The sequence below is a fragment of the Neisseria chenwenguii genome (assembly GCF_002216145.1).
In the GTDB taxonomy this organism is placed as follows: Bacteria; Pseudomonadota; Gammaproteobacteria; order Burkholderiales; family Neisseriaceae; genus Neisseria; species Neisseria chenwenguii.
In genome coordinates this window covers 1,640,147-2,101,519 of the sequence record NZ_CP022278.1, presented here as the reverse complement: position 1 = coordinate 2,101,519, position 461,373 = coordinate 1,640,147, and the positions used below count along the sequence as shown (strand labels likewise).

Annotated in this window: 425 protein-coding genes, 11 tRNA genes, 1 other RNA gene, 20 pseudogenes, 1 CRISPR repeat array and 1 riboswitch (1 of these 459 running past the window's edge); of the genes and pseudogenes, 225 read left to right on the top strand and 232 right to left on the bottom strand. The window is 54.2% G+C overall.

Translation table 11 applies throughout. The features are described 5' to 3' along the window. Positions 1–202: 202 nt before the first annotated feature. The 4 genes and pseudogenes from BG910_RS10240 to BG910_RS10225 form a co-directional block, all read right to left on the bottom strand. On the bottom strand, positions 203–1,177 hold the full coding sequence (locus BG910_RS10240; protein ID WP_089036745.1) for an NnrS family protein: 975 nt from the start codon (positions 1,175–1,177) through the stop codon (positions 203–205). Positions 1,178–1,190: 13 nt separating this feature from the next. Beyond that, positions 1,191–1,862 (bottom strand): annotated as a pseudogene (locus BG910_RS10235) (ATP-binding cassette domain-containing protein). Then, a pseudogene (locus tag BG910_RS10230) lies at positions 1,862–2,658 on the bottom strand (ABC transporter permease). Before BG910_RS10230 ends, BG910_RS10235 begins: the two co-directional pseudogenes overlap by 1 nt. Positions 2,659–2,867: 209 nt before the next feature. After that, positions 2,868–3,820 (bottom strand): annotated as a pseudogene (locus tag BG910_RS10225) (ABC transporter substrate-binding protein). Here BG910_RS10225 and BG910_RS10220 point away from each other — a divergent pair. After that, positions 3,781–4,206 (top strand): peroxiredoxin family protein, encoded by a 426-nt coding sequence (locus BG910_RS10220; protein WP_089036744.1) that lies wholly within the window; start codon positions 3,781–3,783, stop codon positions 4,204–4,206. The pseudogene BG910_RS10225 and the gene BG910_RS10220 overlap by 40 nt on opposite strands. Positions 4,207–4,435: 229 nt before the next feature. Continuing rightward, positions 4,436–5,506, top strand: a complete 1,071-nt coding sequence (gene bioB / locus BG910_RS10215; protein ID WP_089037236.1) for a biotin synthase BioB — start codon at positions 4,436–4,438, stop codon at positions 5,504–5,506. A gap of 9 nt (positions 5,507–5,515) precedes the next feature. Here bioB and BG910_RS13210 read toward each other — a convergent pair. The 3 genes and pseudogenes from BG910_RS13210 to BG910_RS12910 form a co-directional block, all read right to left on the bottom strand. After that, positions 5,516–5,575: pseudogene (locus tag BG910_RS13210) on the bottom strand (twin-arginine translocation signal domain-containing protein); the annotation flags it as partial. Positions 5,576–5,778: 203 nt separating this feature from the next. Then, positions 5,779–6,219 carry a class I SAM-dependent methyltransferase gene (locus tag BG910_RS10205; protein WP_232462201.1) on the bottom strand — a complete coding sequence of 147 codons (441 nt, stop codon included), beginning with the start codon at positions 6,217–6,219 and terminating at the stop codon, positions 5,779–5,781. A 403-nt stretch (positions 6,220–6,622) separates the two neighbouring features. After that, positions 6,623–6,931 (bottom strand): hypothetical protein, encoded by a 309-nt coding sequence (locus BG910_RS12910; RefSeq protein WP_089036742.1) that lies wholly within the window; start codon positions 6,929–6,931, stop codon positions 6,623–6,625. A 409-nt stretch (positions 6,932–7,340) separates the two neighbouring features. Here BG910_RS12910 and BG910_RS10195 point away from each other — a divergent pair, with 409 nt between their 5' ends. From BG910_RS10195 to BG910_RS10185, 3 genes are read left to right on the top strand one after another with little or no spacing between them, the layout of a single operon-like run. Further along, on the top strand, positions 7,341–7,694 hold the full coding sequence (locus BG910_RS10195; protein WP_089036741.1) for a hypothetical protein: 354 nt from the start codon (positions 7,341–7,343) through the stop codon (positions 7,692–7,694). Positions 7,695–7,710: 16 nt separating this feature from the next. Beyond that, positions 7,711–8,256 (top strand): sigma-70 family RNA polymerase sigma factor, encoded by a 546-nt coding sequence (locus BG910_RS10190; RefSeq protein ID WP_232462200.1) that lies wholly within the window; start codon positions 7,711–7,713, stop codon positions 8,254–8,256. Then, the gene (locus BG910_RS10185) at positions 8,253–8,471 is read left to right on the top strand and encodes a zf-HC2 domain-containing protein (RefSeq protein WP_089036739.1); all 219 of its coding nucleotides are present in this window, start codon (positions 8,253–8,255) and stop codon (positions 8,469–8,471) included. Before BG910_RS10190 ends, BG910_RS10185 begins: the two co-directional genes overlap by 4 nt. A gap of 223 nt (positions 8,472–8,694) precedes the next feature. Here BG910_RS10185 and BG910_RS10180 read toward each other — a convergent pair whose 3' ends face one another. The 3 genes from BG910_RS10180 to BG910_RS10170 form a co-directional block, all read right to left on the bottom strand. After that, positions 8,695–8,934 (bottom strand): glutaredoxin family protein, encoded by a 240-nt coding sequence (locus tag BG910_RS10180; protein ID WP_089036738.1) that lies wholly within the window; start codon positions 8,932–8,934, stop codon positions 8,695–8,697. A 74-nt stretch (positions 8,935–9,008) separates the two neighbouring features. After that, complete coding sequence (locus BG910_RS10175; protein ID WP_089036737.1) at positions 9,009–9,941, bottom strand: AEC family transporter; 933 nt, start codon at positions 9,939–9,941, stop codon at positions 9,009–9,011. A gap of 232 nt (positions 9,942–10,173) precedes the next feature. Beyond that, positions 10,174–10,677 (bottom strand): DUF1841 family protein, encoded by a 504-nt coding sequence (locus tag BG910_RS10170; RefSeq protein WP_089036736.1) that lies wholly within the window; start codon positions 10,675–10,677, stop codon positions 10,174–10,176. A 194-nt stretch (positions 10,678–10,871) separates the two neighbouring features. Here BG910_RS10170 and ssrA point away from each other — a divergent pair. Continuing rightward, positions 10,872–11,233, top strand: a transfer-messenger RNA (tmRNA) gene (gene ssrA, locus BG910_RS10165). 59 nt (positions 11,234–11,292) lie between these two features. On the opposite strand, the gene clpA is transcribed toward ssrA, so the two are convergent. Both clpA and clpS read right to left on the bottom strand, forming a co-directional pair. After that, complete coding sequence (gene clpA, locus BG910_RS10160) at positions 11,293–13,554, bottom strand: ATP-dependent Clp protease ATP-binding subunit ClpA (RefSeq protein ID WP_089036735.1); 2,262 nt, start codon at positions 13,552–13,554, stop codon at positions 11,293–11,295. Beyond that, positions 13,555–13,869: an ATP-dependent Clp protease adapter ClpS gene (gene clpS / locus BG910_RS10155; RefSeq protein WP_089036734.1), complete on the bottom strand. Its 315-nt coding sequence runs from the start codon at positions 13,867–13,869 to the stop codon at positions 13,555–13,557. It abuts the gene before it with no gap. 282 nt (positions 13,870–14,151) lie between these two features. Here clpS and BG910_RS10150 point away from each other — a divergent pair, with 282 nt between their 5' ends. The 6 genes from BG910_RS10150 to guaA all read left to right on the top strand — a co-directional run bounded on the left by BG910_RS10150 (position 14,152) and on the right by guaA (position 17,940). Continuing rightward, positions 14,152–14,355: a cold-shock protein gene (locus tag BG910_RS10150; RefSeq protein WP_089036733.1), complete on the top strand. Its 204-nt coding sequence runs from the start codon at positions 14,152–14,154 to the stop codon at positions 14,353–14,355. 102 nt (positions 14,356–14,457) lie between these two features. Beyond that, positions 14,458–14,679 (top strand): DUF1653 domain-containing protein, encoded by a 222-nt coding sequence (locus BG910_RS10145; RefSeq protein WP_089036732.1) that lies wholly within the window; start codon positions 14,458–14,460, stop codon positions 14,677–14,679. Positions 14,680–14,783: 104 nt separating this feature from the next. Then, the gene (gene smpB / locus BG910_RS10140) at positions 14,784–15,230 is read left to right on the top strand and encodes an SsrA-binding protein SmpB (RefSeq protein WP_089036731.1); all 447 of its coding nucleotides are present in this window, start codon (positions 14,784–14,786) and stop codon (positions 15,228–15,230) included. A gap of 74 nt (positions 15,231–15,304) precedes the next feature. Then, positions 15,305–15,733 carry a hypothetical protein gene (locus tag BG910_RS10135; protein ID WP_089036730.1) on the top strand — a complete coding sequence of 143 codons (429 nt, stop codon included), beginning with the start codon at positions 15,305–15,307 and terminating at the stop codon, positions 15,731–15,733. A 179-nt stretch (positions 15,734–15,912) separates the two neighbouring features. Next, on the top strand, positions 15,913–16,254 hold the full coding sequence (locus BG910_RS10130) for a hypothetical protein (protein WP_089036729.1): 342 nt from the start codon (positions 15,913–15,915) through the stop codon (positions 16,252–16,254). 120 nt (positions 16,255–16,374) lie between these two features. After that, positions 16,375–17,940, top strand: a complete 1,566-nt coding sequence (gene guaA, locus BG910_RS10125) for a glutamine-hydrolyzing GMP synthase (protein WP_089036728.1) — start codon at positions 16,375–16,377, stop codon at positions 17,938–17,940. A gap of 114 nt (positions 17,941–18,054) precedes the next feature. On the opposite strand, the gene BG910_RS13245 is transcribed toward guaA, so the two are convergent. Beyond that, positions 18,055–18,834: an SbmA/BacA-like family transporter gene (locus tag BG910_RS13245; RefSeq protein WP_232462199.1), complete on the bottom strand. Its 780-nt coding sequence runs from the start codon at positions 18,832–18,834 to the stop codon at positions 18,055–18,057. Positions 18,835–19,027: 193 nt separating this feature from the next. On the opposite strand from BG910_RS13245, the gene BG910_RS10115 reads away from it, so the two are divergent. Further along, a complete protein-coding gene (locus BG910_RS10115; RefSeq protein WP_089036726.1) occupies positions 19,028–19,771 on the top strand; it encodes a pseudouridine synthase in 744 nt (247 codons plus the stop codon). Positions 19,772–19,903: 132 nt separating this feature from the next. On the opposite strand, the gene BG910_RS10110 is transcribed toward BG910_RS10115, so the two are convergent. The 9 genes and pseudogenes from BG910_RS10110 to gshA all read right to left on the bottom strand — a co-directional run bounded on the left by BG910_RS10110 (position 19,904) and on the right by gshA (position 30,809). Then, a complete protein-coding gene (locus tag BG910_RS10110; RefSeq protein WP_089036725.1) occupies positions 19,904–20,416 on the bottom strand; it encodes a cytochrome b in 513 nt (170 codons plus the stop codon). Between the two features lie 133 nt (positions 20,417–20,549). Then, complete coding sequence (locus tag BG910_RS10105; protein WP_089036724.1) at positions 20,550–20,966, bottom strand: hypothetical protein; 417 nt, start codon at positions 20,964–20,966, stop codon at positions 20,550–20,552. Positions 20,967–21,263: 297 nt separating this feature from the next. Further along, a complete protein-coding gene (locus BG910_RS10100) occupies positions 21,264–21,812 on the bottom strand; it encodes a LysR substrate-binding domain-containing protein (protein ID WP_089036723.1) in 549 nt (182 codons plus the stop codon). Positions 21,813–22,068: 256 nt separating this feature from the next. Beyond that, positions 22,069–22,257: pseudogene (locus BG910_RS13085) on the bottom strand (type IIL restriction-modification enzyme MmeI); the annotation flags it as partial. Between the two features lie 252 nt (positions 22,258–22,509). Continuing rightward, positions 22,510–24,186 carry an energy-dependent translational throttle protein EttA gene (ettA, locus tag BG910_RS10085; RefSeq protein ID WP_089036721.1) on the bottom strand — a complete coding sequence of 559 codons (1,677 nt, stop codon included), beginning with the start codon at positions 24,184–24,186 and terminating at the stop codon, positions 22,510–22,512. Between the two features lie 163 nt (positions 24,187–24,349). Continuing rightward, on the bottom strand, positions 24,350–25,708 hold the full coding sequence (locus BG910_RS10080) for a PFL family protein (protein ID WP_089036720.1): 1,359 nt from the start codon (positions 25,706–25,708) through the stop codon (positions 24,350–24,352). A 16-nt stretch (positions 25,709–25,724) separates the two neighbouring features. Next, complete coding sequence (locus tag BG910_RS10075) at positions 25,725–26,000, bottom strand: ACT domain-containing protein (RefSeq protein ID WP_089036719.1); 276 nt, start codon at positions 25,998–26,000, stop codon at positions 25,725–25,727. Positions 26,001–26,375: 375 nt separating this feature from the next. Continuing rightward, positions 26,376–29,189 carry a DNA gyrase subunit A gene (gene gyrA / locus BG910_RS10070; RefSeq protein WP_089036718.1) on the bottom strand — a complete coding sequence of 938 codons (2,814 nt, stop codon included), beginning with the start codon at positions 29,187–29,189 and terminating at the stop codon, positions 26,376–26,378. Positions 29,190–29,456: 267 nt separating this feature from the next. Further along, entirely contained in the window at positions 29,457–30,809 is a 1,353-nt protein-coding gene (gshA, locus tag BG910_RS10065) for a glutamate--cysteine ligase (protein ID WP_089036717.1), read from the bottom strand. A 243-nt stretch (positions 30,810–31,052) separates the two neighbouring features. Here gshA and leuC point away from each other — a divergent pair, with 243 nt between their 5' ends. The 9 genes from leuC (at position 31,053) to BG910_RS10025 (ending at position 37,279) form a co-directional block, all read left to right on the top strand. Next, positions 31,053–32,459: a 3-isopropylmalate dehydratase large subunit gene (gene leuC / locus BG910_RS10060; RefSeq protein ID WP_089036716.1), complete on the top strand. Its 1,407-nt coding sequence runs from the start codon at positions 31,053–31,055 to the stop codon at positions 32,457–32,459. Between the two features lie 240 nt (positions 32,460–32,699). Further along, on the top strand, positions 32,700–32,921 hold the full coding sequence (locus tag BG910_RS10055; RefSeq protein WP_089036715.1) for a lipoprotein: 222 nt from the start codon (positions 32,700–32,702) through the stop codon (positions 32,919–32,921). Positions 32,922–33,240: 319 nt separating this feature from the next. After that, positions 33,241–33,447 carry a hypothetical protein gene (locus BG910_RS10050; RefSeq protein ID WP_089036714.1) on the top strand — a complete coding sequence of 69 codons (207 nt, stop codon included), beginning with the start codon at positions 33,241–33,243 and terminating at the stop codon, positions 33,445–33,447. Continuing rightward, entirely contained in the window at positions 33,404–33,568 is a 165-nt protein-coding gene (locus BG910_RS12420) for a hypothetical protein (RefSeq protein ID WP_157694072.1), read from the top strand. Before BG910_RS10050 ends, BG910_RS12420 begins: the two co-directional genes overlap by 44 nt. 104 nt (positions 33,569–33,672) lie before the next feature. Then, positions 33,673–33,810, top strand: coding sequence for a lipoprotein (locus BG910_RS10045; protein ID WP_089036713.1), 138 nt, complete (start codon positions 33,673–33,675; stop codon positions 33,808–33,810). 92 nt (positions 33,811–33,902) lie between these two features. Beyond that, positions 33,903–34,544: a 3-isopropylmalate dehydratase small subunit gene (leuD, locus tag BG910_RS10040; RefSeq protein WP_089036712.1), complete on the top strand. Its 642-nt coding sequence runs from the start codon at positions 33,903–33,905 to the stop codon at positions 34,542–34,544. A gap of 60 nt (positions 34,545–34,604) precedes the next feature. Next, complete coding sequence (locus BG910_RS10035; RefSeq protein ID WP_089036711.1) at positions 34,605–35,066, top strand: YhcH/YjgK/YiaL family protein; 462 nt, start codon at positions 34,605–34,607, stop codon at positions 35,064–35,066. 83 nt (positions 35,067–35,149) lie between these two features. Beyond that, positions 35,150–36,220 carry a 3-isopropylmalate dehydrogenase gene (gene leuB / locus BG910_RS10030; RefSeq protein ID WP_089036710.1) on the top strand — a complete coding sequence of 357 codons (1,071 nt, stop codon included), beginning with the start codon at positions 35,150–35,152 and terminating at the stop codon, positions 36,218–36,220. A 99-nt stretch (positions 36,221–36,319) separates the two neighbouring features. After that, the gene (locus BG910_RS10025; protein ID WP_089036709.1) at positions 36,320–37,279 is read left to right on the top strand and encodes a TraB/GumN family protein; all 960 of its coding nucleotides are present in this window, start codon (positions 36,320–36,322) and stop codon (positions 37,277–37,279) included. Between the two features lie 70 nt (positions 37,280–37,349). On the opposite strand, the gene BG910_RS10020 is transcribed toward BG910_RS10025, so the two are convergent. The 7 genes from BG910_RS10020 to recO form a co-directional block, all read right to left on the bottom strand. Beyond that, positions 37,350–38,489, bottom strand: coding sequence for a THUMP domain-containing class I SAM-dependent RNA methyltransferase (locus BG910_RS10020; protein ID WP_089036708.1), 1,140 nt, complete (start codon positions 38,487–38,489; stop codon positions 37,350–37,352). 565 nt (positions 38,490–39,054) lie between these two features. Then, positions 39,055–39,180, bottom strand: a complete 126-nt coding sequence (locus tag BG910_RS13045) for a hypothetical protein (protein WP_267897786.1) — start codon at positions 39,178–39,180, stop codon at positions 39,055–39,057. A gap of 24 nt (positions 39,181–39,204) precedes the next feature. Further along, the gene (locus tag BG910_RS10015; RefSeq protein WP_089036707.1) at positions 39,205–39,630 is read right to left on the bottom strand and encodes a hypothetical protein; all 426 of its coding nucleotides are present in this window, start codon (positions 39,628–39,630) and stop codon (positions 39,205–39,207) included. 3 nt (positions 39,631–39,633) lie between these two features. Beyond that, positions 39,634–40,437: an NUDIX domain-containing protein gene (locus tag BG910_RS10010; protein ID WP_089036706.1), complete on the bottom strand. Its 804-nt coding sequence runs from the start codon at positions 40,435–40,437 to the stop codon at positions 39,634–39,636. A 296-nt stretch (positions 40,438–40,733) separates the two neighbouring features. Further along, the gene (gene acpS, locus BG910_RS10005) at positions 40,734–41,111 is read right to left on the bottom strand and encodes a holo-ACP synthase (protein ID WP_089036705.1); all 378 of its coding nucleotides are present in this window, start codon (positions 41,109–41,111) and stop codon (positions 40,734–40,736) included. Positions 41,112–41,474: 363 nt separating this feature from the next. Then, on the bottom strand, positions 41,475–42,203 hold the full coding sequence (pdxJ, locus tag BG910_RS10000) for a pyridoxine 5'-phosphate synthase (protein WP_089036704.1): 729 nt from the start codon (positions 42,201–42,203) through the stop codon (positions 41,475–41,477). A gap of 44 nt (positions 42,204–42,247) precedes the next feature. Beyond that, a complete protein-coding gene (gene recO / locus BG910_RS09995) occupies positions 42,248–42,988 on the bottom strand; it encodes a DNA repair protein RecO (RefSeq protein WP_089036703.1) in 741 nt (246 codons plus the stop codon). Positions 42,989–43,159: 171 nt separating this feature from the next. Here recO and grxD point away from each other — a divergent pair, with 171 nt between their 5' ends. Both grxD and BG910_RS09985 read left to right on the top strand, forming a co-directional pair. Further along, positions 43,160–43,468, top strand: coding sequence for a Grx4 family monothiol glutaredoxin (gene grxD / locus BG910_RS09990; RefSeq protein ID WP_089036702.1), 309 nt, complete (start codon positions 43,160–43,162; stop codon positions 43,466–43,468). Between the two features lie 138 nt (positions 43,469–43,606). Then, positions 43,607–45,514: an ATP-binding cassette domain-containing protein gene (locus BG910_RS09985; protein ID WP_089036701.1), complete on the top strand. Its 1,908-nt coding sequence runs from the start codon at positions 43,607–43,609 to the stop codon at positions 45,512–45,514. 73 nt (positions 45,515–45,587) lie between these two features. On the opposite strand, the gene BG910_RS12905 is transcribed toward BG910_RS09985, so the two are convergent. From BG910_RS12905 to dndC, 8 genes and pseudogenes are all read right to left on the bottom strand, one after another. Further along, a complete protein-coding gene (locus tag BG910_RS12905; RefSeq protein ID WP_123805177.1) occupies positions 45,588–45,833 on the bottom strand; it encodes a hypothetical protein in 246 nt (81 codons plus the stop codon). A 27-nt stretch (positions 45,834–45,860) separates the two neighbouring features. After that, positions 45,861–46,700, bottom strand: coding sequence for an FtsK/SpoIIIE domain-containing protein (locus BG910_RS12900; protein WP_123805176.1), 840 nt, complete (start codon positions 46,698–46,700; stop codon positions 45,861–45,863). Beyond that, entirely contained in the window at positions 46,697–46,963 is a 267-nt protein-coding gene (locus BG910_RS12895) for a hypothetical protein (protein WP_232462198.1), read from the bottom strand. The genes BG910_RS12900 and BG910_RS12895 overlap by 4 nt, the downstream gene beginning before the upstream one ends. Next, entirely contained in the window at positions 46,960–47,175 is a 216-nt protein-coding gene (locus BG910_RS12890) for a hypothetical protein (RefSeq protein WP_199720995.1), read from the bottom strand. Before BG910_RS12890 ends, BG910_RS12895 begins: the two co-directional genes overlap by 4 nt. 29 nt (positions 47,176–47,204) lie before the next feature. Continuing rightward, the gene (locus tag BG910_RS12885; protein ID WP_232462197.1) at positions 47,205–47,987 is read right to left on the bottom strand and encodes a hypothetical protein; all 783 of its coding nucleotides are present in this window, start codon (positions 47,985–47,987) and stop codon (positions 47,205–47,207) included. 64 nt (positions 47,988–48,051) lie between these two features. Further along, positions 48,052–49,257 carry an AAA family ATPase gene (locus BG910_RS12880; RefSeq protein WP_232462196.1) on the bottom strand — a complete coding sequence of 402 codons (1,206 nt, stop codon included), beginning with the start codon at positions 49,255–49,257 and terminating at the stop codon, positions 48,052–48,054. A 2-nt stretch (positions 49,258–49,259) separates the two neighbouring features. Continuing rightward, a complete protein-coding gene (locus BG910_RS09970; RefSeq protein ID WP_089036700.1) occupies positions 49,260–49,496 on the bottom strand; it encodes a DNA modification system-associated small protein in 237 nt (78 codons plus the stop codon). After that, positions 49,409–50,559: pseudogene (dndC, locus tag BG910_RS09965) on the bottom strand (DNA phosphorothioation system sulfurtransferase DndC). The gene BG910_RS09970 and the pseudogene dndC overlap by 88 nt, the downstream one beginning before the upstream one ends. A 41-nt stretch (positions 50,560–50,600) precedes the next feature. Here dndC and BG910_RS09960 point away from each other — a divergent pair. Then, a pseudogene (locus BG910_RS09960) lies at positions 50,601–50,783 on the top strand (helix-turn-helix domain-containing protein); the annotation flags it as partial. A 254-nt stretch (positions 50,784–51,037) separates the two neighbouring features. On the opposite strand, the gene bfr (BG910_RS09955) reads toward BG910_RS09960, so the two are convergent. Next, the gene (gene bfr / locus BG910_RS09955) at positions 51,038–51,511 is read right to left on the bottom strand and encodes a bacterioferritin (protein WP_089036698.1); all 474 of its coding nucleotides are present in this window, start codon (positions 51,509–51,511) and stop codon (positions 51,038–51,040) included. 21 nt (positions 51,512–51,532) lie between these two features. After that, entirely contained in the window at positions 51,533–51,997 is a 465-nt protein-coding gene (gene bfr / locus BG910_RS09950) for a bacterioferritin (RefSeq protein ID WP_089036697.1), read from the bottom strand. Positions 51,998–52,393: 396 nt separating this feature from the next. Between bfr (BG910_RS09950) and typA the strand changes: the two genes are divergently transcribed. From typA to BG910_RS13190, 3 genes and pseudogenes are all read left to right on the top strand, one after another. After that, a complete protein-coding gene (gene typA / locus BG910_RS09945) occupies positions 52,394–54,205 on the top strand; it encodes a translational GTPase TypA (RefSeq protein WP_089036696.1) in 1,812 nt (603 codons plus the stop codon). Between the two features lie 316 nt (positions 54,206–54,521). After that, a pseudogene (locus tag BG910_RS13195) lies at positions 54,522–55,661 on the top strand (glycosyl hydrolase family 28-related protein); the annotation flags it as partial. A 318-nt stretch (positions 55,662–55,979) separates the two neighbouring features. Further along, positions 55,980–56,948 (top strand): calcium-binding protein, encoded by a 969-nt coding sequence (locus tag BG910_RS13190; protein ID WP_408633802.1) that lies wholly within the window; start codon positions 55,980–55,982, stop codon positions 56,946–56,948. A 151-nt stretch (positions 56,949–57,099) separates the two neighbouring features. On the opposite strand, the gene BG910_RS12415 is transcribed toward BG910_RS13190, so the two are convergent. The 3 genes from BG910_RS12415 to BG910_RS09935 form a co-directional block, all read right to left on the bottom strand. Beyond that, complete coding sequence (locus BG910_RS12415) at positions 57,100–57,249, bottom strand: bacteriocin (RefSeq protein ID WP_123806084.1); 150 nt, start codon at positions 57,247–57,249, stop codon at positions 57,100–57,102. A gap of 71 nt (positions 57,250–57,320) precedes the next feature. After that, the gene (locus tag BG910_RS12410) at positions 57,321–57,470 is read right to left on the bottom strand and encodes a hypothetical protein (RefSeq protein WP_157694071.1); all 150 of its coding nucleotides are present in this window, start codon (positions 57,468–57,470) and stop codon (positions 57,321–57,323) included. A gap of 266 nt (positions 57,471–57,736) precedes the next feature. Then, entirely contained in the window at positions 57,737–59,047 is a 1,311-nt protein-coding gene (locus tag BG910_RS09935) for a DUF2130 domain-containing protein (protein ID WP_089036695.1), read from the bottom strand. 183 nt (positions 59,048–59,230) lie between these two features. Between BG910_RS09935 and BG910_RS13040 the strand changes: the two genes are divergently transcribed. Both BG910_RS13040 and BG910_RS13035 read left to right on the top strand, forming a co-directional pair. After that, complete coding sequence (locus tag BG910_RS13040; protein WP_198344792.1) at positions 59,231–59,506, top strand: hydroxyisourate hydrolase; 276 nt, start codon at positions 59,231–59,233, stop codon at positions 59,504–59,506. Between the two features lie 43 nt (positions 59,507–59,549). Further along, positions 59,550–59,642 carry a hydroxyisourate hydrolase gene (locus BG910_RS13035; protein WP_269766454.1) on the top strand — a complete coding sequence of 31 codons (93 nt, stop codon included), beginning with the start codon at positions 59,550–59,552 and terminating at the stop codon, positions 59,640–59,642. Positions 59,643–59,852: 210 nt separating this feature from the next. Here the strand turns inward: BG910_RS13035 and BG910_RS09925 are convergent, their stop codons facing one another. From BG910_RS09925 to BG910_RS09910, 4 genes are all read right to left on the bottom strand, one after another. After that, positions 59,853–60,656, bottom strand: a complete 804-nt coding sequence (locus BG910_RS09925; RefSeq protein WP_089036694.1) for a DUF4198 domain-containing protein — start codon at positions 60,654–60,656, stop codon at positions 59,853–59,855. A gap of 196 nt (positions 60,657–60,852) precedes the next feature. Beyond that, positions 60,853–61,797 carry a bile acid:sodium symporter family protein gene (locus BG910_RS09920; protein ID WP_089036693.1) on the bottom strand — a complete coding sequence of 315 codons (945 nt, stop codon included), beginning with the start codon at positions 61,795–61,797 and terminating at the stop codon, positions 60,853–60,855. 169 nt (positions 61,798–61,966) lie between these two features. Next, positions 61,967–62,854 (bottom strand): NAD(P)H-hydrate dehydratase, encoded by an 888-nt coding sequence (locus BG910_RS09915; protein WP_089036692.1) that lies wholly within the window; start codon positions 62,852–62,854, stop codon positions 61,967–61,969. A 357-nt stretch (positions 62,855–63,211) separates the two neighbouring features. Beyond that, a complete protein-coding gene (locus BG910_RS09910) occupies positions 63,212–63,721 on the bottom strand; it encodes an HPP family protein (RefSeq protein ID WP_089036691.1) in 510 nt (169 codons plus the stop codon). 168 nt (positions 63,722–63,889) lie between these two features. On the opposite strand from BG910_RS09910, the gene BG910_RS09905 reads away from it, so the two are divergent. Continuing rightward, positions 63,890–64,444, top strand: a complete 555-nt coding sequence (locus BG910_RS09905) for a TetR/AcrR family transcriptional regulator (protein WP_089036690.1) — start codon at positions 63,890–63,892, stop codon at positions 64,442–64,444. Between the two features lie 103 nt (positions 64,445–64,547). On the opposite strand, the gene acnB is transcribed toward BG910_RS09905, so the two are convergent. Both acnB and clpX read right to left on the bottom strand, forming a co-directional pair. Continuing rightward, on the bottom strand, positions 64,548–67,133 hold the full coding sequence (gene acnB, locus BG910_RS09900) for a bifunctional aconitate hydratase 2/2-methylisocitrate dehydratase (protein WP_089036689.1): 2,586 nt from the start codon (positions 67,131–67,133) through the stop codon (positions 64,548–64,550). Positions 67,134–67,387: 254 nt separating this feature from the next. Continuing rightward, on the bottom strand, positions 67,388–68,653 hold the full coding sequence (clpX, locus tag BG910_RS09895) for an ATP-dependent Clp protease ATP-binding subunit ClpX (protein WP_089036688.1): 1,266 nt from the start codon (positions 68,651–68,653) through the stop codon (positions 67,388–67,390). 282 nt (positions 68,654–68,935) lie between these two features. Between clpX and BG910_RS09890 the strand changes: the two genes are divergently transcribed. From BG910_RS09890 to BG910_RS09850, 9 genes are all read left to right on the top strand, one after another. Beyond that, positions 68,936–69,883, top strand: a complete 948-nt coding sequence (locus BG910_RS09890) for a serine hydrolase (RefSeq protein ID WP_089036687.1) — start codon at positions 68,936–68,938, stop codon at positions 69,881–69,883. 147 nt (positions 69,884–70,030) lie between these two features. Next, complete coding sequence (locus BG910_RS09885) at positions 70,031–70,801, top strand: M48 family metallopeptidase (protein ID WP_089036686.1); 771 nt, start codon at positions 70,031–70,033, stop codon at positions 70,799–70,801. A gap of 349 nt (positions 70,802–71,150) precedes the next feature. Next, complete coding sequence (locus BG910_RS09880) at positions 71,151–71,591, top strand: hypothetical protein (RefSeq protein ID WP_089036685.1); 441 nt, start codon at positions 71,151–71,153, stop codon at positions 71,589–71,591. Positions 71,592–71,700: 109 nt separating this feature from the next. Further along, the gene (gudD, locus tag BG910_RS09875) at positions 71,701–73,029 is read left to right on the top strand and encodes a glucarate dehydratase (protein WP_089036684.1); all 1,329 of its coding nucleotides are present in this window, start codon (positions 71,701–71,703) and stop codon (positions 73,027–73,029) included. A gap of 268 nt (positions 73,030–73,297) precedes the next feature. Then, positions 73,298–74,686 (top strand): GntP family permease, encoded by a 1,389-nt coding sequence (locus BG910_RS09870; protein ID WP_089036683.1) that lies wholly within the window; start codon positions 73,298–73,300, stop codon positions 74,684–74,686. A 200-nt stretch (positions 74,687–74,886) separates the two neighbouring features. Next, positions 74,887–76,548 (top strand): DNA repair protein RecN, encoded by a 1,662-nt coding sequence (recN, locus tag BG910_RS09865; RefSeq protein ID WP_089036682.1) that lies wholly within the window; start codon positions 74,887–74,889, stop codon positions 76,546–76,548. A gap of 86 nt (positions 76,549–76,634) precedes the next feature. Continuing rightward, positions 76,635–77,591 (top strand): glutathione synthase, encoded by a 957-nt coding sequence (gene gshB, locus BG910_RS09860; RefSeq protein ID WP_089036681.1) that lies wholly within the window; start codon positions 76,635–76,637, stop codon positions 77,589–77,591. Positions 77,592–78,036: 445 nt separating this feature from the next. Further along, complete coding sequence (locus BG910_RS09855; protein ID WP_089036680.1) at positions 78,037–78,435, top strand: diacylglycerol kinase; 399 nt, start codon at positions 78,037–78,039, stop codon at positions 78,433–78,435. 304 nt (positions 78,436–78,739) lie between these two features. Next, positions 78,740–79,213 carry a copper chaperone PCu(A)C gene (locus BG910_RS09850; RefSeq protein ID WP_089036679.1) on the top strand — a complete coding sequence of 158 codons (474 nt, stop codon included), beginning with the start codon at positions 78,740–78,742 and terminating at the stop codon, positions 79,211–79,213. 337 nt (positions 79,214–79,550) lie between these two features. Here the strand turns inward: BG910_RS09850 and BG910_RS09845 are convergent, their stop codons facing one another. The 3 genes from BG910_RS09845 to BG910_RS09835 all read right to left on the bottom strand — a co-directional run bounded on the left by BG910_RS09845 (position 79,551) and on the right by BG910_RS09835 (position 87,858). After that, positions 79,551–81,107 carry a TerC family protein gene (locus BG910_RS09845; RefSeq protein ID WP_089036678.1) on the bottom strand — a complete coding sequence of 519 codons (1,557 nt, stop codon included), beginning with the start codon at positions 81,105–81,107 and terminating at the stop codon, positions 79,551–79,553. Positions 81,108–81,529: 422 nt separating this feature from the next. Beyond that, positions 81,530–86,938, bottom strand: coding sequence for an Ig-like domain-containing protein (locus BG910_RS12405; RefSeq protein ID WP_157694070.1), 5,409 nt, complete (start codon positions 86,936–86,938; stop codon positions 81,530–81,532). A 23-nt stretch (positions 86,939–86,961) separates the two neighbouring features. Further along, positions 86,962–87,858 carry an OmpA family protein gene (locus tag BG910_RS09835; protein WP_089036677.1) on the bottom strand — a complete coding sequence of 299 codons (897 nt, stop codon included), beginning with the start codon at positions 87,856–87,858 and terminating at the stop codon, positions 86,962–86,964. A gap of 480 nt (positions 87,859–88,338) precedes the next feature. Between BG910_RS09835 and smc the strand changes: the two genes are divergently transcribed. After that, the gene (gene smc / locus BG910_RS09830) at positions 88,339–91,830 is read left to right on the top strand and encodes a chromosome segregation protein SMC (RefSeq protein WP_089036676.1); all 3,492 of its coding nucleotides are present in this window, start codon (positions 88,339–88,341) and stop codon (positions 91,828–91,830) included. 71 nt (positions 91,831–91,901) lie between these two features. Here smc and BG910_RS09825 read toward each other — a convergent pair whose 3' ends face one another. From BG910_RS09825 to metK, 6 genes are all read right to left on the bottom strand, one after another. After that, on the bottom strand, positions 91,902–92,726 hold the full coding sequence (locus BG910_RS09825; RefSeq protein WP_089036675.1) for an undecaprenyl-diphosphate phosphatase: 825 nt from the start codon (positions 92,724–92,726) through the stop codon (positions 91,902–91,904). Positions 92,727–93,112: 386 nt separating this feature from the next. Further along, positions 93,113–93,742 (bottom strand): thiol:disulfide interchange protein DsbA/DsbL, encoded by a 630-nt coding sequence (locus BG910_RS09820; RefSeq protein ID WP_089036674.1) that lies wholly within the window; start codon positions 93,740–93,742, stop codon positions 93,113–93,115. Between the two features lie 12 nt (positions 93,743–93,754). Then, the gene (locus BG910_RS09815; RefSeq protein WP_089036673.1) at positions 93,755–94,810 is read right to left on the bottom strand and encodes an SPOR domain-containing protein; all 1,056 of its coding nucleotides are present in this window, start codon (positions 94,808–94,810) and stop codon (positions 93,755–93,757) included. A gap of 179 nt (positions 94,811–94,989) precedes the next feature. Beyond that, complete coding sequence (locus tag BG910_RS09810) at positions 94,990–96,486, bottom strand: YifB family Mg chelatase-like AAA ATPase (RefSeq protein WP_089036672.1); 1,497 nt, start codon at positions 96,484–96,486, stop codon at positions 94,990–94,992. Between the two features lie 18 nt (positions 96,487–96,504). Next, entirely contained in the window at positions 96,505–96,825 is a 321-nt protein-coding gene (locus BG910_RS09805; protein ID WP_089036671.1) for an accessory factor UbiK family protein, read from the bottom strand. Positions 96,826–96,927: 102 nt separating this feature from the next. Beyond that, entirely contained in the window at positions 96,928–98,097 is a 1,170-nt protein-coding gene (metK, locus tag BG910_RS09800) for a methionine adenosyltransferase (protein WP_089036670.1), read from the bottom strand. Between the two features lie 478 nt (positions 98,098–98,575). On the opposite strand from metK, the gene BG910_RS09795 reads away from it, so the two are divergent. Continuing rightward, positions 98,576–99,451 (top strand): lysophospholipid acyltransferase family protein, encoded by an 876-nt coding sequence (locus BG910_RS09795; protein WP_089036669.1) that lies wholly within the window; start codon positions 98,576–98,578, stop codon positions 99,449–99,451. 63 nt (positions 99,452–99,514) lie between these two features. Here the strand turns inward: BG910_RS09795 and cysE are convergent, their stop codons facing one another. Further along, the gene (gene cysE, locus BG910_RS09790) at positions 99,515–100,333 is read right to left on the bottom strand and encodes a serine O-acetyltransferase (RefSeq protein WP_089036668.1); all 819 of its coding nucleotides are present in this window, start codon (positions 100,331–100,333) and stop codon (positions 99,515–99,517) included. Positions 100,334–100,515: 182 nt separating this feature from the next. Between cysE and grpE the strand changes: the two genes are divergently transcribed. Together grpE and dnaK are read left to right on the top strand one after the other, a co-directional pair. Continuing rightward, the gene (gene grpE / locus BG910_RS09785) at positions 100,516–101,091 is read left to right on the top strand and encodes a nucleotide exchange factor GrpE (RefSeq protein ID WP_089036667.1); all 576 of its coding nucleotides are present in this window, start codon (positions 100,516–100,518) and stop codon (positions 101,089–101,091) included. 427 nt (positions 101,092–101,518) lie between these two features. Then, complete coding sequence (gene dnaK, locus BG910_RS09780) at positions 101,519–103,447, top strand: molecular chaperone DnaK (protein WP_089036666.1); 1,929 nt, start codon at positions 101,519–101,521, stop codon at positions 103,445–103,447. A gap of 511 nt (positions 103,448–103,958) precedes the next feature. On the opposite strand, the gene BG910_RS09775 is transcribed toward dnaK, so the two are convergent. Then, complete coding sequence (locus BG910_RS09775; protein WP_089036665.1) at positions 103,959–105,374, bottom strand: DEAD/DEAH box helicase; 1,416 nt, start codon at positions 105,372–105,374, stop codon at positions 103,959–103,961. A 264-nt stretch (positions 105,375–105,638) separates the two neighbouring features. Next, positions 105,639–106,412, bottom strand: a complete 774-nt coding sequence (locus BG910_RS09770) for a FadR/GntR family transcriptional regulator (RefSeq protein WP_089036664.1) — start codon at positions 106,410–106,412, stop codon at positions 105,639–105,641. Positions 106,413–106,748: 336 nt separating this feature from the next. Here BG910_RS09770 and BG910_RS09765 point away from each other — a divergent pair, with 336 nt between their 5' ends. Continuing rightward, complete coding sequence (locus tag BG910_RS09765; protein WP_089036663.1) at positions 106,749–107,084, top strand: hypothetical protein; 336 nt, start codon at positions 106,749–106,751, stop codon at positions 107,082–107,084. Positions 107,085–107,183: 99 nt separating this feature from the next. Here BG910_RS09765 and grxB read toward each other — a convergent pair whose 3' ends face one another. After that, a complete protein-coding gene (gene grxB / locus BG910_RS09760) occupies positions 107,184–107,834 on the bottom strand; it encodes a glutaredoxin 2 (protein WP_089036662.1) in 651 nt (216 codons plus the stop codon). A gap of 180 nt (positions 107,835–108,014) precedes the next feature. On the opposite strand from grxB, the gene BG910_RS09755 reads away from it, so the two are divergent. Further along, a complete protein-coding gene (locus BG910_RS09755; RefSeq protein WP_089036661.1) occupies positions 108,015–110,228 on the top strand; it encodes a RelA/SpoT family protein in 2,214 nt (737 codons plus the stop codon). Between the two features lie 78 nt (positions 110,229–110,306). Here BG910_RS09755 and BG910_RS09750 read toward each other — a convergent pair whose 3' ends face one another. Further along, positions 110,307–110,750, bottom strand: a complete 444-nt coding sequence (locus BG910_RS09750; RefSeq protein WP_089037234.1) for a GatB/YqeY domain-containing protein — start codon at positions 110,748–110,750, stop codon at positions 110,307–110,309. A 260-nt stretch (positions 110,751–111,010) separates the two neighbouring features. Between BG910_RS09750 and BG910_RS12400 the strand changes: the two genes are divergently transcribed. After that, a complete protein-coding gene (locus tag BG910_RS12400) occupies positions 111,011–111,154 on the top strand; it encodes a hypothetical protein (RefSeq protein ID WP_157694069.1) in 144 nt (47 codons plus the stop codon). A gap of 17 nt (positions 111,155–111,171) precedes the next feature. On the opposite strand, the gene rpsU is transcribed toward BG910_RS12400, so the two are convergent. The 4 genes from rpsU to gmk form a co-directional block, all read right to left on the bottom strand. Next, positions 111,172–111,384, bottom strand: coding sequence for a 30S ribosomal protein S21 (rpsU, locus tag BG910_RS09745; protein ID WP_003680926.1), 213 nt, complete (start codon positions 111,382–111,384; stop codon positions 111,172–111,174). Between the two features lie 320 nt (positions 111,385–111,704). Beyond that, a complete protein-coding gene (locus BG910_RS09740) occupies positions 111,705–113,870 on the bottom strand; it encodes a RelA/SpoT family protein (RefSeq protein ID WP_089036660.1) in 2,166 nt (721 codons plus the stop codon). Positions 113,871–113,898: 28 nt separating this feature from the next. Next, on the bottom strand, positions 113,899–114,105 hold the full coding sequence (gene rpoZ / locus BG910_RS09735) for a DNA-directed RNA polymerase subunit omega (protein ID WP_089036659.1): 207 nt from the start codon (positions 114,103–114,105) through the stop codon (positions 113,899–113,901). A gap of 51 nt (positions 114,106–114,156) precedes the next feature. Further along, complete coding sequence (gmk, locus tag BG910_RS09730) at positions 114,157–114,774, bottom strand: guanylate kinase (protein WP_089036658.1); 618 nt, start codon at positions 114,772–114,774, stop codon at positions 114,157–114,159. A 220-nt stretch (positions 114,775–114,994) separates the two neighbouring features. Between gmk and BG910_RS09725 the strand changes: the two genes are divergently transcribed. Next, positions 114,995–115,555 carry an adenine phosphoribosyltransferase gene (locus BG910_RS09725; RefSeq protein WP_089036657.1) on the top strand — a complete coding sequence of 187 codons (561 nt, stop codon included), beginning with the start codon at positions 114,995–114,997 and terminating at the stop codon, positions 115,553–115,555. 81 nt (positions 115,556–115,636) lie between these two features. Here the strand turns inward: BG910_RS09725 and BG910_RS09720 are convergent, their stop codons facing one another. Then, positions 115,637–116,332, bottom strand: a complete 696-nt coding sequence (locus BG910_RS09720) for a DEAD/DEAH box helicase (protein ID WP_089036656.1) — start codon at positions 116,330–116,332, stop codon at positions 115,637–115,639. A gap of 169 nt (positions 116,333–116,501) precedes the next feature. On the opposite strand from BG910_RS09720, the gene BG910_RS09715 reads away from it, so the two are divergent. Next, on the top strand, positions 116,502–117,350 hold the full coding sequence (locus BG910_RS09715; protein ID WP_089036655.1) for a chloride channel protein: 849 nt from the start codon (positions 116,502–116,504) through the stop codon (positions 117,348–117,350). Positions 117,351–117,409: 59 nt separating this feature from the next. Next, on the top strand, positions 117,410–117,949 hold the full coding sequence (locus BG910_RS09710) for a nitroreductase family protein (protein ID WP_157694067.1): 540 nt from the start codon (positions 117,410–117,412) through the stop codon (positions 117,947–117,949). Between the two features lie 608 nt (positions 117,950–118,557). Here BG910_RS09710 and BG910_RS09705 read toward each other — a convergent pair. After that, entirely contained in the window at positions 118,558–119,079 is a 522-nt protein-coding gene (locus BG910_RS09705; protein ID WP_089036653.1) for a ClbS/DfsB family four-helix bundle protein, read from the bottom strand. 182 nt (positions 119,080–119,261) lie between these two features. Here BG910_RS09705 and BG910_RS09700 point away from each other — a divergent pair. Beyond that, a pseudogene (locus tag BG910_RS09700) lies at positions 119,262–119,528 on the top strand (helix-turn-helix domain-containing protein); the annotation flags it as partial. Between the two features lie 301 nt (positions 119,529–119,829). On the opposite strand, the gene BG910_RS12610 reads toward BG910_RS09700, so the two are convergent. From BG910_RS12610 to BG910_RS12600, 5 genes are all read right to left on the bottom strand, one after another. Continuing rightward, the gene (locus BG910_RS12610; protein ID WP_198344790.1) at positions 119,830–120,078 is read right to left on the bottom strand and encodes a hypothetical protein; all 249 of its coding nucleotides are present in this window, start codon (positions 120,076–120,078) and stop codon (positions 119,830–119,832) included. A 137-nt stretch (positions 120,079–120,215) separates the two neighbouring features. Beyond that, positions 120,216–120,617, bottom strand: coding sequence for an SRPBCC family protein (locus BG910_RS09690; RefSeq protein ID WP_089036652.1), 402 nt, complete (start codon positions 120,615–120,617; stop codon positions 120,216–120,218). Between the two features lie 157 nt (positions 120,618–120,774). Continuing rightward, on the bottom strand, positions 120,775–121,215 hold the full coding sequence (locus BG910_RS09685) for a CPBP family intramembrane glutamic endopeptidase (RefSeq protein WP_123805622.1): 441 nt from the start codon (positions 121,213–121,215) through the stop codon (positions 120,775–120,777). A gap of 270 nt (positions 121,216–121,485) precedes the next feature. Next, positions 121,486–121,962: an SDR family oxidoreductase gene (locus BG910_RS12605; RefSeq protein WP_198344788.1), complete on the bottom strand. Its 477-nt coding sequence runs from the start codon at positions 121,960–121,962 to the stop codon at positions 121,486–121,488. A gap of 129 nt (positions 121,963–122,091) precedes the next feature. Then, positions 122,092–122,295, bottom strand: coding sequence for a hypothetical protein (locus tag BG910_RS12600; RefSeq protein ID WP_198344787.1), 204 nt, complete (start codon positions 122,293–122,295; stop codon positions 122,092–122,094). A 651-nt stretch (positions 122,296–122,946) separates the two neighbouring features. Here BG910_RS12600 and BG910_RS09675 point away from each other — a divergent pair. Then, positions 122,947–124,374 carry an acyl-CoA dehydrogenase family protein gene (locus BG910_RS09675; RefSeq protein ID WP_408633771.1) on the top strand — a complete coding sequence of 476 codons (1,428 nt, stop codon included), beginning with the start codon at positions 122,947–122,949 and terminating at the stop codon, positions 124,372–124,374. A gap of 64 nt (positions 124,375–124,438) precedes the next feature. On the opposite strand, the gene BG910_RS09670 is transcribed toward BG910_RS09675, so the two are convergent. Continuing rightward, entirely contained in the window at positions 124,439–124,702 is a 264-nt protein-coding gene (locus BG910_RS09670; protein WP_232462194.1) for an NF038104 family lipoprotein, read from the bottom strand. A gap of 14 nt (positions 124,703–124,716) precedes the next feature. After that, positions 124,717–125,052, bottom strand: a complete 336-nt coding sequence (locus BG910_RS09665) for a general secretion pathway protein GspG (RefSeq protein WP_089036650.1) — start codon at positions 125,050–125,052, stop codon at positions 124,717–124,719. 304 nt (positions 125,053–125,356) lie between these two features. On the opposite strand from BG910_RS09665, the gene aroA reads away from it, so the two are divergent. The 3 genes from aroA (at position 125,357) to BG910_RS09650 (ending at position 128,051) form a co-directional block, all read left to right on the top strand. Next, complete coding sequence (gene aroA, locus BG910_RS09660; protein ID WP_089036649.1) at positions 125,357–126,655, top strand: 3-phosphoshikimate 1-carboxyvinyltransferase; 1,299 nt, start codon at positions 125,357–125,359, stop codon at positions 126,653–126,655. Positions 126,656–126,770: 115 nt separating this feature from the next. Continuing rightward, complete coding sequence (locus tag BG910_RS09655) at positions 126,771–127,334, top strand: YceI family protein (RefSeq protein WP_089036648.1); 564 nt, start codon at positions 126,771–126,773, stop codon at positions 127,332–127,334. 150 nt (positions 127,335–127,484) lie between these two features. Then, the gene (locus BG910_RS09650; RefSeq protein ID WP_089036647.1) at positions 127,485–128,051 is read left to right on the top strand and encodes a peptidylprolyl isomerase; all 567 of its coding nucleotides are present in this window, start codon (positions 127,485–127,487) and stop codon (positions 128,049–128,051) included. Between the two features lie 247 nt (positions 128,052–128,298). On the opposite strand, the gene pnp is transcribed toward BG910_RS09650, so the two are convergent. From pnp to BG910_RS09620, 6 genes are all read right to left on the bottom strand, one after another. Beyond that, complete coding sequence (gene pnp, locus BG910_RS09645) at positions 128,299–130,404, bottom strand: polyribonucleotide nucleotidyltransferase (RefSeq protein ID WP_089036646.1); 2,106 nt, start codon at positions 130,402–130,404, stop codon at positions 128,299–128,301. A gap of 259 nt (positions 130,405–130,663) precedes the next feature. Further along, a complete protein-coding gene (locus BG910_RS09640) occupies positions 130,664–131,524 on the bottom strand; it encodes a phosphoribosylaminoimidazolesuccinocarboxamide synthase (RefSeq protein ID WP_089036645.1) in 861 nt (286 codons plus the stop codon). Positions 131,525–131,653: 129 nt separating this feature from the next. Next, positions 131,654–132,958 carry a calcium-binding protein gene (locus tag BG910_RS09635; protein ID WP_089036644.1) on the bottom strand — a complete coding sequence of 435 codons (1,305 nt, stop codon included), beginning with the start codon at positions 132,956–132,958 and terminating at the stop codon, positions 131,654–131,656. 634 nt (positions 132,959–133,592) lie between these two features. Further along, positions 133,593–134,105 (bottom strand): TPM domain-containing protein, encoded by a 513-nt coding sequence (locus BG910_RS09630; RefSeq protein WP_089036643.1) that lies wholly within the window; start codon positions 134,103–134,105, stop codon positions 133,593–133,595. Further along, entirely contained in the window at positions 134,105–135,046 is a 942-nt protein-coding gene (locus BG910_RS09625) for a TPM domain-containing protein (RefSeq protein WP_232462193.1), read from the bottom strand. The genes BG910_RS09630 and BG910_RS09625 overlap by 1 nt, the downstream gene beginning before the upstream one ends. A gap of 309 nt (positions 135,047–135,355) precedes the next feature. Further along, on the bottom strand, positions 135,356–135,946 hold the full coding sequence (locus tag BG910_RS09620; RefSeq protein ID WP_089036642.1) for a LemA family protein: 591 nt from the start codon (positions 135,944–135,946) through the stop codon (positions 135,356–135,358). 223 nt (positions 135,947–136,169) lie between these two features. On the opposite strand from BG910_RS09620, the gene rfbD reads away from it, so the two are divergent. The 3 genes from rfbD (at position 136,170) to BG910_RS09605 (ending at position 139,046) form a co-directional block, all read left to right on the top strand. Then, a complete protein-coding gene (gene rfbD, locus BG910_RS09615) occupies positions 136,170–137,033 on the top strand; it encodes a dTDP-4-dehydrorhamnose reductase (RefSeq protein WP_089036641.1) in 864 nt (287 codons plus the stop codon). An 18-nt stretch (positions 137,034–137,051) separates the two neighbouring features. Then, positions 137,052–137,639: a GNAT family N-acetyltransferase gene (locus BG910_RS09610; protein WP_198344786.1), complete on the top strand. Its 588-nt coding sequence runs from the start codon at positions 137,052–137,054 to the stop codon at positions 137,637–137,639. Between the two features lie 147 nt (positions 137,640–137,786). Next, a complete protein-coding gene (locus tag BG910_RS09605; RefSeq protein WP_089037229.1) occupies positions 137,787–139,046 on the top strand; it encodes a glutamate-5-semialdehyde dehydrogenase in 1,260 nt (419 codons plus the stop codon). Positions 139,047–139,517: 471 nt separating this feature from the next. Here the strand turns inward: BG910_RS09605 and BG910_RS09600 are convergent, their stop codons facing one another. The 7 genes and pseudogenes from BG910_RS09600 to istA all read right to left on the bottom strand — a co-directional run bounded on the left by BG910_RS09600 (position 139,518) and on the right by istA (position 146,503). Continuing rightward, entirely contained in the window at positions 139,518–141,059 is a 1,542-nt protein-coding gene (locus tag BG910_RS09600; protein ID WP_089036640.1) for an L-lactate MFS transporter, read from the bottom strand. Positions 141,060–141,234: 175 nt separating this feature from the next. After that, positions 141,235–141,997 (bottom strand): annotated as a pseudogene (locus BG910_RS09595) (DNA adenine methylase). Between the two features lie 54 nt (positions 141,998–142,051). Further along, positions 142,052–142,897: a DNA cytosine methyltransferase gene (locus BG910_RS09590; protein ID WP_089036639.1), complete on the bottom strand. Its 846-nt coding sequence runs from the start codon at positions 142,895–142,897 to the stop codon at positions 142,052–142,054. Next, positions 142,866–143,063 (bottom strand): Com family DNA-binding transcriptional regulator, encoded by a 198-nt coding sequence (locus BG910_RS09585; protein ID WP_089036638.1) that lies wholly within the window; start codon positions 143,061–143,063, stop codon positions 142,866–142,868. Before BG910_RS09585 ends, BG910_RS09590 begins: the two co-directional genes overlap by 32 nt. Positions 143,064–143,237: 174 nt before the next feature. Further along, positions 143,238–144,176, bottom strand: coding sequence for an SGNH/GDSL hydrolase family protein (locus BG910_RS09580; RefSeq protein WP_089036637.1), 939 nt, complete (start codon positions 144,174–144,176; stop codon positions 143,238–143,240). A 79-nt stretch (positions 144,177–144,255) separates the two neighbouring features. Further along, entirely contained in the window at positions 144,256–144,984 is a 729-nt protein-coding gene (istB, locus tag BG910_RS09575; RefSeq protein WP_332457770.1) for an IS21-like element helper ATPase IstB, read from the bottom strand. Further along, positions 144,971–146,503 (bottom strand): IS21 family transposase, encoded by a 1,533-nt coding sequence (gene istA, locus BG910_RS09570; RefSeq protein WP_089035300.1) that lies wholly within the window; start codon positions 146,501–146,503, stop codon positions 144,971–144,973. Before istA ends, istB begins: the two co-directional genes overlap by 14 nt. A 64-nt stretch (positions 146,504–146,567) precedes the next feature. On the opposite strand from istA, the gene BG910_RS09565 reads away from it, so the two are divergent. Further along, positions 146,568–146,729 carry a DUF3486 family protein gene (locus BG910_RS09565; RefSeq protein ID WP_232462192.1) on the top strand — a complete coding sequence of 54 codons (162 nt, stop codon included), beginning with the start codon at positions 146,568–146,570 and terminating at the stop codon, positions 146,727–146,729. 89 nt (positions 146,730–146,818) lie between these two features. Then, complete coding sequence (locus BG910_RS09560; RefSeq protein WP_089037228.1) at positions 146,819–148,306, top strand: hypothetical protein; 1,488 nt, start codon at positions 146,819–146,821, stop codon at positions 148,304–148,306. Here the strand turns inward: BG910_RS09560 and BG910_RS09555 are convergent. After that, entirely contained in the window at positions 148,289–148,501 is a 213-nt protein-coding gene (locus BG910_RS09555) for a hypothetical protein (protein WP_089036636.1), read from the bottom strand. The two genes, BG910_RS09560 and BG910_RS09555, sit on opposite strands and share 18 nt — an antisense overlap. A gap of 87 nt (positions 148,502–148,588) precedes the next feature. Here BG910_RS09555 and BG910_RS09550 point away from each other — a divergent pair, with 87 nt between their 5' ends. From BG910_RS09550 to nadE, 4 genes are all read left to right on the top strand, one after another. Then, positions 148,589–150,094, top strand: coding sequence for a DUF935 domain-containing protein (locus BG910_RS09550; protein ID WP_089036635.1), 1,506 nt, complete (start codon positions 148,589–148,591; stop codon positions 150,092–150,094). Further along, positions 150,091–150,996 (top strand): phage head morphogenesis protein, encoded by a 906-nt coding sequence (locus BG910_RS09545; protein ID WP_089036634.1) that lies wholly within the window; start codon positions 150,091–150,093, stop codon positions 150,994–150,996. The genes BG910_RS09550 and BG910_RS09545 overlap by 4 nt, the downstream gene beginning before the upstream one ends. A 186-nt stretch (positions 150,997–151,182) precedes the next feature. Then, positions 151,183–151,623 carry a phage virion morphogenesis protein gene (locus BG910_RS09535; protein ID WP_089036632.1) on the top strand — a complete coding sequence of 147 codons (441 nt, stop codon included), beginning with the start codon at positions 151,183–151,185 and terminating at the stop codon, positions 151,621–151,623. Positions 151,624–152,154: 531 nt separating this feature from the next. Beyond that, a complete protein-coding gene (nadE, locus tag BG910_RS09525; RefSeq protein ID WP_089037227.1) occupies positions 152,155–152,943 on the top strand; it encodes an NAD(+) synthase in 789 nt (262 codons plus the stop codon). A 65-nt stretch (positions 152,944–153,008) separates the two neighbouring features. Here the strand turns inward: nadE and BG910_RS09520 are convergent, their stop codons facing one another. Next, positions 153,009–154,397, bottom strand: coding sequence for a uracil-xanthine permease family protein (locus BG910_RS09520; RefSeq protein ID WP_089036630.1), 1,389 nt, complete (start codon positions 154,395–154,397; stop codon positions 153,009–153,011). A 227-nt stretch (positions 154,398–154,624) separates the two neighbouring features. On the opposite strand from BG910_RS09520, the gene BG910_RS09515 reads away from it, so the two are divergent. From BG910_RS09515 to cas2, 10 genes are all read left to right on the top strand, one after another. Next, the gene (locus BG910_RS09515; protein ID WP_089036629.1) at positions 154,625–156,913 is read left to right on the top strand and encodes a CRISPR-associated helicase/endonuclease Cas3; all 2,289 of its coding nucleotides are present in this window, start codon (positions 154,625–154,627) and stop codon (positions 156,911–156,913) included. Between the two features lie 83 nt (positions 156,914–156,996). Continuing rightward, on the top strand, positions 156,997–157,176 hold the full coding sequence (locus tag BG910_RS09510) for a hypothetical protein (RefSeq protein ID WP_089036628.1): 180 nt from the start codon (positions 156,997–156,999) through the stop codon (positions 157,174–157,176). 224 nt (positions 157,177–157,400) lie between these two features. Beyond that, on the top strand, positions 157,401–158,078 hold the full coding sequence (gene cas5c, locus BG910_RS09505) for a type I-C CRISPR-associated protein Cas5c (RefSeq protein WP_089036627.1): 678 nt from the start codon (positions 157,401–157,403) through the stop codon (positions 158,076–158,078). Next, entirely contained in the window at positions 158,075–159,919 is a 1,845-nt protein-coding gene (cas8c, locus tag BG910_RS09500; RefSeq protein WP_089036626.1) for a type I-C CRISPR-associated protein Cas8c/Csd1, read from the top strand. Before cas5c ends, cas8c begins: the two co-directional genes overlap by 4 nt. Positions 159,920–159,929: 10 nt before the next feature. Continuing rightward, on the top strand, positions 159,930–160,793 hold the full coding sequence (gene cas7c / locus BG910_RS09495) for a type I-C CRISPR-associated protein Cas7/Csd2 (protein ID WP_089036625.1): 864 nt from the start codon (positions 159,930–159,932) through the stop codon (positions 160,791–160,793). Between the two features lie 325 nt (positions 160,794–161,118). Then, positions 161,119–161,745 carry a CRISPR-associated protein Cas4 gene (cas4, locus tag BG910_RS09485; protein WP_089036623.1) on the top strand — a complete coding sequence of 209 codons (627 nt, stop codon included), beginning with the start codon at positions 161,119–161,121 and terminating at the stop codon, positions 161,743–161,745. After that, complete coding sequence (locus BG910_RS09480; RefSeq protein WP_198344785.1) at positions 161,699–163,132, top strand: ATP-dependent nuclease; 1,434 nt, start codon at positions 161,699–161,701, stop codon at positions 163,130–163,132. Before cas4 ends, BG910_RS09480 begins: the two co-directional genes overlap by 47 nt. Continuing rightward, a complete protein-coding gene (locus BG910_RS12595) occupies positions 163,129–163,356 on the top strand; it encodes a hypothetical protein (RefSeq protein WP_198344784.1) in 228 nt (75 codons plus the stop codon). Before BG910_RS09480 ends, BG910_RS12595 begins: the two co-directional genes overlap by 4 nt. A 121-nt stretch (positions 163,357–163,477) precedes the next feature. After that, positions 163,478–164,491: a type I-C CRISPR-associated endonuclease Cas1c gene (gene cas1c / locus BG910_RS09475; RefSeq protein WP_089036622.1), complete on the top strand. Its 1,014-nt coding sequence runs from the start codon at positions 163,478–163,480 to the stop codon at positions 164,489–164,491. A 104-nt stretch (positions 164,492–164,595) separates the two neighbouring features. Next, complete coding sequence (gene cas2 / locus BG910_RS09470) at positions 164,596–164,889, top strand: CRISPR-associated endonuclease Cas2 (protein ID WP_089036621.1); 294 nt, start codon at positions 164,596–164,598, stop codon at positions 164,887–164,889. Positions 164,890–165,077: 188 nt separating this feature from the next. Further along, positions 165,078–167,509: direct repeats of the CRISPR family, unit length 33 nt; unit sequence CAGCCACCCTCGCGGGTGGCTGTGTATTGAAAC. Between the two features lie 193 nt (positions 167,510–167,702). Here the strand turns inward: cas2 and metW are convergent. Further along, positions 167,703–168,284, bottom strand: coding sequence for a methionine biosynthesis protein MetW (gene metW, locus BG910_RS09465; protein ID WP_089036620.1), 582 nt, complete (start codon positions 168,282–168,284; stop codon positions 167,703–167,705). Then, positions 168,281–169,420: a homoserine O-succinyltransferase MetX gene (gene metX / locus BG910_RS09460; protein ID WP_089036619.1), complete on the bottom strand. Its 1,140-nt coding sequence runs from the start codon at positions 169,418–169,420 to the stop codon at positions 168,281–168,283. Before metX ends, metW begins: the two co-directional genes overlap by 4 nt. Positions 169,421–169,634: 214 nt before the next feature. On the opposite strand from metX, the gene BG910_RS09455 reads away from it, so the two are divergent. Then, positions 169,635–169,835, top strand: a complete 201-nt coding sequence (locus BG910_RS09455) for a protein MIGRI (RefSeq protein WP_089037226.1) — start codon at positions 169,635–169,637, stop codon at positions 169,833–169,835. A gap of 47 nt (positions 169,836–169,882) precedes the next feature. On the opposite strand, the gene ilvA is transcribed toward BG910_RS09455, so the two are convergent. Beyond that, the gene (ilvA, locus tag BG910_RS09450) at positions 169,883–171,409 is read right to left on the bottom strand and encodes a threonine ammonia-lyase, biosynthetic (RefSeq protein WP_089036618.1); all 1,527 of its coding nucleotides are present in this window, start codon (positions 171,407–171,409) and stop codon (positions 169,883–169,885) included. A 243-nt stretch (positions 171,410–171,652) separates the two neighbouring features. Between ilvA and BG910_RS09445 the strand changes: the two genes are divergently transcribed. Next, positions 171,653–172,894, top strand: coding sequence for a D-alanyl-D-alanine carboxypeptidase family protein (locus BG910_RS09445; protein ID WP_089037225.1), 1,242 nt, complete (start codon positions 171,653–171,655; stop codon positions 172,892–172,894). 593 nt (positions 172,895–173,487) lie between these two features. Here the strand turns inward: BG910_RS09445 and BG910_RS09440 are convergent. The 3 genes from BG910_RS09440 to BG910_RS09430 all read right to left on the bottom strand — a co-directional run bounded on the left by BG910_RS09440 (position 173,488) and on the right by BG910_RS09430 (position 175,916). Then, on the bottom strand, positions 173,488–174,402 hold the full coding sequence (locus tag BG910_RS09440) for a MetQ/NlpA family ABC transporter substrate-binding protein (protein WP_089036617.1): 915 nt from the start codon (positions 174,400–174,402) through the stop codon (positions 173,488–173,490). Positions 174,403–174,490: 88 nt separating this feature from the next. Further along, complete coding sequence (locus tag BG910_RS09435) at positions 174,491–175,177, bottom strand: methionine ABC transporter permease (RefSeq protein WP_089036616.1); 687 nt, start codon at positions 175,175–175,177, stop codon at positions 174,491–174,493. Between the two features lies 1 nt (position 175,178). Beyond that, on the bottom strand, positions 175,179–175,916 hold the full coding sequence (locus tag BG910_RS09430; RefSeq protein WP_089036615.1) for a methionine ABC transporter ATP-binding protein: 738 nt from the start codon (positions 175,914–175,916) through the stop codon (positions 175,179–175,181). 553 nt (positions 175,917–176,469) lie between these two features. On the opposite strand from BG910_RS09430, the gene BG910_RS09425 reads away from it, so the two are divergent. Next, the gene (locus BG910_RS09425) at positions 176,470–176,670 is read left to right on the top strand and encodes a hypothetical protein (protein ID WP_089036614.1); all 201 of its coding nucleotides are present in this window, start codon (positions 176,470–176,472) and stop codon (positions 176,668–176,670) included. 73 nt (positions 176,671–176,743) lie between these two features. On the opposite strand, the gene trhP is transcribed toward BG910_RS09425, so the two are convergent. Continuing rightward, positions 176,744–178,099, bottom strand: a complete 1,356-nt coding sequence (gene trhP / locus BG910_RS09420) for a prephenate-dependent tRNA uridine(34) hydroxylase TrhP (protein ID WP_089036613.1) — start codon at positions 178,097–178,099, stop codon at positions 176,744–176,746. A 316-nt stretch (positions 178,100–178,415) separates the two neighbouring features. Here trhP and BG910_RS09415 point away from each other — a divergent pair, with 316 nt between their 5' ends. After that, positions 178,416–179,150 carry an amino acid ABC transporter permease gene (locus BG910_RS09415; RefSeq protein WP_089036612.1) on the top strand — a complete coding sequence of 245 codons (735 nt, stop codon included), beginning with the start codon at positions 178,416–178,418 and terminating at the stop codon, positions 179,148–179,150. 195 nt (positions 179,151–179,345) lie between these two features. Then, positions 179,346–180,110 carry a sulfite exporter TauE/SafE family protein gene (locus BG910_RS09410; RefSeq protein ID WP_089037224.1) on the top strand — a complete coding sequence of 255 codons (765 nt, stop codon included), beginning with the start codon at positions 179,346–179,348 and terminating at the stop codon, positions 180,108–180,110. A gap of 351 nt (positions 180,111–180,461) precedes the next feature. Here BG910_RS09410 and BG910_RS09405 read toward each other — a convergent pair whose 3' ends face one another. Beyond that, positions 180,462–180,890 carry a hypothetical protein gene (locus tag BG910_RS09405; RefSeq protein ID WP_123805666.1) on the bottom strand — a complete coding sequence of 143 codons (429 nt, stop codon included), beginning with the start codon at positions 180,888–180,890 and terminating at the stop codon, positions 180,462–180,464. A gap of 62 nt (positions 180,891–180,952) precedes the next feature. Further along, the gene (locus BG910_RS09400; protein WP_089036610.1) at positions 180,953–181,516 is read right to left on the bottom strand and encodes a biotin transporter BioY; all 564 of its coding nucleotides are present in this window, start codon (positions 181,514–181,516) and stop codon (positions 180,953–180,955) included. Between the two features lie 167 nt (positions 181,517–181,683). Between BG910_RS09400 and BG910_RS09395 the strand changes: the two are divergent. Next, positions 181,684–182,137 (top strand): annotated as a pseudogene (locus BG910_RS09395) (RpiB/LacA/LacB family sugar-phosphate isomerase). Positions 182,138–182,244: 107 nt separating this feature from the next. Here BG910_RS09395 and BG910_RS09390 read toward each other — a convergent pair. Together BG910_RS09390 and BG910_RS09385 are read right to left on the bottom strand one after the other, a co-directional pair. Beyond that, positions 182,245–182,790 (bottom strand): TIGR00645 family protein, encoded by a 546-nt coding sequence (locus BG910_RS09390; protein WP_089036609.1) that lies wholly within the window; start codon positions 182,788–182,790, stop codon positions 182,245–182,247. A 97-nt stretch (positions 182,791–182,887) separates the two neighbouring features. After that, on the bottom strand, positions 182,888–184,486 hold the full coding sequence (locus BG910_RS09385; protein ID WP_089036608.1) for a peptide chain release factor 3: 1,599 nt from the start codon (positions 184,484–184,486) through the stop codon (positions 182,888–182,890). A gap of 668 nt (positions 184,487–185,154) precedes the next feature. Between BG910_RS09385 and rnhA the strand changes: the two genes are divergently transcribed. Together rnhA and BG910_RS13030 are read left to right on the top strand one after the other, a co-directional pair. Then, positions 185,155–185,592: a ribonuclease HI gene (gene rnhA, locus BG910_RS09380; RefSeq protein ID WP_089036607.1), complete on the top strand. Its 438-nt coding sequence runs from the start codon at positions 185,155–185,157 to the stop codon at positions 185,590–185,592. Between the two features lie 245 nt (positions 185,593–185,837). After that, positions 185,838–185,963: a hypothetical protein gene (locus BG910_RS13030; protein ID WP_267897795.1), complete on the top strand. Its 126-nt coding sequence runs from the start codon at positions 185,838–185,840 to the stop codon at positions 185,961–185,963. 56 nt (positions 185,964–186,019) lie between these two features. On the opposite strand, the gene BG910_RS09375 is transcribed toward BG910_RS13030, so the two are convergent. Then, positions 186,020–188,275 (bottom strand): nitric-oxide reductase large subunit, encoded by a 2,256-nt coding sequence (locus BG910_RS09375; protein ID WP_089036606.1) that lies wholly within the window; start codon positions 188,273–188,275, stop codon positions 186,020–186,022. A gap of 371 nt (positions 188,276–188,646) precedes the next feature. Here BG910_RS09375 and nirK point away from each other — a divergent pair, with 371 nt between their 5' ends. The 3 genes from nirK to BG910_RS09360 all read left to right on the top strand — a co-directional run bounded on the left by nirK (position 188,647) and on the right by BG910_RS09360 (position 191,532). Beyond that, positions 188,647–189,852: a copper-containing nitrite reductase gene (gene nirK, locus BG910_RS09370; protein ID WP_089036605.1), complete on the top strand. Its 1,206-nt coding sequence runs from the start codon at positions 188,647–188,649 to the stop codon at positions 189,850–189,852. A gap of 333 nt (positions 189,853–190,185) precedes the next feature. Continuing rightward, positions 190,186–190,686: a c-type cytochrome gene (locus BG910_RS09365; protein WP_089036604.1), complete on the top strand. Its 501-nt coding sequence runs from the start codon at positions 190,186–190,188 to the stop codon at positions 190,684–190,686. Positions 190,687–190,767: 81 nt separating this feature from the next. Further along, a complete protein-coding gene (locus tag BG910_RS09360) occupies positions 190,768–191,532 on the top strand; it encodes a formylglycine-generating enzyme family protein (protein ID WP_089036603.1) in 765 nt (254 codons plus the stop codon). Between the two features lie 359 nt (positions 191,533–191,891). On the opposite strand, the gene BG910_RS09350 is transcribed toward BG910_RS09360, so the two are convergent. The 4 genes from BG910_RS09350 to BG910_RS09340 form a co-directional block, all read right to left on the bottom strand. After that, a complete protein-coding gene (locus BG910_RS09350; RefSeq protein WP_089036601.1) occupies positions 191,892–192,773 on the bottom strand; it encodes a carbohydrate kinase family protein in 882 nt (293 codons plus the stop codon). A 1-nt stretch (position 192,774) separates the two neighbouring features. Continuing rightward, complete coding sequence (locus tag BG910_RS09345) at positions 192,775–194,097, bottom strand: sugar porter family MFS transporter (RefSeq protein WP_089036600.1); 1,323 nt, start codon at positions 194,095–194,097, stop codon at positions 192,775–192,777. 35 nt (positions 194,098–194,132) lie between these two features. After that, the gene (locus BG910_RS12395; protein WP_157694066.1) at positions 194,133–194,525 is read right to left on the bottom strand and encodes a hypothetical protein; all 393 of its coding nucleotides are present in this window, start codon (positions 194,523–194,525) and stop codon (positions 194,133–194,135) included. 161 nt (positions 194,526–194,686) lie between these two features. Beyond that, positions 194,687–195,973, bottom strand: a complete 1,287-nt coding sequence (locus BG910_RS09340) for an MFS transporter (RefSeq protein ID WP_089036599.1) — start codon at positions 195,971–195,973, stop codon at positions 194,687–194,689. 484 nt (positions 195,974–196,457) lie between these two features. On the opposite strand from BG910_RS09340, the gene BG910_RS09335 reads away from it, so the two are divergent. Next, positions 196,458–198,539 (top strand): TonB-dependent siderophore receptor, encoded by a 2,082-nt coding sequence (locus BG910_RS09335; RefSeq protein ID WP_089036598.1) that lies wholly within the window; start codon positions 196,458–196,460, stop codon positions 198,537–198,539. 141 nt (positions 198,540–198,680) lie between these two features. Here the strand turns inward: BG910_RS09335 and BG910_RS09330 are convergent, their stop codons facing one another. The 5 genes from BG910_RS09330 to BG910_RS09310 all read right to left on the bottom strand — a co-directional run bounded on the left by BG910_RS09330 (position 198,681) and on the right by BG910_RS09310 (position 203,774). Next, entirely contained in the window at positions 198,681–199,925 is a 1,245-nt protein-coding gene (locus BG910_RS09330; RefSeq protein WP_089036597.1) for a multifunctional CCA addition/repair protein, read from the bottom strand. 81 nt (positions 199,926–200,006) lie between these two features. Beyond that, positions 200,007–201,329 (bottom strand): anaerobic C4-dicarboxylate transporter, encoded by a 1,323-nt coding sequence (locus BG910_RS09325; protein ID WP_089036596.1) that lies wholly within the window; start codon positions 201,327–201,329, stop codon positions 200,007–200,009. A 270-nt stretch (positions 201,330–201,599) separates the two neighbouring features. Continuing rightward, a complete protein-coding gene (locus tag BG910_RS09320) occupies positions 201,600–202,475 on the bottom strand; it encodes a DMT family transporter (protein WP_089036595.1) in 876 nt (291 codons plus the stop codon). 324 nt (positions 202,476–202,799) lie between these two features. Next, positions 202,800–203,219 (bottom strand): DUF4870 family protein, encoded by a 420-nt coding sequence (locus tag BG910_RS09315; RefSeq protein ID WP_232462191.1) that lies wholly within the window; start codon positions 203,217–203,219, stop codon positions 202,800–202,802. A gap of 69 nt (positions 203,220–203,288) precedes the next feature. Continuing rightward, entirely contained in the window at positions 203,289–203,774 is a 486-nt protein-coding gene (locus BG910_RS09310) for an aminoacyl-tRNA deacylase (RefSeq protein ID WP_089036594.1), read from the bottom strand. Between the two features lie 118 nt (positions 203,775–203,892). Here BG910_RS09310 and BG910_RS09305 point away from each other — a divergent pair, with 118 nt between their 5' ends. Then, on the top strand, positions 203,893–204,249 hold the full coding sequence (locus BG910_RS09305) for a RidA family protein (RefSeq protein ID WP_089036593.1): 357 nt from the start codon (positions 203,893–203,895) through the stop codon (positions 204,247–204,249). Positions 204,250–204,307: 58 nt separating this feature from the next. Here the strand turns inward: BG910_RS09305 and BG910_RS09300 are convergent. The 3 genes and pseudogenes from BG910_RS09300 to efeU form a co-directional block, all read right to left on the bottom strand. After that, positions 204,308–205,444, bottom strand: a pseudogene (locus BG910_RS09300) (Dyp-type peroxidase). 222 nt (positions 205,445–205,666) lie between these two features. Next, a complete protein-coding gene (gene efeO, locus BG910_RS09295) occupies positions 205,667–206,833 on the bottom strand; it encodes an iron uptake system protein EfeO (RefSeq protein WP_089036592.1) in 1,167 nt (388 codons plus the stop codon). Between the two features lie 14 nt (positions 206,834–206,847). After that, positions 206,848–207,701, bottom strand: a pseudogene (gene efeU, locus BG910_RS09290) (iron uptake transporter permease EfeU). A 206-nt stretch (positions 207,702–207,907) separates the two neighbouring features. On the opposite strand from efeU, the gene ygfZ reads away from it, so the two are divergent. Next, positions 207,908–208,768, top strand: coding sequence for a CAF17-like 4Fe-4S cluster assembly/insertion protein YgfZ (gene ygfZ, locus BG910_RS09285; RefSeq protein ID WP_089036591.1), 861 nt, complete (start codon positions 207,908–207,910; stop codon positions 208,766–208,768). Between the two features lie 119 nt (positions 208,769–208,887). On the opposite strand, the gene BG910_RS09280 is transcribed toward ygfZ, so the two are convergent. From BG910_RS09280 to ppsA, 3 genes are all read right to left on the bottom strand, one after another. Next, positions 208,888–210,345 (bottom strand): TrkH family potassium uptake protein, encoded by a 1,458-nt coding sequence (locus BG910_RS09280; RefSeq protein WP_089036590.1) that lies wholly within the window; start codon positions 210,343–210,345, stop codon positions 208,888–208,890. 742 nt (positions 210,346–211,087) lie between these two features. Further along, positions 211,088–211,825, bottom strand: a complete 738-nt coding sequence (locus tag BG910_RS09275; RefSeq protein WP_089037222.1) for a toxin-antitoxin system YwqK family antitoxin — start codon at positions 211,823–211,825, stop codon at positions 211,088–211,090. Between the two features lie 296 nt (positions 211,826–212,121). Next, positions 212,122–214,509: a phosphoenolpyruvate synthase gene (gene ppsA, locus BG910_RS09270; protein WP_089036589.1), complete on the bottom strand. Its 2,388-nt coding sequence runs from the start codon at positions 214,507–214,509 to the stop codon at positions 212,122–212,124. A 417-nt stretch (positions 214,510–214,926) separates the two neighbouring features. Here ppsA and ppsR point away from each other — a divergent pair, with 417 nt between their 5' ends. Next, complete coding sequence (gene ppsR / locus BG910_RS09265; protein ID WP_089037221.1) at positions 214,927–215,748, top strand: posphoenolpyruvate synthetase regulatory kinase/phosphorylase PpsR; 822 nt, start codon at positions 214,927–214,929, stop codon at positions 215,746–215,748. A gap of 204 nt (positions 215,749–215,952) precedes the next feature. On the opposite strand, the gene BG910_RS09260 is transcribed toward ppsR, so the two are convergent. Both BG910_RS09260 and BG910_RS09255 read right to left on the bottom strand, forming a co-directional pair. Continuing rightward, positions 215,953–216,465 (bottom strand): LysR substrate-binding domain-containing protein, encoded by a 513-nt coding sequence (locus tag BG910_RS09260; protein ID WP_157694064.1) that lies wholly within the window; start codon positions 216,463–216,465, stop codon positions 215,953–215,955. 264 nt (positions 216,466–216,729) lie between these two features. Beyond that, positions 216,730–217,278: an NAD(P)H-dependent oxidoreductase gene (locus tag BG910_RS09255; RefSeq protein ID WP_089036587.1), complete on the bottom strand. Its 549-nt coding sequence runs from the start codon at positions 217,276–217,278 to the stop codon at positions 216,730–216,732. An 85-nt stretch (positions 217,279–217,363) separates the two neighbouring features. Between BG910_RS09255 and BG910_RS09250 the strand changes: the two genes are divergently transcribed. Beyond that, the gene (locus BG910_RS09250) at positions 217,364–217,741 is read left to right on the top strand and encodes a winged helix-turn-helix transcriptional regulator (RefSeq protein ID WP_089036586.1); all 378 of its coding nucleotides are present in this window, start codon (positions 217,364–217,366) and stop codon (positions 217,739–217,741) included. Between the two features lie 46 nt (positions 217,742–217,787). Beyond that, positions 217,788–218,093 (top strand): NAD(P)H-dependent oxidoreductase, encoded by a 306-nt coding sequence (locus BG910_RS13080; RefSeq protein WP_198344782.1) that lies wholly within the window; start codon positions 217,788–217,790, stop codon positions 218,091–218,093. A gap of 333 nt (positions 218,094–218,426) precedes the next feature. On the opposite strand, the gene BG910_RS09240 is transcribed toward BG910_RS13080, so the two are convergent. The 16 genes from BG910_RS09240 to lpxH all read right to left on the bottom strand — a co-directional run bounded on the left by BG910_RS09240 (position 218,427) and on the right by lpxH (position 236,758). Beyond that, complete coding sequence (locus BG910_RS09240) at positions 218,427–219,446, bottom strand: FAD:protein FMN transferase (RefSeq protein WP_089036585.1); 1,020 nt, start codon at positions 219,444–219,446, stop codon at positions 218,427–218,429. 496 nt (positions 219,447–219,942) lie between these two features. Then, on the bottom strand, positions 219,943–220,572 hold the full coding sequence (locus BG910_RS09235) for a glutathione S-transferase family protein (RefSeq protein ID WP_089036584.1): 630 nt from the start codon (positions 220,570–220,572) through the stop codon (positions 219,943–219,945). A gap of 113 nt (positions 220,573–220,685) precedes the next feature. Continuing rightward, on the bottom strand, positions 220,686–221,306 hold the full coding sequence (locus tag BG910_RS09230) for a helix-turn-helix transcriptional regulator (protein ID WP_198344781.1): 621 nt from the start codon (positions 221,304–221,306) through the stop codon (positions 220,686–220,688). A gap of 249 nt (positions 221,307–221,555) precedes the next feature. Continuing rightward, entirely contained in the window at positions 221,556–221,771 is a 216-nt protein-coding gene (locus BG910_RS09225) for a hypothetical protein (protein ID WP_089036582.1), read from the bottom strand. A gap of 406 nt (positions 221,772–222,177) precedes the next feature. Next, positions 222,178–222,675 carry a nitrous oxide reductase accessory protein NosL gene (locus tag BG910_RS09220; protein WP_089036581.1) on the bottom strand — a complete coding sequence of 166 codons (498 nt, stop codon included), beginning with the start codon at positions 222,673–222,675 and terminating at the stop codon, positions 222,178–222,180. After that, complete coding sequence (locus BG910_RS09215; RefSeq protein WP_089036580.1) at positions 222,672–223,502, bottom strand: ABC transporter permease; 831 nt, start codon at positions 223,500–223,502, stop codon at positions 222,672–222,674. The genes BG910_RS09220 and BG910_RS09215 overlap by 4 nt, the downstream gene beginning before the upstream one ends. 198 nt (positions 223,503–223,700) lie before the next feature. Then, the gene (locus BG910_RS09210) at positions 223,701–224,630 is read right to left on the bottom strand and encodes an ABC transporter ATP-binding protein (protein WP_089036579.1); all 930 of its coding nucleotides are present in this window, start codon (positions 224,628–224,630) and stop codon (positions 223,701–223,703) included. A 300-nt stretch (positions 224,631–224,930) separates the two neighbouring features. Further along, positions 224,931–226,283, bottom strand: coding sequence for a nitrous oxide reductase family maturation protein NosD (locus BG910_RS09205; RefSeq protein WP_089037220.1), 1,353 nt, complete (start codon positions 226,281–226,283; stop codon positions 224,931–224,933). A gap of 151 nt (positions 226,284–226,434) precedes the next feature. Beyond that, a complete protein-coding gene (gene nosZ, locus BG910_RS09200; protein ID WP_089036578.1) occupies positions 226,435–228,405 on the bottom strand; it encodes a TAT-dependent nitrous-oxide reductase in 1,971 nt (656 codons plus the stop codon). Positions 228,406–228,485: 80 nt separating this feature from the next. Then, a complete protein-coding gene (locus BG910_RS09195; RefSeq protein ID WP_089037219.1) occupies positions 228,486–230,753 on the bottom strand; it encodes a NosR/NirI family protein in 2,268 nt (755 codons plus the stop codon). Positions 230,754–231,222: 469 nt separating this feature from the next. Next, complete coding sequence (ilvC, locus tag BG910_RS09190; protein ID WP_089037218.1) at positions 231,223–232,236, bottom strand: ketol-acid reductoisomerase; 1,014 nt, start codon at positions 232,234–232,236, stop codon at positions 231,223–231,225. Between the two features lie 105 nt (positions 232,237–232,341). Continuing rightward, on the bottom strand, positions 232,342–232,641 hold the full coding sequence (locus tag BG910_RS09185) for a putative quinol monooxygenase (RefSeq protein WP_089036577.1): 300 nt from the start codon (positions 232,639–232,641) through the stop codon (positions 232,342–232,344). 74 nt (positions 232,642–232,715) lie between these two features. Further along, a complete protein-coding gene (gene ilvN, locus BG910_RS09180) occupies positions 232,716–233,207 on the bottom strand; it encodes an acetolactate synthase small subunit (RefSeq protein WP_089036576.1) in 492 nt (163 codons plus the stop codon). After that, complete coding sequence (ilvB, locus tag BG910_RS09175) at positions 233,204–234,982, bottom strand: biosynthetic-type acetolactate synthase large subunit (RefSeq protein ID WP_089036575.1); 1,779 nt, start codon at positions 234,980–234,982, stop codon at positions 233,204–233,206. Before ilvB ends, ilvN begins: the two co-directional genes overlap by 4 nt. A gap of 377 nt (positions 234,983–235,359) precedes the next feature. Further along, a complete protein-coding gene (locus BG910_RS09170) occupies positions 235,360–235,875 on the bottom strand; it encodes a DUF2059 domain-containing protein (protein ID WP_089036574.1) in 516 nt (171 codons plus the stop codon). A gap of 178 nt (positions 235,876–236,053) precedes the next feature. Next, the gene (gene lpxH / locus BG910_RS09165; RefSeq protein WP_089036573.1) at positions 236,054–236,758 is read right to left on the bottom strand and encodes a UDP-2,3-diacylglucosamine diphosphatase; all 705 of its coding nucleotides are present in this window, start codon (positions 236,756–236,758) and stop codon (positions 236,054–236,056) included. A 135-nt stretch (positions 236,759–236,893) separates the two neighbouring features. On the opposite strand from lpxH, the gene BG910_RS09160 reads away from it, so the two are divergent. Beyond that, the gene (locus tag BG910_RS09160; RefSeq protein WP_089036572.1) at positions 236,894–237,181 is read left to right on the top strand and encodes a DUF1330 domain-containing protein; all 288 of its coding nucleotides are present in this window, start codon (positions 236,894–236,896) and stop codon (positions 237,179–237,181) included. A 100-nt stretch (positions 237,182–237,281) separates the two neighbouring features. Here the strand turns inward: BG910_RS09160 and aspS are convergent, their stop codons facing one another. The 4 genes from aspS to rpsT all read right to left on the bottom strand — a co-directional run bounded on the left by aspS (position 237,282) and on the right by rpsT (position 241,617). Beyond that, complete coding sequence (gene aspS / locus BG910_RS09155; protein ID WP_089036571.1) at positions 237,282–239,087, bottom strand: aspartate--tRNA ligase; 1,806 nt, start codon at positions 239,085–239,087, stop codon at positions 237,282–237,284. Between the two features lie 106 nt (positions 239,088–239,193). Then, positions 239,194–239,880: a DUF502 domain-containing protein gene (locus BG910_RS09150; RefSeq protein WP_089036570.1), complete on the bottom strand. Its 687-nt coding sequence runs from the start codon at positions 239,878–239,880 to the stop codon at positions 239,194–239,196. Between the two features lie 129 nt (positions 239,881–240,009). Continuing rightward, positions 240,010–241,137, bottom strand: a complete 1,128-nt coding sequence (locus BG910_RS09145) for a phospholipase A (RefSeq protein WP_089036569.1) — start codon at positions 241,135–241,137, stop codon at positions 240,010–240,012. Positions 241,138–241,353: 216 nt separating this feature from the next. Next, positions 241,354–241,617, bottom strand: a complete 264-nt coding sequence (gene rpsT, locus BG910_RS09140; protein WP_089036568.1) for a 30S ribosomal protein S20 — start codon at positions 241,615–241,617, stop codon at positions 241,354–241,356. 243 nt (positions 241,618–241,860) lie between these two features. Here rpsT and BG910_RS09135 point away from each other — a divergent pair, with 243 nt between their 5' ends. After that, on the top strand, positions 241,861–243,000 hold the full coding sequence (locus tag BG910_RS09135; protein WP_089036567.1) for an extracellular solute-binding protein: 1,140 nt from the start codon (positions 241,861–241,863) through the stop codon (positions 242,998–243,000). Positions 243,001–243,143: 143 nt separating this feature from the next. On the opposite strand, the gene BG910_RS09130 is transcribed toward BG910_RS09135, so the two are convergent. The 3 genes from BG910_RS09130 to gcvH form a co-directional block, all read right to left on the bottom strand. After that, positions 243,144–243,701 carry a DNA-3-methyladenine glycosylase I gene (locus tag BG910_RS09130; protein WP_089036566.1) on the bottom strand — a complete coding sequence of 186 codons (558 nt, stop codon included), beginning with the start codon at positions 243,699–243,701 and terminating at the stop codon, positions 243,144–243,146. A gap of 3 nt (positions 243,702–243,704) precedes the next feature. Further along, positions 243,705–244,406: an aspartate/glutamate racemase family protein gene (locus BG910_RS09125; protein ID WP_089036565.1), complete on the bottom strand. Its 702-nt coding sequence runs from the start codon at positions 244,404–244,406 to the stop codon at positions 243,705–243,707. A 185-nt stretch (positions 244,407–244,591) separates the two neighbouring features. Then, on the bottom strand, positions 244,592–244,978 hold the full coding sequence (gene gcvH / locus BG910_RS09120; protein WP_408633801.1) for a glycine cleavage system protein GcvH: 387 nt from the start codon (positions 244,976–244,978) through the stop codon (positions 244,592–244,594). A gap of 266 nt (positions 244,979–245,244) precedes the next feature. Next, positions 245,245–245,342: riboswitch (glycine riboswitch) on the bottom strand. A gap of 238 nt (positions 245,343–245,580) precedes the next feature. Between gcvH and BG910_RS09115 the strand changes: the two genes are divergently transcribed. After that, positions 245,581–246,063 carry an Lrp/AsnC family transcriptional regulator gene (locus BG910_RS09115; protein ID WP_089036564.1) on the top strand — a complete coding sequence of 161 codons (483 nt, stop codon included), beginning with the start codon at positions 245,581–245,583 and terminating at the stop codon, positions 246,061–246,063. A 101-nt stretch (positions 246,064–246,164) separates the two neighbouring features. On the opposite strand, the gene BG910_RS09110 is transcribed toward BG910_RS09115, so the two are convergent. Beyond that, positions 246,165–248,276, bottom strand: a complete 2,112-nt coding sequence (locus BG910_RS09110; RefSeq protein ID WP_089036563.1) for an AsmA family protein — start codon at positions 248,274–248,276, stop codon at positions 246,165–246,167. 173 nt (positions 248,277–248,449) lie between these two features. On the opposite strand from BG910_RS09110, the gene BG910_RS09105 reads away from it, so the two are divergent. Continuing rightward, positions 248,450–249,328, top strand: coding sequence for a chorismate mutase (locus BG910_RS09105; protein ID WP_089036562.1), 879 nt, complete (start codon positions 248,450–248,452; stop codon positions 249,326–249,328). A 127-nt stretch (positions 249,329–249,455) separates the two neighbouring features. On the opposite strand, the gene BG910_RS09100 is transcribed toward BG910_RS09105, so the two are convergent. Then, positions 249,456–250,313 (bottom strand): c-type cytochrome, encoded by an 858-nt coding sequence (locus tag BG910_RS09100; protein WP_089036561.1) that lies wholly within the window; start codon positions 250,311–250,313, stop codon positions 249,456–249,458. Between the two features lie 287 nt (positions 250,314–250,600). Between BG910_RS09100 and BG910_RS09095 the strand changes: the two genes are divergently transcribed. Then, a tRNA-Arg gene (locus tag BG910_RS09095) sits at positions 250,601–250,676 on the top strand. 165 nt (positions 250,677–250,841) lie between these two features. Here BG910_RS09095 and BG910_RS09090 read toward each other — a convergent pair. After that, the gene (locus tag BG910_RS09090; RefSeq protein ID WP_089036560.1) at positions 250,842–252,047 is read right to left on the bottom strand and encodes an amino acid aminotransferase; all 1,206 of its coding nucleotides are present in this window, start codon (positions 252,045–252,047) and stop codon (positions 250,842–250,844) included. A gap of 160 nt (positions 252,048–252,207) precedes the next feature. On the opposite strand from BG910_RS09090, the gene folP reads away from it, so the two are divergent. After that, positions 252,208–253,047: a dihydropteroate synthase gene (gene folP / locus BG910_RS09085; RefSeq protein WP_089037216.1), complete on the top strand. Its 840-nt coding sequence runs from the start codon at positions 252,208–252,210 to the stop codon at positions 253,045–253,047. A 79-nt stretch (positions 253,048–253,126) separates the two neighbouring features. Here the strand turns inward: folP and BG910_RS09080 are convergent, their stop codons facing one another. Then, positions 253,127–253,966 carry a calcium-binding protein gene (locus BG910_RS09080; protein ID WP_157694063.1) on the bottom strand — a complete coding sequence of 280 codons (840 nt, stop codon included), beginning with the start codon at positions 253,964–253,966 and terminating at the stop codon, positions 253,127–253,129. Between the two features lie 4 nt (positions 253,967–253,970). Then, positions 253,971–254,936 (bottom strand): hypothetical protein, encoded by a 966-nt coding sequence (locus tag BG910_RS09075; RefSeq protein WP_089036558.1) that lies wholly within the window; start codon positions 254,934–254,936, stop codon positions 253,971–253,973. Positions 254,937–255,074: 138 nt separating this feature from the next. On the opposite strand from BG910_RS09075, the gene glmM reads away from it, so the two are divergent. The 7 genes from glmM (at position 255,075) to pta (ending at position 263,745) form a co-directional block, all read left to right on the top strand. Beyond that, positions 255,075–256,415 carry a phosphoglucosamine mutase gene (glmM, locus tag BG910_RS09070; protein WP_089036557.1) on the top strand — a complete coding sequence of 447 codons (1,341 nt, stop codon included), beginning with the start codon at positions 255,075–255,077 and terminating at the stop codon, positions 256,413–256,415. A 331-nt stretch (positions 256,416–256,746) separates the two neighbouring features. Continuing rightward, positions 256,747–257,430 carry a DedA family protein gene (locus tag BG910_RS09065; RefSeq protein WP_089036556.1) on the top strand — a complete coding sequence of 228 codons (684 nt, stop codon included), beginning with the start codon at positions 256,747–256,749 and terminating at the stop codon, positions 257,428–257,430. A gap of 245 nt (positions 257,431–257,675) precedes the next feature. Further along, positions 257,676–258,659: an asparaginase gene (locus BG910_RS09060; RefSeq protein WP_089036555.1), complete on the top strand. Its 984-nt coding sequence runs from the start codon at positions 257,676–257,678 to the stop codon at positions 258,657–258,659. 200 nt (positions 258,660–258,859) lie between these two features. Next, positions 258,860–259,648 carry a TatD family hydrolase gene (locus BG910_RS09055; RefSeq protein WP_089036554.1) on the top strand — a complete coding sequence of 263 codons (789 nt, stop codon included), beginning with the start codon at positions 258,860–258,862 and terminating at the stop codon, positions 259,646–259,648. A gap of 19 nt (positions 259,649–259,667) precedes the next feature. Then, the gene (locus BG910_RS12390) at positions 259,668–259,847 is read left to right on the top strand and encodes a hypothetical protein (RefSeq protein ID WP_123805539.1); all 180 of its coding nucleotides are present in this window, start codon (positions 259,668–259,670) and stop codon (positions 259,845–259,847) included. Positions 259,848–259,967: 120 nt separating this feature from the next. Beyond that, positions 259,968–261,044, top strand: coding sequence for a peptide chain release factor 1 (gene prfA, locus BG910_RS09050; protein WP_089036553.1), 1,077 nt, complete (start codon positions 259,968–259,970; stop codon positions 261,042–261,044). 1,198 nt (positions 261,045–262,242) lie between these two features. Further along, positions 262,243–263,745: a phosphate acetyltransferase gene (pta, locus tag BG910_RS09045; protein WP_089036552.1), complete on the top strand. Its 1,503-nt coding sequence runs from the start codon at positions 262,243–262,245 to the stop codon at positions 263,743–263,745. Positions 263,746–263,815: 70 nt separating this feature from the next. On the opposite strand, the gene trmA is transcribed toward pta, so the two are convergent. Further along, positions 263,816–264,901 (bottom strand): tRNA (uridine(54)-C5)-methyltransferase TrmA, encoded by a 1,086-nt coding sequence (gene trmA, locus BG910_RS09040; protein ID WP_089036551.1) that lies wholly within the window; start codon positions 264,899–264,901, stop codon positions 263,816–263,818. A 274-nt stretch (positions 264,902–265,175) separates the two neighbouring features. Here trmA and BG910_RS09035 point away from each other — a divergent pair, with 274 nt between their 5' ends. The 4 genes from BG910_RS09035 (at position 265,176) to BG910_RS09020 (ending at position 266,887) form a co-directional block, all read left to right on the top strand. Continuing rightward, positions 265,176–265,418 carry a type II toxin-antitoxin system Phd/YefM family antitoxin gene (locus tag BG910_RS09035; protein WP_089036550.1) on the top strand — a complete coding sequence of 81 codons (243 nt, stop codon included), beginning with the start codon at positions 265,176–265,178 and terminating at the stop codon, positions 265,416–265,418. Then, on the top strand, positions 265,418–265,804 hold the full coding sequence (locus BG910_RS09030; RefSeq protein ID WP_089036549.1) for a type II toxin-antitoxin system VapC family toxin: 387 nt from the start codon (positions 265,418–265,420) through the stop codon (positions 265,802–265,804). Before BG910_RS09035 ends, BG910_RS09030 begins: the two co-directional genes overlap by 1 nt. Continuing rightward, positions 265,805–265,969, top strand: a complete 165-nt coding sequence (locus BG910_RS12865; RefSeq protein WP_232462189.1) for a hypothetical protein — start codon at positions 265,805–265,807, stop codon at positions 265,967–265,969. A gap of 207 nt (positions 265,970–266,176) precedes the next feature. Beyond that, a complete protein-coding gene (locus BG910_RS09020) occupies positions 266,177–266,887 on the top strand; it encodes a zeta toxin family protein (RefSeq protein WP_232462188.1) in 711 nt (236 codons plus the stop codon). A gap of 112 nt (positions 266,888–266,999) precedes the next feature. Here BG910_RS09020 and BG910_RS09015 read toward each other — a convergent pair. The 12 genes from BG910_RS09015 to ccoG form a co-directional block, all read right to left on the bottom strand. Further along, positions 267,000–267,089: transfer RNA gene (locus tag BG910_RS09015), tRNA-Leu, on the bottom strand. Positions 267,090–267,122: 33 nt separating this feature from the next. Then, positions 267,123–267,200 (bottom strand) — tRNA-Cys (locus BG910_RS12385). An 11-nt stretch (positions 267,201–267,211) separates the two neighbouring features. Continuing rightward, positions 267,212–267,285 (bottom strand) — tRNA-Cys (locus BG910_RS09010). A gap of 39 nt (positions 267,286–267,324) precedes the next feature. Continuing rightward, a tRNA-Gly gene (locus BG910_RS09005) sits at positions 267,325–267,400 on the bottom strand. 22 nt (positions 267,401–267,422) lie between these two features. Next, positions 267,423–267,498: transfer RNA gene (locus BG910_RS09000), tRNA-Gly, on the bottom strand. A 25-nt stretch (positions 267,499–267,523) separates the two neighbouring features. Then, positions 267,524–267,599 (bottom strand) — tRNA-Gly (locus BG910_RS08995). A gap of 25 nt (positions 267,600–267,624) precedes the next feature. Then, positions 267,625–267,700 (bottom strand) — tRNA-Gly (locus tag BG910_RS08990). A 101-nt stretch (positions 267,701–267,801) separates the two neighbouring features. Further along, entirely contained in the window at positions 267,802–268,365 is a 564-nt protein-coding gene (gene pgsA, locus BG910_RS08985) for a CDP-diacylglycerol--glycerol-3-phosphate 3-phosphatidyltransferase (protein WP_089036548.1), read from the bottom strand. A gap of 105 nt (positions 268,366–268,470) precedes the next feature. Further along, positions 268,471–269,031: a type IV secretion protein Rhs gene (locus BG910_RS08980; RefSeq protein ID WP_089036547.1), complete on the bottom strand. Its 561-nt coding sequence runs from the start codon at positions 269,029–269,031 to the stop codon at positions 268,471–268,473. After that, the gene (locus BG910_RS08975; RefSeq protein WP_089036546.1) at positions 269,024–269,566 is read right to left on the bottom strand and encodes a DUF2062 domain-containing protein; all 543 of its coding nucleotides are present in this window, start codon (positions 269,564–269,566) and stop codon (positions 269,024–269,026) included. The genes BG910_RS08980 and BG910_RS08975 overlap by 8 nt, the downstream gene beginning before the upstream one ends. 91 nt (positions 269,567–269,657) lie before the next feature. Continuing rightward, a complete protein-coding gene (locus BG910_RS08970; protein WP_232462271.1) occupies positions 269,658–270,155 on the bottom strand; it encodes a FixH family protein in 498 nt (165 codons plus the stop codon). A gap of 61 nt (positions 270,156–270,216) precedes the next feature. Continuing rightward, positions 270,217–271,692, bottom strand: a complete 1,476-nt coding sequence (gene ccoG, locus BG910_RS08965) for a cytochrome c oxidase accessory protein CcoG (RefSeq protein WP_089036544.1) — start codon at positions 271,690–271,692, stop codon at positions 270,217–270,219. Positions 271,693–272,104: 412 nt separating this feature from the next. Between ccoG and tkt the strand changes: the two genes are divergently transcribed. Together tkt and BG910_RS08945 are read left to right on the top strand one after the other, a co-directional pair. After that, complete coding sequence (gene tkt, locus BG910_RS08955) at positions 272,105–274,081, top strand: transketolase (RefSeq protein WP_089036542.1); 1,977 nt, start codon at positions 272,105–272,107, stop codon at positions 274,079–274,081. Between the two features lie 687 nt (positions 274,082–274,768). Beyond that, positions 274,769–276,088: a DUF445 domain-containing protein gene (locus tag BG910_RS08945; protein WP_089036540.1), complete on the top strand. Its 1,320-nt coding sequence runs from the start codon at positions 274,769–274,771 to the stop codon at positions 276,086–276,088. Positions 276,089–276,207: 119 nt separating this feature from the next. On the opposite strand, the gene BG910_RS08940 is transcribed toward BG910_RS08945, so the two are convergent. Beyond that, positions 276,208–277,404 (bottom strand): acetate kinase, encoded by a 1,197-nt coding sequence (locus BG910_RS08940; RefSeq protein ID WP_089037215.1) that lies wholly within the window; start codon positions 277,402–277,404, stop codon positions 276,208–276,210. A 248-nt stretch (positions 277,405–277,652) separates the two neighbouring features. Here BG910_RS08940 and BG910_RS08935 point away from each other — a divergent pair, with 248 nt between their 5' ends. Genes BG910_RS08935 through BG910_RS08925 form a run of 3 tightly spaced genes read left to right on the top strand, consistent with a single transcriptional unit; the run spans position 277,653 to position 279,459 of the window. Beyond that, a complete protein-coding gene (locus BG910_RS08935; RefSeq protein WP_089037214.1) occupies positions 277,653–277,952 on the top strand; it encodes an HLGFF motif protein in 300 nt (99 codons plus the stop codon). Then, positions 277,952–278,143 (top strand): cbb3-type cytochrome oxidase assembly protein CcoS, encoded by a 192-nt coding sequence (gene ccoS / locus BG910_RS08930; protein ID WP_089036539.1) that lies wholly within the window; start codon positions 277,952–277,954, stop codon positions 278,141–278,143. The genes BG910_RS08935 and ccoS overlap by 1 nt, the downstream gene beginning before the upstream one ends. Continuing rightward, a complete protein-coding gene (locus BG910_RS08925) occupies positions 278,140–279,459 on the top strand; it encodes an MFS transporter (RefSeq protein ID WP_089036538.1) in 1,320 nt (439 codons plus the stop codon). Before ccoS ends, BG910_RS08925 begins: the two co-directional genes overlap by 4 nt. Positions 279,460–279,868: 409 nt before the next feature. On the opposite strand, the gene trxA is transcribed toward BG910_RS08925, so the two are convergent. Next, complete coding sequence (gene trxA / locus BG910_RS08920; protein WP_089036537.1) at positions 279,869–280,201, bottom strand: thioredoxin TrxA; 333 nt, start codon at positions 280,199–280,201, stop codon at positions 279,869–279,871. Between the two features lie 61 nt (positions 280,202–280,262). Then, positions 280,263–281,804 carry an ABC transporter ATP-binding protein gene (locus BG910_RS08915; protein WP_089036536.1) on the bottom strand — a complete coding sequence of 514 codons (1,542 nt, stop codon included), beginning with the start codon at positions 281,802–281,804 and terminating at the stop codon, positions 280,263–280,265. Positions 281,805–281,887: 83 nt separating this feature from the next. On the opposite strand from BG910_RS08915, the gene BG910_RS13240 reads away from it, so the two are divergent. Beyond that, positions 281,888–282,235, top strand: coding sequence for a hypothetical protein (locus BG910_RS13240; protein WP_232462187.1), 348 nt, complete (start codon positions 281,888–281,890; stop codon positions 282,233–282,235). 108 nt (positions 282,236–282,343) lie between these two features. Here BG910_RS13240 and BG910_RS08905 read toward each other — a convergent pair whose 3' ends face one another. From BG910_RS08905 to BG910_RS08895, 3 genes are all read right to left on the bottom strand, one after another. Next, positions 282,344–283,366, bottom strand: a complete 1,023-nt coding sequence (locus tag BG910_RS08905) for an ABC transporter permease (protein ID WP_089036535.1) — start codon at positions 283,364–283,366, stop codon at positions 282,344–282,346. Positions 283,367–283,555: 189 nt separating this feature from the next. Then, positions 283,556–284,596: an ABC transporter permease subunit gene (locus tag BG910_RS08900; protein ID WP_089036534.1), complete on the bottom strand. Its 1,041-nt coding sequence runs from the start codon at positions 284,594–284,596 to the stop codon at positions 283,556–283,558. Between the two features lie 117 nt (positions 284,597–284,713). After that, positions 284,714–284,989: a hypothetical protein gene (locus tag BG910_RS08895; protein WP_089036533.1), complete on the bottom strand. Its 276-nt coding sequence runs from the start codon at positions 284,987–284,989 to the stop codon at positions 284,714–284,716. A gap of 298 nt (positions 284,990–285,287) precedes the next feature. Here BG910_RS08895 and BG910_RS08890 point away from each other — a divergent pair, with 298 nt between their 5' ends. The 3 genes from BG910_RS08890 to BG910_RS08880 all read left to right on the top strand — a co-directional run bounded on the left by BG910_RS08890 (position 285,288) and on the right by BG910_RS08880 (position 287,418). Beyond that, on the top strand, positions 285,288–285,974 hold the full coding sequence (locus BG910_RS08890; RefSeq protein ID WP_089036532.1) for a S24 family peptidase: 687 nt from the start codon (positions 285,288–285,290) through the stop codon (positions 285,972–285,974). Between the two features lie 95 nt (positions 285,975–286,069). Beyond that, positions 286,070–286,408, top strand: coding sequence for an iron-sulfur cluster insertion protein ErpA (gene erpA / locus BG910_RS08885; RefSeq protein WP_089036531.1), 339 nt, complete (start codon positions 286,070–286,072; stop codon positions 286,406–286,408). Between the two features lie 326 nt (positions 286,409–286,734). Next, positions 286,735–287,418: a hypothetical protein gene (locus BG910_RS08880; RefSeq protein WP_089036530.1), complete on the top strand. Its 684-nt coding sequence runs from the start codon at positions 286,735–286,737 to the stop codon at positions 287,416–287,418. Positions 287,419–287,652: 234 nt separating this feature from the next. On the opposite strand, the gene BG910_RS08875 is transcribed toward BG910_RS08880, so the two are convergent. After that, positions 287,653–288,582 (bottom strand): CobW family GTP-binding protein, encoded by a 930-nt coding sequence (locus tag BG910_RS08875; protein ID WP_089036529.1) that lies wholly within the window; start codon positions 288,580–288,582, stop codon positions 287,653–287,655. Further along, positions 288,570–289,040: a Fur family transcriptional regulator gene (locus BG910_RS08870; protein ID WP_089037213.1), complete on the bottom strand. Its 471-nt coding sequence runs from the start codon at positions 289,038–289,040 to the stop codon at positions 288,570–288,572. Before BG910_RS08870 ends, BG910_RS08875 begins: the two co-directional genes overlap by 13 nt. A gap of 144 nt (positions 289,041–289,184) precedes the next feature. Between BG910_RS08870 and BG910_RS08865 the strand changes: the two genes are divergently transcribed. After that, positions 289,185–289,436 carry a type II toxin-antitoxin system Phd/YefM family antitoxin gene (locus BG910_RS08865; RefSeq protein WP_089036528.1) on the top strand — a complete coding sequence of 84 codons (252 nt, stop codon included), beginning with the start codon at positions 289,185–289,187 and terminating at the stop codon, positions 289,434–289,436. 15 nt (positions 289,437–289,451) lie between these two features. Beyond that, positions 289,452–289,700 carry a Txe/YoeB family addiction module toxin gene (locus BG910_RS08860; RefSeq protein ID WP_232462185.1) on the top strand — a complete coding sequence of 83 codons (249 nt, stop codon included), beginning with the start codon at positions 289,452–289,454 and terminating at the stop codon, positions 289,698–289,700. A gap of 47 nt (positions 289,701–289,747) precedes the next feature. Here the strand turns inward: BG910_RS08860 and BG910_RS08855 are convergent, their stop codons facing one another. Further along, complete coding sequence (locus BG910_RS08855; protein WP_089036527.1) at positions 289,748–290,578, bottom strand: SDR family oxidoreductase; 831 nt, start codon at positions 290,576–290,578, stop codon at positions 289,748–289,750. A 120-nt stretch (positions 290,579–290,698) separates the two neighbouring features. Between BG910_RS08855 and BG910_RS08850 the strand changes: the two genes are divergently transcribed. Further along, the gene (locus BG910_RS08850) at positions 290,699–291,145 is read left to right on the top strand and encodes a c-type cytochrome (RefSeq protein WP_089036526.1); all 447 of its coding nucleotides are present in this window, start codon (positions 290,699–290,701) and stop codon (positions 291,143–291,145) included. A gap of 85 nt (positions 291,146–291,230) precedes the next feature. Here the strand turns inward: BG910_RS08850 and BG910_RS08845 are convergent, their stop codons facing one another. The 5 genes from BG910_RS08845 to mltG all read right to left on the bottom strand — a co-directional run bounded on the left by BG910_RS08845 (position 291,231) and on the right by mltG (position 298,206). Further along, entirely contained in the window at positions 291,231–292,511 is a 1,281-nt protein-coding gene (locus BG910_RS08845; RefSeq protein ID WP_089036525.1) for a malic enzyme-like NAD(P)-binding protein, read from the bottom strand. 314 nt (positions 292,512–292,825) lie between these two features. Continuing rightward, positions 292,826–295,441, bottom strand: a complete 2,616-nt coding sequence (gene adhE / locus BG910_RS08835) for a bifunctional acetaldehyde-CoA/alcohol dehydrogenase (RefSeq protein WP_089036523.1) — start codon at positions 295,439–295,441, stop codon at positions 292,826–292,828. A 478-nt stretch (positions 295,442–295,919) separates the two neighbouring features. Next, positions 295,920–296,543, bottom strand: a complete 624-nt coding sequence (gene tmk / locus BG910_RS08830) for a dTMP kinase (RefSeq protein ID WP_089036522.1) — start codon at positions 296,541–296,543, stop codon at positions 295,920–295,922. A gap of 351 nt (positions 296,544–296,894) precedes the next feature. Next, a complete protein-coding gene (locus BG910_RS12380; protein WP_157694062.1) occupies positions 296,895–297,077 on the bottom strand; it encodes a hypothetical protein in 183 nt (60 codons plus the stop codon). Positions 297,078–297,210: 133 nt separating this feature from the next. Next, a complete protein-coding gene (mltG, locus tag BG910_RS08825) occupies positions 297,211–298,206 on the bottom strand; it encodes an endolytic transglycosylase MltG (protein ID WP_089036521.1) in 996 nt (331 codons plus the stop codon). A 113-nt stretch (positions 298,207–298,319) separates the two neighbouring features. Here mltG and ampD point away from each other — a divergent pair, with 113 nt between their 5' ends. The 20 genes from ampD to BG910_RS08725 all read left to right on the top strand — a co-directional run bounded on the left by ampD (position 298,320) and on the right by BG910_RS08725 (position 322,255). Continuing rightward, positions 298,320–298,886 carry a 1,6-anhydro-N-acetylmuramyl-L-alanine amidase AmpD gene (gene ampD / locus BG910_RS08820; protein WP_089036520.1) on the top strand — a complete coding sequence of 189 codons (567 nt, stop codon included), beginning with the start codon at positions 298,320–298,322 and terminating at the stop codon, positions 298,884–298,886. Positions 298,887–299,274: 388 nt separating this feature from the next. Next, on the top strand, positions 299,275–300,534 hold the full coding sequence (locus tag BG910_RS08815) for a cell division protein ZipA C-terminal FtsZ-binding domain-containing protein (RefSeq protein WP_089036519.1): 1,260 nt from the start codon (positions 299,275–299,277) through the stop codon (positions 300,532–300,534). Between the two features lie 143 nt (positions 300,535–300,677). Then, positions 300,678–303,182, top strand: a complete 2,505-nt coding sequence (gene ligA / locus BG910_RS08810; RefSeq protein ID WP_089037212.1) for an NAD-dependent DNA ligase LigA — start codon at positions 300,678–300,680, stop codon at positions 303,180–303,182. A gap of 75 nt (positions 303,183–303,257) precedes the next feature. After that, positions 303,258–303,464: a type II toxin-antitoxin system VapB family antitoxin gene (locus BG910_RS08805; protein WP_089036518.1), complete on the top strand. Its 207-nt coding sequence runs from the start codon at positions 303,258–303,260 to the stop codon at positions 303,462–303,464. Further along, on the top strand, positions 303,451–303,858 hold the full coding sequence (gene vapC / locus BG910_RS08800; protein ID WP_089036517.1) for a type II toxin-antitoxin system VapC family toxin: 408 nt from the start codon (positions 303,451–303,453) through the stop codon (positions 303,856–303,858). The genes BG910_RS08805 and vapC overlap by 14 nt, the downstream gene beginning before the upstream one ends. 10 nt (positions 303,859–303,868) lie before the next feature. Then, positions 303,869–304,735, top strand: a complete 867-nt coding sequence (gene galU / locus BG910_RS08795) for a UTP--glucose-1-phosphate uridylyltransferase GalU (RefSeq protein WP_089036516.1) — start codon at positions 303,869–303,871, stop codon at positions 304,733–304,735. A gap of 210 nt (positions 304,736–304,945) precedes the next feature. Continuing rightward, positions 304,946–305,021 (top strand) — tRNA-Ile (locus tag BG910_RS08790). Between the two features lie 289 nt (positions 305,022–305,310). Further along, positions 305,311–306,654 carry a sodium-dependent transporter gene (locus tag BG910_RS08785; RefSeq protein WP_089036515.1) on the top strand — a complete coding sequence of 448 codons (1,344 nt, stop codon included), beginning with the start codon at positions 305,311–305,313 and terminating at the stop codon, positions 306,652–306,654. 403 nt (positions 306,655–307,057) lie between these two features. Next, positions 307,058–307,696 carry a cysteine hydrolase family protein gene (locus BG910_RS08780; RefSeq protein ID WP_089036514.1) on the top strand — a complete coding sequence of 213 codons (639 nt, stop codon included), beginning with the start codon at positions 307,058–307,060 and terminating at the stop codon, positions 307,694–307,696. A 311-nt stretch (positions 307,697–308,007) separates the two neighbouring features. Then, the gene (gene pgaA / locus BG910_RS08775) at positions 308,008–310,413 is read left to right on the top strand and encodes a poly-beta-1,6 N-acetyl-D-glucosamine export porin PgaA (protein WP_089036513.1); all 2,406 of its coding nucleotides are present in this window, start codon (positions 308,008–308,010) and stop codon (positions 310,411–310,413) included. A gap of 72 nt (positions 310,414–310,485) precedes the next feature. Beyond that, positions 310,486–312,360: a poly-beta-1,6-N-acetyl-D-glucosamine N-deacetylase PgaB gene (gene pgaB, locus BG910_RS08770; protein ID WP_089036512.1), complete on the top strand. Its 1,875-nt coding sequence runs from the start codon at positions 310,486–310,488 to the stop codon at positions 312,358–312,360. 243 nt (positions 312,361–312,603) lie between these two features. Then, positions 312,604–313,824 (top strand): poly-beta-1,6-N-acetyl-D-glucosamine synthase, encoded by a 1,221-nt coding sequence (gene pgaC / locus BG910_RS08765; protein WP_089036511.1) that lies wholly within the window; start codon positions 312,604–312,606, stop codon positions 313,822–313,824. Between the two features lie 25 nt (positions 313,825–313,849). Further along, positions 313,850–314,164: a hypothetical protein gene (locus tag BG910_RS08760; protein ID WP_089036510.1), complete on the top strand. Its 315-nt coding sequence runs from the start codon at positions 313,850–313,852 to the stop codon at positions 314,162–314,164. Between the two features lie 194 nt (positions 314,165–314,358). Then, complete coding sequence (gene dnaG, locus BG910_RS08755) at positions 314,359–316,140, top strand: DNA primase (RefSeq protein WP_089036509.1); 1,782 nt, start codon at positions 314,359–314,361, stop codon at positions 316,138–316,140. 305 nt (positions 316,141–316,445) lie between these two features. Then, the gene (gene rpoD, locus BG910_RS08750) at positions 316,446–318,401 is read left to right on the top strand and encodes an RNA polymerase sigma factor RpoD (protein ID WP_089036508.1); all 1,956 of its coding nucleotides are present in this window, start codon (positions 316,446–316,448) and stop codon (positions 318,399–318,401) included. A gap of 132 nt (positions 318,402–318,533) precedes the next feature. Then, on the top strand, positions 318,534–319,070 hold the full coding sequence (gene ruvC, locus BG910_RS08745; RefSeq protein WP_089036507.1) for a crossover junction endodeoxyribonuclease RuvC: 537 nt from the start codon (positions 318,534–318,536) through the stop codon (positions 319,068–319,070). Positions 319,071–319,255: 185 nt separating this feature from the next. Then, entirely contained in the window at positions 319,256–319,498 is a 243-nt protein-coding gene (locus tag BG910_RS08740) for a hypothetical protein (protein ID WP_089036506.1), read from the top strand. A 31-nt stretch (positions 319,499–319,529) separates the two neighbouring features. After that, a complete protein-coding gene (locus BG910_RS08735; RefSeq protein WP_089036505.1) occupies positions 319,530–319,853 on the top strand; it encodes an NGK_0946 family protein in 324 nt (107 codons plus the stop codon). Positions 319,854–320,354: 501 nt separating this feature from the next. Then, a complete protein-coding gene (ubiD, locus tag BG910_RS08730) occupies positions 320,355–321,833 on the top strand; it encodes a 4-hydroxy-3-polyprenylbenzoate decarboxylase (protein WP_089036504.1) in 1,479 nt (492 codons plus the stop codon). Between the two features lie 119 nt (positions 321,834–321,952). Beyond that, positions 321,953–322,255: a hypothetical protein gene (locus BG910_RS08725; RefSeq protein WP_089036503.1), complete on the top strand. Its 303-nt coding sequence runs from the start codon at positions 321,953–321,955 to the stop codon at positions 322,253–322,255. A gap of 48 nt (positions 322,256–322,303) precedes the next feature. On the opposite strand, the gene BG910_RS08720 is transcribed toward BG910_RS08725, so the two are convergent. Both BG910_RS08720 and glnA read right to left on the bottom strand, forming a co-directional pair. After that, positions 322,304–322,891, bottom strand: coding sequence for a phosphatase domain-containing putative toxin (locus BG910_RS08720; RefSeq protein ID WP_089036502.1), 588 nt, complete (start codon positions 322,889–322,891; stop codon positions 322,304–322,306). A 115-nt stretch (positions 322,892–323,006) separates the two neighbouring features. After that, positions 323,007–324,425 (bottom strand): type I glutamate--ammonia ligase, encoded by a 1,419-nt coding sequence (gene glnA / locus BG910_RS08715; protein ID WP_089036501.1) that lies wholly within the window; start codon positions 324,423–324,425, stop codon positions 323,007–323,009. A 275-nt stretch (positions 324,426–324,700) separates the two neighbouring features. On the opposite strand from glnA, the gene aroE reads away from it, so the two are divergent. Then, complete coding sequence (aroE, locus tag BG910_RS08710) at positions 324,701–325,516, top strand: shikimate dehydrogenase (protein ID WP_089036500.1); 816 nt, start codon at positions 324,701–324,703, stop codon at positions 325,514–325,516. Further along, positions 325,516–326,214, top strand: coding sequence for a monofunctional biosynthetic peptidoglycan transglycosylase (gene mtgA / locus BG910_RS08705; protein WP_089036499.1), 699 nt, complete (start codon positions 325,516–325,518; stop codon positions 326,212–326,214). Before aroE ends, mtgA begins: the two co-directional genes overlap by 1 nt. Before the next feature lie 72 nt (positions 326,215–326,286). Here the strand turns inward: mtgA and BG910_RS08700 are convergent, their stop codons facing one another. The 3 genes from BG910_RS08700 to BG910_RS08690 form a co-directional block, all read right to left on the bottom strand. Further along, complete coding sequence (locus BG910_RS08700) at positions 326,287–326,961, bottom strand: thiamine diphosphokinase (protein ID WP_198344779.1); 675 nt, start codon at positions 326,959–326,961, stop codon at positions 326,287–326,289. Further along, positions 326,931–327,518, bottom strand: a complete 588-nt coding sequence (gene pnuC / locus BG910_RS08695; RefSeq protein WP_089037210.1) for a nicotinamide riboside transporter PnuC — start codon at positions 327,516–327,518, stop codon at positions 326,931–326,933. The genes BG910_RS08700 and pnuC overlap by 31 nt, the downstream gene beginning before the upstream one ends. Before the next feature lie 183 nt (positions 327,519–327,701). Then, positions 327,702–328,073 (bottom strand): hypothetical protein, encoded by a 372-nt coding sequence (locus BG910_RS08690; RefSeq protein WP_089036498.1) that lies wholly within the window; start codon positions 328,071–328,073, stop codon positions 327,702–327,704. 288 nt (positions 328,074–328,361) lie between these two features. Here BG910_RS08690 and tsaD point away from each other — a divergent pair, with 288 nt between their 5' ends. Then, positions 328,362–329,423 carry a tRNA (adenosine(37)-N6)-threonylcarbamoyltransferase complex transferase subunit TsaD gene (gene tsaD / locus BG910_RS08685; protein ID WP_089037209.1) on the top strand — a complete coding sequence of 354 codons (1,062 nt, stop codon included), beginning with the start codon at positions 328,362–328,364 and terminating at the stop codon, positions 329,421–329,423. 303 nt (positions 329,424–329,726) lie between these two features. On the opposite strand, the gene BG910_RS08680 is transcribed toward tsaD, so the two are convergent. Further along, a complete protein-coding gene (locus BG910_RS08680) occupies positions 329,727–330,542 on the bottom strand; it encodes a DsbC family protein (protein WP_089036497.1) in 816 nt (271 codons plus the stop codon). Positions 330,543–330,683: 141 nt separating this feature from the next. On the opposite strand from BG910_RS08680, the gene BG910_RS08675 reads away from it, so the two are divergent. Then, positions 330,684–332,855 (top strand): primosomal protein N', encoded by a 2,172-nt coding sequence (locus BG910_RS08675; RefSeq protein WP_089036496.1) that lies wholly within the window; start codon positions 330,684–330,686, stop codon positions 332,853–332,855. 43 nt (positions 332,856–332,898) lie between these two features. Here BG910_RS08675 and BG910_RS08670 read toward each other — a convergent pair whose 3' ends face one another. Continuing rightward, positions 332,899–333,465 (bottom strand): NADPH-dependent FMN reductase, encoded by a 567-nt coding sequence (locus BG910_RS08670; protein WP_089036495.1) that lies wholly within the window; start codon positions 333,463–333,465, stop codon positions 332,899–332,901. A 134-nt stretch (positions 333,466–333,599) separates the two neighbouring features. On the opposite strand from BG910_RS08670, the gene BG910_RS08665 reads away from it, so the two are divergent. From BG910_RS08665 to BG910_RS08655, 3 genes are all read left to right on the top strand, one after another. Next, positions 333,600–335,027: an MFS transporter gene (locus tag BG910_RS08665; RefSeq protein ID WP_089036494.1), complete on the top strand. Its 1,428-nt coding sequence runs from the start codon at positions 333,600–333,602 to the stop codon at positions 335,025–335,027. Positions 335,028–335,274: 247 nt separating this feature from the next. Beyond that, positions 335,275–337,107 carry a lytic transglycosylase domain-containing protein gene (locus BG910_RS08660; RefSeq protein WP_089036493.1) on the top strand — a complete coding sequence of 611 codons (1,833 nt, stop codon included), beginning with the start codon at positions 335,275–335,277 and terminating at the stop codon, positions 337,105–337,107. 133 nt (positions 337,108–337,240) lie between these two features. After that, positions 337,241–337,927, top strand: coding sequence for an NADPH-dependent oxidoreductase (locus BG910_RS08655; RefSeq protein ID WP_089036492.1), 687 nt, complete (start codon positions 337,241–337,243; stop codon positions 337,925–337,927). A 144-nt stretch (positions 337,928–338,071) separates the two neighbouring features. On the opposite strand, the gene BG910_RS08650 is transcribed toward BG910_RS08655, so the two are convergent. Then, complete coding sequence (locus BG910_RS08650) at positions 338,072–338,875, bottom strand: carbon-nitrogen hydrolase family protein (RefSeq protein WP_089036491.1); 804 nt, start codon at positions 338,873–338,875, stop codon at positions 338,072–338,074. A gap of 143 nt (positions 338,876–339,018) precedes the next feature. On the opposite strand from BG910_RS08650, the gene BG910_RS08645 reads away from it, so the two are divergent. From BG910_RS08645 to BG910_RS08525, 26 genes are all read left to right on the top strand, one after another. Next, on the top strand, positions 339,019–339,351 hold the full coding sequence (locus tag BG910_RS08645) for a porin (protein ID WP_232462184.1): 333 nt from the start codon (positions 339,019–339,021) through the stop codon (positions 339,349–339,351). 227 nt (positions 339,352–339,578) lie between these two features. Further along, positions 339,579–340,040 (top strand): D-aminoacyl-tRNA deacylase, encoded by a 462-nt coding sequence (dtd, locus tag BG910_RS08640; protein ID WP_089036490.1) that lies wholly within the window; start codon positions 339,579–339,581, stop codon positions 340,038–340,040. Positions 340,041–340,354: 314 nt separating this feature from the next. Beyond that, a complete protein-coding gene (locus BG910_RS08635; RefSeq protein WP_089036489.1) occupies positions 340,355–341,698 on the top strand; it encodes a Na(+)-translocating NADH-quinone reductase subunit A in 1,344 nt (447 codons plus the stop codon). A gap of 2 nt (positions 341,699–341,700) precedes the next feature. Next, positions 341,701–342,933: an NADH:ubiquinone reductase (Na(+)-transporting) subunit B gene (locus tag BG910_RS08630; protein ID WP_089036488.1), complete on the top strand. Its 1,233-nt coding sequence runs from the start codon at positions 341,701–341,703 to the stop codon at positions 342,931–342,933. Next, entirely contained in the window at positions 342,926–343,696 is a 771-nt protein-coding gene (locus tag BG910_RS08625; RefSeq protein WP_089036487.1) for a Na(+)-translocating NADH-quinone reductase subunit C, read from the top strand. Before BG910_RS08630 ends, BG910_RS08625 begins: the two co-directional genes overlap by 8 nt. After that, positions 343,696–344,322, top strand: a complete 627-nt coding sequence (locus BG910_RS08620) for an NADH:ubiquinone reductase (Na(+)-transporting) subunit D (RefSeq protein ID WP_089036486.1) — start codon at positions 343,696–343,698, stop codon at positions 344,320–344,322. Before BG910_RS08625 ends, BG910_RS08620 begins: the two co-directional genes overlap by 1 nt. Positions 344,323–344,325: 3 nt before the next feature. Continuing rightward, positions 344,326–344,919, top strand: a complete 594-nt coding sequence (nqrE, locus tag BG910_RS08615; RefSeq protein ID WP_089036485.1) for an NADH:ubiquinone reductase (Na(+)-transporting) subunit E — start codon at positions 344,326–344,328, stop codon at positions 344,917–344,919. A 10-nt stretch (positions 344,920–344,929) separates the two neighbouring features. Then, positions 344,930–346,153 carry an NADH:ubiquinone reductase (Na(+)-transporting) subunit F gene (nqrF, locus tag BG910_RS08610; protein ID WP_089036484.1) on the top strand — a complete coding sequence of 408 codons (1,224 nt, stop codon included), beginning with the start codon at positions 344,930–344,932 and terminating at the stop codon, positions 346,151–346,153. Positions 346,154–346,350: 197 nt separating this feature from the next. Then, positions 346,351–347,397, top strand: a complete 1,047-nt coding sequence (locus BG910_RS08605; RefSeq protein ID WP_089037208.1) for an FAD:protein FMN transferase — start codon at positions 346,351–346,353, stop codon at positions 347,395–347,397. 11 nt (positions 347,398–347,408) lie between these two features. Next, positions 347,409–347,624 carry a (Na+)-NQR maturation NqrM gene (gene nqrM, locus BG910_RS08600; RefSeq protein ID WP_089036483.1) on the top strand — a complete coding sequence of 72 codons (216 nt, stop codon included), beginning with the start codon at positions 347,409–347,411 and terminating at the stop codon, positions 347,622–347,624. Positions 347,625–347,671: 47 nt separating this feature from the next. Beyond that, a complete protein-coding gene (locus BG910_RS08595; RefSeq protein WP_089036482.1) occupies positions 347,672–348,472 on the top strand; it encodes a Cof-type HAD-IIB family hydrolase in 801 nt (266 codons plus the stop codon). A 341-nt stretch (positions 348,473–348,813) separates the two neighbouring features. After that, positions 348,814–348,987 (top strand): hypothetical protein, encoded by a 174-nt coding sequence (locus BG910_RS12375; protein ID WP_157694061.1) that lies wholly within the window; start codon positions 348,814–348,816, stop codon positions 348,985–348,987. A 194-nt stretch (positions 348,988–349,181) separates the two neighbouring features. Next, the gene (locus BG910_RS08590) at positions 349,182–352,853 is read left to right on the top strand and encodes a nitrate reductase subunit alpha (RefSeq protein WP_089036481.1); all 3,672 of its coding nucleotides are present in this window, start codon (positions 349,182–349,184) and stop codon (positions 352,851–352,853) included. Positions 352,854–352,993: 140 nt separating this feature from the next. Next, the gene (gene narH / locus BG910_RS08585) at positions 352,994–354,553 is read left to right on the top strand and encodes a nitrate reductase subunit beta (protein WP_089036480.1); all 1,560 of its coding nucleotides are present in this window, start codon (positions 352,994–352,996) and stop codon (positions 354,551–354,553) included. Beyond that, positions 354,553–355,218, top strand: a complete 666-nt coding sequence (gene narJ, locus BG910_RS08580) for a nitrate reductase molybdenum cofactor assembly chaperone (RefSeq protein ID WP_089036479.1) — start codon at positions 354,553–354,555, stop codon at positions 355,216–355,218. The genes narH and narJ overlap by 1 nt, the downstream gene beginning before the upstream one ends. A 2-nt stretch (positions 355,219–355,220) precedes the next feature. Continuing rightward, positions 355,221–355,904: a respiratory nitrate reductase subunit gamma gene (narI, locus tag BG910_RS08575; RefSeq protein ID WP_198344778.1), complete on the top strand. Its 684-nt coding sequence runs from the start codon at positions 355,221–355,223 to the stop codon at positions 355,902–355,904. Between the two features lie 269 nt (positions 355,905–356,173). Next, positions 356,174–357,397, top strand: a complete 1,224-nt coding sequence (locus BG910_RS08570) for an MFS transporter (protein ID WP_089036477.1) — start codon at positions 356,174–356,176, stop codon at positions 357,395–357,397. Positions 357,398–357,700: 303 nt separating this feature from the next. After that, positions 357,701–359,083 carry a NarK family nitrate/nitrite MFS transporter gene (locus BG910_RS08565; protein WP_089036476.1) on the top strand — a complete coding sequence of 461 codons (1,383 nt, stop codon included), beginning with the start codon at positions 357,701–357,703 and terminating at the stop codon, positions 359,081–359,083. A gap of 456 nt (positions 359,084–359,539) precedes the next feature. After that, positions 359,540–361,444 carry a type IV pili methyl-accepting chemotaxis transducer N-terminal domain-containing protein gene (locus tag BG910_RS08560; protein ID WP_089036475.1) on the top strand — a complete coding sequence of 635 codons (1,905 nt, stop codon included), beginning with the start codon at positions 359,540–359,542 and terminating at the stop codon, positions 361,442–361,444. Next, a complete protein-coding gene (locus BG910_RS08555; RefSeq protein WP_089036474.1) occupies positions 361,441–362,091 on the top strand; it encodes a response regulator in 651 nt (216 codons plus the stop codon). The genes BG910_RS08560 and BG910_RS08555 overlap by 4 nt, the downstream gene beginning before the upstream one ends. 104 nt (positions 362,092–362,195) lie before the next feature. Then, positions 362,196–362,825 carry an endonuclease III gene (gene nth / locus BG910_RS08550; RefSeq protein WP_089037207.1) on the top strand — a complete coding sequence of 210 codons (630 nt, stop codon included), beginning with the start codon at positions 362,196–362,198 and terminating at the stop codon, positions 362,823–362,825. A 625-nt stretch (positions 362,826–363,450) separates the two neighbouring features. Beyond that, complete coding sequence (locus BG910_RS08545; RefSeq protein WP_089036473.1) at positions 363,451–364,950, top strand: DegQ family serine endoprotease; 1,500 nt, start codon at positions 363,451–363,453, stop codon at positions 364,948–364,950. A gap of 306 nt (positions 364,951–365,256) precedes the next feature. Further along, positions 365,257–366,774 (top strand): Na+/H+ antiporter NhaC family protein, encoded by a 1,518-nt coding sequence (locus BG910_RS08540; RefSeq protein ID WP_089036472.1) that lies wholly within the window; start codon positions 365,257–365,259, stop codon positions 366,772–366,774. A 52-nt stretch (positions 366,775–366,826) separates the two neighbouring features. Further along, on the top strand, positions 366,827–366,991 hold the full coding sequence (locus BG910_RS12370; RefSeq protein WP_157694060.1) for a hypothetical protein: 165 nt from the start codon (positions 366,827–366,829) through the stop codon (positions 366,989–366,991). A gap of 89 nt (positions 366,992–367,080) precedes the next feature. Continuing rightward, positions 367,081–368,166, top strand: coding sequence for a beta-N-acetylhexosaminidase (nagZ, locus tag BG910_RS08535; RefSeq protein ID WP_089036471.1), 1,086 nt, complete (start codon positions 367,081–367,083; stop codon positions 368,164–368,166). Between the two features lie 294 nt (positions 368,167–368,460). Then, a complete protein-coding gene (locus BG910_RS08525) occupies positions 368,461–370,476 on the top strand; it encodes a BCCT family transporter (protein WP_089036469.1) in 2,016 nt (671 codons plus the stop codon). A gap of 51 nt (positions 370,477–370,527) precedes the next feature. Here BG910_RS08525 and deoC read toward each other — a convergent pair whose 3' ends face one another. The 4 genes from deoC to BG910_RS08505 form a co-directional block, all read right to left on the bottom strand. Further along, complete coding sequence (gene deoC / locus BG910_RS08520; protein ID WP_089036468.1) at positions 370,528–371,190, bottom strand: deoxyribose-phosphate aldolase; 663 nt, start codon at positions 371,188–371,190, stop codon at positions 370,528–370,530. Between the two features lie 14 nt (positions 371,191–371,204). Next, entirely contained in the window at positions 371,205–371,780 is a 576-nt protein-coding gene (locus BG910_RS08515; RefSeq protein ID WP_089036467.1) for a DUF4126 domain-containing protein, read from the bottom strand. 263 nt (positions 371,781–372,043) lie between these two features. Continuing rightward, complete coding sequence (locus BG910_RS08510; protein ID WP_089036466.1) at positions 372,044–373,009, bottom strand: PhoH family protein; 966 nt, start codon at positions 373,007–373,009, stop codon at positions 372,044–372,046. Positions 373,010–373,292: 283 nt separating this feature from the next. Next, positions 373,293–373,853 carry a tetratricopeptide repeat protein gene (locus BG910_RS08505; RefSeq protein ID WP_089036465.1) on the bottom strand — a complete coding sequence of 187 codons (561 nt, stop codon included), beginning with the start codon at positions 373,851–373,853 and terminating at the stop codon, positions 373,293–373,295. Positions 373,854–374,002: 149 nt separating this feature from the next. Between BG910_RS08505 and hisC the strand changes: the two genes are divergently transcribed. The 4 genes from hisC (at position 374,003) to BG910_RS08485 (ending at position 378,069) form a co-directional block, all read left to right on the top strand. Then, positions 374,003–375,085: a histidinol-phosphate transaminase gene (gene hisC, locus BG910_RS08500; protein WP_089036464.1), complete on the top strand. Its 1,083-nt coding sequence runs from the start codon at positions 374,003–374,005 to the stop codon at positions 375,083–375,085. 27 nt (positions 375,086–375,112) lie between these two features. Further along, positions 375,113–376,042 carry an imidazoleglycerol-phosphate dehydratase HisB gene (gene hisB / locus BG910_RS08495; RefSeq protein WP_089037206.1) on the top strand — a complete coding sequence of 310 codons (930 nt, stop codon included), beginning with the start codon at positions 375,113–375,115 and terminating at the stop codon, positions 376,040–376,042. Between the two features lie 149 nt (positions 376,043–376,191). Continuing rightward, on the top strand, positions 376,192–377,295 hold the full coding sequence (gene aroC / locus BG910_RS08490) for a chorismate synthase (RefSeq protein ID WP_089036463.1): 1,104 nt from the start codon (positions 376,192–376,194) through the stop codon (positions 377,293–377,295). Between the two features lie 297 nt (positions 377,296–377,592). Then, the gene (locus BG910_RS08485; RefSeq protein ID WP_089036462.1) at positions 377,593–378,069 is read left to right on the top strand and encodes a ProQ/FINO family protein; all 477 of its coding nucleotides are present in this window, start codon (positions 377,593–377,595) and stop codon (positions 378,067–378,069) included. Between the two features lie 411 nt (positions 378,070–378,480). Here BG910_RS08485 and murI read toward each other — a convergent pair whose 3' ends face one another. After that, positions 378,481–379,290, bottom strand: a complete 810-nt coding sequence (gene murI, locus BG910_RS08480; RefSeq protein ID WP_089036461.1) for a glutamate racemase — start codon at positions 379,288–379,290, stop codon at positions 378,481–378,483. A gap of 250 nt (positions 379,291–379,540) precedes the next feature. On the opposite strand from murI, the gene tsaE reads away from it, so the two are divergent. Further along, a complete protein-coding gene (gene tsaE / locus BG910_RS08475; protein WP_089036460.1) occupies positions 379,541–380,011 on the top strand; it encodes a tRNA (adenosine(37)-N6)-threonylcarbamoyltransferase complex ATPase subunit type 1 TsaE in 471 nt (156 codons plus the stop codon). Further along, entirely contained in the window at positions 379,999–381,291 is a 1,293-nt protein-coding gene (locus BG910_RS08470; protein ID WP_089036459.1) for an N-acetylmuramoyl-L-alanine amidase, read from the top strand. The genes tsaE and BG910_RS08470 overlap by 13 nt, the downstream gene beginning before the upstream one ends. Positions 381,292–381,416: 125 nt before the next feature. Here BG910_RS08470 and BG910_RS08465 read toward each other — a convergent pair whose 3' ends face one another. Both BG910_RS08465 and BG910_RS08460 read right to left on the bottom strand, forming a co-directional pair. Continuing rightward, on the bottom strand, positions 381,417–381,620 hold the full coding sequence (locus BG910_RS08465; protein WP_408633800.1) for a CstA-like transporter-associated (seleno)protein: 204 nt from the start codon (positions 381,618–381,620) through the stop codon (positions 381,417–381,419). Beyond that, positions 381,613–383,691: a carbon starvation CstA family protein gene (locus BG910_RS08460; RefSeq protein ID WP_089036457.1), complete on the bottom strand. Its 2,079-nt coding sequence runs from the start codon at positions 383,689–383,691 to the stop codon at positions 381,613–381,615. The genes BG910_RS08465 and BG910_RS08460 overlap by 8 nt, the downstream gene beginning before the upstream one ends. Before the next feature lie 415 nt (positions 383,692–384,106). On the opposite strand from BG910_RS08460, the gene dusA reads away from it, so the two are divergent. Further along, positions 384,107–385,108 (top strand): tRNA dihydrouridine(20/20a) synthase DusA, encoded by a 1,002-nt coding sequence (gene dusA, locus BG910_RS08455; protein WP_089036456.1) that lies wholly within the window; start codon positions 384,107–384,109, stop codon positions 385,106–385,108. Between the two features lie 338 nt (positions 385,109–385,446). Here the strand turns inward: dusA and BG910_RS08450 are convergent, their stop codons facing one another. From BG910_RS08450 to BG910_RS08430, 5 genes are all read right to left on the bottom strand, one after another. Continuing rightward, entirely contained in the window at positions 385,447–385,878 is a 432-nt protein-coding gene (locus tag BG910_RS08450) for a cupin domain-containing protein (protein WP_232462269.1), read from the bottom strand. Between the two features lie 334 nt (positions 385,879–386,212). Then, positions 386,213–387,085, bottom strand: a complete 873-nt coding sequence (locus BG910_RS08445) for a YicC/YloC family endoribonuclease (RefSeq protein WP_325048910.1) — start codon at positions 387,083–387,085, stop codon at positions 386,213–386,215. Between the two features lie 325 nt (positions 387,086–387,410). Continuing rightward, the gene (gene serB / locus BG910_RS08440; protein ID WP_089036454.1) at positions 387,411–388,247 is read right to left on the bottom strand and encodes a phosphoserine phosphatase SerB; all 837 of its coding nucleotides are present in this window, start codon (positions 388,245–388,247) and stop codon (positions 387,411–387,413) included. A 129-nt stretch (positions 388,248–388,376) separates the two neighbouring features. Then, positions 388,377–389,642: a family 20 glycosylhydrolase gene (locus BG910_RS08435; RefSeq protein ID WP_198344777.1), complete on the bottom strand. Its 1,266-nt coding sequence runs from the start codon at positions 389,640–389,642 to the stop codon at positions 388,377–388,379. A 150-nt stretch (positions 389,643–389,792) separates the two neighbouring features. Continuing rightward, positions 389,793–389,877: transfer RNA gene (locus BG910_RS08430), tRNA-Leu, on the bottom strand. A gap of 231 nt (positions 389,878–390,108) precedes the next feature. On the opposite strand from BG910_RS08430, the gene BG910_RS08425 reads away from it, so the two are divergent. From BG910_RS08425 to BG910_RS12855, 29 genes and pseudogenes are all read left to right on the top strand, one after another. Continuing rightward, on the top strand, positions 390,109–390,771 hold the full coding sequence (locus BG910_RS08425; protein ID WP_232462183.1) for an SCO family protein: 663 nt from the start codon (positions 390,109–390,111) through the stop codon (positions 390,769–390,771). A gap of 70 nt (positions 390,772–390,841) precedes the next feature. Beyond that, positions 390,842–391,501, top strand: a complete 660-nt coding sequence (hisG, locus tag BG910_RS08420) for an ATP phosphoribosyltransferase (protein WP_089036453.1) — start codon at positions 390,842–390,844, stop codon at positions 391,499–391,501. Positions 391,502–391,600: 99 nt separating this feature from the next. After that, positions 391,601–392,881: an NYN domain-containing protein gene (locus BG910_RS08415; protein ID WP_089036452.1), complete on the top strand. Its 1,281-nt coding sequence runs from the start codon at positions 391,601–391,603 to the stop codon at positions 392,879–392,881. Positions 392,882–392,950: 69 nt separating this feature from the next. Next, complete coding sequence (gene nfsA / locus BG910_RS08410; RefSeq protein ID WP_089036451.1) at positions 392,951–393,673, top strand: oxygen-insensitive NADPH nitroreductase; 723 nt, start codon at positions 392,951–392,953, stop codon at positions 393,671–393,673. A 74-nt stretch (positions 393,674–393,747) separates the two neighbouring features. After that, positions 393,748–395,040 carry a histidinol dehydrogenase gene (hisD, locus tag BG910_RS08405; RefSeq protein ID WP_089037202.1) on the top strand — a complete coding sequence of 431 codons (1,293 nt, stop codon included), beginning with the start codon at positions 393,748–393,750 and terminating at the stop codon, positions 395,038–395,040. Positions 395,041–395,334: 294 nt separating this feature from the next. Further along, positions 395,335–395,625, top strand: coding sequence for a hypothetical protein (locus BG910_RS08400; RefSeq protein ID WP_089036450.1), 291 nt, complete (start codon positions 395,335–395,337; stop codon positions 395,623–395,625). Between the two features lie 223 nt (positions 395,626–395,848). After that, entirely contained in the window at positions 395,849–396,493 is a 645-nt protein-coding gene (gene hisH / locus BG910_RS08390; protein ID WP_089036448.1) for an imidazole glycerol phosphate synthase subunit HisH, read from the top strand. A gap of 402 nt (positions 396,494–396,895) precedes the next feature. After that, on the top strand, positions 396,896–397,633 hold the full coding sequence (hisA, locus tag BG910_RS08385; protein WP_089036447.1) for a 1-(5-phosphoribosyl)-5-[(5-phosphoribosylamino)methylideneamino]imidazole-4-carboxamide isomerase: 738 nt from the start codon (positions 396,896–396,898) through the stop codon (positions 397,631–397,633). 47 nt (positions 397,634–397,680) lie between these two features. Next, positions 397,681–398,004, top strand: a complete 324-nt coding sequence (locus tag BG910_RS08380) for a hypothetical protein (RefSeq protein ID WP_089036446.1) — start codon at positions 397,681–397,683, stop codon at positions 398,002–398,004. An 18-nt stretch (positions 398,005–398,022) separates the two neighbouring features. After that, positions 398,023–398,346, top strand: a complete 324-nt coding sequence (locus tag BG910_RS08375) for a hypothetical protein (protein WP_089036445.1) — start codon at positions 398,023–398,025, stop codon at positions 398,344–398,346. Positions 398,347–398,386: 40 nt separating this feature from the next. After that, positions 398,387–399,154 (top strand): imidazole glycerol phosphate synthase subunit HisF, encoded by a 768-nt coding sequence (gene hisF / locus BG910_RS08370; RefSeq protein ID WP_089036444.1) that lies wholly within the window; start codon positions 398,387–398,389, stop codon positions 399,152–399,154. Between the two features lie 311 nt (positions 399,155–399,465). Further along, a complete protein-coding gene (gene hisI, locus BG910_RS08365) occupies positions 399,466–399,867 on the top strand; it encodes a phosphoribosyl-AMP cyclohydrolase (protein WP_089036443.1) in 402 nt (133 codons plus the stop codon). A gap of 83 nt (positions 399,868–399,950) precedes the next feature. Next, a complete protein-coding gene (locus BG910_RS08360) occupies positions 399,951–400,274 on the top strand; it encodes a phosphoribosyl-ATP diphosphatase (RefSeq protein ID WP_089037201.1) in 324 nt (107 codons plus the stop codon). Between the two features lie 273 nt (positions 400,275–400,547). Then, positions 400,548–400,871, top strand: a complete 324-nt coding sequence (locus BG910_RS08355) for a histidine triad nucleotide-binding protein (protein WP_089036442.1) — start codon at positions 400,548–400,550, stop codon at positions 400,869–400,871. A gap of 38 nt (positions 400,872–400,909) precedes the next feature. Continuing rightward, positions 400,910–401,110: a Sec-independent protein translocase subunit TatA gene (gene tatA / locus BG910_RS08350; protein ID WP_089036441.1), complete on the top strand. Its 201-nt coding sequence runs from the start codon at positions 400,910–400,912 to the stop codon at positions 401,108–401,110. A 3-nt stretch (positions 401,111–401,113) separates the two neighbouring features. Then, on the top strand, positions 401,114–401,761 hold the full coding sequence (tatB, locus tag BG910_RS08345; protein ID WP_089036440.1) for a Sec-independent protein translocase protein TatB: 648 nt from the start codon (positions 401,114–401,116) through the stop codon (positions 401,759–401,761). 7 nt (positions 401,762–401,768) lie between these two features. Next, complete coding sequence (tatC, locus tag BG910_RS08340; protein ID WP_089036439.1) at positions 401,769–402,545, top strand: twin-arginine translocase subunit TatC; 777 nt, start codon at positions 401,769–401,771, stop codon at positions 402,543–402,545. A gap of 297 nt (positions 402,546–402,842) precedes the next feature. Further along, positions 402,843–403,202 carry a DUF2069 domain-containing protein gene (locus tag BG910_RS08335; RefSeq protein WP_089036438.1) on the top strand — a complete coding sequence of 120 codons (360 nt, stop codon included), beginning with the start codon at positions 402,843–402,845 and terminating at the stop codon, positions 403,200–403,202. Next, complete coding sequence (locus tag BG910_RS08330; RefSeq protein WP_089037200.1) at positions 403,202–405,058, top strand: PglL family O-oligosaccharyltransferase; 1,857 nt, start codon at positions 403,202–403,204, stop codon at positions 405,056–405,058. The genes BG910_RS08335 and BG910_RS08330 overlap by 1 nt, the downstream gene beginning before the upstream one ends. A 157-nt stretch (positions 405,059–405,215) precedes the next feature. After that, on the top strand, positions 405,216–405,893 hold the full coding sequence (locus BG910_RS08325; protein WP_089036437.1) for a response regulator transcription factor: 678 nt from the start codon (positions 405,216–405,218) through the stop codon (positions 405,891–405,893). Positions 405,894–405,908: 15 nt separating this feature from the next. Then, positions 405,909–407,291: a sensor histidine kinase gene (locus BG910_RS08320; RefSeq protein WP_089036436.1), complete on the top strand. Its 1,383-nt coding sequence runs from the start codon at positions 405,909–405,911 to the stop codon at positions 407,289–407,291. A gap of 673 nt (positions 407,292–407,964) precedes the next feature. After that, complete coding sequence (locus BG910_RS08315; protein ID WP_089036435.1) at positions 407,965–410,376, top strand: bifunctional acetate--CoA ligase family protein/GNAT family N-acetyltransferase; 2,412 nt, start codon at positions 407,965–407,967, stop codon at positions 410,374–410,376. 76 nt (positions 410,377–410,452) lie between these two features. Then, positions 410,453–410,701 (top strand): 30S ribosomal protein S16, encoded by a 249-nt coding sequence (gene rpsP, locus BG910_RS08310; RefSeq protein WP_089036434.1) that lies wholly within the window; start codon positions 410,453–410,455, stop codon positions 410,699–410,701. Between the two features lie 3 nt (positions 410,702–410,704). Continuing rightward, positions 410,705–411,214 carry a ribosome maturation factor RimM gene (gene rimM / locus BG910_RS08305; RefSeq protein ID WP_089036433.1) on the top strand — a complete coding sequence of 170 codons (510 nt, stop codon included), beginning with the start codon at positions 410,705–410,707 and terminating at the stop codon, positions 411,212–411,214. Beyond that, a complete protein-coding gene (gene trmD, locus BG910_RS08300; protein ID WP_089036432.1) occupies positions 411,214–411,963 on the top strand; it encodes a tRNA (guanosine(37)-N1)-methyltransferase TrmD in 750 nt (249 codons plus the stop codon). Before rimM ends, trmD begins: the two co-directional genes overlap by 1 nt. Before the next feature lie 13 nt (positions 411,964–411,976). Beyond that, positions 411,977–412,342, top strand: coding sequence for a 50S ribosomal protein L19 (rplS, locus tag BG910_RS08295; RefSeq protein WP_089036431.1), 366 nt, complete (start codon positions 411,977–411,979; stop codon positions 412,340–412,342). 418 nt (positions 412,343–412,760) lie between these two features. Further along, complete coding sequence (locus tag BG910_RS12365) at positions 412,761–413,096, top strand: hypothetical protein (protein WP_123806132.1); 336 nt, start codon at positions 412,761–412,763, stop codon at positions 413,094–413,096. Positions 413,097–413,106: 10 nt separating this feature from the next. Further along, positions 413,107–413,757: a hypothetical protein gene (locus tag BG910_RS13025; RefSeq protein ID WP_089036430.1), complete on the top strand. Its 651-nt coding sequence runs from the start codon at positions 413,107–413,109 to the stop codon at positions 413,755–413,757. Further along, a pseudogene (locus BG910_RS12855) lies at positions 413,758–414,186 on the top strand (hypothetical protein); the annotation flags it as partial. A gap of 2 nt (positions 414,187–414,188) precedes the next feature. Here the strand turns inward: BG910_RS12855 and BG910_RS13235 are convergent. Next, positions 414,189–414,854, bottom strand: a pseudogene (locus tag BG910_RS13235) (hypothetical protein); the annotation flags it as partial. Positions 414,855–415,017: 163 nt separating this feature from the next. Here BG910_RS13235 and BG910_RS12360 point away from each other — a divergent pair. Further along, positions 415,018–415,227, top strand: a complete 210-nt coding sequence (locus BG910_RS12360; protein WP_157694059.1) for a hypothetical protein — start codon at positions 415,018–415,020, stop codon at positions 415,225–415,227. A 481-nt stretch (positions 415,228–415,708) separates the two neighbouring features. On the opposite strand, the pseudogene BG910_RS13020 reads toward BG910_RS12360, so the two are convergent. Beyond that, a pseudogene (locus tag BG910_RS13020) lies at positions 415,709–416,614 on the bottom strand (hypothetical protein); the annotation flags it as partial. Positions 416,615–417,191: 577 nt separating this feature from the next. Here BG910_RS13020 and BG910_RS12580 point away from each other — a divergent pair. Further along, positions 417,192–417,365, top strand: coding sequence for a hypothetical protein (locus BG910_RS12580; RefSeq protein WP_198344775.1), 174 nt, complete (start codon positions 417,192–417,194; stop codon positions 417,363–417,365). Between the two features lie 42 nt (positions 417,366–417,407). On the opposite strand, the gene BG910_RS08270 is transcribed toward BG910_RS12580, so the two are convergent. Further along, positions 417,408–417,704, bottom strand: a complete 297-nt coding sequence (locus BG910_RS08270) for a hypothetical protein (RefSeq protein ID WP_089036426.1) — start codon at positions 417,702–417,704, stop codon at positions 417,408–417,410. Between the two features lie 396 nt (positions 417,705–418,100). Next, positions 418,101–418,595: pseudogene (locus BG910_RS08265) on the bottom strand (hypothetical protein); the annotation flags it as partial. Here BG910_RS08265 and BG910_RS13015 point away from each other — a divergent pair. The 5 genes and pseudogenes from BG910_RS13015 (at position 418,585) to BG910_RS08250 (ending at position 425,298) form a co-directional block, all read left to right on the top strand. Then, positions 418,585–418,707, top strand: coding sequence for a hypothetical protein (locus BG910_RS13015; protein ID WP_269766453.1), 123 nt, complete (start codon positions 418,585–418,587; stop codon positions 418,705–418,707). The pseudogene BG910_RS08265 and the gene BG910_RS13015 sit on opposite strands and share 11 nt — an antisense overlap. 572 nt (positions 418,708–419,279) lie before the next feature. Next, a complete protein-coding gene (locus BG910_RS12350) occupies positions 419,280–419,714 on the top strand; it encodes a DUF6973 domain-containing protein (RefSeq protein WP_157694055.1) in 435 nt (144 codons plus the stop codon). A 21-nt stretch (positions 419,715–419,735) separates the two neighbouring features. Beyond that, a pseudogene (locus tag BG910_RS12840) lies at positions 419,736–420,425 on the top strand (hypothetical protein); the annotation flags it as partial. A gap of 228 nt (positions 420,426–420,653) precedes the next feature. Next, entirely contained in the window at positions 420,654–421,172 is a 519-nt protein-coding gene (locus BG910_RS08255) for a hypothetical protein (protein WP_089036423.1), read from the top strand. A 550-nt stretch (positions 421,173–421,722) separates the two neighbouring features. Continuing rightward, complete coding sequence (locus BG910_RS08250; protein WP_232462182.1) at positions 421,723–425,298, top strand: calcium-binding protein; 3,576 nt, start codon at positions 421,723–421,725, stop codon at positions 425,296–425,298. A gap of 269 nt (positions 425,299–425,567) precedes the next feature. Here BG910_RS08250 and BG910_RS08245 read toward each other — a convergent pair whose 3' ends face one another. The 13 genes from BG910_RS08245 to BG910_RS08195 all read right to left on the bottom strand — a co-directional run bounded on the left by BG910_RS08245 (position 425,568) and on the right by BG910_RS08195 (position 435,410). Beyond that, on the bottom strand, positions 425,568–425,888 hold the full coding sequence (locus BG910_RS08245) for a hypothetical protein (RefSeq protein WP_089036421.1): 321 nt from the start codon (positions 425,886–425,888) through the stop codon (positions 425,568–425,570). Next, positions 425,872–426,174, bottom strand: coding sequence for an integration host factor subunit alpha (locus BG910_RS08240; RefSeq protein ID WP_089036420.1), 303 nt, complete (start codon positions 426,172–426,174; stop codon positions 425,872–425,874). Before BG910_RS08240 ends, BG910_RS08245 begins: the two co-directional genes overlap by 17 nt. Positions 426,175–426,303: 129 nt before the next feature. Continuing rightward, complete coding sequence (gene pheT, locus BG910_RS08235) at positions 426,304–428,667, bottom strand: phenylalanine--tRNA ligase subunit beta (RefSeq protein ID WP_089036419.1); 2,364 nt, start codon at positions 428,665–428,667, stop codon at positions 426,304–426,306. Positions 428,668–428,670: 3 nt separating this feature from the next. After that, positions 428,671–429,009 (bottom strand): hypothetical protein, encoded by a 339-nt coding sequence (locus BG910_RS12575; protein ID WP_198344774.1) that lies wholly within the window; start codon positions 429,007–429,009, stop codon positions 428,671–428,673. Then, positions 429,009–429,665 (bottom strand): hypothetical protein, encoded by a 657-nt coding sequence (locus tag BG910_RS08230; RefSeq protein WP_198344773.1) that lies wholly within the window; start codon positions 429,663–429,665, stop codon positions 429,009–429,011. The genes BG910_RS12575 and BG910_RS08230 overlap by 1 nt, the downstream gene beginning before the upstream one ends. 19 nt (positions 429,666–429,684) lie before the next feature. After that, positions 429,685–430,008: a PDDEXK nuclease domain-containing protein gene (locus BG910_RS13010; RefSeq protein ID WP_199720975.1), complete on the bottom strand. Its 324-nt coding sequence runs from the start codon at positions 430,006–430,008 to the stop codon at positions 429,685–429,687. Next, positions 429,969–430,580 carry a PDDEXK nuclease domain-containing protein gene (locus BG910_RS08225; protein ID WP_269766463.1) on the bottom strand — a complete coding sequence of 204 codons (612 nt, stop codon included), beginning with the start codon at positions 430,578–430,580 and terminating at the stop codon, positions 429,969–429,971. The genes BG910_RS13010 and BG910_RS08225 overlap by 40 nt, the downstream gene beginning before the upstream one ends. 223 nt (positions 430,581–430,803) lie before the next feature. Then, positions 430,804–431,793 (bottom strand): phenylalanine--tRNA ligase subunit alpha, encoded by a 990-nt coding sequence (gene pheS, locus BG910_RS08220; protein WP_089036418.1) that lies wholly within the window; start codon positions 431,791–431,793, stop codon positions 430,804–430,806. 261 nt (positions 431,794–432,054) lie between these two features. Further along, positions 432,055–432,414 carry a 50S ribosomal protein L20 gene (gene rplT / locus BG910_RS08215; RefSeq protein ID WP_089036417.1) on the bottom strand — a complete coding sequence of 120 codons (360 nt, stop codon included), beginning with the start codon at positions 432,412–432,414 and terminating at the stop codon, positions 432,055–432,057. Between the two features lie 12 nt (positions 432,415–432,426). Next, a complete protein-coding gene (gene rpmI / locus BG910_RS08210) occupies positions 432,427–432,624 on the bottom strand; it encodes a 50S ribosomal protein L35 (RefSeq protein ID WP_089037199.1) in 198 nt (65 codons plus the stop codon). A gap of 147 nt (positions 432,625–432,771) precedes the next feature. Further along, a complete protein-coding gene (infC, locus tag BG910_RS08205; protein ID WP_089036416.1) occupies positions 432,772–433,293 on the bottom strand; it encodes a translation initiation factor IF-3 in 522 nt (173 codons plus the stop codon). Positions 433,294–433,311: 18 nt separating this feature from the next. Then, positions 433,312–435,225, bottom strand: coding sequence for a threonine--tRNA ligase (thrS, locus tag BG910_RS08200; protein WP_089036415.1), 1,914 nt, complete (start codon positions 435,223–435,225; stop codon positions 433,312–433,314). A 108-nt stretch (positions 435,226–435,333) separates the two neighbouring features. Then, positions 435,334–435,410: transfer RNA gene (locus tag BG910_RS08195), tRNA-Val, on the bottom strand. 196 nt (positions 435,411–435,606) lie between these two features. On the opposite strand from BG910_RS08195, the gene tgt reads away from it, so the two are divergent. Beyond that, positions 435,607–436,722, top strand: coding sequence for a tRNA guanosine(34) transglycosylase Tgt (tgt, locus tag BG910_RS08190; protein ID WP_089036414.1), 1,116 nt, complete (start codon positions 435,607–435,609; stop codon positions 436,720–436,722). Between the two features lie 105 nt (positions 436,723–436,827). Here the strand turns inward: tgt and BG910_RS08185 are convergent, their stop codons facing one another. Next, entirely contained in the window at positions 436,828–439,434 is a 2,607-nt protein-coding gene (locus BG910_RS08185) for a restriction endonuclease (RefSeq protein WP_089036413.1), read from the bottom strand. A gap of 26 nt (positions 439,435–439,460) precedes the next feature. Then, on the bottom strand, positions 439,461–441,014 hold the full coding sequence (locus tag BG910_RS08180; protein ID WP_325048917.1) for a site-specific DNA-methyltransferase: 1,554 nt from the start codon (positions 441,012–441,014) through the stop codon (positions 439,461–439,463). Between BG910_RS08180 and BG910_RS13075 the strand changes: the two genes are divergently transcribed. Further along, positions 440,916–441,350 carry a transporter gene (locus BG910_RS13075; protein ID WP_325048916.1) on the top strand — a complete coding sequence of 145 codons (435 nt, stop codon included), beginning with the start codon at positions 440,916–440,918 and terminating at the stop codon, positions 441,348–441,350. The genes BG910_RS08180 and BG910_RS13075 overlap by 99 nt on opposite strands. 279 nt (positions 441,351–441,629) lie before the next feature. Further along, positions 441,630–442,640, top strand: coding sequence for a ferrochelatase (gene hemH / locus BG910_RS08175; RefSeq protein WP_089036411.1), 1,011 nt, complete (start codon positions 441,630–441,632; stop codon positions 442,638–442,640). A gap of 188 nt (positions 442,641–442,828) precedes the next feature. On the opposite strand, the gene BG910_RS08170 is transcribed toward hemH, so the two are convergent. The 5 genes from BG910_RS08170 to BG910_RS12335 form a co-directional block, all read right to left on the bottom strand. Further along, entirely contained in the window at positions 442,829–443,644 is an 816-nt protein-coding gene (locus BG910_RS08170) for a glycosyltransferase family 2 protein (RefSeq protein WP_089036410.1), read from the bottom strand. 269 nt (positions 443,645–443,913) lie between these two features. Beyond that, entirely contained in the window at positions 443,914–445,302 is a 1,389-nt protein-coding gene (nhaC, locus tag BG910_RS08165; protein WP_089036409.1) for a Na+/H+ antiporter NhaC, read from the bottom strand. Between the two features lie 182 nt (positions 445,303–445,484). Then, on the bottom strand, positions 445,485–446,654 hold the full coding sequence (gene lapB, locus BG910_RS08160; RefSeq protein WP_089036408.1) for a lipopolysaccharide assembly protein LapB: 1,170 nt from the start codon (positions 446,652–446,654) through the stop codon (positions 445,485–445,487). Positions 446,655–446,675: 21 nt separating this feature from the next. Further along, complete coding sequence (locus BG910_RS08155) at positions 446,676–446,996, bottom strand: LapA family protein (RefSeq protein ID WP_089036407.1); 321 nt, start codon at positions 446,994–446,996, stop codon at positions 446,676–446,678. A gap of 25 nt (positions 446,997–447,021) precedes the next feature. Beyond that, positions 447,022–447,375 (bottom strand): hypothetical protein, encoded by a 354-nt coding sequence (locus BG910_RS12335; RefSeq protein WP_157694054.1) that lies wholly within the window; start codon positions 447,373–447,375, stop codon positions 447,022–447,024. Positions 447,376–447,451: 76 nt separating this feature from the next. Between BG910_RS12335 and ilvE the strand changes: the two genes are divergently transcribed. From ilvE to BG910_RS08135, 3 genes are all read left to right on the top strand, one after another. Beyond that, positions 447,452–448,450, top strand: coding sequence for a branched-chain-amino-acid transaminase (gene ilvE, locus BG910_RS08145; RefSeq protein ID WP_089036405.1), 999 nt, complete (start codon positions 447,452–447,454; stop codon positions 448,448–448,450). A gap of 125 nt (positions 448,451–448,575) precedes the next feature. Next, positions 448,576–448,767: a zinc-finger domain-containing protein gene (locus BG910_RS08140; protein ID WP_089036404.1), complete on the top strand. Its 192-nt coding sequence runs from the start codon at positions 448,576–448,578 to the stop codon at positions 448,765–448,767. 10 nt (positions 448,768–448,777) lie between these two features. Continuing rightward, complete coding sequence (locus BG910_RS08135) at positions 448,778–449,125, top strand: hypothetical protein (protein ID WP_089036403.1); 348 nt, start codon at positions 448,778–448,780, stop codon at positions 449,123–449,125. Positions 449,126–449,480: 355 nt separating this feature from the next. On the opposite strand, the gene BG910_RS08130 is transcribed toward BG910_RS08135, so the two are convergent. Continuing rightward, a complete protein-coding gene (locus BG910_RS08130; RefSeq protein ID WP_089036402.1) occupies positions 449,481–451,382 on the bottom strand; it encodes a glycosyl hydrolase family 28-related protein in 1,902 nt (633 codons plus the stop codon). Positions 451,383–451,643: 261 nt separating this feature from the next. On the opposite strand from BG910_RS08130, the gene BG910_RS08125 reads away from it, so the two are divergent. Beyond that, on the top strand, positions 451,644–452,135 hold the full coding sequence (locus tag BG910_RS08125; RefSeq protein WP_089036401.1) for a DMP19 family protein: 492 nt from the start codon (positions 451,644–451,646) through the stop codon (positions 452,133–452,135). A gap of 201 nt (positions 452,136–452,336) precedes the next feature. Here the strand turns inward: BG910_RS08125 and BG910_RS13180 are convergent, their stop codons facing one another. From BG910_RS13180 to cyaY, 9 genes and pseudogenes are all read right to left on the bottom strand, one after another. Beyond that, positions 452,337–452,504, bottom strand: a complete 168-nt coding sequence (locus tag BG910_RS13180; protein ID WP_408633797.1) for a hypothetical protein — start codon at positions 452,502–452,504, stop codon at positions 452,337–452,339. Positions 452,505–452,634: 130 nt separating this feature from the next. Next, a complete protein-coding gene (gene apaG / locus BG910_RS08115; protein WP_089036399.1) occupies positions 452,635–453,003 on the bottom strand; it encodes a Co2+/Mg2+ efflux protein ApaG in 369 nt (122 codons plus the stop codon). 121 nt (positions 453,004–453,124) lie between these two features. After that, positions 453,125–453,613 carry a phosphatidylglycerophosphatase A family protein gene (locus tag BG910_RS08110; protein ID WP_089036398.1) on the bottom strand — a complete coding sequence of 163 codons (489 nt, stop codon included), beginning with the start codon at positions 453,611–453,613 and terminating at the stop codon, positions 453,125–453,127. After that, positions 453,606–454,037 (bottom strand): annotated as a pseudogene (locus tag BG910_RS08105) (thiamine-phosphate kinase); the annotation flags it as partial. The pseudogene BG910_RS08105 and the gene BG910_RS08110, both read right to left, overlap by 8 nt. Positions 454,038–454,091: 54 nt before the next feature. Continuing rightward, entirely contained in the window at positions 454,092–454,655 is a 564-nt protein-coding gene (locus BG910_RS08100; RefSeq protein WP_089036396.1) for a flavin reductase family protein, read from the bottom strand. Between the two features lie 190 nt (positions 454,656–454,845). Continuing rightward, positions 454,846–455,037, bottom strand: a complete 192-nt coding sequence (locus tag BG910_RS12825) for an elongation factor 4 family protein (RefSeq protein WP_232462267.1) — start codon at positions 455,035–455,037, stop codon at positions 454,846–454,848. Between the two features lie 45 nt (positions 455,038–455,082). Next, positions 455,083–455,557 (bottom strand): annotated as a pseudogene (locus BG910_RS12820) (AIR synthase related protein); the annotation flags it as partial. Between the two features lie 99 nt (positions 455,558–455,656). Next, the gene (gene luxS, locus BG910_RS08090) at positions 455,657–456,163 is read right to left on the bottom strand and encodes an S-ribosylhomocysteine lyase (protein ID WP_089036395.1); all 507 of its coding nucleotides are present in this window, start codon (positions 456,161–456,163) and stop codon (positions 455,657–455,659) included. Between the two features lie 54 nt (positions 456,164–456,217). After that, positions 456,218–456,541 (bottom strand): iron donor protein CyaY, encoded by a 324-nt coding sequence (gene cyaY / locus BG910_RS08085; RefSeq protein ID WP_089036394.1) that lies wholly within the window; start codon positions 456,539–456,541, stop codon positions 456,218–456,220. A 69-nt stretch (positions 456,542–456,610) separates the two neighbouring features. Here cyaY and lptM point away from each other — a divergent pair, with 69 nt between their 5' ends. Together lptM and lysA are read left to right on the top strand one after the other, a co-directional pair. Next, the gene (gene lptM, locus BG910_RS08080; protein WP_089036393.1) at positions 456,611–456,781 is read left to right on the top strand and encodes an LPS translocon maturation chaperone LptM; all 171 of its coding nucleotides are present in this window, start codon (positions 456,611–456,613) and stop codon (positions 456,779–456,781) included. Between the two features lie 4 nt (positions 456,782–456,785). Then, on the top strand, positions 456,786–458,006 hold the full coding sequence (gene lysA, locus BG910_RS08075; RefSeq protein ID WP_089036392.1) for a diaminopimelate decarboxylase: 1,221 nt from the start codon (positions 456,786–456,788) through the stop codon (positions 458,004–458,006). Between the two features lie 100 nt (positions 458,007–458,106). On the opposite strand, the gene BG910_RS08070 is transcribed toward lysA, so the two are convergent. The 4 genes from BG910_RS08070 to BG910_RS08055 all read right to left on the bottom strand — a co-directional run. Further along, entirely contained in the window at positions 458,107–459,318 is a 1,212-nt protein-coding gene (locus tag BG910_RS08070) for an NADH:flavin oxidoreductase/NADH oxidase family protein (protein ID WP_089036391.1), read from the bottom strand. Between the two features lie 99 nt (positions 459,319–459,417). Then, positions 459,418–459,753, bottom strand: a complete 336-nt coding sequence (locus BG910_RS08065; RefSeq protein WP_232462178.1) for an ArsR/SmtB family transcription factor — start codon at positions 459,751–459,753, stop codon at positions 459,418–459,420. 277 nt (positions 459,754–460,030) lie between these two features. Further along, a complete protein-coding gene (locus BG910_RS08060) occupies positions 460,031–460,249 on the bottom strand; it encodes a SlyX family protein (protein WP_089036390.1) in 219 nt (72 codons plus the stop codon). Continuing rightward, positions 460,249–461,373 carry the 3' portion of a Na+/H+ antiporter family protein gene (locus BG910_RS08055; protein ID WP_089036389.1) on the bottom strand. The gene runs 246 nt beyond the window's last position, so the window shows 1,125 of its 1,371 coding nt (coding positions 247–1,371); the start codon falls outside the window, past its right edge — the gene reads right to left on this strand; the stop codon is at positions 460,249–460,251. Before BG910_RS08055 ends, BG910_RS08060 begins: the two co-directional genes overlap by 1 nt.

Here is a 461,373-nt window from a genome sequence, read left to right as displayed (position 1 = left end):
AGATTTGGCGTTGCGTTGGTTGTAACATATTGTCCACCCGGGCCATTCGTTTTTAACGACTTATCAAAATTAAGTCATGTAGGAATTTCTTAGCTGTATTCACAGCAAGTGGTTAGAATGAACTTCCCGGCAAGCAGCCCGTAGTACGGTTAGCCGCCCCAAGCGGCGTAACCGTACGGACGCTTTTTTCAGACGGCATCTTTCACTCCGGATCATCCGTAAATGCATGTGCGTTAAAAATCGGTATAAACGCAAACAAATACAACACAAAAACCGTTGCCAGCAATAAAGCCGGAATGGCGGTCAACAACCACCCAGGAGCGTATTTCACCCACACCGTCCGCGTTAATGCGCTCAAAAACAGGCAGGGCACGGCAATGCGGCAGAGCCGTGGGTAGTTGAGTTTGGTAAAGCCGCTGTGCCACAGGCCTGCGGTCAGCCACACCATCATCACGCCGCCGAATATTGCACCGAGGGTAATCAGGTGCGGCGGTGTGCCGACGGCTTGACCTGTCAATTTGGCGAACCCGATCCGCAGATAGCCTGCCGCGCCGAGAAGTTGCAGCCAGTAGCAAGTGCGGACGTAGTGTTTGCGCAGAAGTTCATGATGGTGCAGCTCGCGCAGTTTCGCCAGTAAAACCAAGCCGACGGCCAGAGCGGCAAATGCGGCGGTCTGCAGCGGCAGCCAGAGTTCGGCGGCGGCGTAGAGCAGCAGAAAGGTGATGGCGATGTTTTTATAAACCATATTCGGGATGAACACCGGATCTTTCAGACGGCATTCTTTCAAGGCTTCGTTACCCAAGAAAATGCTGACGCGGAACGAAACGAACATCACCGCCGCCATATTCAGATGCACCTGCGCCCTGAGCAGGTTCAAGTCATTAGTGTACGCATATGCCGTCTGAAAAACGGTGAACGCGGCGAGCAGCATCAGCAGCGCACCCAATAGAAAAGCGGTGTTTTTCAGGCTGCCTTGATAACCCGTCCACTCCAGCATCGCCGCCATCAGAAATCCGCCGTAAGCGGCAGGCAGCATGAATTCGAGAAAAATCTGCCGGTGCAGGATAATAGCGTTTGGGCTGGCGAAAAAACTCAAAGCCGCCACCGCCGCCAGCAGCGCGGACGCGGTGAAAAACGGGCGCATCGGGTGGGTAAAAAAGGGCTGCCGTTTATTCATAATAATGAATCCCTTAGAATTCTTCCGCCACCACCCGCTCTTCAAACGCCGAATCGTGCGCCGAGAGTTTTTCAGACAGGCATAGCGTGCTCTGCACCGTCATGCCTTTGGGCGAAAGCAGCATGATTTCATGGCTGAGCCTTGCCGCCTCGAAGCGGTCGTGCGTAACCAGCATACACGCAAGCCCCTCGTTTTCGATTTTTTCCGTCAGCATCGCCGCCAGAATATCGAGCAAATCGCGGTCGAGTCCGACAAAGGGTTCGTCAAGCAAAGCCAAATCACAGCCGCACAACAGCAGCCGCAGAAACGCTACCCGTTTTGCCATGCCACCGGAGAGCTCGGGCGGATATTTGTGCAAATCGCCCTCACCCAACCCTACTTTCGCCACCAGAGCGGTTGCCACGCTTCAATCTGGTTTATCCATAAAAATCAAAATATTGTCTATCACCATCAGATTTTCCGGCAGGCGGTTTTCCTGAAACAGAAAACCCGTTTTGCGAAAACCGTTTCTGATTCTGCCCGATTTCGGCGTTTCCAAACCCGCAACCAAGCGCAACACCGTCGTCTTGCCGCAACCGCTCGGGCCGAACAGCGTTTTCACCTCGCCATCGCGCAAACCCATGCTGAAATCGCGCACAATCGGGTCGCGCAGAATTTCAAAACGGATGTGTTCCAACTCCAGCATCATCGTCTCCACGGCATCAGCAAAATTTCCAAAGGCTTGGTAACCAGATATTCAAACAGCGACACAAACGCAATCACCAGCACCACATAAGCCATCACGGTGGACGTTTCCAGCATCGCCCGCGCATCCGCAACCCGCACCCCCTCGCCCTCGCTCGCCCCCAAAAGCTCCGCCATCCATAATCACCACCTTCACGCCCATCTCCACCGCCACGCCGATGCTGGAAACCACATAACCCGTCAGGTGCGGCACATACAGATAGCGGATTTTTTCAGACGGCCTAATTTATACGCGTCAAACAACTCCTCATTCTGTTTGCTCACGCTCATCATCCCCATCGCCGCACTGGCAAAAGTTAACGGCGCAACCAAAATAATCACCGTAAACAACACGCTCGGATTGCCGAAGCCGAACCAAAACAGTGCCATCACCACCCAAATAATCGGCGGCATCGCCAGCAAAACCGTAACCAAGGGCTTGAGCAGAGCCATCGCCGTTTTAAAACTGCCCGCCACCAGCCCCGCCGCCAAACCCGCTACCAGCGCAATCGAAATCCCCACCACCGCCCGCCACAGCGACACGCCGATTTCGTTCGCCCGAAACTGCCCGAGCAACTCCCATGCCTGTCTGAAAACCGCCGACGGCGCGGGCAGCATAAATTCGCCGAACACCACGCTGCCTCACGCCCACAGCGCAACCAACATCGCCGCCACGCCCAAGCTGGCAAAGCCACTCCAAGATAATCTAAAATATAAACTGCGGGTTGGAGCTTGCGGATTTTGTCGGTTTTAATCATGGTTTGCTTGTTTATGTTTTATGCCGTCTGACATATTCCGGTGCGCACGGCGCACCCTGTAGGTACGGTTAGCGCGGCTTTTTTGCGCGTAACCCGTACGCAGCCCCGCACAAGATGCCGTCTGAAAAAAGCGTCCGTACGGTTACGCCGCTTGAGGCAGCTAACCGTACGGACGCTTTTTTCAGACGGCATCTTTTATTCCCCAAAATTCAAACCAAAAAGAAGCCTTCGTCGGGCAGTTTGCCGCCCAATAATTTCGGGTTGAACTGCATCAGGATTTCATAAATTCATCAGCTCCGCTTTTACTTCACTTCCCTTTTCCACGGTCAAATTCGCGTACGGCAGGCTTTGCACGATGGCAGGCTCAGGGGCCGGCAGGTAGTTTTTGCCGATTTTCGCCGCACTTTGCGGATTGGCGCGAATCCATGCCAGCGCGTTTTTCAAGTCTTGGTGGAAGATTTCAAACTTGGCTTTGTTGGCGTTGAAAAAAATCCACGTTCGTGATAATGCCTGCCTGCGGAATCATCGGTTTGGTTTGAAAGGCTTGGGCGAACATTTTGGTCATGTCGAAACCGCGCACCACGTTCACGCCCATGGTTTTGCCGCGCAGGATGGTTGCGCTACCCATCGGTTTGGGCACGATGATGGCATCAAAATCTTTGCCCAAAAACAATCCGACAGCTTCGGCGGAAGTGGTGGCGTAAGACACGGAAATTTTACGGATGTCGATGCCGAGCTTTTTCAGCATCGCTTGAAACACGATATCCGGCATATCGTTTTTAAACGGAATCAGCACTTTTTTGCCGACCAAATCGCGCGGATGGGCGATGGCTTTGTTTTTGCTCAAAAGCTACACGATGCCGTTGGTGAGGATGTTGACCATGCCGACTTTCTGCCCTTGGTTGCGCAGGTTTACGCCGACGTTGTTCGGGCTCATCATTATTTTAAACTGTCCGCTCGCCACACCTGCGCGGATCTGGTCGGGCGAACGCCAGATTTTTAGCGATACATTATCTTGTTTCGCCAATTTACCTTGCAACGCTGCAACAGCAATGGTCATGCTCGGCAGTGCCGGCGCGCCGTAAATGGTAAACGCTTGTTTGTTTGCGGCAACTAATATTGATGCCGAAACAGCAGGCCGCGCCTGCGTTTTCTCTGGCAGATTTGAACGGCAAAACCGTCAGCAACCAAAACCTGCAGGGCAAAGTGACGTTTATCAATTTCTGGTTTCCGTCGTGCCCCGGCTGCGTGAGCGAAATGCCCAAAGTGATTAAGATGGCCAACGATTATCAGGGCAAGGATTTCCAGGTGCTCGGCATCGCGCAGCCGATTGATCCGCCCGAAAGCGTGCGCGAATATGTCCGCCAATACGGGCTGCCGTTTACCGTGATGTACGACACCGGCGGCGTTGCAGGCAAGGCGTTTGAAACCAAGGTTTACCCGACTTCCGTGCTGATCAATAAAAAAGGCGAAGTGCTGAAAACATTTGTCGGCGAACCGGACTTTACCGCGCTGTACCGCGAGATTGATTCGGAATTGGAAAAATAACCGCGCAGGCAAAACCGCCGACATTTCCGCCCTGCCCGCCGCTTGAGTCGAAACCCTGACGCCGTATCATGCCGCCGCTCCATAAAAGGCCGTCTGAAAATTTTCAGACGGCCTTTACCGTATTGTTTTACAATCAAAACCCCAAACGTCGCCTGCTTTCACTGCGACTGCCCGCGGCGCGTCGGCAACATTGTGCTGCCGCAAACTGCAACGAAACAAGGAACCCGCCATGACCATATCCCCCGTCGCCCTGCGCCGAAAAACCGAGCGCAAGCCGCACCAAACCGCCCAATACTGGCGCAGGTGCCAAGTGGAAGAACTGTTCGAAATGCCGTTTCTCGACCTCGTTTACCGAGCCGCCGAAGTCCACCGCGAACACTTCACCCCCCGCGAAATCCAGCTCTCCACCCTGCTGTCCATCAAAACCGGCGGCTGCCCCGAAGACTGCGAATACTGCCCCCAATCCGCCCACTACGACACCGGCCTGGAAAAAGAACGCATGATGGACGTGGCGGAAATCCTCGAAAAAGCCAAAATCGCCCAAGCGCGCGGCGCGAGCCGTTTCTGCATGGGCGCGGCGTGGCGCGGGCCGAAGCCGGAAGACGTGGAAACCGTGTCCGAAATCATCAAAGCCGTCAAAGGCTTGGGGCTGGAAACCTGCGGCACCTTCGGCATGCTCGAAGACGGCATGGCCGAAGATTTGAAAGAAGCGGGGCTGGATTATTACAACCACAACCTCGACACCGACCCCGAACGCTACAACGACATCATCCATACACGGCAGCACGAAGACCGCATGGACACACTCGGCAAAGTGCGCGGCGCAGGCTTGAAAGTCTGCTGCGGCGGCATCGTCGGCATGAACGAAACCCGTCCCGAACGCGCGGGCTTAATCGCCAGCCTCGCCAACCTCGACCCGCAGCCCGAAAGCGTGCCCATCAACCAGTTGGTGAAAGTGGAAGGCACGCCGCTGGCCGATGCCGAAGATTTGGACTGGACGGAATTCGTGCGCACCATCGCCGTTGCCCGCATCACCATGCCCAAAAGCTTTGTGCGCCTGTCCGCAGGCCGCAGCAACATGCCCGAAGCCATGCAGGCCATGTGTTTTCTGGCGGGAGCAAATTCGATTTTCTACGGCGACAAACTGCTCACCACCGAAAACCCCGAAGAAGACGGCGACCGGGTGCTGATGGAAAAACTGGATTTATACCCGCTGCAATACCGCAGCACCCCGAACGCGAAACAGGCAGACAGGCCGTCTGAAAACGCCGTGCAGGGCGGTTGCGGCGACGGAAGCTAAGGATGGCGATGCACCTGCCGCTATCAGCGCGGCTGCTGTTTTTAAGAAATCTCGTCTTTGCATATCCATATCGGTTCTCCTTTTGATTGGGGTTTTGTTTGGAATGTATTGGGCTGCCGTCTGAAAAATATCCTACGTAGGTTGGGTTGAAAACCCAACAAAGCCGAAGATGCCTGTCCAAAATGTTGGGTCTCGACCCAACCTACGGCTACGGCTGGAAGTTTCAGACGGCATGGATGTTGTTTTAAGACAGACATTCAGGCTGCCTTTTATCAAATTTCCCCAAACAGCAAATGCACGGTTTCGCGTTTAACCAAAGCCCCGCTTTTGCTGACCGCCCAATCGTTTCGTCGATTTTCCCAAACCAAATCAAACACATGCGCGGCAAGGGCGATGACTTTGGTGGCGTTGTAGTGGGCAAAGCCGAATCGGGCAAACGGCAACTTTTGCATAAAAGCGCGTTCGCAAAAGCTCACGCACAGCCTGCCGCCGTCTTGCAATACGCGGGCAAGTTCGGCAAACAACGCGGCGGGGTCTTGCCAGAAATACAGGACATTGACGCTGAACGTGGCGTGAAACTGCTTGTCGGCAAAAGGCAGCCTGAACCCGTCATACAGTGCATATTCGGCAAGTTTCGCGTCAATAAAGGCTTGGTTGAACGCGGCGGCGGCTTGGTACATGGCGGGAGAAATTTCCGCGCCCGTGTCATACAAACCGTCCGCCTGCGACAACACATAGCCCAGCAGTCCGCCGTCGCCGAAACCCAGCTCCAGCAGCCGCTCGCCGGACTGCGGGTTCAGTGTGTTCAGGCTGTCTGAAATTTAGGCGAGATTGCGTAGATTCATATTTTGTCCGACGGCTGCCGCCGCTTCGCCGTGCGGACAGCGAAGCTGGGCGGCGGTTTGTTCAGGAGTAAGTCTCATGGGAATAACTCCTGCGGCAAAGGATTAGCGTTTTCAGACTGCCTAAACCCTGTTTTCGTTTCCATAGTGAAGAAAAATAAGAAAGATACAGGGCGGCAAGCCGCAGACAGTACAGATAGTACGGCAAGGCGCGGCCAACGCGATAGATTTCTTGTTTTTCTTTACTATATGCTATTGAAGCCTGATGAGCAGGCTAAGCAGCAGGTACGGTTAGTACGGTTTTTTGCGCGTAACCGTACGCAAACCTCCATGCGGCGTCATCTGAAGAAACGTTCGTACGGTTACGCCGCTTGAGGCGGCTAACCGTACCTACGGCTTCTGCGCAGGTTGGGTCGAACTGGTTCTCCGGAAAATAACCCTGCGCGATATTCGGGGTAATCGGTTTGGGCGGGGAGAAGATTTTAATTGGCCGGATGCCGTCGGGATCGGCAAGTTCTTCCGCCATGGCGGAAGTTGCAATGAAAACGGCTGATACAGCCAAAGCTAAAGAATAATGTTTCATTCTAAATCTCTTTGATAACAGTTTTATTTAAGAATAATAATAGTTTTTATTTAAAAATAGAATTAAAAAGAATTTATGTAAAGCATGCAGAAAAAACAAATGCCGTATGTCATCCTGATGCTCCGTCACTTTTTCTGCATAAAAATAAAAATGCTGCCGACCATCGGATTTCCGTCCGTTTGGAATAATGGATTGAGTATTCCAGGCTGCAATCAGGCAGTTTTTAAGGCCTTGTAAAATTAAAAACCGTCCAAAGTATATTAAATAATTTTAAAAAACAAAATATTAAAAATTTATCGCCCGCTTATTGACAGAACTGTCATTCTGCGCCGTCAAACAAACCGTAGGGGTTCACCCAAACGCCTACGGTTTGTTTACTCCCACTTAACTTAACCTAAAGGAAAGTCTCATGAAAAAGTCTGCGATGATACTTGCTACTGCGTTTACTTTGGCCGTGGGCAGTAGTTTTGCCGCCGATATGACAAATGATAAAATTTCCCACTCCGGTATGGCCCAACATTCGATGAGTATGGATAAAACCGGCAGCATGAAACACAGAATCAAACCATTGAAAAAAAATATGACAAAAACGAAGTACTCTATGAAAAAAAGAGGTAAAATGAAGATGATGAAAAAAAACGGTAAAAATGCGTTCGATGCAGCGCATGTAACATTAAAAAAACAGGAGGCAGTAAAACAAACTGCCTCCTGTTTCGGAGTTTACTATGCAGACAGACGCCTTGTGGCATCCGGAAAATATTGATCCTTTAAGAAAAAAAATGCAGCGTTTCGCCTTTTTGCAACTACGCAACGAAGAATGGGCGGAAGACGCCGTTCAAGAAACACTCGCCGCCGCATACAGCAAAAACCAACAGTTTCAAGGCGAATCGCAATGGCAGACTTGGGTTTGGGCAATTTTAAAAAATAAAGTACTCGACATCCTGCGCCGTCGGCAGACCGAAATGAAATGGTTTGCTTCCAGTGATGACGAACAATTCCTTGATGCTGTTCATGATGATAATTTTGACGAATCGGGACATTGGAAAAATCAGCCGCAGCAGTGGCAGATGCCGCATGAGGCTGCCGAACAAAACGACTTTATGCGCATCTTAGACTTCTGTCTCAGACACCTGCCCGAAAATACCGCCCGCGTCTTCATGCTGCGCGAAATTTCCGGTTTGGACGTCAGCGAAATCTGTGCCCAAACCGGCATCAGCAGCGACAACTGCTACACCATCCTCAGCCGCGCCCGCAACGGCCTGCGCCGCTGTCTGCAAAGCAACTGGTTTGACGACGACCGGGGAAAACAGGAGGACAAAACGTGAAACCCATCAAATGCAAAGACGCGGCCAAACTGCTCCAACACGCCCGCGACCGCCGTCTGGATTTCAGCGAACGCGTCCAACTCAAGCTCCATCTAGCCGTCTGCATCCACTGCCGCCGCTATCAAAAGCAACTCGATATTTTAGACAGCGCCATGGCGCGCTATCGGGAAAGTTTGGAAATGCCGTCTGAAAAGTTTTCGAAACAGGATGAATAAACCGTTTGAAACCTTTGAAAAAATGAAAAAACGGCCCAAATGCCGTCTGAAACATTTCCTCTCTTAACCGACGCCATTCCCGCGCAGGCGGGAATCCACGGTTCAAGACAGGCAATATCTTGTTTTAACACAGTTTCAAAAAATCAAACGTGGATTCCCGCCTGCGCGGGAATGGCGCCCGTGAAAATTCGACTGCGCGTAACCGGTTTTCAGACGGCCTCTCTTACTTCTTACCCCGCAAATACGCCCGCAGTTTTTCCTCATCCAAAAACCAGTGGCAGATTTCTGTGTCCCCGTCGAGCAACACGGGTACCAGCTCATTGTATTTCGCTTCCAAATCCGCATCGGCATCCACATCGACCACGTCCACCTCAAAGCCGAACTCGGCCTGAAACGGGTGCAACTGCTCGCGCATTTTGTGGCAGAGGCTGCAATATTCGCGGGACATCAGCGTCAGTTTCATGGTTTGAACATCCTTTCTTTTTTATTATCAGGCCGTCTGGTGCTTCGACTTCGCTCAGCGACCGAATTGTTTTTTTACACAGGCTGCCATACATACAATACCAGCGAAATCGGAATCAGCGACAACAGCGTCACCAGCAGCATCGTGCCCGACGTTTCCTTGGCGAAGCCGTGCATACTGCCGAACAGCGGATACAGGCTCGGAATCGGTGCGGCGGCAAACAGCATCCCTGCAAACAGCGTTTCCTTGTCCGCACCCAAAGCGTTCATCAATACAAACATCAACAGCGGAAACAGCATCAACTTGCCAGCCGCCACCAGCAGCATATCCGCTGGTTTGCAGTCGCGCAGGCTGATGCCGCAGAGGCTTGCGCCGATCATAAACAGCGCCAGCGTCATCGACGACGAAGCGAGCATACCCGAAATCCGTTCGGCGAATACGGGCAGCGGCAGCAGACCGAAGGAAAACACCAGCCCGACGGGCATCGCCTGGATAATCGGGTTGGTCAGCAACGTTTTGCCCGCCTGCCGCAACACCTGCCCCCAGCTCCGATGCTGCCCCTGGCTCAAATCCAGCAGGATAAACAGCGGCAGGCAGATGAGCAGGTTTTCCGTCATCACGTTCATCGCGTAATACCCGCCCGCCGACGAACCGAGCGCCATCAAAAGCAGCGGATAGCCGACGAAACCCGAGTTCGACATCCCGAATCCCAGCCCGTTTAGCGCCGCAAGCGTCGGATGAAGGCCGCGCAGGCGGCTGTTCTGCCAGCCGGCGACAAACGACAAAACCGACGCGCCGGAATAGGCGAAAAAATATTCCGGCTTGAACGTCTGCGCAAACGGCTTGGTCGCCAGCGCGTTAAACACCAGCATGGGCATTCCGATGCGCAAAACGAATTTCCCGATGCCCTCGAGCTGCCCGGCCATCAGCAGACTTCTGCGCATGGCGGCATAGCCGACGACAATCATCAGGAAAACGGGGGCGATGATGTTGAAAATGGCAGTCATGGTGTTTTGAAAAAAATAAAGATTTTGAGGCCGTCTGAAATTCAACCCTCGGCCGACACATTCCCTCTCCCGTGGGAGAGGGTTAGGGAGAGGGCTGTTCAAACGCCTTCCTATTGCTCGAGGCCGTCTGAAAAGTAGGTTGGGGAGCAGAAAAATACCGACATTAAATTTTGTCCTTCGGACAAACGGTGGACAGGCATACCCACCCTATGCCTCAAATGCCGTCTGAACCCTACCCGCGCCAACTGATTTTGTCCGACAAACCCACTTCATGCGGATTGATCCGCGCGTTGTCTTCCTGCCCCAGCCCGACCAGTTTGCGCAACCGTGTCATATAGGCGTTCACATCCAAACCGCGCCCGTAGCGCTGCGCCTCCCACAGCGTTTCCGCCAGCGCGTCCATCATGTCATGCTCGGCGCGCACCCAGTCGTCGTTATACCGCGCGCACAAAGCCGCATGAATCGCGCGTATGCCCGGCGGCTGGTCGATGGCGGCCTGTTCCTGCAAAGAAAGGTGTAGCGAAAGATGCAGAAACGGGTTTTCCTCGCCGTCTTCGGGCAGCCATTCCTTATCCAGCCAGTTTTCAACATCCTCAAGATAACGCCCGTATTCAGGGTGCGCCTCGACAATCCGCAGCGCTTTGAGCTGCAAAGCGTCTAACTGAAGCGGGTTAAACCGCTGTTGCCAGACATGGGCAAAAAAACGGCGCACATCGTGGGTGTTGACATCATACATAAGGGATTTCCTGTTTCAGGCCGTCTGAAAAATATCGTGAATTTACCGAACGCCCCAAAGTTTAAACCTTTTTGCGACAAGCGAAAAACCTTTTTCAGACGGCCTCTTGCGCGTTGGCAAAGCGGGGAAACCTGCGTATAATCCGTTTTTCCTAAGCAGGCCTCATGCAGTAATCAAGCCGGTCTGCGAAATCTGGGGGCGATCTTGGTTTCGACGGGGGTTGCGAAGCAGATGCGGGCATACCGGGGTCTCAGATTCCCGTAAAACACTGAACCAAAATAGTCGCAAACGACGAAACTTACGCACTGGCCGCTTAAGGCCTGCCGTTGCAGCAGTCGGTCAATGGGCTGTGTAGCGCAAGCTACCGCAACGTCATCTTACATTGACTGGTTTCCTGTCGGGTTACTTGGCAGGGAATAAGATTTAAGGTAACTGGTTTCCAAACAGCCTGTCTGTCGGCGGCGCGGAAATAAGATTTCAAATAGGCAAGACTAAGTATGTAGAACGCTTTGTAGAGGACTTTCGGACGGGGGTTCAATTCCCCCCGCCTCCACCAGTCAAACAAAGGCCGTCTGAAAATTTTCAGACGGCCTTTTCATTTTCACGCTTTCGGCTTCATGCTTCCACAGCCTCGTTTTCAAATTCCAACACCGCTTCATCGCGTTTTTTATCGTAACCGATGCGGACTTTTCCACCGTCCGCCAGTCTGCCGAACAGCAGTTCGTCGGCCAGAACTTTGCGGATTTTTTCCTGAATCAGGCGGTTCATCGGGCGGGCGCCCATTTGCGGGTCGAAACCTTTTTCGGCCAGATATTTGCGCAGGGAGGGAGTAAATTCGGCTTCGACTTTGCGGTCGAGAAGCTGTTTTTCGAGCTGAAGCAGGAATTTGTCCACCACTTTGGCAATCACAGTTTCGTCCAGCGGGGCAAACGGGATGACGGCGTCCAAGCGGTTGCGGAACTCGGGCGTGAAGAGTTTGTTGACCGCCTGCATTTCGTCGCCGCGCTCGTGTTTGTTGGTGAAGCCCATGGTCGGACGGCTGAGGCTTTCGGCGCCGGCATTGGTGGTCATAATCAGCACAACGTTGCGGAAATCCGCGCTTTTGCCGTTGTTATCAGTCAGCTTGCCTGCATCCATAACTTGCAGCAAGACGTTGAAAATGTCGGGGTGGGCTTTTTCGATTTCATCGAGCAGCAACACGCAATGCGGGTGTTTGTTGGCCGCTTCGGTCAACAGGCCGCCCTGTTCGAAGCCGACGTAGCCCGGCGGCGCGCCGATCAGGCGGGAAACGGCGTGGCGTTCCATATATTCCGACATATCAAAGCGTTGCAGCGTCACGCCGAGGGAAAAGGCGAGCTGGCGGGCAACTTCGGTTTTACCCACGCCGGTGGGGCCGGAAAATAAGAAGCTGCCGATGGGCTTGTCGGGCAGCCCCAGCCCCGAACGCGACATTTTGACGGCGGCAACCAGCGCGTCGATGGCGGCGTCCTGCCCGTACACCATGTTTTTCAAATCGCGGGCAAGGAACTGCAAAACCTGTTTGTCGTCATGGGAAACGGTTTTTTCGGGAATGCGGGCGACTTTGGCGACCACGGCTTCAATCTGCGCCTTGCCGATGACTTTTTTCTGTTTGGATTTGGGCAGAATCCGCTGCGCAGCGCCTGCTTCGTCAACAATATCAATGGCTTTATCGGGCAGGAAACGCTCGTTGATGTAGCGGGCGGACAGCTCGGCGGCGGCCTCCAGCGCACCGTTGGTGTAGCGGACTTGATGGAAATCTTCAAACACCGGTTTCAAGCCGCGCAGGATTTGCACGGTTTCGTCCACCGTCGGCTCGGTTACGTCTATTTTTTGGAAACGGCGGCTCAAGGCGTGGTCTTTGCTGAAAATGGTGCGGAACTCATCGTAAGTAGTCGCACCGATGCAGCGCAGCTCGCCTTTGGCCAACGCAGGTTTGAGCAGGTTGGACGCATCCATCGTACCGCCCGTGGTGCTGCCCGCACCGATAATGGTGTGGATTTCATCGACAAACAATACCGCCTGCGGCACTTCTTCCAGCCGTTTTAAGACGGCCTTTACCCGCGCTTCAAAATCGCCGCGGTATTTCGTACCCGCCAGCAGCGCGCCCATATCGAGCGCATAGACTTCTGCGCCGGCGAGCGTTTCGGGCACTTCGCCGTTGACAATCTGATGCGCCAAACCCTCGGCCAGCGCGGTTTTTCCCACTCCCGCCTCGCCAACCAGCAGCGGATTGTTTTTGCGGCGGCGGCAGAGAATCTGCACCAGCCGTTCCATTTCCTGTTTGCGCCCGATCAGAGGGTCGATGCGCCCTGCTTTGACTTCGTCATTGAGGTTGACGGTATAGCTTTCCAGCGCGTCTTTCTTGCCGTCTGAAACTTCCCCGTCTTCGCCCATGCCGTCTGAACGCCCCAAACGCTCGGCCTCTTCGCCGTGCGCGATGCGGCGCAATACTTCAAAACGCGTTACCGATTGCAGTTTGAGGAAATACACCGCATGGCTGTCGGCCTCGCTCATGATGGAAACCAGAATATCCAGCGGTTCGACCGAAGTTTTGCCCGCCGATTGGGCGTGTACCATCGCACGCTGAATCACGCGCTGGAAGCCCAGCGTCGGCTGCGTTTCGGTGCTGTCGAGCAGGGATTCGGGAATTTCGGGCGTATTTTCCGCCACGCTGTCGGCAAGCTGTGATTCGAGCAGCGCCAAATCCGCGCCGCACTGTTTCAACACCACGGGCACATCGTCGTCCCGCTCCAGCAACACCAGCAAAAGATGTTCGATGCCGATAAATTCATAACGTCTGCCGCGCGCTTCTGCGTAAAGCTGCTGCAAAATCCGTTCCAATTCAGGTGAAATCATTTAAACCTCCTCGACAATACATTGCAGCGGATGGCCTTCCGCCTTCGCCCGCTGCATGACCTGCCGCTGTTTCGTTTCGGCAATATCGCGCGTGTAAGTGCCGCACAAACCCTTGCCTTCGTGGTGTACCAACAGCATTACCGCCACCGCCTGTTCCTCGGCCAGCATAAATACTTCGGTCAGAATTTCGACCACAAACTCCATCGTCGTGTAGTCGTCGTTGAGCAGAAACACGCCGTAACGCTTAGGCGGGCGGACATCCTGCCAGTCGTGAAGAAGCGTGTCGGCATCGTGCCGTGTATCGGGTGTGGTCATGGTTATATGCGGCTCCAAAACAAATTTTCAAACAGACAGACCATATGCATCATTTTGCATAAATTTTATCGGCAGTTTTGTTATATTTCGTATCATCTTAATAAAATTTCTGCATTTTTGAAAACATTACTTGACGTAACGGCTTAACAAATGTAAAAAGACACCAAGCGAATCCGGCACGACGAACAAGCATAACGGTTTTGGGAGAAACTTGAAACTTTTGCGTTTTCAATACTGCCTCTTTGCTGTTTCATTAATTTTTCGTATAGGAAGTATCACACAATGGCAACCGGTACCGTAAAATGGTTTAACGACGCTAAAGGTTTTGGTTTTATCACTCCCGATGAAGGCGGCGAAGACTTGTTCGCACATTTCTCGGCCATCAACATGGAAGGTTTCAAAACCCTGAAAGAAGGCCAACGCGTTTCTTTCGACGTAACCACCGGCCCCAAAGGCAAACAAGCCGCTAATATCCAAGCAGCTTAATAAAAAAGGATGCGGCGCAAGCCGTGAAGCGTGGCGGGATTTCCCGCCATTTTTTATTGCCGTCTGAAAAACAGCCCCTGCCGTCTGAAACCCCCGCCAGCAATGAACACACCCATTCGCCCCGGCATCTACCGCCATTACAAAGGCAGCCTCTACGAAGTCTGCGGTACCGCCCGCCACAGCGAAACCGAAGAAGAAATGGTCGTTTACCGCGCCCTTTACGGTAACTACGGCCTATGGGTACGCCCCACCGCCATGTTCGCCGAAACCGTCGAAACCGGCGGGCAAACCCAAGCCCGTTTCGCGCTCGTCAAAGCATTTTGATTTTCAGACGGCCTTTTACGTTTTCCTGCCCCGACGTTATCGGGTAAACTGTGCGCCATACGCAGCAATGCCGTCTGAAACTTCCCAAGCCCGAGAGCAATATCATGAGCATCACCAACAACAAAAAAGCCTTTCACGACTACTTCATCGAAGACCAAATCGAAGCCGGCCTTGTCTTGGAAGGCTGGGAGGTCAAAGCCGTACGCGCCGGTCGCGTGCAACTTAAAGAGAGCTATATCCACTGGAAAAAAGACGCGTTTTATCTGGTCGGCTGCCACATCACCGCACTGCCCACCGCGTCCACCCATGTCAAACCCGACCCTGTGCGCGCCCGCAAGCTGCTGCTTAACCAAGCGGAAATCAACAAAATGATCGGCAAAACCGAACGCGCCGGCTACACCATCGTTCCGCTCAACCTACACTACAACCGCGGCCGCATCAAAATGGACATCGGCATGGCCAAAGGCAAAAAGCAGCATGACAAGCGCCAAAGTCTCAAAGAAGCCGACTGGAAACGCGAGAAACAGCGTTTGATGAAATCGGTGCGCTGAAGATTCAGACGGCAGCGGCAGGCCGAGTGCTGCCGCTGTTTCTTCCTTCATCCAAACCACACAAGGTGAACCATATGAAACTTTCCACTCTGCTCATCATCGGCAGCGCAGCTTTATTGTCGGCCTGCCAAAGCAGCCAGCCCTCTTTGTCGGATAAGGGCGCGCAAGAATTGGGCAACATCCGCCACCTCTGCATCCTAACCCGCACCAAAGACCCCAACCCCGGTTTGAATGAAAAAATCGCCCACGCCTTGCAGCAGCACGGCATCAGCAGCGAAACCGTCGAAGTACCCGCCAACCGACAGCGCCTGTATGAACCCGAATGCCGCTACAACCTCCGCTACAACAGCCAAGGCCGCGGCGACAAGCTCAACTACATCTCCCTCCTGATCCGCACGCCGGAATACCCCGTTGCCAGCCTGCGCGCCCATCCGAATTTCAAAACGGCAGACCAGCAGGCTGAAGTCGATCAGATTGTCAGCCGTCTGTTGAATAAAAAATAATCCGGAAAGTTTCAGACGGCCTCGGCTGTTTTTAAGGCCGTCTGCATTTCCGATTGCACCATCTTCCACGCATATCCCGTTTTTTCGTAAAAACACGCAAGAATCATACCCCCCTACTTTTCAGACGGCCTGATTAACCCAATAATCAGGCCGTCTGAATTTTGTAACGGAGCAAACCCATGCCCCACGCCTCCCTTGCCCTGCCTTTATTTCTGATTGTTTTCGGTGCCATCTGGTTTCTGAAAGCCACCGGCATCCTTCCAGCCACCGCTACGCTGGTTTCCATCAGCCTGATGATTGCCGGCATCGCGGTTTTGGTGATGGACGGCGTGAACAAGCAATCCGTCGTTTCCGGCCCGATGCTGGTTTACGTCGGCGGCGCGATTTATCTCTACAACAACTATCTGCTCGGCTTTTCGCCGCTGCTGGCGCTGGGCATGATGGTGCTCGGCGTGTTGCTGCTGCTCTCGCGCAGCAGCGTAGTACCGTATAAAAAAACGGGTTTTCCCGAAGAGAAATAACGCCCTGCCGCCCGTTCAGGCCGTCTGAAAAATGGTACAATAGCGCCGTTTTTTCAGACGGCCTTTTCCATTGTTTCCGGCCAGAAGGCTGCCCCGTCATCCAACCCGAAACCGACCATCATGACCCAAGACAAAATCCTCATCCTCGACTTCGGCTCCCAAGTTACCCAGCTCATCGCCCGCCGCGTGCGCGAGGTGCATGTTTACTGCGAACTGCACCCCTACGACATGCCGCTGGCCGACATCAAAGCCTTCAACCCCAAAGGCATCATCCTCTCCGGCGGCCCCAATTCCGTGTACGACTCCGAATACCAGGCCGATACGGGATTGTTCGACTTGGGCGTGCCCGTGCTCGGCATCTGCTACGGCATGCAGTTTATGGCGCACCATCTCGGCGGCGAAGTGCAGGCGGGCAACCAGCGCGAATTCGGTTACGCGCAGGTCCAAACCATCGACTGCAAACTCACGCGCGGCCTTTCGGACGGCCAGCCGAACACGCTTGACGTTTGGATGAGCCACGGCGACAAAGTGAGCAGGCTACCTGAAGGCTTCGTCGTCATCGGCGACACCCCGTCCTGCCCGATTGCCATGATGGAACACGCCGAAAAACAGTTTTACGGCATCCAGTTCCACCCCGAAGTCACCCACACCAAACAAGGCCGCGCCCTGCTGAACCGCTTCGTGCTCGACATCTGCGGCGCAAAACCCAGCTGGACCATGCCCAACTACATCGACGAAGCCGTCGCCAAAATCCGCGAACAGGTCGGTAGCGACGAAGTCATCCTCGGGCTTTCAGGCGGCGTGGACAGCTCCGTGGCCGCCGCGCTCATCCACCGCGCCATCGGCGACCAGCTCACCTGCGTCTTCGTCGACCACGGCCTGTTGCGCCTGAATGAAGGCAAAATGGTGATGGACATGTTCGCCCGCAACCTCGGCGTGCGCGTCATCCATGTCGATGCCACCGAACAATTCATGGGCAAACTCGCCGGCGAAACCGACCCCGAGAAAAAACGCAAGATCATCGGTGCCGAATTCGTCGAAGTCTTTGACGCCGAAGCCAAAAAACGCGTCAACGCCAAATGGCTCGCGCAAGGCACGATTTACCCCGACGTCATCGAAAGCGCGGGCGCAAAAACCAAAAAAGCCCACGCCATCAAATCGCATCATAATGTCGGAGGCCTGCCTGAAAACATGAACCTGCAACTGCTCGAGCCGCTGCGCGACCTGTTCAAAGACGAAGTGCGCGAACTCGGCGTCGCCCTCGGCCTGCCGCGCGAAATGGTCTACCGCCACCCCTTCCCCGGCCCCGGCCTCGGCGTGCGCATCCTCGGCGAAGTCAAAAAAGAATACGCCGACCTCCTGCGCCAGGCCGACGACATCTTCATCCAAGAACTGCGCAACACCGCCGACAACAACGGCACATCATGGTACGACCTCACCAGCCAAGCCTTCGCCGTGTTCCTGCCCGTCAAATCCGTCGGCGTCATGGGCGACGGCCGCACCTACGACTACGTCGTCGCCCTGCGTGCAGTCATCACCAGCGACTTCATGACCGCGCATTGGGCCGAACTCCCGTATTCCCTGCTCGGCCGCGTATCCAACCGCATCATCAACGAAGTCAAAGGCATCAACCGTGTCGTGTACGACGTCAGCGGCAAACCGCCCGCCACGATTGAGTGGGAATAATATCTTATGGTATTCATGCGTCTGTATTAATTAAAAATATCACCAAAAGCCCTGTTTTTACAGGGCTTTGTTGTATCTATTGGTCTCTATTGGTATTTATCAATTAAAAAATATTTAGGGTATTCGAGTGGCTCGAACGGGTGAAACGTTTGAATCTTGGTTTGTCCGGTACATCGACCAGGCGGATTTTGCCGACAGTACGCGGACTTTGCGGCAGGAAATTTTCAGACGGTACATCGGCAAAGATTTCGGCCGCAGGCGGTTGTCTGAAATATCCGAGCAGGAAATACGCGCCGTCTGCGAAAGAATCAAGGAAAAGGGCGCGCCGTCGCAGGCAATCCATACCAGATAGCCGGTAATGGTGATGTCGTGCCCCATGATGTTGAAGGTATGCGTACCCGACAGTTCCCACAAAATCGCGATAAACGAATACAGCTGCACCAAATTGGTCAGCAGTGAAATAAACAGCTCGATGGTGCGCGAGACAAAAATATTCACGTCTTCGGCGATACGCTGGTCGGGGTTGTCCGTGGTCTGCTTCAGCGCGATGCGGTAAAACGCCCGCTTCTGAAGCCAGTCGCCCAGCAGCCGCTCGGTCAGGTGCGAACGCCAACGGATAATCAACAGCTTGCGCAACCAGCTGCGGTACACCGCCGCCACCACGAAAATGGCGACATATACCAAATATTCCTGAATCAACACATACAGCTTATCCGCCTGAAACGCCTCCAGCGTATCGTAAAACGACTTGCTCCATTCGTTGATCCGCACATTGATCTCGACCACGCCGAAGCCCAGCGCCACCAATACCGTCAAAACCAGCCAAGACAGCATATTGTCTTTGCGCCACCAGTAATCTTTAAGAAACCATTTGAATTGCTTGAGAATCGTCAATATGTTATTGCTCTAATCTGAAAACCCGGAAATGAGAATGATATTTGGAAAGAATTATATACTTTTCATTCAGAGAGCCGGCAACAATTCCGTTTTCCACATTATTTTTTTCAGACGGCCAAAATCAGGCGGCAACAGGCCGTCTGAAAGCAGAAATGCTATAATTCCGGCATTCTTTTTCAAGCAGACCACCATGCAGCCAAACAACCAAGAACCGCAACGCCTCTCCAAACGCATGGCGCAACTCGGCCTCTGCTCGCGCCGTGAAGCCGACAGCTACATCGAAAAAGGCTGGGTCAGAGTCAACGGCCAAACCGCCATCCTAGGCCAGAAAGTCAGCGAAAACGACCGCATCGACCTCGACAAACAGGCGCACGAATCGCAGGCCGCGCGCGTAACCATCCTGCTCAACAAGCCCGTCGGCTACGTCAGCGCGCAGGCCGAAAAAGGCTACAAATCCGCCGCCGAACTCATCACGCCGGAAAACCGCTGGGAAGGCGACGACAGCCGCATCACGTTCAGCGAAAAACACAAATTCGGTCTCGCCCCTGCCGGCCGCTTGGACATCGATTCGGTCGGCCTGCTGGTGCTGACCCAAGACGGGCGCACCGCCAAACAGCTGATCGGCGAAAACAGCGGTTGCGAAAAAGAATACCTCGTGCGCGTGCGCGGCAGGCTCGATGACAAAGGCCTCGCCCTGCTCAACCACGGCTTAAGCCTCGACGGCGAAAAGCTGCGACCCGCCAAAGTGGAATGGCAAAACGAAGACCAACTGCGTTTTGTGTTGAAACAGGGCAAAAAACGCCAAATCCGCCGCATGTGCGAACTCATCGGCCTGCGTGTCGTCGGCCTCAAACGCATCCGCATGGGGCGGGTCAAACTGGGCAGACTGCCGCCCGGCAAATGGCGCTATCTGCGCACGGACGAGCGGTTTTGAGCTTAAAAGAAGCGTTTTAAATGTTTCAAATGCAAAAAGGCCGTCTGAAAACTTTGAACTGAGCCTCAGTCACTAAAGTGTTTATGCTGAGCAAAGTCGAAGTTTTCAGACGGCCTTTATCGTTGGCAACGCTTAACGCGGGCCGGCCATACGGTTGAGGATTTTTTCGCCTTTGAGCTGATGGACAACCGCCATCAAGATATGCCCGGCAACCAGCGCAAATAATGCCCAGCCGAGCAAGCCGTGCCAATGGTTGCCCAGCTCGCTCATCCATTGGATTTTTTCAGGCGCAGCAGGGAAAACAGTAACACCACCGATTTCCAACGGCCCGCGGCCGCCGCCGTATTGGCGGATCAGGCCGATAAAGGGAACGGCAATCATCAGCGCATACAAAGCGGCATGGCCGAGTTTGACAATCAGGCTGCCATGCGGGCGGCGGGCAGCGTTTTTCAGCGCCCACAGCAAACGCAATACCACTAAAACCGCCAAGAAAAAGCCGGTTGCTTTGTGATACGGCATCAGTGAAAAATATTCGTCGTCAACGGTAAAAAGATACGCGCTGACCGACATAAAGGCAAACATGGCCGCCATCAGCCAGTGAAACAGACGGCTGACAGTACCGTAGGATTGTGGATTATCCTGCATGATGTGTTCCTTGACAGATTGTTTTCGTGGGCTGCGTATTATAATCCAGAGCGCTGAAAAAATGGCAAAGGCCGTCTGAAAATTTTCTTTTTCAGACGGCCTTTTGCACGCTTAAACTGTTTATTCTGCTTCATCAAGCAGCTACTGTTTTCGCTTTGACCGCTGCTTTTCTGAATTTCACGATCAATGCAACTGCGATAACAGTTTGAACGGCCAGCAGCATAAAACCAAAACCCGTGTCGGCAACCGACTCATCAAAATTCGGCGGTATCAAACGGCTGAAAGGCGCACGGTCGTGCAAAGCCGAATAGCCTGCTGCTGTCAGCCAAACAGACAATGAAGCCAAAAACAGCGTTACACCCAGCGCAAATCCTCTGCGGCTTCTCATGCAAAGCAGCCCCAAACCAATAAACACCAGCGCCACCAACGCCGGCGCGCCATACAGAAAATGACGGCTTTCAGGCATAAAATCCAGAAAAGCCACCGTATCTGCCACGCTGACCGCCCAGCCGCCGATAATCAAAAAACAAACGCCTAGAAATGTGCGCATTTTATTCTCCAAAAACTGCCGCCGCCAAAAGCAACAGGGCGCAAAAAAACACGATACGGCACCGCGCCGCCCGCCCGAAACAAACGGTATATTATGCCAAAACCGCAAGACTTCTTCAATTACACCGGCCGTTTCCGCAGCCTTTTTACAATCGGTGAGCGGAATAAAGCCGTCTGAAAGTTTTCAATTTCGGCGGTTTCGTGCCAAGAAATCGGGAATGTTTGGCAGGAACGGGAAATGCCTGTCTGATGCTTCGACTCCGCTCAGCAGCCAGTTTTCAGACAGGCATTGTGTTTTTCAGACGGCATGAGGCGGCATTTGGGCCGTCTGAAACGGTGCTGCCTGCTCCAACATCCATTCTCGAAATGCACGGATTTTTTTCGACGCTGCCGAGTTCGGACGGTAAACGAGATAGTAAGTCAGCGCGCTGAGACATCCGGTTTCGGGAAACAGCCTGACCAGCCGCCCTGCACGCAGGTCGTCTTCGGCCATCACGCTGCGGGCAGTTGCGAACCAATCGTTCCAGCCGAGAAATCCGCTTTCAGACGGCATAGAGATGTCGTGAATCAGCGGCAGATTGAGCAGGTCGGCAGGACTGCTGACGGAGTGGGTGTTCAAAAAATGTGGCGAGCAGACGGGAAAGAGGGTTTCGTCCAGCCATTTTTCGGCAGTCAGCCCCGGCCAGCCGCCTTTGCCGTAGCGGATGCCGATGCGTTCTGCGGGAAGGTTGAGACTTTGTGCGCTGGTGTTGAGCAGCACGTCGAGGTCGGGATGACGGTTGTGAAAATCTTCCAGACGCGGCAGCAACCATTTGGCGGCAAAGGCAGGGCTGGCAGTAAGGTTCAATATGGCTGTATCGACGGTTTTTTTTCAGAGATTCCAAACCTGCGGCCAGACGATCGAAACCGCTTTGAATGTCGGGCAGCGCACGCAGGGCGTTTTCAGACGGCACCAAACGCGCCCGTCCGCCTGTCTGCCGTACAAACAGCAGTTCGCCGATATATTCTTCCAAACTTTTCACCAGCTGCCCGACGGCGACTGCGGTGGCCGGGCTTGCTTTCAGCGCCGAGAGCACGGAGGCGGTTTCTCCCTCGCCGGCGACGGCTAGGTGGATGTTTTTGGTTTGCAGCACGCCGCCTATATCGGATTTGTTGGTCTCCCCCGAACGCAGGCGTTTGATGGTGGTGGCTTTGTTGCCGAAGGCTTCGAGAAAGGCATAGGGAAATTCTGCGTGGTCGAAAGGCTGGGCAAAAAGCTTGGAGACGGCGGCTTCGATTTCGATGGCGTTCATGGGCGGGAATGTTGGTTTTATTTTAAAGGGGTTGGCTTATGCGGCGGTGTGAAAGGCTGTTACCGCGCGGTGTAACAGCCTTTGTTTTTTCAGACGGCCTATCTGGTTTAGGCCGTCTGAAAAGCGGTCTGTGAAAAACGGGACGGGCTGAAATGGCCCGTCGTTTTCAGACGGCCTTTATCGGTTGTCAGGCTGCCTGAAAAGCGGGTTTGCTTTTTCAGACGGCCTGCTTTGTGCTGCTCAATCAGCAAATCAACGCGTTACCGGCTTGTATTTAATCCGTTTCGGTTTCGCGCCTTCTTCGCCGAGGCGGCGTTTTTTGTCGGCTTCGTATTCTTGGTAGTTGCCGTCGAAGAACACCCATTTACTGTCGCCTTCTGCGGCAAGAATGTGGGTGGCGATGCGGTCGAGGAACCAGCGGTCGTGCGAGATGACCATCACGCTGCCGGCGAATTCGAGCAGGGCGTCTTCGAGGGCGCGCAGGGTTTCGACGTCGAGGTCGTTGGACGGTTCGTCGAGCAGCAGCACGTTGCCGCCGGAAAGCAGGGTTTTGGCCAGGTGCAGGCGGCCGCGTTCGCCGCCGGAGAGGTTGCCGGCGATTTTGCTTTGGTCGCTGCCTTTGAAATTGAAGCGGCCGAGGTAGGCGCGGGCGGGGATTTCGAACTGGCCGACCTGCAAAATGTCGCGGCCTTCGGCGATGTTGTCGAACACGGTTTTGTCGTTTTGCAGGCCGTCGCGGCTTTGGTCGATGAGCGACATTTTGACGGTTTGGCCGATTTTCACTTCGCCGCTGTCGGGCTGCTCTTTGCCGGCAATCATTTTGAAGAGCGTCGATTTACCCGCGCCGTTGGGGCCGATGATGCCGACAATCGCGCCTGCGGGTACTTTGAAGCTCAAATCGTCAATCAGCACTTTGTCGCCGAACGATTTGGAAACGTTCACGAATTCAATCACTTCGTTACCCAAACGCTCGGCCACGGGGATGAAGATTTCCTGCGTTTCGTTGCGTTTTTGGTATTCGTAGTTGCTCATTTCTTCGAAACGCGCCAAACGCGCTTTGGATTTGGCTTGGCGGCCTTTGGCGTTTTGGCGCACCCATTCCAGCTCCTGTTTCATGGCTTTGATGCGGACGGCTTCGGATTTGGCTTCATTGGCCAAACGCTGCTCTTTCTGTTCCAGCCATGAAGAATAGTTGCCTTTCCACGGGATGCCGTGGCCGCGGTCGAGTTCCAAAATCCATTCGGCGGCGTTGTCGAGGAAATAGCGGTCGTGCGTTACGGCGACGACGGTGCCGGGGAAGCGCACGAGGAATTGCTCCAGCCATTCCACGCTTTCCGCGTCCAAATGGTTGGTCGGCTCGTCCAAGAGCAGCATATCGGGCTTGCTCAACAGGAGTTTGCACAAGGCCACTCGGCGTTTTTCGCCGCCCGAGAGCACGCCGATTTTGGTGTCCCAATCGGGCAGGCGCAGCGCGTCGGCGGCGATTTCCAATTCGTGTTCGGCACCGCCGCCAGTGGACGAACCGGCCGCGATGATGGCTTCCAAACGGCCTTGTTCTTCGGCCAGCGCGTCGAAATCGGCATCGGGATTGGCGTATTCGGCATACACTTCTTCCAAGCGTTTCTGCGCGGCGGCCACTTCGCCCAAACCGCTTTCCACTTCTTCGCGCACGGTTTTTTCGGGGTCGAGCTGCGGCTCCTGCGGCAGGTAGCCGATTTTGATGCCGCTCATCGGCACGGCTTCGCCTTCGAATTCCTTGTCCACGCCCGCCATAATGCGCAGCACGGTGGACTTGCCCGCGCCGTTCAGGCCGAGCAGGCCGATTTTCGCGCCGGGGAAGAACGACAGGGAAATGTCTTTGATGATGGTTTTCTGCGGCGGCACGGTTTTGCTCACGCGCAGCATGGAATAGACGTATTGTTGGCTCATTTCTTCACTCTCAAAACAGTTCTCAAACGAGCTGATTCTAACTGAAAACTGGGTTTGGGACAGCTTGAATTTTGTGCACAGGCAAACACAAAAGGCCGTCTGAAAACACCGGCTGCGCCCGGCAACCGGATTTTCAGACGGCCTGTATCTCGTTTCAAAACAATCAGTTTTTCATCGACTGCACCGGCGCGGGGATGCGCCCGCCGCGTTTGACGAAAACTTCGCAGCTGCCTGCTTTCACCGGCATAATCGGTGCGTAGCCCAAGAGGCCGCCGAATTCGACGCTTTCACCCACGCCTTTGCCGGTTACCGGAATGATGCGCACAGCGGTGGTTTTGCTGTTGATCATGCCGATGGCGGCTTCGTCGGCGATGATGCCCGAAACGGTGGCGGCGGAAGTGTCGCCCGGCACGGCAATCATGTCCAAACCGACGGAGCAGACGGCAGTCATGGCCTCGAGTTTATCCAACGTGAGGATGCCCGATTCGGCGGCGGCAATCATACCTTCGTCTTCGGAAACGGGGATAAACGCACCGCTTAAGCCGCCGACGGCAGAAGAAGCCATCATGCCGCCCTTTTTCACGGCGTCGTTCAACAGCGCCAGCGCGGCGGTGGTGCCGTGCGTGCCGCAGACGCTCAAGCCCATGGATTCGAGGATGCGGGCGACGGAATCGCCGACGGCGGGCGTAGGCGCGAGCGAAAGGTCGAGAATACCGAACGGAATGCCGAGCATTTTCGCCGCTTCGTGGCCGATTAACTCGCCGACGCGGGTAATTTTAAACGCGGTTTTCTTTACAACTTCGGCGATTTGCGTCAAATCGTCGCTTTCCGCACAGTTTTGCAGCGCAGCCTGAACCACCCCCGGGCCGGAAACACCAACGTTGATGACGGCATCGGCCTCACCCGAGCCGTGAAACGCACCCGCCATAAAGGGATTGTCTTCCACGGCGTTGCAGAAGACGACAATTTTCGCGCAACCGAAGCCCTCGGGCGTGATTTCTGCCGTTTTCTTGATGGTCCCGCCCGCGAGCCGTACCGCGTCCATATTAATGCCCGCGCGCGTGCTGCCGATGTTGATGGAACTGCACACGATGTCGGTAGTTTTCATTGCCTCGGGAATCGAGCGGATCAGGATTTCGTCGGCAGGCGACATGCCTTTCTGCACCAGCGCGGAAAAGCCGCCGATAAACGACACGCCGATGGCTTTTGCGGCTTTGTCCAAAGTCTGCGCCACGCTCACATACGAATCCGCACCCGTGGCCGCTGCAATCTGCGCAATCGGAGTCACCGAAATGCGCTGGTTGACAATCGGTACACCGTATTTGGCGGAAAGGTGTTTCGCCGTTGCCACCAAGTCTTTGCCTACGGTGGTGATTTTATTGAAAATATTGCGGTTTAACTCGTCAATATCGCGGCTGATGCAGTCGTGCAGATCAATGCCGATGGTAATGGTGCGCACGTCAAAATTCTGGTCGGACACCATTTTGACGGTTTCTAAAATCTCGTTGGATTGAATGCTCATTTTTCAGACAGCCTCATCAAATACGGTGCATGGCACGGAAAATTTCTTCATTTTGCAGACGGATGTCGAGCGCGAGTTTCTTGCCCTCTTCAGCCAGCAGATCCAAAACCTCCTGCCGCGACTTCGGACATTTCGACGTATCGACCAAAATGATCATGGTAAAAAAATCATCCATCAACTGCTGGCTGATGTTGACGATATTGATCTGATTTTCCGCCAGAATTTTTGAAACATCATAAACAATGCCGACACGGTCTTTGCCGATGACGGTAACGACTGAATTGCTGCTCATTGCGAAATCCTTATCGAGGTTGGTTTTTAGAATCAGGCGGTTGGGAAGAGAAAACTTCAGGCCGTCTGAAAAATATAGTGAATTAAAATAAAAAATCTACTTCGTTGGCTGCGGCCGGGCTCAAAAAGGACGATTCGCTAAGGCGCTGAAGCGCCAAGTTCATCTGTCCCGTACTGCCCGTACTGTCTGCGCCTTGCCACCTTGTATCTTTCTTATTTTATTTCACTATAATCACGCGGGGAATTATAGCATTTTCAGACGGCCTCAAGGCTGATTGTTGACAATTCAGGTGTAATAAAAGGCCGCCTGAAAAAGCCTGCACACGCAGTAAAACTTTTTCAGACGGCCTTTTATCGGGAAATCAGAAATACAGCCTTACGCCTCTGTATCGCCCGCTTCCGGATTTTCAGGCAGCACGGCATCGGCGGCTGATTCAGCACCGGTTTCTGCGTTTTCCACAATTTCCGCGCCTTCTGCCGTCCCATCCTCTTCCTGCTCGGCGACGCGCTCGAGGCCGACGAGGGTTTCGCCTTCGTCGAGGTTGATCAGGCGCACGCCGGCGGCGGCGCGGCCGGTTTCGCGGATTTGTTCGACTTTGGTACGGATGAGTACGCCGCCGCTGGTGATCAGCATCACGTCATCGCTGTCGGACACGAGGGTGGCGGCGACCAAATCGCCGTTGCGCTCGCCGGTGTTGATGGCGATATTACCTTGTCCGCCTTTGTTTTTTCGGCTGTAATCGGCAATCGGGGTACGCTTGCCGTAGCCGTTGGCGGTAGCGGTGAGCACTTGCAGTTTGCCCTGTTCGCACTCGGGCGCGAAGGTGATCAGGCTGACGATGCGGCCGTCGGCGGGCAGCCTCATACCGCGCAGGCCGCCGCTGCCGCGTCCGCTCGGGCGCACGCCGTGTTTGCCGCTGATGACGGCAGCTTCGCTGCTGTCGTCTTCGTTTTCAGACAGACCGTCTGAAAGTTCTTCGTCGTTTTCGGTTTCGGCGTCTTCGGCTTCGTCGCTGCCGGATTTTTCCCAGTATTCGTTGAAGCGGATGGCTTTGCCGAGGTTGGAAAACAGCATGATGTCGTCTGCGCCTCCGGTTTGTGCCACGCCGACGAGGGCATCTCCTTCTTTGAGGGCGATGGCTTTGATGCCTTGTGCGCGCACGTTTTTAAAGGCGGAAAGTTGGACTTTTTTCACCATGCCCTGTGCGGTGGCGAAGAAGACGTATTGGTCTTCGGGGAACTCGCGCACGGCGAGAATGGCGCTGACTTTTTCGCCTTCGTCGAGCTGGATGACGTTGTTAATCGGGCGTCCGCGCGAGTTGCGGCCGCCTTCGGGCAGTTTGTACACCTTGATCCAATGGCACTTGCCGAAGTTGGTGAAGCACATGAGATAGTCATGCGTGTTGGCGACGAACAGGGTTTCGATGAAGTCTTCGTCTTTGGTGGCGGCGGCCTGTTTGCCGCGGCCGCCGCGCCGCTGGGCTTGGTAGTCGGTGGTAGGCTGGATTTTGATGTAGCCGCCGTGAGTAAGCGTTACCACCATTTCGCGCGGGGGAATCAGGTCTTCGTCGGCAATGTCGCCGCCGAAGGGGTTGATTTCGCTGCGACGCTCGTCGCCGAAGTTGGTTTTGATTTCTTCCAATTCTTCGCGGATGATGGCGGTGATGCGCTCGGGTTTGGCGAGAATGTCCAAGAAATCGATAATCTGCGCCATGATGGTTTTGTAGTCGTTGACGATGGTGTCTTGGTCGAGACCGGTCAGATTGCGCAGGCTCATGCGCAGGATGGCGTCGGCTTGCAGCTCGCTGAGGAAATAGCCGCCGTTTTGCAGCCCCAATCCTTCAGACAGCCCTTCGGGGCGCGCCATCTGCATGTCCAAATCGGTGCGCGAGAGCATTTCGCCCACCAATCCGGACTGCCACGGGCGGGCGAGCAGTTTTTCTTTGGCTTCGGGCGCGTCGGCGGATTCTTTGATAAGCTGAATCATTTCGTCGATGTTCGACAGGGCGACGGCTTTGCCTTCGGCGATATGGCCTTCGTGGCGCGCTTTTTTCAGGCGGAACAGGGTGCGGCGGGTAACGACTTCTCGGCGGTGGCGCAGGAATTCGGCGAGAATCTGTTTGAGGTTCAGCAGGCGCGGCTGGCCGTCGACCAGCGCAACCATGTTGATGCCGAAGCTGTCTTGCAGCTGGGTGAGCTTATAGAGTTGGTTTAAAACGACTTCGGCGTTTTCATTGCGTTTCAGCTCGATGACAACGCGCATACCCGATTTGTCGGATTCGTCGCGCAGATCGGAAATGCCTTCCAACACTTTGTCGCGCACGAGTTCGCCGATTTTTTCGACCAGCTTGGCTTTGTTTACCTGATAGGGGATTTCGTCGATGATGATGGCTTCGCGTTCGCCGTTTTTGCCGATGGGCTCAATGTGGGTTTTACCGCGCATGACAACGCGGCCACGGCCGGTTTTGTAGCCCTCGCGCACGCCGCCGAGGCCGTAGATGGTGGCGCCGGTGGGGAAATCGGGGGCTTGGATGGTGTTGATCAGCGCGTCGATGCCGGTTTCGGGGTCGTCTAAAAGTTGCAGGCAGGCATTGACGGTGTCGGTCAGGTTGTGCGGCGGGATGTTGGTGGCCATGCCCACGGCGATGCCGGACGAACCGTTAATCAGCAGCGCGGGAAAACGCGTGGGCAGCACCAGCGGCTCGTGTTCGCTGCCGTCGTAGTTGGGGCCGAAATTGACCGTTTCTTCTTCGATGTCGGCCAGCATTTCGTGGGCGATTTTCGCCATGCGGATTTCGGTGTAACGCATCGCCGCCGCGCCGTCGCCGTCCACCGAGCCGAAGTTGCCCTGGCCGTCGACCAGCATATAGCGCAGCGAAAAATCCTGCGCCATGCGCACGATGGTGTCGTAAACGGCACTGTCGCCGTGCGGGTGGTATTTACCGATGACGTCGCCGACGATACGGGCGGATTTTTTATACGCCGAATTCCAGTTGTTTTTCAGCTCGTGCATGGCATAGAGCACGCGGCGGTGCACAGGCTTCAGGCCGTCGCGCACATCGGGCAGCGCGCGGCCGACAATCACGCTCATGGCGTAATCGAGGTAGCTTTTGCGCATTTCGTCTTCGAGGCTGACGGGCAAGGTTTCAAGCGCGAATTTGTGGTCGTTGCGGACTGTTGCGTCGGTCATAATATTCTGAATTTCCGGTGGCAAAAATAAGCGTGTATTTTAGCATAAGACTGCCCTTGCGGGCTATTTCGCCGACGGGTGGTCGGGATACGGGAAGGCCGTCTGAAAACGGTCGGTGTCGGGGAGACTTCAGACGGCCTGAGACTTTGCCCCCACCTGCCGTCTAAACCAAATGCCGTCTGAAAACCCGGTTGCTGAGCAACGTTGGAGCATTCAGACGGCATTCAAGCCGATTTCAGCGAACTGATTTTTCTTTTTCAGACGGCCTCAAGCTGCGGTTTGTTCCAATTCCAGCGATGCCGCCAACAGCGACAGCCGCGCCATCACGCCGTAAACGTAGAGGCGGTTGTGTTGGTTGTCGATGTCGCAGTCTTGGTCGGAACGCGGCATACCCAGCGAATCCCATTGCTCGAACACGCGTTTGCAAGCTTCAGGGGATTCGGGCGCGTCGTCGCCGTTGCCGGTCGGAATGCTGTTGGACAGCGGCACAAACACCATGCCGCCGGCGTTGAGGTTTTCATCCGCACCGCGTCCTTCGTGAACGCGGTAAAAGCCGCCGATGACAAAACGGTCCATCATATAAACCACAGGTTCGGACACCGCGCCGCCCAGCGTTTCGTAGGTATAAATCCCTTCCTGAACAATGACTTCGCTGACTTCCAAGCCTTCTTTGACTTTCGCCATTTTGTTGCGGTTTTTGCGGTTCAAACCGCGCACTTCATCGGCGGATTTCACGCTCATCACGCCCATACCGTAAGTGCCCGCATCGGCTTTGACAATCACAAACGGCTTATCGGTGATGCCTTTTTCGTCATATTTGGCCTGAATTTTCGCCAGCATCCGCTCCACCGCTTCAGCCAAAGCCTCCTCGCCCTCGCGTTCTTGAAAATCCAAGCCGCCGATTTTTTCAAAATAGGGATTAATCTGCCACTCGTCGATGCCGATTAATTCGGCGAACTCAGAGGCAACTTGGTCGTAAGCTGTGAAATGCGCGGTTTTGCGGCGGGTTGTCCAACCGCCGTGTAGCGGGGGAAGTACAGTTTGTTCCACGCCTTTCAAAATCTCGGGCACACCCGCCGACAAGTCGTTGTTTAACAACACGACACACGGCGAAAAGCCGTCAGCCAAATGCACGCGATCGCGGGTGCGCAACAGCGGCTCAAGAAGGATTTTATCCCCCAGCGCCGTTTCCAATTCGGTCGGCCCGGTAATTTCGGGGTTCAGGCTGCCCAAGCGCACTTCATAACCCGCCGAACGCAGAATCCCGCTCAAAGCAAACACGTTTTGCAGGTAAAACGTGTTGCGGGTATGGTTTTCCGGCACAATCAACACCGATTTTGCCGATTCGCAGGCGCGCTGGACGGCATCCTGCGCTGCGACCGCCGCCAGCGGGATGAAATTGGGGTTCAGATTGTTGAAGCCGCCGGGGAACAGATTCATATCGATGGAAGCCATTTTGTAACCCGCGTTGCGGATGTCGACCGAGCCGTAAAACGGCGGGCGGTGCGTCTTCCATTGCTCGCGGAACCATGCTTCGATTTTCGCGTAGTTGCCCAAAATAACTTTTTCAAATTCCCGAATCTCTCCGGCATGCTCCGGCGCGATTACTGCCAATTTCATCGTATTGTCCTTTCAGAAAACGAATGGCGGCATGATAGTGCTTTTCTCTATATTCCGACAAGTAGCCGTTTGGCTTACAAACGGCATCAGGCCGTCTGAAATTCTACAAAATGTCTAATTTTTATCATTTCAAACAGCATATATTGTCAACAATCAAAAAATTGGACAAATCTTGTTGCATTCTCCAACCAATCGGACTAATATCCGACCGTTAACCGCTATTTTATAAATCTGAAAAACATCATGAACCCGCAAACCCTCTACGACAAACTCTGGAACAGCCACATCGTCCGCGAAGAAGAAGACGGCACGGTTCTGCTCTACATCGACCGCCATCTGGTACACGAAGTGACCAGCCCGCAAGCCTTTGAAGGCTTAAAAATGGCCGGCCGCAAACTTTGGCGCATCGACAGCGTCGTCTCCACTGCCGACCACAACACCCCCACCGACAACTGGGATAAAGGCATCCAAGATCCGATTTCCAAGCTGCAGGTCGATACTTTGGACAAAAACATCAAAGAATTCGGCGCGCTGGCCTATTTTCCGTTTATGGACAAAGGCCAAGGCATCGTTCATGTCATGGGTCCCGAACAGGGCGCGACGCTGCCCGGCATGACCGTGGTCTGCGGCGATTCGCATACCTCCACCCACGGCGCGTTCGGCGCGTTGGCGCACGGAATCGGTACGTCCGAAGTCGAACACACCATGGCGACCCAATGCATTACCGCCAAAAAGTCCAAATCCATGCTGATTGCAGTGGAAGGCCGTCTGAAAAAAGGCGTAACCGCCAAAGATGTGGCTTTATATATTATCGGCCAAATCGGTACGGCGGGCGGTACGGGCTATGCCATCGAATTCGGCGGCGAAGCCATCCGCAGCCTGTCGATGGAAGGCCGAATGACCCTGTGCAACATGGCCATTGAAGCCGGCGCACGTTCGGGCATCGTTGCGGTTGACCAAACCACGATCAACTATGTGAAGGACAAACCGCTCGCACCCAAAGGCGAAAACTGGGACAAAGCCGTAGCCTACTGGCGCACGCTGGTTTCCGACGAAGGCGCGCAGTTCGACAAGGTTTACTGCTTCAAAGCCGAAGACATCGAGCCGCAGGTAACTTGGGGGACGTCGCCCGAAATGGTCTTGGGTGTGGACGGCAAAGTGCCGAACCCTGCCGACGAAACCGACCCCGTCAAACGCAGCGGTATGGAAAGAGCCTTGGAATACATGGGTTTGCAGGCCGGTACGCCTTTGAACGAAATCCCCGTGGACGTGGTATTCATCGGCTCGTGCACCAACAGCCGCATCGAGGACTTGCGCGAAGCCGCCGCCGTCGCCAAAGGCCGTCTGAAAGCCGCCAACGTCAACCGCGTGCTGGTCGTACCCGGCTCGGGCTTGGTGAAAGAACAAGCCGAGCGCGAAGGCTTGGACAAAATCTTCACCGAAGCAGGCTTCGAATGGCGCGAACCCGGCTGCTCCATGTGCCTTGCCATGAACGCCGACCGCCTCGCCCCGCAGGAGCGCTGCGCGTCCACGTCCAACCGCAACTTCGAAGGCCGTCAGGGCAACGGCGGGCGCACCCATCTGGTCAGCCCCGCAATGGCCGCCGCCGCCGCCGTGGCCGGACACTTTACCGACGTGCGCAGTTTGTAAATAAAACCATGCCGTCTGAATGTTTCGACTACGCTCGGCACAAGTACTTCGACGTTGCCCGGCAACCGGATTTTCAGACGGCCTTTGCAGCAAGTCTGCATGACAAAACAGAAGCGGGAACCAACCCAAGCGGATAATGGTCTGATAGTGCTGCGGCCGTATCAGCGGCTGGCAGATGCCGTACCGCAGCAGTTTCAAATTCAACTGCGTCCCCGTTTAACCTTAATAAGGAATCCGACCATGAAAAAAATCATTATCCCTGCCCTGCTCGCCTTGGCTCTGGCTGCCTGCGCCAACACTTGGCACGGTGCAAAAGAAGATGCCGGTTATCATGCCGAACGTGCCGAATCGGGCATTGAACACGGCCTCGACAAAGCTGCAGAAGCCGTCAAACGCGGCGGCAATGCTGTTGGCCGCAGCATTACCAATGCCGGAGAACGACTGCAAAACGCCACCGAGTAAGCAGTTTGTGCTGTTACAAGCCGTCTGAAACCGAATCCGGTTCGTTGGCTGCGGCTGAGCTCGAAGAGGACGATTCACTAAGGCGCTGAGCGCCAAGTTCATCTGTCCCGTACTACCCGTACTGTCTTCGCCTTGCCGCCTTGTATCTTTTTTTATTTTATTTCACTATAAAACAAAACCATAAATACCATGCCGTCTGAATGATTCGACTACGCTCAGCAACCGGATTTTCAGACGGCATGATGCAACGCGGAACAAAATCCGCGCAAACGAACCCAATGCTTGTGATTACCCCGTTTTGTTTTAAGGAATACAAATCATGAAACACATCCTCATCACCGTTGCCACCGCCCTCATCCTGACCGCCTGCAGCGACACCATGGACGGCCTCAGAATGGACACCGACCGTAACACCGACCGCGCCGGCGAGCGCATCGAACACGGTTTGGACAAAGCCGGAGACGGCATCAAACGCAAAGGCCATGAAATCGGCGACCGCATCGACAGCATCCGCAACCGCCTGTAAAAACGCCGCAGAACGCGCAGAAACCGGCGTTTCAGACAGGCACGTTTACCCAAGCGTGCAGTTTGTAAGCAAACCCATGCCGTCTGAAAACCTTTCAAACGGCACGGCCTACCGTCCGTAGCGCAATATTTGTCATTTCCGCCAACTCTGACTATCATTAAGCCATACGGTTGCAGCAGGGATTGCCCCGCCGCAGCCGTACCATCAACGAAAGGAGCTTAAAACATGAAAAAATTCGCATTGATCGCTTTGACCGCCATGACCCTGCTTTCCGCCTGCAACACCATTTCAGGCATGGGCAGAGACGTCAGCGCCGCCGCCGACGCCATGAGCAACAAAGCCGAAAGTGCAAAATCCTATTAATTCCAAAGCCGCAAACACCCCCGTTTTTTAACCCGTTTTAAAAAACGGGGGTACGGCAAAACCCTCCTTTCCAACAGCATCAGGCCGGAACCATGAAAGCCTTTACCCAACTCACCGCGCTCGTCGCCCCGCTCGACCGCGCCAACGTCGATACCGACGCCATCATCCCCAAACAGTTTCTCAAATCCATCAAACGCTCCGGTTTCGGCCCCAACGCCTTCGACGAATGGCGCTACCTCGACCACGGCGAACCCGGCATGGACAACAGCAAACGTCCGCTCAATCCCGATTTTTCACTCAACCGGCCCCGCTACCAGGGCGCGCAAATCCTGCTTACGCGCAAAAACTTCGGCTGCGGCTCCTCCCGCGAACACGCCCCGTGGGCGCTCGACGACTACGGCTTCCGCGCCGTCATCGCCCCCTCGTTTGCCGACATCTTCTTCAACAACTGCTACAAAAACGGCCTGCTGCCCATTGTTCTGACCGAAGAACAGGTTGACAAACTCTTCAAAGAAGTCGAAGCCAGCGAAGGCTATCAGCTTTCCATCGACCTTGAAAAACAGAGCCTCACCACCCCGAGCGGCGAAGTGTTCAAATTCGACATCACCGAACACCGCAAACACTGCCTGCTCAACGGCCTCGACGAAATCGGCCTCACCCTGCAACATGCCGACGACATTAAAGCCTTCGAAGCGCAACGCCGCCAAAGCCAGCCGTGGCTGTTTAATGCATAAAACCGCAGGCCGTCTGAAAACCCTCCGAACATTTTCAGACGGCCTTTTTCATCGCCCGCCATGATTACCGACACCATCGCCAACGCCGGCCGCTACGCCCTCCTGCATCCCGATTTCGCCGATGCCGTCCGCCTGCTGCAAACGCTGGATTTCGCCGCCCTGCCCGACGGCCGAATCGAAACCGGCAACCCCAACATCCGCCTCTTCATCGGCCGCGAACCCATGCGCGCCCGCGAAGCCGCCAAGCCCGAAGCGCATCTGAAACACATCGATATCCAAGTGCCCCTCAGCGGCGCGGAAGCCTACGGCTGGGCAGACAGAAGCCACTTGGAAAACGGCTTGGGCTACGATGAAAAACGCGACATCGAATTTTTCGACTGCGGCTGCGAAACCTGGTTCGAATTACATCCCGGCGAATTCGCCCTGTTTTTCCCCGACGACGCCCATGCTCCGTTGGTCGGCAGCGCAGCAACCATACGCAAAGCCGTGTTTAAAATCCGCGCAGCAGGACACCGCCTTTGAATATTTTCAGGCGGCATTACTATCGTTCAGGCCGTCTGAAAAAACGTTTCACCCAACCTTTCCAACTGCAAAGGAAACCCAAAATGACCAAACAAATCGCCATCTTACGCGGCGACGGCATCGGCCCCGAAATCGTTGCCCAAGCCGTACGCGTGCTCGACAAACTGATTTCAGACGGCCTCGACGCTGCCTACGAATATGCGCCTTTGGGCGGCGAAGCCTATGATGCCTACGGTTCGCCCTATCCCGAATTCACCCAAAACCTCTGCCGCAAAGCCGATGCCGTTTTGCTCGGCGCGGTCGGTTCGCCGCAATACGACAAGCTCGACCGCCCTCTGCGCCCCGAACGCGGCCTGTTGGCGATTCGTAAGGATTTGAACCTGTTCGCCAATCTGCGCCCCGCCATTTTGTATAAAGAATTGGCCAACGCCTCCACGCTCAAGCCCGAAGTCGTTGCTGGTTTGGATATTCTGATTGTTCGCGAGCTGACGGGCGACATCTACTTCGGCGAACCGCGCGGCATCCGCACGCTGGAAAACGGCGAGCGCGAAGGCTTCAACACCATGAAATACAGCGAAAGCGAAATCCGCCGCATCGCCCATGTTGCCTTCCAAGCCGCGCAGAAACGCAGCAAAAAAGTCTGCTCGGTCGGCAAGGCCAATGTTTTGGAGACCACCGAGCTGTGGCGCGAAATTTTCGACGAAGTGGGCAAACAGTATCCCGACGTCGAATTGAGCCATATGTATGTGGACAACGCCGCCATGCAGCTCGTGCGCGCGCCCAAGCAGTTTGACGTCATCGCCACCGGCAACATCTTCGGCGACATCCTCTCCGACCAAGCATCGATGTTGACGGGTTCCATCGGCATGCTGCCCTCCGCCTCGCTTGATGAAAACAACAAAGGCCTCTACGAACCCTCCCACGGCTCCGCACCCGACATCGCCGGACAAAACAAAGCCAACCCGCTGGCCACCATCCTCTCCCTCGCCATGCTGGTGCGTTACAGCCTGAACGACGAAGCCCGTGCGCGCCAAATCGAAAACGCCGTGCAGAAAGTATTGGAGCAGGGCCTGCGCACCGCCGATATTTACGAAGAAGGCACGAAACCGGTGTCCTGTTCCGAAATGGGCGATGCCGTATTGGCGGCTTTGTAAACCCGTTTAGCCGATAAAGACAGGCCGTCTGAACATTTCCGCAGCCGATTGCGGAAATTCAGACGGCCTACCCATACCTACACACCTCAAAGGACACCAATGAAACAACTCCTCACCGCCCTAATCGCCGCCTCAAGCCTGCTTATGGCCGCCTGCTCCGCCCCTGCCGGACAGCCCTCCCCCAAAGAAGCCGACACCGCTTTATGGAAAGCCGTCAAAAAAGGGGCGCCCGACGCCTATCTTTTGGGCACCATCCACATCAACCGAAACGGCAGCATCCTGCCGTCTGAAGTCAGCGACGCGCTGAAGCAGTCGAAACAGCTCGTCTTGGAAACCGATCTGAGAAAAGCGCAAAACCCCGCCGATCCCGAAGTTCAGCAGATGGCGATGATGATGTACGACACGCAAAACCGGATCCCGCTTTCCAAAAGCCTGGGCAGCAAACGCTACCAAGCCGTCGCCGCCGTCCTGAAGCAGAAAAACATCCCCGTGCCCGTCGCCGAAACCGATGCTCTGCGCCCGTGGGCGTTTAACATGCTGATTGAAACCACCTACCTGCCCGACGGATACAGCGTTGAAGCCGGCACCGAAATGCTGCTCCTGCAAAACAAAGCCGCCGACGCCGCCGTCGTTCCGCTGGAAACCCTGCCCGAATCCATCAACTACTTCACTCTGCTGCCGAACGACGTCGTCTTGCGCAGCACCGATTCCTTCATCGCCCACCACGACGGCATCCAAAAAGACCAGCTTGAAATGTTTACCAACTACCAACAAGGCCGCATCCGCAAGCTCACGGCAAACGCTTTAAACAAAGAAAAAGCCATGCGTTTCACCGCCGAACAAGACCGCGAAACCGTCTGGAAATGGTACACCGGCACCCTGCTTGAAGCGCGCAACCGCAAATGGCAGCACAAGCTGGAAAAAATCCTCCCGCAAGCCCCCACGCTGGCCGCCGTCGGCACCCTCCACCTCTTCGGCGAAACCGGCATGATAGAAAGCCTGCGCCGCATGGGTTATACCGTGACCCCCGTGATGATGAAGCCGCAAAATGAGAAATAAGGAATGCCGTCTGAAAAATAAAAAGGCCGTCTGAACATTTTCAGACGGCCTTTTTATTTTTCAGACGGCCTCAGCGGTTCGAACCCGCCACCATATCGATCAGAAACAGCCGGCAGTCCAAATTACCGTTGAACAGCGGAATTTTGCGTTTCGGCGCCAGCCGCATCAGTTTCGGCATCTCGCGGTCGCCGGTAAACATGCCCGATTTCCAGCCGGCGTAATGCTGTTTGAGCCAGCTTCCGAGTTGCGGATAGAGCGCCTGAAGCGCCTGCACTTCCGCCAGCCGCACGCCGTAGGGCGGGTTGGAAATCATGATGCCGCCGCTGCCGTTCGGGCGCGCGTCCTGTGCGTCGCACACCCGCCATTCGATGAAATCCGCCACTTCCGCCGCTTCGGCATTGGCCTCCGCCGCACGTATCATGCAGCGGTCATTGTCGCTGCCCGCAAGCGGCGCGGTGGAGCGGCGGATTTGCGCTTTGGCCGCTTCGCGGATTTTGACCCACAGCGCTTTATCAAAGTTTTTCAATTTTTCAAAACCGAAACGGCGCAACAGCCCCGGCGCGCGGTTTGCCGCAATCTGCGCGGCTTCGATCACAATCGTGCCGCTGCCGCAAAACGGATCCTGAAACGGCTGCGAACCGTCATACCCCGCCAAAAGCAGCAGCCCTGCCGCCAGATTTTCGCGCAGCGGCGCCTCACCCGTATCCTGGCGGTAGCCGCGTTTGAACAGCGCCTCGCCCGAAGTGTCGATAAAAATCTGCACCTCGCGCCCGCCGAGAAACGCGTGGACGCGCACGTCGGGGCGGTTTTTATCCACATTCGGGCGTTTGTCGAAACGCTCGCGAAACGCATCACACAGCGCATCTTTGATTTTCAAACCGACAAAATCCAGACTTTTCACCTGCGCGCGTTTGCCCTCGACCTTGACCTTAAACGTCTGCTCGGGCGCAAACCATTCCGGCCAGCGGATGTTTTTCGCCAGCCTGTAAATATCCGCCTCGTTGCGGTAGCCGCCCTTCGTCAGCCGCAGCAAAACGCGGCTTGCCGTGCGCGAATGCAGGTTGATTCGGTAAACCCGCGCCATATCGGCCTTACACGCCACGCCGCCGTCGGACGCGGCAATATCGGCACAACCGAGCGCGGCCAGCTCGTCGGAAAGCGGCGCTTCCAAACCGCGCGGGCAGGTAATAAAAAGTGAATAAACAGACATTTAAGTTTCCTTTCAGGGTCGTGCCGTACGGCGTTCCGCGCGGGATTTTTTGGGTTTGTGAAATGGTTTTCAGACGGCTTGAGACCTTGCAAAAATCAGAAAAGCCGTCTGAAAAGTATCGGCGTCATTTCTATATGTGAGGTGTATTTTCTTCGCTTCATCAGCTAACGGTCAAACATTCGGATAATGGCAATTCCGGCCGCCAGGCTTATCCCAACCTGCCAATAAAACATATCTCTACCGGGAAACGAATATTTCAAACCCATTATGATGACAAGAAATGAAAATACTCAAAAAAAAGCAGAAGGTTTCTTTTCATCTCTTACAATTAAATTCCATTTCACACAATACACATAATCTGCATACACCGGCTAAAGCAAATATAGTTGATTAAAATCGCAATGATACGGCGTTGCCAACGCCCTTATGTACTATCCGTACACCGCGGGCGTTGCCGCCTTGTCTCATTTATTTTAATCAACTATACAACACCGCAGCCGCCGTTTTTCAGACGGCCTTTCAGTTTTGCAGAAACAATGACAGGCCGTCTGGACGCCAGCTCCGGTCAATGTTCGCAGCGCTGCGTATCGGCCTGATACGAACCGCCCGAATCCAAACATTCGTCTTTTTTGTCGCAGGCGGTCAGGCCGGCGCAGAAGAGGCAGATAAAAAGAAATTTGAGCGTTTTCATTGTCTATCCCATTGTTTAAACTGATTAATCCGCCGTAAAGGCCGTCTGAAAAACCACGCCGCCGATGCGGATGTCGGCCAGATAGTCGCGGCGCTGTTCGGTGCAGACGGGCAGGCGGATTTGGCGGGCGGTCCAGACGCCGCCGCCTTCGTCGGCCAAGCCGTAGCGGTTGAAACCCATGTCCATGTTTTTCATGGAAAAACTGACGCTGACTTCTTTTACGCCGGCGGGGACGTTGCGCAATTCGATGTCAAACGGCGCGTTGGTCGGGATTTTTCTGTCGGCTTTGGCGTAAACGCCGTCGGGCAGCATGCAGCCCTGCCGCAGGTCGCAGACGGCCTGTTGCGCAGCGGGTTGACTGTTTTGCCACCAGAAAAACAGCGCGAATTTCACGGCGGCAAATATCAGCAGCAAAACGGCGGCAATTAATAGGGTTCGGTTTTTGTTCATTTTTCAGACCGCCTCGGTTTCATCTTCAATTACTACGGCTTGCGCGCCCGCTTCCAGCCACGCGCGGCGGTGTTTGGCGGCGAGTTCGGTCGTGGCGGAAACCACTAACGGTATGGAAACGCCCGCAGCCAACGCCTGCGCGGCCCCGTCCGCTGCCGCCTCACTTTCCACGCGCCAGACGCCGACGTCGGCATCCTGAATCCGCTGCCATTGCGCGGCGTTTTCCACGATTACCCAAACGCTTTGCGCATCGGGCATTTTGCCGAGCCGCCGCAGTCCGGGTTCGCTAATCAACACATTTCGATGCAGCGGTTCGGCCGATTCATACGGTGCGACAAAATATGCGCCCGCACCGTTTTCGCCGTGCAAACCCGTTTTCAGACGGCCTGTCAGCGCGCGCGGAACCGACAGCGCTTCGAGCAGCGCGCTGTTGGCGGGCAGCATCGGCGACACGGTAAAATCCCCCGCCTTCTGCCACGCCCATTTCTGCCCTTCTTTGGCCTGAATTTCGCCCGACCAGTCGTCGGCTTCCACGCGCAGAAAACGCAGATGCACGCGGGCGTGTTCGTAAGAATGGATTTTCGTCAGCCACGGCGTCGCACGGCGGATTTCCAGTCCCAACTCCTCCGCCAGCTCGCGCTTGAGTGCGTCAAACTCTGTCTCCCCCGCCTCGACCTTGCCGCCGGCAAACTCCCAATACCCCGCATAAGGCTTGCCCTCGGGGCGGGAACTGAGCAGAAATTCGCCGTCGCGGTTTAACACGATGGCGGCAACGACGCGGATCAGAGTGCGGGTATCTTGGGTCATGAGGGCCTTTCGGTTTTTTAGAAGAGTGTTTTTTCAGACGGCCTTTGCGGGTTTCCGCTACCGTAGGTAAGGTTGGCCGCCCCAAGCGGCGTAACCGTACGCCACACACGATTTGGAAACATCTGCCGTCGATCGATGCCGTCTGAAAAAAAAACGGGGCAGGAAGTTTATGGTTCAGACAGTTCGGTTGGCGTACGTTTGTACGGTTACGCCGCTTGGGGCGGCCAACCTTACCTACGGTAGTTTCATACCGTTCCATGCCGTCTGAAAAACAGTTTTCCAAATTTCAGACGGCCTCACTTTTCCGCCACAGCAAACGCCAAAACCGTGTCGCCCTCGTCGCTCATACTCAGGCTGACGTGGCGGATGCCCTGTTCGTCCAGCCAGTTTTGCAGCGCGGGGGCGTAGTAAAACTCGGGACGACCCAAAGCATCGTGACCGATGCCGATGTTGCGGAACACCACCGCACCGCGGATGCCCGTGCCGACGGCTTTGGCGAAGGCTTCTTTGGCGGCGAAACGTTTGGCAAGGTAGTTGGTCGGCTTGCCCGCCTGCGGAAATTCGCGCAGCTCTTCGGGACTGAGGATACGCTCGGCAAAGGCGGTGCCGTATTTTCTGTTCATGCGCACGATGCGTTTGAGCGAAACGAGGTCGGTGCCGATTCCGTAAATCATGGGAGTTCTCCTTTGCTTGCGTGCAGGCGGTTGAGGCCGTCTGAAAAAATATTGCTGCTGCAAAACCAATCAACGGTAGGTACGGTTTTAGCCGCCCAAAGGCAGCGTAACCGTACATCGCGCCGTTTGTCTTAAATAATACCGCCGATGCCGTCTGAAAAACGGGTCGGAAGGTTTGCACACTCAGACACTGCGGCTTGCGTGGGTTCGTACGGTTACGCCGCCTTTGGGGCGGCTAACCGTACCTACGGCAGTTGCTGCACAAAAATGACGTCCGTAAAAGTTTCAGCGCGATAAATACGGTTGCGGAAAACTTCCGTTTCAGACGACCTTCCCAATCCCTCAAATCATGCCGTCTGAAACTCAAGGCAGCAGCCTTGCGCGGAACATGGCTTCTTTCATCTGCCGCACGGCTTCGGGCAAGCCCAAAAATACCGATTGGGCAATCAGCGAATGGCCGATGTTCAGCTCGCGGATGGCGAGGATTTGGGCGATGGGGGTGACGTTGTGGATGGTCAGGCCGTGCCCCGCGTTGACGACCAGCCCCAAATCGGTGGCGAAATGGGCGCCGTTTTCTATGCGCTGAAGTTGCCGGCGCTGCGCCTCAGGCGTTGCCGCATCGGCGTAGGCACCGGTGTGCAGCTCGATAACGGGCGCGCCGACATCGTGTGCGGCTTTGATTTGCGCTTCGTCGGCATCGATAAACAGAGAAACGCGGATGCCGGCGTCGGTCAGGATTTTGGTGAACTGCGCGGTTTTTTCCTGTTGCACCAATACGTCGAGGCCGCCTTCGGTAGTCACTTCCTGCCGTTTTTCAGGCACGATGCACACGTCTTCGGGCATGACTTTGAGCGCGTTTTCGAGCATTTCTTCGGTGAGCGCCATTTCCAGATTCAGCCGCGTGCGAATGGCATTTTTCACCGCAAACACGTCGGCGTCTTTGATGTGGCGGCGGTCTTCGCGCAGGTGCAGGGTAATCAGGTCGGCACCGTGGGTTTCGGCGGTCAGCGCAGCTTCGACGGGGCTGGGATAGGCCGTGCCGCGCGCATTGCGCAGGGTGGCGACATGGTCGATGTTGACACCTAAAAGCATGGGAAATCCTTTCGGGGTTTGGTTTTTGAGGCGTGAACGTTTTTTCAGACGGCCGTCTGAAACGCCTGAAGCTGTTGCAAAACCTGCCGTGATTTGATGCCCCCGGGCAGGCGGAAATCGAGCAGCAGGCGGGTGGCTTTGAGCGCGTCCTGCAAGGCGGCGGGGCTGTCGAAACAGCCTTCGCGCAGGCCGACGAGCGCGGCGCCGCCGACGGCAACGCCCGCATTTTGCTGCGTCAGCCCCTGCGCCTGCGCAAGCGGCAGCGGCGGCTCTTCGGGGCTGAGCCAGTAGGTTTGCGCGGTTTCGACGGGCGCGCCGTGGGCGTCGTGCTGCAAATCGGGCGCGTAGCCGAGTTGGGTGAGCAGCGTCCATTCAAAACGGCGCAGCGCGGCGATGTGGTTGGATTCGGTGCACACCGTCCGCATGGTTTCGGCAAAACAGCTATACAGTTCGGGCAGCGGGTCTTCGCGCGCGGTCAGTTTGAGCAGCAGCTCGTTGGCGTACAGCCCGCCGAAAAGCGCGCGCCCCTGCGGTTGCGGCCAACCGCCCAGCCACTCGGCGCGGTGCAGGGTTTTGAGTTCCTGCGAGCCGTACCACGACGCGCTCATGGGCACAAACGGCACCAACACGCCGCGCAACTCGCTCTGCCGCTTGCGCGCACTCCGCGCCAGCAGTGCCACGCGCCCGTAACGGCGGCTGAACACCTCCAGCCTGAGGCTGCTCTCGCGCCACGGCGTCGCGGCGAGAAGGAAAACGGGTTGGTGGTTGATACGGTGTGCGGTCATGGTCGGATTCGGTGCGGCGATGCAGGAATTATAACGGTTTACGCCGGGATTGGGGCGCCCCCGCCGTCTGAAATTGTTTTTCAGACGGCGGGGTAAACAATCATTTTAAATTTCTGTAACTTGCGTATAATAGCGGGAGATTTTTACCAAACCGAATTGCAAGGAACATCCATGAGCATCCAAGACCAAATCAAAGAAGTCGTTACTACCCACCGCGTTGTTTTGTTTATGAAAGGCACCAAACAATTCCCGCAGTGCGGCTTCTCTTCCCGCGCCGTTCAAATCCTGAACGCCGCCGGCTGCACCGATTACGTTACCGTCAATGTTTTGGAAAACGACGAAGTGCGTCAGGGCATTAAAGAATACAGCGACTGGCCGACCATTCCGCAGCTTTACGTCAACGGCGAATTTGTCGGCGGCTCCGACATCCTGATGGAAATGTACGAAGCGGGCGAACTGCAAGACCTGCTGAAAGCCTGATCCGCCGGACAAACGGCAAAGGCCGTCTGAATTTTCAGACGGCCTTTTTACAGCCTTTTCAGACGGCTCTCATACAATCCCCGCCGCAAAATCAGTTAAAATACGCCCTTTCCACATTCCGACTAAAATCCCAATCCCATGAACATCTTATCCGTTGAAAACGCTTCCTTTGCCGTCGGCCACGTTTCCCTGCTCGACAAAACCTCGTTCCAACTCGACAGCGGCGAAAAAATCGGCCTGATCGGGCGCAACGGCGCAGGCAAGTCGTCGTTTTTAAAAATTCTGGCAGGCGTGCAGAAGCTCGACGACGGGCAGATTATCATGCAAAACGGTTTGAAAACGGTTTATGTGCCGCAGGAATCGTTTTTCAAACCCGAAGCCACGGTGTTTGAAACCGTTGCCGAGGGATTGGGCGAAATGACCAAGCTACTCGCCCGCTACCACGCCGTCAGCCACCGTTTGGAAAACGGCAGCGACACGGCGCTTTTGAAAGAATTAAACGAACTGCAAAGCGCCATCGAAGCGCAAGACGGCTGGAAGCTGGATGCGGCGGTCAAACAAACCATAGGCGAACTCGGCCTGCCCGAAAACGAAACCATCGCCAATCTTTCAGGCGGCCAGAAAAAGCGCGTCGCGCTGGCGCAGGCTTGGGTGCAGAAACCCGATGTATTGCTCCTCGACGAGCCGACCAACCACCTCGATATCGACGCGATTATCTGGTTGGAAAGCCTGCTCAAAGCGTTTGACGGCAGCCTGGTCGTGATTACCCACGACCGCCGTTTCCTCGACAATGTCGCCGGCCGCATCGTCGAACTCGACCGCGGCATCCTGCGCTCCTACCCCGGCTCGTTCTCGAAATACAGCGAGAAAAAAGCGCAGGAACTGGCCGTCGAAGCGGAACACAACCGCCTGTTCGACAAATTCCACGCGCAGGAAGAAGCGTGGATACGCAAAGGCATCGAAGCGCGCCGCACCCGCAACGAAGGCCGAGTGCGCCGTTTGGAAGAATTGCGCCGCCAGCGCGCCGAGCGCCGCAACGTGCAGGGGCAGGTCAACTTCAAACTCGACGCGGGCGAAAAAAGCGGCAAAATCATTGCCGAACTGGAACACGCCTCGTTCCAATACGGCGACAAAACCATCATGGACAAATTCTCCGCCGTCATCCAGCGCGGCGACAAAATCGGCCTCATCGGCCCCAACGGCATCGGCAAAACCACATTTCTAAAACTCATTTTGGGCGAACTCCAGCCCACATTCGGCCGCATCCGCATCGGCAGCAAACAGGAAGTGGCCTATTTCGACCAATTCCGCAGTGCCTTAAACGAAAACGACACCGTGTTCTACACCTTAGGCCAGGGCAACGACTACGTCGAAATCGGCGGCAAAAAACGCCATGTGATGAGCTACTTGGAAGATTTCCTCTTCCACCCCGCCCGCGCGCAAAGCCCCGTTTCCTCCCTCTCCGGCGGCGAACGCAACCGCCTCCTGCTCGCCAAACTCTTCACGCGCCCCGCCAACATCCTCATCCTCGACGAACCGACCAACGACCTCGACATCGACACGCAGGAATTGCTCGAAGAACTCCTGCGCGACTATCAAGGCACCGTGTTCCTCGTTTCCCACGACCGAATGTTTCTCGACAACGTCATCACCCAAAGCATCGTCTTTGAAGGAAACGGCCGTCTGAAAGAATACATCGGCGGCTACGAAGACTACCTCGACGCCAAAAAACGCGAAGAGGCCGTACAGGCGCAAAACGCCCCGAAAATTCAGACGGCCCCAAGCGAAGAAAAAGCCAAGCCCAAAGCCAACCGTACCGTCAAACTCTCCTATAAAGAACAGCGCGAACTCGACGCCCTCCCCGACGAAATCGCCGCGCTCGAAGCCGAACAGTCCGACCTGAACACCCGACTCTCCAACCCCGAAATCTTCAAAGACTACGAAAAAGCCGGCGCCCTGCAAACGCGCGCGGAAGAAATCGAAACGCTGCTGCTGGAAAAATTGGAACGCTGGGAAATGCTGGAAGCGAAGCAGAACGGCGGGTAGGAAAAAGTTGATGCAAGGAGACAAGCCGTCTGAAAATGATGTTTTTCAGACGGCCTTGTGTATTTAACAGAAGTTAAACCAAATATCCGTGTAAGAACTGCGTTTCCCTGCCGTTCCAACGAACCAAATGATCGCCGCCTTTTTGCAGTTTTTCGGCTCCGGACTCACCGAGAATAATGTTGGAAGATTGATATTTGCCGACTTTAAATGCAATTTTGGTCGGCAGATTGTCTCTCAAGCGACCGCTTAAAGTTTTAGAATCAGGCCGTTGGGTAGCTAAAAGCAGGAAAATACCTGCTGCGCGGGCTTTTTGTGCCAAGCGGACAAGCGGCGTTTCTGCGTCTTTCTACTCATCCGGTAAATCAGCCAGTTCTTCCACCATGATGATGCGGTATTTCGGACGGATATGCTCGGGCAGTTCTGAAATTTTCTTGGCACCGTGTTCGGCCATCAGGCTGTAACGCGATTCCATTTCTTCAACCGACTTTTCCAATGCCGTAAGCATTTCTGACGTATCTGCAATAACGGCGCCGTTGTACAGGTGAGGATAGTGTTCAAACTCGCCCTGATAATCGACCTGTTTCGGGTCGAGAATCATCAATTCAAGATGGTCAGCGGAATTCAGACGGCACAGGCTATGCAACGCAGCACGGACAAAGACGGATTTCCCCGAACCTGATTCACCTGCAACAATCGCATGAGGCGCGTCAGCAAAGTCGGCAAACTGCGCTTCTCCGGTTTCACTGACACCGATAGAGACTGGCAATACAAAATTACCGCTATATGATTGCAAGGCCGTCTGAAATTCTGCTTTACCGTATTTTTTCCAAGTGTTTTCAGGGCGCAGGATTTTGACTTTCCGGCAATTCGGAACGCCGGTGTAGTTTTCCGAACGCAGGCTGTCGGCATTCATGCCAAGTTCGGAACAGATACGGTCGTGATGTTTTTCCAAATCAGCATAGGCATTAAATTGTACGCGGTAGTAATCGTAACACAGGCCGTGCTCGAGGAATTCGATTTCTTTGACACGAATGCCCGAATGCTCGAAGGCATCTTTCAGACGGCCTAGGTCTATTTCGGGTTGGGAAATTATTGTTTCCGAAACTTGGTTTGTACCCGCAGCTATGCCGTCTGAAACGCCGGCACAGCCTACGTTTTTAACTGCCAACTCGGTCAGTTCGTTCAAAAATGCCTGTCGTGCCTCCAAATCCGAATCAGGTTTGAAGTTTTGAAGTTTTTACAGCGTTCCCAACTGTCGGCCAATTTTACTGCGCCGGTATGCCAAAGCGATTGAATTAAAGTATATAAGTCGTCTTTGGTCACGGCTTTTCCCGGATTCAGGCGGAACAGGGTTTCGCTCAGCAATACCAGCCACAGCCGCGAATAATCCTGAAAACAGGTTTGGGAAGACGGAATTTCCGTTCCTTTTGCATCAGGAGCGGGAATCAATTGACCGGCAGACCCGACCAATCCTTTGGCAAAACAATAGCCGATGCAGAGTGTTGCCCGTCGAAGTTATTGTCCAGCGGCGGCAGCGCACCTGCATTGCTTAACTCGTTGCGGATATTCTTTGCCTCCGTGCTGGAAACAATCCGCTTCTCACCCATCAACGTATGGAAATAATCGGTATCCCAGCCGTTTGAGTTATCTATTTGATACATTATCTTTCCCCCCTATTCAAAATAAACATCTAAACATCGGCAGAAACACGCGAACGTGCACCTGCGCTATTTAATGATTGCGCTTCAACCAGACAAGTACGGCAGACATGCGGTTCCAAGCGCTTATACACTTCGGCGGTAATTTTCGTGTCCTGCGACAACAAAATAACCTGCTGCTCCAAACCACACCAATGTTTGAACAAACCTCCCCTGTGGCCTTCGTCCAAACGCGCCAGAGGGGTATCGATGATAAACGGGGCATGGTAGCGGATTACTTCCGCCGGCGCAGACACCAGCGACATAATCAGAATCTGCATCTGGCCTGCCGATAAATCCACGCGCGATTCATAACCGTCTTTCCCGAAAAGCCCCATGTGCCCGTCGGTTTCCACACGGATTCTATCGATACGGTCGTCGTGCGCAATGGCACGGTTGATACGGGTTGCCGCCTCACCGACTTTGTTGACTTTCTTTTTCAGCAATTCTTCCGTAAGCCGGACGATGACTTTATCTACTTCTCCCGCCCTGCGTGATTTCAACAGTTTCGGATTGCTGTCACTGATGGCATTCTGTAAATCTTCAACTTCTTTCTGCAAGCGTTGGTGTTCTTTTTCCTGTCGGATAACATTGCTTTTCAGATGGCCTGCGCGCTCTTTGTATTTTTCGGTTTCCTCATTGGCCGTTTTCAACTGTTCGACCAATTCGTCTTTATTGGTACCTTTCAACGCTTCAATTTCCGCAGAAATCCGTTTGTGCTCCGCTTCGTGTTTATCATTTTCAGCCAGCAATGTACCGGGCTGCTCTTGCGGCATTCCCTGCAATCTGCCGATTTCGTTTTGAATTTCAGCATGAGCATTAACCGACAGATAATTATGTTCAATTATGTTCGATTTTGTCGGCACATTCAGGCGGCAGCGGATAAAACAAATCCTCCCAACAGTCTTTTACCGCCTCTTTCATCAAAGGCTGGTTTAAAATCATATCGGCCGTTGTGCCCAATGCCTGTTTGACTTTGTCGCTGTCGACAAATGCATTCCAAAAATCATCCACTTTTTCGGCAATCTGATTTTTACCTGCCTCATGGTTCAGTCGGTTTTTCTCCTGTTCCAACTGATGTTGCAGGGCTTTTAAACTTTCTCGGGGTAAAAACGCCAAAGGCATGGCTTTAACGGCGGCTTTGACTTTATTTTCAAATTCCGCCATTTCCTTCTCCAGCTTTTCACGCTGGCGAAGCAAATCATCCGATGTACGAATATCGCTCCCACCACCAAGCTGCTGAATCAGGCGTTCGCGTTCCTCTGCTTTCTGCTGCCATTTTTCCTGCGCATCGACCAGTTCCTCTCTAAATACCTGCAAAGTTGCTTCAGCTGATTGCAGCTTTTTTTCTGCGATATTTAATTCATCAATAATCTTCTGCGTCGCATTCTCTGAGATGCATTTATTGCGGTAGTCTTTTAAACTTACCCGCAGTTTTTCCAATAAGGTCACGCCCAGCAAGCCCTTTAACGCCGCTTTGAGCCAAAAGCCCGTTCCGCTTTGCTGTGCCGTCTGAACGATTTTTTCGCCATCAAAAAAGAAAAAAGGCGCGTAATCGAAAGGCAGGGCAAACGCATTGATGTACTGGTTGATTTCTTCGCCTTTGACCGGTTCGTACAATCCGCTTTTCAGAATTTCCGCGCGAAGCGAATGACCTTTTTCTCCTGCTATCGGATTGCGCCGGCTGTCGAAATGCCATGTCCGCTTGATGCGTAATCCGTGTGCTGCACCGCGGTAATTCTGGCGGATTTCGATTTCCAAACCCATATCATATTGGCCGTATTTGAGTTCCGCTTCATGATGCCGCGCAGATTTTAAAAATTCGGGATAGTTGTTTTTCTGCGTATTCAACCCCGCACGCTGCAAATGGCTGATGGCATCTTTGTCGTACAAGCAGAGATATACAGCCTCGAGCAAAGTGGTTTTTCCATGGCCGTTTTGCGCACCGACCAAAACGATATTGCGTCCGTCTTCCGGCTGGGGAAAGCTGAATTCGGCATGGTCGTAAGACTTAAAATTCCGTAATTTGATTGAATGAATCCACATTTTTATTTCCAATATTGTTTGTTATCAAATACCTCATCAAAAACCTCCGTCATCCCGCGTCGGCTCATCTTTTCCTGTTGCCCGCGCTCCCATGCAACAAGTTCGGCTATGGCATCAACCGCCACACCGTGTTCGGCAGCAATTTCCTCCATCAATCTTTTAGCCTCCTGATCGTTCCACAGCAGCAAATCGCTGATACGTTTTTCCTTGTGTAAGTCTGAATAAGGTCTTGCGCCCAAATCTGTTTGATAAGTTCGATTTCTTCCTGAGAAATCAATTCGCTTCTATAGGCCGTCTGAACATCCAACAGCCTTTGTAAAATCATCTGCCGTGCCTCAACGGTAAACGGCCCCGGAATATGCTTGCCCTGTTTAATCGTTACCGTACCGTTTCGCCTCTCTACCTGCGGGCATATTGCGGATTTCCACCAGCCAGTCGCGGAATTCGATTAAAGGTTGGTATTCGGTTTTGCCGACATCGAAAACCCTGAAGACTTTTGTCTTTATTGACGACAGTACACGTCCAACAGCCGAAACGGTTGGAATTCGTACCGCAGCCGGGAGCTTCGTCCTGCGACAAAACAATCGGACACTCTCCGCCGGCCGCCTCACGGTAAAGCCTGATTAAACCGTCATGAGTACCGCCCCACGGCGGGTTGTTGGACGCGAGAAATTCCCATACTTCGTCAGTCGTCAAATCGACAATCGGCCGGTAAACAAAGGCATTGGCAAGGCTGCCGTGCGGTGTGAGGTTGGAATTTTCGATATTTTGATGGCTTTCAATACTGGCTTTTCGTGTGGAAGATTCATCTTTACGAACACCCAAAACGATGATTGCGGCGCCGTTTTCTGCGGCTTTTTGCAGGATAAACTGGCTGGTCGGCTGGATTTTCAGGCGGTCGGTACACCAGCGCATATTACGGTTGGGTGAGGGATAGCCCTTGCCAATCAGCAACGTCCAAAATGTTTCTCCCAATTTCGGCGTAATCACTTCGCCGCTGACGGGCAGCTTGTAGATTTCGGCAGCATTAAGAATTTTTTCCAGAGTGTTACGCATATGTTGCACAACCAGCGGGCTTTCGACCAACGTATCGTCGGAAACAAAATAAATCCGACGTTGGCGCAATGAGGGCGGAAGTTCGAGCAATGCCTCAAAAACCAAGTGTGCGACTAAAGTGCTGTCTTTGCCGCCTGAAAAGGTAACTATCCACGGATAGGCTTGTTCTTGGCTTAAATATTCGTCGATGACGGCACGGTAGATTGCGTCTGTCGGAATTTCTCTAAGTATCGGAATGGCGGTCATTTTTCTGTCAGTTTTCTTTATTTGCACCTAAAATCGGTGCAATGAGAAACCTGCGCCTTTCCGTCCACTCTGCCGAGCACAGCCTGCTTCGGCACCGCTTTATCCAGCGCAGACTGGAGTTGGGTTTGTCCCAGCGTGCGCTGGCAGAGCGTTTGGGCGTAGTGCATTCTTTTATCGGAAAAGTGGAAACAGGCGACCGCCGTTTGGATGTATTTGAGTTTTGGTAATATTGCGCGGCTTTAGAATGGAATCCGCTTGAGGTATTGCGGGAGGTTATGGAATCCTGCGAACGCCCGCATGATTTGGTTCCGCCACATTGATTAAGGCCGTCTGAAAACGATATGTTTCAGACGGCCTTGTGGTTGGAAAAATTATCGCGTTGCGTCCCCTCCCCCCCCCCAAAAAAAACGGCGTATCCTTACGGATACGCCGTTTTTAGTTTTGCAGAGAACTGCTGTATTTGGCAGTGGTTTGTGTTTTAGTCCTCTTGCGCCCCGGTTTGCAGGTAGTTTTGCAGACCGGTTTTTTCGATCAACTCCTGCTGGGTTTCGAGCCAGTCGATATGCTCTTCGTTGGTATCTTTCTGTTTTTCCAACAAATCGCGGCTGACATAATCCTGTTTTTCTTCGCACAGTTTGATGGCGGCTGCCAGCGCGCTGTGTTTTTCCTGCTCTTTGGTCAAATCGCAGGCAATGATTTCTTCAGCACGCTCGCCGATGAGGAGTTTGCCCAATTCTTGCAGGTTGGGCAGTCCTTCCAGCAAGAGGATGCGCTCAATCAGGGTATCGGCGGCTTTCATTTCGACGATGGACTGTTTGTAGAAATGTTCGCCGAGCTCTTCCAAGCCCCAGTTTTTCAGGATGCGGGCATGCAGGAAGTATTGGTTGATGGTGACTAACAGCAGGCCTAAGTTTTTATTAAGCTCGCGGATAACGTCGCGGTCGCCTTTCATGTTGTTTCCTTTCGGCCCGGATTACATTTGGCTTTGGTAGTAGTTGCCTTCGCCGACGAGTTCGATCAGGCGCAACTGCTGTTCGAGCCAGTGGGCGTGGTCTTCTTCGGTGTCTTTAAGCTGGTTGATCATCAAATCGCGGGTGACGTAGTCTTGCGCGTCTTCACACAATTTGATGCCTTTTTTCAGCGCGTCGCGAACATGGTATTCAGTGGCCAAGTCGGCTTTCAGGCAGGAAATGACGTCGGTGCCGATATTCAGCGCGGCGGGGGTCATTTTCGGTTTGCCGCCCAGCATCAGGATACGGCGGATGAAGTCTTCGGCATGTTGGGTTTCTTCTTCTATTTCGTGGTTCAGGCGCTCGAAAAGTTTGCTGTAACCCCATTCGGAATAAAGACGTGAATGAATGAAATATTGGTCGCGGGCAGCCAGTTCGCCGGCCAGTAATTCGTTCATGTAATCTAAAACTGCTTGATTGCCTTGCATGATATTTTCGCTTTCTTTGTCGTGTGATTTGATGCAGCCATTGTATTCAAGATATAAACTTCAGACAAATTTTCCTTTTAAAATACAAACAATTATCAAAAATATCCACTGTCATCCAGACCATCTGGAAAATCTAACTCGCTGTTTTGCCTGATTTTTTATTGCAATTGGAATTAGGAATTTCTTGCATTGATAATAAATATTTACTCAGTTTAACTATTGCATTTTTCAAACACTTGTTCCACCCTCATGAAATCAATTTATTAATGATTCAAATACCTGTTTAAAAAAAACCGCCTCGAAGGCCGTCTGAAAAACCGTTTTCCCGACAAACAGATACGCTGTATCGTGATACAATATCAAATTTTTGAAACTCCCCATTAAGGCATTCGAGCCATGAAACAAATCCGCAATATCGCGATTATCGCCCACGTCGACCACGGCAAAACCACGCTGGTTGACCAACTTCTTCGCCAATCCGGCACCTTCCGCGCCAACCAGCAGGTTGACGAGCGCGTGATGGACAGCAACGACCTCGAAAAAGAGCGCGGCATTACCATTCTCGCAAAAAACACCGCCATCGAATACGAAGGCTACCATATCAACATCGTCGACACCCCGGGACACGCCGACTTCGGCGGCGAGGTAGAGCGCGTGCTCGGCATGGTTGACTGCGTCGTCCTGCTGGTTGACGCCCAAGAAGGCCCGATGCCGCAAACCCGCTTCGTGACCAAAAAAGCGCTGGCGCTGGGTCTGAAGCCAATTGTCGTCATCAACAAAATCGACAAACCGTCTGCCCGCCCGAGCTGGGTCATCGACCAAACCTTTGAATTATTTGATAACTTAGGCGCAACCGACGAACAGCTCGACTTCCCGATTGTGTACGCTTCCGGCCTCGCCGGCTTTGCCAAACTCAACGAAGACGACACCGGCGAAGACATGCGCCCGCTGTTCGACACCATTTTGAAACACACACCCGCGCCGAGCGGTGATGCCGACGCCCCGCTGCAACTGCAAATTTCCCAACTCGACTACGACAACTACACCGGCCGCCTCGGCATCGGCCGCATTCTGAACGGACGTATCAAACCCGGCCAAGTCGTCGCCGTGATGAACCACGAAGAGCAAATCGCGCAAGGCCGCATCAACCAGCTTTTGGGTTTCAAAGGCTTGGAACGCATTCCGTTGGAAGAAGCCGAAGCCGGCGACATCGTAATTATTTCCGGTATTGAAGACATCGGCATCGGCGTCACCATTACCGAAAAAGACAACCCCAAAGGTCTGCCCATGCTGAGCGTGGACGAGCCGACGCTGACCATGGACTTCATGGTCAACACCAGCCCGCTTGCCGGCACCGAAGGTAAATTCGTTACCAGCCGCCAAATCCGCGACCGTTTGAACAAAGAACTGCTCACCAACGTCGCCCTGCGCGTCGAAGACACCGAAGATGCCGACGTATTCCGAGTTTCCGGCCGCGGCGAGCTGCACCTTACCATCCTGCTGGAAAACATGCGCCGCGAAGGTTTCGAGCTGGCAGTAGGCAAACCCCGCGTCGTGTACCGCGACATCGACGGCCAAAAATGCGAGCCGTATGAAAACCTTACCGTTGACGTTCCCGACGACAACCAGGGCGCCGTCATGGAAGAACTCGGCCGCCGCCGCGGCGAGCTGACCAACATGGAAAGCGACGGCAACGGCCGCACCCGCCTCGAATACCACATTCCCGCACGCGGCCTGATCGGCTTTCAAGGAGAATTCATGACCATGACACGCGGCACCGGACTGATGAGCCACGTCTTTGACGACTACGCCCCCGTCAAACCTGATATGCCCGGCCGCCACAACGGCGTACTCGTTTCCCAAGAGCAAGGCGAAGCTGTCGCCTACGCCCTATGGAATCTCGAAGACCGCGGCCGCATGTTCGTTTCCCCCAACGACAAAATCTACGAAGGCATGATTATCGGCATCCACAGCCGCGACAACGATTTGGTGGTCAACCCCTTAAAAGGCAAAAAGCTCACCAACATACGCGCCAGCGGCACCGACGAAGCCGTTCGTCTGACCACGCCGATTAAACTGACGCTGGAAAGCGCGGTTGAGTTTATCGACGACGACGAACTGGTGGAAATCACCCCGCAGTCCATCCGCCTGCGCAAACGCTACCTGAGCGAACTCGAACGCCGCCGCCATTTCAAAAAGCCCGAATAAAGCCGTCTGAAAAAAGAAAGCCGTCTGAAAAATATTTTTCAGACGGCATTAGTGTTTGGAAAATTACGTTTAGAAATTACAGGATTTCTTAAATTTATCGAACTTTTCGGCAGTTTCTTTGTCTCATTCAAACGTCTTGTTATATGACAATGATATCAAACAAGATAATATCAATACCAGTATATTTTTGGGAGCATAAAATGACCAATACAGCTACAGCACCGACCAATATGATTCTTCCGTCTTCGGTGCCGAAGTCCCTTATACCACATACGAAGCCGACAAAGGCACGCTAGCAGGCGGAGCCGCCGTTAAGAATACCGCGTCTTCCCCGTCGGCAGCAGTCGAAGCAAGCGGGCAGTCGTATGTTGATTTGCCGTCCAACGCGTCCGTTTCGTTTAAAGCGCAAGCCGATGCGGATGCCATGACCGTCCGTTATACCGTTCCGGACGGGGTAACCGGACAAGTCGATGTTAAAGTGAACGGCACATCCGTCGGCACCCTCGACCTGTCGTCCAAATCCAACTGGCAATACCTGCAAGGCGATCATATCTACGACGAAGCAGGAGACGGTCGCAGCGCACGTTTCCAATTCGACGAAGTCAATACACTGTTGAAAGATGCTTCCATTAAAAGCGGCGACGTTGTTACGCTGACCAACACTTCGGCCGACACCCCCGTCGGCATCGACTTTGTCGATTTGGAAAAAGCCCCCGATGCCGTCAAACAGCCTGAAAACAGCGTCAGCATCACGGATTTCGGTGCGGTTGCCAACGATAATACCGACGACTCGAACGCCCTGCTCTCTGCCATCGAATCAGCCAAAGCATCGGGCAAATCCGTTTACATTCCCGAAGGTCAGTTCGACTTTGACCAGCAGCTCCACATCTATGCACCCGAGGGCGTAACCATCGGCGGTGCAGGTCAATGGTACACCGACCTGCATTTCACAAGCAGTGCGCAAGGCGGCGGCGGTATCGTATTTGAACACGGCACGAACAATGTCGACTTCGGCAACGTTTCGATGGATTCCAATCTGACCTCCCGCTACAACGAAAGTGCCAACTACAAAGGTATTTCGGGAACATTGGGTTCCAACTCTTCCATCCACGACATCTCCATCGAACATTTTGAAGCCGGCGTATGGATTGGCGATTACGCGCAGGCTGCCGAAATGCAATACACCGACGGCTTGACCATCTCCAACGCGCGTATCCGCGACAATCTGGCAGACGGCGTGAACTTTGCGCAAGGCACGAGCAACTCGACCGTTATCAATTCAAATATCCGTGGTAACGGCGATGACGGCTTGGCCACTTGGTCCAGCATCAATTCCGGCAGTGAGTCCAAACTGGCTGAAAACAACCGTTTCCTGAACAATACGGTCGAACTGGGCTGGCGCGCAGCAGGCATAGGCATTTTCGGCGGCAGCGGCCATGAAGTTGCCAACAATCTGATTCGGGACAATACCTCTTGGTCGGGCATCCGGGTCAACACCGTATTTGCCGGGCACAATTTCGATTTGAACGACAAAGGCATCTCCATCCGCAACAACGCGCTGGTAAACAACGGAACCAACGCCGACCCTTACGGACGAGTCAAAGGCTCCATCGACCTTGAAGAAGTCAACGGAAAAATCCACAACGTATCGATTAAAGACAATGCTATCGTCAACAATCTGTCTTCGGAGGCCATTACCCAATTGCGGCCGATTTCGGACGGTTCCGGCACAAATACGGTTTCATTGGAAAACAATCCGGTCAGCAGTTCTGCCATGTTTGATTCGGTGATTGCCGAAAACATCGCCGCCGGCACGGAGGAAATCAGTTACGGCACGCATCAGGAAACCGTTTACATCCCCGGCCCCAACTACTATTACAACGGCGAAACCCTCGGTTACGAAACCGTTACCGTTACCGACATCACGGGAACCGCCGGAAACGATAAAATCGACGGTACGGATGGTGTTGATAAAATCAACGGCAAAGACGGCAACAACACCATCTACGCCAACGGCGGTAACGATACCGTTACCGTCAGCGGAAACGGCGGCAACTTCATCAGCGGCGGCGACGGCAGCGACAGTTTGGCAGGCGCAGGCGGCAACGACACCATCAACGGCGACGCCGGACACGACAGTCTGGAAAGCGGCGCGGGCGACGACCATCTCAACGGCGGCAGCGGCAATGACAACCTGCTGGGAGAAGACGGCAACGATACCTTGCTGGGCGAAGACGGCAACGACCGTCTGAGCGGCGGCAACGGCAACGACACCCTGTTCGGCGGCACAGGCACGGACAATCTGGCGGGCGGCACGGGCGACGACACTTACGTCTTCAGCCGCGGCGAAGGACACGACACCATCACAGACGATGCCGCCGGCAACAATGCCATCCAATTCGGCAGCGGCATCACAGTCGAAGACCTGAACGTCCAAGCCGCAACCGATGCCGCAGGCAATATCGACTGGACGATTACCGTCAACGGCAACGAAGGCGACATCATTACCGTCGACAATCAGTTCGCAAACGGCAACACCACCGACGGCGTGATTGATACCTTCCGCTTCGACAGCGGTTCGCTGGCTTTGCAACAGTTGATGGACACACTGTCCGAAACCGGCAATATCAACAGTCTGAGCAGCGTAAACGCCGATACTGACAGCGTAAGCTATACTGTACAAACCGCAACAGCCGCCAATGACGACAATACGGCCGCCGCGGCTGCCTTAGCCATCATTTAATCTGACTGCAAAACGATGCCGTCTGAAAAAACATTTCAGACGGCATATTACTTACAGTCGTACAAGTCGGTTTTTTAAACCGAAGTCATACCGATTTACGGTACCATAGGATCTCTAACAGATACAAGCATTCGGCCTACAGACTTGACTCTTACACAGATTTCCATCCATCACGAAGACCTGACCATGCATCACTGCCCGCATTGATAAGGCCAATGCCGATTCCTACAGGTCCTGCAAAACGCCACCATCCCTTGCCGCCACTTACACATTGTAATTCTGATTGAGTTAAAACTTTCATGATACACTCCTAAATAAAAATAAAATGTAGTATCTTCTTGGATATAACAACCCTATACAACTATCTGATTTTTAGGCATATGGATTGTAGCCTCTACTCCGCTTCACTTCCTGATAATTTATTCCTTGATGAACCACTCTGCCGATAGCATAAAAAATTTTATAGATGCCGCTGTCACCACCGGCAACATACTCTAATCCATACAATTTCAACTCTTTCATTTTTAACTCCTGAAAGTTCATTAAAAATAACAAGCTACCTAAAACTACACACCCCAGGTATTATTGAGACCTAAGCACATCCAAGATAGTTCATCAATTTAATTTTTTATCAAAAATATTAAATAATAAACAAATTATTTGATTAATTAACATAGTCATATTCATCTGGAAACAAACCCGCCCAAACCGGTTTTAATTCAAAAATAAGGCCGTCTGAAATCTATGCTGTTTTCAGACGGCCTTACTACAGTCAGTTTCCCCCTCCCCTACTCCGCTTCTTTCCCCAACGCTTCAAACGCGGCTTTCATGGTCGGGTTTTTGCGCACGAGTTTTTTCACGGTCAGATCGGCAGCTTTGTTGTTGGCCAGACGCAGGTTGTTTTCGGAGGAAAGCAGCGCGTCTTTGGTTTTTTGCAGGTGGGTAATGGTTTTGTCGATTTCTTCGATTGCCGTCTGAAACTTGCGGCTGGCTAGGTCGTAATTGCGCGCGAAGCCTTCTTTGAAGCTGTTGAGGTCTTCTTCAAAGTGGGTAATGTCGATATTCTGCGCGCGCATTTGGGCAATTTCCTGCTTGTATTTTAATGAGTTAAGTGCAGCGTTGCGGAGCAGGGAAATCAGCGGGATGAAAAACTGCGGACGTACGACATACATTTTCGGATAGGCGTAGGACACGTCCACGATGCCGATGTTATACAGCTCGCTGTCGGCTTCGAGCAGGGAGACGAGGACGGCGTATTCGCAGTTTTTTTCGCGGCGGTCTTTGTCCAACTCTTTGAAAAAGTGTTCGTTTTTCTTTTTGGTGGCGGTTTCGTCGTTTTCGTTTTTCATTTCAAACATGATGGAGACGATTTCGGTGCCGTTTTCGTCAAATTCGCGGTAGATGTAGTCGCCTTTGCTGCCGCTTGCGGCGTCGTTGTCTTTGCCGAACTGAGCCTGCGGGAAGGCGGTGGCGCGGATGCGGTTGAACTCGGTTTCGCAATGGGCTTCGAGGCTTTCGCCGACCATTTTGGTGGACTGGCGGGCTTTGAAGTCTTTATAAAAAGCGATGGCCTCGTCTTTTTGTTTGAGTTCGCTTTCGTATTTTTCGCGCAGGCTTTGCTGCTCGAGTTGGCTTTCTTTGTTTTGCAGCATCAGGCGGGCGTTGAGCTCGCCCAGCTCGCGGTCTTTGGCGGCGAGGGCTTTGGTGATTTCCAGCTCTTTTTCCATGTTTTTCGCGCTTTCCAGCGATTTGGCTTGGGCGCGTAATTCGGCAATCAGTTTTTCTTGTTCGGCGATTTTGGTTTTCAGACGGCCTTCGCTTTCGGCGGCGGCGAGGCGGCTGTCTTTTTCATGATTTTGGATTTGGTGGAGCAGGTCGGCAATTTCGCGGTTTTTGTCGGCAAGCGTCTGCTCGAAACTGCGGCGGGCTTCGGTTTCGGCCAGCTTCAAGTCGCTTTGGAACTGCGCTTGGTTTTGCGCAATCCGCTCGCGCAGTTCGGCTTGAAATTCCTGTGTGCGCACTTGGTTGAGAATATCGGCGTAACTCGCTTCGTTGACGGTAAAGGCGGTGTGGCAGTGGGGGCATTTGATTTCGTGCATGGCGGCGGTTATCGGTCGTGTTTGGGAATATGGGGATTTTAACAGAAAGGCGGGGCTGCCGAGCCGGTTTGAACATGCCGTCTGAACGGGTGTTTATCTGTTTAGCTTTGAATATGGAATAAATACACTATATAATATAAATGACAAGAGTTATCTCTCAACCGAAAAACAAGGAAACTGTTTATGAAATTGAAAACCCTGTTGTTTGTTTCGCTGGCCTGCATGATGCCGTCTGCTTTCGCCGCCGGCGAATACCAGCTCAGCACCCATATTTTGGACATTAACAAGGGCCGCCCCGCGCCCGGCGTCGGCGTTGCGCTTTATAAGCTGGACGGTAAAGGGCAGTGGCGGGAAATCGCAGAAAATAAAACGGATGCGCAGGGTCGGATTAAGAATTTTCTTCCGCTGAAATCCGGCGCGGACAACCGCGGCGTCTACAAGCTGAAATTCAAAACGTAAAGAATATTTTGCCAAAGAAAAGACGGATAATTTCTATCCGTTTGTGGAAGTATCGTTCGAACTGAAAGACGGCAGCCATTACCATGTGCCGATTACCCTGTCGCCTTTCGGTTATTCGACTTACCGCGGCAGCTGACGGGATGACTTATAGAACCATAGGTATTTGCACAACTCAAAGCAGGTTTTCTGAAACACGGCCTACCGGCCGTTTTGAGTTGTGTAAAACCCGCCCCTATAAACGGCCGCGTCGGATTTTGCAGCAGTCTCCTCTCCATGCCGTCTGAAAAAACCTGCCGCAGAGTGTATCTGCGGCAGGTTTTTCGGTTTCGGATAAGGTCTTGTGCTTTTAATGGTGCGTGTGCCCGATTTGGAAGGTCAGGGTTGAATAGCTGGCCTGTTTTTGGCAGGTTTTTTGGTCGGGATAATCGGCTTTGTGTTCCACGCTGGCTTTCCAGAAACCCTGACGCAGCGGGATGATGCTGACGCTGCCGTCGTCGCCCGTGGTGTCGGAGAAGGCTTGCGCTTCGACCTTGTGGGTTTTGCTGCGGTCGCTGGTGTCGAAACCGTCGAAGGTGGCGGTGAGCGTGACGTTGGGCAGGGGCTCGCCGTTGAGCAGTACCCTGACTTTAAACGGCGAACCGACGTGGATATTGGCGGGATTGTCGAGCGGTACGATTTCGAGACGGTGGCCGACGGGTTTGGTGATGACGGCCGTACCCGCGCTTTCGTGGCCGACGTTGACGATGTTTTTACCGTACATCGCCGATTCTTCGCAGTAGGTCGCATCAGTCATCTGCTTCATGTCGGCGCGTTTCCAGCCGGCGGCGTTTTTCGACCAGAAAGTCGGTTTGTATTCGGCGGTAACGAGGTAGCTGCCGTCTTTTACGGCGCTTTTGCTTTGAAACTGGTAATTCTGCCCGCCGCGCACGCGCACCAAATCCTGTCTGCCTTTTTCGGTAACGAGCTGCATGGGTTTGAAGAGGTCGAGGCGGTCTTTGGCAATCGGCTCGAGCTCGGGAAATTCGCCGTAGCCCAATTCGGCTTTCAAAACTTCGCCGCCGTGGGTGTGGGCGGTTTCGACCCAGACACGGTGGGCATGGGCGGCGGTGGAGAAGAGGAAGGCGGAGAGTAACAAAGCGGTTTTTTTCATGGGATTTTCCGTTCAGGTTGATGAATGTTTGTTATGGTATAACATTTTTTAAAAACTGAAAAGACGGATGCATGAAAGATTTGCTTATTGCTGAATTTTTCGTGTTGGGAAAATATCATGCCGCCTGAAAAAACCTTGCGCAAACGCAGTCGGCTTTTTCGGACGGCATGATGTTTTTTACGATACAAACAGCGGCTTAATGCCCTTCCTTCTCTGCTTTCGCTGCCCAGTAAGACGCCAGCAGCGAGCCGGAGATGTTGTGCCACACGCTGAACAGCGCGCTCGGAACGGCGACCACGGGCGCGGCGGCGAAATGCGCGGCGGCCAATGCGGCACCCAGCCCCGAGTTTTGCATACCCACTTCAATCGCCAGCGTTTTTTGTGCGTCATACGGCAGTTTGCAGAGTTTGGCGGCAAAAAAGCCGAGCAGGTAGCCGATGCCGTTGTGCAACACAACCACGCCGAAAATCAGCAGGCCGCTTTCGATGATTTTGCCTTTGCTCGCGCCGACCACCGCGCCGATAATCAGCACAATCGCCACTACCGAAACCATAGGCAGCAGACCGGCAGCTTTTTCGGTTTGGCTGCGGAAAAATTTGTGCGCAATCACGCCCAAAACAATCGGCAGCAACACCATTTTCAAAATCGACACAAATATCGCCGAAGCCTGAATATCCAGCATTTCGTGTGCCAAAAGCAGGAAAATCGCGGGCGTGAACACAGGCGCGAGCAGTGTGGTGACGGACGTTACCGCCACCGACAGCGCCACATTGCCGCGCGCAAGGTAAGTGATGACGTTAGAAGCCGTGCCGCCCGGGCAGCAGCCGACCAGAATTACGCCGATGGCGATTTCAGACGGCAGTTGCAGCGCGCGGGTCAGCGCGTAGGCGGTCAGCGGCATAATCGCAAACTGGGCAATGACGCCGACAACGACGGCTTTCGGATATTTGCCGATGATTTTGAAATCCGACGGACTAAGCGTCAGCCCCATGCCGAACATGATTACGCCCAAAAGAAGCGGAACGTGCGGCAACACCCATTTGAAGATATCGGGCGCGGCAAAGGCGGTGCCGGCGCACAACGCCGCCCACAGCGCAAACGTTTTGCCGATGAAATTGCTGATGCGGATAAGCTGGTTCATGGTGAAATTGTCAACAAAATGGAAAGGCGTAAGGATACACTTGTTTACAAAAGGGCAAAAGGCTGTCTGAAAGGTTAAAACCTTTGCTGAAAGCAACCAACTCCATAAATAACGGATTCATTTTTTTTCAGACGGCTTTGTTCATATTAGGCCGTCTGAAAAAAATATTTCAACCGCACAGCTTATTCCGCAGCCATCTGGCTGCGGGCGCGATTTCGCCTGCGAGCAGGCCGATTTCGCCTGTGCCCGAGTCGCGCAAAACGTCCGCCGCCGCGCCATGCAGCCACACGCCGGCTTTGGCGGCTTGAAATGCATCCACACCCTGCGCCAGCAGGCTGCCGATGACGCCGCTCAAAACGTCGCCGCTGCCCGCCGTCGCCAGCCCCGCGTTGCCGCTTTGGTTGGTGTAGGTGTCGCCGTTTGGCGCGGCAACCAGCGTGTGGCGGCCTTTCAACACCGCTACTGCGTTAAATTTCGCGCTTAGGGTCTGCACGGCTTCTATGCGGTTTTGCTGGACTTCAGCGGTAGAAACACCCAGCAGCCGCGCTGCTTCGGCTGGGTGTGGCGTGAGGATGAGCGCGCCGTGCTGCCGCGCGGTTTCGTGCAGATGGTTTTCAGACGGCCCGGATAACAGGGTCAGCGCATCGGCATCCAACAGCAGCGGCCGGCCTTGCGCGCGTTGCAAAACCTGCGGCAGCAGTGCTTCGGCGGCGCCGTCCAGCCCCATGCCGCAGCCGCATACCCACGCGCTGATATCGCCGCGTTCAAGCAGCATTTGCGCCGTCGCCAGCATGATTTCGGCGCGTTCGGGAATGACGGCAAACGGCAGTTGAAGCTGGTTAAACCCTGCCCAAACCTTGCCGCAGCCCTGATAAATTGCGGCCGTCGCCGCCAAAACAACCGCGCCGCTCATGCCCGCCGCGCCGCCGATAACGGCCAGCGTGCCGTAAGTGCCCTTATGGCTTTCGGGCGCGCGCGGTTTGAAAACGTCGGGAAACTGTGAGGCCGTCTGAAACAGGCGTTCAGGGTGGTTGAGGGTGTAAGAATCTGAATTCATGGCGTTTTCTGCTTTCGGTATATTTTCGATCGCTTAAGCAGAGTATAACGCAAAAGGCCGTCTGAAAACCCGTTGCAAAAGTAACGGAAGTTTTCAGACGGTTTGAGACCTTTGCAAAAAATGCTCGCCTGACTTCGACTGCGCTCAGCGCAAGCACTTTCACGGACATCATTCCCGCGCAGCAGGCGGGAATCCACGGTTAAATACAGGCAATATCTTGGTTTTAAAATGAGTTCTAGAAAATCAAACGTAGTTTCCCGCCTGCGCGGGAATGACGTCCGTTGAGGAATTAACCGTTTCAGACGGCCTTTAAGCGGATGTTTCTGATTTTTGCAACAGACTCGGCCTTTCTCCGCTTTACCAATACAGCGGATAACGCCGTTCTTTGCCGCCCCGGTTATTGTAAAACAGCGCAACGGCGACCAGAATCAGCGAGCCGAACAACGTGGGTGTAAAGAGGAAATCCCAGCCGACGCCGCCGAGCATTACAATCAGCGGATTCGAGCCGGCGGGCGGATGGGGAACGCGCAACAGCAGCATCAGCGCAACCGCCGTACCCACGCCGATTGCCATGCTCCACCAGTGTACGCCGAACAGCGCCATTACGATCAAGCCGGTCAGCGTGGCGGTGAAATGCCCGCCGACGACGTTGCGCGGTTGTGAAAACGGGCTGGCGGGATAGGCGAAAACCAGCAGGCAGCTTGCGCCGAACGAGCCTAAAACCAGCGGCAGGTTGGCAGCATCGCCCGTACCCGCGAAAGCAGCGGTGGCCAAAAATCCGCCGAACCACGCCAGCGCGATGTTTTTCGCGGGCAGGCGCGCGGGGCGCGGGTCGGCGGCGGTGCACCAAGCGTGAAGAAAGTTCATTTTGTTTTCCTTTAAAAATAAAAATAAGACCTTTGCGTAAGACCTTTGCGTAAGACCTTTGCGGAAATGAAAAACACCTGCCGCAAGGCCGTCTGAAATATACCGAACGGTATATCAAACTAAGTGTATACTGAACGGTATATTTAAGCAAGCATCAAAGGAAAACGGATGGACACCAAACAGCAAATCGTCGAACGATCATACCGCCTGTTTGCCCGCAGCGGCTTTCATGCCTGCGGCGTCGAATGGCTCGCCCAAAACGCGGGAACGACCAAACGCACGCTGTACAGCCACTTCGGCAGTAAAGACGGCCTGATTGCCGCCGCGCTCGACTACCGCCATCAGGATTTCATCGGGCAGCTTCAAGCCGCGCTCGAAGCCCGCCCGCCCGCCGAAACCGCCGCGGCCTATCTTGATTTTTTAAACGGCTGGATCCGTTCGCCCGAATTTGCCGGCTGCCTGTTTATCAATGCCTGCGCCGAATACGCCGCGTCCGCCGATGCACCGCACCGGCAGGCCGCCGCGCACAAACAGGCCGTGCGCACACTTTTACGCGAACGCTTTCAGACGGCCGGTTTCCCGCGCGCGGCGGAAATGGCGGAACTGCTCTACCTCGGAGGCGAGGGGCTGATTGTTTCTGCGCAGACGCAGGGTGTGGCCGATACCGAAACCCACAGCCGCCTACTGGCGCAGGCTGTTGCGACGCTGGCAGAGGCCGTCTGAAAAGTAAAGTTATGACCGGAAGACCGGCTCGCGGGTTTGAATAAAAAAGGCTGAATAAAAAAGGCCGTCTGAACATTCAGACGGCCTTTATTTCAGACGGCATTTACACATTTACGCCTTCGGCGACTTCGTTGTACTCGGGAATTTCGTTGAAATTCATGTAGCGGTAAATCTTGTTGCTGTTTTCGTCGATGATGCCGATGTTGGCTTTGTATTCCTCAACCGTCGGGATTTTGCCCAGTTTGGAGCAAATCGCGGCCAGCTCTGCCGAACCCAAGAACACGTTGGTGTTTTTGCCTAAGCGGTTCGGGAAGTTGCGGGTGGAGGTGGACATTACGGTTGCGCCTTCGCGTACCTGAGCCTGGTTACCCATGCACAGCGAGCAGCCGGGCATTTCCATGCGGGCACCGGCGCGGCCGAGTACGCCGTAGTGGCCTTCGTTGGTGAGCTCCTGTGCGTCCATTTTGGTCGGCGGAGCCATCCACAGGCGAACCGGGATGTCGCTCTTGCCTTCCAAGAGTTTGGAAGCGGCGCGGAAGTGGCCGATGTTGGTCATGCACGAACCGATGAATACTTCGTCGATGACGGTGCCGGATTTTTCAGACATGAAGCATACGTCGTCGGGGTCGTTCGGACAGGCGATAATCGGCTCTTTGATGTCGTCCATGTTGATTTCGATGACTGCGGCGTATTCGGCATCGGCGTCGGCTTTAAGCAGTTGTGGGTCGGCCAGCCATGCTTCCATGGCTTTGATGCGGCGTTCCAGCGTGCGCGTGTCTTTGTAGCCGTCGGCAATCATGTTTTTCATCAACACGATGTTGGACTTCATGTATTCGATAATCGGCTCTTTGTTCAGGTGTACGGTACAGCCTGCTGCGGAGCGTTCGGCAGACGCGTCGGACAATTCGAACGCTTGCTCGACTTTCAAGTCGGGCAGGCCTTCGATTTCCAGAATGCGGCCGGAGAAAATGTTTTTCTTGCCGGCTTTGGCAACGGTCAACAAGCCTTGCTTGATGGCGTACAACGGAATGGCGTTGACCAAATCGCGCAGGGTAACGCCCGGTTGCAGCTTGCCGCTGAAGCGCACCAAGACGCTTTCGGGCATGTCCAAAGGCATTACGCCCGTAGCGGCGGCAAAGGCCACCAAGCCGGAACCGGCAGGGAATGAAATGCCGAGCGGGAAACGGGTGTGCGAGTCGCCGCCGGTGCCGACGGTATCGGGCAGCAGCAGGCGGTTCAGCCAAGAGTGGATAACGCCGTCGCCGGGACGCAGGGAAACGCCGCCGCGCGTGGAGATGAACTCAGGCAATTCTTTGTGGGTTTTCACGTCCACGGGTTTCGGATAGGCGGCGGTATGGCAGAAAGACTGCATCACCAAATCGGCGGAGAAACCCAAGCAGGCCAAGTCTTTCAGCTCGTCGCGGGTCATCGGGCCGGTGGTGTCTTGAGAACCGACGGTGGTCATGCGCGGTTCGCAGTAAGTACCGGGGCGTACGCCTTGGCCTTCGGGCAGACCGCAGGCGCGACCGACCATTTTCTGAGCCAGCGAGAAGCCTGCTTTGCTTTCGGCAGGAGCTTGCGGCAGGCGGAATTTGTCGGAAGCGGGCAAACCCAAGGCTTCGCGGGCTTTGGCGGTCAGGCCGCGGCCGATAATCAGGTTGATACGGCCGCCTGCCTGCACTTCATCTAGCAGAACTTGCGATTTCAGCTCGAATTCGGCAACGGTTTCGCCGTTTTTCACGATTTTGCCTTCATACGGCAGAATGTCGACCACATCGCCCATTTGCAATGCGGAAACATCGACTTCAATCGGCAGCGCGCCGGAATCTTCTTGGGTGTTGAAGAAAATCGGTGCGATTTTGCCGCCCAAGCACACACCGCCGAAACGTTTGTTCGGCACAAAAGGAATGTCTTCTCCAGTGTGCCAAATTACGGAGTTGGTCGCGGATTTGCGCGAAGAACCCGTGCCGACCACATCGCCCACATAGGCAACGGGGTGGCCTTTGGCTTTCAGTTCTTCCAAGAGTTTGATGGGGCCGACTTCGCCCGGTTTGTCGGGATTGATGCCGTCGCGCAGGTTTTTCAGCATCGCCAGCGCGTGCAGCGGAATATCGGGGCGCGACCATGCGTCGGGCGCGGGAGAGAGGTCGTCGGTGTTGGTTTCGCCGTCGACTTTGAATACGGTTACGGTAATTTTTTCAGGAACGGCTTCGCGCGAAGTGAACCATTCGGCATTCGCCCAAGATTCCAAAACGGCTTTGGCGTGTTGGTTGCCTTTGTCGGCTTTTTCTTTCACGTCGTGGAAAGAATCGAACATCAGCAGGGTGTGTTTCAGGCCTTCGGCGGCGATAGGAGCGAGTTTTTCGTTGTCGAGAAGCTCAATCAGCGGATGGATGTTGTAACCGCCGAGCATGGTGCCGAGCAGTTCGGTTGCGTATTCGGGTGAGACAATCGGGCTTTTAACGCTGCCTTCAGCCACGGCAGCCAAGAAAGACGCTTTTACTTTGGCAGCATCATCCACACCCGCAGGAATGCGGTTGGCGAGCAGATCCAGCAAAAACTGCTCTTTGCCGGCGGGCGGATTTTTCAACAGTTCGGACAAATCGGCGGTTTGCTGCGCATTCAGCGGCAGGGCAGGAATGCCGAGCGCTTCGCGTTCTGCGGCGGCTTTGCGGTAGGCTTCTAACATCTCATTTGTTCCTTATCGTGTTTTTCTTCTGAAAAACTGCAAGCAGTTTGCAGACGGAAGATTGTAAACAATCTTGTCTGTAATCATAGACTAATTTTTACAAAATGTGAATCGTCATGTTGTCGGATGTAGTCAGAAAAAACGAATCATGCCAAAGGGCTGCAAAGTCGAAGGCCGCCTGAAATTTTCAGACGGCCTTCGGCAGTTACTTCTCAACTTGAAACGCTATTTTTGCTTTTGTCAGATATTTAGTTTTATTCCGTCGCGCTGTATTCGCTGCCGTCGGCAAGAAGCAGTTTCGGCGCTTCGTTTTTCTCGACCACGTTTTTGCCGATGACGACTTTTTTTACATCATGCAAATCAGGCAGGCAGTACATGGTTTCGAGCAGGCAGCGTTCGACAATCGAGCGCAGGCCGCGGGCGCCGGTTTTGCGTTCCATCGCCAGCTTGGCAATGCTGCGCAGCGCGTCTTGTTCAAATTCCAACTCGGTGTCTTCCATGCCGAAGAGTGTCTGATACTGCTTGACCAGCGCGTTTTTCGGCTCGGTCAGGATGTTGATGAGCGCGTCTTCGTCCAATTCCGCCAGCGTAGCGATTACGGGCAGACGGCCAATTAATTCAGGAATCAGGCCGAATTTGATCAGGTCTTCGGGTTCGACGATGTTGAAGAGCTCGGTGATTTTCGCGTCTTCGTCTTTGCTGTGCACCGCGGCACCGAAGCCGATGCCGCCTTTTTCAGTACGCTGGCGGATGACTTTTTCCAAGCCGGCAAATGCGCCGCCGCAGATGAAGAGGATGTTGGTGGTATCGACGTTGATAAATTCCTGATTCGGATGTTTGCGGCCGCCTTGCGGGGGAACGCTGGCAACCGTGCCTTCGATCAGTTTCAACAGCGCCTGCTGCACGCCTTCGCCCGATACGTCGCGGGTAATCGAGGGGTTGTCACTTTTGCGGGAAATTTTGTCGATTTCGTCGATGTAAACGATGCCGCGTTGGGCTTTTTCAACGTTAAAATCGCATTTACCCAAGAGTTTGGTGATGATTTGTTCGACGTCTTCGCCGACATAGCCGGCTTCGGTGAGCGTGGTGGCGTCGGCCATCACAAACGGCACGTTTAATTTGCGCGCCAGTGATTGCGCCAGCAGGGTCTTGCCCGAGCCGGTCGGGCCGATGAGCAGGATGTTGGATTTGGATAATTCGACGTTGCCACCCGCTTTGGGGTGGCGCAGGCGTTTGTAGTGGTTGTAAACGGCAACCGCCAGCGCTTTTTTGGCCTGCTCTTGGCCGATAACGTGGTCGTCAAGGTTGGCGACGATTTCGGCGGGCGTAGGCAGTTTGCCGCCCTCTTCGCTTTGAACGGCGGCAGTTTCGGCGGTTTCGCCGCTTTCGGTGCCGTGCAGCATGGTGCCGCAGGTTTCGACGCACTCGTTGCAGATAAAGGCGCTTTCGCCTTCAATCAGGTTTTTGACTTCGTTTTCGGATTTACCGCAGAAGGAGCAGAAGCGTTTTTCTTCAGACATGGAGATTTGTTCTTTAAAAATTTAATTTAAAATGAGATGGGCGGTGGAGCGGGGGAAAATACCCGCAGAGAAAGCTGAAAATTATAATAAGTATCTCGGGGTTTATCAAATTTCGCGGGTAATTGTTGCAATTTTAATTTATTTAGCATTATTATTGAGATAAATGTTGCAAACAATCGCAAAAATTCAAGATGTTGCTTTACAAGAAAAAAGAAAGCGCACAAAATTATAAAATTGTTTCCACTTGATTCAACACGCATTTTTTGATTTTGAGAGTTTGTTATGTCGATGACCAAGTTTTATAAAAAAATCAGTGCCGCCTGTCTGGGTGCGGCTCTGGCGATGGCGGCCATGCCCGTCGCAGCAGACGATATGGACGTTTTGGGCCAGTTTTTAGAACAAAATTATCCGACCCAGCAAGACCCGCTGGAAGCGCTTGCCATCAGCAAAGCGCAGCAGGTCGAAGCCCAAGCCGCCATTGCCGGCCCGCTACTGTCTTCGCAGTCTGCGCTGATTATGAACAATAAAACGGGCGAAGTGCTGTATCAGAAAAATGCCAATCGCGTGATGCCGATTGCCTCGATTTCCAAGCTGATGAGCGCGATGGTTACGCTTGATGCCAAGCTGAACATGAACGAAATGATCACAATCACCCCTGACGAAATCGACCGCCTGAAAGGCACCGGCAGCCGCCTGAGCGTCGGCTCTTCCATCAGCCGCCGCGAATTGCTGCACCTGAGTCTGATGAGCAGCGAAAATCGTGCCACTCATGCGCTTGCACGCACCTATCCGGGTGGTATGGGCGCGTTTGTCGCCGCAATGAACGCAAAAGCCCGCAGCCTCGGCATGAACAACAGCCGTTTCTACGAGCCGACCGGTTTGGATTCGCGCAACGTCTCGACTGCGCACGACTTGAGCCGCATGGTTGCCGCCGCCAGCAAATACCCGCAAATCCGTCAGAATTCGACTTCAAACTACGGCTCGGTCTATACCGCTTCAGGCCGCCGCCAAAGCTATAAAAACTCCAACGCACTGGTACGCGAAGGTGGCTGGAACATCGAATTGCAGAAAACCGGCTACATCCGCGAAGCCGGCCGCTCGATGGTGGTCAAAGCCAATGTTCAAAACCAACCGATTACCATCGTTCTGCTCAACTCGCCCTCTTCAACCACGCGCGTAAACGATGCGCGCCGGATTGAATCCTGGATGTCGCAGCAGCGCCGTTCTTAATCCTCATCCGCGCTCGGCGGTTGGAACCAAAAGGCCGTCTGAAATATTTCCTAAACTTGCGGAAAATGTTTCAGACGGCCTTTTGCCGTATATTTATTATATTGCAACAAATTCAGACTTTCTTAAAACCATCGGAAGGATTTAACAATGGGACATATCAATAAAAAACAGTATCTGTGGCTGGGGTTGGTATCTGCGCTGGCCGGCTGCACATCCGTTGCCGACATGGTCGGTTACGACACCGAAACCCTCAACCAAAACGCCGCAAAAAGCTACGCCCAAGTGCTCAATCAGGCGAAAAGCAAACATGCTTTGGACGTTTCTTCGCCGACCGCACAGCGCGTGTACCGCGTATTCAACCGTCTGCGTCCTTACGCCGACCGCGCCAACCAAACCGGCGTCAGGTTCAACTGGCAGATGAACGTCATCCGCAGTAACGAAATGAACGCCTGGGCCATGCCGGGCGGGAAAATGGCGGTTTACACCGGCATGGTCGAGCGCCTGAAGCTGACCGACGACGAAATCGCCGCCGTTATCGGTCATGAGATGACACACGCCCTGCAAGAACACAGCAAACAGGCCATCGGCGGACAGTTTCTGACCGGGCTGGGCAGCAGCCTGCTGGTAGGAGCGACGGGCGTGGACGGCGATCTGGTCGGGCTCGGTTCGGATCTCATCGCTACCAAACCGTTTTCCCGCCATCAGGAAAGCGAAGCCGACGCGGGCGGTGTTCGGCTGATGGCGCAGGCGGGCTACAATCCACAGGCCGCACTTACCGTTTGGGAAAAGATGAACCGCGCAGGCAATGGAACATCCATCGCCATCCTATCCACCCACCCTGCCAACGAAACCCGAATGAATGCCATCCGCAGAATACTGCCGGAAGTCATGCCTATATATGAACGGAACAAACGCTGACAAGACATAGGCCGTCTGAATACGGCAAACCGGAATCCGTCAGCCTGAATCTTCACAAAACCCTCCGTCCGCATTTTCAATTTTTCCTGTGGACAGCAGCAAAACAAGCCGTTTCAGACGGCCTGAAACTTTGCAAAAATCAAAAGGCCCAAGACCTTTGCGTAAAATAAACCAAACCCGCAAAGGTCAGGGCATCTCCCCCTACCCTTTCTCTTCTTCGTGCTTTCGCACAAAAATCTACCATAAATCCCCGTTGCTTTAAGAATTTCTGCTAATTCATTTGTTTATCCCTCTCCCTATAATGGCACTCATCCGTAATCATCAGTAGCTTCCATTTAGGAAATTGGCCATGAGCAGTAATACCGCTGTTCCGCCCGAGGGTGCAGAAATGAAGCGCACCAATGTGCGCTGGATGATTGTTGCTTTGCTCTTTTTCGTTACCAACGTCAACTATGGTGACCGCGCCACGCTGGCGATTGCGGGCAAACCGATGTCGGAAACGCTGGGCTTTGATGCCGGTGAATTGTGCTGGGAATCCGTGTTCATCTCCATGGGTACGGTCGGCATCCTCATTAGCCTTGCCTGGCTGAAAATGGTTCACGACCCGAAAGACCATCCGAAAGCCAATAAAGCGGAAGTGCGATATATTGAAGAAGGCGGTGGTTTGGTCAACATGGATCAGGCCAAAAAAGAAAGCGGTAAAAGTGACCACTATAAACAAGTAGTACGCAAGCACGCATTCGATACCGTATCACTCGGGAAGAAGCGTTCGTATGGTTACACTGCTTAAGGCGGGCTAACCGTACCTGCCTACACCGACAGATTTTCAGACGACCTAACCGCTATTTGAGGCCGTCTGAAAAACAGATTATCCGAAACATCTCAATCAGGAGAACAAAATGAATACCCCCGTTATTACCGAAATGCAGGTTATCCCCGTTGCAGGCCACGACAGCATGCTGCTGAACCTGAGCGGCGCGCACGCCCCTTATTTCACGCGCAACATCGTTATCCTGAAAGACAACAGCGGCAACACCGGCGTGGGCGAAGTGCCGGGCGGCGAAAAAATCCGTCAGACGTTGGAAGATGCCAAACCTTTGGTCATCGGCAAAACGCTCGGCGAATATAAAAACGTGATGACTGCGGTCCGCAATCAATTTGCCGACCGCGATGCGGGCGGACGCGGTTTGCAGACTTTCGACCTGCGCACCACCATCCACGTCGTAACCGCCATCGAAGCGGCCATGCTCGATTTGTTGGGCAAATTCCTGAACGTGACCGTGGCTTCGCTCTTGGGCGACGGCCAGCAGCGCGATGCGGTGGAAATGCTGGGCTATCTCTTCTTCATCGGCGACCGCAAAAAAACCGACCTGCCGTACCAAAATCAGGAAAACGATGCCTGCGACTGGTACCGCCTGCGTCACGAAGTGGCCATGACGCCTGATTCCGTGGTGCGTTTGGCCGAAGCCGCCTACGAAAAATACGGTTTCAACGATTTCAAACTCAAAGGCGGCGTGTTGGCCGGTTTTGAAGAAGCCGAGTCCATCAAGGCGTTGGCAAAACGATTCCCCGAAGCCCGTATTACGCTCGACCCCAACGGTGCTTGGTCGTTGGCCGAAGCCGTTGAAATCGGCAAGGAACTCAAAGGCGTATTGGCTTATGCCGAAGACCCGTGCGGTGCGGAGCAAGGCTATTCCGGCCGCGAAGTGATGGCCGAGTTCCGCCGTGCCACCGGCCTGCCGACCGCCACCAATATGATTGCGACCGACTGGCGTCAGATGGGGCACACCATCTCGCTGCAATCCGTCGACATTCCGCTGGCCGACCCGCATTTCTGGACGATGCAGGGTTCTGTTCGCGTTGCACAAATGTGTCACGAATGGGGTTTGACTTGGGGCTCGCACTCCAACAACCACTTCGATATTTCGCTGGCGATGTTCACCCATGTTGCCGCAGCCGCACCGGGCAACATTACCGCCATCGACACCCACTGGATTTGGCAGGAAGGCAACCAGCGGCTTACCAAAGAACCGCTGCAAATCAAAGGCGGCTTGGTGGAAGTGCCGAAAAAACCGGGTTTGGGCATTGAACTCGACATGGATCAAGTCCAAAAAGCCCACGAACTCTACAAAAACATGGGCTTGGGCGCACGCAACGACGCCATGGCGATGCAGTACCTGATTCCGGGTTGGGAATTCGACAACAAAAAACCGTGTCTGGTGCGTTAAAACAAACGTCTTGCTTACCTGACGTATCCGTTGATGCGCAGGCCGTCTGAAAGCGGTCTGCGCAAAACGGCAAAACGTTTTTTAATAGTGAAATCAAATAAGAAAGATATAAGGCGGCAAGGCGCAGACAGTACACATAGTACGGCAAGCCGCAGCCAACGAAGTAGATTTCTTATTTTAGTTCTCTATACAAAACTTTTTTCCATATCAAGCCGTCTGAAAATGTTAGGCAGTCAGTTTCAATAAAACCTTTTATAAGGAAACAAAAATGGAAGCAGCAGCAGTAAGCACAGGCCAAATGCTCATCGGCTTGGCCGTCGGTATCATTCTTTTGTTGGTGCTGGCAATGAAAACCCGCATCCACGTTTTCGTTGCGCTGATTATTTCGTCTTTGGTAACCGGCATGATCGGTGGTCTGCCCTTCGGTGACGTTATCAAATCGATTACCAGCGGTTTCGGCAGCACACTCGGCAGCACAGGTATCATCATCGGCCTCGGCGTCATGATGGGCGCCATTTTGGAAAAATCCGGCGCTGCCCAGCAAATGGCGTTCTCCATCATTAAAACCATCGGTAAAGCCAAGGAAGAATGGGCATTGGCACTAACCGGTTATGTCGTCGCCATTCCTGTTTTTGCCGATTCAGGGCTGGTGATTCTGACCCCGTTGGCCAAATCCCTCTCCCGCATGACGGGGAAAAGCGTCATCGGCCTCGGATTAGCCATGGCAACCGGCCTGCAACTGGCCCACGTTTTCATTCCACCCACTCCGGGTCCGCTGGCTGTTGCCGGGATTTTGGATGTCGATATGGGCATGATGATTCTTTGGGGTATGGTCATGACGCTGCCGGTATTGGTTGCCTCGACACTTTACTCAAAATGGTTGGGTAAAAAAATCTATCAAATCCCGACGGAAGACGGCACAGACTTCGAACGCAAAGAGTTCAAAGAGGAATACGTCAAATCTATTGAAAACGTAGAACGGATTTATCAAGAAATGAATCTGCCCGGTGCATTCCTCTCATTTGCCCCGATTGTCATTCCGCTGATTCTGATTCTGGGCAATACCGTCGTCAGCTTCCTCAAACTTGAAAACGGATTTGCCGCTTTCCTGAAAATGATCGGCCACCCCGTTATCGCCCTGATTGTCGGTCTGTTGATTGCCCTCTACGGCTTGGGTGTACGCCACTCAAAAGAAGAGCTGGATAAATCGATTGAAGAAGGTGTGAAATCTACCGGTATGATTCTGTTCATCACGGGTGCCGGCGGTGCATTAGGCTACGTTGTACGCGACGCGGGTATCGGTAACGCGCTGGGCGAAGCTGTTCTCACCATCGGTATGCCCGGCATCCTGATTCCGTTTGTTATCGCCGCACTCATGCGTATTTCACTCGGCAGCGCCACCGTCGCCCTGATTACCGCCGCCACCCTAACCGCGCCGCTCGTCCCGCAACTGGGGCTGAATCCTACCCTCGTGGCCATGTCCACCTGCGCCGGTGCCGTCTCTTTCAGCTATTTCAACGACAGCGGATTCTGGGTATTCAACGGTCTCTACGGCTTGAAAGAAGTCAAAGATCAGTTTATGGCCAAAACCATGGTTTCGTTTATCGGATCGTTCACCGCTTTAGCGCTGGTACTCATCTTCGACATCTTCATGTAAACCGATTCAAAAGGCCGTCTGAAACTTTCAGACGGCCTTTTCGTAACAAAACAAATCCATAAAATTCAATTAATTAAATCCACACTAAACAAAATCATCAGCAAACTACGAAAAATCTTATTCAAACTATAAAAAATCTTAGCTATAATCAGAAAAAGTTTAAAACCGTTTTTTCAGACGGCCTATATCAAGGATAAGCTATGCTGCTGGCGCTCTCCCTACGCGATTTTGTCATTGTCGAAAATTTAAACCTCGATTTCCAAAGCGGTTTTACCGTCCTCACCGGCGAAACCGGCGCGGGCAAATCCATCACGCTCGACGCCATCGGGCTTTTGCTGGGAGACAAAGCCGATTATAGTCAGGTGCGCAACGGCGCGAAAGAAGCGCAGTTGTCTGCCCTGTTTGACATTTCCGCGCTGCCCGCGCTGCAAAGCCAGTTACGCGAACAAGGACTGCTCGAAGACGGCAGCGAAGAATTGAGCATCCGCCGCATCATCGATGCCAAAGGCAAAAGCCGCAGCTACCTTAACAACCAAGCCGCCACACTCGCGCAACTTAAAGCCGTGGGCGAGCAGCTGATCGATATTCACGGCCAAAACGCCCACCACTCGCTCAACCAGGAATCCGCCCAGCGCAGCCTGCTCGACGCATTTGCCGGCGCAAGCGCGCAGGCCGAAACGGTCAAGCAGCATTACCAAAACTGGGTCAATGCCAAAAAAGCGCTCCAAGAAGCACAGGCGCAGTCGGAAACCGCCGCCATCGAGCGCGAGAGGCTGGAATGGCAGTTCAACGAATTAAGCCGGCTCGACCTGCAACAAGGCGAGTGGGAAAACCTCAATCAAAGCCACGACACGCTGGCGCACGCCGCCGAGCTGCTGCAAGCCGCCGAACAGGTCGGCAGCACCATAGACGGCGACAGCGGCCTGCAACGCCAAATCTACCAATGCCAAAAGCTCTTGGGCAATCTGCAATCCATCGAGCCGCGTTTTGCCGAAAGCCTGAATATGCTCGCCAGCATCGAAGCCGAACTGGGCGAAATCAGCGCCAATATGCGCGACGTTGCCGCCCGTTCCGACCTCAACCCCGCCGAATTGGCCGCACAGGAACAGCGCATGGGCGAATTGATGGGCATGGCGCGCAAATACCGCGTCGAACCTGAAGAGCTGCCGCAAAAACTCGCCGAAATCGACGCCAAACTGCAAAACCTCCAAGCCGCCACCGACTTGGCTGCGCTCGAACAAAACGTCGCCCAAAGCCATGCCGACTACCAAGAAGCCGCGCAAGTCCTGTCCGCATTACGCCACCGGGCCGCCGGCCGGCTCGGCGCAGAAACCACCGAACATATGCAGCATCTGGCCATGAAAGGCGCCAGTTTCACCATCGCGCTGCTGCCCTCATCACCGACTGCGCACGGCTTGGAACAAGTACAGTTCCAAGTCGCCGCCAACAAAGGCAGCCCCGAGCGCCCGCTCAACAAAGTCGCATCCGGCGGCGAACTCGCCCGCATCAGCCTGTCGCTGCAAGTCGTCGCCAGCCAGTACACCAACGTCCCCACGCTGATTTTCGACGAAGTCGATACCGGCATCGGCGGCGGCGTCGCCGAAACCGTCGGCAAAGCCCTGCGCAAACTCGGCAAAGCCCACCAAGTGCTCGCCGTCACCCACCTCCCCCAAGTCGCCGCCTGCGGCGAAAACCACTGGCAGGTCAGCAAACACAGCGAAGGCGAACAAACCGTCAGCGAAATCAAAGTATTGGACAACAACGGCCGCACCGAAGAAATCGCCCGGATGCTCGGCGGCGAAACCATTACCGACACTACCCGCAGCCACGCCGCCGAAATGCTCTCGCTGGCAGCGGAATAAGCCGAGGCCGTCTGAAACCCGTCCGCCACTTTTCAGACAGCCTTTATCAAGGGTATGATGGCAGGCGTTTACCATAAGGAAATCCGATGAAAATCCTGTTTATCGCCGACCCGCCGGCAAGTTTCAAAACCTATAAAGACACCACCTACGCCATGATGCACGAAGCGGCCAAACGCGGCTGGCAGCTTTTCCACACCTTAAGCAGCGAATTGTCCGTTCGCAACGGCTTGGTCGGCGCAAACGCCGCGCCGTTTGAATTTCTCGGTGCCAAAGACGACCACGATCACGACTGGTTTCGCGTGCAGGAAAAAATTCAGACGGCCTTAAAAGATTTCGATGCCGTAATTATGCGCACCGACCCGCCCTTCGATATGCAGTACCTCTACGCCACCCAACTTTTGACGCTGGCCGAAACGCAGGGCGCGAAAGTGTTCAACAGCGGGCAGTCCATGCGCGATTTCAACGAAAAGCTCGCCATCTTGAATTTCAGCGGATTTACCGCGCCGACTTTAGTAACCACCCGCGCCGCCAACGTACGCGCCTTTTTGCAGGAACACGGCGACATCATCGTCAAGCCGCTCGACGGCATGGGCGGCATGGGTATTTTCCGTCTGACCGAAACCGACCCCAATATCGGCAGCATTCTGGAAACCCTGATGCGGCTCGATACCCGCACCATCATGGCGCAACGCTACATTCCCGAAATCATTGACGGAGACAAACGCATCCTCGTCATCGGCGGCAAAGTCGTGCCGTTTGCGCTGGCGCGGATTCCGCAAAAAGGCGAAACCCGCGGCAACCTCGCCGCCGGCGGACGCGGTGTAGCGCAGGAGTTAAGCGAAACCGACCGCGAAATCGCCGAAACCCTCTCCCCCGAACTCAAACGCCGCGGCATCCTGCTGGCGGGTTTGGACGTCATCGGCCGCAACCTGACCGAAGTCAACGTCACCAGCCCGACCGGTTTCCAAGAAATCATGAAACAGAAAAACTTCGACGTCGCCGCCATGTTTGCCGACGCCGTAGCGGAATGGTCGGGAAATTGAGCGTTCGGACGGCAAGCCGGCTTACGGCGCCGAAGGCCGTCTGAAATTCCCGAAATATCCGCACAAACACGACGTTAGTAGGCCTCGGACTTTTCAGACGGCCGGAGACCTTTGCAACAATAAGAAACGCCAGCTTGTAGGGGTGGGTTTTACACCCGCCTGAAAATCTTTAATTTACTGAAAAGATTTAATATTTCAGAATTCTTAGCGTTCGGGCGGGTGTAAAACCCGCCCCTGCAAGCATTTCTCAATATTTTCAGCTTTTTTGCAAAGGTCTCAGCCTGAGACCTTTGCAAAAATCAAGATGGCCGTCTGAAACTTTTGCAGACGGCCTTTAGACGACCGTTTCTGATTATTACAAAAGCCCCAGGCCGTCTGAAAACCCGTTGCATCTTCAGACGGCCTGAACGATGATGCCGATACTTTCCCCACCCCAAATCCCATCATGAACCAAGATCAAAATTCCTACGCCGCCGAGAAAAAAGGCAAAACCGGCCTGACCCGCATTACCAACGCCTTCGGCTATTCCCAAGACGGCCTCAAAGCCGCCTACCGCTACGAAAGCGCGTTCCGTCAGTTGGTCTGGCTGCATGCCGTGTTGATTCCGCTGGCGCTGATTCTGGATTTCAGCACCACCACCGCCATGCTGCTCATTGCCGTATCGTTTGTTTCGCTGATTACCGAATTGTTCAACACCGCCATCGAAGCGGCGGTCGATCACACTTCCACCGAAAAACACGAGCTGGCCAAACGCGCCAAAGACGCAGGCTCGGCCGCACAGCTTTTGGCTTTGACCCTGCTGGGCATTTTGTGGCTGATGGCGCTTTTCGGCGATGCGGTTTGAACTTGTTCCACCCGCCTCAAACTGATTACTTATAATTAGATACTAATATCTAAAGTATTTAGCCTAAATCAAGTTTTCAGACGGTCTGCTCCTGTATAGTGACTTAAAATAAGAAGGATACAAGGCGGCAAGGCGCAGACAGTACGGGTAGTACGGCACAGATGAACTTGGCGCTTCGGCGCCATAGTGAATCGTCCTCTTTGAGCCCATCCGCAGCCAACGAAGTAGATTTCTTATTTTAATTCACTATAATAAGATAGTTGCCGTAGTTTTCCCCCACCCCTTGATAGAAAAGGAAACCACGATGAAAAAAATGATTACTGTGTTAGCTTTAGCAGGATTGTGCCAAGCCGCCGCGGCGGCTGGCGTTCAGGTTGAAAATCCGTGGGCACGCTCGACCGTTCAAGGCATGAACATGAGTGGTGCGTTTATGACCATTAAAAACGACGAAGCCCAAAAAGACTTCCTCATCGGCGGCAGTACGCCCGTTGCCGAACGTATTGAGGTTCACACCCACGTCAACGACAACGGCGTGATGCGGATGCGCCAAGCCAAAGACGGTGCGCCGCTGGAAGCCAAAGGCGTTACCGAGCTGAAACCGGGCAGCTATCATGTGATGTTTATGGGCTTGAAAAAACAGCTTAAGCCTGGTGATAAATTTCCTTTGACACTAAAATTCAAAAACGCCAAACCGCAGACTGTAGAAGTAGTCGTGAAAAATGCACCAAAATCTGATTCGCAACATCACGGAGCAGCTTCCGGCGTCCATCAACATTAATATATTCAGACGGCCTGATATTTCATAAATATCAGGCCGTCTGAAGTAGTTTTTTGCCATTACCTGTTTCACCTGCCCTCCTCGTATCAGTAGAAGCAGCAGGAAATGTTTTTAATTTTCTTTGGCCGGCCCTTACCGCTCTGTAGTCCGGAATGCCGTCTGAAAAATTCTATCCCCAAAATCCGACAGAATTTTTCAGTCGGCATTCCCTTTAGAGCAAAACTTTCCATAAATGCAGCTTTGCCCACCGTTCGGCTTAACTTTGCCAAAACAGCAAAATGCAGCAATATAGCCAGCTACTTTCTTTCCTTATTCCGTCATCAAAGAAACACGCACCCTACTCCTCCGGCAGCCTGCTGATTTTTACCCGCTCGATCCGCTGGCCTTCTTTTTCCATTACTTCAAAACGCCAGCCGTGGAAATTGACGGAATCGCCCACATCGGGCAGGCTTTGCAGTTCTTCCATAATCAAGCCGGCGACGGTGTGGAAGTCGGCGTCTTCGCTTTGCGTCGGTAGGCCGAGTTGGGGGGCGAGTTCGACGTATTCGAGCGCGCCGTCCACAGTCAGGCTTTCGTCGGCGTTTTCCTGAACGGCGGGTTCTTCCTCACGCTCAAATTCTTCGGGGAACTCACCGGCAATGGCTTCGAGCAGGTCTTTGACGGTCAGCATCCCCAAAACCGCGCCGAATTCGTCCACCACCAGCGCGTAGTCGGCGCTGTTTTTACGGAACAGCTCGAGCGCGTTGAGGGCGGTGGTGGAGTCGGGTAAAACCAGCGGCTGACGTAGGGTCGTCTGAATATTGGTTTCGCCGTTTTCCAAAAGCTGCGCGAGCAGATCTTTTTTGTTGATGTAGCCCAAAGGCTCGTCCACGCCGGCTTTTCCGACGACCAGCAGGCGGCTGTACGGCGTGTTTTTCAGTTGCGCAGTTTGCTCTTCTTTGCTTTGCGAAATGTCCAGCCGCTCGATGTCGCGGCGCGGAATCATGATGCCCGGAATCGGGCGTTCGGCCAGCGTCAAAACACTACGGATCATGGATTTTTCGTTTTCTTCAAAATGTGCATCGTCATCAGCCTCGCCGCCTGCTTTTTCCAACACGCTTTCGCGGATGCCCATCATACCGAGCACATTTTCCGCCGTGCGTTTGCGCCACGAGCTGCTGATGTAGTCGTTTTTGCGGCTGTTTTTCTGCGAAATCTGGTTGAACACCTCAATCAGAATCGAGAAACCGATAGCGGCGTAGAGATAGCCTTTCGGAATGTGGAAATGGAAGGCTTCGGCAATCAGGCTGAACCCGATCATCAGCAGGAAGCCCAAGCAGAGCATAACGACGGTCGGGTGTTTGTCGACAAACGCGGTCAGCGGTTTGCTGGCGGTAATCATCACGCTCATTGCCACGGCCACCGCCGCCATCGCAATCACGATGTGATCGACCATCGCCACCGCCGTAATCACGGAATCAATCGAAAACACCGCGTCCAAAATCAGAATCTGCACCACCACACCCCAAAACGGCGCGTGTTTTTTATGATTGTCAGTGACGGCGAAATGATTGTTGCCTTCCAAACGCTCGTGCAGCTCGGTGGTCGCTTTGTAGAGCAGGAAAATGCCGCCGGCGAACATAATCAAATCTTTGCCCGAAACGTCCAAACTGCCCCAGACAAACAACGGGCGGGTCAACGTCATAATGTGCGCCATAAAGCCGAGCATGACGATGCGGATCAATACCGCCAGCCCCAAACCGGTAATCCGCGCGCGGTCGCGCTGGGCAGGTTTGACTTTGTTTGCCAAAATGGCGACGAAAACGAGGTTGTCGATGCCCAAAACCACTTCGAGCACCAAAAGCGTTGCAAAGCCTATCCATGTATGCGGTTCGGCCAACCAACTGAAATCCATGATTTTTTATTCCTAAAAACGTGAAAAAGCAGCCTGACGGCAAGGGGCGGTCAGACTGCCTGATTCTCGGGCGCAAAAACTTAGATGCGGTATGTCGCTGCTCTGATCTGAGTCTTTCATAAAACGGGTTTGCGCTTCTGAAAAATAGTATGGTAAGTTTAACAGCTTGATCTGTTGATGGCAAAGTTTGGCCGTTCAGGTAGCCGGGAGTGTTGTCATGCCGTCTGAAATTTCAGCAACCACCCCACTCATACAGACTAAAGTTTGCGATCAACTTCTTAAACCTTTAATTACTTATTCAAATCATGGCTTTCTTAGCTTCACGGAAATAACGAAAGTGCTGAATTAGATTAGCTTCCCTACCAATCTAATTCAGTCCATAAAAAGCCCCGCATATCGCGGGGCTTGTTTCAAGCCGACAATCAGCCGATGGTTTCAACGTGGTTTTGCAATACACTGTCTAACGTTTCACCGACCGACAAGCCGTTGAAGGCAATGCTGTTTTGGTAAGTCTGACCGTCTTCGCCTTTGCCGGTAAAGCTCAGGGTATGGGTCTCGTCATTCCAAACCGCATTTTCCAACTGCTGCGGGCTGACCAAATCGGCAAAGACGACCTTATCGACACCTGCTTGGAAGTCAGTAATGACATCATTGCCGTTGTTGCTATTGGCAAGGAATACAAACTGATCCACACCTTCGCCGCCAGTCAGACTGTCATTACCTGCGCCGCCGAACATGATATCGTCGCCGTTACCGCCGGAGAGTGTATCAGCACCACCGTCGTTGCGGTTATCCAGCAGCTCCTGCCAGTTTTCACGCACGTAATCGACAACCTGCTGGTCACTGGCATCGGTACCGGCGTTGTCCGTCCACTTGATGTATTCGGTCAATGCTTTCGCGCCCATACCGTCATGCGTACCTTCTGTGTGTTGGATGCCGGTCAGGCCGTCTGTCCAAGACAAATGGTCGGTATTGATGCTGTCGCCGAAGATGATGTCGTTGCCGTTGCCGCCTTCGAGTGTATCGGAAGACACACTGTTAATAACACGTTCGGTCGTACCACTTTCCAGTGCAGCGCCCAGCTCTTGAGGATTAGACACCACTTGCGAATCTCCTGACTCACCGTGATAAACCACAGTAGCCGGATAGGTTTTTACCGACAAAGATTGATCAGTAATCGTCTGGCCGTCTGAAACCGTATTATCGAAGAAATTCAGCATATTTTTCTGAATGCCTTCGGAGAAGCCGATAGCATGAACAGCCGACAAATCAGACAGTTTGGCAAAGCTGGACAACGATTTGTTAACCGCACTTTGGTTCACATAACCCTGCCATTCCGAGCGGCCGCTGTCGCCGTAAGTGGTCGGCTGACCGTCTGTCAGGAAGTAGGTTACGTTGTGGTAACCGTTGCTGGATACGTCTTCAAACCAATCAACTGCATCGCGGAACACGTCGTCGTAGTTGGTCAAACCGGAAGCACGCAGGCCTAAAATCTTCGTAACAAGCTGATCGACATTGGATTCATTCAGGTCTTGAATATTCAATACTAATTTGGAAGTTGTATTGAATGTAAACAACGTGACATTCACTTCACCGTCGTGTCCGGCAAAGTCATGAACCAGTTTCAACAGTGATTTGCGCGCCATCTCGATATAGGCTTCGCCGCCTTTGGTACGGTACTGATTCATACTGTTGGAGGTATCCAACATCACGGCGATGTTGTAATTCTCGCCCGGTTTGATAATCAGCTCGTAACCGCTGGTATCGCCAATCAGTACATCATTGCCCGAACCACCTTTAATCACATCGGTATCGTTGCCGCCGATGGTCGATTTGTCTGCATCTTCGCCATTGATGGTAATGGTCAGGGTTGCGGAAGACTTATCACCGTCTGCATCGGTTACCGTGTAACTGAAGGTTTCTTTCAGCGATTCGCCGCTGTTCAAGGCTTTAACTGCTGCATTGTTTTGGTTGACGGTGTAAACGTACTGACCATTTGCATCCAAAGACAATGAACCGTATTGGCCTGTGGTGCTGCCGGCGGTAACTGTTACTAGTGTATCTGCATTCACATTGTCGTTTGCCAACACATTGCCGCTGACAGAAGCTGCGGATTCAGACAGGCTGTTTGTATCGTTAACGGCAACAGGTGCGGTATCGGTAATGGTGATATCCAAGCTGCCCATCACGGTATTGCCGGCTGCATCGCGTACCACAACCAAGAAGCTGTCTTTGACTGAATTATCGCCGGCACTGTGGTTTTCCGCTTTGCCGTTTTCAGTATAGCGGTAAGACACTTCGCCTTTGGCCGCATCGTAACCGGTAATCAGCAGAACACCTTTTGCCGTATTGATGCTGATCGGGTTGGAAGCGGTTACTGCAGTCACGTCTTTACCGGCCACTGTAATAGAAGCTACAGCGGTATCGGTTACACGGATCACGCCGTTTACCGTTGCTGACGATGCTTCTTCAACCGACTGGTCTTCGGCGCAAACTTCAGGAGCCGTGGTGTCCACAGAGCCGTCGTCTTTCGCTTCGGCCGCATTGCCGGCGGTGTCTTTTACCTGTGCCCGGACGCTGTAGCCGCCGTCGGCCAACGGGGTGGCCGGTTCGGCGCTGTAGGTGCCGTCACTTTCAACAGTCGCGGTCAGGGTTTGTACTTTGCCTGCGCTGTCGGTCACGGTCAGGGTGACGGCGGAACCGGCGGGCGCGTCGGTTTTGCCGCTGATCACCGGAGTATTGTCGGCGGTGTTGTCGGGTGCATCAACACTGATCACCGGGGCGTTGGTGTCGACGATGCCTTTGTCTTCGGCCTTGCCGGTGTTGCCGGCGGGGTCTTTGACTTCGGCTTCGACTTTCACTTCGCCTTCGGCCAGCGGGGCGGGTACGTCGACGCTGTAGCCTCCGTTGTCCCGAACGGTCGTCGTGACGGTCTGTACTTTGCCTTCACCATCGGTGACGGTCACGGTCACGATGCTGCCGGCCGGTGCGTCGGTTTTGCCGGTTACGGTCGGGGTGCTGTCGTTGCCGTTGTCCGGTACGTCAACGGTGATGGTCGGTGCGGTGGTGTCGATGATGTTGCCTTGGCCGTTGTTGTCGTCGCCTGCTTCGGCTTTGTTGCCGGCCCGGTCGGCGACGACGGCGGTGACGCTGTATCTGCCTTCGGGCAGTGCGGCGGGCACTTCGGCGCTGTAGGTGCCGTCTGAAAGGACGGCGGCGGTCACGCTTTGGGTCGCGCCGGTGCTGTCGGTCACGGTCAGGGTGACGATTTGGCCGGCTTCGACGTCTTGGACGGTTCCGGTAATCAGCGGGGTGCTGTCGTTGGTCAGGTCGGGGGCGTCGACGGTGATGGCGGCCGTGGTGTCCACAGAGCCGTCGTCTTTCGCTTCGGCCGCATTGCCGGCGGTGTCTTTTACCTGTGCCCGGACGCTGTAGCCGCCGTCGGCCAACGGGGTGGCCGGTTCGGCGCTGTAGGTGCCGTCACTTTCAACAGTCGCGGTCAGGGTTTGTACTTTGCCTGCGCTGTCGGTCACGGTCAGGGTGACGGCGGAACCGGCGGGCGCGTCGGTTTTGCCGCTGATCACCGGAGTATTGTCGGCGGTGTTGTCGGGTGCATCAACACTGATCACCGGGGCGTTGGTGTCGACGATGCCTTTGTCTTCGGCCTTGCCGGTGTTGCCGGCGGGGTCTTTGACTTCGGCTTCGACTTTCACTTCGCCTTCGGCCAGCGGGGCGGGTACGTCGACGCTGTAGCCTCCGTTGTCCCGAACGGTCGTCGTGACGGTCTGTACTTTGCCTTCACCATCGGTGACGGTCACGGTCACGATGCTGCCGGCCGGTGCGTCGGTTTTGCCGGTTACGGTCGGGGTGCTGTCGTTGCCGTTGTCCGGTACGTCAACGGTGATGGTCGGTGCGGTGGTGTCGATGATGTTGCCTTGGCCGTTGTTGTCGTCGCCTGCTTCGGCTTTGTTGCCGGCCCGGTCGGCGACGACGGCGGTGACGCTGTATCTGCCTTCGGGCAGTGCGGCGGGCACTTCGGCGCTGTAGGTGCCGTCTGAAAGGACGGCGGCGGTCACGCTTTGGGTCGCGCCGGTGCTGTCGGTCACGGTCAGGGTGACGATTTGGCCGGCTTCGACGTCTTGGACGGTTCCGGTAATCAGCGGGGTGCTGTCGTTGGTCAGGTCGGGGGCGTCGACGGTGATGGCGGCCGTGGTGTCCACAGAGCCGTCGTCTTTCGCTTCGGCCGCATTGCCGGCGGTGTCTTTTACCTGTGCCCGGACGCTGTAGCCGCCGTCGGCCAACGGGGTGGCCGGTTCGGCGCTGTAGGTGCCGTCACTTTCAACAGTCGCGGTCAGGGTTTGTACTTTGCCTGCGCTGTCGGTCACGGTCAGGGTGACGATTTGACCTTCTTCTGCGTCAGTCGTGCCTTTGATCGCAGGCGTGTTGTCGCGTGAAACAGCGTCCGGCGCATCAACCGTAATTACAGGCGCCTGCGCATCAACGACACCGTTGGCATCTTGTGCTTTAGCCGTATTGCCCGCTTTGTCTTGAACGCTTGCATCCACAGTATATTGGCCGTCTGAAAGCGTATTCGGCACATCAACGGAATATGAACCGTCAGCCCGAACGGCTGCGGTAACGGTTTGAACAACGCCTGCAGCATCAGTAACGGTCAAAGTAACAACCTGACCCACTTCGACATCTTGAACGGTGCCGGTAATGGTCGGGGTGTTGTCGTTGGTCAGATCGGGCGCATCAACAGTGATGGCCGCGATAATATCGATTTCGCCGGCATCGCTTGCAGTAGCTGTTTTGCCGTCTGAATCGGTCACTTTGGCTTCTACGGTATATTTGCCGTCAGCCAACGCATCAGGCACTTCAATTGCATAGATGCCGTCTTCGGTTACAGGAACGGTCACGGTATGAACCGCGCCTTGTGCATCGGTAATGACCAATGTAACAATGCTGCCGAGAGCATCGGAAGTGCCGGTAATCATCGGGGTTGCATCATTGCTCACCTCGTCCGGCGCATCTACGGTCAATGTGATAACGGCATCAATAACGCCGGAATCGTTGGCTTTAGCCGTATTGCCTGCCTTATCGGCAACATTTGCATCAACACGGTAAGGACCTTCGGGCAGATCATTGGGAACTTCTGCGCTGTAAGTGCCGTTTTCCTGAACGGTAGCAGTTAAGGTTTGAACGCTGCCCCCGCTGTCGGTCACGGTCAGTGTAACCACTTGGCCGGCTTCGACATCGCTTACCGTACCGGTAATGGACGGAGTCGCATCGGAAGAATCGTTCGGCGCATCAACCGTAATACCGGCTTTATCGTCTTTATCATCTTTATTGCCCAATGCGGCAGCTGCAGCGCCCAAAGGTAACGCACCCAGCAGCCATAAAGGATTAAACGCCCATGAGCTGGCAATGACTTCGCCACCCAGCGCCTGGCCAGCCATCACTTCTTCGGCAAGCATGGTCACTGCATCGGATGCCTCTGCACTTTCGGGAATATACGGATACAAACCGCCGTTTTCATGCTGACCGACCAGCAGACTACCTTTGGAAGCGCCCGTTTCATTGGAATAATAGCCTTCGATAATTAAATCCGGATGAGCGATATCCGAGCCTTCAAACGCCACTTCCAAGTTATCGCCGACGCGTTTGGTCATGATGTTTTCCGGACCAAACTGTGTCGCCTCATCAATAAACTGATAATTCACTTTAGACTGCGCGGGAATACGCAATGCTTCGCCCGAGGCCGTCTGAAATTTGACGGTCTCCAAAACTTTTTCTTTTCCATTAATGGTTAACGTAATGTTTTTAGACATTTTCAATACCTTTTTATCGTTCGTTATTTTTCACCGTGCAGAATGATTTCCACACGACGGTTGGGTTGGTCGCACTCTTGGCGTGCTTGGGCATTTTTCGGGAAGCGTTTACGGCAATTGGCTACCAGCAGTTGCTGCTCGCCGCGTCCTTGCGCAGAAATGACTTTCGGGTTCAAGCCGCTTTCAGACAGCGCCTGTTTGACCGTTGCCGCGCGCTCGCTTGACAAGCGGCTGTTGTAAGCCGGCGTACCCTCGGGGTCGGTATGGCCGATGACTTCGATGCCGGTAACGTGATCCGGATTTTGTTTGATGTCGGCAGAGATGGCGGCCACTTCCTGCTTGCCTTTTTCCAGCATATCGTTGTAGCCGGAGCGGTCGAATTTAAACAACGCAGAGGATTGAAGGCTGTATTTCTTCAGGATTTGCGCACATTTTTCCGGGCTGGTAACACGCGAAAGCGTATGATTTTGGCGCTTGATGCCTTTCATTTCCTCTTCAGCCTGCTCGGGCGAAACGTTTTGCAATGCCGGCCGACCGCGGCCGTTATCAACGATTTTGAAGAACGAAACGGCAGATTCAGGCAGGTCGTAGTAGTCGCCGGCGTGTTCTTTGTTGTAGTAAGCAGCGTCTTGGCGGGTAAAATCGGCATGGATTTTCTGGTTTTGCGCGCACACCAGCTCCTGACGGTAGGCATTCGGCTGCAGCGAACCGGAATATTGGCCGTTAACATAAATATTCACAGTCGGCCCTTGCACCGCATCGGCCTGACGGTAGAACACAATGGACGAGCGCCCTTCCGGCACGCCGGTGGTGTAACCCGATTCCGTCGTATTGACCCATGTTTCTTTTTTCTGTTGCGCGCAACCGACCAGCGCCACCAGCGGCAACAAACCCCATAACAAACTGCTTCGCTTCAGCATTTCATCGCTCCTGATAATCGTGATGCTTGATGTTTAAATAAAATATTTTTTCGGCTTGAGTAACCTGTTTTCCGATATTTCAAAGCCGCATTTCCAGCCGGTGCAAATGCGGCAGACTGCGTATGCGTTAATAATATATCCATTTGTACTTTTATATTCATAAATCATACCAGCGGTAATTAAATCAGATAATAGGTATATTTCATACTGTCAGATTCATGCAAAATACCCTGTATTTACACTAAAAAATTCATATAAGTATTTATTAAATAGCATATTTATTTTAAACAACACCCCTTCTAAAACCATTACAAGAGCATTTACCCTTATATCATTTATACAACAAAGATAATAATCAGATACGGAACAATGCAACGCTCAAACAAAAAAGCAGGCCGTTTTCAGACAAATCCTGAAACCCCTGCCCGCTTTCCGTTAAAATACGCATCTTTCGTTGAACAACCTGCTGTTTTATCCCCAATGCGCCTGACCCACATCAAACTTTCCGGTTTCAAATCCTTTACCGACCCGACCACCATTCATGTGCCCGGCCAGCTTGTGGCCGTTATCGGGCCGAACGGCTGCGGCAAATCCAACGTGATTGACGCCGTGCGCTGGGTCTTGGGCGAAGCCTCGGCCAAACAGCTTCGCGGCGAAAGTATGCAGGACGTGATTTTCAACGGCGCCGCGACCCGCCGCCCCGCCCCGCGCGCGACGGTTGAGCTGGTTTTCGACAACGCCGACCACAGCCTTCAAGGCGCATGGAGGCAGTATGCCGAAGTGAGCATCAAGCGCCAGCTTACCCGTCAGGGCGAATCCACTTATTTCATCAACAACCAAGTCGTCCGCCGCCGCGACATTACCGATTTGTTTTTGGGAACAGGCGTGGGCGCACGCGGTTATGCCGTGATCGAACAGGGCATGATTTCGCGGATTATTGAAGCGCGTCCCGAAGAGTTGCGCGCCTATATAGAAGAGGCGGCAGGCGTTTCCAAATATAAAGAACGCCGCAAAGAGACAGAAGGCCGTCTGAAAGATACACGCGAACATCTGCAACGGCTGGCCGATTTGCAGAGCGAGCTGGCGCGCCAGGTCGAAAAACTGGAAAAACAGGCCGAAACCGCCGAACGCTACCAAGCGCTGACCGCACAGCTTTCCCAGCAGCAGGATCTGCTCGATTTCGTGCAATGGCAGCAGGCTTTGCAGCAGGCCGACAAAGCCACCGCGCAACACCAAACCTTCCGGCGGCAGCAGGACGAAACCGCCGCGCAGATTCAAACGCTGGCCGACGAAGTTCACGCCCTTCAGACGGCCGAACAGGCGCAGCAGCAAGATGTGCACGAAATGAACAACCGGCGCGGCGTTTTGCGCGAACAGATTGCCCGTTTGGAAGAGCAGATGCGGCATATGCGCAACCTCAGCCAGCGTATCGAACGCGACCGCCAAGCCGCGCAGATTCAGCTTCAGCGCATCCATCAGGAACAGCAGCAGATTCGCGCACAGATGGAAGAAACCGACATTCAGATTGAGGAAAAACAGGTCGAGCTCGCCGATTTCGCCATGCAGGTTGCCGAACACGAAGAAACCCTGCCCGAACTAGAAGAAGCTCAGGCCGTGCTGAACGCCGCGTTCCAAACCCAGCAGGACGAAGCCGCCCGCATCAAACGCGAGCTGGCCTTAAAGCAGCAGCAGCTTGCGCATGCCAAACAAAGTCTCCGGCAGCACCAAGCCCGACAAGGCCGTCTGAAACAGGAAAACCAAGCCCTCAACCTGCCCGACGAACACGAAGCCGACGCCGCGCAAGAGCAGACCGCGCTGCTGCACACCCAACAGGAACACTACGAAGAACAAATCCTCGCCGCCGAAGCGCAGTGCGACAAACTGCGCCAAGATTTTCAGACGGCCTCAAACACATTCCAAAACCTCCAGCAGCAGCACATCACATTGGAAGCGCAACAGCAGGCGCTCGCACAGATTCTGGCGCAAAACCGCGAATCCTCCGATTTCTGGCAGGCCGCCGGCAGCGAAAACGCCCCGCAGCTCTGGCAGCACATCAGCGCGCCCGACGAATGGCGGCACGCGCTCGGCATCATTCTGGCCGAACGCCTGCACGCCCGTGCCGTTGACGACGGTTTCGCCCCGCCCTCCCCGCTGCCGCAAGGCCGCGCCGCGTGGCTGTCGCGAAACCTCAGCGGCGGCATTAAAAAATCCCTGCCCGTGCAGGCGCTGCTCAACCAAATCCAAGCCAAGCCGCCTTTTCAGACGGCCTTACACCATTGGCTCGACGGCGTGTTGTGCGCCCCCGATCTGGATTACGCCCTCGCCCGCCAAGCCGAATTAAGCGGCAGCCAAATCTGGCTCACGCCCGAAGGCCACCAAATCGATAAAGTCAGCGTCTTGCTCTACGCCCAACCCGTAGGCGAAAACCTGATGGCGCAAAAAGCCCGTTTGGACGAATTAAGCACCGAAACCGCCGCCGTTGCGCCCAAACTCGCCGCCGCCGCCCAAGCCCGCAGCCAAGCCCAAGCCGCGCTCGAAGCGGCCGAAGGCCATCTGCGCAACCTGACCCAGCAGCAGAAACAGCACGCACAGCAATACAACCAAGCCCAGCAACGCGCCGCCGAAATGCTGGCGCGCATCAACCAGGGCCAGCTCCGCCGCGAACACATCGCCCAAGAGCTGCTTCAGCTCGAAGAAGAACAAACCGTTTTAGAACAATCTTCAGACGGCCTCGAAGACGACATCGCTGCATTAAACGAAGCCGCCGCCGAACTCGAACACCAGCAGCAAAACACCGGCGGCAGCCGCCAAGCCCAGCAAGGCCGCCTGAAACAGGCGCAGCTCGCCCTCTTGGAAGCCAACCGCCAATACGGACTGGCCGAAGTCGCCGTTCACAAACTCCAGCAGCAAAAAGAAAACCAGCGCCTGCAACTCGAACGCCTCGAGCAGCAAACGCTGGAATGGCAGGAACGCCAGCAAGAGCTCGCCCTCTCCTACGAAACCGAAATGCAGGACGACGAACACCAAATCAAACTCGAAGCCCTGACCGAATCCGTCATGCAGCTCGACGAAAAGTCCGCCGGACTGCAAAGCGAACTTTCCGCCACCCAAACGCGCGGGCGAGAACAATACGCCGCCTGGCAGGCGCTGCAAACCAAGCTCCCCCAGCTTCAGGCCGCCACCCAAACCGCCCTGCTCCAGCAGCAGGAAGCCCTGATCAACGCCAAACGCTTCCACCAAAACCTCGCCGAACGCGAAGCCGACTTGGAAGCACTGGAAACCCTCGCCAAAGAAGCAGGCCGTCTGAACGTGTTGAACAACCAAATCGGCAGCCTCACCCAACAAATCGAAGCCTTAGGCCCCGTCAACCTCGCCGCACTGCAAGAGCTCGACGAAGCCCGCGAGCGCGACGGCTACTACCGCAGCCAGAGCGGCGACGTGCAGGCCGCCATTGACCTTTTGGAAGAAGCCATCGCCCAAATCGACGACAAAACCAAAGCCCGTTTCAAAGAAACCTTCGACGCCGTCAACGAAAAAGTACAAACCTTCTTCCCTACCCTGTTCGGCGGCGGCGAAGCCACTCTCAAAATGATCGGCGACGACCTGCTCACCGCCGGCGTTGCCATCATGGCGCGCCCGCCCGGCAAGAAAAACTCCACCATCCACCTGCTCTCCGGCGGCGAAAAAGCCCTCACCGCCATGAGCCTCGTATTTGCCCTGTTCAGCCTCAACCCCGCCCCGTTCTGCCTTTTAGACGAAGTGGATGCCCCGCTCGACGACGCCAACACCTCGCGTTTCTGCAACCTCGTCAAAGAAATGAGCGCTCAAACCCAGTTCCTCTACATTTCCCACAACCGCCTCACCATGGAAATGGCCGAACAGCTCGTCGGCGTGACCATGCAGGAAAAAGGCGTTTCCCGCATCGTTTCCGTAGATATCCAACAAGCCCTGCAAATGGCCGAACCGGCTTGAACGGCGTTGGGATAAGCGGGATAAAAAACAGGCCGTCTGAAATTTCAGACGGCCTGTTTTTTAAAAACCGGTTAAGCGTTCCAATTCACCCAACCCATTACCCAAGTCAACAGGATAAAACCGCCGAACACGATGCGGTAATAGGCAAACGGCACATAGTTTTTGCAGGCAACGAATTTCAGCAGCGCTTTGACCGCAAGCAGACCGGCGGCGAATGCGGCAACGAAGCCGACGGCAATCAGGCCGATGTCTTGGGCGGTGAAGAGTTTGTAGTGTTTCAAAACATCATAACCCGTTGCCGCAATCATCATCGGCACGGCGAGGAAGAAGGAAAATTCGGTGGCGACTTTACGCTCCAAACCCCAAATCATGCCGCCCATGATGGTGCTGCCCGAGCGCGAAGTGCCCGGCACCAGCGCGCAGATTTGGGCGCAGCCGACCACCAACGCATCAATCGGGCGCATATCGTCAACTTTGAGCACTTCCGGCGTTTTCGCGTCTTGGCGTTTTTCCACCCACAAAATAATCAGTCCACCCACTATCAGCATGGTGGCGACGGAAATCGGGTTGAACAGATAGTGTTTGATTTGTTTGCTGAACAGCAAACCGACCACGGCGGCGGGGACGAACGCGACGGCGAGGTTCAACACGAAGCGGTTGACCGTTTTATCGCGCCCGAGATTGGTGATGACATGGGTAAAACGCTGGCGGTATTCAAATATCACCGCCAACACGGCGCCGAGTTGGATGGCGATTTCAAATACTTTGCCGTTGCTGTGGAAATTCAAGAGATCGCCGAACACAATCAGATGGCCGGTACTGGAAATCGGCAGAAACTCGGTCAAACCTTCGATGATGCCCAAAATCAGGGCTTTAAACAAAATCAGGATGTCCATTTTTTCTTTCAGGATTTTTCGGAAAATTTTTCAGACAGCCTCTTCAGCCGTCGGGTTTTCTGGTTGAGACTTATGCAAAAATAAGAAACGCCCGCCTGAATGCCGTCTGAAACAGTTAATCATTCAACCGGCGTCATTCCCGCGCAGGCAGGAATCTACGGTTAAAAACAGGCAATATTTTGTTTCAACACAGTTGCAGAAAATCAAACGTGGATTCCCGCCTGCGCGGGAATGACGTCCGTGAAAATTCTAGTGCTGAGCGTAGTCGAAGCGTCAAACGGCTTTTTTGATTTTCGCAAAGGTCTCATGCCGTCTGAAAACGGCGTTGCCCACGTTTGAAAAAATACCGGCAGCCGCGACGGGCTGCCGTGTACCGGTTTGGTTTGTCAGCGTTTTTTCAAACCGCGCTCGCTGCGTACTTTTATGATTAATTCGTCCACAGTTTTCATGCCTTGCGCGTAGCCGTTGGGAAACTCAAGCTTATACTTCCCGCCGACGATTACCGTCGGTGTACTGCTGATACGGTAAGTCTCGGTCAGCGCCTGCATTTTTTTGGCTTCGGCCAGGCTGGCGGGATTGTCGTAGGCCGCCGTCAGCTTTTTGCCGTCGAAACCGCGTTGCGCAGCCGCCCATTGTTTGAACGTTGCACTGTCGGCAAGATTGATTTTCTGGCCGTACACCGCATTAAACAGCGCGCCGTTGGCCTGATGCACCATACCCGCGCTGTTTACCGCAGCAGCCACGCGCGCCAGACCCAGCATTTCAGGCTGCCACACCACATGCACGGGGCGCAGGTAGGTATCGGCGGCAAAAGTTTTGCTGTGCTTCAGCAAAACAGGATCGAGGTTGTTGCAATGGACGCAGAAATAGCCGAAAAACGACAACACTTCCACTTTACCCGCCTGCAACTGCGGAATCGGCTTGGAAAGAACGGTGTAATCCGTTCCTTCCGTCGCGGCCTGCGCGAAACCTGCAAATGTCAAAGCGAATGCAGCAACTGCGGTTTTCAGTTTCATTGTGCGTCTCCGTTATTGTGCCGAACGGGCAAAGCTGTTGACGCCGTTGTCTTTGAGCGTCTGCTGCGCGCGCTTGGCAGCATCCTGGCTCAGGCTGCCGCTTTGGACGCGGTAAACGCTCTTGCCGTTGACGCTGCCTTCGACCACGCGGGAAGCGACGCCCATCATGGCGAGCTTGGCGCGTTGCGCATCGGCGCTCTTGCGGTCGGCATAAGAACCCATCTGCAACACGACTTTTTTGCCCGAACCTTTGCCGTCTGAATCATCGCCGTAGGCGGTTTTTTCAGATTTTTTGGCATCGGCATTTTTGGCGGTTTCGGCTTTGGCGGCTTTTTTTGCTTCTTCGTCAGCCGCTTTGCGGGCGTTTTCGATGCTGCCGCTGTTCAGAATCTGCTCGGGCGTCGGTTTGGCGGACTTTTTCGCTTCTTCCGCTTTTTGCTTGGCGGCTTTTTTCTCAGCCAGCTTGCGCTCGGCGCGGGTTTTCTGTTTGTCGGTCAGCTCGGTTTTTTTGTCGCTGCCGGCTTTGGCGGACTGCTCGCGCCCGGCGCGTTTTTTCTGCAACTCGGCTTTTTTCTCGGCCAGTTTGCGGGCAGCTTCGGCTTTGGCCGCTTCCGCATCCACACCGGAAGCAGGCTCGGTGACAGTAGTCGTTGTCTCAACTTTGGGTTGGGACTGCTGATGTTGGTGCGGCTGGGCTTGCGGCTTCGGCGGGGTAACCACGATGCGCGGGGTTTCTTCCTGCGGTTTGGTTTCCGCTTTCGGCTGCTCTACAGGTTCGGTTTGGGCAGGTTTTTCTTCTACCGTTTTGGTTTCGGTTTGCGCCGGTTTTTCAGACGGCGTTACCGTGGTTTCAGCGGGAGCTGTTTCTGCTTTTTTCGGTTTTTCCTGCGGCTTCAACACTTCCGGCTCGCTCTGCTCTGCCGGCCGGTCTTTCACAATTTCTTCTTTAAATGCGCTTTGGTTGCCTTTGTTTAAGAAAAACAAAATACCGGCAATCGCCGCCGTTGCCAGCAGTAAGCCGGAAAGAAAGCCTGAAAGGCCTTTGCCATGTTGTGTCTGTTTATTCATATCGTACCTTTGTTTTTTCAGACGGCCTTCAAAATAAAAACCGCCAGCAATCGGGACGGCTATTTTATCAACATCTCTCGGACTTCGGCAAAAGCGCGCCCTCTTGTTTACATTCTTTTTACGCAAACTGAGGGAAGCGCAAAGGCCGTCTGAAACTGCCGAACACCGCGTCTGCCGCGCTATAAAGCCCTGCGGAAACCGACCGCACGCAAAACGTGCTGCCGCCCGACTTCCTCGTCGCCCGCCAAATCCGCCAGCGTGCGCGCCACGCGCATGATGCGGTGGAAACTGCGGGCGGAAAGGGACAGTTTTTCCAGCATTGCGCCGAGCGCTTCCTGCGCGTCTTTGCGGATGTTTGCCGCGTTGTCCAGCTCGGTCACGCTCAAAGCCGCATTCACTTTACCCTGCCGCGCGTATTGTTTCGCCCGCGCCGCCGTTACCCGTTTCAACACTTCCGCGCTGCTTTCGCCCGCTTCCTGCTGCATGAGTTCGGCGGCGGAAAGCGCGGGGACTTCAATCGTCAAATCAATACGGTCGAGCAGCGGGCCGGAAATTTTGCTGCGGTATCTGGCGATGCTTTCCTGCGTACAGCGGCAGGGCTTGCTCGGATGGCCGAGATAGCCGCACGGACAGGGATTCATCGCCGCCACCAGTTGGAACTTCGCCGGATAAACCGCCTGCCGCGCGGCGCGGGAAATGTGGATTTCGCCGTTTTCCAGCGGTTCGCGCAAAACTTCCAAAACTTTACGGTCAAACTCAGGCAGTTCGTCTAAAAACAAAACGCCGTGGTGCGCCAGCGAAATTTCGCCCGGACGCGGATCCGGGCCGCCGCCGACCATCGCCGCCGAGCTGGCGCCGTGGTGCGGGCTGCGGAACGGCCGCTGTCCGCTCAAATCCTGACTGTGGTTGGGCAGAAGCGAGCGCAGCGCCCAAACTTCGACCAATTCGTCTTCGGTCAGCGGCGGCAGAATGCCGGGCAGGCGCTGCGAAAGCATGGATTTGCCCGTACCCGGCGGACCCATCATCAAAAGGCTGTGTCCGCCCGCCGCCGCGATTTCCAGCGCCAAACGCGCGGTATGCTGGCCTTTGACGTCGCTCAAATCGGGCAGTCTGCCGTTTTCAGACGGCCTTGAAGCGATGTCGCACTCGGCCTGCGCCAGCGGCTCGACGGCGTTTAAATGCGCCGCCACTTCGCCCAAAGAATTTGCGCCGTAAACCGTGATGCCTTTCATCACCGCCGCCTGTTTGGCATTTTCAGACGGCAGGATAAACGCGTGCCCCGCCTGCATTCCCTGCCAGGCCATCGCCAACGCACCGCGCACGGGACGCAGCAGCCCCGACAGCGCCAGCTCGCCCGCAAATTCATACTGCGCAAGCTTTTCCGCCGAAACCTGCCCCGAAGCCGCCAAAATACCGACGGCAATCGGCAGGTCAAACCGTCCCGATTCTTTGGGCAGATCCGCCGGCGCGAGGTTGACGGTGATTTTCTTGGCCGGAAAATCAAAGCCGCTCTGAATAATCGCCGCGCGCACACGGTCGCGGCTTTCCTTCACTTCCGTATCCGGCAGGCCGACGATGTTAAAAGCAGGCAGGCCGTTGGCAAGATGGGCTTCCACCTCGACCAACGGCGCATTCATACCGCTCAAAGCGCGGCTGTAAACCAAAGCCAGCGACATTTTTCAGACGGCCTCAACTCAAATATTGTCGTCTTCAACCGCTTCAGCCGCTTTTTCGGCAGCCTCCTGCGTTTCGGCGGAAACTTCCTCTGCCGCCGCAGCCGTGTTCTGACCGGCTTCCAAACGCGCCAGACGCGATTCGAGTTCGATTAATTTGGTGCGGGTTTTCACCAAAACCTGCTGTTGGATGTCGAATTCCTCGCGCGTGACCAAATCCATTTTGTTAAACGCGCTGCCCAGCATGGCTTTGACGTTTTTTTCCACGTCTTTGGCAGGGCTGTTGGCGATGGTTTCGCTGATTTTCGCGCTGACTTCTTCAAAAAGCTGTTTACCGAACATTTTGCTGCTCCTTATGTATGTGAACGGGCTGATGCAGGCATTGTATAAGGAAACAGGCCGTCTGAAAAATCATTTTTCAGACGGCCTTCATCATTCAAACAATCACAAACCCACTGCGGCTTTCAGCGCCATTGCTTTATCTGTCCGCTCCCAGGTAAATTCCGGCTCTTCGCGGCCGAAGTGGCCGTAGGCGGCGGTTTTGCCGTAAATCGGGCGCAGAAGATCGAGCATTTGCACGATGCCTTTGGGGCGCAGGTCGAAATGTTCGCGCACGAGTCTGATCAGTTCGGCTTCGTTGAGTTTGCCCGTGCCGAAGGTGTCGATGGAAATCGAGGTCGGCTCGGCAATTCCGATGGCGTAGGAAATCTGGATTTGGCATTGCGCGGCCAAGCCTGCGGCGACGATGTTCTTCGCCACATAGCGGCCTGCGTAGGCAGCGGAACGGTCAACTTTGCTCGGGTCTTTGCCGGAAAACGCACCGCCGCCGTGCGGGGCTGCGCCGCCGTAAGTATCGACGATGATTTTGCGTCCGGTCAGGCCGCAATCGCCTTTGGGGCCGCCGATGACGAATTTGCCGGTCGGGTTGATCAGGTATTTGGTTTCGGCGGTCAGCATTTCAGACGGCAATACGGGCTTGATGATCTGCTCGATGACGGCTTCGCGCAGTTCGTCGTAGCCGATTGATTCGTCGTGTTGGGTCGATAAAACGACGGTGTCGATGCGTTTGACTTTACCGGTTTCGGCGTCGTAAACACAGGTCAGCTGGGCTTTGGCGTCGGGACGCAGCCACGGCAGGCGGCCGTCGCGGCGCAGTTCGCTCTGGCGCTGCATCAGGCGGTGGCTGTAATAGATGGCAAACGGCATCAGCGTGGGGGTTTCGTCGCAGGCGTAGCCGAACATCAGCCCCTGGTCGCCCGCGCCCTGGTCCAAATCCAAGCCTTCGCCTTCGTTGACGCCCTGCGCGATGTCGGGCGACTGCACGCCGTAGTTCAAAATGACTTTGCAGCTTTTCGCATCGAAGCCCAATTCGGGGTTGTTGTAGCCGATGCGGGCGATGGTGTCGCGGGCGACTTGTTCGTAATCGACTTTTGCGACGGTGGTAATTTCGCCCGCCAATACGCACAAATCGGTTGCGACCAGAGTTTCGGCGGCAACGCGCGCTTTGGGGTCTTGCGTGAAGATTGCATCTAAAATCGCATCGGAAATCTGGTCGGCCACTTTGTCGGGATGGCCTTCGGAAACGGATTCCGAAGTAAACAGGTATTCGCTCATTTTCTATACTTTCTTAATAAACAGGCTGTTATCGTTTTTCAGACGGCCTGTCAGACTGTTAACGGCAGAAACTATACGCTTTCCGCCCTATCGTGTCATCACAAATGAAAATTTTCTCATTTGCCGGAATTCGTTTTGCGCAGGCAAAAAAAATCCCGCATCAAGCGGGTTTGGTATTGCTTTCCGCGTTTGCCGAAAGCCACATCGGTTTTACAAACCGTCCACCTTACTTTTTCATTTGAAACAGCAGGTTGGCATGGAATCCCCAACTCTTAATGCGGGGCGGATGATAGCAGGTTCCGCCCGTTTCCGCAAGGCGCAAGGCCGTCTGAAAAGCGGCGGACACACGGTTTTCAGACGGCCTCTCTATCGCTTTTCCGAAAGCGTTTGGGCTTTGCCCGCGATTCCATTACAATCCCCGAAATCCAATCCGCAGCCGCCGTTTTTCAGACGGCCTGCCACAACATCAAATCAGATTATGCAAACCCTCCTCACCCTGCTGTTCAAACTCACCGCCGCCCTGCCCCTGCCGCTGCTGCACCGCATCGCCAAGTTTTGGGGCGGCCTCGCCTTTCACCTGCGCAAAGAAGACTACGCCCGCGTTTACGCCCACATGGCGCAGGCGGGACTGAATCCCGATGATGCCGCGGTAAAACAGGTGTTCCAAGAAACCGCCAAAGGCGCACTCGAGCTGGCGGTGGCGTTTTTCAGACGGCCCGAAGAAATTGAAACGCTGTTTACGGAAATCCGCGGCTGGGAACACGTTCAGACGGCCTTAAATCAGGGCAACGGCCTGCTGTTCATCACGCCGCATCTGGGCAGCTACGATCTGGCCGGCCGCTACATCAGCCAGCAGCTTCCGTTCCCGCTGACCGCGATGTACAAACCGCCGAAAATTAAAATGTTCGACGCCGTCATGCAGGCCGGACGCGTGCGCGGCAAGGGCAAAACCGCGCCAACCAACATTCAGGGCGTCAAGCAGATTATCAAAGCCCTGCGCTCAGGCGAAGCGACAATCATCTTGCCCGACCACGTTCCCTCGCCCGAAGAAGGCGGCGACGGCGTGTGGGCGGACTTTTTCGGCAAACCCGCCTACACCATGACGCTGGCGGGCAAACTCGCGCAGGTGAAAAACGTGACCGCGCTGTTTTTCTGCGGCGAACGCCTGCCCAAAGGCAAAGGATTCGTGCTCCACATCGAACCGCTGCAAGGCGGATTGAACGGCGACAAGGAACACGACGCGCGGCTCATCAACCAAAACGTCGAAAACTGGATACGCCGCTTTCCTTTTCAGTATCTGTTTATGTACAACCGTTACAAACACCCAAGAGGGGGCGCGCGAGCGGAGGGGTAACGGCAATTGTGATAAAGGCCGTCTGAAAATTTTCAGACGGCCTGTTTCTTTGAAATCCGACGTTCAAATCACAAAATCCCAACCCACTGCCTGAAGGCTCTGATCCATATCCGCCGACGGCGTTTTCAGTGAACGGCCGACCGGTTTGGCGGGCACGCCGACCACGGTAACCGACGGCGGCACATCGGCCACAACCACGCTGCCGGCGCCGATTTTGGCGTTTTCGCCGATGCGGATGTTGCCGAGCACGGAAGCATTCGCGCCGATCATCACGCCGTCGCCGACTTTCGGGTGGCGGTCGCCGCTTTCTTTGCCCGAACCGCCGAGCGTCACGCCGTGCAGAATCGAAATATTGTTGCCCAAAACGGCGGTTTCGCCCGCCACAAAACCCGTCGCATGGTCGAGCATCAGGCCGCGGCCGAATCGGGCGGCGGGATGGATGTCGGTACCGAACACTTCAGACATCCGGTTTTGCAGAAAATACGCCAGCGTTTTGCGGTCGTTTTGGTAGAGCCAATGATTGATGCGGTGCGCCTGAATGGCGTGGAAACCTTTGAAATACAGCAGCGGCAGCGAATATTCGTCGCAGGCGGGGTCACGTTCGTAAATGGCTTTGAGGTCGGCCTCGACGCATTTGCTGATGTGCGCATCGCTCGCCAGCGCCTGCTGGTAGATTTCAAACAGCGCACGCGCGTCCATAATCGTGCCGGAAAGTTTGCTGGAAAGGTGGTAGGCCAAAACGGAATCCAGCGTTTCGTGGCGCAAAACGGTTTGGTGCAAAAAACTCGCCAACATCGGCTCGGCAGCCACGGCGGTTTCGGTTTCTTCGCGTATGGTCTGCCACAAATCGAAATCGGGGCTGTTGAGATGGTCTTTTTTCATGATGAGGCCGTATGAAAAGAAGTCGGGGACGGCTTCATCTTACCGTTTATCCGGACGCGGGCATAGCGGAATAAATCATATGGTTATAGCGGAAACTTCTTTATGCCGTCTTGAAAACTTTTTCAGACGGCCCTATATGCCCGACATTAAACTTGAAACCCGTTTTTAAAAGGACGCCCGTCATGACCGAGCAAAACCAGCAAACCGCAGAAGAAGAAAAAAACGAAGCCGCCGAAGCGGTTGAAACCGTCGAAACCGAAGCCGCCGCGCCCGAAGCCGAAGCGGCGGAAAAGCCCTCTTACGAAGACTTGGAAGCGCGCATCGCCGACCTGGAGGCGCAGGTGAAGGAAGAGCAGCTGCGCGGTTTGGCCAACGAGCAAAACCTGCGCCGCCGCCATCAGGAAGAAATCGCCTCTACGCATAAATTTGCCGGCCAGAAATTCGCCGCCGAAATGCTGCCGGTGAAAGACTATCTGGAAATGGCGCTGCTCGACCAAAGCGGTAATTTCGACGCGTTGAAAATGGGCGTTCAGATGACGCTGACCGAACTGCAAAAGGCGTTTGACGCGACCAAAATCAAGGAAATCAACCCGCAGCCGGGCGACAAACTCGACCCGCACCAACATCAGGCCATGCAGGCGGTGGTGAAGGAGGATCAGGAGCCGAACACCATCGTCAGCGTGATGAAAAAAGGCTATGCACTGGAAGAGCGCGTGTTGCGCCCCGCGATGGTGGTAGTGGCGAAAAAAGAAGATTGAAGGCACCGCTTGGTGAAGTTCATCAAGCATAAAATTTTCAGACGGCCTCTGCCGGGCGCGAAAGCACTTCCGCCCCCAAGCAACGGAAATTGATATTTCATACAAGACAGCAAGCCGGAGACAGTACGGATAGTACGGCGAGGCGCCGCAACGCAGTAGGAAACATCAAGTTCCGCCGCTTTATTGGAAAATCATTCTGATAAAACTGATTCGCACCTCCTTTCAGGCCGTCTGAAAACCAATCTTCAGACAGCTTGTGGATAAGTAAATCAAGCACTTGAATTGAAAAACGAAAATATCGAAAAAATTTTTGTTCTCCACACTTGAAAAGCGGTTAAACCGCCTTATCTACAGGCCAACGGAACGACGTTCCAAACAGTTTGTTTATTATTAATGAAGCAGTTTTATTTTTTAGGAGCAAAACACAATGGCAAAAGTCATCGGTATCGACTTAGGTACAACCAACTCTTGCGTGGCCATCTCTGAAAACGGCCAAACCAAAGTAATCGAAAACGCCGAAGGCGCGCGCACCACGCCTTCCATCATCGCTTACCTCGACGGCGGCGAAATCCTCGTCGGCGCGCCGGCCAAACGTCAAGCCGTAACCAATGCGAAAAACACCGTTTACGCCGCCAAACGCCTGATCGGCCACAAATTCGAAGACAAAGAAGTCCAACGCGACATCGAAACCATGCCGTTTGAAATCATCAAATCGTCCAACGGCGACGCATGGGTGAAAGCGCAGGGCAAAGAGCTGTCTCCGCCGCAGATTTCCGCCGAAGTATTGCGCAAAATGAAAGAAGCCGCCGAAGCCTATTTGGGCGAAAAAGTAAGTGAAGCGGTAATTACCGTTCCAGCCTACTTCAACGACAGCCAGCGCCAAGCCACTAAAGACGCCGGCCGCATCGCGGGTCTAGAAGTCAAACGCATCATCAACGAGCCGACCGCCGCCGCTTTGGCGTTCGGTATGGACAAAGGCAGCAAAGGCGACCGCAAAATCGCGGTTTACGACTTGGGCGGCGGTACTTTCGATATTTCCATCATCGAAATCGCCGATGTCGACGGCGACAAACAGTTTGAAGTGTTGGCGACCAACGGCGACACCTTCTTAGGCGGCGAAGACTTCGACCAACGCATCATCGACTACATCATCGAAGAGTTCAAAAAAGACCAGGGTATCGACCTCAAAGGCGATTCAATGGCGATGCAGCGCGTGAAAGAAGCTGCTGAAAAAGCCAAAATCGAGCTTTCCAGCGGCCAGCAGACCGAAATCAACCTGCCGTTCATCACCATGGACGCCACCGGCCCGAAACATCTGATTATCAAGCTGACCCGCGCCAAATTCGAAAGCCTGGTCGAAGACTTGGTACAGCGTTCCATCGAGCCTTGCCGCACCGCGCTGAAAGACGCCGGCCTGAGCGCTTCCGACATCGACGACGTGATTTTGGTCGGCGGCCAAACCCGTATGCCGAAAGTACAAGACGCCGTTAAAGCCTTCTTCGGCAAAGAACCGCGCAAAGACGTCAATCCCGACGAAGCCGTAGCCGTCGGCGCCGCGATTCAGGGCGAAGTATTGGGCGGCGGCCGCAGCGACGTTCTGCTGCTCGACGTTACCCCGCTGTCTCTGGGTATCGAAACCATGGGCGGCGTGATGACCAAACTGATCCAGAAAAACACCACCATCCCGACCAAAGCGTCGCAGGTGTTCTCAACCGCCGAAGACAACCAGTCGGCCGTTACCATCCACGTTTTGCAGGGTGAACGTGAACGCGCCTCCGCCAACAAATCGCTGGGGCAGTTCAACCTCGGCGACATCGCACCCGCACCGCGCGGTATGCCGCAAATCGAAGTGACCTTCGATATTGACGCCAACGGCATCCTGCACGTTTCCGCCAAAGACAAAGGCACAGGCAAAGCCGCCAACATCACCATCCAAGGTTCTTCAGGCCTGAGCGAAGAAGAAATCGAACGCATGGTGAAAGATGCGGAAGCCAACGCCGAAGAAGACAAAAAACTGACCGAACTCGTCGCCTCGCGCAACCAAGCCGAAGCGCTGATCCACTCAGTTAAAAAATCGCTGGCCGACTACGGCGACAAACTCGAGGCAGCCGAGAAAGAAAAAATCGAAGCCGCGCTGAAAGAAGCCGAGGAAGCCGTCAAAGGCGAAGATAAAGCCGAAATCGACGCCAAAGCCGAAGCCTTGGGTACCGCCAGCCAAAAACTCGGCGAAATGGTTTACGCCCAAGTGCAAGCCGAAGCCCAGGCGGGCGAAGGCGCACAGGCCGACGCATCCGCCCAGAAAAACGACGATGTAGTCGATGCCGACTTTGAAGAAGTCAAAGACGACAAAAAATAAAGCCGTCTGAAAAACGGCTTGGAAACAGTAAAGCGCGAATCCGCAAGGGTTCGCGCTTTCTTTTTGGTTTACGGTTTTCAGACGGCCTGCGGATTTTGCAAAAACCAAAACAGTCATCTGAAACAGTTACGTCCAAAGTAAACCTCTCCTGCATTCTTAACTGAAACCCGGCAAAACCCAGCCTATCCATTCCGCCTGTTCACAAACCGGAAAAAAATTTAGTCTTCTTTCGCCATACCGCCACAGCGTTTAACCGCAGAAGGATTAGCATGACAACCGTACAGCGCACCAGCCAAACACCACGCTCACCATTAATCGGATCCGGTGACAAACAGGCCGTCTGAAACCCCTTTACCAAGCGTAACCGGAGCTTTCAGACGGCCTGAACATTTGGAAAAAAACGAAGTACCGGATTTCCCGATCCGGCGGCGCCAAAATCAAAAAGATGCCGTCTGAAACGCCGACTGCCGGGCGCAGCCGAAGGTTCAGACGGCATCTTTTTTCAGACGGCCTATAACCCGTAATTCGGCTGGAGCAGCGCGCAGATTTGGCGTTCGCGGCGGCTGCGGCGGCTTCGGCCGGCAATTTTTCCGCAGGCGGCACTGGGGTCGTTTTTGTCAGCCTGCGTTTTTTCGTTGCGTGGGGAAACGCGCCCGTAGCGGCTGTCGCGTTCGTTCCGTTCGCCGCGCGGTTCGCGACGGTTTTCGCTGCGTTCACGGCGGCTTGCGGATGCGCGGTTTTCAGACGGCATTTCGTTTTCTGCGCCGGTGTTGTCCCACCAAAACGGTTCGAAACCTTCGATACGCTCGACTTTCAAATCGTTGCCGGTTAATTCTTTAATGGCTTCAAACATTTTCTGTTCGGTTTTGTCCATCAGCGAAATCGCCACGCCGTCGGCGCCGGCGCGGCCGGTGCGGCCGATGCGGTGGACGTAGTCTTCGGGCTGGGTCGGCAGTTCGTAGTTGATGACGAACGGCAACTCGGCGATGTCCAACCCACGGGCGGCGACGTCGGTGGCGACCAAAACGCGCAGGCTGCCTTCTTTGAAGGCATTCAGCGTCTCGAGGCGGGTTTGCTGGGATTTGTCGCCGTGTATCGACTGGGCGGACAAGCCGCGACGGACGAGGTCGCGCGTAACCTGATCGACGCTTTGTTTGGTTTTGCAGAATACAATCACTTGGTTCATCTGCAAATCGACAATCAGACGCTCTAAAAGATTGCGTTTTTTCAGCGCGTCAACGGCAATGATGTGTTGCTCGACGTTGGCACTGGTGGTGTTTTGCGCGGCCACTTCCACGCGCTCGGGCGCGTTCATGAAATCCTGCGCCAGCTTGCGGATGGGCGGGGCGAAGGTAGCGGAAAACAGCAGGGTTTGGCGCTGTTTGGGCAGCATCTGCATGATGCGGCGGATGTCGTCGATGAAGCCCATGTCGAGCATGCGGTCGGCTTCGTCGAGAACGACAATTTCGACTTTGTTCAGATTAATGTTTTTCTGTTTGACATGGTCGAGCAGGCGGCCGACGGTGGCGACGACGATTTCGCAGCCGGCGCGCAGGTCGGCGGTTTGTTTGTCCATGTTCACACCGCCGAACAACACGGTATGGCGCAGCGGCAGGTTTTTGATGTAGGCGGCGGTGTTTTGGTCGATTTGGTCGGCCAATTCGCGCGTAGGCGTCAGCACCAGCATCCGCACGGGGTGCATCGCGGGCGAAGTGCTCGGTGTGGCATAGCGTTTAAGGCGCTCGAGGCCGGGCAGCATGAAGGCGGCGGTTTTGCCCGTGCCGGTTTGGGCGGCAGCCAAAAGGTCGTGGCCGGCCAAAGCCTTGGGAATGGCAGCGGCCTGAATCGGCGTGGGGGTTTCGTAGCCCTGTTCGGTCAGCGCGGCGACGATTTCACTGCCCAAACCGAGTGTGGAAAACGGATTCATATCAGGTCTCTTTCTTTTCAGACGGCCTTGCTGCGGGATAAGGCACAGGCCGTCTGAAACGGGTTTTTGAATTTTTGAACGGCCTGCACGCAGAAAATGCGGCAGACGGTGGAAATTTTTACGGAAAACGTGCGGCGATTATGCCACAAAACGCCCTGCCCTTACAGAGTGCGGGGAAGCGGTGAGGCCGTCTGAAATATCGGTTGCTGAGCGTACCGAAGCATCAGACGGCCTATTTTCCAAACCATCAGTCAAACAACCGCCCTACCAGTTTTTCACCTTATCCAAATCATTCTGCGCCAGCGTACCCGCGTGTTGGCGGCGGCTTTGGTATTCGCGGTCTTCGCGGATGCTTTCGAACACGAATTCCAAATGGCTTTGCGCGGCAGCGGAGGCCTGCGCAGCGTTGCCGGCTTCGATGGCTTCAAACAGCGCTCGGTGCTGCGCCATCAGGGTCGGGCGCGGGTTGCCGCTTTGTTTGTCGCGGATGATGCTGCTGCGGGTTTGGCGGTAGAGCATACGCAGCAGGCTGCCGGAAAGGTGGCTGAACAAGATGTTATGCGAGGCATCGGCAATGGCCTGATGGAAGCTGGCATCGGCTTCCATTTGGTATCCGGCATTGCCTTCGGCGCAGGCTTTTTCAAATTTTTCCAGCCAAAAACCGATGCGGCTGATGTCTTCTTCAGTGCGCCGTGCCGCCGCCAGGCCGGCCATGCAGCTTTCGATATGGCGGCTGAAATCGTAGACGTCGTGTTCCCAGTGGGAATGCCGGCCCAAAAGTTCCTGCCAGCTTTGCAGGAAATCCTGCCGCTGTTTCACGGAAACATAATATCCGTCACCCTGCCGTGCTTCCATAGTGCCGCGCGATACGAGTATGTTCAGCGCGGCGCGTACCGACGGGCGCGATACGCCGAATTCTTCCGCCAGCGTGCGCTCGGGCGGGATTTTCCGGCCTTCCGCGTATTCGCCGGCAGCGATTCGCTCTTCAATGATGCTTAGGATTTGGTCGCTGATTTTTTGCGTTTTGATTGGTTTCATGGTTTCCGCCTATTTTTATAAATTGGTATAACCAATTATTACATTGTAGCGAGCGCGTCTGCCGGCGGTCAATTTTTCTTTTTTTCAGACGGCCTCCGGTTTTTCCGCCATTAAAATGTCAATTTTTTTCTGTCCTTTTTCAGCATACAAACTTTTGAGTTTAAGAAAATTTTCTTTTTGTCATTAACATTTACAATAATTTCATTAGCGTATTATTACACCGACAAATGAAACTAATCGGCGCTTCAACACTCAATAGAGCCATGCAGAAGCTGAATTCTGTACCCGCCGTTGTTCACGGCAACCATCAATAAACCAATTTAGGAATATTACGACATGAAAAAAGTTCTGTTTGCAATCGCAGCCGCCGGTCTGATGCTGACCGCTTGTTCAAGCACCAAAAAAGCCGAAGAAGCCCAAGCACCTGCCGCTCCCCAACTGACTGTTGAGCAAGCTATGCAGCAATGCCAAACTTCTGCTCAAGATAAAGTTGCTTTCGAAGCATGTATGCGCGACAAAGGTTTCCAACCCGCTGCCCAAGCCCAACAGCCTGCCGTTGCTTCTGAGCCCGTAGCTGCTCCTGATGCTGCCGCTGCTGCTACCGAACAGCCGGTTAAAGCAAAAGCCAGCAAAGCTAAAAAAAGCAAAAAAAGCAAAAAAAGCAAAAAATAATCGGATTTTAAAATAAGCTGTTTCACTCCCAACGGCTTATTTGAATCTTGATAAAAAAGGCCGTCTGAAATTTCAGACGGCCTTTGAACATTTCCGGCTTCAAATTGCGCGGTCAAAATACAGATCCACGCCCGAAGCCTTACCCATGCGCGTAAGATACGCGGCGGTGTTTTTCGGAAACTCAATACCGCTGACGATGGTCAGATTGCGCAATACGGGAAACAGCAGAATATCTTCCATGCCCACTTCGCCGTTGATGCCGTCTGAAACGGGATCAACCAGCGGTTCGAGTTCCTTCAAATCCTGATTGATTTGCGCCAAAAGTGCGGGCGTATCGGCGAGGTTTCCGGCAAAGCTGCCGATGTTTTTCTCTTTTTTATCAACGAAATATTTCACCGCCGATGCGGTTGCAAACTCGGGCAGGCCGATTTTAACCGTACGCGGCTGAATCAGTTTGCCGCTGTATTTCCCGACCTTGTCGATCCAAGCCTGAATTTCGGAGCGCACGTTTTCTTTCAGACGGCCTTTGCCCGCCGATTCATCCACATAGCGCACAATATCCAGACTCTCGCCCATAAACGAGCCGTCGTCTTTTTCCAAAATCGGCACCTGTTTCGCGCCGATCATCCGAATCGGATTTTCCTCGTCGTCGTTCGCCAACACCACCTCTTCCACCGGCAGGCCGCGCAGACCGAAAATCATGCGTGCGCGTACGCAAAACGGGCAATGGTCGTAAGTATAGAGTTTCATAGTTGATATGCCTTTGAAAGTTGGAAACGTACCTACCTTAGCACTTCAGGCCGTCTAAAACAAGCCGGTGTGTGGTTTTCAGACGGCCTCGTCGGGATATACCTCAAACGGTTGTTATTCCCTGCCCCGCACTCTGCTAAAATGTCATCTATCCTTGCCACGCGAGTTCAGGAAAACATCATGGCCGCCCACCTCGACGAAACCAGCAGCATCGCCCCCGATTTAAGCCGTTACCGCGAATGGTTCGACCGCCGCACCGCCGCGCTGCCCGAAAAAGACGCCGCGCTGCTTCAGACGGCCTTAAAGCTGGCCGAACAGCATTATCCGCAAGAGATGCGTGTTTCGGGCGGCGAGCCGGTGTTAAGCCATCTGATGGGCGCGGCGCAGATGGTAGACGAAATGGATCTGCTGCCCGATGCCGTTGCCGCCACGATTTTAGCCGATATTTCAAGCTGTTGCGAAAACTGGCAGGAAATTGTTACCGAACAATGCAACGCGACTGTAACCGAACTCGTCAAGGGCATAGACGAAGTGCAGAAGCTGACCCACTTCGCCCGTGTTGACAGCCTCGCCACGCCCGAAGAGCGCGCGCAGCAGGCCGAAACCATGCGCAAAATGCTGCTGGCGATGGTGACAGACATCCGCGTCGTGTTGATCAAACTCGCGATGCGCACGCGTACCATGCAGTTTATCGGCTCTCAGCCCGACAACCCTGAAAAACGCACGCTCGCCAAAGAAACCCTCGACATTTTCGCCCCGCTCGCCAACCGTTTGGGCGTTTGGCAGCTCAAATGGCAGCTCGAAGATTTGGGCTTCCGCCACCATCAGCCTGAAAAATATAAAGAAATCGCCAACCTGCTCGACGAAAAACGCACCGAGCGCCTCGAATACATCGACCATTTCCTCGCCACTCTGCGCAGCGAGTTAAACAAGTTCAACATCCATTTCGAAGTTGCCGGCCGCCCGAAACACATCTATTCCATCTACAAAAAGATGGTCAAGAAAAAGCTGGATTTTCAAGGGCTTTACGACATCCGCGCCGTGCGCATCCTTGTCGATACCGTACCCGAGTGCTACACCACGCTGGGCATCGTCCACAGCCTGTGGCAGCCCGTGCCCGGCGAGTTCGACGACTACATCGCCAATCCCAAAGGCAACGGCTACAAAAGCCTGCACACCGTCATCGTCGGCCCCGAAGACAAAGGCGTCGAAGTGCAGATCCGCACTTTTGAAATGCACCGGTTCAACGAATTCGGCGTCGCCGCCCACTGGCGCTACAAAGAAGGCGGCAAAGGCGATTCCGCCTACGAACAGAAAATCGCCTGGCTGCGCCAACTGCTCGACTGGCGCGAAAATATGGCCGAAAGCGGCAAAGAAGACCTCGCCGCAGCCTTCAAAACCGAGCTCTTTAACGACACGATTTACGTTTTGACCCCGCACGGCAAAGTCCTGTCCCTGCCCGCAGGCGCAACGCCCATCGACTTCGCCTACGCACTGCACAGCAGCATCGGTGACCGCTGCCGCGGTGCCAAAGTCGAAGGTCAGATTGTGCCGCTCTCCACCCCGCTCGAAAACGGCCAGCGCGTCGAAATCATCACCGCCAAAGAAGGCCACCCTTCCGTCAACTGGCTCTACGAAGGCTGGGTCAAATCCGGCAAAGCCATCAGCAAAATCCGCGCCTACATCCGCCAGCAAAACGCCGATTCAGTGCGTGAAGAAGGCCGCGCCCAGCTCGACAAACAACTCCTCAAAATCAGCCCCAAACCCAATCTGCAAGACTTGGCGGAAAAACTCGGCTACAAAAAACTCGACGAACTTTACACCGCCATGGGGCAGGGCGAAATCTCCCCGCGCGCCATCCAAAAAGCCTGCGGCACACTCAATGAACCGCCCCCTGTTTCCGTTGACGAAACCACCATCGTCAAACAGTCGAAAATCAAGCGCGGCGGCAAAAACGGCGTCCTCATCGACGGCGAAGACGGCCTGATGACCACGCTTGCCAAATGCTGCAAACCCGCACCGCCCGACGACATCGTCGGTTTCGTTACCCGCGAACGCGGCATTTCCGTCCACCGCCGCAACTGCCCGTCGTTCCAGCACCTCGCCGAACTCTCACCCGACAAAGTGCTCAACGCCGAATGGGCGGCCGCCCAAGAAGGCCAGGTTTTCGCCGTCGATGTCGAAATCCGCGCCCAAGACCGCAGCGGCCTGTTGCGCGACGTCTCCGACGCCCTCGCCCGCCACAGACTCAACGTCACCGCCGTCCAAACCCAGTCGCGCGATCTCGAAGCCAGTATGCGCTTTACGCTGGAAGTCAAACAAGTCAATGACTTACCGCGCATCCTCACCAGTTTGGGCGACGTCAAAGGCGTATTGAGCGTCACGCGTTTGTAAACGGCGCATTGAGAACAAAAGGCCGTCTGAAAACGCCAAGATTTTCAGACGGCCACACGGCGGTGTACAAGCGGAAAATCAGCTCAAAGCCGCTTTCAGCGCCTTATTCACCTCGCCCATATCGGCTTTGCCCGCCAAACGGGTTTTCAGCAAGCCCATGACTTTGCCCATATCCGCCATTCCTGCCGCGCCGGTTTCGGCAACGGCGGCGGTTACGGCGGCTTGGATTTCTTCGGCCGACATCATTTGCGGCAGATAGCGCTGCAACACTTCGATTTCGGCGTTTTCTTTATCCGCCAAATCCTGACGGCCGGCGTTGGTGTAGATTTGGGCGGAATCTTTGCGCTGTTTGACCATTTTGGTCAGAATCGCGGTGACTTTGGCATCGTCGGCTTCGGCGCGTTCGTCAACTTCAAACTGTTTGACGGCGGCGTTAATCAGGCGGATGGTGGAAAGTGAAACCTGATCTTTGGCGCGCATGGCGGTTTTCATGTCTTCGGACAGACGGGTTTTGAGGGTCATTTTTTGCTCCTTTTGGGAATGGGAAGATGGAAATGTTTTTTCAGACGGCATGGTGTCTGGAATTTTTTCGGGATGTAGAAAGAGCAAGATTTTTGTAAAAATCAGAGACATCCGCCTAAAGGCCGTCTGAAACAGTTAATCCTTCAACAGACATCATTCCCGCGCAGGCGGGAATCCACGGTTAAATACAAACAATATCTTGTTTTAACACAGTTTCAGGAAATCAAACGTGGATTCCCGCCTGCGCGGGAATGATGTCCGTGAAAGTTCGGTTGCTGAATGCAGTCGCAGCACCTGTGCTGAGCGCAATCGAAGCATCAGACGGCATTTGTGATTTTTACAAAACCTCAGGCCGTCTGAAAAACAAAACACCGCAAAGCGCAGGCTTTACGGTGTTTTTCTAATTACAGCAAGCCTGCAATCAGTACATTTTCGGAGGCAGCTGTTGGCTGCGCAGGCGTTTTTGCAGGCGTTTGGCGGCTGCGGCTTTTTTGCGTTTGCGCTCGGTAGTCGGTTTTTCGTAGGCTTCGCGGGCGCGCAGCTCGGTCAGCAGACCGGTTTTTTCCACAGCGCGTTTGAAACGGCGCATGGCAACTTCGAAGGGTTCGTTTTCTTTTACACGGATTGCAGGCATTTTGTTTCCTTCAATATTTTTTAAATCGGTTAGATGCGGCGGTCTGTCTTCAGACGGCCTTGAGAATTGGTTTGGTATATCGCGGGTGTCTGAATCAGACCGGCGGGATACGCGCCGTGATGTAAACATCACCTCCTAACAGGTCGGCTTCAGCCGAAATGTACGCTTTTGCGCGGGGAAAACAATTGGCGGATTATCCGCCGAACGGCGGCATCTGTCAAGGTTTGGAAACGGTTTTAATGCCGTCTGAAAAGGTTGCTGAGCGTAGTCGAAGCACCAAACGGCCTTTACTGCGGGATACAAACAGTGCGGTTTTCCACCTAACTTCGCGTGACTTTTCTCACCTGCGGAATGGCGTGCAAATCGTGGATGATGCGGTTGACCTGCGCCAAATCGGCGGCTTTGACCAGAAAGCGGAATTCGACGAAGCCTTCGGTGCCTGCTTGGGCACGCGAGGGGGTTTCGACGGAAGCGATGTCGGCACCGGCGCTGCTGATGGCCTGCGCCATTTGGGCAAGCAGGCCATGGGTGTCTTCGGCCTGAATCTGCAAAACGAAGCGGTAGCTTTGGTTGTTTTGCGTCATCAGGTTGCCCCAATCGGCGTCGAGCTGCTGTTCGGGGTCGGTCTTGAACAGGGTCGGACAGGTATCGCGGTGGATAATCATGCCCTTGCCTTTGACGAGTACGGCGCGTATGGGATCGCCGGCGACGGGGTGGCAGCATTCGGCCATGTGCAGACGGCCGCTTTCCTGCCTGCCGACGTTGATCGGGCTGAGGCGCACTTCGCTGCCGAAGTGTTCACCCGCAAGCTCGGCGATGTGCATGGCGACGGATACGGGCAGGGTGTGCCCCATGCCGACGTTGTAGAGCACTTCTTCAAACGAGGTTTGTTTGTCGTTTAAATCGGCGAGGTATTTTTCTTTGAGGCCGTCTGAAAGCAAAACATCTTGCGGCAGCAGGCTGGAAAGGGCTTTTTGCAGCAGGTTTTCACCCAGCGTGACGGCATCACGGCGGTTCATGTTTTTGATGTAGTTGCGGATGGCGCTGCGGGCGCGGCCGGAAACGGCGAAGCTGAGCCATGCGGGATTGGGTTTGCCGTGTTCGGAGGTAATGATTTCGACCGAGTCGCCGGTTTTGAGCTTGGTGCGAAGCGGCATCATGGTGTTGTTGATGCGGGCGGCGACGGTTTTGTGGCCGATGTCGGTGTGGACGGCGTAGGCGAAGTCGATGGGGGTCGAACCCTTGGGCAGCGTGAGGATTTTGCCTTTGGGCGTAAGGATATAGACTTCGTTGGGGAACAAATCGACTTTGACGTGCTCGAGAAACTCGATGGCGTTGGCGCTGCTGGCCTGCAAGTCGAGGATGCTTTTGAGCCATTGGTTGGTGTGCAGCACGGCCTGATCGACGCTGCCACTGCCGGATTTGTAAATCCAATGTCCGGCCACGCCTCCTTCGGCGACAGCGTCCATTTCGCGCGTACGGATCTGCACTTCGATCGGCAGGCCGTAAGGGCCGACAAGCGTGGTGTGCAGGCTTTGGTAGCCGTTGCTTTTCGGAATGGCGATGTAATCTTTAAACCGCCCGGGCTTGGGCTGGTAGAGGCCGTGCAGCGCGCCGAGGGCGGCGTAGCAGGCGGGAATGCTGTTGACGATGACGCGGAAGCCGTAGATGTCCATCACGTCGGCAAAACGCAGTTTTTTCGCCAGCATTTTCTGATGGATGCTGTAGAGATTTTTCTCGCGGCCTTTGATTTTGGCTTCGATATTGGCACTGACGAGGCGCCGGCCGAACGCGCGCAAAACCTTACCGACCACGTCGCGGCGGTTTTTGCGGCTGTTTTCCATCGCCTTGCGCAGCGTTTCGTAGCGGTTGGGATGAAGGTTTTGAAACGACAAATCCTGCAATTCCTGATACGCGTTGTTCAAGCCGATGCGGTTGGCGATTTGTGCATAGATTTCAAGGGTTTCTTTGGCGATGCGGCGGCGTTTTTCGGGGCGCATCGAGCCGAGTGTGCGCATATTGTGGAGGCGGTCGGCCAGTTTGACCACAATCACGCGCACGTCTTTGGTCATGGCCAGAATCAGCTTGCGGAAGCTTTCCGCCTGATGTTCGGCCTGATCGTCGAATTTGAGTTTTTCCAGCTTGGAGAGGCCGTCCACCATTTCGGCAACAGTTTCGCCGAACTGCGCCGCCATTTCCAGCTTCGACACACCTGTGTCTTCCAATACGTCGTGCATCACGCCGGCGCACAACCCCTGTATGTCCATATGCCATACCGCCAGTTGCGCGGCAACGGCGAGCGGGTGGGTGATGTAGGGTTCGCCGCTTTTGCGCGTCTGCCCGTCGTGGGCATGAAACGCGAAAGCAACGGCTTTTTCAAGCTGTTCCTTTTCTTCGCCGCTGAGATATGAAGCAGTGCGGAACAAAACCGCGCGCGCTTCGGCGGTCAGCAGATCGTAAGGTACGGTGGCGGCGGGGGCGGACATTTTCAGACGGCCTCATCAGCAAGCGGCGTTATTTGCCGCGCTTGAGCAGTTCCGAACCGACTTGGCCTGCAGCGATTTCGCGCAGCGCGGTAACGGTCGGCTTGTCGTTGCGCACATCGTCAACCAGCGGCGCGTTGCCGTTTTCAAGCTGGCGCGCGCGGCGGGCGGCGATCAGGGTCAGGTCGAAATGGTTGGCGATTTTCGGAGTGCAGTCTTCGGTGGTAATACGGGCCATGTTTTGCTTTCTTTATAGAAAAATTTCGGAAAAGGTTATTGTCGCTGTTTTTTAAGAATTTTCCAACAGGCCGTCGAGAAACGCCTGCTGCGCCTGCCGTTTCAGACGGCCTGCTTTGATGATGTGGAGCAAATCGGCTTCGGCTCTGTCCAAATCGTCGTTGACGACGATAAAGTCGAAATGCGCCGCTTCGCCGATTTCGCGGCGGGCTTCGGCCAAACGGGTGGCAATAGCGTCCGCGCTGTCGGTACCCCGCCCTTTCAGACGGCCTGCAAGGATTTCCAGCGAGGGCGGCAGAATGAAAATGCTGCACGCCTCGGGCAAAACGTTCCGCACCTGTTCTGCCCCCTGAACGTCGATTTCCAGAATCACGTCAAAGCCTTCGTTGCTCAGGCTTTCCACGCCCGCAATGCTCGTGCCGTAATAATTGCCGAACACATTGGCGTGTTCTAAAAAAGCCTTTTTACTAATGAGCGATTCAAATTCTTCTTTGGGAACAAAATGATAGTGAACCCCATGCTCTTCACCCTCGCGCGGGGCGCGGGTGGTGTGGGAAATGGAAACGCGCAAATCGGCGTTGTTTTTCAAAAGCCGCGACACCAGCGTGGTTTTACCCGTGCCCGAAGCGGCGGAAATGATGAAAATATTGCCTTTTTTCTTGCTTTGCATGATGCGGCTTGCCTGTCGGAAATTTTAACCAATTATAACACAGCGAATCCGCTTTTTCTAAGTTCGGACGGCCTACTCACGCACGCCCAAAAGCGCAACAGCATGACGGCAAACCCTTTTTCAGACGGCCTCATGTCCCGCCCCGCGCAAGCGAATCTGTAAATTTGGGATAACTTTGTTACAATAAGGGCTTTGATTATCCGAATACGGGGAACACATCATGCTGATTCATCCTGAAGTGATGGACGTCAACGCACTCGCGGCCAAAATCCGCAAAATCGAAAACTGGCCGGAAAAAGGCATTCTTTTCCACGACATCACACCCGTTTTGCAGAGCGCCGAATACTTCCGACTGCTGATTGATTTGATGGTGTACCGCTACATGGGGCAGAAAATCGACACCGTCGCCGGCCTCGACGCACGCGGCTTCATCATCGGCGCCGCGCTGGCCTACCAGCTCAACGTCGGCTTCGTGCCCATCCGCAAAAAAGGCAAACTGCCGTTTGACACACTCTCGCAAAGCTACGCGCTCGAATACGGCGAAGCCGCCGTCGAAATCCACACCGACGCCGTCAAACCCGGCAGCCGCGTCCTGCTCGTTGACGACCTCGTCGCCACCGGCGGCACCATGCTCGCCGGCGTCGAACTGCTGCGCAAACTCGGCGCCGAAGTCGTCGAAGCCGCCGCCATCCTCGAATTTACCGACCTGCCCGGCGGCGCCAAAATCCGCGCAAGCGGCGTACCGCTGTTTAGCTTGTGCCAAAACGAAGGCTGTATGTAGGTTTTGAATATTTGAAACCGAGGCCGCCTGAAAACCATTTACCCGGTTTTCAGACGGCCTCAACCTTGTGCATGAATAATCTTAAACCGACTGTTCAGACAGCCTTTCCTTCCCCAACACCCGTTCCTTAAATTCTTCTCCGCTTATCATGCCCAATCTTTGCGCGGCCACTTTAAAAAACAGTTTCCGCCCCCAAAGTTCCCTATCGCCGATGACAAACACCCACTGCTTGGCGCGGGTCAAAGCAACGTTGAGCAGATTGGGTTTGCCCGCCGCCCAATCCGCCGCGCCTCCGGTTTTCCGATCGCAACCGAGCACCAGCCACACCGCCTTTTCTTCCTTGCCCTGAAACGTATGCACCGTACCGATATTGGCGTTGCACCATTTTTTCAGTTCACCTTTGCGGCTGAAACCGACCCGCCCGACAATTTGCTCTATCACCTTATTTTTAATCTGCTTAAACGGCGTAATGATATACAAATCGGGCAGGCTGTTTTCGCGTTTCACCATCAGATCCAGCATTTCGATCACCAAATCTGCCTGTTCCTGCACAAACTGGCGCGGTTTGGCTTCGCCCGCCACCTGCACCCAACTGCTCGGCCCTAAGTGGAAGGCCGCAGTTTCAGGCTGTCTTTTGGGCAATTCGGGGGAGGGATTGAAAAATATCATTTTGTTTTCGTAAGCGATGGCGTTGGCAATGCCGAACATCGGCTCGACGCAGCGGCGATGGACGCGCAGCGGGCTGCCGATCCACGTTTCCACGCTGCCCTGCAACACGTTTTTTCAGACGGTCCCAGACAACGGGCTGCATTCAAGGCCGTCTGAAACAGCGCTCCCCCAAGCACCCTGCCCTCCCCGCCGCTGTCATTATTTTTTCAGACGGCCTCTCCCCCAATCCCGCCAATCTGCCCTAAAACCCCACCTTTTCCAACCGCCCGTTCCACTCATGAAAACCCCGCGCCTGTTCCTTTCCCTGTCCGCCATCGGCATCATTGTCGGACTGGTCGGCATCTGCCTGTCGCAACTGCTGCATTTCGTCCAATACCACACGTTCGGCTGCGGGCTGGACGGAGGGGAAATTCCGTTCTGCATCGGCGTGGAACAGGCCCCGTTGTGGCGGCGGTTTGCCGTCGTGATGCTGTGCAGCGCGGTGGCCGGGTGCGGCTGGTTTGCGCTCAAACGTTACGGCAGGCCGCTGGTCGGGATTAAGGCTTTGCTCGCCAAACCGCTGGAGGGGCTGCCGTTCAAAGAAACAGTGTGCCATGCGCTGTTGCAGATTGTCACCGTGGGTTTGGGTTCGCCGCTGGGCAGGGAGGTGGCGCCGCGCGAGATGAGCGCCGCGTTTGCTTCGCTGTGGGTGCACCGTTTCGGGTTAGACGCCGACGAGGCCAAACTGCTGCTGGCCTGCGCGTCGGGCGCGGGTTTGGCGGCGGTGTACAACGTGCCGATGGCGGGCGTGCTGTTTACGCTGGAAGTGATGCTGTGCGCCTGGGACAAAAAATCGGTGGCGGCGGCGCTGCCGGCTTCGGTAACAGCCACGGCGGTGGCGCGCTACGGCTTGGGCGATGCGGTGCAATACCATCTGCCGCAGGCGTTTCTCAATACGCCGCTGCTGGTTTGGTCGGCGCTGGCGGGGCCGCCGGTCGGCGCGGTGGCGACGGTGTTTGTGCGCTCCACCAAACACCTGCCGTTTCTACCGCGCGACAACGCCCGCATCGGCAAGGCGGGCAACCAGCTCGGTTTTGCGGGTATGCTCGACGGCAGCGGCGGGCCGGCGCTGTTTGCCGCCAAATAGCTGGCCGTTCTGCTCGCGCTCGCGGCGCCTACGGCGGCCTGATTACGCCCTCGATGATAATGGGCAGTATGACCGCCGTTGCCGCCGCCGCGCTGAGGAACCGCTTCCTGCCCGCGCTCTCCGCCGAAGCCGCCGCCATAGCCATGCTGGCCAAACTGAGCAAGGGCGAGCTGAAGCCCGATTTCAGCTACGACCAGTCGCTGTTTACCGGCATTTACGAAGACCGCTACCGCGATGCCTACCGCTGCATCTACGAAGCCGCCGGCGTCGCGCGCGAAGACAAGGCCGCACGCCGGCGCCTGACCGAAGAAAACCTGACGTTTTACGGCGCACCGCACGCGGCCTTTATTTTCATACCCGATACGGGCGACAACGTCGATGTGGTGATGGACGCGGGAATGTTTATCCAAACCTTTATGCTCACCCTCGCAGACCGCGGCTTCGGCAGCGTACCGCAACTGATCTGCGCGTTTTTCCCCAATACCGTGCGCGAAATCTTGGGCATACCTGCCAACCACAAGCTGCTGCTCGACATTTCATTCGGCCACCCGGATGCAAATGCCAAATCAATACTGTCCGCACCCTGCGCGCGGATTTAGGCGAATTTGTGAAGTTCCACGATTGAATTTGGGAAGGTTTGCTTCATGCAGGCCGTCTGAAAAAACCAAATACCTGTCTGAAAACTATGCTTCAGACAGGTATTTGGTTTACTCAGGCAACCAACCGTTGCTTATGAATTATACCGGTATCCAGCGCCCAAGTAAATTGACATAGGCACTGCCAGTGCTACCACGGCCAATGCCTCTTCCGAAACTGCCTCTGAATTTTCAGCCATACGTCCGGAGGAGGATCCCGCAACCAACCACCGGCAACCTGCTTCAATTCTGAATAATTCAATTCTTTTTGACAATCAGACCGCAGTTATTATAGAAAATGAGCAATTTTCAGTTATCAGGTGAGTATGATAATCACTCAATTTATCCATATTTGAAAAATCAAGAATGCGATTAAGCCAATACTTCTAACATATACACACATCTTACACTTGTGGAATTAAGTTAAAAACATTTAAACAGCCTATGAAATCAATGTTCCTAGGCTGTTTTTTGCTTAAAACGCAGTTAAGTCTATTAGAATGGTAGCCCCTATTCAATCATCTTCTATACCACTTTTTCTACATCGTCATGCTTTCTAAATTTTTAGCGAATTACTTTAAGGCAAATTTTTTCCACTTACGAATTTTGGTTCTGAATGTCCCGAAAGGAGCTACAGTATTAATATGAATAAACTTATAAACTTCCCAGACCGCATTCTTGGTTGCCCCATCAGCCCATTTGCGCATATGAGGTTTGAATAAGACCTCTTCCCCCATTAAATCAATCATATTACATACAGCATACACATTGTCACTGAGTCGAGCTGTGAGTTCTTTAATTGTTAAACCAGCATAGGTGTCCGTAAAATACTGATAGAGCTCCCCAAGTTGATTCCACTTAAAGGTTTCAGTAGGTGTTTTAACCTCTAAACCACTCAATTCATCTGATTCCCATTTTAATATTAGAGTAGTCCATCCAACCTGATATGCTAGATTCTCCGCCGGTGTCCTATCAACTTCATCAATTCTTACATCCTTCAAATCTTCGGGAATTTCATCGAATTCAGCAATATACTTTTTATATGATTTTAATACTTCTTCCTTAAGTTCATCTTTATCTGCATATGTTCTCATTGTTTTCCCTCCCTTGATTCAATCAAATTCATTGTACCATAATTATTACTCTTTTTCTTAGAAAACATGGCTTTTACAAATAATTTAAAAGTTCTAAAATGAAGTTAGCCACTTAAAGTGCATGAAAAAACACCTCTATGTTATACTTGTAGTCGACGAAAACCCAAGAACAGAACATAGAGATGCAAGACTATTATACATCAAAAGGCAAGCACTTGACAATAGCGGACCGCCGTTTAATTGAACGTTGGAAACAAGAAGGCAAATCTAATCGTGAAATTGCTGCTCTCCTAGGCAAGGCTCCACAAACAATAAACAATGACATTAAGCATGGTCTGGTTCTCCAACAAGTGCGTCAGGGGAAGTTTGAGAAGATTTATCGGGCAGATAGGGCTCAGGACATCTATGAGACTAACCGAAAGAACTGCCGTAAACCTGTCAGTCTCACCAATGGAGGTTATCACATGAAACTTTTTCTAACATCCATAACTCGACTCCTTTTGTTTTGGATAGAGGATATAAACAAGCCCTAGATCATTCAGAATAATATCTATACTTTTGAGTAAATTTGTATCAATTTTATTTTTAAATAGTTTTGCATTGTCGATATATTCTTTAATAGCTAACTTTAAATCTAACTTTGTTGATGATTGTACAGTATTTCCACTAACTTCTAAAATATATAATGATAGGCAACCGATTAAATTATTATTTATTCTATTTGCCTTGTCTCGACGAGCTTTTGAACCCTTAACCCTTATAGATCAGAGTTCCCACAGTCACAACCCCAATCGTAATACTGCCAATCAACACCGCCACAGTTTCTAAATCCTTGCTGTCTTCAAGATTAATCAGATGAAATTTTCCCCATTCAACAATACCTGTATTTCCCGAATCTGGATTCCATACTACGTTTGCACCTTCTATACGAGCTTGACCTTTATTAATTAATTCTTGAGCATTGTCTGTTATCTCAAGAACCCCTTTATACTCAGTCATAAATTTACCTCACATTTCTATAGAAAATTTACAGCAACCTTTATTGATAAAGACCAGATTTTTAAACTTTTCCAAAACTCCTGAACCCCCGATTTATCACTAACCACCATCACATATCGCATTTTGCAGTTTTGTTTTTACTGTCTAACTTCCAGCGCTTTTTCTAAATCTCGGAAATACTGCTTTTGTTGCTTTCTTAAATAAAGCCAGACAAATGGTGACAGGAGAGCATTTTTAACAGTGACATTTTCTGTGAAATCCAGAACTGTTTGCCCATCATGATAATCAAACCGTCCTAGCCAAGTGCCTTGGAGATTTTTGTTTTCAAACTCAAGTTCCCAGAGCTTGTACAAATCGACTTTGGTCACCTTAAAACTTGTCTGAATACCATTTTGGGTGTATTCAATAAACTGGTTATCATCTATCTTTTCAAATTGACCAAGGTCACTTCTCCAGGTTTGATTTGATAAGTCTGTTACAAGTTTCCAGACCTTATCAACGGGATAGGAAAAACTTGCTTTCCTACTGGATTTTACCATAAGTTCGCTCCTATTTTAAAAATAACTCTGTCGCTTCAATTGTCCGTTGATAAGACCGATTGTTTTCATGTTCGTTCTCCGATTAGAGTGATTGGGCGTGAATAACGGTTCAGTATAAATTTCCTATTTTATAAGCTTTTGCCTGTAAACTTCCACTCTATAGTGTATCGTTCTGTTGTTTTTTTGTTACCAAAATCAAATAAATCGCAATCATGATGAGAGAAATAATGGTAACTGGGTAACTTGCTTCAAAACCGTATTTCCCACCGTTAAGGTAGGCTTTATCTAAATGAAAACTGGTTTTTAACAAAGTTGTTGGCAGATCAAACCCACTGACAGTAATTCCCAGAACCGGTCCTAAAATGAAATTCCAACCAGCATGAAATCCAGCCACAATCCAAAGATTATCATGATAATAAAACATGAAACTAAATACAATAGCGATTAAAAAGGTATTGAAAATACTCAATATTGAAGCATTGGGGTTGTTGAGGTGTCCAATTGCAAAAATAAGCGAATTACCTAAAATTCCCATCAGAACCCCAAATTTCATAGTAATCTGCTCTTGAATCAGGGCTCTCAGCAAAAATTCTTCCATAAAACTCTGAACAGTAAAGCCAAGCAAGAGCAGCAGAAAGATGAATGGCAAAAACTGATTATTGTAAGCAGTGTTTAAACCGTTCAAAATGCATAAGTTAAAACCACATAATATTCATAAGGCACTTCCATACCGAAAATACCTTAATTACGTTACCGTTTCACAAAAGCGTTCTTACGACGTATAGACCACAAAACCACGTTAAAGTTTCAATAGCACACCTGTAGGTTGGGCATTCATGCCCAACCTACAAACTTTTCAGACAGCCTGTCAAACCGCCTCATCCCACCAAAACTTCGCCGTCGCGCCGCCGTCGATGAGAAAATCGCTGCCGGTCACATACGCGCTGCACGGGGTGAGCGGGTATTCCGCCAAATCGGCGATTTCATCGGGCGTACCGCCGCGGCCGGCGGGGAGTTCGGACAGCATTTTGCGATAGAAATTCTTGCGTTCGCCGTTTAATTCGTCGTTTGCCAGCGGCGTGTGGATAATGCCCGCGCTGATGCAGTTCACCCGCGCGCCGCGCCTGCCCCAGCGCACGGCTTCGGCCTGCGCGCGCAGGGCGTTGCCGCGTTTGGTGAGCTGGTAGGCGCGCAGGCTGTCGGTGGTGGCCTTGATAAACGACAGCTCGGGCAGCGTTTCGGCGGGCGCGGTGGCCAGCGCTTTGATGTGTTCCAACGACAGCGGTTCCAAGCGGTACAACGATTGCGAGCCGTTCACCACCGCCTTCGGCGATGACTTCGCCAAACGCTTCCAGCAGCATGGAAGTGCCGTACAGATCAACCTTGAAAATCGTCTGCGGCGCGGCCTGCGAAGGAGAAACGCCGGCGGCGGCAATCAGGATTTTCACCGCGCCCAAGCCTTGCGCCTGCGCAATCACGCGTGCGACGTCTTCACGGCCGGAGACATCGCAACGGGCGGCGTGCGCGTCAAACCCACTTCACGCAAAACCCGCGCCTGAGCTTCGGAGTTTTCCAATTTCAAATCCGCCAGCAACAGCGCCCGGCCTGCGGACACGCAGCGGGCAATAGCAACGCCGATGGCGCCTGCGCCGATCAGGACGACGACTTCGCGTTTCATTTCTGACTCTTTTGTGTGGATGGTTGCGGGTGGGGAAATTATACGTATGCGAGGAGGGACTGGAAAAAACAGGCCGTCTGAAAGAAGCAGATGCCTGTCTGATGCTTCGACTACGCTCAACACAAGCAACCGTCTTTCAGACAGGCATTTTTAATCATGAAAGCAGCCTCGCAGGTCGGGCATTCATGCCCGATGCCAACCGTAGCAGGCGACATAAAAGCCGGGACGGCATGCCCGACCCGAAACGCTTGATGCCTGGCAATACTGCCCCTCCCCGTGGGGGAGGGCCGGGGAGAAGGCAAACCGCTTGCCACTGTCAGTCGCGTTTCCCAAATCCAACCGCACGCCCCTCCCTAACCCTCTCCCGCGGGAGAAGGGACGGTTGTTTGAACAACCAAATATTTCAGACGGCGTCTCGACCGTTTTGATTTTCAGACGGCCTTATAACTGCTTGAGGCCGTCTGAAAATATTGTGTTTTCACAAGCCGGTTTAGGTTTACACCTCTGAAATTCATCCCCAAATCCTACCTACAAATCACAGCGGAGACTTTCAGACGGCCTTTTTGAGAAAAATTGTCGTTAAAGCAATATTATGGTATAAACCTTAGGCATTTTGCTCTAAACTCTAAAATGAAAAACCGAGAGGCTTTGATGACCCACACCACATCCCCCGTGCAGCCGCAAAATATGGATACGGCTGCTTTTTTGCGCCATATTGAGGAATCGTTTGCCCGCATTTTTTCAGACGGCCTCTGCCTGATGGAATACCTGCCCGAAGACAAATGGCTGGCGCTGAAACAGGCCGGGCTGTTGCTGCCGTTTTTGGACGAACAGCACGGCGGGCGCAAAGCCGATCAGTTTGAAATTCAAGAAGTTTTGCGCATCGCCGGCCATTACGGCGTGCCCGTCACCCTGCGCACAGGCATCGAGGGCGCGCTGGTGTTGCAGCCTTTGCAGGAATTCGGCAATCCGGCGCAAATCGCGCAGGGTTTGGATTTGATTTTCAACGGCGAAGGCGGCGGTTTGGCCGTTACCGAGCCGGAAACTTCGGGTGCGGCGATTGCGCGGGAGATGCAGTCGTTTTACGAATACCGTGATGCAAACACCGTTTATGTAAATGCGGCAAAATATTGGCAGGGCAACTCGCAAAGCGATTTTCTGCTGGTCGCGGCCAAAGAGCGCAAAAACGGCAAATTATCCAAAGTCATCAACCTCTTGCTCGTACCGAAACAATACATCCGCTACGAAGCGCTGAAATCTGAAGGCCTGCGCGCCGTACGCTATGCCGTCAACCGCATCGACGCCGAAATGCCTGCCGCGCAAGTGATGAAACTTTCCGAAAGCGACACCGCCGGCTTGCGCGCGTTCCAAAACATCTTTATCCGCAGCCGCCTGCAACTGGTCGGCATGACGCACGGCATCATGGAATACATCGTTGAAAACGCGGAAAAATTCGTCCGCCGCGACATCAAATTCGTCGAATACGAACGCCGCGAAATCCTGCGCCGTTACGCCGTGTCGAAAATCTTATACGGCTTTACCTGCAAACACGTTTCCCCCGATGCACCCGTCGCCCACCAACTGATGGAAGCCAACATCATCAAAACGCTGGCTACCGAATTTACCTACGACGCCGCGCAGATGCTGCAAAAACTGCTCGGCGCCAAAGGTTTCGAGCGCGGCCATCCCGCCAGCAACATCGCCATCGACTTCCGTCCGTTTACCATTTTCGAGGGGCCGAACGACATGCTGTATGCGGAAATTTACGACCAGTTTACCCGCGCCACCGCCGCCGAAAAAGAAGCGGGCGTGAAACTCGACAAATCCCAAACCCTACTCATGCGTTTGCAGTCCGACAACCGCTTCGGCACCGTCTCCCTGCCCGAACGCGCCCTGCCCGACGACATCGCCGCCTTCCTCTCCCGACACACCCTCGGCGGCGCCTGTCCGCTGGAAAAAGTGTTTATCGGCAAAGTCGTCGCCAAACTGTTTGCGTTTGTACAGGCCGAGGCCGACGACGCCGCGGCGTTTCTGCTCAAAAGCATCCGCAAAGATATTTTGGACTGCGCATACTGCTGAATCCGGCGATTAAGAAAGGCCGTCTGAAATCCGCTTGGATTTTCAGACGGCCTGTTCACATCCTTCAATACGCTGCCGGCGTCTCATCCGAAACCGGTTCATACACCGCGTCCGGCTCGCGTTGCTGTTCTTTCTTGGCTTTTTTCTTTTTCTCTTTTTCGTCGTCGCCATCAGGAATCGCTGCACGCACCACCGCACCCGTTCCCTTGACCACGACTTTGCCCGCCGTTACCACCGTTGTCGCCGCCAAATCGGCGACGGCGCCGACCACGCAGCCGCTCAAGCTGAAACACAAAACGGCGGCGGATAATACGTTCAAACTTTTCATCGTCATTTCCAAACTTAATGCCCGCAGCCGCAAGCGTCGTCGTGATTGTGGCCGCAGCCTGCGGCGGCTTCCTGCCAGGCATCGTCATCGCCGTCGAATTCTTCCACTTCGTCAAATTCGCCGTTTTCCACCATCGCCGCCAACTCTTCCAAACTCTCCGCCCCCTCGACCCAGAAACAGGGAATATCGGGCGGCGTATCGGGCGCGAGCAGCGCGACGGTGCCGTCGTGCCACGCAATCCAATAGCCGTTGGCGGTTTCGACAAAAACCGCTTCGGGGTGAATACTTTCGTTTTCGGTATTGACCAGCATACGCTCGGCAATTTCGGCTTGGAACGGCAAGGTTTTCATGATTGTGTGCTTTCAAATTAAAACAGCCGCTATTGTAATAGGCCGTCTGAAAAATCGGAAACGGAAATTGCGCCGTTTTTTTCAGACGGCCAAAACTTTATCAAACTGCATCGGAGCCGTTTTGCCGTTTTCGCCGTATGCTTATCCGCTTTCGGCAATTTTCCTCTATTAAAACCCTTATATTTAAAACAAGACCGTATGAAAAAGGGTTTTTCTTACGATAAATTGCGCCACTTGGATTTTTCAGACGGCCTCTGAAATGCGTATAATGCGGTTCTCTTTCTTCTTTCCAAAAAGCCGAATCATGACCGAATCCGTCCGCCTTCCCGCCGCTTCCCTCAAGCCTTCCACTGTTGCCCTGCCCGGCTCCAAAAGCATCAGCAACCGCACGCTGCTTTTGGCCGCCTTGTCCGACAATGTCTGCGAAATCCGTTCGCTGCTCAAATCCGACGATACCGACCGTATGCTCGAGGCTTTGGACAAACTCGGCGTGAACATCGAATTTTTGGAAACAGGCCGTCTGAAAGTGCACGGCACGGGCGGCGCGTTTCCCAACCGCGAAGCCGATCTGTTTCTCGGCAATGCGGGTACGGCGTTCCGCCCGTTAACGGCAGCACTGGCCGTACTCGGCGGCGATTACCACCTGCACGGCGTACCGCGTATGCACGAGCGCCCCATCGGCGATTTGGTCGATGCGCTGCGCATTGCCGGTGCCGACATCGAATATTTGGGCAACGAAGGCTATCCGCCGCTGCGCATCAACGCGTTTACCGACAAAGGCGTGCGCACGATTCCGATTAAGGGCAATGTGTCGAGCCAGTTTCTGACCGCGCTTTTGATGGCGCTGCCGCTGACCGGCGAAGCATTTGAAATCCGCGTGGACGGCGAGCTGATTTCCAAGCCCTACATCGACATTACGCTGAAACTGATGGCACAGTTCGGTGTGAACGTCGGCAATGAAAACTACCGCGTGTTCAACATCCCCGCAGGTGCGCGTTATCATGCGCCGGAAGTGCTGCACGTCGAAGGCGATGCCTCCAGCGCGTCTTACTTCTTGGGCGCAGGTCTGATTTCCGGCGCGCCCATCCGCGTGACCGGCATCGGTTTGAACAGCATTCAGGGCGACGTGGCATTTGCGTGCGAATTGGAAAAAATCGGCGCAGATGTAGTTTGGGGCGAGAATTTCGTCGAAGTTTCCCGCCCTGCCGGCCGCGCCGTTTCGGCGTTTGATTTGGATGCCAACCACATTCCCGACGCGGCCATGACGCTCGCCATCGTCGCACTCGCCAGCGGCAAACCCTGTACGCTGCGCAACATCGGCTCGTGGCGCGTAAAAGAAACCGACCGCATCGCCGCGATGGCGGCCGAATTGCGCAAACTCGGCGCAGAAGTCGTGGAAGAACCCGAAGCCATCCACATCACCCCGCCCACCGGCCTCAATGCCGACGCGGTTATCGATACTTACGACGATCACCGCATGGCGATGTGTTTTTCGCTGGTTTCGCTGCTGGGCGTGCCCGTCATCATCAACGACCCGAAATGCACCTACAAAACTTTCCCGACGTATTTTGAAGTGTTTGCCTCGCTGACTGAGGCCGTCTGAAAAATCATCAACGCCGCGCAAAGCCAATGTTTACTGCGGGGAAAAGGAAAATCATGCGTTTTGTGTTAATATAACGAGCATCACTTTCCCAACCCCACATTAAAAAGGAAATCCAATGAAGAAACTCATGCTGACCGCCGTTTTCGCCTTTGCCGCCGCTTCCGCAGCAGCCGCAAGCTACGAAATCGACCCGACCCACACCAACGCGCGTTTCGCCATCGACCACTTCAACACTTCAACCAACGTCGGCGGCTTTTACGGTCTGACCGGTACCGTTGATTTCGACCAAGCCAAACGCAGCGGCAAAATCGACGTCAAAATCCCCGTTACTTCCCTGCAAACCGGTTCCGACCAGTTTACCCACCACCTGAAATCCGCCGATTTGTTCAACGCCGCTAAATTCCCGGAAATGCGCTTTGTTTCCACCAAATTCCATTTTGTCGGCAAAAAACTGACTTCCGTTGACGGCAACCTGACCCTGTTGGGCAAAACTGCGCCGGTCAAACTGAAAGCCGAAAAATTCAACTGCTACAACAGCCCGATAAAAAAAGTGGAAGTCTGCGGCGGCGACTTCACCACCACCATCGACCGCACCAAATGGGGCATGAACTACCTCGTGGACAGCGGTATGACCAAAAAAGTCAAACTCGACATCCAAATCGAAGCTGCGAAAAAGTAAGACCAAAAATGCAACAAAGGCCGTCTGAAAAACCCGTTTGCCGAGCGCAATCAAGGCTTTTCAGACGGCCTTTACATTTTCTTTGACGGCGTTCACACAAAAATCGGCATAATATGCGCGTCTGATTTCCCTCACACCATAGGAATAAAAATGAACGCTTTACTGAAAACCACCTTCCTCGGCCTCATCCTGAGTGCCGCCCTCACCGCCCAAGCGCAAACCCGCGCCGTTATCGACACCAATATGGGCAAAATCGAGCTCGCCCTCGATGAAAAAAGCGCGCCGAAAACCGTCGCCAACTTCGTCAGCTACGCCAACAAAGGTTTTTACGACAACACCGTTTTCCACCGCGTTATCGACAAATTCATGATTCAGGGCGGCGGCTTTACCGCCGATATGGCGCAAAAAGCCACCGGCAAACCCATCGCCAACGAAGCCGCCAACGGTCTGAAAAACACCGTCGGCACCATCGCCATGGCGCGTACCGGCAACCCGCACTCGGCAACCAGCCAGTTTTTCATCAATACCGCCGACAACGATTTCCTCAATTTCAAAAACGAAACGCCGCAGGGCTACGGCTATGCGGTATTCGGCAAAGTCACTTCCGGCATGGATGTCGTAAACAAAATCAGCAAAGTTCAGACGGCCACACACGGTTTCCACCAAAACGTGCCCGTTAAACCGGTTGTGATTCGTAAGGTGACAATTCTGCGCTGATTGGACTGTGCTATTAAACTGTTTTGCTATAGTGAATAAAATAAGAAAGATGCAAGGCGGCAAGCCGAAGACAGTACAGGCAGTACGGAACAGATGAACTTGGCGCTTCAGCGCCTTAGTGAATCGTTCTCTTTGAGCTCAGGCACAGCCAACGCTGTAGATATTTCTTATTGTAATTCACTATATAAACCATAAAAAAAGGCCGTCTGAAATTCAGACGGCCTTTTCTGTTTTACGCTGCTGCGGATTATTCGCCTTCAGGCGTGTCCAGCAGGGCTTTGATCGACAGGCGAACGCGGCCGCGGTCGTCAACTTCCAGAGCTTTAACCTTAACGGTTTGGCCGACTTTCAAATAGTCGTTAACGTCTTTCACGCGCTCATGGGCGATTTGGCTGATGTGTACCAAACCGTCTTTACCAGGCATTACGGAAACGATGGCGCCGACGTTGTTGTCCAAGATTTTCACCACAGTGCCTTCATAGACCTTGCCCACTTCCACTTCGGCGGTAATCTGCTCGATACGCGCTTTGGCGGCATCGCCCGCCTCTTGGGTTGTCGCGGCGATGGTGATGGTGCCGTCTTCGGCGATATTGATTTCCGTGCCGGTTTCGGAAGTGATGGCGCGGATAGTTTCGCCGCCTTTACCGATGACGTCACGGATCTTATCTTGGTTGATTTTCATGGTAAACAGGCGCGGTGCGTGTTGCGACAGCTCTTGCGGGCCGGCAACGGCAGCCTGCATCTGGGTCAGAATGTGCAGACGCGCTTCTTTGGCCTGATCAAGCGCGATGCGCATGATGTCTTTGGTGATACCTTGGATTTTGATGTCCATCTGCAAGGCGGTAACGCCTTCGGTGGTGCCTGCCACTTTGAAGTCCATGTCGCCCAAGTGGTCTTCGTCGCCCAAAATGTCGGTCAGGACGGCGAATTTGTTGTTGTCCAAAATCAGGCCCATTGCAATGCCGGCAACGTGCGCTTTCAGCGGCACACCCGCTGAAAGCAGGCTCAGACAGCCGCCGCAGACGGAAGCCATGGAAGAAGAGCCGTTGGATTCGGTAATTTCGGAAACCACACGCATGGTGTAGCTGAAATCTTCAGGTTTGGGCAAAACGGCCAACAGCGCGCGTTTGGCCAAGCGTCCGTGGCCGATTTCGCGGCGTTTCGGCGCACCCATGCGGCCGCATTCGCCGGTTGAGTACGGCGGGAAATTGTAGTGCAGCATAAAGCGGTCGGTATATTCGCCGCTCAAAGCGTCGATAATCTGCTCGTCGCGCGAAGTGCCCAAAGTGGCCACAGCCAATGCCTGGGTTTCGCCGCGGGTAAACAGCGCCGAACCGTGGGTGCGCGGCAGCACGCCGGTTTGGATGTTGATCGGGCGGACGGTGCGGGTATCGCGGCCGTCGATGCGCGGCTGGCCGTTCAAAATCTGACCGCGCACAACATCGGCTTCCAGATGTTTGAAAATGCCTTTGATTTCATTGGCCGTCAGCGTGTCGGTTTCTTCGGTAATCAACGCCTCTTTCACGGCCGCCCATGCTTCGTCGAGCTTGGCGGTACGCGCCTGTTTCTGACGGATTTTGAACGCTTCGGCGATGGTTTCACCGGCGATTTCGCGTACTTTGGCCACCAATTCTTCGTTGGATTCCGGCGCTTTCCAGTCCCAAACTTCGGGGTTTACTTCGTCGGCAAACTCGTTAATCGCCTGAATCGCCGCCTGCATTTCGTCATGACCAAACACCACCGCACCCAGCATGACATCTTCGGGCAGGATGTCGGCTTCGGATTCGACCATCAAAACCGCTTTGGCCGTACCCGCAACCACCAAGTCCAGTTTGGACTTCGCCAACTGCGCTTTGGTCGGGTTCAATACATACATACCGTTCACATAACCCACGCGCGCCGCGCCGATCGGGCCGGCAAAAGGCACACCGCTCAACACTAGCGCGGCGGACGCGCCCAGCATGGCGGGGATGTCGGAGTCAATCTCGGGATCAACGGAAACCACCATTGCCACAATTTGGATGTCGTGGTAGAAACCTTCGGGGAACAGCGGACGGATCGGACGGTCGATCAGGCGGCTGGTGAGGATCTCTTTCTCGCTCTGTTTGCCCTCGCGTTTGAAGAAACCGCCGGGGATTTTGCCTGCGGCGTAAGTGCGCTCCAGATAATCCACGGTCAGCGGGAAGAAGTCTTGTCCTTCTTTCACGTCTTTATTGGCGGTTACAGCGACCAAAACAACGGTGTCTCCCATAGATACTTTTACCGCCGCAGCGGCTTGACGGGCGATTTCGCCGGTTTCCAGCGTTACGGTCTGACCGCCGTATTGGAAGGTTTTAACGTGTTTGTTAAACATTTGGTTCCTTTCGCAAAACCGCACCGCTAAAACACTAACCATGCAGACTTTTTGCAAAATCCGCATGGCTAGGGTTTCAGACAGATGCGGCAGGTTGGTTGTTGGACAGTTTTTCAGACGGCCTCTTACCTCTTCTTGGCCGACATGTGATTATAGCGGGAAAATGCGGCAAAATCTATCCGCGCAGCAGGCTTCTTTATTAGCCGAAAGCCGTCTGAAAACCCTATTTTTCAGACGGCCTTTGATTGTTTGTTACAGCTTATTTCGTCAACAATTCCAATGCCTCGCAGTATTTTTTAACTGTTTTTTCAATCACATCCTGCGGCACTTTCGGTGCGGGCGGCTGTTTGTCCCAACCGCTTTGCTCCAACCAGTCGCGCACAAACTGTTTGTCGAACGACGGCGGATTGCTACCGATGCGGTATTGGTCTGCCGGCCAGAAACGGCTGGAATCGGGGGTCAAAACTTCGTCCATCAGCGTCAGTGTGCCGTTTTCATCGAGGCCGAACTCGAATTTGGTGTCGCAGATAATGATGCCGCGCGATTTGGCGTATTCGGCCGCTTCGGTGTAAAGCTGAATGGATTTGGCGCGCACTTCCGCCGCCAGCGCTTTGCCGATGATTTGTTCGCAGGCTTCAAAGCTGATGTTTTCGTCGTGGCCGCCGACTTCGGCTTTGGTTGACGGGGTAAAAATCACGTCGGGAAGCTGCTGCGCTTCTTTCATGTCCTCGGGCAGCTTGATGCCGCAAACGGCGCCTGTTTTCTGATAATCCTTCCAACCGCTGCCCGCAAGATAGCCGCGCACAATGGCCTCAACTTTTACCGGCGTGAGCTTTTTCGCCACGACGGCGCGTTTTTCCAAAGCGTGCGCTTCAGCTTTGGGCAACACGTCGTAAACCGTATTGCCGATAAAATGGTTGGGCATGATGTGTGCCAGTTTTTGAAACCAGAAATTGGAAATCTGCGTCAGAATTTCGCCTTTGCCCGGAATCGGGTCGTCCAAAATCACGTCAAACGCCGACAGGCGGTCGGAAGCGACCATCAGCATCCGTTTATCGTCAATTTCATACAGATCGCGCACTTTGCCCGAATAGATTTTTTTGAGGCTGATTGCTGACATGACAGATTTCTCTTTTGTAGGATTGGAAAGGCGTTATTTTAGCCGAATTCGTTAGGCCGCAAAAAGGCCGTCTGAAAAATTTTTCAAACGGCCTCTACGGTTTAAAAGCAATGCTTTAAATCCAAATCCTTAGCAAACGGCAACTTGTGCCTGATCTTGGATTTGATCCAGAGCCAGCGATGCGCCTATGCCTTTGACTTCGTAAGACGAGCCGTCGGCGAATTTGAAGCTTTCGATTTGGTTGTTGCTGCCGGCAAACCAGTCGCCGACCAAGATGCTGTCGCTGCTGTTGCAGAATGTGATGCTCAAATCGTCGCCCTCTTTGGTCAGAATCACATCGGATGCGCAGATGCCTTCGCCAAATACCAACGTATCGCAACCGCCGTTGTCTTCAATGATGTCGTAACCGTAGCCCTGTCCGAAGAAATAGGTATCGTCACCTGCGCCGCCGATTAATACGTCGTTGCCGATGCCGCCGTCGAGGTAGTCGTTACCGTCTTTACCGACCAGGCAGTCGTCGCCGGCCAAGCCGTAGAGCTTGTTATCGCCGCCGTTACCGTTGATGGTGTTGTTCAGGCTGTTACCGGTACCGTCCAAGTTGGAATAGCCCATCAAAATCAGGTCTTCGACGTTGTCGGTCAGGGTGTAGCTGATTTCGCTGAGGACGGTATCATGACCGGCATTCAGGTTGCCGAATTCGCGTACTTCGTCGCCTTTGTCGTCAACGTAATAAATGTCGTTTCCGTCGCCGCCCAGCATAATATCTGCGCCGGTACCGCCGTTGAGGTAGTCGTTGCCGTTACCGCCTTGCAGGTAGTCTTTACCGCCCTGCCCGTAGATGGTGTCGCCGTTATCATCGCCTTTGAGCGTATCGTTGCCCTCACCGCCGTAAATCACGTCAGCACCTGCACCGCCGTTGATGATGTCTTCGTTGGGCGTACCGTAGATGGTGTCTTTTTTGGCTGTACCGTCGGTACGGGATTTGCCGTCTTCACCGGGAACGGCATGGATGATGTTGCCGGGATTTTTATCTATGCCGCCGAAGCTGTTGTTCTGGTTGCCGTCGTCGATGCAGTCGTCACAACCGCCTTTATCGTCCGGTTTGAGCTCAGGTTTAGGTTCGGGTTTTGGATCGGGTTTAGGTTCCGGTTTTGGATTAGGTTGGGGTTCCGGCTTCGGTTCCGGTTTGGGGCACCATGGTTCGGGATTTGGTTTGGGTTTGGGACACCATGCGTCGTCTTTCGGCCATGGCTGGAATTTTGGTGGACAAGGAATGTATTTGGGGAAGCAGTCGCCCCAGCCGCCTTTTCCGTGCCCCCAGCCGTGTTTGCCGCCACCCCAGCCATGGCTGCCGTGGCCGTAACCGCCGCCGAAAGGCGGCTTGCAATAAGCAGCATAGCCGCCTGAAACAAAGCCTTTACTATAATATGTCATAATAATCACTCCCAGTATTGTTGTAGATAAAGGCCGGAATCGTCTGAGTCATCAAAGACTGTTGCCTACTGTTGCAGGCAACAAACCGACAGACGCTGAAACCAAACCGGCGCAACTATTCTATTGCCATTATTCTTTATGGTTACCCAATACGGCTAAACGGTATAAAATCAAGACAAGCGGAAGAAGGCTAACCTATATGACTATTTACTACCACCCTATCATGATATTTATAATTTTTCATGATATTTTTTAAATAAAACAATATATATCAACAAATTATAGAATATGGTCATTTTCTTTTACTCCCTTGCATAACAAATTTTGGTAATACGAACTGTGCAAATGAAAAAAAATTATCAAAATTTTAAATTAACCAAGAATTAACGATACATCCTGACAATTAACAAAATTTTAAAATTTTAATGCCAAAGACATATTAATATATCTAAAATGCGTAAGGATAAATATTCAAACAATGAAATATCATTATTTATACTGATTATCCGATTTCATTTCAAATTACCTATTTTTCCCTTTTTTACAACAAATTCCGTAAAAAAAGCCGTCTGAAAATTGAAAAGAAGAGGTTCTTTGTCAATTTTCAGACGGCCTTTTTTACGGACAACCTCCGTTAGGCCAATACGACCTCGTTTGCCAAATCGTCAGGATAATCTCTGCCGCCAACGCGCGGAAAGAGTGCACTCAACAGCGCATCCGCTTCTTCCAAACCCTGCTGCAAGCCCTCGGGGTAGCGACCGTTGCTGAACGCATCGCTGACGGTGCGGCAGATGTTCTGCCATTCTTCCTGCGGCACTTTACGACTGATGCCGCGGTCGGCGACGATCTCCACCGCGCGGTCGGCAAACGACACATAGACCAACACGCCGCAGTTGTGTTCCGTATCCCACACTCCCAGTTCGCCGAACCATTGCAACGCGCGCTGATGCGGTGTGATGCCCGCCAAAACGGCGGCGCTGTCAAAGCGCGCTTCCACTACAAAGCGAATCTGTCCTGCATGTTTGCGCTCTGATTCCGCGATTTTACGGCTGATGTTTTGCAGCGCGGCCGTCGGAAAAAACTGCTCCACCCGCCAGCGCGGGTATTGCCAATGTTTCCATAAGCGTTTGAATTTATTCTGTTCCATTACCAACTCCCTGATGCACCGCCGCCGCCGAAGCTGCCGCCTCCGCCACTGAATCCGCCGCCACTACTGTTCCAGCCGCCCGGACTTCCGCCGCCGAAACCGCCGTTGCCGCCGCCCGAGACAAACGCACCTAGACTAAAGAAGAATAAGGCCAGCATCGCGCCGATAAATCCGACAACCAGCGCGATGCCAAACGACCAACCGAACAGCAGCGCCGCCAGAAAGGTAAGTCCGCCCGTTATCCCACTCCCCGCAAAAAGCCCGAACAGCCTGACCAACAGACTGCCCGCAATCAGCGGTACAAACAGCAGCACAAGAAAACTGTCTCCGCCCGTATCCGTATTTTCGGTTTGTCGCGTTTCAGGCAGTTTCTCGCCCGCAATCAATTTTTCAATCTGAACCACTGCCGCCGCGATGCCCTCGTCGGTCTTGCCCTCGCGCAGCTTGGGCGCGAGTACGTCCTGCAAAATCCGTTTCGCGTACACATCGGGAATCGCGCCCTCCAAACCGCGTCCGACCGCCAGATGGGTTTTACGCTCGTCGCGCACCAAAAGCAGCAGCACGCCGTCGTTCACATCCTTGCGCCCGAGCTGCCACGCCTCCATCACTCTGGCCGAATACTCAAACGGCGTCTCCGACCCGATCGACGGCACGGTCAGCACGACAATCTGGCTGCCTTTGTCGCGGCTGTATTGCAGCAGGTGCGCGTTTAAAGTCTCGCGCTCCGTGCTGCTCATCATCTGCGCCGTATCCATCACCGGCGCCGTCAGCGACGGCACGGCGGTTTCGACGGCAAACAGCAGGCTGCTCATCAGCATCAGCAGCGCAAACGCGGTTTTACGCAAAATATCGGGCATGGTTTTTCCTTTGTTTTGGGTGCGGGGACGGTTTTTCAGACGGTATTTGAGATCGTTGATGCGTAGGGTGGGCAACCCCACCATTTTGATGCCGCCTGAAACTTCAACCTGCCGTCTGAAAATTTTGAATAAATGGTGGGTTTACACCCACCCTACGCATCTTCAGCATCGTCAGTGGCAGTAGATGCGGTTAGCGCGTTTTTTTGCGCGTAACCGCACGCAAGCACAATGGAACCGGTGTTCGTACGATTACGCCGCTTGTGACGGCTAATCGTACCTACGGCCTGTTTTTCAGACGGCCCCAAATGTTGAAGCATTGAAGTGTAGGGTGGGTGTGAACCCACCCTACACTTCATTTTCAGACAGCCTCTGACCTTTCAGGCCGTCTGAAAATCAAAACTCGACCTTAGGCGCGCCGGAAACAGCTTTTTCGTTTTCCACGCTGAAGTTCGCCCGCGGTTCCATACCGAAGATTTTGGCGGTAATGTTTTGCGGAAACTGGCGCAGCGTGGTGTTATAAGTCTGCACCGACTTAATATAGTTGTTGCGCGCCATTGTGATGCGGTTTTCCGTACCCTCGAGCTGCGCCTGCAAATCGCGGAAGTTTTGGTCGGCTTTGAGCTGCGGATAGTTTTCCGACACCACCAAAAGGCGCGACAGCGCGCCGCTCAATTCGCCCTGCGCCTGCTGGAACTGCTTGATTTTCTCAGGATTCGCCGCGTCTTCCGCAGTCAATTGCACGCTGCCGACTTTACTGCGCGCCGCGGTCACTTCGGTCAGCACCTTTTCTTCGTGTTTCGCATAACCTTTCACCGTATTGACCAAATTCGGAATCAAATCGGCACGCCGCTGATACTGGTTCAACACTTCCGACCAAGCCGCATTCGCCGCCTCGTCCTGCGCCTGCATGGTGTTGTAGCCGCAGCCGCTCAAGGCAAACATCGAAGTCATCACGGCCAATACGGCCAACCATTTTTTAAACATCGCTTACTCCGTTTATCAGATAAGTTTGGGAAATATTTTTTCAGACGGCCTACTTTGACTTAGTAGGCCGTCTGAAAAATCAGTTCCGAGTATAGTGTAAAAATTCCCGCCGGTAAGCAGAATCTGCCAAACAAAGCATTTTTCCGATAATCGGCGGGTGCGATTTGCTCTATAATGGTTTTTGATAAAACCATTTCACTTTTGCAAGACTAAGGAGAACCCCATGCGCATCTTACTGACCGGCTCGAAAGGCCAACTGGCACGCTGCTTCCGCGACCGCCTGCCCGATTCGTGGGAACTCATCGCCACCGATTCCGCCTCGCTCGACATTACCGACCAAGATGCCGTGCAAACGATGGTGCAAAACTTCCAGCCCGACGCCATCGTCAACACCGCCGCCTACACCGCCGTTGACAAAGCCGAGAGCGACGACAAAGCCGCTTTTGCCGTCAACGCCGCCGCCGTGCGCAATCTTGCCGCCGCCGCGGCTGCCGCCCAAGCGCGGTTTATCCATGTTTCCACCGATTATGTGTTTGACGGAAAAGGTAAAACGCCCTACCGCGAAAGCGACCCCGTCAACCCGCAAAGCGTGTACGGCAAATCCAAAGCCGCCGGCGAACTTTTGGCACTGGCCGAATACACCGAAACCGTCGTCATCCGCACCTCATGGCTGTTTAGCGAATACGGCAATAATTTCGTCAAAACCATGATGCGTCTGGCGGGCGAACGAGACACGCTTTCCGTCGTCGCCGACCAAACGGGCACACCCACCTACGCCGGCGACCTCGCCGACGCCGTCATCGCCGTCTTGCGCAGCCCCGAGCCCCTGCGCGGCATTTTCCACTACGCCGGCGGCGAATCCGCGACGTGGTGCGAATTTGCCCAAACCGTTTTTCAGACGGCCGCCAAACAGATCGACGGCTTCAAATCGCCCGAAGTCAAAGGCATCACCACCGCCGAATACCCCGCCCCCGCGCCGCGCCCGCAATACAGCATTTTAGACTGCCGCAAAATCGAATCCGTCGCCGGCGCGTGCCCGTCGGACTGGCGCAAAGCGCTGGCCGACATTATTACCAAACTGGATTAAGAAAGGCCGTCTGAAAACATGATACAGAAACCGATTGCCCCCGTTACCCTTCGTCTGAACGGCATCCGCCTCGAGCCGCTGACGGGCGCGCATGAAACGGGCTTGGGCGAAGCGGCGTCCGACGGTCAGCTTTGGGATACCTGCTACACCGCCATCCCCCGCCCCGAAGAAGCCGCCGACTATATCCGCCTCGCGCTGGAAACGCCCGACCGCACGGCATTTGCCGTTATCGACGAAGCAAGCGGCAAAGTCATCGGCAGCACCAGTTACTATAATGTTCTGCTGCCCGAGCGCCGCTTTGAAATCGGCTACACTTGGTACGGCCAAAGCCATTGGCGCACCGCCGTCAACACCACCTGCAAATATCTGCTGCTGTGCCATGCGTTTGATACGCTCGGTTTCCAAACCGCAGGCTGGTGCACCGATATTCTCAACAAGCGCTCGCAGCGCGCCATCGAGCGGCTGGGCGCGAAAAAAGACGGCGTTATCCGCGGCGACAGACTGCGCGGCGACGGCAGCGTCCGCGATTCGGTGGTGTACAGCATGATCCGCAGCGAATGGCCGCAGGCCAAAGCCGCACTGGAAAGCAAACTCGGCTTAGCTTAAACCGTCCGCCCCTTGTTTTTTCCGCCCGATACGCCACATAGCCATTACAGCCGCCCGATACGCCGCACCACAAAAGGCCGTCTGAAAACCCGTTTCCCATCGGGAAACCAACTTTCAGACGGCCTCAACCGCAAGGAAAACCCCGCCATGCAAAACATCCGCGATTACGTCCGCCAAACCGCAAGCGCCGCCAAAACCGCGTTTTACGCCGTTTCCACCGCTTCCGCCGCACAGAAAAACGCCGCCCTTCTGCGCACCGCCGAACTCATCAAACAACACGCCGCCGACATCCTCGCCGCCAATGCGCAGGATATGCAGCAGGCCGAGCAAAAAGGACTGGAACCCGCCCTGCTCGAGCGTTTGAAACTTACCGAAAACACCGTCGAAGCCATGTGCGAAGGCTTGCGCCAAATCGCCGCCCTGCCCGACCCCGTCGGCGAAATGGACGAATTCCGCATCCGCCCCAACGGCCTGCAAATCGGCAAAATGCGCGTGCCGCTCGGTGTCATCGGCATCATTTACGAATCGCGCCCCAACGTTACCGTTGACGCGGCGGCTCTGTGCCTGAAATCGGGCAATGCCTGCGTCTTGCGCGGCGGCAGCGAGGCGTTCCGCAGCAATATGGCCATTGCCAAACTCATCACCCAAGCCCTTCGGGAAAACGGTCTGCCCGCCGCCGCCGTGAGCCTGATTAAAAACACCGACCGCGAAAGCGTCGGCGCCATGCTGCAAAGCCCCGAACTCATCGACGTCATCATCCCGCGCGGCGGCAAATCGCTGGTTGCGCGCATCGCCGCCGAAGCGCGCGTTCCCGTGATCAAACATCTCGACGGCATCTGCCACGTTTACATCGATCAAGCCGCCGACACCGAAAAAGCCCTCAACATCGCCATCAACGCCAAGACCTCGCGCTACGGCACCTGCAACACCATGGAAACCCTGCTCGTTCACGAAAAACGCGCCGCCGAAATCCTGCCCCTGCTCGCCGCCAAATACGCCGAAAAAAGAGTCGAATTGCGCGGCTGTCCGCGTACTTTGGCCATTCTGCCCGATATTCAGACGGCCTCCGACGAAGATTGGGACACCGAATACCTCGCCCCGATTCTCGCCATCAAAATCGTGGACAACCTTACCGAAGCCGTTGCCCACATCAACACCCACGGCAGCCGCCACACCGATGCCATCGTGACCGAAAGCTACACCGACGCCCAAACCTTCCTGCGCGCCGTCGACAGCGCGAGCGTGATGGTGAACGCTTCCACCCGTTTCGCCGACGGCTTCGAATACGGCCTCGGCGCCGAAATCGGCATTTCCACCGACAAAATCCACGTCCGCGGCCCCGTCGGCCTCGAAGGCCTGACCTCGCAGAAATGGATTGTGTTGGGCAACGGGCAGGTGCGCGGGTAACGCCGTTCCGATAAAAACAGGCCGTCTGAAATTTTTTGGTGTCGCTACACCCAAATTTCAGACGTCTTTTTCATCCGAAATAATTCCTACCAAAACCATCACAATCGTTCCATTTCCACCACACATTACATAAGCGCCTGATAAATTTACACAACAACGCTTTTCAACACTGCGCAAACCCGTTACTATGCAAGGCATAACATCTCACAATAATTTGCGCAAACACGATTTAAAAAATAAATCCGCGCAACCTTGCAACACAAATAGAAAGGAAACTCGATATGCAACACCGCAGACGACTGGCTGTTTTCCAAGCCGCGAAACGTGCCGCATTCAACGGCAAACCTACCGCGCCGTCGGTTAAAACCGCGCACTGATCCTCAGGGCGTCGGAACGCTGTAAACGCCCTAACCTATACACAAAGGCCGTCTGAATTTCAGACGGCCTTTTTCCAATTTCACTTTTTTCACTTTACCCAAACAAATCCAGCGCTTTCACAAACACCATCACCATGCCGTAAACCAGCGGGATGCCGACCAGCGCCCAGCGCCACCACACGGAAAAGCCGCCGTGCGACACGCTTTCGCCGACCAGATAGGCATCGGAAACGGCGGTTTCCTCGTCGGGATTGCCGCTGTGGGCGGCGGTTTTTATGTCGGTTTCGTGATGTTTTTCGTGAACGGCTCTTACGCAGAGGTTGCACAGCAAGCCCAACACCAGCAGCGTGGCCATGATGTACATTGTGATGCTGTACGCCTCAGCGGCGGGAACGCCGCTGTCGATCTGGCTTTGGCGGATGTAGTTCACCAACACGGGGCCGGCGACGGCGGCGGTTGACCAGGCCAATAAGATTCGCCCGTGAATCGCGCCGACTTGGTAGGTGCCGAACAGGTCTTTCAGGTAGGCGGGAATCGCTGCGAAGCCGCCGCCGTACATCGACATAATCACGCAAAAGCCGATGATAAACAGCGCTTTATTGCCGCTTGCTCCAATCGGCGGCACGGCGAGATACAGTAGTGCGCCCAAAATGAAAAAGACGGTATAGGTATTTTTGCGGCCGATTTTGTCGGAAACGCTCGACCAGACAAAACGCCCGCCCATGTTGAACAAACTCAACAGACTGACAAAACCCGCCGCCGCACCCGCGCCGATGGCGGCCTGCGCGCCGACGGAAGTTTCGGAAAACAGCTCCTGAATCATCACCGAAGCCTGCCCCAATACGCCGATGCCGGCGGTTACGTTCAGGCACAACACCCAAAACAGCAGCCAAAACTGCGGCGTTTTCATTGCCTGATTGACATTGACGTGGCTGTTGCTGACCAGTTTGCTGGCGGATCTCGGCGCGACGTAACCCTCGGGTTTCCAGCCCTCGGCGGGGATGCGGATGGTAAACGCGCCGAACATCATCAGCGCAAAATACACTGCCGCCAACACCACAAACGTCTCCGCCACGCCCACCGAAGCCGCGCCGGCAAAGCGGTTCATCAGCGCCACCGACATCGGCGAAGCCAGCATCGCGCCGCCGCCGAAGCCCATAATCGCCAGCCCCGTCGCCATGCCCGGCTTGTCGGGAAACCATTTCATCAGCGTCGAAACCGGCCCGATATAGCCCAAACCCAGCCCGACGCCGCCAATCACGCCGTTGCCCAGATAAAGCAGCGCGAGGTTGTGGGTCGAGACGCCGAGTGCCGAAACCAGAAAGCCCAAGCTGAAACAGCAGGCCGCGACAAACATCGCTTTGCGCGGGCCGACGCGTTCCATCCAAGTACCGAACAGCGCCGCCGACGCACCCAACACCGCCAGCGCGATGCTGAAAATCCAGCCGACCGTCGTCAGCTTCCAGTCGTCCGCGGCGGATTCGGTAATGCCGATGATTTTGGTCAGGGGCGCGTTGAACACCGAATAGGCGTAAATCTGGCCGATGGAAAGGTGTACCGCCAAAGCGGCTGGCGGCACCAGCCAACGGTTGAAACCCGGCTTGGCAATCGTGGCCTCACGGTCTAAAAATTTCATGGATACCTCGTTGAAGTGTGTGGAATATCGGAAAGGGGTTTCAGACGGCATGATGAAGCCACGCGAGAAAAAGCGCGCTGGATTTTGAGAAAATAGAAAATATATTTTATTACACTCAATGAAAATCTGTTACAAAAAAGCAAGAGCAGTTTGGAATTGCCCTTGCTTTTTTTATCTACCAATTGCAGATGACCAGCTCCCCGCTGGTCTTTTGCGTTTTGTCGCGGGCAACCGAGTAAGCCAGTTCCAGTCGATGAATACGGAAGTCTTTGAACAGCTCCCGAATATCCGGGTGGTCGTTGATGGAAAGCATGACCTTACCTTTGCACTCGCTTGACCAGCAGTTCGTACTGCGCCCAATCAAAGGCTCTGTCGTAACCTGCCGTCTGCCAATACGGTGGGTCGGCATAAAAGAAGGTGTGCTCGCGGTCATAGCGTTTAAAGCATTTTTCCCACGGCTCGTTCTCGACAAACACGCCATTGAGCCGCTGCTGCGCGGATTTTAGGCGGTCGGCAATATCGGCGGCGGTAAAGCCGCGGCCGGTGGTGGCCGTGCCGAAGTGGTGGTCAACCGTTTTACCGCCGAAAGCGGTGTGTTGCAGGTAGAAGAAGCGTGCGGCACGTTGGATGTCGGTCATCACATCGGGCGGCGTGGATTGCAGACGGGCGAACACTTCGCGGCTGGTCAGCGCCCATTCGAACTGGCGCACGAACTCGTCGAAGTGGTGTTGCACCACGCGGTAAAGGTTGATGAGTTGGCCGTTGATGTCGTTGAGCACTTCGCATTTTGCCGGTTGCGGCCGCAGGAAAAACAGGGCCGCGCCGCCGGCGAAAAGCTCCACATAGCATTGGTGTTCGGGAAACATGGGCAGCAGGTGTTTGGCCAAGCGGCGTTTGCCGCCCATCCACGGTACGGGCGGTTGCGGTTTGGGTGTCATTTTGACTCCTTATATATAGAGTAAAAGGCACTTGCGGTGCTCGGTATCGGTTAATCAGAATGTACTGATGAGTTTTTCAGCAATCCATTGTGCGACTTTCGGACAGATGGCGTTTCCGGCAGCCCGAGCCTGAGTAGCGTCGGCCGCATCCAGTCCGCGCCGAAGCCCATAATCTTCAGATGCTCGCTGCCGCTCAACCATCTGATGCCGGCTGTCGGCGACAGCAACGATATTTCCGCCCGAGATGTCGATACTTGTCCCGTCGGCGAAACCTGCAAGCAGCGTAGGATGAGCGTCCGCCCACGGGCTGCCCGCTTCCGTCTGGCCAGATACGCGCTCCATTGGTCCGGCATCACCCAGCAGCCCAACCGGGGGCAGCTCTCGAAAACCTGCGACCACGAATATTCGGCGGCGTTTAGTGGGGACTCCGAAATAACGGCTGTCCAGCACCCGCCAAAATCCCACATACCCGCATTCGGCAAGCGTTTCAAGTACCGTTTGGAAGTCGCGGCCATCGTTTGAAAAGAGCAGTCCGGGGACATTTTCAAGCACCAGCCAGCGCGGTTGAAGGGTCTGCACGATGTGCATTGCGTCGAAGAACAGCCCCGTGCGTTTTCCGGCAAGGCCGCGTCGTTTACCCATTGCCGAAACGTCTTGGCAGGGGAAACCGCCGACGATAACGTCTGTTCGGGAGAGTGCGGGCAGGCAGGTACGCACGTCTTCGTGCTGTTCAGCATGGGGGAAGCGGTCGGCGAGAACGGCGCGGCAGACCGGGTCGATTTCAACCTGCCACGCGGTGCGGAATCCTGCGGCTTCGAAGCCGAGGTCGAATCCTCCGATGCCTGCGAACAGGCTGCCAACGGTGGGTTCAGGCCGTCTGAAAAAGGTTTGAGCATCCATTGTTTCCTTTCGGATTCGGATGCTCGGCGGCATTCTGGGTTGTTAAAGAACCAAACCGGTTGACTGTCTTGCAGCGTGGGCATTTGATTTCAAAGTCGCCTGTGCCGACGGCCAGCAGTTTGCAACAGTTGCTGCATTCGCAGCGGTTTTTGTAACGGTGTTTCATTTTTCGGGCATTCCTTATGCATTAGTGATAAAATACCGCTGCCTCGCGAGGTGGCGGCTTTGGCTAATGCAGACTATCCCTGCCAGGCCGGCGTATCGGTGTTGCTGCACCGGTGCGCCGCCGTCTTAATCTTTCTAAAGGCTGTCTGAAAACCGTTTTCAGACAGCCTTTTGTCTAAACGATGCCTGCCGATTTAATCATATCGACAATGTTCCTGACGGCTTTCCACGCCACCGCCGGAGCCATGTGTTTTCCGCCGTCTTTACTGACGGATTTCGGCATCACGCCTTTGGCAACGGCCGCCGTATCATCGGGCGTTTTGGAAATGCCCGTTTCGGCAAACGCTTCGTCAGATAATACAAACCGCTCCAAATCATAGACAAACCGCCCGTATTTCTTGCGTATCCACTCGTTCAGTTTGCGTATCTCCTCACGCTTGCCGTCGTCGTAATCGTAATTGCTCCACAACGTGCAGATGACAAACCGTCCGCGTTTAAAGCACTTCGTGATTTTTTCGATGATGGGGATAGTCTCTGCTGCCGTTTTGCCGTGATTGATGTCGTTTTTTCCTACGGCGATGATTTGGATACAGTTTTCGAAACCGCTCCACGACTCTACACGGCCAGCGTATGACTGGTCGGTAAATACCGGAGTAGTCTCACGCACGTTGTCGGTACTCGTCCAAATTGGATTAGACGGCACACCGACTATCGTCCCCTTGCGTCCGTTGGACAAAAAGTAAGCCTTGCCGTTGACTACATCTACCTGCGTCGCACCGGCCAATGCCACCTGTACGCTGACTTTGCCGCCGTGTTCCGGAATTTCACCGCCCGGGAAAGTGATTTCGGGCGTTAATCCGCCGTTAATCATCAGCGTATACTCTGCCACCTGTCCGCTCATACCGGTAGTGAAGGCTTCGTAGCCGTTTTGAGGTGCATAGATATTTAAGCCTTGCGCGTTTGCCAAGCCCGATTGCAGCGTGTTGCCCTGATACAGGTCGACGGCGGTTGAAGAGCCCGTTGTTACGATCATGGTGCGCGGAACTGCTGTCGACGCATTGATATTGCGGTAGCTGGCCGATTCCCACGGTAGCCAGCGGTTGTTTTGATACACCCTGAATCCCGTCCGACCGTAAAACGTGTCAATTCCATTCCAAAACTGAGCCACAGTTGTGGTCTAAAATTGAGCCACCCTATGAGCGGTGTTTCATCCGGTAAGAATCATTGCCCGTCTCAAAAATATCGCAGCAATAAGTCAGGCGGTCCAGTAAAGCACCCGTCATCTTTTCATCCATAAACAGCTTCACCCATTCGCTAAAAGCCAAATTGGTCGTCATGACAATACTCGTCCTTTCATGCAGTTGACTCATCAGATGAAACAGCAGCGCACCGCCTTTCTGACTAAACGGCAGATACCCCAACTCATCAAGAATCAACAAATCGTACCGACATTGCTGTTCGGTCAGTTTCAGACGGCCTTCGTCTTTGTCTGCTTCCAATTTGTTGACCAAGTCCAGTACATTCCAAAAACGTACCCTAAATCCTTGTGTCGCAGCTTCGATACCCAGTGCTGTGGCAATGTGTGTTTTACCCGTACCCGGTCCGCCTACCAACACCACATTACGCTTTTGTCTGATATAGCCCCCGCCCAACAGCAGTTCCAAGGCCGGACGGTGTATCAAACTCTGCTCAAAATCAAAGTCGGCCAAACTGCGGTGTTGCGGAAACCTTGCCTGGCTAATCCGGTTTTGGGTGCTTCTTGCTGTTTTGGCTATATGTTCGGCAGTCAACAACCGCTCCAGAATATCCAGCGTACCCCGTTTGCGACGGATGCCGTCCACTACGATTTCATCCCATTGCTCCGCCATCGCACCGAGTTTCAATTCTTTCAGCAATCCAACCAAACGTTCATGCTGCATGATGTTTCTCCTTCACCGTATCCGTTTGTTTGCCCGACAAACTCAGTAAGCGGTCATAACGGCTGCAATCAACTGACGGCGGGACGGTAAGTGGGATGTCCCTGATATGGAAACGGGGTGAAGGCGGTTCTTTCAGACGGTTGATGATGTTCAATACCGCCTCCGGTGTCGGCATACCTTCGTCCAATGCCAATTCCGCCGCCGTCAATGCCAAGTCAGCATCGTATTCGGCCATCAGGTTCAGCAGTTTGACCATCACCCTGTCTCCTTTGGGCTGTTTAAGCAAACAGGCTTTCAGTCGCTCTATGACGGGCGGCAGCACCCAGCCGATAAAAGCCCTGCCGTCTCTTAACGCGCCGGGTTTCTTTTGCAGATAGGGCAAAAAATGCCAAGGGTTATAGCTGATGCCGTCCTTCACAAAGCTGCGCGGATGTTCGGCAATGCAGTCGGTATCGCTACAAAAGCGGACGGTCTGTGCGCCGATATAAGCCCTAACCGTATTGCCCGCCCATTCGACCGGTACGCTGTAACGGTGACGTTCGACGGTAACCAAAGACTGGTTGCTGACTTTGAGTATCTCCAAACGTTCTGCCGGATAGGGACGGAAAGCGGCCAACGAATGCTTCTCCCTTTCCCATATGTCGGTAACCGGCTGCCTGTATTCGGGATGTTTGTGCTGCTGCATCAGCCGTAGGCATTGCTGCTGCAGGTAGTCGTTGAGAGAGGTGAAGGAATCAAAAGCCAAAGTCGGTTTGAACAATCTTTCACGTAGGTAGCGTATCTGCCTTTCGACCTGCCCTTTCTCCCAGCCGGAAGCCGGGGTACAGGCAACCGGTTCAATGAGAAAATGGGTCATCATCTGTAAAAACTGCGCGTTAAATTCCCTCTCCTTACCTTTGCCGATGCGGGTAACGGCGGTCTTCATATTGTCGTAGATACCGCGGGTAGGTACGCCGCCGAAGAAAGCGAATGCGCGGTTGTGCGCATCCATCAACATATCGGCTTTCTGATTGGGATAAGCACAAATGAAAAAAGCCCTGCTGTGGCATAAGCGGAAATGGGCGATATTCACCTTGACGGTCTGTCCGGCCAAACAAACGGTTTCGATACTCCAGTCAAACTGATAAGCATCACCCGGAGCAAAAGCCTGAGCCATAAAGACCGGAACTGGTTTGGGTTGGTGCTGTTGACGGAATTTGCGGATAAATGCGGCAACGGCGCTGTACTGTCCGGTATAACCGGCATCTTTGATGCGTTCGAAATGCCGGCGTGCGGAAAGGTGTTGCTGTTTGGGCAGTTTGGCTTCTTGGAGCAATTGTTGGGCTAATGCGTCAAGAAAAGGACCGAGCTTGGGGTAATGGGTTTGTTCTCTGCGGTAGACGGGGGGTTCTACGGTGGCGTGCTGCAGATATTTAGCGACTGTATTGCGGGAGAGTTTGAGTTGTTTGGCGATTTCACGTTGTGAGAGTTTCTGCCGGTGAAAAAGCCGGTGCACTTTTGCGATGGTTTCCATACATAACATCCAGGTTGGGCTCCGCTGTGTGATAAAGCGGAGCAGTTTATAACAAACGGAGAGTGGCTCACTTTTGGAGCACAACTCCCCATTTCCCTGGCTCAGTTTTGCACGATATTTAACAGCCAAAGTACAGGCCGCCGCCGAAGACGTGGCCAAACAGGCCAAGAAAGGCGGCTTGTCGGAAGAGTCGGTTGAGGCCATCCGCAAGCATATTTTAGGGATTGCATCATGAGGAGGCCGTCTGAAAACGAACGCAGCGAGTTTCTGCGAAGCAAAAACGAACAAACCGTCCCTTTATCAAATAAAGGGACGGCAAGCAGAATGCTTGGCGAAGACCGCACCCCTGCGGTCTTGCTGCCGTATCAGCAGGCATGGTGCGCCGACCAATCGCCCGTGAAGCTGTGCGAGAAATCGCGCCGTATCGGTCTTTCTTGGGGCGAAGCAGCGGATACCGCATTGCTGGCCGCGTCCGCCAAAGGCATGGACGCATGGTATATCGGCTACAACAAAGACATGGCCTTGGAATTTATCCGCGACTGCGCGGGCTGGGCGAAGCACTACCAACTGGCGGCGGGAGAAATCGAAGAAACCGAAGAAGTGTTTGTCGAAGGCGACGACCGCCAATCCGTGTTGGCCTTCGTTATCCGCTTCGCATCGGGCTTCCGCATTACCGCCTTATCCAGCCGCCCGAGTAACCTACGCGGTAAACAGGGCCGCGTGATTATCGACGAAGCCGCCTTCCACGAGCAGCTTGGGGAATTGCTCAAAGCAGCGATGGCCTTGCTGATGTGGGGCGGTCAGGTACACATCATTTCCACGCATGACGGTGTGGACAACCCATTTAACGAGTTGATTAACGACGTTCGCGCAGGGAAAAAGCCATATTCCATCCACCGCATCACTTTTGACGACGCGGTTGCAGATGGCCTATACCAACGTATCTGTCTACGTTTAGGCCGTGAGTGGTCACCCAATGGTGAAGTTACATGGTGCAAGGAAATCCGTGATTTTTACGGCGAAGATGCCAGCGAAGAGCTGGACTGTATTCCGAAAAACGGCGGCGGCAAATGGCTCAACCGCGCTTTGATTGAAAGCCGCATGACGCCATACGCGCCGGTTATCCGTTACGACCAAACCGACGGTTTCGGCCTGTTACCCGAACCGCGCCGCGCCCGTGAAGTGGCCGACTGGATTGAAGAAACTCTGCAGCCGCTGCTCGACGGTTTGGATAAAACCCTCGTTTCCTTTGTCGGCGAGGACTTCGCCCGAAGCGGCGACCGCACCGTGATCGTGCCGCTGTTGCAAAGCAAAGACCTGATTTTGAAACCGCCGTTTATCTTGGAACTCGGCAATATACCGTTTGCCCAGCAGGAACAGATTATGCAGCACTTGTTGGCCAATCTGCCCAACCTGCGCGGCGCGGCCTTGGACGCACGCGGTAACGGCCAATCGCTGGCCGAAGCCATGCGCGACGCATTCGGCGCGGAAGTGGTGGAAGCCGTGATGCTGTCGGAAAACTGGTACCGCAGCCACACCGCGCCGTTCAAGGCCGCGCTGGAAGACGGCACGCTCGACGGCTTGCCGCGCGACGAAGACATCCTTGCCGATTTGCGTGCCTTCGAGCTGGTTCGCGGCGTACCGCGTATCCCCGATACCCGAACCAAAGGCACGGACGGCAGAAAACGTCACGGCGACGCGGCTATTGCCTTGGTATTGGCGCATTACGCCAGCCGCGAACTGAATGCAGGGCCGGTGCGCGTGGCCAGCCGGAAAATCAAACGCCGCAGTCTTTTAACCCGCAATTTTTAAACCAAAAAAGGAAATCGAAATGAAAAAGGTATTGCCTGCTTTGCTTTTGGCTGCGATCACGACACCTGCTTTGGCAGCGGTTGTTGTTGCACGCCCTGTCATTACTCCTCCGATTGCAGTACGTCCGGCAGTAACGGCTCCGGTCACCGCAAAGCCCGTAATCGCACCCAAACCGATACAGAGGCAGCGTGCCATTGTTGTTCCCGCACCGATACCTGCTTCTTCTCAGGATAAATGCAGATTGATCAAGCCGTGTAAATAGGCCGTCTGAAAGAAACCATCATGGCAAAACCCCATTTCAAACTCAAACTGAACGGCAAGGGCGTAACCTTCAAACCCGAAGACCTGAGCAGCCATATCGCCGTATCACGCCAGTTTCTAGGCGGCTTCAACGGCTGGCTGCCCAATCCCGACCCGATTTTGCGCAAAGCGGGCAGGCAAATCTCCGTGTACCGTGAGCTACTGCACGACCCTTTGGTCGGCAGTCTGGTACGCCGCCGCAAAGCCGCCGTCGCGCGGCTGGATTGGCAGCTTACAGGCGACGACGTCCCGGAAAACGTCCGCCAATTCGTCGAAAACTGGCTGGCCGAAACCGATGTTTACCGTCTGATTAAAGACATTCTCAACGCGCCGCTATTCGGTTATCAACCCATCGAGCTGATTTGGCAGCAGGATACGCAGTGGCTGCCATCTGAAATTGTGGCCAAGCCGCAGGAATGGTTCGGGTTTGATGGACAAAACGAGTTGGTTTATACGCAAAACGGCCTCAAGCAAGAGCCGCTGCCGCCGTATAAATTCCTCTGTCCTACCCACGAAGCCGATTATCTCAACCCCTACGGTTTGGGCGATTTGGGCTTGGTGTTTTGGCTGGTTACCTTCAAGCGCGGCGGACTCAAATTCTGGGTGCAGTTCACTGAAAAATACGGTGCGCCGTGGCTTATCGGCAAGGAGCCGCGCAGCAATACCGCCGACGACACCGAAAAGCTGCTCGACGCGCTCGAAGCCTTGAGCGCAAACTCGGTTGGTACGATTCCCAACGATTCCAGCGTGGAAATCCACGAAGCCAGCGGTAAATCCTCATCGGTCGATGCCTACGACAAGCTCATCCGCTACTGCCGCAGCGAAATCAACATCGCGCTGCTCGGCCAAGACCAGACCACCGATAAAGACACCAACCACGCCAGCGCATCGGCGGGTTTGGAAGTGACCGACGACATCCGAGACAGCGACAGCCGTATCGTGGAAACTACGTTTAATCAACTGATTGCATGGGTGGTGGAACTGAATTTCGGCGATGTTCCTGCGCCCAAGTTCGAGTTGTTTGAAAATGAAGAAGCCGGCACCAAAGAACGTGCCGAACGGGATAAAACCTTGGCCGATTCGGGCCTGAAATTTACGCCGCAATACTGGAAACGCACCTACGGTTTGGAGGATGGCGATATTGTCGAACAGGCGGAAAGCCCGGTCATGCCGTCTGAAAACGAACGCAGTGAGTTTCCGCGCAGCAAAAAACCGTCGGCCGACTTTGCCGAGCATAACCACACCGATGCAGGCTTAATCATCGACACGCTCGCGCCCGATACAGGCCGTCTGAACGCACAAGGCCAAGCCTTAACCGCTGTTTTGGCCGCCGAAATTCAAAAGGGCGAAACCGAAGACAACATCCTTGACCGCCTGGCCGAAGCCTTTCCGAATACGGACGATGCCGACCTGCAGAACGAGCTGGCGCGGGTATTGTTTCTGGCCGAACTGGTCGGCCGCATCGAAGCGCGCGGAGAGCTGGCATGAATCCCGAAGACATCAAAGCCGTGTTCGGCATGCAGCCCGAAGCGGCGGTCGAATACCTGAAGCAAAAAGGCGTGGACGTGTCGTGGGATTGGCAGGATATGCTGGACGACGCGCACGCCACCGCGTTTACCGTGGCCAAAACCGCAGGCATGGACGTGGCCGAAGACATCTATAAAGCGGTAGTTCACGCGGCTGAAAACGGCGAGACCTTGGAAGAGTTCACCCGCCAGCTCACGCCCGTTTTGCAAGGAAAAGGCTGGTGGGGCAGACAAGAAGTTACCAATCCTGACACAGGCGGCATTCAGACGGCCACGCTCGGCACGCCGCACCGCCTGAAAACCATCTACCTCACCAACATGCAGTCTGCCTACATGGCAGGCCGCTATGCCGAGATGATGGACTCGGTAGACACACACCCGTATTGGCAATATGTGGCCATCAACGACAGCCGCACCCGCGACAGCCACCGCCTGCTGCACGGCCGTGTGTACCGTGCCGGCGACCCGGTTTGGGACACCCTGTATCCGCCGCTCGATTTCCGCTGCCGCTGCCGCGTGCGTCCATTATCGCGTGCAGCAGGCGAAGCCAAAGTGTTACCCAGCCCGATGCTGGAAACCCAAACCGTCGACATCGGCACCAACGAATACACAGGCGAAGAACGCTACGCCCAACGCACGGGCATCCGCATCGGCGGCAAATTCGTCGCCCCCAGCGCAGGCTTCAACGCCAACCAAGGCCAAGCCATGCTCTCGCGCATGGCTTCGGTGGCGGTGCAGAAAGCACAGGCCGTCCACCCCGACATCGCCCGTATCGCACTCAAAACCATGATGGGCAACGCCAAATTCAAAGCAGCATTGTCAGCGGCGGAACTGGCTTGGGTACTTAATTTACTTAAAGGATAAAAATGGTACATCTTGACTTATCGGATAAAGACCAAGCTTGTGAAATTAAAGTTGACCACACCGTCGGTTTAAACAGCGTCTTACTTATACATAGAGACATTACCATCAGAATAGATGGCCATCAGGCATTCATTCTGATGAAAAACCTAGCCGATTTATTTAATTGCGACGTAACGGAAAACGAATATGCTTGAAATCAGTTTAGATGCCGGCCAACTGGAACACGGCCTCAACCGGCTGCTCAAAAACGCCACCGACACCCGCCCCATGATGCGTGCCATCGCCACCGAAATGGTCAGCCTGACAGAAGACAACTTCGAAAGTGAAAGCTGGGGCGGCGAAAAGTGGAAACAAAGTAAACGCGCTGCCGATGGAGGCAAAACCCTGCAACTGACCGGCCAACTCGCCGCCAGTATCTCCACCAAAACCGGAAACGGCTTCGCCCAAATCGGCAGCAACAAAAAATACGCCGCAATCCACCACCTCGGCGGCCAAGCAGGACGCGGAAGAAAAGTCACCATCCCGGCCAGACCATACCTCCCCATCAACGGCAGCGGTCAGCTGCAAAACGGAGCCGAGAAAAAACTCATCGACATCGCCATCGAATCACTCAAAGCAGGTCTCTAAAAACAAAAAACGGGCAAAATCTGCCCGTCTATTTTTATTGCACCATATGCAACATTATTGCAAATTCTCTATCCCACAGCATCCGCCGACATCCACCTGAATCCCATTTATCTCACAGAGTCTATATATTTATCTCAAAGGGTTTCAGCATGAGATGCGGGGAAAACCCAAAAGGCCGTCTGAACTTTGCACGGACGTCATTTCCGCGCAGGCGGAATCTGCCGTTAAAAGCAGTTTTGATGACGCCGCTTGGAAGGATTTACCCGTTTCAGACGGCCTTTACATAAAACAGCCGTTCAGGCCGTCTGAAAACAAACCAGCCGAAATTGTCAACAATTTTACCCGACCCGCCCGCCCCTGAACAGCCAAACCCGGTGCAAAGCGCGTGAAAGTTTCGCTCCCGAGCATGAATATTTTTCAGACGGCCTGCCCCGAAATTGCCAAGGCCGTCTGAAAACGCTATATTGAAACGTCCGCATGAGCCGTCTGAAAACGGCGTTCCAACCTTCCAACTTTCAACAGGATTTCCCCATGCAAACCCGCGCCGTCGCCGCACACATTACCGACTGGTTGAAACGATACGCCCGAAACGCCCGCGCCAAAGGCTTTGTCGTCGGTGTCTCCGGCGGCATCGACTCCGCCGTCGTCTCCACCCTCGCCGCCCAAACCGGTCTGCCTGTTTTACTGCTCGAAATGCCTATCCGCCAAAAAGCCGACCAAGTCAGCCGCGCGCAGGCGCACATGGCCGATTTGCAGCGCCGTTTTGCCAACGTATCCGCACAACGCGTTGATTTAACGCCGACTTTCGACACCTTCGTACAAACCGTCGACACCGAAACCGAGTTCCCCAACCAACAGCTCGCACTCGCCAACGCCCGTTCGCGCCTGCGCATGGTGACGCTCTACTACTACGGCCAAATCCACGGCCTGCTGGTCACGGGCACAGGCAACAAAATCGAAGATTTCGGCGTCGGATTCTTTACCAAATACGGCGACGGCGGCGTGGACATCAGCCCGATTGCCGACCTGACAAAAACCCAAGTGTATGAATTGGCAAAAGAATTAGACATTATCCCCGAAATCCAAAGCGCTGTCCCCACCGACGGACTGTGGGATACCGAGCGCACCGACGAAGAACAGATGGGCGCGACCTACCCCGAGCTGGAATGGGCCATGAGCGTGTACGGACACCAAACGCCCGAAGACTTCAGCGGCCGCGAGCGCGAAGTTTTGGAAATCTACACCCGCTTACACAAAGCCATGCAGCATAAGGTGAACCCGATTCCGGTTTGCGAAATTCCGAAAGGGCTGCTGGGATAGAACAGCCGCCGCAACAAACATAAGGCCGTCTGAATCTTCAGACGGCCTTGCTGCATCATACGGGTTTAGTGTTCCAAATTATCCGTATCAACATAAACGGTTTCATCCGTTTTATCCTCAGGCAAAATCAAATTCAAAACCACCGCCGCAATCCCGCCGGCGGAAATCGAGTTTTGAAACAGCACCGGCAGGTTTTTAAACACCTCCGGTTCAAACGCCACGCCCAAACCTAAGCCGACCGAAGTCGCCGCAATCACGGCCTCGCGGCGGCGGATGCCGTTGCTGACCAAAATCCGCACGCCCGCAATCGTAATCAGGCCGAACATCAACACCATCGCGCCGCCGAGTACCGGCGACGGAATCGTGGTAAACGCCCGCCCGATCACGGGAAACAGCCCGAGCAGCACCAAAATCACGGCGATGTATTTGCCGACATGGCGCGACGCCACGCCCGTCATCTGAATCACGCCGTTGTTTTGCGCAAACGTGGTCAGCGGCAGCGAGCCCAGCGACGTTGCAATCACCGAAACCAAGCCGTCGGCCATCACGCCGCCTTTCAGACGGCCTGTGTATTCCCCGCCTTCAATCGGGCAGTCGGACACCATCGCCGTCGCCGTCAAATCGCCCACCGCCTCAAACACGCTCAAAAGATAAATCGCGCCCGCCACCAAAAACGCGTGCCAGTCAAACGCGAAGCCGTATTTAAACGGCACGGGTACGGTAATCACAGGCAGGTTTTGCAGCGCGGAAAAATCCACTTTGCCCATAAACAGCGCCACGACGTAGCCCGCAATCAGCCCCACCGCAATGCCGCTCATGCGCAGCAGCGGGTTTTTCATGCAGTTGAACAGCAAAACAATCACCAAAACCAGCGAAGCCAGCCCCAGATTTTCCACCGAACCGAACGTGCCGCCGCCTTTTGCCGCAAAACCGCCGCCGAAATCGGTAATCCCCACATGAATCAGGCTCAAACCGATCAGCATCACCACCACGCCGCTCACCGTCGGCGTAATCACTTTTTTCAGATATGGCAGCAGAAAAGCCGAAAAACAGATTAAAAACGCCCCGACAAACGACACGCCCAAGAGCGTCGAAATCATCGCGTTCTCATCCATCCCGCCCTCTTTCATGCCCGTGCCCAGCGCAATCATTACGGTCACAAACGAAAAATTCACCGACTGGATCGACAGCATACCCGAGCCGACCATGCCGAAACGGTTGACCTGAAGATACGTTCCGATGCCCGACGCCACCATCGCCATCGACACCAGATAAGCCGTCATCTCCACCGGCAGATTCAACGCCCCGCCCACAATCAGCGCCGGCGTAATCATCGGCACGAAAATCGCCAAAAGATGCGTCACCGCACTCAACAGCGCATTCATAAACGGCGGCTTGTCTTCCAAACCGTAAACCAAATCAGGCGAACCCGCCTGTTTGCCCATACCCGCCATAGCAAAACTCCTTAACTTTTGTTTACCCGAAAAAATTAGGGCGGATTGTAAACAATTTGCAGGGCGGCGGCAATTTTCAGACGGCCTTTGAGGGCTACGATTAATTGGGCAAAAGCTGCTTAAGAATGAAATAGATACTACCGGTATAGAGATGAAGGTAATTGTTTTACACTTTATTGCGGTATATTATTGGCTTTACATAAATAATCTAAAAAAGTAAGAATATTATGCAGGAACAATTCCAACCTTATTACGCCCATTCCGCCGAAAACCGACCCGAATCCGAGTGGCAGACCCTAAGCAGTCATCTAACTGCCGTCGGCCAAGCAGCAGCGGAATTTTCCGCTTTCTTCGGCGCACAGGAAATCGCCCGCTATACCGGCCTGCTACATGATTTGGGCAAGTACAGCGCCCGATTCCAGCAGCGCTTGCGCGGCGGGAAGCCGGTGAACCATTCCACCGCCGGAGCAAAAATTGCGGTGAAGACATGGGGTAACCTCGGCAACATGATGGCATTTTGCATTGCCGGACATCATGCGGGGCTGGCCGACGGAGCTGGTAGCGGTAACGGGCGCACGGTATTGAATGACCGCTTGAAAGAAGCATTCGGTGCGGATATTCCCGAGCTTGACCCGATATGGCAGGCGGAAATCGGCGGGCTGCCTGAAAAATTGGCAGCAACGCCCCCTGTATTACCGAAAATCAAAGAATTACAGGCGTTCAGCCGCGCGTTTTACACCCGTATGCTTTACTCCTGCCTGGTAGATGCCGATTTTCTCGATACCGAAAAATTCTATCTCGGCCTGGAAAACCAGACGCCGGCACGCGGCAGCTATCCTTCCCTGGAACAGCTTCAACAACGGTTTCAAGCGTTTCTCGACGCATTCAGACAAAAGACTGCCCAAAATCGAGTTGATACTCCCGAATTGCAACGCAATGCCGGACTCAACCGCCTGCGCAGCGAAATTCTCGACCATGCCGTCGCACAGGCCGGATTGCCGCCCGGACTGTTTACGCTCACGGTACCCACCGGCGGCGGCAAAACCTTTACCTCTATGGCGTTTGCACTCAAACACGCCCTGGCACACGATTTGCGCCGTGTGATTTATGTGATTCCGTTCACCAGCATCATCGAGCAAAACGCCGCCGAATTTCGCAAAGCCTTCGGCGATCTGGGCGAAGCGGCGGTTTTGGAACACCACAGCACCTTCAACGACGAAACCATCCAGGACCGCAACAGCCGGGACAAACTGCACCGCGCCTCGGAAAACTGGGATATGCCCATAGTCGTAACCACCGCCGTGCAGTTTTTTGAAAGCCTGTTTGCCGATCGCTCCTCACGCTGCCGCAAGCTGCACAACATCACCGGCAGCGTGATTATTCTCGACGAAGTGCAAATGCTGCCGCCCAAATTGCTGCAGCCCATTCTTGCCGCCATCGACGAACTGGCGCGCAATTACCGTTGCACCGTGGTGCTGTGCACCGCCACCCAGCCCGCCCTGCACAAAGTCCATTATTTTCAGGAAACCTTTGCCGGTTTGCGCGAACTCGCGCCCAATCCGCCCGAACTGTTCAAGCAATTGCAGCGCGCCACCGTTCGGCATATCGGCCTGCAAAACGATGATGCCTTGCAGGAAAAGCTCGCAGAACACCCGCAAATCCTTATCATCGTCAACAACCGCCGCCACGCCCGCAGCCTGTATGACCAGGTCAAAACGGTGCATTCAGACGGCCTTTTTCACCTGACCACCCTGATGTGCGCTGCCCACCGCCAAAATATTCTGGCGGAAATCAAAGGCCGTCTGAAAAACGGACAACCTTGCCGCGTCATCGCCACTTCCCTTATTGAGGCGGGTGTCGATGTCGATTTCCCCGTAGTGATGCGCGCTGAAAGCGGATTGGATTCGGTGGCGCAGGCAGCAGGACGCTGCAACCGCGAAGGCAAAAATCTGCCGGAAAACAGCCCGGTTTATGTTTTTCAGACGGCCGAAGAATGGAAAACTCCGCCCGAACTGGCCGTACAAGCCGCCGCCATGCGCAGCGTGTTCCGTAACGACGCCCACCGCGATTTGCTCTCGCCGCCTGCCATTACGCAGTATTTTAAAGAACTGTATTGCGCCAAAGGTACGGCGTTGGACGACAAGCAGATTCTGCATACCATTCACGCAAACGGGCCGAATTTCCCGTTCCAGACCGTTGCCGAAAAATTCCGCATGATTGAAAACCATATGCAGCCCGTTATTGTGCCGTTTGATGCCAAAGCCGAAGAGCTGATTGATGCGTTACGCCACGCCGACCACATCGGCGGCCTGCTGCGAAAATTGCAGCCCTATACCGTACAAATCCCCGAAAAAGCGTTGGATGCCTTATACGCCGCCGGGCGGATTGAAGCCTTGAATGAAGCCAAATTCGGCCGACAGTTTTGGTGTTTGATTGGGTTGGATTTGTATGATGAAACAGCGGGATTGAGTTGGGAGGATGCTGATTTTTTAAAAGCTGAAAGCATGATAATTTAAAATACCATACTTAAAAAATTTTGACTCCGTCGCGGATTTTCCATTAGAATGCTGGCATCAAAACTGCTTGTGGAAGAGTTGGTATGGACGAAGAGCACAATGGGGACAAGCATCAAGGATGGATGTTCCATGTAGAACAGAAGGAAGACGGGAGCTTTCAGGTGGCTTGGAAAGGTATGCGTTTTTGGAAAATTGTATTGGGAATGCTGGTTGGTGGAGCGGTAGTATTCTGGGAGAAATTACAGCCACTTATTCTCGGATAACATGGCGTATTAAGCAAAGTCACTAATTTTTTGTGGTTGCTTTTCCTGTCAGCCGTTTTCGAGCGGCTGTGTGTTGAAACTAAGTTTGGTATTTTAGTTAAGTAAGAAGGTTCGCCCTCTCTCGGGAGGGTGTGTGTTAGAGGAAACAGCTTCGATTCAGGTCAAATATTCATGATTGTTGATTGGGTGTTTGGCTTGAATTGGCTGCTTTTAGGAGAAGCACTATGGTTAATAGAGTAAGGCTTTATATCTGGGGCGACTACGCCTGCTTTACCCGTCCTGAGATGAAGGTGGAACGGGTGTCTTACGATGTCATCACGCCGTCTGCCGCGCGGGGGATTTTGGCGGCGGTGCATTGGAAACCGGCAATCCGCTGGGTAGTGGACAGAATTCATGTATTGCAGCCGATTCGTTTTGAATCTATCAGGCGTAATGAGTTGGGCGGCAAAATTTCGGCCGGCAAGGCCAGCGGAGCGATGAAGCGCAAGAGCGTGCAGGATTTATATACCGTGATTGAAGACGACCGCCAGCAACGCGCGGCTACGGTACTCAAGCAGGTGGCTTATGTGATTGAGGCGCACGTTGTGATGACCGATAAGGCGTGGGAAGGCGACAACATCACCAAGCATATCGAAATGTTTAAACGCCGTGCTTCCAAGGGGCAATGTTTTCAGCAGCCGTGCATGGGCGTGCGCGAATTTCCGGCGGATTTTGCATTTATAGGTGAGCACGATCCGTTACCGCCCTCATGCCTGCCTGAAAACGAGCGTGACCGCGATTTCGGCTGGATGTTGCACGATATTGATTTTGACCACGGCAATACGCCGCGTTTTTTCCGTGCCGAGATGAAAAACGGCGTGATTGAAGTGCCGCCGTTTTACGCCGAGGAGGTGAAAGCATGATTCTGCATTCGCTTGCCCGCTATTACACGCGCCTGTCGGCCGAGCAGGACAATGCGGGCAATCCCAAAGTACCGGCGTATGGTTTCAGCGAGGAAAAAATCGGTTATGTGGTGGTATTAAATTCAGACGGCCTTGTGGTCGATGTCGTACCGCATCTGACCGATGATAAAAAACCGCAACCGCGACTGATGGCGGTGCCTCGTCCTGAAAAGCGCACTTCGGGCGTTAAGTCTAACTTTTTGTGGGATAAAACCGCTTACGCTTTGGGCGTAGAAAGCAATAAAGACAAAGCGGCCGCCAAAACCGAACCGTTTGTACCATCTGAAAAAACCTTTTCAGCTTTTAAGACGCTGCATGAAGAAAAACTGAAGGACAGCGAAGATGCCGGATTACAGGCGCTGTACCGCTTTCTCCTGCACTGGCAGCCCGAAAAATTTGCCGAGCCGCCGTTTACCAGTGAAATGCTGGATGCCAACATCGTCTTCCGTTTGGACGGCAGGTGGAACTGCATCCATCAAAGCGAGGCGGCGCAAGCATTGTGGGCGCAAATGCTGCAAAGCGACGATGTCGAACAAGGCTTGTGTCTGATTAGCGGCGAACCCGCGCCGATTGCGCGGCTGCATCCCGCGATTAAAGGCGTATGGGGCGGGCAGAGTTCCGGCGGTTCGATTATTTCGTTTAACAAAGAGTCCTTTACCTCTTTCGGCAAAGAGCAGGGTGCCAACTCTCCCGTATCCGAACATGCCGCTTTTGCCTACACCACCGCGCTCAACTATCTGCTGCGCAGCGACAAGCACCGCCTGAACATCGGCGACGCCAGCACCGTATTTTGGGCGGAAGCCGCCGACAACGCCCAAGCCGAAGCGGCGGAAGATTTTTTCGCCACGATAATGACCGACATACCATGTCGTGCCAATCTACACACAATCAGCGAAGCGGCGGAAGATTTTTTCGCCACGATAATGACCCCGCCCGATGATGCACAGGAAAACCAGAAAATCTTCGACATCATCGAGCAAATCGCCAAAGGCCGTCCGTTGGCCGAAGCTGCCCCTGATTTGGCGGACGATACCCGTTTTTATATTTTGGGACTGGCGCCGAACGCCGCACGGATTTCCGTGCGCTTTTGGCTGGACACCACTTTCGGGCAGTTGGCAGCACATTTGGCGCAGCATTGGCAGGATTTACAGCTCGAACCGCGCCCGTGGAAGAATCCACCGTTGATTTGGCGTTTGCTGATTCAGACGGCCTCTTTGGGCAAAAGCGAAAACATTTCCCCCGTATTGGCCGGCGAAATGACCCGCGCCGTGATTGGCGGCACACCTTATCCGATGAGCCTGCTTTCGCAACTGATTGTCCGCATTCGCGCCGACGGCGATGCGAACGGGCTGCGCATTGCCATGATTAAAGCCGTTTTGCAGAGAAAATTCCGCAAGGGATTGATTAACGAAGGAGTTGATATGAGTTTGAACGTAGAAAGCCATAACCAGGCCTACTTGCTGGGCAGGCTGTTTGCCGTATTGGAGCGCATCCAGAATCAGGCCTTGGGCGATTTGAATGCCGGCATCGCCGACCGCTATTACGGCTCGGCATCGGCCGTGCCGTTTTCCGTATTCCCGCGCCTGTTGGCGGGTGCCAAGCACCATCTTTCGCGGCTGAGAAAAGACAAAGCGGGCATGGCGGTCAATCTGGACAAGGATTTGGGAAGCATCATTACCCTGCTGCCCGAAACCTTTCCGCGCCATTTAAGCCTCGATGAGCAAGGCCGCTTCGCCATCGGCTACTACCATCAGAAACAACACTATTTCGCCAAAAAATCCCCCGAAACTTCCGAAGAATAAGGAGCAGAAAATGTCTATCCAAAACCGTTACGAATTTGTCTATTTTTTCGACGTAACCAACGGCAACCCCAACGGCGACCCTGATGCCGGCAATATGCCGCGCCTTGATCCCGAAACCAGCAAAGGGCTGGTTACCGATGTCTGCCTGAAGCGCAAAATCCGCAATTTCATCGAAATATCCTGCCCGAACGAGCCGGGTTATGAAATCTACGTCAAAGAAAAAAGCGTGCTCAATCTGCAAAACAAACGCGCCTATGAAGCCTTGGGTATTGAATCCGAAGCCAAAAAACTGCCCAGAGACGAAGCCAAGGCACGCGACATCACCGCATGGATGTGCAAAAACTTCTTCGACATCCGCAGCTTCGGCGCCGTAATGACCACCGAAGTCAACAGCGGCCAGGTGCGCGGCCCCGTGCAACTCGCCTTTGCCCAATCCATCGATCCGATTGTGCCGCTGGAAATTTCCATTACCCGCATGGCCGTAACCAACGAAAAAGACCTGGAAAAAGAGCGCACGATGGGGCGCAAACACATCGTTCCCTACGGCCTTTACCGCGTACACGGCTTTATCTCCGCAAACCTTGCCGCCAAAACCGGCTTTTCCGACAACGACTTGGAAAAACTCTGGCAATCCCTGCAACTGATGTTCGAGCACGACCGCTCTGCCGCACGCGGTGAAATGGCCGCCCGCAAACTCATCGTCTTCAAGCACGACAGCGTCCTGGGCAGCCAGCCCGCGCATAAACTGTTCGAGCGCGTCAAAGTCGAACGCATCAGCAGCGAAAGCGGCACCCCAGCCCAGTCTTTCGCCGACTACCGAATCAGCGTCGATTCAGACGGCCTGGATGGTGTGGAAGTAATTGAAAAACTTTAAAAATTCAGAAACTTAATTTTCAGACAGGCATAGTGCAATGCCTGTCTGAAATTGCGTTCTGCCGGAAAAGCAGATGCCTGCCGCTCCCAATGTTTGGGTATGGCTGCATACGCAAACCTTTCTCTCTTATGGAGCAAACTGGGAGACGAGCTTTCCGGCCTGCTGAAATTTTTCAGGCCGTCTGAAAAAACATTGGAAACAGTCATATAGGCTGGGTTTGGCCCGGCCTGCGCAACGGTAAAAATTTCAGACGGCCTCTTCCCTTTTTTAAGGGTTTCGGCCTGTATGGATTTTTTCATAACCGCCAAACAAAGAAAAATAACCGATGGAAAACATTTCCCTTTCCGCCCTGCAACACTACGCCTTCTGCCCGCGCCAATGCGCGCTGATCCACAACGAACAGGCGTGGGCGGAGAATTTTCTCACCGCACAGGGCAGGGCGTTGCATGAGCGGGTGGATTCGGGCGAGCCGGAAACGCGCAAGGGCGTGCGCTTTGAACGCAGCGTGCATGTTGCGGCGGAAAAGCTGGGGCTGAGCGGCATACTCGATATGGTCGAACACGATATTCAGACCGGCCGTCTGAAACCCGTGGAATACAAACGCGGCAAGCCCAAGCCCGAGCCGTTCGACGAAATCCAGCTGTGCGCGCAGGCGATGTGTTTGGAGGAGATGACGGGGCAGAGCGTCAGCGAAGGCGCGCTGTGGTATATGCAGACCCGCCACCGCGTGCCTGTTGCGTTTTCAGACGGCCTCAGGGTGCAGACGCTGGACGTTATCCGCAAGGTACGCGAACTGCTGGACAGCGGTATCACACCGCCGCCCGAATACGGCAAACGCTGCAAAGCCTGTTCGCTGGTGGAGATTTGTCAGCCGCAGTTGCTGGAAAGGGATAGGTCGAAAGGGTATGTGGCGGGATTGTTCGGCTATTCTATTCTTTTTTGGGGAAATTAAGCACCAAGAATTAGATTTTTCACAAGGTGCACAAGAACTTTTTGTAGAAATAGAATTTACTGAACTTGATGAACAAGATAAAAAAACATTTGAGAAATATTTAACTCAGCAAGAAACAGTTAGAGTTAGAAAAACCGCTTATATCAGTGGTAGTTTTGAATATAAGGGCTGGATACAGATTTGCTCGGAAGACTATTTAAAAGAAGAAAATGCAGGAAGCTATACGAGACGAGAAACAGCAAACAGTTTACCTTTCCATCCGTATCTACCAGAGGTTAGATTAACAAAACAGCATATTATTGATGCCCAACAGAAATATATTAAAGAAAATTTTTCTAATCTCTCATTTAGTTATGAGTTGGAAACAACTAATTTTATGGGACTTAAATCTGTTGCTAAAGGAATTTTTGGGGATGTTTACTTCTTACCGGCGATTAAGAATGCTGCTGATGATTTCACTTCAAAAGATACTAGTATTTTTGGAAAGTTACTTAGTGAAGTTGTAGAAGCGATGTCGCTACACAATTCAGATTGGCAGGGAACAAAGCAGCAATTAACAAATTTATTTTCTAAATTCAGTAAATATATTAATGGTATAGAAAATACAGCCCGACCCGAGCAATTAGCTGACTTGGAAAAGGAACTTTCACAAGAACTGTCATCTTGGAATGCATATTTTGATATTGAATTGAATGCTCCTGATATTGATGCAATTTTAAAATCAAGTGCTTCTGTATGGATTAACGACGGAACACGAACTGATATTGCGCGTAAAGGGCATGGTTTACAACGAGCTGTAACTATTGCGCTTATTCAGTTAATTGCAAAACGCCAATTACAGGCGTTAAGTAATACTGAAACTACTAACAGGGCAGCATCTAAATCACGCTATTTTATTTTTGAAGAACCTGAATTGTATTTACATCCACAAGCTCAAAGGGCTTTATTTGATAGTTTTGTAAATTTATCTGAAACTGGTAATCAGGTTATGTTGTGTACGCATTCAAGCAATCTTATTAATATCGATAAATATAAATCTATTTATATCGTCAAAAAAGAAAATGAACAAACTGGTAGTAAGATAACTCAATGCGAAGAAGATTTATTTGACGGAAGCCAAAAAAATGAATGGAATTTATCTTACTGGATTAATCCTGATAGGGGAGAATTATTTTTTGCTGAAAAAGTAATTTTAGTAGAAGGACAGACTGATAAGGTTATTATTCCTGCTTTGGCAGATAAATTAAGCATTTTTAAATATAGCTATACTATTATTGACTGTGGTTCAAAGCAGAATATTCCTCTGTATATCAGATTATTAAATAAATTTAGTATTCCATACGTTGCTGTATATGATATAAAGATCATCAGGAAAATAAAACATTGAAACCACAGGCAATAGAAGCTGCCAATTCTGCCACAAAGGCAATTCTGGATGAAGTTATTGAAGAATTAGGTGTGGCAGTTGAATTAGTCAATGACATAGAAGAAGAACTTGGTTATGAAAGCGGCAAATCAGGAAAGCCATTTCAAGCATTACAACATATTAAATCTGATGATTTCCAATTATCAGATAGTTTTGCTAACAAGATTAGAGCAATCTATAAGTAGTACGTAGGTCGGGCATAAATGCCCGACCTACTGGCTAATCGGTGGGTTTACACCCACCCTACATCTAACATATTTTTCAGACGGCCTTTAAAGTGCGGTCAAAACCAAGGGGATTTTCCAAATGCGCAAACTTCAAAACACCCTCTACATCACCACCCAAGGCAGTTATCTGCATAAGGAGCGGGAGACGCTGGTGGTGGAGCAGGAGCGCAGGAAAGTGGCGCAGTTGCCGGTGCATTCCATCGGGCATATTTTCTGTTTCGGCAATGTGTTGGTGTCGCCGTTTTTGATGGGGTTTTGCGGGGAAAACGGGGTGAATCTGGCGTTTTTTACGGAAAACGGTCGGTTTTTGGGGCGTTTGCAAGGGCGGCAGGGCGGGAATGTGTTGCTGCGGCGGGCGCAGTACCGTGTGTCGGAGGGCAATCCTGTGCCGGTGGCGCGCAATATGATTGCGGCGAAGATTCAGGCGAGCAAGCGGGTGTTGCAGCGGCATATCCGCAATCACGGGGAGAATGCGGAGGTTCAGGCGGCGGCGGTTGCGCTGAATTTCGGTTTGCAGCAGTTGAAGCGGGCGGAGGGGCTGGATGTGATCCGCGGGATTGAGGGGGATGCGGCGGCGCGTTATTTCGGGGTGTTCGGGCATTTGATTGCGGAGCGGAGCGGTTTTGTGTTTGACGGGCGCAACCGCCGTCCGCCGCGCGACGGGGTGAATACGCTGCTGTCGTTTCTTTACAGTATTGTGGGTAAGGAAATCGGCGGTGCGCTGCAGGGGGTGGGGCTGGATCCGCAGGTGGGTTTTCTGCACGCAGACAGGCCGGGGCGCGACAGTTTGGCGCAGGATATGTTGGAGGAATTCCGCGCATGGTGGGTGGACAGGCTGGTGCTTTCGCTGATTAACCGCGGGCAGGTGAAGCCGCAGGATTTTGTGGCGGAGGCGGGCGGCGCGGTGAATATGAAGCCGGAGACGCGCAAGCTGCTGTTTCAGGCGTTGCAGGCGAGAAAGCAGGAGAAAATCGTGCATCCGTTTTTGCAGGAGGAGGTGCAGGTGGGGCTGCTGCCGCATGTGCAGGCGATGCTGCTGGCGCGGCATCTGCGCGGGGATTTGGCGGAATATCCGCCGTTTTTGATGCGTTGATTTTTTCAGACGGCCTTTCAGGCAGCCTTTGAGGCCGTCTGAAAACTGGTTATAAGCGTTTCAGACGGCCTGCAATGCCTGTCTGAAAAACAGGGGGAAACATTGTGCTGATGTTGATTACTTACGATATTTCGCTGGACGACCGCGAGGGCGCCACCCGCCTGCGCCGTGTGGCGAAAATCTGCCAAGATTATGGCGTGCGCGTGCAGTATTCGGTGTTTGAATGCGACATCGCGCCCGACCAATGGGTTGTTTTGAAAAGGAAATTACTCGATGCTTACGAGCCAAAAACCGACAGCCTGCGCTTTTATCACTTGGGCAGCAAATGGCGGCGCAAGGTGGAACACCACGGCGCAAAACCGGCGGTGGATATTTTCGGCGATACGCTGATTGTCTAGCGCCAACCTGTGGTGCGCATGAAAATGCGGGGAGGTTGGCGCGGGCGGATTGTTCTTTAACAATCAGGATATTAGACGGCGGGTGTGCACGAACGGGGGCTGTGTTATACTTGCCGCACGGCTTTTTTCGGAAGCTTGGCGAATCGGGGCTTTGTAAGTCTTGATTGGCTGTGCTTTCGGAAGATGCCCAGCCACCCTCGCGGGTGGCTGTGTATTGAAACCCACCACCCGCATCGTCAGTTTTTTACTGGACAGCAGCCACCCTCGCGGGTGGCTGTGTATTGAAACGTCTTCAAGTTCGACCAAATCCTGCGCACCAAACCAGCCACCCTCGCGGGTGGCTGTGTATTGAAACTTTCAATTTATTAATGTAGTTTTCCATTTTTTTACAGCCACCCTCGCGGGTGGCTGTGTATTGAAACAGGCATGATAATCACCATGTTTACAAGCTAACAACAGCCACCCTCGCGGGTGGCTGTGTATTGAAACGCTTGGTGTGGTGTTTCCGATTACAGTAAAGACCAGCCACCCTCGCGGGTGGCTGTGTATTGAAACACACCAACTGTTGCAGAAATTGAAGAAAACAACCAGCCACCCTCGCGGGTGGCTGTGTATTGAAACCCTATTGAGAACGGTGTTGAGGACAAGACCAAAGCAGCCACCCTCGCGGGTGGCTGTGTATTGAAACACTTTTCGGGTGTAATTTTTACCGCCACCCACGACAGCCACCCTCGCGGGTGGCTGTGTATTGAAACCAGCAAGTAGAGTATGACAAGAACTACGTCCCGACAGCCACCCTCGCGGGTGGCTGTGTATTGAAACTAAAGAAGGTCAGAAATTGTTGATTGAGGCGGCCAGCCACCCTCGCGGGTGGCTGTGTATTGAAACAGCAAAAACATTAATTGTATTAAAAACAGAAGCCCAGCCACCCTCGCGGGTGGCTGTGTATTGAAACGCCAATACCACTTTGTTTAAAAGCGCGACTATTCAGCCACCCTCGCGGGTGGCTGTGTATTGAAACACGTACTGGTGTCGCCACGCGTAATCAGATGAAACAGCCACCCTCGCGGGTGGCTGTGTATTGAAACCAAGCTCAAGGCGTTGTTTCTCCCAGTTTTGTCAGCCACCCTCGCGGGTGGCTGTGTATTGAAACGACGCGGTGGCACAAGCCTTAGCTGGTATCGCACAGCCACCCTCGCGGGTGGCTGTGTATTGAAACATGGCAGGATAAAGCGTTATCCGTTCCGTTATGCAGCCACCCTCGCGGGTGGCTGTGTATTGAAACACCAAGACCTTACGTTCCGTTTAGAAGTTGACGACCAGCCACCCTCGCGGGTGGCTGTGTATTGAAACTTCCATTTTTAAACCCTGTTTGAAAAGGGCTTAACAGCCACCCTCGCGGGTGGCTGTGTATTGAAACGATGGTCGCCGTTTGGATTTGAGGCAGCAGCTCTCAGCCACCCTCGCGGGTGGCTGTGTATTGAAACCGATATTGAGGAAAGTAGCGAACTGAGCCAGCCCAGCCACCCTCGCGGGTGGCTGTGTATTGAAACCGTGCCTCCGCCTCCGCCTTTGCCGCCTGCTTGGCAGCCACCCTCGCGGGTGGCTGTGTATTGAAACATTCTTACGGCAACATCATAGCCTGTCAGAAACCCAGCCACCCTCGCGGGTGGCTGTGTATTGAAACTACGTTTGGCACAACAAGGGTTGGTATGTCCAAAACAGCCACCCTCGCGGGTGGCTGTGTATTGAAACTTCTGCTCACCATGATATTGCATTGGGATTAACAGCCACCCTCGCGGGTGGCTGTGTATTGAAACAATACATCGCAGCTTATCGTGGCTGGACACTTGCAGCCACCCTCGCGGGTGGCTGTGTATTGAAACACTCTAAAGCATATGTTGAAGTGCGCGATTACACCAGCCACCCTCGCGGGTGGCTGTGTATTGAAACTTGCTCGTACAATAGACATCATTCAGCACCTTTCAGCCACCCTCGCGGGTGGCTGTGTATTGAAACAATACATCGCAGCTTATCGTGGCTGGACACTTGCAGCCACCCTCGCGGGTGGCTGTGTATTGAAACACTCTAAAGCATATGTTGAAGTGCGCGATTACACCAGCCACCCTCGCGGGTGGCTGTGTATTGAAACTTGCTCGTACAATAGACATCATTCAGCACCTTTCAGCCACCCTCGCGGGTGGCTGTGTATTGAAACAGGATAAGCAAACATTTGCACGGCACGTTTTGCTCCAGCCACCCTCGCGGGTGGCTGTGTATTGAAACATATCGAGCTTTAAGCAAATCAAAGAACGTCACACAGCCACCCTCGCGGGTGGCTGTGTATTGAAACCCTGATTGTCAATTTCCCCCCGCTTGAGAATATTCAGCCACCCTCGCGGGTGGCTGTGTATTGAAACTAAGTATCGAAGCGGGTCTTCTTCAATGCGCTTGCAGCCACCCTCGCGGGTGGCTGTGTATTGAAACGCTGAAGATAATCTGTTTAGCCCACTTCTCTTTCAGCCACCCTCGCGGGTGGCTGTGTATTGAAACCGCCGACCGCCTCTACTTTTCTCGGCAACGCGCTCAGCCACCCTCGCGGGTGGCTGTGTATTGAAACCATTGCAATTGCTGGTGGTCACTATCGTGGTGAGTCAGCCACCCTCGCGGGTGGGCTCTGTGTCAAAATTGAAAACCTATTTTCCCAACCCATAAACAACGAATACGAAAATTTTCTAACATTTTTTCCAATATTCAAGCAGACAACTTTTTTCAGACGGCCTTTGTCCACTTTAATTGATAAGAAAACCACCCTACCCCACACGGTAAAACGCCAGACTTCCGAGCAGGTTGGGCAGGTATTTCACCTGTTTGCTGCCGGCCATGACGGCACGTTCGTGGATGCGGATTTTGTTTTTGGCGCAGAGCAGATCGAAATCTTTCAGGGTACACCAATGGATGTTGGGGGTGTTGTACCAATGGTAGGGCATGCGCTCGGAAACGGGCATGTGGCCGCCGAAACCGATTTGCAGACGGTTTCGCCAGTAGCCGAAGTTGGGGAAGCTGACGATGGCCTGGGTGGCGACGCGCATCAGTCCTTTTAAAATCAGCTCGGTATTCTGCATGGCTTGGATGGTTTGGCTTAAGACGATGACGTCGAAGCTGTGATCGCCGAAGGCTTCGAGACCGCGTTCCAAATCGGCTTGGATGACGTTGACGCCGCGGCTCATGGCGGCGATGACGCTGTCGGTGTCGATTTCGATGCCGTAACCGCTGCATTTTTTGTGCGCCACTAAGGCGGCGAGCAGTTCGCCGTCGCCGCAGCCCAAGTCTAAAACGCGGCTGCCTTCGGGTATCCAGTCGTAAATCAACTGCAAATCGTCGCGCAGGTTCATGCTTCGTCCTCCTTCGCTATGTTGTCCATATAGGCTGCGACGGCGCGCATATAGGCTTCGTCTTCCATTAAAAATGCGTCGTGGCCGTGCAGCGATTTGACTTCGATGTATTGAACGGATTTTTGCGCGGCAACGAGCGCTTTGACCAATTCGTGCGAACGATCGGGAGCGAAGCGCCAGTCGGTGCTGAAGCTGGCGACGAAGAATCCGGCCTCGACGTGTTGCAGGGCACGGGTAAGGTTGCCGCCGAATGCGGCGGCGGGGTCGAAATAGTCCAGCGCTTTGGTCATGAGAAGGTAGGTGTTGGCATCGAAGCGTTCGGAAAATTTGTCGCCCTGATAGCGCAGATAGGATTCGACTTGAAACTCGACGCCGTAGCCGTATTGAAGGCCGTCCGGATGCAGGTCGCGGCCGAATTTTTTGCCCAAGCCGTCTTCGGCGAGATAGGTGATGTGCCCCATCATGCGGGCGATGCGCAGGCCGCGTTTGGGGATTTTGCCTTCGCGGGCGTAATGGCCGCCGCAGAAATCGGGGTCGGTCAGAATGGCCTGCCGCGCAACGTCGTTGAACGCGATGTTTTGGGTGGACAGCTTCGGCGCGGAAGCGATGACCAAGGCGTGGCGCACGCGTGCGGGGAAGTCTATCGTCCATTGCAGCGCCTGCATGCCGCCCAAGCTGCCGCCGACCACCGCCGCCCATTGCGAGATGCCGAAATAATCGGCCAACAGCGCCTGCGATTTTACCCAGTCTTTAACCGTCACCATCGGAAAATCGGCGCCGTAATCGCGGCCGTTGGCGGGGTTTTCCGACAAAGGGCCGGTACTGCCGTGGCAGCCTCCGAGATTGTTCAGCCCGACGACAAAAAAGCGTTCGGTATCAATCGGTTTGCCTTCGCCGACCATGCTGTCCCACCAGCCGGGATATTTGTCGTCTGCCGAATACCGTCCGGCCACATGATGATTGCCCGAGAGCGCGTGGCAGATTAAGACGCCATTGCTTTTGTCGGCATTGAGCGTGCCGTAGGTTTCCACCATCAAATCAAAACGCGGCAGCGTCTGGCCGTTTTCCAAAACCAGCGGGGTTTCAAACGGGATTTTCTGAGGCGTAACCAAGCCTGATGCAGCGTTTGCAGTCATGATATTCAGTTTCCAAATGGCGCGGCAAAGAGGGTATTATAACGGCTCGAATCCGCTTTGTGCACGAGCATACGCTTGCACTCAGGCGGGCTGTTTTTCAGACGGCCTCAAAGACGGCTGCGCGGCTTGAGGCCGTCTGAAAACTTCTGCCGACATGATTTTTTCAGACGGTATCCCGTTTCCCTTTCCGACAGCAACCATTCATTCAGACCCCATGATAGGCCGCATCCTCCGCATCTTCTTTCTCTTCGCCCTGATTGCGCTGATTGTCCGCCGCCTGTTCAGCCGCAAGCAGAAACGCGCCCTGCGCGAAATCGTGCGAATCAGCGCGTGGGTACTGCTCGGCGCGGCGGCGGCAACGCTGGTCTGGTACGGCGTGATGCTGTATTTCAAGCATATTCCGCAGGGGTATTGAACAAAAAGGCCGTCTGAACTTTCAGACGGCCTGTCTCTTTCCAATCTTTACGCCAAAAACAACTGATACGCTTCGTTGTGCGTTTCATCCTGATAAAGATAGCCGAGATTTTCCAAAAACGCGGCAAATGCGGCTTCGTCATGCGGGGGGACATCGATGCCGACCAGAACCCGACCGTAGTCGGCGCCGTGGTTGCGGTAGTGGAACAGCGTGATGTTCCAGTCGCCCTGCATTTGGTTGAGAAACAGCGCCAGCGCGCCCGGGCGTTCGGGAAATTCAAAGCTGACGAGGCGCTCGTGGACGACTTTTTCGGTACGCCCGCCGACCATGTAGCGGATGTGGATTTTGGAAATTTCGTCGTCGGTCAGATCTTGGTTGGGCAGGCCGGCGTTGTTGAGCTGTTCGACGATGACGGCGCGGTCGCGCGAGCCGGCGGTCTGCATGCCGACGAAAATGTGCGCGTTTTTATCGTCGCCGTAGCGGTAGTTGAACTCGGTAATGCTGCGGTTGCCGATGAGGTTGATGAATTTGCGGAAACTGCCGGGCTGCTCGGGAATGGTTACGGCGAAAATGCCCTCGTTACCCTCGCCCAATTCGCTGCGCTCGGAAACGTGGCGCAGGCGGTGGAAATTCATGTTGGCGCCGCTGGTGACGGCGACGAAGGTTTTGTTTTCCGCGCCGGTGCGGGCGATATAGGTTTTCAGGCCGGCCAGTGCGAGCGCGCCTGCGGGCTCCATGATGCTGCGGGTGTCGTCGAAAATGTCTTTGATTGCGCTGCAGACGGCATCGGTATCGACGGTAATGATGTCGTCGAGCAGGTCTTTACACAGGCGGAACGTCTCTTCGCCGACAACTTTCACCGCCGTGCCGTCTGAAAACAGGCCGACGTCTTTCAGATGCACGATGCTGCCCTGCTCGACCGACTGTTTCATGCAGCAGGAATCGTGGGTTTGCACGCCGATGATTTTGATGTCGGGGCGAACCTGTTTGATAAACGCCGCCACGCCCGCCGCCAGGCCGCCACCACCGATTTGGACGAACACGGCATCTATTTTATCCGGATGCTGGCGCACAATTTCCATGCCGACCGTGCCCTGCCCTGCGATTACGTCGGGGTCGTCAAACGGCGCGATGTAGGTCAGGCCGTCGCGCTTGACCAGTCCGACCGCGTGATCATAAGCATCGTTGTACGACATTCCTTCCAACACCACCTCCGCACCGCGGTTTTTCACCGCGTCGATTTTGATTTGCGGCGTGGTTTTCGGCATCACAATCACCGCGCGGCAGCCCAAACGCTGCGCCGACAAAGCCACGCCCTGTGCATGGTTGCCTGCGCTGGCGGCAATCACACCGCAGGCCAGCGCCTCTTTCGGCAGTTTCGCCATTTTGTTGTACGCACCGCGGATTTTGAAGGAAAATACCGGCTGCAAATCCTCGCGTTTGAGCAGGATGTTGTTTTTCAGACGGCCTGACAGCCCGCGCGCGCTTTCCAACGGCGTTTCCACGGCAACATCGTAAACAGAAGCGGTCAGAATGCGGATAAGGTAATCAGAATAAGAGGGGCGGAAGTTCATGATCGGTTAAGAAAAAATATTTAGAATAATCAACAATAAAGCTACAACAACACAGGTCTCGTCAACCCCTGTCGCGAAAAGGTAAAACCATACCCCCGAGGCCGTCTGAAAGCAAGAAAAATCTTAGCAAATCAAGCGCGGGTCGGTATAATGCACGATTTTCTAGACGCCGCCCGCGCGGCGGCACACATCTCCGACGGATTTCCGTTTCAGCCTCCCATCAAGAAAACACACGCCGAAATGATGAAAAAACCCCTAATCAGCCTCAGCCTGACCGCCCTCCTCGCCACCCAAGCCGCTGCCTCGCCCCAACCCGCAGCCAAGCCCGCTTCCGCGCCCAAAGCCGCAGAAGCCTCCGCGCCCGCACCGCAAGCCGCCTCCGTCGCCGGCAACACCATCAACAGCAGCATCACCCCGCCGGAAATCACCGCCGCCGCCTACATCGCCAAAGACGTTTACAGCAACCAAACGCTGGCCGCCCACAATGCCGACACCCAAATCGAACCCGCCTCGCTTACCAAAATGATGACCGCCTACCTCGCCTTCAAAGCGCTGGAAGCCGGCACCCTCAAACCCGACCAAATGCTGACCGTCTCCGAAGCCGGCCGCACCGTCGAAGGCTCGCGGATGTTCCTCAACCCCAAAGTTCCCGCCAGCGTCAGCGACCTGATTAAAGGCATGGTCGTCCAATCCGGCAACGACGCCGCCATCACCCTCGCCGAAGCCATGGGCGACGGCTCCGTCGACAACTTCGTCAAAAAAATGAACGAAGAAGCCCGCCGCCTCGGCATGGAAAAAACCCGGTTTAAAAACCCCACCGGCCTCACCGCCGAAGGGCACCTCTCCACCGTCAACGACCTCGCCATCCTGGCCGCCGCGCTGATCAACGACTACTCGAAATACTACCCCGTATTCTCGATTAAATCGTTTAAATACAACAACATCGAACAACCCAACCGCAACCTCCTGCTCTACCGCGACTCCAGCGTCGACGGCCTCAAAACCGGCCACACCGAAAGCGCCGGCTACAACCTCGCCGCCTCCAGCAAACGCAACGGCCGCCGCATCGTCACCGTCATCGTCGGCACCGAATCCACAGAAGCGCGCGCCACCGAAAGCAGCAAACTGCTCAACTGGGCGCTGCAAGCCTTCGACACCCCCAAGCTATACAGCGCCGACGAAGCCATCTCGCGCGTCAAAGTTTATAAAGGCAGCGCAGACGCTGTAAACGTCGGTTTCCTCGACAACACCTACATCACCATCCCGCACGACACCGGCAGCAGCATCAAACCTGTATTGGAAACCATGCAGCCCGTGCTCGCGCCGATCGAAAAAGGTCAGGTTTTGGGCAAACTCAAAATCATGAAAGGCAATGAAATGATTGCCGAAAAAGACGTCGTCGCCCTCGACACCGTCGGCGAAGCCAACTGGTTCAAGCGTACTTTAGACAGCATTGTGCTGTGGTTTAAAAACCTGATGGGCTGATATAGTGAATTAAAATTAAGAAATCTACTTCGTTGGCTGCGGCCGGGCTCAAAGAGGACGATTCACTAAGGTGCTGAAGCGCCAAGTTTATCTGTCCCGTACTCCCCGTACTGTCTGCGCCTTGTATCTTTCTTATTTTAATTCACTATAAAACCGCCGCCGCAGAATAGCAGAATATAAGGCCGTCTGAAAAACTTCCGTGACTTTTGCAACGGGTTTTCAGACGGCCTTTAAGCAAGCATTGTTCGATGATTGCAAAAGTCTCAAACCGAGATTGTTGCAACAATCAAAATTTCACGGACGTCACTCCCGTGCTGGCGGGAATCCACGGTTAAAAACAGGCAATGTTTTGTTTTAACACAATTTCAGAAAATCAAACGTGGATTCCCGCCTACGCGGGAATGACGCCGGTTGAGTGATGAGTCGTTTCAAACGGCATTCAGGCAGGCGTTTCTTATTTTTGGAACTTTTACAGAAATCCCAAAAGAGCATTTGAAGGCCGTCTGAAACCCAATTTACCGCACCAAACAAAAAGACCGGCCTTCCGACCGGTCTTTATATATTGATATATTGCAAACAGCTTTCCAAGCCGATTACTTCGCAGCGGAAGCTGCGGATGCCGCTGCGCTTGAAGCGGCTCCGGCTTTTGCGCCTGCGGCGGCGCTTTCACCCCATGCGGCCGGGTATTTGTAACCGGCGAAGCGTTTTTTGGCGTAGGCTTTGAATTCTTCCGAATTGTAGGCTTCTTCCACGTCTTTCAGCCATTTGCTGTCTTTATCGGCTGTTTTGACAGCCGCCCAGTTGACGTAGGCGAAGCTCGGCTCTTGGAACAGGGTTTCGGTCAGTTTCATGCCGCTGCTCATGGCGTAGTTGCCGTTGACGACGGCGAAGTCAACGTCGGCGCGGCTGCGTGGCAGTTGGGCTGCTTCGAGTTCGACGATGTTGATTTTCTTCACGTTTTCGGCGATGTCGTTTTTAGACGCGGTCAGCGGGTTGATGCCGTCTTTCAGTTTAACCCAGCCCAATTCGTTGAGCATCACCAAGGCGCGGGCGAAATTTGACGGGTCGTTGGGCGCGGAAACGCTGGCGCCGTCTTTAACGTCGGCCAACGCTTTCTGTTTGCCCGGATACAGACCCAGCGGAGCGGTCGGCACTTGGAAGGCTTCGGTAATGTCTAATTTGTGTTCTTTTTTGAAATCATCGAGATACGGTTTGTGTTGGAAGATATTGATGTCCAACTCACCCTCGGCCAGTGCCAGATTGGGGCGGACGTAATCGGTAAACTCAACCAGTTTCACTTTGTAGCCTTTTTTCTCCAAAGCGGGCTGGATCTGTTCTTTGACCATGTCGCCGAAATCGCCGACGGTGGTGCCGAAGACGATTTCTTTTTTATCGGCGGCGGCTTTATCCGCGCCCGAAGCGGCCGGTGCAGCGTTTTCTTGCTGGCCGCAGGCAGCCAGCGCTAAGGCCAGCGCGGCAGCTGAGAAGGTTTTCAATAAAGTCTGCATGAAATACTCCCTGTATTTGCTGTGTGGTAAAAAATATTTTCAGACGGCCTTTGATGCAGGGATGCAGGCCGTCTGAAAAGTGTGAAATTTAACGCTTATCGAGACGGCGCGCAATCAGGTTGCCGGTGGTCTGCATAATGATAACCAGCAAAACCAAAACGGCAATGATGAAAATGATGACTTCGGTCTGATAGCGGTAATAGCCGTAGCGGATGGCCAAATCGCCCAAACCGCCGCCGCCAATCATACCCGCCGCAGCGCTGTATGAAAGCAGGCCGATTGCCAAAACGGTCATGCTGGAAACCATGCCGGCGCGCGCTTCGTTGAGCAATACTTTGAAAATCACGGTAGCCGGCGTCGCGCCCATGCTGATAGCGGCTTCGATAATGCCGCGCGGCACTTCGCGCAGATTCTGTTCGACCAGACGGGCGAAATAAAACAGACCGGAAACGCTCAGCACCAGCGAGGCGGCAATCGGGCCGATGGTGCTGCCGATCAGTGCGCGCGTGACCGGAATCATGGCAATCATCAAAATCACAAACGGAAACGCCCGCATCAGGTTGACCAGATTGTCAAGCAGCAGGTTCAGCGGTTTGTTGTAATGAAGTTGACGGCTGGCGGTCACAAACAGACCGATGCCTAAAAGCGTGCCGAACACTACCGCAAACGCCGTGGAAAGGCCGACCATCACAAAAGTTTCCCAAAGCGCCTGAACAATCTCGCCTTTCATGGCACTGATGGTAGTGGCGGCTTGGGCGAAAGTCAAATCAGCCATTTCAGTCCTCCCGAGTCAGTTCGCGCCCGATTTCGGATTGCGCGCGGATTTGGTTGCCGCAAACATCCACCACTTCCACCAGCTTGCCGTGGTGCAGCAGCGCAGCGCGGTCGCACAGGCGGCGCAACACGCTCATCTCGTGGGTAACGATGACGATAGTGACATTAAAGCGTTTGTTAATATCTTCCAAACATTCCAACACGCTGCGCGTTGTCGCCGGGTCGAGTGCAGACGTCGGCTCGTCGGCCAGAATCACTTTAGGATTCGACGCCAACGCACGGGCGATACCGACGCGCTGTTTCTGCCCGCCCGAAAGCTGCGACGGATAATGCTGAGCACGCTCCTGCAAACCGACGATTTCCAAACATTCAACCACGCGCGCACGGATTTTTTCAGACGGCCAACCCGCAATTTCCAGCGGAAACGCCACATTGTCGGCCACGGTGCGGTTACTCAACAGATTAAACTGCTGGAACACCATCCCGATATTCTGCCGCGCCTTGCGCAGCGCGGAAGCCGAAAGCGCCGTCAGCTCTTCGCCGTCCACCGTTACCTTACCGGTATCCGGCTCTTCGAGCAGGTTGATCAGGCGCAGCAGCGTGGATTTTCCCGCGCCGGAATAACCCATCAGCCCGAAAATTTCGCCCGCCTTAATCTCGAGGCTCAAAGGCTCGACGGCGGTAAACCACGATTTTTCACGGGTTTGATAGCGTTTGGAAACATTATCCAAAGTAATCATGTTTTTTCCACATACAAAAAGACCCGAAGTGTGTAACACAACGGGCCAAAGAAAGAAAGGAATAAAAACAGCAGATGAGTAAAAACGCTTTAGCTGTTGTGCCCGCAAGCTGTGTCAAATCGGCATTGGCACTATTATTAATTTACAGGTAAATATTTGTCAAAATTATTTTTAAATTTTGACATTTTTTTGCTGTTTCTTAAGCAACAAACCGAATTTACAGTTTTTACCCGACTGCTTTCCTTTATATTTCAAACGAATAACTTTCCCAAACAGACCGTCTGAAAATCAGTATTTTTTCAGACGGTCTCAAGCCTACAAACGCGCCACACCGCTACTCTTGACATTTAAATAATCAAGCGCCCTGATGAAATCCGGGCGGGCAGCGCAATTCAGGGGAAACGCTGCAAAACTGACAAATTTCAGACGGCATTATCAATGTTGAAGAATTGCCTACGAATGGCCCAACTGATTAAAATGATTAAACTATTTTGAAAAATTCAAAATGCCGCCTGAAAATTATTGCTCGGTGGCATTACATAGGTAACACATCATGACCGACACGCTCAAACAAACCACCCAAATCATCCGCACGGTTAAAAACGAACGCACAGACGAAGAACGCCTGCAAGGCTGGCAGGAGACATGTCTGGCAAAAGGCTTAAGCGGCGAATTTGCGATTGCTTCCCAAATTGGCGAACAAGCCGTTACCGAAGAACAGATTAAAATGGTTTCGGAATTATTTGGCCGCTAGGGCTTCCTGACAAAACGGAATTTGTTTATTTTTGTCGGGTTAGCATGGGTCAGGCCGTCTGAAAACGGCAAAATCAAGGATTCATCACCCGTGCAATCAGCGCCTTATCCTTGCCCGCCATATTCGGGATTTTCACCTGAATGCCGTTGCCGGGCGCGACATCTACCGCGGCGCCTTTGCGCGTCATTTCGGAGAGTTTGACGGTTTCGTTGCCGCTGGGATGGATAATTTCCAGCGTATCGCCGACGGCAAAACGGTTTTTCACTTCTACGGTCGCCCAGCCTTCGGCGTCGATTTCGGTAACGTGGCCGACGTATTGGCTTTGTTTGGCGAGCGAGTGGCCGCTGAGGTAGTTTTGGTAGTCTTGGGTTTGGTGGCGTTCCAAGAAGCCAGAAGTGTAGCCGCGGTTGGCCAAGCCTTCGAGCTCGGAAAGCAGGCTGTAATCAAACGGGCGGCCTGCGACGGCGTCGTCAATCGCTTTACGGTAAGACTGGGCGACGCGGGCGACGTAATACAGCGATTTGGTGCGGCCTTCCACTTTCAGGCTGTCCACGCCGATTTCGGCGAGTTTTGAGACCACTTCGATGCCGCGCAGGTCTTTGGAATTCATGATGTAGGTGCCGTGCTCGTCTTCCATAATCGGCATCATTTCACCCGGACGGTTGCTCTCTTCGATCAAAAACACTTTGTTGGCGGCGGGATGGCGCTGCTGTCCGTTGATGCCTTCGAAGTTTTGGTTGGCTTCTTCCTGCGCTTTTTCAAAGTTGAAACCCTGCAATAATCTGGCATCGCCCATGTCGTCTTCAACGGCATCATGAACTTTGTAATCCCAGCGGCAAGAGTTGGTGCAGGTGCCCTGATTGGGGTCGCGGTGGTTGAAATAGCCCGAAAGCAGGCAGCGGCCGGAATAGGCGATGCACAATGCGCCGTGGATGAAGACTTCGAGTTCGATGTCGGGGCATTCTTGACGGATTTCGGCGATTTCTTCCATGGAAAGTTCGCGCGACAGAATGATGCGCTCGACGCCGACGTTCTGCCAGAATTTCACGCCCCAATAATTGGTGGTATTGGCTTGAACGGAAAGGTGAACCGGCATTTCCGGCCATTTTTCGCGCACAGTCATAATCAGCCCGGGATCGGCCATAATCAGCGCGTCGGGCTTCATCGCAATCAGCGGTTCCATATCGGAAACAAAGGTTTTCAACTTGGAATTGTGCGGCAGGGTATTGACGGTTAAAAAGAATTTTTTATTGCGCTCGTGCGCTTCTTTAATGCCTTGCGCCAACACGTCGAGCTTGGCAAATTCGTTGTTGCGCGCGCGCAGCGAATAGCGCGGGCTGCCGGCATACACTGCATCGGCGCCGTAATCGTAGGCGGCGCGCATGCGCTCGAGACCGCCGGCGGGGAGGAGGAGTTCGGGTGCTTTCATGGTTTTGCTTTGTCAAAAAAGTTTTCAGACGGCCTGAACATCAGAGATGAGGCCGTCTGAAAGAATATTCGGAATCGGGGCGGAATTATCCGCTTTTTCAGGCAGACGGTCAATTTCAGCCGCCGGATTTTCATTTGTTTCATCTTGTTTTTATTGGAAAAACTGCCAAGCCTAACTACTTTCCAGACGGCCTTTGAAAATACCTGCGGCGCGTTCCGCCTAAAAAAGCATTCAGCCTGTGTATTTTCTTGTAAAATGCCCCCTTTCTTTGACCGGATTTATCGGAGCCGCGCGCTCCGCCACAAGGTAAGCGGATATGGATTTTCGTTTTGACGTTCTTTATGAATACCGTTGGATGTTTTTCTACGGCGCGCTGACGACGCTGGGGCTGACCTTCGTCGCCACGCTGGGCGGCACGGTATTGGGGCTCTTCGGCGCACTGGCGCGGCTGATGCGCTTTGAAAAAGGCGGCGCCGCCATGCGCGCGCTGGCTTGGGTGTTCCGCCACCTTTCATTGCTGTATGTCACGCTGTTCCGCGGTACGCCTTTGTTTGTACAAATTTTCATTTGGTATTACGTTTGGGTGGTCGCGCTGATCCACCCCGTTGACGGCTTGATTGTCAGCGGCGATTTGGCGGTTGAGCTGCGCCGCGGCTACGGCGCACTGATCGCGGGTACCCTGGCCTTGATGGTGAACGCGGGCGCCTACATCACCGAAATCTTCCGCGCCGGCATCCAATCCATCGACAAAGGCCAAATCGAAGCCGCCCGCTCGCTCGGCCTGACTTATCCGCAGGCGATGCGTTATGTGATTCTGCCGCAGGCGCTGCGCCGTATGCTGCCGCCGCTGGCCAACGAATTTATCACGCTTTTGAAAGACAGCTCGCTGCTGTCCGCCATTGCTGTAGCCGAGCTGGCTTACGTGCAGAACACCATTTCCGGCCGCTATTCCATCTACGAAGAACCGCTCTACGCCGTTGCGCTGATTTATCTGGCGACGACCACCCTGCTCGGCTGGATGTTCCTGCGTTTGGAAAAACGCTATAGTTGATTAAAATAAAAATGAGGCAAGGCGGCAACGCCCGCACTGCACGAATAGTACATAAGGGCGTTGGCAACGCCGTATCATTGCAATTTTAATCAACTATACAACATGGCGCACCGCTGGCCGTTTAATCTTTACAGGCCGTCTGAATCGGTTGCTGAGCGCAGTCGAAGTACAGACGGCCTGTTTGCCAAAAAACTCATGGAAACCACACTCTATTTTCTTATCGTCATCTGCTTTCTCGCCGGCCTGATGGACGCGGCGGTCGGCGGCGGCGGGCTGTTGCAGATTCCCGGAATGTTCAACGTATTACCGCCCAACACGCCTGTGCCGACCGTGTTGGGTGTGGGCAAAGTCGCCTCGTTTTCGGGCACATTTACCGCAACGTGGCAATATGTGCGCAAAATCGCCGTGCCGTGGAAAATGCTGTTGCCCGCCGCGATTTTGGCGTTTGCCATGTCTTATCTGGGTGCAAAATCCGCGGCGTATTTTCCCGTGCAATACATGAAACCTGCCATGCTCGCCGTGATGGTGGCGATGTTTCTCTACACTTTTTTCAAAAAAGATTTGGGGCAGACCGCGCGTACCGCCGCGCTGACCCGCCGCGAGCTGTTTTGGGGCTTGTTTTTCGGCGCACTCATCGGCTTTTACGACGGCATTTTCGGGCCGGGAACAGGCAGCCTGCTGGCTTTTGTATTCGTGCGCTTTTACGGCTACGACTTCCTCGCCGCCAGCGCCTCGGCCAAAGTCATCAACACCACCACCAACCTCGCCGCCCTTACCTTTTTCATTCCCAACGGCCACGTCGTCTGGACATGGGCGCTGCCGCTGGCTGCGGCCAACCTCTGCGGCGGCATCATCGGCGCACGCCTCGCTATCCGCGGCGGCACAAAATTTCTACGCTACGGATTCATGGTCTTGCTCTGCCTGTTTATCGGAAAATTCGCCCGGGATTTGGTCGTCTGAAAAGTTTCAGGAACTTGCGGGGTGGGTGTAAACTCGTCGCTCATTCAGAATTTTCAGACAGACAAAAACCTGCAGAGTGGGTGTAAACCCTCCATTCAAAATTTTCAGGTCACCGTTTTCAGCTTCAGACGGCATCATAATGGTGGATTCACACCCACCCTACGGCAAAATCCGCCTCTCGGCTGAAAGTCGTCCATGCCGTCTGAAATGCCGAAACCTCGCAGGGTGGGTAAACCCACCATGATTCAAAATTTTCAGACGACCGTTTTCAGTTTCAGACGGCATCATAATGGTGGGTTCGCCCTCACCCTGTAAACCAAAAAAACGTGCCGAATCCGACACGTTTTTTTCTCAACGGTAAACATACCGTATCACTTCATTCTTGCGCGTTCCGACGATTTTGATGGTCAGCGTCACCGACGTGCCGTCTGAAAACAATTCGCCGAAGTAATCGTCGGGCATGCAGGCATACGGCTGTTCGGCCTCGATGCCCCCGCCGCATTCGCGGAAAGTGAAAATCCGTTCAAACACCTGATTGCGGTAGTGGAAAAACTCAAGGCCGTCTGAAAACAGCCGCCATTGTTTTTCATCGCGGCACACGCGCCCTGTATCGAGGCGGAAGCGGTCGCGGAACGTCAGCAGATTACCCGCGCGCACGACTTCGGTTTCGCCCTCACCCGTGCAGTTCCAATCCATTTTCGAACCGGAAAGGCTTTGCGAGGCAAAGGCCAGCGTTTGCACCGAAGCCAAACGCTCGAAGATTTTTTCCAACATATTCATTACATTAAAGACCGTCTGCACTTCGACTGCGCTCAGCAACCGATTCAGACGGCCTGTTTCAATCAAAACTTCTTAAAGAAGCGGTAAGTCGGCGCCAGCAGAAACGCGGCGGCAACGGCTTTCAGAATATCGCCGGCCACAAACGGATACAGGCCGTATGCTAAAACCTTACCCTCGGGCACAAACAGCGAAAGCTGCGCCAAGCCCAGCGCGTACATCGCCGCCGTACCGACCAAGCCCGCTGCCACGGTTTTCCAAACCGATTTCAGCGCGCCTTTGTCGCTCGCCCAACCCAACACAAACGCCATCGCAGCATAGCCGAACAGATAGCCGCCAGACGATCCCGTCAACACGGCAAAACCCGCTTTGCCGCCCGCAAACACCGGCAACCCCATCGCACCTTCAAGCAGATACAGCAACACCGCTGCCACGCCCGCTTTGCGCCCCAACGCAAAACCGATCAGCAGCACGCCCATAGACTGCAAGGTAATCGAAACAAACGGCAGCGGCACGGCAAACTGCGCCAACACCGCAATCAGATTCGCGCCCAGCACGGTTTTCAGCCAAAACGCAGTGTTTTGGTTGGCATCCGCCCAATGGCGGACTGCATTTACTTGGTTAATCATATGATTTCCTTAAAAAATAAAAAATACCCACGCACAATGAGCGGGAAAGCGTATTTTAAGGAAAACCATGCCAAAATCAAAGCATATGCCGTCTGAAAAAACGGCTTGAAAATCAAAAGTCAAAGGCGTAAAGTGAAAAAAACCTAAAAATTCAGCAAAGTAAGGTTATGCGTTTGATTATTGCCGCGCCGTCTAACGGCGAAATTCTGAAAGATGCGCTCAAAATCCGTTTGGAACAAGATTCCCGTGTCGAAAGCCTGACCGATTTATCCGACAACAACGCCGGCTATCCGCAGCTCTCCTTTGCCGCCGCACAGGCAGTTGCCGAAGGAGAAGCAGACCGCGCCATTTTGATTTGCGGCACCGGCGTAGGAACGGCGATTGCCGCTAACAAAGTCAGCGGTGCGCGCGCCGCGACGGCGCATGATTTGCTGTCGGTCAAAGGTTCGGTGGAAAATTACGATGCACAAATTCTGTGTATGGGGAAAAACGTGATCGCCGCGCCGGCCGGCGGCGTGGGCATTAGTGGATATTTGGCTGGATTTGCGTCATGACCGGTCAAGTGCTTATGCGCCGAAAGTGGAAGACATCAAGGCATTTGAACGCAATCATGCCGTCTGAAAAATAAACAGGTACTATGCAGCAAACAGGCCGTCTGAATTTTGGTTACTCAGTAATCAAAATTCAGACGGCCTTATTCAAAAACCAATCCGGACTTTCAGACGGCCTCAATGCACCTTGTGCGAGGTGCTGTACACGATTTTGTCCGTCCAAGCCATTGCCAGCGCGGAAACGAGGAAGCCCAAATGCAGCATGAGCTGCCAAAAAATAGTATGTTCGGCGACTTGATCGGCGTTGATAAAGGTTTGCAGCAGGTGGATGGATGAAATGCTGATAATCGCCATCGAAAGTTTCACTTTCAACACCGAAGCGTTGACGTGGCTCAGCCATTCGGGCTGGTCGGGGTGGTCGTCAACGCGCAGTTTGGAAACGAAAGTTTCATAACCGCCAATCAACACCATGACCAAAAGGTTGGCAATCATCACGACGTCAATCAGGCTGAGGACGGCGAGCATGATGGCATTTTCGTCCATCGCACCGAGATTGACGATAAGATTCCAAAGTGATTTCAAAAACTTATACGAATAAATCGCCTGCACGGCAATCAGGCCGAGGTAAATCGGCAGTTGCAGCCAGCGGCTGGCAAAAATCAGCCGGCTGAAAATGTTTTGGCGGACGGCCATTTCAGCGTTTGATGAAGTGTGTTTTTCCATAGTGGTTTGATTGTGTTGAAAAAATGGTTGGTAAAAGTTAAAGCAGGCCGTCTGAAAATACGAAAGCCGTAAAATTTTTCAGACGGCCTAACTTGATTTACGCGTTCAGATTCACAGCATGTTCGCGCGTTTCGTGGAACACGATGTCCAGCCAGCGTTCCTGCGTTAAATTCAGGTTCACGCGGTTGGGCGCGAGGTAGGCGAGGTTGCCGCCTGCGTCGATGGAAAGGTTGGCGGCGTTGGCTTTTTCAAACTCGGCCAGCTTTTTCTTGTCGTCGCACGACACCCAGCGCGCCGACCAGATGGACACGGTGTCGAAAACCGCTTCCACACCGTATTCGGCGGCCAGCCGCGAGGTTACGACTTCAAACTGCAACACGCCCACCGCGCCCAAAATCAAATCCGCGCCCGAATGCGGTTTGAACACCTGCACCGCGCCTTCCTCGCCGAGCTGCTGCAAGCCTTTTTGCAGCTGCTTGATTTTCAGCGGGTTTTTGATGCGCACGCTGCGGAACAGTTCGGGTGCAAAAAACGGAATGCCAGTAAACGCCAGCTGTTCGCCTTCGGAAAAACTGTCGCCGATTTGGATGTTGCCGTGGTTCGGGATGCCGATGATGTCGCCCGCGTAGGCTTCTTCCACCAGCTCGCGGTCGTGCGACATAAACGTGACCACGCTGCTGGCGGCGATGTCGCGGTTGATGCGCAGGTGTTTCATCTTCATGCCGCGCTCGAATTTGCCGGAACACACGCGCAGAAAAGCGATGCGGTCGCGGTGTTTCGGATCCATATTGGCCTGGATTTTGAACACGAAACCGGAAAATTTTTCTTCAGACGGCATCACTTCGCGCACGGTCGCGTCGCGGCCTTTCGGTGCGGGTGCCCAATCGATGAGCGAGTTTAAAATTTCCTGAATGCCGAAATTGTTAATCGCCGAACCGAAGAACACGGGCGTGAGTTCGCCCGCCAAAAACTCTTCCAAATCAAACTCGTTCGACGCAGCCTGCACCAATTCGATTTCGGCGCGCAGGTTTTCCATTTCCAGCGGAAACAGTTCGTCCAAACGCGGATTGTCTATGCCTTGGACAATCTCGAATTCATGCGGCAGCTTCTCGCCGCCCGCGTCGAATAAATACACTTCGTCGTTCAGAATGTGGTACACGCCCTTGAAGTTTTTGCCCATGCCGATCGGCCAAGTCACGGGCGCGCAACGGATTTTCAGGATGCTTTCCACTTCGTCGAGCAATTCCAGCGAATCGCGCACCTCACGGTCGTATTTGTTCATGAAGGTTACGATGGGCGTGTTGCGCAGGCGGCAGACGTTCAACAGCTTGATGGTCTGCGCCTCCACGCCTTTGGCCGCGTCGATGACCATCAGCGCGCTGTCCACGGCGGTAAGTACGCGGTAGGTGTCTTCCGAAAAGTCTTGGTGGCCGGGCGTGTCGAGCAGGTTGACGGTGTGGTCTTTGTAGTCGAACTGCATCACGGATGACGCCACGGAAATGCCGCGCTGCTTCTCGATTTCCATCCAGTCGGAAGTGGCGAATTTGCCCGTTTTCTTACCCTTGACCGTGCCCGCACTCTGAATCGCGCCCGAAAACAGCAGCAGCTTTTCGGTGAGCGTGGTTTTACCCGCGTCGGGGTGGGAAATGATGGCGAAGGTGCGTCGGCGGCGCACTTGGTCGAGGATTTCGGACATGGTTCGGTCTTTGTTTTAAAACAATAGTAGGCTTGGGGGAAACAGACAAGGCCGTCTGAAATACTTCGACTACGCTCAGTAACCGAGATGGTTCAGACGGCCTCCGATGAATTTTAAGCAGATGATTGTATAAAAAAACGCCTGTTTTTTCAATGCTTGGAACGCGACCTTACCCAATGCCTTTATCCGAAAATTTCAGGTAGCCTCCTACTGATTTCGTTCGAAACAAACTTTTACCAATATAAAAACAATAATTATCATTAGTAAAAATTCAACTGAAACTATCTCATGACAAAGCAGTAACTAAAAACAGCATACTATTTCATGGCAGTAATAAAATACTTCAATGCAATGGCAGCAATTGCCGCCTTAGCAGAAATGGGGTGGTTCAAATCAGGATGTTGCCAGCTTCGAAGTATAGCGGCAATTTGCACATTTGCCCTATTTGCATTAGGGGGACATCTCGCACAGATGACATATTTTCACAGAAACAAACTTGTTAACGAAGAAAAGAAATAACGGTGATTAAACTCACTCTAAATCCTTGTTATTATGAAGTATGCGGTTTTAACAACGACTGTGTATCCGCAAATAAAACCAGGCCGTCTGAAAAATCTTTCAGACGGCCTGTGTTATGATTCTCCCCACCCTCAATTTCGGAAACAGCTATGGAAAAAACCGTTTATCTCTATACCGACGGCGCCTGCAAAGGCAATCCCGGCGCGGGCGGCTGGGGCGTTTTGATGCGCTACGGCAGCCATGAAAAAACGCTGTTCGGCGGCGAAGCGCAAACCACCAACAACCGTATGGAACTGACGGCGGTCATCGAGGGGCTGAAATCACTCAAACGACGCTGCACGGTGGAAATCTGCACCGACTCGCAATATGTGAAAAACGGCATGGAAAGCTGGATTCACGACTGGAAGAAAAACGGCTGGAAAACGGCGTCGAAACAGCCGGTGAAAAACGACGATTTGTGGAAGGCGCTGGACGAACTGGTGCAGCAGCACGACGTGCGCTGGGCGTGGGTCAAAGGCCATGCGGGGCATCCTGAAAACGAAAAAGCGGATGAATTGTCCAATCGCGGCGCGGCGCAGTTTTTGTAGTTTTCGAGAGAAATGGAATACAGGCCGATACCTTTGCAAAATTCAAAAAGGCCGTCTGAAACTTTCACAAACGTCATTCCCGCGCAGGCGGGAATCCACGCTTGATTTTCTGAAACTGTGTTAAAACAAGATATTGCCTGTTTTTAACCGTGGATTCCCGCCTGCGCGGGAATGACGTCGCTTGAAGGATTAACCGTTTCAGACGGCCTGGACTCTTGAATCCGACATATCAAAGCAATTTCATCATGTCGGATACCGGATACAAGTATCCGACCTACCGCTTTTCAGACGGCCTGACAAATGAAATCCATTCAAACACTCAGTGTAAAGCCAATCAGCCGTCTGAAAAAGCAAACCTGTTCCGACAATAATAAAAAGGCCGTCTGACAATTCAGACGGCCTTTGTTCCGTTTAATCAGCTTTCAGCTTATTTGCTGCGGCTGAAGACGATTTTGGTTGCCTGCCATGCGACGCAGACGGCACCGCCGATGAAGATCAAGTCGGCTGCGGTGCGTACCCAGCGCAGGGTATCGAGGATTTCCATTTGCAGGAATTCTTCGCTGCGGGCGTACCACAAACCTTCGGTGATGCTGGCGTAGGCTTGGATGGCGCCGACAGGCAGCAGGCTGATGGCGATCATGCCGGCCAAGCCGCCGTTGAGCAGCCAGAAGCCCCAGGTCATCAGTTTGTCGTCAAATTCGACGTCGGGTTTCAGGTAGCGGGCAACCAGCAAAACGAAGCCCAGTGCCAAGAAACCGTACACACCGAACAGCGCTGCGTGGGCGTGTACTGCGGTGGTGTTCAGACCTTGGATGTAGAACAGGGAAACCGGCGGGTTGATCAGGAAGCCGAATACGCCGGCACCGATCATGTTCCAGAACGCCACGGCAACGAAGCACATCAGCGGCCAGCGCAGGCGTTTCGCCCACGGGGCAAGGTGCTGGTAAGACCAGTGTTCATAGGCTTCGCGGCCGAGCAGTACCAGCGGTACAACTTCCAGCGCGGAGAAGCAGGCGCCGATAGCCATAGAGGCTGAGGTCGAACCGGAGAAGTAGAGGTGGTGCAGCGTACCCGGGATGCCGCCGAGCATGAAGATGGCGGCGGCAGCCAGCGTAGAAGCGGTTGCGGTGCTGCGGCGTACAAAGCCCATGTTGTAGAAAATAAAGGCAAATGCGGCGGTGGCGAATACTTCGAAGAAGCCTTCTACCCACAGGTGAACCACCCACCAGCGCCAGTATTCCATGACGGCAATCGGGGATTTTTCGCCGTAGAACAAGCCCGGTGCGTAGAACGCACCCACACCGACCATGGAGGCTACGAAAATCGCCAGCAGGTTTTTGTCGGTGCCTTTTTCTTTAAAGGCGGAAACGGTACAGCGCAACATCAGGAACAGCCACAGCAGGAGGCCGACCATCAGCAGAAGCTGCCAGAAGCGGCCCAAATCGAGGTATTCGTAACCCTGATGGCCGAACCAGAAGTTGAATTCGGGCGGAATGACGTGGGTCAGCGCGAAGAAGTTGCCGGCGTATGAACCGCCCACCACGATAAACAGCGCGATGTAGAGGAAATTCACGCCTGCGCGTTGGAATTTCGGATCCTTGCCGCCGTTTACGATTGGTGCAAGGAACAGACCTGCGGTCAGGAAGCCTGTGGCGATCCAGAAAATCGCAGATTGGATGTGCCAAGTACGGGTCAGCGCATAGGGGAACCAGTCGGCCATTTCAAAGCCCAGCGCTTTGTCGATGCCGTAGAAACCCTGGCCTTCGACGGTGTAGTGCGCGGTCAGGCCGCCCAACAATACCTGTACGACAAACAGGGCAACGGTCAGGAAGACGTATTTGCCCAGCGCTTTTTGCGACGGGGTAAGCTGGACTTTAGACAGCGGATCTTCAGACGGCGTTTCGATTTCTTCGTGTTTGGTCAGGAACGAATAACCCCACATCAGCAAACCGATGCCCATCAAAAGCAACACAACGCTGGTAAACGACCACATATAGTTTTCGGTCGTCGGCACATTGTTGATCAAAGGCTCGTGCGGCCAGTTGTTGGTGTAAGTGAAAGTCTCGCCCGGACGGTTGGCGGAAGCCGACCATGAAGTCCAAAAGAAGAAGTTGAAGAGTTTCTGACGCGCCTCTGCGCTCGGCAATGTGTTGTTTTTCATTGCAAAATGAACGCGGGTTTGCAGATACGCCGGATCGTCGCCGTAAACGCCGGTGTAGTAAGGCGTGATGGCTTCGATGGCTTTGGCGCGGGTGTCGCTGATGACGACGCTGCCGTCTTCTTTAATACGGCTCTGTTCGCGGTATTCGTCGGCCAGACGGGTTTTCAAAACGGCCTGCTCTTCTTTGGAAATTTCAGCAAATTTTTTGCCGTAAACTTCTTGGGAAGTGATGTCCAACCATGCCACCAATTCGCGGTGCAGCCAGTCGGCCGTCCAGTCGGGGGCTTGGTAGGCGCCGTGGCCCAATACCGAGCCGACTTCCATACCGCCGGTCGTCTGCCATGCAGACTGCCCCGCCAGAATGTCGTCTTTGGTCATCAAAACTTTGCCTGAAGCCGTTACGACTTTCTCGGGATAAGGCGGTGCTTTTTTATACACCTCGCTGCCCATATAGCCGAGAATGGTAAAACAAACTGCAAGCACTGCAAAAAGCAGATACCAGAGCTTTTTGTACTGTCCCATTTTCAGAACTCCTTCTTTTTTGGTAAAAGTGGTCTTTTAATTTAATTCATAAAATATGAATGTTAAAGATTGTAGCATGAATTATACCGTAAAAGAATGCTTGCTCCCGTATGCTTTAAGTTAATTCCTTGTTATTAGTCAAATTTATTCGTAATTCTCTGAAACATTCCGACCAGATACCGGATTCTTGACGTCTAAATTTTAAAATTTAACCGGTTCGACCTATCAGAAACTAACCATTAAGTAGTATTTCTAAAGACAAATGTTCACATTTGATGAATTAATTGACTTAAGTCAAGATAAGTAAAAACGTCCGACTACATAATGCCTCCAAACTCAACCCCCTTTCCATTCAACTAAAGGAACATCAAATGAAACGCCAAACTTTAGCTGCAATCATTGCCTCCGTATTTGCTTTAGCTGCTTGCGGACAACAAGCTGCGGAAAAACCGGCTGACGCTTCGACGCCCGCCGCCTCGGAAGCCCCCGCTTCTGCTGCATCAGGCGAACAGGCTGCTTCTGACGTACCCTCCTCCGAGCTGCCCGTTATCGACGCAGTAACCACCCACGCGCCGGAAGTTCCTCCGCCGACAGACCGCACCACTCCGGCTAAAGTCCGCGTGAAAATGGAAACCGTCGAAAAAACTATGAAAATGGCCGACGGCGTTGACTACCACTACTGGACATTCAACGGCGACGTTCCGGGCCAGATGATCCGTGTACGCGAAGGCGATACCGTTGAGGTCGAATTCTCTAACAATCCGTCTTCAACCGTACCGCACAACGTGGACTTCCACGCCGCGACCGGCCAAGGCGGCGGTGCCGAAGCCTCGTTTACCGCACCGGGCCGCACTTCTACTTTCAGCTTCAAAGCGCTGCAATCCGGCCTCTACATCTACCACTGTGCCGTTGCGCCCGTAGGCATGCACATCGCCAACGGTATGTACGGTCTGATTTTGGTCGAGCCTAAAGAAGGTCTGCCGAAAGTGGATAAAGAGTTCTACATCGTACAAGGCGACTTCTACACCAAAGGCAAATACGGCGCACAAGGCCTGCAAGCCTTCGATATGGACAAAGCCGTTGCCGAAGCGCCTGAATACGTCGTATTCAACGGCCACGTAGGCTCAATCGCCGGCGACAACGCACTGAAAGCCAAAGCAGGCGAAACCGTCCGTATGTACGTTGGTAACGGCGGCCCGAACTTGGTATCGTCGTTCCACGTCATCGGCGAAATCTTCGACAAAGTTTATGTCGAAGGCGGTAAACTGATTAACGAAAACGTTCAAAGTACCGTGATTCCTGCCGGCGGCGCCGCCATCATCGAATTCAAAGTCGATATTCCGGGCAGCTACACCTTGGTTGACCACTCCATCTTCCGCGCGTTCAACAAAGGCGCATTGGGTCAACTGAAAGTAGAGGGCGAAGAAAACCCTGAAATCATGACCAAAAAACTGAGCGACACCGCTTACCAGCCTGCTCCTGCCGCCGCTTCCGGCGCAGCGTCCGCAGCAGCTTCAGGTGCGGCCGCATCAGTAGCCCCTGCCGCTCCGGCTTCAGGCGCATCGGCAGCGAAATAAGCTGTAACAGTGTAAAGCTGTAAAAAGCCACTGTCGTCTTTGGCTGATTCAAAGATAACAGTGGCTTTTCCCGCAAATATCCATTCAAAAAAGCAAAACAGCGCAGCGCAAATTCGGCCGGTTTGTTTTTTTGAGTCGGTATCCATAATAATTACAATGTATAGTGAAATAAAATAAGAAAGATACAAGGCGGCAAAGCACAGACAGTACGGGTAGTACGGCACAGATGAACTTGGCGCTTCAGCGCCTTAGTGAATCGTCCTCTTTGAGCCCGGCCGCAGCCAACGAAGTAGGTTTTTTATTTTATTTCACTATATTAATTAAGGAACACATATGAAACACCGATACTGCACCGCATGGGTCGTTTCAGCCCTCACCCTGACAGCCTGCGGTGACAGGCCGTCTGAAAAAGCCGCCTCCGCGCCCGCCGCCCCGCCGTCCGCCTCCGCTGTGCAAACGCCTGCAACCGCAAGTTCCGCCGCCGCTAATGTTTCAGACGGCCTCAGCAAACAAATCAAACTCGGCAAAGCCGTGTATGAAAAAAACTGCATCGCCTGCCATGGCGCAGAAGGCTTGGGCAGAGAAGGCATGTTCCCGCCGCTTGCCAAAGCCGACTACTTCGCCAAAGACCCGAAAAAAATCGTCCAAGCCGTGATCAACGGCGTGAACGGCCAAATTACCGTCAACGGCAAAACCTACAACGGCACCATGTTCTCCATCGCCCTCAACGACGAAGACACCGCCAACGCCGCCACCTACATCCTCAACAGCTTCGGCAACGCAGGCGGGCAAATCAGCGCCGCAGACGTTGCCGCCGAACGCGCGAAACAATAAAACAGATGCCGTCTGAAAACCGGTATGGATATTTTCAGACGGCCGCACACATCCGCAACCATTTCAATAAAGAGCAACGCCATGAACACCATCCGTATCCTGTTTCTCAGCACTCTGCTCGCCTGTGGCGGCGCAGCAGCGTCCGACATGGTTAAAATCGACGGCGGCACCTACCGCCCGCTTTACCTCAAAAAAGACACCCCGATGATTACCGTCGGCGCCTACAAAATCGACAAATACCCCGTAACCAACGCCGAATTTGCCGCCTTCCTCAACAAACACCCGCAATGGAAAAAAGGCAAAATCAGCAGCAAACAGGCCGAAGCCGCCTACCTCAAGCATTGGATTAAAAACGGCGGCGACAGCTACGCCCCCAAAGCCACCGACCTCAAACACCCCGTAACCAACGTCTCTTGGTTTGCCGCCAACGCCTACTGCACCGCACAAGGCAAACGCCTGCCCACCATAGACGAATGGGAATTTGCCGGCCAAGCCTCCGCCACCCAGAAAAACGGCGCACTCGAACCCGGCTACAACCGCACCATCCTCGATTGGTACGCCTACGGCCGCCAAAAAGGCCTGCAAAACGTCGGCCGAAGCCAGCCAAACTATTGGGGCATCTACGATATGCACGGTCTGATTTGGGAATGGACGGAAGACTTCAACAGCAGCCAGCTTACCGCCGCCTCATCGTCCGCCAACCAAATGTTTTGCAGCGGCGCCGCCGTCGGGTCCAGCGACCCGAGCAACTACGCCGCCTTCCTGCGCTACGGCATCCGTACCAGCCTGCAATCCAAATATGTGATGGATAACTTAGGCTTTCGCTGCGCCGCGCCGGTTAAATAAGTTTGTTTTCAGACGGCCTCAAACAGCCGAACGCAAAAGGCCGTTTGAAAACGGTTAATCCTAACGGCTTCATTTCCTCCTGAGCAGGAATAACGCCCGCGAAAATTCGGTTGCTGAGCATAGCCGAAACACTTGCACTGAGTGTAGCCGAAGTCAGACGGCCCTTTTGATTTTTGAAAAGCCTCGGATTAAACATTTCAGACGGCCTCAACGCCGACAAACATTTTCTACATCACCAAAGCAGCTTAGGCGATACCGAAAGGTATCGCCGTTTTTTTACTTGTTTGAAAACGGCCAAAACCGAAAAAGGCCGTCTGAATTGTTCAGACGGCCTCTGGGTTGAACCTGCCGAACCCCGCTTAAGCCGGATTCATAAAGGTTTCGATTTCCTGCAATGAAATTTCGGGCGTTGCGCCGTGGCGGGAGGCGACCAGCGCGCCGAGTGCGCAAGCGAATGTTACCGCTTCCTGCGGGTCGGCGTGGTTGAGCAGTTTGTAGGTCAGGCCGCCCAAAAAGCTGTCGCCCGAGCCGACGGTGTCGGCCACTTTGACGCGGAAACCGCTGTGGCGGTAAAACCGGTCGTCCGTATATAAAACCGCGCCGTGGCTGCCCAGCGTCACGCAGATGGTTTTCACGCCGGTGAGTTCGGCCAGATAGGCGACATTCTGTTCGACGGAATGGTAGGGCGAACCGTAAATTTCGGCCAACTCATAAAGCTCGTCGTCGTTAAGCTTCACGATGTCGGATTTTTTCATGGTCGCCAGCAGGCGGTCGGTGTCATAGTGCGGTTTGCGCAGGTTGACGTCGAAAATCTTGAATTTCGCCGCGTCAATCAGTTTGTCTAAAGTCGCGCGGGAGACTTCGTCGCGGGTGGCGAGGCTGCCGAAGATAAAGGCATCCGACTCGGCAACGCGCGCCAATGTTTTTTCCTCCACCCGGATTCTGTCCCACGCGCAGGGGTAAACAATTTCGTATGAAGCGCTGCCGCTTTTGTCCAAAGTGACTTTGACAAGGCTGGTCGGGCATTCGTCGCAGACTTGGAGCAAATCCGTATTGACGTTTTTGCTTTCAATCTGGCGCAACAGCTCTTTGCCGTCTTCATCGTTGCCGTAACGGCTGATGACGCTGCCGTCCACGCCCAATGATTTCAGGCGCACGACGACGTTTAACGGCGCACCGCCCAATACTTTGCCGCTCGGGAAATCGTCCCACAGCACTTCGCCGAAACTGGTTACTTTCATTTTAATCTTCCTTAATCAAAGATTTAGACAAATCTTCCAAAGACACCCCTTTGGTTTCGGGCATCATGGTCATCACAAACAGAAGCTGCAACACCATCATCGCGGTAAAGCAGACAAACACCCAACTTGCGCCGATGCTGTCAAACAAGAACGGAATCGCCGCAGGAATGGCCGCTGCCAATACCCAGTGGGTCGAACTGCCGAGCGACTGGCCTTGTGCGCGCAGATGGCTGGGGAAAATCTCAGAGATAAATACCCAAATGACCGTACCCTGGCCGATAGCGTGCGCCGCGATAAACAGGAAGAAGAACAGCGGAACCGCCATACCCTGCCATTGCTGGAAAAACGCCAGCGAAACCAAACCCAGCGAAATAATGTAACCGAACGAGCCGATATACATCAGCTGGCGGCGGCCGAGTTTGTCGATCAGAGAAAGGCCGACAAAGGTGAAAATCAGGTTGACGATACCGATACCCACGCTGCTCAGCAACGCAGCGCTTTTTTCCAAACCGGCGATTTCAAAAATACGCGGGGCGTAATAAAGAAACGCATTAATGCCTGAAAACTGGTTGAAAAACGCGATCAGAAAAGCCAACAGAATCGGCAGGCGGTATTTGCGCTGCCACAGACTTTCGGTTTTACCGTTTTCCTCCTTGGCGGATTTTTCCAACTCGGCCACATCCGCATTCGGATCGATCTGCAACAGAATATCACGCGCCTCGGCATAACGGCCTTTCATCGCCAGCCAGCGCGGCGACATCGGAATCGCCAAAACCATCAGCGTGTAAATTGCAGCGGGCACAACCTGAATACCCAGCATCCAACGCCAAGTATTCGCACCCAAATCCAAACTGGAGAATACGAAGTTCGACAGATAGGCAATCAAAATGCCGAATACGATGTTGAACTGGTACATCGCCACCAAACGGCCGCGTTTTTCAGCCGGCGCGATTTCCGAAACATAAGCCGGCGCCGCGATGGTTGACGCGCCCACACCCAAGCCGCCGATAAAGCGGAAGAAGGCGAATGTCCACGGATCATTGACCAGCGCCGAACCGAGCGCGCCGACCACATACAAAACACCGATGGCAATCAGCGTTTTCTTACGGCCGAATTTGTCGGTCGGCACACTGCCGAAGATCGCACCGATAACCGTACCCCACAAGGCAGAAGCCATCACCACCATGCCGTGGAATTTCGGCGTACTCTGCCACAATTCCTGCAAAGCCTGGTCGGCACCTGAAATCACCACCGTATCGAAGCCGAACAGAAAACCTGCCAGCGCCACGGTAATGGACCAATAAAGCAATTTGGATTGGTTCATAAAAACGTCCTCACTCAATCACGGGTTAGTCGGATTTACTGCAAAAACGGCTGAAAAGCCTTTTCAGAAGGCCTTACAGCAGAAACTTCCGTTTTCCGTAGTTTTGTGCGGACGCAGCTACCGCCGCGCATTCGCAATCTTATTATTCTGTCCGCGCCTTGTAATCTTATGCAAAAAAACAGGCTAAGGGCATTATGTTTTAAAACTACCTGACTGACAAGCTGCGCGGCGGGCGTTTGCGGGGAAACTTGATACACCGCAAGGAATCGCCTGTTCCGCCTGCGCAGGCGCATATTTTCTTTCAGACGGCCTGTTTGGTTTTTTGGTTTTTTTTGAAAGAAAAGTACATATTGCGGGCCGAGGCCGTCTGAAAAATAGTGCGGCATGTAAGGCGGTTGATATTGGGTAAGGTGGGTGCTTGCACCCATGCGGTTTTAGATTTTCATCAATTTTGTTTGGCCTAAAAGTCTTGGAACGCATGGGTGCAAGCACCCCTACAACTTTTTAAAAATCAGAAAGGCCGTCTGAAATCCGACTGCACCCGCAATCAAATTTCAGACGGCCTGTTCATCAATCAGCACGTTCCCAATTAATCCTCTTTCGCCTTCAGGAAAAACACCGCCACCGCCGCCAGCAGAATCACCGCCGCCGCGCCGGCATACAAATCGTTTTTCGCCCAACCCGCGTCCAGCAGCGCACCTGCGGCCAGCGGCGACACAATCGAGCCGACGCGGCCGACGCCGATGGTCACGCCCACGCCCGTGCTGCGGAAATCGGCGGCGTAGAGCGTCGGATTAATCGTGTACAGACCTGCGATACAGCCGTTCATCAGCGCGCCGAGCAATACGGCGAACACCAGCGACAAAGCCAATGTATTGGCGGAAAGGAAAGCAAACACCGCTGCCGCCGAGAGACCGGCAAACGCAATCAATACCGTGCGCGGCGTCCAGCGGCTGACGAGGAAGCCGAACACCAGCGAGCCGACCGCGCCGCCGATGGAAACCGCCATGCCGACCGTCTGGCTTTGCGCCTTCGCCATGCCCGCCTGCTCTAAGAGTGCGGGCGTCCACGAACTGACGAAATAATAAGCCGACATCACCGCGATAAACGCCACCCAAATCAGCAGCGTGGTTTTCAGATATTCGGGTTCAAACAGGCGCAACACGGAAACTTTGGCCTTTGCCGCCTGTTCGGGAAACGACCACGCGCCGTCCAAACCCATTTTCGCCACGATGCGGTCGAGCCGCGCTTTGGCACCGGCGGGGCGTTTGTTCAACAGAAAATCCACCGATTCGGGCAACAGCGCCACCAGCGCAACCACTGCTGCCAGTGTCAAACCCGCGCCGACCAGAAAAACCGAGCGCCAACCGTAACCGCCCTGCAAAACCACCGCCGACATCCCGCCCAGCATCGCGCCGATGCCGAAGCCCGAGGCGTAAACCGCAATCGCCAGCCCGCGCCATTTTTTGTTGGCATACTCGCTCACAATCACGTTGGTACACGGCAGAATCCCGCCCACACCCAAGCCCGTGACCACGCGCCAAAGCGCGATGCTTTCCAGCGAGTGCGCAAAATAAGTCATCAGCATTCCGAGCGCCGAGAGCAGCGTCGAAGCAATCAGCAGCGGACGGCGGCCGAATTTGTCCGCCAGCGGCGCCAGCAGCATCGAGCCCGCGGTCATGCCGAGCAAACCCGCGCTCATCAGCGAGCCGATATGCTTGCCCGTCAGCCCCAGTTCGGCCTGTATGCTTTTGGCGGTAAACGCCACCGCCAGCACGTCGAAGCCGTCCAACATATTCAAAACCACCGCCAAACCGACCACCATCCACTGATAGCCGCTCATCGGCGAAATTGCAATTTTCTGGCGAAAATCCATGTTTTTCCTTCTTGATTATCGCGTTCCGACGCATCTGGCCGTCTGAAAACGACCGACACGCGCTTAAAAGTATTCAGACGGCCTGCACTATAAAGACATCCGCCCATGCAATCAAATGCGAAATTTTCGGAATTGTATGAATCCGATTCATTCAGCAGGAATGTTTTGGGCGGGAAAACGGCCGAGGCCGTCTGAAAACCTGTACTACGTTTTAAAAACCCAATTTTCAGACGGACAAAACCTCAAACCACCAAAATAATCACTTTATTTACAACGCCCTATCCAAAAAACAAACTTTTCGAAAATTGAAGAACTTACCCAAACCGTTCCGTCCTACATTTGCCAACACAAACAAAAACCCATATCATTAACAGCCCTTTTCCCGTTAGACTTTTCCCGTTAGAAAAGAAAAAACACAATCAGACTAAAGCCGTCTGCCTTTAACGCTTTTTCAGACGGCCTCATTTCCGGATTTTAAAAAACCATGAATAAAACTTTCACCCGAAGCCTGATTGCCGCCGCAGTATTCAGCATCTACCCCCCCGCTTTCGCCGCCGACGCGCAAAACGCAGCCGCACCTGAAAGTGCCGAGTTGGCAACGGTCAATGTGGTCGGCTCGATCAACAAACTTCAGGGCGTGCCGTTCCGCCAGGCGAAATCCGCCGTCAACATCAACGCCGAAACCTTAAGCGAAGAAGGCGTGGAAAAAGCCGACGAACTCGGCCGCTATCAGGCCGGTTTTACCAGCCAGCCCTACGGCAGCGACACCAATACCAACTGGTTCCGCGTACGCGGCGCGGAAGCGAGCCAGTCGGTTGACGGCGCGCCTTCGATTGCCTACGGCTTTTTCACGCCGCAAACCGAAATGTTCGGCGTGGAAGCGGTGGAAGTGACCAAAGGCGCCGACGCGATTACCTACGGCGCGGCCAATTCGGGCGGCCTGATCAACTACGTCAGCAAGCGCCCGCATAAAAACCAAGTCAGCAAAGGCGAAATCAAAGCCCAAATCGGCACAAAATCCCAACGCGGCATCGCGGCGGATTACACAGGCCGTCTGAATGCCGACGACAGCCTGCGCTACCGCATCGTCGGTTCGTACCGCAACGGCAAAGGCGAATGGCACGGCACGGGTTCGGAAACCTATTATTTCGCGCCCTCGCTGGCTTGGGACATTTCCGACCGCACCAAACTCAACCTGCTCGCGAGCTACCAGAAAGACGTCGGCACGCCCAGCTCGAATTTCCTGCCCATCGAAGGATCACTGATTCCGTTTGAAGGCAAAACCATTTCCCGTTCGACCAATTTGGGCGATCCGACTGTTGACCGCGAGCGCAACAAGCAATACTCGCTGGGCTACGAATTCAGCCACGATTTCGGCAAAGGCGTATCGTTCAGTTCCAACTACCGCTACAACCATGTCGACAACCGCCACCTCGGCGTGTTTGCCAACTATTCCGCATTGGGCGCGGGCGGCATCGGCACGCGTGATGCGGTGTTCAACGACGGCACGGCGAAAAGCCACTCCTTCGACAACCGCCTGACGTGGAAAACCGAAACCGACGCGGTGAAAAACACCCTCATCGCGGGCATTGACTACCGCCGTCAAAACGTCAACGCGGTTTACGACAGCTGGGGCAACACCGTTACCCCGGGCAGCTTCAACGTCTTCGCGCCAAACTACGGCATCAGCGTCACTCCAAAAGGCACGCAGACTGCGCTGAAAGCCCGCCAGCTCGGTTTCTACCTGCAAGACAGCATGCGCATTTTCGACAAAGTGCAGCTTACCGGCGGCATCCGCCACGACCGTGCGGAAAACGAGGAATTGTCGAGCGCGCAGAAAGTGAAGAAAAACCATACTTCCTACTCTTCTTCGCTGATGTATCTCGCGCCCTACGGCATCAGCCCGTACATCGCCTACAACGAATCCTTCCGCCTGCCCAACGGTTTGAGCAACGGTCAGAAACTTTACGACCCGAACATCACCAAGCAGATCGAAGCCGGTGTGAAATACATGCCCTCATGGCTCGACGGCAAAATGTCGCTCGCGGCGTTTAAAGCCAAAGACGAAGGCGCCTTGGTATTCGACGGCACCAGCGGCACCACCGCCAGCAGCGCCGATCCCGTCAAACGCAAAGGCATCGAATTCCAAGCCGATGCCAACCTGACCGACAACATCAACGCCGCCGTCGCCTACACTTACCTGAGTTCCGTGACACAAGGCAGCAACGGCGACGTGCGCAACCCGCTCGCGCCGAAACACACTCTGTCCGCCCGTGCCGCCTACGCCTTCAACCAAGGCGCGTTAAACGGTTTGAAAGTCGGCGCAGGCGTGCGCTACATCGGCAAGAGCCAAAACGTTACCAGCGTCTGGGCACCCTATTCCGGCGCAAGCGTACCGTCGGCCACCGTGTTCGACCTCTTCGCCCGCTACGATTTCGCCCGCAACTGGACGGCGCAAGTCAATGTGGACAATCTGACCGACAAAAAATACGTCGCCGGCTGTAACTACTGGTGTTACTACGGACAAGGCCGCAGCGTTTTGGGCAGCGTCAGCTACAAATTCTAAACCGACGGATGCGCAGGCATCCTGACAGACAACACAGGCCGTCTGAAAATTTTTCAGACGGCCTGATTGTTTGCCAAGCAAACGGTGTTTACTCCTAAAAAATACGGCCAAGAAAACCTGTACCCCCCCCCCGCTCTGCCGCTATTTGCTCTGCCTGTTTTTGCAGGCCGTCTGAAGCGGCTCGATCTGCAAACGCCTTGCGCGGTCGATTTGGCCGGCGATCAGTTCGGGTTTGCCGATGCGGCGGCATTCGGCGGCGATGGCGGCGGCATCAATGCGGTTGGCGGCGTCGAGCAGAGAGAGCCAGTGGTCGCGTTGGGGGTAGGCGGCGTTTTCAAAATTCAGACGGCCGCGCACGTCGGCGATACAGACGTTTAAGGCCGTCTGAAAACGCTCGGGACGGCGGAAAGCGTCGGTTTGGCGGAACACTTTAATGATGGTGGCGGCTTTGAGCCGGAAAGCTTGATGGAAGATGATGTGCCAGCGGCAGACGAGTTCGGCGAGCTCGGCGCAATGTTTGGGCGCGCGCAGGCGGCTGTTGACGGCGCGGACGGGTTCGACGCCGTTGAGGTCGTGGCCGTGGTGGCGCGGCAGGATGTCGGGCGGGGTTTTGGCTTTGCCCAAGTCGTGTAAGAGCGCGGCGTAGCGTTCGGGCAGGCTCAAATCCATGTCGGCGGCGCATTGGAGCACCATCAGGGTGTGGATGCCGCAGTCGATTTCGGGGTGGTAATCCGCCCGTTGGGGAATGCCGAAGAGGGCGTCGATTTCGGGCAGCAGCACTTTGAGCGCGCCGCATTCGCGCAACACTTCCAGCATGCGGCGCGGTTGGCGTTCCATCAGCCCTTTGGCCAATTCCTGCCAAACGCGTTCGGCGACCAATGCGCCGGCTTCGCCGTTTTCGACCATATTTTTCATCAGCGTCATGGTTTCGGGGGCGATTTGGAAACCGTAGCGGGTGGCGAAACGGGCGGTGCGCAAAATGCGGACGGGGTCTTCGGCAAACGCGGGGGAAACGTGGCGCAGAATGCCGTTTTGCAGATCCTGCCGCCCACCGAAGGGGTCGATGATGAGGCCGTCCGAATCCTGAGCCATGGCGTTGATGGTCAGGTCGCGGCGGAGCAGATCCTGCTCGAGGGTAACGTCTTTATCGGCGTGAAACACGAATCCGGCGTAGCCTTTGGCGGTTTTGCGCTCGGTGCGGGCGAGGGCGTATTCTTCGTGGGTTTCGGGGTGGAGGAAAACGGGGAAATCTTTGCCGACGGGCTGAAATCCGCGCCGAATCATGCTTTCGGCGTTTTCGCCGACGACGACCCAGTCGCGGTCTTTGACGTCGAGGCCGAGCAGCGCGTCGCGGACGGCGCCGCCGACGAGGTAGGTTTGGAACATGGCGGGTCTTTCGTTTTTTTATTGTGGAAGGCCGTCTGAAAAATATCACGGCATTTTTTCAGACGGCCCGACAGCAAATCCCTACAGCATCACTTCGGCAAACAGCAACCCGAATCCCAAGCTGAATATCAGGCTCAGAAGCCCGGGTATCATGAAGCTGTGGTTGAAAATGTATTTGCCGATTTTGGTCGAACCCGTACTGTCGAAGTCGATGGCGGCAATGATCGGGCCGTAGTTGGGGATGAAGAAATAGCCGTTTACCGCCACAAACGTGCCGATGATAATCGGTGCGGGAATGCCCAGCGAGATGGCGATGGGGAACAGCGTGGCGACGGTTGCGCCCTGACTGTTGACCAATACCGACAAGACAAACAGCGCAAAGGCGAATGTCCACGGTGCGGTTTCGACCAGGTGCTTGACGGTTTCTTTCACTTCTTCCAAATGGCCGTGCATCAGCGTATCGCCGAGCCAGGCCACGCCGAAGACGGCAATGACGGCGCGCATGCCGGCGTGGAACACCGAGCCGCGCGTCATTGCATCACCGTTTGGTTTGCAGATCAGAATAATCAGCGCAGCGGCGGAAAGCATCACGATTTCAATCGTATGCGCCATACCCATCGGCTTGGGTTCGTCGCCGAATACGGGGCGCAGCTCGGGCAGCGCACCCATCAAGACCACCAAAAACGCCGCCGCCAGAAAAATACCGACCGACCATTTCGCCTGCGGTTTGACGTGTAAATCCACGTTTTCGGTTTTATCGACCGCATGCGCTTTGACGTATTCGGGATTTTTCAGCAATTCCTGATAATGCGGGTCGTCTTTCAGCTCTTTGCCCAATTTGTTCACAAACACGCAGGCCAAGCCGATGCCGAGAATGGTGGACGGCACGGTTACTTTCAACACGTCCGCCATCGTGATGTGCTGCGGCTCAAGATAGCTCACGGTCGCCACCACCGCCGCGGCAATCGGGCTGGCCACAATCGCAAACTGTGAGGCGATGACCGCCATCGTCAGCGGGCGTGACGGGCGGATGCCGTTGCGGCGGCTGACTTCGGCAATCACCGGCAGCACCGAATAAGCGACGTGCCCCGTACCTGCCAAAACGGTAAAGAGGTAAGTCACCATCGGCGCGATAAAGGTGATGTATTTCGGATTTTTATGCAAAACCCGCGTGGCGATTTTAATCATATAGTCCAAACCGCCCGACGCCTGCATGGCCGCCGCCGCCGACACCACCGCCATAATCATCAGCATCACGTCAATCGGCGGGCTGGTCGGTTCCAGCCCGAAGCCGAACGCCAAAACCGCCAAGCCGATACCGCCGAACACGCCCAAGCCGATACCGCCGGCCTGCGCCCCCATCAAAATACACAGCAGCACAATGGCAAACTGGATAAAAAACATGGCTGACATACAAAGTTCCCAAATAAAACGCCCGACACGGGCACAAAAAAATCGCGCAAACGCCGCAAGCTCTGCCGACTGAAGTTCCGCCTTATCCTATCCATGCCGTCTGAAAAACAGTCGGTCGATAAGACATAAACGGTTAGCAATTATACAGAAACTGGATTTTGCAGACCATTGCAAGCGTTGCCGTGTAAAAACAAAAAGGCCGTCTGAAAATCAAAATACGATTTTTCAGACGGCCTAAACAACTGTTTCCCAACAATTAAATTAAATCCCAAACAGCGCGCGGATATCCGCCCAATAAAACAGACAGGCCACCGCCGCCAGCGCAACGCTGATGCCCGCGGCGTTGATGCTGCTGATCTTTTCTTTAAACAGCCACGCGCCGACGAGCGTTCCCAACACAATCACGCCCATGTTCATGCCCGCAAACACCAGCGTCGGGTTGCTGCTCATCACGCGGTGCGCGCCGATATAGGTCGTGATGTTTAAAAAGTTCAAACCGCCGAGCAACACGCCGCCGACTACGCCCTCTTTCGTCCATTTCGTACCCTTGGCAAACAGATAGCCGAACATCAGAATCCCTGCCAAACAAAACGCCACCAACAGGTTGCCCGCAAACGCCGTACCGCTTTTGGCAAGCTGTTTGAACAGAATATCAATGACGCCGTAACCCGCCCAAACCCCCATCAGCAAACCCGCCTGCGCCATCATGCCGCCCGACTGTTTGCCGCCCTCTGATTTCCACAACAGGCAAAACAGCGCCACAAACGCCAGCACAATCCCGATCAGCCGCCCTTCCGTGAGCTTTTCGCCAAAGAGCGCAAACGATGCGGCAATCGGCAGAAACAGCGACAGCCGCTGCGCCGCATCGGATTTCACAATCCCCGCCGCATCCACCGCGCGTCCCATAACCACAAACACCGACGGCAGCAGCACGCCCAGAGCGGCAAACAGCCACCACGTCGGCAGAAACGCCCGTGGATTGCCCAAATCGGGTTTCAACACCAGCATCGTCAGCGCAACCGCCACGATGTAGTTCACCCCCACGGCCTGTCCGATGTCGATTTTCTGGCGGCGCGCGATTTTCAGCAAAACCGAGACCAAAACGCTGCACATAATGCTGGCTAAGAGATAGCTCATTCAGTTTCCTTAAAAGGGATTGGGAAATTTTGTAAAAATTTAAAGGCCGTCTGAAATCATCGCTGACGTCATTCCCGTACAGTCGGGAACCTACGGTTAGAAACAGACAATGTATTGTTTTAAAATAAGTTTCAGAAGGTCAAGCATGGATTCCCGCCTGCGCGGGAATGACGTCGGTTGAAACATTAACCGTTTCAGACGGCCTCTAATCAGTTGTTTTACATTTTTGTAAAAGTTTCAGATTACGAAACAAAATTTTCAGACGGCCTGCATCATAGCAAGGCCGTCTGAAAAAGGGAATGCGGAAAAACCAGCCAAACGGCCTTACAGCCAGCCGTTGGGATCGACCGCTTTGCCGTCGTTAAACTTGATAAACCCGGCCACCACGCGGTAGGTAAACCAAATATAACCCGCAAACAGCACAAGCAGGCCGATTAAGATAAAGCTGGTAATCCAGCCGACAACCAGAACGGCAAGGCCGTACCAAAACGTTTTAATCAGATAATCGATATGGCATTCATACGCCGTACCGCGCATATCGTCGCGTTTCACATAAGCCACAATCACACCGATCAGCGCGGAAACGCCGACAAGAATGGCCAGTGCGTAGAGACCGTAAATGACCATAATATAGGTGCGCAGATTGTCTTGCGGGGCGTTTTGCTGAATGGTTTGCGGAACATGGGGTTGGGCGTTTTGCTCTGCGTCTTGCGGCACGCTGTTTTGTTCGTTGATGTCGTCCATTGTTCAATCCTTTCTAAAAGTAATATAGAAGTCGTTGTAAAAACTGAAAAGGCCGTCTGAAAACCCCACTCAAGCATCCACCGCCACATTCACCGTCTGCGGATTCAGCGCTTTCAACGCCTCGGGGGAAACGGCGATGACGAAACCGCGTTTGCCGCCGTTGATATAAATCACCTTTTCCTGCCAGATACCCGCTTCCACATACACCGGCAGCGCGGTTTTGGTACCGAACGGCGACGTGCCGCCGACCTGATAGCCCGTCCATTTCCGCGCCTGTTCCGGGTCGGCAGGCTCGATGTGTTTCATACCCAATTCGCGCGCCAGATTGCGGGTGGAAATGTGTTTGTCGCCGTGCATCAAGACAATCAGCCCTTTTTTCTGCTCGTTTTGCAGCACGATGGTTTTGACGACCTGATGCTCGGGCAGGCCGAACTCGACGGCAATCTGTGCCGTACCGCCGTGGTCTCCGTAGGTGTAGAGCAGCGGTTCAAACTCAGTCTTCTGCGCCCGCAGCGCGCGGACGGCGGGGGTAACGGGATAACCGTATTTACTCATATCCTTTTATTTTCAGACGGCATCAGCCAAACAGAGGCCGTCTGAAAACATTCCTGTTCCGTCAAACAAACGCGCCTATGTTACCATACCTCGTTTTCAAAATCTGCAGGAGCCCGCCATGACCATCCGCTATTTCGGCCAAACCGACCGCTTTTCCGAAGCCGTAACCGCCAACGGTTTCGTTTTCCTCTCGGGCATGGTGCCCGAAAACGAAAGCGCCGGCGCCAAAGCGCAAACCGAAAACGTGTTGGCGCAAATCGACCGCTGGCTCGCCGAATGCGGCAGCGACAAAAGCCGCATCGTCGAAGCCACCGTCTTCCTCGCCGACATGGCCGACTACGCCGCCATGAACGAAGCGTGGGACGCTTGGGTCGCCCCCAGCCATGCGCCGGCAAGGCTGTGCGCCGAGGCTAAGCTGGCAAAACCGGAATGGCGGGTGGAAATCAAGGTTTCGGCGGCGCAGGCAGAAAAATGAAACGAAGGCCGTCTGAAAACAAAACTTTTCAGACGGCCTCTGTCAATATCGTGCGGCATCAGCCCGCGTCAAACAGCTGTTGGCCGAAAAAGCCGCCTTTTTCCACGCCGGGCAGGACGAAGAAATAGCCGCCGCCAAACGGGCGGATGTATTCTTCCAAAGGCTCGCCGTTCAACAGATTCTGCACAAACAGAAAACCGTCGGCTAGATTAGCCTGATACATCACCAAAATCAACCCCACATCAAGCTGCCCGTTTTTCGCCAAGCCCAAAGAATAGTTAAACGGGCGGCAGAAGAGCTGGTGTTTTTTCATAAATTCCGGGTCGCGCGGATTGCCCAGCCGTATATGGCTGTCTTTCGGAATGGTTTTGCCATCGGGGTCGGCGGCGTATTTCGGCGCTTCGCCTTCCTGCTGCTGCCCCAGCGGCGCGCCGCTGTATTTTTCGCGGCCGAAAATCGCGTTCTGCTCTTGCAGCGGCGTGCGGTCCCAGAATTCCACAAACTGACGGATGATGCGCACCGCCTGATAGCTGCCGTTGGCCGCCCAAGCCGGTTCGTCGCGGCTGTTTTCCGCCACGCCCGTCCACAACACCTGGTCGGCCACTTTGGGATCGTCCACCTTCGGATTGCCCGTGCCGTCGCGGTAGCCGAACAGATTGCGCGCAGCCAGTTGGAAAACTTTTCATTTCCTGCAAATGCTTGGGCTTTTTCGCCGCCAGGCCGAAACGGCTGTCGAACAGCGAAGCGCCCACGCCCAGCGTGATGGTCAGGCCGTCGGGCGGCACGTTTTTGCCCAGCAGGCCGCTGCCGGCGGGCGGCAATTTAGCATCTCCGTCTTGCAACTCGCCGCCGCGGGTGAGAAATTCGATGCGCGCGGTCAGCATACGGAACAAATCGATCAGGCGCACCGGCTCGGTGGCGGTTACGTCAAACGCCGCCATGATGCCGAACGGCTGGTGCGGCGTGGTAATGCCCCCGCTTGGTGGACGCCGTAGCAGTCATAGCGGGTTTGGCTGTGGACGGCGGAGGCGCAGTCGGGCACGGTGTTGCCGTCTGAAGTTCTACCGTCTGCTTTATCCTGCGGTTTGCACGCAGCCAGCGGCGCGACGGCAAAACCGATGCCGACGGCTGCGGCGTTTTTCAGCAGCGCACGGCGGGCGGGTTGCTCGGGCGCAGTTTTGTTTTGTGCGGACATGGCGTGTTCCTGTCGGAATTTAATTGGAAAAATGGAAGCCGTCTGAAAAACACGGTAAGCCGTTTCAGACGGCCTTTATTGCGGCGGGTGGGATGTTCGAATCAACCTTTGCATAACCTGCCTGAATGCCGTCTGAAATTTTTCAGACGGCATTTTTAATTCTCACGAAACTTCAGGCTGCCTGAAAACGGCGGAATACCGTATTCAGGCAGCCCGTCGGGCTTAGTTCAGACCCAGCGTGCCGCGAAGTTGCGCCAGATCTTCCGCCAGCGCATTGATGGGCGTTTGCAGGGTTTTGCGGTCGGCTTCGCTCAATTTGTCGTAAGACTGGAAGCCGTCGGCAGTCTTGTATTTCGCCAAAATGCCGTTCACCTGCTTGATGTTGGCATCGACTTTTTCCACCAGCGCCTTGTTTTTCTCTTCCAGCAGCGGGCGGAACAGATTCACGATTTTATCCGCGCCGTCGATGTTGGCCTGGAAATCGCTCAAGTCGGTGTGGCTGTAACGGTCTTCCTCGCCGCTGATTTTGGTGGCGGCCACTTCTTCAATCAGCACCGCCGCGCCGCCGACCACTTTGCTGGGCGGGAAGTTCAGCGCGTCGATTTCCGCTTTCAGTTTTTTCACGTCCGCATCCAGCTTGTCGGCGGTTTCAGCCGCACCTTTGGTGGTGTTTTCCGTCCACAGCAGGTATTCCAAACGGTGGAAGCCGGTAAAGGCGGGATCTTTCGGGCCGTTTTTCAGATCGTCTTCGCGCATGTCGATGGCGGGATCCAGCTCGTTAAACAGCTCGGCAATCGGCTCGATGCGTTCGTAGTGCGTGCGCGTGTCGGCAAACAGCGACTTGGCTTTGGCGGTGTCGCCCGCTTTCACGGCGGCGGTGAAGGCTTCGGTTTTTTTTACCAGCTCGGCCGCTTCGGCCTGAACGTATTTTTTGTATTCCGCCAGCGGCGCAGCCAGCTTGGCCATATCGGCGGTGTTGCCCGTGTCTTTGAAACCGCTGTCGGTTACCACCAGCTTGCCGCGTGGATTGTTCAGCAGGCCGCAGGTCATTGCGTATTCGCCCGGCAGCAGGGTCACGGTGAGTTTGTCGCTCAAACCCGGCGCGATGTTTTCGCGCTCGTCCACCACCATCACGCCGTTCAAAATTTCCCATTCCAACTTTTTGCCGGAACTGTTTTGGATGTTGAACGTGGTTTTACCGCTGGGTACTGTCAGTTCCATCGGTTCACAGGCTTTGTCGTTTACCGCCACATTCACGCTGCCGTCGGCCGCAACAGAGGAAGCCTTGCCCGCAGCGGATGCGGCGGTTTGCTCGGCAGCGGGCGGCTGGCAGGCGGCCAGCGCCAGCAGGGCAGAGAGGGAAAGCAGGGACAATCGGGTTTTACGCATAGCAGTCACACCTTTCAGGCAGTTTGGGAAGAAGAAGGCTCAGCAGGCTTGCTGCCGCGCAGAAACAGAAACAATACCGGCAGAAGATAAGCGAAATACAGCACGAAATCGCTCAACACCGGATGATGGGTGTAGCCGAAAAAACCGCCCAGCAACACGCCCAGCGGGCTGTCTTCATGCAGCACGCCCGACCAATCTAGCGGCATGGTCGACGACCAGTCCAGCGGGTTCACCTGCCATACATTCCACACGCCCGCCTCGTGCAGCGCACGGAACGCGCCGGCAAACAGCCCCGCCGCAATCACAATCAGCAGCACGCCGGTGGCACGGAAAAAGCGCGCCAGATTCAGGTGCACGCCGCCCTGATACACCAGCCAGCCCACCGCCAGCAGCAGCCCCAGCACCGCACCTGCCGGCATCGCCGCAGAAGGGCTTTGGGTAAACACCGCCAACAGAAAAACACGCTTTCCAGCCCCTCGCGCAATACCGCCAGAAACGCCATCAGTACCAAAGCCCAGCCCTGCCCGCTGCCGCGCCGCAAGGCTGCCTGAACCGACTGTTGCAGCTGCGCTTTCAGGCTGTGCGAAGCTTTCTGCATCCACAAAATCATATAAGTGAGCATCCCCACCGCCACCAAGCCGATGGCGCCCACCAAAAATTCCTGCTGCTTCTGCGGAATTTCGCCCGCAGTTTTGAAAAAGCCGATGCCCGCCGCCGTACACAACAGCGCCGCAAGCGCTACGCCCAGCCACACTTTCGGCATCAGCCGTCCGTAGCCGGACTGTTTCAGAAAACCGGCGACAATGCCGACAATCAGCGCAGCTTCGATGCCTTCGCGCAGGGTGATGAGCAGGGCGATAAGAAACATAGCGGAATCAATATAGATACAAATAACATCATTTTCCGCTAATAATTGCACAAATGCAAACTATTTCCATCCAAACCACGCGCGATACCCAAAATTTAGTTTGTAAGGCAAGTAAGGCCGTCTGAAAACAAAAACTTTTCAGACGGCCTTTATTTCCGCTTGCGCAACCCCAATTTAATTTAAAAACCGTTTTCCAGGATTCCGCCATGCAGACCCTTTTGCCTTTTTTCAGCGTCGTGCGCGTCAGCGGCGACGACCGCGCCGATTTTCTCCACAACCAGCTTTCCAACGACGTTAAAAACCTCGTCGAAAACCAAGCCTGTTACGCGACTTACAACACGCCCAAAGGCCGCGTCATCGCCAATATGCTGGTACTCAACCGCAGCGGCGACATTCTTTTAATCATGGCGGCGGATTTGGCCGAAGCCGTGGTCAAACGCCTGCGGATGTTCGTTTTGCGCGCCAAAGTCGTGTTTGAGCCTCTGCCCGGTTTCGGCGTGGCGGGCGAATTGGACGACAGCGCAGAAGCCGTTCCCGCCGCCGAGCCGCATTTATCGTTTGCCGCCGAAGTTTCAGACGGCATCCACACCATATTCCTACCGCACACAGGCCGTCTGAAAACCGGCGAAACCGCCGCCCTGCCCGACTTCGATCCCGCCGCCGAAAACGCTTGGAAACTGCACGAAATCCGCAGCGGCTATGCCTGGATTTCCGAAGCCACCAAAGAAACCGCCGTCGCGCAAATGCTCAACCAACACCTCATCGGCGGCGTGCATTTCCGCAAAGGCTGTTACCCCGGCCAAGAAATCATCGCCCGCGCCCAATACCGCGGCCAGGTCAAACGCGGCTTGGCGGTGTTGGCAGGCGGCTCGCTCGAAGCCGCGGGCATTGCCGTGCAAACCGGCGGCGAAGAGGCCGGCCAAATCATCAACACCGCGCTTACCGATACCGGCAGCCTGAGTTTGGCGGTAATTAAATTTTCCGCCGCAGAAGCGGCGCTGACCGATGCCGACGGCAACGCCTTGAAACAGGAGAAGCTGTTTTTTACGGTTGAGGCGGGGGAGTAAGCCGTATCTCAAGTGCCGCGTTCCGTTTCATCTTGAGTATTACGATAAAGGCCGTCTGAAAATTTTCAGACGGCCTGAAATTTATTATGCCGCCCAAGCGGTGCAACCTTCCGGCAAACCTATTTCCGCCAATACGCAGGGGTAAACAGAATCAGCACGGTAAAAATTTCCAAACGCCCGAGCAGCATCACGGCGGTGCAGAGCATTTTCTGAATGTCGGACAAACCCGCGTAATTGCCTGCGGGGCCGACGACGCCCAGACCCGGTCCGGCGTTGGTAATGCAGGCGACGACGGCGGAAAAGGCGGAAATGAAATCCAAGCCCGTCGCCATCAGCAGAAAGCTGAATACGACCACGGTCATGAAATAAACGAAGATAAACGCCATTACCGTCAGCGCGGTGCGCTCAGGGATGGTTCGGCTATTTACCTTGACGGTGCGCACGGCGCTGGGGTGGAGTAAAACGGTCATTTCGCGCAGGCTGAATTTAAACAACACCAGCGCGCGCACGTTTTTAATCCCGCCCCCCATCGAACCGGAGCTCGCCAAAACGTTCGACAAAAAAAACATCCAAAGCGACACAATCAGCGGCCATTGGGCAAAATCGGCATTGGCAAAGCCGCTGGCTAGACCGATGGAAACAAAATTGAAGCCGGTAAAACGAAACGCCTCGCCCAAAGTCGGGTAAAACCCCGTGTGCCAAAGATAAAGCGCCGCCGCCGCAATGCTGGCCAGCAAAACCAGCAGCAGCACGCGGCATTCCTCGTCCTTCCAATACACCTTGAGCGAACGCTGCCCGATCGCGGCAAAGTGGCCGGCAAAATTAATCGCGCCGAAAACGGTAAAAAACATCAGTGTCCACTCGATTTGCAGCGAATCAAAATGGGCGATACTGTCGTCGTGGGTCGAAAAACCACCCAATGCCACCGCCGACATTGCGTGGCACACGGCGTCAAACCAGTTCATGCCCGCCCAATGCAGCGCGAAAAACGCCGCCACCGTCGTCAGTGAATACGCCGCCCACAATTTTTTCGCCACTTGGGAAATGCGCGGCGCCATTTTGCTGTCTTTATCGATGCCCGGAATTTCCGCTTTGAAAAGCTGCGTTCCGCCCACGCCCAACATCGGCAAAACGGCCACCGCCAACACGATAATCCCCATACCGCCCAGCCAGTTGAGCATATGCCGCCAGAAATTGACCGACGGCGCAAGCGTATCCAACCCCGTAATCACCGTCGCCCCCGTCGTCGTCAGCCCCGAAATCGCCTCGAAATACGCATCGGTAAAACTGATTTGGGGCAGATGCAGATAAAGCGGCATCGCCGCCACCAGCGCAAACGCCAGCCACAGCATCAACACCAGCGTAAACCCGTCTCGCGCGCGCAATTCGCGGTTGAATTTCCAAGTCAGCAGCCAAATGGTGCACGAAGCAAAGGTCGTTACCAGCGCTGTGCGCGCAAATGCAGGAAACGCACCGTCGGCATAAAAAGCCGACATGGCCGTCGGCACTGCGAGCAGCATCGAAAACAGCAGCCCGAGCTTGGACAAAACGTGGATAATCGGTATGACTTTATACATGGCGGCGGTTGGTTTGGATTGTTTTTAAACGGGATTTTGGACGTTACGGATTTTCAGACGGCCCGGGGTTTGTAAAAGGCTAAAGGCCGTCTGAAAGCGCATTTTAGCAAATTCCTTTTCGGCTGACTTTGCTGTTTCGCGGGGGAATGGCGGGAGTTTCTGTAATAAAGTCAGTCGAACTCGAAAATGTGTGAATGTCATTCCCGCGCAGGCGGGAATCCAGAAGGCTAAATCCACACGACTGTTTGTTTTAAAAACATTCCTCAAATCAAATACCTGGATTCCTACCTGTGCGCACTGCCGTCAGGAATAAATTTCCTTGAAATATCAATCAGTTACAAAATTAATATTTCAGAAAAATAAAACTTAAAAAATATCAATAAGTTGTCTGAAATCAAATTCATAAAACCGGCTGATTTTCAACGCCAAATTTTGAAGTTCCTACAATCTGTCCCCTCTCCTGCGCCTTGCGCAGGGGAGGGAGCAGATTGCAGTAGCTCGACCATTTCAGATTTTGAGTCCGACTGCGGCTAAAAACGCCGGAAACATCAGCATTTCAAGTTTTCAGACGGCCTTGGTGTTATTTCGACAACCATGCGCCTGCGCGGGAATGACGAATCCAGCGTTTCAGACGGCATTTGGGGATTTTCACAAAACCCCAGGCCGTCTGAAAAACTGCCATACCCAAAAACAAGAGGCCGTCTGACAATTCAGACGGCCTCTTACCTACCGTAAAACCTGTTTAATCAATCACCGCACCCGATGCATCCCAATAAGTTTTCTTGATCAGTCGGTCGTTTTGATACACCGCTTCGGATTTCTTTCCGCCGTCGTCATACCAGCCCAACACCACGCCGTTGCGGCGGCCGTTGCTGAGGTCGAGTTCGGTCAGCAGCCTGCCGCTGTCGTCCCAACTGAGCATTTCGACGGGTTTGTCGTTGACCATAGTCATTTCCATTTTCGGGCTGCCGTCGGCATACCATTGTTTCCATAAGCCGTTGGCTTTGTTGTTTTTAAACTGGATTTCGCTTTCTTTGTTGCCGTTGCGGTAGTAGCGCGAGCCGGTGCCCTCGCTGGAGCCGTTGACATAGGGCATGACGGCGGATTTCCGGCCGTTGGGATACCAGTTGATCCATTCACCGTTGAGCTTGCCGTTGCGATAGCTGCCGACCATTTTTTTACGGCCGTTGAAATGCCAGAGCGTCAGCGTGCCGTTTTCCAATACGGGGACGAACACTTTGATTTGCGCAGAGGGAACGCGGTAGGGGTCGGAATATTTCTTCATCGAGGGGTAGTAGAAATCCTGCACTTCCGCGATGCCCGCGTTGATGGTGTACTGGCGCACATAAACCACCGCCGACATGGTGGCGGTAATTTTGCCCTGTTGGTTGAAATAAACGGAATGGATTTGCGCCAATGCCGGGGCGGCGATGCCGTATAAAACGGCGGCGGTCAAACCTGTTTTCCAAAGCCGGTTCATCATCTGCTTTCCGAATCAAAAAAGTCTGATTTGAAATTTATGCTTTATGTTCAAGATTATAGCGAAGTGTTTGCGCGGTTGTGGCGGGAATCGTCCGAACGGTAGTAACGGAGGACAAGCTGTCGGTTTCAACCGCTGCAACGGTCAGGCCGTCTGAAAATTCCGGTGCGCTTCAATCTGACTGTTTGTTTAAGACCTTCATGATGCTGGAAAGTTCACAACCTTAACGCCTGTTTTCATTAAAAAAACCGCCCTGCTTCATGCAAGGCGGTTTGTTATACCGTTTTCAGACGGCCTTATTTACCCAATTCGTCAGCCAGATAGAGCCAGGTTTCGATCACGGTATCGGGGTTGAGCGATACGCTTTCGATGCCCTCTTCCACCAGCCATTTGGCAAAATCAGGATGGTCAGACGGACCTTGTCCGCAGATGCCGACGTATTTGTTTTGCTTGCGGCAGGCGGAAATCGCCAGATGCAGCATCACTTTTACGGCGGGGTTGCGCTCGTCGAAAGTAGCGGCAATCGGGCCGCCGCTGTCGCGGTCAACACCCAATGTGAGCTGGGTCATATCGTTGGAACCGATGGAGAAACCGTCGAAATATTGCAGGAACTGCTCGGCCAAGAGCGCGTTGCTCGGCACTTCGCACATCATAATCAGGCGCAGGCCGTTTTTGCCGCGTTCCAAACCGTTTTCTTTCAAGGCTTTGATGACAGACTCGGCCTCGCTCAAGGTACGCACAAACGGAATCATGATTTCGACGTTGGTCAAACCCATTTCGTCGCGCACGCGTTTGAGCGCTTTGCATTCCAGTGCAAACGCATCGGCGAAGTCTTCCGATACATAACGCGCCGCGCCGCGGAAGCCCAGCATCGGGTTTTCTTCGTGCGGTTCGTAGAGGTTGCCGCCGACCAAATTGGCGTATTCGTTGGATTTGAAGTCAGACATCCGCACGATGGTTTTGCGCGGATAAACCGATGCAGCCAGCGTAGCCACGCCCTCGGCGATTTTATCGACGTAGAACTCGGTCGGCGATGCGTAGCCTGCGATACGGCGGTTGATTTCCGCTTTCAATTCATCACTCTGCTTGTCGAATTCCAGCAAGGCTTTCGGGTGGATGCCGATTTGGCGGTTGATGATGAATTCCATACGCGCCAAGCCGATGCCTTCGCTCGGCAGGCCGGAAAAGCTGAAGGCCAGCTCGGGGTTGCCGACGTTCATCATCACTTTGGTCGGCGCTTTGGGCATATTATCGAGCGCAACGTCGGTGACTTCGACATTGAGCAGACCTTCGTAAATCAGGCCGGTATCGCCTTCTGCGCAGGAAACGGTAACATTTTGGCCGTCTGAAAGGCATGAAGTCGCATCACCGCAGCCGACCACCGCCGGAATACCCAGTTCGCGAGCAATAATCGCCGCGTGGCAGGTGCGGCCGCCGCGGTTGGTGACGATGGCGGATGCGCGTTTCATTACCGGCTCCCAATCCGGGTCGGTCATATCGGTAACGAGCACATCGCCCGCTTCCACGCTTTCCATTTCGGAAGCGTGTTTGACCAGACGCACTTTGCCCTGACCGACTTTCTGACCGATGGCGCGGCCTTCGCACAATACTTTTTTCTCGCCGCTGATGGCATAACGGCGCAGGCTGCGGGTGCCGTCTTCTTGGGATTTTACCGTTTCAGGGCGCGCCTGAAGGATGTAGAGTCTGCCGTCCAAACCGTCGCGCCCCCATTCGATGTCCATCGGACGGCCGTAGTGTTCTTCGATAATCAGCGCGTATTTCGCCAACTCGGTCACTTCGTCGTCGCTGATAGAGAAGCGGTTGCGGTCGGCTTCGGGCACATCAATATTGGTCACGGATTTGCCCGCCTGCGCTTCGTCGGTGAAAATCATCTTGATTTGTTTCGAACCCATCGTTTTGCGCAAGATGGCGGGCTTGCCCTCTTTCAGGGTCGGTTTGAACACATAGAATTCGTCGGGATTGACCGCACCCTGAACGACGTTTTCGCCCAAGCCGTAAGACGAGGTAACGAACACCACTTGGTCGTAACCCGATTCGGTGTCGATGGTGAACATCACGCCGGACGCGCCGCTGTCGGAGCGTACCATACGCTGGACGCCCGCAGACAACGCCACCACGTCATGCGCAAAGCCCTTGTGGACGCGGTAGGAAATCGCGCGGTCGTTATACAGCGAAGCAAACACATGGTGCATCGCCTCTTTCACGTTTTCCAAACCGTGAATATTCAAGAAAGTTTCCTGCTGGCCGGCAAACGAAGCGTCGGGCAGATCCTCGGCAGTCGCGGAAGAGCGTACGGCAACGGAAATATTCTCGCTGCCCGCATCGGCGACCATTTTGTTCCAGGCCGCTTCAATGTCGGCGTTTAATTGGTCGGGGAACGGCGTGTCCAAAATCCATTGGCGGATTTCCTTGCCCACGCGCGCCAGCTCGGCCACGTCTTCCACATCCAATGCGGCCAGCGCTGCGGAAATACGCTCGTTCAGCCCCTCATGCGCCAAAAAGGCGCGGTAAGCTTCGGCGGTTGTCGCAAAGCCGCCCGGCACACGCACGCCTTTTTCGGTAAGTTGGCTAATCATTTCGCCCAAAGAGGCGTTTTTACCGCCCACGCGCTCCACATCGCTCATGCGCAGGTTTTCAAACCAGATAACGTAATCAGCAGCCATGTTTCTTCCTGTCCTGTCGTTCAGTGTATGTTAAAAAAGAAATAAAACCGTGCGGTTATTCTAAGCCATCAAAAGGTTTCCTGTCATGTATTTTATGCACGGCCCGCCTGCCCGTGCCGTCTGAAAAATTGCGGGTTTCAGCCGTGTAGCAAAATGAAACAAACTTGCCCAAATACTATTCAAAACACTTATACCTTTATAAAACATAGGGTTCAAAATAAATTAATGATTTTTCAGACGGCTAAACTGTTTTAATTTTTAGCATAAAATTTCAAAAAATTTAAAAATACTTCCGATAAAGCAATATTTTCAGACAACCGTTTTCCCTGTAATTATTTGTAATCTGTGTTTCCGCGCTTTATCGCCGCGTTTTCTCTTGTTATGATGCCGCATTCCGTCAACCCGAAAGAACCCCTCATGTCCACATCCCGCCACATCTTCTACATCTCCGACCGCACCGGTCTGACCGCCGAAAACATCGGTGAAGCCCTGCTCAACCAGTTCGGCCATCTGAAATTCAAACGCTTCACCCTCCCCTTTATCAATACGGTCGAAAAAGCCCGCACCGTCGTTGCCGAAGTCAACCGTTCCGCCGAGCAGGAAGGGCAACGCCCCATCGCCTTCGTCAGCGTCGTCGATGACGAAATCCGCAGCATCATCAAAGAAGCAAACGCCTTTCAAATCAACTTTTTCGACACCTTCCTCGATGTCTTGGCCAAAGAACTCAACGCCGAGGCCAAACAGGCCGAACAAGGCCACCACAGCATCGGCAACACCCAACGCTACGACGCGCGCATGGAAGCCGTCAACTTCTCGCTCAACCACGACGACGGCATCAGCGACAAAAACCTGCAAGAAGCCGACGTGATTCTGATGGGCGTTTCCCGCTCGGGGAAAACCCCGACCTGCCTGTATCTCGCGCTGCAATACGGCATCCGCGCCGCCAACTACCCGCTGATTCCCGACGACCTCGAATCCACCGACCTGCCGCGTATGCTCAAGCCCTATAAAGACAAAATCTTCGGCCTGACCATCCAACCCGAGCGCCTGCAAGCCATCCGCCAAGAGCGCCGCCCCAACTCGTCTTACGCCAAAATCGACACCTGCCGCAGCGAAATCGCCGACGCGCAGGCCATGTTCAAACGCCACGGCATTCCGTTTACCAATACCACCGACAAATCCGTCGAGGAGCTGGCCGTCTATATTTTGCAGGCGTGCAAACTGCAACGGCGGTTTTAAGCCTGTTTCAACAAACAATGCCTGTCTGAAAAACCGTTTTTCAGACAGGCATTTTTAAATTTCAGACGGCATAAAATATTTGGGGCCATCTGAACAAGCCGTTTTCAGACGGCATCGGCGGTTGCCGGTCGGATTCTCGAATCCGGCAGCCGCCCGAATCCCAAAACCGCCGCTATCCCGCCATCCCCGCTTTAATTTTCTCCGTCAAAAATTCCGCCGCCGCCCCGACTCTCGGCACCAGCAGGGCGCGGTGGGGTATTGGAGGACGAGGCAGGCGCTGCTTTTGTGGCGCTGTTTGGACAGAACGGTTTTCAGACGGCCTGTTTTAAGGTGGGCTTGGGCGAGGTAAAGCGGCAGTTCGGCGATGCCGCAGCCGGCGAGTACGGCTTCTAGCACGGCTTCGGGTTCGGAGAAGATGAGCGCGGGGGCGGCGGGCAGGCAGGTTCGGATGCCGCCGTCTTTGCTTCGGAAATGCCACGTCATGAGTTTGTCGGTGCCGAGGCGGCGCACGATGAGGCGGTGGGCGGCGAGGCCGTCTGAAAAACAAGGGGTGTCGTGTGCGGCGAGATATCCGGGCGAAGCGGCGAGGCAGAGAGGCATTTCGGCCAGCGCCCGCGAAACCATGGCGGAATCGGCTATGCGGCCGCCGCACACGGCAAAACCGCCGGCCAAATCACTCTGTTCGACTTCGCTTTGAGCGACGGGGAAATGGCACAACTCAAAGCGCTGGACATCGGCCGCAACCTGATTTTCGACTATCAGAATCCGGCCAATGTGGAAGCGTTTTTCGACCGTTGGCTGTGAAAACAGGCCGTCTGAAAAATAGAATACCTGTCTGAAAACAGGGTTTAAAAAAATGAAAGTCGGGTATCCGTGCCCGACTTTCATTGCCCTGTTTTGCAAAGCACCAATACCGACGGTTTCAGACGGCCTTTCCGGTTTTCAAAAAGTCCCGACTTACCGACCGCAAAATTGACCGCCCTACGCTTCCAGCGTTTTCAGCAGCGCTGCCAAACGCCCCGCTTCGCGCTCAGCTGTGGCGCGGACGCTTTCTGCGCCGAAACCTGCGGCGGCGGAAGTGCCGTGGAAATAAAACGGGTCGATGTAGTTCATTTGCGCGTAATACGCGGTCTGTTCGAGGTTTTTACAGAATTCGTACACGCGGAAATGGGCGCTGCCGGTGGCGCGGTAATCGGCCTCGGGCGCGCCGACGGTGAAGCTGGCGAGAAAGTTTTTACCTTTGAGTTTGTCGCCGGCCGAACCGTAGGCAAAACCGTAGGTAAACACTTGGTCGAAATAGTGTTTCAAAATCGCGGGCATGTTGTACCAAAAAAAAGGATATTGGAAAACAACGGTTTGATGGCGGAGCAAGGCCTGCCGTTCGGCTTCGGCATCGATGCGGAAATCGGGGTAAAGTTCGGCAAGCTGTCGGATTTCGGCGTTTAAGCCGCTGTTTGCCACGGTTTCGATCACGGCTTTATTGGCCACGGAGGCATTGAAATCGGGGTGGGCGCATACGATGAGTGTCATGGGAATTCCTCGGATTGTTGAAAAGATACTGGCGATTTTATAATCCATCTCATTATTTTTGAATAACTATCTGATCGGATAGCCCATGAAGACCGAATGCACTGCCGATTTCGTCCGCTTCCGCGGCAAGATTTACCCCTGCACCGTCAGCCTCGCGGCGGATTTGGCGGGCGGGAAATGGAAAGCGGCGATTCTCTACCACTTGCAGGACGGCGAAAAACGCTTTGCCGAACTGCGGCGGCATTTGGTGTCGGTAACGGAAATGACGCTGAACCGCCAGCTCAAAAGGCTGGAGCAGGACGGCCTCATCGAGCGCGAAGCTTTCGGCGATAAGCCACCGCTGAAAGTGGTGTACCGGCTGACTGCATTCGGCCGCACGTTTATGCCCGTTTTGCAGGCGCTAACCGAATGGGGCAACGCGCTGGCGCTGACGGAGGGGCGGTTTGAGGAAAAGGCCGTCTGAAAATCTTTGCGCTACGCCCATTTCCAACCATTCAAGGAACCGCAAAATGCCTAAAAACATCCTCATCGTCTCCGGCCATCCCGACCTGCAACACGGCCCGTTTGCCAACAAAGCCGTCATGGACACGCTGGAGGCGCAGCTTCCCGAGGCGGCGGGCAACTATCTCGACCGCGCCGCGCCCGATTTCAAGTTTGACGTGCCCGCCGAACAGGAGAAGCTCATGGTAGCGGACGTCATCGTTTTGCAGTTCCCCCTGTTTTGGTACGGTGTGCCCGCGCTGATGAAAAAATGGATTGAAGACGTGTTTGTGCACGGCTTTTCGCATAGCAGCACGGTCGATAAAGTCGCGTGAAAACAACTGCTTGTCTCATTCACCAGCGGTACCACCGCCAAACTCTACCGCGAAGGCGGCCTGCAAAACTACCCCATCGAAGCCTTCCTGCCGCCGCTGAAACAGTTCGCCAACCTGACGCGGATGCAGTGGGCGGGACATACGCGGCGATGCGGCGAAAGAGACGGCGATGCCGGAACAGTCGGCAGCGCACGCGCGGCGGGTGGTGGAGAAGGTAAAGGCGCTTGAGGCCGTCTGAAAAACAGCTTTCCAAACATGAAAACAGCCCTCAAAACAAAGGCCGTCTGAAAAGCATTTCCACTTTTCAGACGGCCTTGCCGTTTTACAAAACCCCTACCCAACCGTTTCCACTTTATTCTCCCCGTCCACCAACCAAACTTTCGCGTCCTCGCCCTCTGCCGCCGTGCGGATGTCGGTTTTCGGCATCACGGAAAACGCGGTGGAAAAGGCGTCGGCAACGGCGGCAGTGGCGGCCATGACGCTGATGCTGCGGTAGCGCGGCGTGGCGAGTCCGGTGCGCGGGTCGAAGAGGTGGGTAAATTTTCCCGCTTCGTCCATCGTCGTGCCGTAGCCGCCGGAGGTGGCAAACGCCTGATTTTGCAGGGGAACGGTCAGTAAAACTTGGCTTTCGTCCTGCGGATTTTTGATGCCGACCCGCCATGTTCCGACTTTGCCGTCGTCCAAACCGCGGATTTCGCCCATATCGGCCAGTGCGCGGCGGATGCCGTTTTTTCGCAGCAGTTCGACGATTTTATCGGTGATATAGCCCTGCGCGATGCCGTTGAGCGACAAGCCCATGCCTTTTTCGGCAAAGCTGACGGCGGCATCGTCGAAGCGCACTTTGTCGAAACCGACCAGCCGCAGGGCTTTTTTCATGTCGGCTTCAGACGGCAGGGTTTCGGCCTTGGGATGCCGTCTGAAATAGTCGGCATAGAGGTTCCAGAGCGGCTGGATGCTGGGGTCGAACGCGCCTTTGGTGGCGCGGTGGATTTTGCGCGACAGGCTCAACACGGCGAGCAGGTCGGCGGGCGGGCTGTTCAGACGGCCTTCGCGGTTGAGGCGGCTGATGGCGCTGTCGTCGCGGTAGAGGCTGAAGATTTTTTCCAGCCGCAACACTTCGATCAACGCCTTTTGCGCGAGCGTTTCGGTGAAACGGCGGTCGGGATGGTAAATCCGCAACTCCGCCCCCGAACCGAGCGCAATCCCGCGCCAGATAAAGGGTTCGCCGGCGGCGGCAGTTTTTTCAGACGGCACGGGCGCATCTTTTTTACGCGTCAGGGCAAACGGCACGGCGATGCCGGTAGCGGTCAAGGCGGAAACGGCGAGGAAGCGGCGGCGGGTCAGCGGATTCATGGTGTTTTAGATTTTTCAGACGGCCTATGTTCAGGAAAGGCCGTCTGAAATTTTTTGAGTGGTGGGAACCGCGGATTTTACCGCTTTGACGGCGGTGCGGGCAGAGGCCGGTTGAAAGATTGTTGGGTTTGGTTGAACAGGCATTGGCGCGCTTCAAGCATTTTTGCCCTCTCCCACGGGGAAAGGGGACAGGTTTGCGGAACGTTGAACTTTTCAGACGGCAGACGGCGTAGGTCGGATTATTTATATCCGACGTTTTCAGACGGCTTTTTACACTCTACAGAGGTTTTCTTTTGTCGGATACGGGTGTCCGACCTACGCCGTCCGGTGCCGTCTGAAAGATTGTTTAAGTTGGTTGAAACAGGCATTGGCGCGCTTCAGGCGTCTTAGCCCTCTCCCTAACCCTCTCTCACGTGGAGAGGATACAGGTTTATGGAACGCCGGACTTTTCAGACGGCCTGAAACTTTTGCAAAGCCACAAGCCGTCTGAAACGCCCTACCCTTTTACCGCTTCCTCGGCTTCCGCTTCCTGCGCACGGACGGATGCGGGGCGGGTGTAGTGGGTTTGCAGGTATTCCATAAAGACAGGTTCGGGCGCGACGGCCTGTACGGCCTGAATCAGCCAGCCGAGCAGGCCGGTGAAATAGAGGTCAAGGGCGGTGAAGCCGTCGCCGACGATGTAGCGTCGGTTTTGCAGATGCGTGCGTAGGAGGTTAAGGTAGCTGTCGAAATCGCCGTAGCCGATGGCTTTTTTGATTTTCCGTACCGTACCCGGGAAGACGCCGTCGGTGGTAAGGCCGCGCATTTTGTCCACGGCGGCATATTCGAGGTTGACGGCGTAGCAGAGCCAATGGTAATAATCGCCGCGCTCGGGGCTTTGCGGGGCGGGAATGAGGTTTTTCTCAGGGAACTGTTCGGCCAGATAGCTGACGATGGCGGCTGTTTCGGTCAGGACATGTCCGCCGTCTTTCAGCGTGGGGACTTTGCCCAGCGGGTTGACGGCAAGGAGTGCGGATTGGTTGCTGCCGACATCGACGGCCTGATAATCGGCGCCGCATTCTTCGAGCATCCAGCGGACGATGCCGGCGCGCGACGGGGTGGTAGTGTAGAGGATGAAACGGGACATTTTTTGCTTCTGAAAGTGGTGGAAACACGGTCATGATAGCAGCCCGGCGTGTCAGAAAACGGCAGCAGGGTTTTCAGACGGCCTGAAGTGTCAAATGCCGTCTGAAAATATTCCTAAACCTCGAATCCGCTCAAATCGACACAGGTCTGCACCTGCCAGCGTTGGAACAGCAAACGGCGGGGAACGGGGTAAACGGCGCCGCTTTCAAGGCGGGAAATGCGGTCGGTGCGGAAGTGGCGGAAATCTTGGCGCAGGGTGCACCATGCGGCGAGCAGGCGGGCGTTTTCAAAATAGCCGAGCGCAACGGGCACGACGACGCGTTCGGTCCCCATACCGTTGAGGTCGCAATAATGCAGGCTCAGGCTGCGGTTTTCGCGCATGGCTTGACGTACGGCGGCGAGGACGCGGGTTTCGGCTTCGCTGCCCGACGTCTGCGGACGCAGCGGATAAAGCGCCTGATGCTGCGCGGGGTCGGCAAGGCTGTCGGGCAGAACGGCATAAACCTTTGCCAGTGCGGACTTGGCGGCATCCGCCAGCATGCTGTCGCCCTGCTGCGCGGCGCAGCGGATGCCGAAGACCAGTGCTTCGAGTTCGGCTTCGGTCAGCATCAGCGGCGGCAGTTGGAAGCCGTCTTGGTGCAACACGAAACCGACGCCCGCTTCGCTGCGGATGTCCGCCCCCTGCGCGCGCAAAGTTTCGATGTCGCGGTAGAGCGTGCGCACGCTGATGCGCAAAAAAATCTGACCAATCTGCCGCCGTCCCAATGGCTGCCGATGATTAATGTGTATTATGAGGGTATCAAATCCAGCATGACGCCGCGCCGCCAATCGGTGCGCCCGTTGTCATCGGGCATGGTATCAGGTGGTCGCCATGAGCCGCAGGGATTGCAGGACGCTATCAGTATGGCGCTGGACGGATCGGATTAACGAAAGGAAACCGCCCGACCGTGCATTACACAAGTCGGGCGGTTTCCGTTTTTATTATTATTTTTTAGACTTTAGATAATTATCTAATGCCAAAATCAATTTTTCCGCGTTGTCCTTGCCGTCAATGAGTGCCAACTTATCTTTGATGGCCTGTATTTTTGCCGCGTCCTTGTTGCGTATCTCAAGGCGGTTGGCGGCGGTAAGTGTTTTTTGATATGCGGCTGCCGATTTTTTTCTTAGCGCGCGGCTGTGGTCGGTGTTTGCGTTACTCATTTTTAAGCTCCCGTGTCGGATAAATCAACTCGTCAATGACGTTATGCAATGCGTAAAATTTGGGTGTGTGCAGTCCCTGCAAATCCCCCAATGCCTCGACAATCAAATCATGATTGCCGCTCTCGACAGCGTCTTTTAGCCGCTATTCAGCACTTCAGACAATGCGTGTGCGGAAACGGGGCGGCGGTGCCGGCGCAGATGGTGCATGAGTTGGAGCAGGCGGGCGGTTTGGGTTATGGGAATTCTCGGGTTGGGTCTGTTGTTTTGGGAGGAAAGAAAGGCCGTCTGAAAGTTTAGGCCGTTTTAAGTGAACAGGCGCAGGCACGCTTCCGGCATTTTTGCCCCCTCCCAAACCCTCTCCCGCGGGGAGGGACAGGTTTGCGGAACGCCGGGCTTTTCAGACGGCCTATTTGAAGATATACGCTTCGGGCATTTGGTCGAAGCCGACGACTTTGCCGCCCTTCTCTTTGGCGAATTTTTCGGCCTGCGCTTTGTCGGCAAACGGCAGCGCGTCTTCGGCGCCCATGCCGCCGATGAAGCCGCTTTCGATGACGTAGTAGGCTTTTTTCGCGTCTATCCATGCGGTGTCGGCGTTGGGTTTGCTCCAGTCGGTGACTTTGCCCATGTCGGTAACGTAGATGACGTGGATGCCTTTGGGTTCTTCAGGCAGTTTGGTGTAGCCGAACATTTGTTTGACGGTGGAAAACCAGACGGGTTTGTCGGGCTTGCCGTTGAGGAACACTTGGGCTTTGGGGCCGTTGTGTTCGCTGAGGTTCATGGTGCAGTAGTGGCCGACGGCGGCGTCGGTAATCTGCTGCGGCGCGGGCGGCGGGACGGTGTTTTCTTTGCTGCCGCAGGCGGCCAAAAGCAGGGCGGCGCAGAGGGCAGGGAAAAGTTTGTTCATATTTGTCTCTTTTTGAAAATCCATGCGGCCAGAAGAAGCGGCACGACCACCCACAGGGCTTGGGCAGTAAGCAATACGGGAACGCTGAGGCTGATTTGTTCGCTCAAACCAGCCATACCTGCATACATAGCGGTATTTTCATAACCCGTCAAGTTGAGCAGGCGGTAGATGTCGGCGGGGTTGAACAGTAAAACGGTTTCGACGACGGGCGCGGTGATGTTTTGCTGTGCGTCGGCAACCAAAACGCCCAGCAGCGCCATGTCGAAAATGACGACGAAAAACAGCCACACGCCGATGGCGATGCCGGCGGCGGTGCCGCGTTCTTTGACTTTGGCGCTGATGAGGTAGCCCATGGCCAGAAAGGCCGCGCCCAATACGACGCTGGCGGCAATCAGCATGGCAAACGGCGCCCACGCGGAAACGTCGATGCCGTCGCCGGCGAGCTGAAGCGCGATGCCGGCAAAACCGTAACCTGCGGTGGTGGCCATGGTGAGGATAATCAGGTGGCCGATGAATTTGCCGGCGAGAATCTGCCAGCGGGCAATCGGGTAGCTGAGCAGCAGCGCCATCGTGCCGCGTTCGATTTCGCCGATAAGCGCGTCGTAGGCAAGCAGCATGGCGATGAGCGGTATCAGGAAAATCGACAGGCTGGAGAGGCTGACGACGGTAACGGTCAGCGGATCGACCTTAACCGAACCGGTGGGCGTGCTGCCTAAAAAGCCGAGCGACAATGCCAGCGCGGCAAGCAGGATGGAGGCGGCGAGTACCCAGCGGTTGCGCAGGCTGTCGCGCACTTCTTTTCCGGTGATAATCCAAATCGGGTTCATAGGGGGCTTTCTGGCGGAGTTTCTTAATTTTTTAATCGGTAGTTTTTTTCAGACGGCAATTTTGTGTGTGGGGGGGAGGCCGTCTGAAATGTCTGGGGCTTCGCGCACTCATCCCCTCTCCCGCGGGAGAGGGATGCTTGGGTTTGAACAAATACCTCAGCCGTATGGTGGGCGTTTTCAGACGGCCTCTCCCCTGCCCTATTTGTCTTCCCGCTTCAAAAACTCGGCATACATTTCGTCCAGCGTCGGCGTATGGATGTCGAGGTATTCGAGACCGCTGAGGCTGCCGAGTTCGGCGAGCAGGTTCATACGTTCTTCGGCTTTGCATTGGGCGCGGAAGTTGAGGCCGTCTGAAGTGTCCCAGCGGTCGGACAGGGCTCGTCCGTCGCGCAGGCGGGCTTTGACGGTGAGCGGCAGGCCGCTTTGGATGTGGAGTTCGCCCATGCTGCCGTCGGCGGCTTTGACACCGTTGCGCATGACGACGATGCGGTCGGTGTGGCCGTCGAGTTCGGCGAGGGCGTGGGTGCTGAGGAGGACGGTGGCGCCTTTGCCGTTGAGTTCGCGCACGACTTCGTAAAACATCTGCCGCGAAGCGGGGTCGAGGCCGGTGGTGGGTTCGTCAAACAGTAAGACTTTGGGTTCGCCCAACAGCGCCTGCGCGAGGGCGAGGCGTTGACGCATGCCTTTGGAGTAGGTACCGACGCGGCGGCCGGCGGCTTGGAGGATGCCGACGCGCTCGAGCAGCTCTTGGTTTTTGGTCAGCGGCTGTTTTTTGAGTTTGGCGTAAAAGGCAAGGGTTTCGAGGCCGGTAAGCGAGGGGTGCAGCGCGACGGTTTCAGGCAGGTAGCCGATTTGGCTGCGCACCGGCGCACCGGCTTTGCTGCCGGTTTGTTCGCCCAACAGCATGACTTCGCCTTCGCTCGGGGTAATCAGGCCGAGGATGAGTTTGATGAGTGTGGACTTGCCGGCGCCGTTGTGGCCGGCCAGCCCGACGCTCTCGCCGGCTTTGAGCACCAGATTGACTTGGTTAACGGCCTTTTGCGCGCCAAACCGTTTGGTTACGTTTTTCAGCTCGACATGGTTGCTCATGCGGGTTCCTTGTAGGGTTTTGGGGTTTTCAGACGGCATGGTTTGCGGGTTGGGCCGCCTGAAAAAAGAGGGTCGTTTGTAAAGCGGATATTTTTTTCAGACGGCATCATTGTGTTCAAAACAAACATTCAAGCCCTTCGCAAAATCCGCTTGAATGCCGTCTGAAACGGTTAATACCCCCGCCATCGTCATTCCCGCGCAGGCGGGAATCCACACTTAAAAACGGGCAATATGCTGTTTTAAAGAAATTTTCAGGGTATCAAGCGTGGATTCCCGCCTGCGCGGAAATGACGTCGGTGAAAATTCTGGCGCTGAGCGTAGCCGAAGCGTCAGACCGCCTTACATACTCATATCCTGCCGGTCTGCCCATTGCGATTTGTGTTTGGCGGCCTGTTTGATCAGGTCGTCTTTGATTTTTTGATATTCCGGCATGGTGGCGTTTTGGTAGGGTTGCATCAGCGGGCGGCTGTCGGCGACACCGCCGGGCAGGATGGCGGGAAACTGCGACTGCGCCCATTTGATGATGGCGACGGCGGGGCTGTTGAGCAGCAGGCGGGCGACGGGAGCGCGCCAGATGATTTGGTCGGTGATGCCGTTGGGTCGGTAGGCGTTGTCGCCGAAACCGTCGCCGTCTAAATCAAACGCGCTGTTGTCGCTCCAATAATTGCCACGCCCGCTTTCGCCCCAGTCGAAAAAGCGGGTGCCGACGAATTTGACCTGATTTTCGTTGTTGACGAAAGAGTTTTCCGACAAGACCGTGCCTTCGGGGGCGGCAGTGAAGTGGATGCCGATTTTGCAGTTTTCAAAATAGTTGCGCACGACTTGGTTGTTGTTGGCGTTGTAGAAAAAGGCGCATTTTCCGGCATCATAGATGACGTTGTCGGAAATTTCCGACTGGTTGACGTAGTTAAGCATGATGCCCTGGTCGTTGCTTTTGACGGCGATGTTGCCGTGCACTTTGATGCGGTCGGAAAACATCATGGCGAACCCGATGTTGTTGCCGACGGAAATGTTGTCAGAAACTTCGCTGTCGTTGGTGTACATATAATGCACGGCGAAGCGCACGTCGGTGAAGCGGTTGTTTTTATAGGTATTAAACGCGCTGGTGTTGGAAAAAATGCCGTCGCGGCCTTTGGAAATGTCGTTGTTGATGACTTTTGCGCCGGGGGCGTTCCAGACGGCAACGGCATCGCCGCGCTCGTTGATGCGCAGTTTGTGGTCGCCGACGATGGTGTTGTTTTGCACCAGCGCATCTTTGGCGCCGTGGATGTGCACGCCGACGGAGTTTTCAAAAATATTGCTGTTTTCGACTTTGGCGCACGGGGCGGTTTCGTCAAGGAAAATACCGGCGTCCATCTCGGGCAGACTGCGGCCGGACTGGCTGACGGTCAGATTGCGCAGGGTCACGTCGGGGGCGTGCACATCGATTGTGCGCCCCGTTTTGTCGCCCTGAATTTCGGCCGAACGGTCTTTCGGCCCTTCGATGGTCAGCGGTTTGTCGATGTAGAGCTTGGTTTTGTAAACGCCGGAAGCGAGCTTGAGCGTGTCGCCCGCGCGGGCGGTTTTGACGGCTTCGGCAAGATTTTCCTGCGGCGAAACCTGAATGACTGCGGCTGAGGCCGTCTGAAACGCGGCGGCGGCCAGCGCGGCAAAAGCGGCGTTTCGGAAAAGATAGGCAAACAGTGTCGGCATAAGGTTTTGATCGTTTTTTTCAGACGGCATGGATGTGCGGATCGGATTTACCGCAAAACAGTCTGCGGCTGTTTCTCTGCAAACCACTTTGCGATAAAGGCCGTCTGAAAAATTCAGACGGCCTGTCGTTCAGATGGTCAACAAGCCCTGTTTAGCGGGGTTTGACAATCATCTGGCCTGACATTTCCATGTGCAGCGCATGGCAGAACCATTGGCAGTAATACCAGTGAACGCCCGGAAGGTCGGCTTTGAAGGTTACGGAAGCGGTGGCCTGCGGGCCGATTTCCATGGCGATGCCGTAGCCTTCCAATGTCCAGCCGTGGGTCAAGTCTTCGATGGTTTCGTTATTGGTCACATAAACGGTAACCTCGTCGCCTTGATTCACTTCAAACTGCGGCACGCTGTATGCAGGCGCAACAGCGGTCATATAGACGCGGACTTTGTTGCCTTCGCGGATGACTTTGGCGGCTTTTTCCAGCTCCACGCCGTCTTTTTTCGCCTGTTCGACGGCATCCTGCCACATCCACGGGTCTTTGCGGTCCCAAACTTTTTTCGGGTTCACTTTAGACGCCGCAACTAGGCAGAGGTCATGCGGTTCGGCAAAGGTCGGATTGTCGTGAACCAAACGCATTTCATCGCCGGAAATGTCGATCAGTTGGTCGCACTCGGGTTTCAGCGGGCCGGCGTTCAAGAAGCGGTCTTTAGAGAATTTGTTCAAAGACACCAGCCATTTGCCGTCGGCTTCTTTGGTTTCGCCCATGGTAGTGTGGTTGTGGCCGGGCTGGTAGTGAACGTCGAGTTTTTGCTTAATCGGATCGATTTTCTCGCCTTTGTAGGCTTTAATCGCATCGTCGATGTTCCATTTCACCATCTGGCTGTCGATAAACAGCGTGGTGTAGGCGTTTCCGCGGCCGTCGAATGCGGTATGCAGCGGGCCGAGACCCAGTTGCGGTTCAGCAACAACAACATCGCGCTCTTTGATTTTGCCGGCAAACAAATCATCCAGTTTGCTCACATCCAAAACGGTCACGGTCGGCGACAGTTTACCGTTAAGCATGATGTATTTGCCGTCGGGAGAGGCGTTACAGCCGTGCGGTGATTTCGGTGTCGGAATGTAGCGGGTAAAGTCGGATTTGGCTTCGGCGCGGCCGTCTAACAATTTGACGCCGTTGACTTCTTTGGCTTTGCCGGCTTTTACGGCTTCTTCAATCGCTTTCAGATTGAAGACAACACACCAGTCTTGTTCGGCAGCAGACGCGCCGGCTACGGTCAATGCGCGCTCGGAGTTGTAACAGGTTGAAAACGAGTATTTGCCTTGGTAGTCGGCGTCGCCGTTGTCCAAGTTGCCATCCACCAAAACCTGCCATGCAATTTTCATGGTTTCTCCGTCGATGGCGGTATAGACGGAATACCAAGTTTTCGGATCATTCAGCGTACCGTAATCTTTTACAGGCACAATATGTTCGCCGTTGGCAAATACATAACCGGTTTTCGGATAACGTTGCGGACGCAGGCCGTGGATACCCGAAGCATTCGGAATCTGCACGATTTTGTCGGTTTTCATCACGTCCAAGCGCACACGGCAGACGCGGTTGTTGGCTTTGTCGTTGGCGTAGGCGTATCGTCCGTCGTAAGTGCCGTCTGTAAACGACAGGTGCGGGTGATGCAGGTCGCCGTTGGGCAGGCAGCGTTGGTTGGTGGCTTTCAGATAGGCAGTTGTTTCCGGCGTATTGTTCTCATTGAGGATTTTCAGGCTTTCGTTGGTGCGTCCCCAGCCTGTTGCGCTGTCCATATTGAATACGGGAATACGCATCAGTTCGCGCATAGACGGAACACCCAACAAACGCATTTCGCCGGATTGGCCGCCTGAAAGGAAACCGTAGTATTGGTCAAGCTCGCCCGGGCCGACTTCGGAAGTCTGTTCACCCGGTTTGGCTTCGGCTTTCGCTTTGGGCGCTTCGCCTGAAGCACCTGAAGCAGCGGCCGGTTTACCACCCTCGTTTTTCGAGCAGCCCGCCAAGCCTAACAGGCCGGCACCGGCAATGCCCGCACCCGATGCGGCGGCCGTACCCAGAAACGAACGGCGGCTCAGGCCGTTTTGTTCTAATTTTTCGTCTGACATAATAAAACTCCTTGGAGATGAATTTGGTATTGGTCTTTTCAGACGGCCTACCGTTTGGGATTGAAAACCAATGGATTGGATTACTTGTCTGCTTGGGCGGGTTTGACAAAATGCACAACCTGCTCCTGCGCCGCGGCTGTTTCGCCACCTCCGTCTTTCGCCGCTGCCTGACGGCGTTTTTTCTTCAAATCGGCCACAACCTGCGGACAACGGGTTTCGTGATGGTACATCACTTGGCAATGCAGACATTGGATACATTCGTTCGGATGGATGTCGCCTTCGTGCGCAATCGCCTGAACGGGGCATTCGTGGGTACAAATCTGGCAAGGATTGCCGCACATTTTATAACGGCGCAGCCAGTCGAAAATGCGGAAACGCCCCGGAATCGCAATCGCCGCGCCCAGCGGACAGAGATAGCGGCAGAAGAAGCGTTCGACAAACAGGCCGGCAACCAACAGCGCAACGGCAAAGGCGACAAACCACCATTCGCGGACAAATTTCAGAATAATCGCGGTTTTAAACGGCTCGACTTCGGCGAAATGTTCGGCCAAACCCAAGTCGTAGAGCGAAATTCCTAAAAGTCCGAAGAAAATCAGATATTTGACCGCTGACAAGCGGGTGTGCAGCATATGCGGCACGGTAATCTGTTTCACGCCCAGTTTTTTGGCGATGCTGTTGGTCAGTTCCTGCAACGCGCCAAACGGGCAGAGCCAGCCGCAGAATACGCCTCTGTTCCACAACAGCATGGTCGCCGCGGTAAACAGCCACAGGATAAACACCAGCGGATCCATCAGGAAAAATTCCCAGTGGAAATCGGTCAGGATGGCGGAAAACAGCGTCAGCGTATTCACCACCGAAAGTTGTGCCTGCGCGTAAAAGCCGATATAAAACAGCGTAAAGGTCAAAAATACGATGCGGAAGCGGTCGTACCATTTTTCATAGCGCACCACCCAGTCTTGAAACAGGAAAATCAGCAGCAGAATGGAAAGTGCAATGCCGACCACGATAATCTGGCCTTGTTTGGCCTTCCAAATCTGTTTCCAAAGCTGCGCCGATTCGCCGTCGCGGCTGGCGGCATCGGCAATGCCCGCGGTTTGGGCGGCTGCGCCTTTGGCCTCATCGGCAGCAGGCGCCGGCGCTTCGACAGGCTCGGTAATCGTGACCGGTTCGGCTTTCGGGTCGTCAACGTAATAGCCTTTGGGCAATTCGTAATCCAAATCGGCTGTAACAAACGCTTTGTCGCTGACGCTCAACACACGCTGAATCATTAATTGCACGCGCCAAGGTTCGGCTGCGTCAAATTCTACGCCGTTGGGAATAGTAAACCAAGAAACTTCTTTAAACGCAGGCGCGCCCTCTGCCGCCAGCGCCACCACGCGCTCGTGTTGCGTATCGGTAAAGCGGAACGTGGTTTCGCCCTGAATCATTTCGATACGGTCGAAAATCCCACCGCGCACATAACCCGAACCTTTCCACGAATAATGGCCTTCGCCGGCAATTAAGACGGCCTGCCGACCGGGTTGCAGACGGTTTTGCAGATTCTGCCAACCCGCTTCGCCCAGCAGGCTTTTACCGATAGAAGGCTGACTTACCAGCGCCACATACATATCGATAAAGGTTTCATCAGGCTCACCCGGCTCGGGATGGTCGGCCGAACCGGCTTTGCCGTTTTGTTTGAACAATTTGTTTACATCGGCAACCGTCATGTGCAGCTTGGCAACCGCTTTTTGCTCCAAGAGCGCGTTCCACGACTGAACATCCTGTTTTTCCAGGTTGACCGCACGGCGCGGACGGGTTTTCACTTCCGGCGCCGCTTGGGCTGCCGCACCTGACACTGCTTTGTCTCCCGCCGCCGAGGCTGCGCCGGCTGTGGCTTCAGCCGTGCCCAGTTTGTATTGATGGGCAACGGCTTTAACCGACCGCTGCATACTGTCGTTAATCACCATCAGCGTCACGGTTGCGCCGCTGATAATATCCGCCGGCGCAACGCCGGGTTTGGGCGGATCTTTCAGAAAATTCAAGCCCACATAGTTGGAAATAAATTTATCCACGCGCGATTGGGGGATACCGATCAACATAATCGGTTCGTTGTGCGCCACCAGTTTGGCGCCGGCAATTTTACCGTCGTTGGCCAGCGCCACCATTGTATCAATGGGTTTGCTCGAATAACCGCGCGTACTGACCACATCGGTCGTGATATAAACCAAACCGACCTGTTCCTGCCCTTTGAACACGCGGGCAACCATAGGCTTGCCCTCGGGCTTGCCATAGCGGTCTGCGCCCGGGAAAATTTCAGACGGCTTAACCTTTTGGAGAAATTCCGGCAAACGTTCTGCCGATGCGGGCAGACTGAATGTCAGTAAGAAAAGCGCTGTTGCCAAAACAGCGGCTATTCGCAAGAAAAATCCTTTTCCCGCGCCTTTTATTTCTGAAACGGACATGATGATTCCCGTTATACCGATACTCGAATATTCGTATTATATGAATCTACAAATGCCTGTAATTTGATGAAAGTCAAATTTACAAATCTTGAAAATCAACTTTATACGCTATAACTAGTTCCTTATAACTAAACACAACGCGTTAATCGCTATAAATATAAGCAACACGATTGCACAAAATTATCGGATCAATTCTACTCTGACAAGTTAAAGCATAATTTAAAACGAATATTTAGATAAAGAACTCCAAATACCTACCATCACTTTTTTCAGACGGCCTGAGACTGTTATTAAAAAACTAAAAGGCCGTCTGAAAACTCTGCTTGCGATGCGTTTAGAGTTTTCAGACGGCCTCTAGGATTTGCTTCGGCCTGATTTAGTTTTTGTCCAAGTCAACCAGTTTGTTTTTCGCAATCCACGGCATCATGCTGCGCAGCTGTGCGCCGACTTTTTCGATTTGGTGTTCGGCGTTCAGACGGCGGCGAGCGGTCATGCTCGGGTAGTTGGTGTTACCCTCTTGGATGAACATTTTCGCGTATTCGCCGGTTTGGATGCGTTTGAGCGCATTGCGCATGGCCTCGCGGGACTGGCTGTTGATGACTTCCACGCCGGTAACGTATTCGCCGTATTCCGCGTTGTTGGAAATCGAGTAATTCATGTTGGCGATACCGCCTTCGTAAATCAGGTCAACAATCAGCTTCATTTCGTGCAAGCACTCAAAGTACGCCATTTCGGGCGCGTAGCCTGCTTCGGTCAGTGTTTCAAAGCCGGTTTTGATCAGCTCGACCACGCCGCCGCACAATACGGCTTGTTCGCCGAACAGGTCGGTTTCGGTTTCTTCGCGGAAGTTGGTTTCGATTACGCCGCCTTTGGTACCGCCGTTGGCTGCGGCATAAGACAGGGCGATGTCGCGGGCTTTGCCGCTTTGGTCTTGGTAAACGGCGATGAGCGAGGGCACGCCGCCGCCTTTGAGGTATTCGCTGCGCACGGTGTGGCCGGGGCCTTTGGGCGCAACCATAATCACGTCAACGTCTTTAGACGGCACGATTTGGTTGTAGTGGATGTTGAAGCCGTGGGCAAACGCCAATACCGCACCTGCTTTCAGGTTGTCATGGATTTCGGCTTTGTAAACGGCAGGCATGGTTTCGTCGGGCAGCAGAATCATCACTACGTCGGCGGCTTTGGTCGCTTCGGCAACGGTTTTTACCACATGGCCGGCGGCTTCGGCTTTTTTCCAAGAACCGCCCTGACGCAGACCGATCACCACGTTTACGCCGGAATCTTTCAGGTTGGCGGCGTGTGCGTGGCCTTGCGAACCGTAACCGATAATGGCAACGGTTTTACCTTTGATCAGAGACAGGTCGGCGTCTTTATCGTAATAAACTTGCATTGTTTTTCCTTTGAAAATAAAAGATTGGTTGGAAGCTGAAAACCGCACCCGCGTATTTCAGGCCGTCTGAAAACGGTTTCCAAACAGCGGCGGGCGCAGCTTGAATCAGTCGGAGTTTTCCGAAACGTCGCGCATCACGATGATGTCGAGTACATCGGTTTTGCCCTCGATGGCGTCGACGAAAGCCTGAAAATGCGCACTGGCGTTGTGTTCGTCAACGGCGGCTTGGTCGCGCCAATTTTCAAAAAATACAAAACGGTTTTCGTTTTGCAGATCTTGGTGCAAATCGTAACGGATGTTGCCTGCTTCGCGGCGGCTGGCCGGAATCAGCGCTTGGAACACCTCTTGCAGCTCTTGGCGGCATTCGGGTTTGACGGTGATGACAGCAGTAATTTTAATACTCATTGCAAATCCTTCAGAGAGTTTTTCAGACGGCCTCAAGCGTGAAAACCCGTAAGGCCGTCTGAAAATGTTAAAAATCAAATCTTCAAAATCCGCTCGCCGCGTCCGATGCCCGCCGCACCGGTGCGCACGGTTTCGAGGATGACGGCTTTGCCGACGGTTTCGAGGAAGGAATCGAGTTTGTCGGAAGAACCTGTGATTTCAACGGTATAGCTCTTGTCGGTAACGTCCACGACATGACCACGGTAGATTTCGGTCAGGCGCAGGAACTCGTCGCGGTCTTTGCCTTGCGCGCGCAGTTTGACCAGCATCAGCTCGCGTTCGACAAAACGGCTTTCGTTCAAATCGACGACTTTCACAACCTCAACCAGCTTGTTGAGCTGCTTGGTAATCTGCTCGATAACGGTCGCATCGCCGTGGGTGACGATGGTCATGCGCGAAAGGGTTTTGTCTTCGGTCGCCGCAACCGCCAGCGAGTCGATGTTGTAGTCGCGCGCGGAAAACAGGCCGACCACGCGGCTCATCGCGCCCGATTCGTTTTCCATCAAAACGGATAAAATGTGTCTCATGGCACGCTCCTTGTGTCGTAATCACGGTCGTGAACGTCGTTGACGTCGCTGTCGGCTTTGGTCTCGCGCATATGCGCGGGCAGCACCATTTCGTCCAAGCCTTTGCCGTTGCCTACCATGGGGAACACGTTTTGTTTTTTGTCGGTAATAAAATCCAAAAATACCAGACGGTCTTTCTGATTGAGCGCCTCAAGCAGCGCACCTTCGACATCGGCGGGCTTGTCAACGCGGATACCGATATGGCCGTAAGCCTCGGCGAGTTTTACGAAATCGGGCAGCGAATCAAAATAGGTTTCCGACTCGCGGTTGCCATAGTAAAGCTCCTGCCATTGGCGGACCATACCCAGATAGCCGTTGTTGAGCGTTACCACGTTAATCGGGATATGGTACTGGAAACAGGTGGAAAGCTCTTGGATGTTCATCTGAATCGAACCTTCGCCCGTGATACAGAACACGTCCTGCTCCGGCGCGGCGAGTTTCGCGCCCATCGCATACGGCAGGCCGACGCCCATCGTGCCCAAGCCGCCGGAATTCAGCCATTGGCGCGGGCGTTCAAACGGATAATATTGCGCGGCAAACATTTGGTGTTGGCCGACATCGGAAGTGATAATCGCCGAATTGCCGGTTACTTCCGCCAGTTTCTGCACCACATACTGCGGCTTGATGATTTCGCTTTCGTTGTCAAACCACAAGCAGTTGCGACTGCGCCATTGCTCGATGCTGCGCCACCATTTGTCCAAATGCTCTCGCCCCGGCAGGGTTTCCTGCTTCTCGCAGATGCCGATCATCTCGGCCAACACGTTTTTCACGTCGCCGACAATCGGAACATCCACTTTCACGCGCTTGGCAATGCTGGACGGATCGATGTCGATGTGGATGATTTTTTTCGGTTTTTCCAAAAACTTCGACGGTACGGAAACCACGCGGTCGTCAAAACGCGCGCCCACAGCCAAAACCACATCCGCATTCTGCATCGCCAAATTGGCTTCGTAAGTGCCGTGCATACCGAGCATACCCAAAAACTGGCGGTCGCTCGAAGGATATGCGCCCAAACCCATCAGCGTGCCCACACAAGGCGCGCCGGTCAGGCGGACAAAATCAGTCAGCTGTTTGGCCGCATTGCCCAACACAATCCCGCCGCCGAAATACACGACCGGACGTTTGGCCGAAGCAAACATCTGCACCGCTTTCTTAATCTGCCCCACATGCCCCTGCGTCACCGGCTGGTAAGAGCGGATAAAGACGTCTTCCTGCGGATAGCTGAATTTCGCCATCGCCTGAGTCACGTCTTTCGGAACATCCACCACCACCGGACCGGGACGGCCGCTGGCAGCGATTTGGAAGGCTTTTTTAATGGTAACGGCCAGCTCGTTGATGTCGGTAACAAGGAAATTGTGTTTCACACACGGGCGGGAAATCCCCACCGTATCCACTTCCTGAAACGCATCCGTACCGATGGACGGTGTGCCCACCTGCCCCGTAATGACCACAATCGGAACCGAATCCGAATAAGCCGTGGCAATGCCCGTCAGCGCATTGGTCGCACCCGGCCCCGACGTAACAAGCGCCACGCCGACTTTGCCGCTGGTGCGCGCATAGGCATCGGCCGCATGAACGGCGGCCTGCTCGTGACGGGTCAGGATGTGCTTGAATTTATTGAGCTGGAAGATGGCGTCGTAGATTTCGAGAACCGCACCGCCCGGATAGCCGAAAACGTATTCCACGCCTTCCGCTTTGAGACTTTGTACAACGATTTGTGCACCGGATAACTGCATAACGACCTCTTTTATCCCGCGTCAAACCAAACAGACAGCCCGTCTCGCCACAGCACCTGTAATGCAAGCCCCTCGGGCAGCGGTTTAGGGTACGCGCTTCGGGGGGACACGGCGACAACCAAGCAGCCTGATTGATTCGAGGCTCAGAGTTTATCGGAGAAAGGAATTCCAACGATAACGCAAACGCTCCCATCAGGCAAGGCAAAACCTTGCATCTTTTAACATTGTTTACAATATTCTTTTTTTAGTTGTTGATTTTCAAAAAATAAATATCCGTAAAAATTACTTTTCCCCTCAATACCGGATTATTCATTATCCGCCCCGGACAAAACAGGCCGTCTGAAAAGTTTTCAGACGGCCTGTCGGACAAGAACTGGCTATTTTTTGTTTGGGCAAACGTCTTTGCCGCAGATAATGCGGTTGATTTCGCGGTTCATCGCCGGCTCTTTCTGCTGCCGGAAGGCTTGCATATTCTTCTGCATCATCGCCATCATCGGCTGCATGATGGCGTCCAAGTATTGCGGCATTTTCGCCATAATCGAGCGGCCGGTCGGCGATTCGTAAAACTTGGTCAGCGCATCGACTTCTTCCTGCGTGTACACTTTTTGGGTCGCGGCTATAGAAAGGTCGCGCAGCTCTTTACGTCCCTTTTTGTCGGTCATTGACTGAAGCGATTCCGTTAAATACCGTGTGACAACTTTGCGCACAGCGGTCTGTTTGTCGGCAGGAACGCCGGCCAGTTTGCTTTGTATTGCAGGCAAATCCATCATGGTTTCAGGCATTTTTTTGTTTGTATCGTCCATAAGTTTATCGAAACCCTGAACCTCAAACAGCCGCTCCACCGAGACCTTGCTTGCAGGTGCCGCCCATGCGCCGGGGATGGCAGCACACATCACGGCGGCTAAAATCCATTTGTTTTCATAAAGTTATTCCTTTCATTGATTGGCCGGGGCATGATAGCACGGGAACGGAGCACTGCTCCAATCAGGATGGGTAACGGTGTTTTTAAATATGTAAAGGCCGTCTGAAAATCCGGCTGCGCGCTGCAAGCGGATTTTCAGACGGCCTTCATCATTCCTCAAACCCGAATCCGTTTTCATCAAAGCGCAACACCGACGCCCTGTCCGCATGCCAATCGCCCAACACAATCCGTGTCAAACCGCCGTTTTCATGCACGGCCTGCCGGTGCGTATGGCCGTGAATCAGCAGCCTCACGCCGTATTGCGCCGCCGTTGCCGCCGTAAACTGCGGGTTCACATCCATAATTTCAGACGGCTTATACTGCTGGTCGCTCTTGCTCGCACGGCGGATTTTCCGCGCAATGTTCAACCGTAGCGAAAGCGGCAGCCGCAGAAACAACCCTTGCAGCCATTTGCAATGCACGATTTTGCGGAAACGCTGATAGCGCACATCATCTGTGCAAAGCGTATCGCCGTGACAAATCAAGGTTTTTTCGCCAAACAAATCAAGCAGATGATATTCCGGCAGCAGCTTCAGCCCCGCCCTTTCCGCAAAACGGCTGCCAATCAGAAAATCGCGGTTGCCGTGTACAAAAAAACATTCCACCCCCACATCAGCCGCCGCGCGTATGGCCGTCTGAACCGCATCAATCAGCTCCGACTGCTCGTCATCGCCCACCCAAAAATCAAACAAATCCCCCAAAATATAAACCGCCCGCGCCTGAAGCGCCCGTTCGCGCATAAAACGCAGAAACAGCGCCGTCAGCTCGGGGCGGGATTCGCTCAAATGTAAATCGGCAATGAAATAAACCGGCATGGGAAAGCCTTAAAAAAACAAGTCGCGCCATTATACCGTCAATCGCGTATAGGCAAGCGAAGGCCGTCTGAAAATTCAGACGGCCTTTTGTCATTACGATATAATGCCTGCAGTTTTCAAATCAAAAGGAATCCTATGTCCGCCTATGTTATTTTTCTACGCGACCAAATGCTCGACCAGTCCGAATATGACCGCTATTTACAACTGGCCGCACCATCCCTAACCAATTACAACGGCGAAATGCTGGTACTCAACGGTGCCATCCAAGCGCTTGAAGGCGCGCCTGCCGACGGCTCGGTCGTCATCAGATTTCCCGATATGGCCACCGCCCGCGCTTGGTACAACAGCCCCGAATACGCTCCCTACCGCGACATCCGCATTAACGCCACCATCGGCCGCGCGGTATTGGTTAACGGTTTGTAAAAGGAAAATCCGAAAACCGGCCATCCAAACCGGCTACCGTCAAAAAGGCCGTCTAAAAACCTGATTTTCGGTTTTTCAGACGGCCTTTGTTTCACAGCATTTACTCTTTGTTTTCAGTTGCCTTAGCACGCAGACGCAGGCTGAGTTCGCGCAGTTGTTTGTCGTCCACCGCGTTCGGCGCGTTGGTCAGCAGGCATTGGGCACGCTGGGTTTTCGGGAAAGCGATGACGTCGCGAATGGATTCCGCACCGGTCATCAGCGTTACCAAACGGTCGAGACCGAAGGCCAGGCCGCCGTGCGGAGGTGCGCCGAATTTGAGATTGTCGAGCAGGAAGCCGAATTTTTCCTGCTGCTCTTCGGGCGTGATTTTCAGCGCGGCGAACACTTTTTCCTGCACGTCGGCACGGTGGATACGGATGGAGCCGCCGCCGATTTCCCAGCCGTTGAGCACCATGTCGTAGGCGCGGGCAAGGCAGTTTTCGGGGTCGCTTTCCATCAGGTCTTCATGGCCGGGTTTGGGCGAGGTAAAGGGGTGGTGCATGGCGGCGTAGCGGTCGTTTTCTTCGTCGTATTCGAACATCGGGAAATCGACGACCCACAGCGGGCGCCATTCGTCAACGAAGTAGCCGTCGGCCGCGCCGTGCTCGTGGCCGATTTTGATGCGCAGGGCACCGATGGCTTCGTTCACGACTTTGGCTTTGTCTGCGCCGAAGAAGATGATGTCGCCGTTTTGTGCGCCGGTTTGCTCAATGATGGCTTTCAGACAGGCCTCAGACAGGAATTTGACGATGGGCGACTGCAGGCCGCTGTCTTCGCCGTTGGAAAGGTTGCTCACGTCGTTCACTTTGATATAAGCCAAGCCTTTGGCGCCGTAGATACCGACGAATTTGGTGTATTCGTCGATGTCTTTGCGCGACAGTTTGGCCCCGTTCGGTACGCGCAGGGCGACGACGCGGCCGCCTTTCATGTCGGCGGCGGCGCGGAAGACTTTGAATTCTTCCGTTTTCATCAAGTCGGTCAACTCAGTAAATTTCAGCGACACGCGCATATCGGGTTTGTCGGAACCATAGTAGAACATGGCTTCGGCAAACGGCATACGCGGGAAGTCGCCCAAATCCACGCCCAACGCGTCTTTGAACACTTTTTTGGCCATGCCTTCGGTGATGTCCATGATTTCGTCTTCGTTCAAAAACGAAGTTTCCAAGTCGATCTGGGTAAATTCGGGCTGGCGGTCGGCGCGCAAATCTTCGTCGCGGAAGCATTTGGTGATTTGGTAGTAGCGGTCGAAACCGGCCACCATCAGCAGTTGCTTAAACAACTGCGGCGACTGCGGCAGCGCGAAAAATTCGCCCGGATGCACGCGGCTGGGTACGAGGTAGTCGCGCGCGCCTTCGGGGGTGGAACGGGTCAGCATCGGCGTTTCGATGTCGATAAAGCCCTGCGCGTCGAGGTAGCGGCGCACGCCCATCGCCACTTGGTAGCGCAGTTTCAGATTGCGCTGCATCACAGGACGGCGCAGGTCGATGACGCGGTTTTGCAGGCGCACGTTTTCGCTGAGGTTTTCATCGTCGATTTGGAACGGCGGCGTTGCGGCGGTGTTCAATACTTCGATTTCTTTGGCCAGAATTTCGATTTTGCCGGAAATCATTTTGTCGTTGGTGGTGCCTTCGGGGCGGTTGCGCACGCGGCCGGTAATGCTCAAAACGTATTCGTTGCGGGCGGAATCGGCCGTCTGAAAAGCCTCGGGGGTATCGGGGTCGATAACGACTTGCACGATGCCTTCGCGGTCACGCAGGTCGATGAAAATCACCCCGCCGTGGTCGCGGCGGCGGTGCACCCAGCCTTTGACGGTAACGGTTTGGTCTAAGTATTGCTCGCTGATTAAGCCGCAGTAGTTGGTACGCATAAAATCACCTTTTGTGTTTGATTCACTATATATATTTTGTTAACGGTTGAGGCCGTCTGAATACTTCGGCTGCGCTTCAGCAACCGTTTTTCAGACGGCCTGAATGTCAATGGTCAGACGGCCTGCCCTCGGGCAGGGCTTTCGGGGCGTGTTCGTCGGGCATCACCATGCCCAGCGAAATCACATATTTCAAGGCTTCGTCCACGCTCATGTCCAGCTCGCGCACGTCGCTCTTCTTCACCATGATGTAGTAGCCGCCGGTGGGGTTGGGCGTGGTCGGGACGTAAACGGAAATGTATCCTTCGCTGCTGTTTTGAGCCAAGCCTTGCTGAACGGCGGGCGGAATGCTGCCGGAAACGAAGGCAATCGTCCAAATATCCGGCTGCGGAAACGGCACGAGTACGGGCGTTTTGAAGGAACGGCTGCTGTCGGAAAGCAGAGATTCGGATACTTTTTTCACGCTGGAATAAATGGATTTCACCACGGGAATCCGCCCCAAGAGGCCGTCCCAAGCCTGAATAATCCGCTTGCCCAATACGTTTGCGCCAAACAGGCCGGTCACAAACAATACCACTACCGCGACAATCACGCCCAAGCCGGGAATGTTGAAACCCAAAGAGTTTTTGGGCTGCCACTTGACGGGCAGCAAATTGATGAGCTGGTCGGAAGCCGACACGATGTAGGTAATCACCCAAATGGTAACGGCAATCGGCAGCCATACCAAAACGCCGGTAATCAGATATTTTTTCAATGCCTTAGCGAATTTTCCGCTCTCGGCCGGTTTTTCTGCCATCAGTATTCCTATGTAGGGTTTGTTTGCCGCAAACGCGCCATTATACGCGCGATTGCGCTGAACGGCAGCGGATATTTTCAGACGGCCTGCGGGGTAAAAACGGTTTGAGGCCGCCTGAAAAAAACAGCGTCAGATGCCGTCCCAATCGTTAAACATCAGACCGACGCCGATGCCGTTTTGCTTGTGGTTGTAGTCGATCAGGCTCTCGCCGTAGCCGTGGAAACCGCGCACGACGCCTTTGAGTTTGCCTTTAATCGGGAACGTATAAGCCGCCTCAACCGCGCCGCGCCCGGATTTGGGGTTGTAGCGCAACACGGAATAGACGTTTTGTTTGTCGTTCAAACGGTATTGGACTTTCAAATCGCCGTAACCGAGGTATTTTTTAATATCGGGATTGTCGTCTTCGTCGCCGCTTTGGTCAAACGCCCGCATCCATACACGCGGAATCAGAGTCAGCTTGCCCCATTCCATGCCTGCCATGGCGTAAGCACGGTTCCACGAACGCGATTCGGGGCAGCTCTGGCCGTTGGACTGATGCACGAACCCCGCGCCGACCATGCGCAGTTTGCCGCCGAACGGCAAATCGGCTTTCACGGGCTGGGTCAGGAAGATTTCGGGTTCGTAATCGGTATTGCGGAACGGCGCGGATTTGCGCCCCTGATTGTAAATCTGCCAATCGGATTTCTGCGTGTAGCCGAACCACAAATCGGCGCGGGTGTTAAACAGATCTTCCATCAGCTTGCTTTTAAACGACACCTGCATTTTGGCTTCGGCGCGTTTCTGCTCGCCGAATTTCTCCTGCGTCGTGATGCCGCGCGTCGGCGATTCGGGCGTGTAATTCGGGCTGCTGTTGTACCACACGGGCAAAAGATACATCGGATTGTGTTCGCGCACGGTCAAAAGGCCGCGGGCATCGTTCTGATCCAAATCGTACATCACGCTCAAGGGCGTATAAGCCTCTGCCGCGGCCTGCAATTCCGATTCCGAAACGGCCGGCTGCTCAAACACCACCGCCACTTCTTTTTTCTTGCGGCTGGCGTTGACCGTTTCCTTCAAGTCAACCGATTTGGGCGCAGCTTTTTCCGCCTGCGCAATCGGCTTTTGCGGCGGAAGCTGCGCCGAATGGATACGGTCGTAACAGGCCAGACGCAAGGCGTTGTCCTGAATCGCCGTACACTGCAAAGCATCCGCAGCCTGCACAGCCGGCAAAACGGCGGCCAAACCCGCACCCAACAGCAGATAATGTTTCAACATCATAAAGTTACCATTTCCAAATCACTTTTCAGACGGCCTTACATTATAAAGTCAAAGGCCGTCTGAAAAAAGAACGGCGCCCGTTTGGCGGAACAATCCGGCATCGGTTTGCCACATTTCAGACAAACCGATGCCCCCGCACACCGCATGGTTATCGGCATCGGGGGCACAGTCGGGATTACGGCAGCTCGGCTGTTTCGACCGAACCGCAGCAAAACATTAAGCCAGAGCTTTCACTTTGGCAGACAGACGGCTCTTATGGCGGGCTGCTTTATTTTTGTGGTAAACGCCTTTATCGGCGATGCGGTCGATGACTTTAACCGAATCTTTGTAAACTGCCTGAGCAGCGGCTTTGTCGCCGGCTTCCACGGCTTTCAATACTTTTTTCACTGCGGTGCGGAATGCAGTACGCAAGCTTGCGTTGTGGGCTCGTTGTTTAACCGACTGGCGGGCACGTTTGCGGGCTTGTGCGCTGTTTGCCATTGAATATCTCCTGAAAATAAACGGAATTTGTAAACGTGCAATTTTAAAGACTAATCCCTTTATGCGCAAGCATTTTATCCGCACCGTGCCAAACCGCCCGCACCGCGCCGTCTGCGCCGCATTTCCAATATCGCTTTGATTTTTATCAGACTTACATTACAATAGCCCCGCACCGCGCCGGGGTATTGATGGGGCGCAGGTGTTTTCATTTTCAAACAACCTTTCATCAGGAAACCAACCCGTATGAAAAAATCCGTATTAGCCGTTTTGGCCGCGCTGGCGCTTGCCGCCTGCGGCGGTGGCGACAAATCCGCACAACCTCAAGCAGCCGCCGACAACGCGCCTGCTGCCAATGCGCCCGCTACCGACGCCTTAAACATCTACAACTGGTCAAACTACGTTGACGAAAGCACCGTCGAAGACTTCAAAAAAACCAACAAATTAAAGCTGACCTACGATTTGTATGAAAACAACGAAACGCTCGAAGCCAAAATGCTGACCGGCAAATCCGGCTACGACCTCGTTGTACCCGGCATCGCCTTTCTGCCGCGCCAAATCGAAGCCGGCGCGTATCAGAAAATCAATAAAGACCTGATTCCGAACTATAAAAACATCGATCCCGAGCTTTTGAAAATGCTCGAAACCTCCGACCCGGGCAACCAATACGCCGTACCCTACTTCTCCGGCGTAAACACCTTGGCCATCACCGCCAAAGGCAGAGAAATCCTCGGCGGCAAACTGCCTGAAAACGGCTGGGATTTGCTGTTCAAACCCGAATACACCAGCAAGCTGAAATCCTGCGGCATCGCGCTGTGGGACACGCCGTCTGAAATGTTCCCGATTGTGCTGAACTACTTGGGCAAAGACCCTAAAGGCACCAATAAAGACGACATCAAAGCAGCAGCCGAAGTATTGAAAGCCGTGCGTCCTGACGTGAAACGCTTCAGTCCGTCTGTGATTGACGAGCTGGCACGCGGCGACATCTGTCTGGCGGCAGGTAACGGCGGCGATTTGAACTTGGCAAAAGCGCGTTCGGAAGAAGTGAAAAACAACGTCGGCATCGAAGTATTGACGCCGAAAGGCATGGGCTTCTGGATTGAATCCTGGCTGATTCCGGCCGACGCGAAAAACGTCGCCAACGCCCATAAATACATCAACTACACCCTCGACCCCGAAATCGCCGCGAAAAACGGTGCCGCCGTAACCTTCGCCCCCGCCAGCCTGCCGGCACGCGAAAAAATGGACAAAAAACTGGTCGAAACCCGTTCCATCTTCCCGACTGCGGAAGACATGAAAAACGGTTTTGTGATGCCGCAAATGAGCGCCGACGCCAAACGCCTGACCGTCAATCTGTGGCAGAAAATCAAAGTGGGTTCGAAATAATCGGAGCCGTTTGAAAATAAGCGTTTGAAAGCATGACAAAGGCCGTCTGAATTTTTTCAGACGGCCTTTTTGGCCGTTTATCGGAATAGGTTTTAGCAACCGGTTGAAAGGAGGTTACAAAATTCGAAGGGCCCATACAAGTTTCAGACGGCCTCAGCCCATTTCGGCTTCAGCGCCATCACTTCGGCAAACACGGAGCAATCCTCGCTGTGCGCACCCGGAAGATAGCCTGTGCTCATCAGAAATTCGCCGACGATTTCGCCGCCGACAAATTTGAAATGCTTTTTAAACAGCTTTACCCAGTCCGCCTTTTTGCGCGGGTGATGGGCGTCAAGCCAGTTTTCAAACGAACCATATTGCGCTTGGATTTCAAGGATTTGCCGCGCGTTGTAAATCGCAGCGTCGATTTTCAGGCGGTTGCGGATGATGCCCGCGTCGGCGAGCAGGCGTTCGCGGTCGGCGTCGTCAAACGCGGCGACTTTTGCGATGTCGAAACCGCAATAGGCCGCCTGAAACGCGGCCTCTTTCTTCAAAATCGTCAGCCAGCTCAAACCCGCCTGATTGATTTCCAGCACCAGCCGCCCGAAAAGCGCGTTGTCGTCGTGAATCGGAAAACCGTAGGCGCGGTCGTGGTAGGCTTTGTTGGGGTTGTCGGTGTCGTCGGGCAGCGCGGCACAAAAGGCGCAGTATGTGGAACTCATTTTTCAGACGGCCCCATCGTTCAGGGCAAAATCCACCGCCGCAAGCGCGTGGATTTCGGCACTGTCAAACACAGGCAGCGGGCAGTCCGCCGCATCGACCAGGAGGCCGATTTCGGTGCAGCCGAGAATCACGCCTTCCGCACCCTGTTTTTTCAAATCTTCAATTGTTTGATAATAATAGGTTTTTGACGCGGCGGAAATTTTGTTGAGGCAGAGCTCTTCAAAAATGATGCGGTGGATTTCGTTTTGTACGTTTTCAGACGGCACAGGCGTTTCCACGCCCGCCTCCGCCATGCGCGCCGTGTAAAAACCGTCGCTCATGGTAAATTTCGTACCCAACAGCCCGACCTTGCCGAAGCCGCGTTTCTTCACCGCATCAGCGGTGGCATCGACAATATGGATGAGCGGAACGCGTACCGCCGCTTCGATAAACGGCGCGACTTTGTGCATGGTATTGGTCGCCAAAACCAGAGCCTCCGCACCGATGCTTTCGAGCTTTTGCGCACTCTGTGCCAATGCCTTACCCGCCTCGTCCCACGCACCCTTTCGCTGCATGGCGGCGATGGTTTCAAAATCGACGCTGTGCATCACAATATCCGCGCTACGGTTGCCGCCCAATCGGCGGTTGGTTTCGCGGTTGATGGTTTGGTAATACAGCACGGTGCTTTCGGGGCTCATACCGCCGATGATACCGATGGTTTTCATGTTTTTCCTTTCTTTTTTCAGACGGCATTCGTATCCTGCTGTAAAGCAGGATGCCACCCTGTAAATGTCTGCGGCAACAGCAGTTCAAATATTTCCGCAAAACCCCTCTGACCAAAACAAAGGCCGTCTGAAAACCGCACACACACGTTTTCAGACGGCCTTTATCCGTATCGCTCCATACAGCCTCAGCCTATTTGAACGGCATATTGATCCGCAGTCAGAAAGCTGTCCAAAGCGGCTGGATCAGCCGGGAGGATTTTGAAAAACCAGCCCGCACCATAGGGATCGCTGTTGACGGTTTCGGGCGCGGTGGCCAAATCATCGTTGACAGCGGTAATCCGGCCGGCAACCGGCGTATGGATGTCGGAAGCGGATTTGACCGACTCGACCACGCCGGTCTGCGCGCCGGCGGCAAAATCTGTTCCCGCATCAGGCAGTTCGACAAAGACAATATCACCCAGCATTTCCTGGGCGTGATGGGTAATGCCGACGGTCAGCGTACCGTCTGCTTCGGCGCGCAGCCAGGTATGGGCCGGGGTGTAGCAGAGGGATTCGGGAACAGGATTCATGATGGAAATTCTTTCGGGAGGATATTTTTCAGACGGCATACCGGTATAAATAAAGCCGTCTGAAAAAGGCGGATTCGTTTGGTTTAGATGCGACGGGCTGCTTATTGCATTTGCACGACGCTGCGGCAGGAAACCCTATCTGTCCTTGAACCTGAGATTTTCGGCACACGGCGCGGCCTGCCAGCCGCATTTTCCGCATCCGCATGGTGGTGCGGCGCCTTCTCCCCTTCGGTGGATCTGTAAAAACAGACCGCTCTCCAGATTTTTTATTGCAGCGTGCAGTCCCTGATGCCTGAGCGATTTAAGGGCGTCTGCGCCTTCGGCGGCCGCACCGTAGCCGGATGCGGCACTCTCCTGCACACGTTAGGATTATGGCGGGAAACGCCGGTTTGGGCAAGATTGCCGTCGGTTTTAAAAAAACTATCGGGAATTCGCAGAGGATAGCACAATAAAATTATAGGAAATAAAACCTGTGCTTTAACACAGATTATGTTGGCAAATTAAAACTTACGGCACTATTGTATGTTAAGTTTAATCAAGATAAAATCGTTACCAGACCCTGAAACAAAACCGTTCCCATTCCAACCGAGGCAAGGAATCCCGACATGGCGCAACTTATCTTAGACAAAACCGACATCAAAATCCTGCAGGTTTTACAGGAAAACGGCCGACTGACCAACGTCGAACTGTCCGAACGCGTCGCTCTGTCGCCCTCGCCCTGTCTGCGCCGCCTCAAGCAGCTTGAAGACGACGGCATTATCCGCCAATATGCCGCCCTGCTCTCGCCCGCCAAAGTCGATTTGGATTTACAGGCGTTTATCCGCGTTTCCATCGACAAGGCAAAATCTGCCCGCGAGGCTTTTTCCGAATCCGTGCAAACCTGGCCGGAAGTATTAAGCTGCTTCGCACTGACTGGCGAAACCGACTACCTCTTGCACGCCTTTTTTACCGACATGGGCGCGTTTTCCCATTTTGTACTCGACACCCTGCTCTCCCACCCCGGCGTGCAAGACGCGCAATCGAGTTTCGTTTTGAAAGAAATCAAAAACACTACCGCTCTGCCGCTTACGCATCTGCAACCTGATTAAACAGTCTCAAACATATTTTCAGACAATCCGAGCGTTCTGAAAATATTCGAGGCCGTCTGAAAATCGTTTCAGACGGCCTGCAATCATAATAAATATACCGGCTAATCCGGCATCAATCGCTGCCATTGTTCGCGCAAGGTGTCTTCCAGCGCTTTGCGCCGCTCTTTGCGGGTGTTCAAACCGTCGGTCAGACGTTGGTAATCCAGCGTAACGGAGGGATTGGAAACCGCACCGCTTATTTTGAGCGGAACGGGCTTGGCTTTCGGATTGCGGGCATCGTAAATCATCAATTCCTCTTCCAAGGTCTGCTTGTTCAAATCCGTATAGCCTTGGCTGGTTACGCGCAGGCTCGGGGAAAGCAGTTCGGTGTTCAGATGGTAGCTGACGCCGTTTTCAATCAGGCTGTTGAGCGCGAAGCGTTGGAACGGCGTTTGCGCGGTTTGGCCGCTTTGGCTTTGCTTGCCGACATTGCCGCTTTGCAGGATGTTGTCGATGTCGATGCCGTGCCATGCGCCGTTGACGACGTTGATGCCCAGCGTGCCGGTCAGGGCTTCGGTCAGGCTTTTGCGGTCGCTGCCTTTGGTGGCGACGTCAATCACGGCATTGCCGCTGCCGCTGATGCTGCGGAAACCGAACAAATCTTCCAAAAGCGGCCGAATCTGCACGCCTTGCGCGTTTTGCTGCAAACGGTAGGAAACAGGCGTGGTATTGGTCATGCTGACACCGCCCTCGGTGTGCCCGCCGTACAGACCGGCTTTGAAATTGCTGAGCAGGATGTGTTGGCAGTTGGCGATCAGGCCGGTTTCCACGTTGTCCAGCTGCAAGCCGGGTGCTTGTATTTGATCGATTTTAAGCTGGGCGGCGATTTCCGGCATACCTTTGCTGGTCAGGAATTTGGGATAAATGCTGTCGGAACGCTGTTGGATGTCTTTCCAATAGGAATCGAGCGACAGGCGGCGCAAGCCGATGCCGGCTTCCAAACGCCCTGCTTTTCCGGCTTGGGCGGCGTATTTGATGTTGAACGCGGCAGGCTGGCGGTCGAACGAGCCGCTGAGTTTGGCCTGCCAGTTATTCCAATCTTGCATGACAAAACTGCCCGACAAGGCGCTGATAAAACGCGGCTGCGATGATTGCGCGATGGAATCTTGCAGGGAAGTAAACTGAAGGTTGTCCGCCTGAAGGCCGGTGCTCTGACGCCACACCAGCGGCCCTTGCGCGGTAAAGTGGGTCTGCATAGTGTCGCTTCGGTGGCTGGCTTTGATTTCCACGCCGTCGAGCGCGGCAATGGTGGTGTAGAGGCTGGCTTTATCGACAATCACTGAACCGTCCCACTGATTACCCTTTTCACCGGCAGTAAACGCGCTGCTGAGAGAATTAATGCTAACCGCGTTGTTACGCAACACCAAACGTGGAATCTGCGTGCTTAAGTGCAGATTTTGATAAGAACTATCCGTTTGCAAACTTAAGCCAACTGCTTGAATAATATTGGTTTTAGTTTGCCACTCAAGTGCGCTGTCGGCCATTATTTTGACGGTTTCGTCTTTCAGACGGCCTTCCGCTTCCAAATGTATGACGGGAATTTTCCAACTGCTGCCGACCGGATTGAGAAAACCCGCACCGTGCCATTTCAACGGACTGCCCTGATAATCGCTGACTCCGCTGATTTCAAATCTACGGCTGCCTTTTTCAGGCGCATCAATATGTAAACCAAATTGTTCTATCCGATATTCGTCCTGCAAAAGACGCAAACGCAGATGACTGTCTTCCACAATCACGCGGCGCGGCCGGGCAGCCGGGCTTTCTTTGCGCCACAAATCCTGTAAATTCCATTGACCATTGGCAGACTGCTCAAGCGAAGTATTCACACCGACCAACACCCATTTTTCAATCACGGGCTGCTGCCACAGGCTTTCCCAAGCCAAACCGATGCGGGTTTCCTTGACTTCGATGGCGGTTTGGCTGCTGCCGGGTTGGGAGACGGTCAGATTTTTCAGGGTAAAAGTCGGGCGCGGAAACCAGCTGCGTTTGATGTCTTGGTCGAAACGGATGGTGCGGCGGGTATCTTGGAGGGCAGAATCGGCGAAACGCTGGATGCGCTCGGCCGTGAAGAAGTGGTAAACCGAGGCATACAGGCCGGCCAGTACCAACAAAGATACCAGCGTACTGAAAAAGACGAATTTCAGCCAGAATTTACCTGATTGCAGACGGTTCATGACAAATGATGCTAAATAAACGGTTTCAAAGTATAACACAGGCCGTCTGAAAAACTGTTGCATTCTTTCACACAAAAATCCGCACGGAATAAATTTTACAACACCCGCCGAAAGGCCGTCTGAAAAGCAGAATGTGGTAACATCGGCAAACCATCTTCTTTAAGGAGTGCACGATGATCATCATCATGCAAAAACAGGCCGGCGAAGCGGCGGTAGCCCGCGTAACCGAATTCATCCGCAGCAAAGGCTTGCAGGAACACATTTCGCAAGGAGAAGAGCGCACCATCATCGGTGCCGTGGGCGACGAGCGCGTTTTCCTGCCCAACGAATTGGAAAATCTGCCCGAAGTCGAGCGCGTCGTACGCGTGTTGAACGCATGGAAAACCATCAGCCGAGAAACGCAGGCCGAAAGCAGCGTCATTCATGTGCGCGGCGTGGCGTTCGGAGGCGCAAAAATGCTGGATATTACGTCCAAACCTGAAAACGCCAAACACGCCGACGCCGTATTTCTCGACCCGTTTTACCTCTCCGCCCGCCCCTACGCCGAAGTCGATACCGGCAGCGAAAAACAGCAAATCCAAACCATGCAGGCCGAACTTGCCCGCCTGCACGAATCCGGCCGTCCCGCCCTCGTCCGCATCCGCGACGTGCGCCAGATTGAATCCGCGCTGGCTGCCGAAGCCGACATCCTCTACCTCGGCGGCGAACTGATGGCCAACCGCGTTCTGCAAGACGAAGTAGGCCGTCTGAACACCCCCGTCGTCTTGTGCAAAGACAAACACCACCGCGTTGACGACTGGCTGGCCGCCGCCGAACACATCGCCCGCCGCGGCAACCGTTTGGTTATCCTCGGCGAAGCCGGCACGCTCAGTTTCGAGCCGGAACACGTTTACCGCCTGGATGTCGATGCCGTCGTCAGGGTACACAAAGAAACCTACCTGCCCGTTATCACCAACATCACGCAGCTTTGGCACAACGATATGCCGCAGGAAATCCTCTACCGTCTGGCGGCTGCAGCCGGTGTAAACGGCGTAATCAGCAGTTTGGGTTAAACTTTTGATCTGAATTTTAGGTTCCTGGTTTCATGAATTTGAGGCCGTCTGAAAATTTCAGACGGCCTCCATCAATAAAAACGCACCGTGTACGGTGCGTTTTTCTATCTGTATCAACGGTTCCGACTTAGAATTTACCGCCGGACTGGTTAGCCATGTAATCCACAGCTGCTTTAACATCATCATCACTCAGGCTGATGTTGCCGCCTTTGGCCGGCATCGCGTTGAAGCCTTCCAGCGCGCTCTTATACAGTGCTTCTTTGCCTTTTTTGATGCGCGGCGCCCATTCTGCTTTATTGGTTACATGCGGAATACCGGGAATTGCGGAATTTGCGCCGTGGCAGGCTGCGCAGTTGGCTTCGAATACGGCTTTACCGTCTGCACCGCCGGCAGCAGGCGCAGCGGCTGCGGCGGAACCTGAAGCGGCGGCAGGTGCGTCACCGGAAGCTGCGTCTGATGCGGCAGCGGGAGCTGCACCCGAAGCGGCGGCAGGAACTGCGCCTGCGGTGTCAGGATCGGGAAAATTACCGCCGGCTTGGTTGGCCATATAGGTAATCACGCGCTTGAGCTCTTGGTCGGTCAGGTCAGCCGCACCGCCTTTCGCCGGCATTGCGTTAAAACCGTTCAAAGCGTGTTGGAACAAAGTGTCGAAACCTTGTGCGATACGCGGCGCCCAATCGCCGCTGTTACCCAGTTTTGGAGCATTCGGAACAATGCTGTCGGCAGCGTGACATTGGATACAGATTTTTTGGAAAATCGCCTCGCCTTTGCGTTCGCCGACGGGAATGCCGTCGCCCAGCGTCAGTTGGCCGCTCGGCTGGATACGGGTTTCGGTTGCGGTTGCGGTGGTTTGGTCGACGTCGGCACGCGAGCCGCTGCCGGCCAGTTTGATCAGGAAGAATACGACTGCGATCAGGATAACGATACCGCTCACAAGGGTAAACAGTGCCGAGCCTCGGGCTTTGAGATTGCTGGGTTGTTTCATTTGGTAGGCCTCGCCGTTAGGTTAGGTTGTGCTTGACTGGGTTATAGTTTGTTTGTTAATTACAGTTAACAATATTTTGCTGGATTATACTGAAATCGCCCGTGCTTTCCAATCGCTGCGGGCGCGATTACGTTAAAAAAACTGTAAAGCAGGCTGCCGATCCTGCCTAGCCTGCTGTTAATTAAAGGTTTTTTAAACGACATGAGATGTTGCCGCGTGTAGTCTGCGCCGTCTTTCGGGAAATACTTTGCCAACTCGGGCATTTTGCGCTAATCTTACGCCCCTATGCACCCATAGCTCAGTTGGAAGAGCGTCAGTTTCCGAAGCTGGAGGCCACAGGTTCGATCCCTGTTGGGTGCGCCAAATTTCAATTATCTAAGAGGCCGTCTGAAAAGAGAAGATTTTTCAGACGGCCTTTTGATTTACTTCAAACTATAGCGAAATAAAAATAAAATAAGAAAGATACAAGGCGGCAAGGCGCAGACAGTACAAGTAGTACGGCAAGCCGCAGCCAACGAAGTAGATTTTTTATTTTAATTCGCTATATTTCAAGATTTCGGCAAACGCATCCGCAACATACTCAATATTGGACGGATTCAGCCCTGCCACGCACATCCTGCCCGATTCCACCAAATAAACCGCGTATTCTTCGCGCAGGCGCACAACCTGCTCCGCTGTCAACCCTGTGTAGCTGAACATTCCGCGCTGTTTGACGAAATAGCTGAAATCGCGCCCCGGCAGCCGCGCCGACAACACGTCAAACAGCCGCTGCCGCATTTCACGGATACGGTCGCGCATCGCATAAACCTCGTTTTGCCACAAAGCCAGACGCTGCGGATCGTTCATCACCTCCGCCGCGATTTGCGCACCGTGTGCGGGCGGGCTGGAATAAATGCGGCGCACGGTAAATTTCAACTGGCCGAACACCAGCTCCGCCTCCTCCGCACTCGGGCAGACTACGCTCAAACCGCCCACGCGCTCGCCGTAGAGCGACAGATTTTTGGAAAACGAATTGCTTACAAACAGCGGCAACCCCATTTCCACCGCCTTGCGGATGGCGTAGGCATCGCTGTCCAAATCGCCTCCGAAACCCTGATACGCGATGTCCATAAACGGAATCAGGCCGCGTTTTGCGATAACTTCCAGAACTTCATCCCACTGCGCTTCGCTCAAATCCGCGCCCGTAGGATTGTGGCAGCACGGATGCAGAACCAACACGCTGTTGCGCGGCAGCGTTTCAAAAAACGCCTTCATTTCCGCAAATTTCACGCCTACCGACGCCGCATCGTAATAAGGATAAACGCCGACCTCAAAACCTGCGCCCTCGAAAATGCTGCGGTGGTTGTCCCAAGTCGGATCGCTCACATACACCTTCGCATCGGGAAACCAGCGATGGATAAAGTCCGCACCCACCTTCAACGCGCCCGAACCGCCCAGCGTCTGCACCGTCGCGATCCGCCCTTCCGCCAGCGCCGCGCTGTCCGCACCGAACAACAATTTCTGCACCGCGCTGCGGTAGGCCGCCAAGCCCTCCATCGGCAGATACGGACAAGGCCGCGCCGCCGCAAACTCCGCCTGCACCTGCGCCACCGATTCGAGTACCGGCATTTTGCCCGTTTCGTCAAAATAAATGCCGATGCCCAAATTCACCTTATGCGCACGGCTGTCGCGGTTGTACACTTCGACCAACCCCAAAATCGGGTCGCCCGGATAATATTCGATGTGGCGGTACATGGTTTGTCCTTCCCTAGAAACCGGTAAAAATCGAGCTTATTTTGGCACAAACGAAAATTGTTGACAATTTGAGATAAGGCCGTCTGAAAACCCCGCGCCGCGCCTTTTCAGACGGCCTTTGGGCTATAATCACGCCCAAACAACCATTCAAGGCATCACGATGAACACTTTCTGGCAGACCGGGCGTTTTCAGATTGATTTGAACGCGCCGAAAATCATGGGCATCGTCAACCTCACGCCCGATTCGTTTTCCGACGGCGGCACTTATTCCCGAAGCGTTCAGACGGCATTGAAACACGCAGAACGGCTGGCGGCGGAAGGCGCAGACATCCTCGACATCGGCGGAGAATCCACCCGCCCGGGCGCCGCCTTTGTCTCCCCTGAAGCCGAATGGGCAAGGCTTGCGCCTGTGTTGGCGGAACTGGCAGAATGGAACATCCCCCTCAGCGTTGACACCCGCCGCACCGCCGTCATGCAGCGCGCATTGGATGCAGGCGCAGACATCATCAACGATGTCGCCGCCCTGAGCGACAACGGTGCAACCGCCCTTCTGGCACGCTATCCGCAAGCCGGCATCTGCCTGATGCACATGCAGGGTCTGCCCGAAAACATGCAGGACAACCCCCGCTATGAAGACGTAGTCGGCGAAGTGGCGCGCTATCTGAACAGCCGCGTGCGCGCCTGCACGGAAGCCGGCATCGCCAAACAGCGGCTGACCCTCGATCCCGGCTTCGGCTTCGGCAAAACCCTGCAACACAACACCGCGCTGATGCAGAACCTGTCCGAACTCATGCACCAAACCGGTCTGCCGCTCTTAATCGGCGTTTCGCGCAAACGCATGATCGGCGAGCTGACCGGCGAAACAATGCCGTCTGAAAGAGTACACGGCAGCGTAGCGGCAGCGCTGGCTGCCGTAGCACGCGGCGCACAGATTGTCCGCGTACACGATGTCAAAGCCACGTCTGATGCGCTGAAAGTGTGGCAGGCGCTGGGCGTATAACAGCAAATATGCCCGAACCCGTTCCGAAACAAAAATGCCGTCTGAAACAAAACCTGCTTCAGACGGCATTCCTCCATCCTTAAATCATACTGACATTTGCAGACGAATCCACTTTCAACACCGCATCTTCAAAGACAAACTGCTTGTATTGATAGCTCTCTCCGCTGAAAAAACGCTGCACATCGACTTGGTCTTCAGAGCCGAACGCCTTCACCAGCAAACTGCTGCCGCTGCGGGTAAAAACAGCATCGGCAAAACCGGCACCTTCAAAACGGATGGCATCAACCTGCTCAGCATTGCCCGCATAATCGTAAACCGAATCTCTACCGTGGCCTTTTGCAAAAACATACACATCGCTGCCGTCACCGCCGACAAGGCAGTCGTCGCCCGCGCCGCCGATAAGCGTATCGCTGCCGCCGTAACCGTAAAGCGTATCGTCGCCTTCGCCGCCGTCAAGCGCATCGTTGCCGTTGCCGCCCTCCAAACGGTCGCTGCCTTCGCCGCCGTTTAAACGGTCATCACCGTTGCGTCCGTAAAGCGTGTCGTTGCCCGCAAAGCCCGAAAGCGTACTGCCGCCGTTTAACGCCCACATCACGTCGTTGCCGCCGGTACCTTTTTCCACTAGCGCCTTAACCGCATCCACATCCAGCTTGATGCCGTCTGAAAACTCGATGCTGTCGATTTGGTAGCCGCCCACCGCGTCTTTGTCGAAATAATGCTGCACCGTCAGGGTGTCGCTACCGTCTTTCGCAGCAAAAATCAGATTGTCGGAAGAACAGCGGACGGTGAAGTCTTTCTGCGTCATGTCTTCGAAGCGGATGACGTCGTGACGTCCTGCGGAAACATCGTAGTTGCTGATGCTGTCTTTGCCGAAGCCTTTGGCAAACACATAAATATCGCTGCCATTGTCTCCATTCAAAGAATCATCTCCGGTGCCGCCGATAGGTGTCACTGCCGCTGCTGCCGACCAGATAATCATTACCGCTGCCGCCGATTAATATATCGTTGCCGTCGCCGCCGTAAAGCAAGACGTTTTTGCTTGAATCCAGACCGACGACGCGCAAAACGTCGTCACCGCTGCTTCCGTTTGTCCGGCTTAATGTGGCAACTGCTTCTTCTCCCAGCAGGGCAAGCAGGTTTTCGGCTGCGCCTTGCTCTTTGGCAGTATAGACATATTGCTCAAACAGCGCAGACAAATCAGCCGAAGCAGCGCCGCCGTCTTTCCCATACGCCAAAAACTCCCCCAAATCCACAAACGCTTTTTCAGGATTTTTTGCATACACTTCGCTGAATTTCGCCAATACGCCGCTGTAATCCAACGCGAATTCGTTGCCTTCGAGCTTGAGGCCGATTTCGTTCAAATACGGCTGCAGACGGGTTTGGAACAGCAGGCTTTCATAGACGTTGCCGGCCAGCTTGTCATAGGTGGCGCGGGCGGTGTCGAGGAAACTCAGGATTTGGTTGGCGTTTTGGACGTAGATAACCGCCGAGCGTTCGCCCGAGAATGCGTCCAAAACGGCGATTTTCTGCAAAGATTCCTGAATTTTCAGCTTGTATTCTTCGGAGATTTCAACCGGCAGCAGCAGATTGCCCGCTTGTGACGGCGTCAGCGCCGTTCCTTCGTTTGCCGTCTTAATCATCGGCGGCAAAAACTGCACACCCGTGCCATAGGCGGGGTCGGTTTCCGCCCATTTGTTGATTAAGTTATTCAGCAATTCCTGCTGCCCGGCCTTGGTTTCCGCTGCGCTGTAGGCTTTCAACACCTTGGCCAATTCAGGCGACAGTGCGACGGCTTCGCGCAAATCACGCAGCCTGCCGATGCCTTGCAGATTCGCAGCCTGCAACTGCTCTTCGGTCAGGGTAACGGAATCGGCATAACAGTTGTGCAAATGGTCGGCAGCCGGTAATAAACCCGCCCGTTTGGCGGGGACTGCCGTCTGAATGGAATTTTGCCGTTTCCTAATACTTCATTTACATCTTATGTCTTATAATGCGTTTGATTTTACTTTTAATAACGGAGCAGCTTTATGGCAAAAAAATATTTCGGCACCGACGGTGTACGCGGCGAAGTCGGCCAGTTTCCGATTACCCCCGATTTCGTGTTGAAACTCGGCTATGCCGCCGGTCAGGTTTTGGTGCAGCATGACGACGGCCAGAAACCGACCGTAATTATCGGTAAAGACACGCGCATTTCCGGCTATATGCTCGAAGCCGCGCTGGTGGCTGGTTTTACCGCGGCGGGTGTAAACGTTATCCAAACCGGCCCGCTGCCGACGCCCGGCATCGCCTACCTGACCCGGGCGCTGCGTCTGAACGCGGGCGTGATGATTTCCGCCTCGCACAACGTCTATTCCGACAACGGCATTAAATTTTTCGCCGAAGGCGGCGTGAAGCTCTCCGACGAAATCGAGCTGGAAATCGAAGCCAAACTCGACGAAGCCATGCAGACCATGCCGTCCGACCGTCTCGGCCGCGCGCGCCGCATCAACGGCGCAGACGACCGCTACATCGAGTTCTGCAAATCTACCTTCCCCAACAATCTAGACCTGCGCGGCCTGAAGCTGGTGGTCGATACCGCCAACGGCGCGGGTTATCACGTCGCGCCCAAAGTGTTCCACGAACTCGGTGCACAAGTCGTTTCCATCGGCGACGGGCCGAACGGCTACAACATCAACGACAAATGCGGCGCGACCCACCCGAAAGCCTTGCAGGCTGCGGTATTGCAAAACGAAGCCGACTACGGCATCGCCCTCGACGGCGACGGCGACCGTCTGATGATGGTTGACCGCAACGGCAAAGTGTACGACGGCGACAGCCTGATTTACGTCATCGCCAAAGGCCGCGCGGTCGAAGGCGTCGCCATCGGAGGCGTGGTCGGCACGGTCATGACCAATATGGCGATGGAAATCGCGCTCAAAGAACAAGGCGTGGACTTCTGCCGCGCCAAAGTCGGCGACCGCTACGTTTTGGAACAACTCCACTCACGCGGCTGGCTCATCGGCGGTGAAGCCAGCGGCCATATCCTCTGCATGGACAAGCACAACACCGGCGACGGCATTATCTCCGCGCTGCAAGTGTTGGCCGCCCTGCAGATTCTCGGTCAGGACTTGGCCACCGTCTGCGCCGACTGGCAGCCGTTCCCGCAAACCATGATTAACGTGCGCATCCAAAAAGGCCAAAACTGGCAGGAAGCCTCGAAAGAAGTTTTGGCCGAAGTAGAAAAAGAGCTGGAAGGCAAAGGCCGCGTGGTTTTGCGCGCCTCCGGCACCGAACCCGTCGTGCGCGTGATGGTCGAAGCCCGTCAGGCCGATTGGGCGAAAAAAGGCGCGGAACGCATCTCCGCCGTAATTACCGGCGCGAAAAAATAATGTGGTAATGCAGAAAAAAGCAGGCGGAGAAGCCTGCTTTTTTCATCAGAAATACCACACCCCGCTCCGCAAACCGATGCCGTCTGAAAAACCGTCCCGCCCCGTCTGACCAAAACGAAATGAATTTCTCATATTCCGCCTTTTAAGGCTTTCAGACGGCCTTATCTGTTGGTAAAATAAGCCGCATTCGAACAAGCCTCAGACAAGCGTTTCAAACCGTTTGCCCCGGCTCTTGTTTTCACGCCGAGCCGCTCCATTTCCCCATAAATGCGGCCGTTTTTTCCGTTTTCAGACCGTCTGAAAACCTTCCTCCATCCCTACTGGAACGCCGATGTTAGCCATTCTGGAAGCCTTTTTCATCCAATACGGTTACGCCGCCGTATTTCTCGTCTTGCTCGCGTGCGGCTTCGGCATTCCTATCCCCGAGGACATTACCCTCGTCGCCGGCGGCGTGATTTCCGGCCTGAACTACACCAACGCCCACCTGATGGTACTCGTCGGCCTTGCCGGCGTTTTGGCCGGCGACGGTCTGATGTTTGCCGCCGGCCGGATTTGGGGGCACAAAATCCTCAAGTTCAAACCCATCGCCCGTGTGATGACGCCCAAACGCTACGCCCAAGTAGAAGAAAAATTTGAAAAATACGGCAACTGGGTACTCTTTGTCGCCCGCTTCCTGCCCGGCCTGCGCACCCCCATCTACATCACCGCCGGCATCAGCCGCAAAGTTTCCTACCTGCGCTTCGTGTTGATGGACGGACTCGCCGCGCTGGTTTCCGTACCCGTTTGGGTCTATCTCGGCTCGTTCGGCGCGGAAAACAAAGACTGGATGATGGAAAAAGTCCACAGCCTGCAATCCGGTATGCTCGGCCTCATCGGCATCGGCGCGCTGGTTTTGCTGTTTTTCTGGTGGAAAAAACGCCGCCGCGTCAGCTTCTTCCGTGCCAAACTCTCCGAACTGCGCCAAAAACGCAAAGCCGCCCGCACGGCGAAAAAAGCCGATGTGCAGTCGCAGTAAATCCGTTCAGGCCGTCTGAAAAGTTTTCAGACGGCCTCTGCGTTTTTTATCGTTGGTACAACGGTGAACTGTGTAGGCTGAAGATCTTTACAAAAATCAAAACGAACGCCCGAGCATTTCACCGACGTCAGGCTGAGCAAACCATGCAGGCTGGGCTTCAGCCCAGCCTGCATAAGCAGCCTACACAACCAATCTACAACCAATCTACACAACCGACCTGCATAATCCCCCCCAAAGGAAACCCCATGACCAAACGCATCTTCGTCCTCTACACCGGCGGCACCATCGGCATGAGCCGGAGCGAACACGGCCTGCGTCCCGATACCGCCCTCGTCGGCAAAGCCCTCGCCCCGTTTTCAGACAGCCTCTCCTTCGATTGGCACGTCTGCGACCCGCTCATCGACTCCTCCGCCGTCACCCTAGAAAACTGGCGCGACTGGCTCGCCATCCTCGCCGAAAAAATCCCGCAATACGACGGCACCCTCGTCCTGCACGGCACCGACACCATGGCCTACACCGCCAACATCCTCGCCCTCGCCCTGCAAGGATTAAACAAACCCCTCGTCATCACCGGATCGCAGCTTCCCTACGACGCGCCGGACAGCGACGCCCCGCCCAACCTCGCCGCCGCCGTCGCCGCCTTTTCACTGGAATTACAGGAAGTCGCCATCGTCTTCAACGGTAAAATTTTCCCCGCCGTCGGCAGCAGCAAAGTCAGCACCGAAACCGCCGCCGGCTTCGACAACCCCCACTTCGGCGCACTCGGCCGCTGGAACGAAACCGACGGCTGGCACGACATTCAGCCGCGTCCGTCCAAACTTTCAGACGGCCTGAACACCCTCGCGCTCAACCCGCAGGCCAAAGTCGTCTGCCACACCCTCACCCCCGGTTTTGCCGCACAACACATGTCAGACGGCCTCGCACACACCGCCGCCCAAGCCGCCGTTTTACAAAGCTACGGACACGGCAACGCGCCCAGCGACGAAAAATTTATCCAATCCGTTCAAACCTTTACCCAAAAAGGCGGCCTGATGCTCAACATCAGCCAAGTCCCGCAGGGCTGCGCCGCCGCCGTGTACGCACAAGGCAGCGCCCTGCGGCAGGCAGGCGTCATCAACGCCGGCAAATGCAACCTCGAAACCGCCACCGCCCTACTCACGCTGGCCGTATCCAACGGCTGGACGGCAGATGCGGTGCAGCAGAAACTGGCGGATTTGGGATTGGTTTGAGGGATAAAGTCGAAAGTTTCAGACGGCCTGAAACCGTTGCGAAAGCCAAAATAGCCGTCTGACACTTCGACTACGCTCAGCGCAAGCACTTCGGCTACGCTTAGTCCAAGTGCTTCGATGGTTGGTAAGCGTCGCCGCCCCCTGCACCCACCAATCGAGCTTTCACGGACGTTTTTTTATTTGTGCCAAGCCCTCAGCCCATGCTCCTCACCGACACCCATTGCCACCTCACCGCTCCCTCCCTGCGGGTGCGTTTGAGCGAAATTCTGCAAACCGCGCAACATCAGGGCGTGCGGCGGTTTGTCGTGCCGTCGGCGCAGCGGCAGGATTGGCAAAATGTGATGGATTTGGCACAAAGGCCGTCTGAAAAAAATGCGCCCGTTTTCCATGCCGCCGTCGGCATTCATCCGTGGTTTGCCGAGTCTGCCGACGATGCGGATTTTGCCGGACTTTCCCGCCTTTTGCGCGAACATCCGCAGCTTTTGGTCGGCGAAACCGGTTTGGATTTTTACGACAAAGCCCAAACCGCCGCGCAGCGCGCACGCCAAATCCGCTGCTTTGAAGCCCAACTCGCGCTCGCGCAGGTTTTCAGACGGCCTGTGATTATCCACTGCCTGAAAGCCGCTGCCGCGGTTGCAGCCTCGGTCAGACAGACCCGTTTCACGCAGGGCGGGATAGTTCATGCGTTTTCGGGCAGTTTGGAAGAGGCGGAAACCTTTATCAAACAAGGCTTTCTCATCGGCATCGGCTCGCTGCTGCTGCTCAACCCCGCCGCGAAAAAAGCCCGTGCGGCGGCGGCGGAACTGCCGTTGGACAAAATCGTTTTGGAAACCGACAGCCCGTTTATGCTGCGCGGCGAAACCAATACGCCCGCAAACGTGCGCAAAATCGCAGAAATCACCGCACAGCTTCGCGGCATCGCACCGGAAGACGTGGCGCGACAGACGGAAGCAAATGTCGATGCGCTGTTGGCAAGATTTTCCGAATAGGTGTTTTTCCAGACGGCCTTTGTCCCGCAGTACAAAACCCATGCTGTCTGAAAGCATTTCCAACTTTTCAGACGGCATTTTTACCGTTTCAAGACATTCGTACGGTTACACCGTATTGGAACGGCTAACCGTACCTACGGCGGTCAAGCCACCTGTACCGGACGAAGCTAAAACATTCAGCGCGGACAAGCACGGCTAACCACCCAAAATCCCAATCAGGCCGTCTGAAATTTTAAGTTTTCTTAAGTTATAATATGCCCCCTAAGACAAACCATTCAAAGGCCGTCTGAAATTCAGACGGCCTCAACTGTGGAAAAACATGAAACCTTCAATTCTCGAAAAACTCAGCCAACTCTCCGACCGCTTGGAAGAAGTGACCTATCTGCTCGGTCAGCCCGAAGCCGCCGACGATATGGACAACTACCGCAAGCTCACGCGCGAACACGCGGAGCTGACACCGGTGGTGGAAGTGTTCCAGAAATACCGTCAGGCGCAAAGCGATTTGGCCGATGCGCAGGAAATGCTGCAAGACCCTGAAATGAAAGAGTTTGCCGCCGAGGAAATCGAAACGGCCAATGCACTGATTGAAACGCTGGACACCGAACTGCAAAAGCTGCTGCTGCCCAAAGATGCCGACGACGACAAAAACATTTTCATCGAGGTGCGCGCTGGAACGGGCGGCGACGAAGCGGCGCTGTTTGCAGGAGATTTGCTGCGGATGTACAGCCGTTACGCCGAACGCAACCGTTGGCAGGTGGAAATCGTGTCGGCCAACGAAAGTGAACTCGGCGGCTATAAGGAAGTGATTGCGCGCATTGTCGGACTCGGCGTATACAGCCGTCTGAAATTCGAGTCGGGCGGCCATCGCGTGCAGCGCGTTCCGGCCACCGAAAGCCAGGGGCGTATCCATACATCGGCCTGTACCGTGGCGGTCATGCCCGAAGCCGACGAGTTGGAAGACATCGAGCTGAACCCGGCCGATTTGCGCATCGATACCTTCCGCGCATCGGGTGCGGGCGGCCAGCACATCAACAAAACCGATTCCGCCGTGCGCATTACCCACCTGCCGACCGGCATGGTGGTCGAGTGTCAGGACGGCCGCAGCCAACACGCCAACAAAGCGCAGGCAATGAAAGTTTTGGCCGCGCGTTTGAACGACGCGCAAAAACGCGAAGCGCAAGCCAAAGAAGCCGCCGAACGCAAATCGCTCATCGGCAGTGGCGAACGCAGCGAACGCATCCGCACCTATAACTATCCGCAAGGCCGCGTGACCGACCACCGCATCAACCTGACGCTGCACAAACTCGATTTCATCATGGACGGCGACTTGGAAGAACTCACCAACGCGCTGATTGCCGAGCATCAGGCCGAACTGTTGGCGGCGATGGGGGATTGAATCAAGAAATTAAAGGCCGTCTGAAAAATATTTTCAGACGGCCTTTAATTTAATTCCACTTATTAAATACTATTTAAATATTTATCTCATTTGGTAAATGGAATCTTTGATTGTTATGCAGCATACCTACCTAAAACAATCTAAATCTTAACACAATCTTTCAAAAGATAACATTTAAGACAGGAACCAAATTACTGCAGGCAGGTTTTAGCTGTAAACGTAGTCGCATGTAGTCAAGAATTTAAAAAATTATTACCGTCCGTATATAACATTATTTTTATATAAAATATCAGAATAAAATACAGATTAAATATAATCTAAAATTGAATTATCTAACTTAAAATATTTATAATATATTTTATATATAAAAATATATAAATTTTTTTCCGAATAGCATATATTAAAATTTAAATGTAATTAAATGTAGTAAATATATTAGGAGGCGCTTATGCTTATATTTAAATAATGACGGTACTGCAAAATAGATTTCTGATTTTTTGGTTTATTTCATTAGGAGAAACATCATGCAAGAACTGACCTTCAGCGAACTTGACGCGGTTTCGGGCGGCAAACGCTACGGTGTCCATCTGGGACCTTTGGGCTTTGTCGGTGTCGAATTCTGACCTTTATTTACTTCGGTAAAGTTGTTTCGAGCTATGATTCGGAAATCGATTGATTGAGGTAACCTTTACCGTTGCTCAATGACTGATTGAACATCCCGAATAAAGCAGTCCGACCAAACCGGCAAAAGGCCGTCTGAAAATCATTTTTCAGACGGCCTTTATGTAACATCAACCCTGTTTGTGAGAATTTTCCAAGCCGTTTACCAATTCGGCGGGATATATACAGCAAATAGGGCGTGCAGAAAAAGTTCATTCTAAACAGCAGGCGGATACATCTGATACAGCTTGCTTCCAGAGATTATGGTAACTGATGAAAATTAAGAAATTAATGACATAAGGCAAAAGGCCGTCTGAAAAGTTTCAAAACCTTAGTGGAACACCTTTTCAGACGGCCTTTAATCATGTATAAACCAATGAGTTCCTAGTCCGCCCGGTACGGCTCAAACAGGCCGTCTGAAAAACGCAAGCCGTTGCTTTGGCTGACTAAAATGCTAGGATAACCCCTACTCGGAGAAATGCTCTGAGAGGACGAAAACCGTTTTTCCCGAAAATTTCCACAAAAAGGATACCCCAAAATGGCAAATATCTTGATTGTTCCCGTTTCCACCGGTACCGACGCCCAAGCCGTTACCCGCGCCGTTGCCGCTGCGCTTGACGCACAGACTTTCCGTGCGCTGGACGACAACGGTGCCGCCGAAAAACTGCTCGCTCAAGGCAAAAGCGACGACTGGCTTGACGCCGTGGTCGGCGAAACCGCTGCGCTGAACGCAAAAAACCTGGTCGTCGAAGGCATCCGCCCCGACCCTGAAAAAATGTTCCTCGCCACCAAAAACGTCGAACTGGCGCTGTCGCTGGATGCCGCCGTCGTCTTCGCTGCCCATACCTGCGACAACGACATCGAATACATGGTGCAAAAACTCAACCTTGCCAAACAGTCTTACGTAACCGCGCCGGGCGTTTTGGCGGGCTTTATTTTGGACAACGCCGAAAGCGGCGTCGGCGAAGCCGTTGCCGAGAAAACCGGCCTGACCTTCTTCGGTTCAAGCAGCGCCTTGGGCAATTTGAGCGAACTGACCGACCGCGTGCGCAGCCGCCTCTCGCCGGCACAGTTCCGTTTCAACATGATTGAATCCGCCCGCAAGGCCGACAAACGCATCGTGTTGCCCGAAGGTGCCGAACCGCGTACCGTCCAGGCCGCCGCCATCTGTCACGAAAAAGGCATCGCCCGCTGCGTATTGCTTGCGCCGCGTGCCGAAGTCGAAGCGGTCGCCAAAGAACGCCACATCACCCTGCCCGACTCGCTGGAAATCATCGACCCCGCCACATTGGTCGAACAATACGTCGCGCCGATGTGCGAACTGCGCAAATCCAAAGGTCTGACGCCCGAGCAGGCGCGCGAACAGCTGCAAGACACCGTCGTACTCGGCACCATGATGATGGCGCAAAATGATGTGGACGGCTTGGTATCCGGTGCCGTCCACACCACCGCCAACACCATCCGCCCCGCGCTGCAACTGATTAAAACCGCCCCCGGCGCCAGCCTCGTTTCCAGCGTGTTCTTCATGCTGCTGCCCAACCAGGTCGTCGCTTTCGCCGACTGCGCAGTGAATCCCAACCCGACACCCGAGCAACTGGCCGACATCGCCATCCAAACCGCCGGTTCGGCCAAAGCCTTCGGTATTGATCCCAAAGTCGCTCTGATTTCCTACTCCACCGTCAACTCAGGCAGCGGCCCCGACGTTGACGCTGTAATCGAAGCGACCAAAATCGCGCAGGAAAAACGCCCCGATTTGCCCATCGACGGCCCGCTGCAATACGACGCGGCGACCGTGCCGAGCGTGGCAAAATCCAAAGCGCCAAACAGCAAAGTCGCCGGCCAGGCTACCGTGTTGGTGTTCCCTGATTTGAACACCGGCAACTGTACCTACAAAGCCGTACAGCGCAACGCCAACGTCTTGAGCGTCGGCCCCATGCTGCAAGGCCTGCGCAAACCGGTCAACGACCTCTCGCGCGGCGCGCTGGTTGACGACATCGTGTACACCATCGCCCTGACCGCCATTCAGGCATCGCAGATGTAAACGCGTTTCTGAAGAAAACAGAGGCCGTCTGAAAATATTCAGACGGCCTCATGTTTATGTGCGTTGCGCCTTACGCCCCCTTACGCTTCAGCAATACGCCGCTTTCGATATGACGGGTAAACGGAAACTGGTCAAACAGCGCGGCGCGGGTGATTTCGTGGGTTTCGGTCAGTTTGTCCAAATTGGCGCGCAGGGTTTCGGGGTTGCAGGAAATGTAAATCACGTTGTCGAATTGTGCTACCAGTTTCAGCGTTTCATCGTCCACGCCCGCTCGCGGGGGATCGACGAAAATGGTGGAAAAACGGTAATCCGCAAGCGCAATGCCCTGCTCTTGAAGACGGCGGAACGAACGGTTTTGCATGTAGGCTTCGGTAAACTCTTCAGCCGAAAGGCGGGCGATTTTGACGTTATGGCTTTGATTTGCTTCGATGTTCCATAAAGCAGCGTTAACAGAAGTTTTGGAAACTTCTGTTGCCAAGACTTTGTCGAATTGGGTCGCCAGCGGCAGTGTGAAATTGCCGTTGCCGCAATAAAGTTCGAGCAGATCGCCGCCCAAGCCTTCAGCCGCGCTGCATGCCCAAGCCAGCATTTTTTCGCACACTTTCGCATTGGGCTGGGTAAAGCTGCCTTCGATTTGGCGGTAGCGGAACGCTTTGCCGCCGACGTTCAGCGTTTCGGTGACGAAATCCTGCGCCAACACCAGCTTCTGCCCCCTGCTGCGGCCGATAATGCGGATACCCAGACTGCTTTGCAGCGCACGGGCAGCGGCTTCCCATTGTTCGTCCAGTTTTTTGTGGTAAATCATCGTTACCAGCATTTCGCCGCTGAGCGTCGCGAGAAATTCCACGGCATACCAGCGGTTTTTCAGCAGCGGAACGGGGCTGACGGCTTCAATCAGGCGCGGCATCAGGGCGTTGATGGAATCATGCGCGGCATCGAATTGGTCGCAACGCAGCAGACTTGCCCCGCTGGCTTTCTGTCCGCGCTCGAACATGGCGTAAAAAATCTCGTCGCCCTCATGCCATACGCGAAATTCCGCACGCATCCGGTAGTGTTTTTCCGGCGATTCGAAAACTCCGATCGTGGGAAAATCCAAATCTTGAAACAGGTTGTTCAGATAATCGGTTTTCTCGGTAAGCTGCTGGTAGGCGTTCATATTCGGCTCTTGGGATTTGGGTTGGTGCGTAGTTTGGATAAATAGATATGGAACAAAAAGGCCGGGACCTTTGCAAAAAAGCTGAAAATCTTGAGAAACGCTTGTAGGGGCAGGTTTCAGTAAAAAGCCCCACTGCAATGAGGCTTTGTTGCTACCTAGCCCCGCCGCAATTATACAATGAACTACGGGAAGGCCGTCTGAAACTTCAGACGGCCTTTTTTTGATTAAAACACCTAAATATGGTTTAATTAGCTAAATTTTTAAGGGGTAAACCATGATTCAGGCGAATATACACGATGCGAAAACCAATTTGAGCCACTTGGTCAAATGCGCAGCAGAGGGCGAGCAGGTCATCATTGCCAAACACGGCAAGCCTTATGTGCAGATTGTTCCGTTGGACAAACCGTCTAGAAAACCCGGCCGGCTGGCAGCTTTTTTTGCTGAAAACGCCGTTCCCGACCTGCATCAGTTTGATGCGGGCAACCGTGAAATCGAATCTGAATTTGAGGGTTGGTGATGAAACGGATATTGCTGGATACCCACGTTGTGATTTGGTGGCTTGCCGATGCCGGGAATTTGGGCGGTAAAGCCCGCAACTGTATCCAAAACCGGCAAAATCAGATTTATGTCAGCGCAGCGACGATGTGGGAGCTTTCTATCAAAATGGGAAAGGGTTTGCTGACACTGCCTGAAAATATTTTTGAAGTGGTTGAGGATGAGGGATTTATCCCGCTTCCGATTACATGGTTTCACGGCAGGCAGGCGGGGTTTTTACCGGAAATCCATAAGGATCCGTTTGACCGGATGCTGATTACCCAAGCGCAAGCCGAAGGGTTGGAGCTGATGACGGCGGATACGGTTATTCCCCAATACGGTATCCGCGTGATTGATGCCTCGAAATGAATGGAAAAAGAGTTGGGGCATCTTCAATTATTATGTATGAAAATAAGCCCATACATAACTAGGTCACAATTTGAACTGCTCAAGAAGGGATTGAATATGGCAACATTAATGGAAAAAGATGCACTTAATCGAACAGGTGCTTCTGTGCAGGCTTTGATTGCCTGAAAAACGCCTATCGGCGGTAAACATACCGCCGATCAAAACCGCATCGTAGAATTGTGCAGTTTTTTATATGATTCCGAACATGAAAATATTGATTTCAAGGCAGTAGCAGACGAATGCAATATGCTGTTCGATAAGTATAAAAATCTTCCGGCAGTAACGGCTGCTTGATATGGAAGCAAAAGAAGAGCAAGCGGCATTTGAAAGGATTTGGGTGAGCTGACGGCTGAAAAGCTACCTCGCCCTTCTTCTTCGCCCAAAGGATTCGTCTTGGGTGGGCAACCAAGGGTGGGAAAATCAAATTTGGTTATACGGCTTCGTGATGAGATGAAGAGAAATCTGCTGGTTATAAATGGCGACGAGTTCCGCCGTTATCATCCGGATTTTGAAGAAATTCAGAACCGCCACGGAAAAGATGCGCCGAAATACACCGCTGATTTTTCTGCCACGATGACGGGAATGGTTATTGAAAAGGCTTTGCATGAAGGTTACAACATTTCTGTGGAAGGCACTTTCCGAACCGCCGAAACCCCACTGAAAACATTGGATGACATACGCCGTCACGGTTATGAAACGACCGTTTGTATTCACCCCCCGTCTGAAGTAAGTTGGCAAAGTACACTTGAGCGTTATGATGCAATGCTGGCCGTCAACGAATTCCCCCGCCATACAGATAAAGCCCACCATGATTTGGTTACGAAGACGTTACCAATAAATGCAGACAAAGTTTATCTTTCGGGAAAAGCGGATTACTTCCTCGTATATTCCTGTGAAGGATTGCTCTTTGACAGCCGCATCCATCAAAGGTATCTCCCCAGTGAGACCATCGATGCGGAGCTGCATCGAAACACCCGAAAGCTCGCACAACTTGAAACAGACATTACCGCCAACAGCCACTTATTGAGTGGGAACCGGCAGTAAGCGATTTGACACAAATGACACAAATTAGGCACAGACAAAAAAAGACAGCCTTTACAGACTGTCGAGTGGAATGAAAGATGCTTAGAAAGCATCAATACTTACAATAAGTTATTGGTGCCCGGAGCCGGAATCGAACCGGCACGACCTGTTTAGGGTCGACGGATTTTAAGTCCGTTGTGTCTACCTGTTTCACCATCCGGGCGATAGTTCGGCCGTAGGCAAAACTATTCGAAATTGGAGGCGGGGGCGCGGATTTGAACCGGCCTGCATAAGGGTTGCACCCCTTACGGCATAAACACTCTGCCACCCCGCCGGAGGGGAATGTGGAGGCGAGAGTCGGAATCGAACCGGCGTAGACGGATTTGCAATCCGCTGCATAACCACTTTGCTATCTCGCCAAACTGGATCAAACCGTTTTCATACGGCCTGAATTGACTTGGAGCGGGAAACGAGTCTCGAACTCGCGACCTCAACCTTGGCAAGGTTGCGCTCTACCAACTGAGCTATTCCCGCGTGTTACGAATATATTTTGGAATGGAGCGGGAAACGAGTCTCGAACTCGCGACCTCAACCTTGGCAAGGTTGCGCTCTACCAACTGAGCTATTCCCGCATTTGAGATATATTCGATAAAAAACTGGAGCGGGAAACGAGTCTCGAACTCGCGACCTCAACCTTGGCAAGGTTGCGCTCTACCAACTGAGCTATTCCCGCATTTGAGATATATTCGATAAAAAACTGGAGCGGGAAACGAGTCTCGAACTCGCGACCTCAACCTTGGCAAGGTTGCGCTCTACCAACTGAGCTATTCCCGCCCGAATCGGATGTTTACTGCTTTGGGGGCAGTAAAGAAAGCAGCATTATTATGGATTTGAAGATGGCCGTCAAGCCTTTTTTGGCAGTTTGTTTTTTGGTTTCAGTTAAACTCTTTCCAAGCCATTTTGAGGTAGTAGAACATCGACCAGATGGTTAAAACCGATGCAATAAACATCAATATGTTACCGATAAACAGGAAATTAAAGCCGTGAAAATCTTCCAATCCGATTAAAAGCAGCATGATGGCGGCCATTTGGGCGGTGGTTTTGAATTTGCCGATGGTGGCGACGGCGACGCTGTTGCGTTTGCCCATTTGCGCCATCCATTCGCGCAGAGCAGAGATGGTAATTTCGCGGCCGATGATGATCATGGCGAAGATGTCGTAGGTGCGGTCTTGGCTGACCAAGAGCATGAGGGCGACGGCGACCATCAGTTTGTCGGCTACGGGATCGAGGAAGGCGCCGAAATCCGAGGTCTGTTTCCACAGGCGCGCTAAAAAGCCGTCGAACCAGTCGGTTACGGCGGCGGCGGCGAAGATGGTTGCGGCCGTCCAGTTGACGGTTTGCGGGTCTATCCAGCCGGTCGGCAGGTAAAACAGGGCAGTGAACACGGGAATGAGCAATACGCGCAGCCATGTCAGCAAAATCGGGATGTTCCAAGTCATTGGCGTCGGCCTTTTTTGGGTAGGGCTTTGGTTTTTCAGACGGCCTTTATTATAAGACGATTTATTTGTTTTGTTTACATTTCATTGCATTTCGAGCAATCGGTTTCAGCGTTTCGGCTGCTTTTGGAAATTCAGGCGGAAATATTTGGGCAGCAGCTTTTTTTGTTTGGGGTTATCCAGAAAATCTTTTAAGGCCGTCTGAAAAGCGGCGAGGTGCTTGGTGCGGACGCTGTTGGGCAGGCAGCTTGCGGCGTAATAATGGGAAACGAGGTCGGCCTGCTGTTCCATATTCAGACGGCCTAATTCGGTAATGTCGGCAAGCGGCGGATAGGCATAGGCTTTTTGGCGGTGATAACCGCCGCACAGGGCGAGGATAAAGCCGCCAAACCAAGCCTGAAAGCCGTTTTGAAACTGCCAGACGTGGGTCAGTTCGTGTATCAGCCACATTTGATAGCCGCCATCGGCCAGCATGAAATCGGGCGGACAATGCTGCTTGGGGAAATGGATGTGGCCGAACGGCGCGATGGCCATGCCCAAATCGGGCAGACAGGGAAAACCGCGGTAGATTTTGACTTTTTCGTAACAGATGCCGTCTGAAAAAATTTTCTTGGCGGCGGCGATTTCGTTGGCGGTCAGTCTGCGCCAGTGTTTATGCGGTTCAGCCACGCGCTTCCTTCCGTTTTTTCCAATGATAACGGGTGCGCATCCGCCAAATCAGCAATGCGGCGAAATAGCCGGCAACGGCCAATATCGTGCCCAGCAGCGGAACGCCGACCAGCAGCGGTTTGCCCGCGCCGAGCAGCCATGCGCCCAAATCGCTGAAAAACTGTGCGCTCGACCATTCGGGAAATTCCAGCTTGTCGGCTGCCTGAATCCCCAATACCAGCGAACCGAGTTTGTAGGCGGCGTAATAAAGCGGCATATAGGTCAGCGGGTTGGTGTAGAGTGTGGTGAACACGGCGACGGGCAAATTGGTGCGCAGAAAATAGGCGACAACCAGCGCGGTCAGCATCTGCGTGGGGCCGGGCATCAGGCCGCAAAACATGCCGACCGCCACGGACACGGCAGCCTGGCGGCGGTTGAGCGTCCAGAAATAAGGTTTGTCGAACAGCGGCGCAAACGGCTTGCTCCAGCGCGACGCGAAAATCTGCTCGCTGCCGGGCAGTTTGTGGCGCAGAGTGGTACGTTTGAATTTCTTCATAAAGTCAGGTGGTTGTTTAGTTCACTATAAGCTTTGCCCGATTCTAATTTCATCAAACGGCCGTCTGAAAGTTTTTCAGACGGCCTTTGCTTTATTTTGCCGAACTTGCCGCGCCGTTAAACAATTTATCCGGCGGCGTCAGGCTGACGGCGTTGCCTTGGCTGACCAGCCATTTGTTTTCCACGCGCCACACGCCCGTGCCGTCTTCCAGCCGCACATACCAATGGTTGGCATTGGGCAAGGGTTTGAATACGGCGTCGTATTCCGCTTTTGCCGCGCCTTCGGGCGATACGGCTTTGAGCGTGACGGTTTGGTCGTCGACCTTGCGCGCAGGGTGCATCAGCAAAAGCTTGAGCGGCTGTTTGCGGTCGAAATCGCCGCTGACGAACACTTTGGCGGCGTTCATATCCGGGCTGATCAAAACTTGCGCCTGAATGCGGCGTTTTGAGGCTTCTTCGTCGCGGTGGAGTTGGATGTCGATGTGTTTGCCGTCTTTATAGTAGTCGTCCGTGACCAAATCGGTCATGCTGAATTTGGCGACGAAAAACATTGACACGCTGGCAATCACAACGAAAATCGGCCCGGCCATCAAAAGCCACGGCCAAAACTGTTTGTACCACGGTTTTGCGTTGTTTCCGGTTTGCGGCACTTTATTCTCCAATAAACGTAGCATCTTCATTAATCACGTTTTTTTCCGCCTTGCCCGCTTGGCCGTATGAAAACGCAAACTCAATCGGGTGGCTGCCCTTGTCGGCGTACTCGGGGATGGTGGAAACTTGAACGGGGATGGTCACGGTTTCACGCGGCGCGATTTTCAGGCCGCCCTCGGGCAGCCCGGTCAGAGCGATTTCGTCGAAACCTTTCACCGATGCAGTCAGTACGATTTCGCTTTCGTTGTTGTTCACAATCCGCAGGTTGTAGGCGTTTTCCAGCCAGCCTTTGCTGTTTTCGCGCACCATCACGCCGCGGTCTTTCAGAATGTCGATTTCAACGGTTTTGCGGAAGGTCAGGCCGACCAAAAACGCGGTGACGATTACCGCCAATACCACGCCGTAACCCACAACACGCGGGCGCAGCAGGCGTTTTTTAATTGCACTTTCCTCGTATTCATGTTCCAACGCGCCCTCGGTGGTGTAGCGGATCAGCCCGCGCGGATAGTTCATTTTATCCATAATTTCGTCGCAGGCATCAATACAGGCCGCACAGCCGATACATTGGTATTGCAGGCCGTTGCGGATGTCGATGCCGACGGGGCAGACCTGTACGCACATCGTGCAGTTGATGCAGTCGCCAAGCCGGGTTTCGTCTTTGCCGGCGGTTTTTTTACGCGCACCGCGCGGTTCGCCGCGCTCGGCATCATAGGAAATAATCAGCGTGTCTTTGTCGAACATCGCGCTTTGGAAACGCGCATACGGGCACATATGCAGACAAACCTTTTCGCGCATGACGTGCGCCATCAGGAAAGTCATGAAGCCGTAAAACGCCGCCGCAAACACCGCGCCGCCGCCTGCGTTCATCGAAAACAGTGCGGGAACAAACTCGCGAATCGGTACAAACCAGCCGGCAAACGAAATGCCCGTCCACGCGCAGACGGCAAAAATCAGCAGCGCTTTGGTGGTTTTAATGCGGATTTTGGTGAAATTCCACGGCGATTTTTCCAGCTTCAAACGCTTGTTGCGGTCACCTTCGACGAAGTGGTCGATCCAGAGCATGATTTCAGTGTAAACCGTTTGCGGGCAGGCATAGCCGCACCACAAACGCCCTGCAACCGTCGTCCACCAAAACAGGCCGAAGGCGCAGATCATCAGCAGCAGCGCCAGATAAATCAAATCACCCATCCCCAGCGAGAGGCCGAAAATGTAGAAATGGCGCTCGGGAATGTCAAACAAAACCGCCTGCCGGCCGTTCCAGTTGAACCACGGCACAATGTAAAACACAAACTGCGTCGCCACAATCGCGGCGATGCGCAGTTTGGCAAACCGCCCTTCCGCCTTTTTCGGCTGGATGCGCTCGCCCTCGGGATGGATGGTGATCACACTGGATTTGGACGTAGAAGGCTTGGGCGGCGTGAGTTTGGCTGGTTTTTCTTGCGTTTCGGGTTTTTCGGGTTGGTTTTCGGCGGACATTGCGCGTTCCTTTAGAGGAATGGGTTTGTGCACTTTACTTTGATTTTTTATTTTTCAGACGGCCTTTTTAAGATAAGTGATTTTACCATCTGCCCCAAGTCGAATCAAAAACACAGCCGTATGAAATTATTGAACTTTTTACCTGAAAAATTTCAAAATCAGCCGTTTAAACCGACAAAATTCAACCACTTGCCACCGCCGTTTCTTCTAACCTTATAATCGGAAGCTATATGGCCGATAAAAATTAATAACAGCAACAAGCCCCAAACCGCTGCCCGCCGCATTTTCAGACGGCCTGATACCGTTTGAAAACCCCGCCGCCGCCTCCAAACCGCCGCCTTGAATCCCCGCACGAATCGGGCGATAATCGGCAGCGTTGTTCCCGTCAACTCCCGTCAAGAAAGGTTTCAAAATGTCCCAGCTGGCAAACGCTATCCGCTTCCTCTCCGCCGACGCCGTCCAAAAAGCCAACTCCGGCCACCCGGGCGCGCCGATGGGCATGGCCGAAATGGCCGAAGTGTTGTGGACGCAGTTTCTCAACCACAACCCCGCCAATCCGAAATTCTACAACCGCGACCGTTTCATCCTCTCCAACGGCCACGCTTCCATGCTGCTGTACAGCCTGCTGCACCTGACGGGTTACAACGTATCCATCGACGATTTGAAAAACTTCCGCCAGCTCCACAGCAGAACGCCCGGCCATCCCGAATACGGCTACACCGACGGAGTGGAAACCACCACCGGCCCACTGGGGCAGGGCATTGCCAACGCCGTAGGCATGGCGCTGGCCGAAAAACTTCTCGCCGCCGAGTTCAATAAAGACGGCCTGAACATCGTCGATCACCACACCTACGTTTTCCTCGGCGACGGCTGCCTGATGGAAGGCGTGTCCCACGAGGCCTGCTCGCTGGCGGGTACGCTGGGCTTGGGCAAACTGATCGTTTTATACGACGACAACAACATTTCCATCGACGGCAAAGTGGACGGCTGGTTTACCGAAAATATCCCGCAACGCTTTGAAAGCTACGGCTGGCACGTCGTGCCGAATGTCAACGGTCACGACACCGACGCGCTCAAAACCGCCATCGAAGCCGCCCGCGCCGAAACCGGCAAGCCTTCCATCATCTGCTGCAAAACCCTGATCGGCAAAGGCGCCGCCACCAAAGAAGGCAGCCACAAAACCCACGGCGCGCCGCTGGGTGCAGACGAAATCGAAGCTACGCGCAAACATTTGGGCTGGAATTACGGCGCGTTTGAAGTTCCGCAAGACATTTACGACGCTTGGAACGCCAAAGAAAAAGGCGCCAAACTCGAAGCTGCGTGGAATGAATTATTCGCGCAATACCAAGCCAAATTCCCCGTCGAAGCCGCAGAATTCGTGCGCCGCATGGATAAAAAACTGCCCGACAATTTCGACGCCTACGTTCAGACGGCCTTGAAAGAAGTGTGCGCCAAAGCCGAAACGCTCGCCACCCGCAAAGCCAGCCAGAACAGCATCGAAATCCTCGCCAAAGTTCTGCCCGAATTTGTCGGCGGTTCGGCCGATCTGACCCCGTCCAACCTCACCGACTGGTCGAATAGCCAATCCGTTACCCGCGTAAGCGGCGGCAACTACATCCACTACGGCGTGCGCGAATTCGGCATGGGCGCCGTCATGAACGGCCTCTCGCTGCACGGCGGCATACGCCCGTTTGGCGCAACCTTCCTGATGTTCAGCGAATACGAACGCAACGCCCTGCGCATGGCCGCATTGATGAAAACCAACCCCGTATTCGTGTTCACCCACGATTCCATCGGCCTTGGCGAAGACGGCCCAACCCACCAGCCCGTCGAGCAAACCGCCACCCTGCGCCTGATTCCCAACATGGACGTTTGGCGCCCCTGCGACACCGCCGAATCGCTGGTCGCATGGTCGGAAGCCGTCAAAGCCGCCGACCGCCCGTCCAGCCTGATTTTCAGCCGCCAAAACCTGAAATTCCAGGCCCGCAGCGACGAGCAGCTTGAAAACGTCAAACGCGGCGGCTACGTCATCAGTCCCGCCGACAACGCCCGCGCCGTCATCATCGCCACCGGTTCCGAAGTCGAACTGGCGCTGGAAGCCCAAAAAGTCCTCGCCGCCGAAGGCACCGCCGTCAGCGTCGTTTCCATGCCGTCCACCAACGTCTTCGACCGCCAAGACGCCGCCTACCGCGCCTCCGTCCTGCCCGCCGGCCTGCCCCGCGTCGCCGTCGAAGCCGGCGTTTCAGACGGCTGGTACAAATACGTCGGCTTAAACGGCAAAGTCGTCGGCATCGACCGCTTCGGCGAATCCGCTCCGGCGGAAGAATTGTTCAAACTCTACGGCTTTACCGTTGAAAACGTCGTCGCCGCGGTGAAATCGGTATTGTAAGTTTGACCGAACGCTCAGGCCGTCTGAAAACGATTGGTAGCGTTTTTCAGACGGCCTTTTAGCTTTATGGGACGCTGCTTCAGATGGTTTGGCAGTAATTTGGCCAAACTGATACAGAGGCCGTATGAAATCCGACAAAACCCACAGACACCCTGCCCAATCATGTGAACAGCCTGTGCATAACTTGCTTTACAGCTTGTTCCGCAACGATAAAAATCATCTGATTAATTTTTAGGCAGATTTAAGATTTAATCACAAGCCGTGTTTGCGGCTGTGTGGGCAGGCTGTGGATAAGCCGCTTAAAGGTTTGAACGGTAAGCGTAAACATTGATTGATTAAAAAACAGGCAGCATTTATCCATACCAAACAGGCCGTCTGAAAGCCAAACCGGCATTTTCAGACGGCCTCTGCCTGCCGCAACCTGTAGCTGAGCGAAGTCGAAACCCGTCTGCATGGCATCAGTGTCAAAACCCGCGCTTCAAAACCCGCGCTATAGTGAAATAAAATAAAAAATCTGCTTCGTTGGCTGCGGCCGGGCTCAAAGAGAACGATTCGCTAAGGCGCTGAAGCGCCAAGTTCATCTGTCCCGCACTACCCGTACTGTCTGCGCCTTCCCGCCTTGTATCTTTCTTATTTTATTTCACTATATAATTTTACCGTCCGCATTATCCCAATCCGAGGAACATCATGCACACGCTTTCTGCCGAAGTCCGCCTTGCCCAAGCGCGGGCGCGGCTGCAAAAGAGCCGCCGTTGGGCGACGGGGCTGCTGCTTCTGGCCTGTACCCTGTTTGTGGCGGCCACGCTTTATGCCGGCCGCTACCCTGCCCTCGCCTACCTGAAAGCCTTTTCCGAAGCGGCGATGGTGGGTGCGCTGGCCGACTGGTTTGCCGTGACCGCGCTGTTCAGACGGCCTTTGGGGCTGCCCATTCCGCACACGGCGATTCTGCCGCGCAATCAAGAGCGGATTGCCGACGAGCTGGGGTGGTTTATCGAAAACAATTTCATTCAGGACAAGCCGATTGCCGTGCGGATTTATCAGGCCGAACCGAGCAGCAAATTCCTCAACTGGCTGGGCTGCGACGCAGCGCGCACGCAATGGCTGCCGTGGCTGGCCAAGCAGATTCCGACGGTTTTGCAGACGGCCAAACCCGAACAGACCGCGCGTTTTGCCGCGATGTTGCTGTCGCAGCAGTACAGCGGCGAAAAAATCGGCCAAACACTTTCAGACGGCCTCAAGCTTCTGAAAGCGCAGGGGTTGCACCATACACTCTTCGACGGCCTGCTGCGCCGGCTCCGCCGCTGGCTGCAAAACCCCGACACGCGCGAACTGCTGGAACAGAACCTGCGCGAATGGGCGGCAAAAATCGAAAGCGACGCGCCCTCGACGTGGGAAAAATTCAAAAGCGCGCTCAAAACATCGCTGGTTGAGCGCGTCGATGACTGGGCAGCCGCCAAAGCGCTGGATTGGGCGGACGGCTATCTCGCCACCGCTACCGCCGATGCCGACAACGCCCTGCGCCGCCAGTTTGACGCGCAATACGACCTGCTCGCCGAACGCCTGCAAAACTCGTCTCAGTGGCACCGCCGCTTGGACGCCGCCAAAGCGCAGCTCGCCGAATCCCCCGCCCTGCGGCAGAAGCTGGCGGATTTTTGGACGGGCGTGCAAAGCTGGGCGGCGGCGGACGTGGAAAAATCCGATTCGCTCTGCGCCGCGCAACTGGAAAAACTGTTCGACCACATACTCGCGCAGGCGCGGGAATATCCGCAGTTTATGCGCCGTGCCGACGTGCGCCTGTCGCTTTTGGTACGCGATTTCGTGTTGCGCTACAAAGAAAAAGCTGCACATTTCGTGGCCGAAAAAGTAAAAAGCTGGGACAGCGCGCTGATGGTGGAAAAGCTGGAACTCAGTCTGGGCAAGGATTTGCAGTATATCCGCATCAACGGCACGCTGGTCGGCGGGCTGGTCGGACTGGTGATTTACACCGTATCGCAATGGCTGGCGTGAGCGCGGCGGGAATGGGAAAGGCCGTCTGACAATTTTTCAGACGGCCTTTCCCATTCCCGCAAAAAAGCCCTGTTCCAAAAAACAGGGCTTTTCCAATGCTTTAAAATATAACTGGCAGATTACAGGCCGCTCAGGCGGGCGGTATCGTGGGCAATCATCAACTCTTCGTTGGTCGGAATCACGACGGCGACGGCTTTGCTGTCGGCGGTGGTGATCACGCCGGCATTGCCGAAGCGGGCGGCCAGGTTGGCTTCGTGGTCTTCGGTCAGACCGAGGCAACCCAGATAGCCCAAGACTTTGCTGCGGATCAGTTCGGAGTTTTCTCCGATACCGCCGGTAAACACCAGCGCGTCGAGGCCGCCGGCGGCAACGGCCATGCTGCCGATGTATTTGGCAAGGCGGTACACGAATACGTCCAGCGCGAGTTGCGCCCCTTCGTGGCCTTTGGCGGCTTCTTCTTCAATGGTGCGGCAGTCGTTAGAAAGGCCGGAAAGACCGAGCAGGCCGGATTTTTTGTTCAGCATGTCGGTGATTTGGGCGATGGTCATGTTGGCGTTTTCAGCGAGGAAGGAGAATACGCTCGGGTCGATGTCGCCGCTGCGTGTGCCCATTACCAAGCCTTCCAGCGGGGTCAGACCCATGCTGGTATCGCGGCATTTGCCGTCGGCGACGGCGGCGATGGAAGCGCCGTTGCCCAAGTGGCAGATGACCATGCGCAGATCTTTTTTGTCTTTACCGAGGAAACGCGCGGTTTCATCGGCAACGAAACGGTAGCTGGTGCCGTGTGCACCGTAGCGGCGCAGGCCGTATTTGTGGTACAGCTCTTGCGGAACGGCGTAGGTGTAGGCGTGTTTCGGCATGGTTTGGTGGAACGCGGTGTCGAATACGACGACGTTCGGCAGATCTTTGAAAATGCTTTGTGCGGCGCGCAGACCGAGCAGGTGGGCCGGGTTGTGCAGCGGGGCGAGCGGGATACATTTTTCGATGCCGGCCATGACTTCGTCGTCCACCAAGATGGATTCGCTGTACAATTCGCCGCCGCTGACGATGCGGTGGCCGATGGCGCCGATTTTGCTGTCGAGGCCGTGGGCTTTCATTTCTTCCATCAGGGCTTCGACTGCGCCGGTGTGGTTGGGCTGGCTGCTCAAATCAACTTTGTGTTTTTCGCCGTTGAATTTAAAAGTAATAAACGCATCGGGCAGGTTGAGTTTTTCGGCCAGACAGCTCAGCAATACGTCGCCGCTGTCGTTGTCCAAAACGGCGCCTTTGAGCGAGGAGCTGCCGCAGTTTAATACTAAAATCAGTTTTTGAGTCATGGTGGGAATTCCTAAAGTTTTCAGACGGCCTTTACGGTCTGATTCGGGTTGATGAAAATAACTGTGCCATTCTACCAAAAATAAGATGTTAATGGCTGCTTTAATCTTTGATTTGCAGCATAAGAATGCTTTGCAGCGGCGCGGCAAACTGGTACATTAGGGCGTTTCCAACCTGCCGTCTGAAAAAGCGTAAAGCCGTGCGAAACGGCTTGGGATTGCAGTTTTCAGACGGCCTCAAATGTTCCGCCATGCACTACTTCAGCATCCACACCCAATCCGGCAGCCATCTCGGTTTTCTGATTATGCTGCCCGACGACGAATCCGAAACGCCGCCCGAGAGCGGGCGTTTTGTGGTCAAACTGCAAAACGGCGCCGCCTTTCCCGCGCTGGAAAATCTGCAAAACCCCGACGCGCCGCTGGTTTGGCGCATTAATAAAGAGCGCATCGAATTGTTTGACGGCGAAAGCAACGTCGCCACGCTGCGCAACGAATACCTGACCATTGGCGGGCAGACGCTGCTTCTGACCGATCTGACCGGGGCGATGTAATGGAAAGTATGTTTATCCTTGTGCCCATCAGCATTATTCTGGCCTTTATCATCGGCTGGTTTTTCTGGTGGTCGGGCAAAAACGGGCAGTTTGACGATTTGGAAGGGCCGGCGCACCGCATTCTGATGGACGACGACTCAACCGACAAACTTCTCGATAAAAATCAAAACGATAAAGACAAACCGCAATGAGCGTGAAAAAAGACAACCTCAATTTCGCCACCAGCCGCCGTTTCGCCCCGCTTTTCGGCACGCAGTTTTTCGGCGCGTTTAACGACAATGTGTTTAAAACCGCGCTGTTTGTGATGATCAGCTTTTACGGCTTGGGGCAGAACACGGTTTTGCCCGCCAGCCAGATGCTCAATTTGGGCGCGCTGCTGTTTATCCTGCCCTATTTCCTCTTTTCCGCACTCTCGGGGCAGTTGAGCAACAAATTCGACAAAGCCAAACTCGCCCGCGCCGTCAAAATCCTCGAAATCGCCGTGATGTCGCTGGCCGCGTTCGGTTTTTATATCCAATCCGCACCGCTTTTACTGTTCTGCCTCTTCTGCATGGGCGCGCAATCGACGCTGTTCGGCCCGCTGAAATACGCCGTTTTGCCCGACTACCTCAACGACAAAGAGCTGATTATGGGCAACAGCCTGATCGAATCGGGCACCTTCCTCGCCATCCTCTTCGGCCAGATTTTGGGCACAGCCGTAGCCGGCACGCCGCCGCACATCATCGGCATGCTGGTTGTTTCGGTTGCCGTATTGGGAACGGCAACCAGCTTTTTCATGCCGTCCGTTCCCGCCAAAGCGGCCTACACCGAAATCGAATACAACATCGCCAAAGGCACATCCGCCCTCCTGCGCGAAACCGCCGCCGACAAGCCCGTGTTTACCGCCATCATCGGCATTTCGTGGTTTTGGTTCATCAGCTCGGTTTACACCACCCAACTGCCGACGTTTACCCAAATCCACCTCGGCGGCAACGACGCCGTTTTCAACCTCATGCTCGCGCTGTTTTCCATCGGCATCGCCGCTGGCTCGGTATTGTGCGCCAAACTCAGCCACGAACGGCTGGTCTTGAGCCTCGTGACCGTCGGCACCGCCGGCCTCACCGCCTGCGGCCTTGCGCTGGTCTGGCTGACCCACGGCCAGCGTTTCGCCGAACTCAACGGTGTTTTATGGTTTCTCGCCCAAGCCAACGCCTACCCCGTGATGCTGGTGATGGTGCTCATCGGCTTTTTCGGCGGCTTTTTCTCCGTACCGCTCTACACCTGGCTTCAGACGGCCAGCAGCGAAACCTTCCGCGCCCACGCCGTCGCCGCCAACAACATCGTCAACGGCGTCTTCATGGTCTCCGCCGCCATTCTGAGCGCCCTCTTGCTGATGCTGTTCGACAGCATTACCCTGCTCTACCTGATCGTCGCCCTCGGCAACCTGCCGCTGATGTGGTATCTAGTGAAGCGCGAACCGCAGTTTCTGCACGGCTTGGCGGGGATGGTTGGGAAAAGGAACGGATAGGATTGAATTGAAGGCCGTCTGAAACGGTTAATCTCTCAACTGACGTCATTCCCGCGCAGGCGGGAATACACACTCGGCTTTCTGAAACTTATTTAAAACAAGATATTGCCTGTCTGTAACCGTGGATTCCCGCCTGCGCGGGAATGACGTCCGTGAAAGTGTCAGACGGCCGTTTTGATTCCGTAAAAGTCTCAGCAGCCGTGGGCCGGGATTGGTTGGTGAGCCTGTCGAACCGTCAGCCCGGTGAAGGTTCTGAAACGTCTGTTCAAACTGCCGGGCTAAAAGCCAAGCCTACGCCCCCCCCCGACTCCGCCGCCCGACAGCCACGGAAGCCTTTGCAAAAACCACAAATGCCATTTTAAAGGCCGTCTGAAAATTTTCAGACGGCCTTTCTTTAAAATCCTACCGCTTACGCAATCGAAGCGTTCACAAACGCGGTCAGCTGGCCTTTGGCCAATGCGCCGACTTTGGTGGCGACGTTTTCGCCGTTTTTAAACACCATCAGCGTCGGAATGCCGCGCACGCCGAATTGGGCGGGGGTTTGTTCGTTTTCGTCGATGTTGATTTTGACGACTTTCAGTTTGCCTTCAAACTCGGCGGCGATGTCGTCCAAAATCGGGGCGATCATTTTGCAGGGGCCGCACCACGGGGCCCAGAAGTCGAGTAATACGGGGACGTCGGATTTCAAAACGTCCGCTTCAAAAGCGGCATCGCTGGTGTGCACAATCAATTCGCTGCTCATTTCAAGTTCCTTAAAAAATAGGTTGTAACAGGATTCAGAATAGGGCTTGCGGGGGGAAATTTCAAGGGGCGGCGTATTGCAATAGCTTTTTTGTATAGTCTGCTTTGGGATTGGCAAACACTTCTTCCAAGCCGCCCGATTCGACCACCGCACCGTCTTTCAACACCATCACGCGGTGCGACAGCGCGCGGATGACGGCCAAATCGTGGCTGATGATGATGAGGCTCAAGCCGTATGACTGTTGCAAATCCGCAAGCAGCGCCAGAATCTGCTGCTGCCATTGCACATCCAGCGCGCTGGTCGGCTCGTCGAGCACGAGGATTTTCGGTTTCACAATCACTGCGCGCGCAATTGCCAGCCGCTGCCGCTGGCCGCCTGAAAACGCGTGCGGATAGCGGGCGAGCGAATCTTCGGGCAGGCCGACCCGCTGCAACACTTCCACTGCGCGCACGCGCATTTCCTCGCGGCTCAAGTGCGACTCGTGTACCAAAAGCCCTTCAGAAACGATGTCGAACACGGTCATGCGCGGATTGAATGCACCGAACGGGTCTTGAAACACCATCTGAATGTCGCGCCGCGCTTCGGGCGACCAGTCGCACCCGTTGATTTTCAGACGGCCTTCAGACGGCATCAGCCGCAGCAAAGCCTTAGCCAGCGTAGTTTTCCCGCTTCCGCTCTCGCCGATGACGCCCAGCGTTTCGCCCGCTTTCAAATCAAAATCCGTAGGCGCCAGCAGTGTTTTTTCGCGTTTGCGGAACCAGCCCGCGTTTTCGCTTACCGCCACACTGATGCCTTCCGCCGCCAACACCGTCGGCGGTTTTTCCGCCGGCGGACGCACATTCCGCACCGCACCCGCGTTCAAAAGCATTTTTGTGTAGTTGTGTTGCGGGTTGGCGAACACCGCCGCCGTTTCGCCCTGCTCGACCACCCTGCCCTGCTGCATCACGACCACATCGTCGGCAAAACGCCGCACCAGTTTCAAATCGTGGGTGATGTAAAGCAGCGTCATCTGCCGCTCGCGCTGAAGCCGCGCGAGCAAATCCAAAATCTGCGCCTGCACCGCCGCATCCAGCGCCGTCGTCGGCTCGTCGGCAATCAAAAGGCGTGGTTCAGCTGCCACCGCCATCGCAATCATCGCCCGCTGCCGCTGTCCGCCTGAAAGTTGAAACGGATACGCTCGCGCCTTTTCCTCGGGCGCGGCAATGCCCGTTTCCGCCAACAATTCCACCGCCCGCGCCCACGCGGCTTTTTTCGGCAGCCCCAAATGCAGCGACAAAACTTCCGCAATCTGCACCCCCACGCGCATCACGGGGTTCAGCGCCGTCATCGGCTCCTGAAACACCATGCCGATTTCGTACCCGCGCAATTTCCGCAAACCGCGTTCCGAAAGTTCGAGCAAATCCGTGCCGTCAAATTTCAGACGACCTGTAAACGACACCTGCGGATTCAGGCGCATAATGCCCTGCGCCAAAACCGTTTTCCCGCTGCCGCTCTCACCCACCAGCGCAGTCTTGCGCCCCAAGCGGATATTGAGGGAAATATCGTGCAGCACTTTTTTGGTCGGGAACGCGGCGGAAAGGTTTTGGATTTCGAGTAGGTTCATAGGGGCTTTCGGGGGTAGTACTTCCGGTGGCTGAGCGTAGTCGAAGCCGCGTTTGGGACATTTTCAGACAGCATAGAATTCCGGTGACTGGGAATCAAACGGGCTTCGGCTGCGCCCTGCCGTCTGAAAAATCAAGCCGGCTTAAGCTGTTTTCTGTCCGCAGCCAATTCGTGCAGTCTGTTGAAATCGCCTGCGATCAGGGCTTCCTTTTTCTTTCTGCTCCAGCCCCGAATCTGTTTCTCGCGTTCATACGCATCATCAATCCGCGCGAACATTTCGACAAATACCAGCCTGACGGGCTTGTGTTTGCGCGTGTGGTTGGTGCCCAGTCCGTTTTGATGCTGCCAAAAACGGAATTCGATATTTTTCGTGCTGTCTGTGTAATAGCTTCCATCCTCGCAAAATTAGGATGTAAACGTAACCTTGCATGATTTCCCCTTTTTGTAATGTGAAATATTTATGTTCTGACAACTTACGGTGGCTGAAAAAGCCAACAGGCTTCGACTGCGCTCAGCCACCGGAAATGTTTTCAGACGGCCTCAGTTCCGCACCCTTACATCAAACGCCTGCCTTGCCCCTTCGCCTATCATCACGAGCAGCAGCAGCATCAGCGTCAGCACGCCGACGGCGGAAAGGCCGATCCACCATGCGTCGAGGTTTTCTTTGCCCTGTGCCAAGAGTTCACCCAAGCTGGCTTGTGAGGCGGGAACGCCGAGGCCGAGGAAGTCGAGGCTGGTTAGGGCCAAGACAGCGCCGGAAATGCGGAAGGGTAAAAAGGTCAAGACGGGGGTGAGGCTGTTGGGCAGGATGTGCCGCCACATGATGCGGCCGTCTGAAACGCCCATGCTTTTGGCAGCGGCAACGTAATCGGCCTGGCGGTTTTTCAGGAACTCGGCGCGGACATAATCCGACAGCGACATCCAGCCGAACAGCGACAGCAATACCAGCAAAGCCAGCAGACCGGGATTGAAAAACGATGACAGAATAATCAGTAGGTAAAGTTCGGGCAGGCCACCCCAGATTTCGAGGAAACGCTGCATAATCAAGTCAACCCGTCCGCCGAAATAGCCTTGCACGGCGCCGGCGCTGACGCCGATGACGGTGGTTACGAAGGTCAGCGCGAGGGCAAACAGCAGGGAATCGCGAAAGCCGTATACCAGCCGCGCGAGGATGTCGCGGCCGCGGTCGTCTGTGCCGAGTATGTGGTTTTCAGACGGCATGGCGGGGTCGGGCCGGGTGTCGAATTCGTTGATGGTATTGGCGGCATAGGGGTTGGGCGGGTAAACAGCGGTGTTGCCCTTGGAGGTGATGTTGCGGCGGATCAGCGGGTCGTGGTAATCGGCGGGCGTGTCGAAATCGCCGCCGAACACGGTTTCGTGATGGTTTTGCACAATCGGGAAATAGTTTGCGCCCTGATAGCGCACCCACAGCGGTTTGTCGTTGCTCCACAACGGGGCAAGCAGGGCGAGGGCGAACAGAACCAGCAGGATGCGCAGCGACCACAATCCGCGCTTGTGCTGCTTGAAGGCTTGCCAGGTGGGATTTTGGAAGAATTTTGTCATTGTTTGTTTAGCGGCTGTCTGAAAATTATTGCGGAATCAGTTTTTGTAGGCTGGACTTCAGCCCAGCGAATCTCTAAAACATTTTGCTAAAACTGCTGGGCTTAGGCCCAGCTTACGTCCGAAGTCCAGCCTACGCTCGGAACCAAACCTACGCTCGAAACCCAGATGGATCTGTATTTTTCAGACAGTCTATTTCCCACCAAAATGAATCCGCGGGTCAACCCAAGAATACGAAATGTCCGACAGCAGTTTCGCCAGCAGCCCCATCAGGGTAAACACATACAGCGTGCCCATAACCACCGGATAATCGCGTTTCATCACCGCCTCATACGAAAGCAGCCCCAAGCCGTCGAGGGAAAACAGGGTTTCGATTAAAAGGCTGCCGGTAAAAAACGCGCCGATAAAGGCGGCGGGAAAGCCGGTAATCAGCGGAATCATGGCGTTGCGGAAAACATGTTTGGTCAGAATCTGCCGTTCGGGAAAACCTTTGGCGCGGGCGGTGTAAACGTATTGGCGGCGGATTTCTTCGAGGAATACGTTTTTCGTCAACACCGTCATTACCGCCAGATTGCCCGCCACCGAAGCCGTTACCGGCAAGGCCATGTGCCAGAGGTAATCCTTGATTTTTCCCGCCCACGAAAGCTGTCCAAAATCGTCGCCCGTCAGCCCGCCCTGCGGAAACCACGCGAAAAAGCTGCCGCCGCCGAACAACACCAGCAACACCAGCCCCAATACAAACGGCGGAACCGTATAACCCGCCAAAACCGCCATGCCGCTGACTACGTCGAAGCGGCTGCCGTCTTTCACGGCTTTGGCGATGCCCAGCGGAATACAGATGAAATAGGTCAGAAAAAACGTCCACAGCCCCAAGCTCATCGACACGGGCAGTTTTTCTTTAACCAGCTCGAACACGGTCTGATGGTGGAAAAAACTCGTGCCCAAATCAAAGCAGGCAAAACGCGCCACCATGTCGGCGAAACGTTCCAGCGGCGGTTTGTCGAAACCGTAAAGCACGTTCAACGCCGCCATATCCTCCGCGCTGATCCGGCCATTTTTCAGCATCCCGCTTTTCGCCGCCGTCTCGCCGCTCAAACCGCTCTGCGTGAGCTGCTGCACCATCTGCTCCACCGGCCCGCCGGGTACAAATTGGATGATGGCAAAAGTAACCGCCAAAATCCCCAAAAGCGTGGGAATCAGCAACAGCAGGCGGTGGAAGATATAGCGCCACATAAAATCAGATTTCCTTATCCGTATCCCAACCCAAGCCGTCTGAAAGGAAGGCGTTTTAAAAACTGCATCTGCATAATTTACAACACAGTCCCATTATTAACCGCCGTTATACCATACTCACTCCAAAACGACACCCTCAGTAAGCTCAGTTGAATTCAGGCTTCCATATTGCTGCTCCCAGTCGTGCGAAGACTCAACCATGTCACATTGCAGCCCCATTCTGCGCTGACGGGTATCCATGCTCCGCAAATCGGAACGGGACAACTGCTCACACTCCTGTGCCGAAAACCGCATATCTGCCGACTGAGCCTCAGAATAGCTGACAGGGAATGCAACCGAACCCAATGCCAGTGCAGCAACTGCCAAACAAGTATTTTTACGCAAACCGTTCATTTCTCGTTCCTTTCAGAAAAATCTTACTTTCACGTTATATCCACTCAAACTCTTTTTCCGGCAAACCTCCTCATAATAAATATAAATTATTGGTTTAACAGTATATTTTTAAAACATACGCCAATCCAAGAATTGACTTTTGAATCATCATACTAAGCAAAACTCAAAAAATCAAATACTTTTTCTTAGTTGAACTAATTTTTTTCTTACATTTTTCGCAAATATGATGTAGAATTCTGCATAATACTCAAAGTAGAAATATGAAAAATCATACTATCTCTTAAAATAAGGATTTGCTGTGGACACTTTCAAAGACAGACTGATTTACTTATGGAAAGGTGAAGCCAGACAGGCCAAAATTGCTGCTGACATTGATATGACTATTGCCGGCTTTAGTCGGATTTGGAACGACGGAGGTTTACCAAAATCAGAAACATTAAAAAAAATCAAACAATTAAAAGGATGCAGCATTGACTGGCTGCTAACAGGAGAAGGAGAACCCTTTCCGAGTGCCTCATCTTCTGTACACTCCGTTTGCGATACACTTGGCAATCCGGTTGATATTGACGACTTCGTCTTCGTTCCCCGTTACGATATTCAGGCCGCAGCCGGGCACGGACGGTTGGTCGCCGATGAAAAACCCGTTTTTGCAATGGCATTCCGCCGTTATTGGATTGAAAACTACGTTACCCGCGATACTAAAAATCTCTCAGTTATCTCCGTTAAAGGCGATTCGATGGAAGGCGTTCTGAATGACGGCGACTCGATTCTCGTCAATCATGGAGAAACCACGCCCCGCGACGGCCTGTATGTTTTACGCATCAATGAAAACCTGCTTGTTAAGCGTTTACAGCTGATGCCCGGCGGAATCGTAAACGTCATTTCGGCCAACGAAGCCTATCCGACCTTTGAAATTGATTTGAGAAACCTGACGGACGACGTGGCTGTAATCGGCCGTGTGGAATGGTTTGGCCGAAATATTTGATGCTTTCTATTGAATTTCCCGGATTCAACCAAATTTGCCTTGAGTGATACTTTGCGCGAGAATACGCATAACATTCATATTAAAGGAAACACATCATGTCAGACGATAGCCCTATTCTCTTCACCGACAGCTGCTGCACCAAAGTAGCCGATTTGATTGCCGAAGAAAACAATCCCGAGCTCAAACTGCGCGTTTTTGTAAACGGCGGTGGTTGTTCGGGTTTCCAATACGGTTTTACCTTTGACGAAATCAAAAACGACGATGATTTTGAAATCAATAAAAACGGCCTGACCTTCCTCGTTGATCCAATGAGCTACCAATACTTGGTCGGTGCAGAAATTGATTACACCGAAAGTCTGCAAGGTTCGCAATTTGTCATTCGCAACCCCAATGCAGAAACCACCTGCGGTTGCGGATCATCATTCTCTGTTTGAGGAGTTGTAAAACAGCGTAGGCCGTCGCCAGATTCAGACGGCCTATCTTTTATTCGCTTTGAAATTATCTCCACCTATCTTATAATAATAATACGAAATTATCACAATAGGCCGTCGACAGCCCGGATATTCTAACGTCATTTAAATATAATAAAACGGGTGTTTATCGTATAAAATGTCCTTTCATCCGTTTTCAGAGACAAACCGACTTAATCGCATTCAATATTCCATACGGCACAACATGTCGTCCACAACCGTTTGCATGTTAATTTCCAAACGGCTCTAATGACGATTAAGTATTCATACGATTCATTCATGGGAACAAAATGAAACAACCTGAAAAATTTTATGATGTATACGTCTCCTATCCACCCGGCGTTGATCGTGAGCGGGTCAATGCCTGCATCTACGATAATCTGCCTGAAAATGAAGCGACGGATTTAGTCAATTCGCTGGTAGAGCGCGCGCAAGTCATCATCGCCGAAAACTGTACGTTAGACGAACGTGAAAACGCCCATCAATATTTCAGTTATCTGGGATTGGACGTTATCATCCGCCATTCGATGGCACTGACCGAAGAAGAAAAACCGGATGACAAAGAAGCGCTGAGTGCCGCATCCAACAATCTGCACCAATGCCCCGTCTGCAACACCATTATCGAAAATCTTGACGATACTGAGTGTAAAGTCTGCCACTTCCATTTTGCCGGAACAAACGCACAAACGATCAACCGCAAGCGTATCGAATGGCAGGAAAAACTGGCGTTCGAACACAAACGCCAAGCCGAAATCGAGCACATGCTGCGACTAGAAAAAGAGCAGGAAGAAAAACGTCTGCGCAAACAAATTCGCGCAGAATTGGAAGAAAAACTGCAGGAAGAGCTGGGACACAACCCCAATATGCTGGCCATAAAAACCGCCAAACGGCAAAAGCTCATTATCGGAACATTGGTGGCTTTCGGAATGATTGCTTTAATCGCCATCGGCTATCTTGCAGCAAAATTCCTTTGAGGATCATCCCAAAAGGCCGTCTGAACATTCAGACGGCCTTTTCTTAATCGGGGGCACAGATCATTCATTGCGCAATTCGTAAAAATTGCCGTGATCTTGCAGCTCAAAAACACAGGCGGGATACAGACGGTTGCCGATGAGGTTGGTTTTATCGGTTTACAACACTGTCTGGCGGCAAAGTCCTTTGCCCTGTTCGATTAAGGCTTTGGCACGCGCCGCCGGTTTTCAGACGGCCTATTTCTCCAACGCCTCGTTCAAGCATTTTTCAATCAGATCCGCGTCAAACGATTTGGCGATGAGTTCAAAACGCGAATCGCGCCGCCATGAGACTTGGTTGGCGCCCCATTGGCCGTCCACCCAGTTGAGCCAGACCCATGTTCCCAATACTTGAAACACACCTTTGGCGCGCACCAAGCCTTCAGTCATTTTCGGCAGATCATTGAAAAATTTGGTTAATTTTTCACCGTCGAAATCACGGCCGGCGGGGAAGGTGAAACCTTCGGACTGAAAACCCATGGTGTTGTCCGGCAGGGCTTTGAGGCGGTAGCGGGATTTTTCGATAACGGGAATGTCGAGCCAGCGGATGTCGAGCTGCGCATTTTGCACTTCGACCACTTTGGCCTTCGGTGGAAAGAGTTTCGCCGCTTTGTCGTAGAATTCGTCCATCTGCTCAGGCGTGCACAAGTCGGTTTTGCTCGCCACCAAAACGTCGCAAACGCCGATTTGGTCTTTATACAGTGCCTGTTGGGCGTAATCAGGGCTGATAAACTGGCGCGGATCGACAACGGTAAACACGGTGGCGATTTCGAGCAGTTGGTCGAGCGGTTTGGCTTTGAGTTCGTCAATCACGCTGGCGGCGTGCGCCAAGCCGCTGGCTTCGATCATCAGGCGGTCGGGCTCGGCGTCGCGCAGCATTTTCTGCACGGTCTGCCCCATCTGCGCGCCGGCGGTGCAGCAGAGGCAGCCGCCGGCGATTTCGGCCACGGGAATGCCGTTGTCACTCAAAACAGCGCCGTCGATACCGATTTCGCCGAATTCGTTGACGACAATCACCCATTTTTCATTCGGGTCTTTCTGCGCCATCAGGCTTTTGAGCGCGGTGGTTTTGCCTGTTCCCAAAAAGCCGGCAACCAGGTGGACTTTGGTTTTCTTTACGGATGACATTTTTTACAAATTCCTGTTAAAACAACGTGTTCTTCTTTCAAAGTAAAGCCGCTGTCGGCAACGCCGGCGCGCAGCGCCGCCCATTCTCTGCTTAAAGTCTGTTCGTCAACTGCGCCGCATTCGGTGCAGACCAGAATAAACGCACTGTGGTGCGCTTCTGCTTCTTCGTCGTAGCAGTGGTCGCCGCATTCGTGCTGCGCGTGGCTGCACAAAACATAGCCGTTGACCGCAGCCACTTTGTGCAAAACGCCCTGCTCCGCCCAAAAATCAAGCGCGCGGTAGGCGGTAGGCGGGGCGACGGCACCGCTGCTCTGCTGCTGCATCAGCGATAAAACAGTATAGGCTTTGATGACGCCCGTTTGCTGCAAAATGATGTCTAAAACCTGCTCGCGCAGCGCAGTCACCTGCACCCCGTCGCGCGCGGCCTGCTCGAGGATTTTCTGTTTGAATGCGTTCATAACGGTTTTTTCAGACGGCATGGAAGATGAAGTACATTATAACGGGTAATGCAGATGCGGTCAGGCCGTCTGAAAAATACGGATCGTTTGACAATTTTGCGTTTAATTTGTACGTTATCAGGTACAAAATACTAGGAAAAAACCATGTTTGCCGTCCACGCTTCCGATTTCCGCAAAAATCTTGCCGCCATGCTCGACCGCGTGGCCGATAATGCCGAACCCGTGCTGATTACCCGCTCGGGCGGCGCGGCGGCAGTCTTACTCGACATCAACGAATACAATGCCTTAACCAAAACCGCCTACCTGCTCTCCAACCCCGTCAATGCTGCGCGTTTGGCCAAAGGTATTGCCGAAGTGGAAGTCGGCAATACCGCTGTCCGTGAGCTTGACAAATGATGCTGCACTTCACCGATGATGCGTGGGCAGACTATCTTTACTGGCAACCGGCAGCAAACCGACAAAGCCGTACTCAAACGGATCAATCTGCTGATTAAAGATATACAGCACAACCCGTTTGAAGGATTAGGCAAACCCGGGCCGCTGCGCCACAGCCTGTCGGGCTATTACAGCCGCCGCATCAACCACGAACACCGCATTGTTTACAAAGCCGACAACAGCGGGATTTATCTGATTGCGCTGCGCTTTCACTACACGGAATAAACCAAAGGCCGTCTGAATTTTCAGACGGCCTTTTCATGATTCAAATCCTATTTAAACCAGCTTTTAATCTTTTGAAACAGCGACATACTTTGTTTCTCAAAATCCGCCGTTTCCACCGGCGCAGGCGGCAGGGCTTCTTTGTGAACCGCCAGCGCGCTGAAGCTCTGCGCCACAGGCATGATTTCGATGCGGTTGACGTTCATATGCGCGGGGCGGCGGTACAGCCACAGCGCGGTTTCGGCCACGTCTTCGGGGCGGATGTATTCGACGTTTTCATACAGTTTCGCCGCGCGTTCGTCGTCGCCTTTGAAGCGCACGTTGGAAAATTCGGTTCCGCCGCACAAGCCCGGCTCGATATTGCTCACGCGCACGCCCGTTCCCACCAAATCGGCGCGCAGGTTGAGCGAAAACTGTTTCACAAAGGCTTTGGTCGCGCCGTAAACATTGCCGCCGGGATAGGGATAAGTGCCCGCAATCGAGCCCAAATTGATGATGTAGCCCTGTTTTCGCCCGACCATCTGAGGCAACACCTGACGGATCAGGAAAGTCAGGCCGATGATGTTGGTTTGGATCATGGTTTCCCAGTCGCCGAAATCCGCTTTGTCGGCGCTTTCCAAGCCCAGCGCCAAGCCTGCGTTGTTGATCAGGCAGTCGATTTCGGCGAAGTTTTCCGGCAGGCTTTCCAGCGCGTTTTTGATGGATTCGTTTTTGGAAACGTCCATTTCCAGCGGATAAAACCGTTCGCCGAACTCCGCCGCCAAAGCGTCCAGCTTCTCCTTGCGCCGGGCCGCGCCAATCACGCTGTAACCCGCATTAATAAACATTCGGCACATCGCCTCGCCAAATCCCGCCGATGCACCCGTAATCAAAACCGCCATAACGCGTTCCTTTCGTTTTCCATATAAATTCAGTATAATGATTTTTTCAGACGGCCGTCTGAAGACGCCGCAATCCCAACAGCAGCGGAACAATCATACCACTACAAGGACACACAAACCATGAAAACCTCCATCTTCCTCACGCTGGCCGCATTGGCGCTGACCGCCTGTAGCGGCGGCACGACTAAAGCTAAAGGCCCGATTTCCGAAGAACGATCCGCCGCGTTTAAATCCATGATGCCCGAGTTTTCCGAAATGGGCAAAATGGTCAAAGGCGAAACGGCCTACGAAGTGGAAAAATTCAAAAAAGCCGCGGCGGTGTTTGCCGAATCGAGCAAAGAGCCGTTCAAACATTTCCAGTCCGACCCGCAGGGCAACGGCGAAGCGCTGCCCGCCATCTGGCAGGATCAAGCCAAGTTTAAGGCGGAAGAAGACAAGTTCCGCCAAGCGGTCGAAAAACTCAATACCGCCGCGCAAGGCGGCAATCTGGAAGAAATAAAAGCGGCCTACGGCGAAGCCGGCGCAAGCTGCAAATCCTGCCACAAGTCTTACAGAATGCCGGATTAAGGTTTGATTTTTTTGGTTTTGATTCAGTAAAACAAAAGGCCGTCTGAAATTCAGACGGCCTTTGTTGTTTAACCAACTCAAAAAATCACAACTTCATTGCAGCCAGTTTCGCCGCGTATGCGTCCAAATCCGCAATCGGGCGGGGGGCGACGCCGCTTTCCATCGCGGCTTTGGCGGTGGCGGCGGCTACGCGCGGCAGCAGGCGCGGATCGAAGGCGGTCGGGATGAGGTAATCCGCGCCGAATGAGAATTTCTCGCCGTAAGCGGCAATGACTTCTTCCGGCACTTCTTCCATCGCCAAATCAGCCAGCGCGTACACGCAGGCGAGCTTCATTTCTTCGTTGATGGTGGTCGCACCGCAGTCGAGCGCGCCGCGGAAGATAAACGGGAAGCACAATACGTTGTTGACTTGATTGGGGAAATCCGAACGACCGGTACCGATAACCACGTCGCTGCGGGTTGCTTTTGCCAGCGGCGGCAGGATTTCGGGATTGGGGTTGGCCATGGCAAACACGATGGGTTTGGCGTTCATGGTGTTCAGCATTTCAGGCGTGAGCAGGTCGGCGCCGGACAGGCCTAGGAAGATGTCTTTGCCGCTGACGGCGTCGGCGAGATTGCGCTGGCCGTTGTCGTCGATGGCGAAAAACTGTTTGGACTCGTCCATGCGGTCTTTGTCTGCACGGGTTTTGTAAATCACGCCTTTGGAATCGCAAACGGTCACGTTTTCACGTTTCAGGCCGACGGCTAAAAGCTGGTTGAGACAGGCAATCGCGGCGGCGCCGGCGCCCGAGCAGACCAGCGTGGCTTCTTCGATTTTTCGGCCGGTAAAGCGCACCGCGTTTAAAACGGCGGCGGCGGTGATGATGGCAGTACCGTGCTGGTCGTCGTGGAACACGGGAATGTTGCAGCGTTTGCGCAGTTCGCGCTCGATGTAGAAACATTCGGGCGCTTTGATGTCTTCGAGGTTTATGCCGCCGAAAGTCGGCTCGAGCGCGGCGATGATGTCAACCAGTTTCTGCGGGTCTTTTTCGTTGATTTCGATGTCGAAAACGTCCACGCCGGCGAATTTTTTAAACAAAACGCCCTTGCCTTCCATCACGGGTTTGCCCGCCAATGCGCCGATGTCGCCCAAGCCCAAAACGGCGGTGCCATTGGAAATCACGGCAACCAGATTGCCTTTGGCGGTGTATTTGTAGGCATCCTGCGGGTTGGCATGGATTTCCATACACGGCGCGGCAACGCCCGGGGAATAGGCCAGCGCGAGGTCTTTTGAAGTGGTCAATGATTTGGTCGGGGTCACGGAAATTTTGCCCGGCACTGGGAATTCGTGGAAATCGAGGGCGGCTTGTTTCAATGAGTTTTCCATTGTGGATCCTATTGCATTGCAAAAATGACGCAGAGCGTAAAAGGCCGTCTGAAAACGGTCGGGATAGGCGGTTTGCCGGTTTCGGCAGCCAAACCGCTGCCGATGTTTAAAAACAAACAAAACGCTGAAATACACACACCAAGCGTTTGCCGGCGTGTTGTAAGCGGCTGTAATTCTAACACGCAAGCCGTTGGCGCGCATACTGTTAATTTCCATGCCGGACACAACAAAAAGGCCGTCTGATACTTCGACTGCGCTCAGTAACCGAATTTCAGACGGCCTCTGCCTTCAAAACAAGCCTTTATAAACAGCCTTTACTCGCCGTAGTAAGCCTTAGTCAGGATTTCCTCCATGTCTTCAACCATCGGCAGGCGCGGGTTGGCGGGCGAGCATTGGTCTTCGTAGGCGCGCAGGGCGACTTCGCGGCGGGCGTCCATATAGACTTTTTCGTCCAAGCCCTGTCCGCCGAACGACATTTTGATACCGACTTTACGGCCAAGTTCGGCCACCGCTTTGGCGAAGGATTCCACACCTTCGGCAGGCGTTGCGCAAGGCAGACCCAAAATGCGGGCGATGTCTTGGTATTTTTCGTCTGCGCGGTAGTAATTGTATTTCGGCCAAACGGAGAGTTTCTGCGGGCGCGTACCGTTATAGCGGATGACGTGCGGCAGCAGAATGGCGTTGGCACGGCCGTGCGGCGTGTGGAAACGGCCGCCGATGGTGTGCGCCAGCGAGTGGTTCAGACCCAAGAAAGCGTTGGAAAACGCCATGCCCGCGATGGTGGAGGCGTTGTGCATACGCTCGCGCGCCTCAGGGTCGGCTGCGCCGTTTTTGTAGGAACGTTCCAAAAATTCAAACACCAGCTTGATGGCCTGCAACGCGAGGCCGTCTGTAAAGTCGTTGGCCAACACGGAAACATACGCCTCGACCGCGTGGGTCAGCACGTCCATACCGGTATCGGCCGTAACCGAAGCGGGCACGGTCATGGTGAACTCGGGGTCGACAATTGCAATGGTCGGCGTGAGCGCATAGTCGGCAATCGGGTATTTTTTGTCGCCGTCCGAAATCACGGTAAACGGCGTTACCTCGGAGCCTGTGCCCGATGTAGTCGGAATGCCGATGAATTTGGCTTTCTGTCCCAACTCGGGAAAACGGACGGCGCGTTTGCGGATGTCCATGAATTTCTGCACCAAATCGCGGAAATCGACTTCAGGGCGTTCATAAAACAGCCACATCGCTTTGGCCGCATCCATCGGCGAACCACCGCCCAGCGCGATGATGGTGTCTGGCTGGAAGCTGCGCATCAGGTCGGCACCTTTCATCACGGTTTGGATGCTCGGATCGGGTTCGACATCGGTAAAAAGCTGGATGACGACTTTGTCTTTGCGCAGGTTGAGCTGTTCGGTTACGCGGTCGACAAAGCCCAAATCCACCATCGAACGGTCGGTCACGATAACGACTTTTTCACACTCTTTCATGTCTTGCAGATACTGAATCGAATTGCGCTCGAAATAGATTTTGGCGGGCACTTTAAACCACTGCATATTGTTTCTCCGACGGCCGACTTTTTTGATGTTCAACAGATTTACCGCGCTGACGTTGCCGCCCACGGAATTTTTACCGTATGAGCCGCAACCCAGCGTCAGCGACGGCAGGAACGCGTTGTAAACGTCGCCGATACCGCCGAAAGTCGAAGGCGAATTGTGAATCACGCGCAGCGCTTTGACGCGGCGGCCGAATTCTTTGGCCAACTCGTTGTCGGCGGTATGAATGGCGGCGGAGTGCCCCAAGCCGTCGAATTCCACCATCTGCTCCGACATTTTCAGACCGTCTTCAGTGGTTTCCGCTTTCAAAACCGCCAAAACGGGCGACAGTTTCTCGCGCGTCAACGGCTCGGCGCAGCCCACTTCGCTGCATTCCGCCGCCAGAATATTGGTGTTTTCCGGCACTTTAAACCCCGCCTGTTCGGCAATCCAAGCCGCCGGACGGCCCACAATCGCCGCGTTCAGCTTCGCACCGCTGCAACTTTTGCTGTGCGCTTTCACGCCGAAGGCAAATTCTTCCAACAGCGCCTTTTCTTTTTTGTTCACAAAATACACGCCGTAACTTTTCATTTCGCGAACTACGTCGTCGTAAATTTCCTTGTCGATAATCGCCGCTTGTTCGCTGGCACAGATCATGCCGTTGTCAAACGATTTCGACAGCACAATATCATTGACCGCCTGACGCACATTCGCCGTTTTTTCCACATAAGCCGGCACATTGCCCGCTCCCACGCCCAGCGCGGGTTTGCCGCAGGAATAAGCCGCCTCCACCATCGCATTGCCGCCCGTAGCCAAAATCGTCGCCACGCCCGGATGTTTCATCAGCGCATCGGTCGCTTCCATAGACGGCGTTTCAATCCACTGCACACAGTCTTCCGGCGCACCCGCCGCAACCGCCGCATCGCGCACGATTTTCGCCGCGTGAATCGAACATTGCTGCGCAGACGGGTGGAACGAAAACACAATCGGATTGCGGGTTTTCAGCGAAATCAGCGCCTTGAAAATCGCCGTCGAAGTCGGATTGGTGGTCGGCACAATTCCGCAAATCACGCCCACCGGATCGGCGATTTCGGTAATGCCCGTAACCGGATCTTCGCTAATCACGCCCACAGTTTTCAAATCGCGCAAACGGCGCACTACGTTTTCACAGGCAAACAGATTTTTCGTCGCTTTGTCTTCAAACACGCCGCGCCCCGTTTCCTCTACCGCGTGCATCGCCAGCACGCCATGCTGGTCGAGCGCGGCCACAGAGGCTTTGGCCACAATATGGTCTATTTGCGCCTGATCGAGCGCACGGAATTTCTCCAGCGCCACCAGAGCGCGTTCGACCAAACCGTTGACTTCGGCTTTGGCAGGACTCAAAGCAGTATCGGCAGATGCGTTCATACAAATGTCTCCTGAAAATGTAATTAAAAATAACAAAAAGAAAATTTAGTAACGCCAGTATAGTAGTTTTGTTACAAACTACCTTGACGTAAGTCAGGAAACCGCCTGTAACTTCAAGGATTTTCCAGCGGCACATACGTTTCTTAACCTAGCGCAAACCGCAGCAAAGGCCGTCTGAAAACCGAACGCCTTTCGTTTAGCAAGCCGCTGTGATGGTTTTAAAGCAAAAGCCGTCTGATGCTTCGGCTGCGCTCAGCAACCGGTTTTCAGACGGCCTCTGCTTAGTCCGGCTAATAGAGTGAAGCAAAATAAGAAAGATACAAGGCGGCAAGCCGAAGACAGTACAGGTAGTACGGGACAGATGAACTTGGCGCTTCGGCACCTTAGTGAATCGTTCTCTTTGAGCTCAGGCGCAGCCAACGCTGTAGATTTCTTATTTTAATCCACTATAATTTGATGGAATCCGATGCAAACCCTGCTACTCCCCCAACAACCGCGCCGACAAAACCGCTTCGATTTCCGCTTTTACCACCGCCTTGTCGCGGTTACTGTCGATCACCGCATAACGCGCGGGCGCGGCGGCGGCGCGTTGCAGGTAAACGGTACGCACGCGGGTGAAAAAGTCCGCCTCCTCCTGCTCGAAACGGTCTTTCTCGCGGCTCGCGCTAATCCGCGCCAAAGACACCTCCAGCGGCACGTCCAGCAGCAGGGTCAAATCGGGCTGAAACCCTTGCTGCACCCAGTTTTCCAGAATTTCGATGTCCGCCGTTTCCACCCCGCGCCCGCCGCCCTGATAGGCAAAAGTCGCATCGGTAAAACGGTCGGAAACGACGTTCACACCGTTTGCCAGATTGGGCAAAATCACGTCTTCCAAATGCTGGCGGCGCGCGGCAAACATCAGCAGCGTCTCCGCGCGCAAACCAGCGTGGGTGGCGGGATTGAGCAGAATCTCGCGCAACGCCTCGCCCAACGCCGTTCCGCCCGGCTCGCGGGTAAAGACAACGGGCAGAGCGCGAGCTTCAAACCATTCGCGGATAACGGCAAGATTGGTGGATTTTCCCGCGCCGTCGATGCCGTCAAGAGTGATGAATTTTGCTTTCATGGGGGGTTGTTTTTTTGGGTTGGGTTTGTTGGGAAAGGGGAATATTCAGACCGTCTGAAACCTCGGAAACCGTAGTGCGGTTAGCCGCCTCGAGCGGTGTAACCGTACGCCAAGCCGTTTGAAAATATCTGCCGATGCCGTCTGAAAAAACAGGCTGGTTGAGACCTTTACGAAAAAGCTGAGAATCTCGAGAAACGCTTGTAGGGGCGGGTTTCATATCCACCCGTAAATCTTCAGCCTACTGAAAAAGTTTAATATTTCAGACTTTTTGGCGTTCGGGCAGGTGTAAAGCCCGCCCCTACAGACAGGTGTTTCTTATTTTTGCAATGGTCTCAGGCTGTTTTGTGTAATTCATGTAGCACGATTTTCGCAGGCTTGTGCGGTTACGCCGCTTGGGGCGGCTCTAACCGCACCTACGACGACGGCTGAATCATCAGAATGGCAGATTGCACCGTAGGATGGGTTGGACAGCCCACCGTTTAGCCGCGGGTCAATCCAAACCGTCGGGTTTTCCCGAAGTTTTTCAGACGGCATCAAACCCTCCGACCAGGTGGCGGGCTGGCAAGCCAACCCTACATACACAACACGGATTTTACAAAACAACAGGCCGTCTGAATACCCGCTTATCCGTAGTCGGGGTATTCAGACGGCCTAAATTTCAGACGGCCTATTTTTTCAAAATATATTTCCGCACCGCTGCATTGTGTTCTTCCAAATTATGGCTGAACTGGCTCAAGCCCGTGCCGTCCATTTTCGAGACGAAATACAGGTATTTTTCGTTCGACGGATGGGCGGCGGCTTCCAGCGCGTGTTTGCCGGGCAGGGCGATCGGGGTCGGGGTCAGGCCGGCGCGGGTGTAGGTGTTGTAGGGCGTGTCGCGTTGAAGGTCGGCTTTGCGGATGCGGCCGTTGTAGGCTCTGCCCATGCCGTAAATTACGGTCGGGTCGGTTTGCAGGCGCATGCCGATGGCGAGGCGGTTGACGAACACGGCGGCTACGTCGTCGCGGTCGTCTTCGTGGGCGGTTTCTTTTTCAATCAGGCTCGCCATAATCAGCATTTCATACGGATTTTTATACGGCAGGCCGTCCTGTTTGTCCGACCATGTGCTGTCGAGCTGTTTTTTCATGTTTTGGTAGGCCATTTTGTAAATCTGAATGTCGCTGCTGTCGGCGTCGATTTCGTAGCTGTCGGGGAAAAACTGGCCTTCGGGGTTGGGATTGAGCGCATCGGGGGCGACGGTCTGCATCAGTTTTTCATCGCTCCAGCCTTTGGTGTCGTGGTTGATGTCTTCGGTTTGGTTGATCACGCGGCGCATATCGGCAAAACGCATGCCTTCGACGATTTGCACCGTAACTGAATCCGGCCGGCCGCCGCGGATTTTGTGCAGCAGATCCCATGCGGAAATTTTAGCGGGCAGGCGGTAAGTGCCGGCATGAAGCTGGTTGTGGACGCCCAAAACGTAAGCCGCCGCCATCAGCGCGTGGCGGTTGTAGATGATGCCGTCGTCGGCGAGCTTGCGGCTGACCGAAGCAATGCCCTGGTTTTTCTCGACTTTGATGCGGTAGGGCTTGCCGTTGTCTTTCGGCACAAACAATAAGGCCGCGACAACCGCAGCCAGCGCCGGCAGGAAAACCGCCGACCATTTCAACAATTTTTTCAACATGGTAGGATGGTGTGTAGTTTGAGTCGTGCAACAGTATAACCGAATGCCCGCCACCACCCGAAGTTTTCTACCAAACGTAACAAAACCCCGCCCGAAAGGAAGGCCGTCTGAAAATGGACACACAGCAAGAATGGGAAAACGGCTGGTGGCTGCACGCCCGCCGCGCGTTTTCGCCGAATTTTTCACCGCGCGAAGCGCATGAAAAAATCACGCTCGCCGTTATCCACAATATTTCCCTACCGCCGTTTGAATACGGCAGCGGCGCGGTCGAGCAGCTTTTTACCAACACGCTCGATGCCGCCGGCCATCCGTTTTTCAGCGTGATTCACGAATTGCGCGTTTCCAGCCATTTCTTCATCAGCCGCACGGGCGAAACCGTTCAGTTTGTTTCCTGCGACGATATGGCTTATCACGCGGGCGTTTCGTCGTTTCGCAAACGTGAAAAATGCAACGCTTTTTCAGTCGGCATCGAAATGGAAGGCTGCGACTTCGAGCCGTTTACCGATACGCAATACACCGCGCTCACCGCCCTTCTCGCCGCCCTTTCGGCGCAATACCCTATCGAAGCCGTGACCGGCCACCAAGACATCGCCCCCGGCCGCAAAACCGACCCCGGACATTTTTTCGACTGGCAGCGGCTGGAAGAAGCGGGGCTGCCTGTGGTGCGGGATGCGGGGTGAGGTTTTCAGACGGCCTGTTCCGCTTTGTGCCGACATTCCGGCCTGCGGCATTTATCTGCATTTTTAGGCCGTCTGAAAAAATCCAAATACCGGAATCGGCGCAAAATGTCCGTATCTGTATTTTCAGACGGCCTACAGCCTGTTTGCATTGCGCAACACAACCCCCGCCGTTTCACCGCCGAAACCGCCCGCAAACGCCGCAGAGGCCGTCTGAATATCCGTAAAATCAACGCTTCCGTCATTTCATCGGATTTTCCTGCCGTTTACCGCCGCCTGCTGTCAGCGTGCGCAATTTTCGTTATAATCCCGACTATCTTGCTCAATCCGAAACACAACGCAGGCTGCGCCCCGTTTTGTTTCTTTTTTTTCACACGCAGAGATTCAGATCATGATTTTTATCGTCCTCGGGCTGGCCGTCATTCTGGCCGTCGTCGCCTACAATATGTATCAGGAAAACCAATACCGCAAACAGGTGCGCGAGCAGTTCGGCCATGCCGACAAAGACGCGCTTTTAGCGAGTAAAACCAGCCATGTACGCGACAGCGGCAAGGGTATGTTTCTGAAAAAAGCCAAACCGCAGGACGAAGCCATGCGCAATCTGGAAGCGCAGGACGAAGTTTTCGCCGCCAAAGCCAAACTTGCCCAACCCGCCGCCGTGCAAACCGACGTCGAATTGGCGGTTGAAGACGATTTCGGCGACGAGCCGGTCGAGCACACCGTCGTCGGCCTCAACAACGAAATCACCACCCAAAGCGCAGAAAAACCCGCCGCCGCACCTGCCGTTACACCGACCGCAGCGCCGGCCGCCAGTCAGCCTTTGGTGAGCTTGGCCGAATTGGCACAAGTCGAATTGCCGTGGTTTGACCCGCGTTTCGACTACATGGCCTACATCGCCCTGAACGAAGCTCAGGAAATGCACGCCCTGCCGCGCCTTTCCAACCGCCACCGCTACCAGATTATCGGCTGCACGATGGACGACCGCTTCCAAGCCGCCGAACCGATTCCGGGCGTTTACTACCAAGGTTTCGTCGTCGGTCTGCAAGCCGTCAGCCGCAACGGTTTGGCTTCCGGCGAAGATTTGGAATACTTCAACGCCCAAGTTGACACGTTCGCCCAACTGATCGGCGGCAAAGTGCGCCACACCGATTTGGACGCGTTTACCGAAGTCGCCCAAGCCCTAGACGAATTCTGCGTACGCGTTGACCAAACCATCGCCATCCACCTCGTTTCCCGTTCCAACGTCAGCGGCACCGAGCTGCACTCCGCCGTAGAAAGCGTCGGCTTCCAACTGGGCGAAGACGGCCTCTTCCACTTTGCCGACAACAACGGCAACGTCATCTTCTCCATCAGCACGCTCGACAACTCGCCCTTTACCGCCGCCCTGCTTTCCCACCAAAACTACCGCGGCTTCAGCATGCTGTTTGACATTCCGTATGTTCCCGCCGGCGAAAAAACCTTCGACCGCTTTATGGATCTGGCGGTCAAACTCTCCGGCCAGCTCAGCCTCGATCTGGTCAACGACAAAATGGAAGAAGTTTCGACCCAATGGCTCAAAGACGTGCGCAGCTACGTTTTGGCGCGTCAGGAAGAAATGCTCAAAGTCGGCATCAAACCGGGCAGCAAACAAGCCCGGCGCCTGTTTTCCTAACCATTCAGGCCGTCTGAAAAGCGGATATGTCTTCCAAAAAGGCATATCCGCTTTTTTCGGGTAAAATTCCGCTGTCTGATTGGTTTTCAGACGGCCTGAGACCACCCGCAACCACCGCTCCCCCATTTCCCCAAAAACCCGCCATGAACCCGACCCAGCAAAAAATCCTCGACCTCACCGCCCTGCTCAACCGCTACGGCTACGAATACTACACCCTCGACGCGCCGACCGTACCTGATGCGGAATACGACCGCCTCTACCGCGAGCTGGAAGCGTTGGAAGCCGCGCATCCCGAGTTCAAACAGCCCGACAGCCCGACCCTGCGCGTGGGCGGCGCGCCGTTGGACGGCTTTGAAAGCGTACACCACGAAGTGCCGATGCTGTCGCTTTCCAACGCGTTTTCGCCGCAGGACGACAGCGGCGCGTTCGACCATGCGGAAATGTATGCTTTCGACGAGCGCGTGCGCGGCGGTTTGGGCGGTACGGCGCCCGAATATGTTATCGAACCGAAGTTCGACGGCCTTGCCGTCAGCCTGCTCTACCGCGACGGTGTGCTGGTACGCGCGGCGACGCGCGGCGACGGCGCGACGGGCGAGGACGTTACCGAAAACGTCAAAACCATCCGCAACGTACCGCTCAAGTTACACAGGCCGTCTGAAAGCGCCCTGCCCGAACTGATTGAAATCCGCGGCGAAGTGCTGATGCTCAAAGCCGATTTTGCCGCGCTCAACCGCCGCCAGCTCGAGCACAACCAAAAACCGTTCGCCAACCCGCGCAACGCCGCGGCGGGCAGCCTGCGCCAGCTCGATTCCAAAATCACGGCGCAGCGCAAACTGCACTTCTTTGCGTACAGCATCGCGCAGCAGACGGGCGGTTCAGCCTGCGGAACCCATATGCAGGAATTGGCTTACGCCGCCGAACTCGGCTTCAGCCTGCCCGAGGGCAATTACGGCTGTTTTCAAAATATCGACGGCGTTTTGGCCTTTTACGAACAGATGCACGCCAAACGCCCTGATTTGCCGTTTGAAATCGACGGCATGGTGGTCAAGGTCGACAGCCTTGCGCAGCAGGAAACGCTGGGCTTTGTCTCGCGCGCGCCGCGCTGGGCCATCGCGCACAAATTCCCCGCCGAAGAGGCGCTGACCGTGGTCGAGGCCATTGATGTGCAAATCGGGCGCACGGGCGCGGTCACGCCCGTTGCCCGCCTGCACCCCGTGTTTGTCGGCGGCGTGACCGTGACCAACGCGACGCTGCACAACCAAGACGAAGTAGCGCGCAAAGACGTGCGCGTCGGCGATACGGTGGTGGTGCGCCGTGCGGGCGACGTGATTCCCGAAGTCGTGCGCGTGGTATTGGAACGCCGCCCGATGCAGATTTTGGAACACTCAAGTTCAGACGGCCTGCAAGAAGATTTGTTCGGCGCGGCGGATTCGGCGGAAAGGCCGTCTGAAAACCGCACTGTGCCGCTCTATCCGCCCTACCGTCTGCCCGAAACCTGCCCGATTTGCGCCAGCCCCATCGAGCGCGAAGAAGGCGAAGCGGTGGCGCGGTGCAGCGGCGGAATGCTTTGCGAAGCGCAGCGTGCGCAGGGGCTGATTCATTTCGCCTCGCGCAAGGCGATGGACATTGAAGGCTTGGGGCAGAAACAGATCGAGCAGCTTGTCGCGCAGGATTTGGTACGCCATTTCGCCGATTTATACCGCCTCGACATTCCGACTTTGCAGAAAATGAAGGAAAACGCCGAGATGCCGTCTGATGCTTCGACTATGCTCAGCACAAGCACTTCGGCTGCGCTCAGCGCAGGCATTTCGACTACGCTCAGTGCGGGCACTTCAGACGGCCAAAACAAAAAAATGCCGACAAAATGGGCGCAAAACATCCTCGACGGCATCGAAGCGAGCAAACAGCCCGATCTGGCGCGGTTTCTGTTCGCACTCGGCATCCGCCACGTCGGCGAGCGCACGGCGAAAGTGCTGGCGCAGGCGTTCGGCAGTTTGGAAAACGTGCGCCGCGCGCCCGAACCCGCTCTGGCCTGCCTGCCCGACATCGGCGCAGTAGTCGCCCGTTCCATCGCCCATTTCTTCGCCCAAGACGCGCAACAGGCCATGATAGACGAACTGCTCGCCGCAGGCGTTTCCCCGAAAAATCAGGCCGTTACCCTGCCGTTGGCGCAATACCTCACCCCCGAAAAATGGCTCAGCCGCCTGCCCGGTTTCAAAATCAGCGAAAACAAAGCGGCGGCCTTGTGGGACTTAGCCGGAAAAAACATAGAAGGCCTAATCAACGACAACGCCCTACCCGCCGACTGGCAGGCTTGGCGCAAAATCAGCGGCAATTTATCGCTTTTAACGGCCATGCAGCAATTTTTGGCACAGATGCCGTCTGAAAGCGATACCATGTCTTCAGACGGCCTCAACGCCGCTGTTGCCGGCAAAACCTTCGTCCTTACCGGCACCCTGCCCACGCTCAAACGCGATGAAGCGCAGGCCATGATTGAAGCCGTCGGCGGCAAAGTCTCCGGCAGCGTATCCAAGAAAACCGATTACGTCGTCGCCGGCGAAGCCGCCGGCAGCAAATTGGAAAAAGCGCAAACGCTGGGCGTGGCGGTTTTGGATGAGCAGGCCTTGCTGGATTTGCTGAACAAATAATGTTAATGTCGTCCGATTGCCATTTTCAGATTGATGTGTATAATCTAATCAATTCATACACATCAGGAGCAGCTCATGCGCACCAATATCGTTATCAATGAAGAGCTGATGAATGAAGCCCTCTCCCTCTCCGGCCTGCCCAGCAAGCGCGAAGCTGTGGAGGCGGGCTTGAGGCTGCTGGTGCAGCAGATGCGCCAGCAGCAGCTGCGCAAGCTGCGCGGCGCGTTGGTTTGGGAAGCTGATTTAAAAGAAATGAGGGAAAACAGTCATGCTGATTGTTGATACCGGCGTATGGGTGGATTATTTCAACGGCCGTGCCAATGTGCAAACCGATTACTTGGATTACGCCCTGCAATACGAAAAAATTGCCTTAACCGATGTAATTTTAATGGAAATTTTGCAGGGTTTTCGCAAAAATAAAGCCTATCATGAAGCCCGTAGCTTATTATTGGAATTGGCGTGTTTTGACATTCTGGGCAAAAACAATGCTGTGCGCTATGCAGATTATTACCGGCAGCTGCGGCAAAAAGGCCTGACCATCCGCAAAAGCAATGATGTGATGATTGCCGGTTTTTGCATCGACCACCAATTCCCACTACTGTTTCAAGATAAAGATTTTATTCCTTTCACAACCCATTTGGGGCTGCTGTCTGCCCTAACTGCACATACCAACTGATGGAGACACCATGAAACCGATTAAAAAAGCCGTATTCCCCGTTGCCGGTATGGGCACGCGTTTTTTGCCCGCCACCAAAGCCAATCCGAAAGAAATGCTGCCGATTGTCGATAAGCCTTTGATTCAATACGCCATCGAAGAGGCCGTCGCCGCCGGCTGCACCGAAATGGTGTTCATCACCGGCCGCAACAAGCGCAGCATCGAAGACCATTTCGACAAAGCCTACGAATTGGAAAACGAGCTTGCCCTGCGCCAAAAAGAAAAACTTTTGGCACACGTCCAAGACATCCTGCCGCCTGACGTTACCTGCATCTTCATCCGCCAGGCCGAAGCGCTGGGTTTGGGACACGCCGTTTTGTGCGCCCGCCCCGCCGTCAACGACGAGCCGTTTGCCGTCATCCTCGCCGACGACCTGATCGACGCCCCGCAAGGCGCGCTCAAACAGATGGTCGATGTGTACAACCAAACCGGCAACAGCGTATTGGGCGTAGAAACCGTCGATCCGTCGCAAACCGGTTCATACGGCATCGTCGAAGTCGAAAAACTGAAAAACTATCAGCGTGTTATCAGCATCGTTGAAAAACCCAAACCCGAAGAAGCGCCGTCCAATCTCGCCGTCGTCGGCCGCTACATCCTGACCCCGCGCATCTTCAACCTGCTCACCGACCTGCCGCGCGGCGCCGGCGGCGAAATCCAGCTCACCGACGCCATCGCCCGCCTGCTCGACCACGAATTCGTCCTCGCGCACGCCTTCGAAGGCAAACGCTACGACTGCGGCAGCAAACTCGGCTACCTCGAGGCCACCCTCGCCTACGGTTTGAAACACCCGGAAACAGCCAAGGAATTCAAAGAATTGGTTAAAAAATATGTGAAATAAACCAGTCCGTATTCCTTAAAATAAAACAGGCCGTCTGAAACTTCTCAGACGGCCTTACGTTTGTAAAAATCGATTTGAAGCACAAGAGCCAACCCCGGTCATGCCGTCTGAAAGCACCGAACCACCACACCTGCCGTTCCGGCAGTCCGAACCTCCCCCTTCTTGCCCGCCACGCAAATTATGCTACAATACGCGCCTGTTCCGCCTGACGGGTCTGTAGCTCAGGGGTTAGAGCAGGGGACTCATAATCCCTTGGTCGTGGGTTCGAAACCCACCGGACCCACCAAACAAAACCCGCATGAATCGATGACTTCATGCGGGTTGTCTTTTATTCTGCATACGGTTTTCGTTCTACATCAAGCCGTTTATTCTGCATTCCTACTCCGAACAGCGCACCCAATGCGTTCAGGCCGTCTGAAATACCACCTTTTCCCCGCCGCAAAAACTTTTCCGCCAACATTTAGAAATCTTCCGCACGATTATTGCGTAATATCCGCCCGCCAATCCCCTACCCTGCGTTCGGGATAAGGGCTTTGCTACAATCCGCAATTATTTTTCACCACTCCGTTTTCATTATGCAAGCGCAAACTTCTGCATCTTGGTCGTCAAAAATCGGCTTTATTCTCTCCGCCGCGGGCTCTGCCATCGGTTTGGGCGCGATTTGGAAATTTCCCTACACCGCAGGCACTAACGGCGGGGCGGTATTTTTCCTGCTGTTTCTGCTGTTTACTATATTGGTTGCGTTGCCTGTCCAGCTGGCAGAGTTCTACATCGGCCGCACCAGCGGTACAAATGCGGTCGATGCGTTTAAAACGCTGGCGCCGGGTTCACATTGGCCGTGGATCGGACGCATGGGTGTGACGGCATGTTTTGTGCTGCTGTCGTTTTATAGTGTGGTCGGCGGCTGGGTACTGAATTATGTGGTACACGCATTTACGGGCGCGGTAACACCGGGGGCAGATTTTAAGGCGCTGTTTGAACAAACCATCGCTTCGCCTTTTAGTGTGTTGTTTTATCAGGGTTTGTTTATGCTGATGACGATATTCGTGGTCAAAGGCGGGGTTTCGGACGGCATTGAAAAAGCCAACCGCTATATGATGCCGGCGCTGTTTGTCTTGTTTCTGCTGCTGGCCGGCCGCTCTTTGACGCTGCCCGGCGCGGCAAAAGGCGTGGCATTTCTGCTCAAACCCGACTGGTCGAACTTTACGCCGCAAACCATGCTGACCGCGCTCGGTCAGGCGTTTTTTGCGCTCAGTATCGGCGTTTCCACCATGATTACTTATGCAGCCTATTTGAGCAAAAAACAGGATTTGTTCCGCTCGGGCAACAGCATTATGTGGATGAACCTGCTGGTTTCGCTGCTGGCGGGGCTGGTGATTTTTCCGGCGGTGTTCGCCTTCGGTTTCGAACCGAGCCAAGGACCGGGCTTGATTTTCGTGGTATTGCCGGCCGTGTTCATGCAGATTCCGTTCGGCACGCTGCTGTTTGCCGTATTCATGCTGCTGGTCGCTTTTGCGACGCTGACCTCCGCGTTTTCCATGCTGGAAACCGTCATCGCCGCCATTATCCGGCGCGAAGAAGTCAAACGCCGCCGCACAAGCCGGGTTGTCGGCACAGCCATTTTCATCATCGGCATTCCCTCCGCCCTCTCTTTCGGCGTGATGGCGGACATGAAAATTTTCGGCAAAACCATATTCGATTTATGGGACTTCATGATTTCCGCCATCATCATGCCCATCGGCGCATTCGGCATTGCCGTCTTCACCGGCTGGATTCAAGACAGGCAGCAAGTATTGGCCGCCATCAGCGAGGGCAGCAGCGTTCCCCAAACCCTGATTCAACTTTGGCTGACTACATTGCGCCACCTCGCTCCGATTGCGATTATTCTGGTGTTTGCCAATACATTGGGCTGGATCTGACCGTTTATCTGAATCCGCTGTGCCGTTTACCTGCAAAAACAGGCCGTCTGAAAGGTAAAAAACTACCGCTTATCCTTTCAGACGGCCTTTTATTTACTCGTAACCGCAGAAATGTCGCATTACAACTACATAAACAAACATTTTATAATTCAATATCTTATAAAAGATAAGCCTAAAAATCCAAAATGCCGTTCAGAAAAAAATAAACAGCAAAATCAATAACTAGCAAATACATTATTTCAATACCCCAAATAAACGTTGGCAATGTAACGCTTATCTTGATAAGATACCGCTCATCAGAAAAACACCGATTATCTAAGATTAAATCCGTTCATCTGCATAATTACGGCGTTAATCATTATTTACTTCTCTGAAGTATTTGAAGCATTGAAAGGGGCAGACCATGACCATCATCGCCATCGACATTCAGCCGCAATACCGCTTTACCTGTATGGCTGCCAACGAGCAGCATTTCGTGCATCAGCCGGAAAACACTGTTGACGAATTGAACCGTCAGGCACGGTTTGCCGACAAGCGACTCCTAATTAAAAACGTACCTACCGCCAACGTTTCCTATTGCCAAACCTGTATTGATGCGCCGGCCGAACGTACGGGCTTTGTGTTCAACACCGGCAACAAAAGCTGCCGGCGCGACCGTCTGCTCGCCGGCCTGCCTGTCGAAGCCGACTACGATCACGCCGTCGAAACCGAAGGCGCGCTGCAATACGGCGCCGCGTTTCACGACAGCAAAGAAATGTACAGCACCGGTTTGATCGAGTGGCTGCATACCCAAAACGCCTCCACTGTCATCCTCGGCGGTCTGTCCACCGAAGACGCAGTTTTGAAAACCGCCAAACAGCTGGTTTGGTACAGCGACAGCATCAACGTCATCGTCAATTTGGGCGCGTGCAGCGGCTACTCGCCCGAAAGCACGCTTAAAGCAGTTTACAACATGCAGGAAGCAGGTATTCAGATTGCCACCCGTTCGGCAAACATTCCCGAGCTTGTTCACAACGTCTTACCTCAGTTTAAAGTGTCGTAATCTCTTGCTAATCACTCCCAGCTGCAAGAGTTTTTTGAGCCACCCGAAAAGGTGGCTCTTTTTTTGTCTGCAAAATTCAGCATCTCTAAAATATCCAAACTCATTTTAAACGTTTAAAGAACAAACCGTTTATCGGAAAAAACAGCCGAAAAACCTCCAATTATCAAAAAACCTGTTTTTTCCCATACAATAATTTTCATAAATTTTTCATAAAACAATTATCTGTATTTTAACTTAATTTTACACATTCCGCCCGGCTCTATCCAGCCTACCTACCGGTTTCCTTTCCATTTCTACCAAACAAACAGCCTATGGACATCAAACGCCTGCACCCGCTCGTAGCAGCCGCCGTCAGCCTTGCCGTATCCGCCGTATCGCCGGCCGCAGACATCAACGCCGAACGCGAGCGCTGGGTCGCCCACTCCCGCAGCGGCGATACCCAGCTTACCGAAGCCGTAACCGCGCTGCAAAAGCTCTATCAGGAAAGCGGCGACGCAAAAGTCCGCGCCGACTTGATTGCGCTGATGCTGCGAAGCGGACAACGCGGTGCCGCCCTTGCCGTTTGCGCAGATTGCAGGCCGTCCGAATTATCCGCCGACGAATTGGCAAACCTCGCCAAAGCCGCGCGCGACACCAAACAGTTCGACACCGCTGCCGGATATTACCGCAACCTGCAAACCCGCTTTCCACAAAATAAAACCGGCTGGCTCGGCGCCGCGCTCGTCGCCACCGACCAAAAAAAATTTTCCGAATCCGAAAAAGCCGTACGCGAATACATCCGCCGCTTCGGTACCGATAAAGACATTCAGACGGCCGAAGAATATCTCGCCAGCCAAAGCCAGTCGCCGACCGGACAAATGGGCTATTTAATGGCGCGCCTCAGCAAAGATTCCGACAAAGAATCCGTGTTGAAAGTATTCCGCCTGGCCGACAGCGTTAAAGCCTATCCCGTGCAAGAACGTCTGCTCGAAACCTATCCGCAGTATTTCACCCAAACCGACCGTCTGTGGGTGCGGAAAAACCAGGCCACCTCCCAACTGCGCGGCGCATTGGACGCCGATGATCAGGCCGACATCCGAAATGTGCGCCGAAAATTCTCCGACATAGCCGCAGAATCAGACGACACGAGCGCCGTGCATACCGCTGCATTGCGCGACGACATGACCGCTGCCAATGCCGCAGGCAAACCCGAAGCCACCATCGCCACCTACCGCAAACTGGCGCAACAGGGCGAACAGCCCGATTACGCCAAAGAATCCTATGCCAAAGCCCTGCTGGCCACCGGCAGCCCCAACAAAGCCCGCAAAATTTACGAAGGCATTGCAGGGCGCCAAATGGCGGAAAACAAACGCATCGCCGACGCAACCAACGAAAATCTGATTGCCTCCTACGCCGATTCGCTCTATTTCAGCAAAGCGCGCAAACAGCTTGCCAATTGGAATGCCAACAAAACCCGTCTCGACTTTACCCAAAACTCGGAAATCAAAAACCCCTACCACGACAAAAAACATTTTTGGGAAGCCCGTTTGGACGCATGGAACGGCCGTCCCGGTAAAGCCGTCAAGCATATGGACAAATGGATTGCCGAACACCCTGCCGACCCGTGGGCACAGATTCTGCGCGGCGAGTTAGCCTATTGGAACGGTCATGCTGAAGAAGCGCAAACATGGTATGGGCACTCGCAGGAATTTCTCCCGCCCGATGCGCAATATCTCGCCCAAAGCAAAACCGCAACCGCGCAAGTTGCCGCCGGCAACTGGAAACCCGCTTCCGAAACCGCCGCATCCGTCAGCCGGGCCGACGTCCGTTATCAGGATTTCTTCACCCGCTACGACAAATCCCGCGCACCCGTGCTGACCGTCAACGCCGAGGCCATGAAAGCCACCGCCCCCAAAGACGGCACCGAATGGTCTCAAGACGCGCGCCTGTACAGCAAACGCAGCACACAAGGCCACCGCGCCTACGTTGCTGAACAAACCGATTACGTTCCCAACCACGGCGATGCGCTGCGCACCGGCCGCGCGGGTTTGGGCGCGGAAATCAGCCTGTATCCCGCCACCGTTACCGTTGAAGCCGGCCACGGTTTCAGCCTGAACAAAAAAGCCTACGCGCAAGCCGGCGCGGAATACCGCTTGGGCAGCCGAGTCCGCCTCAAAGCCTCAGCCGCCTATAACAGCGCCAACACGCCCGCCAAAGCGCTCAAGCAAGACGTTTACGCCCACGAATACACGCTCGGCGCAGACTATATCCACTCCGGCACACTCAGCGCGGGCATCGGCGCCGGCCTGATGGATTTTGACGACGGCAACCTGCGCAAAACCGCCTACGCCACGGTCAACAGCAACCTGTTCCAACACGACCGCTGGCAGCTTGCCGGTTCGCTGCGCGGCGACTACACCGCCAATAAAGACATCCCCGAGGCCTACTACTACAACCCGAAAAACAGCAAAAACCTCGAAGGCGCGCTGATGCTCTCCTACACGCTGCCGCTCGACAACCGCCTCCAGTTCAAGCAAACCGCCACCGCCGGTGTCGGCCGCTACTGGCAGCACAGCCAAAACGCCGAAAACACCTGGCAGCTTAAATACGGCCACGACTGGCAGTTTGGCAAAAAAGCCTCGCTCAATTACGAAATCGGCCGCCGCCAGGCTATGTACGACGGCCAACCCGAGTTCCAAAACTTCGGCAGACTCGGCTTGAGCGTGAAATTCAACTAAGCGTTTTCAGACGGCCTCATACCGTTTAAAGGCCGTCTGAAATCCCAAACCCGAAAAACAAAGACCCCGCATATGAACAAACGCCTTCTCCCTCTGCTTTGCGCCCTTGCCTTCCCCGCTGCTTGGGCAGCCGGCACCGCCGAACCGCAAATCGGTTCCATCTGCTACCACGACGTCATCGATTTGACCAAACCTGCCGACAGCAGCGTCAGCACCACGGTCCGTACCAAATACTATCCGCAAACCCTCTCCACCGACCGCCTGATCGCCCATTTCAACTGGCTGCGCGACAACGGCTATACGCCCGTGAGCTGGAAACAGGTTAAAGATGCGCGCGCCGGCAGGAGCAAACTGCCCGCCAAGCCCGTGTTATTGAACTTTGACGACGGCTACGCCAGCTTCTACACCACCATCTATCCGCTCTTGAAAGCCTACAACTACCCCGCCGTTTATGCGCTGGTGACTTCATGGTTGGAGGTGCCCGAAGGCGGACAGGTCAAATACGGCAACATGACCCTGCCGCGCTCCGCGTTCATCACTTGGGAACAGGCGCGCGAAATGCAGAAAAGCGGCCTGATTGAGTTTGCCTCACACACCCACGACCTGCACCACGGTATCGTCGGCAATCCCGGCGGCTCGCAGTTTGCCGCCATGTTCCCCGGCAACTACAAAAACGGCCGCTACGAAACGCCCGAACAATACCGCACGCGCATCCGCAACGACCTGAAAACCTCGCGCGATATCATGACCAAACGGCTCGGCGTCGCGCCCACTATTTTGGTGTGGCCTTACGGGCAGTTTAACCGTACTGCCCTCGAAATCGCCCGCGAAGTCGGCCTCAGCGACGACATGACCCTTTGGGACCACAATACTTCCAAACTCAACCAACGCCACATCGGCCGCTTCCTCGCCGATCAGGAAACCGGCTTGGGGCTGTTAAAAAGCTACTTTGAAAACAAACTGTTTGAGCTGCCGCACCACCGCGCGGTGTATGTCCGCCTTGACGATTTGTACGACCCCGACCCCGTCAAGCAAAACAAAAAATACGACCTTTTGGTCAACCGCATGTACAACCTCGGCGCGAATGTCGTTTACCTGCAAGCCTTTGCCGACGACAACCGCGACGGTGCCGCCGACGGCGCGTATTTCCCCAACCGCCATCTGAAAATGAAAGCCGACCTGTTCAGCCAGGTTTCATGGCAGCTCAACACCCGCTCGGGCGTCGAAGTGCGCGCCTGGATGCCGATGCTGGCTTACGACCTCGGCAGCGGTTACGAATATCTGACCGACTCGCGCACCGGACAGCCGACCGCCCGCGCCGTCAAACGCCTCTCGCCCTACAACGCAAAAAACCGCCGAACCGTTGCCGAAATCTACGAAGACTTGGCGTTTAACGCCCGCTTCAAAGGCTTGGCCTTCGGCGACGACGGTTTCATCACCGAGTTTGAAGCCGCCAATCAGGGCAATGACGCCGCCAAAACCGACGCGTTGATTAAGTATTCCGACGAGTTGAAAAACGCCGCGCTGAAATACAGCTACAACGGCAGCAACGAAATGAAAACCGTGCGCGGCATTTCCGCCGATGCGCTGATGCCGTCTGAAAAACCGACGGCACTGGCGCAAAACCCCGCAAAAGTTTCGGCGCACTACACCCATACCGCCGTTACCGCCGCACCATTGGCTGAAGGCTCCGGTTACGCCACGCCGAAACCCTGGCTCGGCAGCCTGTTGCAGGCCGCCAAACAAAGCGGCATACCGTCCGACAAATTCGTCATCAGCCTGCCCAACAGCAATCTTGCGGGGCAGCAGCTTTACAGAGCCGAAGAATTGTCCGAACGCATCATGCAGATACGCAAGGCAGGCTTTAAGAACATCGCTTTCCGCGACGATTTCGTCAGCGACCAACCCGCGCGGAAAACCGTCAAACCCGTATTCGGCGTGAAATAAACCGTTTTTCAGACGGCCTGTTGCGGCAGACAGCAAAATACCCCGCCGGATGCCGTCTGAACAATTGAATGTTTCAGAAATCGGCTCCTTGCACGTCTAAACAGCTAAGGTCTGCTGCCAGTTTTCCTCCCGCAACCTTCCAAGCCCGAAAAAACCGCCGCAGGCCGTCTGAAAATCTGCCGCCGCTAAACCCCGTTTCAGACGGCCTGTCCGCCCGAAACACTAACCCGAACAAATGCAATAATGAACTGGTTCGAATATCTTTCCGCTTTTGTCATGCTCTACCCCGGAATCATGTCGGTTTACTGGACGCTTTCCGGTCTGATTTATTTCCTGATTTGGGAAAAGCGCGACATCAAACCTGAATTTACGCGGGAAAATGCGCCGCCGGTCAGCATTCTGATTCCCTGTTTCAACGAAGCGGACAACCTTGATGCGTCCATTCCCCATCTTTTGCAGCTTACCTACCCCAACTACGAGCTGATTTTCATCAACGACGGCAGCAAAGACGATACGCTCAAGCTGTTGCGCAAATGGGAAAAACAGTCCGGCCGCATCACCGTCATCGACCAGCCCAACGGCGGCAAGGCTTCGGCGATGAACAACGGCGCACGCGCCGCACGGGGGAAATATCTGGTCGGCATCGACGGTGATGCCGTACTCGATTACCACGCGCTTGAGTTCATCGTCGATACGCTGGAACAGCGCCCCGAAGTCGGCGCCGTTACCGGCAACCCGCGTGTGCGCAACCGCAGTACGATTCTGGGCAAACTCCAAGTGGCCGAATTCAGCTCCATCATCGGCCTGATCAAGCGCTCGCAAAGTCTGGCGGGAACGCTGTTTACCGTATCCGGGGTCATCATGAGCATTCGTCGCGATATTTGGCGGAAAATCGGCGGCTGGAGCGAAAACATGGTTACCGACGACATCGACATCAGTTGGAAAGTCCAAACCTCGGGCTATGAAATCGTGTACGAACCGCGCGCGCTCTGCTGGGTGCTGATGCCCGAAACGTTCCGCGGCCTCTACCGCCAGCGCCTGCGCTGGGCACAGGGCGGTGCGGAAGTCATTTTGAAATACACGCCGCAGATTCTGAAATCGAAAAACATCCGCCTCTGGCCGCTTTATTCCGAATATTTCGTTACCCTATTGTGGGCATACGCCCTCTTAGCCACCACCGTTCTGACTTTCTTCTATATGTTCAACGGCAGCATCAATCCGATGCTGTTTAAAGTCGGCGGCTTGGCCACGTTTATAGCCTTCCTGATCCAACTTTCCGTCAGCCTCTTTATCGACAACCGCTACGAGCGCAACCTGTTCCGCTATTTCATTACCTGTATCTGGTATCCCTACGCTTTCTGGATGCTCAACAGTCTGACGCTGGTCATCGGCTTCCCCAAAGCCCTGTTTCGCGACAAAACCCGTAAAGCCACTTGGATCAGTCCCGACCGCGGCATTCAATAACCCCGTCAAAAAGGAGAATAAAACCATGTACTGCCCGGAATTACGCAAACAAATGATTATCCGCAAAGCCGACCACTGCCCGACCACACGCGTCATCAAAAGCCTCATCGCGTTCGTCTTGATTTGGGGGCTTTGGGGGCTGACCGCCTATCTGGTTGCCAACGACCGCCTCGCCCTGTTTACCCGTCCGCTGATCGGAAGCTGGACACTGCGGGACATCGCCTGCACGGCTTTCGCCGTGGTATTGATGCAGCTGGTTGTCGTGCAGATATGGGGCATCCTGATGTCTTGGAAATCCGCCCGCACCCGCAACAACCGCCCCACCTATACGCCGCACTGACGGCGAACGCCGCCATGCCGGGCCGTCTGAAAAAATGCTATAATTTTCAGACGGCCTTTCGGATTGAAGAGGCCGTCTGAATTTTGCCGAACGCGCCCAAGCGCGCAAAGCGCCGTTTTCCAAACCCCCGAAGGCCGTCTGAAAACCCGTCTGCCCGCAGCCGGATTTTTCAGACGGCCTCATCCACCCAGACCATGATTCCAACCGACTTCATCGACGAGCTGCTGGCCAAAACCGATATTGTCGATATTATCGACGAGCGCGTGCCGCTGAAAAAAGGCGGGGCGAACTACATGGCCTGCTGCCCGTTTCACAAAGAAAAATCGCCGTCGTTTTTCGTCAGCCCGACCAAGCAGTTTTACCACTGCTTCGGCTGCGGCGCACACGGTTCGGCCATCGGCTTCATCATGGAATATCAGGGCTTGGGTTTTACCGAAGCCGTGCAGTTTCTCGCCGACCGCGCCGGCATGACCGTACCGAAAACGCGCGGGCGCGACGACAATCCGCAGGAACGCGCCGAGCGCAAGAAAAAACAGCAGACGCTGGAAGAAACCATGCAGGCGTGCGCCGATTTCTATCAAGGCCGTCTGAAAACTTCGCCCGAAGCGCAACAGTATTTGGACAAACGCGGCCTCAACGCGGAAATCATTGCCCACTACGGCTTGGGCTACGCGCCCGACGGCTGGCAGCCCCTGTCGCAAGTGTTCCGGCCCTACCCGTCCACCCCGCTGGTGGAAAGCGGACAGGTCATCCACAACGAAGAGCAAAACCGCCATTACGACCGTTTCCGCCATCGGATTATGTTTCCGATCCGCGACACCAAAGGGCAGGTCATCGGCTTCGGCGGGCGAGTATTGGACGATTCCAAACCCAAATACCTCAACTCGCCCGATACGCCGTTGTTTGACAAAGGCAAAAACCTCTACGGCCTCTACGAAGGCCGCGCTGCGATTAAAGAGGCGGGGCGGATTTTGGTGGTCGAAGGCTATATGGACGTGGTCGCGCTGGCGCAGTTCGGCATCGGCTACGGCGTCGCTTCGCTGGGCACATCGACCACGGCGGAACACGTCAAAATCCTGATGCGCCAGACCGACAGCGTCTATTTCTGTTTCGACGGCGACGCCGCCGGCCGCAAGGCCGCATGGCGCGCGCTGGAAAACGCGCTGCCGCAGTTGAAAGACGACAAATCGCTGCATTTCCTCTTCCTGCCCGCCGAACACGACCCCGACAGCTACATCCGAGAATACGGCAAAGCGCAGTTTGAAGACGCGCTCATCCACCAAAGCAAACCATTGTCGGAATATTTCTGGGAAAACCTTTCAGACGGCCTCAACCTCGATACGCAGGAAGGCAAAGCCGAGCTGGTCAAAACCGCCTCGCCGCTTTTAGCGCAGATTACCGCGCCCGCGCTGGGTTTTCTCTTAAAACAGAAATTGAGCGAACTCGTCGGCATCGATCCCGACAACCTCGCCCAACTGCTCGGGCAGGAAGCGCCCAAGCGCCATGTGAAGCAGAAAAACTACAAACTGCCGAAAGAAACCGCCCGCCAGCCGCAGATGCTGACGCTGGTGCAACGCCAAATCCGCAGCCTCTTGATAAATCCGGCTTGGGCTTCATATATAGATTTGCCCGAATATCTGGCGCTCGACGGCGACTTCGCCTGTCTCGCCAACCTCGCCGAAATCATCAAAAGCCACCAACCTGCGCCGAGCAGCGCACAGATTTTGGAACACATGCGCGGCTCACCTTACGAAGCTGTTCTCAACAAAATCTTCGCTTCGACGCTTCAACATTCCGACGAATTGGAAAACGGCAGCGAAGAAGACGGCGAAAATTTCAAAATCGGCATGAAAAAGCTGTTAAACAAATTGAAAAACAGCCAAATCGAATCGCTGAAGCAGAAAAGCGCCAACGGCGGTTTGAACGATTACGAGAAAAAACTTTTGGTGTCTTTACTGATGTCGAAAGCCCATTGATATTAATGTGTTAAAAATCCCTAAGGCCGTCTGAAAACCCTGTCTCCCGCTGCGAAACGTCTTGACGCGCAGAACACCGATAAAAAGTTTCAGACGGCCTCAGAGCCTGTGAAAACCTGTCGTGAAGCGGCGAACGGATACAAGGCCGCAAGCCGGAGACAGTACAAACAGTACGGCGAGGCGCAGCAACGCAGTAGCCGTTTCAGCCGCTTCGCGAAAGATGCAGATACAGCTCTGCCCCGCCTGTCAGGTGTACCTAGCAGTACAAACCTTCGGCATTTTTTAGTGTAAACAACGAGATAACCATGTCCAAACTAAACGACGAATACCAGGATCAAGACGACAACCGTCCGCTGACCGTAGAGGAACAGCGCGCCCGCCTGCGCCAACTCATCATCATGGGCAAAGAGCGCGGCTACATCACCTACGCCGAAATCAACGACGCCCTGCCCGACGACATGTCGGACGCCGAACAGATCGACAACATCGTCAGTATGATTTCCGGTTTGGGCATCCAAGTGACCGAACAGGCGCCGGATGCAGAAGACATCCTGCTCAGCGACAACGCCGCCGCCATGACCGACGACGACGCCGTTGAAGAAGCCGAAGCCGCCCTTTCCAGCGCCGATTCCGAGTTCGGCCGCACCACCGACCCCGTGCGGATGTATATGCGCGAAATGGGTCAGGTTGATCTGCTCACCCGCGAAGACGAAATCATCATCGCAAAAAAAATCGAAAATGCGCTGAAAAACATGGTTCAGGCCATTTCCGCCTGCCCCGGTTCGGTCGCCGAAATTCTCGCCTTGATCGGTCAGGTTCGCGACGGCAAAATCCGTGTGGACGAAGTCGTCGAAGCCATTATCGATCCCAATGAAGTTTTACTCAACGAATTGGGTTTGGGCCATTTGGAAAGCAGCGCACCCGAAAAAGCCGACAGCAGCAACGATGAGAGCGACGATGACGATAATGACGGTGACGATGACGACGATGATTCCGGCAGCAGCGACAGCGAAGCCCTGTCCGCAGCAAAACTGGAAGAGTTGAAACAGAAAGTGCTGGATCACTTTGCCCAAATCCAAACCGACTACGTCAAAATGATTGCCGCGCTGGAGAAAAACAACAGCCGTCACGAAAGCTACCTGAGCCACCGCGATGCCATCGCCGCCAAACTTCTGGAAGTGCGCTTCGCCACCCGCCAGATTGAAAGCCTCAGCAACAGCCTGCGCAGCCGCGTCGAAAGCATCCGCAAACTCGAGCGCGAAATCCGCGACATCTGCCTCGAGCGCGTCCACATGGAGCGCGAATATTTCATCCAAAACTTCCTGCCGTCCATGACCGATTTGGGCTGGGTCGAAGAAGAAATCGCCAAAGGCCGCGTCTGGAGCGACGCCCTCGACCGTTTCCGCCATGCCATTCTGGAAAAACAAACCGCGTTGGCCGACATGGAAAAAGAAACCCAGATTTCCATCGACGAACTCAAAGAAATCAACAAAAACATGGTCGTCAGCGAAAAAGAAACCGCTGCCGCCAAGCAGGAAATGATTCAGGCCAACCTGCGTCTGGTAATTTCCATCGCTAAGAAATACACCAACCGCGGCTTGCAGTTCCTTGATTTGATTCAGGAAGGCAACATCGGTCTGATGAAAGCGGTGGACAAATTCGAATACCGCCGCGGCTACAAATTCTCGACCTATGCCACTTGGTGGATTCGTCAGGCCATTACCCGCTCGATTGCCGACCAAGCGCGTACCATCCGCATTCCGGTGCACATGATTGAAACCATCAACAAAATGAACCGCATCTCGCGCCAATACCTGCAAGAAAACGGCGAAGAGCCCGACTCCGCCAAACTGGCCGAACTGATGGAAATGCCGGAAGACAAAATCCGCAAAATCATGAAAATCGCCAAAGAACCGATTTCGATGGAAACCCCCATCGGCGACGACGACGATTCGCACTTGGGCGACTTCATCGAAGACGCGAACAACGTCGCTCCCGCCGATGCCGCGATGTATTCCAGCCTGCACGAAGTGACCAAAGAAGTGCTCGAAAGCCTGACCCCGCGCGAAGCAAAAGTTTTGCGTATGCGCTTCGGCATCGACATGAACACCGACCACACGTTGGAAGAAGTCGGCAAACAGTTTGACGTTACCCGCGAACGCATCCGCCAAATCGAAGCCAAAGCCCTGCGCAAACTGCGCCACCCCACCCGCAGCGACCGCCTGAAGAGCTTCTTGGACAGCGAAGACAACAAGCAGTAACAAGCGAAACCGCAGATTGGAAAATCTGCGGTTTTTTGTTGCAACGGGTTTGGCAGAGTGTCTCAGGCTGTCTGAAAAAAGATATGCCTATTTTTCAGACGGCCTGAGCCCTGATTCGGCTATAATCCGCGCATGAACAAAATCCCCGCCAGAATTTTAGGTATCGACCCCGGCAGCCGCGTAACGGGTTTCGGCGTGATTGATGTGAGCGGGCGCGAGCATTTTTATGTGGCTTCGGGCTGCATCAAAACCGTGCCCAACGCGCCGTTGGCGGAACGCATCGCCGTGATCGTGAAACACATCGACGAAATCATCCGCGTCTATCAGCCGCATCAGGCGGCGGTAGAACAGGTGTTTGTCAACGTCAATCCTGCTTCCACGCTGATGCTCGGGCAGGCGCGCGGCGCGGCGGTGGCGGCGCTGGTGATGGGCGGGCTGCCGGTATCGGAATACACGGCATTGCAGGTCAAACAGGCGGTGGTCGGCCAGGGCAAGGCAGCGAAAGAGCAGGTGCAGCATATGGTCGTGCAGATGTTGGGCCTGTCGGGTACGCCGCAGGCCGATGCCGCCGACGGGCTGGCGGTTGCGCTGACCCATGCGCTGCGCAACCACGGGTTGGCCTCGCAGGTGGGCAGCGGCATGAGGGTCAAACGCGGCCGGTTTCAATAGTGCGGATTCATTGCGGATGTCTCGTCCCGACAGCCAATATATGCCTTTCCACCTCCGGAGACGGAAAAATAAATTTAGAAACAGGGTATTGGTTTAAAAACAGCAGGCATCTTATGTTGACGGAATGATAGCCGAACGGTAAAATCGGCTCCCTTTCCGACCAATCTCCAACGGGAGTTACTTCAATGATAAAAACCGCAGCATCTGTTCTGACCGCCGTCGTATTACTGAGCGCCTGCACCTATGCCGACCAACGTTTCGTCAGCGACCAGTCGCCGGCAGAAATGCGTGCCAATTCAATGGCCGTCCAAGATGCCGAACGTGCCGAGCGTGCCGAACGACGCCGCGAACGACGCGAAGAAATGATGAATGAAGCCGATGCCATCAACCGTGCCTACGGCAACCGAAAAGTTTACATTCTCCATTAATACCGAATCCCCTGTTTAGGAAACTTCAACCATGAAAAAAATCCTGTCCGTATTGCTGTTGAGCAGCGCTCTGGCGGCCTGCACTTCCCCGAATTCCGTCGGCAATCTGGCCATCGGCGACGACTCCGCCGCCATCAAAGCCGGCCGCAACCGTCCCGAAGCCCAGTTGAGCCGCGCCGAGTTGGAACAACACCGCCGCCAGCGTACCAATGTCTCTGAAGAGTTGGCTTTGGAACGTGAAAAACGCAACAATAAACAAGACGGTATCCGCAGCACGATGGGTACGGTCGGCGGCGGTTTACTGCTGCTCAACGGTGTTGTCGGCACAATCAGCAATATCAAACACACATTCTGATTCCGTATCCGGTTCGGATGCAGATACGCAAATGCCGTCTGAGAAATATGGTTTTCAGACGGCATTTTGTTTTCAGTGTCCTGCTTCAGGCGGGAAAAACGGTAAAACTGCCTATAAGCCGATGCCTTTTTAAAAATAGAAAATATAGTGGATTAAAATAAAAAAGCTACAGCGTTGGCTGCGGCTGAGTTCAAAGAGGACGATTCACTAAGGCGCTGAAGCGCCGCCAAGTTCATCTGTCCCGTACTACCCGTACTGTCTGCGCCTTGCCGCCTTGTATCTTTCTTATTTTAATCCACTATACCTGACTAAAGGCCGTCTGAAACAACCATGATTTTTCTGTTTCAGACGGCCTTTTTGCAAAGCCCTGCCCTTTTGATTTTTGCAGGGGTCTCAGCCCCGGTATTCCTGATAAAATGCGGATTCTGTTACAGCGGTCGAATCTTAGGATTTCAGATTATGCCGCCCAGACCCGTTTATCAGTAATCGGCCAAACCAATCATGAAATACAAAGACTTAAGAGACTTCATCGCCATGCTTGAGCAGCAGGGCAAGCTCAAGCGCATCGGTACGCCTGTGTCGCCGCATTTGGAAATGACCGAAATTTCCGACCGCGTGCTGCGTGCCCAAGGGCCTGCGCTGTTGTTTGAAAACGCCGTCAAGCCCGACGGCAGCCGCTACGATTATCCCGTGTTGGCCAACCTGTTCGGCACGCCCGAGCGGGTGGCGCTGGGGATGGGCGCGGACAGTGTGTCCAAGCTGCGCGAAATCGGCCAAACGCTGGCCTACCTGAAAGAACCCGATCCGCCGAAGGGGATTAAGGATGCGTTTTCCAAGCTGCCACTGTTGAAAGACATTTGGAGCATGGCGCCGAATGTGGTGAAAAATGCGCCGTGTCAGGAAATCGTGTGGGAAGACGAAGCGGTTGATTTGTATAAACTTCCGATACAGTACTGCTGGCCGGAAGACGTTGCGCCGCTGGTTACGTGGGGCTTGACCGTTACGCGCGGGCCGCACAAAAAACGCCAGAATCTGGGCATCTACCGCCAGCAGCTCATCGGCAAAAACAAGCTGATTATGCGCTGGCTGGCGCACCGCGGCGGCGCGCTGGATTTTCAGGCGTTCAAAAAAGCCAATCCGGGGCAACCGTATCCCGTGGCCGTGGTGCTGGGCTGCGATCCTGCGACCATTTTGGGCGCGGTTACGCCTGTGCCCGATACGCTGAGCGAATACCAGTTTGCCGGTCTGCTGCGCGGTTCGCGCACCGAACTGGTGAAGTGCATCGGCAACGATTTGCAGGTGCCCGCGCGGGCGGAAATCGTGCTGGAAGGCGTGATTTATCCCGACGAAACCGCGCTGGAAGGGCCTTACGGCGACCACACGGGCTATTACAACGAACAGGATCATTTTCCCGTGTTCACCGTCGAACGCATCACCATGCGCAAAGACCCGGTTTACCATTCCACCTACACGGGCAAACCGCCCGACGAGCCTGCGGTATTGGGTGTGGCCTTGAACGAAGTGTTCGTGCCGCTCCTGCAAAAGCAGTTTCCTGAAATCGTTGATTTCTACCTGCCGCCCGAGGGCTGTTCCTACCGCATGGCGGTGGTGTCGATTAAAAAGCAGTATGCCGGGCACGCCAAGCGCGTGATGATGGGCTGCTGGTCGTTCCTGCGCCAGTTTATGTACACCAAATTCATCATCGTGGTGGACGACGATGTGGACTGCCGCGACTGGAAAGAAGTGATTTGGGCGGTCACCACGCGCATGGACCCCGTGCGCGATACGGTTTTGGTGGAAAACACGCCGATTGATTATCTCGATTTCGCCAGCCCCGTCAGCGGTTTGGGCGGCAAAATGGGTTTGGACGCGACCAACAAATGGCCAGGCGAAACCGACCGCGAATGGGGGCGCGTGATCGAGCGCGATACTGAGGTGGTGAAGAAAGTCGATGAGATGTGGGGGGAACTGGGTTTGTAAATATTGAGGCCGTCTGAAAAGCCCGCCGCCGTTTCCGCACAATATCTGACCTGACACCGATACCGCGCCGCCCGGCCGGTTTAAAATTCGGATTCCATGATTTTTTAAAGAGCAAAGCCATGAACACTCTGACAAAATCCGTATTACTCCTGTCCGCCCTACTCTGCACCACGACTGTCTCTGCCCGCGGACACCACAGCAAGCCGCTGAGTTTTGAAGAACTGCCGAAAATCTGCCAAACCTACTTTACCCGAGCCGAAGCGTGCTATAAAAAAGCAGGAAAAGCCGCAGACTTTCACGCGGGTAATACCAAAATGCTGCGGCAGGCGCTACCCGCCGCTACCCCTGCCCAACGCGAAAAACTCTGTCAGATTGCCGAAGATTCGTTTGCCGGCAAAGCCAAACAGTTGAAATGCGAATAACGGCAAAAAGGCCGTCTGAAATTTCAGACGGCCTTTTTATCAGTGTGTTTACCGGTTTTGTCTGCGCAGCGTTTGCAGATGCCGCCTGACCTCGGCAACTTTTTCTTCGCTGAACAGCTTGGCAATATTAATCCAAATGCTGTGATAGCCGAAAGGTCCCTTAACCATTTCGTCACGGGCATCTCGGATGCTGCGGCCTTGATAGATGATGCGGTACATACCCGAAACCAGGCCGGTGCGGTCGGCGCCGTGGTAGCAATGCACCAAAACGGCGCCGTTTTGCTGCCGCATTTCGATGATGTAGAGGACTTCGGCGATTTGCTTCGGGGTGATGTGCCAGCTAAGCAGAGGGTAATTGATGAGGGTGAGGCCGCTTTTACCAATCTGTCTGCGGTCGTCGTCGCGGTCGAAGAAACGCAGATTGACGACGGTTTGGATGCCGGATTTATAGAGAACGGGGATGTCTGCGGCGACGGGCTGTTCGCTGCGGTAGAGTTTGTCGTCGATGCGGTAGAGATTGGCATCGCGTTTGACAGGTTCCGCCCAGCGGCTGCGGATTTCTTGCGTAACGGTGCGGTGCGGAATTTGGCAGGCTGTCAGACTGACGGCGAGTAATACGGCGGCGGGGACGTTCATGATTTTTTGAGGCTGCAAAACAGGATGCTCATCACGTTTAAATATGTTCGGAGGTGTTTAAAGGCCGTCTGAAAACCATTGCGGTTTTTCAGACGGCCTTTCTTCGGCTTAATGTTTACAGGCTGTAATACATTTCGAATTCCAGCGGGTGCGGCGCCATTTGGATGCGGCGGACGTCTTCTTCTTTGAAGGCGATAAAGCTGTCGATCCAGTCTTTGCTGAACACGCCGCCGCGGGTCAGAAACTCGTGGTCGGCTTTGAGGGCGGCGAGGGCTTCTTCCAAAGAGGTGCACACGGTCGGGATTTGTGCGTCTTCTTCGGGCGGCAGGTCGTAGAGATTTTTGGTGGCCGGATCGCCCGGGTGGATTTTGTTTTGGATGCCGTCCAAACCCGCCATCAAGAGGGCGGCAAACGCCAGGTAGGGGTTGGCGGTCGGGTCGGGGAAGCGCGCTTCGATGCGGCGGGCTTTGACGCTGTTGACCGACGGAATGCGGATGGAAGCGGAACGGTTTTTGGCGGAATAGGCCAGTTTGACGGGCGCTTCAAAGTGCGGCACGAGGCGTTTGTAGGAGTTGGTCGAGGGGTTGGTAATCGCGTTGAGCGCTTTGGCGTGTTTGATGATGCCGCCGATGTAGTAGAGGGCGGTGTCGCTCAGGCCGGCGTAGCCGTCGCCTGCGAAGAGGTTTCGGCCGTCTTTCCAGATGGACTGGTGGACGTGCATGCCGCTGCCGTTGTCGCCCATGATGGGTTTGGGCATGAAGGTGGCGGTTTTACCGAAGTTGTGGGCGACGTTTTGGATGACGTATTTCATGTCTTGGGTTTGATCGGCGCGTTTGACCAGCGTGCCGAATTTGGTGCCGATTTCCATCTGCGAGCCGGTACCGACTTCGCTGTGGTGCACTTCGACTTCGATGCCGAGTTCTTCCAGAATATTGACCATTGCCGAGCGCAGATCCTGGCCGGCGTCAATCGGGGCGACGGGGGCGTAGCCGCCTTTGACGGTGGGGCGGTGGCCGGTGTTTTGGCCGTCGTAATGGTTGCCGCTTGACCATGCGCCGCTTTCCGAGGTGATTTCGTAACGGGTTTTGTGCATGGAAGTTTCAAACTCTACGCCGTCGAAAACGAAAAATTCCGGCTCGGGGCCGAAGAACGCGGTGTCGCCGATGCCGCTGGCTTTCAGGTAGGCTTCGGCGCGTTTGGCGATGGAACGCGGGTCGCGGTCGTAGCCCTGGCCGTCGGCGGGGTCGATGACGTCGCAGGTAAACACGACGGTCGGGTCGTCGTAAAACGGATCGACATACGCGGTGTCGGGGTCGGGGCGAAGCTGCATGTCGGAAGCCTGAATGCCTTTCCAGCCGCCGATCGACGAGCCGTCAAACGCCTGACCGTTTTCAAACCATTCTTCGGGGTCTTCCAAAACGATGCGCGCGGGCACGGTAAAGTGGTGTTGTTTGCCTTTGGTATCGGTAAAGCGCAAGTCCACGAAGCGGGCTTCGCTTTCTTCAATCAGTTTTACAGCATTTTTGACAGACATAGTCGGCTCCTGAAAAGAGGGAAACGGGTATTTGCGGAAATGGAAATACGGCGCTTATTCTATCACTTTTCGCCATATCGGGCCGTCTGAAAAAATATTCCGAACGCCGTTCCGCCACCGCTTGAAGATAAGGATTTTTAACGTGGGGAATATAGTTTCAGACGGCCTGATTGTCAACAATCTGCCTCTTTGCGCGCTTTGATTCAAAAGCCGTTAAAAAACGCATAAATCCCGCTATAATGACGCTTTCCGCAAACCACAGGCCGTCTGAAAATATGAACGCCAAACCGCGCTACGCCGTCTTCGGCAACCCCGTCGCCCACAGCAAATCGCCGCAGATCCATCAGGAATTTGCCAAACAGGAAGGCGCGGAAATCGACTACGACCGCATCCCCGCCGAACCCGGAAAATTCACCGAAGCCGCCGCCGCCTTTTTCGCTGCCGGCGGCAAGGGCGCAAACATTACCGTTCCCTTCAAACTCGAAGCCTTCAAATTTGCCGACGAACATTCCGAGCGCGCACTTGCCGCAGGTGCGGTCAACACCCTGATTCCGCTTTCAGACGGCCGTTTCCGCGGCGACAACAGCGACGGCGTCGGCATGGTTAACGACATTATCCAGGCGCAGGGCGTGGAAATCGCGGGCAGACATATCTTGCTGATCGGCGCAGGAGGCGCGGTGCGCGGCGTGATTCCCGTGTTGCTGGAAAAACAGCCCGCAAGCATCACCGTGACCAACCGCACCCACGAAAAAGCCGCCGAAATTGCCGGAATTTTCGGCATCGCCGCGCTGCCGATGGACGAATTGCCGGAAAACCGTTTCGACATCATCATCAACGGCTCTTCAGGCGGCCTCAGCGGCGGCCTGCCCGACATCGCGCCCGCAGTGTTCGGCAACTGCCGGCTCGCCTACGACATGGTTTACGGGCAGGCGTCCGAGCCGTTTCTCGCCTTCGCCCGCCAATCGGGCGCCGCACAAACCGCCGACGGGCTGGGTATGCTGGTCGGGCAGGCCGCTTTTTCCTACTGGCTCTGGCGCGGATTCGCCCCCGAAATCAAATCCGTGTACGAACACATGAAAGAAGCCGAATAATGTTCCGCATCATCAAATGGCTGCTGGCGCTGCCGCTGGCCGTATTTGTTTTTTTCAACGCCTATGTGTACGGCAACATCATCACCTACCGCGCCGTCGCCCCGCACCAAAGCGCGTTTATGAGCATGCGCATGAACGAATACCGCAGCGCCGGTAAAGACGTCGCACTCGACTACCGTTGGGTGCCCTACGAGCGCATTTCCGTCAACCTCAAAAAAGCCCTGATTGCCTCGGAAGACGCCAATTTCGCCGCCCACAGCGGCTTCGACTGGGGCGGCATCCGATATGCCATGAAGCGCAACCGCCAAAGCGGCGAAATCCGCGGCGGCGGTTCGACCATCAGCCAGCAGCTTTCTAAAAACCTGTTTCTCAACAGCTGGCAGAGCTACATCCGCAAAGGCGAAGAAGCCGCTATCACCGCCATGCTCGAAGCAACCACCGACAAAGACCGCATCTTCGAGCTGTATCTCAACGTAATCGAATGGAGCCACGGCGTCTTCGGCGCAGAAGCCGCCGCGCAGAAATTCTACGGCAAACCCGCCGCCGTTTTGAGCAAACAGCAGGCCGCCAAACTCGCCGCCCGCGTGCCCGCGCCGCTGTTTTACGCCGACAACCCGAAAAGCAGGCGCCTGCGCGGAAAAACCAATATTATCCTGCGCAGAATGGGTTCGGCAGAGTTGCCTGAGAGTGAGATGTAGCAGATTTGAAAATAATGGAGGCCGTCTGAAATTTTCAGACGGCCTTTATTCAATGTACCGGCATTCCAACCCTTACCGCCCGCCCAAGGCAAAATACAGCAGAAAATCCCCGTCGGCGGAAACTTCCGCTTCGGGCGCGGATGTGGTGTTGAGCGTACCCTGCCACCATTCTTCCAAATCATAAAGCGGGTATTCCAAACCGCGGCTGACGAGGTTTTTTGCACCGAAGTTGAACACGGATACGCGGCTGCCGACGGGGCTTTGCCAGCGGGCAATGTTGCTAAACGGCGCAAACAGGCCGTAGTCGGTGAGCATCAGGGTGCGGATTTGGCGGCGGTGGTAGTTCATCAGCAGGCTGATGTTGGCGAGTGTGTGGTCTTCGCGTTTGCCGGTGGCGCCGAGAATCAGGATGTTGCGGATATTGCGTGAAACAAGCAGGGCAACGGCCTTGCTCAAGTCGTTGCTTTCCTGCTCGCGCTCGATGTAAAGGATGTCGGCGTAGGCGGCGCGGTGTTCGGGCAGGACGCTGTCGCCGTCGCCGATAATCAGCGAGGGACGGCGGCCTTTGGCGATGTGGGCGTTGGCCGCGCCATCGCAACAGGCAATGACGGGAACGCTGTCGAGATAATGCAGCGGCAGCGGGTGTTGCGGATAATCGCCGTCGGCGAGGATGACGGCTTCGGGCGTGCCGATGAAGCGGCGGATGTGGGCGTTGTTCATGCCTGCGCTTTCATGATTTTCAGCCATTTGAAGTAGCCGAAGAAGGAGGCGGCGGTGTAGAACGCGTAGAGAAACGCGGTAAAGTCCAGCCCTTTGTAAACGTATAAAACGGTGCTGACGGCGTTGACGACTATCCACGCCAGCCAGTGTTCGGCATATTTCTGTGCCAAGACCCAAGTGGCGGTCATGCTCAGCGCCGTAGTAAACGCATCCGCCCAAACGACGTTGCTGTCGGTCTGCATCAACAGCCCGCCCAGCAGCAGCCAAAGAAGCGCGGTCGCAGCTGCCAGCGGCAGATAGACACGGCGCGGGCAGCGGCTGATGGGGCGGGTCGAACCGCTTCTGCCCGTTTTCCAAAGCCGGATGCCGTAAACGGCGGCGGCGATGTAGTAGAGCTGCATGGAGGAATCGGCGTAGAGGCCGGATCGGTAGAACACGACGGCGTACACTGCGGGCATCACCACGCCCACCACCCAAAGCCAGATGCTCGCACGCCACTCGAGCCAGAGGTAAACAAAGCCCAGCAGCACGCCGAATACTTCCAAAGGATTGGCGGTGATGTAGGCGGTCAGGGTTTGCCACATTTTTTGTTTTTCCTGAATAGAAGGCCGTCTGAAAACAGATACCCGCCGTTGCGGCGGAACCGTCAAACGCTGTTTTGCGTCAGACCGGATTTTAAAGGCTTTGCCGGATTCAGTCATAAAAAATACGCCCCGAAAGCCGGATTTTTACAACCGGGTTTCGAGGCGCTTCGGGTTTCAGACCGATCAGTTTTTATCCAAATCCAAGTCCGCTTTGTATTCGATGCGGCCGTTGTCTTTGTCTTCGATGGAAACGTCCAACTCCTGATTACCGCGTTTGAATTTCAAATCCGCGTCGTCGCGTTTGATTTCGGATTCGACCACTTTGAAACCGTTGTGGCGGGCGTGGGCGATGACGCGTTTGGCGATGGCGGGAATGCTGCCGCGGCGGCCGCGCAGTTCGGCGACGTATTCGAATTCGCCGTTGCCTTGGCGGTCGGCCTTGACGGTGCGCGCGCCCGCAGGTTTGTAGATTTCATGCGGCATCGGTGCGGCAAATGCGCTGGCGGAGAAAAGGGCCAAAATGCCGGTAAGCATCAGGGATTTTGCTTTGGTCATACTGTTTTCCTTCTTTATCAAACAGGCGGCGCCTGCGTTACGGATGCCGCCATCTTATCGACATACTGCCGCCGCGCCAAGCGGATAAACGCGGTTTTACCTAAGTCGGCACAGCGGCGGGCGCGGTTTACGGCGCTTTTCGCAAACCTGCATGACGATTGCAGAATTTATCCGAACGGCTTGGGCGTTTCAGACGGCCTGCACGTCAAAAAGGCCGTCTGAAACTGTTTCCCATAAGACGGAATCGGCTAAAATAACGCTTTGTTTTTTTCAGACGGCCTCAACAAAATGCTGGTATTGGGAATCGAATCTTCATGCGACGAAACGGGCGTAGCGCTTTACGACAGCGAACGCGGCTTGGTTGCGCACCAACTGCACACACAAATGGCGATGCACGCCGAATACGGCGGCGTGGTGCCGGAATTGGCGAGCCGCGACCACATCCGCCGCCTTGTGCCGCTGACCGAAGGCTGCCTGTGCGAAGCGGGTGCGGACTACGGCGACATCGACGCTGTGGCGTTTACGCAGGGGCCGGGCTTGGGCGGCGCGCTGCTCGCGGGTTCGAGCTTTGCCAACGCGCTGGCGTTTGCGCTGGGCAAACCCGTGATTCCCGTACACCACCTCGAAGGCCATCTGCTCTCGCCGCTTTTGGCCGACGACAAACCCGCGTTCCCGTTTGTCGCGCTTTTGGTTTCGGGCGGACACACGCAGATCATGGCCGTGCGCGGCATCGGCGATTACACGCTCTTGGGCGAAAGCGTGGACGACGCGGCGGGCGAGGCGTTCGACAAAACCGCCAAACTGCTCGGCCTGCCGTATCCCGGCGGCGCACAGCTTTCCGAGCTGGCCAGATCCGGCCGCCCCGACGCATTTTCGTTCCCGCGCCCCATGCTGCATTCGCACGATTTGCAGATGAGTTTTTCCGGTCTGAAAACCGCCGTCTTGACCGCCGTGGAAAAAGTCCACGCCGAAACGGGCGGCATCATACCCGGGCAAACGCGCAACGACATCTGCCGCGCGTTTCAAGACGCGGTGGTGGACGTCTTAACCGCCAAATGCCGCAAAGCCCTGCTGGACACGGGTTTCCGCACGCTGGTGGTCGCCGGCGGCGTGGGCGCCAACTGGAAACTGCGCGACACCTTCAGCCGCCTGACCGTTACCGTGCCGTCTGAAAAAGGCCGCGCCAAAGCGCAGCCCGAAGCGGTCAAAGTCTATTTCCCGCCGCTGGCCTACTGCACCGACAACGGCGCCATGATCGCCTTCGCCGGCGCCATGCGCCTGCACGAACAGCGCGAAGCCGGCGGTTTCAACGTCAAACCGCGCTGGCCGCTGTCGGAGATTGTGAAATAAGCCCGAAATAATTAAATGCCGTCTGAAAAATATTTTCAGACGGCATTTTTATCGGGGGATGGCTGAAAAAGCCCGCGTAGGGACGGTTGGCTTTGCCCCAAGCAAAGCGTAACCGTCCGAATGGTGATGCCGCCTGAAAAATCACAAACTTTTCAGACGGCATCTTAATCTATAGACTGTCCGTACGATTACGCCGCTTATGGCGGCTAACCGTACCTACGCGGTTTTAATGGATTTCGCCGGATAAGCAAAGGCCGTCTGAAAACTTTTCAGACGGCCTTTATTTTTCAAACCCTTACCCAATCATTTCTGATTTTTCGCAATGATTTCCTGAAGTTGCGGCATGGGGCTGTAACCGCTTTGGGTGTGGCCGTTGGGGAACACCAGCGTGGGCGTGCCGGTAAAGCCGAGCTGTTCGCCCAGCGAAGTGGTTTCGGCGACGGGGTTGTCGCAGGCTTTGGCGGCGGCGGGCAGTTTGCCGTTACGCATCCAGTCGGTCCACGCTTTGGTACGGTCGCTTTGGCACCAAATCAGCTCGGCTTTGCGGGCGGCGTCGGGGTGGAGGCTGGCAATCGGCATCATGAAGTTGTAGACGGTAACGTCGGTCATTTTGACGATTTCGTGTTCCAAGCGTTTGCAGAACGGGCAGTCGGGGTCGGAGAATACGGCGACTTTGAGCTTGCCGTTGCCGCGCACTTCTTTAATCGCTTTGTCAAACGGCAGGGTGGAAAAGTCGATTTTGTTCAACTCGGCGGCGCGTGCTTCGGTGAGGCTTTCGCGGGTGTTGACGTTGATGAGGTCGCCGACAAACATATAGTCGCCTTTGGCGTCGGTGTAGATGACCTGTTTGCCGCTGACGACGACTTCGTAAATGCCCTGTACGGGGGTTTCGGATACGCTGATGACTTTGAGTTTTTGTGCGCCGTAGGTCTGCTCGAGCCTGGCTTTGAGCGCTTCGGCTACATTGCCTGCTGCGGGTTTGGCGGCGGAAGCGGCTGCGGCCGGCGCGGATGAGGCTTTGGATTCTGAGACGGTTTTCTGGCTGCCGCCGGTCTGGCCGCAGGCGATGAGGGGAAGTAATGCGAACGGCAGGAGCGCTTTGATGAATTTGTTGTTCATGGTCGGAAAAAAACTGTGGTGATTAAGAAAAACGGCATTGTAACAGAGCGGGCGGACATTCGCATTTACGGAACGGAAACCCGCTTTTTCGCGACGCGATAACTGCTAAAATGCGGTCTGACGGATTTTCAGCAAACTGCCATGATTTACCATCATATCGCCCTCAATATCCCGATTTCAGACGGTCTTCTGACCTACGCCCACCCCGAAGCCCTGCCCGCGGGCACGCGCGTGGTAGTGCCTTTCCGCAACAGGCCGCAGGCGGGGATTGTTTGGGCGAACCATGTTTCGCCCGAAATTGCGGCGGCGAAAATTCTGAATATTCAGACAGCCTTTAGCGGCGAACCCGCGCTGCCGGAAGACTGGCGCAAGCTGCTGGAATTTACCGCGCGCTATTACCACTATCCGCTCGGGCAGGCGGTGTTTACCGCGCTGCCGCAGGGTTTGAAGGAAGCGAAAGCAGTGGAAACGCCCGAGCCGCCGCTGTTTTACGCGCTGAACGGAACCGGCAGGGCGCAAACGCCGCCGCCGGCGCGGTTTCACAAAAAAGCCGCGTTGTGGCAGGCGCTGCAACATTCAGACGGCCTCACGCTCCCGGCCTTGAAACGGGTCAACAGTCAGGCGGCGAAACTGCTGGAGGAATGGACGGCGGCGGGCTGGCTGGAAACCAAGCAGGCGGCGCTGCCCGTGTTGCGGCCATCTGAAAAAATTTTAAACGCCCGACAGCAGGCCGCGTCGGAACAGATTCAGACGGCCTTCGGGCGTTTCAAGCCGTTTCTGCTCTACGGCATCACGGGCAGCGGCAAAACCGAAGTGTATTTCGATGCGGCGGCAAAAGTATTGGCTTCGGGAAAACAGGTGTTGTTTTTACTGCCCGAAATCAACCTCACGCCGCAGCTTTTGAAGCGGGTGGAAGCGCGTTTTGCCGACGTGCCGACCGCCGTTTTGCACAGCCGGACCGCCGCCGGCCGGCGCACGCAGGATTATCTGAGCGCCATGCTCGGGCAGGCCAAACTGATTATCGGCACGCGCCTTTCGGTGTTCACGCCGATGAAAAACCTCGGACTGATTGTGGTTGATGAGGAACACGACGGATCGTTTAAGCAGGACAACGAATTGCGCTATCAGGCGCGGGATTTAGCGGTTTGGCGGGCGAAACAGGCGGCTTGTCCGGTTGTGTTGGGCAGCGCCACGCCCAGCCTCGGGAGCTGGCACAAAGCGCAAAGCGGCGCGTATCAATTATTGGAGCTGACCGAGCGCGCCCACGCCGGGGCCAAACTGCCGAAAGTGGAAATCCTCAACGTAGGCCGTCTGAAACTCGACAACGGCTTCTCGCCGCAAGCGCTGGATTTATTGAAGAAAAATTTTGAAAAAGGCGGCATGTCGCTGGTGTATCTCAACCGCCGCGGCTTCGCGCCCGCGCTGTTTTGCGGCGACTGCGGGCATACTTTCGGCTGCCCCAACTGCTCGGCGAAAATGGTGTTCCACCAACGCGCCCGCCAGCTGCGCTGCCACCATTGCGACCACCGCGAACCCGTGCCGTTCAAATGCCCTAGCTGCGGCAATCAGGATCTGACCGCCGTCGGCCACGGCACGCAGCGCGTCGAAGAAACCCTGCGCAACTTCCTGCCGCAGGCCAAAACCGCCCGCGTTGACCGCGACAGCACGGCGCACAAAAACGACTGGGCGGATCTCTACCGCCGCATCGCCGAAAACGACATCGACATTCTCGTCGGCACGCAGATGCTCGCCAAAGGCCACGACTTCGCGCGGCTGAATCTGGTGATTGTGTTGAATGCCGACGGCAGCCTTTACAGCGCCGACTTCCGCGCCCCCGAGCGGCTATTTGCCGAACTGATGCAGGTTTCCGGCCGTGCGGGGCGCGCCGAAACCGCGGGCGGCGTTCTGATCCAGACCCAGCTGCCCGAGCATCCTGTGTTTGCCGCCGTCAAAGCGCAGGATTTCCGGAAATTCGCTGAAAACGAATTGGCCGAACGGCAGATGTTCAATATGCCGCCTTTCGGTTTTCAGACGGCCATCCGCGCCGATGCGCCCAACGTCGCCGCCGCGATGGATTTTCTCAACCGAATCAAGGCCGAACTCGCACCACGGCTCGCCGGGGGCGTTTCCCTGTTCGGCCCCGCCCCCATGCTGATGGTGCGCCTCGCCGAACGCGAACGCGCCCAAATCTTCCTCGAATCCGCCTCGCGCAAAGACCTGCACCACGTCGTAAGCCTGTGGATACGGGCGTTGCAGCAGAATAAAGACGCCGAAATCCGCTGGAGCGTCGATGTCGATCCGCAGGAGATGTAATGCCGTCTGAACAGGTTTTCAGACGGCATCTGCTTACCAAGGCTTATTTCGGATTTTTCTCAATCAATGCAACCAGCTGCTCGATATAGCTCTGAACAAATTTTCTTGCCGACTCAACCAGTTTTCCTTCTTCGTCGAACATAGTGGGTGAGTTGCCTAAAAATATCTCGGGCTGCCCCGTCAGCGGCATATCGAAATAGGAAAGCGCGAGGCGCAGGTTTTTGTGTGCGCTGTAACCGCCCATTTTGCCGACCGAATGGCTGATGATGCCTGCGGGCACGTTTTTCCAAGCGACATCGGCATTCGGTTTCGATCCGATGTCGATTGCGTTTTTCAAGCAGGCAGGCACGGTGCGGTTGTTTTCGGCAGTCACAAACAATACGCCCGCAGATGCCTTGATGGTTTCGCGGAACTGCGTGTAGCTTTCAGGTACGGGGCAGTCGGTTTCGTTTGGGTCGTCGTAGTCGAAGCTGTAAAGCGGCAGGCCGCCGATTTCGACGATTTTCGCTTCATAGTCCGCAGGAAACATCGGAATCACGTTTTGGGCGGTTTTTCGGGCAAACGAACCTTTGCGCAGGCTGCCGACCAAAATACTGACTTTTTTGCTCATTGTTTCTTTCCCATTGTTAGAAAATAAAAATAATTATTATTTGTATTTTAGTGTGCCGTCTGAAAACATGCAAGCATTTTTCAGACGGCATTTGTGTTATAATTTTGCGCTTTCAATTTTAAATTCAAACAGATATGGACGCTTCTGATAATAACGGAGGGAGGGCGGCGCACGAATATTTCGCCGACAACCCCGACTTTCCCGCCAAAACCATCGTTGCCACGTTGTTTATCGGCGCGTTTTTCGGCTACCTCAACGACACGTTGCTCAATGTGGCGCTCACGCCGATTATGCGTGATTTCGGGGTGGACAAAACCATGGTGCAGTGGCTGACGACGGGCTTTCTGCTGGTAATGGGCGCATTTGCGCCGATGACGGCAGCGGCGATTCAATGGCTGGAAACGCGCAAAATGGTGCTGGTTACGCAGGCGACGTTTTTGGCGGGCTCGCTGGTGTGCGCGTTTGCGCCGACGTTTGGGGTGTTGCTGGCGGGGCGGATGGTGCAGGCGGTGGCGGCGGCGTTTTTTGTGCCGCTGCTGTTTAACGGCATTCTGACGATTTTCCCGCCTGCGCATCGCGGTACGGCGATGGGCGTGCTGACGATGATGTTTACTGTTGCGCCGGCGCTGGGACCGACGATTTCGGGCGTGATTATCGACCACACCCATTGGCGCATTTTGTTTGGGTTTACCGCGCCGTTTATGCTGGCGGCGATGCTGCTGGTGTCGAAATATCTTACGGTCAATCTGAGCAACATCACGCGTCCGAAAATCGACGCGCTCTCGGCGGTATTGTCGGTGGCGGGATTCGGCGGGTTGGTGTTTGCCAGCAGCAATTTCGCTCATTTGTCGGCTTTGGAATTTGCCGCATTTTTCGCCGCATCGCTGGTGTTGGTCGGCTGGTTTGCCCGCCGCCAGTTTCATTTGGCCACGCCGCTGTTGAACCTGCGCGCGTTGGGCTATAGGCAGTTTGGCTACTGCGTCGTGATTTTGGCGTCGTCGGGTTTTCTGTTTTTGGGCATGGAACTCTTGATGCCGATGTACACCCAGCAGGTCTTGATGATTACGGGCACGGCAACCGGCCTGATGATGATGCCCGCCAGCATCGCGCAGGCCGTTTCCGCGCCGTTTTTCGGACGGCTGCTGGATAAAAAAGGCGGGCGTTTCGTCGTCTTGCCGGCTACGTTTGCGCTGACGGGGGCGGTGTTGGTGTTGTGGACGTTTTTGCGGCTGGATACGCAGGTGGTGATGATTTCCGCGATGTTTGCGCTGTTTGCCACTGCCGTTTCCGCCTGCGTCACGGGCGAAGCGCACGGACTCAATGCGCTGCCCAAACAGCTTAATCCGCACGGCGCGGCGATTCTGACCACAATCAACCCGATTTTCGGTGCCATCGGCGCAGCGTTTTTCGTCGGCCTGACCAACATCGGCGAAAAGCTGTCGTCCGCCGCCACGCTGCAGGCGGCGATGCTCGACGGCATCCATCTGGCGATGGGTAGCGCGCTGGCCGTGGGCGTGATGATGATCTTTTGTGCGGCAAAGCTGAAGCCGCATCAGAAATAGTTTGGGGCGGGAATTGGAAAGGCAGGCCGTCTGAAAATAACCGTATTTTTCAGACGGCCTGTCTCGAGAACTCCGCCCGAAAATGTAAAGTCTCCCTGAAAAATCGGCAAAACCGTCCGAATCATTTAGAATGCAGGCCTGTTTTTTATTTCAAATTTCCGCATTTCGATATGCGGTTTATCTGTCAGACAAACGGCATCAGGCCGTCTGAAAAATCCAAAAACACCACGACACCGAGAAATATTTTATGACCATCAAACGCACACTTTCCCTATCGCTGACCTTAATCGCCGCCGCCGTTTTGTCGGCTTGCGCCTCTGAAGACAAATCCGCCGCCGCCAAAACCAAACCGACCGTCGAAGACGCTTCGCCTGTCCGCCGCAGCGAGAGCGCGTCTAAAGTTTTGTCGGATTTCGGCGGTTATGAGAGCGCGATGAACGCTGCAAAAAGCGGCGACGATGCGTGGGTGCAGCAGTATCTTGCCAACGCCGGCGACAGCGCGATGGCGGAAAACGTGCGCAACGAATGGCTGAAAAGCCTCGGCCAGCGCGGGCAGTGGGATGTGTTCCGTCAGGAATACAAAAAACTCGACAAGGCGGGGCGTGCGCAGGAAACCGAGTGTTACGCCGAATTGAACGACGGCAACGGCGGCAAAGCGGCGGAATTGGTGCGCGAAACAGGCAGACTGCCGGAAGGCTGCACCCGCCTGATTGAAACCGCAGCGGCACAAGGCCGTCTGAAAACCGACGATGCCTGGCGCCGTGTGCGCGGCCTGCTGGCGGCCAACCAGATTACCGACGCGCGCAATCTGGCGGCGGCTTTGGGCAGCCCGTTTGAAGGCGGTTCGCAAGGTGCGCAGGAATATTCGCTGCTGAAGGCCATCGGCAAAGAAGCGCGCAAATCCGCTTCGGCGGCGGCGACGCTCTCGGCGATGGAAGGCGGCTTGAGCCGTGCGCAAAGCAGCTACGCTTGGGGCGTGTTGGGGCATTATCAGGCGCAAAACCAGAATATGCCGACGGCGATGACGTATTACGGCCGCGTTGCGGACCGCTCGCAGCTCAACAACGAACAGCTCGAATGGAACGCCCGCGCCGCGCTGCGCCTGCAACGCTGGAACGAACTGGCCGGCGTGATCCAAAGTATGCCCGCCAAGCTGCAAAACGACCCGACCTGGCTCTACTGGCTCGGCCGCAGTTACGCCGCACAGGGCAACAAAGGCCGCGCCGACGCGCTGTATGAAAAAGCCGCTGCCACCGGCCGCAATTTCTACGCCGTAATGGCGGGCGAAGAACTCGGCCGCCGCGTCAGCACCAAGAGCAATGTTTCCGACGCGGGGCACGGCGAAGTGAAACGCATGGCGAAAGACGGCGCCATCGACCGCGCGCTGGTTTTGTTTAAAAACAGCGGCAGCGATTTCAAAATGCGCCGTCAAGCGCAGGCGGAATGGCGTTTTGCCACCCGCGGCTTCGACGAAGACAAACTCCTCGCCGCCGCCCAACTGGCCTACGACCAGAAGTTTTACGAAATGGCGATCAATAGCGCCGAGCGCACCGACAAAAAGCTCAACTACAAACTGCGCTATCTCTCGCCGTTTAAAGACACCACCACCCGTTTTGCCAATCAGGCCGGCGTCGATCCCGCCTGGGTTTACGGCCTGATCCGTCAGGAAAGCCGCTTTATGATGGGCGCACAATCCAGCGTCGGCGCGCAGGGCCTGATGCAGGTCATGCCCGCCACCGCCCGCGAGATCGCCGGCAAAATCGGCATGAGTTCGCAAGAGCTTTACACGATGGACGGCAACATCCGCATGGGCACATGGTATATGGCCGACGTCAAACGCCGCCTGCAAAACAACGAAGTGATGGCCACCGCAGGCTACAACGCCGGCCCCAGCCGCGCCCGAAAATGGCAGGCCACTACCCCGCTGGAAGGCGCGATTTACGCCGAAACCATTCCGTTTACCGAAACGCGCGACTATGTGAAAAAAGTCATGACCAACGCGACCTACTACGCAGATCTGTTCAACGAACCGCAAACCTCGCTGAAACAGCGCATGGGCACGGTACCGGCAAGATATTGATTCGGTTTTATCCGTTTTTAAACATCACAGGCCGTCTGAAAGTTTTCAGACGGCCTGTGATGTTTTTTGTTCGTACCAAACAGCAAACTGCGTTACAGTTCCCCCTATCGTTCCACCAAACCGAAAGCCGGCCATGAATCCGATTACCGACCTCCAAAAACAACACCGCAGCATCCGCAAATTCAAACCCGAAGCGCTGGACGCCGCACAAATCAACGCATTGGTCGACGCCGCCCGCTGCGGCGCGACCAGCAGCTATATGCAGGCCTGCACCATCATCAGCATCACCGACCCTGCGCTCAAACAAGCGCTCTCAGACATCAGCACACAGCCGTATGTCCGCGAAAACGGCCATCTATTTATGTTTGTTGCCGACCTCGCCCGCAACAGCGAAATCGCCGAAATGCAGGGCGTCAATCCGGTTCACCAAGGCAGCGCCGACCGCTTTTTGGCAGGCGTGTACGACTGCTCGATTGCCGCGCAGAATATGGTTTTGGCCGCCGAAAGCATGGGGCTGGGTACCGTTTACCTCGGCAGTATTCTGACCGACGCCGCCCGCGTTATCGAACTGCTTGCCCTGCCCGAGCGCACTTTCCCTGTGTTCGCACTGGCCGTCGGCTACCCCGACCAATCGCCCGAACAGAAGCCGCGCCTGCCCGCGGCAATCACGCATATGGAAAACCGCTATACGCCCGTCAGCGAACATCTGCCGGAACTGACCGAATACGACCGCCTGCTGACCGAATATTACCAAACACGCGGCGGCAACAGCCGAACCGCCAAAAGCTGGCACACGTTTTGCGCCGCCAAGGCTTTCTGACCGATTTGGATACGCCCGGATAAACAGCCGCCTGATACGGCTGCCCGAGGCTATGTCTGAAATTCCGGTAGAAATTTTGTTCATGCCCGGATGACAGCCGGATTGAAACACAGGCCGTCTGAAAATTTTCAGACGGCCTGTCGTTCACAAAATCCGGTGCGCCAGCGCCGGCAGCCGCGTGCGCACGCTTTGCAGCCGTGATGCGTCCAAATCCGCCACCACCACGCCCTCGCCCTCGGGCAACACCGCCAAAACCTCGCCCCACGGGTCGATAATCATGCTGTGGCCGAACGTGCGCCGTCCGCTTTCGTGCAGCCCGCCCTGCGCGGCGGCAATCAGGTAGCATTGGTTTTCCACCGCCCGCGCGCGCAGCAGCAGTTCCCAATGCGCCTTGCCCGTCGTGTAGGTAAACGCCGCCGGCAGCAGCATCACGTCAAACGGCTGCTGGGCGCGGAAAAACTCGGGAAAGCGCAGGTCGTAACACACGCCCGCCGCCACCCTGACGCCGTCCGCCGCCAAATCGGGAACATCCACGCCCGCGCTGATGGTATCGGCCTCGGCATAGCGCTCGCCCAAACCCGAAAAGCCGAACAGATGCATCTTATGGTAAAGCCCGGTGCGCGCGCCGCTGCGGTCAAACACCGGCATCGTGTTCATCACTTTACCGGACGCGGCGCTTTGCAGTGGCACGGTTCCGCCGAACAAAACCACGCCGCATTCCGCTGCCGCCTCGCTCAAGGCCGTCTGAAAAATACCGTCGCCCAAAGGCTCGGCAAACGAGATTTTGTCGGTGTCCTTCCGACCCATCAGCGGCCAGTATTCGGGCAGCAACACCCACTCCGCCCCCTGCTCCGCCGCCCCGCGCACCAGCCGGCGCATGGTTCGGATATTGGTTTCGGGATCGGTTGTGGAAATCATCTGAACGGCTGCGGCGCGCAGGTTTTTCATGGTTTGTCCTTTCGTTTTTTTTCAGACGGCCTCTGGGATTGGGGGCAAGGCCGTCTGAAATGATCAATGCCGTTTCGGATTATGATTCATTTACACCAAACACGGCTATACTTTCCGCCTGTCCAAGCAAATCCGAGCGCATCATGAAAAAATTATTCCTCCCCATCCTGCTGTTGCCTGCGTTGGCCGCGGCGGAAGTGAAATTCTACGGCAACCTCAAAAGCGGCATCGAAACCACGCGTACGACTTACGGCGGCAAAACCGTTTCGGGCGCTCAGGTTTCCGACTTCGGCAGCTACGTCGGCCTGCGCGGTTCGCACCCCATCGGCGGCGACAATAAAGTTTTGTGGCAGGTTGAGCAAGACGCGCCACTCAGCAAGCGCGACGGTTTCAATCACGAACCGCGCAATATCCGTTGGGAAAATCCAAACCACCAAACGCGCGGCGGCGAAAACTATATCGGAATCGGGCAGTAGTTTCAGGCCGTCTGAAATTCAGACGGCTCATGTTCATATATATATATATATATATATATATTTAAAAATGAAGCACCGTATAGGTCGGATACAAGCATCCGACCTACACAGATTCCGTTACAGTTTTTGGCTGTATCGACCTCAAATATCTCAGGCTGCCTGAAACCTTACAAATCATTTTTTCAGACGGCCTACCGTCTCTCTATATTTAAGAATAAAGGAACACCATGCGAGCCGTGATTCAGAAAGTGACCCATGCCAAAGTCGATGTTTTGGGAGACAGTACGGCCGAAACCTGCGGTGAAATCAGCAGCGGATTCGTGGTTTTTCTGGGTGTCACCCGCGGCGACACGGAAGCCGATGCGCGCTATATTGCGGATAAAACCGCCAATCTGCGCATTTTTGAAGACGGAGCGGGCAAACTCAATTTGTCGCTGAAAGACGTGGGCGGCGCGGTTTTGCTGGTTTCGCAGTTCACGCTTTACGGCGATGCGCGCAACGGGCGGCGGCCGTCGTTTTCCGAAGCAGCGCCTGCGCAAGAGGCTGACGCGCTTTATCAAAAAACCGCCGAATTGCTGCGCGGACACGGCCTGGTGGTGGCGACGGGGCGCTTCCAAACCCATATGCAGGTTTCGCTCTGCAACGACGGGCCGGTAACGCTGCTTTTGGATTCGCAGAAAAATTTCTGACAAAACCGGCCAAATCCCCGAAGGCCGTCTGAAAAGCCCTGTACAGTTTTTCAGACGGCCTTTTCCGTGTCTGCGCGCCTCTGTAAAGAAGCGGGATAATCTGACAAAACCGGTTTATTCCTGTTAAAATCGGCAGGCTTCGTTTCGGCTGCGTACTAAATTTTATTCCAAGCGTTTGAAAACCATGAAGTTTTCCTGAAAAAATTCCCGCCGTTTTGCGGCAGCTTGCGCAAAATTTCCGCCGGAACGCAGGCGCGGCCTGTCCGCCCGCCGTTTACCAGTTTCCAACCTCCTTTAAGAAGTAACGCATCTCTATGATTAAAATCAAAAAAGGCTTAGACCTGCCGATTGCAGGCCGACCGGAACAAGCCGTTTACGACGGCCCGGCCATTACCGAAGTCGCGTTGCTTGGCGAAGATTACGTCGGTATGCGCCCCTCGATGAAAGTCAAGGAAGGCGATGCCGTCAAAAAAGGCCAAGTATTGTTTGAGGACAAGAAAAATCCGGGTGTGGTGTTTACTGCGCCGGCCTCGGGTACTGTCAGCGCGATCAACCGCGGCGAGAAGCGCATGTTGCAGTCTGTCGTGATCAGCGTCGGCGGTGACGAGGAAATTACGTTTGCGCAATACACGCCCGAGGCGTTGGCAAATCTGACCAACGAGCAGGTTCGCGAAAACCTGATTCAGTCGGGCTTGTGGACAGCGCTGCGCACGCGCCCGTTCAGCAAAACGCCGGCAGTCGATGCAAATCCGGCGGCTATTTTCGTCAACGCAATGGACACCAATCCGCTGGCGGCCGACCCTGCCGTAATTATTGCGGAACACACGGCCGATTTCAGCAACGGCCTGCGCGTGTTGAGCCGTCTGACCGACAACAAAATCCATGTCTGCAAAGCGGCCGGCGCGAATGTGCCGTCTGAAAATGCGGGCAATGTCGTTGTACAGGAATTTTCCGGCCCGCACCCTGCGGGTTTGAGCGGTACGCATATCCACTTTATCGAGCCGGTCGGCCTGAATAAAACGGTTTGGACGATCGGTTATCAGGATGTGGTTGCCATCGGCCAACTCTTTACCACAGGCCGTCTGAATACTGAGCGCATCATTGCGCTGGGCGGTTCGCAAGTCAGCAAACCGCGCCTTGTGCGCACGGTTTTGGGCGCGAAGGTTTCGCAAATCTGCGCGGGCGAACTGGTCGAAGCGGACAACCGCGTGATTTCGGGTTCGGTATTAAACGGCAGCATCGCCAAAGATGCCCATGATTATTTGGGCCGTTTCCACAATCAGGTTTCGGTCATCGAAGAAGGCCGTGCGAAAGAATTTTTCGGCTGGGTAACGCCGCAGCCGGGCAAATATTCGATTACCCGCACCACCCTCGGCCACTTTCTGAAAAGCAAACTCTTCAATTTCAACACCGCCACCAACGGCGGCGACCGCGCGATGGTACCCATCGGCACCTACGAGCGCGTGATGCCGCTCGATATTCTGCCGACGCTGCTGCTGCGCGATTTGATTGTCGGCGATTCCGACAGCGCGCAGGCTTTGGGCTGCTTGGAATTGGACGAAGAAGATCTGGCGCTGTGCAGCTTCGTCTGCCCGGGCAAATACGAATACGCCCCGCTGTTGCGCAAGGTCTTGGATACGATTGAGAAGGAGGGCTGATAATGGGCTTGAAACATTTTTTGGAAAAAATCGAACCCCACTTTCTGCCCGGCGGCAAACATGAAAAGTGGTACGCGCTCTATGAAGCGGCGGCAACGATTTTCTACACGCCCGGTACGGTAACGCGCAAAGCGTCGCACGTCCGCGATGCGCTCGATTCCAAGCGCATGATGATTTTGGTTTGGCTGGCGCTGTTTCCCGCGATGTTTTTCGGGATGTACAACGTCGGCGCGCAGGCTTTTGCCGCGCTAACTCCCGACCTGCTCCAGCAGAACATCGCGGGCGACTGGCATTATGCGCTGGCCGACGCGCTGGGCATCAATATGTCGGCCGACGCTGGCTGCATCAGCAAAATGCTGTTCGGCGCAATTTTCTTCCTGCCGATTTACGCGACGGTGTTTGTGGTCGGCGGTTTTTGGGAAGTTTTGTTCGCCACCGTGCGCAAACACGAAATCAACGAGGGTTTCTTCGTTACGTCGATTCTGTTCGCCTTAATCGTGCCCCCCTCCCTGCCGCTGTGGCAGGCTGCACTGGGGATTACTTTCGGCGTGGTCGTAGCGAAAGAAGTGTTCGGCGGCACGGGCAAAAACTTTATGAACCCCGCGCTGGCCGGCCGTGCGTTTCTGTTTTTCGCCTATCCGGCCAACCTGACCGGCGACACTGTTTGGACGGCGGTTGACGGCTTTTCCGGCGCGACAGCGCTGGGTCAGTGGTCTGCCGAAGGTTTGTCGGGCTTGAAAAATGCCGTCACCGGCCAGCCGATTACTTGGATGGATGCGTTTATCGGCAATATTCCGGGCTCTATCGGCGAAGTTTCCACCCTCGCCCTGCTGATCGGCGGCGCAATTATCGTGTTTGCCCGCATCGCGTCTTGGCGCATCATTGCCGGCGTGATGATCGGTATGGTCGCCACTTCGCTGCTGTTTAACAGTATCGGCTCGGAAACCAACCCGATGTTTGCCATGCCGTGGTATTGGCATTTGGTACTCGGCGGCTTCGCCATCGGTATGCTGTTTATGGCGACCGACCCTGTTTCCGCTTCGTTTACCAACACCGGCAAATGGTGGTACGGCGCATTGATCGGCGTGATGTGCGTATTGATCCGCGTCGTCAACCCCGCCTACCCCGAAGGCATGATGTTGGCAATCCTGTTTGCCAACCTGTTTGCACCGATTTTCGACTACTTCGTCGCACAAGCGAACATCAAACGCAGAAAGGCGCGCAGCAATGGCTAAGAAATTCAACAAAGACAACTTCGGCGGCACGCTGGCCGTGGTAACGGCGGTCAGCCTCGTCTGCTCGGTCATCGTCGCAGGCGCCGCCGTCGGCCTCAAATCCACGCAGGACGAGCAGAAACTGCTCGACAAACAGCGCAACATTTTGAGCGTGGCCGGCCTTTTGAAAGAAAACACCGATGTCAAAAAAACCTACGCCGAGCGTATCGAGCCGCGCGTGGTCGATTTAGCAACCGGCAATTATGTGGACGCCCCGGGATTCGACGCGCGCCAAGCGGTTAAAGATCCGGCACAAAGCGTTCAGATCAAACCCGAAGACGACTTCGCCACGCTGAAAGTGCGCGCCAAATATTCCGATGTTTATCTGGTAAAAGACGAAGCGGGTAAAATCGGCCAAGTCATTCTTCCGATGCACGGCACGGGCTTGTGGTCGGTAATTTATGCGTTTGTCGCCATCCGGCCCGACGGCAACACCATCAACGGCCTGACCTACTACCAACAGGGCGAAACCGCAGGTTTGGGCGGCGAAATCGCCAACCCGCTGTGGCAGAAAAAATTCGTCGGCAAAAAGCTGTTTGACGAACAGGGCAAAGTCGCCATCCACGTCGGCAAAGGCGCCGGCGCGGATAAAGAACACGGCGTTGACGGCCTTTCCGGCGCATCGCTCACCACCAAAGGCGTACACGGCTCGTTCCAATACTGGTTCGGCGCAAACGGTTTCGGCCCGTATCTGGCGAAACTCAAAGCAGAAGGAGCAAAATAATGGCTGATACCAAACACTTGAAACATTTAATGCTTTCCCCGTTTATCGAAAATAATCCGATTGCCTTGCAGGTATTGGGCATCTGCTCGGCGCTGGCGGTCACCACCAAGCTGGAAACCGCCGTCGTCATGGGCATCTCGGTCAGTCTGGTAACGGGATTTTCCAGCTTCTTCATCTCGCTGGTGCGCAACTACATTCCCAACAGCATCCGCATTATCGTTCAGATGGCCATCATCGCCTCGCTGGTGACGCTGGTTGACCAAGTGTTGCAGGCTTACGCCTACGAGCTTTCCAAACAGCTCTCCGTATTCGTCGGCCTGATTATTACCAACTGTATCGTGATGGGCCGCGCCGAAGCGTTTGCCATGAAAGAGCCGCCGCTGGAAAGTCTGGTGGACGGCATCGGCAACGGAGCTGGCTACGGCATGATGCTGATTATCGTCGCCACCATCCGCGAGCTGTTGGGCTCGGGCAAACTGTTCGGCCACACCATCCTGCAAACCGTGCAGGACGGCGGCTGGTATCAGGCCAACGGCCTCTTCCTGCTCGCCCCCAGCGCATTCTTCATCATCGGCTTTTTAGTGTGGGCGCTGCGCACCTGGAAACCTGAGCAAGCGGAGAAATAAAAAATGGAACACTACTTAAGCCTGTTTGTAAAATCCGTTTTCATCGAAAACATGGCACTCTCCTTTTTCCTGGGGATGTGTACCTTTTTGGCTGTCTCCAAAAAAGTCTCCACAGCCATGGGCTTGGGCATTGCCGTGACCTTCGTATTGGGTCTGTCCGTCCCCGCCAACCAGCTCGTTTACTCGCTGCTCAAAGACAGCGCATTGGTTGAAGGCGTCGATTTGACCTTTCTGAAATTCATCGTCTTCATCGGCGTGATTGCCGCGCTGGTACAGATTTTGGAAATGTTTCTCGACAAATTCTTCCCCGCCCTCTACAACGCGCTGGGCATCTTCCTGCCGCTGATTACCGTAAACTGCGCGATTTTCGGCGCCGTCTCCTTTATGGCGCAGCGCGAATACAACTTCGGCGAATCCGTCGTTTACGGTTTCGGCGCAGGCTTGGGCTGGATGCTGGCAATCGTCGCGCTGGCAGGCATCACCGAAAAAATGAAATATTCCGACGCCCCCAAAGGCCTCAAAGGCTTGGGCATTACCTTTATTTCAGGCGGCCTGATGGCGCTGGCGTTCATGTCGTTCTCCGGCATCCAGTTATAAGGAACACACAATGGAAATTATCTTAGGTATTGTGATGTTTACCGTTATCGTCTTGGTTTTGGCGCTCATGATCCTGTTTGCCAAATCCAAGCTCGTCAACGAAGGCGACATCACCATTAAAATCAACGACGATCCCAACAAAGCCATCACCATGCCCGCAGGCGGCAAACTCCTCGGTGCATTGGCTTCGCAAGGCATCTTCGTCTCCTCCGCCTGCGGCGGCGGCGGCTCCTGCGGACAATGCCGCGTCGTTGTCAAAAGCGGCGGCGGCGACATCCTGCCCACCGAGCTTTCCCACATCAGCAAACGCGAAGCCAAAGAAGGCTGCCGCCTCTCCTGCCAGGTCAACGTCAAAACCGACATGGACATCGAGCTGCCCGAAGAAGTCTTCGGCGTCAAAAAATGGGAATGCACCGTCATTTCCAACGACAACAAAGCCACATTTATTAAAGAGCTCAAGCTCGCCATTCCCGAAGGCGAAGAAGTCCCCTTCCGCGCCGGCGGCTACATCCAAATCGAAGCCAAACCCCACACCGTCGCCTACAAAGACTTCGACATCCCCAAGGAATATCACGAAGACTGGGACAAACACAACCTTTGGCGCTACGTCTCCAAAGTTGACGAACCCATCGTCCGCGCCTACTCCATGGCCTCCTATCCCGAAGAAAAAGGCATCATCATGCTCAACGTGCGCATCGCCACCCCGCCGCCGCGCGAGCCCGATGCCCCGCCGGGACAAATGTCGTCCTACATCTGGTCGCTCAAACCCGGCGACAAAGTCACCATCTCCGGTCCCTTCGGCGAATTCTTCGCCAAAGACACCGACGCCGAAATGGTCTTTATCGGCGGCGGCGCCGGCATGGCGCCGATGCGCTCCCACATTTTCGACCAGCTCAAGCGTTTGAAATCCAAACGTAAAATCTCCTTCTGGTACGGTGCACGTTCCAAACGCGAAATGTTCTACGTCGAAGATTTCGACGGCCTCGCCGCCGAAAACGACAACTTCGAATGGCACGTCGCCCTCTCCGACCCGCTGCCCGAAGACAACTGGGACGGCTACACCGGCTTCATTCACAATGTTTTATACGAAAACTACCTGAAAAACCACGAAGCCCCCGAAGACTGCGAGTTTTACATGTGCGGCCCGCCGGTCATGAACCAAGCCGTCATCAAAATGCTCAAAGACTTGGGCGTCGAAGACGAAAACATCCTGCTCGACGACTTCGGCGGATAAGCCTCCAACAAAAAGGAAGAAACAGAAGTTTCTTCCTTTTTTATTTTTCAGACGGCCTGAAACTTTTGTAAAAATAATAAACATCCGCTTGAATGCCGTCTGAAAACCCCAAATCCTCAAAAAACGCAAAGCCCGCCACCCCAGCCCCGCTTTTCCGCTACAATAAAGGCCGTCTGAAAAACCGCCCCTGTTCCGCCATGCGCATTCCGTTTCCGTTGTCCGCCGTCCTCCTGTTTGCCGCCGCATTGTTTCTCGCCGCCTGCGGCAAGCCCGCGCCCGAAACCGTGACCCTGCAAGGCGAAACGATGGGGACGACCTATACCGTCAAATACCTTTCAGACGGCCAAAGCAAGCTGCCCGCGCCCGCCGACATGAAGTCCCAACTCGACGGTCTGCTCCAAGAAGTCAACCGCCAGATGTCCACCTACGCTCCCGCATCCGAAATCAGCCGCTTCAACAAAATGCGCGATACCAAACGCGCGCTGCCCGTTTCCGCCGATTTCGCGTTCGTTACCGCCGAAGCGCTGCGCCTGAACAAACTCACCGGCGGCGCGCTTGATGTTACCGTCGGCCCGCTGGTTAATTTGTGGGGCTTCGGGCCGAACAAAGAAGTGACCCGCGAACCGACCGCCGAACAGATCCAAGCCGCCGCTCAAGCCGTTGGTACGGATAAAATCATTTTAAAACAATCGGGTAACAAAGCCACCCTCGCCAAAACCCACTCCGAAACCTACCTTGATCTTTCCTCCATCGCCAAAGGCTTCGGCGTGGACAAACTCGCGCAACACCTCGAGCAGGCAGGCGTTCGGAATTATTTGGTCGAAATCGGCGGCGAACTGCGCGGCAAAGGCCGCAACGCCGCCGGTCAGGCGTGGCGCATCGGCATCGAGCAGCCCAACCTCGTGCAGGGCAGCGGCACGCAGATTATCGTTCCCCTCGACGGCAAGGCGCTGGCGACCTCGGGCGACTACCGCAACTTCCACACCGATAAAAACGGCAACCGCCTCTCCCACATCATCGACCCCGCAACGCGCCGTCCCATCGGCCACAAACTCGCCTCCATCAGCGTCATCGCCGACACCGCCGCTACCGCAGACGGCCTCTCCACCGCCCTTTTCGTCTTAGGCGAAGACAAAGCCCTGCAACTTGCCGAACGCCAAAACCTCGCCGTTTTCCTGATTATCCGCGACGGCGACGGCTACCGCACCGCCCAATCGGCCGCATTCAAAAAACTGACCCATTAGGAACACACACCATGAAAACCATCCTCCTGACCTTTTCCGTCTTCCTCCTCGTCATCCTCGGCATGGCCGTCGGCTACATCTTCAAAAAACGCGCCATCAAAGGAAGCTGCGGCGGCATCTCCGCGCTGGGCATGAAAAAAGTCTGCGACTGCGACAAACCCTGCGACACCTTGCAGAAAAAACTCGACGAAGAGAAAAAAAGCAAAGGCATCGTGGTCGACCACTAAACCCAAAGGCCGTCTGAAAAATCTTCCCTCCCAAAAAGAGCCAACCCATGAAAAACCCCAAAATCGTATTTTTCGACATCGACGACACCCTTTACCGCAAATATACCGACACCCTGCGCCCCAGTGTCGCCCAAGCCGTGCGCGCCCTCAAAGCGCGCGGCATCCTTACTGCCATCGCCACCGGCCGGCCTCCCGCCGGCATCCCGAAAAAAGTGCGCGAAATGGCTGCCGAAGAAGGCATAGACCTGCTTGTGACCATCAACGGCCAATACATCGAATACCACGGCAAACCGCTGCAAACCTACCCGATGGACACCGCAAAAGTCGAAACCATGTGCGCCTATTTCGACAGCAAAAATATCGCCTACGCCTTTGTCGGCAGCGAAACCATCGCTGTCTCCGCGCGCACCGAATGGGCGGAGGAATCCATGCGCAACATCCTGCCCGAACACCCCGAAGACAAACACTACTACAAAAACCGCCCCGTTTACCAAATGCTGGTTTTCTACCCTGACGCACGCGAAGCCGAACTCGCCGGCAAAATCGCCGAAGCCGGACTGAAAACCGTGCGCTGGCATGAAATTGCCGTCGATATGCTCAATCAGGAAGGCTCGAAAGCACGCGGCATCGCCGATGCCGTGGCCAAACTCGACATAGCCATGAAAGACGTCATGGCCTTCGGCGACGGCCTCAACGATCTCGAAATGCTCCAAGCCGTCGGCTTCGGGGTGGCCATGGGCAACGGAGCAGACGCCGCCAAAGCCGTTGCCAAACACATCTGCCCCAGCGTCGATGAAGACGGCGTGTACCGCGGCTTGATTGAATTGGGCGTGATTGAGGCCGTCTGAAAAAGCAAAACTTTTACGCAAACAAAAATGCCGTCTGAAACCGGTTGCTGAGCGTAGCCGAAGCATCAGACGGCATTTCCTATCCCCCCACACGCTCCAACCCCGATACACCCAATGGTTCGCCGACCTGTCCTGCGCCGATTTTCAGCCGTAGGGCGGATGTAAACCCACCGCTTGTCTGACAGACAAGAAAAACCTTTTACAGCACTTCGCCCATTTGGATTTTGACCTGCGGCCAAACGGTAGGCTGGCAAGCCCACCCTACGGCGCTGAATGTTCAGACGGCCTTACCCTTTAAATGCCGTCTGAAAAACCCGCCCTTCAAAAACATTACCTACCGAATGCGGCATCCGGATCCGATGCCGTCCACCACGCCGATACCTACTAAAGTAGGTATCCAATCCTACCCGGCTTTACCCGACTACACAGGCCGTCTGAAAAGTTTTCAGACGGCCTGTATTGCTGATTTGGCAAGGCTTTCGGGAGAAACTTCATTTGCGTTCTGCATTTTCTGAAAAACGCCCGAATCATGCGGCATTTTCTGTCTGTCTGCAAAACCGCCGCGGGTACCGCCGAAAGTATGCCGCCGATACCGCCGCACTACGCCCCGCTACAAATGCTTTAAGCGCGTGTTTTCTTCGCAAACAAAGAGTTATATTTCAAAGCGTATAAAAACCATCAGGCAGCCGATGCCAAAGTGAGGAACACCATGAGCCATTTTTTAGACCGCTTGAAATTTTTCAAACAGCAACATGAACCGTTTGCCAACGGGCACGGGGTTGTGACCGAGGAAGACCGCAAATGGGAACAGGCCTACCGCGGGCGCTGGCAACATGACCGTGTGGCGCGTTCGACCCACGGAGTGAACTGTACGGGTTCGTGTTCGTGGAAGATTTATGTGAAAAACGGTTTGATTACTTGGGAAACCCAGCAGACCGACTATCCGCGTACGCGCCCCGACCTGCCGAACCACGAGCCGCGGGGTTGTCCGCGAGGCGCGTCGTATAGCTGGTATGTTTATTCGGCACAGCGTGTGAAATATCCGATGATGCGCGGCGTGTTGGCGGAAATGTGGCGCGAGGCACGTCAGAAAATGTCGCCGATTGAAGCATGGGCATCGATTGTGGAAAACCCCGACCGTGCCAAAGCGTATAAAACGCAGCGCGGTTTGGGCGGTTTTGTGCGTTCGAATTGGAACGAAGCCTATGAAATGGTGGCGGCGGCCAATGCTTACACGATTAAAAACTACGGCCCCGACCGCGTGATCGGTTTCTCGCCGATTCCGGCGATGTCGATGGTCAGCTATGCCGCCGGCGCGCGCTATTTGGGCTTGATCGGCGGCGTGCCGCTTTCGTTCTACGACTGGTATTGCGACCTGCCGCCTGCCAGCCCTCAGGTATGGGGGGAACAGACCGACGTGGCCGAGTCTGCCGACTGGTACAACTCGAATTACCTGATGGTATGGGGTTCCAACGTGCCGATGACGCGCACGCCCGATGCCCACTTCTACACCGAAGTCCGCTACAAAGGCACGAAAACCGTGGCCGTATCTTCCGACTTCGGCGAAATGGCGAAATTCGGCGACATCTGGCTTGCGCCGAAACAAGGCACTGACGCGGCCTTGGCGATGGCGATGGGTCATGTGATTTTGAAAGAATTCCATCTCGACAAGCCGTCTGAATATTTCCAAGACTATGTCCGCCGCCTGACCGACATGCCGATGCTGGTGCGCCTGAAAGAAGACGGCCAAGGCTTCCAGCCGGAATATTTCCTGCGTGCGTCTGCTCTCGACGGCAATTTCGGCGAAGAACAAAACCCCGATTGGAAAGTATTGGCCTGGGACGAAATTTCAGACGGCCTCATGGTACCGAACGGCTCCGTCGGCTTCCGCTGGGACGGCAGCCAGAAATGGAATCTGGAAACCCGTGCGCAAGGCCAAGACGTGAAAGCGGCTCTGAGCCTGAAAGAACGTGCCGATGAGGTAGTGAATGTCGGTTTCACTTATTTCGGCAGCGACAACGATGAGCTGATTTACCGCAAAGTGCCGGCCAAACGCGTCCAGCTGGCCGACGGCAGCACCGCGTTGGTGGCGACCGTGTTCGACCTGATGATTGCCAACTACGGCGTCGATCACGGCTTGGACGACCCGAATGCCGCCAAAGATTATTCCGAAGACAAACCCTACACCCCTGCCTGGCAGCAGAAACATACCGGCGTCGATCCGAAGCTGGTGATTCAGGTGGCGCGCGAGTTCGCGCAAAATGCCCACGACACCGAAGGCCGCTCGATGGTGATTCTCGGCGCGGGTCTGAACCACTGGTACCACATGGACATGGCCTACCGCGGCATCATCAACATGCTGATGATGTGCGGCTCCATCGGCAAATCCGGCGGCGGCTGGTGCCACTATGTCGGTCAGGAAAAACTGCGTCCGCAATCGGGCTGGACACCTTTGACTTTCGCGCTCGACTGGCACCGCCCTGCCCGCCAGATGAACGGTACTTCATTCTTCTATGCCCACACCAGCCAATGGCGGCACGAAAAACTGGGCGTGGACGAAATCCTTGCCCCGGGCTTCGGCGACACCATGCCGAACATGTCGATGATCGACTACAACGCCAAAGCCGAACGCATGGGCTGGCTGCCTTCCGCGCCGCAACTGACGCAAAACCCGCTGGATGTAGCGGATGCGGCCGAAGCCGCAGGCATGAATCCGGCCGATTTCGTGGTCAACGGCCTGAAAGACGGCTCGCTCGACATGGCGTGCAACGACCCCGACAACCCGAAGAACTTCCCGCGCAACCTGTTCGTATGGCGTTCCAACATTCTCGGTTCGTCCGGCAAAGGCCACGAATATTTCCTGAAATACCTGCTCGGTACGCAAAACGCGGTGTTGAGCGAGGAAGAAGACTGCATCACGCCGTCTGAAATCACCGTGCGCCCGGCGGCGGAAGGCAAACTCGACCTGCTGACCCTGCTCGACTTCCGCATGAACACGACCTGCCTCTACGCCGACGTGATTTTCCCGACCGCGACCTGGTACGAAAAAGACGACTTGAACACGTCCGACATGCACCCGTTCATCCACCCGCTGACCGAAGCGGTGCAACCCTTGTGGCAAAGCAAATCCGACTGGGAAATCTACAAAGGCCTGGCGAAAAAATTCAGCGAAATCGCCAAAGATTATCTGGGCATGCGCAAAGACATCGTGCTGACCCCGCTCATGCACGACAGCCCGCAGGAAATGGGGCAGCCGTTTGATCCGAAAGACTGGAAACACGGCGAATGCGATCCGGTTCCGGGCAAAACCATGCCGAACATGACTGTGGTCGAACGCGATTACGGCGCGATTTACGAAAAATTCACTTCCATCGGCCCTCTGCTGGAAAAAGTCAACAACAACGGCAAAGGTTTGGCATGGCAGACCGGCCACGAAGTCGAATTCCTGCGCAAACTCAACGGCGTGCGTAACGAAGGCGCGGGCAAAGGCCAGCCGAAACTGGAAACCGCCATCGATGCGGCCGAGATGATTCTGACGCTTGCGCCGGAAACCAACGGCCACGTGGCGATGAAGGCATGGCAGGCCTTGGGCAAAGCCACCGGCCGCGACCACACGCATCTGATCGCCGCCAGCGAACACACGCAAATCCGCTTCCGCGACATCGTGGCGCAACCGCGCAAGATTGTGTCTTCGCCGATTTGGTCGGGCGTGGAAAGCGAAGAAGTCTGCTACAACGCCGGCTACACCAACGTGCACGAACTGATTCCGTGGCGCACGATTACCGGCCGCCAGCAGTTTTACCAAGACCACCATTGGATGCGTGCGTTCGGCGAACATTTGTGCGTGTACAAACCGCCGGTCGATTTCAAAACCACGCAGAAACTCTTGGGCAAATATCCGAACGGCAATCCGGAAATCACGCTCAATTTCCTCACGCCGCACCAAAAATGGGGCATCCACTCCACCTATTCAGAAAACATCCGCATGCTCACGCTTTCGCGCGGCGGCCCGCACGTTTGGGTATCCGAGATTGATGCGAAAAAAGCCGACTTGGTCGATAACGACTGGGTGGAAGTGTTCAACGCCAACGGCACCATCGCCTGCCGCGTCGTTGTGAGCCAGCGCATTCCTGAGACCATGATTCTGATGTACCACGCGCAGGAAAAAATCGTGCACACGCCTGCCGGTGAAGTGTCGAAAAAACGCGGCGGCATCCACAACTCGGTTACGCGCACGGTATTGAAGCCGACCCACATGATCGGCGGCTACGCGCAACAGGCCTACGGTTTCAACTACTACGGCACCGTCGGCTCCAACCGTGACGAATGGGTGATTGTCCGCAAAATGAACAAAGTGGATTGGATGGACGATCCGGCCTGAAACTTTTCAGACGGCCTGCTGCCTTAAAAAAGGCCGTCTGAAAACCAATTGATGAAATGCTGCACAAAACCGATAAAAATCTTTCAGACGGCCTGATGCCTACAAAGGCCGTCTGAAAAAAAGACACAAGGAACACCACTATGAAAATCCGAGCACAAATCGGCATGGTTTTGAATTTGGACAAATGCATCGGCTGCCACACCTGCTCCGTGACCTGCAAAAACGTCTGGACTTCGCGCGACGGCGTGGAATACGCATGGTTCAACAACGTGGAAACCAAGCCCGGTATAGGCTTTCCGAAAAACTGGGAAGACCAGGAAAAATGGAACGGCGGCTGGGTGCGCAAACCCGACGGCAAGCTGGTACCGAAACAGGGCGGCAAGCTGAAAATCCTCGCCAATATTTTCGCCAACCCGAACATGCCGCAAATCGACGACTACTACGAGCCGTTTACCTACGACTACGAGCATCTGCAAAACGCGCCGAAAATGAAAACGCCGCCGACCGCGCGTCCGGTTTCCGTTTTGACCGGCAAAAAAATGGACAAAGTCGAATGGGGGCCGAACTGGGAAGACGACTTGGGCGGCGAATTTGAAAAACGCGCCAAAGACGTTTTGTTTGAAGGCATTCAGAAAGACATGCACGCCGCATTCGAGCAGACTTTCATGATGTATCTGCCGCGCCTGTGCGAACACTGCCTGAATCCGACCTGTGTGGCGTCCTGCCCGTCAGGCAGCATCTACAAACGCGAAGACGACGGCATCGTGTTAATCGACCAAGACAAATGCCGCGGCTGGCGCATGTGCGTTTCCGGCTGCCCTTACAAAAAAATCTACTACAACTGGACCAGCGGCAAAGCGGAAAAATGCACCTTCTGCTACCCGCGTATCGAAAGCGGCCAGCCGACCGTTTGCTCCGAAACCTGCGTCGGCCGTATCCGCTACTTGGGCGTTCTGCTTTACGACGCCGACAAAATCGAACAGGCCGCTTCGGTGGAAAATCCGCAGGATCTGTACGAATCGCAACTGGGGCTGTTTTTAAATCCGAACGACCCCGAAATCGAGCGCAAAACCTTGGAACAGGGCATCAGCCAAAGCTGGCTCGATGCGGCGAAAAAATCGCCCGTTTACAAAATGGCGATGGAATGGAAAGTCGCGTTCCCGCTGCACCCCGAATACCGCACGCTGCCGATGGTTTGGTACATTCCGCCGCTCTCGCCGATTCAATCCGCCATTGAAAACGGCTTGGTCGGCGAAAACGGCATTATTCCGAGCGTGGACGAAATGCGCATTCCGCTGCGTTATCTGGCCAACTTACTGACCGCCGGCAAAATCAAGCCGATTAAAGACGCGCTCGAGCGCATGATTGCCATGCGCCGCTTCAAACGCGGTCAAACCGTACACGGCGAAACGCTGGAACAAACCCTCGAAGGTACCGGCCTCACGCCCGAAATGGTCGAAGACATGTATCAAATCATGGCGATTGCCAACTACGAAGACCGCTTCGTGATTCCGAACAGCCACAAAGAAATGGTCGAAGAAACCTTCAACGAAAAAGGCTCTTGCGGCTTTACCTTCGGCAACGGCTGCTCGGGCGGCGACAGCAGCGAAAACCTCTTCGGCAAACGCAAAGCCGCACCGATTGTGTTCCACGGTCTGAGAAAAGACGCAGAAAACAACCGCGAAAAAGGAGTGCGCTGATGAACCCGCTGGTTTACAAGTGGCTCTCCGCCCTGCTCTGCTATCCCGAGCAGGAACTTCTGGACGCGCTGCCCGAATTTCAGACGGCATTAAACGAATGGCCGGAACTTCAGGGAAAACGCGCTGGGCTGCAAGCCTTCCTCGATTATCTCGGCAGCAAAAGCCTGCGCGAACTGCAGGAATATTATGTGTTGAACTTCGACCGCAACCGCCATCAGGCTCTGTATCTGTTTGAACACGTTTACGGCGAAGAGCGCGACCGCGGCAGCGCAATGGTCGATCTGCTCGAAGAATACCGCCGCCACGGCTACGAATTGGGCAATGAAGAGCTGCCGGACTACCTGCCTGCAGTGTTGGAGTTTCTGTCGTTTATCCCCGAAGAAGACGCGCAGAAACTTCTGGCCGATGCCGTCCACGTCATCGCGCACATCGCCCGCAAGCTGGATGCCGCGCAATCGCCTTACGCCGCGCTGCTGCACGCCGCCGTTTCGCTCACGCCCGTCGAGCCCAAACCGCTGGTCGAACCGCCCGTACGCGATATGGACGAAGCGATGGAAGTGTTCGGCCCCGACATTTCGGGCGTCGAACCGCTGTTGAAACCGAGTACCGAAACCGTACAGTTTTACCCTAAAGCCGCTTTTCAGACGGCCTCAAAAGGAGTATGAACATGAACACCTTCAACCAATTCTTCTTCGGCATTTACCCCTACATCTGCCTCGCCGTCTTCTTCCTCGGCAGCCTCGTGCGCTTCGAGCGCGAACAGTATTCGTGGAAAAGCGATTCGAGCCAACTGCTTTTCCACGGCCAATTGCGTTTGGGCAGCATTCTGATGCACGTCGGCATTTTGGCGGTATTTTTCGGCCACCTGTTCGGCCTGCTGACGCCGCTGTGGTTTTGGGACTTTATCGGCGTGAGCCACGGTACGAAACAGGTGTTTGCGATGGTGATGGGCGGCATCTTCGGCAGCGCCGCCCTCGTCGGCCTGATTCTGCTGATCCAGCGCCGTTTCAAAATCGACCGCATCAACGCCAACAGCTCTTGGCAGGACAAACTGGTATTAATCTGGCTCACCGCCACCCTGTGCTTGGGCTTGTGCACCATCTTCGTCAGCATGGGACACCTCGACGGCGAAGAGATGGTCAAACTGATGCAGTGGGCGCAACACATCGTGACCTTCCGCGGCGGCGCGGCCTCTTACCTCGAAGACGTGAATTTTCTGTTCAAACTGCACATCTTCATGGGCATGACCTTCTTCTTCATCTTCCCGTTTACCCGTATGGTGCACGTCTGGAGCGGCTTTGCCAGCGTCTCCTACGTTACCCGCGCGTGGCAGTTGGTAAGAAGACGTTGAGGATTGAGGCCGTCTGAAATTCAGACGGCACTCAGCAACCGAAACCGCCGTAGGGTGGGTGTCAACCCACCATGTTCGAAACATTCTTAAAACGATGGGTTGACACCCACCCTGCGGCAAAACGCCTGAAGTTTGACCCAAGCATTTTCAGACGGCGTCAAAAATCATCGACAACAAACAATCTGCAACAAAAAACATTTTCAGACGGCCTCCCGTCCGCAGGCCGTCTGAAACCCGATTCCCAAAACCAACAAGAAAGACAGGACATCATGGCTTCCGAAGTCTATAAACGCTACTCCGTACTAACCTCCAGCACCCTCGCTTTTACCGTCTGTTTCATGGTTTGGATGATGCTGGCCGTGGTCGGCATCCCCGTTAAAAAAGAGCTGGGGCTGAACGAAACCGAGTTCAGCATCCTCACCGCCCTGCCTGTATTGTCCGGCTCGCTGATCCGCATTCCGCTGGGCATCTGGACCGACAAATTCGGCGGACGCATCGTATTGTTCAGCCTTATGCTGCTGAGCGTACCCGCCATTTTCCTGATGGGCTACTCTACCCAATACTGGCACTTCCTTGCCATCGGCCTGATGATGGGCCTGGCCGGCGGTTCGTTTTCCGTCGGCACGCCCTACGTCGCCCGCTGGTTTCCGAAAGAACAGCAGGGTATGGCGATGGGTGTATTCGGCGCAGGTAACGCCGGTTCGGCCGTCAATAAATTCCTTGCGCCGCCGCTGATCGCCTACGGCACATGGCACCTCGTTCCGACCGTTTACGCCGCAATCATGCTCGGTACCGCATTGCTTTTCTGGTTTACCAGCTATCATGATCCCAAACACCTCGTTTCCTCCAAAGTCAGCCTCGGCGAACAGCTCCGCCTGCTGAAAGATCCGGGCGTACTGCGTTACAGCCAGTATTACTCCGTCGTCTTCGGCGGCTACGTCGCGCTTGCCTTGTGGATGACCAATTACTACGTCGGCGAATACGACCTTTCTCTGCAAACCGCCGCCCTGCTGGCCGCGTGTTTCTCCCTGCCCGGCGGCGTTTTGCGCGCATTCGGCGGCTATCTTTCCGACAAATTCGGCGCCTATAAAGTCACTTGGGGCGTGATGTGGATTTTGTGGGTATGTTTCTTCATCCTCTCCTACCCGCAGACCGAAATGGTCATCCACACCGGCAAAGGCCCGATAAGCCTGCATATCGGCCTGAACGTCGTCGTCTTCACCATCCTGATGTTTACCGCCGGCATCGCTATGGCCGTGGGCAAAGCCTCCGTGTTTAAATTCGTCGCCAACGACTACCCCGACAACATCGGCGCCGTCTCCGGCGCGGTCGGCCTCGCCGGCGGCATGGGCGGCTTTTTGCTGCCGATCATGTTCGGCGCCCTGCTCGACTTCACCGGCGTACGTTCCACCGCGTTTATGCTGCTCTATGGAACCGTCTGCATCTCGCTGATTTGGATGCACTTTTCGATGAAAGACAGGAAACACGAATAGGCCGTCTGAAAACGGCAGACCATCGTAGGGTGGGTGTAAACCCACCATGTTCGGGGCATTCTGGAATGGTGGGTTTACACCCGTCCTACGACTCTGAAAAAACGGTTCGGCTGGCAAACAGAAACATTTGAAGTTCCGCAAACCTGTCCCCTCCCCCGTGGGAGGGGGGCAGATTGCGGAAGGCAGGCCGTCTGCAGTAAACAACCGGCAGGCCGTCTGAAAATCCGTCCGGTAACCGACAAACATCCGAAGTTCCAAAACCACTTTTTCAGACGGCCTCACCCAAAACCCAAAGGAGTTCCCATGTCCCGACTCATCCAACACTGGCAGCCGGAAGACAAAACCTTCTGGCAAAACGGCGGCAAGAAAACCGCCAACCGCAACCTGTGGATTTCCATTCCCGCGCTGATGCTCGCCTTTGCCATCTGGCAGGTGTGGAGCGTGGCAGTGATCAACCTGCCCGCCATCGGTTTCAAATTCGACGAAAACCAACTCTTCTGGCTCGCCGCCGTGCCCGCCTTATCCGGCGCGACACTGCGCGTGTTTTACTCGTTCATGGTGCCCGTGTTCGGCGGACGCCGCTGGACGGTTATTTCCACCGCCAGTCTGCTGATGCCCGCCGTCGGCTTGGGTTTGGCCGTACAAAACCCCGACACAAGTTACGGCACCATGCTGCTGCTCGCCCTGCTCTGCGGCTTCGGCGGCGGCAACTTCTCCTCCAGCATGGCCAACATCAGCTTCTTCTTCCCCAAAGCCGAAAAAGGCACGGCGATGGGCTTGAACGCCGGTTTGGGTAATTTGGGCGTCTCGCTGGCGCAGTTTCTCGTACCGCTCGTGATTACCTCCGCCCTCTTCGGCGCGCTCGGCGGCGACGCGCAAACATGGACGAAAGGCGACGTGACCAAACAAATCTGGCTGCAAAACGCCGGTTTCGTCTGGGTACCCTTCATCATCGTTTCCACCCTCGCCGCCTGGTTCGGCATGAACGACCTGGCCGGCGCAAAAGCCAGCTTCAAAGAGCAGGCCGTGATTTTCAAGCGCAAACACAACTGGATTATGTGCATCATCTATTTGGGCACATTCGGCTCTTTTCTTGGTTTTGCCGCCGGTTTCCCGCTCTTGATTAAAAACCAGTTTCCCGGTATCGACCCCGTTAAATACGCATTCTTAGGCCCCTTCGTCGGCGCCATTGCCCGCCCGTTCGGCGGTTGGCTGGCGGATAAAATCCACAGCGGCGCGAAAATCACCACATGGGTATTCGTCGGCATGATTGCCGGCGTATTCGGCGTATTGGCCTTTCTGCCCTATGGCGGACAAGGCGGCAGTTTTTGGGGCTTTTTTACCTGCTTCATCGCCCTTTTCGCGCTGACCGGCATCGGCAACGGCTCGACCTTTATGCAGATTCCCATCATCTTCCTCAACTACCACCAACACCTTGCCGAACAGGGCAAAAAAAGCCGTGAACAGGCGCTCGCCGAAGCCGGCAAAGAAGGCGCGGCCGTGGCCGGCTTTACCGGCGCATTCGCAGCCTACGGCGGCTTTTTCATTCCCAAAAGCTACGGCACATCCATCGCCCTGACCGGCAGCGTCAACGCGGCTTTATACGGCTTCATCGCGTTCTACGTCATCTGCCTGCTGCTCAACTGGTGGTATTACGACCGCAAAGGCGCGGAAGCGAAATGCTGATGCGGCCATGTTTTCAGACGGTCTTTCCCGCCGCCGGGGCCGTCTGAAAACAGCTTTTCCCGCAATGACTTTTACCCGCTCGGATTGAGCGGGTAAAATGTTTGAAGGGCCGTCTGAAAAAACAGCCGGATAACAGACAGAAATATTTGAAGTTCCGCAAACCCGTCCCCCTCCCTATGGGAGAGGGAGCAGGTGGCAGCAGCCGTAGGTACCACCTAAAGCGGCGTAACCGTACGCCACGTCGTTCGGAATGTCTGCTGATGCCGTTTGAAAAATAAAACGATAAATTTGCGTGATTCACACGGTACGGCGTACAGGTTTGTACGGTTACGCCGCTTTAGGCGGCTAACCGTACCTACTACCTGCTAGAGAAAGCAAAACGCCCGAAGTTTTACCCAATCATTTTCAGACGGCCGTCTGAAAACCCCATCCAGCCCGACCCCGCAAAACCCTACCATGCTCCCGAAACGCCTCTCCGCCCGTCTGAAACTCCTCACCCTGCTCTGGCTGCTGGTCGCCGTCGCTTCCATCGTTTTGACGCTGGTTTTGTCGTGGCGGCTGGAAGGCGGGGCGGCGGCGATTAACGATACGGGCAGCCTGCGGATGCAGACCTACCGTTTGGGGCTGCTGCTGGAAAGCCGCGCGCCCGAGGCGGAAGTGGCGGGGTTTGTCGGCGATTTCGACCATACCATCGGCAACTTGGTCAAAGGCGTGCCCGAGCGGCCGCTGTTTCTGCCCGACGACGAGGCGGTTCAACAAAACATGGCACTGCTGCGTGCGTCTTGGCAAAACGAGGTCAAGCCGTGGTTTCTGGCGGTTTCGGCGGGCAAGGCGGCGTTTGACCGCGCCCGCATTCCGCCGTTTATCCAAACCATCGACACGCTGACGAAGTCTATCGAGGCGGTCAACAACCGCTACATCAACCGCCTGCGCCTGTTCCAACTGGTTTTGCTGGCGCTGGTAACGGTCAGCTCGCTGGTGATGGTGGTGTTGCTGTATGCGTGGATTATCCTGCCGCTGGGGCGGCTGCAAAACGGGGTGAACGCGATTCACGAAGGAGATTTCGGCGTACAGGTGCCGACCGACCATCTGACCGAGTTTGCCGAGGTAGATAAGGGTTTCAACCAGATGAGCACGCGCCTGCGCGACCTTTACCAAAACCTCGAACAGGAAGTGGCGGACAAAACCCGCGATTTGGCGGAGAAAAACCGCTCGCTGGAAACGCTTTATTTCTTCAGCCATTTATTGAGCCAAACGCTGACCGTTTCCGAAGCGGCGGAAGGCTTTCTTGCCAAAATCATGGAAATGGTGCCGCAGGCAAAAGCGGGCAGCATCCGCCTGATTGATTTCCAGCGCAAACGCATGGATTTGATTGCCCACGCCGGTCTGCCCGAAAACCTTCAGACGGCCGAAGCCTGCCGCCGTTTGGAAGAATGCAGCTGCGGCACGGCAGCGGGGCTTCAAGGCCCTCAGACGGTCGATTTCTATAAAACCCGACCGACCGATTTGGCGGTAAACGAGCCTTTGTGCAGCCGTTCGGGCTTCCATTTTTTGCGCGTATTCAAAATCAGCAGCAGCGGCCATGATTTGGGTATGATGACGCTTTACTTTACCGAAGCCGTCCGCACCGATAGCGATACCGCGCTGATTGAAGCATTGTGTCGCCAGCTCGGCGTGGCCGTCAGCAACCTGCGCTTAGGCATCGAAAACCGCCAGCTCGCCGTTTTGCAGGAACGCAACCTGATTGCGCAGGGCTTGCACGACAGCATCGCCCAAACCTTAACCTTCCTCAACCTGCAAATCCAAATGCTCGACAAGGCGCTGGACAAATCAGACGGCAAACGCGACCGCAAAGTCGATGAAAAACTCCAGTTCATCAAAGAAGGCGTACAGGAATGTTATGAAGACGTGCGCGAGCTTCTGCTCAACTTCCGCACAAAAATCACCCGCAACGAATTCAACGAAGCGGTCGAACAGCTGGTCAGCCGTTTCCGCCAGCAGACGGGCACGCACATCGAAGCCGAGTGGCACGACGACGGCCCGCAGCTTACCGCCGAACAGCAGCTTCAGTTTATTTTCATTTTGCAGGAAAGTTTGTCCAACATCCGCAAACACGCCCGCGCCCAAAATGTGTGCCTGACGTTCCGCAACCAAGACGATTTTGAAATGACCATCGAAGACGACGGCTGCGGTTTCGATACCGCCCATCTCAACGACTTTGCAGAAAACGGCCATGTCGGGTTAAATATTATGTTTGAGCGCGCCAAACGCATCCGTGCCCGACTCGACATCACATCAGAAAAAGGCAGCCGCACCGCCGTTACCCTGCGCCTGCCGCAACAGGAGAGAACACCGGAATGAACCCCACCATCGTACTCATCGACGACCACACCCTGTTCCGCCGCGGCATCCGTTCCGTATTGGAAGAAGCCGATTTTGAAGTCATCGGCGAAGCCGCAGACGGCCTTTCGGGCGTCAAACTGGTCGAACAGCTCCAACCCGACCTCGTTTTGCTCGACCTCGATATGCCCGTGATGAACGGCCGCGAAGCGCTCGGGCAAATCCTCAGCAGCCACCCGCAGCAGAAAGTCGTCATCCTGACCGTTTCCGAAGACAGCGACGACCTCATCGAATGCATGAAACTCGGCTCACAAGGCTTTCTGCTGAAAAACATCGACGCCGATTTCCTGCTCGATGCCATCGCCAAAGCCGCTCAGGGCGACAGCGTATTCTCGCCCGAAATGACCGCGCATCTGGTGCAGTCGCTCATCACCCCCGCCCGCCCCGCCGCCGACCACGCCCTCGACACCCTTACCCCGCGCGAATTGGAAACCCTTAAACACCTCGCCGTCGGCCACAGCAACAAAGTCATCGCCAAACACCTCAACCTCGCCGAATCCACCATCAAAGCCTACGTTCAGAGCATTTTGAAAAAACTCGGCCTCAGCAGCCGCGTACAGGCGGCGGTGTATGCGATTCAGCATAAATTGGTCGAAGAAGAAGAATAAGCCCGCCGAACTGCCGAAGGCCGTCTGAAAGCCGCCCGTACCGGCGAAACTGTTTTCAGACGGCCTCAAATATCATTCCCCTACCCTACCGATTGCCGATTCAAATGAACAAGACCATCCGCCAAGAAATTTTCGAGCGTTTCCGCGCCGCCAATCCGCACCCGACCACCGAGCTGAATTTCAATTCGCCATTTGAGCTGTTGATCGCCGTTTTACTTTCCGCGCAGGCGACCGACGTCGGCGTCAACAAAGCCACGGCGAAGCTGTTCCCCGTGGCCAACAACCCGCAGGCCATGCTGGATTTGGGTTTGGACGGCATGATGGAATACACCAAAACCATCGGCCTCTACAAAACCAAGTCCAAACACATCATGCAGACCTGCCGCATTCTTTTGGAACGCTACAACGGCGAAGTGCCCGCCGACCGCGCGGCGCTGGAATCGCTGCCGGGCGTGGGGCGGAAAACGGCGAATGTGGTTTTAAACACCGCATTCGGACAACCCGTGATGGCGGTCGACACCCATATTTTCCGCGTTGCCAACCGCACCAAAATCGCACCGGGCAAGGATGTGCGCGAAGTGGAAGACAAGCTGATGCGTTTCGTTCCGAAAGAATTTCTGATGGACGCGCACCACTGGCTGATTCTGCACGGCCGCTATACCTGCAAGGCGCTGAAACCGCAGTGCCGGAGCTGTCTGATTAACGATTTGTGCGAATATCCGGCAAAAACGTGAGGGGGGCGAAATAAAGGTCGTGAGCTTTGCAAAAAACACATCAAACCTGCAAATGCGTAAACGCCATTCCCGCACAGGCGGGGATAAATTTTTCTTAACTGACATTTCAGAAAAATTAAAACACCGAAATATCAAAAAGTTGGTTGAATCCAAATCTACAAAAGCGGCTGATTTTCGACGCTACTTTTTGGCGTTCTTACAATCCGTCCCCTCTCCTGCGCCTTGCGCGCTTGCCCTCGAAGAGGGTGTAGAGGGCTAGGGAGAGGGTGGTGCTTCGTAGATGCACGTTCCGCGTGGCTTTCGGAAAAATTTACCATTTCAGGAAGAAAACTGCCCCACCCCAGCCCTCCCCCGCATAAAGCGCGGGGAAGGGGGCAGATTGCAGAAACTCAGTCATTACCGGTTTTGGACCCTGCCGAAATTTAAAACGCCGGAAACATCAGCGTTCCATAGTTTCAGACGGCATTTTCCCATTTAAAATGAAACGCTTGAAAAAATACGGATAAAGTGTAAAAATTCTATATTCTGCTTTTTCTGATGCAGACGGCCTGACAATAATAGAAAACGCCGTTAAACCATTCAAATATTTCCCAAACCACACCGCTCAAAAGGAAACACCGTGGGCATGAAAACCAACCGCAGCCAAGCCGCGCTGATTATTGCGGCATCACTTCTCACCGTCGCCGGCTGCGACAAAATCAACAGCTTTTTCGGCAAAAACGAGCCGCAGGAAATGGTGCAGCGCGTCGAGCCGAAAAAAGACGAAACCGTCGGCATGTTGTTGCCCGACTTTGCCCAACTTGTTGATAAAGAAGGACAAACCGTCGTCAATATCCAAGCTACGCCCAACAGTGCGGCGAAGCGCGGCAGCAGCGAAGAAGGCATGGATTTGAGCCAGCTTCCCGACGGCGATCCGTTTTCCGAGTTTTTCAAACGCCTCGTTCCGAATATGCCCGACATGCCGCAGGAAGAGGAAGACGGCAGCGGTCTGAATTTCGGTTCGGGCTTCATCATCAGCCCCGACGGCTACATTCTTACCAATACCCACGTCGTTTCCGGCATGGGCAATATCAAGGTTTTGCTCAACGACAAGCGCGAATATTCGGCCAAACTCATCGGTTCCGACCGCCAGTCTGACGTCGCGCTTCTGAAAATCGACGCCCAAGACCTGCCCGTGGTCAAAATCGGCAATCCGAAAGATTTGAAACCGGGCGAATGGGTAGCCGCCATCGGCGCGCCGTTCGGCTTTGACAACAGCGTTACCGCCGGCATCGTTTCCGCCAAAGGCCGCAGCCTGCCCAACGAAAACTACACCCCGTTTATCCAAACCGACGTCGCCATCAATCCGGGCAACTCGGGCGGCCCGCTGTTTAACCTCAAAGGCCAGGTTGTCGGCATCAACTCACAGATTTACAGCCGCAGCGGCGGTTTTATGGGTATTTCGTTTGCCATTCCGATTGATGTAGCGATGAACGTCGCCAACCAATTGCGCACCACCGGCAAAGTGCAGCGCGGCCAACTCGGCGTGATTATTCAGGAAGTTTCCTACGATTTGGCGCAATCGTTCGGCCTTGACAAAGCCAGCGGTGCGCTGATCGCCAAAATCATACCCAACAGTCCCGCCGCTGCCGCAGGCTTGCAGGTCGGCGACATCGTACGCAGCGTCAACGGCGAAGAAGTCCGCGCTTCCAGCGATCTGCCCGTGATGGTCGGCGCAATTGCCCCGGGCAAGGAAGTGAACCTGGAAGTTTGGCGCAAAGGGGAAAAGATTAACGTCAAAGTCAAACTCGGCAGCATGGGCGAGCAAACCGAAAGCAACACCGCTTCCGAGCCGGAAGCCAAACCGCAGCAGCCCGGCAGCGAAGGCTTCACCCCGCAGGGCAGCGGCCTGACCCTGCGCCCGCAAACCGACGGCGACGGAAAAACCCATCTGATCGTTATCGGCGTCAGCGGCGCCGCCGAACGCGCAGGTTTGAAACGCGGCGACGAAGTGCTGGCTGTAAACAATCTGAACGTCGCCAGCGAAGCCGATTTCCGCAGCGCCTTGAGCAACGCCGGCAAAAAAGTGCCGCTTTTGGTGCAGCGCGGCGAAGATACGCTCTTTATGGCGCTGAACCTGCAATAAACGTTTCAGACGGCATCAGGCGGCGTCTGCGTTTTGCCGGACCGAGCCTGACGATAAAATGCCCGCTTGCTGAAAACAGCGGGTATTTTGTTGTTTTGACTGGGGTTGTTTTTCAAACGGCCTGAGGGTTTTGTAAAAAAGCCGGAAAGCTGTTTGAAGATTGTCTGAAACGCTAAATCCCCAACCGACGTCATTCCCGCACAGGCGGGAATGACGTCGGTAGAAGTAAGTTCGGTTGCTGAGCGCAGTCGAAGTGTCAGACGGCCTTACCCGCCCCCACCCAACCTCCCAAACAATAAAAAAACCATGCAATTAGCCGATTATTCCCACTCTTTCCTCTCCGTCGTTCCCGCCTTTCTCGCGCTGGCGCTGGCTGTCGTTACCCGCCGCGTTCTGCTGTCACTGGGCATCGGTATTCTTGTCGGCGCGCTGCTTCTGACCGGCGGCAATCCCGCAGACGGCCTCGTTCATCTGAAAAACATGGCCGTTGCGCTGGTGTGGGCAGACGGCGCGTGGTCGTTGGGCAAGCTGAAAATTCTGATTTTCCTGCTGCTGCTGGGTATTTTCACTTCGTTGCTGACGTTTTCGGGCAGCAACCAAGCCTTTGCCGATTGGGCGAAACGCCATATCAAGGGCCGTCGCGGCGCGAAAATGCTGACCGCCTGCCTCGTGTTCGTGACCTTTATCGACGACTATTTCCACAGCCTCGCCGTCGGTGCGATTGCCCGCCCCGTTACCGACAAATTCAAAGTTTCCCGCGCCAAACTCGCGTATATCCTCGATTCCACCGCTGCGCCGATGTGCGTTTTGATGCCCGTGTCGAGCTGGGGCGCGTCGATTATCGCCACGCTCGCGGGTTTGCTCGTGACCTACAAAATCAGCGACTATTCGCCGATGGGCGCGTTTGTCGCCATGAGCCTGATGAATTATTACGCGCTTTTTGCGCTGATTATGGTGTTTGTCGTGGCGTGGTTTTCGTTCGACATCGGCTCGATGGCGCATTTCGAGCGCACCGCGCAGGCACAGACCCATGACGACGCCGAAGTTTCAGACGGCCTAAAAGGGCGCGTGTATGCGCTGATTGTGCCCGTGTTGGTGCTGATTGTTTCCACCCTCTCCGCCATGCTCCACACGGGCGCGCAGGCGCTGGAAACATTCAGCATTTTGGGTGCGTTTGAAAACACCGACGTCAACACTTCGCTGGTATTCGGTGGCTTCTGCGGCGTCGGCGCCGTTTTGCTCTGCACCGTCGGCACAATCAAAGGCAGCGACTACCCCCGCGCCGTTTGGAGGGGCATGAAATCCATGTTCGGCGCGATTACCATCCTGATTCTGGCCTGGCTCATCAGCGCCGTCGTCAGCGACATGAAAACCGGCGAATACCTCTCCTCGCTGGTTGCGGGCAACATCAATCCCGGCTTTCTACCCGCCATTCTGTTCCTGCTCGCCTGCGTGATGGCGTTTTCCACCGGCACCAGTTGGGGCACCTTCGGCATCATGCTGCCGATTGCCGCCGCGATGGCGGTCAAAACCGATCCCGCGCTGGTGATTCCGTGTATGTCCGCCGTGATGGCCGGTGCCGTCTGCGGCGACCACTGCTCGCCGATTTCCGACACCACCATCCTCTCTTCCACCGGCGCGCACTGCAACCACATCGACCACGTTACCTCCCAACTTCCCTATGCCCTGACCGTCGCCGCCGCCGCTACCGCAGGCTACCTCGCCTTGGGGCTGAGCCACTCGGCATGGCTGGGCTTTGCCGTAACTGCTGTTGTTTTGGCTGCACTGATACTGATGTTGCGAAACAAAAAAGCCGCAGCCTGATGCCGTCTGAACAGCGGTTGCACGGTATACGGTATTTCCAAGGAGCAAGCGCATGAAAAAACTGGTTCCGACCGCCGTTGCAACGGGCATGTTCTACGTTGTCTTCTCCAATTTGATTTACCCCCGTTTGGACACAACCATCGGCAAAGACCTGCTTTTCTGGCTAATACTGCTTGCCGCCTGCGCCGTTTGGGTGTTGATACGGAAAACCAGATAAACCGCCATCCGCATGGCGTACAACAAAACCGGATTGTTCAGACGGCCTATACAGACCGGCCGTCTGAAAACCGACAGGAACCCCGAAACATGAACAAACCCCACATCCCCCGCGGCCCCGTGATGGCCGACGTCAACGTCTACCGCCTCACCGACGAAGAAAAACAGCGTCTGCTCGATCCCGCTATCGGCGGCGTGATTCTGTTCCGCCGCAATTTTGAAAACGTGCCGCAGCTCAAAGCACTGACCGCCGAAATCAAAGCCCTGCGCGAGCCCGGGCTCATCATCGCCGTCGATCACGAAGGCGGGCGCGTGCAGCGCTTTATCCCCGGGTTCACCCGTCTGCCCGCAATGAACGTCTTGGGCGAAATCTGGGACAACGAAAGCCCCGAAGCCGCCCGCGAAAAAGCCGAACAAGTCGGTTGGGTACTCGCCACCGAGCTGGCGGCCTGCGGCGTCGATTTATCGTTTACCCCCGTGTTGGATTTAAACTGGGGCTGCTGCGCCGTCATCGGCAACCGCAGTTTCCACGCCGATTCCGAAGTCGTTACCCAACTCGCCCTCGCCCTGCAACGCGGCCTCAACCGCGGCGGCATGAAAGCCTGCGGCAAACATTTCCCCGGCCACGGCTTCGTCGAAGGCGACAGCCACCTTACCCAACCGCAAGACAACCGCAGCCTCGCCGAGCTTGAAGCCGCCGACATCGTGCCCTTCCGCAAACTCAGCGCGGCAGGAATGGCCGCCGTCATGCCCGCCCACGTCGTTTACCCCGCCATCGACCCCAATCCAGCCGGCTTTTCCGAAAAATGGCTGAAACAGATTCTGCGCCGCGACATCGGCTTCAAAGGCGTGATTTTTTCAGACGACCTTACCATGGAAGGCGCCGGCTGCGCAGGCGGCATCCGCGAACGCGCCGCAAACGCCTTTGCCGCCGGCTGCGACATCGCGCTGGTCTGCAACCGCCCCGATTTGGTGGACGAACTGCGCGACGGCTTCCAAATCCCCGCCAACCCCGACCTTGCCGCCCGCTGGCAGTATATGGCCGGCAGCCTCAGCCCCGAAGCCGCAGAGGCCGTAATGGAAACCGACGCTTTCAAAGCCGCCCAAGCCCTGACCGCCGCATTGGCCACCCCGAAAGATACTGCCGGCGGCGTGAAGGTTGGCGAAGCGTTTTGAGTTGTTGGAATTTAAAAATAAAGGCCGTCTGAAAGTTTTCAGACGGCCTGTTTCCCGTTTTATCCTTTTTAAATCAAACCGCTGCCGCTGTTTTTATACCCGCTTTTCCGGCCTTAAAAATTCCCTTATATTCCATATGGTTTTTCAACTTATTAATTTTTTGATATTATTTAAACAATCAAAAACATCACTTAATTTATTTTTTCAATTTTCTTCTTCCGGCCGGGGTTTTACCGCCTGATGCCGTCTGAAAAATCTGTCTTTTTAAGTTAACGATAAAATATGGAGGACTAAATGGGTATCCGTACTCTAATCCAACAAAAATCGTCGTTTAATCCTGTCGTTATCGGCATTACGCTGCTTTTTGTTTCTGTAATTTTCGTCGCCGCGCTGCTGACGCCCGCTGCGATGCAGGAGGTTTTGAACGCCGCGAAAGAGGCGGTGTTCCGTCATTTCAGTTGGTTTTACGTTTTGACTTTTTCGCTGTTTCTGCTGTTTCTGATTTTGCTGTGCATCAGCAATCTGGGCAGCATCAAGCTGGGGGCGGACGAGGAAGGGCCTGAATTTTCGTTTATGTCGTGGCTGGCAATGCTGTTTGCGGCGGGCATGGGCGTAGGTCTGATGTTTTTCGGGGTGGCCGAACCGCTGTCGCATTATGCGGCACCCGTCAGCAGCGGGCAGGCGAAGGAGGCAATGCTGCATTCGGTGTTCCATTGGGGTTTCCATGCTTGGGCGGCCTACGGCATCATCGCGCTGGCGCTGGCGTATTTCGGTTTCCGCTACAAGCTGCCGTTGGCGCTGCGTTCGTGTTTTTACCCGCTGCTGAAAGACCGCATCAACGGGCGGCTCGGCGATGCGGTGGACGTGTTGGCGCTGATTGCGACGCTGTTCGGTATCATCACGTCGCTGGGTTTGGGCGCGGCGCAGCTCGGCTCGGGTTTGCAGCAGTTGGGCTGGATTCGGGAAAACAGTTTTTCCATGCAGATTGCGGTGATTTTCGCAGTGATGGGCATGGCGGCTTTGTCGGCGGCGTCAGGCGTGGGCAAGGGCGTGAAGATGTTGAGCGAGGCCAATTTGGTCTTGGCTTCGTTGCTGCTGCTGTTTGTATTGTCCAGCGGCCCGACGCTGTATCTGCTCTCGGCGTTCAGCGACAATCTGGGCTATTATCTGTCGAACATCGTGCGGCTCAGTTTCAAAACCTTTGTTTACGAACCTGAAAATACAGGCTGGTTTACCGGCTGGACGATTCTCTACTGGGCGTGGTGGTGTTCGTGGGCGCCGTTTGTCGGCCTTTTTATCGCCCGTATTTCGCGCGGCCGCACCATCCGCGAATTTGCCTTCGGCGTGTTGGCGATTCCCAGCATTTTCAGTGTGTTGTGGTTTACCGTTTTCGGCAACAGCGCCATCTGGCTCGACACCCACGGCGCAAGCGGCGCATTGGCGGCGTTAACTTCCACCCCCGAAAAACTGCTGTTTGCCTTTTTGGAATACCTGCCGCTTTCCGCACTCAGCAGCGTGGTCGCGCTGATTGTGATTGCTCTGTTTTTCATCACCTCGGCCGACTCGGGCATTTATGTGTTGAACAACATGGCCTCGCGCGATAAAAGCATCGCCTCGCCCAAATGGCAGGCGGTGATGTGGGCACTGATGATGGCGCTGGTTACCATCGCCCTGCTCGGCTCGGGCGGCTTGGGTGCGCTGCAAACCATGACCCTGCTTGCTTCGCTGCCGTTTTCCGTATTGATGATTCTGATGGCGTTCAGCCTCTGGCGCGCGCTGGAAGCAGACAAAAAATACTTCTCTGCCCAAGTCACCCCCACCAGCATTTTCTGGACGGGCGAACGCTGGCGCGAGCGTTTGGGGCAGATGATGAACCAGGCGCAGGAAAAAGACATCCTCAAATTCCTCAAACACACCGCCCTGCCCGCCATGCGCGAACTCGGCGGCGAGATGTCGGACGTACACGGTTTGAGCGTTCAGACCAACATTTTCCTCGAATGCGAAGAGCCTGCGGTTGAGCTCGTGATTGAGAAAGAGACCATGCGCAATTTCGTGTACGGCATCAAAACCGTCGGCTACGCCATCGCCGACCAGCTCGTTCAAGACGATAATCTGCCGCACATCCAAAGCAACATGGCTTACGTTCCAATGACGTATTTTTCAGACGGCCGCACGGGTTATGATGTGCAATACATGACACGCCAAGAGCTGATTGCCGATATTCTCAAGCAATACGAACGCTACTTAAGCCTCTTGGAAAACGTCGGACAGGAAATCATGTCGCACGAACAAACCGAGTTGGCGGAATAAAACAAAGGCCGTCTGAAAATTCAGACGGCCTTTACCATTCCACCCCAAATCTCAATATCCGCCCTCAGCCGCCAAACCTTCCATAATGGCCACGCCCGACGACGCACCGATGCGGCTGGCACCCGCCGCAACCAACGTCCGCACATCTTCCAGCGAACGCACGCCGCCCGAGGCTTTCACGCCCATTTCGCTGCCGACCGTTTCCCGCATCAGGCGCACATCAGCCGCCGTTGCACCGCCGCCCGAAAAACCTGTGGACGTTTTCACAAAATCCGCACCCGCCACTTTCGCCGCCAAACAGGCACGGACTTTTTCTTCGTCGGTCAGCAGGCAGGTTTCGATAATCACCTTGACCGTCTTCCCGCCCGCTGCGCCGACCACCGCGCGGATATCGTCCTCGACCGCCGCAAAATTCCCCGCTTTGGCCTGACCGATGTTGATGACCATATCCACTTCGTCCGCGCCGTTTTCCAGCGCATTTTGCGTTTCAAACGCCTTACACGCCGACGTATTCACGCCCAGCGGAAAACCGACAACCGTGCAGACTTTCACATCCGTTCCGCGCAAAGCCTGCGCCGCGTGCACCACCCAGACGGGGTTTACGCATACCGACGCAAAATGATAACGCCGCGCCTCTTCAAGCAAACGGTCGATCTGCGCCTGCGTACTGTCGGCTTTCAATAAAGTATGGTCGATTAAACGGTTGATTTCCATCGAAACTCTCCTCTCTAGTTCACCATGCGCCGCGCTTGAAAACCACGGTAGCGCCGCCACAGCCAAAACACCAAAACCAATAACACGCCCAGCGTCAAAAACGGCACAAACAGGCTCAACGCCGCCATTCCCGCCGCCGCGCCCGTTTCCGCCACCGACACCACGGGATTGGCCAAACCCGCCGTAGTCGCGGTGCCCGCCGCGCGTGCCGTCGCGTTGATCCCTTTCACCGCAGCAGCCGCACCGCCGCCGGCAATCACCGCCAGCGTCCAAGTGACCGCAGGGCTTAAATCCGCCGTGGTCGAAGCCATCACCGCCGTTCCCGCCACGCCCGCCAGCGGCACGGCCAGCGTATCCAGCAGGTTGTCGATAAAGGGAAACAGATACGCGCCGATTTCCGCCACCGTCGCCACGCCCAAAATAATCAGTGCGGGCACGGAAGCGAGCCATTGGAAGTTTTCGTTTAACGGCCAAAGCCCGAAATACGCCGACAGGCTGAGGGCAAACAGCGGCAGAAATACGCGGAACCCGCTGGCCGCCGCCAAACCGATGCCGAGCGCGATACTGATGAGTATGGTGAAGTCAAACATGGAGAATCCGTTTTTTAGAAAGTATTTTTATAAATCAAATGGTTGGATAAAATGCTGTTTCTGTTTCGAGCCGTCTGAAAATGTGGTGGATAACACGTCAGGATACAACGCAACTTTTCAGACGGCCTCAAGCCGCAACAGTGCATCTCAGTCGGTGGCTGCGCGTAGTCGAAGCCTCTTGGGCATTGCTGAAAAGCAAAAGGGCTTCGACTTCGCTCAGCCACCGGTTCTACTTTATCCAGCCCCTATTCTTTCAGACGGCCTCACCCCCGTTCCGCCGCCGCATCGGCCGCGTCGTAGGCCTCAACGATTTTTTGCACCAGCGGATGACGCACGACGTCTTCACTGGTAAAGGTGTGAAAATACAGCCCCTCGACACCGCACAGTTTTTCGCGCGCGTCTTTCAGGCCGGATTTGATGTTGCGCGGCAGGTCGATTTGGCTGATGTCGCCGGTAATCACGGCTTTCGCGCCGAATCCGATGCGGGTGAGGAACATCTTCATCTGCTCGGGCGTGGTGTTTTGCGCTTCGTCGAGGATGACATACGCGCCGTTGAGCGTGCGCCCGCGCATATAGGCCAGCGGGGCGATTTCGATCAGCCCTTTTTCCATCAGCTTGGTCACGCGGTCGAAGCCCATCAGGTCGTACAGCGCATCGTAGAGCGGGCGCAGGTAGGGATCGACTTTCTGCGCCAGATCGCCGGGCAGGAAACCGAGTTTTTCACCGGCTTCGACGGCGGGGCGCACCAAAACGATGCGTTCGATTTGGTGTTTTTCCATTGCATCGACGGCGGCGGCAACGGCGAGATAGGTTTTGCCGGTACCGGCGGGGCCGAGGCCGAACACGACATCGTGGTTGAGCAAGGCGCGGATGTAACCGTTTTGGCGCGGCGTACGCCCGCCGATGCTACCGCGTTTGGTGCGGAAATAATATTGCTGGTCGCGCGTTTTTTCTTCATATGCTTCGTCGGCGGTTTTGGCTTCGACGGCGGCAAGCTGAATGGCATTTTCTTCCAAATCGCCGTGTTCCGCGGCTTCGGCCAGCGCGAGCAAGGCGCGGCGGCCGGCGTGGGCGTGTTCACCGAAAAAAGTAAAGTTGCCGAAACGGCGGCTGATTTCGATGCCGAGCGCACGGGCAAGTGCGTCGAGGTTGCTGTCGAGCGCACCGCAGAGGCGCTGTAAAACGGTGTTGTCGATATCGTCAAACTGAAGATGGACGGTGTGGGTCATGAAAGATTGAGTTCCTTTGGATAATGAAGATGAAACCGATGGGGGCATTATAAACCTGTCACCGCGATGATTCACAAATGCAGGCGGATTTTTCGGCTTGCGGCAACAGGCCGTCTGAAAACTTCATAGTGGAATAAAACCAATAAGTACAGGTATCTCTGAAAATTTGTTAGAAAACGTCACCCAAACATTATCAAATAAACAAAAAGGCCGTCTGAAAAAGTTTTCTGCAAACTTTTTCAGACGGCCTTTGTCAAAAATCCGATTATTGCGAAGCCAAAGATTATTGCGAAGCCAAATAAGACAGCGCCGCCTGCGCTTCCTTTCCGCCCGCGGCGGCGGCTTTCCGATACCAACCTTCTGATTCTTCCTTGCTTTCCGCCAAACGACCCAAGGCGGTCATGGCCGGTGCGGCGGCAGATTCGCCCTGATTAGCGGAAGAAAGATACCATTTGACGGCTTCATCGTAATCGCGTTCCGTGCCGATGCCTTGTTCGTAACAATACGCCAGCCAATATTGCGCGGCGGCATCGCCTTTGACGGCGGCTTTATTCAATTCGGCCACGGCGCGGCGGGCGTTTTTCTTCACGCCGTAACCGTTGAGATACATCAGGCCGATGTAGCGCGGCGCGGCGGTGCTGCCGGCGGCGGAAGCCTGTGTAAACAGGGTCATGGCTTGGTTGTAATCGTGTTGCACGTAGGCGGCTTCGCCGTTTTCCAGCAGCCATTCCATCGTGACGCTGGTAATGCCGCGCTCGGCAGCGGCCTGCTTATGGCCTGCCTGTTCGTTGGCGCTGCACGCGCTCAAAACCGCAATGAGTAAGATGGCGGCAATCCGTTTCATTTGAAAACCTGCTTCAATAAATACCGTTTGTCAGGATTATAGGCCGTTTAAAATGAAATTGTGGACAATCGGGCGGCTTTAATACGCTTTTTGTGTTACATTACAATTCTTAGCGTTTATTGCCGAAAATATAGAACAGGATTTGAAACATGACCGCCCCCGTTAGCTTTGTCCGCGATGACATTCGCGCCATGACCGCCTACCATGTCGCCGATGTGCCCGAAGGTTTTATCAAACTCGATGCAATGGAAAGCCCCTGCCATCCGTTTGCGGGCGATGCGTCGCTGATGGCGCAATGGCAGGAAACGCTGGCACAGGCCGCGCTCAATCTTTATCCGAATCCCGCAGCAAGCGGTTTGCAGCAGGCATTACGCGATGCGTTTCAGATTCCCGATGCGGCGCAAATCGCACTGGGCAACGGCTCGGACGAGCTGATTCAGTTTATTACCCTGCTCACCGCCAAAGCGGGCGCGACCATGCTGGCGGTCGAGCCGAGTTTTGTGATGTACAAGCATAACGCGGCGCTTTTCGGCATGAATTATGTCGGCGTGCCGCTGAACGAAGATTTCACCTTAAACCTGCCTGCGGTGTTAACCGCCATCGAAACGCACAACCCTGCGCTGGTCTTTATTGCCTACCCCAACAATCCGACGGGCGTGTGTTTCAAGCGCGAAGAAGTGGAAGCCGTTATCCGCACGGCCAAAGGGATTGTGGTGGTGGATGAGGCTTACGGCGCATTCAGCCACGATTCGTTTCTGCCGCAGGCGGGCAGCATTGCTAATCTGGTAGTGATGCGCACGGTCAGCAAAATCGGTTTTGCAGGCATCCGCATCGGCTATGCCGCAGGCTGCGCGAAAATCATGAACGAATTGGCAAAAATCCTGCCGCCTTACAATATGAACCAGTTAAGTTTGGCGACGGCAAAATTCGCCATGCGGCATTTTGACCGAATCAACGCCAATATATTGATTTTAAAACAGGAACGAGAACAGATGCTTAAAGAATTATCCGCAATAGGCCGTCTGAAAGCCTATCCGAGCGAGGCCAACTTTATTACTTTGCATGTTCCCGATGCACAAATATTGTTTGAAACAATGAAACAGGCTAAAATCCTAATCAAGAAATTACACGGCGCACACCCGCTGCTCGAACAATGCGTGCGCATTACCGTCGGTTCGCCCGAGCAGAATGATGCGGTATTGGCTGTTCTGCGTCGAACTTATTCATCGTGAAACCTCAAACTTGATTGGATGTTTACCATGACCAAAGCCCAGCTCCACCTTACCAATTTTTACCTCTTAGTCGAAGAAGCCGGCTCGCTTTCCAAGCTGGCGCGCAAATGCGGTTACGAAAAATCCGCTTCCCTCTCCCAACTCAAACGCCGCCTTGAAGAACAGAAAGACGACGAAAGCGCGCGCGGCATCCGCCCCAGCCTTGCCGAAAAGCTGGAAAAAGGCATGGGCAAACGCAAAGGCTGGCTGGGTCGCGACCACAGCAAAGAGCTGGAAAAAACCGCCGCAGAAGCCGAAGCAGCAGCGCAAGCCGTTTATCTGCCGTCTGAAAACCAAGCCGCCGCGTTTGAAATCCCCGGCGAAGGCCGTTTCGTTACCGTTACCCGCAACACCTGCGAAACCCAGATTACCGTTTCCCTCAACCTCGACGGTACCGGCCAAAGCCGCTTCGACACCGGCGTTCCCTTCCTCGAGCATATGCTCGACCAAATCGCCCGCCACGGCATGATTGATTTGGACATCACATGCAAAGGCGATTTGCACATCGACGACCACCATACCGTCGAAGACATCGGCATCACCTTAGGCCAAGCCCTCAAACAGGCGCTCGGCAGCAAAGCCGGCATCCGACGCTACGGCCATGCCTATGTACCGCTCGACGAAGCCCTGAGCCGTGTCGTATTGGATTTGTCCGGCCGCCCCGGCTTGGTGTACAACCTCGAATTTACCCGCGCCGTTATCGGCCGTTTCGACGTTGATTTGTTTGAAGAATTTTTCCACGGCCTCGTCAACCACAGCATGATGTCGCTGCACATCGACAACCTGCGCGGCAAAAATGCCCACCATCAGGCAGAAACCGTGTTCAAAGCCTTCGGCCGCGCCTTGCGCACGGCAGTCGAATTCGACGAACGCCTTGCCGGCAGAATGCCCTCCACCAAAGGCACGCTGACCGACTAAAACCCCAGCGCGCAAACGCAAAGGCCGTCTGAAAAATTCAACGGTTGGCAAGCAGAATCGAAACACGCCGGCCAACTGAATTTTCAGACGGCCTTTATGCTAAAATCCCAGCCAATCTTTCCCGCAAACTTCCCACTTCAAGGCACATCATGGCAGGCAATACATTCGGACAACTCTTCACCGTCACCACCTTCGGCGAAAGCCACGGCGCCGCGCTCGGCTGCATCATCGACGGCTGTCCGCCCAACCTCCCGCTCACAGAAGCCGACATCCAAGCCGACCTCGACCGTCGCAAACCCGGCACCAGCCGCCACGTTACCCAGCGCCGCGAAGCCGACGAAGTGGAAATCCTCTCCGGCGTGTTCGAAGGCAAAACCACCGGCACACCCATCGCCCTGCTCATCCGCAACACTGACCAGCGCAGCAAAGACTACGGCAACATCGCCCGCCAATTCCGCCCCGGTCACGCCGACTACACCTACTGGCACAAATACGGCATCCGCGACTACCGCGGCGGCGGACGCAGTTCTGCCCGCGAAACCGCCGCCCGCGTGGCTGCCGGTGCCATCGCCAAAAAATGGCTGAAACAGCAGTTCGGTACCGAAATCGTCTGCTGGGTAACGCAAGTCGGCGAAGTCGAAATCGCCTTTGAAAACGAAGACTTCATCAGCCAAAACCCGTTTTTCGCCGCCAACCAAAGCCAAATCGGCGAACTCGAAGCCTATATGGACAGCATCCGCAAATCGCTCGATTCAGTCGGCGCCAAGCTGCACATCGAAGCGCGCAACGTACCCGTCGGCCTCGGCGAACCCGTGTTCGACCGCCTCGATGCCGACATCGCCCACGCGCTGATGAGTATCAACGCCGTCAAAGGCGTCGAAATCGGCGACGGCTTCGCCGTCGCTGCCCAACGCGGCAGTTACCACGGCGACGAACTCACCCCACAAAGTTTTCAATCCAACCACGCGGGCGGCATACTCGGCGGCATCTCCACCGGCCAAACCGTTACCGCCAACTTCGCCATCAAGCCCACCAGCTCCATCGCCACGCCACGCCAATCCATTGATATAGAAGGTAATCCCGTCGAGCTCGCCACCCACGGCCGCCACGACCCCTGCGTCGGCCTGCGCGCCGCCCCCATCGCCGAAGCCATGCTCGCGCTGGTGCTGGCAGACCACGCCCTGCGCCACCGCGCTCAAAACGCCGACGTACGCATCGAGACTCCCGACATTGCCAAATTGGGCGGAGCATAAGTTTTCAGACGGCATCACACCTCCTATGCCGTCTGAAAATTAATCAGCATAGTGAAATAAAATAAAAAAGATACAAGGCTGCAAGGCGCAGACAGTACGGATAGTACGGGACAAATGAACTTGGCGCTTCAGCGCCTTAGCGAATCGTCCTCTTTGAGCTCAGCCGCAGCCAACGAAGTAGATTTTTTATTTTAGTTCACTATGAGAAAACTTCGCCACGGAGCAAGTATTTATACTAAAATAACGCCCATCGAAACCCTGCCTGCGCGGCAGATTTTTCACAGGAACACAACCGAAATGACGCAAGAAACCGCTTTGGGCGCCGCGCTGAAAAACGCTGTCCAAACCATGAGCAAAAAGAAACAGACCGACATGATTGCCGACCACATCTACGGCAAATACGACGTGTTCAAACGTTTCAAACCGCTGGCCGTCGGCATCGACCAAGACCTCGCTGCCGCCCTGCCCCAATACGATCCCGCCCTGATTGCACGCGTATTGGCCAACCACTGCCGCCGCCCCCGCTACCTCAAAGCCCTCGCCCGAGGCGGCAAACGCTTTGATCTGAACAACCGCTTCAAAGGCGAAGTCAGCGCGGAAGAACAAGCCATCGCCCGGCAACACCCCGCCGTGAAAGAAGCCATGGCCGCCCAAGCCGCGCGTGAAGCCGCCAAAGTCGCTTCACAAGCAGAAACTGCGCAGGAGGAAGCTGTTCAACCCGAAGCCGAAACCGTTGCACAAACCACCGCAGCGGATACGCCTGCAGCAGAATAAAATCCGGCTTAAAATTTCAGAGCTTGAATACAGAACAGGCCGTCTGAAAACCCGATGATTGACGTAATTCGGATTTTCAGACGGCCGAATTTTTTCAGTTTGGAAACTGCGTACATGACTTGCGTCCAACGGCTCTGCACCGCTTACCGGTGAAATGCGTAAACAATCCCTGTAAAAACCATCGCCAATATTGCATATAATAAATTCAAGTTCAATTTTTCTTTCGGCACTAGTTTATTGATCTCCAACGCATTAGATGCCAGCATCAAGAAAAAGAAACTGCCTAAAAGATAAGCGCCCAAGTCATATCATTTAATCCAATCAGCGGTTCAAACAAATAATAAATTTCCAGACGGCCTCAGCATCCATTCAGGCCGTCTGAAAAAAAACTTTTCAGACGGCCTTCCCTCCCTATCCCAGCGTTACCATTTCAATCTGTTCCATACTCCGCCCCAAGAAGCGTTCGCCTATGGTGCGGAAACGCAGGGGGATGTCGCTGACGTAGAAGCGGCAGTCGGGCGCGGGATTTTCGGAGTTGAGCAAACCGGCAGCCGACAGGGCTTGGGCAGTGGCTTCGGCGGTGGTGATGGCGGAATCGACCAGCGCGACGCCGGGAGCTTCTTGGCCGATGAGCGGCTTGAGCAGAGGGAAGTGGGTGCAGCCCAATACCAGCGTGTCGATATTGTCCACCAGCAGCGGTTTGAGGTATTCGCGCACAGTCAGGCGGGTAACTTCGTGATCAAGCCAGCCTTCTTCGACGAGGGGGACGAGCAGCGGCGCGGCTTGGGTACGCACCAGCGTGGCGGAATTTTGGCTGTGGATGGCACGGGCGTAGGCGTTGCTGTTGACGGTAGTGTTGGTGGCGATGATGCCGATTTTGTTGTTGCGGGTGGTCGCCAGCGCAGCTTGTGCGCCGGCGGAAATGACGTCGAGAACGGGCATGTTGCCGGCTTTCTGGCGGATTCTCTGGCCGGCGGTAGCGGCGATGGTGTTGCAGGCGATGACCAGCGCTTTGACGTCGTGTTCGAGCAGGAAATCGACGATCTGCATAGAAAAGGTTTCGATGGTGGCACGCGATTTGGTGCCGTAGGGAACGCGGGCGGTGTCGCCGAAATAGACGATGTTTTCCATCGGCAGGCGTTCCATCAGGGCGCGGACGTTGGTGAGGCCGCCGACTCCGGAATCGAAGACGCCGATGGGGCATTGGTTGGTGTTGTTCATGATTTGTGCGGTGTGAAAAATGTACGGTTATTGTACCCGTTTCGGGCAGGGCTTTCATCTTGGAAAACGGCGTGAGGCCGTCTGAAAATCATGCGGCGGGTTTTCAGACGGCCTGATGCGGTTTTTTAAAGCGGTGCTGCCATTTCGTTGCGCCGCACCATCTTTATCTAACTTTATCTTTCGAAATATTTGCAAATCAGGCCGATTCCCGCATAATTCAATCTTTTACGACTACGACAAGGCCAATCCGATGAGTGGCGGCGCAACTCTGACCCGATTTCTGCCCGATGAAGCGGCGACCCTGGCTTGGGGCGGCGAATGGGCAAAACAGCTGTCCGCGCCGTTAACGGTGTATCTCGAAGGCGGTTTGGGCGCGGGAAAAACGACGTTTACCCGCGGCCTTTTGCGCGGTTTGGGGCATACGGGCACGGTAAAAAGCCCGACCTACGCCATCGTCGAATCCTACGCGCTGCCGCAGTTTGCGCTGCACCATTTCGATTTGTACCGCTTCACGTCGCCCGAAGAATGGGAAGACGCGGGCTTGGACGAGTTGTTTGCCGACAACAGCGTCCGCCTGATCGAATGGCCGCAGCAGGGCGGCGGCTTTGTTCCGCCCGCCGACCTGACCGTTTCGCTTTCCCGCGACGGCAGCGGCAGAAGCTGCGCCGTTACCGCCCACACACCGCAAGGCCGAAAAATTTTAGAATCATGGTTAAACTGACAAGACGACAGATTGTCCGCCAAGCGGCCGGTCTTTTTTTCACCCTCACTCCGATTACTTCCGCCCTCGCCGCCCGCCGCGCATCGGGTCCCGCGCAGTTTGTGGCCGTGCGTATATGGCCGGCAAACGCCTATACCCGTGTGACCGTCGAAAGCACGCGCGCGCTGCGTTACCAGCATTTCGCATTGGAAAATCCCAACCGGCTGGTACTCGACATTCAGGGTGCGCAGATTAATACTGTTTTGCAGGGCATCTCGAAAAAAGTGCTGCCCGACGACCCGTTTATCCGCAGCATCCGCGCAGGGCAAAATACGCCCAACACCGTGCGCATCGTGATCGATTTGAAACAGAGCGTCCACCCGCAGGTCTTCTCGCTCGCGCCCGTGAGCAGCTTTAAAAACCGCTTGGTCATCGACCTTTACCCGCAGGGCGTGGATGCCAACGACCCGATGATGGCACTGCTCAACGGCGACCGCCCGCGCTCCGCCGGCACCACCACCCGCCGCCAAGTCGAGCAACAGCGCCAAACGCCAAACCGGCCGCGTCAGCCCGAACCCGACTACACGCTGCCGCCGCAAACGCGCAGCGGCAGTCGCCGCCCCGTCATCATGCTCGATCCCGGTCACGGCGGCGAAGATCCAGGCGCCATCGGCCGCAGCGGACTGCGTGAAAAAAACGTCGTCCTATCCGTTGCCCGCGAAACAAAGAGACGTCTCGAATCAATGGGCTACACCGTTTACATGACCCGCAACGAAGACGTATTCATCCCGCTCAACATCCGCGTTGCCAAAGCGCGCGCGCGCCGTGCCGACGTTTTCGTTTCCATCCACGCCGACGCCTTCACCAGCCCGAGCGCACGCGGAACGGGCGTTTACATCCTCAACACCCGCGGCGCCACCAGCGCGGCAGCGAAATTCCTCGCACAAACGCAAAACAACGCCGACGCCATCGGCGGCGTCCCCTCCAGCGGCAACCGCCACGTCGATAACGCCATTCTCGACATGACCCAAACCGCCACCATGCGCGACAGCCGCCGCCTCGGCAATTCTGTGCTGACCGAATTGGGCAAACTCAACAAGCTGCACAAAGGCCGTGTGGACGAAGCCAACTTCGCCGTATTGCGCGCGCCCGACATTCCGTCGATTCTGGTCGAAACCGCGTTTATCTCCAACCCGACCGAAGAGCAGCTCCTCGCCAGCGTCTCGTTTCGCAGCCGCTGCGCCGACTCGATTGCCACCGGCATTCAGAAATACATCAACACCGCCGTGTTGCGCCGTTGAGACCGTACTGCGGGGAAAATCGCAATCTTTGGGACAAGCCGAAGAAAAACGGTTGAGGCCGTTTGAAAACCCCAACAAACGAAACCCCGTATGTTTTCCATACGGGGTTTCGTTTTCAGACGGCCTTAACAGCAGCGTCCGTTGCCGTTACTTTTCAGACGGCAGTAATCCAGAAATTCTACCTTGGTCATGACCGGCGCATTCGGATTATGGCGGCGCTGTGTCGCAACATAGCGGTCGTAATCCGGAATGCCTGCCATGTAGTTGGCTGCGATGCGCGCCTCTTTACAGGCTTTTTTCAGACGGCCTACAAAAGGATGATTAAGCAGCTTTTTCACCGGCAGCCACCTCATCGCGGTAAACGGCAGGGATTTCTTTGGCAGTCGGCCAAGCCACTTTACGCGCTTTCATTGCGACAAACCAACCGTAGATGGCGACAAACACAACCACCAGCATAAAGGCTGCACACAAAGTTGAGTTAACGTAGTCGTTCAACACAATCTGGCTCATTTGTGCCACGTCTTTAGCGGGTGCCAAAACTTGGCCTGCGGCGGCAGCCTCGCGGTATTTGGCAGCGTGCGCCAAGAAGCTGACGTGCGGATCGGGGTCGAACAGTTTTTGCAGGGATGCAACGGCGGTAACGATCAGCAGACCGGTTGCAGGCAGCAGCGGAACCCAGACGTAGCGTTCGCGTTTCATCTTCACGAGAACGACGGCGACCATAATCAGGGCGATGCCGGCGAGCATTTGGTTGCCGATACCAAACAGCGGCCAGAGCGAGTTAATGCCGCCCAGCGGGTCGGTAACGCCGGTATAGAGGAAGTAACCCCAAGAACCGACGGCCAGGAAAGTAGCGACAACGTTGGAGAACATACCGCGGCCGGTGCCCAAAGGTTTGACGAATGTACCCAGCAAATCTTGGAACATGAAGCGCGATGTACGGGTACCCGCGTCAACGGCGGTCAGAATGAACATGGCTTCAAACAAGAGCGCGAAGTGATACCAGAAGGCCATCATGGCTTCGCCGGGAATCAGGCGGCTCATGATGTGCGCCATCCCGACGGCGAGGGTCGGTGCACCACCTGCGCGGGAAAGAATGGAATTTTCGCCCACTTCTTTTGCGGTATGCGCCAAGACGGCGGCATCAGCAGGGATGTTCAGTTTGGTGGTAATCGCTTGCGCAGCAGTGTGCACGTCAGTACCGATCAATGCAGCAGGGCTGTTCATGGCGAAGTACACGCCCGGATCCAGCGAGCAGGCAGCCGCCAAAGCCATCATGGCAACGAAACTTTCCATCAACATACCGCCGTAACCGATGGCGCGGACGTGGGTTTCGTTGGCAATCATTTTCGGCGTTGTGCCGGAAGAAATCAGCGCGTGGAAACCGGATACCGCACCACAGGCGATGGTAATGAACAAGAACGGGAACAGTTTGCCGGAGAATACCGGGCCGGTACCGTCGATGAAGTGGGTTACGGCAGGCATTTTCAGTTCGGGGCCGACAATGACGATGCCGATGGCCAGCGCAATAATCGTACCGATTTTCAGGAAAGTCGCCAGATAGTCGCGCGGGGTCATCAGGAACCAAACCGGCAGCAATGAAGAAATACCGCCGTAGAGCATGATGAATACGGCCAGTTGCACGCCGTTGAGGTCAAACCAGTGACCGATGGAACTTTGCGCCACGCGGTCACCGAAAATCACGGCGCTCATCATAGCGATAAAGCCGACAATCGCGATTTCGCCCAGTTTGCCCGGACGGATAAAGCGTGCATAGAAGCCCATAAACAGCGCAATCGGCACGGTCGCCATAATGGTAAACGTACCCCACGGGCTGTGTGTCAGCGCTTTCACCACAATCAATGCCAACACGGAGGTAATGATGATCATGATCATGAGAATACCGATGGACGCAATCACGCCGGCGGTCGTACCCAATTCCTGCTTGATGATTTCGCCCAACGACTTGCCGTCGCGGCGCATCGAAACAAACAGCACCATCATATCCTGCACCGCACCTGCCAGTACGACGCCGAAGATAATCCACAGCGTACCGGGCAGATAACCCATCTGCGAAGCCAATACCGGTCCCACCAGCGGGCCGGCGCCTGCGATCGCAGCGAAGTGGTGGCCGAACAAAACTTTCTTGTCGGTCGGCACATAGTCCACACCATTATTATTGCGCTCGGCCGGCGTCATACGGCGCTCGTCGAGCTGCAAAATGTTTTTACAGATATAGAGGCTGTAAAAACGGTAGGCAATGCAGTAAACCGAAACGGCAGCCACAACCAGCCAAACCGCGCTGACGTGTTCGCCACGGCTGAAGGCAAGTGTGGCAAAGGCCATGACACCGGACAACACCACCGCCCCCCATATCAAGAACGATTTTAACGCTTTCATATCAGTTCCTTAGAGTAACGAAAGTCCGAAAAGAAAAATTAATAAACTTTTAATATCTAAATATTTATTTAAATTTCAAATAATTAGATATTAAGCCTAAAATTTTTCGTAAATATTAACATAGCTGAATGAAAAATATGCCGTCCCAACGAGACAAATCTGCTTTAAATCAAATTATTTTGAGAAAAATGTTAAAACACTTGAAATTCCTGCCTACATTTTGCTACATCGCCAAAAACTTCTTAATTATCAACAGCGAAATAACAAACGCTATGTAAATTTTTGTTTCCCTAAACTATAAAGAAAGAAACCTCGACAAACTTTCAGACGGCCTTCGGCAGGCCGCCAATCATCTCCTCCTCCCCCCTCTGCTATAATGCCGCCTGAAAAAACAGCATCTTATATAGATAGAAACATGACCCAAGACCTCCCCCCGCGCCGCCTTGCCGTCGCCCCCATGCTCGACTGGACCGACCGCCACTACCGCTACATGGCGCGCCAAATCACACGCCACACCTGGCTTTATAGCGAAATGGTCAACGCCGGCGCCATCATCTACGGCGACCAAGACCGCTTTTTGGCGTTTAACGACGGCGAACAGCCCGTCGCCCTGCAACTGGGCGGCAGCGAGCCCGCCGATTTGGCCAAAGCCGCCAAAGCCGCCGAAAACTACGGTTACAACGAAGTCAACCTCAACTGCGGCTGCCCCAGCCCGCGCGTACAGAAAGGCGCGTTCGGCGCCTGCCTGATGAACGAAGTCGGTTTGGTCGCCGACTGCCTCAACGCCATGCAGGACGCCGTGCAAATCCCCGTCACCATCAAACACCGCATCGGCATCGACCGCCAAACCGAATACCAAACCCTCACCGATTTCGTCGGCACCCTGCGCGAAAAAACCGCCTGCAAAACCTACATCGTCCACGCACGCAACGCCTGGCTCGACGGCCTCTCGCCCAAAGAAAACCGCGACGTTCCCCCGCTCAAATACGACTACGTCTACCGCCTCAAACAAGACTTTCCCGACCTCGAAATCCTCATCAACGGCGGCATTACCACCAATCAGCAAATCGCCGGACACCTCAAACACGTTGACGGCGTAATGGTCGGGCGCGAGGCGTACCACAACCCCATGATTATGCGCGACTGGGACAGACTGTTTTACAACGGCTCCGCCGCGCCCATCGAATATGCCGACCTCGTTCAACGCCTGTTTGCATACAGCCAAGCGCAAATCCAAGCCGGTCGCGGCACCATCCTGCGCCACATCGTCCGCCACACCCTCGGCCTGATGCACGGCCTGAACAAAGCCCGCGTCTGGCGGCGCATGCTCTCCGACGCCGCGCTTTTGAAAGACAACGACGGCAGCCTGATACTCGAAGCATGGCAGGAAGTCGAGCGGGCGAATAGTTGGGAATAAATTTTCAGACGGCCTGAGACCTTTGCAAAATTCACAAATACTGTCCAACGGCCGTCTGAAACGCCAAATCCGTCATTCCCGCAGGCGGGAATCCAGACGTTTGGGTGGGATAATGTTTTTAAAACAAGCAATTGTCCGAGTTTAACCTTCTGGATTCCCGCCTGCTCGTGAATGATGTTTACATATTTGCGGGTTTGATTTATTTTTTGCAAAAGTCTCGGCCTTTGCCCAAAGGCCGAGACTTTTGCAAAAATCAGAAACGTCTGCCTAAAGGCCGCCAGAAAACCCGATTGCGCCCAATAATCGGATTTTCAGACGGCCTGTTCACATTTCAAACCCTATTTCGCCAAACTTTCCGGGTTTGCAATCAAGTTTAAAAACACCAGCGGCTCATTGCCTGCATTGCGCAGCGCGTGCGACTGACCCGGCCGCGCGATGGTGACGTCGCCCGCGCCGACTTTGGTTTCCTTGCCCGAGCCGTCGGTAAACACACCTTTGCCCGAAATAATGATGTAGGTGTCTTCGTTGTCGGTATGGCCGTGCAGGCCGATGGATGCGCCTTTGGGCAGCGTCAGCCAGCCGATTTCTTTAAACCCGTCCTGCCTGCCGGTCTGATGACGCGTGTAGGCAAAACGCCCCAACAGCGCGCCTTTGCCGCCGCCTGCTTTTTCGCGGTTCCATTCCTGCATATCCGCTTTGCGGTAAACCTGAATGCTGCGGTCGAGCGGTTTGGCTGCGGGCGTATCCGCCGCCCATGCCGCGCCGGACATTAAAACTGCCGCCAGTCCTGCAAAAACCAGATGTTTCATTTTCTGCTCCTTAGTTTGCAACGATAAAAGAAAAAGGCCGTCTGAAACATTAACCGCCGTCCGGTTTTATGTTTCAGACGGCCTGTGCTATCTGTATGGTCGGGAATATTGCTTCAGCCGCCGTAGGTGCGGTTAGCCGCCCGAAGGCGGCGTAACCGTACAAACCCGTGCAAACTGTAACGTCCGAATCCTGCAAATTCCACCACCCCGTTTTTCAGACGGCCTCGGCAGGTGTCGCCAAACAGCGCCGCATACGGTTACGCCGCCTTCGGGCGGCTAACCGTACTTACCGCAATTACTCGATATTCTGAACCTGCTCGCGCATCTGTTCGATCAACACTTTCAGTTCCACCGAAGCCTGCGTACATTCTGCCGCGATGGCTTTGCTGCCCAGCGTGTTCGCCTCGCGGTTGAGCTCCTGCATCAGGAAATCCAGCCGTTTGCCGACGCTGCCTTTGGCTTCGGTTACGATGCGGCGCACTTCATCGATGTGCGTGCGCAGGCGGCTGAATTCTTCGTCCACGTCCGCTTTTTGGATAAACAGCGCAAATTCCTGCTGCAAGCGGTCATTGTCGATATTGCCCACCGCTTCTTTCAGACGGCCTCTGACTTTTTCCATATGCGCCTCAAGCAGCGCGGGGAAAAGTCCGCTCAAAGCATCAATGATGGTTTCCATTTTGGCGAGGCGTTCCAAGAGATGCTCCGCCAGCTTTTTCCCCTCGCGTTTGCGTGCCGCGCCGAAATCTTTCAAAGCCTGCGCCAGCAATTCCTGCACCGCCTTGGCAAACTCTTCGGGATCGGCGTTCTGACTGGCCAAAACGCCCGGGAAGCGCAAAATATCAGCCACCGTCAGCTTGCCCAAATCCGTGTGAACCTTGCGCCATTGTTGGTTGAGCGCGGCGAGCTGTTCCACCAGATCCTGATTCACGTCCAAACTCTGCGCACCCTGCGCGCCGTCCTGCACCTGAATGCGGCATTCGACCTTGCCGCGCTGCGCCTCGGCGGCAATCCGTTCGCGCAATGCACCTTCCAAATGGCGCAAGTCTTCGGGCATGCGGAATTGAACGTCCAAATAGCGGTGGTTTACCGCGCGGACTTCAAGGTTGATGCGCTTACCCGCGCATTCGCCTGCGGCGTTGGCAAAACCGGTCATACTGCGGATGGTCATGTTTTTACTCCGTTTCCAAATACGAGTGAAAGTGGCCTGACTATAACATACAGACGCGGGGCGGGGGCAAGGGGCAGATGCAGTCAGGCCGTCTGAAAACCGCATTCTGCATGGAAAACAGTTTTCAGACGGCCTGACTTAAAATAAATTAAAATATAGTGAAATAAAATAAGAAAGATACAAGGCGGCAAGGCGCGGACAGTACGGGTAGTGCGGGACAGATGAACTTGGCGCTTCGGCGCCTTAGTGAATCGTCCTCTTTGAGCCCGGCCGCAGCCAACGAAGTGGATTTTTTATTTTAATTCACTATACTTTTCAGACGGCCTCAACGAAACCAGCCCCTGACCCGTCCCAAACCGCCGAAACTCACGCTCGCTTCCGCATGTGCCTGCGCTTTCGGTTTAGCGCGGTAGGCCACGCCGATGCCCGCTTCCAAAAGCATGGGAATGTCGTTGGCGCCGTCGCCCACTGCCAAAACCTGCTGCGGCTGCAAACCCAGCATATCGCGGGTTTCGACCAGCAAATCCGCTTTGGCCTGCGCATCGATCACGCCGCCGATGAGCCGTCCGGTCAGTTTGCCGTCTGAAATTTCCAAAACATTGGCGCGTTGGTATTCAAAGCCCAGCCGCCGCTGCAAACGCTCGGTGAAAAAGGTAAATCCGCCCGACACCAGCATAAACTTCACGCCGTGGCGTTTGCACTCTTCCAGCAGAAATTCCGCGCCGGCTGAAAGCTGCAAAACGTCGTCGTAAACCTGCTGCAAAACCGCTTCGTCCAAGCCTTCGAGCAGGGCGACGCGGCGGCGCAGCGATTGTTCGAAATCCAATTCCCCGCGCATGGCCTGTTCGGTAATTTCCGCCACCTGCGCTTTCAGGCCGACGCCGGCGGCGATTTCGTCCACGCATTCGATGGTAATCAGCGTGGAATCCATATCGCTGACAATCAGTCCCAAATCGGCAAACGCCATATCGGGCAAAACGGCGGCGTCGATTTCGCGGCGGCTGCATTCGGCTTTCAGGCCGTCTGAAAAAACAAAATCATCGGGAACGGCGATACGCAGGCTGTTGCCGCATTCTACCGGCGCGGGCAGATTCAGCGGCGCGAGAAAGCCCAAACCGCAGGCGGAAAAATCGGAATGCTGAAGCACGAGGACGTTTGGCATGGCGGAAACCCTGCGTTTGAAAACACGGATTATAACGCGAAGCGGGCGGCAAAAGGCCGTCTGAAATTTCGATTACGTCCCGGTAACTGAATTTCAGACGGCCTTTCCCAAGCTGCGGCAACGGCGGATTTATCTGCCCCGCACCTTATCCGCTGTTTTGAGCAGGTTTCCCGTTTTGCCCTGTTTGGCGGTTTTCGAAGGCCAATCCGCTTTCCCTCCCGCCTTGTGCATCACAGCTTCGAGCATGCCTTTGGTGTGGGCGTAAATCGTTCGGTCGCTCAACTTACCCGCATGTTCGCCCCAAACGGCATAGGCCGCGCCCTGAATTTTGGCAGGATCGGCGGTATTCTTGAAATTATATCTGTCCCATACGCCCAAGTGCCAGTTTTTGCGTACGTCGCGGGTGGCGTAGTCGATGTCTTCGGAAAAAGCGAGATTCTGTTTGGGCACAAAATAGAGGTAGTAGGAATTGTAGTTCCAGACCTTAAATCCGCGTTTGACCAAATCAGGCAGGCTTGCGCGCATGGCGCGGCGGCGCCGGCGTTCGGTTTTGCTTTGCGGATCGCCGTCGTAGCTCCAGTAGGTGATTTCGATGTTTTTGTTCCAATCGCCGAGATTGGACTTCATCATGCCATCGTTCCACATCTGCGTTTTCAGCCCCTTTTTCTCTAAAAACGCGGCCATATCGTTGGCGTAGCGCACAAATTCGTGATTGCTCTCGGCGCTGTAGCCGAATTCGTCGCCGCCGATGTGGAAACGCCTGCCGTATGGGAATTTGGCGGCGATTTCGCCCATCATTGCTTTGACAAAGGCGACGCTCTCGGGCTTGGTGATGTTGATTTCGTCGTCTTCTTGGGCGGAACGCAATTCGCGCGCATACGTTTTGCCTTTGTATTCGGCCAACAGGTCAAATACGCCTTTGATGTGCCTTGGACCGCCAAATTCGGGAATTAATTCAATGTTTTTCTGTTTGGCGTGCTCTACCACATCCTTAAGTTGCTCGTCGCTCCAAAACGGGCGTTTGGTCAGGGGATTGGTGTAGATGCCGTCTGAAAATACCGCATCTTTCGCCCGCTGGTTGAGCACGGCGCTTTCCAATGCGTAATTTTCGTTGTCGGAAAAATGCAGGTGGACAAACTTACCGCCCGATTGCGCCACAGTGTCGATGTATTGTTTGACGACCTGCGGCGAGTAGTAATGGCGGGCGATGTCGAGCATCAGGCCGTTGCGTTTGTTGGCGTAAGCGGCCGATCGGATTTGGGTTTCAGACGGCTCAGACTCCGCATGAACGTGCGGGCTGTCGCAGGCGCAGATAAATGCAAAACCGGCACAAGCCGTCAGATTAAATAAAAATTTCCGAATACCCGGCTGGGCGGGAGAATGCTGGTTCATCATTATTATTCTTTCTCTTTACTAACTAATCAATCCTCATAATCAGGCAAAAAACAATTTTTGTCGAAGCCGACATTTTATTTGCCGACATTTTATTTTAAATGCGCACAAAAAAACGGCCGTTGTTACCAAACGGCCATTTTTTCGGAAAACTGGTGCCCAGGGTCGGACTCGAACCGACACGCCTTTCGGCGGGGGATTTTGAGTCCCCTGCGTCTACCAATTTCGCCACCTGGGCAGGTGATGAAGCTGCTATTATAGCGGTATCGGAAAACTTGTAAAGCGTTTTTTGCCGTTTCGCGCCGCGCAAAATCCAGCGTGTTGATTCTTCGGCGATATTTGTTTGATGCGGCGGGGTAAAGTCAAACTTTCCGCGCTTTTTGCCGCTACGCCCTACATTTAATCGTATAAACGGGTTAAGATATAAAATACGCCATCTTTGCCGCATTCATCGAAAAGGACTACTGCCATGCAAACCGCCAAACACCTGATGCTCGGTGCCGCCGCCCTCGCACTGTTGGCCGCCTGCCAACCCAAAGACAAAGCCGCGCCCGCCGCGTCTGCACCAGCCTCCGCTACGCAAACATCTGCTTCTGCCGCCAAACCTGCGGCGAAAAGCAATGTGAAGAGCGTCGATATGCGCAAGGAAGACATCGGCGGCGATTTCGCCATGACCGACGGTGACGGCAAAGAATTCAAATTAAGCAATATGAAAGGCAAAGTCGTGATTTTGTCGTTCGGCTACACCCACTGCCCCGACGTCTGCCCGACCGAGCTGCTGACCCAGGCCGATACGCTCAAACAGCTCGGCGATAAAGCGAAAGACGTGAAAGTCGTGTTTGCCAGCGTCGATCCCGAGCGCGACACGCCCGAACTGGTCGGCAAATACGTCAAGCAGTTCAACCCCGACTTCATCGGCTTGAGCGTAACCGAAGGCCAGAGTCTGCCTGTGATCAAGCAGCAATACCGCGTCGTTTCCGCCAAAATCAACGCCGACAAAGACCCGAAAAACTATCTGGTCGATCACACCGCCGGTTCGTATGTTATTGATAAAGACGGCGAAGTCGCCTTCTTCGAACCCTACGGCAGCGCCCCCGAAAACATCGCCGCCGACATCAAAACCCTGCTGTAAACCCCATGCCGTCTGAAAACCGAATCCACGTTTTCAGACGGCCTTTGTTTAATGAAAACAACGCCATATCATGAACGACAACGCCCTTACCATCGCCCTTTCCAAAGGCCGTATTTTTGAAGAAACCCTGCCGCTTTTAGCCGCCGCAGGGATTGTGCCGTCTGAAAATCCCGAAAAATCGCGCAAGCTGATTATCGGCACCAACCACGAAAACATCCGCCTCGTCATCATGCGCGCCACCGACGTGCCGACCTACGTCCAATACGGCGCGGCGGATTTCGGCATCGCCGGCAAAGACGTTTTGATCGAACACGGCGGCGACGGCCTGTATCAGCCGCTCGATCTGCAGATTGCCAAATGCCGCATGACGGTTGCCGTACGCAAAGGATTCGACTACCCGCGCGCCTCACAGCCCGGCAGCCGCCTGCGCATCGCCACCAAATATCCCGGCATCGCTGCCGAACATTTCGCCGCCAAAGGCGTTCATGTGGACATCATCAAACTCTACGGTTCGATGGAACTCGCCCCGCTGGTCGGCCTTTCCGACGCCATCGTCGATTTGGTTTCCACCGGCAACACCCTCAAAGCCAACGACCTCGAAGCCGTCGAACACATCGCCGACATTTCCAGCCGCCTCGTCGTCAACAAAGCCGCGCTGAAAACCAAATACGCCCTGCTTGACCCCATTATTCAGGCGTTTGCCGGCGTCGTGAACAAAGAGGCCGTCTGAAAAACGGCTTAAACATTTAAAACGACAAACCTTTTTCAGACGGCCTGTTCCACCGCAAAAGCCGTCCGAAAACACCAAACACACACAGGAAACCCCCGCATGAGCCTTCCCCCGACCGACAAAAAACTCGCCGTCCTCATCGACGCCGACAACGCATCCGCCGACATCATCGAACGCCTGCTGGCCGAAGTCGCCAAATACGGCATCGCCAGCGTCAAACGCATTTACGGCGACTGGAGCCACGGCCTCTCCAAATGGAAGGCCGCCCTCCTGCCGCACGCCATCATCCCCGTCCAACAATTCGCCTACACCAAAGGCAAAAACGCCACCGACATGGCGCTGGTCATCGACGCCATGGATTTGCTCTACAGCGGCAACTTCGACGGCTTCTGCATCGTTTCCAGCGACAGCGACTTCACCCGCCTCGTCAGCCGCCTGCGCGAAAGCGGCCTCACCGTTTACGGCTTCGGCGAAAAGAAAACCCCCGAAGCCTTCCGCAAAGCCTGCGACAAATTCATCTACACCGAAATCTTCCGCCCCGAAAAACACAGCGACAAAAATAAAAACAACGCCAAACCCAAACCCGCCGAAACCGAAACCGCGCCCGAAACCGACGTCGCCACCCTCATCAAACGCGCCGTGCGCGAAAACGCCGACGATTTGGGCTGGGCAAATTTAGGCCCCATCGGCAGCTACATCAATAAAACCAACCCCGATTTCGACCCGCGCCTGTACGGTTTCGCCAAACTTTCCGAACTCATCAAATCCTTCGATATTTTCGAACACCGCACCGACAACAACCAGCTCCAAGTGCGCCGCAACGACAAAAACGTTAGGCCGTCTGAAAAAGAAAGCAAGCCCGCTGATGCCGTAGTTCAAGCCGAACCCGCCGTTCAGACGGCCTCGGGCGACAACAAACCGCAAAACGGCGCAGCCGACGGCAAACCCGCAGGCCGCAACCGCAAACGTGCGGAACGCCAACCCGACACCGCAACGGCGGCGCAGGCTGAACAGAACAGGCCGTCTGAAAACGGACAAAACGGCTTGCAGCCGGATGCCAAACCCACAGCCCGGCCCATACAGCCAGAAACCGCAACCGCACCTGCCGACAAAGCCGCCAAAACCAAAAACGGCAAACCCAAATTCAGCCGCGTGATTCCGCTCGTGCAGCAGGCCGTCGATGCCGCAGCCGATGCCGACGGCTGGGCGCGCCTGAGCGACGTTCTAAAACAGCTTGCCGCACAAATCAACCCGCACGACTACGGCTACGACACCGACCGCGCCCTGGTGCACGCCATTTACAGCGACTGGCTGGAAATCAAGAAAGTCGGACGCGGCGAGCGGGTAAAAGTGAACAAGCGGTTTGTGAGTAAGGATTGACACCAACGGAAATTTCAGACGGCCTTCCAATATCCGAAGTCCGTTCCCCCGAACGAAAGACTGCGAAACATGCAAAGTAAATCCACGCTCGATACCATTTTTTCCCACCGTTCCATCCGCAAATTCACGTCCCGACCCATATCGGAAGAAATGCTCGACACGCTGGTTCGCGCAGGGCAGCAGGCTTCGACTTCGAACAATCTGCAATGTGTTTCCGTTATCCGCGTATCCGACCGAGCTTTGCGACAAGGCATACACGAAGCGGCAGGCAGTGCACCCTATATCGTTGATTGTGCGGAATTTCTGCTTTTCTGCATCGACTTTTCCAAACACCGGCAAATCTGCCCCGAAGCGCAACTCGACTGGACTGAAGTTACCCTGATTGGCGCGGTGGACGCTGGCATTATGGTGCAGAACGTTTTGCTGGCCGCCGAATCTCTGGGCTTGGGCGGCGTGTATATCGGCGCGTTGCGCAATGATGCGCAGAAGGTGTCGGATGTATTGAACCTGCCTGATTACTGCGTGCCGCTGGTCGGTCTGTGCTTGGGTTATCCCGATCAAGACCCGCCGTTTAAACCGCGCCTGCCCAAAGAGCTGGTTTATGCCGAAAACGTCTGTCCTTTATTGGATGACGGCGCGGCAGAGAGCTACAATCAGGCGGTAGCGGCGTATTACAAAGTGCGCAAAGGCAAATCCGTGCCGTGGAAACAGTCGCTGGCCAAAACGCTGGCCAATCCCGTGCGTCCGCATATGGCGGGCTTTTTACATAAAAAGGGATTTTTGAAAAGATGACTTTCAGACGGCATCAATGCATACCGAAGACCCTCTGAAAAATGTTTTACAAAACCGCAGAAGAGACCGAACCCATGAAATTCCTCGACACCCGTTCTCCCGATTTCCAAGCCGAACTCGAAGCGCTGTTGGCGTTTGAAACGGCGCAAGACCCGAAAATCGACCAAATCGTTGCCGACATCTGCGCCGACGTGCAAAAGCGCGGCGATGCGGCGGTCGTCGAATACACCAACCGTTTCGACGGCACGTCGGCGCAGTCGTTTGCGGATCTGACCTTGAGTCAGGACGATTTGAAAGCGGCATTTGCGCGCATTCCCGCCGATATTCAGACGGCCTTGAAAACGTCCGCCGCGCGCGTGGAAAGCTACCACCGCCGCCAAAAGCTGGAATCGTGGACTTACGAAGACGAAGACGGCACGCTTCTGGGCCAGCAGATTACGCCGCTTGACCGCGTAGGGATTTATGTGCCCGGCGGCAAGGCGGCTTATCCGAGTTCGGTCATTATGAACGCGATGCCGGCGCACGTTGCGGGCGTGAAGGAAATCATCATGGTCGTGCCCACGCCCAAAGGCGAGCGCAACGATATTGTGCTGGCGGCGGCATTTGTCGCGGGCGTGACCAAAGTGTTCACCATCGGCGGCGCGCAGGCGGTGGCGGCGCTGGCCTACGGCACGGAAAGTGTGCCGCAGGTCGATAAAATCACGGGGCCGGGCAACGCGTTTGTCGCCGCCGCCAAACGCCGCGTATTCGGCGTGGTCGGCATCGACATGGTGGCGGGGCCGTCTGAAATTCTCGTTATCGCCGACGGCACCACGCCCGCCGAATGGGTGGCGATGGATTTGTTCAGCCAGGCCGAACACGACGAAATCGCGCAAGCCATCTTAATCGCCACTTCGCAGGCGTATCTCGACGAGGTGAAAGCCGCGCAGGAAAAACTCATCGCCGAAATGCCGCGCCGCGCCATCATCGAAGCCAGCTTGGGCAACCGCGGTGCGATGATTTTGGCCAAAGATTTGGACGAAGCCTGCGAAACCGCCAACTACATCTGCCCCGAACACCTTGAATTGTCGGTAGAAAATCCGCAGGAATGGGCGAAAAAAATCCGCCACGCCGGCGCGATTTTCATGGGCCGCTACACCAGCGAAAGCCTCGGCGACTACTGCGCAGGGCCCAACCACGTTCTGCCCACCAGCCGCACCGCCCGTTTCTCGTCGCCGCTGGGCACTTACGACTTCCAAAAGCGCAGCAGCCTGATACAGGTATCCGAAGCAGGCGCGCAAAAGCTGGGCAAAACCGCCAGCGTGTTGGCGCACGGCGAAAGCCTGACCGCCCACGCGCGCGCGGCGGAATTTCGGTTGAAGAAATAAGGGGTTGATACTTCTGCAAAAAACGAATCAAACCCGCAAATGCGTAAACGTCATTCCCGCGCAGGCGGGAATCCGGAAGGTTAAATCCAGACAACTGCTTGTTTTAAAAACATTACCCCACCCAAACTTCTGGACTCCCGCCTGCGCGGGAATGACGGATTGAGCATTTCAGACGGTCTTTAAACAATATTTGTGTTTTGTACAAAGTTCCCGGCCTGAGTGTTTTACAAAACGATAAGGCCGTCTGAAACCCCAACCGCCAACCCTGTTCCTCAAAAAAGGCCGTCTGAAAACATGACCACCGCCCTCTTCCTCCTCCTGCTCGGCGCGTTGCAGCAATATCTGCAACGCCCGCCGTCGTTTGTCTGGGCGGTGGGCTACACGGCCTTGCTGATTTTGGCCGGCTGGTATTTCTTCAAAGACGGATCGCCGCTGCTCGACGCCGCGCTCGGCTTTTACGCATGGGGCTATTTTCTTACCCTGCGCCGCACCGGTTGGACAAACAAACCGAAATGGGTGGCGGTTTATCTGCTCGGTGCGCTGGTACCGACGGTGTTTATTTATATTTATCTGTTTGGTTCATAGAAGGAAAGAGGCCGAGACTTTTGCAAAAATCAGAAGCATCCGCCTACTAAAGGCCGTCTGAATACTTTGGCGGCAGGTGTGCTTAGCCGAACCGCTACACTCAACAAACAGCTTTTCAGACGGCCTAACCCCTTCCGAAATCTCCACCTGCCGGCACAAATTGTCAACAAAAACGCCGCCGAATTTTGCTACAATACCCACCCGATCCGCACGAAAGTTCATCATGAAAATTGCTGTTGTCGATTACGGCATGGGCAACCTGCATTCCGTTTTAAAATCCGTACAGGCCGCGCAGAAGCTCTCGGGAGCGGCGGCGGAAATCTTTCTGACCGACCGCGCCGAAGAAGTGTTTGCCGCCGACAAAATCATCTTCCCCGGCCAGGGCGCGATGCCCGACTGCATGGGCGCGCTGCAAAAAAGCGGTTTGGGCGAAGCGGTTTCAGACGGCCTGAAAAACAAACCGTTTTTCGGCATCTGCGTGGGCGCGCAATTATTGTTCGACCACAGCGAAGAAGGCGGTACTGCGGGCTTGGGCTGGTTTGCCGGCGACGTCAAACGCTTCCCTGCGGGCATCGGCGACGGCAGCGGCGGCCGTCTGAAAGTGCCGCACATGGGCTGGAACACCGTCCGCCAAACGCGCTCCCACCCGCTCTTTAAAGACATCGCCGACAACACGCGCTTTTACTTCGTCCACAGCTACTACTTCGCGCCCGCCGACCCCGAAATCGTGTTGGGCACGAGCGAATACCCCGATGAATTTGCCTGCATCGTCGGCAGAGACAATGTGTTTGCCACCCAATTCCACACCGAAAAAAGCCACGACGGCGGGCTTTTGCTGTTGCGGAATTTTTTGGATTGGCAGGTTTGAACACGGATTTTTAAAACAGAGTTTTCAGACGGCCTGAGGCCTTATAAAAAAAGCAGATTAAACCCGAAAATGTGTGAACGTCATTCCCGCCTGCGCGGGAATGACGGATTCGGCGTTTCAGACGGTCTTTAAACAGTCGTTGGAATTTTTGCAAAAGTCCCGCTTTTAAATCAAACCGCCGTTGCAGGTTGGGCTTCAGTTCGGCAGGTTCTACCCTTAAGGCCGTCTGAAAAACAAACTTCACGCAACAGTTTCAAATAAAATTATCCATTTTCCATACGCAAATCTGCTAAAAACTGCTAACTTGTGTAAAATAACCGCCGATGCGAAACATCGGCATTTTTCAGACGGCCGCGAGCCAATCCGCCGTCAGACCGTCTGAAAACCCACCGGAGACCCCTCATGCTGCTTATCCCCGCCATCGACTTAAAAGACGGCCAATGCGTCCGTCTCAAACAGGGACTGATGCAAGAAGCCACCGTTTTTTCCGACAAACCCGCCGACACCGCCGCCCACTGGTTCAAACAGGGCGCGCGCCGTCTGCATCTGGTCGATTTAAACGGCGCGTTTGCCGGCGAGCCGAAAAATTTCCCCGCGATTAAAGAAATCCTCGCCGAGGTCGCCGCCCACATTCCCGTGCAGCTCGGCGGCGGCATCCGCGATTTGGCGACCGTCGAAAAATACCTCGAATTGGGGCTGAGCGACGTGATTATCGGCACGGCAGCGGTGAAAAACCCCGACTTCGTGCGCCAAGCCTGCAAAGAATTTGCCGGCCACATCATCGTCGGTCTCGACGCCAAAGACGGCATGGCCGCCATCGACGGCTGGGCAACCGTTACCGACCACCATGTTACCGACCTTGCCCGACGCTTTGAAGACGACGGCGTCAACAGCATCATCTACACCGACATCGGCCGCGACGGCATGATGGGCGGCGTCAACATCGAGGCCACGGTCAAACTCGCCGAAGCCGTGAAAATCCCCGTCATCGCTTCCGGCGGCCTGACCAACCTCGACGACATCCGCGCCCTCTGCGCCGTCGAAAAAAGCGGCGTGACCGGAGCGATTACCGGCCGCGCGATTTACGAGGGCAGCATCGACTTCGCCGAAGCGCAAAAACTGGCCGATTCGCTGGCTTGAGGCGGTTCGGGATAACAGGCCGTCTGAAAATATAAAACCGCCGCAAAATGCGTTTGATTGATTTTGTTGGCGGAACTTGGTCGGGTTCAAAGAAATTTCAGACAGCCTCAAACCGCATTATTTTTGAAGGCCGTCTGAAAAATTCCGAAACCCGTATGCTGGGCCCGGTTGGCGGGCTTGTCGAACCATTAGCCCAACATCTTACAAAATCAGGTCAGAACTTCGCCGGGCTGAAGCCCGGCCTACAACCGAAGTCCGCCCTTCCGCGGGAAGGCAAAAACGACCAAACAAAAAGGCCGTCTGAAAACCCAACTCCCAACCTTTCAGACGGCCTCAAAAAACAAAAAACTTTTCCACATTACCAAACATAGAAAGGGATTTTACTCACCATGTTGGCAGCTTTTATTTTAGGATTCTGGATCATCTGGTCGTCCGGCCGCGACATTTACGCCATCAGCGAGAGCCTGTGGTTTACCGTGCTCATCGCCATTGTCAACGCTCTGGTCATGTTCCAAATGCCTGTTATCGACAACAAATGGCTGGCCGGTTACGGTATTTTGTGGGTCTATACCGCCCTCGTCTTTTTCCTCGTCGACCGCTTCAGCTCGAGCTTCGCCGCCACCGCGCTGATGGCCGTTGCCGCCGCGGCAGGCTATTTTTTCCTCAACGACAGTCTGCCCCAGCTGGTTTCCGCCGTTTTCACCAAAGTTTAATTCCGCAGCGGCTTTGCCCTGCTTGAAAGAAAGAATCTCTATGGCACTGGCAAAACGCATCATCCCCTGCCTCGACGTGGACAACGGCCGTGTCGTCAAAGGCGTCAACTTCCTCGGCCTGCGCGACGCTGGCAATCCCGTCGATGTCGCCAAACGTTACAACGACGAAGGCGCAGACGAGCTGGCTTTTCTCGACATTACCGCCTCCTCCGACAACCGCGACACCATTCTCCACATCATCGAAGGCGTCGCCGCGCAGGTTTTCATCCCCCTGACCGTCGGCGGCGGCGTGCGCTCCGTCGCCGACGTGCGCCGACTGCTCAACGCGGGCGCCGACAAAGCCAGCATCAACACCGCCGCCGTGACCAATCCCGATTTGGTCAACGAAGCCAGCGGATTTTTCGGTTCGCAGGCCATCGTCGTCGCCATCGACGCCAAAGCCGTCAACCCCGAAAACACCCGTTGGGAAATCTTCACCCACGGCGGCCGCAAACCGACCGGCCTCGACGCCGTCGCATGGGCAGTCGAAATGCAGAACCGCGGCGCCGGCGAAATCCTCCTCACCAGTATGGACAGGGACGGCACCAAACAAGGCTTCAACCTGCCGCTGACCCGTGCCATCAGCGAAGCCGTCGATATTCCCGTCATCGCCTCCGGCGGCGTGGGCAACATCCAGCACCTCATCGACGGCATCAAAGAAGGCAAAGCCGACGCCGTTTTGGCCGCCAGTATTTTCCACTTCGGCGAAATCGGCATCCACGAAGCCAAACTCGCCATGCAGGAAGCAGGGATTGAAATCAGGCTGTGAGTTTTCAGACGGCATGGGCAGCTTTATTGTTATCAAACCGCTGCCTGCCAACGTTCACAATCCGGACGTTGCAAAAATCAAAAAGCCGCCTGAAACTTTCACAGACGTTATTCCCGCGCAGGTGGGAATCGACGGTTAAAAACAGGCAATACATTGTTTTTAAATAAGTTTCAAAAGATCAAACGTAGATTCCCGCCTGCGCGGGAACGACGTCCATAACTATTTCAGACAGCCGTTTTTTATTTCCACAAAATTCTCATACCGTCTGAATTTTTTTAATTTCAGACGGCCTCTAACAAAGGATTCCGAACATGGCCCCCGAAGCCCTGCTCCAAGCCGTTAAATTTGACGAAAAAGGTTTGGTCTGCGCCGTTGCGCAGGATTGGAAAACCCGCCGCGTGCTGATGTTGGCGTGGATGAATGCCGAAGCGCTGCAACAGACCGCCGCAACGGGTTTTGCCCATTATTACAGCCGTTCGCGCCAAAAGCAGTGGATGAAGGGCGAAGAATCGGGACACACGCAGAAAGTGCACGAACTGCGCCTCGACTGCGACGGCGATGCGGTGGTGATGCTGATCGAACAAAACGGCGGCATCGCCTGCCACACCGGGCGCGAAAGCTGTTTCTACAAGGTTTGGGACGGCAGCGCGTGGCAGACGGCGGACGCGGTATTGAAAGACGAAACGGAAATTTACAGGCATAAGCATCCGTAAACCGCCGTTTTCCGGCCATGCCGTCTGAAATGTTTTACAGATTTTCAGACGGCATCCTGTTCCAACCCAATGAAAGCCCTCTCATGACCGACACCGTTTTCACACAAATCCAAAACACCATCGACTCCCGCAAAGGCGGCAATCCCGACGAATCCTACGTCGCCCAACTCCTGCATAAAGGGCAGGACAAAATTCTGAAAAAAGTCATCGAAGAAGCCGGCGAAGTGCTGATGGCCTCGAAAGACGGCGACCGCGAACACCTGATTTACGAAACCGCCGACCTGTGGTTTCACAGCATGGTTCTGCTCGCCCACCACGGCCTGCGCGTGGAAGACGTTGCCGCCGAGCTGGCGCGCCGTCAGGGTTTGTCAGGGTTGGCGGAAAAAGCCGCCCGTACGGCAGAGTAGTGAACTATAAATAAAAAATCTACTGCGTTGGCTGCGGCCGGGCTCAAAGAGGACGATTCACTAAAGCGCTGAAGCGCCAAGTTCATCTCCTGTACTGTCTGCACCTTGCCGCCTCGTATCTTTCTTATTTTATTTCACTATAAAACGCCGCCTGCCCGCCGGGTTGGTTTTCTGCCTGATTCGCTATACAATTCCGAAAATATTCAATCAGGCCGTCTGAATGGTTCTATCCTGTTCACCAGCCTTATTCAGACGGCCTTACGGAGCAAAACCATGACCGACTGCATTTTCTGCAAAATCGCCGCCAAAGACATTCCGTCCGACACGGTTTACGAAGACGGCGAAATGCTGTGTTTCAAAGACATCCGCCCCGCCGCACCCGTGCATCTGCTGCTTATTCCCAAAGCTCACTTCGATTCGCTCGCCCACGCCAAGGCCGAACATGAAGCGCTGTTGGGCAAAATGATGCTGAAAGTGCCGCAGATTGCCGAAGCCGCGGGTTTGACCAACGGTTTCAAAACCGTCATCAACACAGGCAAAGGTGGTGGTCAGGAAGTGTTCCACCTGCATATCCACATCATGGGCACACCCTCCTAACATTCTGAATTTTCTCAATTAAAATCAAAGGAAACATCATGGGCAGCTTTTCTATCTGGCATTGGCTGATTGTTTTGGTCATTGTCGTTTTGGTGTTCGGCACCAAAAAACTGCGCAACGTCGGCAAAGACTTGGGCGGCGCGGTACACGACTTTAAAGAAGGTCTGAACGAAGGTACCGACAATACCTCGAAAAAAGAAGAAGTTATCGAACACAAAAAAGACGAAGACAAAGCCTGATTTATGTTTGATTTCGGTTTGAGCGAGCTTCTGCTCGTCGGCGTTGTCGCCTTAATCGTGCTGGGGCCCGAGCGCCTGCCTGCCGTGGCACGCACGGCGGGGCGGCTTGTCGGCAAAATGCAGCGGCTGGTCGCCAACGTCAAGCAGGAGTTGAGCGCGCAGGTCGAGTTGGACGAATTGCGCAAGGCCAAGCAGGAATTTGAAGCCGCCGCCACGCAGTTTAAAAACGAAATCAAAGACGTCGGCAGCGAGGCGCAAAACAATCTGAACCAGATTTCAGACGGCCTCAAACCGTGGGAACGCCTGCCCGAACAGCGCACGCCCGCCGATTTCGGTGTAGACGCACAAGGCAATCCGCTGCCGCAGGGCGAAATGCCGTCTGATACTTTGCTCGACGAAAACGGCCAGCCCGTCGCCCCGCCTGCCGCCGAAACTGCCGAAGATTCCGAATCCGCACAAAACAAGGCTTGGCGCGATTATCTGACCGCCGCTTCGATGCCGTCTGAAAGCCCGCAGGTCGAATATCTCGAAACCGCGCCGTCGGTCGGCCTGCTGCACACGGCTTCGCTGCGCAAGCAGGCGATGCAGCGCAAACGCGATATGCGCCCGAAATTCCAAGCCAAACCGAAACTGCGCGTCCGTAAAAAGTGAGCCTACGGTGTCTGAAACCCAACCCACCCAGCCTTTAATCGAGCACCTGCTCGAACTGCGCCGCCGACTGATGTGGATCCTCGGCGGCCTCGTTGTCTGCTTTCTCGCGCTGATGCCTTTCGCGCAGCAACTCTATTCCTTTACCGCCGCACCGCTGATGTCGTCGCTGCCGAAAGACACCAGCATGATTGCCACCGATGTGATTGCGCCGTTTTTCGTACCTGTCAAAGTCACGCTGATGGCGGCCTTCCTGATTTCGCTGCCGCACACGCTCTATCAGGTTTGGGCGTTTGTCGCGCCCGCGCTCTACCGCCACGAAAAACGGCTGGTCTTCCCGCTGGTCGTTTCCAGCTTTTTGCTGTTTTTCGTCGGCATGGCGTTCGCCTATTTCTTGGTTTTTCCGATTATTTTCAAATTCTTGGCCGGCGTTACGCCCACGGGCGTCAACATGGCGACCGACATCGACAAATACCTGTCGTTTATTTTGGGCATGTTTGTCGCTTTCGGCACGACGTTTGAAGTACCCGTCGTCGTCATTTTGCTCGCCCGAATGGGTGTGGTCACGGCCGAACAGCTCAAAGTCGCGCGGCCTTATGTGATTGTCGGCGCATTTATCGTCGCCGCCGTCATCACCCCGCCCGACGTACTTTCCCAGCTCCTGCTCGCCGTACCGCTGGTTTTGCTTTACGAAGCGGGGATTTGGTTCAGCCGCTTTATCAAACCTGTCGAACGGGAAGACGAAACGGAAAACGATACGCCGCCCCCGCCTGCGAAGGTTGGGTGAGGCCGTCTGAAAGCCAAGAAGACCAAGAACTTTGCAAAAAAGCTGAAAATCTTGAGAAGCGCTTGCAGGGGTGGGTTTTATACCCGCCCGTAAGCCTTTAAATTACTGAAAAAACTTAATATTTCAGAATTATTGGAGTTCGGACGGGTATAAAACCCGCCCCTGCAAACTGGCGTTTCTTATTTTTGCAAAACGCTCAGGCCGTCTGAAAATTTTACCGCACCATGAAACTTTTCAGACGGCCTCACCCTCTATACATCTTGTTCGCAAACACTTTTCCACACACCACTCATTTCTATGCCCCCCTCCCCCACCCGCTCCCTGTCTTATTACGCCGCCTGCGCCGGCCTAATCGGTTTGATTGCCGTCAGCCTGTCGTGGGAACTTTGGATTGCACCGCTGCGCGAAGGCGGCTCGTGGCTGGCACTCAAGGCGCTGCCGCTTTGTCTGCCGCTGGCGGGCATTTTGAAAGGTAAAACATATACTTACCAATACAGTTCGATGCTGGTTCTGATTTATTTCGCCGAAGCCTGTATGCGGCTGTTTGATGCCGCGCCGGCGAGCCGCGCGTGTGCGGCGGTGTCGGTGGTGTGCAGCAGCGTGTTTTTTCTGGCCTGTTTGGGCTTTATCCGGCAACAGCGAAAGGCCGCAGCATGATGTTCCAAAAATTTTCAGACGGCAGCAGCAGCGTGTGGAACGAGCGTTTCCTGCCCTTATGGTTTTGTTTTATCTGGATAAACATTGCACCCTTCCTCTCGCTTTACCGCACGGGGCCGTTGTCGAGTTTTTATCTGGAGGCCGGTTCGCTGACGGGCGCGGCGCTGTTGGTGCTGGTCACGGCCTACTGCGGGCTCTTGAACGTCAAATTCTCCGCCGCGGCGAAATGTCTGCTGGTGTTGGCAGCGTTTTGGTGGGCACAGGCGCGGCTGATGAATCTGACCTACCCGGGCATGAACGACATGGTGGTGTGGACGTTTATCATCCTCGCCCTCGCCGCTTGGGCCTGCCGCGGCTGGATTGCGGAATACGGGCAGGAGCGCGCGGTAACAATATTTGCGTGGACTTTGCTGTTCGGCGCATTGGCGCAGGCCGTGATTGCCGTGTTGCAGTTTAACGGCCTCTCGGGCACCGGCCTGTTACGCGGCATCACTGCCTATGCCAATAAAGACGGTATCAGCGGCCAGCTCGGCCAGCGCAACCATCTCGGCCATTATTTGATGTGGGGAACGCTTAGCGCGGCCTACCTTTGGGCGCAGCGCAAAATGCCGGCATGGCTGGGATTTTTGCTGGTCGCCGGTCTGGCCGGCGTGATGGGCTTGGTCAACTCGCGCACGATTCTGACCTACGTCATCGGTGTCGGCCTGCTGCTGCCGTTTTGGCGCTGGCGAGCGGGCAGAGAGGCCAACCGCCTCACCGCTGTGATGCTGTTTGCCGTATTGGCGGTCTTTTTCTTCCAGTTTTCGATGGGACACATCCTCGAATGGCTGGGCAACGGCAGCTACGAAACGGCGGTCGAGCGCGTAGGCACCAGCAGTTTTGAAGGTTCGGCGCGCCAAATCGAAGCTAAAAAAGCCTGGCTGGCTTTTCAGACGGCACCCTTCTTCGGCCACGGCTGGAACAGCTACGCGCTGCAAAGTTTCCTCGTCAATGCCGAACAGCAAAACTACGCCAACAATATCCTCGGCGTATTGTTTACCCATGCCCACAACATCGTTTTAAACCTACTGGCCGAAATGGGGCTGGTCGGAACACTTTTGGTCGCCGCCTGCATTCTGACTGCCGTTTGGCGTATGCTTTCCCGTCCCAACCATCCCGCATCGCTGCTGCTTTTGGCGACGATGACGGTGTCGATGTGCCACAGCATGCTCGAATATCCGCTTTGGTATATCTATTTCCTCACGCCGTTCTGCCTGATGCTCTCGCTCTCGCCCGCGCAGCAGCAAGACGTTTCAGACGGCCTCATGCAGGCCAAACTGCGCAACTTGGGCGGCGGCCTGCTCGCGCTGGGCATCATCGCCGGCATTCTGCAACTGGGCTGGACGTACACCAACCTGACCGAATACAGCCAACAGCAGAAAACCGACACCGCCGTTAAAATCCAGCAAAAAATCAGCGGGCTGAAACAAATCGCTGCCGACAGCCCGATACTGCGCTACTACGCCGAGTTGGGTTTGGCGCGCCACTTCTCTCCTACCGACAACACCATCAACCCCGTTGCCGAAAAAGCTGCTCTCGCTGCGCTGACCTACCGCCCGTATGCCAACGCCCACCAAGTCGGCCTTTACTACCAGCGGCAGGGCAAAACCGCCGAAGCGCGCAAATGGATGCAGGCGATGTATTACTACTACCCCTACCACATTCCCTACTACCAAACCCAAATCGCCGCCCACCCCGCCCTGCAACCGCTTGCCGCCGAAGCAGACGTGCAATGCCAAACGGCGTACGGCAAATTTTTACGCTTTGAAAAACTTAAAAAAATTACCTGCACCGCCGCCGTTTCCAAAGCAAAATAAGGCTATCTGAAAAATGTAAAGGCCGTCAAAGCCATTGCAAAAAAGCGCAAAAGCATAGAAACACACGCTATCAGCCGACGCAACTTGCGTGTTAAGATTGCCGTATTCCCTACCTGCGCAGGCATACGCCCGCGCCAACCATGAAAAAGGAAACCCCATGAGCCGCGTATTACTGGTAGATGACGACGCTTTGCTGACCGAACTTTTGACCGAATACCTGACCGCCGAAGGGCTCAACATCCACAGCGTTCCCGACGGCGAAGCGGGCGTCCAGGAAATCCTGACCGGCCAATACGATGTTGTCGTATTGGATTCCATGATGCCGAAAATGAACGGCTTGGACGTTTTGAAAAACGTGCGCAGCCAAAGCACCGTGCCGATTATCATGCTGACCGCCAAAGGCGACGACATCGACCGCATCATCGGCCTCGAAATGGGCGCAGACGATTACGTTCCCAAACCCTGTACCCCGCGCGAGCTGTTGGCCCGCATCAACGCCATTCTGCGCCGCGCCCAACAAAGCGGCGAGCAGAGCAACACGCCCAACAGCATCGCCGTCAGCGACGTCGTGCTCTTCCCGGCCAAACGCCAGGCCACCATCAAAGACGAGCCGCTCGAGCTGACCAGCACCGAGTTCAACCTCTTGGAAGTCCTGATGCGCCATGCCGGTCAGGTTGTCAGCAAAGAAACCCTGTCCGTCGAAGCCCTTGACCGCAAGCTGGCGAAATTCGACCGCAGCATCGACGTGCACATTTCCAGCATCCGCCACAAACTCGGCGACGCCTCGCTGATTCAGACCGTGCGCGGTTTGGGCTATCTCTTTGTTAAAAACTAAAGACCGAAGCGTTCAATGAAACTGTTTCAACGCATCTTCGCCACATTTTGCGCAGTCATCGTCTGCGCAATCTTCGTGGCGAGTTTTTCATTCTGGCTCGTGCAGGACACACTGGCCGAAAACCAGTTCAACCAACGGCGCACCATCGAAACCACACTGATGAACAGCATGGTTTCCGCCTTCCGCGCCCGCGGCGACAACGGCGCGCGCGAAATCCTCAACGAGTGGAAAGACAACCCCGTTTCCGATTCCGTTTACGTCATCCTCGGCGACGACAAAACCGACATCCTCGGCCGCGACGTCGACAGCCAGACCGTCGAGCGCGCCCGCGCCTTCGCCGCCAACAACCCCGAGTCCGACCTCGCCCACATCGAATACGACCGTTTCGGCGAAGAATACCTCTTCTTCATCAACGGCTGGGACAACCGCCAAGCCCAGCGTCTGCCCAGCCCGCTGTTCATTCCCGGCCTGCCGCTCTCCCCGATTTGGCACGAATTCATCATCTTGTCGTTCATCATCTTAGTCGGCCTGCTGCTGGCCTATATTCTGGCCAACAATATTACCAAACCCATCAGCATCCTCGGAAACGGCATGGACCGCATCGCCGGCGGCGATTTGGAAACCCGCATCGCCCAGCAGATGGACGGCCGCGACGACGAGCTTTCCCACCTCGCGTTCCAATTCGACAAAATGGCCGACAAACTGCAAAAACTCGTCGCCAAAGAACGCCACCTCCTCCACCACGTTTCCCACGAAATGCGCTCTCCGCTGGCGCGCATGCAGGCCATCGTCGGCCTGATTCAGGCGCAGCCGCAAAAACAGGAAGCCTACCTCAAACGCCTCGAAGGCGAACTGACCCGCATGGATACCCTGGTCGGCGAACTCCTGACCCTGTCGCGGCTGGAAACCTCCAACATGCCGCTGGAAAAAGAAGACCTCAAACTTCTGCCCTTCCTCAGCAACCTGATTGAAGACAGCCAGGCCGTCGCCCAGCAAAACCAGCAATCCGTCTCACTGGCCGTCGATCCCAAAATCCCCGAAAACGCCACCGTTTCCGCCAACGAAAGCTACCTCTACCGCGCATTCGACAACGTCATCCGCAACGCCATGAATTACAGCCCCGAAGGCAGCGTCATCAAAGTCAACGTCTCGCAAGACAACAAAAACTGGATCATCAACGTCACCGACAACGGCCCCGGCGTAAACGAAATGCAGCTTCCGCACATCTTCACCGCCTTCTACCGCGCCGACTCCAGCGCCAGCAAACCCGGCACCGGCCTGGGCTTGGCGCTGACCCAGCACATCATCGAGCAGCACAACGGCAGAATCAACGCCCAAAACGTCAAGCCAAACGGCCTCAATATGCATTTTGTACTGCCCAAGAAAAAAGCCCTCTGAAAACAGGCCGAGACCTGTGCAAAAATAATAAACATCCGCTTGAGGCCGTCTGAAACCGTTAATTACCTAACCGTCGTCATTCCTGCGCAGGCGGGAATCCACGGTTAAAAACAGGCAATATCTTGTTTGAACATAAGTTTCAGAAACTCAAATGTGGATTCCCTCCTGCACGGGAATGACGTCCATAAAACTTTCAGACGGCCTCAATCTTTTAGGAACCGCGATGAAGCAGCCGGACAACAACAAACCACACTCACCTTCCAAGGCCGTCTGAAATCCTTTGCCGCTTTTCAGACGGCCTTTTATAATGCGTATGGAATTTAAAAAACACAGACCGCTTTCCTTGCGAAACCCCGCCCAAATGCCGAAACATCTGCGAAAGCTGCTTTCAACTGTAGGCCGGGCTTCAGCCCGGCTTTTCAGCAGGCCGTAGGTCGGATTCTCGAATCCGACCTACGCGGTTTACAGCGTGCAGACCATGCCAGCTCACCCCAAGCGACGTCCCACAAGTCGAATTTCCTGCGATCAGAGCACGGCAAAGAAAAGGTTAAGTTTTCAGACGGCCTTCCGACTCTTTTATAAAAATTCCGGCCTTTTTTGATTTTTACAAAAATCCCAACACCCACACCACACACCATTTTCAGACGGCCTTACCGCCCGAAAGGAAACCGCCATGACCGTCCAATCCATGCCCGGCTATTTCTTCTCACCGCAGCACATCGTCCTCGTCGGCGCCAGCGAACGGGCGCACAGCTTGGGCGAGCGCATCCTCACCGCCCTGCTCGGTTCCGCGTTCGAAGGCAGAATCACGCCCGTCAACCTGCGCCACAAAACCGTTGCCGGTCTGACCGCCTACCCCACCCTTGCCAAAATCAGCGAACCCGTCGATTTGGTCATCGCCGTTACCCTGCCCGAAACCTACGACGCACTGTTTAAAGCCTGCCGCAAACAGCAGTTCCATCACGTCATCGCCGTACAGGATTGGGAAACGCTCGGCGAAGAGGCGCGCCAAACCGCCGCCGAAGCCGTCAAAAAACACCACGGCGCCGAACTCAGCATCAGTGTCTGCAACGCTGCCGGCATCCAGCTTCCCGCACAGGCACTCAATGCGGGCACGCTACCCGATTTCCCCGCAGGCTACGCTGCGCTGCTGACCGGCCACACCGCCGTCAGCCGCGAAATCGGCATTATGCTGCGCAAAATGCAGCAAGGCGTGTCGCGCCACATCAGCCTGAACTACCCGCTCTCGCCCACGTCCGCCGCTGACTGGCTCAACCGTTTCGGCCACAACCGCCACACCCGCGTTGCCGTCATCCAGCATAACCCTTTGGAAAACCAGCGGAAACTGTTCAGCGCCATCCGCCAGTTCGCCCGCCACACGCCCGTGATTCTTTACTGCCCGCACAATGCAGACGACACCGAACGCGCCGTTTTGGAAAGCCTGAGCCGCCATTGCAATTTCCTGCCCGCATTTGACAGCCAAACGCTGGAAGCCGCGCTACACGCCCGTTTGGCTGACATCAATCCTGTAAACAAACTGACCGTTTTGTCCGACAGCCCCACCGGCTGGCTGCAAAACGAAGCCGCAAACTACGGCATCGCGCTGGCCATGCCGTCTGAAAAACCGCTGCCCGAACAAGGCTTTCTCGGCAGCAGCCCCACGCCCGCGCTGTTCCGCAGCCAAGCCGCGCATTATCTGCAACAGCCCGACACGCAGGCGCTGCTCGCCGTCGTCGCACCCGACAGCCCGCACCACGAAACCGAGCTGACGAATATGCTTGCCGTTTACGCCAAACAGTCCGACAAGCTGCTCCTCATCAGCAGCCGCGTTTCAGACGGCCTGTTGCAGTTTGACTGCCCCGAGGCCGCACTGCGCACGCTTCATATGCGCAACCAAGCCGCCGCTTTGCAGGAAATCCAGTTGCAAACCGCCGCGCCGAAATCAGGCCGTCTGAAAAACATCAAACCCAAAGCCATTGAAAAAGCGCTTGCCGAACAAGACCTTGACGCACTCGCCAAAGCCCTCAACCTGCCGCCGCAACAAGACGACGGCAGGTTCCACAGCGAACTGGCGTTTTTCAAACACCCGCGCTACGGCGACATCGTCACCGCCCGCCATCAAGGCCGGACGACCGCCGTTCTGCCGCCGTTTACCACGCTCGACGCCGCGCATTTGGACAATTTTTTCAATCTGCCCGAACACCGCGCCGCCACCGCCCAGTTTTTGCACACGCTCAACGCGCTTTCCGCCGCGCAGACCGACTGCGGCGAAATCCGCCTGCGTTTCTACGGCAGCAGCACGTTCAGCAGCCTGAAGCCGTCTGAAAAACCCGCTGCCGCGCCTGAAAAAAACAGTGAAAAACCAAACGCAAAACCCGCCGCCAAATCCGCGCAGCCACTCAAACAGGCCGCCGCCGAAATCCTGCGCAGCCGCAAAGCCGCAGCCGCCGAGTTCATCCGCACCACAGGCGAAGCCGCCGCCGAATTTTTAGGCAAGGCCGAACCCGCGCAGCAGCCACCCGAAAACGTGCTTGCCCCCTACCCCGACGGCTTCCCGCAGACATGCCGTCTGAAAAACGGCGAAAGCGCCGGCATCCGCCCGTTTGAGCCCGAAGATGCCGAAGCCAAGCAGCAGTTTGTCCGCAACCTTTCCCCCGAAGCGCGCTACACCCGCTTCATGGCGCAAACCAACGAGCTGCCGCCCGCCACCCTCGCCCGTTTCAGCAATCTCGACTGGTTCAGCGAGGGCGCATTCGTCACCGAAAATTCAGACGGCCTCATCATCGGCGTCAGCCGCATCGCCCGCCTCTCCCGCGACGAATGCGAATTCGGCATCACCCTCGCCGAAAGCGCGCGCGGCAGCGGTTTGGCCCCTATCCTGATGCAGCACATTATCGCTTTGGCCACACAACAGGGCTACCAAAGCATCAGCGCCGAAATCCTCAAAAAAAACACCGCCATGCTCAAACTCGCCGAAAAATCAGGCTTTACCCTGACTCCCTCGCCCGACGACAAGACGCTGGTTCAGGCCAAGCGCAGCCTGCTGCCGCCCAAAGCCGCCGAAAAACGCAAATTCCGTCAATAAATACTTGCGTAAAAACCGCAAATTGACCTAAAATTGCCCGCTTCCATATTCTCCGAATTCATACAAGGACTTCAAAATGGTAGTTATCCGTTTGGCCCGTGGCGGCTCTAAACACCGCCCTTTCTTCAACGTCATCGTAACCGACTCGCGTAACCGCCGCGACGGCCGTTTTATCGAGCGCTTAGGTTTCTACAACCCCGTTGCCAACGAAAAACAAGAGCGCGTCCGCCTGAACGCCGACCGCCTGAACCACTGGGTTGCACAAGGCGCGCAAGTCAGCCCCGCCGTTGTCAAACTGGTTAAAGAGCAACAAGTTGCCGCTTAAGCCATGAACAATACGCAACAACGGGTAGCCATGGGCTACATCAAAGGCGTATTCGGCATCAAAGGCTGGCTGAAAATCGCCGCCGACACCGAATACACCGACAGCCTGCTGGACTACCCCGAGTGGCATCTGAGCAAAGACGGCAAAACCCTGACCGTCACGCTCGAATCCGGCAAAATCGCAGGCGGCGAACTCCAAGTCAAATTTGAGGGCATCGACGACCGCGACCAAGCCTTTGCGCTGCGCGGCTACACCATCGAAATTCCGCGCGAAGCCTTCGAGCCTGCCGAAGAAGACGAATACTACTGGGCAGACTTGGTCGGCATGACCGTAAGCAACAAAGACGGCGTAGTTTTAGGCAAAGTAAACAGCCTTATGGATACCGGTGCCCACGATGTTTTAGTGATTGACGGCGGACACGGCCGCAAGCTGATTCCCTTCGTTTCCTACTACATCGAAACCGTCGATACCGAAAACCGCACCATTACCGCCGATTGGGGCTTGGACTACTGATGTTCATCCAAAGCATCACCCTCTTTCCGGAAATGTTCGACAGCATTACCGAATACGGCGTAACCGGACGCGCAAAAAAGCAAAACCTCTGGCAGTTTCAAGCCATCAATCCCCGCCGTTTCGCCGACAACAAACTCGGCTACATCGACGACCGCCCTTTCGGCGGCGGCCCCGGCATGATTATGATGGCACCCCCGCTGCAAGCAGCTGTTGAGGAAGCCAGAAAAGCCTGCAACGGCGCAAGCAAAGTCATCTACCTCAGCCCGCAAGGCAGCCCGCTGACCCATCAGAAAGCAGCCGAACTTGCCGCAGAACCCAATCTGATCCTGCTGTGCGGACGTTACGAAGGAATAGACGAGCGTCTTATCCAAAGCAGCGTAGATGAAGAAATCAGCATCGGCGATTTCGTCGTCTCCGGCGGCGAGCTTCCCGCCATGATGCTGATGGATACCGTGTTGAGGCTTATTCCCGGCGTATTGGGCGATATGCAGTCGGCCGAACAGGATTCGTTTTCAGACGGCCTCCTAGACTGCCCCCACTACACCAGACCCACAGAATTTCAAGGCATGGCCGTGCCCGAAGTATTACGCTCCGGCAACCACGCCCTGATAGCCGAATGGCGGTTGGAACAATCGCTGCGGCGCACACTGGAGCGCAGACCCGATTTACTCGAAAAGCGCAGTTTAATCCCACAGGAAGCCCGTCTCTTGGAAAAAATCAAACAAGAGCAACGGGAAATCCAATCATAATTTAGGAAAAACCATGAATCTGATCCAGCAATTAGAGCAGGAAGAAATCGCCCGCTTGAATAAAGAAATCCCCGAATTCGCACCGGGCGACACCGTTGTCGTCTCCGTCCGTGTCGTCGAGGGCACCCGCAGCCGTCTGCAAGCCTACGAAGGCGTCGTCATCGCCCGCCGCAACCGCGGCCTGAACAGCAACTTCATCGTGCGCAAAATCTCCAGCGGCGAAGGCGTCGAGCGTACGTTCCAACTCTACTCTCCGACCGTAGAAAAAATCGAAGTCAAACGCCGCGGCGATGTGCGTCGTGCCAAACTCTACTACCTGCGCGGCCTCACCGGCAAAGCCGCCCGCATCAAAGAAAAACTGCCCGCCCGCAAGGCTTGATCAGGCAAATGAAAAAACCCGCTGCAAAGCGGGTTTTTTATTTATTCAGACCGTCTGAAATTTTCAGACGGCCTTCTTAATTTAACTGAAGTAGTCAGAGTAATTAAATTGCCGTTTGGGTAAAATTTAATCCGCTTGTCTTATTTTATCAAAAAGAAACTCGCATTCGAACAAAATATCTCAACTTTATATATGCTCGTTACCCGCTATAGCTTTGTATCATAAATTAACCCCACTCATGATAACAAAGTCCATTGTCATGATTTAATTAAACACAAGAAAATATGTAAATATGCTCAGCACTAGTACACATATGAGTAATTTGCTGTTAATCGCTGGCCATCAATAGTGGTTTCAATAACCATTAGATTGTTTCATAATAGTTTATTCTATTGACAAATCATTAATAAGGCATAAAATGAAATTTCTTATTATTGTATTAATGATAATTTTTCCAATTTTCTATTTTCTTCTAGGCATAACATCTTACAAAGGAGGCTCAAATATATTTTTAAATCAAAGAAATTTTGAAATTTTAAATAGTTACCTTTTCTATTCTGGTTCTGCAATCCTAATCACCACCGCAAAATTTTTAAAATTATTTAATTCTAAATTAGCTAAAAATAACAAGTCAGAAAATTTATATATTAGAAAATTTAGAAGATTTTTAGAACTCTTCCTTATTGAAGGATTATTCATTTTACTAGTTGCACTTTTTTGGCTTTTAACTTTTAAATTATCTGTAGGCAAATGAAAGAATATATATGACTTCCAAATCACAAACAATTTTGACATATGCGGATGCTCTGAACAATGCAAACACCATCAAGCAAAATCTAGATAAACCAAGTTCTGAACGTACTTCTTTAGATGGGTTAGACTCTTCAATTGCAGCAATTTCTTTAGCTGCAACAACAGCCGCAGAAGTAGCAAGTGCTACCAACTCTAGTCCATCAGGTGCTGCAAATGCTATGGGAGCTATGAGTACAGGGATAGCATTCCAATTAAACGGAGCAGCTGCATCCGCTTCGCTTGCTGCAACTTATGTCTATATGAAACAGGGGCAATTTGATAAAGCGGCATCGACAAGCTTAGGAGTAGTTTCTGGTTTAGCAGGAATGCTTCAAGTAGCATCATCGACACTACCTGGTGTTAACCCTGTTGAGGGAGTAGCAGGGGCTACTGGTGGAGGTGCGACTGCTTTAAATCTTGCTATCAGCAATCCCCAGTTACTTAAAGCCGTTTCAGAAGAAATTAGCAGGTTTTATGATAAAAATCTAGAAAATTTCCGAGACTGGTTTTTACCTAAATTAGGCGATAACATTAATAAGGTATTAGATCCAAATACATGGAAAGATTGGTTCAATAAACTCAAAGACGACCTACTCCCCGACCTGCCGTCTGAAAAAGAATAGTACATCGACGACGGCAAACAATGCTTTGCCCCGTGGACAGACCAAAACCGTGACGGCAAATACCACGTTTACGACCCGCTCACTTTGGATTTGGACGGCGACGGAATCGAAACCGTCGGCACTTCAGGCTACGCAGGCGTTTTATTTGACCACGATAAAGACGGCATCCGCACGTCAACAGGCTGGGTTTCCGCCGACGACGGCCTGCTCGTCGTCGATTTGAACGGCGACGGCAAGGTCAACAACGGCGGCGAACTGTTCGGCGACAGCTATGCTTTGAAAGACGGTAACACCGCTGCCAACGGCTTTGCTGCGCTGGCCGAATTCGATACCAATTCAGACGGCATTGTCGACGCAAACGATGCGGATTTCGCCAAGCTCAAGATTTGGCGTGATTTGGATTCGGACGGCATCAGCGATGCGGGCGAACAGCCGATACCCTGAAGATTGGCGTAGCGCGCCTGTTCTTCGGTCAGGGTAACGGAATCGGCGTAGCGGCTGTGGAGATGGTCTGCGGCAAGGAGCAAATCGCCCATTTGCGCGGTAGTGCCGTCGGCTTTGGTATAGCTGCCGTCTTGGGCGAGGGTGTTGCCGTTGCCCAATGCTTTATTTGTGTCGGTATGGGCGACGTTGAGGGATTTCACGCCGGCATCGGCCAATGAAAACAGCTCACCCGCATCGCTGATGCCGTCCGAATCCAAATCACGCCAAATTTTCAATTCCTTAAAGCGCTCATCGTTTGCATCGATAATGCCGTCTGAATTGGTATCGAATTCGGCCAGCGCGGCAAAGCCGTTGGCGGCGGTGTTACCGTCTTTCAAAACATAGCTGTCGCCAAAGAGTTCGCCGCCGTTGTTGACCTTGCCGTCGCCGTTCAAATCGACGACGAGCAGGCCGTCGTCGGCGGAAACCCAGCCTGTTGACGTGCGGATGCCGTCTTTATCGTGGTCAAATAAAACGCCTGCGTAGCCTGAAGTGCCGACGGTTTCGATTCCGTCGCCGTCGAGGTCTAGTACTAAAGGGTCATAAACGTAGTATTTGCCATCTCGGTTAATTTGTTCTTTCCAAGTATCAAAAGCTTTTTCAAACCATCCTTGATTAATAGCAACGCCAAGCATATTAATTGCTGTACCAATTGCTAAAGCTAGTATTGCTACTGGTGCTCCCAGTGCGACTCCAACAGCACCAATAATTGCAACTGTATTCCCCGTTACTGATAATACGTCTCCAGAACTAATTTCGTTTCCATTCTTAGCATCTATGATAATTTTTGCAGTTGTTAAAGTTAAAGCCGCAGGAGCAGTAGCTATTGTCCCCGCAGGCCCCGTAAGAGATACAGTAGCACTAATAGCTTGCCCACTATTACTTAAAACATTAATTGGACTTGAATCTTTTACAATTGATGATGAAGAATCTGCCGCTGTTACCAATACCGCACCATATTCAACCACTTTACTTGCACTCATTTAAAACTCCTTAAAATAAACTATTAAACTAATCTAATAACATTGAAATAAATAGCGAAATACCAAAAAAAATACCACAATTTCTATATAAATTTTTTCTCCTAGAAATACTACCTTTTATATCTTCATCTATTTCAAATCCCCTATCTTCCATATACCAAAAATAATAAAAAACCATAGAAAAGTAAAACATCATTAACCAGAAAAAAGGTTGCAACATGATAACCAGCTTAGAAAAACTTGTATTAATTGATAGTAAAAATAACACGATTAAAAACAATATAAAAATCAAAAAATAACTTATATAATCCAAATATTTATATTTACTCAAAACATCTATCCTTAAGTAATAACCAGAAAAAATAATTTGCTCTTAATTGTAAAAACAGACATTTAAAAATAATCTTCAGTCCTCCTTTAGCAAGCCGTAGCCCAAAATCCACGCATAGCTTAGCTTGGCAAACCTAACTTTTCAGACGACCTCAAGCTGCTTGACGGTAGTTTTTCTCCTGCGACCGCGTCAATGCCGTGTCTTCTCCTGCCGTCTTAATCATCGGCGGCAAAAACTGCACGCCCGTGCCGTAGGCGGGGTCGGTTTCCGCCCATTTGTTAATCAGGCTGTTCAACAATTCCTGCTGCTCCGCTTTGGTTTCCGCCGCGCTGTAGGCTTTCAATGCCTCGGCTAATTCAGGCGAGAGGGCTGCGGCTTCACGCAAATCACGCAGTCTGCCGATGCCTTGGAGATTGGCGGCGCGCGCCTGTTCTTTGGTCAGGGTAACGGAATCGGCATAGCGGCTGTGGAGATGGTCTGCGGCAAGGAGCAAATCGCCCATTTGCGCGGTAGTGCCGTCGGCTTTGGTATAGCTGCCATCTTGGGCGAGGGTGTTGCCGTTGCCCAATGCTTTATTTGTGTCGGTATGGGCGACGTTGAGGGATTTCACGCCGGCATCGGCCAATGAAAACAGCTCACCCGCATCGCTGATGCCGTCCGAATCCAAATCACGCCAAATTTTCAATTCCTTAAAGCGCTCATCGTTTGCATCGACAATGCCGTCTGAATTGGTATCGAATTCGGCCAGCGCAGCAAAGCCGTTGGCAGCGGTGTTACCGTCTTTCAAAGCATAGCTGTCGCCGAACAGTTCGCCGCCGTTGTTGACCTTGCCGTCGCCGTTCAAATCGACGACGAGCAGGCCGTCGTCGGCGGAAACCCAGCCTGTTGACGTGCGGATGCCGTCTTTATCGTGGTCAAATAAAGCGCCTGCGTAACCTGAAGTGCCGACGGTTTCGATGCCGTCGCCGTCAAGGTCGAGAACCAACGGGTCGTAGACGTGGTATTTGCCGTCGCGGTTTTGGTCTGCCCACGGAGCAAGGCATTGCTTGCCGTCGTCGATGTACCATTCTTTTTCAGACGGCAGGTCGGGGAGTTGTTGAGCAAAGTTTTGAAAGGCATCTGAAAGCCAGTCTCTTAGTGAGTCAATACCCTCGGCGGCTTTATCAAGCGCATTACTTAAAACATCTTTTAAAGATTCTTTACTAGTTTGGAGTGTTTCTGCTACTTTCTCTAGAGATGCATCTACTTCTTTATTTATATTTTCAATGTTTTCAGAAACTTTTTTATCAAAATTTTTTATGTTCTCCAAATTATTTGATAATATATCTTTTGCTTTTTGAGCCACTTCTGAAACGCTTGGAGGGGCTGATTTATCTCCTGTAGGGTTATATAAACTAACATCAATTCCTGTGTTTGCCATAGTGGCAGCAGTCGCAGATATTCCAGCTGCTGTTACCCCCAATCCAGATCCTATTGTATGTCCAGCAGCTCCGGCAGGAGCTCCTACCCCTGTTGCCATAGTCATTTCTGAAATCGTTTCTATTCCATCTGCTACAACAGAGACTACTGAACCTAAGAGACTTAATGCATCGGAGGCAGTAATAGCTTTATTGGAAGTAGCTTTCTGAGAAATTTGTGTGACAGATGTAGCAACTGCAGCTAATGAGGAAGAAAGCCCTGTGGAGCCAGGAAGTAATGCAGCTGCAGAAACGAGTGCTGCAGTTGCATTCACATCTCCACCTTCTTTTGCATATGTAGAAATCGAATTTGCTAACGCATCTGCAGAAGAGGCGTTTTTTAAAATGTTTTGAGAGTTTGTCATATAAATATCCTTTTAGTGTAGGGTTTATCAATTACTGAATGTCATTTTTTATAATTTGTGTTATTGCAACAAGCCAAAGAATGAAAAAGAAAACTCTCATCAGCCAACCAACCAAATAGGCCTTTTTTGCTTGTTTATTGAATTTTCGGTCTTCTCGTACCCGTTCCCAAAGAATGGCAGATTTGATGCTTGGGTATATACCTATTTCCTCCTTAATGGAGCTTCTTAGGTTTCTTGTATATGTTAAATAAAAAGGTATGAGTAGGAAGAATAAAATAGCCGAAAGCTTTAATAAAAAACTTGAATAAGCAACTAGATAGTTAAGCATAAGGAAAATTCCTAAATATGTAATGAATATCTTATAAAGTTAGTTGAGTATAATAGTTCTTTTACTGTAATGCTATCAGCAAGCCACAGCCTGCATGAAACCTAAAATCCATGTATAACGTGCACACCTCTGCGTGCACGCGTTCTATCGGCTTTACTATCTGCATCTGAAAACATCTGATCTTTCAGTAAGCAGTCTGCCGTTTTGCTGGACTGTTCCGCTCCTGCCAACATAATTTAGTAACAGCTTTACAAGCCGGCAGATTCTATCTGAAAAGTCACTTAGCATTTTAAGAATAAGACAAGCGGATCTAAATATGTCTAAGTGGGTATTCTGATTACTTTGCGCTACATCCGTTCAAATTAAGAATGCCGTCTGAACTTTTTTCAGACGGCCTCAAGCAGCTTGGCCATGGTCTTTCTCCCGCATCGACGTCAATCCCATACCTTCGCTTACGGTTCGGATCATCGGCGGCAAAAACTGCACGCCCGTGCCGTAGGCGGGGTCGGTTTCCGCCCATTTGTTAATCAGGCTGTTCAACAATTCCTGCTGCTCCGCTTTGGTTTCCGCCGCGCTGTAGGCTTTCAATGCCTCGGCTAATTCAGGCGAGAGGGCTGCGGCTTCACGCAAATCACGCAGTCTGCCGATGCCTTGGAGATTGGCGGCGCGCGCCTGTTCTTTGGTCAGGGTAACGGAATCGGCATAGCGGCTGTGGAGATGGTCTGCGGCAAGGAGCAAATCGCCCATTTGCGCGGTAGTGCCGTCGGCTTTGGTATAGCTGCCGTCTTGGGCGAGGGTGTTGCCGTTGCCCAATGCTTTATTTGTGTCGGTATGGGCGACGTTGAGGGATTTCACGCCGGCATCGGCCAATGAAAACAATTTGCGCGATTTACGCGAGGCCGCCGCATTGTCACCCGAACTTGCCTCCGCGCTGACTGCCTATTCCAATGCGCAGACCAAAGCCCTAAGAAGTAACAACTACCGTTATGTCCAAGCTGCCTGAGGCCGTCTGAAATTTTTCAGATGGCATTTTTATTCAGGCAATTGTCGCTTGGTGTAATTAATTTGCCATTTGGGTAAACTTTAAACCGTTTGTCGTATATTTTCAATACGGGATTCTTTTTTAGGTAAAATCTATACTTTGATTTTGTTGGGCATCATCTAATCAAAACTTACTAAGGAAATTATGAAATCAGTTTACTTATTCATTATTACAACGATGTTATCTTCTTGTAATAACTATACCAATTTAGACACTAACCATGACATAAATATTTTTGATTTATCAAAAAATCCAACATATTTATGCATTCAAAGTCCTTATGAACAAAAGGAAACATTTCAAAATTTAGTATATAAAGAAACAGGATTAAAATCAAATAATTACACTCAGTTAACCAATGGAACCATGCTATGGTTATATGATTCTAGTAGCAAACATTTTAAACAGTTCAAACTCAAAGACCTATACTATGAGCATAACATAATTAATAGATGTATAAATTTAGCAAAGTTAAAACATCAATATATTCTTATAAACAATCAAAATCACAGTTTTTCAATTGGAGTTAAATAATGGCTTACTATCCTTATTATAATGGTTCCTCATTCACAAGAAGCGCTTTTAATCGAGCAAATGATTTTGGAGGATTTGATAATAAAGATTTTTCTAATGCCCATAATGATAGTTATGATGCTTATAGGCACGCGCTATTAAGTGCAAAACTAACTAAATATTTTGGAGATGATCTTGCAAAAACAATTCTTGACAATCATGAAAGAGATAGCCCTAATCCTGCCAATGAAACAAATATGGATAAATGGAATAATAACGTAGGAAGAGAAGAATATCACAACTGGGAAAAAGCTACGGAATCGGGCCAGACGTCTGACTCATTAGAAAAATGGATATACGATAAAGTAAAAGAAGGAAGAAAAATTAATGATCTTGATGATCCCCGAAAATGGACAGAGCCGGAAGAAAGAAAATGGTGTACACCAGAAGATTGAAAAAAATGGCAAGAAGTCCCCAACCGCGACGGCAAATACCACGTCTACGACCCGTTGGTTCTCGACCTTGACGGCGACGGCATCGAAACCGTCGGCACTTCAGGTTACGCAGGCGCTTTATTTGACCACGATAAAGACGGCATCCGCACGTCAACAGGCTGGGTTTCCGCCGACGACGGCCTGCTCGTCGTCGATTTGAACGGCGACGGCAAGGTCAACAACGGCGGCGAACTGTTCGGCGACAACTATGTTTTGAAAGACGGTAACACCGCTGCCAACGGCTTTGCTGCGCTGGCCGAATTCGATACCAATTCAGACGGCATTATCGATGCAAACGATGAGCGCTTTAAGGAATTGAAAATTTGGCGTGATTTGGATTCGGACGGCATCAGCGATGCGGGTGAGCTGTTTTCATTGGCCGATGCCGGCGTGAAATCCCTCAACGTCGCCCATACCGACACAAATAAAGCATTGGGCAACGGCAACACCCTCGCCCAAGACGGCAGCTATACCAAAGCCGACGGCACTACCGCGCAAATGGGCGATTTGCTCCTTGCCGCAGACCATCTCCACAGCCGCTATGCCGATTCCGTTACCCTGACCAAAGAACAGGCGCGCGCCGCCAATCTCCAAGGCATCGGCAGACTGCGTGATTTGCGTGAAGCCGCCGTACTGTCGCCCGAACTCGCCTCCGCACTGACCGCTTATTCCAATGTTGTGGGATGCAACGACTATCGTTATTTCCAAGTTACTTGAGATTGTCTGAAAATTCTCAAATAACATTTTTCTTTACAAGCTGCAGTCAAAAGTAGTGAATTTGCCATTCGGGGAAAATTCAATCTGGTTTAATTATTGTGCTTTAAGATGTATAGGTAAGTCTATAAGATATAGCTTACTTCATATTTTATGAATAGAGTTTCTAAATCACAGGAGAGAATTATGATAAAAAAATTAATTTCTATAGCTCTTACAATTATTCTTTCAGGTTGTGGTATTGCCAAAACTTTTTTATATGCAGCGACCAGTCCTGAACCAAATTATAAAGTCTTCCCATTAGGAGAAAATAAGAAAATTTTAATTGAAATTGAAAAAACCTATATAGAAAAACCGTATTTGATTTCCTTAAGGACGGAGTTTATAGATGGTTCAAAGCATCCATCTTATAAGGTGTATAAAGAATTGAACTATCCATTCGAACTGGAAATAAAAGGGTACAAAAAATCAGGAAATGACTATTCGTTATTTATCACAAAAATCATCACTCAAAATAATATCTCGTATGACAATGATAGTATTACTGAAAATCCAAAAAATTCTGCTTTTACCCGTTCGTTTGGATTTATCACACTACCCGCAGGTCAATATCGATTTGAAATAACCGACAGGAGTAAGCCAATAGATAAATATAAGAAGATACAAACATCAATCGACATTTTTGTAGATACATCAATCAAATAAAATCAAGGAGATAACTATGAACGGTGCTACTCAATACACAGTAACAGTAAAATTTTCCAAAGCAGGTACTCCATTAGCAAGCGGAGGAACTTCAAGATTTGGTCATGTATGGATTGAAACAAGAAGTTCTGAAGGGGAAGTCAATAGCTATGGCTGGTCTACAGGAAATAGCATGTCCCAAAGCGGTGCTGATAATATAGTTCGCAATGATAATACTAACTATCAAGAAAATTCTGAAAATCCTATAAGTTCAATCATTGTACCTATTACAAAGGAACAATATGATCGTTTAAATTCTTTCCCTGATAGAGCAGTAAATGGTGAAATTGATGGCTTTGATGACAGTTACAATTTATTAACTAATAGCTGTATTGATTTTGCAGGTAAGGCATTAGGAGATGCAGGGCTGGCCGACTCTGATTTTGATGGAGGATTAGGATTTCCATCTGGACAGTTAGACACTTTTCTAAATGAATTACAAAAAAATAAGAAAGATGGCTGGCTTGTAGTCAACCGCGACGGCAAATACCACGTTTACGACCCGCTCACTTTGGATTTGGACGGCGACGGAATCGAAACCGTCGGCACTTCAGGCTACGCAGGTGCGCTGTTCGACCACAGCAAAGACGGCATCCGCACGTCAACAGGCTGGGTTTCCGCCGACGACGGCCTGCTCGTCGTCGATTTGAACGGCGACGGCAAGGTCAACAACGGCGGCGAACTGTTCGGCGACAACTATGTTTTGAAAGACGGTAACACCGCTGCCAACGGCTTTGCTGCGCTGGCCGAATTCGATACCAATTCAGACGGCATTGTCGATGCAAACGATGAGCGCTTTAAGGAATTGAAAATTTGGCGTGATTTGGATTCGGACGGCATCAGCGATGCGGGTGAGCTGTTTTCATTGGCCGATGCCGGCGTGAAATCCCTCAACGTCGCCCATACCGACACAAATAAAGCATTGGGCAACGGCAACACCCTCGCCCAAGATGGCAGCTATACCAAAGCCGACGGCACTACCGCGCAAATGGGCGATTTGCTCCTTGCCGCAGACCATCTCCACAGCCGCTATGCCGATTCCGTTACCCTGACCAAAGAACAGGCGCGCGCCGCCAATCTCCAAGGCATCGGCAGACTGCGTGATTTGCGTGAAGCCGCAGCCCTCTCGCCTGAATTAGCCGAGGCATTGAAAGCCTACAGCGCGGCGGAAACCAAAGCGGAGCAGCAGGAATTGTTGAACAGCCTGATTAACAAATGGGCGGAAACCGACCCCGCCTACGGCACGGGCGTGCAGTTTTTGCCGCCGATGATTAAGACGGCAAACGAAGGAACGGCGCTGACGCCGTCACAAGCGAGCAATCTGCTGCTGCCGGTTGAAATCTCCGAAGAATACAAGCTGAAAATTCAGGAATCTTTGCAGAAAATCGCCGTTTTGGACGCATTCTCGGGCGAACGCTCGGCGGTTATCTACGTCCAAAACGCCAACCAAATCCTGAGTTTCCTCGACACCGCCCGCGCCACCTACGACAAGCTGGCCGGCAACGTCTATGAAAGCCTGCTGTTCCAAACCCGTCTGCAGCCGTATTTGAACGAAATCGGCCTCAAGCTCGAAGGCAACGAATTCGCGTTGGATTACAGCGGCGTATTGGCGAAATTCAGCGAAGTGTATGCAAAAAATCCTGAAAAAGCGTTTGTGGATTTGGGGGAGTTTTTGGCGTATGGGAAAATGAGTGCCGATTCCTCTGCCGAATTAGGCGAACTGTTTGCTCACTATGTGGAAACCGCTGTACAAGACGGTACGCTTTCCGATTACATCGACGCATTGGGCAGTGAAGCTTTTACCAAGCTCGGACATCAAATCGGTACGGAAAAAGACGAATCACTCTACGGAAACCAATCGTCCAACTATCTGCTTGGCGGAAACGGTAACGACTATTTAGACGGATACGACGGCAACGATATTTTAAACGGCGGAAACGGTAACGACCGTCTGCACGGCAGCAACGGCAACGATATTCTTGCCGGCGAATCAGGCGACGACGAACTGCACGGCGGCGCAGGATCCGACATCCTCATCAGCGGCAGCGGCAACGACAAACTCTACGCAGGCTCTTACGAAGCCGACACCTACGTCTTCGCCAAAGGTCACGGTCAGGATGTCGTTTCCGACTACGGCAACAAAGCCGAGCATACCGATACCCTGCGTTTCGACGGCGCCAACTTTGCCGATGCGGTCTTTACTCGCGACGGCAACAACCTCGTTATCAAAGCCTTCGGCGGCGATGATGCGGTAACAGTCGACGGCTATTTCAACAGTTGGTCCTCCCGCTACTACCAGTTTGCCTTTGCCGACAAAACCGTAACGGCTGAAGATATGGCTGCCGTTACCGTCGAAGGCAACGGTTCAGACGGCAACGATACCCTCTATGGCTGGGACACCATCGACGTATTGGACGGCGGTTTGGGCAACGACAACCTCTCCGGCTACAACGGCAACGACGTTTTGCGTGGCGGTGCGGGCAACGATTACCTCTACGGCGGTGACGGCGACGACCGTTTGGAAAGCGGCGAAGGCAACGACAACCTTTACGGCGGCAACGGCAGCGATACGCTGGTCGCCTCTTCCGGCGACAATGCCCTTAACGGCGAAGCGGGTTCCGACATCCTTATCAGCGGCAGCGGCAACGACAAACTCTACGCAGGCTCTTACGAAGCCGACACCTACGTCTTCGCCAAAGGTCACGGTCAGGATGTCGTTTCCGACTACGGCAGCAAAGCCGAGCATACCGATACCCTGCGTTTCGACGGCGCCAACTTTGCCGATGCGGTCTTTACTCGCGACGGCAACAACCTCGTTATCAAAGCCTTCGGCGGCGATGATGCGGTAACAGTCGACGGCTATTTCAACAGTTGGTCCTCCCGCTACTACCAGTTTGCCTTTGCCGACAAAACCGTAACGGCTGAAGATATGGCTGCCGTTACCGTCGAAGGCAACGGTTCAGACGGCAACGATACCCTCTATGGCTGGGACACCATCGACGTATTGGACGGCGGTTTGGGCAACGACAACCTCTCCGGCTACAACGGCAACGACGTTTTGCGTGGCGGTGCGGGCAACGATTACCTCTACGGCGGTGACGGCGACGACCGTTTGGAAAGCGGCGAAGGCAACGACAACCTTTACGGCGGCAACGGCAGCGATACGCTGGTCGCCTCTTCCGGCGACAATGCCCTTAACGGCGAAGCGGGTTCCGACATCCTTATCAGCGGCAGCGGCAACGACAAACTCTACGCAGGCTCTTACGAAGCCGACACCTACGTCTTCGCCAAAGGTCACGGTCAGGATGTCGTTTCCGACTACGGCAGCAAAGCCGAGCATACCGATACCTTACGTTTCGACGGCGCCAACTTTGCCGATGCGGTCTTTACCCGCAGCGGCAACGATTTGGTTATTGCTGCATTTAATGACGGCAGCCAAGTTACTGTCCAAAATTATTTCTATGGCGACAACTACCGTTATATGAATTTTGCTTTCACCGATAAAACGACTTCTACAGAAGATGTCCGCAATATTGTGTTTGAAACCAACGGCAACGGATCCAATAACCACCTCTACGGCTGGGAAGGCAAAGATGCCATCAATGGAGGGGCGGGCAACGACTATCTTTCCGCCCGCGCAGGAGATGATGCGCTCGACGGCGGCGACGGCAGCGACACCCTTTACGGTGGCGACGGTAACGATGCGTTGAATGGCGGTGACGGCGATGATACGCTCTACGGCGAAAACGGCAGCGACATCCTTGTCGGCGGTGCAGGTAACGACCGTTTGGAAGGTGGAAGCTACGGTGCCGATACTTACGTCTTTGCCAAAGGCCACGGTAAAGATGTGGTTTCCGACTATGGCAGCAGTATCGATCATATCGATGTTTTGCAGTTTGAAAACGCTTTGCTCGAAAATACTACCTTTACCCGCAATGGCAGTGATTTGCTGGTTAAGGCTTTCGATAGCGAGGATCAGGTAAACGTGCAAAACTTCTTCTACGGTTCATCTTACCAATACAAGCAGTTCGCCTTTGAAGATGCAACGGTAAAAGTGGATTCTTCTGCCAATGTCAGCGTGATTTAAAACTGATAAAGAAAGGCCGTCTGAAAAGTGGTTTGGTTTCAGACGGCCTGAGGTGCAAGTTTATTGATCAAAAAAGATAAGTGCTTCCGTAAGACAAACTCTTAGTACGGCATTGTTTCTGAATCATTTAATATAAAAACCAATTAGTGGGTACACTAATTGGTTCATCTTCGATCGCTATAAATAAAACAAATCTAAAATATTTTTCCTACCATATCATTGATACCCGACTGTTTAGCATCCGTTTTCAGCCATCCGGCTATAAAAATTTATCCGGCCAATGCCTGCTCGACGCCTGCCAGAATTTTTTTCAAGCTGCTGCGGACTTCTTCCGCATCGGCGGCAGGATTACCTTCGGCATCCAATCTGCCTTGGCTGAGACCGTCGATATAGGGTGCGAAAGTGTCTTTCAGTTTCAATAGCTTAACTGCATCGGCGCGGGTATAGCGGTCGCCGCCGTAGCCGACGACTACGCCGTTTTCGCGCTGCCATTGGGCAAACTGCATCGGGCTGATTTGTACCAGTTCGCACAATTCGTCGAGCGTGAAATAGCGCTTGGCGGGAATAAGGGGGTTAGCGCTGTTTGTCATAGTAGTGCTCCACCATACCTTTGAGTTTTTGGCTGGCATGAAATGTAACCACGCGGCGGGCGGTAATCGGTACTTCTTCGCCGGTTTTCGGGTTGCGGCCGGGGCGCTGCGGTTTGTCGCGCAACTGGAAATTGCCGAAGCCTGAGATTTTGATTTCTTCGCCGCGCGCTAATGTGGTGCGGATTTCTTCGAAAAAGAGTTCGACGATTTCTTTGGCATCGTTTTTGGTCACGTTGCTTACTTTATCCACCAAAATGTCGGCCAATTCGGCTTTAGTCAGAGTCATGTTATTCCCTTCTGTTTCAAGAGGTGAGGATTATTACTAATTTTCGCTTAAAATTCAAGTACCAAAGTGGAAAATCGGGCAGATTTTCCGCCCTGCCCGATTTCGCTGTTTGGCGGTATAAAAAGGGGCTTAACCGCGCAGTTGCGCGCCGGTTGCGGCGGCGGCTTCCACCATTTTCGCCATCACCGGCTCCACCGCTTCATCGGTCAGTGTTGCATTCATGTCTTGGAGCAGCACTTTCACCGCCATGCTTTTTGCGCCTTCGGGCAGGCCGGCGCCGCGGTACACGTCGAATACTTCAATCTCTTGAATCAGCGGGCTTTTTACGCTGCGTAAGGCGGTGAGAAGCTGGTCGTGGGTCATGGCTTCGGGCATGACGAAGGCCAGATCGCGGCGGGCGGGTTGGAATTTGGAAACGGGGCGGTACACGGTTTTGTCGCGTGCGAGTACGGCGGCGGTGTCGATTTCGAACACCAGCGGGGCTTGCGGCAAGTCGTATTTTTGCAGCCATTGCGGGTGCAGCTCGCCGATGAAGCCGACGGTTCGGCCGTCGAGCAGGATTTCGGCGGTGCGGCCGGGGTGCAGCGCGGGGTGGGCGGCTTTGGCGAAGGCGGCATTTTTACCGGACAAAAGCTGTTCGACGTCGGCTTTAACGTCGTAAAAATCGGCAGCACGGGCTTTTTCACCCCATTGTTCGGGCGCGGCGCTGCCGTATACGAGGCCGCCGAGGCGTTCGGTCTGCTCGAAACTGCCGTCTGAATGTTTGCGGAACACGCGGGCGATTTCGAAGATGCGCACGCGGTTTTGCTTGCGGTTCAGGTTGTTTTGCAGGATTTCGACCAACCCGCCGATGAGGGTGGAACGCATCACGGCGTATTGTGCGGCCAGCGGGTTTTGCAGGCGGATGGGGTCGGCGCTGGCGGCGAAATCGGTTTCCCACTGCTCGTTGGCAAACGCGTAGCTGACGACCTCGCGGTAGCCGCGCGCGGCCATTTCGTTATAGAGGGCGAAGCGGCTGCGTCGGGTTTCAGGCAGCCTGATCATTTTCAGACGGCCTGAGGTGGCGTCGTCGGGAATGTTTTCGTAGCCGTACACGCGGCCGATTTCTTCGATGAGATCGGCCTCGATTTCGATGTCGAAACGGAAGCCCGGTGCGGTCACTTCAAAGCCGTCTGAAACGGCAACGGGGTTCAACCCAAGGCGTTGCAAAATTGTTTCGATTTGCGCGGCGGGAATGGCGACGCCGAGCAGTTTTTCCACGCGCGCCAAGCGCACGGACACGCGTTTTTCAGACGGCAGTCTGCCTACGGCTTCCACCGTTTCGCCTGCCGTGCCACCGCAGATTTGCAGCACCAATTCGGTGGCGCGGTCGACGGCGTCGGCTTGCAAAGTGTAGTCCACGCCGCGCTCGAAGCGGAACGACGAATCGGAGCCGAAGCCGTATTGGCGCGACTTGCCCGCGATGATTTCGGGGGCGAACCACGCGGCTTCCAGCACAATGTTCCGCGTGCCGTCTGAAACCGCGCTCGCCTCGCCGCCCATCAAACCGGCCATGCTCAGCGCGCCTTTTTCGTCGGCAATTACCAAAGTGTTTTCAGACAGGCATACCGTTTTCTCGTTCAGGCAGGCCAGCGTTTCGCCCTCTTTCGCGCGGCGCACAATCAGGCTGCCCGAAAGCTTGTCGGCATCGAAAACATGCATCGGCTGGCCGAGTTCCAGCATCACATAATTGCCGATGTCCACCAACGCCGAAATGCTGCGCACGCCGCTGCGCTCCAGCCGCTGCCGCATCCACGCGGGTGTGGGCGCGGCCGCGTTTACGTTCTCAATCACGCGGCTGATAAAGCGGCCGCAGTCTTCCGGCGCATCGATGCGCACGGGCTGGGTTTTTGCGCTCTGCACGGAGGCCGTCTGAATTTCAGGCTGCCTGAACGTGCAGCCCGTCAGCGCTGCCACTTCGCGTGCCAAGCCTTTGATGCTCAGGCAGTCCGCACGGTTCGGCGTGATTTTCAGCGTGAACAGCGTGTCGTCCAAATCCAGATAATCGCGCAGATTTTGGCCGACGGGCGCATCCGCCGACAGCGCATGCAGGCCGTTTACGCCGTCGTCGGGCAGACCAAGCTCGTCGGTGGAGCACAGCATTCCGTTCGACTCCGCCCCGCGCATCTTCGTCGGCTTGATTTTGAAATTGCCCGGCAACACCGCACCCGGCAAGGCACACGGCACTTTCATGCCTGTCTGGACATTCGGCGCGCCGCAGACAATCTGAATCAGTTCGCCTGTCCCCGCATCCACACGGGTGACGTTCAGACGGTCGGCATCGGGGTGTTTCTCCACCGATTTCACTTCCGCCACCACCACGCCGCTGAATGCGGGCGCAGCGGTTTCGGTTTCTTCAACTTCCAAACCGGCCATGGTCAGCAGGTGGGCAAGTTGCTCGGGAGAAAGATTGGGATTGGCTTGGGTTTTGAGCCAGGTGTAGGAGAATTGCATGATTTACTCGTGATTAATTAGAAAATTTAAAATTTTCTTGGTTTTTAAATGCTGTTCAAAGGATTCGTCATCCAATATTTTGTCAAATTCATTTGAATAACGGCTTTCGTTTTCAGGGTCAAATTCAACTGTTGTCTTTAAGAATTTAGAGAATATATTGTTTTTACCCACCAGCTCACTTACCACCGAATAATCCATTTGTGTTTTAAATCGAGCCGGTGCAAGTATCTTACTTTGTGAAATATTTTTGGCATCTAACTTAATGATACCGATACCAAAACTCAAACTTAACTTCTGTAAAGCTTCAATAAATTCATCTTCTTCTGAAATATTCAGGGCCACTAAATAACCTTCGTTTGCCCAACTGGAATTACTGACTGCCTGAAAAAATATTCTTTATAATTTGAGAAATTTAGATCTATTTTTAATTCAAAAGAGAAAATTTTGATTGGTAACTTATCAAATTTTTTAATTAAATTTAAAACATTATTTTCAGTATAGTTGGCATATTCAAAATTTACCGCCACCACATCTGGGTACAGCCATTTGTCTGCACCTTTTTGATTTTTCTTGCTACTCTCGTGAAAGATAGTCCGTGCATAAGCATTAAAAACCGGATTAATCCACAGCCATTTTACCAATAAAGGGGGTAGATCACGTTCATGAAATTCATGTCCCGTTATTTTTTCGATTTTGGGCTGTTTATAAATATGTTTCTCAGCCATTCCCTTTAAAATAAATCGCTTAGGATTCTTACTACCCTCCAGTTGTTGGAATTGTCCTGTTGCTTTTTTTTTTGCGTTTTCATAAATACCTGCACCAACTGTTGCCCATGGTGTTTTACCAAGTGAGGCAAGTCCAAACTGCGCATCATACGATTTCAGCTGCGTATAAAGTTGTTTTTCAATAATGTAATCCCAGATTTCCATTGGACTTGCTGGGCGGTTTAGCGCTTGTGCGGCCAGTACGGATAATTCTAGATAGCTTAGTTTTTTCATTTTTCTACTTTCAGGCAGCCTATTCTTTTCCTGATAAATGCCACATAGCTTCTTGTCGCTGCACGGCCAACGCAGCTTGCAACTCTTCTTCACTGAGCAAGTAGGGTGAATATTTCACGGCAAAAAGCTGTTTCTGGTCTGCCAATACGGAATAGCGGGCAACCGCTTCACTTTTTTCACTGCATAGCAACAAACCAATGGTGGGATTATCGTCCGCAGCCTTATATTTCTCATTATACAAACGGACATAAGTATCCATTTGGCCGACATCTTGGTGTTTGAACTTACCAAGTTTCAAATCAATCAAAACAAAGCATTTAAGCTTATAGTTGTAAAAGACCAAATCAATGTAAAAATCTTCATCTTCAAAGCGGATGCGCTACTGCCGCTCAACAAAAGCGAACCCTTACCCATTTCCAGTAAAAAGTCCTGCAAATTACTGATAATGGCTTGCTCTAAATCGCTTTCTTGATAAGTTTTATCTTGTAAACTCAGAAAATCAAGGATATATGGGTCACACAAATAATGATGGATACTGTCGGTCAACGGTTGTGTTTGCGCAGTTGCCTCTTGCTCGACCAGCGCCCTATTTTGAGCGGCGAGCAGACGCTCGTAATAAAGCTTGCTTATTTGACGGTCAAGCGCACGAACACTCCAATTTTGGCTGATGGTTTCCTGTGCGTACCATTGGCGGGCTTCAAGATTTTCTATTTTTGCCAAACGATTGTAGTGCGACCAGCTCAATTCGAGAGACAGTGTCTCTCGAATTGGAAACGCCAAATAAAAAGCACGCATATTGCGTAAATTGGTCACATCAAACCCTTTGCCGACACGCTTGGTTAGCTTTTCTGAAATACGCTGCAACTGTGCTTTTCCATAAGCTGCGCGTTCTTTACCTTGTTGCTCGTACTCAATGATTAAGCGGCCAATCTCCCAATAACTTTATACCATTGCGCTGTTCACACTTTGGCGAACATGTTGCCGCGCTTGCTCAATAATAACGGCAATATTGTTGATTAATTCGGTCTCAGCCAGCATGGTGTATTAGTCGGTTGGGTTTAATGTTTGAGGAAAAGTGTTGGATGAGAGAACACTATAACACTCTTTCTGAATATTGCTTTTCAGGCCGTCTGAAAATTCAGTCAAACTGTTTCAAAAAGTTCAAATCGTTGTCGAAAAACAGGCGCAGGTCGCCTACGTTGTAGCGCAGCATGGCGAAGCGGTCGAGGCCGATACCGAAGGCGAAGCCGGTGTATTTTTCGGGGTCGATGTTGACGTTTTTCAAGACGTTGGGGTGTACCATGCCGCAGCCGCCGACTTCCAGCCATTTGCCGTTTTTACCCATGATGTCGATTTCGGCGGAGGGTTCAGTGAAAGGGAAAAACGAGGGGCGGAAGCGGACTTGCAGGTCGTCACGTTCGAAAAAGCGGCGGATGAAGTCGGTAAATACGGCTTTGAGATCGGCGAAGGTGACGCCTTCTTCCACCCACAGGCCTTCGGCTTGGTGGAACATGGGGGAGTGGGTGGCATCGCTGTCGACGCGATAGACGCGGCCGGGGGCGATGATGCGGATGGGCGGCTCTTTTTTGTCGAGCATGTAGCGGATTTGGATGGGCGAGGTGTGGGTGCGTAAGACGTCGCCGTTTTCGACATAGAAGGTATCCTGCATGGCGCGGGCGGGGTGGTTTTGCGGGATGTTGAGGGCTTGGAAATTGTGGAAGTCGTCTTCGATTTCGGGGCCGTCAGCTACGTCGAAACCGATGCTGTGGAAGAGTTCGACCACACGTTGCAGGGTAAGGGTAACTGGATGCAGCCCGCCGGTGCTTTGGGCGCGTCCGGGCAGGGTGACGTCGAGGGCTTCGGCGGCGAGCCGTGCTTCGAGTTTGGCAGCGTTGAGGGCGTCGCGTTTGGCGTTATAGGCTGTCTGAAATTGGTTTTTGCATTCGTTGATGTGGGCGCCGACAGTTTTGCGCTCTTCGGGCGACATTTGGCCGAGCTGTTTGAGCAGGAGGTTGAGTTCGCCGGTTTTGCCGAGGTATTGGGCTTTGACTTGTTCGAGGGTATTTTGGTCGGCGGCGGCTTCGATGGCGGCGATGCCTTCGGATACGATACGGTTTACATTTTCCATAGCGGTCTTTTGATATTTGCGGTTGGCTGTTGACGGATTGAAAGGATAAGGCCGTCTGAATGTTCAGACGGCCCTGACAGGTTGCAGATATTTGCAAAAACAACCTCTTACGACCAATCCGTTTAGATGAAATCGGTTGGTATTTTAGCGCAAACATTATTAAAAAAATAGGGCTTTTAAAGAAAAAAATCAAATACATAGCACCTCTAAAAATACAAAAAAGGAAACCCTTCGGGTTTCCTTTTTTTATCGTTTAACAGATTAAGCAGCCAAAGCGGCTTTGGCTTTTTCAACCAGCTGTGCAAATGCTGCTTTGTCGAATACAGCCAAATCAGCCAGTACTTTGCGGTCGATTTCAATTGCAGCGCGTTTCAGGCCATTCATGAATTTGCTGTAAGACAAACCGTTTTCACGGGCACCTGCATTGATACGCACAATCCACAGTTGGCGGAATTGGCGTTTGCGTTGACGGCGGTCGCGGTAGGCATATTGTCCTGCTTTCATTACCGCCTGTTTGGCAACGCGGTAGACATTTTTACGGCGACCACGATAACCTTTGGCTAATGCTAATACTTTTTTATGACGGGCACGTGCGGTTACACCGCGTTTTACGCGTGGCATAATTCAAACTCCTTAAGCATAGGGTAACATTTTAGCAACAGAAGCCAAATCACGATCATTGACCATAGCGGTACCGCGCAATTGGCGTTTTGTTTTCGTAGTTTTTTTGGTCAGGATATGGCTTTTGAACGCATGACCACGTTTTACACCACCGTTACCCAAAACTTTAAAGCGTTTTTTCGCGCTGGATTTGGTTTTCATCTTAGGCATGGGAAAACTCCATTCGTTTTTTAGATAAGGCATAAGGGGGGTTTAAAACCTGAGGCTTTAAACACTTGCAACCCGAACACCACGGTTTTTACCGTTTTCATCAAAACCTGCCCCGCACGGCAACGGAACAAGCCGAGCATTATAGCTTTATTTCTTTTTAGGCGCAATCATCATCACCATCTGACGGCCTTCCATTTTCGGGAACGATTCGATTTGAGCCACTTCGGCCAAATCTTCTTTTACACGTTCCAAAAGTTGTGCGCCAAGCTGCTGGTGGGCCATCTCGCGACCGCGGAAACGCAAGGTTACTTTCACCTTGTCACCGTCAGCCAAAAAGCGGTTGATGTTGCGCATCTTGATTTGGTAATCGCCTTCGTCGGTACCCGGACGGAACTTGATTTCCTTAATCTGCACCTGCTTTTGGTTTTTCTTGGCTTCGTCGCGTTTTTTCGCCTGCTGGTATTTGTATTTGCCGTAGTCCATGAGTTTGCAGACGGGCGGTTTGGCGGTAGGGGAAATTTCCACCAAATCAACGTCCTGCTCTTCGGCCATAGCCAGAGCCTCACGAACAGACACGACACCGAGCTGTTCTCCTGAATCACTGATTAATCGCACTTCTTTGGCGGTGATTTCGCCGTTGATTCGTGCTTCGCGTTCTTGAGCGATGATGATACTCCTTGTTTTAAATTAATGATTGGCCAGAGATTCTGCGATTTCCTGCTTCAACTGAGCGATAAAATCATCCAACTCCAGCGAACCTAAATCTTCTGCTTTGCGGCGCACGGCCACTTTGCCTTCCTGCTTCTCTTTATCGCCAATCACGATTTGATAAGGGAAGCGGTATTGGCTGTTGTCGCGGATTTTGTAGCCGATTTTTTCGTTACGCAAATCCAACTCGACACGGAAACCTGCCGTCTGAAGTTTTGCCGCCACTTCGCGGCAGTAATCGGCTTGGTGCTCGGTAATATTCATTACCACCATCTGCACCGGCGCCAGCCACAACGGGAACGAACCGGTATGGTTTTCAATCAAGATACCGATAAAGCGCTCCAGCGAGCCGAGAATGGCGCGGTGCAGCATAACCGGACGGGCACGACCGTTGTCTTCGGTTACATATTCGGCATCCAAACGCTCGGGCAGAACAAAATCCAACTGCAAAGTACCGCACTGCCAAGAGCGGCCGATGGCATCTTTGACATGGTATTCGATTTTGGGGCCGTAAAACGCGCCCTCACCCGGCAATTCTTCCCATTCGACACCGCAAGCGGTTAAGGCTTCGCGCAAGCCGTTTTCGGCTTTATCCCAAATTCCGTCGCTGCCCGCACGTTTTTCGGGGCGCAGCGAAAGTTTGACGGACACATCATGAAAGCCGAACTGCCTGTAAATGCGCATTAAAAGTTCGTTAAACGCGCGGGATTCGGCGACAATCTGATCTTCGGTACAGAAAATATGCGCATCATCCTGAACAAATCCGCGCACACGCATCAGACCGTGCAAAGCGCCGGAAGGTTCATTTCGGTGGCACGAACCGAACTCCGCCAAGCGCATCGGCAGATCGCGGTAAGAGCGCAGGCCGTGCTTGAAAATCTGGACGTGTCCCGGGCAATTCATCGGCTTAACCGCGTATTCGCGCTTTTCCGAACTGGTGACAAACATATTGTCTTTGTAGTTTTCCCAGTGGCCGGATTTTTCCCAAAAAGTTTTGTCCATAATCTGAGGTGTTTTCACCTCTTTATAGCCCGCAGCATCCAATTCTTTGCGCATATGCTGCTCAATCACCTGCCAAAGTGCCCAGCCTTTCGGGTGCCAAAACACCATACCCGGCGCCTCTTCCTGCAAATGGAACAAATCAAGCTGCTTGCCCAATTTGCGGTGGTCGCGTTTTTCCGCTTCCTCAATCCGCTGGATATAGGCCTTCAGCTCTTCTTTACTTGCCCAAGCCGTACCGTAGATACGTTGCAGCATTTCGTTGTTGCTGTCGCCGCGCCAATAAGCGCCTGCCAGCTTGGTCAGTTTGAAGTTTTTCAGGAAACGGGTATTCGGCACATGCGGGCCACGGCACATATCGACATATTCCTGATGATGATACATCCCCATCGCTTCCACTTCGGGCATATCTTCAATCAGACGCAGTTTATATTCCTCGCCGCGGTCGGCGAAAATTTTAATCGCCTCCGCGCGCGGGGTCATGATTTTGACGACATCGTAATCCTGCGCAATCAATTCTTTCATACGCGTTTCGATGGCGGCGACATCTTCAGGGGTAAACGGCTTTTCCGTAGCGATGTCGTAATAGAAGCCCTCTTCGATCACCGGGCCGATGACCATTTTGGCTTCCGGATAAAGCTGTTTGACGGCATGACCGACCAAATGCGCGCAGGAATGGCGGATAATTTCCACACCCTCTTGGTCTTTAGGCGTAATAATCTGCACATGCGCATCTTCGTTAATCGGGTCTGACGCATCCACCAATCTGCCGTTGACCTTACCGGCCACCGTCGCTTTCGCCAAACCCGAACCGATGGACGCTGCGATTTGGGCAACGGTAACGGGGGCTTCGTATTGGCGGACAGAGCCGTCGGGCAAAGTGATGTTCAGCATTTTATTATTTAGACTCCGAAGATTTTCAGACGACCTGAAACGGCATTTTGAAAAACATATAAAAAACAGCAAAAAGTTTGCCAGAAACCTTTTGCTGTTCCAGTATTCTGGTAGGCACGATTGGATTCGAACCAACGACCCCCACCATGTCAAGGTGGTGCTCTAACCAACTGAGCTACGTGCCTGAAATTAAGTAAGGCGCAATTATAACGGCGTTTTTCGGCAAACACAACAGCCTGCTGCTTTCAGGCCGTCTGAAAACACGTTATGATTGCATTTTTGCTTTTCAGACGGCCTTTCTCGGCACGCAGCCGCAACGCGACACCCTGCCGGAACAGGCCGTCTGAAACATTCAAACCGTTGTTCTAAAGCCTTACAGAAATGTTCAAATTCACCCTCCACAAAACCGACGGCCACGCCCGCCGCGGTACGCTCGAACTCAATCACGGCAAAATCGAAACGCCCGTGTTCATGCCCGTGGGCACCTACGGCTCGGTCAAAGCCATGACCCCGCAGAACCTGCACGAAATCAACGCCCAAATCATCTTAGGTAACACCTACCACCTGTGGCTGCGCCCCGGTTTGGAAGTCATCGAACAATTCGGCGGACTGCACGATTTTATCGGCTGGAACAAACCGATTCTTACCGATTCGGGCGGTTTCCAAGTGTTTTCGCTTTCCGACATGCGGAAATTAACCGAAGAAGGCTGCACCTTCAAAAGCCCGATTAACGGCGACAAGCTGTTTCTCTCGCCCGAAATCTCCATGAAAATCCAAACCGTCTTAAATTCCGACATCGCCATGCAGCTCGACGAATGCACGCCCGGCGAAGCCACGCACGATCAGGCCAGAAAATCGCTGCAAATGAGCCTGCGCTGGGCGGAGCGCAGCAAAAAAGCGTTTGAAGATCTGAGCAACCCGAACGTGCTCTTCGGCATCGTACAAGGTGCGATGTATGAAGATTTGCGCGAAGAATCGCTGCGCGGCTTGGAAGCGCTCGACTTCCCCGGTCTGTCCATCGGCGGCCTCTCCGTCGGCGAACCAAAGCCGGAAATGTACCGTATGCTGCGTGCAGTCGGTCCGATGCTGCCGGAACACAAACCGCATTATCTGATGGGTGTCGGCACGCCGGAAGATTTGGTGTACGGCGTGGCGCACGGCGTGGACATGTTCGACTGCGTGATGCCGACCCGCAACGCGCGTAACGGCTGGCTGTTTACCCGCTTCGGCGATTTGAAACTGAAAAATGCCAAACACAAACTCGATAAACGCCCGATTGATGAGAGCTGCACCTGCTATGCCTGCCAAAACTTCAGCCGCGCCTATCTGCACCACCTGCACAAAGCCGGCGAAATTCTCGGCGCACAGTTGAACACCATTCACAACCTGCATTTCTACCAAACCATCATGGCCGAAATGCGCGAAGCCATCGAGCAGGGCAAATTTGCCGACTGGCAGGCGCAATTCCATGAGAACCGTGCGCGCGGCGTGGATTGATTGGATTTGACCTGTTAAACATAAAAGGCCGTCTGAAATTAATATACACATGATTTCAGACGGCCTTACTCATTAAGAGGCGGTTACCTTACAGCAACCCAACCTTTACAACTCATTTAGCTTCTGCACAACGCGGTATTCAATTCCATCAAATACCTCAAAATGCTTGCGGGCGCACACGATTTTTTGCTGCTCTTTTAGTGATAACTGTTTCTCAGACACGCCATCCTGAATACCTTTTCCGGTATTTTTGGTTTCGGCAACAAAAAATATCCGTTCGCGGTTTCTCATCACGACGGCCCAATCGGGATTGTAATTACCGATTGGCGTCGGGATTTTAAACCAGTCAGGCAGTTTGAAATACAGTTGCACATCTTCATGGCTTTCACAATCTTGGGCAAACCGTTTTTCCGTATTGGAATCAAGCGGGATATAGTCGGCAAAGATGGTCTTTTCCTGCTTGTTCCCGTCATTTTGGTTTACCTTAAACGTATATTCATTCATAAAAAATTCCGCGCCGATTTCTTCCAACTCCTGCCAGCGTGCCAGACTTTGCGCATATTCGCCGTTTTCAGACAGCCTGAAATATTCGATGCCCTCAATCATCAGGCCGTGCAGGGCCGTCTGAATTTTTTCGCTTACTAAATCCACAAAACGCTGCGGATTGTCGGCAATATCGCCTGCGCGCCCCGACTGCTGCACGATTTCAAACAGCGTCTGCCGCGTCAGCCTGGTTTTCTTTTGGATTTCGCCCAGCACATCGGGAATATCCCATTCAATATCCGCCTGTTCCGCCCAAGAATTGCGTTCCTCGCCCCAAATGCCGTCGGTTTGCGTTTGATGAATGGCCGCCTTTTGCACCGTAATTTTCGGCTTGTCGATTGTCGGCATACCGTGCACCGCTTTAGAGGCCGTCTGAATTAATTCATCACGCGAAAACTGCACCGAATAACGTGTTTTATGCTGCAATCTCTGCCAGATTTCCAGAAAAACGGGATCGAGCGTAAAACCTTTGCGGAAGGTCTGCCGCGTGCGTTTCGCTTTTTCCTTCACACCGCCGTTGCAGAACTTGATGCCGCATTCGTCTTCGTATTCTTTTTGCAGATTGGTAGCGAAACTTTCGTAACTTTCGTTCGGGATAACGGTGAGAATATTCACGCCCTCGTCGCGCACACGCTCGCCCTGCTGATTGACCGCCAAACGCAGACCGCGCCCGATTTCCTGCCGCTTTTTAATCGGCGAACGGGTTTCGTTGAGCGTGCAGATTTGGAACACGTTCGGATTGTCCCAGCCCTCTTTCAGCGCGGAATGCGAGAAGATAAAGCGCAACGGGCTGTCGAAGGAAAGCAGCTTTTCCTTGTCGCGCATAATCAGATCGTAAGTATCTTCATCGGCTTTGGTTTTGCCGCTGGTATCTTTGTCTTGGCTGAAATAGCCGTCATGCACACCGTCTGAATTTTCGCCTGTTTCACGTCGGTAAATTTCCTCAAACCAGCGCGCGAATTTGCCGCCGTTGCGGTAATTCGCCACTTTGTCGATAAAAAACAGCGATAAAACCTTAATGCCGCGCGGCTTTAAGCGTTTTTCCTTCGCCAAATGCTCTTTGATTGTGCATTCAATCTGCTTTTTCATCACTTCGTCGCGGATTAGGTCGTCGCTTTCGCCCAGCGTGATGATTTGCCCGCCCGACAAAGCCATTTCGCCCATTTCCGCATTTAAGCCGTTGATGATGAAACCGTGCCGGTAGCTTTCGTTGCCGCCCGACTTGTCAAACAAATCGTCGCCCGACGACACGCTCACCGTTTTCTTCTTGGTTTCCTTTTTATCGGCCACATGGATTTCCACTTTCGCCGCCAGCTTTTTCTTGCCCGACACAAATTCCTTCAAGGCCACATACGCGCCGTTCACATCGTTTTTCGCCAAAACCGGCTCGACTTCAATCTGCTTCACCAGCTTTTTGTTGTACGCCTCAATCGGATTTAAGCTGTAGATTTTATGGTAGGGATTTTTATGCGTCGCAGAATAACGGAGCACAAACAAAGGATGAAGCGCATCAATCGCCTGTTTTGCCAACTCCGTTTCCATATTCTGCGGCTCGTCAATCACCACAATCGGGTTCGTGCCGCTAATCCACTCAATCGGCGCATCGCCGCTTTCGTTCACGCGGTTAATCACATTGTCGTCTTTCTTGAACGCGTCGATGTTCATAATCAGAATTTCAATATGATTGTTGGCGGCAAAATTGCGCAGCGTATTCAGTCGGTCGCTGCTGTACACCGCCGATTGGAAAACCGGATGGTCAAAGGCCGTCTGAAAATGCGGCCTCATCGCGCGGATACTCTGCACCACGCCCTCGCGGATGGCCACGCTCGGCACCACAATCACAAATTTTTTCCAGCCGTAGCGTTTGTTCAGCTCAAAAACCGTGCGCAGATACACATACGTTTTGCCCGTGCCCGTTTCCATTTCCACCGAAAAATTCAGGCCGTGTTCGCCGATCGGCGTTTCAGGCAGCCTGAAATCCCGCTGCACCGCATTCAGGTTTTTGCCGATTTCATCGCGCACCAAATGCAGGCGGTTCGCCACAATCGGCGACGCACCCGCCGCATTCAGTTCAAAAAGTTGCGTATGGTTCGGCTCGCCCTCAAACAGGCGGACAACGGCCTCAACCGCATCGCTTTGGTAATCCAGCGTTTCAAATTTCAACTGCATCGCTTTTTTCCTTTTTCAGACAGGCATCAAAGCGTTTCAAACGCCACACCCGCATCTTTGCACTGCAAGGCCGCATTGGTTTTCAGCGCATCATCGCCGCCGAACGCCTTGTCCAGCGCGAAGACTTTTTGCGGCGACTGCGCCAGCACATCGCGCAACAATTCATCGCCGACCGTTTCCAGCAGCAAGGCCGTTTTGCGGCTGCCTGCCGCGTTGTCGAGCCACACCACGCCGTCTGAAAAAATCATCGGGTCGGTGAGTTGGAAGCCCAAACGCAAGGCCAGTTCGTAGGCCATGTTTTCGGCGGTGGCGTGCGGTTCGACCACATCGCGGAAGATTTCCAGCTGCGCTTCAAGGCCGTCTGAACTGCGGTCGGAGGGGCTGCGCCATTGCTTGAAGTTGCTTTCGGCGAGTTTGAAGACTTTGAAGCCCGTATCGGTAGGTCGGGCATTGATGCCCGACACACCGTCTCCGACAACCTCCGCATTTTCAGACGGCCTGTCTTGTCGGGCATCAATGCCCGACCTACGGATTTGCGCACCCGCACGGCGGATACGCTCTTTGGCGATTTCGGCGATGTTGGCAAAACCCGCCTTGCGCGCTTCGGATTTTTCGTCCGTTTCTTCGGGAAGCTGCACGCAGATATAGCGGCGGTTGCCGCCGTCTTCGGCGTTAAGCTGCATCACGGCGTGGGCGGTGGTGCCGGAACCTGAAAAGAAATCCATAATGATGCCGTCTGAATTTGAACCAATTTTTAACATTTGTGCTAATAATGTTGTTGGTTTTGGCGTGTCAAATGGTGCTTTGGAATTAAAAAGATTTTGCAATTCTTTGTTGGCGGCATCATTGTGTCCAACTTCTTCAAAATTCCACCACGTTGTTGGCACTCTGCCTTGTTGAACTTCATTTAAATATCTTTTTAATTGTGGTGCTCCTAAACCATCTTTCCCAAAAAATATGCGATTTTCCTTTAACCAAATTTCCATTGTGGATTGACTTGCCCGCCACGAACTTCCTTGTGGGGGAAAGAATTTTTCCCCTGTATTTGGATTTGTAATGGGATATACTGCACTGGCAGAAAATGATTTAACTAATAAATTATCGCTTCGCCATAGACCCTTTCCATCTTTATCATCGTTTTTATAGGGTTTATTTTGAGCCTCTGTTCGTGGAAGTAAATTTCTTTCAAATTCAGAACTTTTTTGATAAACCAAAATGTAATCGTGTAAGGTAGAAAATCCTTTTGCGTCATTTGTTGCAGCGTATTTTTTCTGCCAAATCACATCAGCCACAAAATTCTCCGCCCCAAACACTTCATCACACAGCAATTTCAACTGCGCCTGTTCGTTGTCATCAATCGAGATAAAAATCACGCCGTCTTCGCGCAACAGCGTTTTCGCCAGATGCAGGCGCGGCAGCATCATGTTGAGCCAGTTGCTGTGGTAATGCCCGCTGTCTTTGCCGTTTTTGCGGAACGCGCCTTGGAATACGCCGTCGCGTTTCAGGTAGCCTTCCTGATCTTTGTCGCCCACGCGGCGGGCGTATTCGTCGCGGGTTTCGGAAAATTTGTCGGGATAGATAAAGCTGTCGCTGCCCGTGTTGTAGGGCGGGTCGATGTAGATCATTTTCACGCTGCCTGCATAGGATTTTTGCAGGATTTTCAACGCTTCCATGTTTTCGGCTTCGATAAAGACGTTTTGCGTGGCATCAAAATCCACGCTTTCGCTTTTGCAGGGAATCAAGGTGTTGAAAGTGGGCGTTTGCAGCGCACGGTAGGCCGCGGTTTTGCCCGCCCAGTTGAGCTGGTAGCGTTCGTTTTCGGCGCAAAGGTTGTCTGCGCCGAGAATGAGCTTGAGCTTTTCAAAGTCGATTTGGTCTTCGCAGAAGACTTCGGGGAACAGGGATTTGAGTTTTAACAGATTGTTTTGATTGAGATTATTTTCTAAATCGTGTATAATTTCGGTTCGGTTCGGTTCGGTTCGGTTCGGTTCGGTTCGGCCATTGTTGCGCCCTTTGTTTGGGGAATTGGAAATAGTCGGGATTTTAACGGATTTTCCATGATTCCGCTTCGTCTTAAAGCATAAGCGGCTGAAGATACGGCAGCCGGTCTCCCATGCCGTCTGAAAATTTTTCAGACGGCCTTATCATTGCTAAAATGCCGTTCACTTCACTTTCAATTTCCATAAGCCGAAACCATGCCGTATTTTCATACCGAACCTGCCCTCCCCTACGACAAACAAAACAAAACCGCCGTATTGCTGCTGAATTTGGGTACGCCCGATGCGCCGACGACGGCGGCGGTGAAGCCTTATCTGCGTGATTTTTTATCGGACAAGCGCGTGGTGGAGCTGCCCTCGTGGCTGTGGCAGCCGGTTTTGCGCGGTTTGGTGTTGACGCTGCGCCCGAAAAAATCGGCGCACGGTTATGAAAAAATCTGGTTTAAGGAAGGCTCTCCGCTGGCGGTTTACACCGAACGGCAGGCGGCGGCGCTGGCGGCGCGGTTGCCCGATGTCATCGTGCGCCATGCGATGACTTACGGCAATCCAAGTGTGGCGGACGTGATGGCGGATTTTAAGGCGCAGGGGGTGGGCAGGCTTTTGGTGGTGCCGCTTTATCCGCAGTATGCGGCTTCCAGCACGGGCGCGGCCTTGGATAAGGTGTTTCAAAACCTGCTCAAACAGCGCAATCAAATGAGCGTGCGCACCGTTTCGCGTTTTTATGACGATGCGGGCTATATCGCGGCGATGAAGCAGCACATCGAAACATATTGGGCGCAACACGGGCGCGGCGACAAATTGATGTTGAGTTTCCACGGCATTCCGCAAAAAAGCCATGACGACGGCGACCCCTACCCCGACGAATGCCGCCACACCGCCCGCCTCCTCGCCGACGCACTGGGTTTGGCGGAACAAGACTACATCGTTTCCTTCCAAAGCCGCTTCGGGCGCGCCAAATGGGTAGAGCCGAGCACGCAGGATTTATTGGACAAACTGCCCGCACAAGGCGTAAACAAACTCGACGTCTTCTGCCCCGGCTTTACCGCCGACTGCTTGGAAACGCTGGAAGAAATCGCCCTGACCGGCCGCGAACAGTTCCACGCCGCCGGCGGCAAGGCATACAGCTACATTCCGTGCCTGAACGACAACGCCGCCTGGCTCTCGGCGCTGGCGGATTTGGTGAAGCGGAATCTGCAGGGTTGGGATTGAGCGGGCTTGGCTGAATGGGAAAAGGCCGTCTGAAAATAGATTGTTTTCAGACGGCCTTGTTTTTCGTTCCCTCAAAACAATCAGCGTAAGGCCTTTGCAAAAAAACCGGAAAAAATGCCTGAAGGCCGTCTGAAAACTTCGGTTAGACAGCGTAGTGGTCCGACCATACCCACCGACCACCGAAGTTTTCAGACGGCCTCGTACCCTGCTTCCAGCGCGGTGATGCCGGTTTGGTCGAACGCCGAATGCGCTTTCATTTCGTCGAGGCGGCGGCAGATTTTGGCGGTAACGGCTTCGGCCTGCGCGGCGTGTTCGGGGGTAATGTCGGCAAATGTCTGGCCGAACAGCTCGGCGTCGAGCAGGCGTTCGGCGTGGATGCCGTCGCGGTAAACGTGTTGCACGGCGGCGTCTTCGCTGCCGAACAGCGTGCCGACGACGCTGCTGCGGGTGAGCGCGATGCCGAGCGCGGCGTCTTCGCCGCCGAATTGGCGGAACAGTCCGTCTTGCGGAAAACCGCCCGCCGCCAGCAGGATACAGCGGCGGAACACGGTATTGCCGCCGACGGTCATGGCCAGCCGCTGCCATGCGCGGGGAAATTCGGGATGGTCGAGATAGCGGGCGGGAAAGCCGACGGGGCGCAGTTTCAGGCGCACGAGGCTGAGGTAGTGGAACTGCTCTAAAGCCATATAGGCGGGCGTGAGCACGCCTGTTTCGTAGGCGTCGTCGGCGTCGAGAAAGGCGACGAAATCGGCGTCGCTCTGCAACGCGCCCCAGTTGCGGGCTTTGGCCGAACCGCCGTTTTGCGGCATATATTCGCAGCGCACCTGCGGGAAAGCCATCGTCAGGTTGCGCATCACGTCGCGGGTGTTGTCGGTAGAAGCGTCGTCCACCAGCCAGATATTGCGCACATCGCGCTGCGCGGCGGCGCTTTCAACGGCGGTAAGCAGCGTTCGCGCGGCGTTGTAGCAGGGAATGACGACGTCTAGGGTTGGATTTGTGTGCATCGGGTTTTCCTATGGTTTTTTGATTTCGGCGTCAGGCCGTCTGAAGATTTTTCAGACGGCCTAAATATGTTTTGCCCTTCGGCGTCGTAGGCTGGGCTTCAGCCCAGCAGAAAATAGCGCGCCTGTCTGAAAAGCCGGGCTGAATCCCAGCCTACGGCGCTTGCTGAAAATCTACACGTTACAGTAATTCACCCTCACAAACCGGATTGATTAACGAGCCTTGCAAACGCGTCAATGCGAGAGGGTTTAATCGGATTCAAACAAACTTTTCAGACGGCCTCTTTCTTACTCAACGTCAGCCCCGTCCAGCCGAACAGCAGCGTCAGAATCAAACACAAATAGCAGAAAAACGCATACGGCAGGTAGTCCCAAACCGCCACGCCGAACGCTTGGCTGATGAAGACGCCGCAGACGCTCCAAGGCACGAGCGGGTTGATGACGGTGCCCGCGTCTTCGAGCGTGCGCGAGAGGTTTCGGGTGTGCAGACCGAGTTTGTCGTACACGGGCTTGAATGTTTCGCCCGCCAAGAGAATGCTCAAATACTGTTCGCCGACGAGGAAATTCACGCCGACGGCGGTGGCGGCAACGCTGGAAGTCGCGCGCGCGGCGTTGGTCAGCAGCAAGCGCACGGCGTCGAGCAGGGCGGGAATGACGCCGAGGCTGAACAGCAGTCCGCCCAAGCTCATGCCCAAAATCACGATGGTTTGCGTGAAAAACATGGATTCCAAGCCGCCGCGCGAAATCAGGCGGGCGATGTCTTTGTAGGCGTCGCCTTCGAGTTTGTAGCCGCTGTAAAACCACGCGCCGAGCTGTTTCAAATCGGGCGAGGAATGGAAATAGGTAACGGCAATCCCCGCGACGACGGTAAACAGCATGGCAACGACGGCGTTGACGCGCAACAGCGCCAATACCACCAACAATACAAACGGAATCAGCGCATAACCGTGCACCAGCCCCGTGGCTTCAAGCTGGCTGCGGAAAAGTTCGACGCTGTTCAAATCGTTGGCGGCGACATTGGGCAGCAGCCACAGCATCAGCGCGGCGCTGATCAGCCATGCGGGGACGGTGGTGTACATCATGTTTTTGATGTGTTCAAATAAATCGATGCCGACAATCGAGGCGGCAATGCCCGTGGTGTCTGAGAGCGGCGACATTTTGTCACCGAAAAACGCGCCTGAAACCACCGCGCCCGCCGTCATCGCCAAATCGGCATGAAACGCTGTTGCCATGCCCATAAACGCCACACCGACGGTGGCGCAGGTGGTCAGGCTGCTGCCGATGGCCACGCCGATGACCGAACAAAGCGCAAACGCGGAAAAATAAAAATAAGTCGGCGAAATCAGGCCGAAACCGTAATACATCAGCGTCGGAATCGCGCCGCTCATCATCAGCGCGCTGACCATCAGGCCGATGAAGAAAAACAGGTAAACCGCGCCCATGCCCTGCCCGACCGCGCCGATCATGCCGTTTTGCATATCGGTGTATTTCAAACCGCGCGCGAGGCCGTAAAACAGCAGCGCAACAATCGCGGTCAAAACCGCCATATGCGGCAGCCAGCCCAGCGCGATAATCGCATAACCCAGCGCGGCAATTAAGGCCGCCGCCACCGCCGCCGCTTCGAGACGCGGCATATCGAGTAGGGATTTGAAAGCAAACATGGGTTTTCCTGTTTGGATTGTTCGGATAAAGATAAAAGTTAACGGATTCTAGCATTGATGATGCAGAAACGGTATCAGGCCGTCTGAACGGCATTCAAACGGGAGCCCGCCTTTCGGCGGATACGTCAAAGGCCGTCTGAATACGTTTCAGACGGCCTCTTCCCGCCGGAACGGGGCAGACTTCAAACTTCGATCCTGTTCGGCGTAAAGGTTTCCCATTTGTTGCAGGCGGGGCAGAGCCAGAAGAAGACTTGGGATTTGAAGTGGCAGTTGCGGCAGCGGTACATCACGCTTTTTTGCAGCTGGCGGCCGATGACGGCGCGCATCATGTCGGCGTCGGCTTTCCAGGTCGGGTTCATGTCGCTGAGCTTGAGGCCGAGCAGGCGGTACACGCCGTTGAGATCGGGCTTTTGGCGCACCATTTCGACGGCGGTTTGCGCGGCTTCGGTTTCGCCTTTGAGCAGCAGGGATTTTTCGTAGATGACGTTGATTAAGTCTAAATCGGGGAAGGTTTTCATGTAGCCGATGAGGCGGTTGAGCCCTTCTTCCTGTTTGTTTTGGGCGGCGTAGGCGTCGTAGAGTTTTTCTCCCGCCATGCTCAGGTAGGCATGGTTTTGCTGTTCGATGGCGGAATAGGCGTCAACGGCGGCGGCGAAGTTGCCCTGCCGGTATTCGATGTCGCCCAGAATCAGGTTGGCGCGGGCGCATTTTTTGTTGGCTTCCAGCGCTTTGTGGACAAAGCCGCGGGCAGCGTCGAAGTTGGATTTGAAAAGGGCGGCTTGGGCGAGTTCGCAGTAAAACTGGGCGATTTCAAACTGGTAGGTTTGTTCGTTTCGGCTTAAGAGCTGCGCCATTTCGATGGCTTTTTCCCAGTCGCGATCCTGCTGGTAGATGCTGATCAAGTGCAGCTGCGCCTCACGCGCCATGTCGCTTTCTTTGAGGTTGAGGAAGATTTGTTCGGCGCGGTCGACGAGGCCGGCGTTTTGGTAGTTTTGCGCGAGCTCGAACAAAACCCGCTCGCGTTTTTCGCCGACGGTGTCGGGCGATTCGAGCAGGGCTTGGTGCATTTTGATGGCTTTGTCGTTTTCGCCGCGCTGGCGGTAGAGTTTGCCCAGAGTGAGGTTCAGGCTGTAAGACTCAGGCTGCTGATCGACGACTTCGGCCAATTCGCGTGCGGCGCGGCCGTTGTTGCGGTCAACCAGCGCGTCGAGGCTTTTGTAAAAACCGGCGGGAATGCTTTTTGCCTGTTTGAGCACGGTTTTCATATCGACGCGTGCGGCAAACCAGCCCATCGCGAAAAATACGGGCAGCAGGATAATCGGCAGGAGGAACATCCAGATTTCGTTGTCCATAATCTTCCTTTAAGAAGCGGCTCAGACTTTGGGCTTGGTGTTTTCAGACGGCACGGGGCTGTTTTGCGCAACCATCTGCGCGGCTTGGGTAAAGCGGGCGTTTTTCTTCACTTCGGCGCGCAGACGGTTGTTTTCCGCACGCAGGCCGAGCAGTCGGACAAAGAGTGCAAACATACCGAAAGCGACACCGATCACGAAAGCGCCGAACAAAACGATAATCAGCGGGGTGTTGACTTTTTGGCCGGGCAGGTAATTGAAATCGACCATGTGGATGTTGGCAATAGCCAAGAGCAGAAATACCAGCAGGATGACGATTTTGATAACGAGGGAAATGATTTTCATCGAAGTCTCCGATAAACAGGGGATTTCAGACGGCATAAAGAGCGGAATGATGCAGCGTTTCGGCCTCTAAGGCAGAGTTTTTCCGACAAGCGGTCGGATTGGAAAACGCAGCGGTACAGAGGCCGTCTGAAAGTCGGGATGGGAGCGCTAGTTTAAACGATTTATCCGCTTTCGGGTACTGCCGGCAAGGTATGGGGCTTTTCAGGCGGCTCTGTTTTTGCAGCGGCGTATTGCTGACAATTTTTCCGGCCGATTTTTCCCTTATCCGCAACAGTCGGCACTTTGCAAAATCCGCCACCACCGAAAACTGCAAAAAATTCCTCGTTTTCCGCTTGCCAAAACCATATCCGCAGGCGTATCGTTTAACCTTTGTTTCCACCTAGGCAAGTGCTGCCGCAAAGCGCGATAAAGCGCGTTTGGCAGCCGCAGCAAAAAATAAGAAAGGCAGTTTCATCATGAGCAGACCCGTACCCGCCGTATTCGGCAGCGTTTTCCACGCCGAAATGCCCGTTATCGCGTTTAAAGACGGCGCATGGCAGCCGGTCGAATGGCAGTCGTCGCACGACCTTACCCTTGCCCCGGGCGCACACGCGCTGCATTACGGCAGCGAATGTTTCGAAGGTCTGAAAGCCTTCCGCCAGGCAAACGGCAAAATCGTGATGTTCCGCCCCGCCGCCAACATCGCGCGTATGCAGCAGAGCGCCGACATCCTCCATCTGCCCAAACCCGAAACCGACGCCTACCTCGCTGCCTTAATCGAGTTGGTCAAACGCTCGGCCGAAGAAATTCCCGATGCCCCTGCCGCGCTCTACCTGCGCCCTACACTGATCGGCACCGACCCCGTTATCGGCAAAGCCGGCGCGCCGTCTGAAACCGCGCTGCTCTATATTCTCGCTTCGCCCGTCGGCGACTATTTTAAAGCCGGTTCGCCCGTCAAAATTTTGGTCGAAACCGAACACATCCGCTGCGCACCGCACATGGGCCGCGTGAAATGCGGCGGCAACTACGCCTCCGCGATGCCGTGGGTGTTGAAAGCCAAAGCCGAACACGGCGCGAGCCAGATTTTGTTCTGTCCCGACGGCGACGTTCAAGAAACCGGCGCGTCCAACTTCATTTTAATCAACGGCGACGAAATCATCACCAAACCGCTGACCGACGAATTCCTGCACGGCGTAACCCGCGATTCCGTGCTGACCGTCGCCAAAGATTTGGGCTATAAAGTCAGCGAACGCAATTTCACCGTGGCCGAACTCAAAGCCGCCGTCGAAAACGGCGCCGAAGCCGTGCTGACCGGTACCGCCGCCGTGATTTCGCCCGTGACCTCGTTTGTCATCGATGGCAAAGAAATCGAAGTGAAAAGCCAAGAGCGCGGCTACGCCCTGCGCAAAGCGATTACCGACATCCAATACGGCGTAGCGGAAGACAAATACGGCTGGCTGGTCGAAGTCTGCTGATTGGCGGTTTGAACAGTCGGAACAATAAAGAGGCCGTCTGAAAACTTTGATTACTTCCGTAATCGGATTTTCAGACGGCCTTTCCGTCGGGTACAATATCCCGAAACCCGCAAAGGAATCCAAACATGAACACTACCGCTGAAAACAGAGTGGTCGATATTACGCCGAACGACCTGCCGCTTGCCTGCTCGGGCCCGAAGCACGAAACGTGGAACGGCCACCCGCGCGTTTTTCTGCCGATTGAATCCGATTCCTCCATCGAATGCCCCTATTGCGGCACGGTGTACCGCCTGCACGGCGAAGCCGGCCATCATTGAGGACAAACGGATGTTGAAAATTTTCCTGCCGGCGCTTGCGCTGCTGCTGGCCGCCTGCGGTTCGTACAAAGCCGTGCGTCCCGACGCACCGCGTGCCGTTGTGCTCGAAACACAGTCGTATGCGGTGAAATACAAAGCCGCGCGCGGGCAGCGGATTACGGCGGTTTACCACAACAACAGCAGCCCGCTGACGGTGGAACTGCGCCAAGGGCATACGGCGGAAAAGCTCAAGCAGATTCAGACTTGGGCCAAAGGTGTGGAATACGCCAACCCGAAAACGCGCTGGCACGTTCAGGAAGGTTTCGCTACGCTGACGCGCGGGAAAAAAGTGATTGTGTTTACGGAAGTGGCGGAGTAGCGGAGCGGGTTTAAAAAAACGGGACTTTTGTAAAAAGCCAAAGGCCGTCTGAAAACTGAATTTCAGACGGCCTTTGGCTTTGCGGTTTGAATCAATCCGAGATGATTGCAAAAACAAGAAATCACCTGCCCGAAAGCCGTCTGAAAACGGTTACGCCTACAACCGACGTCACTCCCGAGCAAGCGGGAATCCACGGTTAAATACAGGCAATGTGTTGTTTGATAAGTTTCAGACAATCAAGCGTGGATTCCCGCCTGCGCGGGAATAACGTCCGTGAAAGTTCTAGCGCTGAGCGTAGTCGAAGTGTCAGACGGCATTTTTGATATTTGCAAAGGTCTCGGCCTCCACCTTACCTTTAATAAACCGAGCCGTTACCCGCGCTGTCGTCATTGATTCTGACTGCTGCGGCATTGGCGGAATATTCGGCTTGCTGGGCGGTGTTGACGGTGTGGAGGACGCTGGTGTAAACGTCGAGCAGGGTCATGCCGCGGCTGCCGGTGTCGAGGGCGGCGAGTTTGGCGCTGTTGTGGCTGTTGCCGTCTGAAAAAACGTCGGCGGTTTGGTATTTGAGCCAGCCGCCGTAGCGTGCGTCGTTGAAGCTTTCGTCGGACGAGTTGAACTGGTTGCCGGCGACGTTGACGTCGGAATCCAGCCGTCCGGTGCCGCGCACTTCGACGAGGGTGCGGTCGATGTTGTCGCCGTAATTCAGTTTGTTGCGGGTTATGTTGTAGGTTTCGGCGTTGCCGCGCAGGAAGGCAAAGTCGTTGTAGCCGTCGGCGGCATCGCGCACGCTGATACTGTTGCCGTTGACGGTCACGGAGCCGTGGAGGCCGAGTTTGTCCGAATTGCGTTCGTCAATGTAAACCGGAGAAGCACCTTTGCCGATGCTGCCGATGTCGGCTTTGTTGCCGCTGATGTTTATGTCGCCCGAGCCGATGCCGTTGCGGGTGTCGTTGATGACGGCAACCAGATATTTGGTGGAATCGCCGCTGATGTTGTTGTTGGTGATGTTCAGGGTGTAATCCATCTGCTTTTCGTGGTTGCGGAACTCGATGCCGTAGGTTTGGATGTCGTCTTTGTAAACATCCAAACCTTTGATGGTGTTGTTGCTGATTTTGAAATAGCCGTCGCCGTCGCCGGGCAGGTTTTTAAACTGGGTGTTGGTCTGGAGCTGGATGCCTGAATACATATGGTAGCTCAGGCCGGGATTGTCGTCGGCGGCAAGGCGGAAATTTTTGTCTTGGGTAACGGTGTTGCCGATGATTTTGACGTCGTCCATATAAAACTGGCGGTTGTAAACGGCGATGCCGTAAAGGCGGTCGCCGTTGGAAATATTGTTGGCAATCAGGATGTTGTTGCCGTCGTGTACGTCTAATCCTTTGCGGTAGTTGTGGTCGGTGGTGTTGTTTTTGTAGGTCACGCCATAGTTGTAGCTGCCCGCCATGGTGGCGATGCCGTAGCCGGTACCGCCGTCGGCTTTGTGGCCGTTCCAGGCCAGATAGTTGCCGTCGGCGGTAAAGTTTTTCTGATAGGCGACCAAGACGCCGGCGACGCGGTTGTGGTGGAGGTTGGAATCGACGATGCGGTTGTTTTCTCCCAAGGGGACGTTGGCGTCGTTTTCGTCGAGCTGGCCGCCGGCGACGCGCTCTTTAAAAGTCAGGCGGTGGCCGTTTTCGTGGATTTGCGAGGCGGTGGAGGTGAAGTGGACGCCCGCGCGGTTGGCACCGGAAACTTCGACTTTGCTGATTAAGGTGTTGTCGGCGTCGTTGACCAAAATGCCGGTGACTTTGCCGAAATAGCTCTGCCCTTTGCGGTAAAAATCGCTGCCGGTGTATTCGACCGACAAATCGGCGACGGTTTTGCGGTTTTGCCCGTCAATCAGAATACCGGCGTATTCGCGGATGTCGTCGTTGTTGGAGTTTGAGTTGAACACGCCTTTTTGCGCTTTGTTAAACTTAATCACGGTTTTATCCATGCCCGCACCGAAAATGCCTTTGACACCCGAGGTGCCGGCGTCGATGGCAATCTGTTCGGAGATGTAAAACGTGCCTTTCATATAGAGCATGGCTTTTTCTTTATGCGCGGCTTCCAGCGCGGCATTGATGGCGGCCGAACTGTCTTTTCTACCCGTCGGGTCGGCACCGAAATCTTCGACATCGATGTATTTGCCGTATTGATTGTGTTGATAGGTTTTATAATGATTTACCTTGTTATTATTAATAGTGGTATTACCAATGGAAGAAAGTAGGCTAGACATGGTTTCCTTTTCCGATTCAAGATTAACCGTTCGGCAATAAAAGTTGCCGTTTGTTGGCTTTACTCTAAAAACAACTTCTATCTGATGTAAAAAAATTGTTTTAGTTCACTAAAAATAGAAATATTTTTAAAATTTACAATCAAAAAAAGATATTGTCATTTAAGTTTTATTTATAAATCAGCAGTTTTATTGAATCTAGCTAGTTTAAAATATTATGTTTATAATTAACTCTGTTATTTTTTCAATCAAAACATATCTATCATGACCACACTTTTCCAACCCCACGAATTAAATTCAAACAATCCCGCCGAATTTCTTTACACTCTCTCCGCCGCCTATCTCGATTACGCCGAACGGCAAAACGACGCGGAAATGGCCTGCCTCAACGACGAGCAGCACACGCTTTTGGCCTTTACCTACCTCGACAGCCAAGTGCAGGAAGGCGGATTCGTGCAGCTGATTGCCGCGGGCTACGGCGAATATGTGCTGCTCAACCCGCTGGCCGACAGCCTGCGCCGCTGGCGCATCAAGCCGACGCCGAAAATCCTCGACAAAGCCCGTGCGCTTTACGAAAAACACGGCGCCGAAATCGAAGCGCTGGCGGAACAGGACGCGCCCTTAGACGAAATCCGCGCCAAGTTTCCTGATTTTGAAGAACTCGACGGCGACTATTACGATGCCGCCGACGAAGATCTGGCCGCCGTAGCAGCATATGTAGAGGCGCATTGGGCGAAGTTTGCAGAAATTGCGTAGCTTTGGCTGCACAAAGGCCGTCTGAAAAATCCGACTGCGTTGGCACAATGGATTTTCAGACGGCCTGAATGTCAAAAATCAAAAACAAAAATAAAAACGCCTGCCTGAAAACGGAATCGCACGGCGCAGACAGGCTGACGCGCGACTGCTGTTTTCGCTCACCCGAAAGCATGCAGATTTCCCGTATCCTGTTCCGTAATCTTACGCAATACCCGACAAGGAACACCACCTGCAACCCCACGCCGCCGGGAATATCCTTCGTGACCACGCTGCCCGCCGCAACCACCACTCAAAACACAAATCCGCCGCCACACGCTCCGCCGCCAATTCAGGATTATAATTGGCATCATAAAGCACACCCTCGAGCATTTTCTGCTTTTCCGTTTTCACTTTCTGCTCTCCAAAAGAAAATTTCATTAGTGCAGATTTCAGGCAGTTTTGCAAATAAAAAGGCCGTCTGAAAGAAAAGTTCTTTCAAACGGCCTTTCCCAATCCCTTGTTATTGCAAAGTAAATCCCGCTTTAAATTCTAATTTCGGCACGCCGACGATAAAGCGTTTGCCGATGCTGTCTTCAAATTCATACGCGCCTTCAATGCTGCCCCACGGGGTGCTGATTTGCGAACCGCTGTTGTATTCGTACTGCTCGCCCGGATACAGAACCGGCTGCTCTTCCACCAAACCTGCCTGACCGACCGGACCGGTTTCGCCGTGGCCGTCGGTAATTTCCCAAAAACGCCGGCGCAGGGTCACAACGTGGTCGCTGCGGTTGCAGATGGTAATTTGGTAGTTAAACGCGTAGCGGTCGCGGTAAACGTCGCTCTGGCCAGCCATATAGCGCGGTTGCACGCTGATTTCGATTTCGTTCATTTTTTGCCCCGTGTATTGTTTGAAAATTTTTAAATTTTGTTAATTTACGTCATTTATATGACTCGGTATATTTTACTGACAAGTATTCGGTTTTGGCAAAAGACATTTGAAAGTAGGCAAACTACACGAGCAAAACTGTTGCATTCATGACAATCAGCGTCATGAATGCCGCAATGACATCATCCAGCATAATGCCGAAACCACCGTGTATCCGTGCATCAAACCATTTGATCGGAAAGGGTTTTATCGCATCAAACAAACGGAAAACGGCAAATGCCCACAGCCACCACAATCCGTCAAACGGCACAAACGCCAACACCAGCAGCATAGCGACGATTTCGTCCCAAACGATGCCGCCGTAATCCTGTATCCCCAACAATTTTTCGGCGGTATTGCAAATCACGATGCCGGCGGCAAACAGAATTGTGCACAATATCGCCAGCAACCAGCCCGATACCCCGCAATAGTGCAAAACAAAGGCCAGCGGCAGCGCAGGCAGCGTGCCAAACGTCCCCGGCGCAACCGGCGCCAGACCGCTGCCGAAGCCGAAAGCGAGAAAACAGAGCGGCCGCTGCACCAGCCAGCCGAAAGTGGGTTTAAAGTCAGCCAAAATGATCGAATCCCAAATGAGTCAGTTTGATTTCGCGGCCGTCTGAATCCAAAATTTTCAGACGGCCTGTGCCGTTGATTTTACCGATGCGCGCCACCGGCGTGGCGCTGCGTTCTGCTGCCGCCGATACCGCCTCGCGATAGGACGCGGGCGCGGTAAACACCAGCTCGTAATCGTCGCCGCCTGCCAGTGTGCAGGCAAACCATTGCTCGGCGGTCAACGCCGTTTTCAGCGCCGGCAGCGTCGGCAGCCGTTCCGTCCAGATTTCCGCGCCCACGCCCGAAGCGTTCAAAATATGCCCCAAATCCTGCGCGAGGCCGTCTGAAACATCCAGCGCGGCGTGCGCAAACGGCAAGATCGCCCCGCTCAACGCCACACGCGGCATCGGACGCAGCAGCTCGTTTTCACATTCAGTAAAGACATCTCTAGTTTTCCTAAAATATTTGAATTGGTGGGTTAGCAAACCCACCCTACTTCATTACTCCGCCTCAACCCCTTCCCCAATCAAATAAAACTGCCCGCCCGCCACATAATGCAAGGTTCTTAACTCATTCGGGGCTTGGTCGAAGATCCAATGGTTGTCTTTGAACACTCGGTCGTCGGCGTAGGCGGCGATAACTTTGCCGATGAAGAGATCGTGGTTTTGTTGGTTGTCTTCGCTTGGTATCAGTTCGCATAAAATCCAGCCAGCACAGCCTTTGACGAGCGGAATATCGAAACCGTCTTGGTAGAAAATCTCCACGCCGTCTAATTTATGTGGGTCGGTATGGCGTGATGTGGTGCCGAGTTTGAGTACCAATTCCGCCTGATTTGCCACGGGAATTTGAATAGCAAACAGACCGCTCTTTTCCACCAAGCCACGGGTGAACGCCTGTTTATCCAACACGGTGGTGACTTTCGATAACGCCCCATAATCCAAGGCACACGACCACGCCACCGCCATCACGTTTTCAATGCCTTCCGCTTTTGCCGACACCAAGGTCGTCGCTCCGATGTTTAATAATCGGTATGATTTTTCTACTGGTACTGACACAATCGCCATAAAAACTCCTTCTTTTGATGTTGCAAGCGGTCAAATTCCACTGATTTTTTTACTGTTTTGCTATGCGAGTTGCTTAAATATTTCCGCAAGGTCCCATTCAGATTCTAACTATGCAATCTAAAAGAGATTTTTTTCAACTAATCCAAATTCAAAATCGCATGAAATGCTGATTGTGGCACATCTGCATTGCCTAATTTACGTTGGCGTTGTTTATTTTCTTCGCTGTGCGTTTTTTCTTGGAAAGACTACCTGAAAAGCCTTCTCCTGTGACACTTTTGCGTAGTGGCGGAATATCTTCTCGGGCAATAACTTTATTCTCAACGATAGATTGCACGGGCATTGGATAAAGTTTGCGTGGGATTAAATGTTTCATTTTTTCCACAATCTTTTTGCCTTTTTCATAGGCTTGTGAATGTGGCAAAATAAAGGAAAAGGCATCTGACGGCAGCGCAATTTTTTTCAGACGGCATTGCAACGCCGCCGCCAACCCCACCCTGCCCGACACCCAAACATCGTCGCCGCATTCCGCCGCATCACGGCGCAAGGCTCGGCCACTGGGGAGCTCACCAATAATGGTGTCGTTAAACACCAAATCGCCGCGGGTTGTATCGCCGCCGATCAACACCACGCCGAAACGTGCCGCCAGTTCAAACAGACTGCCGCAAAAACGCGCCAGCCAGTCTTCATCCAACTCCGGCAATCCTGCGCTCAACAGCACCCAACGCGGTTTCGCACCCATCGCCGCCATGTCGGAAATGTTTACCGCCAATACTTTCCAAGCCAAATCCTCCGGCGAAACATCGGCAAAAAAAATGGTTGTCTTTCAACAACATATCGCCACCGAAACACAAATCGAACCCCATGCGCGGGCGGATAACCGCCGCACCGTCACCGAGCAGCAGTTCGGCATCGTGCTGCTGCTTTTGCAGATAGCGGCGGATCGGATAAAGTCAAATTCGTTCATATTGTCCGTTCAGAATCGGATGCCGAACGGCCCTGGTTTAAGCGTTCAGCAAACTTTCGTCCAGCGTCAGCTCGTCGTTGCGGTTCACTTTCACACCGCGCGTCAACACGGTTTGCGCGATTTGCTGCGCTTCTTCTAGCGAGTGCATCAGGTAAGTGCCGCATTGGTATTCGTTGAGCTCGGGGATTTTGCTTTGGTCTTTTACTGCCAAAACGTCGTTCATCGAAGCCAGCCAAGCCTCGGCGACCTGCTGTTCGCCGGGCGCGCCGATCAGGCTCATGTAAAAACCGGTGCGGCAGCCCATCGGTGAAATGTCGATGATTTCAACCGCATCGCCGTTGAGGTGGTCGCGCATAAAGCCGGCAAACAGATGCTCCAGCGTGTGTATGCCTTTTTCGGAAAGGATTTCTTTGTTGGGCACGGTAAAACGCAGGTCGAACACGGTAATCGTGTCGCCTTTCGGCGTGGTCATGGTTTTCGCCACGCGCACGGCGGGGGCGTGCATACGGGTGTGATCGACTTTGAAACTGTCCAAGAGGGGCATTTTTTGTCCTTTGCAATCATTGAGTTAACCTGAACCTCAGGCCGTCTGAAAAATTTACAGCGCAGCAATCGCAACCGCTTCGCCCGAAGCCGCGCTCAATACTTCGTTCAACACCGCGAAAAATTCGCTGCCGTCGCGCGTTGCCAGCCATTTGCCGTCTTTTTCGGCGAAATGGTAGCCGCCGCTTTTCGCCGCAATCCACAATTCCTGATTCGGCGTGTGGCGGTTGACAATAATCTGTGTGCCGTCTGAAGCCTCGATGGTCAGGACGTTGCCTGTGCTTTGGCAGTCGAAATCCCAGCCGTTTTCATCGATTTGGTCTTCAATATGGGTAAACAGCGCCTCGGTGCGGCGGATAAAATCGCTTTCGGTCATCATGGCTTTTTGCCGGCTTTTTGTTTAAGATACCGAATCTTGCCATATTCGCGCTCAACACGGAAGTTTACCATGCCACACAAGCTCATTTTTGCCGCCGCAGCCGCGCTGCTGCTTTCCGCCTGCGGCTACAAAGGCGATTTATACCTGCCCAAAGAAGGCGACAAAGCCCGTTTCGGCGTTATCCAAACCGGCCTGAAATTCAACAATTCCAAAGAGCCGACCGCCCAATCTCCGGATTAACACCATGACCCTACATTGCGAACGCATCCCCCTGCCCCGCCTCGCCGAAGAATTCGGCACCCCGCTTTACGTTTACAGCCAAAGCGCGCTGGCCGAAGCCTACCAAAACTACACCCGTGCCTTTGCCGCGCTTGACCCCATGATCTGCTACGCCGTCAAAGCCAACGGCAACCTCAGCATCATCAGACACTTCGCCTCGCTCGGCAGCGGTTTCGACATTGTTTCCGGCGGCGAACTCGCCCGCGTTTTGGCCGCAGGCGGCGATGCCGGCAAAACCATTTTCTCCGGCGTCGGCAAAAGCGAAGCCGAAATCGCCTACGCCCTCGAAGCCGGCGTGAAATGCTTCAACATGGAAAGCATTCCCGAAATCGACCGCATACAGGCCGTAGCCGAACGACTGGGCAAAACCGCGCCCGTATCGCTGCGCGTTAATCCCGATGTCGACCCCAAAACCCACCCCTACATTTCCACCGGCCTGAAAGCCAACAAATTCGGCATTGCCTACGCCGACGCGCCCGCAGCCTACCGATACGCCGCCAAGCAGCCAAACCTGAAAATCGTCGGCATCGACTGCCACATCGGTTCGCAACTCACCGACTTAAGCCCGCTCATCGAAGCCTGCGAACGCATTTTGCTCTTGGTCGATACCCTCGCCGCCGAAGGCATCGCCATCGAACACCTCGACTTGGGCGGCGGCGTCGGCATCGTTTACAACGACGAAACCGTTCCCGACCTGCAAAACTACGCCGCCGAAGTGAAAAAACTCATCGGCAGCCGTCCGCTCAAACTCATTCTCGAGCCCGGCCGCAGCTTGGTCGGTAACGCCGGCACGCTGCTCACGCGCGTGGAATTTGTCAAACAGGGCGAAGAGAAAAACTTCGTGATGGTCGATGCCGCCATGAACGACCTCATGCGCCCTGCCCTTTACGACGCTTACCATCATATTGAAAACACGGAAGAAAAAACCACGCCCGCCTTCACCGCCGACATCGTCGGCCCGATTTGCGAAACCGGCGACTTCCTCGGCCAAAACCGCCGAATCGCCTGCGAAGCGGGTGATTTACTGGCCGTGCGCAGCGCAGGCGCATACGGCGCGAGCATGGCCAGCAACTACAACGCCCGCAACCGCGCGGCGGAAGTGTTGGTCAGTGGCAGCGAAGCCAAGCTCATCCGCCAACGCGAAACGCTGGAACAGCAAATGGCCAATGAGTTGGCGTGTTTGTAAGAGTTTGTTTTTAATGATTGAGGCCGTCTGAAAAATATTTTTCAGACGGCCTCTTAATATTTTTACAAATCAGAAATCACACAATCAAGAAGCAGACGAATCAGCTGCGCCCTGTCGAAAGCCCTGCTTTGCCGTTTTGCCACAAGGTTTTGAGTAATACTTTCCACGCCGACAATTTGGGATTGGGTGATTTCCCCTGCCCGATTAAAGCCATTTGCGCCATATACCAATCCATTTCCAGTACGGCACCGACCTTATTGTCCAACAGGCGGAAACCTGTTTGGATGCGTTCAGTTTGCACAGTCTGATAATTGCCGTTTTGGATTCGGTTGGGCAAATCGGGCATGAGTGCAAACGGCCTCGCCACGCCGACCATATCCAGATGAGCACTTTGCAATGCTTCGTTCATCGCCTGTTCCGAGCGGAAACCGCCGGTAATAATCAGCGGCACACGGCTGACTTTGCGTGCTTTTTCGGCATAATCAATGAAAAAGGCTTCGCGTCGGCGCGTGCTGGATTTTTCAGACAGCATTTGCGGGCTTTCATAATTCCCACCGGAAATTTCAATAAAATCAATCCCTAATTCAGATAATTTTTGTACCACCCGAATACTTTCGTCTTCATCGAATCCGCCTTTTTGAAAATCGGCCGAATTCAGTTTTACCCCCACCAAAAAATCCCTGCCGACATTTTCCCGGATTCCCTGATAGATTTTTAACAGAAAATTCATACGGTTGCCCAAACTTCCGCCCCATTCGTCATCGCGGCGGTTGTGGTGCGGCGATAAAAACTGGCTGATGAGGTATCCGTGGGCAGCATGGATTTGCACGCCGGAAAATCCTGCCTGCTCAGCCAGCTGCGCCGTACGGACAAAAGCCTGAACCAACTCTTCGATTTCTTGGCCACCCAATGCCCGCGGCGGGTTGATGAAACCGTCCATACCCACCAACGGCACGTCGCTTGGTGCGACGGGGGTGGCATTGACGGCTTTGGGTGATTGTTTGCCGGCATGGTTAATCTGCATAATGATGAGGGACTGGTTCTGTTTACCGGCCTCCGCCCAGCTTTTCAGCACAGCCATGCTGCGTTCATCATGCAATACCACATCGTTAATCGATCCTTTGCCGTTTTCGGCCACCATAACATTGCCGGTTACCAGCACGCCTGCTCCGCCTTTTGCCCAAGTATGGTAGAGCTTGACCAAATTCTGCGTAGGCTGGTCGTTATGCGCAAGCTGCTCTTCCATAGCGGATTTGAAAAAGCGGTTTTTGGCGGTTACGCCGTTGGGGAAAGTAAACGGTTGGAAAAGCATTTTTATACCTTATCAGTTTATATGTTTAAAAATTTAAACCTATTATACCGTATGCAGACTTTCAGTCAAGAAATAACCGCACTTCAAGGCCGTCTGAAATCAGTCGGTTTGCTCAGGACAATAAAATTTCAGCACCTCAACCAATACACCCATCTTTTCCACTTCTTCTTTCATAGCCAACGCATAAAACCGCTCTTTACCCGTCTGCCGGACGCTGACGGCATGGGCGGCCAGCATGATTTTAAGGTGATGGGAAACCGCAGGGCGCGAAAGGTGCAGATTTTCGGTGATTTGGTTGACGTTCATCTCGCCGTTTTCCAGCAGCAGTTTCAAAATCAAATGGCGGTTTTCATCCGACAATACCGTGAAAATGGGAATGCAGTCTTTCAAAAGCCGCATGGCTTCTGCTTGGGAAACAGAGGATTGTCCGGTCATGTTCAGTCGATGTGTTTAAGAATGTCAGCGGATTATAAAGTTAGAAATCACGGCTTTCAACAGACAGAACGTGATTTACCTCAACTCAAGCGTTTGAAAACAAAGCGTACCTTTTCAGACGGCCTGATACCTGAAATTCTCACGGCGGCTCCAATCCGCCGAATACTTTGATTCCGATAACCCACAGCATTGCCCAAATACCGGTGCAATCAAACGCTAAAAAATAAGGCCGTCTAAAAAACAATTTTCAGACGGCCTTTGGTTTCCCAAACAGTATTCAATAATGCGGCGGAATCTCGTCGCGCAAACTGTATGCTTCGCGTTCGCCGTTTGCGCCTTTGTCCTGCATTTTCTGGTAGAGCACGCGCATTTGCGCCTGCTGCAAATCCAGCGTCTGCTGCATTTTGGCGATGGTGTCGCTCAGGCTGGCAATCAAATCGTCCTGCAAGGCCGTCTGAATTTCCAGCTCGGTAATGCGCTGTTCCAATTCTTCCATCACAACACCATCGCGGCAATCCAGCCGGCAGCGAGCAGCGGCAGGTTGTAGTGGAGGAAGGTCGGGATGACGGAATCGCGGATGTGGTCGTGCTGTCCGTCGGCGTTCAAGCCCATCGTGGGGCCCAAAGTCGAATCGGATGCAGGCGAACCGGCATCACCGAGCGCACCCGCCGTGCCGATGATGGACACGGTTGCCAGCGGCGAAAAGCCGAGGCTGATGCAGAGGGGAACGTAAATCGCGGTAATGATCGGCAGCGTGGAAAACGACGAGCCGATGCCCATTGTCACCAGCAGACCGACAACCAGCATGGCAAACGCGGCCAAGCCTTTGCTGCCGCCAAACGCCGCCATACTTCCCTCCACCAGCGGCTGGATGTCGCCCGTGGCCTTCATCACTGCGGCAAAACCCTGCGCGGCAATCATCACGAAACCGACCATCGCCATCATGCGGATGCCTGCGCCGAAAACGTCGTTCACATCATTGCGGCGCACCACGCCCAAAGTCATAAATACGGCAAACCCGAGCATCGCGCCCAAGAGCAGCGCATCTTTATAAATCAACTGGATAGCGAAACAAACCGCAATCGCCACCGCCGCCACCAGACTGCGGTAAGACGACGGCTCGGGCTGCTTGACCGACGCATCGTTGTTGTCCGCATCAACCTGGCTGATTTGGTAAACGCGCGGTTTGCGGTAGTGGACAAACGCCCACAGCAAGCCTGCCGCCATGCCCAGCGCGGGAATCGCCATCGCCTTCATCACATTGATGCCGTCCACCGCCATGCCCGACTGTTTGATGTTGCCGAGCAGGATTTCGTTCAAGAAAATCGAGCCGAAGCCGTAAGGCAGAAACATATACGTCGTTACCAAACCGAAAGTCATCACGCAGGCAATCAGGCGACGGTCAACCCCAAGGCGGTTAAACACCATCAAAAGCGGCGGCACAATCATCGGAATAAACGCAATATGAATCGGAACGACGTTTTGGCTCATCACCCCCATCGCCAGCAAAACCATCAAGAGCGCCCATTTCACACCGCTTGCGGCATGATGGCCGCCCTCCGCGTTCAGTTTGCGCACCACCGCGCCCGTCAGCTGCTGCGGCAGCCCCGAATGGGTAAT

Bases quoted from the DNA above. Each gene is read 5' to 3' on its own strand.
- BG910_RS10240 (WP_089036745.1), bottom strand. From the start codon at position 1,177: ATGAATAAACGGCAGCCCTTTTTTACCCACCCGATGCGCCCGTTTTTC.
- BG910_RS10220 (WP_089036744.1), top strand. From the start codon at position 3,781: ATGCCGAAACAGCAGGCCGCGCCTGCGTTTTCTCTGGCAGATTTGAAC.
- bioB (WP_089037236.1), top strand. From the start codon at position 4,436: ATGACCATATCCCCCGTCGCCCTGCGCCGAAAAACCGAGCGCAAGCCG.
- BG910_RS12910 (WP_089036742.1), bottom strand. From the start codon at position 6,931: ATGAAACATTATTCTTTAGCTTTGGCTGTATCAGCCGTTTTCATTGCA.
- BG910_RS10195 (WP_089036741.1), top strand. From the start codon at position 7,341: ATGAAAAAGTCTGCGATGATACTTGCTACTGCGTTTACTTTGGCCGTG.
- BG910_RS10190 (WP_232462200.1), top strand. From the start codon at position 7,711: ATGCAGCGTTTCGCCTTTTTGCAACTACGCAACGAAGAATGGGCGGAA.
- BG910_RS10180 (WP_089036738.1), bottom strand. From the start codon at position 8,934: ATGAAACTGACGCTGATGTCCCGCGAATATTGCAGCCTCTGCCACAAA.
- BG910_RS10175 (WP_089036737.1), bottom strand. From the start codon at position 9,941: ATGACTGCCATTTTCAACATCATCGCCCCCGTTTTCCTGATGATTGTC.
- BG910_RS10170 (WP_089036736.1), bottom strand. From the start codon at position 10,677: ATGTATGATGTCAACACCCACGATGTGCGCCGTTTTTTTGCCCATGTC.
- clpA (WP_089036735.1), bottom strand. From the start codon at position 13,554: ATGATTTCACCTGAATTGGAACGGATTTTGCAGCAGCTTTACGCAGAA.
- clpS (WP_089036734.1), bottom strand. From the start codon at position 13,869: ATGACCACACCCGATACACGGCACGATGCCGACACGCTTCTTCACGAC.
- BG910_RS10150 (WP_089036733.1), top strand. From the start codon at position 14,152: ATGGCAACCGGTACCGTAAAATGGTTTAACGACGCTAAAGGTTTTGGT.
- BG910_RS10145 (WP_089036732.1), top strand. From the start codon at position 14,458: ATGAACACACCCATTCGCCCCGGCATCTACCGCCATTACAAAGGCAGC.
- smpB (WP_089036731.1), top strand. From the start codon at position 14,784: ATGAGCATCACCAACAACAAAAAAGCCTTTCACGACTACTTCATCGAA.
- BG910_RS10135 (WP_089036730.1), top strand. From the start codon at position 15,305: ATGAAACTTTCCACTCTGCTCATCATCGGCAGCGCAGCTTTATTGTCG.
- BG910_RS10130 (WP_089036729.1), top strand. From the start codon at position 15,913: ATGCCCCACGCCTCCCTTGCCCTGCCTTTATTTCTGATTGTTTTCGGT.
- guaA (WP_089036728.1), top strand. From the start codon at position 16,375: ATGACCCAAGACAAAATCCTCATCCTCGACTTCGGCTCCCAAGTTACC.
- BG910_RS10115 (WP_089036726.1), top strand. From the start codon at position 19,028: ATGCAGCCAAACAACCAAGAACCGCAACGCCTCTCCAAACGCATGGCG.
- BG910_RS10110 (WP_089036725.1), bottom strand. From the start codon at position 20,416: ATGCAGGATAATCCACAATCCTACGGTACTGTCAGCCGTCTGTTTCAC.
- BG910_RS10105 (WP_089036724.1), bottom strand. From the start codon at position 20,966: ATGCGCACATTTCTAGGCGTTTGTTTTTTGATTATCGGCGGCTGGGCG.
- ettA (WP_089036721.1), bottom strand. From the start codon at position 24,186: ATGAGCCAACAATACGTCTATTCCATGCTGCGCGTGAGCAAAACCGTG.
- BG910_RS10080 (WP_089036720.1), bottom strand. From the start codon at position 25,708: ATGAGCATTCAATCCAACGAGATTTTAGAAACCGTCAAAATGGTGTCC.
- BG910_RS10075 (WP_089036719.1), bottom strand. From the start codon at position 26,000: ATGAGCAGCAATTCAGTCGTTACCGTCATCGGCAAAGACCGTGTCGGC.
- gyrA (WP_089036718.1), bottom strand. From the start codon at position 29,189: ATGACCGACGCAACAGTCCGCAACGACCACAAATTCGCGCTTGAAACC.
- gshA (WP_089036717.1), bottom strand. From the start codon at position 30,809: ATGAAATTGGCAGTAATCGCGCCGGAGCATGCCGGAGAGATTCGGGAA.
- leuC (WP_089036716.1), top strand. From the start codon at position 31,053: ATGAACCCGCAAACCCTCTACGACAAACTCTGGAACAGCCACATCGTC.
- BG910_RS10055 (WP_089036715.1), top strand. From the start codon at position 32,700: ATGAAAAAAATCATTATCCCTGCCCTGCTCGCCTTGGCTCTGGCTGCC.
- BG910_RS10050 (WP_089036714.1), top strand. From the start codon at position 33,241: ATGAAACACATCCTCATCACCGTTGCCACCGCCCTCATCCTGACCGCC.
- BG910_RS12420 (WP_157694072.1), top strand. From the start codon at position 33,404: ATGAAATCGGCGACCGCATCGACAGCATCCGCAACCGCCTGTAAAAAC.
- BG910_RS10045 (WP_089036713.1), top strand. From the start codon at position 33,673: ATGAAAAAATTCGCATTGATCGCTTTGACCGCCATGACCCTGCTTTCC.
- leuD (WP_089036712.1), top strand. From the start codon at position 33,903: ATGAAAGCCTTTACCCAACTCACCGCGCTCGTCGCCCCGCTCGACCGC.
- BG910_RS10035 (WP_089036711.1), top strand. From the start codon at position 34,605: ATGATTACCGACACCATCGCCAACGCCGGCCGCTACGCCCTCCTGCAT.
- leuB (WP_089036710.1), top strand. From the start codon at position 35,150: ATGACCAAACAAATCGCCATCTTACGCGGCGACGGCATCGGCCCCGAA.
- BG910_RS10025 (WP_089036709.1), top strand. From the start codon at position 36,320: ATGAAACAACTCCTCACCGCCCTAATCGCCGCCTCAAGCCTGCTTATG.
- BG910_RS10020 (WP_089036708.1), bottom strand. From the start codon at position 38,489: ATGTCTGTTTATTCACTTTTTATTACCTGCCCGCGCGGTTTGGAAGCG.
- BG910_RS13045 (WP_267897786.1), bottom strand. From the start codon at position 39,180: ATGAAAACGCTCAAATTTCTTTTTATCTGCCTCTTCTGCGCCGGCCTG.
- BG910_RS10015 (WP_089036707.1), bottom strand. From the start codon at position 39,630: ATGAACAAAAACCGAACCCTATTAATTGCCGCCGTTTTGCTGCTGATA.
- BG910_RS10010 (WP_089036706.1), bottom strand. From the start codon at position 40,437: ATGACCCAAGATACCCGCACTCTGATCCGCGTCGTTGCCGCCATCGTG.
- acpS (WP_089036705.1), bottom strand. From the start codon at position 41,111: ATGATTTACGGAATCGGCACCGACCTCGTTTCGCTCAAACGCATCGTG.
- pdxJ (WP_089036704.1), bottom strand. From the start codon at position 42,203: ATGCTTTTAGGTGTCAACATCGACCATGTCGCCACCCTGCGCAATGCG.
- recO (WP_089036703.1), bottom strand. From the start codon at position 42,988: ATGACCGCACACCGTATCAACCACCAACCCGTTTTCCTTCTCGCCGCG.
- grxD (WP_089036702.1), top strand. From the start codon at position 43,160: ATGAGCATCCAAGACCAAATCAAAGAAGTCGTTACTACCCACCGCGTT.
- BG910_RS09985 (WP_089036701.1), top strand. From the start codon at position 43,607: ATGAACATCTTATCCGTTGAAAACGCTTCCTTTGCCGTCGGCCACGTT.
- BG910_RS12890 (WP_199720995.1), bottom strand. From the start codon at position 47,175: ATGTATCAAATAGATAACTCAAACGGCTGGGATACCGATTATTTCCAT.
- BG910_RS12885 (WP_232462197.1), bottom strand. From the start codon at position 47,987: ATGCCGCAAGAGCAGCCCGGTACATTGCTGGCTGAAAATGATAAACAC.
- BG910_RS12880 (WP_232462196.1), bottom strand. From the start codon at position 49,257: ATGTGGATTCATTCAATCAAATTACGGAATTTTAAGTCTTACGACCAT.
- bfr (WP_089036698.1), bottom strand. From the start codon at position 51,511: ATGAAAGGCGACCGCGACGTTATCCGCGAGCTTAATAAAAACTTAGGC.
- bfr (WP_089036697.1), bottom strand. From the start codon at position 51,997: ATGCAAGGCAATCAAGCAGTTTTAGATTACATGAACGAATTACTGGCC.
- typA (WP_089036696.1), top strand. From the start codon at position 52,394: ATGAAACAAATCCGCAATATCGCGATTATCGCCCACGTCGACCACGGC.
- BG910_RS13190 (WP_408633802.1), top strand. From the start codon at position 55,980: ATGTTTGATTCGGTGATTGCCGAAAACATCGCCGCCGGCACGGAGGAA.
- BG910_RS12415 (WP_123806084.1), bottom strand. From the start codon at position 57,249: ATGAAAGTTTTAACTCAATCAGAATTACAATGTGTAAGTGGCGGCAAG.
- BG910_RS12410 (WP_157694071.1), bottom strand. From the start codon at position 57,470: ATGAAAGAGTTGAAATTGTATGGATTAGAGTATGTTGCCGGTGGTGAC.
- BG910_RS09935 (WP_089036695.1), bottom strand. From the start codon at position 59,047: ATGCACGAAATCAAATGCCCCCACTGCCACACCGCCTTTACCGTCAAC.
- BG910_RS13040 (WP_198344792.1), top strand. From the start codon at position 59,231: ATGAAATTGAAAACCCTGTTGTTTGTTTCGCTGGCCTGCATGATGCCG.
- BG910_RS09925 (WP_089036694.1), bottom strand. From the start codon at position 60,656: ATGAAAAAAACCGCTTTGTTACTCTCCGCCTTCCTCTTCTCCACCGCC.
- BG910_RS09920 (WP_089036693.1), bottom strand. From the start codon at position 61,797: ATGAACCAGCTTATCCGCATCAGCAATTTCATCGGCAAAACGTTTGCG.
- BG910_RS09915 (WP_089036692.1), bottom strand. From the start codon at position 62,854: ATGAATTCAGATTCTTACACCCTCAACCACCCTGAACGCCTGTTTCAG.
- BG910_RS09910 (WP_089036691.1), bottom strand. From the start codon at position 63,721: ATGAACTTTCTTCACGCTTGGTGCACCGCCGCCGACCCGCGCCCCGCG.
- BG910_RS09905 (WP_089036690.1), top strand. From the start codon at position 63,890: ATGGACACCAAACAGCAAATCGTCGAACGATCATACCGCCTGTTTGCC.
- acnB (WP_089036689.1), bottom strand. From the start codon at position 67,133: ATGTTAGAAGCCTACCGCAAAGCCGCCGCAGAACGCGAAGCGCTCGGC.
- clpX (WP_089036688.1), bottom strand. From the start codon at position 68,653: ATGTCTGAAGAAAAACGCTTCTGCTCCTTCTGCGGTAAATCCGAAAAC.
- BG910_RS09890 (WP_089036687.1), top strand. From the start codon at position 68,936: ATGTCGATGACCAAGTTTTATAAAAAAATCAGTGCCGCCTGTCTGGGT.
- BG910_RS09885 (WP_089036686.1), top strand. From the start codon at position 70,031: ATGGGACATATCAATAAAAAACAGTATCTGTGGCTGGGGTTGGTATCT.
- BG910_RS09880 (WP_089036685.1), top strand. From the start codon at position 71,151: ATGAGCAGTAATACCGCTGTTCCGCCCGAGGGTGCAGAAATGAAGCGC.
- gudD (WP_089036684.1), top strand. From the start codon at position 71,701: ATGAATACCCCCGTTATTACCGAAATGCAGGTTATCCCCGTTGCAGGC.
- BG910_RS09870 (WP_089036683.1), top strand. From the start codon at position 73,298: ATGGAAGCAGCAGCAGTAAGCACAGGCCAAATGCTCATCGGCTTGGCC.
- recN (WP_089036682.1), top strand. From the start codon at position 74,887: ATGCTGCTGGCGCTCTCCCTACGCGATTTTGTCATTGTCGAAAATTTA.
- gshB (WP_089036681.1), top strand. From the start codon at position 76,635: ATGAAAATCCTGTTTATCGCCGACCCGCCGGCAAGTTTCAAAACCTAT.
- BG910_RS09855 (WP_089036680.1), top strand. From the start codon at position 78,037: ATGAACCAAGATCAAAATTCCTACGCCGCCGAGAAAAAAGGCAAAACC.
- BG910_RS09850 (WP_089036679.1), top strand. From the start codon at position 78,740: ATGAAAAAAATGATTACTGTGTTAGCTTTAGCAGGATTGTGCCAAGCC.
- BG910_RS09845 (WP_089036678.1), bottom strand. From the start codon at position 81,107: ATGGATTTCAGTTGGTTGGCCGAACCGCATACATGGATAGGCTTTGCA.
- BG910_RS12405 (WP_157694070.1), bottom strand. From the start codon at position 86,938: ATGTCTAAAAACATTACGTTAACCATTAATGGAAAAGAAAAAGTTTTG.
- BG910_RS09835 (WP_089036677.1), bottom strand. From the start codon at position 87,858: ATGCTGAAGCGAAGCAGTTTGTTATGGGGTTTGTTGCCGCTGGTGGCG.
- smc (WP_089036676.1), top strand. From the start codon at position 88,339: ATGCGCCTGACCCACATCAAACTTTCCGGTTTCAAATCCTTTACCGAC.
- BG910_RS09825 (WP_089036675.1), bottom strand. From the start codon at position 92,726: ATGGACATCCTGATTTTGTTTAAAGCCCTGATTTTGGGCATCATCGAA.
- BG910_RS09820 (WP_089036674.1), bottom strand. From the start codon at position 93,742: ATGAAACTGAAAACCGCAGTTGCTGCATTCGCTTTGACATTTGCAGGT.
- BG910_RS09815 (WP_089036673.1), bottom strand. From the start codon at position 94,810: ATGAATAAACAGACACAACATGGCAAAGGCCTTTCAGGCTTTCTTTCC.
- BG910_RS09810 (WP_089036672.1), bottom strand. From the start codon at position 96,486: ATGTCGCTGGCTTTGGTTTACAGCCGCGCTTTGAGCGGTATGAATGCG.
- BG910_RS09805 (WP_089036671.1), bottom strand. From the start codon at position 96,825: ATGTTCGGTAAACAGCTTTTTGAAGAAGTCAGCGCGAAAATCAGCGAA.
- metK (WP_089036670.1), bottom strand. From the start codon at position 98,097: ATGAGCGAATACCTGTTTACTTCGGAATCCGTTTCCGAAGGCCATCCC.
- BG910_RS09795 (WP_089036669.1), top strand. From the start codon at position 98,576: ATGCAAACCCTCCTCACCCTGCTGTTCAAACTCACCGCCGCCCTGCCC.
- cysE (WP_089036668.1), bottom strand. From the start codon at position 100,333: ATGAAAAAAGACCATCTCAACAGCCCCGATTTCGATTTGTGGCAGACC.
- grpE (WP_089036667.1), top strand. From the start codon at position 100,516: ATGACCGAGCAAAACCAGCAAACCGCAGAAGAAGAAAAAAACGAAGCC.
- dnaK (WP_089036666.1), top strand. From the start codon at position 101,519: ATGGCAAAAGTCATCGGTATCGACTTAGGTACAACCAACTCTTGCGTG.
- BG910_RS09775 (WP_089036665.1), bottom strand. From the start codon at position 105,374: ATGAATCCGTTTTCCACACTCGGTTTGGGCAGTGAAATCGTCGCCGCG.
- BG910_RS09770 (WP_089036664.1), bottom strand. From the start codon at position 106,412: ATGAAACCAATCAAAACGCAAAAAATCAGCGACCAAATCCTAAGCATC.
- BG910_RS09765 (WP_089036663.1), top strand. From the start codon at position 106,749: ATGAAAAAAGTTCTGTTTGCAATCGCAGCCGCCGGTCTGATGCTGACC.
- grxB (WP_089036662.1), bottom strand. From the start codon at position 107,834: ATGAAACTCTATACTTACGACCATTGCCCGTTTTGCGTACGCGCACGC.
- BG910_RS09755 (WP_089036661.1), top strand. From the start codon at position 108,015: ATGGCCGCCCACCTCGACGAAACCAGCAGCATCGCCCCCGATTTAAGC.
- BG910_RS09750 (WP_089037234.1), bottom strand. From the start codon at position 110,750: ATGACCCTCAAAACCCGTCTGTCCGAAGACATGAAAACCGCCATGCGC.
- rpsU (WP_003680926.1), bottom strand. From the start codon at position 111,384: ATGCCTGCAATCCGTGTAAAAGAAAACGAACCCTTCGAAGTTGCCATG.
- BG910_RS09740 (WP_089036660.1), bottom strand. From the start codon at position 113,870: ATGTCCGCCCCCGCCGCCACCGTACCTTACGATCTGCTGACCGCCGAA.
- rpoZ (WP_089036659.1), bottom strand. From the start codon at position 114,105: ATGGCCCGTATTACCACCGAAGACTGCACTCCGAAAATCGCCAACCAT.
- gmk (WP_089036658.1), bottom strand. From the start codon at position 114,774: ATGCAAAGCAAGAAAAAAGGCAATATTTTCATCATTTCCGCCGCTTCG.
- BG910_RS09725 (WP_089036657.1), top strand. From the start codon at position 114,995: ATGCTGATTCATCCTGAAGTGATGGACGTCAACGCACTCGCGGCCAAA.
- BG910_RS09715 (WP_089036655.1), top strand. From the start codon at position 116,502: ATGAAAACCCCGCGCCTGTTCCTTTCCCTGTCCGCCATCGGCATCATT.
- BG910_RS09710 (WP_157694067.1), top strand. From the start codon at position 117,410: ATGGGCAGTATGACCGCCGTTGCCGCCGCCGCGCTGAGGAACCGCTTC.
- BG910_RS09705 (WP_089036653.1), bottom strand. From the start codon at position 119,079: ATGAGAACATATGCAGATAAAGATGAACTTAAGGAAGAAGTATTAAAA.
- BG910_RS12610 (WP_198344790.1), bottom strand. From the start codon at position 120,078: ATGACTGAGTATAAAGGGGTTCTTGAGATAACAGACAATGCTCAAGAA.
- BG910_RS09690 (WP_089036652.1), bottom strand. From the start codon at position 120,617: ATGGTAAAATCCAGTAGGAAAGCAAGTTTTTCCTATCCCGTTGATAAG.
- BG910_RS09685 (WP_123805622.1), bottom strand. From the start codon at position 121,215: ATGGAAGAATTTTTGCTGAGAGCCCTGATTCAAGAGCAGATTACTATG.
- BG910_RS12600 (WP_198344787.1), bottom strand. From the start codon at position 122,295: ATGAAACGCGAAGTCGTCGTCCTGATCGGCGCAGGCGCCATCGGCGTT.
- BG910_RS09675 (WP_408633771.1), top strand. From the start codon at position 122,947: ATGACCCACACCACATCCCCCGTGCAGCCGCAAAATATGGATACGGCT.
- BG910_RS09670 (WP_232462194.1), bottom strand. From the start codon at position 124,702: ATGAAAAGTTTGAACGTATTATCCGCCGCCGTTTTGTGTTTCAGCTTG.
- BG910_RS09665 (WP_089036650.1), bottom strand. From the start codon at position 125,052: ATGAAAACCTTGCCGTTCCAAGCCGAAATTGCCGAGCGTATGCTGGTC.
- aroA (WP_089036649.1), top strand. From the start codon at position 125,357: ATGACCGAATCCGTCCGCCTTCCCGCCGCTTCCCTCAAGCCTTCCACT.
- BG910_RS09655 (WP_089036648.1), top strand. From the start codon at position 126,771: ATGAAGAAACTCATGCTGACCGCCGTTTTCGCCTTTGCCGCCGCTTCC.
- BG910_RS09650 (WP_089036647.1), top strand. From the start codon at position 127,485: ATGAACGCTTTACTGAAAACCACCTTCCTCGGCCTCATCCTGAGTGCC.
- pnp (WP_089036646.1), bottom strand. From the start codon at position 130,404: ATGTTTAACAAACACGTTAAAACCTTCCAATACGGCGGTCAGACCGTA.
- BG910_RS09640 (WP_089036645.1), bottom strand. From the start codon at position 131,524: ATGTCAGCAATCAGCCTCAAAAAAATCTATTCGGGCAAAGTGCGCGAT.
- BG910_RS09635 (WP_089036644.1), bottom strand. From the start codon at position 132,958: ATGACATATTATAGTAAAGGCTTTGTTTCAGGCGGCTATGCTGCTTAT.
- BG910_RS09630 (WP_089036643.1), bottom strand. From the start codon at position 134,105: ATGGAACAGAATAAATTCAAACGCTTATGGAAACATTGGCAATACCCG.
- BG910_RS09625 (WP_232462193.1), bottom strand. From the start codon at position 135,046: ATGGTGGGGTTGCCCACCCTACGCATCAACGATCTCAAATACCGTCTG.
- BG910_RS09620 (WP_089036642.1), bottom strand. From the start codon at position 135,946: ATGTTTAAAAAATGGTTGGCCGTATTGGCCGTGATGACTTCGATGTTT.
- rfbD (WP_089036641.1), top strand. From the start codon at position 136,170: ATGCGCATCTTACTGACCGGCTCGAAAGGCCAACTGGCACGCTGCTTC.
- BG910_RS09610 (WP_198344786.1), top strand. From the start codon at position 137,052: ATGATACAGAAACCGATTGCCCCCGTTACCCTTCGTCTGAACGGCATC.
- BG910_RS09605 (WP_089037229.1), top strand. From the start codon at position 137,787: ATGCAAAACATCCGCGATTACGTCCGCCAAACCGCAAGCGCCGCCAAA.
- BG910_RS09600 (WP_089036640.1), bottom strand. From the start codon at position 141,059: ATGAAATTTTTAGACCGTGAGGCCACGATTGCCAAGCCGGGTTTCAAC.
- BG910_RS09590 (WP_089036639.1), bottom strand. From the start codon at position 142,897: ATGGATGCTCAAACCTTTTTCAGACGGCCTGAACCCACCGTTGGCAGC.
- BG910_RS09585 (WP_089036638.1), bottom strand. From the start codon at position 143,063: ATGAAACACCGTTACAAAAACCGCTGCGAATGCAGCAACTGTTGCAAA.
- istA (WP_089035300.1), bottom strand. From the start codon at position 146,503: ATGTTATGTATGGAAACCATCGCAAAAGTGCACCGGCTTTTTCACCGG.
- BG910_RS09560 (WP_089037228.1), top strand. From the start codon at position 146,819: ATGCTTGGCGAAGACCGCACCCCTGCGGTCTTGCTGCCGTATCAGCAG.
- BG910_RS09555 (WP_089036636.1), bottom strand. From the start codon at position 148,501: ATGGCACGCTGCCTCTGTATCGGTTTGGGTGCGATTACGGGCTTTGCG.
- BG910_RS09550 (WP_089036635.1), top strand. From the start codon at position 148,589: ATGGCAAAACCCCATTTCAAACTCAAACTGAACGGCAAGGGCGTAACC.
- BG910_RS09545 (WP_089036634.1), top strand. From the start codon at position 150,091: ATGAATCCCGAAGACATCAAAGCCGTGTTCGGCATGCAGCCCGAAGCG.
- BG910_RS09535 (WP_089036632.1), top strand. From the start codon at position 151,183: ATGCTTGAAATCAGTTTAGATGCCGGCCAACTGGAACACGGCCTCAAC.
- nadE (WP_089037227.1), top strand. From the start codon at position 152,155: ATGCAAACCCGCGCCGTCGCCGCACACATTACCGACTGGTTGAAACGA.
- BG910_RS09520 (WP_089036630.1), bottom strand. From the start codon at position 154,397: ATGGCGGGTATGGGCAAACAGGCGGGTTCGCCTGATTTGGTTTACGGT.
- BG910_RS09515 (WP_089036629.1), top strand. From the start codon at position 154,625: ATGCAGGAACAATTCCAACCTTATTACGCCCATTCCGCCGAAAACCGA.
- BG910_RS09510 (WP_089036628.1), top strand. From the start codon at position 156,997: ATGGACGAAGAGCACAATGGGGACAAGCATCAAGGATGGATGTTCCAT.
- cas5c (WP_089036627.1), top strand. From the start codon at position 157,401: ATGGTTAATAGAGTAAGGCTTTATATCTGGGGCGACTACGCCTGCTTT.
- cas8c (WP_089036626.1), top strand. From the start codon at position 158,075: ATGATTCTGCATTCGCTTGCCCGCTATTACACGCGCCTGTCGGCCGAG.
- cas7c (WP_089036625.1), top strand. From the start codon at position 159,930: ATGTCTATCCAAAACCGTTACGAATTTGTCTATTTTTTCGACGTAACC.
- cas4 (WP_089036623.1), top strand. From the start codon at position 161,119: ATGGAAAACATTTCCCTTTCCGCCCTGCAACACTACGCCTTCTGCCCG.
- BG910_RS09480 (WP_198344785.1), top strand. From the start codon at position 161,699: ATGTGGCGGGATTGTTCGGCTATTCTATTCTTTTTTGGGGAAATTAAG.
- cas1c (WP_089036622.1), top strand. From the start codon at position 163,478: ATGCGCAAACTTCAAAACACCCTCTACATCACCACCCAAGGCAGTTAT.
- metW (WP_089036620.1), bottom strand. From the start codon at position 168,284: ATGAACCTGCGCGACGATTTGCAGTTGATTTACGACTGGATACCCGAA.
- metX (WP_089036619.1), bottom strand. From the start codon at position 169,420: ATGACTGCAAACGCTGCATCAGGCTTGGTTACGCCTCAGAAAATCCCG.
- BG910_RS09455 (WP_089037226.1), top strand. From the start codon at position 169,635: ATGATAGGCCGCATCCTCCGCATCTTCTTTCTCTTCGCCCTGATTGCG.
- ilvA (WP_089036618.1), bottom strand. From the start codon at position 171,409: ATGAACTTCCGCCCCTCTTATTCTGATTACCTTATCCGCATTCTGACC.
- BG910_RS09445 (WP_089037225.1), top strand. From the start codon at position 171,653: ATGAAAAAACCCCTAATCAGCCTCAGCCTGACCGCCCTCCTCGCCACC.
- BG910_RS09440 (WP_089036617.1), bottom strand. From the start codon at position 174,402: ATGCAGACTTTATTGAAAACCTTCTCAGCTGCCGCGCTGGCCTTAGCG.
- BG910_RS09435 (WP_089036616.1), bottom strand. From the start codon at position 175,177: ATGGCTGATTTGACTTTCGCCCAAGCCGCCACTACCATCAGTGCCATG.
- BG910_RS09430 (WP_089036615.1), bottom strand. From the start codon at position 175,916: ATGATTACTTTGGATAATGTTTCCAAACGCTATCAAACCCGTGAAAAA.
- BG910_RS09425 (WP_089036614.1), top strand. From the start codon at position 176,470: ATGACCGACACGCTCAAACAAACCACCCAAATCATCCGCACGGTTAAA.
- trhP (WP_089036613.1), bottom strand. From the start codon at position 178,099: ATGAAAGCACCCGAACTCCTCCTCCCCGCCGGCGGTCTCGAGCGCATG.
- BG910_RS09415 (WP_089036612.1), top strand. From the start codon at position 178,416: ATGGATTTTCGTTTTGACGTTCTTTATGAATACCGTTGGATGTTTTTC.
- BG910_RS09410 (WP_089037224.1), top strand. From the start codon at position 179,346: ATGGAAACCACACTCTATTTTCTTATCGTCATCTGCTTTCTCGCCGGC.
- BG910_RS09405 (WP_123805666.1), bottom strand. From the start codon at position 180,890: ATGAATATGTTGGAAAAAATCTTCGAGCGTTTGGCTTCGGTGCAAACG.
- BG910_RS09400 (WP_089036610.1), bottom strand. From the start codon at position 181,516: ATGATTAACCAAGTAAATGCAGTCCGCCATTGGGCGGATGCCAACCAA.
- BG910_RS09390 (WP_089036609.1), bottom strand. From the start codon at position 182,790: ATGGAAAAACACACTTCATCAAACGCTGAAATGGCCGTCCGCCAAAAC.
- BG910_RS09385 (WP_089036608.1), bottom strand. From the start codon at position 184,486: ATGTCCGAAATCCTCGACCAAGTGCGCCGCCGACGCACCTTCGCCATC.
- rnhA (WP_089036607.1), top strand. From the start codon at position 185,155: ATGGAAAAAACCGTTTATCTCTATACCGACGGCGCCTGCAAAGGCAAT.
- BG910_RS13030 (WP_267897795.1), top strand. From the start codon at position 185,838: ATGTCGGATACCGGATACAAGTATCCGACCTACCGCTTTTCAGACGGC.
- BG910_RS09375 (WP_089036606.1), bottom strand. From the start codon at position 188,275: ATGGGACAGTACAAAAAGCTCTGGTATCTGCTTTTTGCAGTGCTTGCA.
- nirK (WP_089036605.1), top strand. From the start codon at position 188,647: ATGAAACGCCAAACTTTAGCTGCAATCATTGCCTCCGTATTTGCTTTA.
- BG910_RS09365 (WP_089036604.1), top strand. From the start codon at position 190,186: ATGAAACACCGATACTGCACCGCATGGGTCGTTTCAGCCCTCACCCTG.
- BG910_RS09360 (WP_089036603.1), top strand. From the start codon at position 190,768: ATGAACACCATCCGTATCCTGTTTCTCAGCACTCTGCTCGCCTGTGGC.
- BG910_RS09350 (WP_089036601.1), bottom strand. From the start codon at position 192,773: ATGAAAGTAACCAGTTTCGGCGAAGTGCTGTGGGACGATTTCCCGAGC.
- BG910_RS09345 (WP_089036600.1), bottom strand. From the start codon at position 194,097: ATGAACCAATCCAAATTGCTTTATTGGTCCATTACCGTGGCGCTGGCA.
- BG910_RS12395 (WP_157694066.1), bottom strand. From the start codon at position 194,525: ATGGGTGCAAGCACCCACCTTACCCAATATCAACCGCCTTACATGCCG.
- BG910_RS09340 (WP_089036599.1), bottom strand. From the start codon at position 195,973: ATGGATTTTCGCCAGAAAATTGCAATTTCGCCGATGAGCGGCTATCAG.
- BG910_RS09335 (WP_089036598.1), top strand. From the start codon at position 196,458: ATGAATAAAACTTTCACCCGAAGCCTGATTGCCGCCGCAGTATTCAGC.
- BG910_RS09330 (WP_089036597.1), bottom strand. From the start codon at position 199,925: ATGTTCCAAACCTACCTCGTCGGCGGCGCCGTCCGCGACGCGCTGCTC.
- BG910_RS09325 (WP_089036596.1), bottom strand. From the start codon at position 201,329: ATGTTTTTTATCCAGTTTGCCATTGTGCTGCTGTGTATTTTGATGGGG.
- BG910_RS09320 (WP_089036595.1), bottom strand. From the start codon at position 202,475: ATGAGCTATCTCTTAGCCAGCATTATGTGCAGCGTTTTGGTCTCGGTT.
- BG910_RS09315 (WP_232462191.1), bottom strand. From the start codon at position 203,219: ATGGACGACATCAACGAACAAAACAGCGTGCCGCAAGACGCAGAGCAA.
- BG910_RS09310 (WP_089036594.1), bottom strand. From the start codon at position 203,774: ATGAGTAAATACGGTTATCCCGTTACCCCCGCCGTCCGCGCGCTGCGG.
- BG910_RS09305 (WP_089036593.1), top strand. From the start codon at position 203,893: ATGACCATCCGCTATTTCGGCCAAACCGACCGCTTTTCCGAAGCCGTA.
- efeO (WP_089036592.1), bottom strand. From the start codon at position 206,833: ATGCGTAAAACCCGATTGTCCCTGCTTTCCCTCTCTGCCCTGCTGGCG.
- ygfZ (WP_089036591.1), top strand. From the start codon at position 207,908: ATGCAGACCCTTTTGCCTTTTTTCAGCGTCGTGCGCGTCAGCGGCGAC.
- BG910_RS09280 (WP_089036590.1), bottom strand. From the start codon at position 210,345: ATGTATAAAGTCATACCGATTATCCACGTTTTGTCCAAGCTCGGGCTG.
- BG910_RS09275 (WP_089037222.1), bottom strand. From the start codon at position 211,825: ATGAACCGGCTTTGGAAAACAGGTTTGACCGCCGCCGTTTTATACGGC.
- ppsA (WP_089036589.1), bottom strand. From the start codon at position 214,509: ATGGCTGCTGATTACGTTATCTGGTTTGAAAACCTGCGCATGAGCGAT.
- ppsR (WP_089037221.1), top strand. From the start codon at position 214,927: ATGTCCACATCCCGCCACATCTTCTACATCTCCGACCGCACCGGTCTG.
- BG910_RS09255 (WP_089036587.1), bottom strand. From the start codon at position 217,278: ATGACACTCATCGTATGCGCCCACCCCGATTTCAATGCCTCCGTGGCC.
- BG910_RS09250 (WP_089036586.1), top strand. From the start codon at position 217,364: ATGAAGACCGAATGCACTGCCGATTTCGTCCGCTTCCGCGGCAAGATT.
- BG910_RS13080 (WP_198344782.1), top strand. From the start codon at position 217,788: ATGCCTAAAAACATCCTCATCGTCTCCGGCCATCCCGACCTGCAACAC.
- BG910_RS09240 (WP_089036585.1), bottom strand. From the start codon at position 219,446: ATGAATCCGCTGACCCGCCGCCGCTTCCTCGCCGTTTCCGCCTTGACC.
- BG910_RS09235 (WP_089036584.1), bottom strand. From the start codon at position 220,572: ATGTCCCGTTTCATCCTCTACACTACCACCCCGTCGCGCGCCGGCATC.
- BG910_RS09225 (WP_089036582.1), bottom strand. From the start codon at position 221,771: ATGAGTAACGCAAACACCGACCACAGCCGCGCGCTAAGAAAAAAATCG.
- BG910_RS09220 (WP_089036581.1), bottom strand. From the start codon at position 222,675: ATGAACAAACTTTTCCCTGCCCTCTGCGCCGCCCTGCTTTTGGCCGCC.
- BG910_RS09215 (WP_089036580.1), bottom strand. From the start codon at position 223,502: ATGAACCCGATTTGGATTATCACCGGAAAAGAAGTGCGCGACAGCCTG.
- BG910_RS09210 (WP_089036579.1), bottom strand. From the start codon at position 224,630: ATGCCGTCTGAAAACCCCAAAACCCTACAAGGAACCCGCATGAGCAAC.
- BG910_RS09205 (WP_089037220.1), bottom strand. From the start codon at position 226,283: ATGCCGACACTGTTTGCCTATCTTTTCCGAAACGCCGCTTTTGCCGCG.
- nosZ (WP_089036578.1), bottom strand. From the start codon at position 228,405: ATGTCAGACGAAAAATTAGAACAAAACGGCCTGAGCCGCCGTTCGTTT.
- ilvC (WP_089037218.1), bottom strand. From the start codon at position 232,236: ATGCAAGTTTATTACGATAAAGACGCCGACCTGTCTCTGATCAAAGGT.
- BG910_RS09185 (WP_089036577.1), bottom strand. From the start codon at position 232,641: ATGAGTATTAAAATTACTGCTGTCATCACCGTCAAACCCGAATGCCGC.
- ilvN (WP_089036576.1), bottom strand. From the start codon at position 233,207: ATGAGACACATTTTATCCGTTTTGATGGAAAACGAATCGGGCGCGATG.
- ilvB (WP_089036575.1), bottom strand. From the start codon at position 234,982: ATGCAGTTATCCGGTGCACAAATCGTTGTACAAAGTCTCAAAGCGGAA.
- BG910_RS09170 (WP_089036574.1), bottom strand. From the start codon at position 235,875: ATGTGTGCTGCCATCCCCGGCGCATGGGCGGCACCTGCAAGCAAGGTC.
- lpxH (WP_089036573.1), bottom strand. From the start codon at position 236,758: ATGCCGGTTTATTTCATTGCCGATTTACATTTGAGCGAATCCCGCCCC.
- BG910_RS09160 (WP_089036572.1), top strand. From the start codon at position 236,894: ATGTCCGCCTATGTTATTTTTCTACGCGACCAAATGCTCGACCAGTCC.
- aspS (WP_089036571.1), bottom strand. From the start codon at position 239,087: ATGCGTACCAACTACTGCGGCTTAATCAGCGAGCAATACTTAGACCAA.
- BG910_RS09150 (WP_089036570.1), bottom strand. From the start codon at position 239,880: ATGGCAGAAAAACCGGCCGAGAGCGGAAAATTCGCTAAGGCATTGAAA.
- BG910_RS09145 (WP_089036569.1), bottom strand. From the start codon at position 241,137: ATGATGTTGAAACATTATCTGCTGTTGGGTGCGGGTTTGGCCGCCGTT.
- rpsT (WP_089036568.1), bottom strand. From the start codon at position 241,617: ATGGCAAACAGCGCACAAGCCCGCAAACGTGCCCGCCAGTCGGTTAAA.
- BG910_RS09135 (WP_089036567.1), top strand. From the start codon at position 241,861: ATGAAAAAATCCGTATTAGCCGTTTTGGCCGCGCTGGCGCTTGCCGCC.
- BG910_RS09130 (WP_089036566.1), bottom strand. From the start codon at position 243,701: ATGAGTTCCACATACTGCGCCTTTTGTGCCGCGCTGCCCGACGACACC.
- BG910_RS09125 (WP_089036565.1), bottom strand. From the start codon at position 244,406: ATGAAAACCATCGGTATCATCGGCGGTATGAGCCCCGAAAGCACCGTG.
- BG910_RS09115 (WP_089036564.1), top strand. From the start codon at position 245,581: ATGGCGCAACTTATCTTAGACAAAACCGACATCAAAATCCTGCAGGTT.
- BG910_RS09110 (WP_089036563.1), bottom strand. From the start codon at position 248,276: ATGAACCGTCTGCAATCAGGTAAATTCTGGCTGAAATTCGTCTTTTTC.
- BG910_RS09105 (WP_089036562.1), top strand. From the start codon at position 248,450: ATGATCATCATCATGCAAAAACAGGCCGGCGAAGCGGCGGTAGCCCGC.
- BG910_RS09100 (WP_089036561.1), bottom strand. From the start codon at position 250,313: ATGAAACAACCCAGCAATCTCAAAGCCCGAGGCTCGGCACTGTTTACC.
- BG910_RS09090 (WP_089036560.1), bottom strand. From the start codon at position 252,047: ATGTACCGCCACATCGAATATTATCCGGGCGACCCGATTTTGGGGTTG.
- folP (WP_089037216.1), top strand. From the start codon at position 252,208: ATGAACACTTTCTGGCAGACCGGGCGTTTTCAGATTGATTTGAACGCG.
- glmM (WP_089036557.1), top strand. From the start codon at position 255,075: ATGGCAAAAAAATATTTCGGCACCGACGGTGTACGCGGCGAAGTCGGC.
- BG910_RS09065 (WP_089036556.1), top strand. From the start codon at position 256,747: ATGTTAGCCATTCTGGAAGCCTTTTTCATCCAATACGGTTACGCCGCC.
- BG910_RS09060 (WP_089036555.1), top strand. From the start codon at position 257,676: ATGACCAAACGCATCTTCGTCCTCTACACCGGCGGCACCATCGGCATG.
- BG910_RS09055 (WP_089036554.1), top strand. From the start codon at position 258,860: ATGCTCCTCACCGACACCCATTGCCACCTCACCGCTCCCTCCCTGCGG.
- prfA (WP_089036553.1), top strand. From the start codon at position 259,968: ATGAAACCTTCAATTCTCGAAAAACTCAGCCAACTCTCCGACCGCTTG.
- pta (WP_089036552.1), top strand. From the start codon at position 262,243: ATGGCAAATATCTTGATTGTTCCCGTTTCCACCGGTACCGACGCCCAA.
- trmA (WP_089036551.1), bottom strand. From the start codon at position 264,901: ATGAACGCCTACCAGCAGCTTACCGAGAAAACCGATTATCTGAACAAC.
- BG910_RS09035 (WP_089036550.1), top strand. From the start codon at position 265,176: ATGATTCAGGCGAATATACACGATGCGAAAACCAATTTGAGCCACTTG.
- BG910_RS09030 (WP_089036549.1), top strand. From the start codon at position 265,418: ATGAAACGGATATTGCTGGATACCCACGTTGTGATTTGGTGGCTTGCC.
- BG910_RS12865 (WP_232462189.1), top strand. From the start codon at position 265,805: ATGGAAAAAGAGTTGGGGCATCTTCAATTATTATGTATGAAAATAAGC.
- pgsA (WP_089036548.1), bottom strand. From the start codon at position 268,365: ATGACTTGGAACATCCCGATTTTGCTGACATGGCTGCGCGTATTGCTC.
- BG910_RS08975 (WP_089036546.1), bottom strand. From the start codon at position 269,566: ATGAAGAAATTCAAACGTACCACTCTGCGCCACAAACTGCCCGGCAGC.
- BG910_RS08970 (WP_232462271.1), bottom strand. From the start codon at position 270,155: ATGGCCGGGCCGATTTTCGTTGTGATTGCCAGCGTGTCAATGTTTTTC.
- ccoG (WP_089036544.1), bottom strand. From the start codon at position 271,692: ATGTCCGCCGAAAACCAACCCGAAAAACCCGAAACGCAAGAAAAACCA.
- tkt (WP_089036542.1), top strand. From the start codon at position 272,105: ATGTCCCAGCTGGCAAACGCTATCCGCTTCCTCTCCGCCGACGCCGTC.
- BG910_RS08945 (WP_089036540.1), top strand. From the start codon at position 274,769: ATGCACACGCTTTCTGCCGAAGTCCGCCTTGCCCAAGCGCGGGCGCGG.
- BG910_RS08940 (WP_089037215.1), bottom strand. From the start codon at position 277,404: ATGACTCAAAAACTGATTTTAGTATTAAACTGCGGCAGCTCCTCGCTC.
- BG910_RS08935 (WP_089037214.1), top strand. From the start codon at position 277,653: ATGCACTACTTCAGCATCCACACCCAATCCGGCAGCCATCTCGGTTTT.
- ccoS (WP_089036539.1), top strand. From the start codon at position 277,952: ATGGAAAGTATGTTTATCCTTGTGCCCATCAGCATTATTCTGGCCTTT.
- BG910_RS08925 (WP_089036538.1), top strand. From the start codon at position 278,140: ATGAGCGTGAAAAAAGACAACCTCAATTTCGCCACCAGCCGCCGTTTC.
- trxA (WP_089036537.1), bottom strand. From the start codon at position 280,201: ATGAGCAGCGAATTGATTGTGCACACCAGCGATGCCGCTTTTGAAGCG.
- BG910_RS08915 (WP_089036536.1), bottom strand. From the start codon at position 281,804: ATGAACCTACTCGAAATCCAAAACCTTTCCGCCGCGTTCCCGACCAAA.
- BG910_RS08905 (WP_089036535.1), bottom strand. From the start codon at position 283,366: ATGACAAAATTCTTCCAAAATCCCACCTGGCAAGCCTTCAAGCAGCAC.
- BG910_RS08900 (WP_089036534.1), bottom strand. From the start codon at position 284,596: ATGTGGCGCTATATCTTCCACCGCCTGCTGTTGCTGATTCCCACGCTT.
- BG910_RS08895 (WP_089036533.1), bottom strand. From the start codon at position 284,989: ATGAACGGTTTGCGTAAAAATACTTGTTTGGCAGTTGCTGCACTGGCA.
- erpA (WP_089036531.1), top strand. From the start codon at position 286,070: ATGTCAGACGATAGCCCTATTCTCTTCACCGACAGCTGCTGCACCAAA.
- BG910_RS08880 (WP_089036530.1), top strand. From the start codon at position 286,735: ATGAAACAACCTGAAAAATTTTATGATGTATACGTCTCCTATCCACCC.
- BG910_RS08875 (WP_089036529.1), bottom strand. From the start codon at position 288,582: ATGTCATCCGTAAAGAAAACCAAAGTCCACCTGGTTGCCGGCTTTTTG.
- BG910_RS08870 (WP_089037213.1), bottom strand. From the start codon at position 289,040: ATGAACGCATTCAAACAGAAAATCCTCGAGCAGGCCGCGCGCGACGGG.
- BG910_RS08865 (WP_089036528.1), top strand. From the start codon at position 289,185: ATGTTTGCCGTCCACGCTTCCGATTTCCGCAAAAATCTTGCCGCCATG.
- BG910_RS08860 (WP_232462185.1), top strand. From the start codon at position 289,452: ATGATGCGTGGGCAGACTATCTTTACTGGCAACCGGCAGCAAACCGAC.
- BG910_RS08855 (WP_089036527.1), bottom strand. From the start codon at position 290,578: ATGGCGGTTTTGATTACGGGTGCATCGGCGGGATTTGGCGAGGCGATG.
- BG910_RS08850 (WP_089036526.1), top strand. From the start codon at position 290,699: ATGAAAACCTCCATCTTCCTCACGCTGGCCGCATTGGCGCTGACCGCC.
- BG910_RS08845 (WP_089036525.1), bottom strand. From the start codon at position 292,511: ATGGAAAACTCATTGAAACAAGCCGCCCTCGATTTCCACGAATTCCCA.
- adhE (WP_089036523.1), bottom strand. From the start codon at position 295,441: ATGAACGCATCTGCCGATACTGCTTTGAGTCCTGCCAAAGCCGAAGTC.
- tmk (WP_089036522.1), bottom strand. From the start codon at position 296,543: ATGAAAGCAAAATTCATCACTCTTGACGGCATCGACGGCGCGGGAAAA.
- BG910_RS12380 (WP_157694062.1), bottom strand. From the start codon at position 297,077: ATGCCGTCTGAAAAACTTCGGGAAAACCCGACGGTTTGGATTGACCCG.
- mltG (WP_089036521.1), bottom strand. From the start codon at position 298,206: ATGTTGAAAAAATTGTTGAAATGGTCGGCGGTTTTCCTGCCGGCGCTG.
- ampD (WP_089036520.1), top strand. From the start codon at position 298,320: ATGGACACACAGCAAGAATGGGAAAACGGCTGGTGGCTGCACGCCCGC.
- BG910_RS08815 (WP_089036519.1), top strand. From the start codon at position 299,275: ATGATTTTTATCGTCCTCGGGCTGGCCGTCATTCTGGCCGTCGTCGCC.
- ligA (WP_089037212.1), top strand. From the start codon at position 300,678: ATGAACCCGACCCAGCAAAAAATCCTCGACCTCACCGCCCTGCTCAAC.
- BG910_RS08805 (WP_089036518.1), top strand. From the start codon at position 303,258: ATGCGCACCAATATCGTTATCAATGAAGAGCTGATGAATGAAGCCCTC.
- vapC (WP_089036517.1), top strand. From the start codon at position 303,451: ATGCTGATTGTTGATACCGGCGTATGGGTGGATTATTTCAACGGCCGT.
- galU (WP_089036516.1), top strand. From the start codon at position 303,869: ATGAAACCGATTAAAAAAGCCGTATTCCCCGTTGCCGGTATGGGCACG.
- BG910_RS08785 (WP_089036515.1), top strand. From the start codon at position 305,311: ATGCAAGCGCAAACTTCTGCATCTTGGTCGTCAAAAATCGGCTTTATT.
- BG910_RS08780 (WP_089036514.1), top strand. From the start codon at position 307,058: ATGACCATCATCGCCATCGACATTCAGCCGCAATACCGCTTTACCTGT.
- pgaA (WP_089036513.1), top strand. From the start codon at position 308,008: ATGGACATCAAACGCCTGCACCCGCTCGTAGCAGCCGCCGTCAGCCTT.
- pgaB (WP_089036512.1), top strand. From the start codon at position 310,486: ATGAACAAACGCCTTCTCCCTCTGCTTTGCGCCCTTGCCTTCCCCGCT.
- pgaC (WP_089036511.1), top strand. From the start codon at position 312,604: ATGAACTGGTTCGAATATCTTTCCGCTTTTGTCATGCTCTACCCCGGA.
- BG910_RS08760 (WP_089036510.1), top strand. From the start codon at position 313,850: ATGTACTGCCCGGAATTACGCAAACAAATGATTATCCGCAAAGCCGAC.
- dnaG (WP_089036509.1), top strand. From the start codon at position 314,359: ATGATTCCAACCGACTTCATCGACGAGCTGCTGGCCAAAACCGATATT.
- rpoD (WP_089036508.1), top strand. From the start codon at position 316,446: ATGTCCAAACTAAACGACGAATACCAGGATCAAGACGACAACCGTCCG.
- ruvC (WP_089036507.1), top strand. From the start codon at position 318,534: ATGAACAAAATCCCCGCCAGAATTTTAGGTATCGACCCCGGCAGCCGC.
- BG910_RS08740 (WP_089036506.1), top strand. From the start codon at position 319,256: ATGATAAAAACCGCAGCATCTGTTCTGACCGCCGTCGTATTACTGAGC.
- BG910_RS08735 (WP_089036505.1), top strand. From the start codon at position 319,530: ATGAAAAAAATCCTGTCCGTATTGCTGTTGAGCAGCGCTCTGGCGGCC.
- ubiD (WP_089036504.1), top strand. From the start codon at position 320,355: ATGAAATACAAAGACTTAAGAGACTTCATCGCCATGCTTGAGCAGCAG.
- BG910_RS08725 (WP_089036503.1), top strand. From the start codon at position 321,953: ATGAACACTCTGACAAAATCCGTATTACTCCTGTCCGCCCTACTCTGC.
- BG910_RS08720 (WP_089036502.1), bottom strand. From the start codon at position 322,891: ATGAACGTCCCCGCCGCCGTATTACTCGCCGTCAGTCTGACAGCCTGC.
- glnA (WP_089036501.1), bottom strand. From the start codon at position 324,425: ATGTCTGTCAAAAATGCTGTAAAACTGATTGAAGAAAGCGAAGCCCGC.
- aroE (WP_089036500.1), top strand. From the start codon at position 324,701: ATGAACGCCAAACCGCGCTACGCCGTCTTCGGCAACCCCGTCGCCCAC.
- mtgA (WP_089036499.1), top strand. From the start codon at position 325,516: ATGTTCCGCATCATCAAATGGCTGCTGGCGCTGCCGCTGGCCGTATTT.
- BG910_RS08700 (WP_198344779.1), bottom strand. From the start codon at position 326,961: ATGGCTGAAAATCATGAAAGCGCAGGCATGAACAACGCCCACATCCGC.
- pnuC (WP_089037210.1), bottom strand. From the start codon at position 327,518: ATGTGGCAAACCCTGACCGCCTACATCACCGCCAATCCTTTGGAAGTA.
- BG910_RS08690 (WP_089036498.1), bottom strand. From the start codon at position 328,073: ATGACCAAAGCAAAATCCCTGATGCTTACCGGCATTTTGGCCCTTTTC.
- tsaD (WP_089037209.1), top strand. From the start codon at position 328,362: ATGCTGGTATTGGGAATCGAATCTTCATGCGACGAAACGGGCGTAGCG.
- BG910_RS08680 (WP_089036497.1), bottom strand. From the start codon at position 330,542: ATGAACAACAAATTCATCAAAGCGCTCCTGCCGTTCGCATTACTTCCC.
- BG910_RS08675 (WP_089036496.1), top strand. From the start codon at position 330,684: ATGATTTACCATCATATCGCCCTCAATATCCCGATTTCAGACGGTCTT.
- BG910_RS08670 (WP_089036495.1), bottom strand. From the start codon at position 333,465: ATGAGCAAAAAAGTCAGTATTTTGGTCGGCAGCCTGCGCAAAGGTTCG.
- BG910_RS08665 (WP_089036494.1), top strand. From the start codon at position 333,600: ATGGACGCTTCTGATAATAACGGAGGGAGGGCGGCGCACGAATATTTC.
- BG910_RS08660 (WP_089036493.1), top strand. From the start codon at position 335,275: ATGACCATCAAACGCACACTTTCCCTATCGCTGACCTTAATCGCCGCC.
- BG910_RS08655 (WP_089036492.1), top strand. From the start codon at position 337,241: ATGAATCCGATTACCGACCTCCAAAAACAACACCGCAGCATCCGCAAA.
- BG910_RS08650 (WP_089036491.1), bottom strand. From the start codon at position 338,875: ATGAAAAACCTGCGCGCCGCAGCCGTTCAGATGATTTCCACAACCGAT.
- BG910_RS08645 (WP_232462184.1), top strand. From the start codon at position 339,019: ATGAAAAAATTATTCCTCCCCATCCTGCTGTTGCCTGCGTTGGCCGCG.
- dtd (WP_089036490.1), top strand. From the start codon at position 339,579: ATGCGAGCCGTGATTCAGAAAGTGACCCATGCCAAAGTCGATGTTTTG.
- BG910_RS08635 (WP_089036489.1), top strand. From the start codon at position 340,355: ATGATTAAAATCAAAAAAGGCTTAGACCTGCCGATTGCAGGCCGACCG.
- BG910_RS08630 (WP_089036488.1), top strand. From the start codon at position 341,701: ATGGGCTTGAAACATTTTTTGGAAAAAATCGAACCCCACTTTCTGCCC.
- BG910_RS08625 (WP_089036487.1), top strand. From the start codon at position 342,926: ATGGCTAAGAAATTCAACAAAGACAACTTCGGCGGCACGCTGGCCGTG.
- BG910_RS08620 (WP_089036486.1), top strand. From the start codon at position 343,696: ATGGCTGATACCAAACACTTGAAACATTTAATGCTTTCCCCGTTTATC.
- nqrE (WP_089036485.1), top strand. From the start codon at position 344,326: ATGGAACACTACTTAAGCCTGTTTGTAAAATCCGTTTTCATCGAAAAC.
- nqrF (WP_089036484.1), top strand. From the start codon at position 344,930: ATGGAAATTATCTTAGGTATTGTGATGTTTACCGTTATCGTCTTGGTT.
- BG910_RS08605 (WP_089037208.1), top strand. From the start codon at position 346,351: ATGCGCATTCCGTTTCCGTTGTCCGCCGTCCTCCTGTTTGCCGCCGCA.
- nqrM (WP_089036483.1), top strand. From the start codon at position 347,409: ATGAAAACCATCCTCCTGACCTTTTCCGTCTTCCTCCTCGTCATCCTC.
- BG910_RS08595 (WP_089036482.1), top strand. From the start codon at position 347,672: ATGAAAAACCCCAAAATCGTATTTTTCGACATCGACGACACCCTTTAC.
- BG910_RS12375 (WP_157694061.1), top strand. From the start codon at position 348,814: ATGCGGCATCCGGATCCGATGCCGTCCACCACGCCGATACCTACTAAA.
- BG910_RS08590 (WP_089036481.1), top strand. From the start codon at position 349,182: ATGAGCCATTTTTTAGACCGCTTGAAATTTTTCAAACAGCAACATGAA.
- narH (WP_089036480.1), top strand. From the start codon at position 352,994: ATGAAAATCCGAGCACAAATCGGCATGGTTTTGAATTTGGACAAATGC.
- narJ (WP_089036479.1), top strand. From the start codon at position 354,553: ATGAACCCGCTGGTTTACAAGTGGCTCTCCGCCCTGCTCTGCTATCCC.
- narI (WP_198344778.1), top strand. From the start codon at position 355,221: ATGAACACCTTCAACCAATTCTTCTTCGGCATTTACCCCTACATCTGC.
- BG910_RS08570 (WP_089036477.1), top strand. From the start codon at position 356,174: ATGGCTTCCGAAGTCTATAAACGCTACTCCGTACTAACCTCCAGCACC.
- BG910_RS08565 (WP_089036476.1), top strand. From the start codon at position 357,701: ATGTCCCGACTCATCCAACACTGGCAGCCGGAAGACAAAACCTTCTGG.
- BG910_RS08560 (WP_089036475.1), top strand. From the start codon at position 359,540: ATGCTCCCGAAACGCCTCTCCGCCCGTCTGAAACTCCTCACCCTGCTC.
- BG910_RS08555 (WP_089036474.1), top strand. From the start codon at position 361,441: ATGAACCCCACCATCGTACTCATCGACGACCACACCCTGTTCCGCCGC.
- nth (WP_089037207.1), top strand. From the start codon at position 362,196: ATGAACAAGACCATCCGCCAAGAAATTTTCGAGCGTTTCCGCGCCGCC.
- BG910_RS08545 (WP_089036473.1), top strand. From the start codon at position 363,451: ATGAAAACCAACCGCAGCCAAGCCGCGCTGATTATTGCGGCATCACTT.
- BG910_RS08540 (WP_089036472.1), top strand. From the start codon at position 365,257: ATGCAATTAGCCGATTATTCCCACTCTTTCCTCTCCGTCGTTCCCGCC.
- BG910_RS12370 (WP_157694060.1), top strand. From the start codon at position 366,827: ATGAAAAAACTGGTTCCGACCGCCGTTGCAACGGGCATGTTCTACGTT.
- nagZ (WP_089036471.1), top strand. From the start codon at position 367,081: ATGAACAAACCCCACATCCCCCGCGGCCCCGTGATGGCCGACGTCAAC.
- BG910_RS08525 (WP_089036469.1), top strand. From the start codon at position 368,461: ATGGGTATCCGTACTCTAATCCAACAAAAATCGTCGTTTAATCCTGTC.
- deoC (WP_089036468.1), bottom strand. From the start codon at position 371,190: ATGGAAATCAACCGTTTAATCGACCATACTTTATTGAAAGCCGACAGT.
- BG910_RS08515 (WP_089036467.1), bottom strand. From the start codon at position 371,780: ATGTTTGACTTCACCATACTCATCAGTATCGCGCTCGGCATCGGTTTG.
- BG910_RS08510 (WP_089036466.1), bottom strand. From the start codon at position 373,009: ATGACCCACACCGTCCATCTTCAGTTTGACGATATCGACAACACCGTT.
- BG910_RS08505 (WP_089036465.1), bottom strand. From the start codon at position 373,853: ATGAAACGGATTGCCGCCATCTTACTCATTGCGGTTTTGAGCGCGTGC.
- hisC (WP_089036464.1), top strand. From the start codon at position 374,003: ATGACCGCCCCCGTTAGCTTTGTCCGCGATGACATTCGCGCCATGACC.
- hisB (WP_089037206.1), top strand. From the start codon at position 375,113: ATGACCAAAGCCCAGCTCCACCTTACCAATTTTTACCTCTTAGTCGAA.
- aroC (WP_089036463.1), top strand. From the start codon at position 376,192: ATGGCAGGCAATACATTCGGACAACTCTTCACCGTCACCACCTTCGGC.
- BG910_RS08485 (WP_089036462.1), top strand. From the start codon at position 377,593: ATGACGCAAGAAACCGCTTTGGGCGCCGCGCTGAAAAACGCTGTCCAA.
- murI (WP_089036461.1), bottom strand. From the start codon at position 379,290: ATGAACAACACCAACCAATGCCCCATCGGCGTCTTCGATTCCGGAGTC.
- tsaE (WP_089036460.1), top strand. From the start codon at position 379,541: ATGAGTGGCGGCGCAACTCTGACCCGATTTCTGCCCGATGAAGCGGCG.
- BG910_RS08470 (WP_089036459.1), top strand. From the start codon at position 379,999: ATGGTTAAACTGACAAGACGACAGATTGTCCGCCAAGCGGCCGGTCTT.
- BG910_RS08460 (WP_089036457.1), bottom strand. From the start codon at position 383,691: ATGAAAGCGTTAAAATCGTTCTTGATATGGGGGGCGGTGGTGTTGTCC.
- dusA (WP_089036456.1), top strand. From the start codon at position 384,107: ATGACCCAAGACCTCCCCCCGCGCCGCCTTGCCGTCGCCCCCATGCTC.
- BG910_RS08450 (WP_232462269.1), bottom strand. From the start codon at position 385,878: ATGTCCGGCGCGGCATGGGCGGCGGATACGCCCGCAGCCAAACCGCTC.
- BG910_RS08445 (WP_325048910.1), bottom strand. From the start codon at position 387,085: ATGACCATCCGCAGTATGACCGGTTTTGCCAACGCCGCAGGCGAATGC.
- serB (WP_089036454.1), bottom strand. From the start codon at position 388,247: ATGCCAAACGTCCTCGTGCTTCAGCATTCCGATTTTTCCGCCTGCGGT.
- BG910_RS08435 (WP_198344777.1), bottom strand. From the start codon at position 389,642: ATGATGAACCAGCATTCTCCCGCCCAGCCGGGTATTCGGAAATTTTTA.
- BG910_RS08425 (WP_232462183.1), top strand. From the start codon at position 390,109: ATGCAAACCGCCAAACACCTGATGCTCGGTGCCGCCGCCCTCGCACTG.
- hisG (WP_089036453.1), top strand. From the start codon at position 390,842: ATGAACGACAACGCCCTTACCATCGCCCTTTCCAAAGGCCGTATTTTT.
- BG910_RS08415 (WP_089036452.1), top strand. From the start codon at position 391,601: ATGAGCCTTCCCCCGACCGACAAAAAACTCGCCGTCCTCATCGACGCC.
- nfsA (WP_089036451.1), top strand. From the start codon at position 392,951: ATGCAAAGTAAATCCACGCTCGATACCATTTTTTCCCACCGTTCCATC.
- hisD (WP_089037202.1), top strand. From the start codon at position 393,748: ATGAAATTCCTCGACACCCGTTCTCCCGATTTCCAAGCCGAACTCGAA.
- BG910_RS08400 (WP_089036450.1), top strand. From the start codon at position 395,335: ATGACCACCGCCCTCTTCCTCCTCCTGCTCGGCGCGTTGCAGCAATAT.
- hisH (WP_089036448.1), top strand. From the start codon at position 395,849: ATGAAAATTGCTGTTGTCGATTACGGCATGGGCAACCTGCATTCCGTT.
- hisA (WP_089036447.1), top strand. From the start codon at position 396,896: ATGCTGCTTATCCCCGCCATCGACTTAAAAGACGGCCAATGCGTCCGT.
- BG910_RS08380 (WP_089036446.1), top strand. From the start codon at position 397,681: ATGCGTTTGATTGATTTTGTTGGCGGAACTTGGTCGGGTTCAAAGAAA.
- BG910_RS08375 (WP_089036445.1), top strand. From the start codon at position 398,023: ATGTTGGCAGCTTTTATTTTAGGATTCTGGATCATCTGGTCGTCCGGC.
- hisF (WP_089036444.1), top strand. From the start codon at position 398,387: ATGGCACTGGCAAAACGCATCATCCCCTGCCTCGACGTGGACAACGGC.
- hisI (WP_089036443.1), top strand. From the start codon at position 399,466: ATGGCCCCCGAAGCCCTGCTCCAAGCCGTTAAATTTGACGAAAAAGGT.
- BG910_RS08360 (WP_089037201.1), top strand. From the start codon at position 399,951: ATGACCGACACCGTTTTCACACAAATCCAAAACACCATCGACTCCCGC.
- BG910_RS08355 (WP_089036442.1), top strand. From the start codon at position 400,548: ATGACCGACTGCATTTTCTGCAAAATCGCCGCCAAAGACATTCCGTCC.
- tatA (WP_089036441.1), top strand. From the start codon at position 400,910: ATGGGCAGCTTTTCTATCTGGCATTGGCTGATTGTTTTGGTCATTGTC.
- tatB (WP_089036440.1), top strand. From the start codon at position 401,114: ATGTTTGATTTCGGTTTGAGCGAGCTTCTGCTCGTCGGCGTTGTCGCC.
- BG910_RS08335 (WP_089036438.1), top strand. From the start codon at position 402,843: ATGCCCCCCTCCCCCACCCGCTCCCTGTCTTATTACGCCGCCTGCGCC.
- BG910_RS08330 (WP_089037200.1), top strand. From the start codon at position 403,202: ATGTTCCAAAAATTTTCAGACGGCAGCAGCAGCGTGTGGAACGAGCGT.
- BG910_RS08325 (WP_089036437.1), top strand. From the start codon at position 405,216: ATGAGCCGCGTATTACTGGTAGATGACGACGCTTTGCTGACCGAACTT.
- BG910_RS08320 (WP_089036436.1), top strand. From the start codon at position 405,909: ATGAAACTGTTTCAACGCATCTTCGCCACATTTTGCGCAGTCATCGTC.
- BG910_RS08315 (WP_089036435.1), top strand. From the start codon at position 407,965: ATGACCGTCCAATCCATGCCCGGCTATTTCTTCTCACCGCAGCACATC.
- rpsP (WP_089036434.1), top strand. From the start codon at position 410,453: ATGGTAGTTATCCGTTTGGCCCGTGGCGGCTCTAAACACCGCCCTTTC.
- rimM (WP_089036433.1), top strand. From the start codon at position 410,705: ATGAACAATACGCAACAACGGGTAGCCATGGGCTACATCAAAGGCGTA.
- trmD (WP_089036432.1), top strand. From the start codon at position 411,214: ATGTTCATCCAAAGCATCACCCTCTTTCCGGAAATGTTCGACAGCATT.
- rplS (WP_089036431.1), top strand. From the start codon at position 411,977: ATGAATCTGATCCAGCAATTAGAGCAGGAAGAAATCGCCCGCTTGAAT.
- BG910_RS12365 (WP_123806132.1), top strand. From the start codon at position 412,761: ATGAAATTTCTTATTATTGTATTAATGATAATTTTTCCAATTTTCTAT.
- BG910_RS13025 (WP_089036430.1), top strand. From the start codon at position 413,107: ATGACTTCCAAATCACAAACAATTTTGACATATGCGGATGCTCTGAAC.
- BG910_RS12360 (WP_157694059.1), top strand. From the start codon at position 415,018: ATGATAATTTTTGCAGTTGTTAAAGTTAAAGCCGCAGGAGCAGTAGCT.
- BG910_RS08270 (WP_089036426.1), bottom strand. From the start codon at position 417,704: ATGCTTAACTATCTAGTTGCTTATTCAAGTTTTTTATTAAAGCTTTCG.
- BG910_RS12350 (WP_157694055.1), top strand. From the start codon at position 419,280: ATGGCTTACTATCCTTATTATAATGGTTCCTCATTCACAAGAAGCGCT.
- BG910_RS08255 (WP_089036423.1), top strand. From the start codon at position 420,654: ATGATAAAAAAATTAATTTCTATAGCTCTTACAATTATTCTTTCAGGT.
- BG910_RS08245 (WP_089036421.1), bottom strand. From the start codon at position 425,888: ATGACAAACAGCGCTAACCCCCTTATTCCCGCCAAGCGCTATTTCACG.
- BG910_RS08240 (WP_089036420.1), bottom strand. From the start codon at position 426,174: ATGACTCTGACTAAAGCCGAATTGGCCGACATTTTGGTGGATAAAGTA.
- pheT (WP_089036419.1), bottom strand. From the start codon at position 428,667: ATGCAATTCTCCTACACCTGGCTCAAAACCCAAGCCAATCCCAATCTT.
- BG910_RS08230 (WP_198344773.1), bottom strand. From the start codon at position 429,665: ATGAAAAAACTAAGCTATCTAGAATTATCCGTACTGGCCGCACAAGCG.
- pheS (WP_089036418.1), bottom strand. From the start codon at position 431,793: ATGGAAAATGTAAACCGTATCGTATCCGAAGGCATCGCCGCCATCGAA.
- rplT (WP_089036417.1), bottom strand. From the start codon at position 432,414: ATGCCACGCGTAAAACGCGGTGTAACCGCACGTGCCCGTCATAAAAAA.
- rpmI (WP_089037199.1), bottom strand. From the start codon at position 432,624: ATGCCTAAGATGAAAACCAAATCCAGCGCGAAAAAACGCTTTAAAGTT.
- thrS (WP_089036415.1), bottom strand. From the start codon at position 435,225: ATGCTGAACATCACTTTGCCCGACGGCTCTGTCCGCCAATACGAAGCC.
- tgt (WP_089036414.1), top strand. From the start codon at position 435,607: ATGTTCAAATTCACCCTCCACAAAACCGACGGCCACGCCCGCCGCGGT.
- BG910_RS08185 (WP_089036413.1), bottom strand. From the start codon at position 439,434: ATGCAGTTGAAATTTGAAACGCTGGATTACCAAAGCGATGCGGTTGAG.
- hemH (WP_089036411.1), top strand. From the start codon at position 441,630: ATGCCGTATTTTCATACCGAACCTGCCCTCCCCTACGACAAACAAAAC.
- BG910_RS08170 (WP_089036410.1), bottom strand. From the start codon at position 443,644: ATGCACACAAATCCAACCCTAGACGTCGTCATTCCCTGCTACAACGCC.
- nhaC (WP_089036409.1), bottom strand. From the start codon at position 445,302: ATGTTTGCTTTCAAATCCCTACTCGATATGCCGCGTCTCGAAGCGGCG.
- lapB (WP_089036408.1), bottom strand. From the start codon at position 446,654: ATGGACAACGAAATCTGGATGTTCCTCCTGCCGATTATCCTGCTGCCC.
- BG910_RS08155 (WP_089036407.1), bottom strand. From the start codon at position 446,996: ATGAAAATCATTTCCCTCGTTATCAAAATCGTCATCCTGCTGGTATTT.
- ilvE (WP_089036405.1), top strand. From the start codon at position 447,452: ATGAGCAGACCCGTACCCGCCGTATTCGGCAGCGTTTTCCACGCCGAA.
- BG910_RS08140 (WP_089036404.1), top strand. From the start codon at position 448,576: ATGAACACTACCGCTGAAAACAGAGTGGTCGATATTACGCCGAACGAC.
- BG910_RS08135 (WP_089036403.1), top strand. From the start codon at position 448,778: ATGTTGAAAATTTTCCTGCCGGCGCTTGCGCTGCTGCTGGCCGCCTGC.
- BG910_RS08130 (WP_089036402.1), bottom strand. From the start codon at position 451,382: ATGTCTAGCCTACTTTCTTCCATTGGTAATACCACTATTAATAATAAC.
- BG910_RS08125 (WP_089036401.1), top strand. From the start codon at position 451,644: ATGACCACACTTTTCCAACCCCACGAATTAAATTCAAACAATCCCGCC.
- BG910_RS13180 (WP_408633797.1), bottom strand. From the start codon at position 452,504: ATGCTCGAGGGTGTGCTTTATGATGCCAATTATAATCCTGAATTGGCG.
- apaG (WP_089036399.1), bottom strand. From the start codon at position 453,003: ATGAACGAAATCGAAATCAGCGTGCAACCGCGCTATATGGCTGGCCAG.
- BG910_RS08100 (WP_089036396.1), bottom strand. From the start codon at position 454,655: ATGGCGATTGTGTCAGTACCAGTAGAAAAATCATACCGATTATTAAAC.
- luxS (WP_089036395.1), bottom strand. From the start codon at position 456,163: ATGCCCCTCTTGGACAGTTTCAAAGTCGATCACACCCGTATGCACGCC.
- cyaY (WP_089036394.1), bottom strand. From the start codon at position 456,541: ATGATGACCGAAAGCGATTTTATCCGCCGCACCGAGGCGCTGTTTACC.
- lptM (WP_089036393.1), top strand. From the start codon at position 456,611: ATGCCACACAAGCTCATTTTTGCCGCCGCAGCCGCGCTGCTGCTTTCC.
- lysA (WP_089036392.1), top strand. From the start codon at position 456,786: ATGACCCTACATTGCGAACGCATCCCCCTGCCCCGCCTCGCCGAAGAA.
- BG910_RS08070 (WP_089036391.1), bottom strand. From the start codon at position 459,318: ATGCTTTTCCAACCGTTTACTTTCCCCAACGGCGTAACCGCCAAAAAC.
- BG910_RS08065 (WP_232462178.1), bottom strand. From the start codon at position 459,753: ATGACCGGACAATCCTCTGTTTCCCAAGCAGAAGCCATGCGGCTTTTG.
- BG910_RS08060 (WP_089036390.1), bottom strand. From the start codon at position 460,249: ATGGAAGAATTGGAACAGCGCATTACCGAGCTGGAAATTCAGACGGCC.